The sequence below is a fragment of the Crossiella sp. SN42 genome (assembly GCF_023897065.1).
In the GTDB taxonomy this organism is placed as follows: domain Bacteria; phylum Actinomycetota; class Actinomycetes; order Mycobacteriales; family Pseudonocardiaceae; genus Crossiella.
The window spans coordinates 57672-519044 of record NZ_JAMHIV010000001.1; the positions used below are offsets into that span (position 1 = coordinate 57672).

Here is a 461373-nt window from a genome sequence, read left to right on the forward strand (position 1 = left end):
AGTTCGCCCTGCGCGACCCCGCCCGGCCCTTCCCCCAGGGACGCGCCCACGGTGAACTGCTGCGCCCCGGCGCGCCGGACCTGGACGACTGGCTGCCACCGGAGGAGAGCCGGTGGCGGCTGGCGGCCACCATCGTCGGCAGGCGTGAGCTCTACGTGCACGACTGGTGCGACCCCGCCAAGTGGGACGCCTGGCTCTACGAACGCTACGCCACCCACCGCACCGCCATGCGGGAGCAGCTCACGACCTGGATCGCCGCCGCCGCCGACTGGGCCGCCGGAACCGGCGTGCCGCTGGTCTTCGGCGAGGGCTGGATCGGCTACACCCCGCTGCACGGCGCCTTCGAGGAAGGCCCGGTCGGCGCCGCGTTCTGCCGCACCGCCGCGGCCGAGGCGGCCAAGGCCGGCGCGTGGGGTTCGGTCGTGTGCTCCAACGCCGCGCCGCACCACCCCATGTGGCAGGACGTCGACCTCCAGCGCGAGTGCAACGCCCTGCTCTCCGGCTGACCCGGCGAAGGACGCCGGACCTCCCGCACTCGTGGAGTAACTTCCGAACTTCGGCTACAGTGACACCTGGTGTGCCGGGAAGTCTGGTCGGCGTTGCCCTGACCCTTGTCCCGGAAGGACATCACGCACACCATGACCATTCTCAGCCGTGTGCTCGGCCTGCGTCCCATCCACCCCCACCCCGTGGTCATCCAGCGGGCGTTGGAGATTCCCATGGCCGACGGCGTAGTGCTGCTGGCCGACCGCTACTACCCACGCGATCGTCCCTACGCGCCACTGGTGCTCATCCGCAGCCCCTACGGCCGGGGCAGCGCCAACGACCTGGCCGCCGGTCTCATCGTCGAACGCGGATACCAGGTGCTGCTGCAGAGCCTGCGCGGCACCGGCGGCTCCGGCGGGAACTTCGACGGCTTCACCATGCACCAGCCGGACGGTCCGTCCACTGTGGACTGGCTGCGCCGGCAGTCCTGGTTTCCCGGGATGTTCGCCACCTGGGGCGCCAGCTACCTCGGCTACGCCCAGTGGGAGCTCGCGGCCACACCGGTCCCGGAGTGGAAGGCCGCGATCATCCAGGACGCGCCATCGGAGTTCTACCACGGCTTCATGTATCCCGGCGGAGCCTTCGCCCTGGGCAACGCGCTGGCCTGGGTGCAGCAGACCGAGACCATGTTCGACTCCGGCGGCTCGCTGTGGCGTCAGCTCGCCGGGCAGCTGACCGGCGGCCGCGTCCTGGCCCGTGCGGTGGACGCGCTGCCGGTGCGCGAGGCCGATCACGCGATCGCCGGACGCCGGGTCCGGCACTTCCAGCAGTGGATCACCCACGAGAACTTCGACAAGTACTGGGCAGGCATGGACCACCGGGCCAACGTGGCGAACATGCCGCCGCTGGTGCACCTGGCCGGCGGCTGGCACGACTTCTTCCTGCCCGGCATGCTCGCCGACCACGCCGCACTGCGGGCCACTGGCCGCCGGGTCCGGTTGCTCATCGGCCCCTGGGGACACGGCAAGGGCTCACTGACCCGGCACTACCTGCGCGAGGCACTGTCCACTTTGGACACTGCGTTCACCGGAGCCGACCACCTGCCGCCGGCTCCGGTCGGGCTGCACCTCGGCGGCGCGAACCGGTGGGTCACCCACGCCGACTGGCCGCCACCACACCAGCCCACCGCCTGGTACCTGCACCCGCACGGCGGTCTGCGCACCGAACCCGCGCCGGAGTCCGATCCCTCGACCTACCACTACGACCCGGCCGACCCGACGCCGAGCCTGGGCGGCACGATCGTCGGGCTGCGCCCCGGCCCCAAGGACAACCGGCCGCTGGAGGCCCGCGCGGACGTGCTGACCTTCACCAGCCCTCCGCTCACCGAGGACCTCACCGTCACCGGGCCGGTCACCGCGACCCTGCACGTGCGCTCCAGCAACGCCTGCACCGACTTCTCGGTGCGGCTGTGCGACGTCCACCCCCGCGGCCGCTCGACCAACCTCTGCGACGGCCTGCTGCGCCTGCGCCCCGGCGATCCGGCAGCCGACGAGCAGGGGGTGCGGACCGTCCACATCAGACTGTGGTCGGCCGGGCACGTCTTCCGGCGGGGCCACCGCATCCGGGTCCAGGTCGCCAGCGGCGCCCACCCCCGGCACATCCGCAACCCCGGCACCGGCGAACCGCTGGCCGAGACGACCACGCTGCGCCCGGCCGAGCAGGAGGTCCTGCACGATCCCGGCCACCCGTCCGCGGTGGTGCTGCCGGTGGTCGGCGGCCTCGGCGCCCAGCGCTGAGCTTCGCCCCGGGCCGGGCGCTACCTGTCGTTCTCGTGCACGTCAGGAATGCCGTCGGAGTCGGAGTCAACCTCCTCGGCCGCACAGATCCGGCGGTGCTCCCGGTTGCGCGCCATGAGGACCGCCGTGGCCAGCAACGCCGCCAGGATCGACCCGGCGAGGATGGCCACCTTGGTGCTCTCCGCGTGCGTGGTGCCGTCGAAGGCCAGCTCGCCGATCAGCAGCGAGACGGTGAACCCGATCCCGCCCAGCAGGGCCAAGCCGATCACGTCCACCCAGGACAGGTCGTCGTCGAGCTCGGCGCGGGTGAACCGGGAGACCAGGAAGGTCGCCAGGGTGATGCCGACGACCTTGCCCAGCACCAGCCCGCCCATGATGCCCAGGGCGACCCGGTCGGACAGCGAGACGAGCAGGCCGTCCAGGCCGCCGAGGGTGACCCCGGCGGCGAAGAAGGCGAACACCGGCACCACCACCGCGGCCGAGATCGGCCGGAACCGGCGCTCGAAGTGCTCGGCCAGCCCAGGCCCCTCGCCGTAGCGGCGGATGACCGGCACGGTGAAGGCCAGCAGCACCCCGGCCACGGTGGCGTGCACCCCGGAGGCGTGCACCAGCGCCCAGGTCACCGCGGCCAGCGGCAGCAACAACCACCACGAGCGCACCCGGCGCTGCACCAGGAAACCGAACAGGGCCAACGGGATCAGCGCCAGCAGCAGCGGGAGCACGGACAGCTCCCCGGTGTAGAAGACGGCGATGATCACGATGGCGATCAGGTCGTCCACCACCGCCAGGGTGAGCAGGAACGTGCGCAGCGCGGAGGGCAGGTTGTGCCCGATCACCGCCAGCACGGCCAGGGCGAAGGCGATGTCGGTCGCGGTCGGGACCGCCCAGCCGCGCAGGGCCGAGGCGTCACCCAGATTGGTCAGGGTGAAGATCAGGGCCGGGGTGAGCACGCCGCCGACCGCGGCCGCGGCCGGGACCGCGGCCCGCCGTGGGTCCCGCAGGTCCCCGGCGACGAACTCGCGCTTGAGCTCCAGCCCGGCCACGAAGAAGAAGATCGCCAGCAGGCCGTCGGCGGCCCAGGCGTGCAGGGGCAGGTCAAGGTGCAGCGCGGCCGGCCCGAGCTCGATCTCGCGCAGGGCGGCATAGGACTCCGCCCACGGCGAGTTCGCCCAGACCAGGGCGAGTACCGCGCCGACGAGCAACAGCGCCCCGCCCACGGTTTCCTTGCGGAGGATCTCCCGGACCCGTTCGACCTCTGGCCAGGACGCTCGGCTGAACACGCGGACATGGCGGCTGCTGCCGTCGGACATGGAGCTCCCCGGCGTGGACGTGGTGGCTCGACTGGCTGGAGTCCATGATCACCCGTCGGACGCCGTCGCGCAGGGCGGCCGGAGCCGATCCCGACCTGTCAGAGGGGGACCTTCCTCGCCAGGTACACCGTGTTGGCCGACTCGCGGTCCTGGAACGGGTTCGGGAAGTTGACGATCTTGGCTGCCACGTCCACGAAGCTCTGGCCGAGCACGGCGGTGAACTCCTCGTCCGGCGGATCGTTCGACCACAGCGCGAACACCCCGCCGGGGTGCAGTCGTTCAGCGAGACGCCGCAGGCCATCGGGCTGGTAGAAGTCGGCGTTGCCGGCGTGCAGCAGATGCCGTGGCGAGTGGTCGATGTCGACGACGATGGCATGCCACCGCCGTCCGGGCACGCCCAGGTCGAACCCGGCCGGGGACCGCGACATCGCGAAGAAGTCGCCGTGCACCAGTTCGCACCGCGAATCGGCCGTGATCTCCGCTCCGGCCGGGATCAGCCCTCGCTGATGCCACCCGATCACCTCGGGCAGCGCGTCGACGACGAACAGGGACCGCACGTTCGGGTGCTCCAGCACCGCCTTCGCGGTGCAGCCCAGCCCGAGTCCGCCCACCAGCACGTCAAGCGGCTGCTCCGGCAGCTCCGCCAGGGCCAGGTGCGCCAGCTCCACCTCGGCGACGGTGAACAAGCTCGACATCAGGAACTCGTCGTTGAGCTTGATCTCGTAGACCTCCCGGTCCACGGCGGGATCCCACCGGCGGCGCAGCATGAGCACACCCAACGAGGTCTCACACCAGTCCAGCACCTGAAAACGCGAGCTCAACTGTCTCCTTCGGAACGCGGGGGGGCTGAGGCTACCCGGTGCCCACGACCGGCCGCCGCAGCCCCGCCATCGTTCCTAGCCGACCACCGCGACCGCGTCCACGACCAGGGTGCCGCTGCGCACCTTGATCTGCACGTTGTGTTCGCCGGCGGGAAGCCCGCGAAGGGTGAAGGCCTGGTAGAACTCGCGCGATGCCGTCGTGCGGGCCGCGCTGTCCACCACGCGTCCGTCCACGGTCACCTCCAGCACCGCCGAACCGTTGTTGGGCCCGTTGATGTCCAGCCCGGTTCCCCTGAAGGTGTAGCTCAGCGTCGCGCCGGGTCCCTGGTTCGTGGACAGCGTCCGCTGGTAGTTGTACATGCTCTTGCCGCTCTCGTGGGCCCACGGTCCGCCGTAGACGAGCTTGGTGGTGGGCACCGCTGCCAGGTCGTGCATCTCCAGGTTGTCCAGCAGCTCGGCGTAGTACGGTGCGAAGCCGTCGACGGTGCGCACCCGGAGGTTGTCGAACCTGGTGTGGTAGTAGCCGCTGCCGATCTCGACGCGGCCGGAGAGCTTGGCCGCCGGATCGGTGTGCCGGGCCAGTGTCACCCCGTCGAGTGAAGCTGTCACCTCACTGCCCGCGGCCTTGAGGGCGAGCCGGTGCCAGGCGTTGTGGGCCGCGTTGAACCCCGGGATGCGCACCCCGCCCGCGCCGCTGACCACGTTGCCGCTGGCGGTCACGGTGTTGTTGACGATCAGCTGCCAGCCACCGTCGAAGGTGAACTTCAGCTTGTAGGGCGCGCCGGCATCGCCTTGCTGCTGCCGGACCCCGAGGACGGCGTAGTTGGCGCCGTTCTGCAGACCGTTGTTCTCGAACGAGACGTCCACGGCGGCCTCGTAGTTCAGCCACCGGCCATCGCCGATCCGGGTGACCGGGTCGCCGCCGTTCCACGCCCCGCCGAGCCCGTTGATCGCCCGGTCGAGCTGCTGGCGGAGGACGTAGTTGGTGGACCCGTCCGGACGATGGGCCTCAAAAGCGCCGTTGCGATCGCTGGCGTACAACGGGATCGCGCTCTTTGATCCGCCGCGGGAGGCGATGAAGTCCTCGCTGCCCACGATCGCGCCGCCGGCCCCGATCACCGGAACGCGCTTGCCGGTGTAGTCGAAGTCGTCCGCGTACAGGGTGTTGTCCCGGGTGTGGTGACCCGAACCGGAGGCGTTCGTGTCCAGCACAGTGCGCGCGCCCTCCACCGGCAGCGGCGCCCGGTACGCCGGGTTCGTGTGCCGCGCCAACGTCGTCACGGTGACCACCGAGTACGGCTTGACCTTGACGGTGTACTCGCCGTCGGCGCCTGCGGTGACGTTGCCGAGGTACTTCAGGTAGCCGGCGTTGAACGCCTGTCCCCGTTCGGCCGCACGGGTTTCCCAGGTTTCCAGTGCGGGCGCACCGGTATAGGCCATGTTCGCGGTGCTGATGCGGTAGGTCTGCGGGTACTCGCTGTCGTTCATGAAGACCGTGGAGAAGTTCCGCTTGTCCGGCGCGGCCATCGTCAGGTAGCTGGGGGTGCCGTTGCGCCCGTTGACCGGGTTCGTGCCCGCGGCCCCGGTGCGGCTGGCCTGCGGCACGGCTCGCCAGATCCCCTCGGTGTTGCCCGGGTTCTCCCAGCCGGTCTTGGCGAACCAGCTGAAGTGCCGCAGGATGTGGATGCCCGCGTCGTAGTGGATCCAGCCCGACCACGGGTCCCGTGCGCTGACCAGTTCCTTGAAACCGTACTGCTCGCCTTCGTAGAAGGAGCCGACGGCCGGCTGGTAGATGAAGTTCGTGCGGTTGGAGTTGGTGAAGCCCTTGATGATCGTGTTGCCCATCTCCAGCGCGCTGTACGTGCCGCCGATGCCGGTCCCCGGCACGGTCGGGTCCTTGGTGTTGTTGTTGGGGCGGAAGGCCGAGTTGCCGAAGGTGGCCTGCGCCTCGCTGTTCCAGACCTCCTTGTCGAACACCTGCGCCAACCGCTTGAAGTTGCCCGCGCTGTCGTCGTCGGGGTTGTAGTGGTATCCGGCGACCGCGACGGCCTCGCGCAGGCTGGCGTCGCTCACCATCGCCCCGCCGAAGCTGCCCAGCCCGGCCTCGTCCGAGATCACCACCTGGATGCGGTTGTACAGTGCCCGCTCGGTGGCGCTGGCGAAGCCGGTGGTGTCCGTCCTGACCAGACTGGCGTACCGCTTGCTCCAGGCCAGGTCCGCCGTGTGCTCGTTGAGGCCCGGGTTGACGTAGTCGATCATGAACCCGTAGGTGCGGTATGCCTCGAGAATCGACTTCTTGTACCAGGTGTAGATCTTGTCGTTGTTGTTCGCCCACGCGGGGGCGTTCCAGCGCAGCATGCTCACCTTGAGGCCGGGGTTGACCTTCTTGGCGTCGGCCGCGAGCTGGAATCCCTGATGCCGCTTGACGTTCGGCGCGTCATTCTCCAACCGCATGGTGGCCGGATCCGGGCCGGTGGAGTTGTTCCGGTCGTTGCCCATCTCGACCTTCACGTTCGTCAGCACCGGGCTCGGGCCGCCGAACAAGGTCTGGAGCAGTTCGGCGTACTTGGCCGGGTGCTGGGACTTGTAGTCCATCAGCAGCTCGCTGGTGCCGTTCGCACTGAGCAGGCCGAAGCCCTTGAAGGTGAGGCCGTTGACGTTGCCTGCCTTGATGTCGCGCCCGTCGAGCACGATCCGGTGGTCGGTCTCGGACACCGTCCACTGCTGGGCGGAGCCGCTGCTGGCGCCGTACTGCTTGAGGTCCGCGCCGTCCTCGGTCCGCCCGGCGCCGTCCAGGTACAGCCCGGTCGCCCGGTTCCGGAACTTGACGTGGTCACCGGCGGCTTCCTTGGTCCACTGCTGGCTGTCGTCGGCCGAGCCGCTGCGCTGACCGCAGACGGACCCGTCGGCGGTGCGGCCCATGCCGTCCAGGTACAGCCCGGTGGCCCGGTTCTTGATCCGGACGTGGGTTCCGGCCGGTTCGATCGTCCACAGCTGGTTGTCGCTGCCGGACCTCGTGTACTGGCCCGCGTTGGCGCCCTCGGTCGTGCGACCGGCGCCGTCGATGAGCTTGCCGGTGGCGCGGTTGCTCATGGTGACCGGCGCCGGGGCGTCCTCGGCCAGGCTCGCCGGCGGGTTGACCAGCGCCCCGAACAGCACGGAGGCCAGGAACAGCGCGGACAGCGACACCGCGCACAGAACCTTGCGGGCGCGAGCCAGAACGGGTGGGCGATGCACAGCAGGTCTCCTGTCGGGCAGCGGACGGACCTAATGTTAGGAAAGCGCTTACTTCCCACTGGCGCAAGGGTTTTGGCCACGGCCTTCTCGGTTCGGCCCGTTTCGACGCGAGTTCGTCGAACGTCAGTCGATTCGACACCCTGTCGCGCGGCAGGACTTCCACCCCGGCGCTGGTGGCCGGGGTGGAAGTCACCCGCTAGTTCTTGACAAGTCCCAGGGCGTCGACGAAGAGGTACCCGTTGCCACCGGCCGCCCGGACGGTGACGGTGACGGCGCCCGCGGTCAGCGGTATGCCCGTGAGCTCACGACGGGTCCAGCCGCCGGAGGCCGGCACGTTGAGCGTGCGCGAGTTGCCGCCGGCGTCGGTGACCGTCACCTGCGCGGCACTGAGCGAGCCAGAGGTCTTGGCGGACAAGGAGAGTGTGTAGGTGCCGGCCGGTACGGTGACCCGCTGCCGCACCCCGCCCGCGAAGGACTGGGTAGCGCCCACCCGCAGCCCGAAGCGACTTCCGTTCGCGCCACCGTTGACGTTGGTCACCAGCGAGCTCGGCCCGGACTCCCGGAAGCTCGTCCACCCCGTCAGGTTCGACACGATGATCCGGTCGGCCTGGAAGTCGGGGTTGAGGACGTAGTTGTTCCGCGGCCCGACCCGCCACTCCCCGGTCGTGACGTTGAACTCCCACTGGCTCACCGAGTGGAACTGGGGCCGCGCGCCGGTCTTGGTGATCGGCACCCACTGGTTGTACCCGATGCCGTTCCAGGCGAAGTCGGCCCACCGGTCACCCGCGTAGATCACCGTGCTCTGCTTGGTTCCCTTGACCGTCACGAAGAACCCGGTCTGGGTCACGTGGCTGTAGTCCATCTCGGTGCCGGGGAGGACGTACTCGCTGCTGTAGGAGCCCTGGACGTTGCCGCTGGTCGACTCATTGACGTAGTTGACCGAGGTGTTCCAGCCGTGCAGGGCCGACGCCGCGTGGTAGTACTTGCCGTCGAGCTTGAACATGGCGTTGCCCTCGCGACCGGCGCCGCGGCGGATCTCCACGCCTGGCTCGATCCGCAGCGAGTCGGACTCCCGGAACTTGGCCACGAAGCCGCGCGAACGCCCTTCGCGGTTGGAGAAGATCAGGTAGTCCTTGCCGTCGTCGTCGGTGAAGACGGTCTGGTCACCGGTGCCCGTGGTGGGCGAGTTGGTGATCTGGGTCTGGAAGTAGCCGTAGTCGAAGGTGTCGGTCGGCGAGTCGCCCTGCAGCAGCAGCACGCCGTGCCCGCCCCGGCCGGTGTGCCACATCTGTGTGGCCAGCACGTACTTGCCGGTGTTCTCGTTGTAGGTGACACCGAGTCGCCCGACCCAGCCCGCACCACCCATGTTGGCGCCGCTGCCGACGCCGGTGGAGCGCGTGGCGACCCGGTTCTCGAACTTCCAGTTCACCAGGTCCTTCGAGGAGTACACGGGGATGGAGACGAACCTGACGTCGCCGTCGTACTTCCTGGTCGGGTTGGCCCGGTAGAGCTCGGCGCCGGCGTAGTGCACGCCGTACCAGTAGTAGGTGTCACCGAACTTGAAGACGCCGCCGCCCTGCGAGTAGATCGGGTTGCCGCTGGTGTCGTTCCAGAAGGTGTTGTTCGTGATGGTCTGGAACGTGCCCTCGTCAACGGATTTCAGCTCGGCGGCGGCGGTCATCAGTGCCGTCTTCGCGCTGGCGACCTCCGGCTCGGTGGCCGACCGGTTGCCCGCGACCTCGGCCGCGGTGGTCAGCGCCTTGGCGAAGGGTGCCCAGGAGTCAGCCGTGTACTTCGACGGAACGCGGGTCTGGTAGTCCGAGACCAGGAACTCAAGGCCGCGTTCCACCGCCGGAGCGGCCGCGGCGTCCTGGTCCTGGAGTTCCGACGCCGATAGTTGACTCGCCTGTGTCTGGACCGCCGGTGCCTCCGCCACCGCGGTGCTCGCGATCAGCGGCACCGCCAGCACCACGGACAACAGTGCGGTGGCGGACAACTTCCAGTACTTCGCCGCGACACGCGATTTTTGCCTCAAGATGTCACCTTCCATCGTTCTCGAAGGCGCCGAGATCCGGCGCACTCCCGCTGAAGGGCAGTCCCACGTTGGTGCCCTTGTCGGCCAGGGCGCTGTTGGCCGCAAGGCGGAGATGGGGCAGCACGGGCAGGCTGCCGTCGGCTTGCCGGGCCACGTCCCAGCCGGCCGTCGACACACTCCGGAACTGCGCGTCCGACAACGGAACGCCGAGGTTCCAGGAGTTGTGCGAAGCCGTCGTGCCGTTCATGTTCGCCAGCAGCGTGCCGGTGTAGGCGATGTTGTTGCGCAGGTTGCCCCGGCCCACGGAAGCACCGCTGGAGTTGATGCCGCGCATGTCGAAGTCGGGGCGGTTGCCGTAGCTGGTGTTGTTGAAGTAGTCGTTGGCCACCGGGTGGTGGTTGGAGTAGAAACCCGCCGCCTTGTTGAGGAACGCCACCGAGAAGCGGACGGTGTGCTTCACCGCCCCGGCGTCGTACTCGCGGCCGAAGCCACCCACCTTGAAACCGGCCCCGTTGCCCGCACTCGTGGTCGTCCCCGGCACGTAGCCGTTGCGCCAGGCCCACGAGCTCTCGATCAGCACGGGCGAGTAGGTGGAGATGAGGTCGAACCCGTCATCGGCGTTCCACCACGCGCGGCATCCCCGGAACACGTTCGCGGGACGGCCGGCCGGCGTGTAGTGCGAACCAAAGCCGTCGGCGTTCTCGCCCGGCTTGTCATTGCTGCGCAGGTCGTAGTTGTGATGCGAGTCCGAGTTGAGGACGAGGTTGCCGCCCCCGCCGTTGATGAACAGGCCGGTGCCCATGTGGTGGTGGGTGTCGATCTGCTCAAAGGTGTTGTTGCTGCCGGAGATCCAGATCCCCCAGGACTCGGCGTTGCGGTTGTTGTTCTGCGGCACACCGGTGACCTCCAGTCCTTTGAGGTGGATCCAGTTGCCGGTGACGCTGAAGCCCTTGATGCGGCAGTTGTCCGTCATGCGCGAGAAGTCGAAGACCGGCTTCTCCCCCGGATGAGCCCAGTACCGGATCGGGTTGCCCGAGCTGCCGCTCTTGTTCAGGGTGATCGCGTCGACCCTGGCGGTCTGGCTCGCGCAGGCGCTGTTCGCACGGGTGTACGCGTACCTGCCGCCACGGAAGTAGACCGTGTCACCTGCCTTGGCAATGGTTTGCGCACGAGCGATCGACGCCCACGGGGCGGCCTGGGTGCCCGCCGCGGCGTCATTGCCGTTCGGGGCCACGTAGTAGACGTTCCCTGCCGCCGCGCCGCTCGCGGCTGCCGGGCCGGCGGCCAGCACGAGCGGGGCTGCCGTGATCACCGGGAGCAGGAGGGCACGGGTTATGAACTTCGCGGTTCTCACAGCGTCACCTGCCTGCGTAAGTGATGTTCGGCTGCGGCGGTCGGCTCATGCCGGCGCCGAGGAAGTAGTCGACGTGGTGGGACTGCATGTACCCCTTGAGCGTCATGGCGTTGCGGTAGGCGGGGTTGTGCGCCAGCGTGTACAGCCTCGTGCTCGTGGGGTGGTTGGTGGTGAAGATGATCAGCTCGTTGTGGCGCGCGTTGGTGTAGACGGCTTCCTCGCGCCAGTCGCCGAGGATGTCGCCGTAGAAGGTGGGCTGGACGTCCTGGCTCGCGTCGACCGCGCCGTAGCTGGAGGTGTTGAGCAGCCGCCGCAGGCCGTTGGTGGGCGTGGGGTTGTCCGGGTCCCACTTCTCGAACTTGCCGTCGTTGAGCAGTTCCATCGTCAGGTCGCCGTCCCACCACAGGCCCAGTTGCGGCCACGGCCGCAGCGAGGTGTTCGGTTCGGTGAGGCGGTTGGCCGGTGCGTTGTAGAGGCCGGAGAAGGACCAGACCTCCATGCCGGGGAACCGCGGGTCGATGTCGCCAGCCATACCGCGCCCCACGTCGGCGGTGCCGGAGGCGGAGTGTCGCCAGATGATGGAGCCGTTACTGGCGTCGTAGTAGTACTCGCGCAGCCCGCTGGGGTTGTTCTGCTGGACGCCATAGCCCTGCAGGCCTGGGCGGCTGGGGTCCATCTTGGCGATGTGGAAGCGGTCACCGTGGACGACGCCCGCCGGGCCGAGGGAGTACCGCAGGGTGCCGTTCCCGTTGAGCACGAACCCGATCTCGGCGACCTCGTCGGTCCCGTCGCCGTTGACGTCGATGACCCGGGTGTTGTGCCCGTCGGGTGTGTTCTGGTTGCCGCGCAACCACTTCCACTGCTGGGTCAGCGACTGGCCGTCGAACTGCCAGGCGCCCATCATCAGGTTGAACGCCCCGTTGCCGATCCGGTTCTTCATGAAGGCGACCAGGCTGGGCCGCCCGCCGTCGAGGTGGCCAACGCCGAACCGGGCGTACATCGGGCCGTCGCGCAGGTAGTCCGTCGGCACCGGAGCCGTGGCGCGCGGCGCGCCGGTCATGCCGTCCAGGATCGCGATGAACTGGCGGTTGTTGTCGCTGTTGGTGAACGTGGCGCCGTTGCCGAAGCGGACGCCGTTGGCGATCCGCACCGCGACCTCGGCGCGGCCGTCGCTGTCGAAGTCGTAGACGGTGACGCCGTCGTTGTGGCCGACGTTGATCGTGGCCGATCCGCCCTCGATGTTGTTCTGGTTGGTGCTGTTCGGTCCCATGTTGACCGACCAGAGCAGCTGCCCGTCGCGCCGGTAGGCCTCCAGCGTCTGCGGCGAGGTCTGGCGGTCCAGGACGTAGTCGTACTCGCCGTCGCCGTCGAGGTCACCGACCCAGACGAACTTCACCGGTCCACCGGCACGCAGCGGCACCCGGACGACCGGCTCGACGGCGTGGTTGGCGGTCAGGGTGAAGGCGCCGCTCGGTGGCTGCTCCGCGCCGTTGACCACCGGTCGCACCCGGTAGCTGTTCGACCGGGTCAGGTCCGCGGTCGAGTCGGTGAAGTTGGTGCCTCCGGTCAGTACCGCGGGGTTGAGCTTGACCTCTTGGCCGCCCGCGGTGGACCGGTACACGTTGAACCCGATGCCGTCCGGGTCGAGTCCCAGCAGCCGCCAGGAGACCAGCACAGCGGTGTTGCTCGACCGCACGGCCACGACGCCGCGGCCGAGGTTCTCCATCGGTCTGGCGGCCGCCGCCGCGACACCGTCTGGCGGCGCCGCGTTGACCGAGGCAGCCGTCGTCGCGGACAGCAGGACGACCACGGCCCCGGCTATCGAGACCTTTTTGGACAGTTTCATGAATCCTCCCTGGGCAGGGTCAGGGCAGGGCGCAGGGGCAGGGTTGCGGGATCAGGTCAGGTGATCTCCGACCAGTGCCAGGCACTGGATCGCGGCCAGGCCGTACTGGGCGCTGGCGTTGGTGGAGACGAAGCTCGCCTCGTCCACCGGTTTGAGCACGGCCGGGCCGTCGACCCGCACCGAGCGCCAGGGTGCGTTGCGTGCATAGCCGGCGTGACCGGCGTAGAACTCCTGCCACGCCCTGGCGGCCAGCGTGGCGTTGCCGGTCTTCGCCGCGGCGAACGCGGTCAGCCGGGAGTGGGCCTGTCGCAGGTTCAGGCTGCCGAAGGACTGACCGGTCTCGGCCTTCTGCTCCTCGGCCGTGGCGTTGTACAGCCGGCAGTACTGCAACCAGGCCCGGGTGAACTCCGGGATGTCGAGCAGGCCAACAAGTTCGCTGCAGATCTCGACCAGGCCGAACACCGCGCCGAGCGCGCCGACGGAGACGGCCGGTTTCGCCGGTGCGAAGGCCCCGGTGTCCAGGTCGTAGAGTCCGTTGCCCTGGATGAAGCCGTTGGGCAGCGCCCCGATGCTGCGCGCACCGGCCAGCAGCTTGCGCAGCGCGACCGGGTCCCCGCCGCGCTCCCACTCGGTGAGGAAGGCGGCGGCCAGACCGCTCCAGTCGGTGCCGAGGGAGACCGACAGCGCGTGCGGATCCGGTTCGTAGGGCTCGGTGCGGATCTTGCGGATCGGATCCAGCACGAGGAAGGTGCGGTCGCCGTCGACGAGGTCGCGCATCAGGTCGCCGACCCGCTCGTCGGCGGTGAGGAAGTAGAAGATCCGGCGGTACGCGGCGGTGCTGATGCGCAGCTGCTTGGCGCTGTCGGCCCAGTGCTGCACACCGTGCCGGGTGCCGAGGTCGCGCCACTTGCCCAGGTGGTAGACGTCCACCTCGCCGGTGTGCCGGGTCATCGCCTCGGCGAACCGGAACACCTCGGCGCGCCCGGATCGCAGGTACTGGTACCACAGCCACAGGTCCGGCGAGAGTTCCGAGTTGTCCCACGCGTACCCGCCGATGTCGTAGCGCCACACGTGCCGGTCCGGGTCGTAGCTGTGCATGATGTCGCCGTAGTTCCAGAACCCGTACCAGCCGCGCTGCTCGACCTGGTCGCGGTGGTGGTCGAAGAGGAAGTCCAGCCGGTCCTCGATCTCCCGCCGCGCCGGGGTGCCGCGGTCGACCGGGCTCCAGTCGCCGAAGACACCGGCGCTGTGCAGGTGCGCGGGCGGGGCGACGATCAACGGTGGCGTGCGGGTGGCCGCGGCCAGCTGGGCGAACCGCTCGGCCGACGGCGTGGCCCCCAGTGCCCAGAACGACAGCTCGGTGGTGCGGGCGATCCCGTACGGCGTGCCGAAGCCGGGTTCGTAGTCCTCGTAGGTGATCTCCAGCCCTTCCAGCTGTTCGGGGTAGGTGTCCTGGCCCATCCCGTCGTGGTAGAAGCGCAGGTCCATCGGCGTGGCCTCGGGCGAGTAGAGCCAGACCGTCACCTCCGCGGCCGCCCCGGCCGCACCGCGGATGTCCAGCTGCGCGGGGTGCAGCTGCCAGAAGTCGCGCATGCCGAAGGCGAGCCCGCCACTGATGCCGCCGACATAACCCAGGCCGGCGGCCCGGCGGCCGGAGTCCACCTGGATCCAGCCGTGGCCGGCCCGGGTGCGCTTGCGGATGTCGAAGCCGCCGTCGGACAGCTGCCGCAGGCTGTAGTCCCCCCAGGCCGGGACGTAGGCCAGCCTGCCGCTCACCCGGGTGTCCCAAGTGGACAGTGCGGGGGTCGCCCGTCCGGCGACCTGCGCCTGCCGCACCGCCGCGCCGGGGTCGCGGCGCAGACCGGTGATGCCCCGGACGGCCTCGCTGAGCACGCCGTCGCCGTCCCCGGCGAACCGCACGTGCCGGTCGTGCGGCTGGTCGGTCATCGGCACCTGGAAGCGGACGCCGAGGCCGGCGAGGAAGTCCTTCTTCTCGTCGCCGTCGAAGATGAAGGTGTGCACCATCCGGATGCCGTCGCTGCCTGCGTAGAGGTACAGCCGGATGGTGAAGGGCAGCCACTCCCGGCGGCCCCGGTCGGCGCGGTGCACGCCCTCGACCCGCACCACCGCGCGCACCGGGCCACGTTGTTCGACGGTCACCGCCCGGACCTCGGCGGTGAACCGCTCGGTGCGCACCACCTCGGGCGCGTCGTCCGCGCTGTCCTTGCGCAGGCAGACCAGCGTGCCGCCGGTGGCGATGGTCCGCTCCCCCCTGGAGATCGACGGCACCAGGACCCGCCCGCGGCGGGCGATCCGGCAGCGGATGACGCCGGTGTCGACCTCGATCGCCGCGTCGTTCTCGGTGACCCGCAACGGGGCCGCGGGCGCCGCGGGCTTTCCCTTGCGCAGCAGGTACTCCTGCGTGGGCTTGACCTCCGTGCCGATCGCGTGCGCGGTCCACTTCACCGTGCCGTCCGGCCAGAACCCGATCGGCCAGGTCTGCACCGGCACGGCCTGGCCGGTCGTGGTGGTCAGGGACAACTCGCTGCCCACGGGCAGGGTGCCCCGTGGCCACGGCACTCCCCAGGTGGTGCCGACAAGTGCCTGGGGCGCCTCGCTTTCCAGCCAGCGCAGGGACACCCCCGCTTCCGCCGCGGGGACCGGTGCGGGTGACTGGCCGCCGGGTGCGGCGGCGGCCTGCCAGGGTGCGCGCAGCCCGCTGGCCGCACCGGTGATCGCGGCGCCGAGCAGCAGGGCGCGGCGGGACAGTTCGGGCATCGTCGCCCTCCACCAGAGGTGATGTTAAAACGTTTACTATTGCCGAGCAGCGAACCAAGAATTTCTTGATCAAGTCAATACCCGCCGCCACGTTCCGCCTTGACAAAACTGGACGTTCGGCGCACCAGCCCTCAGCTCCGCAGCTCGATCCACCGGTACAACCGGTTTAACCCGCCTGTCGTCCTACACGGCTGGCCTGCGAACGACACCGGCGGCACTGGGGTATAACTGGTTCAGTAACCGTTTCCTGAAACAACGTTCCCGGTGCCGCGGTGCCGGGAAGGGCCGGTGGACCATGACACGACGGGCGAGCGAACCAGCGGACGGCCGACGGCGGTCCACGATCCGCGAGGTGGCGGAGCGGGCCGGGGTGTCCGTCGCCACGGTCTCCCGGATCCTCAGCGGCGACTACCCGGCCGCACCCGCCACCCGCAAGCGGGTCCTGCGCGCGGTGGAGGAACTGGACTACGTGGCCAACGCGCACGCCCGTGCCCTGGCAGGCAGCTCCGCCAAGAGCGTCGCCATCGTGCTCAACTCGGTGGTCTCGCCGCACTACGCGCACGTCGCCCAGGGCGTGGAGGCCCAGACCGCCGTCGAGGGCCGGCTGTGCCTGATCGGCACCACCGGCGGCGATCCCGAGCGTGAGCTCGCCATGGTGAAGTTCATGCGGGAGCAGCACGCCGAGGCGGTCATCCTGGTCGGCAACGTGGTGGCCGATGAGAAGTACCGGCAGCGCATGAGCCAGTACGCGCACGCCCTGGCCGCGATCGGTTCCCGGCTGGTGCTGTGCGGCCGCCCGTCGCTGGGTCCCGATGTGCCCGCGGTCGTGGTGGAGTACGACAACACCGGTGGCGCGTTCGCGGCGACCAGCCACCTGCTGTCCGCGGGACACGAGCGGATCCTGTGCCTCGGCCACCGTCCCGGCTACACCACGGCCGAAGGCCGGGTGGCCGGGTACCGCCAGGCGCTGACCGCGCACCGCGTGCCGCTCGACCCGGCGCTGGAGGTCGGGGGCAGCGCGATGGAGTGGCACGAGGGTTACCGGATGATGAGGGAGCGCCTGGCCACCGGTCCGCTCGACTTCACCGCGGTCTTCGCCCTCAACGACCTCATCGCGGGCGGCGCCTGCCGGGCACTGGCCGAGCACGGGCTCAGCGTGCCCGAGGACGTGTCGATGGTGGGCTTCGACGACCTCCAGCCCTCGCTCGACCTCAACCTGACCACCGTGCACCTGCCGCACGAGGAGATCGGCCGCACCGCCGTGCGCCTCGCGCTGGAGCACGAGGCACGCGGCGGCACCCCTCCGCGCGTCGTCCTCGGCACGCACCTGGTGATCCGCGACTCGGTCCGCCCCCGCGTCTCCTGAGGCCGGCCCGGCGGACCTACCTGGCGGCGGCGTGCTCCTTGGCCAGCTCCTCGGCGACCTTGTCACCGCCGGCCTGCCGCCACTGGGTGACCGCGTCCTTCCAGGCGGACACCGGCTTGCGACCGAACACGATGGCCCCGATCGCGTCGCCGACGGTCCTGGTCAGCTCGGCGCCCTTGCTGGTGCGGGTCGCGGACCGCAGCCCCGTCTCCGGGTCGGCCACACTCTTCGGCAGCACCGCCTTCTCCCACTCGTGCACGGCCTTGGCCGCCTCCGGGTAGCCGGGCAGGTGCAGCACGGCAGGCGCGACCCCGAGGTACTTGATCGGCAGGTTGACGTTGTTCTCCACCTTGAACAGGTCGGTGGTCCTGATCCCGCCGGCCTCCTTGGTGAAGTGCACGCCCTCCACGCCGTAGTTGACCAGCTCGTACTCGGAGCTGCCGAAGGGGGCGCTGAGGTAGTTGGAGATGCGCAGCAGCATCTTGATCCGGTCGGCGCTGGCCTTCTTGAACGTGACGTAGCCGAAGATGCCCGCGCCCTGCCAGGGGGTCGCGTTCGGCCCGTACGGGCGGGCGAGGTCGAACTCGAACCGGCGGTTGATGCCGTCCATCGTCTCACTCGCCACCGCGCCGAAACCGTCGGTCAGCGACAGGACGGAACCGTTGTACCAGAACGTCTTCAGGTCGGTCGCGCTGATCGTGAGGCTGTCCGGGTGGTAGGCGCCCTTCTCGGCCAGCCTGCGCATCACCCCGAGCGCCTCCTCGAACTGAGGGGTGGTGAGGGTGCTGACGAACTGGCCGTCGCGCAACTGCCAGGCGTTCGGCGCACCGAGCGAGCCCGCGTGGTAGGCGATCGAGCCGAAGCCGCCGAACAGGCTCTTGGAGCCACCGATCCCCCACCGCCTGCCGCCCGAGGTCCTGGTCATCGCGGCCACGAACTCCTCCGTGCCCCACTCCCGCGGGACACCGGCCTGCTGGAACGCCGTGCGGTTGAGGTAGAGGCTGTTGCCCGGCTTCGGACGCTCCAGCGGCACCCCGTAGATCCGGCCGCCGATGCGGCCCACACTCTGCCAGGCGTAGGTGGGGATGTTGGCCAGGCTCGGATAGTCCTTGACCGCGTCGCCGCCGACGAACCCGGACAGGTCGGCGCACCGGGTCTGCACGAACTCGTGCGAGCGGGGCAGCTGAAGGTTGCTGAACATGATGATGTCGGGCAGGTCGTCACCGGAGGCCATGAGCGTGGCCATCTTCTGGCCGTACTCGGCGTCCGGGACGACCACGACCTTGAGGTTGACGTTCAGCGCCTTGTTGATCGCCTGCCAGAACTGGTTGCTCGCCAACGGCTTGGGCGGGGCGCCGTAGGTGATGACCATCGCGGTGACGTCCGAGCCGTCCCCCGGCGCTTCTGGCACCGACCGGACGAGGTTCTGCGGGTAGTTCAGGTACAGCGGCTGCACGCCGGAGGTGTCGCCGGGCGCATCCGGCGCCGGGCCGGGGAAGGGCACGTAGGTGGGCCACGGCACCACGTCCTTGCCGGCGTTGCCGACGTTGCCGGTGGGTCCGGTGCCGCAGCCGGTGAGCGCGGGTCCGGCCACGGTGGCCAGCGCGCCCGCACCGGCGAGCTTGAGCAACGACCGTCGGCTGAGGTGAGCGGACATGCGTGGCTCCTTCCTCTGTTGCAGGTTGGCTCAGGCCTTGACCGCGCCGGTGAGCACGCCTGTGACGAAATAGCGTTGGAGCAACGGATAGACGCACACGATGGGCGCGACGGCCAGGACCACCACCGCCATCTGTGTCGACTGCGGCGCGGAGGTGACCGTCGACTCGCCGGTGAGGTCGGCTCCGCCGGTGACGTACTGGCGCAGCACCGTGCCGATCGGCCACTTCGTCTGGTCGTTGAAGTAGATGATGGCTTCGAAGAAGCGGTTCCAGTAGGCGACCGCGTAGAACAGGCTCACCACCGCCAGCACCGCCTTGGACAGCGGCAGCACGATCCGCCACAGCATGGTCAGCTCGCCCGCGCCGTCGATGCGGGCGGCTTCCAGCAGTTCGGCCGGGATGGACTGGAAGAAGCCGCGCAGCACGACCAGGTTGAACACGTTGATCAGGAACGGCAGGATCAGCGCGGCGTAGGAGTCGAACAGGCCGGTGCCGCGCACCACCAGGAACAGCGGGATCATCCCCGGCGGAAACAGGAACGTGAACAGGATCAGCAGCAACATCGGCCGGCCGCCGTAGACGTGCGGCCGCGACAGCGCGTAGGCCAGGCACACCGTGCAGGCCAGGCTCAGTGCCGTGCCGATCACCGTGACGCCCGCGCTGACCAGCAGCGCCCGCGTCACCACTCCGCCGGCCAGGATCTCGGCGTACGCGCCGAAGGTGACCCGCTCCGGCCAGATCACCCAGCCGCCGTTGGCCACCACGTCCTGGGCGGAGGCCAGGCTCGTCGCCACGACCGTCCACAGTGGAAACAGCACGAGCAGCACGACGACGGTGAGCGCCACCGCCTTCGCCAGCCGCAGCGCCGGACCGGGCCTGCCCTGCCACGCCGGATATCTCGCCCTCAACGCCGGTACACCCCCTGTTCACCGAGCCGGTGCGCGACCTTGTTGGCCGTGTACACCAGCACCACGCCGATGAGCCCCTTGAACAGTCCGGCGGCGGCCGCGTAACCGAACTCGCCGTTGGCGAACCCGGTGAAGTACACGAAGGTGTCGAGCACCTCGCCCGCCTCCGGCCCGACCGCCTGCCGTTGCAGGAAGAACTGCTCGAAGCCGACTTCCAGGAACTCGCCGAGCCGCAGCACCAGCAGCAGCACGAGCACCGGACGGATACCCGGCAGCGTCACGTGCCAGAGCCTGCGCCACCAGCCCGCGCCGTCCAGCGCCGCCGCCTCGTACTGCTGATCGTCCACTTGGGACAGTGCGGCCAGGAAGATGATCGTGGCCCAGCCGCACTCCTTCCAGATCAGCTGCACGACCACCAGCGGCTTGTACGCCTCCGGGTTGCCGATGACGTGGACCGCCCCGAGGCCCAGCTCGCCCAGCCAGCCGTTGACCACGCCGGCTCCGCCGAGCATCTGCTGGAACAGCGCCACGACCACCACCCAGGACAGGAAGTGCGGCAGGTAGACCACGCTCTGCACGAACCGCTTGACGGTCGAGCCGACCAGGCTGTGCAGCAGCAGCGCCAGGGCCAGCGGAGCCGGGAAGAAGAACACCAGCTGGAGGGCGGCGATCATGATCGTGTTCGCCACCGCGTGCCAGAACTGCGGATCGCCGAGCATCTGCCGGAAGTTGGCCAGTCCGACCCAGGTGCTGTCCACGATGCCCAGGAACGGCACGTAGTCGAGGAAGGCCAGCGCGTTCCCGAACAGCGCGCCGTAGTGGAAGACCAGGAAGTACAGCAGGCCGGGCGCCATCACGACCAGCAGCGCCCAGTCCCGGCGGATCCGGCCGCGGTGTCCCCGTTCCCTGGCGCGTGGCACCTGACGGGAGGGGCGCCCCGGTTCGACCGCACTCACCCTCGGTGCCCTCCCCTCGTTGTGATCACCCTCGACCAGCACACGGTGACCCAGAAGATAAAACGGTTACATCCCTGGGTCAATGGTGGACGCCGTATCCTTGCCAGACCAGGACGTCTATCGTAGTAAACGTTTTACCTCGCCATCGCCCCCGGAGGGAGATCCATCCGTGCCGGAACGTCCTGTCGCGGTGCTCGCCATGCAGCCCTGGGCGCTGCCGGACCTGTTCCCCCCGGACCTGCTGGCCAGACTGCGCACCTTGGTGCGGCTGGCGCCGGGTCCGGCCCTCACCTCCTTCGAGACACCCGAAGCCGCGTCCGTGCTGGGCGAGGTGGACGTGCTGGTGACCGGCTGGGGGTGCCCGCGCATCGACAGTGCCGTGCTGGCCACCGCGCCGCGGCTGCGCGCCGTGATCCACGCGGCCGGGTCGGTGAAAGGACATGTCGACCCCGCGGTCTTCGCCCACGGCGTCGCTGTTTCCTCGGCCGCACAGGCGAACGCGGTGCCGGTCGCCGAGTACACGGTGTCCGCCATCGTCTTCGCGGCGAAACGAGTGTTCGCCCGGGCCAGCTGGTACGCCCAGGACCGCACGGCAGGCGACTGGCGTTCGGGTGCGGGCACCGGGCTTTTTGACCGCACGATCGGGATCATCGGCGCCTCGCGGACCGGCAGGCTCGTGCTGGACCGGCTGCGTGCGCACCACGTCCGGCTCCTGCTCGCCGATCCCTATGTCACCGAGCGGGAAGCCGGCGCACTCGGCGCGGAGCTGGTCGGTGTGGACGAGCTGTGCCGCCGCAGCGAGCTGGTCTCCGTCCACGCGCCGGCGCTGCCGGAGACCCACCACCTGCTCGACGCCCGGCGGCTCGCCCTGCTCCAGGACGGCGCGACCCTGGTCAACACCGCGCGCGGATCCCTGGTGGACACCGCCGCCCTCACCCGCCACTGCGCGACCGGCCGTCTGGACGCCGTGCTCGACGTGACCGATCCCGACCCACTGCCGCCCGGCCACCCACTGCTGCGGCTGCCGAACGTGCTCGTCACCCCGCACCTGGCCGGTTCACAAGGACACGAGCTGCGCCGCCTGGGCGAGTTCACCGTGGCCGAGGTCGCGCGCTTCGCCGGGGGCGAGCCGCTGCACGGTGCCATCCGCGCCGGCGACCTGCACCGGATCGCCTGACCGGCGCAGAGTCCAGGGCGGAGTTCTCCCGCTACTTCCCTTCGCTCGCAAGGTGTTCTTCGAGTGCCCGGACCGCCGCGGTGACGCCGTCCTCGGCGCGGACCACCCGGCCAAGCTCCCCGGCCCGCCGGGCCAGCGCCGCGTCCTGGACGGCCGCGGTGATCGCGGCGGCCAGACCCTCGGCGGTGAGCCGCTGCTGGGGCACCGGGGCCGGGGCCACGCCGACGGCGTGCATCCGCTCCGCCCAGTGCGGCTGGTCGGCCACGAACGGGCACACCACCTGCGGGCGGCCCGCGGCCAGCGCCGCGCCGGTGGTCCCGCCGCCGCCGTGGTGCACCACCGCGCTCATCCGCGGGAACAGCCAGTCGTGCGGCGCCGCCTCGATCACCAGCACCTCGGGCGAGTCCTCGACGGCGGCGATGCCGCCCCAGCCGGTGGCCAGCACCGCGCGGACCCCGGCCCGGCGCACCGCCTCGGCCACGATTGTCCCGGTGCGCTGGGCCTGACCGGCCATGCTGCCGAAGCCGAGGTAGACCGGCGGCGGGCCCTCGCCCAGGAACTGGCTCAGCCGCTCCGGCGGTGACCAGGAACCGGCGGCGGGCAGGTACCAGAACCCGGTGGTGCGCACCGACTCCGGCCAGGCCGGGTCCGTGTGCGTCACGTGCGGGCTGAACGCTTGCAGGACAAGGCGATCCGCTCCGTCGGCGGCGTGCAGGACGTCGTGCCCGCCACGCCTGGCCGGCAGGCCCAGCGCGCCGGTGCGCCAGGCGTTGGCCACCCCGGCGTGGGCGCGCAGCGTGCCCGTGACCGCCAGGTAGGTGGCCCGGTTGAGTGCCTGGGGCAGCCGGGGCAGCGGCACCATCGGGCACGGGAACAGCGCGGTGGGCACCCAGCCCGGTTGCAGAGTCGCCAGCACGGCGGGCACACCGAGGAGTTCGGCCAGGTGCTGGGCGGGCAGCGCCGGGGAGTGCACCACAACATCGGCCTCCCGCCACGCGGCCCGGCCCAGATCGCGCAGCACCGCCGACATCAGCGGCTTGATCCGGCGCAGGGTCCGCAACGCGCTGATCTTGCCCCGCACGCCCCGGTAGCCGGTCTCGATGGCCTCCCGCGCCGCCGGATCCGTCAGCAGGCGGTTCGGGCCCTCGTCCAGCGGCGTGAAGTCCACGTCGTGCTCGGCCGCCTGCGCGGCGAAGGAGGCCGGAGCGGCCAGCCTCGCCTGGTGCCCCGCGGCGCGCAACGCCACCGTCAAGGCGAGGAAGGGCTGCACGTCACCCCTGGTGCCGTGGGTGACCAGGAAGGCCTTCACCGGCGTCGCTCCGTCCGGGCCACCGAGGTGAACGCGGTCAGCCACCGGTCGGCGGCGAACAGTCCATGGGTCAACATCTCCAGCCCGGCCCGCGCACCGCGCACCGAGGTCGCGGTCTCGGCCACGTCACCGCCGAGCAGCCTGCTCACCTGCTCGCCCAGCACCAGCGGGGCCAGCAGCCAGGACACGTAGGTCACCGCCCGTGCCCGCGCGTCCTCGGTCGGCCGCACCCAGCCCTCGGCCTCGCCGTCGGCCAGCCACCGCTCGGTGCGCTCGACGATCTCGGCGAACACCGTGGCCGCGGCAGGCGAGCCGTCCAGCAGCGCCCGGCCGAGGTAGCGGCGGACCGGGGTGGCGGCTGCCAGCAGCTCGGTGAGCGCGCCGAGGTCGGCGGGATCGGCCTGCTCGCCACCGGAGCGGATGAGGGCGAGCACGTGCTCGTCGCAGGCCTGCCGCAGGCCGTCCTTGGAGCCGAAGTGGTGCAACACCAACGCGGGTGACACCCCGGCGTCGGCGGCCACCGCGCGCACGCTCGTGCCCGCCACGCCGTCCGCGCCGAAGCGGGCCAGCGCGGCATCCCGGATCCGGGCTCGCGCGGTGAGGTCGTCGACTGAACGCATGAACAGGATACTAAACACTTGTTCAGTCGCGTGTCGAGAGCTCGATGTCAGCAGGCGGTGGTGTCACTGGCGGAGGGCGGCGATCATGGCCTCGGCCATCGGGGCGCTGGACGCCGGGTTCTGGCCGGTGAACAGGTTTCCGTCCCGAACGGTGAAGGCCTGGTAGGCCGGGCCTCCGACATGCTTGGCCCCCAGCTCGCGCAACCGGCTGGCGAGCAGCCACGGCGCTGCTTCGGCCGTGCCGAACAGCTGTTCCTCCTCATCGGTGAACGCCGTCATCTCCCGGCCGGCGAACAGCCACCTGCCTTCCTCGTCCACCGCGGACAGCAGGCCGGCCGGGCCGTGGCAGACCGCGCCGATGACCTTCCCGGCGGCGTCCGCCTCGGTGAGCAGGCGACCGAGGTCGGCGTCCTGGTGGAGGTCGACCACCGGGCCGTGGCCGCCGGGCAGCACCACCGCGGCGTAGTCGTTGAGGTCGACCTCGCCGAGCTTGCGCAGCGGGCCGAACACGCTCAACACCTCCTCGGCGTAGCCGACGTACCGGGCGCAGTCCGGGCCGGCGATCTCCGGGTTGGCGCTGTGCTCGTCGAGCGGCTGCCGCACGCCGCCGGGCGAGGCGAAGTCGACGGTGTACCCGGCCTCGACGAACTTCTCGTGCGGCGCGGCGAGCTCCTCGGCCCAGTAACCGGTCGGGTAGGACGAGCCGTCGGTGCGCTCCCACGTGTCGGCGGCGGACATGACGATCAGGATCTTGCTCATGTTCTCAAGCCTGCCGGAGCGGAATCCCTTGCCGCGGCTCATCTCGCGCCCTGTGGAACCTCGGACCCGGCTGCCTAGGACGCACAGGTCCAGGCACGCGGGAGCGCAGTCCGGGAGAATGGGTCGCGTGGCCGACAGCAACCGCGAACTCGCCGATTTCCTGCGGCGCGCCCGCGCCCAGGTCGACCCGGCGCGGGCGGGTCTGCCGCCGGACGGACGGGTGCGCAGGGTGCCTGGCCTGCGCCGCGAGGAGGTCGCGCGGCTGGCCGGGGTGTCGAGCGACTACTACGCGCGGCTGGAGCAGGGGCGGCGCATCGTGCCGTCCGCGGCGGTGGTGGCGGCGATCGGCCGCGCGCTCGAGCTCGACGCCGCCGGGCGCGCCCACCTGGCAGACCTCATCGGGCTGACCACGAGACCGGTGCGCCAGCCGGCCCGCGGCGTGCAGCGCGTACGCCCGGGGCTCTACCAGCTGCTGGACGCCCTGGACGGTGAACCCGCGCTGGTCCTCGGCCGCCGCACCGACATCCTGGCCGCCAACCGGATGGCCAAGGCGCTGTTCACCGACTTCGACCAGATGCCTGCGGCACAACGGAACTACGCCCGCTGGATGTTCCTCGACGAGGACGCCCGGTCGCTGTTCGCCGACTGGCCGGACCAGGCCAGGGCCGCGGTGGAAAGCCTGCGGTTCGAGGTCGGCCGCGACCCCGAGGACCGGGCGACCGTCGAGCTGGTCACCGAGCTGCGCCAGCACAGCCGCGAGTTCGGCCAGTGGTGGGAACAGCACCGGGTGCACCAGCGCACGCACGGCTCAAAACGGCTGCGCCACCCGCTGGCCGGGGACCTGACCGTCGAGTACGAGACCCTCACGCTGCCCGGCGACCCGGACACCACCCTGTTCGTCTACACCACCGAAGACGGGTCACCGTCCCGGCGGGCGATGAACCTGCTCGCCAGTTGGACGGCCGCTGCCTCGATCGAGCGATGACGAGTCAGCGGGTCATCGCGGTTCCCGGCCGCGATGGCGCACCACGTCCTTGATGAAGTCCAGGTACCGGTCCATCAGCGCCCGGTAGTAGGCCGTGGTCGGGGGCTCGTCGGCGTAGACGCCGTTCATGCAGGCGAACTTGTTGACCTCCTGGAACACCGTGACGTACAGCGGCGGCCCGTCGGCCCGGCCGGCGAAGATGCGGGCGAGGCTGCGCATGTGCCGGGGGAAGTCGGCGGAGAGCGGATGGCCGCGCCCTTGGTGTTGACCGGCACCTCGGGATCCTCGAAGCCCCAGTCGGCGACGATCACGTGCAGCGCGTAACCCTGGGCGTAGGCGTTGGCAGGTAGTTGGTGGTCAGCATCCGGACCGGGTCTCGCGCACCAGCTCGGCCGCGAGCGCGGAGTTGATCTGGTCGCCCAGGCCGAACAACAGCGAGCCCTGGCCGTTGCCCGGCACGGCCGGGGCGCTGGACCCGCTGACCGCGTTGCTGGGCTGGGGTCGCGCCTCGGGCCAGAAGAGGACGGCGGCGGCGACCACGGCCGCGACCAGGCCGAGGGCGTTGGCCAGCACGACTGGCCGGACCGGCTTGCGCGCGCCGACGCCGGTGAGCAGCCGGGCGGCCTTGGTCGCGCTGGGGCGGCGGGCCGGGAGGTCGTCGGTCATCGCGGCCAGTGCCTGGGTCAACCGCCGGTCGGGCTGCGGGTGGCCTTCCACCGCGGTGGAGAGGGTCACGCCGAGCGCGAAGACATCGGAGGCCGGGGTTGCCCGGTGCCCGGTGAGCACTTCGGGCGCCAGGTAGCCGGGTGTCCCGCCGCTGAGCGAGCTCCCGGTCTGGGTGACCTGGTGCCAGCTGGCGATGCCCAGGTCGGTCAGCTTCGCCGTGCCGTCCTCGGCGAGCAGGATGTTGCCGGGCTTGACGTCCCGGTGCACCATGCCCTTGGCGTGCATGGCGGCCAGCGCGCCGGCCAGCTGCGCCCCGAGGTGCGCCGCCCGCTCCGGCGTCAGGGGTCCGTCGGTGCGGCAGACCTCGGCCAGGCTGCGCGCGGGCAGGTACTCGGTGACCAGCCACCGCCGGTCGCCGTCCACCACCACGTCGAACACCGAGATCACGTTGGGGTGGTACACCCCGGCGCCGATCCGCGCTTCGCGCCGGGTCTGCTCGCCGTCGCCGGTGCGGGTCAGCTTGACGGCCACCTCCCGCCGCAGCTCGAGATCCGTGGCGCGCCACACCTGCCCCATGCCGCCCGCGCCGACAGCCTCCTCGAGGCGGTACCGGCCGGCAATGGTGTCCCCGATACGCACGGGCGGAGTCTAGTCACCGCAGGAAGCCGGTGTGGGAGCGTTCCCGGTCACGAGTTCGGCGTAGTGGCCGTTGCGGGCCACCAGTTCCTCGTGGGTGCCGCGTTCGACGATCTCCCCCCGGTTCAGCACGATGATCTGGTCGGCGTCGCGCACGGTGGACAGGCGGTGCGCGATGGTGATCACCGTGCGGTCGGCCATGACCTTGTCCAGGGCCTCGGTGATCGCGCGTTCGGTGCGCGTGTCCAGGGCGCTGGTCGCCTCGTCCAGCAGCAGGATCGGCGGGTTGCGCAGGATGGTTCTGGCCAGGGCGATGCGCTGTTTCTCGCCGCCGGAGAACCGGAAGCCCCGCTCGCCGACCACGGTGTCGTAGCCGTCGGGCTGGCTGCTGATCAGCTCGTGGATCTGCGCGATCTTGGCGGCCTCGACCAGCTCGGCGTCCGTGGCGTCCTCCTTGCCGAACCGCAGGTTGGCCGCCACCGAGGCGTGCAGCAGGTAGGGCTCCTGGGTGACGACGCCGAGCATCCCGGCCAGTGCGGTGAAGCTCAGGTCGCGCACGTCGATGCCGTCGATGGTGACCGCTCCGGAGTCCACGTCGTAGAGCCTGGCGACCAGGTAGCCGAGGGTCGTCTTGCCCGAACCGGTCCCGCCGACCACGGCCACCTTCGTGCCCGCGCGGATGTCCAGGTCGATCCGCCGCAGGGTCGGCTCCGGCGCGCCGGCGTAGCGGAAGGAGACCTGGTGGAACCGGACGTCGCCGCGGATGTCGGCCGGGGCGCGGACCACCGGGTCGGCGCGCTCGACGATGTCGACCTCGCGGTCCTGGTAGTCGAAGATGCGGGCGAAGTGCGCCCGCGCGGTCCGGAACTCCACGGTGGAGCGCAGGATCTCCTCCAGGGGCCAGGTCAGCGTCTCCTGCAGGGCGATCATCGCGACCAGGGTGCCGATGGTGATCGACGGCGTGTTGCCCATCAGGAAGCCGCCCAGCAGGTAGGTCAGCGCGGGCATGGCCGAGATCAGCAGCGTGACCACGGAGTACTCCCACTGCCCCGCGGTGTGCGAGCGGACCTCCAGACCGGCGACCTCCCGCGAGGTGCCGGTGAACCGCTCGACCATCCGCTGCGAGCGGCCCATGGTCTTGCTCAGCACGATGCCGGAGACCGACAGCGACTCCTGGACCAGGGACTGCATGTCGGCGAGCCGTTCCTGCTGCCGGGTGGTCACCCGCTCGCGCAGCGCGCCGACCCGCCCGTTCACCCAGATGGAGAACGGCAGGGCGAGGAAGGAGAACAGCGCCAGCCGCCAGTCCAGCACCAGCATCGCGACCACGGAGACGCAGACCACCGCCGCGCTGCGGGTCAGGTCCACCGCGGTGTTGGTCACGAAGGACTGCATGCCGCCGATGTCCTGGGAGATGCGCGACTGCACCTCGCCGGTGCGGGTGCCGGTGAAGAACCGCAGCGACATCCGTTGCAGGTGAACATAAACACCGATGCGCAGGTCGTGCATGACCGCCTGGCCGACCCGCGACACGATGAGCGTCTGCAGCACACTCACCACCGCCTCCACGGCCGCGATCGCGATCAGCGCGCCGACGAAGACGAACAACAGCTCAAGGTCCTTGTTCGGCAGCGCGTCGTCCACGATCGCCTTGACGATGAACGGGGTCAGGATCCCGACCACCGAGGTGAACGCGATCAGCCCCAGCACACTGGCCAGCCGCCACCGGTAGGGCGTGAACAGCCGCCAGATGCGGCGACCGTCGACCCGCACCGGATCGCCCATCGACTCGGATTCCTCCGCGTTCGCGACCTCGCGCCACGAGGAATGTCCGACGGTCATCTCCAGCTGCCTTTCGTTTGCTGACGGCGCGTCACACCGGTTGGTCGCGCCAAGCCGTTGCCGAGCATGGGTTCGCGGTCCGCGGCCCCACCATCCCCGACCTGACGGGCGCTACCCCGTCACCTGGCTGGACTGTCCACATCAGACAGTCAGCCACCTGGCGGGGTGTCATCCAGCCAGTCAGGGGGTTGTTCCGGACGCCTGACAGATGTTCCCGGCCGGTGCCGCCGACGAGGCTGGTCCACATGACACAGGCGATGCGCACCACTGGGAAACCGCAGTCAGCGCCGTTCCACACTTCCTGAAGGAGACTGTTCATGTTCAACCGGATGCTGAGCGCCTTCGGTATCGGTGGCCCCTCCGTCGACACCGTGCTGGACTCCCCCTACGCCGTGCCAGGACAGGCGGTGACCGGACAGGTGCGCGTCCAGGGCGGCTCCGCCGACGCCGAGATCGGCCAGGTGGTGCTGTCGCTGGTCACTGAGGCCGAGGGTGACCACGCCGCCGAGTTCTCCCGGCTGGTCGTGCGGCAGGGCGTGCGCGTGCCGGCGGGTGAGCTGGTCGCCATCCCGTTCCAGCTGCCGTTGCCCTGGGAGACGCCGATCACCGCGGTCGGCGGCTCGCCGCTGCCGCGGATGGCGGTGGGGGTGCGGACCGAACTGGTGATCGCGGGCGCGCCGGACAAGGGTGACCTGGACCCGGTGCAGGTCGGCCCGCTGCCCGCGCAGAACAAGGTGCTGGACGCCTTCGGGCAGCTCGGGTTCTCCTTCCGCGACACCGGCGTCGAAGCGGGCCGGGCGCCCGGCGTTGCCCAGGAGCTGGGCTTGCGCCAGACGCTCCGGTTCGCCCCGCCCGCGCAGTACGCGGGGCGGGTGGACGAGGTCGAGCTGACCTTCGTGGCCGGTCCGCACGAGCTGTGCGTCCTGCTGGCCGCCGATCGGCGCGACGGCGTGTTCTCTCCCGGCGGCGACACCTCCGGCCAGTTCCGGCTCTCGCACCAGGAAGCTCAGGTCACCGACTGGGCCTCGCTGATCTCCGGGTGGCTCGCCCAGGCCGCCGAGCGCCGCCAGGTGAACCCGGCCTTCGGCGGCCAGCCGGCGTACGGCCAGCCCGGCTACGGCGCTCACCAGGGTTATGACCACCCCGGCCAGCAGCAGCGCGGGCCGGGCATGGGCGGCATGCTCGCCGCCGGTGCGGCCGGTGTGGTCGGCGGCGTGGTGCTCGGGGAGGTCGCCGAGGAGATCTTCGGCGACGACGAGTGACCCAACTGACCACAGTCCTAGCCACCCCAAGAACCGGCGCGGCGGGCGGGCCCCTCCCCCGAAACTCGCCTGCCGCGCCGCCCTGACCCGTCCCCGGGTGGCCGCCGGAGGCCGGTGGTGACCACACTGGACGGACACAGGATCCACAAAGGAGCGTGGCATGATTCGGGTGGTCGTCGTGGACGATGAGGAGCTGGTGCGCTCCGGCTTCCGGCTCATCCTCCAGGCGGCCGGGGACATCGAGGTCGTCGCCACCGCGACCGGGGAGCGGGCGGTGCGCGAGGTGGGCCTGCACCGGCCCGATGTGGTGCTGCTGGACATCCGGATGGCCGACGTGGACGGGCTCACCGTGCTGCGCCAGCTCCAGGGCCTCAAGCCCCCGCCCGTGGTCGCCATGCTGACCACCTTCGACTCCGACGAGTACATCGTCACCGCGCTGCGCTCGGGCGCGGCGGGCTTCATCCTCAAGGACACCGCGCCCGCTCAGCTCGCCCAGATGGTCCGCACCCTCGCCGCGGGCGGGGTGGTGCTCTCCTCGAAGGTCACCCGCACGGTGGTGGAGGGGCGTCTCGGTGGCGGCGCGGACGGCGAGGCCGTGGCACGCGCCGAGCAGCTGACCGAGCGGGAGCGCACCGTGCTCGTGCTGATCGCGGAGGGACTGTCCAACACCGAGATCGGCGCCCGGATCCACGTCAGCGTCGGCACGGTGAAGGACCACGTCAGCGCCATCCTGACCAAGTTGCGGGTGGGCAGCAGGGTGCAGGCGGCGCTGGTCGCCGAGCGCGCCGGACTGCTCGCCGACGGGGAGCGCAAACCATGACACCGCGGCTGCCCCGCTGGCTGACCGACATCGCCGTGCTGGCGGTCGCCGCGGTCGAGGCGGCCATCACCGGGATCACCGAGTCGAGCACGGCCGCCGGGTTCGGCGCCGCCGCCGTGCTCGTGCTCGTGGTGCGCCGCCGCTGGCCGCTGCCCGCCTTCGTGCTGGCGCTGCCCGCCGTGGTGCTGCTGGGCGCGATCATCCCGGTGATCGTCACCCTCTACACGGTGGCCGCCCGGCACCGGAGCTGGTGGCTGCTCGGCGGCTGCGGGCTGGCCGCGGCGGTCAGCCTGGTCTTCCCGCTCTCCGAACCCGGCCTTCCGATCCCGATCCCGGACCTGGTGCTCGACATCATCTACTCCACGATGACGGCGGGCGCGCCGATCCTGCTCGGCCGGTTCCTGCACACCCGGCGCGAGCTGGCGCTGCGGCTGGCCGAGGTCAAGGAGGCCAGGGAGCACGAGCGGCAGCTGGACGCCCAGGTGATCCTGACCAAGGAACGCAACCAGCTGGCCCGCGAGATGCACGACGTGGTCTCCCACCAGGTCAGCCTGATCGCGGTGCAGGCCGCGGTGGTCACGGTGAGCACGCCCGATCCCACCGTGCGGGAGGCGGTGGAGCACATCCGCACACTGTCGGTGAACACCCTCGACGAGCTGCGGCACATGGTCAACCTGCTGCGCGCCTCCGGCACGCCGGCCACCGAGCTCGCGCCCCAGCCCACGCTGACCGACCTGGAACGCCTCATCGACAACAGCGGCATCGACACCCGGCTGGTCGGCAGCGCGCCGCCCGGGGTGGAGGCGCCGGTGCAGCGGGCCATCTACCGCACCATCCAGGAGGCGCTGACCAACGTCCGCAAACACGCCCCCGGCGCGCAGGCCACGGTGGAGCTCAGCCACGACGACACCGACCTGACCATCACCGTCACCAACACCCCGCCCACCCGGCCCGCACTCACCCTGCCCAGCGCGCGCCACGGGCTGATCGGCCTGCAGGAGCGGGCCGCGCTGCTGGACGGCCGGATCCACGCGGGTCCCACGGCCGACGGCGGTTTCCAGCTCCGGCTGCGACTTCCGATCACCTGATGGTCCGCACATGAACTCGCTACTGCTCATGATCGCGGTCGCCATCGCGGTCCGTTCCTTCGCGGCGGCCCGGCTGGACCGGTGGAACCTCGGCGCACCGGTGGTCACGGTCGCCGCCGGTGTGGTCATCGGCCTGGTCAACGAGAGCTCCATCGCGCTCGCGCTCAACACCGAGGCCACCCTGTACGTGGCTGAGATCGTGCTGGCCGTGCTGCTGTTCGTGGACGCCACCGAGGTGCGCGGCGGACGGTTGTGGGGCAGCTCGCCCGGCCTGGTGGCCAGGGTGCTGCTCATCGCGATGCCGCTGAGCCTGCTCGCGGCGATGCTGCTGGGCTGGCTGCTGTTCCCTGAGCTGCCGTGGCCGATGCTGCTGCTGCTCGCCGGGGTGGTGGTGCCCATCGACTTCGCCCCGGCCGACCGGGTCGTGCGCGACCGCGGCCTGCCCTCGCGGGTGCGCAGCGTGCTCAACGTGGAAAGCGGCTACAACGACGGCATCATCTCGCCGCTGTTCCTGTTCGCGTTGATCCTGGCGGGCGACCAGACCCAGCAACGGACCCCGCTGGACGCGCTGGCCACCGTGCTGCCCTTCGCGGTCAAGGCCCTGCTGGTCGGGGTGCTCTTCGGCGCGGCACTGGCGTTGCTGCTGACCGCGGCCCACCGCGCGGGCTGGCTCACCGAGCAGTCCGGGCGCATCGCCGTGCTGCTGGTGCCGCTGCTGACCTACACCGCCACGGTCGCCATCGACGGCAACGGCTTCGTGGCCTCCTTCATCTGCGGCGTCACCTTCCGCTACGTCCACCGGCTGGCCAAGGCCCGGCACATCCACCGCTCTCCCGCCGGTCGCGACCTGATGCGCGCCGGTGTGCTGGACGAGGACTTCCGCCTGCTGGAGGACTTCACCACGCTGCTGACCATGACGCTGTGGTTCGTCGTGGGCGTCAGCACCGTGCTGGCCTTCTCCGCCGGACTGCCGTGGCAGGTCGCCCTGTTCTGCTTCGCCGCGATCACCGTGGTCCGCATCCTGCCCGTGCACCTCTCCCTCACCGGATCGGCGCTCTCCCACCGGGAACGCCTCCAGGTCGGGGTGCTCGGGCCACGCGGCACCACCTCGGTGGTGTTCGGGCTGCTCGCCTTCAACCGGCTCCCCGAGGGATCCGCCGCCGACACCATCCTGCTCGTCACGGTGACCCTGGTCCTGGGCAGCGTGCTGCTGCACGGCATCGGCGCGGGCCCGACCGTGCGGTGGCTGACGCGCGCGAAGTCAGCGCCGCGCGCCCGGTGAGCGGCCATGCCTGAGCCCACGACCCGGGACCAAGGCGGCAAGATCAGCTACGGGTGGTACTTGACGAGTTTGCCTGCATCGACCGTCGCGGTTGGCAAGTGGTGCATGGAGTAGACGTCGCCGACCTGCTTTTCTTCACTCCTGGCGAACCGGGAATCCCTGATGACGGAGATTCCAACGCTCGTCTCAGGAATCCAGAGGTTCTCCAGTTCAGCCGCCGGTTTGTCATCGACAATTCGACATATCGAGAGATTCGCCTCAGTCAGCACGCTTGCCAGATCCACGATCGTGACACGTTTCGAGAATTCGCCGTAAACAGCCCGAACCGCTTCGGGCAGTGGATCCCAGTCTTCGACGATCATATCCAGCTTGTGGATCTGAAGTATGACGAGATGACAGCTCCATCGACCGCTTTCCTGGATGAAGTCGGCGACAATGAAGCCGAAGTCGCGGGAAAGACTGGACTCGAAGATCCGATTTTCGTCGAATTCGTTCCCGAGCGCCTTCGACCACTCGTCGGGCTGCGCGCCGATGCCTACGCCCAGCACCTCACCTCGGTTGACTGCGAAGTGGGCGTAGAAATCCAGGTCAGTCATAGCCGAGTGCCTTCAATGCCGCCAGCGTCGCCGCAGCCTGCGATCCGCGCTTTGTCGATCATAGTGTAGTTACCGTTCCTCATGGTCGCGAGAGCGGACTCCCCAACCTTGGTCAGCCGCGCTCGGTCCGCCGCGTTGTTCTTCAAATGTTCAACTGCGGCCACTAGTTGCTTCTCGTCTGACACCTTTCCATTAGCCCTGATCTTTTCGCCAATCAGGTTACCGTGCTTGTCTACCATGATCTTGACCTCTGCCTTGTTGCCCAGGTGGACGTGGCACCCCTTCTTGACCTTCCGGAGGGCAGTCATAGACCTGAGGCGCTTCTGCTCTCGAGCCTTGTCGATGATTTTCTGGGTCCGTTCGATCGGGACCTTGGCTGCTTTTCTTCGAGCCGCCTGACTGGCCGCGCCAGCCGCGGCCCGGGCGGACTTGGTCTCCTCAGCCGCCTTCAGCGCCGCTTCCTGGGCCAGCCGCGCGACGTGCACCGCCTGCTCGGCGGCCTGCTCACTGGCGAGCTTGGCCAAGTCGACCAACTGGACGACGGAGAGGGTCTCCTGGCCCGCGCCCGGTCACCGGGCCACTGGCGCCGGGCGGTAGCGGGCGGCCAGCAGCAGGGTGTCGTCGGTGTGGGTGACCACGGTGCGCAGTCCGGCCACCACGGTCTCGGTCAGCTCCCCCACCGGCAGCCCGGCGTGCGCCTCGGCCGCGGCCAGCAGGCGGGCCTCGCCTTCCTCGGCGTCGCCCCGGCATTCGGTCAGCCCGTCGGTGTGCAACAGCAGCAGGTCGCCCTCGGCCAGGGTCTCGGTGCGCACCTCAAAACTGCCCGGCAGCGGGAAACCCACGCCCCGGCCGGGCACGGTGAGGTACTCAGCGGCCCCGCCGGCGCGCACCAGCAGGGCCGGTGGGTGGCTGCCGTTGGCCAGTTCCAGCTTGCCGGTGCGCGGGTCGAGGCGGGCCAGCAGCACGGTGGCCATCAGGCGCGGGTCGGTGATCCGCAGGGCGGTCGCGGTCCGCTCGACCAGCTCCCCCAACGGATAGCCCTCCAGGGTCAGCGTGCGCACCGCGTGCGTGACGTGCAGGGCGTTGCGGGTGCTGGCCACGCCGTGGCCGACCGCGTCCACCACGGTGATGTGCAGGCTGCCGTCGGGCAGCACGAACCAGTCGTAGAGGTCGCCGCCGGTGGGCGCGTCGGCCTCGGCCGGGGTGTAGTGCACGGCCAGGTCCACGCCCGGCACCTCCGGCGGTGGCGGGCGCAGCGCGTCCTCCAGCTGCTGGAAGATCTGCGCGTGTGAGCGGCGCAGCTGTTCGTCGCGCTCCTCCAGCTGCACGAACATCGCCAGCACGCCGCTGTTGGTCTCGGCCAGCTCGTGCTTGAGCTCCCACTGCTCGCGTTCCAGGCCGTCGAGGCGGGCCAGCACCGCGGCCAGCTCCTGTTCGGCCGCGGTCTCGGGTGGGCAGTCCGGCGCGGGTGGGACCTGCGGCACCGGGATCCGCCACACCGCCACGCCGGGGCCGCCGGGCTCCGGCACCAGTGGCAGGTCCGTGCCCGCGACCGGGGTGTGCTCCGGCAGCCGCACGGTGATCACGAGCAGCGGGCCGCTCGGGTCGACCTCCTCGGTCACCCGCACCGGCTGCCCGGCCGCGAGCACCGGACCGGCCAGCAGCGCGACCGCCAGCACCAGCCGGGCCCTGGTCTCCACCGGCACGCCGTGCTCGGCGCACCGCGCGCGCAAGCTCGCCTTGAGCTGGCTCAGGTCGAGGGTGGGTGAGGTGTCCCTGTTCATCCGGCTCCTTCCCGCGCCCTGGCGATGAGGACCGTGGCGTCGTCGCGGAGCTGGCGGTGCCGGTGGGCCAGCCCGGTGGCCAGCAACGCGGGCGGCAACCGCACCGGCCCCACGGTCTCCAGCAGCGCCGTCGTGGCGTCCAGGCCGTCGCTGTGCAGCACCACCGTGCCGCCGAGGCTCAGGTCGACCGCGGTGACCTGCGGGGTGATCAGGTGCAGGCCGACCACGCCGGGTCTGCTGAGCAGGCTGCGCCGGGGGCCGTCACCGAGCACCAGCCCGCGGATGTTGCCCACCCCGCAGAACTCCGCCCGCGCGCCGGCCACCCGGAGCACCGCGGCGGCCGCTCCCCTGGTCAGCCGCAACCGGTGGTGCAGCGCGGTGAGCAGCTGCCCCAGCGGCAGTTCGGGGTCGCGCCGGAAGGTCAGCACGGCCTGCTCGGCGGCCTCGGCCGCGGCCGGTCCGTGGCCGAGGCCGTCGACCAGCAACGCGGTCCAGCCCTGGCCCGTCCGGTGCAGGGCCAGGCCGTCGCCGCTGACCCGTTCGCCGTCGGCAGGCACCCGGACATAGCCGAAGTCCTTGTGCGGCAAGGAAGTTCCGGCCGGGTGGATCAGCCGCGCGGCGACCACCGTGCCCGTGCCGGGTTCGGAGTGCAGGTGCAGCTCGGTGGCCATCCGCCGCACCGCGCCCAGGCCGGTGCCGAGCGTTCCGGTGGTGGAGTGCCCGTCCACCAGGCAGCGCGCCAGGTCGGCCATGCCCGGCCCGGCGTCGGCGGCCAGGATCTCGATGCCGTGCCCGAGCAGCAGCGGCTGCACCGCGATCACCCCGTCGCGGGCGTGCTTGTCCAGGTTGCTGCCCAGCTCCGAGGCGATCACCGCGGCCTGCTCCGGCATCGCCCCCGGCAACCCGGCGGCCAGGGCGGCGGCGCGGGCGGCCTTGGCGATCCCGTGCACCGCGCTGGCGTGGTCCACCCGGAAGCACCGGGTGGGCTGCTCGGCGGTCTTGGTCACGTGGCCCACCTGGTCACCGTCACCGTGGTGCCCTCGCCTGCCCCGGTGTCCAGGTGGAACTCGTCCACCAGCCGCCGGGCGCCGCCGAGCCCGTGGCCCAGTCCCGGTCCGGTGCTGTAGCCGTCGGCGAAGGCCGAGTCCAGGTCCGGGATGCCGGGGCCGGAGTCGCGCACGGTCAGCCGCAGCCCGCGCCTGCCGGTCAGCGAGCGCACCTGCTCCACCACCAGCGAACCGCCGCCACCGTGGATGTAGGCGTTGCGCACCAGCTCACTGGCCGCGGTGACGATCTTGGTCTGGCCGATCAGGTCGAAGCCCGCGGCCACCGCGGCCGCGCGCACCGCGTGCCGGGTGCGCAGCAGGTCGTGCTCGGCGCGGATCGGGTAGGTCTCCGCGGCCGGGGCCGGTGCGCGCTGGTCACGAAGCATGGCGCCGCGCTCGCTGCCAGCCCAGCCGGACCATCGCGGCCTCGGCGTCCAGCGCGGTCTCCACACCGGTGAGCTGCAAGCCGAGCTCGGAGAGCGTGATGGCCACCGCGGGCCGCATGCCCGCCACGATCATCCGGGCGCCGAGCAGCCTGCCGGTGCCGGCCAGCTCCATCAGCAGGCGGGCGGCGAAGGAGTCGAGCAGCTCCAGCCGGGAGATGTCGATGACCACGCCGCGGATCCCCTCGGCGGCGATCCGGTCGGTGAGCTCGCCGGTGAACCGCAGCGCGGCCGCGTCGTCGAGGTCCTCCAGCAGCCCGGTCAGCAGGATGTCGCCCAGCCGCAGGATGGGCACGCCGGAGCGCGGCGCGCTCATGACCGCACCGGTTCGTCGCCGGTCATCCGGATCGCGTCGGCCAGCGCGTCGGCCAGGGTGGCCCTGGTGACGATGGCGGACAGGTCGATGCCCAGCTGGGTGATGGTCTGCGCGATGGTCGGCCGGATGCCGCTGATCAGGCAGTCCGCGCCCATCAGCCGGACCGCGCTGACCGTCTGCAGCAGGTGCTGGGCGACCAGGGTGTCCACCATCGGCACGCCGGTGATGTCGATGATCGCGACCCTGGCCTCGTGCGCCTGGATGGCCTCCAGCAGCCCGTTCATCACCACCTGGGTTCGGGTGCTGTCCAGGGTGCCGATCAGCGGCACGGCCAGCACGTGCCGCCACAGCCGCACCACCGGGGTGGACAGCTCCAGCATCTGCTGGTGCTGGGAGCGGATGATCTCCTCCCGGCCTTCCACGTAGGCCTGGAAGGTCAGCACCGCGGCCGCGTCCAGCAGCCGGTTGATCTCACCGGCGACCGCGAGCAACGTGCCGGGATCGGCGGTGAGCCGGGCCGCCTGCTCCAGCAGCGCCTCCTTGAGCGCGAGCACGGCCATGGCGGTGTCCGCGGGCGGCGTGCCGGTGCGGGCCCGGCGCAGGGACAGGTCGACCAGCGCCTCCCGCAGCGGCTCGTGCGCCTTGACCACCTCGGGCAGCGGCAGCGGGGAGGCCATGCCGGTGCGCAGTCCGTCGAGCATCGCGACGGCCTCCGCGCGCAGGTCGGCCTCGTGCAGCCGGGGCGGCTGCTCACCGCGCTCGACCTGCAGCTCCACCCAGCGACCGACCACCTCGGCGTCGCTACCGGAGAGCACCTGGCTCAGCAGGTCGCGGGCCGCGTCACCGTCATTGGCCACCACCAGAAGTTCCCCTCTCACCTTCCGTTCGGTCGGACAAACTATTGTCGCATGACAAATGTTAGCCGACCTGACGAGAGGGGGACAAACACACCCGGCGATCACCCGGGCAGCGGTTACGCGGTTTCGGTTCCCCGTTCCAGGGGGGCGGTAAACCTGGTTCCGGTGACTTTGTCAGCGGCCGCGAGGAACTGCGAGAGCCCCGCGTGCAGGGACCGCCTGGCGCTGGCCGGCATCGCTTCGAGCACCTCGGCCAGCTGCGCCCGCCGTTGCGCCCGCAGTTCGCCCAGGTAGGCGAGCCCGGTCTCGGTGATGCGCAGCTCCACCTCGCGCCTGCTGACCGAGCTCGGTGTCCGCGCGACGAACCCGACCGCCTGCAGCCGGTCGCACAACCGGCTGATCGAGGGCGGGGTGGAGCCCAGCGCCTCGCCCAGGTCGCGGAGGTTCAGGCAGCCGGCGCGTTCCAGCACGTACAGCGCCCGCAGCTGGGACACCGACAGCGGCGCGGGCGACGGGCCGCCACCGCGTTCCCAGAGCACCTCCAGCAGCTCCGTCACCTCGGTCAGAGCATCGGGCGGGGTCATGCCTCCACTGTCTCATCTTCTGTGATTTGCTGTCCTCCCGCCGCCTTCGCGGCCAGGACGAGGAACGGGGCCACGGTGGTCGACTACCCGGCGGTGGAACGGCTGCTGCGCGCCGCGGCGCCACACGAGCTGCTCGACGTCCTGCACAAGGCCCTCGGCACCTCGGCGGGCGCGACCGGGGTGCAGCTGCTGATGGCCGACTACGGGCTCATGCGGCTGCAACCGGTGTCCGTGCTGCCCTACACCAACACCCCGGTGCCGGTGCACAACACCGCGCCCGGCCGGGCCTTCGGCGCGCAGGAACCACACCTGGAGCAGCACGAGGACGGCACCCTCTCGCTCCACCTGCCGGTGAGCGTGCGCGGCGACCGGCTCGGCGTGCTCTGCGTCGCCCTGCCGCGACCGCCCGAGCCGGAGCTGGTGGCCACGCTGGCCGAGCTGGCCGGGGTGCTGGCGCACGAGATCACCGTGGCCGAACGCGACACCGACCTGTACGTGCAGGCCCGCCGGGCCGAGCGGCTGACCCTGGCCGCGGAGATGCAGTGGCAGCTGCTGCCCGGCCGGGCCTGCGCGCGGCCGGAGTTCTCCCTGGGCGCGCAGCTGGAACCGGCCTACGCCGTGCACGGCGACAACTTCGACTGGTCCGCCTCCGCCGACCACCTCACCCTGACCGTGTCCAACGGCATGGGCGAGGGCATCGACGCCGCGCTGCTGACCAACCTGGCCATCAACGCCCTGCGCAACGCCCGCCGCGCCGGCATTCCCCTTGCCGACCAGGCGATGCTGGCCGACCAGGCGATCTTCGGCCAGTACCACGGCGCCAAGCACGTGGCCGCCCTGCTGGTCCGGCTGAACCTGGCCGACGGCCGGGCTGAGGTGGTCGACGCGGGCTCGCCGCGGCTGTGGCGGATGCGGGGCGGCGAGGTGCGGCCGGTGGAGTTCGAGGCTCAGCTGCCGCTGGGCATGTTCGACGGCACCCCGTACGTCAGCCAGCACTTCGAACTGGAGGCCGGTGACCGCCTGGTGTTCGTCACCGACGGCGTCTACGACGTGGCTTCCCAGCAGGGCGAGCGCTACGGCGAACGCGCGCTGGCCAAGGCCATCGCCGCCACCCGGTTGCTGCCGGCCACCCACGTACCGCGCTCGTTGTTGCAGGAGCTGGTCGGTTACCGCAACCCGACCCAGATCACCGTGGCCGAGGACGACGCCATGGTGGTGTGCCTGGACTGGCACGGCCGCGACTGAACACCGCCTCAGCGCGCCGGCAGGGCCGCGCGGGTGCCGGCGAGGCCGGCGAACAGGTCACCTGACTCGGCAACCCGGTCCAGGACTTCATCGGCGGTGAAGACCAGGTCTTCGGCATGGCGACAGTCCCGCACCTCGGCCCAGGTCACCGGCGTGGACACGGTCGGCCGCGCCCGCCCGCGCAGCGAGTAGGGGGCAACCGTGGTCTTGGCCGGGTTGTTCTGGCTCCAGTCGATGAGCACCCGCCCGGTGCGCAGGGCTTTGGCCATCTTCGCGGTGACCAGCTGCGGGGTTTCCCCGGCTAGTTGTTCGGCCAAAGCCTTGGCGTAGGCCGAGGTCCGCTCCGGTGTCCGGGTGCGCACGCCGCAGTAGAGCTGCAAGCCCTTGGAGCCGGAGGTCTTGGGCACCGGGGTCAGGCCGTCGGCGAGCAGGATCTCGCGCAGCCGTTCGGCGATGCGGCAGCATTCCACGATCGAGGTGCCCGGACCGGGGTCGAGGTCGAAGACCAGCCGGTCCGGCGAGGCGCGGGTGCCGTCCCGGCGGAGTGTCCATTGTGGAACGTGGAGTTCGAGGGCGGCGAGGTTGGCCGCCCACACCAGCGCGGGCAGGTCTGTCAGCAGCGGGTAGTGGATGATCTCGCCGTTGCCGCGGGAGCCGCTGGAGGGCAGGGCCGCGGTGGGCAGCCAGTCCGGCGCGTGCCGGGAGACGTCCTTCTCGAAGAAGCTCGGCCCGGTGCCGCCCTCGGGGAAGCGGATGAAGGTCACCGGGCGTCCGGCCAGGTGCGGCAGCAGCACCGGAGCGATCCGGGTGTAGTAGTCGATCACCAGCGCCTTGCTGAACCCCGGATACAGCTGTTTGTCCAAATTGGACAGTCGTAGCTGCCTGCTGCCGACCTGCACGGTGACCCGCTGCTCAGCCACGGACTTCTCCCTCCGGCCGGAGTCCCGCGGGCAGCAGGACCTCCTCAGGACGCCGCTCGGGCCGCAACCCACGCCAGGCGGTGTGCCGCAACCGCCCCTCCCCCGGGGTGAACTGCCGGTAGACGACCTCCCCGACCAGCTCCGGCCGCACCCAGTGCGCCCGGCGAGCCCGATCACGCGGCACCTCCGCAAAAGGGCTGCCCGGCTGCGCGAGCGGCCGCAGCCTGCGGTGCAGATCGTCCAGCGCGAGGTCGGTGAAGCCGGTGCCCACGTTGCCGAGGTAGACCAGGTTCCCGGCCGGGTCGTGCGCACCGAGCAGCAGCGCGCCGAGGGTGCCCTCACGGCGGCCCTGCCCGGCCTGCCAGCCGCCGATGACGACCTCCAGGGTCTGGATCAAGGGATGTTTCAGCCAGGCCCTGCTACGCGCACCGGGGGTGTAGCGGGAGTCGATGGCCTTGGCCACCAAGCCTTCCAGGTGCGAGGCCGCGGCGACGCCCAGCAGCTCCGCCGGGGTCATGCCACGCTCGGTGAGGTCGGCGCGGCGGTAGTACGGGGTGATCGAGAGACGGGAGCCCTCCGGCGGTGTCAGCTCCCCCAGCAACTCCCGCCGCCGGACATAGGGCTCGTCCAGCAGGCGGGTGGCACCGAGCTGGAGCAGGTCGAAGGCGAAGTAGCGGACGTCGATGCCGCGCAGCCGCCCGGTGCGCCGGTTCTGCAACAGCGAGAAGTCGGGGTGTCCGCGCTGGTTGAGCGCGACGATCTCGCCGTCGAGCACCGCCGGACGCCCAGCCAGCACTGGACCTAGGACTGTGGTCAGCTCGGGGAACTCGGCGGTGAAGTCCTTGCCGTTGCGACTGGTCAACGCGGTCTCACCGTCCCCGGCCACCCGCATGACCGCGCGGTACCCGTCCCACTTGAACTCGTAGGCGAACCGCGGGTCATCGACGAGCTTGCCGCCGTCAGGGCTGGCGAGCATCGGCTCGATCGCCTCGGGCAGGCCACCGCGGCCTCGGCGTGCTGACGCCATGTCGACCTCCGTCCACGGCGGGGACCGGCCGGACGGATCATGCCTGTCGATGCTAGGCCAAACGAGTGAGCCATGCTCGGCGTCAGCAGCCGGGTATGGCGCGAGCACGGCCAAATCGGACAAATGCCTCATTCGGCAGATCGCGATAAGCGAAAAGGTGACCTGACCGCCACTCACCGCATTGCCGCGCAAAAACCTCAGAAATTCGCGCAAAGCGAAGTCCGCTACTAGTCCGCCGCCACTGGCTGAGCGCAGAGTTCCCCCTGACGACGGAAACGTCGAAATCCCCGGCAGAGCAGCGGGGAAAGGCGACACAAGGAGGTCAAGATGCGTTCCATTCGCAAGCAGCTGACCGCGGTGCTGATCGGCGCCGCGGCGGTCACCGGGCTGGTCCTGCCCGCCACCACGGCGGTGGCCGCACCGGCGACGACCGCGTCAGTGGCCGCCAGCGCGGCGAAGGGCGTGAAGGTCGAGGCCATCAACACCACGCTCAAACTCACCACGCAGCTCAACCGGATCATCACCAATGCGGTCGACCGGCACGAGAACCGCGAAGGCTACGTCAAGTCCATTGTGCTCGGCGCTTTCTACGAGGCCGGGCAGCGCTACAACGTCCTGGTCATCAAGTACCGCCACAAGTACACCGCCAACCTGCAGAACGTGGTCTACGACGCCAAGGTCAGCGCCGACGGATATCCGGCCTTCCGGGTCGTCGTTTTCAGCTCCGGCCAGGTCGTCAACAACAGTGACGGCGGCTGGGAGAACTGGGGCTTCAAGGGCTGGTTCGACCGCAACGGCAACACCGTCACTTTCCGTCAATCGTGAAGGAGCACATTGCCATGAAGATCAAGACCATCTTCGCCGCCCTGCCGCTGGTCGCGCTGCCGCTGCTCGGCGCCGTGGCACTGCCCGCACAGGCGGAGACCGCCGGCACCACCTCGACCCTGGCGGTTCAGGCCGAGCACGTGCCCAAGGTCAGCGTCCACCTCGACAACGGGGCCAACGGGGTCCAGGTCGCCAGCGCTATCAACAAGATCAGGACGCGGAACCGGCCCGACTTCGTGAAGCAGGCGGTGGACGCCGCCTTCGAGAAGAGCGGCGGGCGGTTCAACGTCATCATCATCAACCTCTCCCAGGAATTCACCCAGAACCTCAATGGCAAGCGGCTGTTCGCCAACATCGAGTTCAGGAACGTCCGTTACGCGCTGTGGATCGCCGAGTCCGGTGAGTTCATCAACCGGGGCGACGGCGGCTGGCAGAACTGGGGCTTCAAGGGCTGGTACGACCGCAACGGCAACACCGTCAAGTTCCGCAAGCCGTGACCCGGGCACACAAGGAGGACAACGCGCCATGAAGACCATGCACCGCATCATTTCCGGCGCCGCCACCGCGGTCGCCCTCACCGCCGGGATCGGCCTGGCCGCCCCGCTCGCCTCAGCCTCCACGTCGGCGGCCATCGACGCCTGTCACCTCGACAAGAAGGTGGAGGAACTCAGGGGCTGGGATCCCAACGTGAAGCACAACATCATGGTCTGGCGGGATCGGGCTAAGGGCGACAGCCATTTCGACGGCGTGGTGGCCCAGGGTGAGGCGAGGGCCAGGCCGTGCAAGGAACCCTTCGCCACCAAGGCCATGTACCACTGGGTGGTCTTCGACGGCCCGGGCCACTTCGTCCGCAAGGGCGACGGCGGTTACCGGAACTGGGCCTTCTTCGGAAGCTGGAAGCAGGACGGCAACCGCGTCACGTTCCAGCGCATCTGACCGGATCAAGAATGGAACCCCAACAGAACATCGTGGCATGACCGCAAGCCGGCTGCCGGAGGTGTGGTGAAGGGCCTGGGACGAAACCCAGGCCCTTCACTGCTTTTCCACTCGCCCTTGCCGGCGGCTGCACCGCGACCGGCCCGTGGTCCGCCGCGGCACCGCGACCGGTGCCGGAGAAGCGGTTCTCCGGACAACGCGTCGAAGTACTTCCGGGCCACGGCCGGTGATCCAGTCGACTCCACCGTCACTCACGTCCTTCCGAAGTTCGCGGAACTTCTTCCGCGAATCGCGGAACCGTTCTCAGCGCGACCTGACCCGCGCGGGTTCGCCGATACCGTCCGCGCACAGGGAAACCGGCGCATGAAGAACGAGATGTGAGCGGTCTCGCAGTGAACTCGGCGGGCCGGCCGGCAGGCTGATCTGCCTGCGACTTCCTCGGCACGCTGTCAGCGGAGGACCGGATGAAGCCCGTCGAGATCGAAGCGAAAACACTGATCCAGAGGGCGAAAACTCCTTCCCTCGGCTGCGTCGTCAACCCCTACACCGGCTGCGCGCTCGGCTGCGCCTACTGCTACGCCAGTTTCGCGGGCCGGGCGGTCGGCCAGCCGGTGCGGGAATGGGGGAACTACCTCTACGTCAAGACCAACGCGGTCGAGCTCGCGCGCACGGAGCTGGCCGAGATGTCCGGCCAGAAACGTCTCCGCCCCCTCCTGCTCAGCTCCACCACCGATCCCTACCAGGGTCATGAGGTGCAGTACCGGCTCACCCGCGGCATCCTGAGCGAGCTGCACGCGGTCCGGTACCCCGGCCTGGTGCGCGTGCTGACCAAGTCGCCCATTGTCGTGCGGGACATCGACCTGCTCACCAGCCTGCCGCGGGTCGAGGTCGGCTTGACGGTCACCACCGCCGAGGACAAGCTCAGTCGCTGGCTCGAAGTCCGCGCACCGCTGGCCTCGCACCGCCTGCGCTGCCTCGCCAAGCTGCACGACGCGGGCATCCCGGCCTTCGCTTCGGTCGGGCCGCTGCTGCCGCACTTCGCCATCGACCCGTACCTGCTGGACGTGTTGTTCGGCCAGCTCGTCGAAGCGGGCGTCACCGAGGTGTTCGTGGCGCACATCAACCTCAAGCGGTACGTCCTCGAGCGGATGAACCAGGTGCTGGCCACCGAGCAGGCCATGGTGCGCGCGGCCTACGTCCAGGCTCGGGTCAAGGCCTACCGCGACCGGCTGGACGCCATCGTGGCGGAGCTACTGGCCAAGCACCGCCTGCGGCTGCGCGTCGACGAGATCGAGCGGGACCAGCCGGTGCGCTGAACCGGACCGGTGGACCCACGGCGCGCGGCCTGCCGTCAGGTCAGCGCCACACCGATCTCGTGCAACGCGCCCGCAAGCTCCGCGCGCCGCTGCACGCCGAGCTTGCGGTAGGTGTTGGTGAGGTGTTTCTCCACCGCGCGCAACGTCACCGCGAGCGACTCGGCGATCTCCTGGTTCGACTGGCCCGCCACCGCGAGCAGCGCCACCCGGCGCTCCGACGGCGTCAACCGGACCGCCGCGGGCACCGGCGCCCCGCCGCCCAGTGCCGCCCTGGCCTGATCGGCGATCCGCCGGACGCCGATGGTTTCGGCCACCTGGAGGCACCGCCGCCAGAGGTCCGCGCTGTCCGACAGCTCCGCGCACTGCCGCAGCGCGAGCGCCAGCTCCAGGCCCGGTCCGGCGCCCTCCAGCACCTCGATGGCCCTGCGGGTCAGCGCCGCGCCGCCCTGCTCTCCGCTGAGCGCGCCCAGCATCCGCAACGCGCGGCCGGTCGCGGAGGGCGCGCCCCAGTCCTGGGCGATCAGGCGCTCCTCCTCGGCCAGGGCGAGGGCGTCCTCGGTGTCGCCGAGCCGGTGCTTGAGCAACGCCAGCGAGGTCCGCCAGGGAAACAGCACCGGGTTGCGCCAGCCCGAGCGGTCCAGCCGGGTTCCGCACTCCACCAGCGAGGCCGCGGCCCCCGGCAGGTCACCGCGGTGCGCGGCGTCGGAGGCACGCAGCAGGCCGACCACCGCGGCGAGGCATTCGTCCGCCGGCTCGCTCCCGGTGGCGGCCAGCGCCTGGCCGGTGAGCACGGGATCGCGCAGCTGCAGCACAACTCCCGCCAGCACCACCAGTGTCGACGGCCCCATCGCGTTCCAGGTCCACCCGATGAGCTCGGCGGCGCCGGTGGCGGCGCGGGCCGCCTCGGTGATCCGGCCGGACATCAGGTAGACCAGGGCCTGTTGGCCGCGGATCACCGCCTGTTCCACCACGTCGCCCCGGCTGCCGGCCACCTCCATCGCCTGGTCGAGCCAGCCCGCCGTGCCCCCGGCCGCGTTGGCCGCGGCCAGGCAGGTCACCAGCAGTGGCGCGGCCGAACAGCGGACCGGGGAGGACGCGGGCTCCTGCTCGAGCAACCGGCCGGCTTGCGCGGCCACCTCGCTCGCCGGCAGGCCGACGCCGACCATCGCCGTGTACAGCAGCACCGCCCGGAGCTCCCGCTCCGCTCCGCTGGTCGTCCCGCCGGGCCCGAGTTCGGCCAGCCGGGACGCGGCCTGGGCCAGCTCGCTCCGGTCGGTCGCCGCCGCGTGGCGCCAGCGCGCCTCGATCCGCAGCGCCAGTTCCCGGTCCACGGGATCGAGCCCGGCCGGGTCGCCGAGCTCCGCCGCGACCTGCCGCAACATCCCCACGACGCAGTCGGGCGCGTCGGCCATCACCATCGGCGTGAGCCGGATCAGCGCCGCGGCGCGGTCCCGCGGGGCGCGCAGCAGCGGGACGGCGTAGGAGATGCAGCGCGCGGCGGCTTGCACGTCGAGTCCGCGTACCGCGCTCGCCAGGTCCACCAGCACCCTGGCCCGGTCCTCGCCGTCGGCCGAGGTGTCCAGCAACGCCCGGCGCAGGTAGCGCACCGCGGTCTCCCGCGCGCCGGAACGCAGCGCGACCGCGGCGGCCGCGCGCAGGATGTGCACCGCCCAGGCGCCCTGCGGCCGGGTGATCTCCAGCAGCTGCCCGGCGACCTCTTCCGCGGCCCGGCCGCTGCCGTGCAGCAGCCGCGCCGCCCGGACGTGCAGCTCCTCCCGCTCGGCCGCGGTCATCATGTCCTCGACCGCGTCCCGCACGGCGGGATGGGCAAAACCGTTGTCCGCCAACAGGCCCAGCTTGCGCAGCGAGCTCGTCACGCCGAGCGCCGCCACCCGGTCGAGCCCCGTCAGCACGGCCGCGCCGGACAGCTCGCCGAGCACGGCCAGCGCTTTCAGCAGCGCCCGCGCGGGCTCCGGCTGGCCACTGACGCAGGTGGCGATCCGGTCCCGCGCGTAGCTCGGGCGCATCGCGCGGACCGCCGCGGCGTCGGCCGCCGTCGGTGGCAGGCCTTCGGCGCGCCAGGACAGCGAGAGCGCGGTGAGCAGCATCGGGTTGCCGCCGGTCGCCTCGTGGCAGGCGAGTGCGAACTCCTCGTCGCAGTCCCGGCCGAGCCGCGCCCGCACCAGTGCGGCCGAACCGGCCCTGCTGAGCGGCCGGGGCCGCAGGCGGTGCGCGGCGCCCGCGACGATCGAGACCACCGCGGGCCTGCTCGCCAGCGGGTCTCCGTCCCGGACGGTCACCACCAGCACGGCAGGCAGGTGCTGGGCCCGCCTGGCGAACGCCTCGAGCACGGCCAGCGAGTCCTCGTCGGCCCAGTGCAGGTCGTCCACGAGCACGAGCAGCACCCGCTCCTCGGCCAGGCCCAGCAAGACGGGCAGCAGATCCGCGCCGGTCCCCTCCGCCGGCGCCGCGACGGGCGTGGACTCCATTAGCTGGCGCAGCACGCCTTCGGCGAAGTCGAGCTCGATCGGCGCGCCCGAGGCTTGCAGCACAAGGCATTCCGCGGTCCCGTGGCCGCGCGCCAACGCCCGCAGCAGCGCGGTCTTGCCGGTGCCCAGCGGGCCGGTCAGCACGATCACGCCGCCCGCACCGCCCGCCGCGCCGCGCAGCACCCGGCCGACCACGTCCAGCTCGCCGTCCCGTTCGAGCAACACCGCTTCGCGTACCGCCTCTCTCATCCGCCGGGAACCCAGCCGAGCCCGCGCGCCCGGCCGAGCAGCGCGACGGCCCGCCCGCGCACCGCGATCTCGGCCGCCTCGCGCACCAGTGACGCCGCGGCAGGCGCCTCGGTGATCTCCGCGAGGTCGAGCAGCGCGGTGGCGTAGGCCAGTCTCCTCGGTGTCCCGCGCAGCAGCCGCACCGCCTCGCGGAGGTCCTCGGGGTCACCGCAGGCGGCCGCGCGGCCCAGGTGCGCCCGGCCGAGCACGCTCGGCACCGCCCAGGCGCGAGCGTGCTCCAGTTCCTCCTCGCACAGCCGGGCGGCGCCTTCGGGGTCACCGAGGGCGCGCAGGGCTTTCGCGGCCACCGAACGCCACTGCAGCATGGCGGGGTTGAGCCATCCCCTGGCGTGCATGCGCCGTCCGCACTCCTGCGCCAGCGCCAGTGCCCCAGCGGCGTCTCCGCGCCGGAGCGCGAGCACCGCGCGAGCGAACAGCACGAGTGTGCGGGTGTGCCCGTAGCCGAGCTCCTGGTCCGGCACGCTCGCGGACAGCTCCTCCGCCTCCTCGGCCAGCCCGCTCTCCAGGCAGAGCTGGATCCGCACCATGGTGAGCAGCCCGCGCAGGTCGGGATGCCAGCACCTCGGCGGCAGTGCGCGCCGCGCCGCGTCCAGGTCAGCCGCCGCCTCCGCGACCCGGCCCGCCTGCACCATCAGCATGGCGCGGAGGACCAGGGTGTGGCTCACCACGGCGTTCAGGCGGTGCCCGCGCGCCTCGGCCACGATGGCGTCCAGCTCCGCGAAGGCCTCGTCCAGGTCGTCGGTGAGCGCCAGCACCAGGCACGCCAGCATTTTTGGCGAACGCACCGTCGCGTCCGCGGCCAACGCGGCGCGGGCCAGCGTGCGCGCCAGCTCGGCGTCACCGACGCGGGCGGCGCACAGCCAGGCCGCCGCGCCCGCGTGCGCCGGATTGTCCGCCGCGACCGGCGGTGGCGGCACGTCGAGCAGCCCCAGCTCCGGCAGTTCGTACGGAGCGTCGGTGACCAGCCAGTACACCGCGTCCAAGTGGTCGCGCTCCGCGCCGGTCGAGGGCGCCGAGCCGTACACGTGCAGCGCCAGGCCGGCGTTGCCCCGGCCGAAGAGCTGGTCCGCGGCGGCCAGCCGCGCCGGGCCGCACTCCGGTGGCTGTGGCTCCAGCAACATCCGGGCGAGCCTGCGGTCACCGGTGTCGGGCACCCAGGTGCTCTCCGCCGCCGCGAGCTCCACCACCAGGCCGGACCTCGTTGCGGGGTCGAGGGGTTCGCGCAACGCACGTTCGAGGTGCCGGGCCGCCGTGCGCGGCTCCCCGCGCTGGACCGCTTTCTGTGCGACGGCGCGCAGCAACGGGACCACCCACGGCTCGCCCAGCGGCGGGGTCGTGTCCAGGATGCGCGTCACCTCGGACTCCTCGACCGCGTCGCGGTGGGCCAGCCGCGCGGCCCGGACGTGCAGCTCCTCGCGGTCCGCCTGCGCCATGCCCGCGAGGATCCGGTCGGCGCACAGCCCGGCAGCCAGGGCGGGCGGGTGGTCGCGGGTGACCAGCCCCGCGCCGACGAGCAGGTCCAGTGCGCGACCGGGCGCGATATCCCGCAGTCCGGCCACCGCGCACGTCAGGTCAAAGCCGATCCCCGGCCCGCACAGCGCGATCGCCCGCAGCAGCCCGGTCGCCTCGGCCGGCATCGTCGCGGTCGCCCGCACCACGAGGCAGGCGAAGGCGTCGGCCACCAGCTCCGCGACCTCCTCCTCGGTGGCGGAAGGGTTGGCGCGCAAGGCATCCAGCACCGCGTGCAGCACCGACGGCACTCCCCCGGTGCGGCGGCTCAGCGTGACGGCCATCCGCTCACCGCAGACCGCGGAGACCAGCGCCCCCACCGCTTCTGGCGGCAGCGGCCGCGTGGTCAGCACCGCCGCGCCGTCGAGCAGGCGCCGGGTCGCACCGGTCACGGCGAGGACCATGATCGCCCGGCTTTCGGCGCGGACGGCCAGCCGGGCGAGCCATTCCACAGTGCGGTCGTCGAGCCGGTCGGCGTCGTCGACGGCGACCAGGACCGGGGTGCTGCGGGCGAGCTCCCGGACAGCCGCGATGGCCGCCGCGGGTGCGATGTCGCCCGCCCGCCCGGGATCCACCGTCGGCAGCTGCCGCATCAGTTCGGCGATGCCCCGGTGGTCGCGCCCTCGGCCGGGCATCTCCCCCGCCGTGGTCAGCACCACCGCCCCAGCCGCGCGGGCCAGCTGGACCGCGTGGGTGAGCAACGCGCTGCGCCCGGTGCCGCAAGCGCCGCTGATCTCGACCAGCGAGGGCTCGCCCGCGGCCAGCGCGGCCACCGCCCGCTCCAGCGCGGCGAGTTCGGTGGCCCGGTCGAGGAGTTCGGCGGCGGAGCTCACCTCAGCCTGGCCGCGAGGTCCGCGCGCGCCTGGGCGCCGAGCTTGCGGTAGGCGTTGGACAGGTGGCTCTCCACCGTGCGCACCGTGATGAACAGGGCATCGGCGATCTGCCGGTTCGTCTGCCCGGCCGCGGCCAGCTCGGCGACCCGCCGTTCACTGCTGGTGAGCACGTCGCCGGTCAGGGCGGACATCTCGCCCATCCGGCCGCCCGCTCGCACGAGCGCGGCGCGGGCCTCGTTCGCACCGTCGAGGTCGCCACAGCGCACCGCCCGGTCGGCTGCGGCCCGGAGCTGCCTGCGGGCCTCCTTGTCCTGGCCGTCCCGCAGCAGCGCGCCGCCGAGCGCGGTCAGGGCCTGCACCTCGTACCGGGCGCAGCCCGCCTCCGCCAGTTGCGAGGCCGCCTCCCGCAACGTCTCGGCCTGCCCGGTGCACAGCCCGTCGGTGAGCAGCGCGTAGCCGCGGCCGACCGGCGTGTCCCACCGCCGCACCCTGTCCGCGCCGCGCTCGGCGACTTCGACGGCCTCCGGCACGCGGCCGAGCTCGACGAGCAACGCCACGGAGTCGACCCACCCCGCCGAGGTCGACGGGTTGCCCACCCCCATCGCCGCCATGTCCTTAGCGCAGTCCAGCAGGACGTCCAGCGCGGCCGAGGGCTCCCCGGCACCGCGCAGCAGGTGCGCCCGGACCTGCGCCAGCCAGACGTGTTCCAAGGGCTGCCTCGGCTCACCCAGTTCGGCGAGCAGCCGCGCGGCGCGTTCCCGCTCACCCGTGCGCGAGCACACCGACGCCAGCACACACCTGGCCCACCGCAGGTCGTCGAAGCCCACTCCGGTCGCGGGCGTGGACAGCGCCTGCTCGGCGTCGGCGCGCGCGTCCAGCAGCTCGCCACGGAGGTGCCGCAACATCGCCCGGGTGACGAAGACCATCGCCCGGAAGTCCTTGTCGCCCTTCGCCTCCGCCGTGGCCATCGCCCGCTCGACGACCGCTTCCGCCTCCGCCTGCGCACCGCAGTAGTGCAGCATCACCGCGCCCCGGAGGTCCCATTGGTCGTGCGGCATGGCAGGCAGGCTCAGGGCCGAGCGCACCAGTGCCACCGTGTTCTCGAGTGACTCGGCCCTCATCAGCATTCCGGTGGCCAGCAGCAGGGCGAGGCGTTTGGCCGATTCGGTCCTGACCCCGGTGGGCGAGCCGATCTCGCGGGTGCGGCCGAGAGCGGCGGCCACCGTGCCGAGGTCGTCGATCCCCACGGCCAGCATGGTGGCCTCGAGCCCGGCGCGCGCGTCCGGATCGGCGGTCCCGGGCAGTGCCTGCCAGAGGTCGAGCAGCGTCGTGAACGCCTCGCGCGAGTGTCCGGTCCGCAACGCGACCATCCCGTACTCGGCCGCCACGCAGGCCCGCCGCTCCAGGTCGCCGATGTCGCCGAGCACGCCCGCGTACCGCACGCGGGCTTCCTCCGGATCGACCTCCGCGAGCAACCTCGCCAGCTCCAGCCGGATCTCCACGTGCCCGGGGTCGGGTTCCAGCGCCCGGCGCAGGTAGTCGGCGGCCGCCTCAGGCCCGTCCGCACGGTCGTGGGCGGCCTCGCGCAACGCGGTGACCATCCACGGCTCGGTGATGACGGGCAGTGCGACGATCTGCTCGGCGATCTCCTGACACGGCCGTCCCTCGTCGCTGAGCAACCGGGCCGCCCTGGCCCGCAGCGCGGCCAGTTCGGCCGGGTCGAGCTGGGCGAGCAGGCCGGCCCGGAACTGCCCGGAGCGGAACGAGCCCCGCTCGGTGAGCACCCGAGCCAGTGTCAACGTGGTGCGGGCCGTCTCCGCGGCGGCGGCGGGCAGCTCGAACAACGCCGCGGCGGCCCCGGCGTCGGCCCCACCGAGGATCGCCACCGAGGTGGCGTACCGGCGGACGGGCTCGGGCTGGTCGTTGAGCCAGGCCAGCCGCTCCGCGTCCGAGCCCGCGGTCGCCGCGGCGCGCAGCCAGCGCGCCCACTCCTGGTCAGGTCGTCCGCCCAGCGCCACGACCCGTGCCACGTAGGCGAGGGTGGCGCCCGGGTTCCCGTTGCACTCCTGCACGCAGACCCGCAGGAAGTCCTCGTGCGGCTCGGTGCCGAACACGGCGCGCAGCAGCTCCCGCACCTCGGGCTCGGGCAGCGGGCCGAGGTCGATCACCGTGGTGTCGAGCGTGCCGGTCAGCTCGGCGAACCTCTCCTCGGCGGCCATCCGCTCAACGCACGGAAACGCGAGCACGACGAACAGGCCGCCCCGGCTCGCGCGCCGGGCGAGCAGGCCGAGCCACCGAGCGGTTCCGGCGTCACAGCGGTGGGCGTCGTCCACCACGACCACCAGGGGCCGTTCGGTCATGCGGTCGGCCGCGATCCGGACCAGCCACCGCAGCCGGGAGCGCTCGTCCTCCGCGGGCGGCTGCCCGGCCTCGGCGCCGAACAGGGACCGGGCCACCGCGAAGTCCGGGCCGCCGTCGGCACAGGTGGTGCTGAGCACCTCGGCTTCCGCGCGCACCGCCGAGCGGATCATGGACAGCAGGGTGGACTTGCCGATGCCGGTGGTGCCGCGCACCAGGACGACGCCGGGCAGTCCGGACGCGGCCTCGCGCACCCGCGCCCTGACCAGCTCAACCTCGGCCTGCCTGCCCACCGGCCGGATGGCCGCCAGACCTCGAACGGATTCGACCACTGCCCTGCCGCTCCTCGCGCCGACTCCCACCACCCGGTCGCCACACGGCTCAAGAGCCGGGGTGACAGCCGCGGCCCTTGAGCCGTGCCCGCAAGGATCCTAGACCGATCGGAGCAACCGGGTGGACGGTCAGGGTGGTGATGACGCGAACGGGTGCATCAACGGGACCACCGGTCGCCAGGTGCGCGAGTCACACCACGGCGTCGGCGATCAGGGCGGCGCTGAGCGCCTGCGCACCGCGGCCACTGCTCGGGTCGTGACCGGTGACCTTGGCGATGCGCCGGAGCCGGTAGTCCAGGGTGCTGCGGTGGATGAACAGGCTCCTGGCCGCCTCGTTGCGACTGAAGTCGGCCTCCTGCAACGCGACCAGCGTCTCCCACAGCACCGGGTGGTCCCGCAGCGGCCTGATGATCTCGGCCAGCCGCGCGGTGACCGCTTCGTTCCCGAGCAACGCGTACTCCACCAGCACGTCGACGACGCGGTACACCCCGGCGGGCCTGCGACCGGCCACCACGAGCCGCAGCACGTCCCGCGCCTCCGCGTAGCCGTCCGCCAGCTCGGCCACCGCTCGCTTGGCCGTGGCGACCCAGCCGTCACCGGCCAGCTGCCGGGTGAGCTCGTCCAGCAGCTCGGCCTCCGTGCCCGGCACCAGCAGCACCAGGGCGCCCGAGCGCCTGGTGCACAGCACCCCGCGTCCGGTCAGGTCCAGCGCGGCCAGTTCGGTCCGCCGATCCGCGGGAAACCGGGCGAGCACCACGGCGTAGGCGGGTGCGAGCTGGTCGAGCACCTCGCAGGGCAGCGCCGTGCCGTCGATGAGGTCGGCCGCGAGATCCCGGGGCGAGCAGGTCACGGCCTTGCGGCCCAGTCCTTCGACGAAGTCCTCGAGCAGCTGACCGCCGAGCTGTGCGAGCTGGGCCAGTTCGGGATCGCCCGCGGCGGCCTCGCGCAGCAGCTCGACGAGCCCACCGGTCCGCGCACCGGCCCACTGCTCACCGGCCGCGCGCACCCTGGCCCGGAACTCGGCGAGCCGCTGCTCCTGCTCACCGGCCACCCGCAGGCCACGCACGGAGCCGGCGTCGGCGCCGCGGCCGAGGTTGACGTCATGGGCTTCCTGCACGCGTGCACTTGTCATCGGTTCGACACCACTTTCCGAGATGTCCCCAGTCCCAGTCGTTCACTACTGTCCGCTACCGCGACTGCCCTGTCGGAGTAGTACCGCCACCCGTTTAGGGGAGTCGATGTGGACGGGACAAGCTTGAGAGTGAGCGATCACAACGGTCAACTCGAAGTGCCAAATACTGTGGACAGGTGGTGGACGGCGGTCGCGTTGGTACGGTCAGGCGTACCCGGGGGCCGGATTGGTACGGTCCGACGCACGTCGTTCCACCAATAGGAGGACACCGCCAGCCCCTGAACAGCGGAAAGCGCCAACACCCGCGTCGCCCGGCCTGCCGGCGAAGGCGTCCGCGTGATGTTAGCGCTCACTTTCCCGCCGGCCCCGCGCGGCCGACTCGCCACGGCTCATTCGTACATGGTGACCTTGGCGGTGGCCAGGTCGTAGGACGCGCCCACCACACGCAGCTTCCCCTGGGCGATGGGTTCGGCGAAGGCCTTGTTGTCCTGGAGCGTCTTGACCACCTTGCGGATGTGCACCTCCAGCGCGGCCGCGTAGATGTCCCCGCCCCGTGCCTGCGCCTCACGAGCCGCGGGCACGAGGGCGGAGACCAGCGCACCGAGCGCGCCGGAGGGCAGCTTGCTCCGGTCCTTCATCGCCTCCACGGCCGCCTTCACCGCACCGCAGCTCTGGTGGCCCAGCACCATGATCAGTGGCGTGCCGAGCGCCACCACGCCGTACTCGATGGTGCCGATCGTCGGGTCGGCCAGCACGTTGCCCGCCGTCCGCGTCACGAAGACATCGCCGAAGTCCTCGTCGAAGACCGCCTCGACGGGCACCCGCGAGTCCGCGCACCCGAACACCTGGGCGTAGGGCGCCTGGCCGGTGGCGTGCTGGCGGATGCCGTCGAGCGTCTGCGGGTGCAGCGCCTGGTTGGCGAGCAGCCGGTCGTTCCCGGCAAGCAGCCGCTTCAACGCGCCATCGGGAGTTTTCGGCAGCTCCTGCGCTGACGGCATCGGCACCTTCGTGCCGGTGGTGGCACCGCCGGCGCCGCTGGCACCTGAGGCGCACGAAGCCGCGGCGAGCCCCAGCCCGCCGATCGCGAGCCCGCGCAACAGGGTTCGCCTGGCGGTCACAGTCTGGGGAGCATCAGAGTTGGTAAGAGACATGCTGCATTGTGGACAGACGACCGGCCCGGAACCCGCCGCCACGATCGCAAGTGCGCCAACCGCGAGCGAAGTTCCGAAAACCTCGGAGAGCCGGGGGTTTCCCGGTCAGCCGAGGCAGGCTCGGACGGCGTTGACCAGGTTCGTCGCCCGCGGGTCGTCAGGCCGGTAGTTCCAGAGGTTGGTGACGTAGCCGAAGCCCACACCGGCATCGGGGTCGCCGAAGCCGATCGAGCCGCCGGAACCCGGGTGGCCGAAGGATCCTGGCCCGAGCATCGGGGCCACCGGGCTGGCGCGGAAGAACCCGAGCGACATGTAGAAGGAGCGGTCGGCCGGGATGTTCAGTCCCGCGGGCAGTCCGTGCATCGGCGTCCGGTCGGTCTGCACGACCGTGGCCTGCCGGACCGTCGCCGGGTTCAGCAGCCGCACGCCGTCCACCCGGCTCACCGTGGCGGCGTACATCCGGGCCAGCGACCGCGCGTCCGCGATTCCGTTGGCAGCAGGGAACTCCGCCGCGCGCCAGGCCCGGGTACTCGGATAGTCCGACGTGTTGTCCAGCGCGCCACCGAGCTCGCCCGCGCGGGCCTGGACCGAGCCCGGCGCCCACAGCGCGGTGATCCACGCGGTGACCGTGTCCCGGTCGAGCCCGGTCAACTTGATCATCGCGTCGATGAACTCCGGCATGGTGAAGGGGGCGGCGTTCTCGATCCGCGCCACCCGGTGTTCTTCCTTCTCCGGCAACCCGATCCACGCGCTCAGCCCGAGCGGGCGCACCACCTCCTCGGCGAAGAACGTGCCCAGCGACTTGCCGGTGATGCGGCGCACCAGCTCGCCGACCAGGAACCCGTAGGTGACGCTGTGGTAGACGTGCTCGGTGCCCGGCCGCCACAACGGCTGCTGCGCTTCCAGCGCCCGGATCACCGGGTGCCAGGCGCACGCCTGCTGGAAGGTCAGCGGCCCGTCCACGATCGGCAGCCCGGCCTGGTGCGAGAGCAACCAGCGCACCAGGACCTGCTCCTTGCCGTTGACGGCGAACTCCGGCCAGTAGTCGGCCACCGGGGCGTCCAGGTCCAGCTGACCCCGTTGCACCAGCAGGTGGGCGCAGATCGCGGTCATGCCCTTGGTCGTGGAGGCGACCTGGATGACGGTGTCCTTGCGCCACAACCGGTTCGCCTGGCGATCGGCGAGGCCGCCGTACAGGTTGACCACCGGGCGGCCGCCCACGTAGACGCTGCACGCCGCGCCGATCTCACCGGGCTTTCCGTCGAAGTTCGCCCGGAACGCGTCGGCGACCTTGCCCCAGCCGTGGTCGGCGCCGTTGCCGTCCTCGGTTAACCCGTCTGTCGTGTCCACAATGGACTCCTTTCCGCAGAGCTGGTTCGATGAGCGTTACTTCTTTGCGGTGCCGGGCTTTCCGCTGACGGACTCCTGATAGATGTCCGCGTAGGTGGGGGTGTCCTTGATCAGGTCGTCGCAGAAAGCGGCGACGTCGGTGCCGATGAGCTCCAGGACGCCCTTGCCCGCCGCGACGCCCTCCTCGAAGAAGTCGACGATCCCCGGCAGCAGCGGCCCGTCGTGCAGGTCGACCGGCCCGACCTTGAACAGGTACCGCTGCATCTCGTTGTAGACGATCTGGTAGTCCGGCGGGAGCGCCTTGACCCGCGCCTTGTGCGCCCGCCACTGCCTCTTGCCCTCGATGATGTCCTGAATGCCCATGTCAGCCTCCCAGCCGGTTCAGTTTCCGCGCGACGTTCCGGTTCAGCTGCTCGCGCCACCGGTCGCGATAGGTCCGGCCCCGTTCCTCGCCGGCCAGCGCCGCGCAGAAGCCCTTGATGTCCTCACCCAGCACCTCGTGCACGCTCTGCCCGTCGGCCGCGGTCTCTTCGAGCAGCCCCAGCGCGCCGTCGAAAATCGGCGTCAGGTTCCGGCCGGTGAAGTCGGAGTAGAGGGAAAGGTGTCCCTTGATCTCTTCCCAGGCCGCCCGGTAGTCGGCGGGCAATGCCTCGGCCCTGGCCTCGAACGCCTTCCAGTCCCTGGTGAGATCGCTGCCGGTGATGGTCTCCCAGAAGTTCATGCCCCGCCCTCCTTGAGCTTGTCGATCCGTGATGTGATGTATTCCCACTTCGCCCAGAACGTGGCGAGCTCCGCCCGCCCCGCGTCGTTGAGGGCGTAGAACTTGCGCGGCGGGCCCTGCCCGGACGGTCGTTTTGTCACCTCGACCAGCCCGTTCTTCTCCAGCCGCAACAGGATGGTGTACACCGTGCCCTCGACCACGTCGGCGAATCCGAGCTCGTTCAGCCGACGCGTGATGGCATACCCGTAGGTCTCCTCGCTACCGATGATCTCCAGCACGCAGCCCTCAAGCGTGCCCTTCAGCATCTCCGTCAGGTCGTCCATCGTGGGTCCTCATTCGATCCGCCCAGTACTCAGTGGCACTGGGTACTACTACAACGTATCACGGAGTACCGGCGACTTGGCAACCCCCGGTCCACCGCAGTTCCCCACCGGCACACCGCAATCCCGCGCATGGGGTCAATCCCGGCGTCCGCCCTACCGTCCACTCATGACCGATGCGCTCATGGCCCACCTGGCCGGACATACCGCCGCCGTCACCGGTTCCAGCTCCGGCAACGGCCGTGCCATCGCCCTCGCCCTGGCCACGGCGGGCGCCAACGTCGTCTGCTCCGACCTCCGCAAGTCCACAAAGGACGGTGGCTACGAGGCCGACGCCGACCGGGACACCGACGAGGTGATCCGGGCCAACGGCGGCACAGCCGAGTACCTCGACGCCGACGCGAGCGATGCCGCGGACGTGCAAGCCGTGGTCGACCGCGCGGTCCAGACCTTCGGACGGCTGGACATCATGGTGAACAACGCGGGCATCCTGAACGCCCCGCACACCATCGTCGAGGAGACCGAAGCCGAGTTCGACCGCACCATGCTGATCAACTGCAAGAGCGTGTGGCTGGGCTGCAAGACCGCGGTCACCCAGATGCGCAGCCAAAACATCGTCGACGGCGCCCGCGGCCGGATCGTCAACATCGCCTCCACCGGCGGCCTGGTCGGCCTGCCCCAGGCGCCCGCCTACTGCACCGCCAAGGGCGCGGTGGTGAACCTGACCCGCCAGCTCGCCGTCGACTTCTCCGCCGAGCGCATCAACATCAACGCCGTCTGCCCCGGCTTCCTGCACACCGCGATGCTCCGCCCGCTCATCGACGACCCAGACCTGAACCGGCTCCTGCGCGACAAGACCCCATGGCCGGAGCTCGGCCACGCCGAGGACGTGGCCAACGCGACCCTGTTCCTGGCCTCCGGCAACGCATCCTGGGTCAGCGGCAGCATCCTGACCATTGACGGCGGCTACACCGCGGCCTGATCAGGAGTCCGGTCAATGGTTACCGCGCGAGCGCCTCGCCGTTGCCGACCGGGAAGAACCGGTTGCCACGACCGTGCACCACGAGCGTCGGCAGCGCGGCGAGGTCACGCAGCGTGTAGGCGGGCGCCTCGGGGTCGACGGTGGTCGACGCGCCGGAGTCGCGCAGGTCAGTTCTCGCCGGTCAACCGGAACGAGTACGTCCCGGTCCGCCCTTCGCTCGACCACACGGCCAGCACGTACCGCTTCCCCGGCTCCAGCCGCCCCATCCCCACTCCGTAGCACACCCCGTGCGGCGTGTGCGCCGTCAGCGACGCGCCGTCCTCCACCAGGGCCATGGTGAACTCACAGCCGGAGCCGTCGACGGGAACCAGCTGCACCTCCGCGGTGGCCTGGAAGCCGTACAGGTCGACCCGGCCCGGCACGTCCAGGGTGCCGCGCACGGTGTCGCCGAGGCCGGCCGGGATGCGGCGTTCCTTGGCGGTGTTGAGGCGGAAGGCGAAGTTGCCGGTCGCCCCGTCGTCCCCGGTCACCGTCAAGGTGTACTTGCCGCCCTTGAGCACCCGGTACTGGTACACGCTGGTGATGGTGAAGCCGGGTGAGTCCGGGTCGTACGGGCCCTCGAGGTTGACCTCCAGTTTGCCGCGGTCGTGCAGGTCACCGCGCACCTCGTGCAGCCGGAACACCGTGGCATCACCCAGTTCCAGGCGGTAGGTGTGCACCGTGCCGGGCTTGTCCACCCGGCCGGAGACGGTGGAACCGTCCCGCAACACGCCCTGCTCACCCGGGCGCGGCCGGGGTTGTGGTCCTCGGGTCATCGTCTCGGTCATCGCCGCCGCGCTGCGGGCGAAGGCGGTCTGGCCGGTGAGCGCCAGGTCCAGGGTGCAGCCGTCCAGCGCCTGGCCGGAGACCCACAGGGCGGCACAGCGGCGTTGTGCGGCGTCCCGCCGTGGCGCGGGCAGGTCGGCGACGCTGATCTCCTTGTCCGGGAAGGACCGGTCGGTGTAGTCGGCGGTGCCGCGCCCGGCCGGGTAGTCCAGCAGCGGGTCGTTCGCCCCCACCCGCCACCGGTCGGCGAACTCGCCGTAGAGCTGCTCCCGGGACGGCTTCTCCGGCAGCGGCTTGCCGTCCTTTGTGGACAGATCGTTGCCCGGATCGCCGTTGAGGTCACCGAGCAGGCCGCTGAGCTTGCCCCCCAGCTCCGGGCGGGGGAACAGCAGCACGTGCAGGCCCCAGCGGCCGATCGGGTCGATGTCGGCCTCGGAGCCGTCGGGGAAGGTCACGGTGTGCCCCTCCTCGATGGCCACGATCCGGCCCCCGCCGGGCAGCCGCTCGTCGAGGGGGTGGATCTGCCTGCCGTTGAGCAGGATCCGCGGTGCGCCCGAGTCGGCGGCCAGGTCGAAGACCACCCGGTCCGCGCCGACGCGCAGGGCCGCCTGCTGGTTGACCGAGACGGTGCGGCTGCCGGCCAGCGGGGCCTGCCGGACCTGCACCTCCCATTGCGGGGCCCGCGCGAGCACGAACTCCCCGACCGCCTGGAAGTCGTACTCCCTGCGGTCGAAGGTGGTCAGGTGCGGGTCGCCGACGCTGCCCCCCGGCACCAGGTCGCTGCGGCTGGGTCCACCCCTGGCCGGCTTGCTGTCCTTGCCCTTGTCGCAGTCGGCCTTGATCTTCGCCGCGTCCAGTTCCTTGCCCGGCGGCAGCGGCCGGGGACCGTAGCTGTTGCGCGGCGGGAAACCTTGGCTGGCGCGGAACTCGTTCTCCGCCCGGACCGCCCGGACATCCCTGATGGGCACCCGTGTGCCGGACTTGCCGGGTTTGGCCGCGGCGCACTCCCCCTCGGCGAGCTGGTTGTTCCCGCCGTCGAAGGCGTGGGTCAGCTCGTGGTAGAGCGCCGAGCACGGGTCGTAGCTCACGGTGGGATCCCCGTGCAACGGTTTGTGGTTGTCGTGGTCCCAGTAGATGGTGGCCCAGTCCGGGGTGGTGTGCGCCCTGACGTTCAGCTCGCCCTTGACCGGTTTGATCCACACCTTGAAGGGGCCGTCCAGGAAGGGCATGATCTTCGCTGGGTCGAGCGGCCCGCGCGGCGGCCCTTTGGGGTCGTTGCCGCGGAAGAGCGACAGGCAGCCCTCGGCCGTGGCCCGGAACCCGGCGTCGCCGCCGTCGACGACCTGGATGGCCGCCCGCGCCACCCGCGGCGGCGCGAACTGCCCGGCCACCACTGCCAGCAGCACCAGCACCACCACCCCGGTGCGGCTGCGCCGCCGCAGCAGCAGGACCACCAGCAGCACCAGGACCAGCGCGCCGACCGCGATCCCGGCGATCACCAGCCAGGACAACCCGTTGCCGGCTGACCCGACCTCCAGCGCCGCGGTGGCCGGGGCGCTCGCGCCGTCGCACACCGGGCCGTCATCGGCCGCCGTTCCGGCTGGCATGCGGTAGGCGGCGGTCACCACGTAGCGGCCTGGCCGCTCCAGTGCCCAGTGCGAGCCGAGGCCGCCCGCGGGCACCGGGCTGACCGCGGCCAGCGCGGCGTCCGCGGTCAGCGGGAAGGACAGGCTCTGCCCGGGCGCCACCTGCCGGGCGGTGGCGGTGAGCATCGCGTCGAACCCGGCGTGGTACGCGGTCTGGATGAACTCCGGCTCGACCGGCTGCCCGTCCCGGGTCACCGACAGCACCTCGACCGTGCCCGCTGCGGTGGCGGCCAGCGTGCACGGCCGGTCGCCCCGGTTGGTGACGGTCATGGTCAGCCCGTCCGGCCCGCGGGCGTCGTCCCGCTGTTGGATCGACACCTCGATCGGCGTCTCCGCCGCCGCGGCCGTGGGCGCGGCCAGGCTGAACCCGGCCAGCAGCACTCCCAGCAGCGCGGCGCGCATCGTCCTCCCCATGATCGGCACCCTAGGGCCGCGCCGGCCACGATGAACGGTGTTGCCCCCGAGAACGCCCGTGCGGGCAGCCAGGCGCCCGGAGCCGGGCGCTGACCATGGCGGCCGCGCGCCGCAGCGGCTCGGCCAGGGACCGCAGGTTCCGCTGGTCCAGGACCACCACGCCCAGCAAGGCGGTGATCCCGCCGGTGCGGTCGCGGATCGGCGCAGCCATGCACGAGACCGGCAGCCCCAGATCGGCCGCGTGATCGATGGCCAGGTCCCGCGCCCGCGCCTCGGCGACCACGGCCACGCTGATCCGCTCGCCGCGCACTGCCGTGGCGAGTTGGCGCAGGGGAACTTCCGCCGCCGCGCGCAGGGCCGGGTCGGGCTGCCAGGCCTGTCCCAGCTCGGCCATCCGCGGTCCCATCCGGTAACGCCCGGACCGGCGCTGCACCGCGCCCAGGGCGAGCAGCTGGACCAGCAACCGGTGGGCCGTGGCCTTGGGCAGTCCGGTGGCGGCGGCGAGTTCGGCCGGTCCGGCCTCACCGAGCCGGGCCAGTTCCGCCAGCAGGACGAAGGTGCCTTCCAGCACTCCTCGCCCAGTTCCTCCCTGTGGTCGCACCGAGCCCCCTTCGCGTCTCGCTCAGCGGGACGCCCTCTCCCCCAGCGCGCTCGGCCAGCCAGCCGGTCGCGGTGTCCATCAGTGAGGGCTTCCTCCACGGCGAAGGACTCGGCGGGGCGCGGATGATGGTCGAGAACGTGACCGTGGTCAACAGCGCGATCCTCACCCGGGTCAACATCTTGTGGGAGCAGCCGCTGCCGTTCTGCCTGCACTACGTGGGCTAGCGTCCGGTGGCGCGGCCACCGGGGGCTACCGGCAGGATGGTGGCATGGAATCGCAGCGGACAGCCGAGCGCGTGCGCGCCTGCCTGGCGGAGTTGATGCCCTCCTTCGGTCCTCCGGTGGTGCTCACCCCGCTGACCGTGGTGCCCTCCACCGAGGTGGTCAGCAGCGGACATGGTCTGCGGCGCAAGGTGGGCATGGGGTTCACCGTCGCGCTCGGCTTCGTGGAGAGTCTGTTCGGTGGCGCCAGTGACATGACCGATGAGAGTCGCCACACGCCGCCTGCCGGGTTCATCCACACCGACGCAGGCCGGTTCGTCGGCTTCGACGAGGAGATCGACCAGCTAGACCGGTGGGTGGTCAGCGACGGTGCCGCGGTGGCGGTGGTGGAGGAGAACGGCGAGGACTTCACCGTGTGCTGGCGCAGCGGGACCGATTCCCGGCCCGAGGCCGAGGACGTCGGCGGCGATGTGCCGTACCTGCGGCTCAGCTTCGCCGATGGCTCCCAGGTGGGGTTGCGGATGACGGCGGAGGAGCGCGCGACGGTGCTGGCCGCGCTCTGAGTCACCGGCCGGGCTGGTCGCCGAGCCGCAGCCACAGCACCAGGCGCTGGTCCTCCTCGGCGAGGGCGATGGCCGAGCTGGAACGCAGGCGACTGCGGCCAGGCGCGGTCGCTGACGCGAAGCGCGCACAGGGTGTGCCCCGACGCGGCCCCGTTCCGCCAACGGTTTCAGCAGGGCCTGGCCGGGTAGGGAATTCCACCGTGGACAGGCAGCACCGCGCTGGCTACAGTGCCATTAGTTAACTTCCCTTCCTAACTGGTTCTCGTAGCTTGCCGTGGCCCCTGCGCGCCAAGGAGTTCGCCATGCGTGCCCCAGTCAGCTCCCTGCTCGCCGCCCTGTCCGTGCTCGCCGCGACCCTGCCCGCCGCGCCCGCGCTGGCCGCACCGCCGATCGCCAAGTGGCCGGGCAGCGCCGAGATCAGCACCGCCGACGCCTCGAACATCTTCGGCGCCAACCTCAGCGGCCTGGCCTTCCAGGGACCCAACGTGTTGTGGGCAGTGCGAAACGGCCCCGGCACGCTCTACCGCCTGGTGCCGGACGGGTCCGGGTGGCGGCCCGATCCCAGCGGTGGCTGGGCGTTGCGCTACCGCGACGGCCGTGGCGATCCCGATGCCGAGGGCGTGGTGGCCACGCCGGACGGGGTGTTCGCGGCCACCGAGCGCGACGGCGACAACAGCGGGGTGAGCTCGGCGAAGGTCCTGCGCTTCGACCCCGCTGCCGCCTCCCGCACGCTCAACGCGACCGCGGAATGGGACCTCACCGCGGACCTGCCGAAGGTCTCCGCCAACAGCGGGCCCGAGGCCATCACCTGGGTCCCGGACACCGCGCTCACCGCCAGTGGCTTCCGCGACGAACGCACCAAGGCGGCCTATCACCCCGCCACCTACCCCGGCCACGGCAGCGGCCTGTACTTCGTCGGCCTTGAGGACAACGGCACCATCTACGCCTACGCGCTCGACCAGGCAGGCGGCAAGTACACCAGGGTCGCCACCATCCCGAGCGGTCTGCCGAAGATCATGGGCCTGGAGTTCGAGACCGCTACCGGGCGGCTGTGGGCGGTGTGCGACAACACCTGTCAGGGTCGCGCCAGCACGCTGACCGTGACCGGCGGCCGGTTCACCGCCACCGCCGTCCACGAACGCCCGGCGCGGATGTCCAACCTGAACAACGAGGGCTTCGCGATCGCGCCGCCGGAGAGCTGTGCCGCGGGCCGGAAACCGGTGCTGTGGGCCGATGACGGCAACACCGGCGGACACGCCTTGCGCGGTGGCACCCTGCCCTGCGCCGCGCTACCGGGCGTCGGCGGTGCGCACGGTGAGGATTCGCACCATCCGGTCGCCGGTGTGCGGGTCCCTGCCGTGCCAGCAGCGGTAGTTGTCGACGGCCAGGATCTCCCCCGCCTCCGGCCGGAACCGCGGTAGGCCGGGCTGGATCTCCCGCACGGCCTCGGTGAAGACGCCGAGCATGTCGTTGATGTGCTCGGCGTCCGGGTCGCGGTGCAGCGGCAGGGCGCCGTCAGTGCGGCGGACGATCCGGCGGCCGGTGCGGGTGTGCTCGACGTGCCGGGCCACCAGCGGCATCGCGGGCACGCCGCGGATGTCGCCCCACTGGCCGTAGAGGTCCACGTCGGCGCTGGTGAGGAACTCGCGGAGCTCGGGGGTGGCGTGCTCGTCGACGAAGCGGTAGGCGTCGGCGACGAAGGAGTCACCGCCGCTGGGCGCGGGCCGGACGCATTGCACGAACACGAAGTCCTCGTCCGGATCCCTTCTGCGAGTGGGGGTTCCGGCGATGTCGACCACGATGCTGAAGCTGTCGGCGTGCAGGTCCACCGGGCCGCCGTCCTGGCTGGCGCGCTCCCGCAGCGGGAACAGCTGCCGCAGCCGGGGACCGAGCAGGCTGGCCGCGCCGACGATCAGGCCGTCCGCGGTGGCGGGCAGGCCGGTGAGCAGGACCGCGCCATCGGCGGCCAGCGCGGCCCGGGCCCCGGCCACCGCGCTGATGTCATGTCGTTGGGGCAGCACGCCAAGGGCGGTCATCGGGCGAACCTCCGGGAGCTGGGCACCAGGGCCGCCAGGCCCGGTGCGGCGAAGCAGACGACGGCGCAGCCGGCGAGCACGGCGGTCAGGCCGAAGGCGTTGATGGCCGGTGCGATCAGGGCCAGGCCTGCCGGGGCCAGGCCGTAGGAGAACAGGAAGTCCACAGAGGACACTCGAGCCAGCAGGCGCGGGTCGACCTCGCGCTGGGTGGCGGTGAACCAGGGCACGTTGAACAGCTCGATGCCGATCCCGGTGACCACGTAGGCGGCGATGACCACCGCGGGGTGCACGTCGGCGATCAGGCTCAGCGGGGCCAGGCCGTAACAACCCAGCCCGGCCAGCGCGGCCCAGCCCTGCGACCGCGGCCGCCAGCGGGCGATGATCAGCGCGCCGACCAGCGCGCCCGCGGTGTAGGCGGTGAGCGCGGCGGCCAGCACCACCTCCGAGCCGTACCGGTCGCGGCTGATCAGGGGCAGGGCCACGCCGGTGGCGGAGTAGCCGGTGGCGATCACGGCGGTCAGCGCGCCCAGTCCGGCCACGAACCAGGGATGCCTGCGCGCCTCCCGCAGGCCCTCGGCGAACTCGGCGGCCAGGGACGCGCGTTCGCTCGGCGCGTGATCCGCGGTGCCCGGCGGCGGGAGCAGGGCGGCGAGCAGCCACAGCGCGGCGGTGCCCCACAGCAGGGCGGGGATGTCCAGCACGGTGGCCAGCAGCGCGGTCAGGCCCGGTCCGAGCAGGGTGCTCACCCGTACGGCCAGGGTCATCGCCGCGTTGGCCTGCTGGCGGCGGCCGGGGTCCACCACCTCCGCGGTCAGGGCCTGGAACGCCGGGCGGCAAGCGCCCTGGCCCGCGCCGACCAGGGCGGCGGCGATCGCGGTCAGCGTGAGCGACTCGCCGAGGCCCCAGGCGATCACCGGGGTGGCCGCGGCGGCCAGCAGGCCCGACCACAGCACCACACCGCGCCGGGAGTGCCGGTCGGCGAGCACCCCGCCCAGCGGCACCGCGATCAGGAAGCCGACGGTCCGCGCGGCCAGCACGATGCCGAGGGAGACCGCGCTCAGGCTCCGGTCGAGCACGGCCAGGCCGAGGATGAAGGGCAGCGCCCAGGTGGCCAGGCCGGAGGCGGTGGTTCCCGTCCAGAGCCGTAGGAAGGTCCGGTCCCGCAGGACGGTGGCGGTGGACAGGATGCCGCTCCTCAGACTATTGAAAACCGTTGTCGGTGCCCTAGGGTGTTTATCGCAACTCCCTTGCGGTTGCAAGCAGCTCGCAGCACAGCCAACAGGAGGCCCGCTTGCCGCACTACGCCCGGATGGGCTGCGCACTCGCCGCGGTGGTCCTGGTGACCGCGTGCGCGACGCCCGCGGACAGCGCCGCGCCCGCCCAGAATGCCGTCACCGTGTCCAGCTGCGGCCAGGAGCTCCGCCTGGACAAGCCGCCGGAGCGCGTGGTGACGCTGGAGCAGTCCTCCACCGAGACGCTGCTGGCGCTGGGCCTCGGCGAGCGGATGGCAGGCACCGCCTACCGGGTGACCAAGGTCCTGCCCGAGCACCAGGCCGCCTACGACAAGATCCCGGTGCTCAACCCCAAGGCGCTCACCGGCGAACAGCTCCGCGCGGCCAACCCGGACCTGGCGGTGAGCTCCTTCGCGGCCAACTTCACCAAGGACAAGGTGGGCACCCGCGAGGAGCTGCGGACGCTGGGCCTGCCCTCCTACGTCAGCGCGGTCGACTGCCCGAAGGACCTGCCGGGCCTCACCCCGTTCGAGCGGCTGTTCCGCGACTACGAGAACTACGGCAAGGTCTTCGGCGTGCCCGACCGCGCCACCGCGCTGATCGCCCAGCAGCGCGAGGTGGTCAAGCAGGCCGAGGCGGCAGGAGCCGGGCGGGCCGACAAACCGACCGTGGTCTACCTGTACTCGGTGTTCAAGGGCCTGCCGTATGTCGCGGGCCGCAACGGGATGCCCAGCGACATGAGCCGCATCTTGAGCGCTCCCAACGCTTTTGACGACATCGACCAGGCGTGGCCGGAGGTGCCGTGGGAGGAGATCGCCCGGCGCGACCCCACCGTGATCGTGGTCGGTGACCTCGCCGACCGCGGCTCGCCAGGCGACAGCGCCGCGGAGAAGATCAAGATGATGCGCGAGCACCCGGTGGTCTCCCAGCTGAGCGCGGTCAAGCAGAACCGGATCATCCAGGTGCCCGGCATCGAGCTGGACCCCACCGTGCGCAGCGCCAACACCCTGCGCCTGGTGACCGAGGGAATGAAGGCGCTCGGTGTCCTCGGCTGACCTGTTACATCCCAGCGCCCGCTCGCACACCGAACCGCCTGCGGCGAAACGGCCGCGCGGTCGCACCGGCTGGTCCACCGCCGCGGTCTTCTTGGTTCGGCTTGGCCGTCCTCGTGGTCTCGATGGGGCTCGCGGTCCGGATCGGGGTCAGCGGCGTGGGCTTCGCCGAGATCGGCCGCACCCTCGGCGTCCGGCTCGGCCTGCCGGTGACCCCGCTCCCCCGGTTGCTGGACTCGGTGATCTGGGAGCTGCGCATCCCCAGGGTGCTGCTGGCCGCGCTGGTCGGGGCCCTGCTGGCGGTCTGCGGGGCCGCGCTGCAGGGCGTCACCCGCAACGCGCTGGCCGATCCGTACCTGCTGGGCGTGTCCAACGGCGCCTCGGCGGGCGCGGTGGTGGTGGTCGTCCTCGGGGCAGGCGCGGGCGCGCTCGGGGTGACCGGCGGCGCGCTGGCCGGTGCGCTGCTGTCCTTCGGGCTGATGATGCTGCTGTTGCGGCGCAGCGGGATGCACACCGCGCGGATCGTGCTCACCGGCGTGATCGTCGGTCAGCTATTCGCCGCGATCACCTCGCTGATCCTGATGGCCTCCGCGGATCCGGACACCACCAGGGCGATCACCTACTGGCTGCTGGGCTCGATGGCCTCGGCCCGCTGGGACGCGGTGCTGGTGTGCGCGATCGCGGGTGCGGTGGGCCTGGTGGTGATCTGGTTGTGCGCGGGCGCTCTGGACGGCTTCGCCTTCGGCTCGGACACCGCCGCCTCGGTGGGCGTGGACGTGCGCACCACCCGGCTGGTGCTGCTGGTCGCCACCGCGCTGCTGACCTCGGTGGCGGTGGCCTCGGTCGGCGCGATCGGCTTCGTCGGCCTGATCGTGCCGCACGGCGTGCGTTTCCTGGTCGGCCCGCTGCACCGGGTGCTGCTGCCGTTCACCGCGATGGCCGGTGCGGTGTTCCTGGTCTGGACCGACGCGCTGGCCAGGGTCGCCTTCGCGCCGCGTGAGGTGCCGGTCGGGGTGTTCACCGCGCTGGTCGGCGTGCCGCTGTTCCTGCTGGTGCTGCGCAGGCGGGGCGAGCTGTGAGGATCAGCGCCGAGGCGGTCACCTGGTCGGTGCCCGGCCGCACGATCGTGGACGACATCACCTTCACCGTCCACTCTGGACAGACGGTGGGCCTGATCGGCCCCAACGGCTCCGGCAAGTCCTCACTGCTGCGCTGCCTGGCCGGGCTCCGCGCGCCCAGCGGGGGCAGGGTGCGCTACGACGAGCAGGACATCTCCGGCTGGAGCGTGCGGAAGATCGCCCAGCACATCGCCTTCGTCGAACAGGCCACCGAGACCGAGAGCGACCTGCGCGTGGCCGACGTGGTCGCCCTGGGCCGCACCCCGTTCCGCCCCGGCTGGCGGGCGGCCGGCGCGACCGACCACGCGATCGTCGAGGCCGCGCTGGACCGGGTCGACCTCACCGACTTCCGGGACCGGCACTGGAAAACCCTCTCCGGCGGCGAACGCCAGCGCGCCCACATCGCCCGCGCCCTGGCCCAGCAACCGTGGGCGATCCTGCTCGACGAACCGACCAACCACCTCGACATCCGCCACCAGCTGGACCTGCTGGACCTGCTCTCCACCACCGAGCAGACCGTGCTGACCGCCCTGCACGACCTGTCCCTGGCCGCCCGCTTCTGCGACCAGCTCGTGCTGCTGCACCACGGCAGGCTGGTCGCGGCCGGGTCGCCGCCGGAAGTGCTGACCGCGCAACGGCTTGCCGAGGTGTTCGAGGTCGACGCCGAGGTCGGGCGGGACAGCGCGGGCAACCTCGCGGTGGTGTACCGGGGCACGACCGACCGCCTGCGCACCGCGCCGAGCGGCGCCGCCCGTTAACAGAATCCGGCGAACTCCGAAAGCTTGTGAATTCTCCAGTTTTGGCCACTATGGCTCTGGCATGCCCACGACCTGGGGAGGAAGCGCATGTCCGGACTCCAACTACCGCTCGACCGGCCCAACCCGCTGTCGCTGGCGCCGCAGTACCAGGCGCTGCGCCGCGAGGCGCCGCTGGTGCGGGTGACCACCCCGGCCGGTGATCCGGCCTGGCTCGTACTCGGCTACGAGGCGGTGAAACAGGCCTTCACCGACCCCCGCTTCGGCCGCTCGCACCCCGATCCGGCGCAGGCGGCCCGGTTGTCGCAGTCGGCGATGGGTGGCGGCGCCAGCGGCGACTACGAGACCGAGCAGGCCGAGCACGCCCGGCTGCGCACGGTGCTGACCCCCGCGTTCGCCGCGCCCCGGATGCGCCGCCTGACCGACCGGATCCACGAGCTGACCGAGGAGTGCCTCGACGACCTGGCGGCCGCGGGCTCGCCTGCCGACCTGCACGAGCTGGTGTCGTTTCCGTTGCCTGCGCTGGCGATCAGCGAGCTGCTCGGCGTGCCTGCCGCGGACCAGGACCACTTCAGCCGCCTGTCCAGGAACCTCGGCCTCATCGACGACGGGGCGGCCAGCCAGGCCGCGTTCGGCGAGTTCGTCGAATACACCTTCCGCCTGGCCGCCGCGAAACGCGCGAACCCGGGTCCCGACGTCATCTCCGACCTGGTCGCCGCGCAGGCCGGCGATGCCACCATCACCGACGAGGTGGTGGCCCAGCTGGTCATCGCGCTGCTGTTCGCCGGTCACGAGACCACCGCGACCCGCATCGACTTCGGCGTGCTGTACCTGCTGTCCGAGCCGTCCCGGCGGGCAGCCTTCGCCGCCGACCCCGAGGGCCAGGTCCAGTCCACGGTGGAGGAGATCCTGCGCCTGTCCGCGCCGCACGGCCTCGGCCTGGTCCGCTACGCCCGCGAGGACGTGGAGATCGGCGGCATCACCATCAGCCGCGGCGACCTGGTGCTGGTCTCCAACGACTCGGCCAACCGGGACGAGACGGTGTTCGCCGACCCCGAGGAGTTCCGCCCCGACCGCAAACCCAACCCGCACTTGGCCTTCGGCGGCGGCAGGCACGTCTGCCTCGGCCTCAACCTCGCCCGCATCCAGCTCCGGATCGTCTTCCCCGCCCTGTTCCGCCGCTTCCCGGCCCTGAGCCTGGCCACCGACCTGGACGACATGCCCCTGGTCACCGGCGACCTCACCGGCGGCGTGGAGAAGGTGCTCGTGCGCTGGTGAAGATCCGCATCGGTGTGGCCGTTCGCGCCACACCGATGCGGTCCTCTGCTGCGCTAGTTGCAGATGGAGGGTGCCATGACCTCCTGCGGGCTGCCCCAGCCCGCGCACCGGTAGGTCGAGTGCCCGTACCAGTTGTGCCCGAACTCGTGCGCGGCGAGCAGGGCGCCGTCGCCGACTCCGCGCATGAACAGCGCGATCCGCTGTCCCCGGCCCCAGTTGCAGCCGACGACCCGGGAGCCGCCACCACAGTTGGTGATGTAGCTGTTGGTGCACTCCACCGGCGTGCCAGCACCCTCGGTCAGCCCGCTCCACGCGGCCGCGCCCCGCCTGATCGTCGCGGCGTAGGGCTGGCAGGAGCTGGTGAGGTGGAAGCTGCGCCGGGTCGGCGCGGGCCAGGCCAGGATGCCCGCGGCCGGCTCGGCGGCGGTGTCGCGCTGACCGGGCTGGACGTCGATGACCGAGGTCGGGTGGCCCAGGGAGGCGTCCGCCTGCGGGTTGGCCATCGGCAGCGCGGCCGAGGTCGCCTGACCTTCGAACACGACACCCGCCTGGGTGGCCGGGCCCAGGAACGCCATGGCCGAGACGGCCGCGGCTATCAACCCGTACCGAAAGATGAGCTTACTGATCATAGCGATGTCCTCACTTGCAGGGTAAGTGCGGCAATGCTGGAAAGAGGCCCAAGAAGGACCTTTTCCGAATTTCCATGCCCGCCTATTCGTTCACATATGCATACTTCTGCATACCCCCCGTTCGGCCTGTTCTTTTCGACGAATCCGGCGACCGGTGGCCGAGACGGAACCGCTGCTCAGGCCAGGTCTACGGCGGCGACCGTCGCGCTGTCCGCCCTCGAACCCACCGATCGCGGGATTGCCGGAAAGCCCGGCGGTACCGACGTTGGCGGGGATTCAGCCAAACGGTTGGCGCAAACCGGCGAGCGGGCGCCGGTCAGTTCGTCAATAACATGGTCCGGGGATGGCTTCGATCTAGTCGGCGACAGGCGACTGCCCACGCCGACAACCAGCACAGCCTCGGCGTTGATGAACTGCACCGCCCCCTTCGACTGGAGCAGCCGTGGCACGCTCGCCCATAGCGCGTCAGGACACCACCCGCGCCCTGTCCGGCACCGCACCTAGCGCCGCGGCCGGCACGGCAGGCCCGGTCGAGCCGAGCGCGACGACGGACAGCTTCACCAGTCCGTCCACGCATCGCCGCAGCACCTCGATCGCGACAAAGGCGGTCCCCAACGTTCAGGTACACCAGCGGCCGTCCGCGCGATGCTGACAGCAGGGACGGCCGAACTCCCGGCGGTCACCAGCCGGGAGCGGGGCAGCCAGGTCGTCGGCTCACCGCTGGGTCATCACCGCACCCAGCGCGTGCCCGCGGCGAAGACGACCTCATGACCGGCGCGGACCGCGGCCAGTGCGATTGACACCGAGGGATAGGTGTGACTATGAGCTGCCATCGCGGCGAACAGCAAACGCGCCCACTGCCCTGACCACAGTGGACGGTCCACATACCCGGAATTGGCGCTCTACAACACACTCACTGAGGGCTACCCGCGGTGGGAGGACGCCGAGCGCCACCGGCCAAGGTGACTCCCCCCTGACGATGGTCAAGAAGTCTCTGGATGCCCCCGAGAGCTCATGACCTGCCGCGACAGCGCATCCTCCAATACCCGGATATATCCAGACACACCACGGCCCTGCGGGAGAAGTTGCTGATCGCGCGGCAACACCTCGTCGATCGCATCGGTTGCGGCGTGGGCGGCGTGCCAGGTGTCCACGATCATGTAATCGGCGCGGGCGACCAGTGCTCGCAACGTTGGGGTCGCTACCTTGTCGCTGTTGCCGGTCACTGTCACTGTCTTAGGAACCTGCATCCGCTGCAGTCGCTCGCGGAAGTGACCGACGGCCCCAGCCTGAAGGGTGTAGATACCGATCTCGCGTGCGGCAAGGTTCGACCAAATGGTGTCGGCTCCGCTGATCGGTACGGGAGCCGACGTCGTGGGTAGGCCCGCGTGCTCAGCCAAGTGGTCGATCTCGGTTCGTTGCCGCAGGCTCAGCCGTTCCGCGGGGAAGTCCCGGATCTGCCCAAGTACGGCGCTGACGACGCTGATCAACGCTCCGCGTTCCGGCGCCGAGGTATCCATCAGCAGGTCAACCAGATCGATAGCCCAGTCAACCACGCTGGGGGCAGCGATCTTCGCCCACAACTTGCCCGCGCCCTGCACCGCGTTCGCGTAGCGCTCGGGGGACGGGCCGCTCTTCAGGATGTTGCCGAGCAGGTCCAGGTAGGCGTGACGGACCGGTCCGCTCACGTTCTGCTGACTCGCGAGCACATCGAGCACCAGTTCGCAGAACTGCGCCAGATGTGGACTGGCCGTCGCGCGTGCCGCCGCCAGGCAAAGTAGGTCAAGTGCAGCGACGACTCGCTCCTGATTAGTGACCGTGGCTGCATCGAGCAGATCTTCCGCAGCCCGTTCGGCCTCGGCAGCAGTAAGCGTCGTCAACTCGGGCCAGTCATGGTGGCTGGCCCGCAGGACGCGCTCGGCATCCGGCCAGGGACCGACCGCCACTCGACGCAGCCACGCACCCCAATCCGAACAAGTGGACTCGATGAGCCCTCGCAAGCTATCGAGGTCCTGCTTGGTGCGACGCGTCAACGCGGGCAACCGACCTGCTGCGCGGAAACGCTCAACCTCCGTGAGCACCGCCGCCGCATGCTCAGTGTCGTTGCTATCCAAGACAGCGTGCACCGCCGCGATGGAGGTGCCCGGTTCTGGGTTCTTGAGATACGTGTGGATGACGTTGCTGAACTGGCCACCAGCAAGCAGTTCGTGCAGGTTCGCGTCCGGACTCGCACTGGGCTGCGTGGCCTTGTGCCGTGCCAGCAATCGTTCGAGGTCCTGGCGTTCATCAAGGGTTGTCGCCTCAAGGATCCGGGCGAGTCGCCGCTCGTCGCCCGCCGTGGCCGCAGCAATCACCGCGACCTTGCGGCCGAGCGCGCCACCGGGCACGTCCACAGCGCCGATCACCGTGCCGAACTGTGAAATCAGGTCGGCCTCGGCGGCGATCTCTGTCAGCGACCGATCGGCGCCTACCGCGGAGATGTCGACCTGCCAGATCATCTCCAGCAGGAGTTCGTTGATCGCACGCGGCCTGCGGGCCTTGAGCAGGTCGCGGAAGTAGGGCAATTGCCGCAGCTCCGACCAGCGGCCGAGGCGTCCGTGCAATTCGACCGTGAGGAACCGCAAGTTCTCCGCGCTCAACTGCCCGCTGAGCCGGAGATCCGCCAGCGCGGCGCTTGCCTCCGCTGCGTTGTGCTGCAGCAAGGCGAGGCGAAAATCCCGGAGCCTGTGCAGGTGGGGAACCAGGGTGGGTCGCGGCCGGGCGTCATTCGACACGACGGTCGACACTGCGGTCCGGACCCGATCCACCAGCTTCTGTTGTTCAGCGACCCGGTGAACGTAAGTCAGGTGTCTTGCCCCAGCGGCCACGAGTTGTAGGTCGATCGATTGCAGCTTGCCCAGCCGAGTGCTCGCCAACGCCGCCGTTGTCGGTCCGAGAAACGCATCGAGCACCTCCCGGCCGCGGCGCTGTCCCTCGAGATCGGCCGACACCAGGTAGAAGCCCTGGGGCTCGCGCTCATGCAGAGGCATGACTACCCACTCACCGGGCGCCCCGGTGAGTTTGCGGAGTTGCTCTTCGATCAACACTTCGAAGCTGTCTTGGAAGGCCTTGTACACGCTGAGATCGCCCGCGCACTGGCGCAGTTCGTCCACACTGATCACAGAAGCCCTCCGAACCGGCTGTACGCGTCCATCCTGGCTTGCGCGACGTAGGCCGGGTCGGTCTTCAGCTCCACGTCCTCTTCCAGGATGTGGATGCCGTTGAACGTGATGTTCATGCTCCCGGCCAGTGCATAGTCGTCTCCGGTCACCGCCTTCGTGTGCCTGGTCCGGGGCGAGGCCTTGTCAATCGTCACTCTGTGCGCGACGTCGAGGTCTTCAGCCAGCGTCCGTACCTGGTACTCGAACGCCTCGTTGTGCTTGTCGGTCGTGGTGCCGACGACCACGTGAGTGCCTCGCGCGGCGAGCGTGATCACGATCTCGGCGAGCCGGACCGGGCGGCGCCCAAACCGCGACAGCACCGGGTAGGTGCCTGCCGAGTTGTCAATCAGGTCCACATTGCTGATCCATGGCGATACCAACCACAGGCACCTGCTCGGCCGCACCAACTCGGCGGTGAACAGGGCGACCAGCAGGTCGAAGACCTCAACCGAACTCTGCACCCGCGACTTGCGGACGACCCGGTTCACAGCGCCTCCCGCAGCAGCACGCGGACCTCGACAGAGTGGGTATTCTCGCGCAGCCCGACGGTCACCGGATGCACCAGCAGGGCGCCCACCTCGATCGGCCGGGTCTGCAAGTCAAGCAGCACCGATCGGAGCAGGTCCCGCTCCGACTGCCGCACTGCCAACACCACTTCGCCCAGGTCCACCAGCAGTGTGTGCACCGACACGCGAGTCTGCTCGTCCCAAGTGGACAGTTCGACGACGTCTGGAGCGAGCCGGACATGCTCGCGGATCAAGTACGGCGCGATCTCCGGCACAGTCCCGTACAGCGACGACGGCGAGCCGGGTGCCTTGCCCCACGGCCACAGCACGTTGCTCACCGCCCTGGCCCGCCTGGCCTCCTCGGTTTCCGTGCCGAGATGCAGTAGTGCGTCGATGCTCTTGTCTGCGGCAACGAGCACCCCGAAGGTCTGCGGGTCCACCGCAAGCTGGGCCGAATCGGTGATCTGGTCGCGCAACTCCAACCAGGACCTGAGCAGGGAGACCAGGTCCGGGTGCGCGCCGGGACCCGCGACCCGGGTGCTCAACGCGGAGCGGGCGGGGCCGTCGAGCACGATGTCGTTCTCCCGGGCGACCCGCTCAACCTCTAGCACGGCATCGCTCACCGCCTCGTGCCCATTGCGCCAGGCTCGGCGCAGTGCGTCGAGGCTGGCCGACACCTCCGGTGACGGTGCGCACAACAACGCGGACAGTTGCTCGTCGACGATTTCCACGGAACTGGGCAGCATCGTGTCCTCGAGCGCACGGCTGAACGCGTTCGGGTCCTGCGCCAGTGCCCGTTGGAATGCCTCGATCTGACCAGTGCCACCCGGCGAGCGCTCCGACAGCCAGAACCGGTCGTCGTGCTCAGGATCTAGGTCAACCATTACTTCGTCAGGATCGATGCCCGGACAGCAGGCCGCCAACGCGTCCAGAACCAAGTGGGCTGCGGTCACCGTGTAGGTGCGGCGCCACCAGGTAACCCACTCAGGCGATCGGTCGACGGCGAGCACCTCAGCGACTGCCTCGCGCACTGCCGCGACGACATCGTGGTCGGTGAGCCACTCCCGCCAGCTCGCCGCGCCCGTTGCGTCGTCTTGCGCCTTCCCGACGATACCCAGAGTTGCAGCGGCCGAGATCAACGCGATTGACCAGTCTTCGCTCTCACGCAGACCAGGCCCGCCAGCGTGGGAGTGGATGACCGCAGCCACAAGGATCTTCACCAGCGACTCGCGGTCGAAGACCGTCATAGTCTTCGGCAGATCCGCCTCGACGAGAACGGCGTACCGGAGCCTAGTCGTCCGTTCCGTGGGTGTGGGCTCGCCGGGTTCGACGGGGACCTTGACCACTGCCTCCAGCGCGTCACAGTGCAGGTCGACACCGATCGCGGCGGGTACCCACTCGGCACCGCCGATGCCGAACTCGAGCTGAACCGGCTCGGCAGTGGGATTCCACAGGGTGCCGTGCGCGGTACGCGCGAACCGGACCGCGCGCACGCCGCCACCCTGAACGTGCAGGTGGGCAGTCAGTTCCGCGAGCAGCCGCTCCGCACCTCGACCGAGTCGGATCCCATTGCCCGAGCCGAGTCTGCTGACGTGGAACTCCCAGTCCGGGGTCATCGACGACGCGTCCTTCACGTCGCGGTCGACTGCTTCGAGTGTCGCGCTCACGGGCGAATAGACATCGACCGCTGTGTCACCCGCGTCGACGCGGTCGACGAACCTTGCCTGATATGCCGTGGTCACATCCACCCGACGCCGTGGTTCGCCGGGGGCCAGAGCCGGCAGCGGGATCCAGTGCCGCTTGTTGTCGGCGTGGACCCCGAAATGCCTGCTCACGTTTCCCGGACAGAACTCGCGCAACGCGCGGAGCGCCGGCAGGTGCTCAACCTCGTTCTTCCCGCGCTGTCCCGGCACGGTGAACTCCACATCCGGCACCAACAGGTCGTCGAACAGGTTGCCTGGAACGAAATCGCGCAGCGGGGTCCGGGTTTGCAGACCGTTGTCCATGCCGACCGGTTCGCCTTGCCAGTTGTCCTCGAGCCTGCGCAACATCGTCGGGATGACCGCGACCAGCAGAGGGCGAGGCGAATCCCACAACAAGGTGTCAACGATGGACTCAGCCAGGTCGTCGTGACCGAGTCCGAGGGCGTGCTGCAGGTGCCTGCGCAGCATGCTCCGCTTAGTGCCGCCCTCCAGTAGCTGGCGCAGTTCGGCCTGCAGTCGCAACTGACGTTTCTCGGTTGCCGCCTGTGCGGAGGCGTTGTTCGGGAACAGTTGGGCCGCGGAACCTGAGAGGTCGGTCCAGGTCGACTCCCGCTCCTTGTACCGCAACTCCATCGCGAGCCAGTCCAGCAGCGCGTACACCGCCTGGATGCGCAGGACGTAGAGGTTCTCCACCGGGATCGTGCGCGGCGGCAACTCGGGGTCGAACATGGCGTCATAGGCGTCCCACGCCTGCCGGTCACGGCCCCAGTCGCTCAACACGACGACGGTCCACGGCCGGGTCTGCACGCTTCGGCCGGCGCGCCCCTTGCGCTGCAGGAACTGCGCGGCGTCGTGCGGAGCCTTGTGCTGGATCACCGCGCCGACCTGGTCGTCGTCGAAGCCGACCTCCAAGGTCGCCGTGGCCACCACGACCTGTGCCGAGGTGGCCACCCCTCGGTCCTGCGAACTGGTCCGGCCGATCCTCAGCGACCGGTCGGCCTCGAGCTCATGGCCGAGGATGTCGGGGAGCCACCACCGCTGCCCTGTCTCCTCGCGCGCAGCCTCCGGTTCTCGGAGGTCTGCCTTCAACCTGCTCTGTTCAGCTGACCTAAGGTGTGCCAGGGAAGTGGGCTGCCTCGACGGGATGCCAAGCCCTTCCGCGTCGTACAGGTCCCAGTACAGCCGGTTCGTGCTGTCCAACTTGTCGGTGAACACGAACACCTTGCTGCCGAAGACACCCTCGGACGACAGGGCCGGATTCATGGCGTCGCGAACCGGATTGTCCAGGCATCGGGCCAGCACCATGGCCGACTGGATGCTCAGGGACAGCGGCCCTGTCCGGGAATGCGGGTTGTGCCGCAGAGCGACCAGGTACTCAGCGCCGGTGACTTCCATCTCGCTCGGCTGAGGGTGCACCGCTTGCACTGTGGACGGCGCCAGGTTGACCAAACGGGCCAGGAACGACTCAGGGGCACGCAGAGTAGCGGAGAGCCCGACCCAGACCGGGTCGCGGCGCAACCGGTGCTTGAGCCTCCGGAACAGGATGGCGTTCTGCGCGCCGCTCGGCCCCTCGTAGGTGTGCACCTCATCCAGCAACACCGCAGCGAGCGGCGCAGCGCCCGCCGTCCCCGGAGGGGGCACCACACCGAATGCCACCAGGTTCCCCGGTGCCGACAGTTGCCGGTTGAGCGACTCCGTGGTGGTCAACATGACATGCGCGGGATTCCGCTGTGCGCTGTCGCGGGTCAGCCGAAGCAAGCCCCCGTCAATGCAGGCGCGGCATTCATCGTTTGTGCACTGCAGGCTTTCGCGGGCAGGCCTGGCCAAGATGTCCGAGCCGCGCCAGACAAGATCGCTGTTGCAGTGGAGGCAGCGCAGGTACGGACAGATGTAGTCTTTTCCCTTGCGCTGCCACACGAACTTGACACTGCGCGCGTCCGCTGGGGTCGGGCCGAACCACGTCGCCACGCTGAGCGTCGGCCCCGCGCCCGCGTGCGCCGCGGTCTCCAGGTGCCGCAGCAGAGCGCGCAGTTGGTCCTTGAGCAGTTCATTGCGTGGGTACAGAGCCAGGGCGAGCGTGCCGGGGGCGCGCTGTTTGGTTGCCCGGTCGGCGAGCCACGCCAGCAGTGGGAGGTAGAACGCCAGTGTCTTCCCACTACCCGTTCCGGCCGTCACGATGACCCCGGCCGGGCCGTTCCCGCACAAGGCCTTCAACACGTTCTCGGCGCTGCGCTGCTGGAACCCGGAGATCTGAGGTGGCGCGATGGCCCGCGCGACCGCCTCGCCCGCTTCATCGAGGTACTGGCGGGCGCCAGCGAGCGCCTTGTCCGCAGGCAGGTCCCGCTTCGGGCGCCGGCGTGGCCGGTGCAGGAAGCGGTGATCGAGCACGAGGGGCTTGCCTTCGGTGACCCGTTCGTGACGGAACGCTTGGCGCAACGTCGCCATCAGCCGCACCGTCTCAGCGCTGCGAGTGCGGTAGCCCTGGTTCGGCGTGCGCACCACCAAGGCCTTCTCCTCCAGACGTGCCAGCACGTCTGGGTCGGCCTCGGTTTCATCGAGAATCTGTTGGATCTCCTTGGCAGTCCACTCTGCCCCGACTGCCCCCCAGGCGAGCAACTCGGCCTCGCGTAGTTCCAGCCGCGACAACGCGTCCAGATCACGTCGGAGTTGTTCGTCAACCACGGTTCTGCCCTCGCCCCCTACTTGCGGACTGCCGGACCGCGACAATGCGGAACTCCCCGGCGACCCCATTCGCCGTGAGCCAGGACACTACCGCTGGGGTCAGCGCGGACAGTTCGACCCCCTCGCTCCGGGTCGCGGCGTTCACGAAGGCATGGACCTCCTCGGGCAGCCGGGTCGCCAGCCGGTCGAGCGCCGCGGCCGCGGTGGCCACGATCTCCATCGCTTTCTCGTCTGGCAGCGCCGTTTGCACCCTGGACAGGGCGGTCAGCGCGCTCTCCACCTCCGCCGCGATCTCGGCGAGCCCGAGAGCCGCCCTCGTCACGTGGACGAGGCCGCCCAAGTTCGCGCTGCTTCCCGTCAACCGGCCGACAAAAGCGCCCCACGCCGACTTCACCTCGGCCTCGAGTCTCCCGACCAAGCTGTCCAGTTTCTTCTCCGCCCCCTTCCACGGACGGTCCTCAAACGACTTGCGCACGGCCGCCACCAGGTTGAAGACGTCATCTGGCAGGTTCGTGCCTGGCCACCACTCGCTCCGGCCGACCTCGGCGGCCGCAACCAGCCTGGTCACCCTGCGGGTCAACCTGGTCAGGTCGATGTCCACCTGCTGCAGCTGGTTCATCCGGTCCTGCATAGCTTTCTCGTCGCTCGCTCGGTTCACCATCTGCGTCGCACGGGTGAGCCACTCAGGCAACTGGCTAGACATCGACGACACCCGCCTTATTACCCAGTGCCAGCAACGACTGGCTCAGGTCGTCCAGCTTCGTTCGCACGCGCTGTTCCAGTTCTTCCACGTCATTGGATTCAGGGGTGCTCCGCCGGCACTCTTCCTCGGTCCGCGCCACGGCCTCGCGGACCACTCTCATCGCTTCGGCGGCCCGGATCATCGCGCCGGCCCAAGACTGGACGCGGACGGCGTTGTCGAGGACGTCGACCGCGGCCGGCGGACGCCAGGTCAAGGGGAGGTGGTCCGGAGTGCTGCGGAGGACCTCAAGGGAAGACAAGAACGCGTTCTTTCCGTCGGCGGGCCGGAAGAACCCACTTTTCACTGCTTGCCTACCCAATTCCTCCGCAGGTGCCACCACTGCCCGAGGCTTGACACCCTCGAGCGCGTCGGTCAGCGTGGCCTGCGCTTCGATGACCGATTCCATGAGTTCGGCCCCGGCCTGTTGAATGGCGGTAAGCAAGCCCTTTGCGTTTTTGGCCAACTGCGGCACGATCGCTTGCATGTCCTCCACTACGGCCCGGAGGAACGCAGTCGGAGCCATAACGGCATCGAGCAGGTCCGTCTCGAGCGTGACGAAGTCGACCAACTGGGGGTCGCCTGTGCCCTGGCGCGCGCTGGCGAACCCGGCGACGATGTCAGTGATCATGCGGTCGTCCAACAGCGCCCGGGCGGCCGCGGCCGCGTCTTCCCAGCTATCGGCGACTCCCAATGGCACCGCCTCGGCGAGCGCATCCCCCAGGGTGGTGAGATCCCGTGGATCCGCCCCACAACACATCAACGCGATCGCCCGAACGCCAACGGCGGCCCGTGCCAGCTCCTTCGCCCGCACCTTGGCGAGAAAACCAGTGCGAACCTGCTCGGCCCAGTCGTCGAGCCGGGTCTCCAGGCTGAGCATGAGGTCGTGTGGCTCGAGGCCCCTGGGCCACTCCCAGTTTCCGCTGTACCGATCCCAGTGCCCATGGTCGGCATACCACTTGGCGGCAGCAAGGACCTTGACGTCCTCGGAACTGCGTTCGAGGGTGAAGGTGATGCTGCCCGCGCCTGCCCGCTGGCCATAGGCATCAGGACCGAAGTAGAACGACGTCTGCTTGAAGTAGTTGCCGAACAGGTCGTCGATGAGGCCGCTCGACCGGCGGTGAACGAGATCACGATCCAGGTCAAGCCGCGCAAGAACCAGTGTGTACAGAATGGGGCGATACATCTTGACGTCCCGATCCGACAGTTGTGATCCAGTCTCCCACTGGAACAGCGATTGGAGCGGGCTCGGCAGCGACGGCTTTTGCGGCGGCGAGTTCGTCGGGACGACGCCAGGTTGGGCACGCGAAACTGGCTTCGCAACGACAACAGGCCGCGCCTGTTCGACCGGATCCGAACCGGACTTGTCCGCTAGGCCGAAGGCCTCCAGCACCACGGGATTCGGGTGTTGCTCGGCGCCCCACAACACCGCGGCTCGGAAATACCGATCACCTTCCTCCCCGGTCCTACCGTTGAGCAACGCCGACTTCGGCAACTTGTGCTGGTGGTCGAACCGGGTGAAGGCACGCTCATGCGGGAAGGTTCCCCGCCCCAGGTGCGCGTACGCCTCAATAAGGGTATCGGAAACGCACTCGTTGATGTCACTGCGCGGCGTCCTGGGTTTGTCCGGAGTAGTAGGTCGCTCCAGTGCTCGTTTCAGCGCCGCCTCGTTGTACGGATAAAGACCGACCTGGCCCAGGCCGTCGATCTCCACGGTGCCGAATCCAGCGTGGCAGCGCGATCGCATCGGGCATGGTGCGCCGTCCGGACCACTGTCGCAGGCGTTGGGCAGCCAAGTGTCGTCGTCCCGATCGGCACGGCGCCACAACGTGTCGACCCGGTCGTTGCCCAACCGCACCAGGTTGAGGTAGCGCGCGATGAATGCCTCACGCTGTGGCAAGGCGTCCTCGGAAACCGCGAACTGATGGGTGATCCGGGTGCCGACCGTACGGACGATTTTCTTGAACGGGCCGTCCGTGACAGCGAAGACGGCCCTCAACGGCGCCATGTCCTCGCCTGGCTGGGTGGCGAACTGGTCATACAACTCACCGCCGATGAGGCCGAACTGAGCGAGGTCCTCGAACAGCAGGACCAACTCCCTGCCCTTGCTGCGCAGGGTTTTGCGGGCCTCGCGGAAAAGGTCGTCGAGGTTCTCGCCATCGGGCGCACGCAGTCCAATGGCCGCGGACAAACCGTGTTGGACGGCCTGGTTGAGCACTTCCAGCGCTTGCTGGGGCTCGTGGGAGACCACGTCCCACAGTGCGGCCAGCTCATCAAACTTGGCGACCGCGCCGCGGACGCCGGGCTTGCCCAGCGGAAGGTCACTGCGCTGGAACTCGACTGTGTCGCGCCGGGACACCTTGTCCAGCAGCGAATTGACGATGACGTCGAGGGTTCCGCCGGGCTGCAGGAGCGTCTCGTTTACCTTGGTCACCTGCAGCAGATCGGCCAGGCCATGTCTGCGCTTGCCGCTTGCGTCCGGCACGCCCAACAACAAGTTGCGGTCGATGCGGGCATCACGCTCTTCGTCCGTCTCGTCCGGATGGGCCTGTTCTGGTTCGAGTGTCCAGGTGAGAGCAAACCGCGTTTCCTCCAGCAGTCGGTCGCGCAACTGCTCCGGGCTAGTTCCGGCAACCGCGTTCTCCACCCGGGCCAAGAGCTCGCTGCCGCCGGCGGTGGGCAGCCCATCGACGATGCTACGGAGAAGGTCGCGGATGGTCTGTACAGCGCGGGGCACGTACAAGACGTGGCAGTTGGCCAGTTCCGTGGGCCAGTGAGCATGTACCCAGCGCACGACATGGCTCTTGCCTGCTCCGGACTCGCCGGTCACCGCGATCAGGGTGTTGCGATTAACGTCGCCCAACCCAGCCCGTAGCGCCCGCAACACGTCCCGCTCGGAGCCGTCGCCCTCGGCGATCTCCACTCCACTCAGGTGGGACAGGACCATCGGAGTGTGCGCGGCGAGGAACAGCGCGTCGGCATCACTGGGCAGCGCGCCGATGTCGGAGTAGACAGTGCTGCGGACCGATTCCGCCGTCCAGCAGCGGAATCCCTTGAGCGTGGTCATGTTGCCTCCAGGACCCGGATGTGACTGACGACGCGGTCCCACTCACCCAACCGCAAGACCACACTGGATGTGGCGTCCGCAGTAGCCAACAACTCGATCTTCTTGATGTGTGCGAGCTTGTTCAACGCGAGCGCGAGAGAACCACCGACATAAGCCGTGTCAGGGGGCTGCGGGAGTCTGGCAGCCAACCGTGGACTCAGTACCGGTACCAGCTCTTGCGCGTGGTGGAGCCACTGGTTCGCTTCCGCATGGCGAGGCAGCGCCGGCAACACATGGCGCAACGCACGGGAGCAATCGGGGGCCAGCAGTGGCTTCCGGCCAATCTCGGTCGCCGCCACGAGGCCAAGCGTCCTAGCCCACCGAGTGAACTGCGGCCACTGGGAACTGTTTCCGATCGCGGACTCCATCTGCGCGGTCTTCACCACCGCTTCGGCCTCGGCCCAAGCGGTGGGGAGCCGCTCGTACGGGTCGAGGGCACACCACCACGCAAGCCCCATCGCCACGTCCGAGGGCTTCGTCCCGGACTCCAGGTCCGCGATCGCAGTGGACCCGATGGCTCGCAATACGGCCGAATAGAAGGCGTTGGTTCGTTCCGGCGAGTCGACCAACAGCCCGGTGTTGGCGTTCGGGCCAAGCGACCACACTTCAGGGGAGTCCCCGCTCGCGGTCACCATCCCCAGGTGCTCCCCCACCTTCAACGAGGGCAGCAATGCGGTTTCCTTGGGACTACTCTGCCGCACCAGCAGTTCCGGCTGTAGGTCGCGTTGCAACTCGACGATGGTCCGCCCTCCTGGACGGGAGCCGAGTCGGCGACAGATGATCAGTAGTGCCTGCGCGCTTGCGCGGACATGGGTCTTGAGGAAGTCCACGAGATCAGTCTCCGAGAATCTGCAAGGCGATGTTCGCATCGAGTGCACGCAGGTCCCTCACCACGTCCTTGCCGTCGATCCTGGCATCCGACGGGACGAGGAGGATGTCCACGGGCGGCCGCGCCGGATCTCGGGCTCGCAGCCGAGTGGCGCGGTTGAACCAGGAAGCAGTGATCCGCACTCCGGGTGGGTAGACGACAAATACGCCGCGCGGGGTGAGCGCCCAGGGAGATACCGGTGCGGGGTCGACGAACAACCTGTCCCCGGCACCGAACTCGCCGACAGGACCAGCCAGGTGCCTGATCCCCCGCCGGACGAGCGATTTCGCCAGGCGAGGGGCGATCGCCACGGGATCGGCGGCGGCAAGAACGATCAGTCCCGGGTAGGTTTCGGCCGCCGATACCAGGTCGTCGAGGTTGAGGTCTTCCTCGCCCAGTACCCACTTCTGCAAGGGGCGCGGGGCAGGATCACCGGGCGGCGCGACCCTGTCCTGCCGACACTGCGGACAGCGACCGCACTTTGCCTCAGGTGCGACCCACCGAGCCGCATCGCCGTGCCGTTGCCAGACCCGTTCATCCGGTTGGTAGGAGTCCGCGATGCCAGCACACGCGGAGACCTCGCCCGTGACCACGCGACGCATGATGGTCAGCGATGCCTTAGATCGCTTCCACTGTTCTCGCTGCCAAGGCCTCCAGTGAACCTTCCAGAATTCCTCTTCGCCAAGGTCGGACCGGATCGGCTCGACAGCCACCCAGTCCGGTCGCGCCTCACCTTCCCCGCGCAACTCGAGGAGGTCGTCGAAGTCGACCCGGCGGTGTTCGACAGCACCCAACTCCACCAGGCCCTGCACCAGTTGCACGTTCCACTTGCGGTTGTAACTGCCCTCCTCGGCCGCACCGCTGCTGCCTTCCAGGTCAAGGAAGTGCCCGTGCGGGAGTTCCGTTCGGTGTGCCCACAGGTCGCGCCAGCGCCTCTGCGCGACCTCGGCTGACAGGACTTTCGTGGCAAGCTGTGCGGCTTGACGAAGATCCTTGGGACCGGTCAGCAGGAAGCCCGCGCACGCGTGACCGTCTCGACCGCCACGGCCCAACTCCTGGTACCACCGGTCGACGGTCTCGGGCAGACAGGCGTGCACCACGGTACGGATATGGGCGTAGTCGATGCCCAGGCCGAACGCGGAGGTGGCCACTACCAGGTCGGTACGCGCGGGTTGCTCGGGAGTGCTTCGAAGAGCGGCCAGCACCTGGGCGCGGTTGTCGTTGGTCGTCTTGCTGCTGACAACGGACAATCGTTGATAGCCGGTCTCGCGGAGTCGCGTCGCCCATCGGTCCGCATCCTCCGGACTGGTGACATAGAGAATGGCCGGACGCGGCACGTGGGCGAGAGTCTCCAAGACCTTGGCGTCCCTGTCCTCGGTGCTCCCGGACTCGGCAAGCCACACGTCGGGTTCCTGGCGCAGGGCGTTCGCCGCGATAAGCGCGGTCGGGCCAGGGGATCCAAACAACAGGTGCAGATCGTTGAGTTCCGCTGCGCCAAGAGTCGCGCTGAGCAGCAGGGTCACCGGGAGCCGGACGGCCGCCGACTTCGCTTCGTCCAACAACTCTCGCCTGAGACTGGCCAGGGTACGAAACTCCGGCCGGAAGTCGCGTCCCCACTGGGTGACCAGATGAGCTTCGTCGATGACCAGCCCGCTGAGGCGGCCGCGTCCCGCGGCCTGCTTCAACGTATGGCTCAGCGACCGGGTCACCGACTCCGGCGAAGTCACCAAGATGCGCTGCCTGCCCTCAGTGACCGCGAGGCGAATGCGCTGCCTCGTGTCCTCAGGGGTATCGGCGGTCCAGGCGAATACGAGGTCGTCTCGGTTGATCCGCTCGTTCCGGCTCGCATAGTGGTCGCGGAACCGTCGCTCGAAGTCCTGCGCCAACGCTACGGTCGGCACGACGATGAGGCAGACGCTGTACTTCCATCGCTCGGCGAGACACAGGGCGACCTCGGTCTTGCCGGAACTGGTCGGCAGCATCGCGGTGATCGTGCTACCCGGAGCTGCGGTCATCGCGGCGCGCACGGCAGCCTGCTGGCCGGGTGTCCGGTACGACGTGAACCCGGTGATGTCAAAGAAGAACGGATCGGCAGGGAGGCCGGCTTGACTGAAGCGGGCCTCACCGGGAGTACCGGCGAGCGCAGCGCCGTCTGGTCCGCCGCTGTGCTTGTCGGCAGTGTCAGCAAGCCAGGTGGGCTGCCACGCCATCGCCTGCCAGTGGTCCGGGGTGCGCTCGACCAAGTCCGCCGCCTTCGCCGCCCGTAGCCGAGAGGACAGGCTGGGTGAGGTGATCACGTGCTCCAGCCGGTTGTCCGCCCGGCTCCACCGGCGTACCAGGTGCCGGATAAGGACAGCGACGTCCAGATCACTCCCGTCGTCCGGCACGCGACACAGATGGGCGACCCGCGAGTACAGGTCGTCCGTGAAGGAGTCCGCGCCGGTTGCAGGATCCAGCAGGACCGCACGGAGTTGGTCTTCCTCAAGGGGGCGCAAGGACTTGGTCGCCGATCGCCTCATGACGCCGGCCAGAGCACGACCCCGCCACATGCGACGACCGACACTGCCGGGCGGATGATGCCTTTCACGAGCGCCGCACCCAACGCCTCCTCCCGATCCATGTCGTGCTTGGCACCCTCCCGCTCAGCTGCCGTGGGCAACCGGTGCGACCGGGCTAGCAGGACTTTGAGTCGGGCGTTGACTTCCACCTCGGCTCGCCGCGCGGCCTCGGCTGGACGTTCAGTCAGCCCTGGATGCGCACGCAGGTGTTGCTCGGCGAACTGGTAACTTGCCCGGCACTGGCCTGCCCAGTCCGGCAACGCACCCAGCACATGGGCCCAGTTCGGCCCACGCAGCACGTGGTCGGCGCCCTCGGTGAACGGCGTGTCGAGCACATCGGCGGCCAGGCGCGGATTGGCCACGCCATCGATGCTGGTCCAGGTTCGAATGACCTCCGGGGGAAGCAGTGCGTCACCTCGCCTGCGCAGGCGTCGTCGGACCGCAGGGGTCTCCGCGTCGAGGTGCGCCGCGTCGAACTCCACCAAGAAGTCACAGGCCAACCACAATTCGGGGAGTTCTACCGCACTGGTCTTGCGGACGATCGCCCTGGTACGGCCACGTTCGTCCATACGCAGGTGCTGATCGAGCCAATCCACCAATGGTTCGCCGATGCGTAACAACGGTTTCCGCTCGGACACCGCCACATCCCGAGCGTAGGCGCGTGAAGTGCCGAGGAGCGGAATGACTTCTTGGGAGGCGGCCTCGGAGAGTCCGGGCACCCGGCGGGCTTGAGCGTGTCCGGACTTGCCGTTGCCGACCTCGAACCGCACCAGCCCATCCGGCTTCCCGTCGACGGGCTTGAGCCAGATCCCGCCCCGCCGTGACGAGGTCAGTCGTTTGAAAGCCGCACGAAGTCCGGCGGCGTCGTCGTCGGTCGCAGTCAACTCGGCCATCCCGGCGTCGTCGAAGTCGGTAGCGGTGGTGACCGACTCCAATTCCTCCAGCAAGTCGACCTGTTCCCGTTCGTTCTCGAAGTCCGTCCTCAGCGCTTGCAGGTCGGGGGCCAGTGCCTGGCTGCCGCGCTCGATCAAGGAGTCGATCATGTCGGCCCGCATGCGGTTCAGTCTGATTTGCAGTGTGGCCACCGAATCGGCGAAGATCCCGACTCCGTCACGAAGCAACTCGACCTGCCGCGTCTGCCAGTCGCTGTCCGGCTCCTCGAACACCACCACCTCGGCCCGATCGCCGCGTTCGGTGAACCGGTCGAGTCGACCGATCCGCTGCTCCAACCGGTTGACGTCCAGCGGCAGGTCCAGATTCACCAGCACTTGCGCCCGCTGCAGGTTCCGGCCCTCCTCCAGGGTGAAGTCGCCGACGAGCACCTGCACGACCCTAGACTCCAGAAAATCCTCCACCGCGGTGTTCCGGTCCAGCCGGGACATGTTGACCAGGTGACCGCGGACCTTGCCAGCCCATCGGTCGGACGCTGCCGCCAGAAAGTCCGCGACGACGGCCGTTGCAGTACCGACGACCACGACCTTATGCCCGTCGCGCACCCGATCGTCGACAACGTCGAGCGCCGTTCGCTGCCTTGTTCCGATGTCCGCCATGGCGAGTCGCGCAGCGGTTCGCTCTGCGAGGGCACGCAGGTGGGCGGGTGGGCCGGCCGCCGGGTCCACTGCCAAGTCATTCCGAAGGTAGTGCGCCAACGCCTGCGGTCCGGCCAGGGCGACGTTCACCACCTTCGCGAACTCCTCGCCATCGTCCGAACCGGTCCACCGTTCCCGCAGGCTTTCCAAATATTGGTCAGCGATCTCTCGAGCCGGGTCGGCGAGTTGGATGTAGGTTGCCCGCCGTCCGGCGACCGGGTAGCCGCGCGCGGACTCGCCGCCCCGGCGGTGGCGGATCATCCGCCTGCTGATCCGATAGGTCTCCCGGACGTACTCAGCCAAGGTCCGCCATACTTCGATGTCCGATTCATCGGCTGCGCGACACTGTTGCGCCATCCGGGCGAAGACCTGATCCGATCCGTGCAGCGACTCCAGATCTGCGAGAGCGTTGCGGCGCTGTCGGGGTGTGGCGCGCCGCAGCCCCAGCACGCGCACACTGTTGGCCGAGGACGCACGGTGCTCCATCCGCTCTCGCAACGCCGTCTCGTCGGCGATGGGGAAGGCGACCGGGTCGATAAGGTTCAACAGCCCCAGGAAGGTCGTCAGGTCGCCCCGCATTGGGGTAGCCGACAGCAACAGCAATGCACGGGTGCGCTGCAGCAACTCCCATATCCTCGGGGCCTCCCGCAGTGGACGGATCGTCTTGTGCGCTTCGTCGACGATCACTAAGCCGTAGCGGCCCAGGTCCTTTCGGTGGGGAAGTTCCTCGTGCCGAGTGATCAGAACTCGGCGCTGCTCGATGGCAGTGCCGAGAGCCAAGCGCTCGGTCAGTTCCTCCTGCCATTGCTCAACGAGCGTGGCCGGCACAGACACCAGTGCAACCATCTTGGGATCGTCGAGCAGCAACTGCCGTAGCACGAGTCCAGCCTCGATGGTCTTGCCCAATCCGACCTCGTCAGCAAGCAGATAGCGCATGACCGGGTCGCCGAGCACACGGGCCGCGGTGTCCAGCTGGTGCTGGTAAAGCTTGATCGGTGCGGACATCGCAGCGGTCAGGCCCCGGGAGGCACCGCGTTGGCGGACCAAGTGCTCGAAGAAGTCTCTGCGGGTCGTGTAGTACTCGGGAGAGTCGCAGAGTCCGGTCGCCAACGCCTCGACCGGGTCACACAGCGGCCTGTTCCAACGCACCATCAGGCGAGCGCCCGGTAGTCGCACATCCGTACCCGACCCGCTGACCCGAACCCAGTACTCGCTGAAGCCAGTTTGCGCGACGATCTCGGCCGCGACCCAACCGTAGTGGGCACCCTTGATCCACACCGGGGTGCCGAGCGAGAACCTGGGAAAAGTGATCTGCTCAAGCGGGACGACGACCCGCTTTTCCGCCACTCCAGGTATATCGACGTAGACGACCTGCGCACCGTTCGGAAGCTTCGCTTTGCAGAACCCGAAGCCTAGACCGTTACCTTCGACTTGGACCCAGTTCCCGACATATCTGCTCGATGGCGAACTCTTCAGCAAACCCGCGCGCCCGTTCGACATGGTGACATCACCTCCATCCTAGCCACTGGACCTGCGGTTCACCGCCGAGGGTCCGCAGGGGAAACGGAGCGCGGATAGGTGGACCACCGAGTTCCGCTATTCGTCGTGCCCGTGCGGACGATCTTCACGTCGTAGGTCGCCGGCGGTTCGTTACGGACAGATCGCTGATGCCGATAACATTCGGCGAACATGCTGGCCACAGCACGTCGGATTGCCGCGGACTCCGCGAAGTGCACGACCCGTCGTTCGCCCCGTCCCTCCACGGTGCCGCATCGGCGTGGGGCGGTTTCCGCGACGGAGGGGCTCAGCACCGGGCACGTCGACCTACAGGAACGAGTCCACGTCCTGCTGCCCCTCGAATGCGGGAGCGGGTCCAGAGCCGAACTACTTGTGCGCGGTGCTGAGCTCGTAGCCCGCCTCCCGACCGCGGCGCGCACCTCCGCGAGGTCCAACGCCCGGCCGCTGGTCACCGTGACCGCGCGGTCTCGACGTGGGCCGAGACGGCGGTGACACCGGCGATGCGTTCGATCTCCTCGGTGACGAAGCCCGCGCAGTGCCGCACGCCATGCCGCTGACGATGTAGGTGCTTTCGACCAACTCGCGGCGACGGCGTTGACTGGAACGGTGCGGGTGAGCATGTGCGCCGTGCAGGGTGTAACGGGCGGCGAGCCGGTCGCCGTGCGCCAGGGCCTCGTACACCTCCATCCCGGCTACTGGGGTGGTGCTTGCGCACCGGACGGGTGTGCGCGATCAGCTTGTCCCGGTCCATCCGGTGCCCGTCGGTGACCTGGACACCGGGCCGGGCGGAAGTCCAGCGGGAGGCGGCAAGAGCACTGCACACCAGCCTGTCCGGGTCTTCGCCGCCGCCGTGCGCCTTCACATGCCGAGACCGGTACCGTACTCTCCGTAACGGAGATGGCACCGTCTGGGCCGGGGAACCTGTGGAGGCCGGGGACACGATCGCGGGCCGTTACCGGCTGCTGGTGCGGATCGGCGCCGGTGGCATGGGTGTGGTGTGGCGGGCCATGGACCGCGAGCTCGGCCGGGAAGTGGCGGTGGAGCACGCGCTGGTCGATGACGCGCGCAGGCTGGAAACCGAGGCGCGGACGGCTGCCTCGCTCGCGCATCCGCACATCGTCACGGTGTACGACATGGTGGTCGGGACGCCAGGTGCTGGCCGGTGATGGAGTACGTGCCCTCCCGCAGCCTCGCCGAGATCGTCGCCGCGAACGGGCCGCTGCCGCCCGCGCCGGTGGTCGAACTGGGCACCAGATCGCCGGCGCGCTCAGCGAAGTGCACGCCCGCGGGATCGCGCACGGGGACGTGACCCCGCACAACATCCTGGTCACCACGGACGGGGTGGCCAAGCTGGCCGACTTCGGCATCTCCCGCGCGCTGTGGAGCGATGCCGCCCAGACCGCGGCGGGTCGGCCCGCGGCAAGCCCGCCTACCTCGCGCCCGAGGTCGCCAGGGGCGGGGTCGCACAGCGCGCCCCGGACGTGTTCTCCTTGGGCGCCCACCTGTTCTACGCGACCGAGGGGCGTTCGCCGCTGGGCACGGCGGACAACCCGATGACGTGGGAGTGGCGCTCCGGCAGCGGCCACCTCGACACCCCGGCCAGCGCAGGGGCTGCTCAACGCCGCCGCGCTGAGCGGGTTCGGCGAGCCGGACCTGGCCGTGCCGGGGTAATCAGCGCCGCTCATCCCCGGCAGATCCGCCACTCCTCGGACGTCAGCGGTGGTTCGGTCAAGGCCGGGCGACCCGGGCCGAGGAGAGCGCCGAGCAGGACCCGCGGTGCCAGCAGCCGCAGCGGGGACGCGGAGAGGGTGTAGACGTCGAACTGTGCGGCGGCCACCGCGGGACGTCCGGTGGCCGCCCAGGAGAGGCGGTCCAGGAATGCCTGGCGAAGTCCGGCGAGGCGGCCGGGGCGGGGCCCGATGGTGTTGGGGTAGCGGAGGTCCTGGCTGGTGGCCATTGCCCAGGCCAGGTCCGCTTGGCGTGCGACGGCGCGTTGGATGATCGGGCCGCCGCGGTGGATTCCGTTGTGTCGCAGGCCGCTGCGGAGGGCGAGGGCGCCGCGGGCGGCGATGGCCATGCCGTGGCCGTAGACGGGGTTGACGGTGCAGGCGGCGTCGCCGAGCACGACAAAGCCGGTGGGCCAGGGCTTGATGCGTTCGTAGTGCCGTCGGCGGTTGCCGGGTATGCGGTACTGCTGTGGCGCGGTCAGCGGTTCGGCGTGGGCGATGAGGTCGGCGATGACCGGGTGCCGGAGGTCTCTGGCGAAGCGGGCGAAGCCCTCGTCGTCGACCGGCGGCTTGGCTGAGCGCGGGCCGACCAGCGTGACGATCCAGCGGTGGTCCTCGATGGGCAGCAGGACACCGGCTTGCAGCAGCGGGCTGACTGTCGGGTCGGAGGCGATGTTGATCTCGGGGAAGTTGTGCCTCGCGCCTTCGGGAGCGCGGTAGAAGCGGGTGGCGTAGAAGATGTCCGGGTCGATCTTCTCTTCGGTGACCGCGGGCAGACCGAGGTCGGCGAGCCAGCGCGGGGCGCGGGAAGTGTTCCCGGTGGCGTCGATGACGAGGTCTGCGTTGAGGTGGTCGATGGCCCCGGTGTCGCGGTCGCGTAGCCGTGCACCGGTGATCCGCTGGGCGTCGCCGAGGAGGCCGATCGCCTCGGTGCCCTCGCGGACCGCGATCTTCTTGTCCCGCAACACTTTCTCGCGGACTACCCAGTCGAGCAAGGCGCGGGAGCAGCTGATCAGGAACTGGGCTTCGTCGAAGCGCCGCAGCCAGCCGCGGGAGGCCAGGGCCAGGAACCGGCTCGGCAGGCCGATGCGCTGGGCGCCGTGCGCGATGAGGGTGTTGATGGTGCCCGGCAGCAGTTGGTCGATCGCGTGCGCGCCGCCGGCGATCAGCACGTGCGTGTGGCCGGCCTGGGGGATGCCTCGGCGCTCAAGGGGCCCGTCCGGTAACCGGTCGCGTTCGATGATGGTGACCTGGTCGGCGAAGCCGGTGAGCGCGGACGCGGCGAGCATCCCGGCCAGCCCGCCACCCAGGACCACCGCGTGGATATTCATTCACACAGTAAATAGCAATACTTCCGGCCAGCTGCCTCCGAATATGGCGAATTAACCCCGATAGCCGCTACGGTCAACCGCATGGCGGCAAACCTCGACTACGCGTCCCCCGGCCCGTTCACCAGCCTGAACGGCCTGGATCCGCGCGTGCTGGAGTCCGCGGCCACTGATCCGGTGGACCTCTGCCGACCGGTCCGCAACCTGGTAATTCACCCCATGGACACACCGGAGTTGAACCTGCCAGCCGACCGCTTCGAGGACAACCAAATTCGGCCGGTGAATTCACTCCTCCAACGGCTGCTCGCACTCGATCCCGCGCCGCTGACCGTTCCGCGCGAACCCCGGAAACGCGTCATCGGCAGCTGCCGGCACTTCGCGGTGCTGGGCTGTGCGCTGCTGCGTCACCGGGGGATCGCCGCCCGCGCCCGCTGTGGCTTCGCCACCTACTTCCAGCCGGGGAAGGCCGTCGACCACTGGATCACCGAGTACTGGGACAACACGCGCTGGGTCCGCGTGGACACCGAGCACCTCGGCGGGAACGCGCTGCCCCACCCGCACGACCTGCGCCCCGGGGACTTCCTCACCGGCGGCGAGGCGTGGCTGGCCCATCGGCGCGGCGAGATCGACGCGTCCCGATTCGGCGTGGACGGCACCGAGAACTGGGGACCTGCCGAGATCAGCGGCAACGCCGTGCGCGACCTCGCCGCGCTGAACAAGGTCGAGATGCTGCCCTGGGACGAGTGGGGCCGCATGACCGAGGCCTACGCGGGCACGACCGGCCCGGACTACGACATCCTGCTCGACGAGCTGGCCAGGGTGTGCGCCGCCGACGATCCCTCGGCCCTGCGCGCGCTCTACGCGCACGAGGACCTGCGCGTGCCGGAGTCGATCAGCTCCGGACAGGGGCCGGAGGCTCTGGTTCCCTTGCCGTAGCGGACGAGGGCGGCTGCGAGCCACTTCTCGCTCACCCCCGTGTCTGCCGCATCCGGTTGCGGCGTCCCGTTGATGGTGGCCATCAGCGACAGGTACCCGGCGAGCAGACCGGTGAAGCCGGCGACGGCCTGCGCGGCGTGCCGGTGGGCGGCGCTGGTGGGATCGGGGTTGGTCATCGAGTGCCGCAACTGGGCGAGGTCGTGCTCGTTCAGGGCCGCGCCCGGTGGCGTCGGCGGTGAACTCGGCGATCGAGGCGAGCAGCCGCCCGGCGATCTTCCGCGCCCGGTCGGCGTCCGTCCAGTCCTCGAACCACTCCGGCCACTCGTGCGTCATGAACCCCCCTCGTGAAGCCCCTCCGGGGAGGCTAGCGGGCAGCCCCGACAACGCCGCCTGGCTCCGGCCCGCTGCTGTCACAACCGCAGCCGCCGTCTTGTCCTGCTTAGTGGACAGTCCCAGCAACGGAGGACCGCATGAGCGCTGAGCACGCACCCGGGTCAGGGCAGCTGCCCCTGGAGCCCGGGGGCAATGTGTTCGCCCCGCCAGGAAGCTCGGTCCTGACCGTGGTCGGCGCTGCTCGGGCCAGGAACGGTTCGCGGGCGGCGGGGGTGCGTTCGTCGGCCGAAGTGGCCGCGCGCCCCTACGGGTAGTAGCCCTCGACCGGGATCTTCGCCTTCTCGTACAGGTGCGGGCCGTCGGTCGGCACCTCGGGGAAGCCGCCGGTGGTCTTCAGTCCGTTGAGCTGGTCGGTCGACAGGGCAAACACAACGCGACCGAGACCGGACCTGGCCAGTGCGCCCGCGCACATTCCGCAGGGTTCGCAGCTGGTGTACATCGTGGTGCCGGCGGCCGTGGTGGCGTCCAGGGAGTGGGCGGCCCAGCGGGCCAGTTTCAGCTCGGGGTGTGCGGTGATGTCGCGGTCGGTGAGGCTGGAGTTGCGCTCTTCGGCCAGCACCGAGCCATCCGGGCCGACGAGTAGCGAGCCGAACGGCGGGTTCCCGCCCGCCCGCGCCTCGGCGGCCAGCTCGATCGCCCGCAGCAGGTGTTCCTGGCTCATGGGAAGTCCTTTCGCAGCAACTCTTTCCGTACGGTGGCCAGGGCGTGCCAGGCGACCTCCGGGTGGTGGGTCTCCGCCGGGTCGCCGAGGAACGGGTCCAGCACCACGGCCCGTGCTCCGTCGGCGCGAAGCCGGTGCAGGTCCTCGACGACCTGCTCGATCGTGCCCTCGCCCAGGCGTCGGTCCGGGACGGGCTCCTCGGTCAGGCGGAGCAGGATGCGGGGTGTCAAGCCGGGCAGTGGGCGCTGTTCCTCGGCGGTCAGGTTCTTCAGGCGGGTCAACGACTCCCGCCAGCCGTCGGGTGTCTGGCGCAGGGGGTGCCAGGCGTCGCCGAGCCGGATCGCGCGCCGGAGTGCGCCGTCGCTCTGGCCGCCCACCCAGATCGGGATGGCGCCCGCGCGGTAGCCCTCGTCCTGCCAGGCCGCGCGGACTGTGGTGATCAGCTCGTCGGTCAGCTTTCCCCTGCGGTGGAACGGAACTCCGAGCGCCTCGAACTCCTGCCGCGCCCAGCCGACCCCGACCCCGAGCACGAGGCGGCCGCCGCTGAGCTCGCTCAGGTTCGCCGCCATCCGCGCGACCAGCAGCGGATGGCGGTACGGCGCGATCAGCACGGTGGTGCCCAGGGTGATCCGCTCGGTGACCCCGGCGAGCCAGGACAGGGTGGTGAACGGTTCGTAGAACGGCGCGGGGTACTGCTCGGCGACATCGGGCGTCACCGACACGTGGTCGGAGACCATGAGCAGGTCGAAACCCAGGCCCTCCACCGTCCGCGCCCAGTCTCGCAGCACCGCCGGGGTGGTGCCGGGGCCGAAGTTGGGGACGTTCACACCGAGCAACATGTGATCAAGGCTATGCCGATCAGCCGATCGTACAAAAGAGACTGTCCACGGCGTTTGGCCGTGCTCGCCGTGGATCTCACGGTAGTTTCGGGCCATGGCCGAGACCATGGACCTCACCGACTGGATGATCGTCGCGGAGCTGCAGCGGGACGGCCGCCTCGCGCTCACCGAGCTCGGCCGCCGGGTCAACCTCAGCGCCTCGGCCACCACCGAACGGGTCAAGCGGCTGGAGCACGCCGGGGTCATCACCGGCTACCGCGCCGTCGTTGACCTGGACAAGGTGGGCTACCCCGTGCTGGCCGTGGTGCGCCTGAAGTACCCCGGCCACCAGCACCAGCCGCTGCACCGGCTGCTCGCCGAGCGCGCCGAGATCCTGGAGTGCCTGCGCATCACCGGCGAGGACTGCTACACCCTCAAGGTCGCGGCCACCTCGATGCCGCACCTGGAGCAGGTGGTCAACGAGCTGACCGCGTTCGGCAGCACCACGACCAACATCGTCTACAGCCAGCCGCTGCCCTACCGCGGCATCGGCCGGACGCCCGCTCCCTGACCGACTGAGCGGTTCCACCTCGGGGACTACTGGGTGGTCTACGGGTGCCCACCACAATTGCCCGGCCGTGCGCCCCGCCGGAGAGTTCCCGGCGGGCCGGCACGCGTCGGCGGGCGGCCCACTCCACCAGTTCCCCCCTGTATCGGAGCTGCTCATGTCCAAGAACAAACGCGTCCTCGGCGTGCTCGTCGCCGGGTTCGCCGTGATGGCCGGTGTCGCGGCGCCGGGCCCTGCCGCCGCCTCCGCCGAGACCGGGTACCTCGTGCTGTTGCGCGACGGTCAGGCGGAGGCGGCGACGGTCGCCGCGGCCGGGCTGGCCCAGCGGTACGGCCTCGCGGTCGGGCACACCTATGACACCGCGGTGCGCGGGTTCGCCGCGCGGATGTCGCCGCAGCGGGCCAGGGCGCTGGCCGGTGACCCGGCGGTGGCGCTGGTCGAGCCGGACGGGATCGCCCGCGGGCAGGAGACCCAGCTGAACCCGACCTGGGGGCTGGACCGGGTGGACCAGCGGGACCTGCCGCTGGACCGCAAGTACAGCTACCGCGGCAAGGGCGAGGGGGTCACCGTCTACGTGGTGGACTCCGGGGTGGACTACTGGCAGTCCGACTTCGGCGGGCGGGCTTCCAGCGGTTACGACTTCATCGACAACGACGCCGACGCCGCCGACTGCGCCGGGCACGGCACGCACGTGGCAGGCACCGTGGGCAGCAACACCTACGGCGTGGCCAAGGGCGCCAAGGTGGTCTCGGTGCGGGTGCTGGGCTGCAACAACAGCGGGCCGTGGTCGGGCATCATCAAGGGCATCGACTGGGTGGCCAAGAACGCCCGCAAGCCCGCGGTGATCACGCTCAGCCTCGGCGGCGGTGTGACCTCCACAGTGGACCAGGCGGTGCAGGGCGCGATCCGGGCCGGGGTGACCGCGACGGTGGCCGCGGGCAACGGCGGGCAGGACGCGTGCGGCGTCTCACCGGCCAGGGTGCCCGAGGCGATCACCGTGGCGGCCAGCGACAGCCAGGACCGGCGGTCGATCTTCGGCGGGAGCCAGTCCTCGAACTTCGGGCGCTGCACGGACCTCTTCGCGCCGGGCAGCAACATCACCTCGCTGCGCAACGGCGGCGGCACCCAGCAGATGAACGGCACCTCGATGGCCACCCCGCACGTGGCCGGCGCGGCGGCGCTGTACCTGGGCGGCAATCCCGGTGCCAGCCCGAGCCAGGTCACCTCGGCGGTGACCGGCGGCGCGACCGCGGGCAAGATCACCGACGGTCGTGGCTCGCCCAACAAGCTGCTGCACACCGCGTCCCTGTCCGCGCGCTGAACCGCTTCCCGGAAGGACGAACACCATGACCAGACCCAGAACAAGGCTGCTCGGCATCGCCGCGGTGCTGCTGGCGCTGCCGCTGAGCGTGGGCTCCGCGCTCGCCGCGCCGGGCGGGACCCTGCCCGGCGCGGCCCCCACCGACCTGGCCCGGGTGCCCGATGGCGCGCAGGGGCAGAGCATCGGCGGTGAACCGGCCTCGGTGCGCGAGTACCCATACCTGATCGCCGCGCTGCGCGAGGGCGGCAGCAGGCCGCGCGGGCAGAGCTGCACCGGCTCGGTGATCGCACCGCGCAAGGTCCTCGTGGCCGCGCACTGCAAGGAGCTCCAGGGCCGCAAGACCGTGCTCTACGGCCTGGACGACGTGGCCAAGCCCGGCGGCACCCAGCTCAACGTGGTGGACTACAAAACTCACCCCAGCTACCGCCACTTCGCCAGCGGCTACGACGTCGCGGTGATCACCACCGACGCCGACATCCCGGTGCCCGCCGGTGGTTACGCCACGATCGCCAGTTCCGCCGACACCGGGCTGGAGAAGCCGGGCCGGACCGTGTTCAGCCTCGGCTACGGCAAGAAGAGCCACAGCGACAGCCCGCCGGATGCCAGTCTGCACAAGCTGACCCTGCCGATCGTGGAACCGCGGCAGTGCACCGGGGTCGAGCAGGGCGCGGATCCGAAGACGATGATCTGCGCCGGTTACGCCGACGGCCGCAAGACCATCCTGCCCGGGGACAGCGGCGGTCCGCTGGTCGCCGACGGCAAGGTGATCGGGCTGGCGTCCTGGAGCCGCAGCGACTTCCGCTGGTACAGCATCTACGCCCGGCTCAACAACGAGATGGGCGACTGGGTCCGGGAGCAGATCGGGGACCCGCCGCCCACCGGCGCGTTCACCCTGTCCGCGGTGCCCGCCGCGGCGAAGGTCGAGCCCGGCAAGCACGTCTCGGTGAGCGTGACCAGCAAGGCGGGCAACGGCGGGGCGGAACAGGTCGCGCTCAGCGCCACCGGTCTGCCCGAGGGCGCCACGGCGACCTTCCAGCCCTCGACCATCACCAGCGGCGAGACCGCAAAGCTCACCATCGAGACCGCGCCGGGCACGGCGGAGCGGGAGTACCGGATCACCTTGTCCGGCAAGGGAAAGACCGACACCGTGAGCACGGCGCTGACCCTCACCGTCGGCAAGGGCGGGCAGCCCGGCGACCTCGCGGTGGCGGTGAACCCCGGCTCCGGCTCCGGCAGGCCCAGCACGCTGCTCGCCGCCACCGTCACCGTGACCGGCGGCACCGGCACGATCACCTTGTCCGCCAGCGGAACCGGTCTGATCATCCAGCCGATGTTCAACCCGCGGACGGTCAACGCGGGCGGCAGCTCCACCATGCAGGTGTTCGCGCCGCACCAGCCCGGCAGCTACCCGGTCACCGTGACCGCGACCGACAGCGCGGGCAAGAAGGCCAGTGCCGTCTACACCCTGACCGTCCAGTGACCCGCGGAACGAGGCGGATTCCCATGCACACCAAGGCAAAAGCCCTGCTCGCGCTCGGGCTGCTGGCCCCGGCGCTCACCCTCGGCGCCACCGCGGCGCAGGCCGCGCCCGCGGAGGGCACCGTGGTCCAGGCCCGGCAGCACTACGGCGACCAGTACATCGTCGTGCTGCGCGACGATGTGGCCACCGGTCAGGCCACCTCCGCCGCGCTGGCCCAGCGCTACGGCGGCGAACTGCGCTCCACCTACACCCACACCCTCCGCGGTTTCTCGGTGCGGAGCATGACCGAGCAGCAGGCCCGCAGACTGGCCGCCGACCCCGCGGTGAAGTCGGTGCACCAGGACGGCACCGCCCGCGGCGCGGACACCCAGCCCAACCCCACCTGGGGCCTGGACCGGGTCGACCAGAAGAACCTGCCGCTGGACCGCGCCTACACCTACCCGAACACCGGCGAAGGGGTCACCGCCTACGACATCGACAGCGGCATCGACCCCGGCAACCCGGAGTACGAGGGCAGGGCCAGCCTCGGCAAGGACTTCTTCGGCGGCAACGGCTACGACTGCCACGGGCACGGCAGCCACACCGCGGGCACCATGGGCAGCAAGACCTACGGCGTGGCCAAGAAGATCAAGATCGTCGGCCTGAAGGTGCTCGGCTGCGACAACACCGGGCCGGACTCCGGCATCATCGACGCCGTGGAATGGGTCACCGCCAACGCGCGCAAGCCCGCGGTGGCCAACATGAGCCTCACCATGGACGCCCCGGGGGTCGGCGACGACGCGGTGAAGGCCTCGGTGGCCTCGGGCGTGGTCTACACCGTGGCCGCGGGCAACAACTCCCGCGACGCCTGCGGCACCAGCCCGGCCCGGGTGCCGGAGGTGATCACGGTGGGCGGCACCAACAACATGGACAACCGGTACATGGGTTCCAACATCGGCACCTGCGTGGACATCTTCGCCCCCGGGGAGAACGTCACCTCGATCAGCAAGGGCAACAGCGGTGGCGGCAGCACGAACATGACCGGCACCTCGATGGCGGCCCCGCACGTGGGCGGCGCGGCGGCGCTGTACCTGGCCGCCAACCCCGGCGCGAGCCCGCAGCAGGTCCGCGACGCCCTGGTCAACGGCGCCACCGACGGCGTCATCCGCAACGTGGGCAGCGGCTCGCCGAACAAGCTGCTCAACGTCTCGGCGATCAGCGGCGGGCCGGGGCCGAAGTGCGGGATTCGCACCAACACCACACCGGTGCCCATCCCGGACGCCGGTGACGCGGTGACCAGCTCGGTCACCCAGGAAGGCTGCCCCGGCACGGCATCGGCGACGCTGCCGGTCAAGGTGGACATCAGCCACGCCTACTCCGCGGACCTGGTGCTCGACCTGATCGGCCCCAGCGGGAAGTCCTTCCGGCTCAAGGACTCCGGCGGGATCGGTTCCGCGGGTGGGGTGCACCAGACCTTCACCGTGGACGCCTCCTCGGAGAACGCCAACGGCACGTGGAAGCTGAGCGCCAGGGACGTGTACCGCTTCGACGCGGGCACGATCGAGGGCTTCGCCATCACGTTCTGACCGGGTCTCCGAGGCACCTGCCCGGTGGGCCGCCGCAAGCAGGGACGGCGGCCCACCGGGCGAATCCCCCACTCCCAGAACAGGAACACGCATGCGCGCCAGCACGACCAGCGGACTCCGGGCGACCATCGCCCTCCTCCTCGCCGCCGGGCTGCTCGCCCCGGCCGCGGCCGCCGCAGACGCCGCCCCGGCTCGCGTCTTCGAGCAGCCAGGACCGCACCAGGTCACCGTGGTCAAGGGCGGCCCCGACCACACCCTCTACCACCCCGCGGGCCTGGCCGGGATCAGCACACCGCTGCCGGTGCTGGTGTGGGGCAACGGAACCGGCGTGAACACCGAACCGTACGACCTCATGCTGCGCCACATCGCCTCCTGGGGCGTGGTGATCGCGGCGGCCAACACCACGCAGTCCGGCAGCGGCCAGGAGATGCTGGCCGGCGCCCGGTTCCTGATCGCGGAGGACCAGCGCCCGGGCAGCGCGTTCCACGGCAAGATCGACGAGACCAGGATCGCCGCCGCCAGCCACTCCCAGGGCGGCGGTGGCGCGATCGCCGCGGGCGCGGACCCGCTGATCAACACCACCGTGCCGATCCAGCCGGGACCGCAGGGCAGGGTCGGCGCGCTGCACGGCCCGGCCTTCTTCGTCGCCGGGCAGGTCGACCTGATCGTGCCCTCGCTGTTCGTCAGGGCCCGGTACGGCGGGGCCGGTCAGGTGCCCGCGGTGCTGGGCGAGGTGCGTGGCGGCGGCCACTTCCTGCTCGGCGAGACCCGGACCAGGGTGCTGGGCGCGGTCACCGCGTGGCTGCGGTACTGGCTGGCCGGTGACCAGCGGGCGAAGTCGGTGTTCTTCGGCCAGGAGTCCTCCTGCGAACTGTGCGGGGACGAGGCGTGGTCCGCGCACGCGCGCAACGACAAGGCCAAGCAGATCAGCTGAGGGCCTACGAGCCGGGCAGGTTCGAGGCCATGGCCAGCGCAGCGCCCGGTAGCTGGAGGTCGTGGCGGGAGCGGACGTTGTGCTTGCGCAGCAGCTTGCCCACGTGCTCCTCCACCGTCCGGCGGGACAGGAACAGGATCTCGGCGATCTCCCGGTTGGTGTGGCCCGCCACCACCAGCCGGGCGATCTCCTGTTCGCGCGGGGACATGGCGTCGCCGTAGCCCCGACCCGACCGGTGCGCAGGGGTGCGGATCCCGTTGCGGCGCAGGTGGTCCCGGCACCGGGCGGCATCGCGGGCCGCGCCGGTTCGCTCGTAGCGGCCGACCAGGTCGACCAGGTGCGCGGGGTCGGCGGGCGCGCCGGTGGTGAGGGCGAGCTCGGCCAGGCGGTCGGCGCGGTAGGCGAAACCGAGCTCGGCGTGCCGCCGCCGGGCAAGCTCGAACTGCTCGGCCGCGGCGGCCAGGTCGCCGCGGGCGCGGGCGAGGTGGGCCTGGCAGGCCAGCACCGAGGCCTGGGCGAGCGGGGCGTGCCGGGCCCGCACGGCGCGGCCCAGGTCGGCGGTGAGCGCGGCCGCCTCCCCGGCCCGGCCCTGTGCGCAGTAGGCCTCCACCGCGTGCGGCACGAACTCCCCCGCCCAGGTCCAGCCGCCCTTGGCGCGCAACTGCTCCGCGGCCCGGTCGGCCTGCGCGCAGGCCTCGGCCAGGCGTTCCTGTTCCAGCAGCATCCGGATGGTGCCGCCGGCCACGCCCAGCAGCACCGGGAACACCGCGTTGGCCGCTTCGGCGCAGCGGGTGGCCTGGAAGCAGCGCTCTGCCTCGTGCCAGTCGCCGCGGGCCACCGCCAGCCAGGCGCGCACCAGCCAGGCCTCGCTGGCCATCGGGTACAGCTCGGGGTGCGCGGCCAGCAGGTCGGCCGCGCGGGCGTCCAGGTCGTGCCAGTGACCCTCGGCCCAGTCCAGCCGCAACCGGGTCGCCTCGGCCGAACCGGCGGCGTAGCACGCGCCGAGCCCGGTGGTCAGGTGCCGGGAGCGGTTGAGCGCCCGGCGCGCGGCGGCGTTCGCGCCGGTCCAGGCGAAGGCGTCGGCGAGGTTGACGTGCAGCCGCGCCAGCTGCCTGCGCGCCCCGGCCTCGGTGGCGTGTTCGGGCGCGGCCGCCACGGCGCTCTCGGCGTCGAGCTCGCCCAGGTGCACCCGGCAGGCCAGGGTGTTGGCCAGCAGGCCCAGGCGCAGCTCAGCATCGGCCCCGGCCGGGGTGTCGCGTTCCACCCGCCGCACCCAGGCCCGGTGCTCGGCGACCGGGGTGGCGCCCAGGAAGGGCAGGGCGAGCAGGGACATCCCGCGCAGCCGCGCGCCGCCGTGGTCCAGGTCCCGGACCGCGGCCGTCAGCTGGGTCCGGCTGCTCTCGATGCCCTCGGCCTGGCGGGCCAGCAGCAGCCCGTGGCACAGCCGCACCTCCGCGCGCAGCTCCTCGGACAGGCCGGGGTCGGCCAGCAACCGCCGCACCGTCGCGGCCGCCTGCCGCTGGTGGGTGCCCGCCGGGGCGAGCCGGCACAGGGCCCGCACCAGGCCCGCGCGGTCGGCGCCGCCGAGATCGGCCGCCAGCAGGGTGGTGAGCACCTCGATCGCCGTGCTCAGGTCGCCGACCCGCTGGGCCGCCTCGATCAGCTCCCGCCCGTAGCGCAGCGCCAGCGCGGACTCCCCCGCCTGCCCGCTGTGCTCGGTCAGCCGCCGCAGTGGCAGCGGATCCGCCCGCGCCAGCAGGCGGATCGCCCGGCGGTGCAGCTCCTGCCGGTGCGGCCCGGCCAGCGACCGGTACACCGCGCGCCGGGCCAGCGGGTGCCGCAGGGTGTAGTGGCAGGCGGACTCCTCGCGCAGCACCCCGGCGGCCAGCAGCGCGGTCACCGCCGCCCTGGCCCGGCCCACGGGCAGACCGGCGACCGAACCGAGGTCCTCGGCGGTGGCGGGCCCGGCCAGCACGGCCGCGGCCTCGGCGACCAGCCGGGCGGGCCGGGGCACGGCGTGCAGGGCCGAGTCCAGCTGCTCGCGCACCCCTGGCAGCTCCAGCGCGCCGAGCAGTTCGGCGGCGGTGCGGCCGTCGGCGGGTGGCCAGCCGGTGCGGGCGAGCTCGGTGAGCGCCTCGGTCAGCACCGCCGGGATGCCCGCGGTCTGCGCGGTCAGCTCACCGGCCAGGCCGTCGGCCGGGCCGAGGCGGTCCTGGACCAGCTGCGCCACCTCCGGCTCGGCCAGCGGTCCGACCGCGATCCGCAGCACCGTGGTCCCCGGCGCGGGGCGGACCAGCGGCTGGGTCAGCTCGGCCGGCCGGTGGCTCAGCACCACCGACAGGCCGGGTGGCGGCGCGGCCAGCAGGTGCCGGAGCACGGTGCGGGAGTCCGGATCAGCCCACTGCACGTCCTCGGCGACCAGCACCACCCGGCCGAGGGCGGCCAGCACATCGCGCACCCCCCGGCACACCAGGTGCGCCAGCTCGACCGGATCCGCGCGCTCCGGTGGCGGTGGCAGGCGGTCGGCCAGCTCCGGCAGGTGCACCGCGAGCGCGCCCGCGGCGGCGGAGTCGAACACCGAGGGCCGCGGCCGCTCCCGCAGGCAGGAGCGCAGGCCCTCGGCCAGCACGCCGTAGCGGAACGGCGTGCCCGGCTGGCAGCGGCCGAGCACCACCGCGACCGAGCGCCGGTCCAGCTCCGCCAGGGCGGCGCTGATCAGGTGCGTCTTGCCGATGCCCGCCTCGCCGCTGACCAGCACCAGGGAAGGGGTGGCCCGCAGTGCCGAGGTGAGCGCGGCCAGCTCGGCCGCGCGCCCGGAGGTAGCCATCACCGCACCGTCCTTCCGCCAGGTCTACTGACGAGTACGACAATGCGGCACCGGCCACAGTGGCCACCGGGTTTGCGCCAATGCGCCATTTCCGGTCCGGATGATGCCGGAACGCGCTCACCAGCCACCCGACCATCGACGGTGTCCGGCACCGGCCAGGTGACGGCACACTGCCCGGGTGCCGACCCCGCTGGGTGAACCGGACCTCATGCTCGTCGAGGCGCTGCAACTCGCGCCCCGGGCCCCGTGGGCGGTGCTCGGCGCGGCGATCGGGGTGGACGCGCGCACCGCCGCCCGCCGGTGGGAGCGGCTGCGGGCCGGCGGGCTGGCCTGGCTGACCGCCTACGTGCCGCCGCCGACGCTGACCATCGGCTACCTGGACCTGGCCTGCCGCCCGGACCGGATCGCCGCGCTCAGCGCCGAGCTGTGCTCCTGGCCGCCGGTGTTCAGCGTCGAGCACACCACCGGCCGCCACCAGCTGTTCCTCGGTGTGGACGCGGTGGACCTGGCCGCCCTGGACACCCTGGTGACCAGCCGGATCGGCGCGCTGGACGGGGTGCTGTCGCTGCGGCTGACCGTGGTCTCCCAGGTGTACCGGGAAGGCGGCGACTGGCTGGCCCGCGCCCTCACCCCGGACCAGCGCGCCCAGCTACCAGCCCCCGCGCCGCTCCCCCACCCGTCCACCACCACCCCGTGGAACAGGCTGGACGCGGACCTGGTGCGGGAGCTGACGATCGAGCCGCGGCGCAGCGCCGCCGAGCTGGCCCAGCGCTGTGGCGCGGGCAACGCCACCGTGCGCAGGCGGTTGCAGCGCATCCTGCGGCACCGCGAACTGGACTTCCGCTGCGACATCGCCAACGCGCTGGCCGGCTGGCCGGTCACCGCGATGTACCGGATCACCGTCCCGGCCGACCAGCTCGCCGAGTCCGCCCGCGCGCTGGCCGCGTTGCCCGAGACCCGGCTGTGCAGCGCGGTGATCGGCGATCACAACCTGCTGCTGGCCGCCTGGCTGCACGGCACCGGCGACTGCGCGGACTTCGAGGCCAGGATGCGCCTGGCCGCGCCCGCGGTCGCTGTCGACGAGCGCAACCTCAGCCTGCGGATCCCGAAGCGGATGGGCCGGTTGCTCAACCGCGAGGGGCGGGCGGTCGGCCAGGTGCCGATGGCGCCCGCCCGCTGACGGGACCGATCCCGGGCCCGATCCGCTAGCAACTACGCCAGGTGCTCACTTCCCCGAAGGCAGGAAGGTGTTCCGGTGAAACGCATGCTGACCGCCGTGCTGGGCGTGTGCGCGGCACTCGGCTCGATGGCGCTGCACGGCCCGCCCGCGGCGACCGCGACGCTGCCCATCCTCGCCGCGACCGCCGACACCCACGACGGCAACGGGCCGGCCGGCGCGATCGACGGCGACCTGTCCACCCGGTGGTCCGCCGCCGGTGCCGGGGTCTGGATCCGCTTCGACCTCGGTTCGGTCGCCACGGTCGAGTCGGTGGCGCTGGCCTGGCACGACGGTGACCGCCGGCGGGCGAGCTTCGACGTCCAGCTGTCCGAGGACGGCTCGGCGTGGTCGACCGTGCTGTCCCGGGCGACCAGCAGCGGCAGAACGCTCGGCCTGGAGACCTACGACCTCGCCGACGGGCCTGCCCGCTATCTGCGGATCATCGGGCACGGCAACAACTCCGCCGACTCGGCCAAGTGGACGAGCATCACCGAGGCGACCGTGTCCGGATCAACCGGCACCCAGCCGCCGCCCAAGCAGACCCTCGGCGTCGGCGGGGTGGCCACGCCGGCCGGCGCGATCCTGGTGCCACCCCAGGACTCCCGGTACAAGATCAGCTCCGGCGGCACCGCGGCCGCGCCCAAGGTCTACGACTGCCAGGGCAACACCATCCGCGGCGGCGTGCTGATCACGGCCGACCACGTGGTGCTGCAGAACTGCCGGGTGGACGCCAGGCAGCAGTACGGCATCTACTCCGACAACAACACCGGCGTCACCATCCAGAACAACGACATCAAGGGCGTCAAGGGCCCCGGCGACCTCAACGCCATCACCTTCTTCGGCGACGGCCACCAGATCCTCTACAACACCGCGATCAACTTCGTCACCGGCGACCCCGGCGACAGCCACACCGACTTCGTCCAGACCTGGGTGTCCAGCTCGCACCCCATCGCCAGTGACGACGTGCAGATCCGCGGCAACAAGGCCATCGGCCCGCCGAACCCGGACCGCGACCACAGCATCCCCAGCATCCACCAGTTCCTGATGGCCGAGGACTACGGCCGCGGCGGGAACTCCGGCGGCAACACCGACGGCATGCGGAACTGGATCATCGCGGACAACGAGATCGGCGACAGCTGGAACCAGGCCATCAAGGTGGACGGGCCGGACCAGGTGTTCATCACCCGCAACAGGTTCGTCGGCTCCTCGACGCGGGTCGCGGAGGCCACCTCAGCTTCGACCGGCGTGAAGTTCTACCGCGACAACCAGGTTGGGCCGGGATACCGGTCGGTCGGCATTCCGGTCACCGCGGGACCCGGGCCGTTGACTCCGGTAGGAGTTCTCCGCAGTCGCACAGGCTGAACTATCTACCTGGGTATCTCGCCAGACCCGGCGCGACCTGGGCTGACGCCCGGCACGAACGGCTGACGGCGGAGTCACCGGGGTGGGGTATCCAGGCCGGGTCCGAACGGCCCCGATCCACCGGCTGTGGACCATCATCATCACCACCACCATCATGCCCATGACCATCCACTACCTGAGGCACTCGACAGCGCGGTGCCGGACGAGGCGTTGCCGCCGGACGGGTTGTCCCGCCGGGCAATGCTGCGCCGGGCCGGACTGCTGGGTGCCGGACTCGCGGTCGCGCCAGGGATTTTCGCCGCCACCGCCAACGCCGCGCCGCCGCCGCGCGGCGGTTACCGGTGGCTGGCCGGGGACCACCACATCCACACCCAGTACAGCTTGGACGGTCGTTACCGGGTGATCGACCACGTGCGGCAGGGCGCGGCGCACGGGCTGGACTGGATGGTGATCACCGACCACGGCGGGCCGACCCACGCCCGGATCGGGGTGGAGCGGGTCAATCCGGAGATCGTGGCCGCGCGCCGGGACGTGCCGGAGGCGCTGGTGTTCCAGGGCCTGGAGTGGAACGTCCCGGCCGCGGAGCACGGCACCGTGTTCGTCCACCCCGGACGGGAGGAGGTGCGGGTGCTCAAGGAGTTCGAGGGCTCCTTCGACGGCATCGTGCGCAACGCCCTGTCCAACACTCCCGCGAACGAGGCACTGGCCATCGCCGGCATCGACTTCCTGGCCGAGGCGTTGCGGCGCAGGCGGATCGAGGACGTGCTGTTCCTGGCCAACCACCCGGCCCGGCAGGGCATCGACACCCCGCACGAGATCCGCAACTGGCGGGACGCCCAGCCGCACATCGCGGTGGGCATGGAGGCCGCGCCGGGGCACCAGGCCGCCGGTATCGCCAAGCCGCACGGGGCCGGGCTCTCCCGCGGCTACTACTTCATGGAGCCGGGCCCGGACTCCTTCCCCGCCTACCCGCCGGCCAGCTACCGGACCTTCGGCGGCTTCGACTGGATGACCGCCACCGTGGGCGGGTTGTGGGACAGCCTGCTCGCCGAGGGCAGGCCGTGGTGGGTCACCGCGAACTCCGACTCGCACGCCGTCTACGGCGACACCGCCGTCACCGGCCCCGGCTCCAACTTCGACCGGGACGGCAAGCTCGCCGACGCCGTGCACGGGCCGGTGCCCGACCTCACCAACGCCGACTTCTGGCCCGGCGCCTACACCCGCACGCACGTCGGCGCCGACGGGCACTCCTACCGCGCGGTGATGGCCGGGATCCGGGCCGGGCGGGTCTGGGTGGACCACGGCGCGCTGGTGGCCGGGCTGGACATCCGGCTGCGCACCGCGGACCGGTGGGCGCAGGACAGCGTCACGCTGGGCGGGGTGCTGCGGGCGAAGCGGGGCACCGCGCTGGAACTGGTGATCGACGTGGACCTGGCGCGGTTGCCGAACTGGGCGCAGTTCGTGCCGAAGCTGGCCAGGGTGGACCTCATCCAGGGCGCGGTCACCGGCCCGGTCGCCGACCGGGACACCTTCAGCGCGCCGAAGACGAAGGTGGTGCGCTCCTTCACGGTCAGCGCGTCCGCGGGCACGGTGCGGTTCACGCATGCCTTGGGGCGCTTGGAGTCTCCGTTCTACCTGCGGCTGCGGGGCACCGACGGCAAGCGGGTCGCGGTCGGGCTGGGCGGTGCGGCGGTGGATCCGGCCGGTCCGGCGATGGACGTGGCCGGGGACGCCGACCCGTGGGAGGACCTGTGGTTCTACACCAACCCGATGTGGGCGCTGCCCGGGTAGGAGCTGTGCCCGGCGCCCCGGTCTCCGGGGTGCCGGGCCGGTTCAGCCGCGCAGGGCGGTGATCACCGCGCGCACGTCTTCCGCGGTCATGGTGGCGCCCAGGCTGATCGTCACCGAGCGGCCCAGCAGGCTCTCACTGTTGCGGCAGCGGGCGGGGGCGTCCCACTGGGTTCCCCACGGGGTGCGGCCGGCCCGGATCGCGGGACTGCTGTACACCGGCTGTCCTTGGTAGAGGGTGTGCGCGGGAATGCCGTCCGCGGTCAGGGCGGCCACCCGGTCGCGGGCTGCCAGCCGGGAGTCCAGGAAGAAGGTCAGGTCGCCGCCGGAGCCCTGCTCGTCCGGCAGTCGCCGCCAGTGCAGCTCGGGCAGTGCGGCGCGGACCTCGGCCGCCACCGCGCGCAGGCGCGCCAGCATCGGGTCCAGGCGGCCCAGTTGCACGCGGAGCAGGGCCGCGGTCAGCTCCGTCATGCGCAGGTTCACGCCGAGGAAGGGTTCCGCCGCCTGCGCGCGGTTTTCGCCCCTGGCGGTGGTGAACTGGCCGCCCTGGTCCTGGTAGCGCACGATTCGCTGGTGCGCCAACGGATCCCGCACGCTGACCGCGCCGCCCTCGCCCGCGGTGATGTTCTTCTCCAGCTGGAAGCTGAACGCGCCCGCGTCACCGAGGGACCCGGTTCTGCGGCCCCGGTAGCGGACCCCGGCGGCCTGGGCGGCGTCCTCCACCACGACCAGGTCGTGCCGCCGGGCCACCGCGAGGATGGGGTCCAGGTCGGCGGCGGCGTTGTTGAGGTGCACCGGCAACACGCCCCAGGTGCGGTCGGTGACCTTCTCCGCCAGCGCCGCCGGGTCCAGGGTGAGGGTGTCGTCGACCTCGGCGAAGACCGGCACGCCCCTGGCCCAGACCACCGCGTTGGCGCAGGCGATGAAGGTGACCGCGGGCATGATCACCTCGGCGCCCTCCGGGATGCCCAGGCCGATCAGCGCGCAGGCCAGTGCGGCGGTGCCCGAGGAGACCGCGACGGTGTAGGGCACCTTCAACAGCTCGGCCAGCTCGCGTTCGAAGGAGTCGGTGCGGTGCAACAACTCCGGCCCGTAGTAGCGGAACAGCGACCGGGAGCGCAGCACCTCCAGCGCGGCGGTTTCCTCTTCCTGGCCCCACAGCGCCAGCCCGCGCCACGGCTCGTACCGCGTCACCCGGCGGTCCCCGCCAGCGCGGCGTCCAGCTCCGGTTCGCTGTGCGCCACCAGGTAGTCCTCCAGGAACAGGTAGTCCAGCTTGCTCGGCCCGAAGAAGGCCAGCGCCTGCGCCGGGGTCTCCACGATCGGCTCGCCCCGGTCGTTGAAGGAGGTGTTGAGCACCACCGGCACCCCGGTCAGCTCACCGAAGCGGGCCACCAGCTCGTAGAAGGACCCGTTGGCCTCGCGGGTCACCGTCTGCACGCGGGCGGTGCCGTCCACGTGGGTGATCGCGGGCACCTCCGCCCTGCGGTGCTCCCGGACCGGCGCCACGATCAGCATAAACGGTGACTCGATGTCCAGCTCGAAGTACTCCGCGCAGCGCTCGGCCAGCACCGCGGGGGCGAAGGGGCGGAAGGACTCCCGGTGTTTGACCTTGCTGTTGAGCACGTCCTTCATCTCCGGCCGCCGGGGGTCGGCCAGGATGCTGCGGTGTCCCAGTGCGCGCGGGCCGAACTCCGAGCCGCCGGTGAACCAGCCGAGCAGCGCACCGCGCGGCAGCAGCGCCGCGGCCAGCCAGGCCGGGTGCTCGACCTTGCGGTAGGGCAGTTCCGCCGCCGCCAGCGCGGCTCGCAGCTCCTCGTCGGTGTGGGTGCGGCCGAGGTAGCTGTGGGTCTGCGGGCGGGGGCCGCGCGGGCGAGGGCGATCGCCCAGCTGGTGGTAGCCGTAGTAGGCGCAGCCGATCGCGCAGCCGTTGTCCCCGGCGGCGGGCTGGGCGAAGACCTCGGTGAACGGCGTGTGCCGCAACAGTTTCCCGTTGGCCACCGAGTTCAGCGCCACCCCGCCGGCCAGTGCCAGCCGGGTCAGCCCGGTCTCCCGTTGCAGCCAGCGCGCCGCGTGCAGCAGCGCGGTTTCCAGGGTTTCCTGCGCCGCCCAGGCCAGGTCCGCGGCCCTGGCGAAGCGCTCCTCCCCCTCCAGGCCGTCCAGCGCGTGTTCCAGGAACTCCAGCAGACCGTCGGAACCCTTGAGGTGCAAGGCGAAGCGGCCCTCCGGCAGCAGTTCCAGGTGCCGCCGGAACCGCGCCAGGTAGCGGTCGCCGCCGTAGGGGGCCAGGCCCATGGTCTTGCCGTCCTCGGTGAGGTACCAGGGGCCTTCCTCGTACAGGGTGAAGCCGATGGCGTGGCTGACCGCCTTGTACAGGAAGCCGAGCGAGTGGTTGCTGTCCCCGGCCTGGTACACGCGGTCGGCGTGCCTGCCGTCGGTGGTCCACTCGGTGCCGTAGACCTTGGACAGCTCGTGGATGCCGGTCCCGTGCCCCACGCCGAGGGTGAGCGTCTCCACCCCGTGCCCGTCGACCATGCTGCCCGCGCCGTCGGCCACCAGGATCGCCGCCTCCGGGAACGGGGAGGGGTAGAAGGCGCTGGCGGCGTGCGCTAGGTGGTGGCGGATCAGCTGGGTGCGGCCGCGGAACTGGAAGTAGCAGGTGGGCAGCAGGGTGTCGTCGGCGACGATGACCTCGACCTCGGCCAGCCGCGCGCCGTGGGTGTCCAGGCAGTACCGCCAGCCCCGGTTGGCCAGCGAGTTGACGCCGACGGCGTACTTGCGGCGGGCCAGCCGCTCCTCCTCGATGGCGACGCTGATCTCGCCCTCGTGCACCAGGGCGGCGGAGAAGTCGTGATTGGAACCACCGAGACCGAGCGCGAGCATACGCGTGTCCTTACCCGCAGGAAAATGGGGACGGCCGAGATTCGCGAGTTTACCGACCGGTTCCGAGCCGGTCCAGGAATTGCCTGCCGAGTTCTACAGTGTGCTTTCCGCCGGTATCGGATGGCGTATTGACCTCCCCCCGACGGCCCTCCTACGCTCGAAAAACCGAACGGACCGGAATGCCTCCCGAATCATGGGGTATGGCGTGTCTCTCAAGAACGACTACCGCGCGGCGATGTTCGCGAACCGGGACGAGCACAATCGGCTGCGGCTGCTCATGAACGACATGGTCATCGAGGAGCAGCTGTGCCAGATGCGGTGCTCCTACTGTCTGACCGAGGACTTCAACCTGCTGATGAACGTGCCGGATGCCAAGTTCCGGCTCACCACGGACCGGCGGGCGGACTGGCACCGGATCCTGGACGCCTATCACGAGCAGGTGGACAGCCCGATCATGCGGCTCTCCGGTGGTGAGTTCTTCTGGCTGAAAGGCTCCACCGAATTTGTCGCCGAATGCAGTAAGAGGTACGAGGTTGTCCAGGTAATCACCAACGGCGTCTTCCTCACCGACGCCCGGCTGGACGCGCTGGCCGCGCTGGGCAACTGCCAGCTCTGCCTGTCCCTGGACGGGCACACCCTGGCGATGAACTCCCACCGGCTGCCGCCGAAGCAGCACCGGCTGTTCGAGGTGATCATGCGTGGCCTGGACGGCGCGGTCGAACGCGGCATCCCGGTCGAGGTGCAGTCGGTGCTCAGCAACGTCAACGTGACCGGGCAGGCCGCCTTCGCCGAGTTCCTGCTCCAGCGCTACGGCTCCGGCGCGATGCTGTACTTCTTCCCGGTGCGCGGGGAGGCCAAGGACAACCTGGCCCCGCCGCTGGGCGACCACTTCGCCGAGTTGCTGGCCCGCTACGACGAGCTGGCGCCGGTGCTGCCGCCCCGGGCCTTCGTCGAGCACATCGGCAACCAGCTGCGCACCGGCGTGCGCACCCTGCGCTGCTACGCCACCGCGACCATGGTCCAGCTGTTCGGGCAGGGCGATGTGTCCTGCTGCCCCTACGCCTGGCTCAAGCCGATGGGCAACGTGACCGCGGAGCCGCAGCTGATCCACGAGCAGTTCGGCAAGCACCAGCACTACGAGATGTTCATGCAGCCGCGGCCGCGGTTCCCGTACTGCCGCAGCTGCACCGGGCCGATCGACGTGGTCAACCTGTACCTGCTGGACCACATCTCCGATGAGGAGATCACCCGCTGCGCGCCGTACGCGGGTCCCAGGGCCCTGGCCCGGCTGCGGGAGCTGAAGTCGACGTTCGCACCAGTGTTCGGGAGCGCGTGATGATCTCGGTGGACGGACTGGGCCCCGCTGACTACGAGCGGGCGGACGCGGTCAGGCTGACCCGGTTGCCCCAGCACGACCTGCTGGTCATGGCCGGGGCCCGCTTCGGCGACCTCGCGCCCTGGCGCAACCCGGAGTACCTGCGCGCGGTCGCCGCGCTGCCCGAGGAGCAGGCGCTGGCCGCCCTGTTCGTGCTGGGACAGCAGGTGCCGGAGGGCTCGCTGCCCGCGCCGCTGCTGGCGCTGCTGAGCCACGCCAAGATCGTCTCCGCCGGGTCGGGCCTGCTCTCGGCCGACTACGCGCTGGTGCGCCTGGAGGGCCTGACCGTGCTGGCGGCCTGGCGTGCGGCCGGCCGGGAGACCGGCTCGTACGCGCCGTGGGTGGGCACCGACACCAGCACGCTCTGCCGCCTGGTGGCCGCCCGGCGCACCGCCAGGACCGCGCTGGACCTGGGCTGCGGCACCGGTGCGCTGGCCATGACCGCGGCCCGCAACGGCGCGCGGGCGCTCGCGGTGGACATCAACCCGGAGTGCCTGGCCGCGACCACCTTCAACGCCGCCCTCAACGGCCTGAGCGACCGGGTGGCCGTGCGGCAGGCCGACCTGGCGGCCCTGGACCTGGGCGAGCGGTTCGACCTGGTGGTCTCCAACCCGCCGTTCCTGCCGCTGCGCCGGGGCGCGCTGGGCTGGCTGGCCGGGGAGGGCGGCCCGGACGGGCTGGACTTCGTGTGGGCCATCGTGCGGCAACTGCCGGAGCTGCTGACCGAGCGAGGTGAGGCGCTGGTGCAGTTCGCCTCCTTCGGCGACGAGCACGGCCCGTTCTGCGCGGCCGAGCTGGCCGCGGAGCTGCCCGGACTCGGCCTGTCCGCGCGGATGCTGCTCAAGCCGCCGACGCCGCCGCGCTGGCCCGCCTTCGCCGAACGCGACGAGCAGGGCAACCTGGCCGGGGAGCTCGGCCGCGAGTACCGGACATTCGTGGAGAGCATCGGGGCCACCCACTACCACCCCTGTGTGCTCGCGCTGCGGCCCGGCGACGGCGGGCTGACGGTGGGCCGGTACAGCTGACTTCTAACCCACGAGCCAGCCCGGCCCCAGGTCGGCCGCTTCCTGACGGGCGATCTCGTTGACCACGGCCTGCGCGTCACGGTGCGCGGTGTCGATGAGTCGGACCCCGGGCACCTCGGACACGTCCTCGTCCAGGTGGGTCAGCGCGAGCCGACCGGTGACCAGGTGCGGGGCGGCCTGGTCCTGCCGGATGCGGTCGGCGAGCACCTCCGGTCCGGCGCGCAGCCCGTACACCACGGGTGTGGTGCCCAGCGACCACAGCGCGTCCATCACCGGCTCGTAGGTGCGCCCGCCGGCCAGGATCACCCCGTGCACCACGACCACCCTCGCCCCCCACTCCTGGTAGGCGGGGACGCGGGCGGCCAGTTCGGCCGCCATCAGCCGGTGCAGGGGTTCGCCGGACTCCCACGGATGCACGAACGGATCGCAGTCCAGCACCGCCACCGGCACCAGGAAGCAGGCGGCCAGCAGCTGGGCCACCTGGGTTTTGCCCGCGCCGGGGGCGCCGGTGATCACGAGCACGCGCATCCGGCTACCGGGTGTCCTCGACCGTGCCGACCAGCCGGAACCCCAGGTGTGGCACCTTGAGGATCTTCGCGCCGGAGTCGATGTCGGCGAGTTTCCGGCGCAGCACCGAGACCACCGTGTTCACGTCCTCGTCGCCGGCGGCCTCGGCCAGTTCGGCGCGCGAGACGATCTGCCCTGGCTTGTTCGCCAGTGCCAGCAGCAGCCCCGCTTCGCCCGTGCTGACCGGTGTCTGCCGGGACGGGGAGCGCAGCAGTCCTGGCGCCAGGGTCAGCCGCTGCGCGGGCTCCGGTGGGGCCACCGACTTGAGGTAGCCCAGCGCGGCCACCACCCGGGGCCGCCGCAACGGCGTGGCCAGCGCGAACGCGTAGCCCTCGGTGAGCGCGCCGAGCACGCCGGTGGCCGAGACGGCGTCCAGCACCGCGATCGGGTAGCCGCCGCGTCGCCGCACCTCGGCCGGGGAAGGCTCGACCGCCTCGCCCGCGGTGCGGTGCAGGGCGCACAGCATCACGTCATCGGTCACCTCGCGATCGGCGTGGTGCACCGCCAGGCCCAGCTCGGCACACGCGTCGGTGACCACGGCGAGGTCCGCCGCGGCCAGTGTTCCGGCCAGCACGTACATCCGGTTCCTCCCTGCTCAGCTCCACACCCGTTCCGCGGCCGCGCCCGGCCCGCCCAGCGCCCGGCCGTACCGGGCCACCCGCCGCCGGATGCCCGCGCGCACCTGGATGCGGTAGACCTTCAGCGCCTCCTGTTTGGCCTGCCAGGCGGTGGCGTCCATCGGCAGCAGCCGCGGCCGCAGCCGGTCCAGCCCGGCCGCGCGCAGCCGCGGGACCAGCGCCCCGGTCAGCTCCCTGGCGGAACTGAACAGCGAGTACGGCTGGTCTTCGTAGAACACGAGCCGGCTGTTACGCAGCGCGCCCCTGGCGGCCAGGGCCAGCACGGCCTCGCGGCAGGCCAGGTGGTCGACGTGCCCGCCCACCGCCAGCGGCACGTACACCTCGGCGCACCCGGCGAGCTCCTTGGCCAGCCGGGCGGTCAGCGCCGCGAACAGCTCCGGCTCCCCGGTGTGCCCGGCCACCGGGTCCGGCGCCAGGAAGCCGGCCGCGCGCTCGGGGCGGTCGGCGGCGTCGAGGAAGCCCAGCAGTTCGGCGTCGGCGGCCAGCACCCGGCAGGCCACCAGCTCCTCGGCCACCAGCAGCCGGGTGGTCAGCTCGGGGCGGGCCGCGTAGTAGGGGCGGCTGGTCCAGGTCTCCACGCTGAACACGTCGAGCACCCGGCCGCCGCGCGTGGCCAGCAGGCCGCCGAGGGCGAGCACGGCGTCGTCCGGGTGCGGGGAGACCACCACCGGCGCCTCGCCCGCGCGGGGCCGCGGCGGCGGGGCCAGCACGAGCAGCCCGGCGCGGTGGCCGTGCCGCAGCAGGTCCTGCTCCGCCGGGGAGAACTCCCGCAGCGCCCGGCTGCCGTCGCAACGGGCCAGCAGGTCCGGACCGGCTACCGGCGGTTCGACCGGACGGCCCAGGAAAGACATTCCGGTGGCGGTGACCTCCGTATGGGGCAGCGCGATGGGCCGCCACGCATCCGGTAATTCGGTCATTCGCTCAGCGTAGCCGCCTCGACCGGGTACAACGACCGGCAAAGCAAATGTAATTCGATTGGCCTAAGGCACCCTGATTTACCCAGCGACATTTCGCGATGGTAGTGGAGCACCGGGTTGTGCGCTACATTGGCGGGAATGCCGTGCCGTGCCGATTGCAGGCGAGGAGCGTGCGTGAAGACCCGGGTGACACTTGTCCAGCAAGGTGTCTGGACAAATTCGCATGCCTCGATGCCGTTGGCAATGGGATACCTCAAGGCCTGCGCGGACGCGGATACACGCATTCACGCGCGAATGGACGTCACCATTCAGAACTATGCCGGTGACGTGGGCTCGAACCACATGGCCAGAGGACTTTTCCGGGACGGTTTTCCGGACATCCTGTGCTTTTCCGTGCTCGGCTGGAACCACCGCACGTTCGGCGCGCTGGCCGAGACCTTCAAACAGCTCAACCCGGCCGGCTGGGTCATCTTCGGCGGAAACCACGTCGCGCACCAGGCCGAGCGGGTGTTCCGGCTGTTCCCCCAGGTCGACGTGGTGGTCAACGGCGAGGGCGAGCCGGTGTTCCCGGAACTGCTGCACGCCTACCTCGACGGCGGCTCTCCCCGGGAGCTGCACGGCGTGCGCGGCATCTCCTTCCGCGAGGACGGTGGCGCGCTGGTCACCACCGCGGAGCGGCCCCGGATCGAGGACCTGGACTCGCTGCCCTCGCCGATCCTCTCCGGCGCCATCCCGCTGACCGACGCCCGCGGCGAGTTCCCCTACGGCTACGCGCTGCTGGAGACCAACCGCGGCTGCCCGTACAAGTGCTCCTTCTGCTACTGGGGCGGCGCGACCGGGCAGAAGATGCGCTCCTTCTCCCGGGCGCGGCTGCGGGCCGAGCTGGAGCTGCTGGGCAGGCACCGCGCGCCCACGCTGGTGCTGTGCGACTCCAACTTCGGCATGCTGCCCGCCGACGAGGACTTCCTGGACGACCTGCTGGCGGTGCGCGCCCGCTACGGCTATCCGCGCAGCCTGGAGACTTCCTGGGCCAAGAACAAGTCGGCCGGGTTCTTCCGGATCATGGCGAAGCTGCGCGAGGCCGGGATGCACAACTCGTTCATCCTGGCGCTGCAGACCATGGACGAGGCCACCCTGTCCCGGATGCGGCGGCGCAACATGCGGCTCAACGAGTGGGAGGACCTGGTCGGCTGGCTCACCGAACGGGAGATGAACGTCTACCTGGAGCTGATCTGGGGCGCGCCCGGCGAGACCGTGGAGACCTTCCTTGCGGGGTATGACCGGGCCGCGCGGCACACCCCGTTCGTCGCGGTGCACCAGCTGATGGTGCTGCCCAACACCGGTTACCACGACAAGCGGGAGCAGTACGGGCTGGTGACGGTGCGCGGCGAGCAGGACGACTTCGAGTACGTGCTGGCCCACGACACCATGACCATGGCCGACAACGAGCGGATGGGCCGGTTCCTGTGCTGGAACCGGGTGCTGGCCAGGGGCAGGCTGCTGCACGGGGTGTGGACCGCGCTGCGCGAGCTGGCCGGCATCCCGCAGTCCCAGGTGGTGCTGGGCTTCGCCGACTGGGTGGAGACCGCCGAGGACCAGGAGGTGGTCCGGCTGCGGGAGGCCGCGGCGGGCACGCGCGGCGACGTGGTCGACGCGGCGGTGTGGCCGCTGCTCACCCAGGAGGTGCTGCGCGCCTGGTGGCGGGATGCGGTGCGCCCGCTGCTGCCGGCCCACGCACTGTCCACAGTGGAGGAAGTGTTCCGGTTCGACCTGCTGTGCCAGCCGATCCGCTGCGGGCCCGAGGGCGAGCCGGCCGAGGACCTACCGGTGGTGCGCCGGCACGGCCAGGACTGGTTCCTGCGGGCCGGGCAGGCCTTCGACTGGGACGTGCCCGCGCTGCTGGCCGCGCTGCGCCGGGGTGAGCGCAGCGAGCCCGCGCCGTGCACCACCGACTTCTACTACCCCACCGGCTTCGGCGCCGACCCCCAGCACTTCTACCGCCTGGACGCCTACCGGGGGTTGACCGAAGGGCAGCTGGCGCAACGGTTCCCCGCGGTCACGGGGTGACCGGTCACCGCATCGAGGAGGACACGAATGGATCAGGCCGAACTCATCAGGGAGCTGCACGAGCTGGCCGCGCGGATGACGCGCACCCCGCTGCCCCCGGTGACCGAGGCGGAGCTGGCCGAGGTGAGCCTGGTGGAGCGCTACGGGTTCAGCTCGCTGGACGCCCTGGAGTACCTGCTGGTGCTGGAGGAACGCTTCGACGTGGTCTTCGAGGACGAGGAGCTCACCGAGGAGACCCTGTTCAACATCGACGGCCTGGCCGAGTACATCCTCGCGCAGAAGACCGGTGAGCCCTCCGCCGCGCCCCCGGTCCGGTGAGCGCGGCGGGGTTCGGCCCCCTCGTCCAGGGCTCCACCAACCCGGCGCTGCTGGGCACCGCGGGCGGGGTCACCGCCGACACCGTGCCGGGTGTGGTGTCGGCCGTCCTCGGCGCGCTGCTGGATCCCCTCCCCGCTGCGCTGCTGGCCGGGCTGCCGGTGGTGCTGGCGGCCCCGGACTACGGCGCGCGGGCCACCGCGGCGTTCGTCAACCGCTGCGAGGAGGCCGAGCACGAGGGCCGCAAGCTGCGGCCGCTTGAGGCGATCTCGCCGGAACCCGCGCACCTGGTCCAGGAGTTCGCCGAGCGCGGCGCCTGGGACGGGCCGACCTACGTGCTGATCAACCAGCGCACCGCCACCTGCCAGGCACTGCGCTGGGCCCGGGCCGCGGTGTCCACCGGCTGGCACCGGGCCATGGCGGTCTGCGAGATCACCCACGACGCCCGGCACGGGGCCTACCTCGTGGTGGCCACCCTCATCAGTCCCGGCGGCAGCCCGGTGCCCGAGCCGCCCGCCGAAGACGCCGCGTCCGGCAGCGTGCTGCTCCGCCTGCTGCGGGGACCGGTCACCGCAGACACCGCGCGTGCCACCGGGTCCGCCGTGGTGATCTCCGGGCTCGGGCTGGTCACCGGGTACGGCAACGGCGTCGCGCGGTTCTGGCGCGGGCTGGTCACCGGGGAACGCGCGCTGGTGCCGCTGACCCGGTTCGACCCGATCCGGTTGCGCAGCAAGGTGGTCGGGCAGACCACGGTGACCGCCCCGCCCGGCGTGCCCCGGCGGCGGGTGCTGCTCGACCTGGCGCTGCGCGAGGCCCTGGCCGGGGCCGGGCTGTCCCGGGTGCCCGAGCGGGCGCTGCTGACCACCGTGGGCGTGGTGCCGGACCTGGCCGGAGCCGGCGCCCCCGAACACGTGCGGGAGATCGCGCTGGAACCGGAGTGGCGCGGGGACGGGGTGGTCGGGCCGAACGGGACGGCGGCGGTGCTCGCGCACGCCTGCGCCTCGGGGACCTTCAGCCTCGCGATGGCCAGGGAGTGGCTGCGCTGCGGGCTCGCCGACGTCGCCGTGGTCACCGGGGTGTCCTCGCTCAACCGCTACGACTGCGCCGCCATGGAGGCCGTGCGCACCTCCAGCAGCAGGCCCGCCCGGCCCTACGACCTGGACCGCGCCGGGCTCACCATCGGCGAGGGCGCGGGGGTCGCGGTGCTGGAGACCGCCGAGCACGCCGCGGCCCGCGGGCACACCCCGGTGGCGGTGCTGGCCGGGATCGCCTGCCGGGTCGGCGGCGCGGGGCGGCGGCGGCTGCACGCCGAGGTGGGCGCGCAGTGCGTCCGGTCCGCGCTCGCCATGGCCGGACTGGCCACAGTGGACTACGTGCACGGGCACGCGCCCGGCACCAAGCAGGGCGACGCGGCGGAGCTGCTGGCGCTGGAGACCGTCGGCGAACAGCTTGGCTGGCAAGGGGTTCCGCTCAGCTCGCACAAGGGCGCGGCCGGGCACCTGCTGCACGCCTCGGCGTTCCCGGCGCTGGCCGCCGCGGTGCGCGCGATCGGCGAGGGCACCGTGCCCGGCACCCCTGGCCTGGACCGCGCGCTGGCCGCCCAGCGGCTGCGGGTGCTCCAGCGGTCCGAGCGGCGGCCGGTTCGTTCGGTGCTGGTCAGCAACTTCGGCTACGGCGGCAGCAGCGCGGCCATGGTCCTCACCGCGCCACCGGAGTCCACAGAGGACAGCCATGGGGTGGCCTGAACCGGGAAGGGAGCGAGCATGGCGGACGCGGTCCTGCTGACACCACGGGAGATCCTGACCGGGTTCTCCAGTGTCAACAACCAGAACGTGCTGATCAACGACGAGGAGTACCTGCGCCTGGACCCGGCCATGCGCCTGTTCTACGAGAAGGTCCGGGAGAACCTGGGCGTGGCCTGCATCGCCGGGCACCTGCGCCATCGCGGCTACTCCGTCACCGCGCTGAACCTGCACGGGCGCAACCCGAGCGATGAGATGATCACCGACCTCATCCGCCGGGAACGCCCGGTCTTCGTGGGCATCAGCATCATGTACGACCTGCACATCGTGGACGCCGTGCGGCTGCTGCGCTGCGTGCGCGCGGCCGACCCCTCGGTGTTCGTCGCGATCGGCGGCGCGTTCTGCACCTACAACGCCCAGCTGATCGCCGAGCTCATCCCCGAGGCGGACTGCGTGGCCTTCGGCGAGGGCGAGCTGACCGCGGCGGGCCTGATGGACTGCCTTGCCGCCGGCCGGGACTGGCAACAGGTGCCCGGTGTGTACTTCTGGCGGGACGGCCGGGTGCGGGCCAGCGGGCCACCCAAACTGCCCGTCCTCACCGAGGAGCCCTGGCCGGCCAGGGACATGCTGCGCCGCCACCGCGCGGCAGGCATCCGCACCCCGGTGGCCTCCACCTACACCAGCCGGGGCTGCCACGCCAAGTGCACCTTCTGTTACGTGCCAAGGGCTCCCGGGGTCTCCGGCAACGCCTGGCGGGTGCGGCCGCCGGAGGACGTGGTGGATGAGATCGAGTTCCTGCAACGGGAGTTCGGCACCCGGTTCCTGTGGTTCAACGACGACAACTTCGGCGGCGCGTTCACCGAGGGCTACCAGCACGCCATCGGCTTCGCCGAGGAGCTGCTGCGCCGCGACATCCGCATCTCCTTCCACTGCGAGTTCCGGGTGGACACCGGCCTGATCGACCGCGAGGCGCTGCGCACCCTGCGCCGCGCCGGGATGACCTCGGCCTTGCTGGGCCTGGAAACCGGCGCGCCCGGCATGATGAAACGCTTCCGCAAGGGCACCACCGTGGACTACAACTTCGACGCCGCCCGCATGTTCAAACAGGAGAAGATCGAGCTGGAACCCGGCTGGATCATGATCGAACCGGGCACCACGGTGGATGAGCTGTGGCAGAACCTGGAGTTCATCATCGCCGCCGACATCGCGGTCAGCGAGAACCCGTTCTCCTTCTTCAGCAGGGCGATCGCGTTGCGCGGCACCGAGATGTACGACAAGGTGGCCGACCCGCTGCCGCCGGAGCTGACCGGCGTTTCCGGGGTGGCCAGGGAGGTGCTGCGCCAGGCGCGCCGGGAGTACCGGCTGGCCGACCCGCGCCTTGAGGAGCTGTGGACGGTGTGGAGCGAGGTCAGCGCCGAGGTCAGCGACCGCAAGGAGCGCCTGCCGTTCCTGGCCCAGCGCATCGTGGACGCCACCCGGCAGCGCCGCGCCCAGGGCGAGGAGGGGCTGCGCCCGCTGCTGGGGCTGCTGCGCCGGTGGGTGGCGGAGCTGCCACAGCTGATGCTGGCCTTCCTCAACACCGGGCTGCTGCTGGCCGAGGACGGGCAGGGTGAACTGGCCAAGCGGGCCGAGGCGCAGCTGCGGGAACTGGTGGCCGTCTACGACCGGCGTCACCTCGGCCTGCCCTTCCCCGAGTTCGTCGCCGACACCGAACGCCGTTGCGGCACGCGCGCGCTGACCGGCTGACCCGGCCCTGACATCCAAGGAGCGAGCATGTCCGACGTGGTCCTGCTGACCCCACGGGAGATCTCCACCGGCGCGGCCAGCCTGAACAACCAGAACGTGCTGATCAACGACGAGGAGTACCTGCGCCTGGACCCGGCGATGCGGCTGTTCTACAAGCGGGTGCGGGAAAATCTGGGCGTGGCCTGCATCGCCGGGCACCTGCGCCACCGCGGCTACTCGGTGACCGCGCTGAACCTGCACGGCCGCAATCCCAGCGACGAGGCGATCACCGCGCTGGTGCGCCAGGAACGCCCGGTGTTCGTGGGCATCAGCATCATGTACGACCTGCACATCATCGACGCGGTCCGGCTGCTGCGCTGCGTGCGCGCGGCCGACCCCTCGGTGTTCGTCGCCATCGGCGGCGCGTTCTGCACCTACAACGCCAAGCTCATCGCCGAACGGGTGCCGGAGGCCGACTGCGTGGCCTACGGCGAGGGCGAGCTGACCGTGGAAGGCTTGATGGACTGCCTGGCCGCCGGCCGGGACTGGCGGCAGGTGCCCGGCCTGTACTTCTGGCGGGACGGCCGGGTCAGCACCAGCGGCCCGCCGAAGCTGCCCGACCTGGCCGCGGAACCCTGGCCGGCCCGGGACCTGCTGCTGCACCACCGGGCCACCGGCATCCCCACCCCGCGGGCCTCCACCTACACCAGCCGGGGCTGCCACGCCAAGTGCACTTTCTGTTACGCGCCAAGGCAACCCGGGGTGGAGGGCGGTCCGTGGCGGGTGCGGCCGATCGTGGACGCGGTGGATGAGATCGAGTTCCTGCAACGGGAGTTCGGCACCCGGTTCGTCTGGTTCAACGACGACAACTTCGGCGGCGCGTTCGCCGAGGGCTACCAGCACGCGGTGGGTTTTGCCGAGGAAGTGTTGCGGCGCAACCTGAAGGTGAACTTCCACTGCGAGTTCCGCGTCGACACCGGGCTGATCGACCGCGAGGCGCTGCGCACGCTGCGCCGGGCGGGCATGGAGCTGGCACTGCTGGGCATGGAGACCGGTTCGCCGGGCATGATGAAACGCTTCCGCAAGGGCACCACGGTGGACTACAACTTCGACGCCGCCCGCATGTTCAAGCAGGAGAAGATCGAGCTGGAACCCGGCTGGATCATGATCGAACCGGGCACCACGGTGGACGAGCTGTGGCAGAACCTGGAGTTCATCGTGGCGGCCAGGGTGCACGAGTGCGAGAACCCGTTCTTCCTGATCAACCGGGCGATCGCGTTGCGCGGCACGGAGATCTACGACAAGGTCACCACCTATGGCGAACCCGACATCCCCGGGGTGGACGGCGTGGCCTGGGAGGTGCTGCGGCAGGCGCGCCGGGAGTACCGGGTGGCCGACGAACGGGTGGAGGACCTGTGGTCGGCGTGGAGCGCGGTCAGCTCGGACATCAATGACCGCAAGGAGAACGAGGTCCCCTTCCTGGCCCAGCGCATCGCCGACACGGTCCGGGCCCGGCGCGGCGGCGCGGGCCCGGACGTGCGGCCGCTGCTGAGCCGGTTGCGCCGCTGGGACCAGAGCCTGGACCGGTTGCTGGTGGCCTTCCTCAACACCGGGCTGCTGCTGGCCGACCTGGGCGGTCCCGACCTGGCCGAGCGGCTGGAAACCGCGCTGCGCGGGCTGGTCGAGGAGTACGACCGCTGCCACCTCGGCGCGGCCTTCCCCGACTTCGCCGTCCAGATCGAGCGGGCCTGCCAGTCCCCCGCCCCGGCCACCAGCCGATGATCCGGGTCGCGGTCATCGGCTGCGGCCGGGTCTGCCAGCGCTACCACCTGCCGTTCCTGGCCTCCCGGCCGGACCTGGCGCTGGTCGGCGCCTGCGACCGGGACCCCGAACGCACCGCGGGGCTCTTCCCGGCGGAGTCCGGGGTGTGGGTCGGCGACTCGGTGCGGGAGCTGCTGGCGCGCACCCGGCCGGACGTGCTCGCCGTGTGCACGCCCAACGAGGACCACGTGCCGCCCGCACTGGCCGCGCTGGCCGCCGGGGTGGCCGTGCTGTGCGAGAAACCCCTGGCGGCCCGGATCGACCAGGCCAGGCTGCTGGCCTCGCGGGTCAACGGGGACCCGCTGTTCGGGGTCAACCTGCCCTACCGCTTCCACGAACTGCTGCCCGCGTTCACCTCGGCCGTGCGGGACAGCGTGGTCACCGGCGTCGAGTTCGACATGAGCACGCCCGGCGACCGCCTGTGGCGCGCCTGCACGCCCTGGCACCGGGACCGGCGGCTGGCCGGCGGTGGTGTGCTGCTGGACCTGGGCATCCACGCCCTGGACGTGCTGGTCACCGTGTTCGGGCCGCCGAAGGTCGAGGAGTGCTCGCTGACCGGTGGCGCGGTGGAGGACCAGGCCGAGCTGCGGCTGACCTTCGACGGGGTGCCCGCGGTGCTGCGGCTGGACCGGGCGGCGCGCACGGTGGCGATGACGCTGACCGCGCACACTCCGGCAGGGGCGCACGTGCTGGACTTCCGGCGGGGCGAGTTGCGGCAGGTCGGCGGCACGGTCCGGGTGAGCGCGCAACGAGCCGAGCTGGCCGCGCTGACCGCTTTCTTCGACACCGTCACCGGATCCGGCCCCGGCGCGGTGGTCACCGCCGGAGAAGCGTTGGCGCTACAGGAGATCGTGACCACCGCCTACCGGCTCGCCGGGGTGTGATCAGGCCAGGAACGCCGAGACCACCGTGCCGAAGTACACCGGCCGGCGCTGGTGCACGTGGTGCCCGGCCAAGGCGGAGAACAGCCGGGCGTCCGGGATCGCGGCGGCGACCCTGGCCAGCAGGGCGGGCGGCACCGGGCTGTCCAGGCCGCCGCTGACCACCAGGGTGCGCGCGGTGATCGTGGCCAGCCGCCGCCACCAGTCCGGGTCCAGTTGTCGAAGCTCCTCGATGAAGGCCCGCACCGCCCTGGGATCGACCCGGCCACGCCGGTCCCGCAGGAACGCGGTCAGCGGCTGGGCCCGCGCGCGGATCGCGGCGGCGTCCCGCTCATCCCTCGGTGGCGGCGGCGGATCCTCCAGCACCAGGCGCCGCACCCGGTGCGGCTGCCGCTGGGCGAGCAGCGTGGCCACGTGCCCGCCGAGGGAATGGCCCACCACGTCCACCTGAGCCAGCCCGTGCCGGTCCAGCAACGCGATCAGGTCCTGGCAGACCAGCGCCGCGGTGTACTCGGTCGCGGTGCCGCCGTGTCCGCGCAGGTCCGGGGTGAGCACCTGGCGGCCCGGCGCGGCCAGCCTGGTGCTCAGCTGCCGCCAGCTCGCGCTGTGGTCACCGAGGGCGTGCAGCAGCAGGACGGGGTGCACGGCCTACACCGGCTGGTCCCGCAGGACCTTGCCGGTCTCGGTGGTGACCAGCGAGGCCACCGCGGTGATGCGGTGCGGCAGCAGGGCCGGTTCCAGGCGCTCCCGGCAGAACGCGGCCAGCGCGGCCAGGTCGACGGTGGCCGGGGTGACCAGCGCGGTGATCCGCTGGCCCAGCAGTGGATCGTCCATTCCGGACACCAGGCAGGCCGACACGGCGGGGAAGGCCAGCAGCACCGCCTCGATCTCCTCCGGGCTGACCTTGATCCCGGCCACGTTCAGGCAGGTGGACACCCGGCCGGCCAGCACCAGCTCGCCACCGGACCACCTGGCCAGGTCGCCGGTGGCGAAGTGCCCGGTCAGCGGCGTGGTGTCGTTGGCGTAGCCGGACATCAGGCTGGGCGAGCGCACTGTGACCAGCCCGGCGCCGGTGAGCCCGCCCGCGGTCAGCGCGTCCACCGGCGGCTTGGCCAGCAGTACTTCCACCCCGGGCAGTGGCGGGCCGACCGAACCGTCGGCCGCGCGGGGGCCGGGCGGTCGCACGCAGATCGGGCCGGTCTCGGTGGTGCCGTACACCTGGCCCAGCCGCGCGCCGAGCCTGCCGGTCACCAGGTCCGCGGTGCGCGCGTCCAGTGGCATGCCCGCGGTGAGGAAGTCGGTGCCCGCCACGGTGGTCGCCGCGCTCGCCAGCACCCGCAGCATCGGCGGCACCCCGGGGAACAGGGTGATGCCGCGCGCGGCCAGCTCCCGCAGCAGCACCCGGGGCCGCTCGGCGGAGAGGTGGTGCACGCACACCCCGGCCAGCGGCGCGGCCAGCGCGCACAGGCCAAAGCCGTAGGCGTGGTGCAGTGGCACCGAGCAGCCGAGCACCTGCCCTTCGCCCAGTTCCAGGGTGTCCCGGTAGGCGGCGGCCTCGGCGAGCAGGGCCTCGGCCGAGCGCAGCGCGGCCCGTGGGCGGCCGGTGGTGCCGGAGGTGATCTGCGCGGTGGCCGCCTGTGGTGGCCCCTCCCCGGAGCGGGCGGTGTTCAGGCTCAGCACCCTGGCCCCGGCCTGCGCGATCACCGGGCCGAGCCCGAAACCGGTGCCGGGCGCCACCACCAGGTGGGTCAGCGGCAGCAGCGCCTCGGCGCGTTCCAGGCCCCACGCGGTGAGTCGGCGCGGCAGCGGCACGGCGACCGCGCCGGTGCCGATCGCGGCGAACAGGTCGCTGAGGAACTCCGCCGGTGGCCAGGCCTGGATGCCCACCACCGCGCCCCCGCCGATGCCCGCGCCCTGGTAGCGGCGCGCCTTCTCCGCCAGCAGGGCCAGGAACTCCGTGCCGCTAAGGCTGTGCTCCCCGGTCACCACCAACGGCCGCTCCCCCAGCCGGGCGGCCTGGGCCCGGAGGGTGTCCAGGAGCTCGGCGCGGGCGCTCACCTGGCCCCGGCCAGTGCCCGGCCGAGGGCGGCGAGGACCTTGTCGAGCACGTCCTTGGTGTGCGCGGTGCTGAGGAACCAGGGCTCCATCGGGTTGGGGTGGAAGTAGACGCCCTCCTTCTGCGCGGCGATCTGCCAGCGCCGGTGGCCGTCGAAGTCGATCGCGGCGGCCAGCTCCCGCAGCCCCGCCTCCGCCGCCACCGGTTCCCGCAGCAGTGCCACCGACACCAGCGAGCCGACCCGGCCGACGCGGACCAGTCGGCCCTCGGCGGCGGCCAGCGCGCGGACGCCCTCCTCGGCGTGCGCGCCCAACTGTTCCAGCTCGGCGTAGACCCCTGGCGTGCGGCGGATCTTGCCCAGCTGCGCGACGATCGCGCGGATCGCGGCGTGGTTGCCCGCGAACACCCCGGCGTGGTGGGCCTGGTTGGCCGCCAGCAGCCGCATCGCCTCCTGCCTGCCGCCGAAGGCCGAGACCGGGAACCCGCCGCCGAGCACCTTGGACAGCACGGTCAGGTCGGGCTCCACGCCGTAGCGTTCCTGCGCGCCACCCCTGGCCACCCGGAACCCGGTGATCACCTCGTCGAAGACCAGCAGCGCACCGGAGTCGCGGGTCAGCTCCCGCAACAGCTCCAGGAAACCGGGTGCGGGCGGGATGACGTTGGCGTTGACCAGCACCGGTTCCAGCACCACCGCGGCGATGTCCTGGCCGGCGCGGGCGAAGAGCTCCCGCGCGGCCCGGTGGTCGTTCCAGGGCAGCTGCGCGGTGTGCGCCAAGGCCTCCGGGATCATGCCGGGGGCGCCCGGCCGCACCTGCTCCGGCGAGCCCTCCCGCAGGTGACCCACCGCCTTGCCCGCGCGCAGCACGGTCTCGCTCCAGCCGTGGTAGTGGCCCTCGAAGGTCACCACCAGGGACCGGCCGGTGCTCACCCTGGCCAGGCGCAGCGCGGAGGTGACCGCCTCGGTGCCGGAGTTGGCGAAGCGCACCTGCTCGATGCCCGGCACCAGCTCGGCGATCAGCGCACCGGCCTCGGCGTCCAGCTCGTGCGGCAGGCCGGTGAGGTGGCCCAGGGCGAACTGCTCGCCGACCTCGGCCAGCACCTCGGTGTCGGCATAGCCGAACAGGTGCGAGCCGTAGCCCATGTTGAGGTCGATGATCTCGTTGTCCTCCACGTCCCAGACCCGGCAGTCCCTGGCCCGGCGCACCACCAGGGGCTGGGGGATGGCATCGATCCGCATACCGCTGCTGACCCCGCCCGCGATGACGGTCCTGATCTTCTCCAGCGCGCCGGCATTGCTCTGCCGGTTGACCGATGAGGTGGACACTGCCGTCCTCCGTATTCGTGAGACACCCGCAGGGTAATCAAGTAGAGCAAGTCCACCAGTTCGTGACAATCGGCTGAGGGGTGTCTTCACGGGACGCGACAGAAAAACACCACTGTGCGCAGCCGGATCCCGGGCGACCTGGACCTGACTAGTCCGAACCGGCGAATTCCGAGCCTGCACGAACGCACTTAATCAGAGACGTCATGATCCACACCGCGCACCGGCAGGTGTTGACTGGAGCAACAGCGCGGGTTAGCGTCGAAATTGGGAGTCAGCTAATTTCGGAAACACAGAAGAACGGATGGATCTGGCCATGCCATTGCCTGCCGTCGCCCCGTTCCTGATCGGGCTGGTCACCGCCCCCTTGGCGGCCAAGGTGGCGAAACCCCTGGTTCGCGGCGTGATTCGCGCCTCGGTGGGATTGGCCTTGGAGGTGCGGAAAGCCGCGACGAAAGCGGCCGAGGGGATCTCCGACCTCACCGCCGAGGCCACCGCCGACCTGACCGAGCCCGAACCGGTCAAGCCGAAGCCCAGGAAACAGTCCTCCAGTACGGTCACCTCACCCAATTGACACCATTGGGTACTGGACCAGTCATAGGCTGACGCACTACGGAAAACCGGTGGCTGTTGTTCATGGAAACCACGGCGGCACAACCACTGTCAGTCGTTCCCGGGCGTCAGCGCTGGGAGATCGACGCGATGCGGGGCCGGCCACGGCTCACTGAGTACGTGGCCAGAAGCCTGGACAGGTCTCCCGGAATTCAGGTAATTCGCGCCAGTCCGCTGACCGGCCGGATCCTGCTCCGCCACGATCCCGCGGTGGCCACCGAGACGGTCGGCCAGCGGGTGCGGGTGGTGGTCGCGCGCGCGGTCCAGCTGCTGCGCGCCCCCGCCCGGACTACCACCCCGGCGCCGGCGCGCACCCGTCGCCGAGGACGGCTGGCCCGCGCGCTGGCCATCGCCTGCGGCGCGGCCGTGCTCGGCCTGGTGCTGCGGCCCTCGCCGGTGGTGGGCCTCGGCCTGGTGCTGCTGGCCACCGCGGTGATCATCCGGCGCGCCTGGGTGCGGGCCAGGCGGATCCGCGGGGCCTCCGCCGGGGTGCGCCGCCCCTTGCTGCGTATCGTCGGCCGGCACCGGGGCCGGTTCTACCTGGCCACGGTGGTCTCCGCGCTGGGCCAGGTGATGGACCTGGCGCTGTCGGTGTTCATCGGCTGGGTCGCGGTGGTGCTCATCCGTGGCCAGAGCACGCTGCTGGTGCGCATCGGCCTGGTCACCGCCACCGCGCAGCTGTGGCTGCTGGCCGGGCTGGCCGCGCTGGTGTGCGTCGCGGTGGCGGTGCTCTCCTTCAGCTCGGGCCTGCTGTGGCGCAACCTGGCCCACCGGGTCCGGCACGACTGGCGCACCGAGCTGCACCCGCACGTGCAGCGCCTCTCCGCCCAGCACGTCACCAAGGAGCGCGGCAGCCGGATCGCGAAGGTGCTCACCGAGGACATCGAGGCGCTGGGCCGCTTCCTGGCCACCTCCGCGCACGAGATGACCCAGCTGGTGACCAGCTTCCTGATCACCCTGCCCGCCTTCCTCGTCTTCGCCCCCGGCGTCGCCTGGATCGCCTTCCTGCCGGTGCCGGTCATCGCCGGGCTCTCCCTGCACTACCAGGAGGACGTGGCGCCGAACTTCGTCACCGCGCGGGAACGCTCGGCCCGGCTGAACAGCCAGGTGGTCAACGCGATCGAGGCCGACGCGACGGTGAAGAGCTTCTGCGCCGAGGACTACGAGATCCGCCGGATCGCCGCGCTCAGCGAGGAGTGCCGCCAGGGTGAGGAACACTCGGACCGGGAGGTCGGCGCCTACGCCGAGACCGTGCGCGGCTGCGCCACCGTGTCCCTGGCCGGGATCCTGCTGCTGGGCGGCCGGGCGGTGCTGGCCGGGACGTTGCGCTTCGAGGTCTTCAGCACCCTGATCAGCCTGCCGCTGCAGGTGCTGTGGAAGCTGCGCACGCTGGGCGACTCGGTGGACCGGTACCAGCGCTCGGTGGTCGCGCTGGACAACATCCAGCGGCTGCGCGCCCTGCCCACCGAGCCCAACGGCAGCGGCCGTCCCCTGCCGATCGGCGAGGTTCGCGGCGAGATCCTGTTGCGGGACATCACCTTCGCCTACCCCGGCCGTCCCCCGGTGCTGGCGAACCTGTCGCTGCGGGTGGCCCCGAACCGGGTCACCGCAATCGTCGGCACCACGGGTTCAGGGAAGACCACCATCGCCAGGCTCCTGCTCCGCTTCCAGCAACCGGAGGCGGGCACGATCCTGTTGGACGGCAAGGACATCAGCACCCTGCGCTTGCGCGATCTCCGCCAGGCCATCGGTTTTGTCGCCCAGGACGCCTTCCTCTTCGACGGCACCATCACCGACAACATCGCCTACGGCACCTTCACCGCCCCGCCCGCCGCGGTCCGCCGCGCCGCCGAGCAGGCCGAGGCCGCCCCGTTCATCCACGCCCTGCCCGAGCAGTACGCCACCCCGGTCGGCGAACGCGGCGCCACCCTGTCCACCGGCCAGCGCCAACGTCTGTCCCTGGCCCGCGCGATGCTCAAGGACGCCCCGGTCCTCATCCTGGACGAGGCCACCTCCGCCGTGGACAACGAGACCGAGGCCGCCATCCAGCGCGCCCTGCGCGAGTTCGCCCGCGACCGCACCCTGCTGGTCATCGCGCACCGGCTGTCCACCATCCGGCACGCCGACCACATCCTGGTGCTGGACCGGGGCGGCGTAGTGGCCGAGCAGGGCACCCACGACGAGCTCCTGTCCCGCGATGGCCTCTACGCCGCCCTGTGGCGACTCCAGGTGGGCGAGAACTGACCAGCTCAGCGAACTTTCTTCCGAACCTTCGCGAACTCTCGCCCGGCCTTGGTGCCACCGTCGACCAGGATGTCGACCCCGGTCAGATAGCCGGGTGCCTCGCTCGCGCAGAACGCGAGCACCGCCGCGACCTCCGCTGGCTTGCCGAACCGCTTGATCGCCGCGGACTTCACCAGCTCGCCTGCGCCGTGGTTCTCCTCCAGCCGCCCCATCGCGGTGTCGAAGCTCCCTGGTGACACCGACACGACCCGCGCTCCCCGCTCACCGAACTCGGCCGCGAGGAAACGGCTGTACCAGTGCACGAACTTCTTGCTGATCGCATAGGCCAGTCCGGGCTTCAGCTTCCGTCCGACGAACCTCGCGCGGCTGACGATCGCCTGCTCGAACTCCTCCGGTCGTTGCTCGGCCAGCCGGAAAGCACGGAGCCGGGCGAGGAACTGGGGAATGCTGTGTCCGGCGGTGGAGGCCACGTTGACCAGCGCGTCACCGTCCGCGGCCCGCGCCAGGAATGCCCGCGCGATGTGGACGGTGCCGGTGGCGTTGATCCGCGCGATGCGTTCGGCCGAACCCATGTGCGGACTGATGCCTGCGGCGTGGACCACCGCGCGAACGCGGCTTCCCGCCGCCTCCGCACGCTGGAACAGCTGCTCGACGGATGCCTTGTCGGTGATGTCGCAGACCACGCCGCTCGCGTCGACTCCGGCGGTGGTCAGCTCGCGCACCGCGTCATCAAGACGCGTCTGGTCGAGGTCTGCCAGCACGATTCGATGGTCGTGGCCCATGAGCCTTGCCGTTGCCAGTCCCATGCCGCCGGTTCCGCCGGTGATGATCACGGCGGGGTGTGTGGCCGACGTTCGAGCGGTGCGCACTACGCGGTCCGGTTCCGTGTGGTGAGCGTCGCGCCCTCCACGTCCAGCTCGGGCAGCCAGCGCAGCCACTTCGGCAGCCACCACGCCGCGTTGCCGAGCAGGGCCAGGGCCGCGGGGACCAGGACCATGCGGACCACGAAGGCGTCGAAGAGGATGCCGATCGCCAGGGCGAAGGCGATGGACTTCACCGTGGGGTCGCCCGCGGGGACGAAGCCGGCGAACACCGAGAGCATGATCAGCGCCGCGGCCACCACCACGGGGGCCGCCTGCCGGAAGCCGGTGACGATCGCGTCCCTGGCCGAGCCGCCGCGGTGGCGTGCCTCGTGCATCCGGGACACCAGGAAGACCTGGTAGTCCATGGCCAGGCCGAACAGGATGCCGATCACCACGATGGGGGTGAGGCTGATCAGTGGTCCGGTGGTGTCCAGGTTGACCGCCCCGGCCAGCCAGCCCCACTGGAACACCGCGACGGTCGCGCCGAGCGAGGCGCCGACGGTCAGCAGGAACCCGAGCACGCCGACCAGCGGCACCAGCAGGGAGCGGAACACCAGCACCAGCAGCACCAGCGCCAGGCCCACCACAACGGCCAGGTACAACGGCAGGGCGGCGTTGAGGGCGGCGCCGACGTCCACGCCGACCGCGGTCTGGCCGGTCACCGCGGCCGTTCCGCCCAGGTGCGCGCGCAGGTCGGCCACCAGCTTCTCGGTGGCCTCGCTGGTCGGCCCGGACTTCGGGAAGACGGTGAGCAACGCGGCACTGCCATCGGCGTTCGGACGGGGCGGGGCGAGGAAGTCGACGTCGTCCAGCCTGCCGATCGTCTCGGCGGCGCGACCGGCGTTCGCGACCGGGTCACCGCCCTCGAACAGGACCAGCAGCGGGCCGTTGAAGCCCTTGCCGAAACCGTCCGCGAGCAGGGCCTCGGCCCTGGCCTGGGTGCTGTCCGCGGCGGGGATCTGCACCAGCGTGGTCCGCATGGACAGCACCGGCAACGCGAGCACGCCCAACGCCACCATCCCCAGCAGCAGCGCGGAGATCCGGCGGCGGAGGACCAGGCCGATCCAGCCGCGGTAAAAGCCGCTCTCCTGCACCTCGGCCGCAGCGGTGCGCTGCTTGCGCGGCAGCGCGCGGCGGCCGAGGTAGCTCAGCACCGCGGGCACCAGCGTGACGGCGACCAGCACGGAGACCACGATGGTGGCCGCGGCGGCGATGCCCATCTGGGTCAGCAGCGGGATGCCCGCGACGGCCAGGCCCACCAGGGCGATGACCACGGTGACCCCGGCGGTCACCACCGCCGAGCCCGCGGTGCCCACCGCGACGCCGATGGCGGCGCCGACCTCCGCGCCACCGCGCAGTTCCTGCCGGTAGCGGTTGATGATGAACAGCGCGTAGTCGATGCCGACCGCGAGACCGAGCATGGTGGCCAGGACCGGCGTGGTGGACTGGAGCTCCATGAAGCCGGTGGCGATGGTGATGCCGAGCGCGCCGATGCCCACGCCGACGGCCGCGGTCAGCAGGTTCATGCCCGCGGTGACCAGCGATCCGTAGGTGAGCGCGAGGACCAGCAGCGCGACGATGACGCCGATGGCCTCACTCACGCCGCCGACCTCCGGCGTCGTCATCATGGCCTCGCCGGTGACCTCGACGGTCAGCCCGCTCGCCCGGGAGCCTGCCACCGCCTCCAGCAACGCGGTCCGCTCCTCGGCGCTCACCTCGCCCATCCTGGCGCGGTAGGTCACGGTGCTGTAGGCGAGGTCCTGGTCGCGGTTGACCGCGGGCGCGGCCGGGTCGAGCGGGTTGCCGGCCGAGGCGACACCGGGCAGCTTCGCCAGGTTCGCGACCAGTTCGCCGACCGCCTTGGCGTTCTCCGGCGTGGTCAGCTGCTGACCATCGGGCGCTTTGACGACCACCCGCGCGGTCGCGCCGGTCATGCCGAACTCGTCCTTGATCCGGTCCAGGGCGGTGGTGGACTCCTGGCCGGGCATGGACAGGTTGATGGCGGTGGTGCCGGCCAGGGTGGTGGCGCCGAGGATGGAGCCGGCCAGCACGAGCAGCCAGAGCAGGACGATGGGGAGCCGGTGCCGGTGGGCAGCCAGGCCCAGGCGGTGCAGCAGACGTGCCACGGGACTCAGTCCTCCACTGGTGCGGGCGCTCGGGAGTGACCGATCGCGTCAAGGCAGGTGGTGATGATGTGCGGTCGCCAGGCGGTTCTGTCGCCCTGCTGGTTCGCGGCCAGGCAGAGCATGGCCAGTGCGCTCAGCGCGCCGATGATCCGGACCAGCCGCTCGGTGTCACCGCTGGTCAGGTCCACGGCGAAGATGCCGAACACGTGCGACTGGTCGTGCACGACGTGCTCGGGGCCGGTGTCGGCGTCGGGGTTGTCCAGCGCGCGGAAGGCCAGCGAGACCAGGCCGGGGCGGTCCAGCGCCACGTCGGTCAGCAGCTCCAGGGCGCGCCGGTCCCGCGCGGGACCGGGTGGCAGCGAGGACACCTGGTCCAGGATGCGCAGGCCGAGCTCGTCGACGAGTCCGCGGGCCGCCGCGAAAAGCGCTTCCTTGCTCGGGAAGTGGTGCAGCAGACCGGCTTTGGACAGGCCGGCCGCGTCAGCCACGGTCTTCAGCGAGGTGTGCGCGAAGCCGTGCTGGGCGAACAGGGCCGCGGCGGGCTCAAGGATGCTCTCGCTCGCCTGTTGTCGTTGCGTTCGGGCCATGCGCTGGACAGTACGGGGTCACCGACCGATTCGGTAGGTAAACTGACCGAATCGGTCGGTGACGTGGGTCGCACCTCGGCGTTCCGGGGTCAGGCGGGGTACTGGTACGCCGGGTAGGTCAGGTAGCCCGCGTCGCCGCCCTGGTAGTAGGTGGCCTCGTCCACCGGCGCGATCGGCAGTGCGTTGCGCAGGCGTTCGACCAGGTCCGGGTTGGCGATGAAGGCGCGGCCGAAGCTGATGAGCTCCGCACCCAGGCCCAGCCAGTGGTCGGCGTTGTCGCGACCGGTCTGCTTGGCACCCAGCGGCAGGACCGGGTTCATGATCAGGGTGCCCGGCCAGGCGCGGCGCAGGTCGAGCAACACCTCCTCGTCGGTGGTGGCTTCCAGGTGGACGTAGGCCAAGTCCAGGCGGGCCAGTTCGCGTAGCAGGGCGGTGTAGAGCTCGGGGATGTCGGTTTCCTGGACGCCCCAGAAGGTCGCGCCCGGGGACAGGCGGATGCCGGTCCGGCTCGCGCCGATGGCATCCACGGTGGCAGCGACCGATTCGACGGCGAAGCGGATCCGGTTGGCCACCGAGCCGCCGTAGTGGTCGGTGCGCAGGTTGGCGTTGGCGGAGAGGAACTGCGAGATCAGGTAACCGTTGGCGCCGTGCAGTTCCACGCCGTCGAAGCCCGCCTCGACGGCGCGGCGCGCGGCCTCGGCGTAGGACTGGGCGTGTTCGGGCACTTCGGCGGTGTCCAGGGCGCGCGGGACCGGCGCGGGCTGGCGGCCGCTCGGGGTGAACACCTCACCGACGGCGGGCACGGCGGAAGGGCCGACCGGCTGTTGGCCGGTGGTGTCCGGGTGCGAGACCCGGCCGCCGTGCATGAGCTGGGCGAACAGGCGGCCGCCGTTGGCGTGCACGGCCTCGGTCACCGGCCGCCACGAGGCGACCTGCTCGTCGGTGTGCAGGCCCGGCGTGCCCGGGTTGGACTGGCCGATCAGGCTTGGCTGCACGCCCTCGGTCACGATCAGACCGGCCGTCGCGCGCTGGGCGTAGTAGCTCGCCATCGACGGGGTGGCCAGGCCGCCGGGCGCGGCCCGGGCCCGGGTCATCGGGGCCATCACCACCCGGTTGGGCAGGACCAGGCCGCCGAGCTGGTAGCGGTCGAAAAGTGTTGGCACGTCAGGGCTCCTCTGTTCCGCGGCACCCGATCCAGGGCGTTGCGGCTACGCTAGAACCTCACATGGATGTCAGAGGCAAAGACGTGTGCCATGGGTCACAGCGGGAGGGTGAAGTGCGCATCGGGGAGTTGGCGGCGCGAACCGGGGTCAGCGTCCGGTCCCTGCGCTACTACGAGGAACAGGGCCTGCTGGTGAGTCGCCGCAGCGCGAGCGGGCAGCGGCACTACACGGAACGGGAGGTCGAGCGGGTCCACTTCATCCAGCGGATGTTCGCCGCCGGGCTGTCCAGCCGCACCATCGCCGAGGTGCTGCCCTGCGTGGACTCGCCGAGCGCGGCGAACGTCGACGCCGCGATGGCCCGCATGGAGCGCGAACGCGACCGGCTCTCCGCGCACATCGCCGAGCTCAGCCGCACCAGGGACGCGCTGGACGAGCTGATGGCCACGAACCGTTCGTACCGCGCGACTTTCCGCGCGGCGGCCAGCTGATCCCGGCTCAGAGGTCGACGGCGAGGTGGGCCGACCGGGCGCGGGAAACGCAGCAGTACATCCGGCCGGGCGGTGCGCCGATGTCGTCGCGGTGCTCCGGTTCGCCGTCGACGAGCGGGATCTCACAGCTGCCGCACACCCCTTCCTGGCAGCCGGACGGGATCCGGAATCCGGCGTGGTTCAACGCGTCCAGCAGCGACTCATCCGCGCCGACCTGGATCGTCTGTCCTGATTGGACACAGCGAACCTCGAACGGCGTGTTGGGCGCGAACTCCTTGACCTGCGGCCGGAAACGCTCGATGTGCAGTCGCTGAGCGGGAAACGCCGCCTCGGCCGCGGCCAGCATCGAGGCGGGACCGCAGCAGTACACCAGCGCCTCCGGGCTCAGCGTGGCCGCCAGCGCGGTGAAGTCGGGCCTGCCCTGCTCCTCGGTGGCGTGCACGCGCACCCGGTCACCGTGCGCGGCGCGGAGTTCCCCGGCGAAGGGCATGGTGGGCAAGGACCTGCCGACGTAGGTCAGCGTGGCCTTGGCGCCCGACTCGACCGCGGCAGCGAGCATGGGCACGATGGGGGTGATGCCGATGCCGCCGGCCAGGAACAGGTACTCCGGCGCGGGCAGCAGCGGGAAGTTGTTGCGCGGCAACGAGACCGGCAACCGGTGGCCCGCGCGGAGGAACAGGTGCAGGTACTCCGAGCCGCCGCGGCTGAGCCGGTCGTGCCGGACGGCGACGCGGTAGGTCTCGCGGTCGGCCGGGTCGCCGCAGAGCGAGTACTGCCGGATCAGCCAGTTGGGCAAGGTCAGGTCGACGTGCGCGCCCGGTTCCCACGGCGCCAGCGGGCCGTCGGCGCCGCGCAGCACGAGCGAGACGACGCCATCGGCGAGCGGCTCCACGCGGTCCAGAACTGTCTGCTGCATAGGGAATCTCCTCAGTACAGCTTCCGGTAGCCTGCTTCGACACTGGCCGTCAGCACCGCCGGATCGAAGTCGATACCCAGCTGCTCGACCGCGATCTCGCCCATGGACGGGATCTCGGCGGCCAGGGCCTGGCTGGCCGGATCCCACAACCGGGACCGGATCAGCGCGCGGCCGCAGTGGAAGTAGACCTCGGCCACCTCCACGATCAGCGCCAGCTCGGCGTCCCGGCCCTCGGTGCGCATCCGGGCCAGCACGTCCGGTTCGTCGGTGGGATAGGCATGACCGTTGACACGCAACACCTCCCGCAGCCCAGGGATGACGAACAGCAACCCGATCCCGTCGTTCTCGGCCAGGTTGTGGAAGGAGTCGGCGAGCTTGTTGCCCGGCCGGTCCGGGATGGCGAGGGTGCGCTCGTCCAGCACCTTGACGAACCCCGGGTAGTCGCCGCGCGGTGAGCAGTCGGGCAGGCCGCTGGCATCCGAGGTGGCCATGGCCAGGAACGGCGAATGCGCGATGAAGCGGTGCGCGTGCCGGTCGACGCGATCCTTGACCTTGACCCTGGCCATCGGCTCCGGCTGTCCGAGCCTGGCCCGCACCTCCTCGAAGGAGAGCCGCCGCGGGCGAGCATCGCTGCTGGTCATCCCGCAATTATGAGCAATCGTTCAGGTGGCGCGCTACTCGCGTTCAGCCTAGTTCTTCCGGTGTGCGGGGACATCGGGCCGAACCGGCCCGGCAGCACGGTCGCCTTGCGGGTGCTCGCTTCTCGCGCCGCCTGTCAACCGGTTCCGCGCGAACCGCAGCGGAGCTGGAGCCAGCAGGACAACCGGTCGTCCGGGTGGCCGAGCAGGTCCACGCCGAACAGGTCCTGCACCCGCCGCAGCCGGTACTTCAGCGTGTTCGGGTGCACGGACAGCCGCCGCGCCGCCTCACCGACGTTGCCCGCCGCGTCCAGCCAGGCGGTGACCGAGTCCGCGTACTGGGTGCGGCGGGTGCGGTCGTGCTCGACCATCGCCTCGATGCCGGGGTGGCGCAGACCGGGGTGGCGGGCCAGCTCGTCGGCGAGGTGGGTGAGCAGCACGCTGGCGTGCACCTCGCCGAGCGCGGCGACCGGCCGCCCGTCGGGGTCGGCGGTGGTCACCCGGAGGATGTCGTCAACCTCGGTGCGCAGGGCGGGCAGCTCGGCGGCCTCCCCGGTGGTACGGCTCAGCGCGCAGCGCACCGGCGCGTCCAGGGTGCTTTCCAGCGCGGCGACCGCCTGTTCGGCGAGCCTGCGCGCGGTGGCCGGCGGGTCGCTGAACAGCAGGACGTAGACGGTGCGGTTGATGGTGGCGGTGGCCGCCTCGGCGGAGACCGCGGCCCAGTGCCGGGCCGCGGCGGCGCTCAGCGGCACCTCCGGCGAGGACTCGCGGCGGGCCGGGGCCAGGCCGAGCAGGGTCAGCTGCGGCGGGTCGGGCAGGCCGAGCCGCACCCGCGCCTCACCAGCGATGTCCTCGCCGACCAGCGCGCTGCGCAGCGCGTTCTCCCGGACCTGCCGGTCGAGCTCGGCGGCCCCGCGGTGGCGCAGCAGGTGGGTCGCGGCCAGCCGCGCGCCGTCGAGCAGCGCGGACTCCCCCGTCTCCCCCAGCGGCGACTCCCCCTCGATCGCCCAGATGGTGCCCAGCGGCCGCTCACCGGCCCGGATGGCCACCGCCACCCGGGGCAGTTCGTCGGGGCCCAGCACGGGTAGCCGCACGACACCGTCAGCCGCCAGCACCTGCCGGTACTGGCCAACCTGCTCGGGCTGGTCGGGGACGCGGCGGTCCAGGATGCCGCGGCGGCGCAGCTCGTCGATGCGCTGCTCGGGCAGTGAGGAGTAGGCGAGCACGCGGTTGTCCAGGTCCTCGATGGACACCGAACCGCCGATCACCGCGGCCATGGCGTCGGCGAGGGCGTAGAGCTCCTCGCTGGTGCCGCCCACGTTCGGCGATTCCGACATCCGCACCGCGGAAGTATAGGCAGTTCCGCCAACGACTCGGCCGTGCGCCGGAACCCAGAATGGCGGCATCCCCCGGAAACGGAATGAGGCCGCCTTGCCGAACGGTGTGTCGCTGCGGGAGCAGCTACTGCGGCGAAAACCGGTGCACGCGCTGCTGGGTGACGCCACCGGCGGCCTGCGCCGCACCATCGGCACCTTCCAGCTCACGATGATCGGCATCGGCGCCACCATCGGCACCGGCATCTTCTTCGCGCTCAGCTCCACCGTGCCCAAGGCCGGTCCGGCGGTGATCGTCTCCTTCGTGCTCGGCGCGGTCACCGCGGCGCTGACCGCGCTGTGCTACGCCGAGCTGGCCTCCGCCGTGCCGGTCGCCGGGTCCTCCTACTCCTACGCCTACGCCACCCTCGGCGAGCTGGCCGCGGTCGCGGTCGGCTGGTGCCTGCTGCTGGAGTACGCGGTCTCCGCCGGGGTCATCGCGGTCACCTGGGGCCAGTACCTCAACGACCTGACCGAGCGGCTCTTCGGCGCGCAGCTGCCCGCGGCGATCACCGCGCCACCCGGCCAGGGCGGCTACGTCAACCTGCCCGCGGTGGTCCTGGTGGGGCTGTGCTGCCTGCTGCTGGTCCGGGGCGCGCGCGAGTCGGCGGTGGTCAACACGGTGATGGTGCTGCTCAAGCTCGGCATCCTGGCGCTGTTCGTGGTCATCGGCGCGTCCGGGTTCGACGCCGGGAACCTGCACCCGTTCGCCCCCCATGGGTTTCGCCGGGGTAGGCGCGGCGGCGGCCACCGTCTTCTACTCCTTCATCGGCCTGGACGCGGTGTCCACCGCCGGTGAGGAGGTGCGCGACCCGCGCCGCACACTGCCGCTGGCGATCCTGTTCGCACTGCTGGTGATCACCGCGGTGTACGTGCTGGTCGCGCTGGCCGGCACCGGCACCCCGGTGGTGGGCACCGTGCTGGTGGGCGGTTTTGTCGCGCTGATCGCCGCGGTCGTGCCGCTGGACCAGCTGGCGAACCTGACCAGCATGGGCGCGCTGGTCGCCTTCGCGGTGGTCTCCCTCGGCGTGATCATCCTGCGGCGGCGGGAGCCGGAGCTCAAGCGCGGCTTCTCGGTGCCCGGCTACCCGGTGGTGCCGCTGCTGTCCATCGGCTGCTGCGGCTACCTGGTCTACCAGCTCCCGGCCGGGACCTACCTGCTCTTCGGCGGCTGGCTGCTGCTGGCGCTCGCGGTCTACCTGCTCTACAGCCGCCACCACTCGCGGCTCGGTGCTGACCAAGGAAGGGAACGCGCACCATGACGCGCACACCACGGCGGGGTGTGGCGGCCGTGCTGGCCGCCGGGCTCCTGCTGGCCACACCCGCCCCTGCGGTGGCCGCGCCACCGGAACTGGACGCGATCATCCACGGCGGCAAGGTCTTCGACGGCAGCGGCGCGCCCGGCCGGATCACCGACGTGGGTCTCAAGGACGGGCGCGTGCACCGCATCGGCGACCTCAGCCGGGTCCGGGCCCGCGCGCGCTACAACGCCACCGGCCAGTTCGTCACGCCGGGCTTCATCGACGTGCACGCGCACACCGACACCGGCGCGCCACTGGCCTCGGCGAAGAGTTCGCTCACCCAGGGCGTGACCACCGAACTGCTCGGCCCCGACGGCGGCGGCACCTACGAGATCGACAAGCAGCTCAAGGAGCTGGACGCGGTCGAGAAGGGCATCAACCTCGCCCCCTACGTCGGGTTCAACACCGTGTGGCAGGCCACGATGGGCGAGAAGGACACCCGCCCCACCGCGGTCCAGTCCGCCCAGATGCGCGCCCGGATCGAGCGCGGCATGCGCCAGGGCGGCTGGGGTGTCTCCGGCGGCCTCGGCTACCCGCCTGCCTCCTACGCGCGCACCAACGAGGTCGTCGACGTGGTGCGCGGCGCGCGCTCCTGGCGGACCCTGTTCACCGACCACATCCGGGACGAGACCAACCTGGTGGTCGAGTCCACCGCGGAGGACATCGCGATCGGCAAGGCCGCCGGGCTGATGCCGGAGATCACCCACCTCAAGGTCGCCGGTCCGCGCAACTGGGGCAAGTCGGCGACCATGCTGCGGCTGCTCCGCGAGGCGCGGGCCGCGGGCACGCACGCCGGTGGCGACGTCTACCCCTACACCGCCGCCTCGACCGCGCTGGAGTTCTACGTGCCGGGCTGGGCCAAGGACGGTGGCACCGCGGCGATGCTGGCCCGCTTCGCCGATCCCGCGCTGCGCCCGCGCATCGACACCGAGACCAGCGCGTTCGTGCGCGATGACGTCGGCACGCCGGACAAGGTGGTGCTGCCGGAGCTGGCCAACAGGTCGGTCGCCGACCTCATGGCGGAGTACGGCGGGGTGAGCATCGGCGAGGCGATCATGCGAATCCTGGCCGCGCACAACGGATCCATCCTCGCCGTCATGCACATCGGCTCAGAGGAGGACCTGGCCAACTTCATCACCGACCCCTTCGTCGCCTTCTCCTCCGACGGCGGCGTCACCGACTCCGCGCACACCCATCCCCGGCACTACGGCAGCTACCCGCGCGTGCTCGGCCGCTACGTCCGCGAACGCGGCCTGCTGTCCTGGGAGGAAGCCATCCGCAAGATGACCGGCCTGCCCGCGACCATGGTCGGCATGGTCGACCGCGGCTACCTGGCCGAGGGCATGGCCGCGGACGTCACGGTCTTCGACCCCAAGACCATCGGCGACCGGGCCACCTTCGCGCAGCCGAAGCAGTATTCCGTTGGCGTGCAATGGGTTTTTGTCAACGGCAAGCTCGCGCTCACCGGCGGCGAACCGACCCGCGCCGCAGCCGGGCAGGCCCTGCGCCGGGCTTCCAGCATGCCCACCCGGCCGCAGAACGCGGGCCGCGACCTCAAGGCGAACGCGGCGGGCCTGCTGCGACCGCTGGACGGCCGTGGCGCCAGCGTGCTGGCGGCCTCGCTCAGCCAGCGAGCCGGGGAGCGGACCGCTTCGGGCGCGGTGCTGGTCGCCGGCCCGTTCGGCGTGCTGCGCTCGACCCGCCTGGGCAGGCTGCAGACCTCCGACGGGTGGTTCAGCGTGACCGGGATCGGCAAGCTTGCCAACGGCACCGAGCGCGCATTCACCCTGACCGTCGACGAGCAAGACCCGCTGGCCGGACCCGACCGGCGGCGGGCCACGGTCCGGATCGACGGGACCGGGCTGAGCTACGGGAGCCTGACATGACGAGCAAGACCGAGCCCAGCTTGGCCGGGGTGACCGTGCGAGAGTTGCGCACCACCGAGGAGTGCGTGGCGGCTGAGGCGCTGCTCGCGCAGGTGTGGGGCACTCCCCCGCACACGCCGCCGATCCCGGCCGACCTGCTGACCAGCCTGCTGCACAGCGGCGGCTGCGTGCTCGGGGCCTTCGCCGGGGAGGCGGTCGTGGGGCTCACCGTGGGCGTGGCCGGCGCGCCAGGCTCCGACAGCCTGTACTCGATGGTCGCCGCGGTCGCCGCCACGCACGCCGGTCGCGGCATCGGCCTGGCGCTCAAGCAGACCCAACGACTGTGGGCGCTGGAGCGCGGCGCTGCCACCATGGTGTGGACCTTCGACCCGCTGGTGCGGCGCAACGCGCACTTCAACCTCAACCGGCTCGGCGCCCGCGTCACCGACTACCGGAAGGACTTCTACCCGCCCATGAACGACCTGGTGAACCGAGCCGACCACACCGACCGGCTCGTCGTGATCTGGCACCTCGACGACCCCGCACCCCTTGCCGCACCTGAGGATTCAGGACCGCGCGTGCTCGACCAGGACGCCCAGGGCGAGCCGCTGGTCACCGGCGCGCCTGCCGATCCGGTCTTGCTGGCCTGGGTGCCACCGGACATCGAGACCATGCGCCGCGAGGATCCCGCCAAGGCGCGGCGCTGGCGGCTGGCCTCGCGCACGGTGCTGGCCCGCGGCTGGACCGCCGGGTACCGCCCGGCCGGGATCACCGCCGAGGGCTGCTACCTGCTGTGCCAGGAGCAGGCGGCATGACCGGCACCCGGATCGAGCTGCGCACCGTGCACATGCCCCTGGTCCGTCCTTTTAGGACATCAAAGGGCGTGGAGACCGAGCGGGAAGTGTTGCTGCTGCGCTGGATCGGACCGGCAGGGGAAGGCTGGAGCGAGTGCGCCGCCGGTCCCGAACCGGTCTTCTTCGCCGAGTACCTCAAGGGCGCGCAGCACGTCATCGAACACGTGCTGCTGCCGCTGCTGCCCACCGGCGAACCGGTCACCGCCGCCCGCGCGCAGCAGCTGATGCGCCGGGTGCCGGGCAACGTGCTGGCCAAGGCCGCCGTGGAGACCGCCATCCTGGACGCCGAGCTGCGCGCCCGCGGCATGCCGCTGGTGGACTACCTGGGCGGCGTGCGCGAGCGGATCGAGGTCGGCGTCTCGGTCGGCATCGCCGCTGACCTCGCCCAGCTGCTGGCCTGGGTCGAGGGCTACCTCGCGGAGGGCTACCGCCGGATCAAGCTGAAGATCGAGCCCGGCTGGGACGTCGAGCCGGTGGCCGCGGTGCGCCGCGCCTTCGGCGACGACCTGCTGCTCCAGGTCGACGCCAACCAGGCCTACGGCAGCGCGGACACCCAGGTGCTGCTCGCGCTGGACGAGTTCGGCCTGCTGCTGCTGGAACAGCCGTTCCCGGCCGACGAGCTGGTCGCGCACGCCCGGCTGGCCGAGCGGATCACCACCCCGATCTGCCTGGACGAGTCGATCACCGGCCTGCAAAGCGCGACCACCGCCCTGGCGCTGGGTGCGGCCGACGTGATCAACATCAAGCCGGCCAGGGTCGGCGGCTACCTGGAAGCACGGGCCATCCACGACCTGTGCCGCACGCACAACATCCCCGTGTTCTGCGGCGGGGTACTGGAAACCGGCATCGGCCGGGCGGCCAACCTGGCCCTGGCCGCGCTGCCCGGGTTCACCCTGCCCGCCGACATCTCGGCCACCAGCCGCTACTACACCAACGACATCACCCAGTCCTTCGAGCTGGTGGACGGCTGCCTGGCGGTCCCGGCGGGACCGGGCAGCGGCGCCGTCATCAACCACGACGCGCTCGACTCGGTCACCACCGGGGTGCGGGCGATCGACCTCAAGGAGGCACCATGAGCGGCCGGTTCCGGCACTGCGCTCTCATCCTGGCCCTCGCCATGGCCAGCGTCCTGCCCACACCCGCGGCCGCGGCGCCGGAGCGGGACTTCGCCAAGAAGATGAACGAGGCCCTGACGCAGGCCGCCGCGGCCTTCGGTGACGCGGGAGTCCAGGCCGTGGCGCTGCGCAACGGCCGGGTGCTGTGGTCGGGCACCCGCGGCGCGGCGATCAACGAGCCGCGGCAGCCGGTCACCGAGGGCACCATGTTCGCCTACGCCAGCCTCAGCAAGCTGATGCTGACCACGTTCGTGCTGCACCAGGTCGAGCAGGGCGCGCTGGCCCTGGACAAGCCGATCTCGGCCTACGTCGGCGACGAGGTGGCAGGCTCCCGGGTGGTCAACCTCCGCATGCTGCTCACCCACACCAGCGGCTACCCGGACCTGTACTCGGACCCGGCCACCGCGCCGCTGTTCCCGCCCAGCGCGAAGTACGACCCGAACCGGCCCTACACCTTCGAGCAGCTCAAGGCCGGCATCCGCGAACCGGTCGAGCCAGGGGCGCGCTTCGCCTACTCCAACACCGGCTACATCGTGCTGGGCCACGTGCTGACCAGGACCACCGGCGGCGACCACGGACTCCGCCGCGCCTACCAGCACTTCCTCCAGCGCGCGGGCACCCGGCAGACGCCGATGACCGAGCACCTGGTCACCATGGACCGCTCCCCGCAGGCCCTGCACCGCTTCGCACACGGCTACAGCCGCCAGGAAGACGGCTCGCTGCAGGACTTCTTCACCGCCTACGGCGCCAAGGGCATCCCGACCGACCTGTACGGCCTGCCGTTCACCGACGGCGCGCTGGCCGGCACCGCCCTGGGCGCCGGCCTGGTCCTGGACGCGGTGTTCGCCCGCGGCAACCTGCTCCGCCCGGACACCGTGCGCCGCATGACCACCCCGTCCCCGCAGTCGGCCGCGAACCCCGACGGCGACCGCACCTACGGCATGGGCACCTCCCGCACGAAGTCCGGCGGCCGCACCTGGCAGGGACACGGCGGCAGCTACATCGGGTTCACCTCGATGGCCGGGACCGACATGGCCCGCGGGGTCACCATCGCGGTGGTGGTCAACCGGTTCCAGTCGCAGCACCCGGCGGAGACGATCTGGCGCAAGCTCACCGAAGTGGCGTGAACCGGCACCACTCCGCTAGGCTGACTAAAATTTCAGTAAATGGTCGCCGTCAGCCTGCCGTGGAGTGAACTCGTGCCGCCCAACCCGCTGTCCCGCCGAACCGTGCTGCACGGCCTCACCGGGCTGAGCGCGCTCGCCCTCACCACGGCGTGCACAGCCCGGGACTCCCCTGCTCCGGCGACCTCCCCCGCCACCTCGCCGGAGCAGGCAGCGGCTCCTGCCCGGCGGTTCGGGGCCGAGTGGGAACCGCACGCCCGGACCTTCCTGTCCTGGCCGGCCGCCACCGCGATCTGGGGCACGGACCTGAGCGGGGTTCGCGCCGACATCGCACGGCTGGCACAGGCGATCGCCGGGTTCGAACCGGTGGTGCTGCTGGCCCGGCCGGAGCAGGCCGAGGCGGCGCAGCGGGCCTGCGGCAAGGACGTGGAGGTGGTGCCGATCCCGGTGGACGACCTGTGGGCGCGGGACACCGTGCCGGTGTTCGTCGAGGAGGGCGGCACGGTCGCCGGGGTGGACTTCCACTTCAACGGGTGGGGCCGCAAGCAGCAGCACGACCGGGACGGCAAGGTCGCCGCCGCGGTGCTGGCCAGGTACGGGATCCCCGGCGTGGCCACGCCCCTGGTCGGTGAGGGCGGCTCGTTCGAGACCGACGGGCAGGGCACGCTGCTGGTCACCGAGAGCTCGATGGTCAACGACAACCGCAATCCCGGGCTGAGCCGGGACCGGGTCGAGGCGGAGCTGAAGAAGGCGCTCGGGGTGCGCAAGGTGATCTGGTTCGCCGGGGTGCGCGGCGAGGACATCACCGACGCGCATGTGGACTCACTGGTCCGCTGCACCCCGTCCGGCACGGTGCTGCTGGACCAGGCCGCCCCTGGCACCCCACCGGACTCCTGGTCCCGGGCCGCCGCCCAGGCCAAGGAGGTGCTGCGGGAGGCCACCGACGCCGACGGCAAGCCGTTGCAGGTGGTCGAGCTGACCCAGCCGGACCCGGACCTGGTGGCCGGGTACCGGGACACCAGCGTCATCTCCTACGTCAACTTCTACGTCGCCAACGGCGCGCTGTTCCTGCCCCGCTTCGGCGACCGGCAGGCCGACGACCGGGCCCAGCAGGTGTTACGCGAGCACTTCCCCGGACGGGAGATGGTGCCGGTGGCGATCAACGCGATCGCCACCGGCGGAGGCGGCATCCACTGCGCCACCCACGACCAGCCCCGCTAACGCAGGTCGGGCGGGGTGAGTGGCGCGGCGGTGCGGGGCACCGGGCCGGGGCACAGGGCGGCGGTCAGGACCTGGTTGAGCATGGCCAGACGCGCGGCGGGCGGTGCGGTGAGGTCCATGCTCATGCCCGCGCTGATCTGGCGGTCGGCGGCCCTGGTGTGCATGCTCCAGGTGTTGAAGCCCGCGAAGTCGCCGCCGTGGCCCCACCAGTCCGGTCCGCCGCACGGGTTGGCCACCGTCATCAGGCCGAGGCCATAACCGAAGGGGCCCAGTGCGCCGGGACGGGCGGTGGTCATCTCGCGCAGTTGCGGCGCCGGCAGCAGGTCCCCGGCGAACAGGGCGGCGAAGAAGCGGTTGAGGTCGCGGGCGGAGCTGATCAGGTTGCCGGAGGCCCAGACCCGGGACATGACGTAGGTCGTCACGTCGGTGGGCGGCTTGTCCGGGTAGAGCTGCTCGTAGCCGCGGGCCGCCGGGCGGAGCAGGAACGGCTGCTGCGCGGGGAACTCGGTGTCCCGCAGGCCGAGCGGCACCGTGATCCGGCGGGCCAGCTCGACCGCGAACGGACGGCCGGTGAGCTTCTCGGCCAGCAGGCCCAGCACCGTATAGCCCGTGTTGGAGTAGGAGAAGGAGGTGCCGGGAGCGAACAGCAGCGGTTTGCCGGTGGTCGACTCGCGCACCAGCTGCTCGGGGCTGAACCGCTGGAAGCGCAAGGTGTCCACCTCGGCCGGCGTGGTCCAGTGCGTGATGTCGCGGGGCAAGCCGCTGGTGTGGCCGAGCAGCTGGCGCACGGTGATCGGCTCCGGGTACGGCAGCAGTCCGGGCAGGTGCTGGGCCACCGGGTCGTCCAGCCCCAGCTTGCCCTCGCCCACCAGTTGCAGCACCACGGTGGCGACGAAGGTCTTGGTCACACTGGCCACCCGGAACCGACCGTTCGGATTCGGCGGCCGTGGCTGTCCCAGCTCCGCGGCCCCGGCCACACCGCGCTCGGCCCGGCCTCCGGTCACCGCCTCGGCGTAGCTGGCAGGCACGCCCGCCGCGACGACCGCGCGTAGTGCGGGATCAAGGCGGGACGGGTCGGCGGTGGCGATGGCGGCGGGCGTGATCACGCTGACCGCCAGGGCGCAGACGCCGAGCACGGTCAGCGTCCTTCTTCTTCTACCTGACAACACCATGCGGCCAGGATGTCCGCCGAGGTGGTCACCCCACCAGTGCCGCCTATCACGGCTGGCCGTGACTTCTGTCAGCTGATCTTCAGCGCAGCCCGAAGAACTCATTGCATACTCGTGCCATGCCAGGAGCACGGCTGACCCACCAGGACCGCCAGGAGATCGCCGAGGGCCTGCGCGAGGGCCTCACCTTCGCCGAGATCGCCAAGCGGCTGGACCGCCCGGCCTCCACCATCACCCGCGAGGTCGCCCGCAACGGCGGCGCCGCGGGCTACCGCCCCAACGCGGCCCAGCTGGCCACCACCCGCCGCGCCCGCCGCCGCCCCGTCCACCGCCTGACGACGCCACCGGAGACCAAACCCGCGCCTGGCCAAGACCTGGTGCGGGAGTTCGAGGAGCGCTTCACCGACCAGCTGGTGCGCAACGGCGTGCCGCGGATGATGGCCAGGGTCCTGACCTGCCTGCACACCACCGACTCAGGCAGCCTCACCTCAGCCGACCTGGTCCACCGCCTCCAGGTGAGCCCAGCCTCGATCTCCGCGGCGGTGAAGTTCCTGGAGGAACAGGAGCTGATCACCCGGGACCGGGACGGCAACGCCCGCCGGGACCGCTACTTCATCGGCGACGACGTCTGGTACCGCGCGATGCTGGCCAGCGCCCAGCTCAACCGGAAGCTGGGCGACACCGCGCAGGAAGGCGCGCAGCTGTTCGGCACGGACAGTCCGGCCGGCCAGCGGCTGCGGGATGTCAGCGTGTTCCTGGAGCGGGTGCACGACAACCTGGTGCTGGCAGCCGAGGAATGGCGCGCGGTGCGGGCGGCCGGCCAGCCCAACGACACAAGCTCGCCCGCGACCGCACCGTAGTCGCCTTGGCCCCGCGCCGGCATTGGCGTTGGTGGCTAGGCGTTCGCTCGGCGGAGGCGCTCGGCTGCCTGCGCGCGGAGGGCGTCACCGGACCCCGGGGGATCGCCGTGCAGCGCTTCCCAACGGACGTCGTGCGCGGCCGGCCACAGGCTGGCCGCCCAGGCGACCTCCAGCTCCGCCGCGGTGAACCGGCGCCCCCGAAGATCCTGATAGGCCACCAGGAACGCCTCGGAACTGTCGATCGGCGGCAGGGTGGCCGGCCCGGTCTTGGGAAACACCGCACTCGCCGCTCCCACCAGCGCCGCCTCTGGCTGCCACGCCAGGCTGTCCCAGTCGTGCACCGCCCACACCTGGCCGTCCCGCCAGCGGAGGTTCTGCGCCTCGAAGTCGGCGTGGCCGAGCACGCACGGCAGGTCGGCGGCCAGCATCCGCTCGCGGGCCCGCTCGGCCGTGTCGACGACGTACCCGGGCACGGCGCTCTGGTCCCGTTCGTCAAGGAACCTGATCGCCGGCCACACCCCGGATTCCGGGTGGTCCCAACGCACCCAGCGCGGATTCGGCAGCGGAGGCGCGAGCGTCACATCGACCAGTTCGGCCATCAGCCAGGCGAACACCGCCGCGTAGCGCACGGCAACCTCCGGCGAGTCGCCGTGCAGCAGCTCACCGCCGGGCCGGTACTCCTCAGCGTGCACGGCCAGCGCACCGGCAGCGTCATCAACACTGACCGCCGACGTGAGCGGCCGGGCACAGGGAAACCCCCGCTCCGCCAACTGCGCCTGCGCGGCAACACACGAGGTGGCCCGGCCGTCGTCCTCCCGCGCCTTCACCACGACATTCCGTCCAGCGGCCAGCCGCAGCCCGAACACCGCCGATATCGACCGCACCTCGAACAGCACGCCGACCGGCTCGTCCCCCAACTGGTCCACACACCAGACCGGCAGCCAGTCCGGCAGATCCTTCAACGGCACGGTGACGACTGTGCCACATGCGCCGGAGGCGATCCGGCCGCGTCGGCAACGGTCATCCCTGCTGCCAAGCAGCGGTGATTCGCTTACGGCAGCAGGGAATCCGGGTCGGCTAGGCCTGGTCCGGGTGCAGCGCGTTCAGGATCAGCTCAAGGCCGAAGTCGAACTCGTCGGCGTGCTGGTAGTCCGGGCGCAGCGCGTGGCCGGCGATGAGCTCGGCCAAGTGCGGGTAGGCGTCGGCCGGCAGCTCGCTCAGGATCTCCCCCGCGACCTCGTCCAACTCAGCGCGGTTGCTGAACGGCAGGCTCGACTCCTGGAGGACAAACCCGTAGAGGTAGCTGTCGATCACCGAGAAGGCGTGTGCGGCCAGCGCCACGGAGAACCCGCCCGCGCGCAGTGCGCCCAGCACGGCGTTGTGGTGGCGCAGGGTGGCTGGGCCGGGCCGGCGGCGGGAGTCCAGGAGGCTGACGGCCCAGGGGTGGCGGCGCAGGACCGCGCGGGCGGTGGTGGCGCGTTCGCGCATGGCCTGTTTCCAGTCGATGTCTGCCGCTGGTAGGTCGATCTCGGCGAAGACCGCGTCGACCATGCCGTTGAGGATGTCCTCGCGCCCGGCGACGTGGTTGTACAGCGACATCGCCTCCACGCCCAGCTGACCGGCGATCGCGCGCATGGTCACCCCGGCCGCGCCCTTCTCATCGGCCAGCGCCAGGGCGGCGGCGACCACCCGTTCCCGGCTCAGCGGCGCCCGCTTCGGTTTCGCGCCGCGTTCGCCCATGGCTCCTCCTGCCGGTTGACGGACTTACATAGTAAGCCTAGCGTGACTTACAACGTAAGTTCGGTGGGACACGAGTGGTGGGAGCGGGAAGATGAGCACAGATCGGGTGCGGAAGGTCTGCGTCGTCGGGGCCTCGGGCAAGCTCGGGCAGTACCTCATCCGGCACGCGCTGCAGCACGGCTACCAGGTGGTCGGGGTGTGCCGGGAGCGCAGCGTCGGCAAGCTGGCCGAGTTCGCCGACCGGATCACCATCGTGCCCGGCCCCACCAACGATCCCGAGGTGATCAGGCGGGCGGTCGCGGGCTGCGACGGCGTGCTGACCGTGCTCGCTCCCTGGGGCGTCCGGCAGTACTCCTCGGGCACGGCGCAGGCGGTGCTCGACCACGCCGATCCCGCCGCCCGCCTGGTGTTCTCCTGCGGCTGGCACGTGGCCAGGGATGAGCAGGACCGCTACACCTGGCGGTTCCGGGCAACCGTCCGGCTGGTCACCTGGCTGGCCCGGCTGGTGCGCGCGGTGGAGATCGACGATCAGGTGGAGGCGGGCAGGCGGATCTTCGCCAGCGACCGGCGGTGGACCTTGGTCAGGGGCAGCGACCTGGAGGAGGGCGACAGCCAGGGCCTGCCGGTGTGGCGCAGGCACGTCGGCGACCCGGCGCTGGCCAGCAACCGGACCAGGCGGGTGGACTTCGCGCTGTTCATGGTGGCCGCGCTCACCAACGACTCACTGGTCCAGGAGGCCCCGGCGATCGTGGGCCGCCTCTCCCCCAGCGCGCTGGCGCACGCCGACGCCGCGGGCTGACCGCGCTCACTCCGCCAGCAGCGCGGCCAGCTCCTCGGCGAAGAGCAGGTCGGGATCGAACCCCATCCCGGCGAAGTGACCGGCGAGCTCCAGCGAGAGCACGCCGTGCAGGCGGGTCCAGAAGGACAGCGCGCGGTGCAGGGCGGCGGCCGGGGCCGGGTGGCCGCCCGCCCAGTCGCGGTGTCCCTCCAGGTGGGTGTCGAACGGGGTCGGCGGCCGGTCCGAAGGCAGTGCGGCGCAGGCCTCCATCAGCACTGTCATGACCTCCGAGGAGATCGCGGTGGTGTCCGCGGGCGCGTGGTAGCCGGGCACCGGCGTGCCGTAGATGAGGAAGTACCGCTGCGGGTCGGCGCGCGCCCACTCCCGCATCACGGCGGCCAGCCCGGCCAGGTCGGCGCCGCCGTCGAAGGCCGCGCGGACGGTGTCGGCCAGGCTGCGGTAGGCGTCCCGGATGAGCGCGGTGATCAGCTCGTCCCGGCTGGCGAAGTACCGGTACAGGGCGGGGCCGCTCAGGCCCACCTGCTTGGCGATCGCGTTGAGCGACAAGGCCGGCACCCCGGCCGCGGCGATCTGCTCCCACGCGCGCTCCTTGATCTGCTCACGCACCTGGGCCCGGTAGCGCTCCCTCGGGCTCTGCTCCGTCACCGGTCACTCCCTCATCGTGGTCTGACACCATCGAAGTCTAGTTAGACCCTCTCACTTTCGCTATTGACACCTCAATCGACTGAGTTATAGCTTCTAACCAACGCAAGAAGCATTCACCACCCAGTCGGGAGCACCGCCATGACCACCACCCCGCAGCACACCCGCGCCCACCGCCCCGCACTGGCCGTGCCTATCGCGGCCTGGGCCTTCCCCGTCTTCGTGCTCGGCGGCTTCGGCCTGCTCTCCGGCATCCCCGTGCTCGTCCTGCTGATCGGCACCCTGCGCGATCCCCGGCTGCGCGCCCTGCGCTGGTGGAGCGCGGCGAGCGCGGTCGCCTACGCCACCCCGCTGGCGTTCTGGCTGCTGGGGTCCAGTGACGCGCCGAGCCTGACCAAGTTCATGAACCCGCTGGTGACCGGGATCGTGATCACGGTCGGCGTGGTGGTGGCCATCGCGCATTTGGCGCACCGACGGCAGAATTGACTAGGTGCGTCCGAATGACCTAATTCTTTTCTGGCTTGACAGGAACCGGTCATTCGATTCCGGCTGACACTGGACTGGCTAGCCTTTAGTGGTCCGCAGCACATGAACGGTGTCAATCGGAAGGTTTCTGAAATGGGTATTCGCAACGTACTTCTCGGCGCCCTCGCCACCGCGGGACTCGCTGGAGCCATGCTCACCGCGGTGACGCCGGGCGCGGCCCAGGCCGCCGAAGGCTGCACCACCAAGTACCCCAAGACGGCGGCGGTCGTGACGCTCAGATCCCGCGCGATCGAACTGCGCTACAACAGCCAGGGCTGTGCGTGGGGCCGGATCTTGCGAGGGTCCCCTGGCGACCTGATCTGGGTCGACCGCAGCTTCGACCGCGGCCGGACCTGGCAGCCGCACCTCGGTATCAGGCAGATCGACACGGGCGGCAGCCAGCACACCGAACCGTTCAACAACAAGGGCAATCTCATCCGCGCCTGCGGCAAGGTCAGCAACTACCCCGAGGTGCACTGCACCACTTGGCGGTAACCGGGGATGAGCACCGGTGACCGAACTCCACATCGGTGCTGATTCGCAAATGGTCCGTGGTGCTGCCGCAGCACCACGGATCCATTTTCTCCGCGGCATGACCGTCACCATGCGGATCAACCGATGCGGACATTAAGCTCGATACATGTCTGTTCAGCACGTTCTGCTGGGCGCGCTCGAAGCCCGGCCGATGAGCGGCTACGAGCTGACCCAGCTGTTCAGCGCCGCCACCCACTGGGTCTGGTCCGCGCCGCAGAGCCAGATCTACCCGGCGCTGAAGACCATGGCGGACGCGGGCCTGATCGAGGGCACGCAGCACCAGACCGGCGGCCGGACCAGGACGGTCTACTCGCTCACCAAGGCCGGGCTGCGCGAGCTGCGGGAGTGGGTCGGCACCCCGCACGCCAGCCCGCCGAGCCGGGACGCGCTGGACGTGCAGGCGCTCTACTTCGACCTGGTGGAGCCGGCGGCGGCGAAGCGGGTGCTGACCGAGTTCATCGCCGAGCAGGAGGCGGTGGCCGAGCACGCGGCGGCGCACAGCGCCCGGCTGCTGGCCAAGGACACCGAGCTGGTCAAGGAACGCCTCAGCCACCGGCCCACGAGCGAGCACGACCGGATGGCCAAGCTGAAGGCGCACGTGTTCGCCGGACAGGCGGCCGTGGCCAGAACCAGGATCGCCTGGGCCCAGGACGGACTACGGCTGCTCGACGAGGCCTGACCCGGCACCTCCCGGCCGACCACCACACGTTCAGGAGGTTCCCGTGAACGCCGTCATCGTCACCGCGGCCGAGGCCCTGGCCGAAGCGGCCCGCGCCGGTGTCCCCTGCCCGCCGGTGCGCACCCTGTTCGCCACCGGCGACCTCACCTCCGCCTACGCCGTGCAGCGCCGCAACCTGGCCGCCGCGGTGGCCGCGGGGCGGCGGATCGTCGGCCGCAAGATCGGCCTGACCAACCCGGCCGTGCAGCGGCGGCTGGGCGCGGACCAGCCGGACTTCGGCGCGTTGTTCGCCGACGCCTAGTGTCCTGAGTCGGAGGTTCGGTGGTGGTATCGGCGGTCCAGGTTTCCGCTGGGCGTGCCGCAGGGAAGCCCTCGTACCGGGTTGTACGTGGGCTTTCCGGCGGTGCGGTCAGCGGGAAGCTGGGCCGTCGAGACCGCTGGCGAACTTCCGGCTCAGGGCACTAGGTCCCCGACCGCGGCGAGATCAAGCCCGGCAGGCTGTTGCAGCCCAAGGTGGAGGCGGAGATCGCGCTCATCCTGGACCGCGACCTGCCCGACGGCGACTACCGGCCCTCGGACCTCCGCCAGGCCATCCGGTGCGTGCTGCCCGCGCTGGAGATCGTGGACAGCCGGGTCGCCGGGTGGGACATCGGCGTCGTGGACACCGTGGCCGACAACGCCTCCGCCGGTCTCTACGTCCTCGGCGCACCGGTTCCGCTGAACGAGCTGGACCTGCGCACGGTGCCGATGTCCCTGCGCCGCAACGGCGAGGTGGTCTCCACCGGCACCGGCGCGGACTGCCTCGGCGACCCACTGCTGGCCGCGGCCTGGCTGGCCAACACCCTGACCGCGCTGGGCGACCCGGTGCGCTCGGGCGACCTGCTGCTCACCGGCGCGCTGGGCCTGGTGGTCGACGCCGTGCCCGGCGACCACTTCACCGCGGAGTTCACCGGTCTCGGCCGCGCGACTGTCCATTTCGGATAGTCCACTTCGTCGACCTGACCCCGACAGCCAGTTCCCGCGGCCTTGCGCACCAGTTCCTTGGTCACGATCGCACCCGCTTGCCGAAGTAGACAGACCTGTCTATGGTCGAACCGGACTGAACAGACCTGTCTACTCAATCTGGAGGTGCCCGGCATGGCCCGGACCCCGCGGCTGCCGGACTCGGCGGCGCTGTACCTGCTCGCCTCGCTGGTCGTCTCGCTGCTCGCCTCCTCCAGCGCACCGACCCCGCTGTACGCCCTCTACCAGCAGCAATGGGGTTTCTCGCCGATCACCACCACCATCGTGTTCGGCGTGTACGCGGTGTCCGTGCTGGCCGCCCTGCTGGTGCTGGGCAAGCTCTCCGACCACCTGGGCCGCAAGCCGGTGCTGCTGGTCGCGCTGGTCGTGCAGGCGGCCGCGATGCTGGTCTTCGCCACCGCCGACGGGGTGACCGCGCTGCTGGTCGCCAGGGTTGTGCAGGGGGTCGCCACCGGGGCCGCGATCGGGGCGCTCGGGGCGGGCATGCTTGACCTGGACGCCCAGCGCGGGCAGCTGGCCAACGCGGTCGCGCCCGGCATCGGCACCGCGGTGGGCGCGCTGTTCTCCGCCCTGCTGGTGAGCTACCTGCCCGCGCCCACCGAGCTGGTCTACCTGGTCCTGCTGGTGGTGTTCCTGGTGCAGGGACTGGGCATCACCCTGATGCGGGAGACGGTCAGCCGGGCCCCCGGCGCGCTGGCCAGCCTGCGACCGGAGATCACCCTGCCCAGGGCGGTGCGGGCGCGGGTGCTGACCGCCGCGCCGGTGCTGTTCGCGGTGTGGGCGCTGGCCGGGCTCTACGGCGCGCTCGGCCCGGCGCTGGTGACCAGGCTCGGCGGCGGCGGATCACCGGTGCTGGGCGGGCTGAGCCTGTTCACCATGGCCGGGGTGGCGGCGCTGACCACGGTCGTGCTGCGCGCGCAGTCCCCCGGCCGGACCATGCGCACCGGGGTGGTCGCGTTGATCATCGGCGTGGCGGTCACCCTGGCCGGGCTGGAGGCCGGGTCGCTGCCGGTGTTCTTCCTGGGCACCGCGATCGCCGGGATCGGCTTCGGCGCGGGCTTCCAGGGCGGCCTCCGCACCTCGGTGCCGCAGGCCGCGCCGCACGAGCGGGCCGGGGTGCTCTCGCTGCTGTTCGTGGTGTCCTACCTCGGTTTTGGGGTGCCCGCGGTCGGCGCGGGGGTGCTCGTCGTGCACGGTCCCGGCCTGGTGGGCGCGACGCTGATCTACGGCGGCGTGCTGATCGCGCTGGCGCTGCTGGCCCTGGTCCGGCTGCTCACCCCGGTGCGGGCGAGTGATCCCGGACCGGTGCCGGTGCGGCTGTAACCTGTGGGTTCGTCCGGTTCGAAGGAGTGTGGCGAGGATGGCTACCGCGGCCAGGATGTCCGCCCGGGAGCGCTTGCTCAGCGCCGCCGACGAGCTGTTCTACACCGAGGGCGTGCGCTCGGTGGGCATCGACCGGGTGATCGAGCACGCCGGGGTGGCCAAGGCCTCGCTGTACAACACCTTCGGCAGCAAGGACGAGCTGATCCACGCCTACCTCAAAGGCAGGCAGGACCGGATGGCCGCGCGCATCCGGTCCGCGGTCGACGCGGCCGGGACACCGGAGGCGAAGGTGCTCGCGGTCTTCGAGGCCCAGGCCGCGCTGTACGCCGAAAGCGGCTACCGGGGCTGCGCTTTCCACCGCGCCAGCGCGGAGTCCCGGCCCGGCGACCGGGTGGAGCAGGCCACCAGGGAGTACCGGGCCTGGGTGCGCGGGCTGTTCGCCGAGCTCGCCGAACAGGCCGGGGCCAAGGACCCCGCGGCACTCGCGCACCAGCTGCACCTGGTCTACGACGGCACCGGGCACGCCACCCGCACCGACCGCGATCCGGGCGCGAGCGCGGTGGCCCGGGCCGCGGCGAGCGCGCTGCTGGCGGCGGCGCTGGCCTGATCGACTCCTCGCCGGGCCGTGGTTAGGGCCTTGCGTTAGAGCGCGCTCTAATTCCTACCGTCATCGGCATGACGAACACAGATCGCAACCCGACCGCCAACCGCCGGAGCATCCTGGCCAAGGGCGCGCTGCTCGGTGCCGGTGCCCTCGGTGCCACGGTGGGAGCGGCGGTGCCGGCCTCGGCGGAGACCGACCGTTACGCCCGCGGCTTGGTGGCCCTGCGCCGGATCGCCGGCGAGCGCGGCACCGAGGTCATCGAGTCGCTGCGGGACATCGCCCCGGACCTGGGCCGCTACATCGTCGAGTTCGCCTTCGGCGACATCTACCACCGGCGGGGGCTGGACGCCCAGCAACGACAGCTGCTGACCATCGGCGCGCTGGCCGCGCAGGGCGACACCAAGCCGCAGCTGAACTTCCACCTCGACGCGGCGTTGCGCGTCGGTGTGAGTCCCGTGGAGATCATGGAGGCGCTGTTCCAGCTCGTTCCGTTCACGGGTTTTCCCAGGGCGCTCAACGCGGTGGCCGTTGCCAGGGAGGTCTTCGCCAAGCGCGGGATCACCTTCACCCCGCCCGTGCAGACCGACCAGCGCGACCGTTACGAACGCGGCAGGGAGAAGCTGGTGGAGATCGACGGGCAGCACGGGCTGGACGTGATCGAGTCGCTGCGGGACATCGCCCCGGATCTCGGCCGCTTCATCGTCGAGTTCGCCTTCGGCGACATCTACTACCGGCCGTGGCTGAGCCCGCAGCGGCGACAGCTGGTGACCGTTGGCGCGCTGACCGCCTTCGGTGACGCCGCATCCCCGCTCCGGGTGCATCTGAACGCCGCACTCAACGTCGGGCTCAGCCGCGCCCAGGTGATCGAAGCCCTCATCCACATCGTGTCCTACGCCGGCTTTCCCCGGGTGCTCAACGCCATCACCGTGGCCAGGGAGGTGTTCGAGAAACGGCAGGGTTGACCCGCGGTGGCCTCCGCCGCCTACGGTCATGGCATGAACGACACGGGCACGCGGTCCATCGCGGAGACGGCAGAGCTGACCGGGCTGACCGCGCACACGTTGCGGTACTACGAACGGATCGGCCTGCTTGATCCGGTCGACCGCGGCCCGGACGGCCGCCGCCGTTTCCGGGACACCGACCTGGCCTGGCTCAGTTTCCTGACCCGCCTGCGTGACACCGGCATGCCCATCCGGGAGATGCGGGAGTTCGCCGAACTGCGCCGGGCCGGTGACGTGACCGCATCGGCCCGCCTGGAGCTGCTGAGCCGCCACCGGGACGGCGTGCGCCGCCGGATCGCCGACCTCGCCGACTGCCTGGACGCGCTGGACAACAAGATCGACCACTACCGGAGACTGACCTCCACAGGTACGTAACCGGTCGGAAACCCGATAGGAACCGCCAGCAACCTGGAAGCGCTCCCAGATTTCGCTAGCCTGGACCGGGTGGACTGACGCGGATGGGGTGGTTGATGTGACGGTCCAAGGTGAGATGCGGCCGACGCTGGAGGATGTCGCCGCCTACGCCGGGGTTTCCCGCTCGACCGCGTCCAGGGCGCTCAACGCCGAGGTCTACGTCAGCCCCGATGCCCGGGAGAAGGTCTTGGTCGCGGCCCAGGCGCTCGGCTACTCCCCCAACCAGGCGGCCCGTTCGCTGGTCACCCGCCGCACCAACGCCATCGCCCTGGTCCTGTCCGAGCCGGAGCCCAAGGTGCTGGAGGACCCCTACTTCGCCGAGATCGTCCGCGGCGCCTTCCGCGAGCTGTCCGGGCGCGGCAGCCAGATGCTGATGATGCTGGTGGACAGCAGGGAGGACGTGCCGGGCACGTTGCGCTTCCTGGAGGGCGGCCACGTCGACGGCGCCCTGGTCTTCGCCTCCCACCAGGCCGACCCCCTGCCCACCGCGCTGCGCCTGCTCCGGTTGCCGATGGTCTTCGGCGGCGGCAGGCCGGGCAGTGGCACCCGGGGCCTGCACCTGGTCGACTTCGACAACGAGGGCGGCGCGAAGCTCGCCGTGGAACACCTGCTGTCCTTGGGGCGCAAGCGGATCGGCACCGTGGCCGGTCCGCAGGACCAGCGCGCGGCAATCGACCGCTGCGCGGGCTGGCGCACCACCCTCGGCCTGGACGACCGCGCCACCGCCCGCCTGTCCGAGGAAGGCGACTTCAGCTCCGAGAGCGGTGAGCGGGCGATGGCCCGGTTGCTGAAACGGGTGCCCAGGCTGGACGCGGTGTTCGTGGCCAACGACCCGATGGCCGCTGGCGCGTTGCGCGCGCTGCGGGCCGCGGGGCGGCGGGTGCCGCAGGACGTTGCCGTGGTGGGCTTCGACGACCACCGCGGGCTGGCCGAGTCCACCCAGCCACCGCTGACCACCATTCACCAGGACCCGCGCGGGCAGGTCCGGCAGATGGTGGACACCCTGTTCCAGCTCATCGACGGAGCGGGCCCGCCGCCAGGCAGGCAGGTGCTCCCGGTGAGCCTGGTCCGCCGGGACTCCGCGTGACCCGGTGAGCCTCAGGTCTGTACGCCGGTTGCCCGGTAGGTGCGGCCTGCCACGGCGGTGAAGGTGACCCGGTCGCCGTCGCGGGCGCCGCGGACGAACTGCCCCGTCGCGGTGTCGATGAGCGTGTACCGCCCGGTGAAGATCGTGCTGCGCAGGGTCAGGCTGCCCGAGACCGCCGGTTTCGCGGTGAAGTCCAGGCCGCCCGCGGTGGTCCAGGCCGCGTTCACGGTGATGTTGCCGCGCGCCTTGAGGCCGGTCACCGAGCCCGAGGTCCACCCGCTGGGCTTGGCGGGCAGGACGTGGACGTCGCCGTTTTGGCTCTGCAGCAGCATTTCGGTCATGCCCGCGGTCGCGCCGAAGTTGCCGTCGATCTGGAACGGCGGGTGGGTGTCGAACAGGTTGGCCAGGGTGGAGTTCTTGAGCAGCTCGGCGAGCATCTTGTGGGAGTGGTCGCCGTCCAGCAGCCGGGCCCAGAAGTTGATCTTCCAGGCCTTGCTCCACCCGGTTCCGCCGTCGCCGCGCGCGGTCAGCGAGACCTTGGCCGCCGCACCGAAAGCGGAGCCTGCCGCGATCTGCCTGCCGGGGTGCAGGGCGTACAGGTGCGAGACGTGCCGGTGCTCGTTGGTCTGGCTGTCCAGATCGGCTTTCCACTCCTGCAACTGCCCCCAGGAGCCGATCCGCAGGCCGGGGTCGAGCCGGTCCAGCGCGCCCCGCACTCGCGCGCGGAACGCGGCGTCCACGCCGAGGGTGCCCGCGGCGGCGATGGTGTCCTGGAACAGGCCCTGCACGATCTGCTGGGCCATCGAGCCGCCCGCGGTGAAGTCGCCGTGTTCGGGCGAGTACGACGGCGTGGCGACCAGCTTGCCGTCCCGGGGGTCGGTGCGCAGGTTCGCCAGCCAGAACTCGCTCGCGCCCTTGAGCAGCGGGTAGACCCTGCGCAACAGCGCGGGATCCAGGCTGAACCGGTAGAGGTCATAGAGCTGGGATGCGAGCCAGCCGTTGGCCTCGGGGAACCAGAACGCCGTCGCCCAGTCGTGCACACCGGTGAAGCCGAACGGGTTGGTCTCGTTCTGCACCACCCACCCGCGGGTGTCGAAGATGTTGGCGGCGCTCCGCTCGCCGGGGGCCTTGAGCTGCTCCACGAACCGGACGTACGGTTCCGCGGTCTCACCGAGGTTCGCCTGCGCCGCGTGCCAGTAGTTCATCTGGACGTTGATGTTGGTGTGGTAGTCCGAGGCCCACGGTGGCGAGGTCGACTGGTTCCACACCCCTTGCAGGTTGGCCGGTAGCGACCCGGGGCGGGAGGACGCGATGAGCAGGTACCGGCCGTACTGGTAGTACAGGGCCTCCAGCGCGCGGTCGGCCGCCGAAGCGCCACCGGTGTAGGCGGCGCGCAGGTCGTCGGTGGGCTTGTCCGGCACCGCCTGGCCGATGTTCAGCCGCACCCGGTCGAACAGGGACTTGTGGTCGGCGATGTGCTCCGACCGCAGCCTCGCGTACGACTTCGCCGCCGCGGCGTCCACCGCGGCCGTGACCGCGCGCCTGGGGTCGGCGCCACGGTAGGTCGGGTAGGTGTCGGCGTAGTTCGTACCGGCGCTGACGAGGAAGGTCGCGCTGTTGGCCCCCGACACCGTCACCGTGCCGCCGCTGCTGGTGACCGTGCCGCCGTCGGCGAGCACGCGAATCTGCGATTCGAAGATCATCCCGTTGTCGGCCAGCTGGCCGCGGATGGTCAGCCTGCCGTTCGCCGCGGAGGCGGTGAAGTCGGCCCGTGGCGAGGTGTACCGCAGGCTGAACGACACCTTGCCCGGCTGGTTCGCGCCCAGGCGCCCGGCGATCACCTTGCCGCGGTGGCTGGCAAAGTACTCGCGGTCGTGCACCACACCGCCCTGGGTGTAGCCCACCCTGGCGATGGCGTTGCCGATGTTCAGCTCGCGGCGGTACCCGGTGACGGCGCTGGACTGACCGGTCAGGTCCAGGTGCAGGTCACCGAAGGTCTGGTAGGCGCCGAACCCGGACTTGCGCTGGCCGAGCTTGCCCGCCACCCAGCTCGGGTCGGCCTTGCCGTCCCGGCCGATGGCGTCGACGACCTCGCGCAGTGCCCCCGGCCGCGGCGAGGTCCAGTTGCCGAAGTTGTACCCCGGCGAGCCGGGGCCGCCGGTCCACAGCGACTTCTCGTTGAACTGCAACCGTTCCGAGGGCACACTGCCGAACACCATCGCGCCCAGCGCGCCGTTGCCGATGGGCAGCGCGCGGCTCTCCCAGTCGGTGGCGGGCTCGTCGTACCACAGGGTGTTGCCGTCCGGAACGGCCTGCGCCGTCGCGGACGGGACACCAGAGTCCCGCGGCGCCATGCCCGTCGAGGCCACCACCACAGTGGCGGCCACAGCCACCAGGCGGGCACCCGGCCTGAGCCTGCTCACATCGCCTCCTTGCGGCAGACCGGATGACCTAGGACGGGATGAGCTGCCACTGCTGCTGCGGCGCGTGGTGGTAGTCCCACTGGTCGAGGACCGTGCCGTCCGCGGTCGAGGCGTCGGGGACGTTGAGCACGCGCTGGCTGAGCCGGTTGGTGAGGATGAAGAAACCCTCGCCGACCGGGGTGACCGCCCAGTGCTGCTGGTGCAGGCTCGCGCCACCCCGGATGTTCATCTTTCCGCCGTTGCCCCGCGCCAGGCCACCGACCTCCAGCAGCTTTCCGCTGTTCTGGTCACGGATCCTGAAGTACCCGTCCCCGGTGGAGATGAAGGTCCACTTCTGCCCCGCGTTGTCCTGGCGGCTCCACTGCTGCACCGGGGTGCCGTCGGCCGTGGCGGAGTTCTGCACGTGCAGCACCTTGCCGCTGTGCCGGGCCTGGATGCGGTAGACGGTGTGCGCGAGCGGGAAGCGGGAGACCAGCCGGGGGCGCGCGAGCCGCCCGCCGAGGTGGATCCCGCTGATGTTGACGTAGCCACCGGTGGCGGCCGTGACGTGGATGCGCACGAAGCCCACGTCGCGGCCGGCCCACTCGGCGAGCTTGAACTGCTGGCCAGCCGCCCAGTCGACCGCGGCCACCTTGGTGAAGTCGACCCCGTTGGTACTGGTGGAGATCGTGGCCGCGGTGATGTCGCCGTTGGTGTTCGTGCTGTCCCGGTGCCACTGCTTGGGCAGGTACTCCAGCGTGGACACGTTGCTCCACACGCCGCCCAGGTCGATCGTGATCGTCTGCGGCAGGGTCCGGCCGCCACCCCAGGTGGACCAGCAGCTCTCGAACCGGACGTCGCTGCGGTTGTCGATCGCGTGGTAGGCGAACTCGCCGCTGTTGAAGGACGAGGCGTAGGCCGTTACCGGGTTCACCGGCCACTCCACGCGCAAGGGCTGGGCAGGCAGTGGCGGGCGCGAGTGGTTCGGGCTCCAGGCCGCGCCGACCTCGGCGAGCCGGGTGACGATGTTGGCGTCGAGCCTGCCGTCGCGGTTGGGCGGGCAGTTGAGCAGGTACGAGGTGTACTTCGGTTCCAGGTCCTTGAGGTCGGCCAGGATCGCGTCGCGGGCGCGCGGGTTCGTGGTGGGGGTGCTGGGATGCCAGAACCAGCCGTTGCTGATCGTCTCGCCCTGGACGCCCGCGTAGGTGTTCCCCTCGGGGGCCCGGACGCCCAGCGGCGCCTCGAAGAAGATCGCGTCGCTGAGCCAGGGCTGCGACAACCCGCCGATGTCGATGATCACGCAGTTGGGCTGCAAGGACTTCACCAGGTTATGGACCTCCTGGTAGGGGATCTGCTGCTGACCCATCTGCCAGGACCAGCCGTCGGTGACCAGCATGTCGATGGCGCCGTAGTTCGTCAGCAGCTCGCGGATCTGGCCGAGCACCACGGTCATGTCGCCCGGTTCGATGGTCTGCGTCTGGTCGCTGACGTGACCGCCGAGGGCCTGGATGGTGTGGGTGCGGTCCCAGATCGAGTAGTACAGCCCGACCTTCAGTCCCCGGGCGCGGAACGCGTTCACGTACTGGCGCACCACATCCCGCCGGTAGCCCGAGTACGCCACGTTCTGCTTGCCGAAGGCCGTGGGCCACAGCGCGAACCCGTCATGGTGCTTCGTGGTCAGCACGCCGTAGCTCATCTTCGCGGCCGCGGCCGCGGCCGCCCACTGTGCACAGTCCACTGAGGACGGTGCGAACAGCGAAGGGCTCTGGCCACCCGCCGCCCACTCCTCGTCGGTGAAGGTGCCGAGGTTGAAGTGGTTGAACATGCCGAAGCGGAGGTCGACCAGCTTGGCCAGGTTCGTCCGGGCCTCCGCCGCGGAAGCCCCGAGCGGCTGGCCCACGAGGCCCGGCAGCACCGTCGCGGCGGCCGCGACACCCGTTGCCGCCAGAAAGCCGCGGCGGGACATTCCTGATGTCGTCATCAACGCTCCCACTGTTCGCGCCGCAACACCGCGGCCTTCGATCGGGACATCACCGTCCCGGCCCGGTTTCACCACAGGCGAGCCGCATGATCAGTGACAGCAGAAGGCTAGCAATACATCCCATCTCCTGAAAGGGGTCAGCGAATCTTGTTGAACCGTCAATCGAGTGAAAACTACGCCTCAACAGCGGTTTTTCCGTATTCGACATCGAATTCGACAACTTGATCTAGACGCGACGTCGGCAAACTTCTCGCAGCCCTCCGATGTATGACCTGGGTTAGGCCTGTTCAGCGTTGGGTGAACTGCAGGTTCGTGGACTGGGCAACGCCCGGCCGGACCGGCAGCGAGTCGCTGACCAGTCGCTGCCCGTAGATGTCGGTGATCGCGATGGCACCGCCACAGCCGGCGCCGTCCTCGGACAGGAAGTAGTTGTAGTCGGTTCGCCGCAGCTGCTTCCACCCGCCGCCGGCCCGCACTTCCAGCCGCGCCACCGGGTTGCGGTGGTTGACCACCTGGATCCCGCACCACCACTGGCTGGACCCGTCCTTGTAGCGCAAGGAGATCCCGCTCGACATGCCAGGGCTGAGCAGCTTCCAGGTCACCGAGATCTCGCCGACCATCGGGTCGGCCAGGCGGGCGAAGGCTTCCTTGGTCAGGTCGAGCTGACCGACCCGGCACGGCGACGGGCAGAGGTTGTTGACCCGCACCCGCAGGGTCCTGCCGTTGGACGCCCGCACCTCCAGGTGCGCACCGCAGGCCTTGGACGTCTCGTAGTCCGTCTGGTTCATCGCGACGGTCATCGCATCGGGGCTGGGACCGAACAGGCACGCGCCGTCACCGTCGCTGTCGTACCACGTCGCCGGGCCTTTGTAGCTGACCCCGGGCTTGATCCTCCCGGCCAGTGGCGCGTCGGCGGCGACCGCGCCGCTCGCGCCGGCGGTCATCACCAGTCCGGCGACCACGGACCCGATCAGCCAGCGCAGGAACCCACGACCCCGGCAACTCGACACGATCATCGAAACCCCTTTCCACCGCTGGAAACTTCGTGCGCGCAGCGAAGAGGGGGGCGATCGTGGCACAGATCCGGTTGTTCGGGAACCACGCCGTCGAATCGACTCGATTCGACACAGCTGGTGGAACCGGCGCGGGGCGCACGCCGTACGCCCCGCGCCGGCGTTTCACCGGGGCTGGGTGCTGGGTTCCTTGCCCCACACCACGTTGCCGTCCTGACGGAGCACGATCCGGTCCGTCTGCACCACGGTGTTGCCGGTGCCCAGACCGGCACGGGACCAGTCGTTGGCCGGATCCCAGGTGCCCGAGCTGGTGATGCGGAACTGGACTTCCTTGCGGTGCGGCGACTGCCCGGCCGGGCTGACGCCGGTGCACGGGATCTCCACGTAGTACACCGAACCGCTGTGCCGGGTCGGCGCGCTCGCCGTGCCGCACTGGCTGTAGTTCATGGTCACGGTGAGCTGGCTTGGCGTGGTCGCGCCGTCGAGGGTGAAGTAGTAGCGCAGCGTGCCGTTGAAGGTCCGCGCGGGCCAGGCGCTCTTGTTGAGCACGAACGCCTTGATCTCGGTGAACTGGGCGGCGCTCTGGTTCACCGAGGCCTGCACGGTCAGCTCGGGGCCGTCCGGGGTCTCGGCCGAGGGGAAGCCGGCCAGCGGGCTACCGCCGAACTCCCGGTACAGCCGCGCGAGCGCACCGGTGAAGGCGGCGTTGTAGTCCAGTGCCACCTCGTTCATCACGTAGTCGCCGCGGCTGTCGGTGTAGGCGTCGTCGTTCGTGCTCGGGCCGCCGACCAGCGCGCCGTAGAGCACGTGCCGGGTCGCGACGGGTTCCTGGATGTTGTCCGCCCACGAGCCGTGCGCGGTGCGGTGGTGCGGGTTGCGCGGCGGGTTGGCGCCGAAGCCGACGACGTAGCTGGCGTTGCGGGGGTTGGCGCCGAGGGCGTAGTTGATCTGCCGCACGCCGAAGTCGTGGTAGGTCCTGGCCCGCGCACTGTCCCTTGTGGACAGCCAGTCGGAGTAGACCAGCGCGGTGAACGCCGTGTTGGCCGCGTAACGCAGCGAGCCCCATCGGTCCAGCACCGCCTGGCCGCCGGGCGAGTAGCGGACCCGGTTGCCGTTGTGGCCGGTGGTCCAGAAGTCCAGCCACCGGTTGGCGTCGGTGACGTAGGCCTGTTCGCCGGTCAGCTTCGCCATGAGCACGTAGGCGCCGTAGGACTTGTCGTCCCAGGCGATCGTCCACCGGTACGAGCGCTCGCTGCTCTGCGGTTCGGTGCCCAGCTTCGCGTACTCCGCCTTGGCCTTGGCCAGGTAGCTGTCCTCGCCGGTGGCGCGGTAGAGCCAGATCGCACCCCACACCAGCTCGTCCTGGTAGCCGCTCCAGGAGTTGTAGAAGCTGGCCGCGTCGGTGATGCAGGAGCTGTACTTGCCCCGGTAGGTGTCGGCGAAGGCGTAGAGCTGCTTGGCATGGGTGACCAGGGTGGCGGCGTAGGCCGGATCGGTCTGCCGGAACACCATCGCCGAGGAGGCCATCGCCGCCGCGTACTCGCCCGCCAGGTCCGAGCCGGGGCAGGACGGGTCCACCTTGTACGACGGCCGCGCCATCGGCATCACCTCGGCCGAGCCCCACCAGGCGTGGTCGGGGTTGCCCGCACCGACCTGGCCGTAGACCACGTTCGGGGACGGATGCGCCTTGATGATCCAGTCGGTGCCCCAGCGCAGGTTCGACATCAGGTGTTCCAGCTGCCCGGAGCTCGCGTACGCGCCCCGGTTCTCCACCGCGCCCCAGGCGAGCATCGACATGCTGAAGGCGAACGGCAGGCCGAACTTGACGTGGTCGCCCGCGTCGTAGAAGCCGCCGGAGAGGTCCAGGCCCACGTCGCTGCCATCGCGCAGTGCCGAGTCACCGCGCCAGCTCACGCGGTTGCCCGCGGGCAGTTTCCCGGACCGTTGCGCGTCGTAGAACCAGACGGACTTCTGCAGGGCTTCGCCGTAGTTGAACGCCGGGGCGGCCGAGGACACCGCGGGCAACGGATTGATCAGGCCGGCGAACAGCGCGGCGACGGTCGCTATTACCGCTCTCGACATGCGCCAGTGCATGTGAGCCTCCAAGGGCAGGGGGTGCAGAGGCTGGACTGGGAGCGCTCCCAGACCGGGACTGTAGTGCGCCGGACACGCCGCGCAAAGAGGGCCGCCGTCACATTTCACCCCAACGCCGGGCAAGCGGCGCGCGAGCGTGGGCCGATCGGCTCTTCCTCGCACCGTCCCGGCTAATTACAGTCCCCCTTATCTGGGAGCGCTCCCAGTCCAGTTCCGGCAACGATGCTGCGAGGGCCTTCATGCGACCAAGAAGTCTGGTGCGAGGCGGATCAGCCCTCGCGGTGCTCACGCTCACCGCGATGCTCACCGGCCACGCGGCCACCAGCGCCGCGGCGGCGGCCACGGGGCCCGCGCTGTCGGTGGACGTCTCCGCCGCCCGGCACACGATCAGCCCCGACATCTACGGCCTCAACGGCGGCGATCCGGCGTTCAACGCCGAGATCGGCCAGTCGGTGGCGCGCTGGGGCGGCAACGCGAGCAGCCGCTACAACTTCAAGAACCGCACCTACAACACCGGCAGTGACTGGTTCTTCGAGAACATCGTCGCCGACCAGGAACGCTCCGTCGAGGGCATGGTCAAGTCCAACCTCGACCGCGGCATCAAGCCGGTCGTCACCGTGCCCCTGATCGGCTGGGTGGCCAAGGACTCGCCGTCGGTGCACCCGTTCAACTGTGGCTTCCCGGCGACCCGGTTCCCGCAGCAGGACAAGTTCGACGAGTGGGACCCCAACTGCGGCAACGGCCAGCTGGACCAGAAGAACCTCACCGGCGTGCCCGCCGACACCTCGATCAAGGCGGACGCGGCCTTCGCCGGGGAGATGGTGGCGCACCTGGCGAACAGGTTCGGCCCGGCGGCCCGGGGTGGCGTGCCGATCTACCAGCTCGACAACGAGCCGGTGCTGTGGGCCCACACGCACCGCGACGTGCACCCCGAGCCGGTCTCCTACGACGAGCTGGGTGGCAAGGGCACCGCGACCGCCGCGGCGATCAAGGCCGCCGACCCCAGCGCCAAGGTGCTCGGCCCGTCCGGCTGGGGGTACTGCGAGTGGGTCGCCTCCGGGGTGGACGGCTGCGCACCGGGCGCCGACTCGGCCGCGCACGGCGGGCTCAACCTCTCCCAGTGGTACCTGAAGAACATGAAGGACTACAGCGATGCCCATGGCGGGCAACGCTTCCTGGACTACTTCGACCAGCACTTCTACCCGCAGATCAGCGGTGACAAGGACCCCGCGGCCAACGCGTTGCGGCTGCGGTCCACCCGGTCGTTGTGGGACCCGACCTACGTCGAGGAGAACTGGATCGGCCCCGGCGGGGTCAACGCGCCGCCGCTGCAGTTCATCCGCACGATGAAGTCGTGGATCGCCCAGCACAACCCCGGCACCAAGACCGCGATCACCGAGTACAACTGGGGCGCGCTGGACCACATCAACGGCGCGCTGGCGCAAGCCGACGTCCTGGGCATCTTCGGACGCGAGGGCCTCGACCTGGCCACCATGTGGGGCGAGCCCAAGCCGACCGATCCGGGCGCCTACGCGTTCCGGATGTACCGCAACTACGACGGCGCGGGCAGCCGCTTCGGTGACGTCAGCGTGTCGGCGACCGCCGCCGACCAGGGCAGGCTGGCGGTCTACGCGGCGCAGCGCTCCGCCGACAAGGCGGTGACCGTGATGGTCGTCAACAAGACCGGCGGCGAGCTGACCTCGCCGCTGTCGGTGGCCGGGTTCGACAGCGCCGGTGCGGCGCAGCGGTTCACCTACGGCGAGGCCAACCTGGGCGGCATCGTGCGCGGCGACGACCTCCAGGTGAGCAACGGTCAGGTCAACGCGACCTACCCGGCGAACTCCATCACGCTGCTGGTCCTGCCCGCGGCCGGGTGCTCGGCCAGCCTGCACGTCAACGGCGACTGGGGCACCGGGCACGCCGCGACGGTGACCGTCACCAACGACCGCCGCACGGCGATGACCGGGTGGCGGGTCAGCTGGACCTGGCCCGGCAACCAGCAGGTCACCAAGTCCTGGAACACCACCCTGAAGCAGGATGCCGCCGCCGTGGTCGCCACAGACGCCGGGTGGAACGGCTCGATCGGTGCCGGCGGCAGCACCACCTTCGGGTTCCAGGCCACCGGAAGGGCAGCGCCACCGACACTGACCTGTACCCCAGCCTGAGCACACCCGCGCGGTTGGCGGGCCAGCCGCAGTCGGCCCGCCAACCGCGACAGCCGGTAATTCGGTTGGTCCCCTCCGGTGGCCTGACTAGCCTGGCCGCCATGCACTACAGCGCCGGCTTCGCCGCGATGAGCGCGGTCATGCCGCCCAACTCCGCCGCCTGACGGCGGCGCACCGAGACCTTTCTCCCTGCCCGCCGTTCCGGCCATCGCCGGGCGGCGTGTTCGTGCTGCCCGGCTCCCACCAGAGCTGCGGAGCATTTCCTTGTCCATCACCCCTCATCTGCGCGCCACCGATGTCTCGGTCACCCTGGGCGGGCGCGTGCTGCTCACCGACGTCTCCGTCACCGTCTCGGCTCGGTCCCGGCTGGCCATCGTCGGCGAGAACGGCCGGGGCAAGACCACCCTGCTGCACGTGCTCGCCGGGCTGCGCGTCCCCGACCGGGGTTCGGTGCACCGCGCGGGCACCTTCGGCCTGTCCCAGCAGGCCCTGCCCGCCCAGCCCGGGGCCACCGTCGGCTCGCTGACCGACGAGGCCCTGCACAGCGCCCGCGCCGCGCTGCGCGCCCTTGAGGCCGCCACCGACGGCCTGACCAGGGGCGAGGACGGCGCGGACGAGCGCTACGCCCGCGCCCTGGACGCGGCCACCCGCCTGGACGCCTGGGACGCCGAGCGGCGGCTCGACGTGGCCCTGGCCGGACTGGACGCCTGCACCGACCGCGAGCGCGAGCTGCGCACGCTGTCGGTCGGGCAGCGGTACCGGGTGCGGCTGGCCTGCCTGCTCAGCGCGGGGCACGACATCCTGCTGCTGGACGAGCCCAGCAACCACCTCGACGCCGGTGGGCTGACCTTCCTCACCGAGCGGCTGCGGGCGCACCGGGGCGGGCTGGCGCTGGTCAGCCACGACCGCACGCTGCTGCGCGAGGTGACCCGCGAGTTCCTCGACCTCGATCCCAGTCAGGACGGCAGGCCGCGGTGGTACGCCGGGGGTTACGCGGCCTGGCTGGAAGGCCGCCGGCGGGACCGGGCGCGGTGGGTGCAGGAGTACGAGGAGCAGCAGGCCGAACAGCGTGGCCTGGCCGTCGCCCTCGACCAGGCCAGGTCGCGGCTGAGCACCGGGTGGCGGCCGGACAAGGGCACCGGCAAGCACCAGCGGCAGTCCCGCGCGCCGGGTGTGGTGCAGGCGCTCAACCGGGCGCAGGAGGCACTGGAGGCGCACCGGGTCACCGTGCCCGCGCCGCCGCTGACCCTGCGCTGGCCGGAGCCGAGCACCCGCGCCGGAGTTGGGCTGTTGCGCGCCCACGGCGTGAAGGTGACCGGTCGTCTTGAGGAGGAGGTGACGCTCACGGTGAACGGCGGCGACCGGTTGCTGATCACCGGCGGGAACGGGACCGGGAAGTCGACCCTGCTCGCGGTGCTGGTCGGGGAGCTGGCGCCGACCAGCGGCGAGGTGCGGCGGCTGGCCGGCGCGCGGATCGCGTTGATCGCCCAGGAGGTGCCGGACTGGCCGGGTGAGCTGACCGCACGCCAGCTGTTCGAGCGGGCGGCCCTGCCCGGCTCGCCGACCGCCTCCGGCCTGCTCGACCGGGAGGCCGCGCGCACCCCGGTGGCCCGCCTGTCCCTCGGCCAGCAACGGCGGCTGGACCTGGCCATGAAGCTGGCCACCCGCCCGGACCTGGTGATCTTCGACGAGCCCACCAACCACCTCTCCCCCGCCCTGGTCGACGAGCTGACCGAGGCGATCGCCGGCACCAGCGCCGCCGTGGTCGTGGCCACCCACGACCGCGGCCTGCTGACCGAGCTCGCACAGTGGCCCCGGCTGGCGCTGCGCGGAAAGGCAGGATGACAACCATGGAGCAGGACAGAGACCGGCAGGCCCGCTCGTTCGGCGCGGCCGCGGACACCTACGAACGCGGCCGCCCCGGCTACCCACCGGAAGCCGTGACCTGGCTGGTGCCCTGGGACGCCCGCACCGTGGTCGACCTGGGCGCGGGCACCGGCAAGCTCACCCGCGCGCTGCGCGCCCCGGACCGCGAGGTCATCGCGGTGGAGCCCTCGGACGGCATGCGCGAGCAGTTCGCCCAGGTGCTCCCGGAGGTCCGGGTGCTGGCAGGCAGCGGCGAGTCCATTCCGTTGCCGGACAACAGCGTGGACGTCCTGGTCTGCGCGCAGGCCTGGCACTGGGTGGACCCGGCGCTCGCGGTCCCGGAGGCCGCCAGGGTGTTGCGCCCCGGCGGGTGGCTGGGCCTGGTGTGGAACGTGCGCGACGTGTCGGTGCCCTGGGTCGCCGAGCTGGAACGGATACTGCGCGACTACGGCCCGGCCACCAACGAGGAGCGGCAGGACAACCAGGTCGGTGAGCCGTTCGGCCCGGTCGAGCGGCAGGACGTCCGCTGGCGGCAGCCGATCACCACGGCCGAGGCGCTGGACATGGTCGCCTCGCGCAGTTACGTGATCACCCTGCCGACCGCGACCAGGGAGGAGTTGCTGGGGCGGGTGCGCGCGCTGCTGGCCGACCGGCGGCCGACGGAGATGCCGTATGTGACCGAGTGCTACCGGATGCGGCTTCCGTTGACGGACAGGTAGAAACACTCAGGACAAGGTGGCGGTGGCACGGTTGGCTGCCAACGTGCGTACTTCCCGTCTTGTTCCCGCCGTCGGCGCGGTGCTGGCGCTGACCGCGTGTGCCCATCCCGGCGACTCGGAAACCGACCGCCAGGCCGACACGCTGGCCACCGCGATCAGCCATCCGCCGCAGCCGGACGCGGCGGGGTTCGCGCGGGCCGCGCTGGCCACCACGCTGGGCAAGTCGGAGAGCTTCGCGGTGCTGGTGGCGCGGGAGGTGCCGCACGGGGTCCACGCCGCGGAGCAGACGGCCCACCTGGTGATCCGCATTCATCAGCCGGCCTTGGAGCCCAGAGGGGTTTTCGGCAAGTCGAGGCCAGCGCGGGATGTCTGTTACGAGATGAACTTCAACTACTACGGGATCATGGGCAAGCCGGAGCGGACGGCCTGCCCGAAGGATGCCACGCCCTACACGCCGCCGCCGCTGCCGGTGTACTGGAAGCTCCCGCACGACGCGGGTGACAAGCTCGTGGCGTTGTTGCGCGGCCTGCCTTCCGCGCCGGTGCAGGAGGAGGTGCTGGCCGCGGTGCGCGAGGAGATCGGGTTTCCGCAGCCGGATCCGGCCGGCAAGACGCCGTGGGAAGGGGCGCGGGTGGTAGTGGCCGGGGCTGATGTCGGGGTGGCGGTGTGGGCTGGGCGCGGGGAGTCCAGGGACTGTGTGATGGCGGCACGCAAGGCCGGGAACGTGCGCACGTACGGGTTGTCCTGGCGGGAGACCCAGGCCGGTGAGAGCGGGCCGGGGTGCAGTCCGGAGACCGCGCTGCGGGGCTGAGCGGCCCCGCAGCGCAGCCGGTCAGGCCGAGCGGCGGGGCATCGCGCGGCCGTTGTGCAGGAAGCGGGCTTGGCCGTGGCCGTTGTCGCCGAGGAAGTGGTGGATGCGGTGCAGGCCCTGCTCCGGCGCGGCGGTGATCAGAGCATTCTCGCCGTGTGGCAGGAGCCGGACGCCGTCGGCCCGGACCTCGCCGGTGTGGTCCTGAGTGATCGTGGTGGCGGCGAGGGAGTTGCCGTAGGTGCCGAGGTAGCGGGTCGCGTCGATCGGGCCTGGGGCCGGTGCCGGGGGCGCGGGTAGGTCGATGCCGGCCAGGTCGCGGAGCAGGTGGGTGAGGAGTTTCTGGTGCAGGGCTTCGGCTTCACCGCCGTTGGTGAGCAGGGCGATGGCGAGGTCCAGCTCCGGGATCAGGCGCAGGAACGCGGCTTGGCCGATGGTGTTTCCGTTGTGGCCGTACATGGTGTGCTCGCCGAGGTGGAAGACCTCCCAGCCCAGTGCCCAGGCGTTGCCGTGCGCGGTGATGGGCGCGATGCGCACCTGTTCGGCCCGCATGGCTTGACTGACTTCGCCGGTGAAGTGGCTGCGGGCGAAGGAAAGCAGGTCGCGGGCGCTCATGGTGAGCACCGAGCCCGCCGCCGCGAGGGAGCGGGGCAGGGCCCAGACCGTGGTGGGCTGGGGTGGGTCCTCGGGGCTGGGTTGGAGGTGGCCGACCGCGGCGCGGTGCAGGATGGCCTGGTCCGCGTCGGTGGCGGTGTGGGTGAGGTTCAGCGGTCGGATGAGGTGGTCGGTGAGGCACTGGACGAACGGCTTGCCGTGCAGGGCTTCGATGATCTGGCCGAGGACGCAGTAGCCTGCGTTGTTGTAGGAGAACAGCTCGCCCGGTTCGAACAGCTGGGCTGCCTCGCTGAGGTTGTACTCGTCACCGTCGAAACCCGCGGTGTGGCAGAGGAGCTGGCGGGTGGTGATCACCGCGGCGGCTGACTCGTCCGCGAGCCGGAAGTCCGGCAGGTAGGCGCGGACCGGGCGGTCGAGGTCGAGCTTTCCCTTGTGCGCCAGCTGCATGGCCAGGGTGGCGGTCCAGACCTTGCTGACCGAGCCGATCTGGAACAGCGAGTCGGTGGTGACCGGGACGCCGGTGCGGGTGTTGAGCAACCCGGCGGCGTGTTCCCGGTGCTCGCCGTTGGCGTACACGCCCAGGACCGCGCCGGGCACCCGGTGTTCGGCGATCAGCTCGGCCAGCGCGTTGTGGATGCTCATGAGCCGAAGACCGCCTCGAAGATCTGGTAGCAGGCCAGGTACCAGTTCCAGTCGCCGTTGAGGTGCATCGCGACCAGCCGCTCGCCGTCGGGGGTGCCCATGGCCAGGGTGACGCTGCCGCCCTCCACGCCGGAGAGCACGTGCACCACCTGGCCGTCGGCCAGCGTCCACTGGCTGACGCCGGTGCCGTAGCGGGCGTTGGGCAGCCAGTCGGCGGTGGGGACGGTGTGCCACATGGTGTTGTGCTGGGCCTGCGGCAGCAGGGAGCCGGTGATCAGCGCGGATGCCAGCCGGAGCAGGTCGCCGGTGGTGGAGACCAGGCCACCGGCGGCCCAGCCGGAGTAGGTGCGGTCGGTGACGTCGGCCGGGTCGGTTTCCGGGCCTGCCAGCAGCGAGGCGTAGTTGTCCACGGTGAGGCTGGCCGGATCGACGTCGTCCCGGATGAACATCCGGCTGTAGGCCTTGGGATGCGGGCCGCGGAACCGCTGTTCGGCCAGGCCGCGCACGTAGGTGCCGGTCAGGCCGAGCGGCTCGATCACCGTGCGGGTTACCTCGTCTTCGTAGCTGCGGCCGGTCGCCTTCTCGATGATCGCGCCCGCGAGGTGGTAGCCGCCGTTGGCGTAGGCGAACCCCTCCCCCGGCTTGTGCCGCGGCGGGACGGCCAGCTGGAGCCGGATCAGTTCGTCCACAGTGGACACGTCGTAGCGGTGTGCGGCGAAGCCGGCCCTGGTGTGGTACTTGCGCACGATCTCCGGGCTCAGGCCGGTGATGCCCAGGCCGCTGGTGTGGGTGAGCAGCTGCCGGATGGTGATCTCGCGGCCGTCGTTGCCGTTGCCGCGGACCACGCCGGGCAGCCAGGTCTCCACCGTGTCGTCCAGGCTCAGCCGTCCCTCGGCCTCCAGGGTCAGCAGCGCGGTGGCGGTGCAGGCCTTGCCGACGCTGCCGGTGTGGAACTGCTCCCCCGGTTCGCGGCGGCGGCCGGTGCTCAGGTCGGCAACTCCGGCCGAGCCGAACCAGGTGCCGTGCTCGTCCCGGATCTCCGCGACCGCGCCGGGGGTGCTCTGTTCGGCCACCACCCGGTCCAGCGCGTCCTGCACCCTCTGGTGTGTGTTGGTCATGGTGATCACGCTGGCCGGAGGCGCTGACAGCGGTCTGACACGGGCCTGACGAGCGCGGTCAGAGCGTGTGCAGCCGTTGCCGCGCTTGGTCTCTCGACAGTCCCGCGCCCCGGCCGAATGCCAGCGCGAAGGCCGGGCCGAGCTGGGCGGTGAGCTCGTCGGTCAGCGCGCGCAGCTCCGGGTCACCCCGGTCGACGGCGCCGCGAATGGCCTGGCTGAGGCCGAGCGCGAAGGCCGCCTCAGCCGGTGGCAGCAGCCGGGCCAGCAGTTCCGCGGCCCGTGCCGGAGCCACCGCGGCGACCAGGGGCAGCGGTTCTCGCGCGGCCGGGTCGCCGGTGTCGATGCGGGTGGCCATCCGGACCGGGGCGATGAGCATCGCGGCGGCCTGCTCCGCGCCGGGCAGGCCGTGCACCGAGGCTTCCAGGCCGTCCAGCAGCTCGTGGGCGCGGCCCGGGTCGCCGGTGCGGCGGTGCAGGTCGGCCAGGGCGACCAGGGGTTCGATCCGCAGGTGTGGCTCGCCGCGCTCGACCGCCTGGCGCAGTGCGGTGTCCAGCTCCCGCCGTGCCCCCGCCGGATCGCCCGCCCGGGTCCGCTGGACGCCGAGTTTGGCGCGGTAGGCGGTCTCCTCCGCCCAGCCGGGCCCGGCCACCAGCGCCACGCTCCGCGCGAGCGCGGCCAGGGCCTGCTGCTGCTCCCCCGCGATGGCGTGGTCCTGGGCCACCGCGGCCAGGGTGTGTGCCAGCACGAGCCGGTCGCCGCACTCCTCGAACCCGCGCAGCGCCTGCCGTCGCAGCGCCGCCGCGCCCGGCCAGTCGCCCTGGTCCTCGCGGAAGAACGCCCGCAGCAGGTTCCCGCCCGCGGCCGCCCACGGGTCTCCGGCCTCGCGCAGCTGCTGCTCGGCCAGGTCGTGGAGCCCGGCGAGGTAGGCCGAGGGAGCGGTCGCGATCAGCAGGGTCGGGTGGCGGGTCAGCGCGCCGGTGGCCAGGCAGTCCTCGACGAGCGCGCGCACCCGGTCGGGGCCGGGGAAGGTGACCTCGGCGGTGAGCTCGTGCAGCGCGGTCAGCCCGGCCCGGCTGTGGCTGGGCAGGGCGTCACCGAAAGCGAGCACCTCGGCCACAAAGCCCTCGGCCCTGGCGTCCAAGCGGAACATCTTCCAGTACCAGGTCAGCGCGGCGACCAACCGCGCCGCCGCGTCGGCTTGGCCGTCGGCGATGGCGACGCGCAGGGCGTGCACCAGGTTGTCGTGCTCGGTGTCGAGCAGGCGCGACGCGTCGAGCTGGTCCCGGTTGCGCAGCCGGGGTTCCTGCTCCTCGGCCAGGGCCAGGAAATGGCGCACGAACCGGTCAGCGAGGGGTTCGCGGTCGGCCAGCCGGTCGGCGGCGTAGGCGCGGATGGTGGCCAGCATCCGGTACCGCTGCCCGTCCCACTGCACCAGGGACTTCTCCACCAGCGCGCCGAGCAGGTACACGAGGTCCTCGGCCGGCAGTGTCTCGTCGGCGCAGACCGCTTCCACCGCAACCGTTCCCGCCCCGCCGGGGAAGATCGACAGCCGGGCGGCCAGCAGCCGTTCCGGTTCGGTGAGCAGGTCCCAGCTCCACTCGACCACCGCGTGCAGCGTGCGGTGCCGGGGCAGCGCGCTCCGGCTACCGGAGGTGAGCAGCCGGAAGCGGTCGTCCAGGCGGGCCGCGATCTGCTCGGCGGTCATCGAGCGCAGCCGGGCCGCGGCCAGTTCCAGGGCCAGCGGCAGGCCGTCCAGGCGGCGGCAGATGTCCGCGACCGTCTCATCCACCGCGAATCCCGGCCGCACCGCCCGTGCCCGGTCGAGGAACAGCCGCACCGCGTCGGGCTGGGCCAGCGGCTCCAGACGGCACAGCGCCTCGCCGGTGATGGCCAGGGGTTCCCGGCTGGTGGCCAGGATCCGCAGTCCTGGCAGGCGGGTCAGCAGCTCCTCGGTGAACTTGGCCGCGGAGTCCACCAGGTGTTCGCAGTTGTCCAGCACCAGCAGCGCGTCCTCGGGTCCGATCAGCTCCGCGAGCTGGTCGAGCACCGGCTGCCGCGCCCCGCCCAGCCGCACCCTGGCGGCGCTGAGCACCCCCAGCACCGCCTCGGCGACCTCCGCCGCCCCGGCCAGCGGCACGAACCACACCCGTGCGGGCACCGGCTGCCGGGCCGCCGCCTCGATGGCCAGCCTCGTCTTGCCCACCCCGCCCGGTCCGACAATGGTGACCAGTCGGGCGGCCGCGAGCTGGCCGGTGAGCAGGTCCAGTTCCGTCTCGCGTCCGGTGAAGCTGGTCAGCTGCGCGGGCAGCCGCCCCGCCGCCGGTTGTGGCCGCGCGGCCAGCGGTTCGAGCTCACCGCGCAGCACGGCCAGGTGCACCTGCCGCAGCTCGGCCCCTGGATCAACCCCCAGCTGCTCGGCCAGCGCGCGGCGCACCTGCTCGTACACCGCCAGCGCCTCCGCCTGCCGCCCCGCCTCGTACAGCGCCCTCATCCGCAACGCGGCCAGTCGCTCCCGCAACGGATGCGCTTCCGCCGGCTCGGCCAGCACCTCCTCGGGCCTGCCCAGTCGCAGCGCCGCTTCGGCCCGGTCCTCCACCGCCGCCAGCCGGGCCTCGGCCAGCCGACCGGCCGCCGCCCGGACGAACTCCGCATCGGGCAGATCGCTCAGCGCCGCCCCGGTCCACAGCCCCAGGGCCGCGTCCAGGCTGGCGATCGCGGCGGCGGGATCACCCGCGGCCAGCTCCCGGCGGCCGCGCGCGGCCAGCTCCTCGAACCGCGGCGCGTCCACCTCCGCCACCAGCCGGTAGCCGCCACTGGCCGACTCCACCGCCGCCGCGCCCACCGCCTTGCGCAGCCGGGAGACCAAGGCCTGCAAGGTGTTGGTGGCGTCGGCCAGCGAGTCCGCGCCCCACAGGTCGTCGATCAGCACCTCGGCGGGCACCTGGCGGCCGCGGGCCAGCGCCAGCCGGGCCAGCAGCAACCGCACCCGCGCGCCCGGAATCGCGATCGGCGACCCGTCAGTCTGGGCGCGGACCGGTCCCAGCACCGCCACCCAAGTCCCGCTGCCTTCGCGCACTCCCCATTGTTACCGGTCAGCGCGGCGCGGTCCTGGTGTCCACGCCGATGGTGAGCTTCGCCGCGTATCCGGTGCGCACGTCACCGGTCACCGTGGCCAGCTGCGTTCCACCGGTGTCGTCGCGGAACACCGAGTCGCGGGCCAGGCTGACCCGCTGGAAGTTCGGGCCGGAGGACTCGTAGCCGGGCTGGGCGTAGACCGCCTCGGACACCTCCTTGGGCAGCGCGAGCTGGGAGGTGGCGATCACCTTGGCCACCTCGGTGATGCTGCCGCCGTCGGGGTAGACCTCGAAGTGCACGTGCGGCCAGCGGCCGGGGTAGCAGGCGGGGAAGACGCTGCGGAAGCGCACCCGGCCCTCGGCGTCGGCGAGCTGCACCCCGCGCAGGTAGTTCGCGTTCTCCGCGCCCGCGGAGTACATCGAGTAGCGACCCTGGGCATCGCACTGCCAGACGTAGACCGCCGCGCCCTGGAACGGCTTGCCGCCGGCCAGGTCCAGCACGGTCAGCTCCATGGTCATCGGCACGCCGGTCGCGGCGCCGGTGGCGGAGCCGAAGCTGGCGCGGATGTCCTCGCGCACGATCCCGCTCTGGGCAAGGACATCCGGGCCGTTGGAGCCGTCACCGGGGTAGGGACCGGCGGTCTCCTCGGGGATCTCGGCCACGGCTCCGGTGGTGGCCGGGGCGGAGGTGGCCGCCGGGGTGCAGGCGGCCAGCGCCACCCCGGCGCCGAGGCCGAGCAGGCCCAGCACGCGGCGGCGGCTGAACAGGGTGCCCAGGTCGAAGCCCAGGCCCTGGTCGACCAGTTCGTCCTGCGGCCGGGGCAGCGGGCGGCCCTGGTAGGTGCGGTTGTCCTTCGGCATGCCGTCCACGATGCTGACCAGGACTGTCGGCGAGCTGTGCGGTGGCTGTCGCAATCCTGAAGATGTCGTCTGGGACCGATCCCGGCGCGGGCTGGCAGGCTGCCCGGCGGTAGTCCGTCCAGATGAATTGAGGTTGCGATGCGGTTGACTCATCGTGCTTCCCGCGCATTACTGGTGGGGGCGCTGGCGGTCGGGGTCTGCGGGGTGCCCCTGTCCGCCGCCGCGGCGGCGGGTTCTCCGTTGCCCGTCAGCGGGGTCAGGGCGCTCTCCGACGACGGCAACGTCGCCGCCAACACCCTCGACCGCGATCCGGCCACCCGCTGGTCCGGTCAGGGTGACGGGGTGTGGATCGAGTACGACCTCGGCTCACCCCAGACCGTGGGATCGGTGTCACTGGCCTGGCACAAGGGCGACACCCGGCAGGACACCTTCGACGTGCAGCTGTCCCAGGACGCCGCGTCCTGGACCACCGTGCTGGCGCGCAAGACCAGCAGTGGCAGCACGGTCGCGCCGCAGGTCTACGACTTCGCCGACGCCTCGGCCCGGTACCTGCGCGTGGTCGGGCACGGCAACACGGTCAACAACTGGACCAGCATCACCGAGACCGTGATCAACGGGGCCGATGGCGGCGGCGGGGGCGAGTGCCGCTACCCGGCCGACGTGCTGGACCTGAGCAACTGGTACATCGGCCTGCCGATCGGCGCGAGTGAGAAGCCGAAGAACGTCGAGCAGCCGGAGCTGGCCACCTACGCCATCGACCCGTGGTTCCGCGCCACCGAGGACTGCGCCGCGGTCCAGTTCCGGGCCGCGGTCAACGGGGTCACCACCAGCGGCTCGAACTACCCGCGCTCCGAGCTGCGCGAGATGAACGGCCGGAACAAGGCCAGCTGGTCCTCGACCTCGGGCACGCACGAGATGGTGATCGACCAGGCCATCACCGCGGCGCCGAAGGGCCGGCCGAACGTGGTCGCCGGGCAGATCCACGACGGCTCCGACGACGTCTCGGTCTTCCGGCTCGAAGGCAGCAAGCTCTACATCACCGATGGCGACAGCAAGCACACGCTGATCACCGACAGCTACCGGCTGGGCACCAGGTTCCAGGCCAGGTTCGTGGTCAGCGACGGCAAGATCAAGGCCTATTACAACGGTGAGCTGAAGGCCACGCTGTCGAAGAAGTTCAGCGGCGGCTACTTCAAGGCAGGCGCCTACACCCAGGCCAACTGCGGCAACGCCTCGCCCTGCGACAGCGGCAACTACGGCGAGGTGAAGATCTACGGCCTGCGCGTCAACCACGGCCAGGACCAGCCCGCCGACCAGACCCAGGCCGCGGTGCGCAACAACTGGGGCACCCCGCTGCCCATCTCCGACGAGTTCGACTACACCGGCCCGGTGGACCCGGCGAAGTGGGCGGTGCCCTCCGGCAACGTCGGCGGCACCCCGGGCTGCTGGGAGGGCCACGCCAAGAACGGCCGCCGCTGCGCCAAGAACAGCACGGTGGCCGACGGCATGATGACCATGCGCGGTGAGGCCAACGGCGACACCGGCTGGCTGCGGCAGAAGCGGGACGAGCAGTACGGCAAGTGGGAGATCCGCTCCCGCTCGCGCAACATCGGCCCCAGCGGCGGGCTCTACCACCCGCTGCACCTGATCTGGCCCACCGCGGGCAACCGGCTGGAGAACGGCGAGTACGACTGGGTGGAGTACTCGAACCCGGACGCCCAGTGCCTGACCGCGTTCCTGCACTACCCGAAGAGCCCGACCGACAAGAAGGAACGCAAGGACCTGTGCCCGCTGGACATGACCCAGTGGCACAACTTCGCCTTCGAGTGGACCTCGCAGGCGCTGGTCGGCTACGTGGACGGGGTCGAGTGGTTCCGCTACTCCGGCGGCGCGGGCGCCGATCGGGGCGACATCCAGGCGATGCCCTCCGGGCACCTGAACATCCAGCTGGACAACTTCACCGGCGCCGGTGGCCTGCGTCCCGCGGTGTTCGAGGTGGACTGGGTGCGGGTGTACCAGTGACGCCTACTTGGGCTCACGGCCCGCGCGGCGCACCACCTCCTTGACGTAGTCCAGGGTGGGCCTGCCCGCATCCAGCAGGACCCGTTCGTTGTTGAAGTTCCAGGCGAACACGCGGTGCCGGGCGAGATCGGCGATCGACTGCGGGGACAGCAGTTCCCGCATGTCCCGGTCGACGATCTCGCTCGGCGTCCTGCTTTTGCCGTAGGAGGCCACCATGACCGGGCCGTAGGCGCTGAGCACGCGCACCGACTGCCGGATGTCGTCCACGTTGCCGTCGGGCTCGGTGGCCAGCACCGACTGGAAGTCCGAAGCCCGCAGCACCTCGGCGAAGTGGCCGAACATGGACCGGCCGCCACCGGTCCTCGGCTCGTCCCGCCCGCCCTGCCAGGCGTCCCAGCCCATCGCGACCTTCGCGTTGGGCGCTTCCTGCTTGAAGATCTCCTTGACCTCCAGGTACCGGTCCATCAGCGCCCGGTAGTACGCCGTGGTCTGCGGATCGACGGCGTAGGCGCCGTCCACGCAGGCGAACTTGTTGACCTCCTGGAACATCGTGACGTAGAGCGGCGGCCCGTTGGCCGCGCCGGCGAAGGCGCGGGCCAGCGCGCGCATGTGCCGGGGGAAGTCGGCGGAGAGCGGGTGCATCCGGCCGCAGGCGGGGCCGTACTTGGTCTGCACCGGCAGCTCGGGATCGTCGGTCTCCCAGACGGAGACCTTCAGGTGCAGCGCGTAGCCCTGGGCGTAGGCGTCGGCCACCAGGGTCTCCCGCCAGGTCGCCAGCCGGTTCAGGTCGCCGGGCTTGTGGTAGTTCGTGGTGAGCATCCGGACCGGGGTCTCCCGGACCAGCTCGGTGGCCAGCACCGAGTTGAGCTGGTCGCCGACGCCGAACAGCAACGAGCCCGAACCGTCGGCGGGCTGCACGGCGGTGCCCGGCGCCGGGGTCGCCTTCCCGGGCTCCGGTCCGGCCGAGGTGAGCGCGAAGGCCGTGCCCAGCACCGCGACCACGCCGAGCGCGGTGGCCGCCAGCGCGCGCCGGGAGATCCGCCGCGCGTCGTAGGTCCGCAGCTGCTGCGCGGCCTTGTCCGCGGCAGGCCTGCGGGCCGGGTCCTCCTCGGTCAGCGCGGCCAGCACGCCGGTCAGCCGGTTGTCCGCCTGCGGGTGGCCCTCGACCGCCGCGGACAGCGCCACGCCGAGGGCGTAGACGTCGGAGGCCGGGGTGGCGCGCAGGCCCGCGAGCACCTCGGGGGCCAGGTAGCCGGGGGTGCCTGCGCTGCGCGCGGTCCCGGTCAGCGTGACGTGGTGCCAGCTGGCGATGCCGAGGTCGGTCAGCTTCGCGGTGCCGTCCTCGGCCACCAGGATGTTGGCCGGTTTGATGTCCCGGTGCACCATGCCCTTGGCGTGCATGGCGGAGAGGGCGGTGGCGATCTGCGCGCCGATCCGGGCCACCCGGTCCGGCGCCAGCGGGCCCTCTTCCTGGCAGAGCTCGGCCAGGCTGCGCGAGGGCAGGTACTCCATCACCAGCCAGCGCCGCTCGTCCTCGGTGACCACGTCGAAGACCGAGATCACGTTGGGGTGGTGCACACCCGCGCCGATCCTGGCCTCCCGGCGCGTCTCCTCACTGTCGCCGGTGCTGGTCAGCTTGACCGCCACCACCCGGCGTAGTTCCAGGTCGGTGGCTCGCCACACTTGGCCCATGCCACCCGCTCCGACCGGTTCCTCGAGCTGGTACCGGCCGGCGATGATGTCCCCGATACGCACGGGGACAGCTTAGTCACGTTCGGCGACCTGTCATTCGGCCTGCGCGGTACGACGAGCGGCGCGGGACTTGGCGGTGTAGGGCAATGCGAACAGGTACAGGCCGCTGAACAGCAGCAGCGCCAACGGGAACAGCGGCAGGTAGCTCAGCCAGATGGCAGGTTCCTGCTGTGCCAGCCCGATCGTGGTGATGATGATGGTGACAGTGAAGGCGATGGCCAGCCAGCGGTGAAACTGCCGGATGCGCTTGCTCATGGGGGTCTCCAGAGTGCTCGCGTCTTGCGGACAACGAGCACGCTAGGCGCGGTCCGTGGCCTGCTGCTTCTCGATTCCTGACCGGTCTTGGCGTCAGCGGGTCAGCGATTCGGGGAGCGCTCCCGGCGCGGGCCAGGTGTTGTCCACCAAGCGCCGGAGCCGCGACTGCCGGTCCTGGTCCGGTGGGTTCACCAGGAGGTCGCGGACGGTGTAGGCCAGACCGTAGAGCCGCAGCCGGGTCGCGGGGTGCGGGCCGGTGAAGGCCGCCGGGTAGTCCGGCTCCAGCCAGCGCAGCACGGCCGGGTGGGTGTCGACGCCGGTCAGCGCGTCGGTGTCGGCGTGGTCGCAGAGCCGTTGCAGGTCCAGCAGGGGTGGGCCGAAGCGGGTCCACTCGAAGTCCAGCATGGTCAGCTCGCCCTGTTCGGACCAGAGCAGGTTGCCCAGCTGGAGGTCGCCGTGGATCAGGCCGTGAGCGGCCGGGTCGTCCACCGGCTGGTCGGCCGGGGCCAGCTGGACCAGCAGTTCGGCGGCGGCGCGCAGCAGGCCGGGGTCTTGTTCCGGCTGGCCAGCGGCATATCGAGCCAGCTCGACCGCCCGGTCGATCGGGAGTGGGGTGAGGTCCGCGCCGAGCAGGGCGGTGATCCGGTCCGGTGGCTGGTAGGGGCGAGCCAGCAGCAGGTCGGTGAGCTCCGGTGGCGGGGTCCACCGGTGCAGCGCTTGCAGCATGGCGGCCAGCTGGGACACCGCGGATCGGCGCTGACCGGCCGGGAGGTGGGGCCAGCACTCCGCCAGTGACCGGCCAGGGGCCAGGCGGGTCAGGGAGTAGGCCAGCTCACCGGTCACGCCGTGGCCGAGGACCTCTGGGTAGCGGACCTCGGCGGGCAGCTGGGCGGCCACGGCGATCTCGCGGCCGATCCGGGCGGTGTCGCCGCGCCAGGAGACCCGCAGCACCACCTCGCCGAGCCGTTCGTCCCGGACCGCCCAGGTGTCGTTGGAGTGGCTGAGGATGCGCCGGGGCGGCTTGGCCGGACGCAGCCCGGCAGTGACGCGCACCTGGTCGAACCGGGCTGAGGGCGGCGGGATGGTGGTCACCTGGTGATCCTGCCACCCGGCCGGTGTGGCAGAGACAACCGGTCGCAGTGGTATACAGCGGTCTGCATACGGTATACGTTAAATCTCTCATCGCGTGGCGAACGGAGGCTGGCGTCGCATGTACACGGTCACCAACCCGGCTACGGGCGAAGTGCTCGAGCAGGTCCCGAACGCGACCGACGAGGAGGTGCGCGCCGACATCGAGCGGGTTCACCGCGGCTTCGCGCACTGGCGGCTCCGGCCGGTGCAGGAGCGAGCCGCGATCGTGCTGCGGGCGGCGGAGCTGTTCGCCGAGCGGGCAGGCGAACTGGCCGAGATCATGACGCTGGAGATGGGCAAGCGGATCAGCGAGGGCCGCGGCGAGATCGGCGTGGTCGCCGACATCTTCACCTACTACGGCGAGCAGGGTCCCGCGCTCGTCGCCGATGAGCCGCTGAAGATCCGGGGCGGCCAGGCGGTGATCACCAAGGAGCCGCTGGGCGCGCTGCTGGGTGTCATGCCGTGGAACTTCCCCTGCTACCAGGTGGCCCGGTTCGTCGCGCCGAACCTGGTGCTGGGCAACACCATCCTGCTCAAGCACGCCTCCATCTGCCCGCGGTCGGCGCGGGCCATCGAGCAGGTCCTGCGGGACGCGGGCGTCCCGGACGACGTGTACGTCAACACCCTGGCATCCAGCAGGCAGGTGCCCTCGATCCTGGCCGACCCGCGGATCCAGGGCGTGTCCCTGACCGGCAGTGAGGCGGCGGGCATCTCGGTGGCCGCGGAGGCAGGCCGGAACCTGAAGAAGGCGGTGCTGGAGCTGGGCGGCTCCGACCCACTGATCGTGCTGGACACCGACGACCTGGACGCGACCGTGCAGGCCACCGCCACGGCCCGGATGCGCAACTGCGGCCAGTCCTGCAACGCGCCCAAGCGCATGATCGTCATGGCCGATATCTACGAGGACTTCGTGGACCGGATGACCAAGCGGGTGGCCGAGTTCTACCTGCCGGGCGATCCGGCGGACCCGGCCACCAAGCTGCCGCCGCTGGCCTCGGTGGCCGCGGCGGACGAGGTGGCCGAGCAGGTCGAGCGGGCGGTCCGGCAGGGCGCCACGCTGCGCACCGGCGGCCGCCGGGTGGACGGGCCGGGCGCCTACCTGGAGGCGACCGTGCTGACCGATGTCACGCCGGAGATGGACGCCTACCGGGAGGAGATCTTCGGCCCGGTGGTGCTGGTGTTCAAGGCCGGGACCGAGGAGGAGGCGATCGCGATCGCCAACGACTCGCCGTTCGGCCTGGGCGCGAGCGTGTGGGGCACCGATCCGGAGCGGTTGCGCCGGGTGGCCGCGCGGATCGAGGCCGGCATGGTCTACCTCAACAGCGCCGGTGGGTCGCAGGCGGACCTGCCCTTCGGTGGCATCAAGCGGTCCGGGATGGGCCGCGAGCTGGGGCCGGCCGGGATCGAGGAGTTCATGAACAAGAAGTCGATCCGGCTGTAGTGCGGCCCGTCGCCGGGCGGGCGGTGCTCGCCCGGCGACGGTGCCCGCTCATCCTCTCGGCTTGAGCCAGGCCGCCGGGATGACCTGCTGGCCGAGGTACGGACTGGCCCACAACAGTTTCATCGCCGCGATGCCGCTGTTCTGCTTGTGCTCCAAGGTGATCTGGTGCGCGGTACCGGCGGTCAGGTGGATCCGGCCGAGGCGGACGTAGGAGTTGGGCACGGTCTGCTTGTAGCTCTTCTCGTACCTGGTCTGCGCGCCGATCAGCTCGGTGCCGTTGACGGTCAGGCGGACCGCGTCCGGGGAGACCGCGATGAACTCGTAGGTCGCGGTGGTGGGCACGGTGATGGTGCCGCTCCAGCGGGCGGAGTGGGTCCCTGCCGGGATCTCCGGCGCGGGTGAGCCGAGCAGCCGCCAGTCGTAGTTGACCGACGGGTCGGTCCGGGTGACCGCGGGTGCGCCGTGCAGGTCGGGGTTGGTCCAGAACTCGGCGGTCAGGCCGGTGCCGTCGCCGGGCTGGCTGGTCGCGGGCTGTTCGATGGTGAGCTCGACGACCGTGGCGATGGGGTTGGTCTGCTTGCCGGTTGGCGTGATCCGCAGGCGGTCGCCGGTGTCGGTCACGGTGACCGGCTGGGCGCTGCCGAGGACCCTGGCGCTGGTGACCGAGAACGGGGCGGCCTTGGTCAGTTCGAGCGCGCTGCCCGCGGCGGGCCAGTCCCGGACGGCGGCGTAGAGCAGGTTCTCCGCGCGGGTGACCGTGCCCCAGGCCGGTCTGGCGACCAGGCCGGTGCCGCCCGCGCCGTAGATGGCCCTGCTGTGGCCCTTGCCCTGGATCCACTGGCCCACCTCGGTGAGCCGGGCGGCCGCGGCGGCCGGGATGCGGCCGTTGGCGTCGGGGCCGACGTTGAGCAGGTAGTTGCCGCCCTGGCTGGTCGCGGTGAGCAGGTGCCGGGTCAGCTCGCTGGCGGGCTTGAAGTCGGTGTCGTTCTTCGAGTAGCCCCAGGTTCCGTTGATGGACATGCAGGTCTCGGCGGGGACGCCGGTGACCGGCTGGTCCGGCAGGGTGTTCTCCGGGGTGGTGAAGTCACCGTCCAAATAGGACTGGGTGCCGCGGGCCCGGTTGTTGATGAGCAGCTTGGGGTCGAGCTCACGCAGGTAGGGTTCGATGACCAGGCCGTCCTGTTCGGTCCAGCCGGAGTTGCTGCGGCCCGAGCCGTCCAGCCAGAGCATCTTGGGCCGGTAGCCGGTGACGAGTTCCTTGAGCTGGGCCTTCATTCGCTCCAGGTACTTCGGCCGGGTGGCCGGATCGGCGTAGTCGGGGTCGTGCAGGTCCCAGGCGCCGTAGTACAGGGCGAGGTCCAGGCCGTGTTTTTCGGTGGCCTGCTTGAGTTCGGCGATCAGGTCGCGGGTGCGGTCGAAGGCGGACATCTCGCGCAGGTTGAAGGTGTTCACCTTGGTGGGCCACATCGCGTAGCCGTCGTGGTGCTTGGCGGTGAAGACCACGTAGCGCTGTCCGGCCGCCTTGGCCAGCCGCACGATCGCGTCCGCGTCGAACCCGGCCGGGTTGAACTTGCGGGCGTGTTCCTCGTAGACCTCGGTGGACAGGCCGCACTTGTTCCAGATGTGCTCGGCGTGGTCGGGTTCGCAGGTGCTGCCGTCGGGGAAGGTGTGCACGCCCTCGAACTGGGTGTAGGCGCCCAGGTGCAGGAACAGGCCGAAGCGGTCGGTCCGCCACCACCGGGCGCGCAGCGAGGTGAACGGGTCGTCGACCACGAAGTTGGTGCCTGGCCCCGGTTGCGCGGCCGGGCGGGCCTGTGCGGGGGCGCTGAGCACGGTGAGGACGGCGGCGAGGGCGAGCGCGGCGGCCGACCACCGGTGCGGGCTCCTGCTCATGGTTGTCTCCTGGTCAGTTCGGCCTCGATGGACTCAAGGCTGCGGTTGCGGGTTTCCGGGATCTTGAGCAGCAGGCCGAGGATCAGGCCCGCGGTCATCACGGCGGCCAGCAGCAGGGTCATGTCCCGCCAGCCGAGCGCGGCCAGCAGCGGCGGGAAGGCCAGCACCGCGAGGAAGCCGCCCGCCTTGCCGCTGGCCGAGGACAGGCTCTGCGCGGTGCCGCGCACCAGGGTCGGGAACGGCTCCACCGACAGCGCGAACAGCGCCATCGCCAGCACTTGCAGCGGCAGCGCGGACACCATGATCATGACGAACATGGTGGTGGCCTGGCCGTCGCTGATCGCGGCCAGCGCGAAAGTCAGCACGGTGGGGATCGCCCAGCACCACAGGATGATCGGGCGCCGGCCGATCCGGTCCAGGTAGCGCACCCCGGCCAGCGCGGCCAGCGTGTTGACCACGTTCACCGCGGTGCTCAGCCACAATGAGACGGTCACCCCGGACAGGCCGATCTCGTTGAGAAACGTTGGCGTGTAGAGGTTGTAGCCCGCGCCGCGCACGGTGACCAGGAACCAGAACAGGCAGGAGAACACCAGCGCGGCCCGGATGCCCGGCGACAGTAAGGTGCGCAGCGGCCGGGTGGCGGCGGCGGGTCGCTGGGCGGCGACCCAGGAGGTGCTCTCCGGGATGCGCCGCCGCATGATCAGCACCACCACGGCGAGCACGATCGCGCTGCCCAGCATCCACCGCCAGGAGTCCGCGCCGAACAAGGCGTACAGGCCGATCCCGGCCAGTCCGGAGGCCGCGGCCCCGGCGAACCAGAACACCTGCATCAGCCCGGTCAGCGCGCCCCGCCGGTGCGCGGGCGCGGACTCGGCGATCAGCGTGGTGCTGACCGGCAGGTCCGCGCCGATGCCGAGGCCGACGATCGCGCGACCGGCGATGAGCATCAACGGGGTGACCGCCAGCGCGGAGACCAGCGAGCCGATCACGAACAGCACCAGCACGAAGGTGAACGCGCCCGCCCGGCCGATCCGGTCGGTGAGCCTGCCGAAGACCAGCGAGCCGGCCACCATGCCGGCGAAGGCGATCGCGCCGACCCAGCCGATCTGCGCGGCGGAGAGCTGGAGCTCGACCTTGATGAACAGCAGCGCACCCGAGATGATCATCAGGTCGTAGCCGTCCAGGAACGCGCCGAGCAGGGCCACCAGGATGGTGTAGTTGCGGCGCGGCGGGTCAGCAGTCACGAATGGACCTCCGGTCTTGTTCCACGTCCTCGAACCAGGCGCCGAGTTCCGCTTCCATCCGGACGACGAGCGCGGGGTGCCGGGCGGCCAGGTCGTGTTCCTCGCCGGGGTCGGCGAGCAGGTCGAACAGCTGCGGGCGCGGGGGTTCGCCGCAGTCGGGCGGTTCGGGCAGGGCAGCCTCCAGCGCATGGGGATATCGCTCCGGATGTCGTTTGAGGTCGGCGTCGAGGTCGAGCTCGCTGGCGGGCAGGCCCATCGCGGCAGCCAGCGCGGGCCGCACGAGCTTCCAGCGCCCGTCCCGCATGGCCGCGTTGCAGTGCCCCAGTGGCCGCAACCGGTTCCACTGCCAGAACCGGGCGGGCTGGTCGGCCACAGCCTGCCCGCGCAACGAATCGGCGAGGTCGATCCCGTCCAGCCGCACGCCCTCGGGCAGCTGTGCCCCGGCCAGCGCGACCAGGGTCGGGAACCAGTCGGTGAAGTGCGCGAACACATCCGACCGCACCCCGCCGGGCAGGCCGTCCGGCCAGCTGAGCAGCAGGGGCACCCGGATACCGCCCTCGTGCACCGACTCCTTGGCCCCGGCCAGGCCGCAGTTGTGCCGCCGGGTGGACTCCTCGCCGACGCCGTCGAGCTGCGGGCCGTTGTCGCTGGAGAACAGGAAGATCGTGTTGTCCGCGAGGCCGAGCGTGCTCAGCTCCTCGCGCAGGGTGGCGATGCCGTGGTCGAGCTGGTGGATCATCGCGTAGATGGTGGCCACCGCTCGGCTGCGGCCCGGCTGGGTGAACTGCTCGACGAGGGGTTGCGGGGCCTGGAACGGGAAGTGCGGGGCGTTGTAGGCCACGTGCAGGAAGAACGGTTCGCCGCGGTGGCGGCGCAGGAAGCTGATTGCTTCGGCGGTGATCACGTCGGTGAGGTGCCTGCCGTCAGCGGTGAACGGGACGCCGTTGCGTTCCAGCCGCCACTGCCAGTAGTCCTGCCAGCCGCCGCGGAAGCCGGTGAACTCGGCGAAACCGCGCCGGTTCGGGTGGTAGCGCTCGTCCAGCGCGCCGTTGTGCCACTTGCCGACCAGGCCGGTGCGGTAGCCCGCCGCGGCCAGCGAGTCGGCCAGGGTGCGCTCGCGCAGGGCCAGCCGGTCCAGGCCGCGCAGTTCCAGGGTGTCGATCGCGCCGGTGCGGTGCGGGTACCGACCGGTCAGCAGAGCGGCCCTGGCGGGCGCGCACACCGGGGCGGCCGAGTAGTGCTGGGTGAGCGCGATGCCCTCGGCGCACAGCTGGTCCAGCGCGGTGGTGCGGGAGGCGTGGCCGTTGCAGTGGCCGAGGTCGCCGTAACCGAGGTCGTCGGCCAGGACCAGGACGATGTTGGGGCGCTGCGCTGCGGGCATGGCGGAAGGCTAGGAACAACACCGGGCGGTGGCTACCGGCCCCGTGCTCTGGTTCGATAGGTGTCGCCTATGGACGGTCGGTGATAGGCGGCGGCGATCCAACGATAGGAGCCGGTCCGGCCGGGAAAAGTTACCCTCGCCTGCATGTTGAGTCGCCGCACTCTGCTCAAGGCCGGCGCGTTCGCCCTGGCCTACCCCGGCCCGGCCCTGGCCTCGGCGCACTGGCGGACCGTGCCGGTGTACGGCCACCTCGGCAAGCGCACCGACTTCACCGCCGAGGACATCAGCTTCCTGGTCCGGCGGTACTCGGTGATCACCATCGAGAAGACCCAGGGCGCCAGCGTGCGCCAGGCCGCGGAACAGGCCAGCGCTCGTGCGCTGAACCAGCTCAAACAGCGGGAGCCGGCCCCGAAGGTCTACTACTACTGGAACAGCGCGGTGGCCTACCCGGAACACTATGCGGCACTGGCGGATCTGCCCCCGGCCTGGACCCTGAAGCAGACCGACGGACAGCCCTGGCAGCCGATCGCGAACAATGCGGACGCACTGGCCTACGACTTGTCCAGAAAGGACGTTCGGGACTGGTGGGTCGAGCAAGCGGTGACCCAGGTCAAGCGGGGCTATGACGGGATCTTCGTCGACGGCGTCAAGCGGTTCGCCATGGGCACGACCCGGCTGGCGAAGATCGTCGGCGCGGAGAAGCAGCAGGCGGTCACCGCTGGCATCGGCAAGCTGGTCCCGGCCCTGCGCGCGGCCCTGCCCGCCGGAAAAGTGCTGCTGTGCAACGGGGTCGAGCACCAGCCGAACGCCTGGCCGGACAGCGGGAAGAGCTTCCTCACGCACGCCGACGCCACCATGCTGGAGCACTTCGGCATCACCGGCCCCAAGCCCAACACGGCCGCGGAGATGGCCGCTCAGCTCGACCTTCTGTCCACAGTGGACTCCCAGTACGGGAAGTTCATCGCCTTCTGCGGCTGGCCGGACTCCGGCCGGTCGGCACCGCTGCCGTTGCAGGCGGGGATCACCTTCCCGCTGGCCTGTTTCCTGGTCGCCGCCGGTGCGCACAGCTACTTCCGCTACGGCAGCGGGTGGCGGGCCGAGGACGGTCCACTGGAGCCGTTCCCGGAGCTGGAGCGACCGCTCGGCCCGCCACAGGGACCCGCCGTGCGCGACGGCTACACCTACACCCGGACCTTCGAGCACGCGCACGTCACGGTGGATCTGGCCGCGGTGACCGGCCGGATCGCCTGGACGCAGCCGCCGAGATGACCATGGTCGAGCTGCCCGGCGGCCTGTTCTGGATGGGCGCTGAGGACGAAAACAGCAACCCGGTCCGCCAGGTCCGCCTGTCCCCCTTCGCCATCGACGCGCATCCGGTCACCAACGACCAGTACGCCGAGTTCGCCGCCGCCACCGGCCATGTCACCGAGGCCGAACACTTCGGCTGGTCCTACGTCTTCGCCGGGTTCCTGCCGCACGCCGAGACTCCGCGGGTCGCGGACGCCCCGTGGTGGCTCGCGGTCGAGCGGGCGTCCTGGCGCGCACCCGAGGGACCGGGCAGCGGACTGGCCGGGCGCGGCGACCACCCGGTGGTGCACGTGTCCTGGCGGGACGCCGGGGCCTACGCCCGCTGGGCCGGCAAACGCCTGCCCACCGAGGCCGAATGGGAGTACGCGGCCCGCGGCGGACTCGACCGCCGCCGCTACCCGTGGGGCGATGAGCTGACCCCGGACGGCGTGCACCGCTGCAACATCTGGCAGGGCCGGTTCCCGGAGCACAACACCGCCGAGGACGGCTACCGCGGCACCTCCCCCGTGTTCGCCTTTCCGCCCAACGGTTTTGGGCTCTACGACACGGTCGGCAACGTGTGGGAGTGGTGCGCGGACCAGTGGGCGGACGGCCGGGTCCTGCGCGGCGGCTCGCACCTGTGCCACCGCAGCTACTGCAACCGCTACCGGGTGGCCGCGCGCACCCGCAACACCCCGGACAGCAGCTCCGGCCACCTCGGTTTCCGCTGCGCCCGCGACCGGGTCAGCTGAACCGGGGCAGGCAGGCCAGGAAGGCGTCCACCACCGGGGTGTCGTGGTGCCAGTGCCGGTAGGCCAGGTGCAGCTGCGCGGTGATGTCGCTGGGGCGCAACGGAACCACCGTGGTGCCCTCCCGGCGCAGGGTGGCGTTGGACAGCGCCTGCACGCACACGCCCACCCCGGCGGCGACCAGTGCGAGCTGGGCCACCAGGCTGTCGCCGAGGCCCTCGATGGCCGGGGTGAACCCGTGCTGGTGGCAGGCGTCGGTGACCAGGTCGTGGAAGGACGGGCCGAGGTGGCGGGGCCAGCTGACGAAGGTCTCCTCGGCCAGCTCGGCCAGCCGCAGCTCGGCACGTCCGGCGAAGCGGTGGTCCGACGGCAGGTAGACCAGGAACGGCTCGGTGAGCAGCTGCCGGGTGACGATCGCGCGGTCCCCGGCGACCTGGCGCAGCACCGCGATGTCCAGGGTGCCGTCCAGCAAACCGCGTTCCTGCGAGGCGCTGTCGCTGAACTGGCGCAGCTCCACGGTCACCTTGTCGTTGGCCTGCCGCAGCCGCCGGATGACGCCGGGCAGCGGGCCGTTGAGCCCGGCGCCCAGTGATCCGATGACCAGACGACCCAGTCGCCCCGCCTTCAGGTCGTGCACCGCGTCCACCGCGCGCTCAGCCTCGGCCAGCGTGCGGTGCGCGCCGCGCAGCAGCAGCTCGCCCGCCTCGGTGAGGGTGACGTGCCTGCTGGTCCGGTGCACCAGCGTGGTGGCCAGCTCGGTCTCCAGCTGTTGCAACTGCTGGCTCAGCGAGGGCTGGGCGATGCCGAGCCGGGCCGCCGCCCGGCCGAAGTGCAGCTCCTCGGCCAGCACCACGAAGGACCGCAACTGACGAAATTCCATAGGGAGCACCTATCGGTTCACGGGTGCCGAATAGTAGACGCGACAGCTGTCCAAAGCCCAGACCCCATTTCGCGTGCTTGCCTGGTCCGCATGCGAACCAGATCGTCCCTGCTCGTGCTCGCGCTGGGCGCCACGCTGCTCGGCACGGCCCCGGCGAGCGCGAACCAGCCCGCCGTCCTCGAACAGCGGGTCTACGTTGAGTCCACAGTGGACAGTGATCGGAACGGGAGGCCGGACCGGATCGCGATCGACATCGCCCGGCCATCCGGCTCCGCGAAGGTGCCGGTGATCTTCGAGCACAGCCCGTACCGCTCCGGCCTCGGCAAGGTGCCGTTCCACCCGGTCAACGTGGACCGGCTACCCCAAGAGGGCCTGTTCCCGGCTACCCGGTCGGACGCGGATCCGTTGGTGCGCAAGGCCGTGCCGGACCTGCCCGGCTGGTTCGACGACTACTTCGTGCCGCGCGGCTACGCCGTGGCGCTGGGCCACAGCATCGGCACCGGCGCCTCCGAGGGCTGCCCGACCAGCGGCGACCAGCAGGAGGCGTTGAGCACCCGCGCGGTGGTCGACTGGCTCAATGGCAAAGCCCGCGGCTTCGACGCCGGTGGCCGGGCGGTCAGCGCGAGCTGGAGCACCGGCGCGGTCGGCATGACCGGGGTGTCCTACAACGGCACGCTGCCGAACATGGTGGCCACCACCGGCGTGCCCGGCCTGCGCACCATCGTGCCGATCGCCGCGCAGGCCAACTGGTACGAGTACTACCGGGCTAACGGCCTCGTCGTCGCGCCGGGCGGCTGGCAGGGCGAGGACGCCGACGCGCTGGCCAAGGCGGTGCTCACCCGCTCGGGCTGTGCCGACGAGATCGCCGAGCTGACCCGGCGGCAGGACCGGATCTCCGGTGACTTCAACGCCTTCTGGGCCGAACGCGACTACACCCGGCTGGCCGGCCACGTCAAGGCCAGCGTGTTCGTCATGCACGGCCAGTCGGACTGGAACGTGCGTGGCAGGCAGTACGCCCAGTGGTGGGAGGCGTTGCGCGCGCACGGGGTGCCGCGCAAGATCTGGCTGCACCGCGGCGGCCACGGCCCGCCGTCCCGGACCGACTACCAGGCCACCCTGCTGCGCTGGTTCGAGCACTGGCTCAAGGGCAAGGACACCGGCATCATGCGCGAGCCGATGGCCGAGGTGCAGGAGGCCGCCGGTGGCTGGCGCAAACTCGCCGACTGGCCCGATCCGGCCGCCCGCCCGGTCACCTACCACCTGGGCGCGGACTCCCCCACCGCACCGGGACAACTCACCACCACACCCGGCGGCGGCCCCGCACAGTCCTTTGTGGACCAAGGCCGCACGGTCACCGCGAACACGCTCATCGCCAACCCGGACAGCGCCAACGGCAACCGCCTGGTCTACCGGTCGGCGGCACTGAGCGCACCCACGCGGATGTCCGGCATCGCCAAGGTCGGCCTGCGGGTCGCGGTGGAGAACCGGGATGACGCCAACCTCACCGCGCTGGTCGTGGACTACGGCCCGCCCGGCAGCACACCGGTGATCGTCACCCGCGGCTGGATCGACCCGCAGAACCGGAGCTCGCAGTCAGCGAGCGAGCGGGTGGTCCGGGGCCAGGAGTACCTGCTGCGGTTCGACCTGGAGCCCAAGGACCACGTGTTCGCCGCGGGCAGGCGGATCGGGCTGGTGGTCATCGCCACCGACCACGACTTCACCCTGCGCCCACTCGGCGGCACCCGGCTACGCCTGGCTCCGGCTGAGAGCACACTGACCCTGCCGCTGGTGACCTGAGTCCGGCACCATGGCCGGGTGCTGATGTTCGGGGCGCGGTTGCGGCACTGGCGCGAGCGGGCCGGGTTCACCCAGGCCCAGCTCGCCACCCGGCTCGGCTACCACCACTCCTACCTCTCCAAGCTCGAGCTCGGCAGTCGGCGGCCGACTGCCGAGTTCGCCTGCCGGGCCGATGAGCTGCTCGGCACCGGCGGCGAGCTGACCATGCTCAGCAGGCCCCCGGACGGCCAGGAACCGGCGATCCCACCGCCATTGCCGGGCCTGGCAACGGATCCCGCCGACGGCACGCTGCGCAGCTGGCGGGCCCGGTTCCCGGTGTACGGCATCGGCTGCCCACTGCACGGCTACCGCGGCTGCGTCGCGGACGCGCCGCCGGAGGGACCGGGCGCGGCGGTGGTGCACGGGTTCGCCGCGCTGCTGGCCGGCTACAGCCAGATCAACCTGGAGTGCGTGACCACCGGCATCACCGTCGCGGTGGAGGGCTGCCTGCACGCCATGGCCGAGGCGATGCGTGCGGCGGCGGAGCCGGTGGGCACCGCGCTGGCCGGGCTGGCCGCGCACTTCGCCGACCTGGCCGGGTGGTTGCGGGTGGAGCGCGGTCAGCACGGGCTGGGCATGGCCTGGTTCCAGCGCGGCGTGGACTGGGGGCAGGCGGCGGGCAACGTGCCCGCGCTGTGCGGGCTGTACACCCGGATGAGCTCGGTGGCCCGGCTGGAGGGCGACGGCAGCTCGGCCATCGCCTTCGCCAGGGCCGCGCGGGACACCGATCCCCGGCGCGGCTGGGTCCGGCTGCACGCCCAGCTGCACGCGGCCAGGGGCTACGCGCTGCTCGGCGACCGCGCCGAGTTCGACCGGCTGGCCGCGCGGGCGCTGGCCCTGGCCGAACGGCTGGACGAGCGGGACCAGCTGGAAGCGCCCTGGCTGTGTGGGGCCGAGGGCCAGACCTTCGTCAGCTCCTTCCTGGCCGGTGGGCTGCGCGACCTGGCCGCGCGCACCGGCGAGCGAACCTGTGCCGACCGGGCGGTCGAGTTCGCCCGGCACTCCCTGGCCAGCGTGCCGCCACGGATGTACCCCTCGCTGGTGCTGCTGACCCTGCGGCTGGCCGACAGCCGGGCCTGCGCCGGTCAGCCGGAGGCCGCACTGGCCACCGCCGCGCCGGTGCTGCCTGCCGCCCGGCGCGCCGGGATGACCGTGATCAGCCGGGAGCTGGCCGGGCTGCGCGAGCGGCTCGGTCCCGCTTCGACAGCTCTAGACAGTTGGCCGCCGAACCGGGATCCCTTGCCCTACCAGCGCTAACGTGCTCGGCCATGCGTGATCGTGCATGCGTCCAGCGCGCGGTGGACAGCCTCACCGTGGCGCTGGGCCGACCAGCCGTGATCGAGAACCCCGACCTGGAACTGCTCGCCGCCAGCCCGCACGACAAGGCCGGTGACGAGGTGCGCCGCGCCTCGCTCAGCCGGGGCTGGGCCGCGCCGGAGGTGGCCGCCTGGCTGCGCCGCCGGGGCGTGTTCGACTCCGGCCGCGCGGTGCGGCTGCCAGCCTGTCCCGAGCTGAACATGCTGCCCAGGGTCTGCGTGCCGGTGCGCGCCGGGGACGCGCTGCTCGGCTTCCTCTGGCTGCTCGACGCCACCGAGTCGATGTCCGAGGCCGAGGTCACGCTGGCCGAACTGGTCGCCGACCGCCTCGCCGCGCTCCTGCCCGCCGCGCCGGCGGACCCGGTGCGGGACCTGCTCGCCACCGACCGGTCGGTCCGGGCCGAGGCCGCCCGCCTGCTGGTGGCGCAGGGCCGCTTCCCGGCCACCGGTGTGCTGGCCGTGGCCGGTCCGCGGCGGCCAGGTCCGATCCGCGGCTGGCCCGGCCTGCGCCTGCGGCTGGAGGACCACGAGGTGTTGTTGCTGCCGGAGTCCGCGGCCCGCTGTGCCGAGCTGTTCGCCGACAGCCTCGGTGCGCCGGTCGGCGTGGGCGCGCCCCGGCCGGGCTTGGCGGAGGCCGCGGACACCGTCCGGGAGGCCCTGGACGCGGCCGGGGTCGCGGCCCGCCTGCCCGAGCTGGGCCGGGTGCTGCGCTGGCCGGAGCTGGGCATCTACCGGCTGCTGAGCCAGCTGTCGGCGACCGCGCTGAGCCGGGCTTCGGTGCACCCGGGGCTGGAGCGGCTGTTCACCGAGGAGGCGGGCCCGCACCTGCTGCACACCCTGGAGACCTACCTCGACCTCGGCGGCAACGTGCCGGTCGCGGCGGCCCGGCTGCACCTGCACCGGGCCACGCTGTACTACCGGCTGCGCCGGATCGAGGAACTGACCGGGGCCGACCTGCGCGACGGCGGCGACCGGCTGTGCCTGCACACCGCGCTCAAGCTCGGGCGGCTGGCCGGGCGCTATCCCGCGACAGGTGTCGCAGCCGCGGCCAGGGTCCGCGACAGCTGACCGAAGACGCCGCGCGGCCCGCTGGAGAAGCTGGCAGCGGCCCTGCATTCCTCATGGAGGTCACCATGCGGTTCCACCCCCGCCGCCTGCCACTCGCGCTGGCGGCCCTGCTCACCCTGCCCCTGTCCCTGTCCGTCAGCACCCCGGCGGCCGCCGCGCCCGACCCGGCCCGCTCCTGCCAGGTCTCCCCCGGCGGCTTCCTCTCCGAGGGCCCCACCGACTGGCGCAACTTCCCGCGACCGGCGGGCAAGGTGAAGATGGCGATGCTGTTCGTCGACTTCGCCAACGCGCCGGCCGACACCTCGGTGGAGTCGGAGCTGAACCTGTTCTCCCCGGTCAGCGAGAACTGGTACGCGGCCAGCTCCTACGGCAAGTTCGACCTGGACATCCTGCCGTACAAGCGCTGGCTGCGACTGCCCGCCACCCTCAACGACCAGGCTCTCCAGCACCCGCTGATGCGCGGAGAGGACCACCGGCCGGACGTGGTCACCGACGACCCGGCGCTGGCCAGCATCTTCCGCAACGCGGTCGCGCTGGCCGACCCGCACTTCGACTTCGCCGAGACCGACGCGCTGCTGCTGGTGCCCTCCCGCCGCTCCGGCTACACCCGCGGCTACGCCACCTTCGAGCGCATCCAGGCCGACGGCAACACCATCCTGGCCGAGACCAACCTGGCCACCTCCCGCTACCGGGACGGGCACATCCTGCTCAACCACGAGGGCGGGCACCTGCTCAGCCTGCCCGACACCTACGGCGGGCCCGGCGGGTTCGGCTGGACCGGCGGCTGGGACGTGATGGGGCACATGTGGGGCCCGGCCCCCGACCACTTCGCCTGGCACAAGTGGAAGCTGGGCTGGCTGGCCGACACCCAGATCGCCTGCCTGGCCACCCGCGGCGGCGCCATCGAGCAGACGGTCACCCCGGTGGAGACCGAGCCCGGCACCAAGGCGGTGGTGGTGCGCTACGGCGCGAGCACCGCCTACATCGCCGAGGTGCGGCAACGGATCGGGCTGGACACCAGGGCCTGCGACACCGGCGTGCTGATCTACCGGATCGACTCCCGCACTCCCAGCGGCAGCGGCCCGGTCCGGGTGATGGACGCCCAGCCGAACACCAGCTGCGGCGGCCTCGGCCTGAACAACGCGCCCTTCGACCTCGGACCCGGTGAGGTGGCCACCTTCACCGACGCCGCGAACCGGGTGCGCATCCAGGTGGTGGCCAAGTCCGGCGCCGACTACACCGTCCGGGCCAGCCTGGGCTGAGGCCCCCGACACCCGATGCCGCACAATCGTCCCCGCAGCGGACGACGGAACGGGGTTCAGGTGGCACGGGTGGTCGAGGTGGTCGGCATCGGGGCGGGCGATCCCGGGCAGGTCACGGTGGAGGCGGTGGCCGCGCTGCGGCGGGCCGACGTGGTGTTCTTCCTGGACAAGCCCGGTCAGGCCCGCGAGCTGTCCGACCTGCGCCAGCTGATCCTGGACACCCACCTGCCCGAGGGCGGGTACCGGGTGGCCAGGGCCGAGGACCCGCCACGGCGCCGGGAGGCCGATGCCTACACCGGCGCCGTGGCGGACTGGCGCTCCCGCCGCGCCGAGGTGTGCCAGCAGCTGATCACCGAGCACCTGGGTCCCGACGAGACCGGCGCGTTCCTGGTGTGGGGCGATCCCGCCCTGTACGACAGCATCATCGCGGTGGTCGAGGAAGTCCTGGCCCGCGGCGAGGTGGACTTCGAGGTGCGGGTGCGGCCGGGCATCAGCAGCCTGTCCGCGCTGGCCGCCCGGCACCGGGTCACCTTCAACCAGATCGCCGGCTCGGTGCAGATCACCACCGGCCGCAGGCTGGCCACGGGCTGGCCGGCGCAGGTGGACGACGTGCTGGTGATGCTGGACTCCGGCAACACCTTCCTGCGCTACCGGGACGAGCCGGGGGTGACCATCCACTGGGGCGCCTACGTGGGCACCGCGGACGAGATCCTGGTCTCCGGGCCGCTGGCCGAGGTCGCCGAGCACATCGTGGCCACCAGGGAACGGGCCCGCGCGGCCAAGGGCTGGATCATGGACAGCTACCTCTTGCGCCGTCAAACCACGGATCCGGTGTGATTCCCGCATCATGAAACAGTTGCGCGCCTTGCGATACGCTCGCCTCGCTGGTGGTTCGCCCGGCCGGTGACGGCTGATCGAGGCAAGAGGGAACCCGGTGGGAATCCGGGACTGCCCCGCAGCGGTGAACGGGAACGAAAGCCGTCATCAAGCACTGCGCGCTGAGCGTGGGAAGCGACGGCCGGTAGGAGCGAGCTCTGCGCCCGTGAGTCCGAAGACCTGCCACCGGCCCGCGCGCCCGCCGGGTGCGCGGAGTCCGGAAGCCTCTCGGGCGGGCTTGTGCGGACGCGGCTTCGTGCCGTCTCCCGCCGGTGTGCCCGTAGGTCCTCCGGACCTCAGCACGCTCGCGAGGAGAGAGCTTGTGACCAGCGGTATCGGCGCCACTGTCCTGGGTTATCCGCGGATCGGTCCGCGCCGGGAGCTCAAACGCGCGGTGGAGCGGTACTGGGCGGGCCGCATCGACCGGGACACCCTGCTCGGCACCGCCGCACGGCTGCGCGCGGCCACCTGGCTGGAGCTGCGCGAGGCGGGCCTGGACTCGGTCCCCTCCAACACCTTCTCCTTCTACGACCAGGTGCTCGACACCGCCGTCCTGGTCGGCGCGGTGCCCGCCCGCTACCAGCAGGACCACGACCTGGACACCTACTTCGCCGCCGCGCGGGGCACCGACGAGGTGCCGCCGCTGGAGATGACGAAGTGGTTCGACACCAACTACCACTACCTGGTCCCGGAGATCGACCAGGACACCCAGTTCTGGCTGGCAGGCGGCAAACCGATCGCGGAGTACCGCGAGGCCAAGGCCCTGGAGGTGGAGACCCGGCCGGTGCTGCTCGGCCCGGTGACCTTCCTGCTGCTGGCCAAGGGCGCGGACCCACTGGCCCGGCTGGACGACCTGCTCGCGGTCTACACCGAACTGCTCGGCCTGCTCGCCGCCGAGGGCGTCACCTGGGTGCAGTTCGACGAGCCCGCCTTCGCCGCCGACCGCACCGAGGCCGAACTGGCCGCGCTCGGTCGCGCCTACCACCGGCTCACCGCGGTCCCCGACCGGCCGAAACTGCTGGTCACCGGCTACTACGGCGCGCTCGGACCGGCCCTGCCGGTGCTGGCAGGCACCGCGGTGGAGGCCATCGCGGTGGACCTGGTCGCCGGTGACGCCGAGGGCATCGCCGGCATCCCGGCGCTGCGGGAGAAGACCCTGGTCGCCGGGGTGATCGACGGCCGCAACGTGTGGCGGGCGGACCTGCGGCAGGCGGTGGCCACCTCGGCCTCGCTGCTGGGCGCGGCCCGCGAGGTCGCGGTCTCCACCTCCAGCACGCTGCTGCACGTGCCCTACGACCTGGACGCCGAAACCGCGCTGGCGCCGGAGGTCCGCTCCCGGCTGGCCTTCGCCCGGCAGAAGGTGCGCGAGGTGGTCCTGGTCGGCAAGGCGCTGCGCGAGGGCGTGCACGGCGACCGGGCCGACCAGCCCGCCGCCGAACCCCGTCGCGACGAGGCGGTGCGCGCCAGGATCGCCGCGCTGACCCCGGCCGACCGCACCCGCGCGCCCTACACCGAACGCGCCGCCGCCCAGGACGCGTTGCTGGGCCTGCCGCCGCTGGCCACCACCACGATCGGCTCGTTCCCGCAGACCGGTGAGATCCGCGCCGCGCGGGCCGGGCTGCGCTCCGGTGAGCTGACCGAGGCGCAGTACGCCGAGCGGATGCGCGCCGAGATCGCCAGGGTGATCAAGCTCCAGGAGGAGATCGGCCTGGACGTGATGGTGCACGGCGAGCCGGAGCGCAACGACATGGTGCAGTACTTCGCCGAACACCTGGACGGCTGCGCGGTCACCGACCAGGGCTGGGTGCAGTCCTACGGCTCGCGGTGCGTGCGCCCGCCGATCATCCACGGCGACGTCACCCGCCCCGCGCCGATCACGGTGGACTGGGCCGCCTACGCCCAGTCGCTGACCGGCAAACCGGTCAAGGGCATGCTCACCGGCCCGGTCACCATCCTGGCCTGGTCCTTCGTCCGCGACGACCAGCCACTGGCACACACCGCCGACCAGGTCGCCCTGGCCCTGCGCGCGGAGATCGCCGACCTGGAAGCCGCCGGCATCCGCATCATCCAGGTCGACGAACCCGCCCTCCGCGAACTCCTCCCCCTGCACGCGGCCGACCAGCCGGAGTACCTGGACTGGTCCGTCGGCGCCTTCCAGCTCGCGGTCGCGGGAGCCGCACCGGCAACCCAGATCCACACCCACCTCTGCTACTCCGAGTTCAGCGAGGTCATCGACGCCATCGACGGCCTGGGCGCCGACGTCACCACCATCGAAGCGGCCCGCTCGAAGATGGAGGTGCTGGCCGACCTGCGCGCCGCTGGCTTCAGCCGCGGGGTCGGGCCGGGGGTGTACGACATCCACTCGCCCCGGGTGCCGAGCGAGGAGGAGGTCGCCGATCTGGTTGCCGCGGCGGCGGATGCGGTGCCGGCGAAACGGTTGTGGGTCAATCCGGACTGCGGGTTGAAGACGCGGGGGTACGCGGAGGTGGATCCGGCGCTGCGACGGATGGTGGCGGCGGCGCGGCGGGTCCGGGAGACGTTGAGCTGATTGCGCGCGGTGGCCCGTCCGAGGTGCTCGGGCGGGCCACGCAGGCGCTGCGGTCAGTTGGGCGGGTACCAGGCGCAGGCGAACTCGTCCACCACCCACGCACAGGCCTGGAGTTGCCTGGGGAGGCCGTAGTAGCTGTTCGTCTTGATGTCCTGTCCGGCACCGGTCGCGTACACCCTGGAGCCGGCGACGGGCCCGTGGACGTTGTACGGGTTGTAGTACACCTCCACCCATTCGCCCAGTTCCTTGAAGGCATTGGTCAGCTGAGCGTGGAACCAGTCGATGTTGGGACGCGGGGAGGGGCAGGCCCAGAGCCGGATCCAGGATGACTTGTAGTACCGCTCTTGGGCGATGGTGCAACCGGCCGCCGGCGCCGCTGCCGCGGTCACCCCGGACGGTTTCTCGGTCACAGCCTGGGCACCGGCCGCGGTGCTGAACAGCAGGGCGACCGCGCTGACGGTCGCACAGAGGAGTTTTTGCCAGTTCTTCATGGATCCTCCCCAATCCGGTGGCCGATCCGGGTCGACCGGCCCACCGCGGACCATGGTGCGAACCCGGCTGTGAAGGACCTTGGAAGAAGTCTGGAACCTGGTGGTCACGGACGTGAGCAGCTGGCAGGCTGCGGGGTGGGGAGGGAGCCGTGCGGTTCGGGGTCCTGGGGGAGATCGAGGCGTGGACCGACCAGGCCGTGGTACTCGGTCACGCCCGCCAGCGGAGTGTGCTGGCGGTGCTGCTGGTCGAGGCGAACCGGGTGGTCTCCGCCGATCAGTTGATCGATCGGGTGTGGGATGAGCACGCGCCACAGCGGGTGCGCGGTGTGCTCTCGACCTACATCTCCCGGCTCAGGTCGGCGCTGCGGTCCGCGGACGGGGTCGGCCTGACCCGAAGCGGCAGCGGGTACCTGCTGACCACCGAGGCGGACTCGGTCGACCTGCACCGGTTCCGGTCCCTGCTGTGCCAGGCCAGGCAGGCCGGGGACGACGAGCGCGCGGTCGGCCTGTTCGACCAGGCGATCGGGATGTGGCGCGGCCAGCCGCTCACCGGACTGGACACGCGGTGGGCCGACGAGGTGCGGGCGGGCCTGCTCGCCGAGCGGCTGGCCGCCGAGCTGGATCGCGGCGACGCCATGCTCCGCTGCGGCAGGCACGCACAGCTGCTCGCCGGACTCACCGAACTCGCCGCGGCACATCCCCTCGACGAGCGGCTGGCCGAACAGCTGATGCTGGCCCTGTACCGCTGCGGGCGGGCGGGTGACGCGCTGGCGCACTACCGGAGCCTGCACCGGCGGCTGGCCGAGGAGCTGGGCGTCGATCCCCGCGCCCGCCTCCAGCAGCTGCACCAGCGAATCCTGGCGGCGGACCCGGATCTCGAGCCTCAGCACCAAGGCCCGGTCGCCCCGTCCCGGCCACGGCAGCTGCCCGCGCCGCCCCGCCGGTTCATCGCCAGGGAGGCCGAGCTGGCCCGGCTGGACCAAGCCGTGCACGACCGCGGCGACTGGGTGGTCATCACCGGCGCGGGTGGCGTGGGCAAGACCTGGCTCGCGCTGGAGTGGGCCAACCGGAACCTGGGCCGGTTCCCCGACGGCCAGCTGTACGCCAACCTGCGGGGCTTCCACCCCACCGGTGTCCCGGCCGACGCCGCGACCGTGCTGGCCGGCCTCCTGCACACACTCGGTGTCGAACCCGCCGGAGTGCCCGTCGACCTGGACGCGCGGGCCGCCCTCTACCGCAGCCTGGTCGCGGGGCGGCGGCTGCTCGTCCTGCTGGACGACGCCAGGGACACCGAGCAGGTCCTGCCGCTGCTCCCCGGTGAACGCGCCTGCACCGTGCTGGTCACCAGCCGCCACCGCCTCAGCGGCCTGGTCACCCAGCACGAAGCCCACCCGGTCACCGTGGACGTGCTGGCCGACGACGCGGCCAGGGAGCTGCTGCTGGCCCAGCTCGGCGCGGACCGGCTGGCCGCCGAACCCGAGGCGGTCACCGAGCTGCTGCGGTGCTGCGAAGGACTGCCACTCGCGCTGAGCATCGTCACCGCGCGCGCCCGCGCCCGGCCCGAGCTCGCGCTGGCCACCCTGGCCAAGGAGCTGCACGACGCGCACGGCCGGTTGGACGCCCTGGACACCGAGGAGCTGACCGCGAGCCTGCGCGCGGTGTTCACCGCCTCCGTGCAAGCCCTGACCGCGGCGGCCGCCGAGCTGTTCGGCCTGCTGAGCCTGGTGCCCGGACCGGACATCGATCCGTTGGCCGCCAGCGCGTTGACCGCCGGCAGCCCCGGCCTGGCACACCGCGCGCTGCGCGCCCTGGAGGCCGCGCACCTGGTGCACCGGGACAGCGGCGACCGGTACCGCATGCACGACCTGCTGCGCTGCTACGCCGCGGAACACTTGGCGCGCAACACATCCGAGCACACCCGCGAGCAGGCGGCGCAACGCCTGCTCGACTACTACCGGCACGGCTGCGCGCTGGCGCTGGGCGAGCCCGCCCACGTCACGACCCGCCGCGAGCCGCCACCTGCGGGCGCCCACCGGCCGGCCCACCTGCCCTCGCTGGACACCCGTGCGCAGGCGCTGGCCTGGCTGAAAGCCGAGCACGCCAACCTCTTCGCCGCGGTGGCGGTGGCCGCGGACCGCGGCTGGCACGACCGCACCTGGGCGCTGGGCCACCTCTTGCAGGGCTACCTCTTCCTCCGCGGCCACGCCGACGAGGTCCGGACCGCCCAACGCCTCGCCCTGGATGCCGCGCACCACGTGCCACACACCTGGGAGCAGGCCGGCGCCGTGCTCAGCCTCGGCCGCGCGCACTGGCACGAGGCCGACTACCCCGAGGCGGTCCGCTGCTTCGAACGAGCCCGCGAGCTCGCCCAGCGAACGGCCGAGCAGCCGATGGTGGCGGCGGCCACCGTCTACCTGAGCGCTGCCAACGCCCACTGGGGACGCTGGCGCACGGCAGCGCGCCAGGCAGGCCAGGCGGTCCTGCTCGCCGTCCAGGCGGCCGACCGGGGGCTGGAACTGCTCGCCCGCACCAGCCTGGCCAACGTCACCAGCTGGCTCGGCGAGCACGACCCCGCCCGGTCGCAGGCCGAGCGCGCGCTGGCGCTGGCCACCGGCGCCGCCGAGGAGTACTTCGCCCGGCTTGCCCTGGCCGCCGTCTGGGAACGCCTTGGGCAGCACCAACGGACCCACGAACAGCTCCACCGGCTCCTCGGCCTGGAACGGGAACTGCACTGGGGCTGGGGCGTCCACGCCGTGCACGCGGGCCTGGCCAACGCCCTGGTCCAGCTGGGCAGGCCGGACGAGGCCAGGCACCACCTCGGCCAGGCGATCCCGACGGGCACCGCCGACCCCTGGCACGACTGCCTCGCCCAGCTGCGCGCGGGCGCGGCCCACCACGGGCTGGCCCAGCACGACCTGGCCCTGGAGCAGTACGAGCACGCGATGACCTTCGCCGTCCGCATCGACAACCCCGGCCTGCGCGGCGAGATCCACCAGCGTCTCGCCGAACACCACGAGGCCCGCGGCGAGCACCGGCTCGCCACCGAGCACCAGCAGCGCGCACGTTCCCTGGCAACTCGCGCGCGATCGAGTTGACCGCGGCGGGTTCTGCGCGCCGTGGTAGCTTTGGCTGACTGATCGCGATCGCGGTGTTCACTCCCGCCCGCGTCAACCCGCTCCCAGCGCGTCAACCGCGGTGAGCACCTCGGACGCCCGACGTCCCCACCCCGCTCCACCTCCCGGCTGGCTCACCCCTGTCCGCGTCACAACCACACCCAAAAAACGGAGAAAACCCATGAGCACCACCAGAATCACCACCGGCAACGAACGAGCGCTGATCGAGAACATGCTCGACCGCAACCGCGAAGCCCTGATCGAGACCGCCCGCGGCCTCTCCGAGACCGACGCCCGTCGCAAGCTCGTCGCCTCGCTGACCACACCGATCTCCCTGCTCAAGCACGCCGCGGCGGCCGAGCGGATCTGGTTCCAGCGGTTCTGGGCCGGGCTCGAGGAGGCCGAGTGCGACGGGTACGCCGCGCGGGACCTGGGCACCTTCGCGGTCACCGACGAGGAGACCCTGGATGACGTGATCGCTGAGTTCGAACGGGCAAGCCAGCGCTCGCGGGAGATCGCCGCCCGCTTCAGCCTCGACGACACCAAGGACATCCCGCGCGAGGGGACGATCAGCATGCGGTTCACCCTGCTGGCCATGATCGAGGAGTTCGCCCGGCACGCGGGGCACGGCGACATCCTGCGCGAACAGCTCACCCGGGCCTGACCGGCGGCGGGGCGGGCGTCCCCGCCCCGCTGCACCAGTCCTGCACCAGGCCACGCCCCGCCCGCACGTCCTTGACCTGGCTAGACATCCCGTTCCCAGCACCGGACTGGAAGGCTGGGCGCGCCGAGCTGCAAGCCCGCTGACAGCGTCGCTGGCTAGGTTGGCGGCCAGCCGCGCTCTCGTACCGGAGGTGTCCGTTGGATGGTCTTGCCGCGCCTCCGGCCGCGCGGGTCTCCCCGCACCAGGCCAGGCTGCCCTCGCTGACCGGGATGCGGTTCGTGGCCGCGTTGCTGGTCTTCGCCACGCACGGGATCTTCGTCAACCTGCTCGGCGACCAGGCGGTCAAGGACGGTTACCGGGCGGTGGCCATCAACATGGGCTCGGTGGGGGTGTCCTTCTTCTTCATCCTCAGCGGGTTCATCCTCACCTTCGTCGCGCCGCCGGGAGACACGCTGAAGCGGTTCTGGCGCAGGCGGTTCTTCAAGATCTACCCCAACCACGTGCTGATGTTCGGGGTGGTCGCGCTGCTGGCCGGGCTGCCCGCACTGTGGCTGTGGCTGCCCAACCTGTTGCTGCTGCACGGCTGGTGGCCCAACTACCAGCTGATGACCAGCGTGAACGCGGTCAGCTGGACGCTGAGCTGCGAACTGTTCTTCTACTTCAGCTTCCCGTTCCTGCTCACCTGGATCAACCGCATCCGGCCGGAGAACCTGGGCCGCTGGTTCTGGGGCACCGCCGCGGTCGGGCTGGCCATCCCGTTCCTGTCCCGCTTCGTGATCCCGACCGGGCCGCAGCCCATCGAGGGCACCGACATCGGCCTGTACGAGCTGTGGTTCTCCACCCACTTCCCGCCCACCAGGGCGCTGGAGTTCCTGATCGGCATGCTGTGCGCCCGGCGGCTGCTGCTCGGCCTGGCCCCGCGGATCGGCCTGGCCACCTCCACCGGGATCCTGGTGGCCTGCTACGTGGTGAGCCTGTGGCTGCCGCCAGTGTTCACCCAGGTGGCGATGTGGATCGTGCCGCTCGCGCTGCTGACCACCGCGCTGGCCAGGGCGGATGTGGAGGACACGTTCACCCCGCTGCGCAGCCGCCCGCTGGTCTTCCTCGGCGACACCACCTACGCCTTCTACCTCACCCACGGCATGGTGCTGGGCACGATCACCTACGGCCTGCAGCAGTTCGTCGGGCCAGGCAGCGTCGGCCTCGGCGTGATCGTGCTGGCGGTGTGCCTGGTGCTGGCGCTCGGGCTGGCCGCGCTGCTCTACGTGTGCTGGGAGCGGCCGATCATGCGCCGGTTCAGCCGGTCGAGGACGGAGGTGCGGCCTAAGCTGCACCCCGTGATCGGACGCTGTCTGCTGCTCGTGGTGTGCCTGCTCGCTGCCCTGGCCGGGTCGCCGGACGCGCGGGCGGCGGTGGCCAACGCCGAGGGCAAGGTCGTGGATCCGGTGCCGCTGCTGGAGTTCCGCACCGCGGGCCAGGCGGGCTGGTTCTGGACGCTGTCCCAGGCCGAGGGCAACGCCGCCGAGAGTCAGTACGGCATGGCGCGGCAGCACACCCGGCTCGGCTTCCTGCGGCGGCAGGCCTTTCCGGGCAGCCAGCCGCTGTACCGGCTGCGGGTGGCCGACCGCTCAGCCTACCTGCTGACCGCCTCGGCGAGTGAGCGGCAGAGCCTGCTCGACTCCGGCCGGTTCACCGAGGGCGGGGTGCTCGGCCACCTCGCGGCGAGCAAGCAGGCGGGCACCGAGCTGCTGTACCGGATGTCCAACGGCGCGGAGTGGCGGGTGGTGCCTGCGGCGAAGCAGGCCGAGTTCGCCGGGCGCGGTTACCGCACCGACGGGCCGCTGGGTTATGTCTGGCCCGCCTTCCACCGCACCGGCGCGGTCTACTTCGGCACCTTCGACGCCAAGGGCAACCAGTCCATGATGGCTGGGACGCAACGGGTCTACGGCCGGGCCAATGACTGGTGGGGCGGGCTGCGCGACTTCGCGGGCGCGGGGGTGCCGCGCAACGCCTGGCACTGGCCGCAGGAGGACTTCACCGACCGCGAACCGGCCATCGGCTTCTACGACGACGCCCAGCCGGAGACCCTGCGCAAGCAGATCACCCAGGCCGCGGGCGCGGGGCTGCGCTACTTCAGCTTCTACTGGTACTGGAACCCGGCCGACGGTGGCGCGGAGAACTACATCGAGGGCCTGAGCGCGTTCCTGAAAGCCAGTAACCGCACCGATATCGACTTCAACGTGCTGCCCTGCCTGCACCCCTGGAAGGACGGCCCGGTCTCCCTCGCGCTGCCGGCCGAGCAGATCACCAAGGCCGCCAACCTCATCGTCGACACGTACATGACCCAGCCGAACTACCTGCGTGCCAACGACGGCAGGCCGATCCTGAGCGTGTGCGACGCCCGCGGCATCGGCCGGGGCACCGTGGACGGCATGCACGTGGCGGACACCCGGCGGTTCACCGACGCGGTCCGGGCGCGGGCCAGGGAGCGGCTCGGCGAGGAGGTGCTGATCACCGTCAACGGCGGCGTCCCGGCGGGCACCGGCTTCGAGGGCAGCGACTGCCTCGGCCAGTTCGACAACTCACGCTCCTACCAGCGTTACGCCGACAACCAGCGCGCCTTCTTCCGCAACTTCCCCGGCACCCTGTTGCGCTGCGCCACCTCCGACTTCGACGAGCGCCCCCGGATCGCCATCTCCATCCCCGATCCAGGACCGGACCCGGAGCAGCTGCGGCAGCGGTTCCGCTGGTACCCCGACGCCGACCTGCCCGGCTTCGAGCGCCTGCTGGCCGCGGTGCGCACGGACATCGCCGAGTCCACCCGACCGTCCACAGTGGACAACTTCGTCTCGTTGTACGCCTGGAACGAGTGGCACGAGGGCGGCTACGTCGAGCCGAACAAGCGGGACGGCTGCGCCTACCTGGACGCGGTCCGCCGTCAGCTGGGGCTGACCACCGGCGCGGGCTGCGTGGCCAACCCGGTCTGAGTGCGGGCCGCGGTGAGCAGCATCCGCGCCTCCATCAGCTCGCCGTAGTCCAGGTGCCGGCACGCGGCTTCGGTGTAGGCCAGCACCCGCGGCGGCAGCTCCTCCCGTGCCCCGGCCAGCAGCGTCAGCGCCGCGGCCAGCGGCTGCCGGGCGAGCTGGGCCCGCGCCGCCGGATCGCCCTGCGCGCCGGTCCCGATCGCGGTCAACGCCTCGGCCACCGCCTGGTTCAGCACCTCGGTGTGGTCGCGGGCGCTCGTCGGCGAACTCATGGGTCCACCACCTCCACCCGGGAGGTTCCCCGGGGTGGCCTGGGCAAACCACCTTCCGCCGCAGGTTAGGCTGGCCCCGTGCGACAGTCGGGTGTGACCGAGCATGCCCGCGGCCTGGGGCCGCAGGACCATCTCTGCTGGGTCTATGACGACCGGGCGGAGTTCCGGCGGCGTGCGGGCGAGTTCCTGCTCGACGGGCTCTCCCTCGGTCAGCAGGTCTGGTACATCGCCGAGGACGATCCCGGCGACCCCGCCGAGTACCTGGGCGGGCACGCCGAGCTAGGCGACGCGCTGCGGCGGGGCGCGGCGCGGGTGGTGCCGCTGGCCGCGGTGTGCGAGCCGCGCGCCTACGACCAGGCCACCGACCGGGCGGTGGCCGAGGGCTACACCGGGCTGCGGGTGGCCGCCAACTGCACCCCGCTGGCCGCGAGCAGGGCGTTCACCAGCTACGAACGCCTGGTCGACCAGCACATGGTGGCCCGGCCGTTCTCCGCGATGTGCGCCTACCACCGCGCGGAGCTGGACGAGCAGGTCGCCGAGGAGATCGCCGCGCTGCACCCGCTGAGCAACACCGGCGGCGGCGGCTTCCGGCTGTACAGCTCCACCGAGCACGCGGTCACCCTGACCGGCGAGCTGGACCTGGCCAGCCGGGAGACCTTCGAGCGGGCCTGGCGGCACGCCGGTCCGCGGCCCAGCGACGGCAAGCTGGTGGTGGACGCGACCGGCCTGGACTTCCTGGACCACCACAGCCTGCTGCTGATGGCCGAGCACGCCGCCGCGCACGGGGCGAGCCTGGAGCTGCACACCCGGTGGCCGGGGGCCGCCTACCTGGTCCGGCTGCTGAACCTGCCGGACGTACGCGTGGAAGAGGCCGAGTGAACACCCAGACAGCCGGTGCGTTTGTGCACCCAGCCCTGTTCTACCGGGACGACGCCGAGTACCTGGCCGGACTGCTGCCCTTTGTCATCGGCGGTCTCGACGGCGGTCACCCGGTCGCCGTGGCGGTCCCGCCGTCCCGGCACGCGGTGCTGCACGCCGCGCTCGGCGCCGCGGCCGAGCGGGTGCACTGGGTCGACATGTCCGTGGCCGGGCGCAACCCCGGCCGGATCATCCCGACCGTGCTGCGCCAGTTCGCCGATACCCACGCCGACCGGCACCCGCACATCATCGGCGAGCCGATCTGGCCGGGCCGCACCGCCACCGAGTACCCGGCCTGCGTGCAGCACGAGGCGCTGATCAACCACGCCTTCGCCGGGCGCGAGGTCACCATCGTCTGCCCGTACGACACCGCCCGGCTGGACCCGGCCGTGGTCGCCGACGCGCACGCCACCCACCCGGAGATCTGGGACGGCGACCGGCGCGCGCACAGCGACCGCTACGACCCGGACGAGGTGGTGGCCCGCTACAACCAGCCGCTGCCCGCCGATACCGCCGCGGCCGAGATCGCGGTCAGCTCCCCCGCCGAGCTGCGCCCGGTTCGCCGCTGGACCGCGGCCCAGGCGCTGGAGTTCGGCCTGGACGGCGAGCGGGTGCCGCAGCTGGAGCTGATCGTCACCGAGCTGGTCACCAACAGCCTGCGGCACGCCGCGACCGACTGCCTGGTCCGGCTGTGGCGGGCCGAGGGACACCTGCACTGCGAGGTCCGCGACGGCGGGCAGCTCAGCGATCCGCTGGCCGGCCGCCGCCCGCGCCCGCCCGGCCAGCGCGGCGGCCGCGGCCTGCTGCTGGTGCACCAGCTCGCCGACCTGGTCCGCACGCACACCACCCCCGAAGGCACCAGCCAGTACGCCCTGCTGCGCCTGGCCTGAGGCTTCAGGACCGCAGCAACCCCGGAGGCACCGGCAGGCGGCGCACCGTCTCCAGCACCAGACTCACCGCCGCCCTCGGCCGGGCGCCGCGCCGCAGCGCCGCGGTGATGGTGCGGGTCACCGCCGGGGTCAGCTCGCGGGTGGCCACCCGGTAGCGGCGGTCCACGGCCAGCGCGGGCAGCAGGGTCACCGAGTGCCCGGCCTCCACGTGCTGGAGGGTCATCAGGTAGTTGCTGAACCGGCACACCACCCTCGGCTCGAACCCGGCCTGGCGGCACAGCCGGGTGGCCAGGCCGGCCATGTAGGAGCCGGGCACGTCGAAGGCCCACGGCTGCTCGGCGTAGGCGGCCAGGTCCGCCGGGCCCTGACCCGCCTGCTCCTGCGGCACCACCAGCACCACGGGGTCCACCGCCAGCGGCACCACGTCCACGTCCGGACCCAGCGCCACCTCCACGAAGCCCGGGGTGGTGATGATCAGGTCCGCGTCGCCCACCCGCAGCGCCGGGATGCTCTCGTGCGGTTCCAGCTCCAGCAGCTCGATCTCCAGCTGCGGGTGGGTGCGGGCCAGCTGGGTCACCGCGGGCACGGCCAGGCTGTGGATCGCGCTCTGGAACGCGCCCAGCCGGACCAGCCCGGCCGGTTCCTCGCCGAGGCTGCGCAGCTCCGCCTCCACGGTGTCCATGTGGTCCAGGATGGCCCGCGCCCGGCGGGCGAGCAGCTGCCCCGCCGGGGTCAGCCGGACCCGGCGGCCGGTGCGTTCCAGCAGCTGGGTGCGGGTCTCCGCCTCCAGCACGGACAGCTGCTGGGAGACGCTGGAGGCGCTCTGGCTGGCCGCCTCGGCGACCGCGCGCACGGTGCCCAGGGTGTCCAGCTGGCTCAGCAGCCGCAGCCGCCACGGGTTCAGCACGGTGCCATTGTTGTTCGGTTTTGCCGAACAGGACAGTCGGAATCGTGAGCTGGACCTGATGCTCGCGGCGGCCTTAGCTTCGAGTCATGGCTGCTCCGACCACCGGTTCCCCGGTCACCGAGTTCTGGGCCGATGTGGACCGCCACCTGGTCCGCTACGGCGGCACGTTCACCCGAGAGATCATCGCCAGCGCCGAGGGCAGCTTCCTGCGCACCGAGGACGGCCGCCGCATCCTGGACTTCACCTCAGGGCAGATGAGCGCGATCCTCGGCCACTCCCACCCCGACATCGTGGCCACCGTGCGCCGCCAGGTCGGCACGCTGGACCACCTGTTCAGCGGCATGCTCAGCCGCCCGGTGGTCGACCTGGCCCGGCGGCTGGCCGGCACGCTGCCGGAGCCGCTGGCGAAGGTGCAGCTGCTGACCACCGGCGCGGAGGTCAACGAGGCCGCGCTGCGGATGGCCAAGCTGGTCACCGGCAAGCACGAGGTCGTCTCCTTCGCCCGGTCCTGGCACGGCATGACCCAGGCCGCGGCCGGCGCGACCTACAGCGCGGGCCGCAAGGGCTACGGCCCGGCCGCGCCCGGCAACCTGGCCATCCCCGCGCCGAACACCTACCGCCCGGACTTCTGCACCCCCGACGGCGAGCTGGACTGGCGGCGGCAGCTGGACTTCGGCTTCGAGCTGGTCGACGCCCAGTCCACCGGCAGCCTGGCCGCCTGCCTGGTCGAGCCGATCCTGTCCTCCGGCGGCGTGCTCGAACCCCCGCCCGGCTACTTCGCCGCGCTGGCCCAGAAGTGCCGCGAGCGCGGCATGCTGCTGATCCTGGACGAGGCCCAGACCGGCCTGTGCCGCACCGGCACCTGGTACGCCTTCGAACGCGACGGCGTCGTCCCGGACATCCTCACCCTGTCCAAGACCCTGGGCGCCGGCCTCCCGCTGGCCGCGGTGATCACCAGCGCGGAGATCGAGGAGGCGGCCCACCGCCGCGACTACCTCTTCTTCACCACCCACGTCTCCGATCCGCTGGTCGCCGCGGTCGGCAACACCGTGCTCGACGTCCTGGAGCGGGACAACCTCGCCGAGCGCGCCCAGCGACTCGGCGAGCGGCTGCGCCAGGGCCTGACCCGGCTCGCGCAGCGGCACGAGGTGGTCGGCGACGTCCGCGGCCGCGGCCTGCTGGCCGGCCTGGAACTGGTGGTGAACCGGGAAACCAAGCAGGCCTCGGACGAGCTCGGCGCGGCGGTCACCCAGCGCTGCCTGGAACTGGGGCTGCACATGAACATCGTGCAGCTGCCGGGCATGGGCGGGGTGTTCCGGATCGCGCCACCGCTGACCGCGACCGAGGAGGAGCTCGACCTGGGCGTGGACCTGCTCGACCAGGCCATCGGCGACGTGGTGTCGGGCCGGGCCTGAGACGGGCGGGCACCGCGGTCAGAAGGTGGCGATCGGGTTGACCGGGCTGCCCGAGGTGCCGGCGAAGCGGACCGGCGCGACCGCGAGCTGGAAGTCCCACTGCCCCAGCTCCGCAGCCGTCCGCGCACACGCCTCCAGATCGCAGTTGTCCAGCAGCCACAACCCCATCGCGACCAGGCCCACCGCGTGCACCGGCATCAGCACGTCCGCATACCCCGACGGCTGCACGTCCTGCGGGGTGTCCGCGCCGATCAGCGCCACCTCCCGGTCACGCAGCCACGGCAGGCAGGACGCGTGCCAGCCCGCCTGGGTGACACCGCCCGTCGCACCAGCCTCGTGCCGGAGGCGGCCGTAGCCGGTCCGCAGGAGCACCGCGTCGCCGGGGCGCACCCGCACGCCCTGGCGACGCTCGGCCTCCTCCAGGTCCTCGGGGAACACGCCCTGTCCCGGTTCCAGCCACGGCACGTCGCGGACCTTGGCGATGTCCAGCAGGACTCCGCGCGTGATGATCCCGTCCGCCGCCGCGGTGACGGCCGCCCAGGCCGATCCCGTTGCGGCGTCGACCAAGGAGTGCGATCGCCCGTTGTACATCTGGCCGTCCCAGAAGAGGTGGCACGGCGAGTCGACGTGGGTGATGGTGTTGCCGTGGAACATGATGCCGAGCCGCTCGTTGGAGAAACCCCAGCGCCGGTCGTTGCGGAACCCGGGCAGGGGCATGTTCTCCGCACCCGGCATGTCGGCGGCGCACGGACACGAGGTCGTCGACCGCTCCATCTCCTCCGGCACGGCGACCTCCCACCCGCACGACACGCTCCGGCCGTGGCGCACGGCCCGCGCCGCCGCCAGCCGGACCTCGTCGGTGATGTGGTTCAGCGTGCCGAGCTCGTCGTCCTCGCCCCACCGTCCCCAGTTCGACAGCGTGCTGAAGTAGCCCAGCACCTGGTCCTGGGTGGGCATCGATCGCTCTGCGGTCATCCCCTTAGCTTTCCAGAGCGGATCAGTCCGCCTGCCCGGGATCGGCCTCGTGCCCCGGCTCCCGCGGTGTCCGGCGACGCTGCTTGAGCTTGGCTTCCCAGCTGTGGCGGCGGCCGCCGGTCAGCTCCCGCGCCCGCGCCACGTACTGCCGGAACACCTCGTAGTAGGTGTCGTCGTAGTCCTCGACCACCTGGAAGGTCCACCGCCCCGGCAACACGTTGCGCCCCAGCAGTTCTCGCTCCAGGTCCGCGGCCAGCTCCTCCTGGCCCAGCTTGCGCAGCTTCTCGATGCCCTCTTCCAGGGCGAAGTCGGCGGTGCCGGTGAGCTGGTGGAAGGTGTAGAGGGCGCCGCGAGCGCGTTCGACCGCCTCGAACGCCTCGCTGATCTTGCCAACGGCCTCGGCGGTGGCCTCGTCGCCGGCGGCGAGCTCTGACAGGTCGGTCATGCCCCATCAGGTACCCAGAGATCCACGACTCATCCCCGGGACGCGCGGCCTACAATCCGATCGTGAACGGTCACGCCGAGGTCGAGGCATGGTTGCGGCACAAGGGAACCGAGGCGATCCCGCATCCGGGCGGAACCCTGTACGCACACCTGTGCCGGGTGCGGGACCGCCTCGCCGAGCTGGGTCACGGCTCCCCCGTGCAGCTGGCCGGGCTGACCCACGCCGCCTACGGCACCGACGGCTTCGGCCTGGCCCTGCTCGACTGGCAGGACCGCGCCCCGCTGCGCGCCCTCATCGGCGACCCGGCCGAGGAGCTGGTCTACCGGTACGGCTCCTGCGACCGGGACCGCAGCTGGCCGCACCTGGCCGCCACCGGTGCGGTGACCGACCGCTTCACCGGCGGGGTGAGCACCCTCGACGGTGCGCGGCTGACCGAGTTCGTCGACCTCAGCATCGTCAACGAGCTGGACGTGCTCGAGCAGGACCCGGGTCTGCTGGCCAAGCACGGGGACTACTTCCGGGAGCTGTTCGCCGCCTGGGCGCCAGTCGCCTCCGCCCCGCTGCGACCCAGTCTGCGAGACCTCCTCGACCGCTGACGGCCGAGTACTACCGCCTGCCCCTGGCGATGGCCAGCGCGGCGCCGGTCAGCAGCAGCGCGCCGGTGGCGACCCGCCGCACGGCCGTGCGCCGCCCGCCGTGCCAGCCACCGTGCACCTCGCCGGTCCCCGGCGCGGGCTCGTGCAGGTTGCCGTGCGTCGGGTCCGCGCTCCGCTCCCGGGACAGGTGCGAGCGGTCCACTTGGAACGCCGTCAGCTTCTCGGTCAAGCCGGGCCAGAACTTCGACTGCACCATCAGGGCGCGGGCCACCGGGCCGACCACGACCTCCCGACGGGGCACCCGCACCAGGTTGACGATCGCCCTGGCGACCCGCTCCGGGGAGTACACCGGCGGCATGGCCAGCGCCTGGCGCCCGGTGTAGTTCGCCGCGTGCGCGAAGAAGGGGGTGTCGATCGTGCCGGGCAGCACGGTGCACACCCGCACGCCGTGCGCCTTGGCCAGTCGCAGTTCCTGGCGCAGGCTCACGCCCAGCGCGCGGACGGCGAACTTCGACATGCCGTAGGGCGCGGTGTAGGGCTGCGGCACGGCGCCGACCACCGAGGAGACGTTCACCAGCACACCGCGGCCCTGGTCCCGCAGGTACCGCAGCGCCGCGCGGGCCCCGTGCACGCTGCCCATCACGTTGACATCCAGCACCCGCCGGAAGTCATCCAGCGGGATCTCCTCGAACGGCGCGAACACCGACACCGCGGCGGCGTTGACCCACACATCGATCCGGCCGAACCGCTCCGCGGCCAGCCGGGCCAGGTTGTTCACCTGGTGGGCGTCGGCCACATCGGTCGGCACCGCCAGCGCCCGCCCACCCGCGGCCTCGCACTCCCGCACCACCTCCCGCAACGCCTCCGCCCGCCGCGCGGCCAGCACCACCGAGGCGCCCTTGCCCGCGAACTCCAGCGCGGCCGCCCGGCCGATGCCACTGGAGGCGCCGGTGACCACGACAACGGCATCCCGCACCCGCATGGTCGTCTCCCTCCCTCTCGCCTTGCTCCGGCGCAGGGGTACCCGGGCTGGGCAGCGCCAACCGACGGTCGCACCTGGACCCCACCAGAGATCGCTACAGTGCGACCGTGCGAGCGGCTACCCGGACCTGACCGTTGCCCTTCCTCGATCACCTCCTGCTGGCGCTGGCCGGCGTCGCGGCCGGGCTGGCTGGTTCGATGGCCGGGCTGGCCTCGCTGTTCAGCTACCCGGCGCTGCTGGCCTTCGGGCTGCCGCCGATCGCGGCCAACGTGACCAACACCGTCGCCATGTTCTCCACCACCATCGGCAGCGCGGCTGGCTCGCGGCTGGAACTGCGGGGGCAGGGCCGCCGGCTGCTCAGGCTCACCGGGCTGGCCGTGCTGGGCGGATCGGCCGGGGCCGCGTTGCTGCTGACCACCCCGGCGCAGACCTTCGAGCGGATCGTGCCCTGGCTGATCGCGCTGGGCTCGGTGCTGCTGCTGACCAGGGACCGGCTGCGGGAGATCGCCGATGAGCGGGCCCGGCGGCGCGGCGGCGGTCCTGGTTCGGCGGTGCCGCTGGCCGGGGCGATCGCGCTGGTCGCGGTCTACGGCGGGTACTTCGGCGCCGGGGCCGGTGTGCTGTCGCTGGCCGTGCTGTCGGCCTTCACCACCGAGCCGCTGCCGGTGACCAACGCGGTCAAGAACGTGCTCACCGGCGCGGCCAACCTCACCGCGGGGCTCGCCTTCGCCGTGCTGGCCCCGGTGCACTGGCCGGCCGCGGCCCTGCTCGCGCTCGGCGCGCTGGCCGGCAGCTGGATCGGACCGGCGCTGGTGCGGCGGCTGCCGGAGAAACCGCTGCGGATCGCGATCGCGCTGGCCGGTCTGGGCCTGGCCGCGCACCTGTGGTGGCGTACTTTCGACTAGTTGTATGACCACCAAGCCGGTTGTACGATCTCGCGCATGGCCATCGATCGCATCACGCAGGTCCGCCTGTCCTCTGTCCGGCTGCCGCTGAGCACGCCGATCAGCGACGCGAAGGTGTTCACCGGCCGGCAGAAGCCGATGACCGAGGTGGCCTTCCTGTTCGCCGAGATCGAGGCCGAGAGCGGTCACCGCGGCCTCGGCTTCAGCTACTCCAAGCGCGCGGGCGGCCCCGGCCAGTACGCGCACGCCCGCGAGGTGGCGCCGGAGCTGATCGGCGAGGATCCCAACGACATCGGGCGGCTGTGGGACAAGCTGGTGTGGGCCGGGGCCTCGGTGGGGCGCAGCGGCCTGTCCATCCAGGCGATCGCGGCGCTGGACATCGCGCTGTGGGACCTCAAAGCCACCCGCGCCGCGCTGCCGCTGGCCAAGCTGCTCGGCGCGCACCGGGACTCCGTCCGCTGCTACAACACCTCCGGCGGTTTCCTGCACACCCCGCTGGAGCAGGTGCTGGACAACGCCACCGCGGCGCGGGAACGCGGCATCGGCGGCATCAAGATCAAGGTCGGCCATCCGGACTCCACAGTGGACCTGCGGCGGGTGAGCGCGGTGCGCGAGCGGCTCGGCGACGGCTTCCCGCTGATGGTCGATGCCAACCAGCAGTGGGACCGGCCGACCGCGCAGCGGCTCGGGCGGGCGCTGGAGGCCTTCGACCTGACCTGGATCGAGGAGCCGCTGGACGCCTACGACCACGCCGGGCACGCCGCGCTCGCGGCCGCGCTGGACACCCCGATCGCCACCGGCGAGATGCTGGCCAGCGTGGCCGAGCACGCCGAGCTGATCAGGGCGGGCGGCGCGGACATCATCCAGCCGGACGCGCCGCGGATCGGCGGCATCACTCAGTTCCTGAAACTGGCCGCGCTCGCCGAGCACCACCGGCTGCAGCTGGCCCCGCACTTCGCCATGGAGATCCACCTGCACCTGGCCGCGGCCTACCCGCTGGAGCCCTGGCTGGAGCACTTCGACTGGCTGGAACCGCTGTTCAACGAGCGCCTGGAACTCGCCGACGGCCGGATGCTGGTGCCTGACCGGCCCGGCCTCGGCCTGACCCTGAGCGACCAGGTCGCGGCCTGGACCGTGGACAGCTGCGTGATCACCGGATGAGCCGCACCGAGGAGCTGGTGGAACGGCTCACCGCGCGGATCAGGGAGGGCGTGATCCGGGCGGGCGAGAAGCTGCCCACCGAGGGCAGCCTGGTGCAGGCCTACGGGGTCAGCCGCACCGTGGTCCGCGAGGCGCTGTCCCGGTTGCAGGCCGCCGGGCTGGTGGAGACCAGGCACGGCCGCGGCAGTTTTGTGCTGGCCCAGCCGAGCACCGCCCGGTTCGAGCCGCCCAAGGACGGTGAGCTGACCGTCGAGGGCGTGGTCGAGCTGATCGAGTTCCGCATCGGCTGGGAGACCGAGTCCGCGGCACTGGCCGCCCAGCGCCGCACCGAGGCGCAGCTGCACGACCTTGGCGCGGCCCTTGCCGAGTTCACCGCGGCCGCGGCCAACCCCAGCGCGGCGGTCAACGCCGACTTCCAGTTCCACCTGCGCATCGCCCTGGCCAGCGGAAACCGCTACTTCGCCGACCTGGCCACCGCCTCGGGGCCCGGCATGATCGTCATCCCGCACTACCGGCTCTTCCCCGACGAGCAGCGGTTCGGCCGGATCGTCAGCGAGCACGAGAACATCCACGCCGCCATCGCCCTCGGCGACCCTGAGGGCGCGCGGGCGGCGATGCGGGTGCACCTGTCGAACAGCCGCAGCCGCCTGCTCGACCCGCAGGGGTTTTGATATCAGCGAATTCGATAGGGGCTGCCGACGAAGGTACCCCTATTTTTCGCCGATCAGCTAGGCGATGACCGGTTCCAGCCATAGACTCCCGCGATGTAACCGATTCCGGAAGAACAACTGGCAGAAACACGCAATTCCCAGGCTTCCCGGTATTTCCGGGGAAGTTTCGGAACAAGCTTGATTCCTGTCCACCCGGAACCGAGCACCTGGGGAGCAGTGCGTGGGAGAGCCGATCGCGATCGTGGGTATGGCCTGCACATATCCCGGCGGCGTGACCACTCCGGCCGGGTTGTGGCAGGCAGCGATCTCGGGCGCGGACCTGATCGGGGAAATGCCGTCGGACCGCGGCTGGGACCTTGATTCCCTTTATGATCCCGATCCGGATCGGCCCGGTAAGTCCTACACCCGGCACGGCGGATTCCTCCAGCAGGCCGGTGACTTCGACGCCGCGTTCTTCGGCCTGTCGCCGCGGGAGGCGCTGACCACCGATCCGCAGCAGCGGTTGTTGCTCACCTCGGCCTGGCAGGCGCTGGAGGACGCCGGGATCGACCCCGCCTCGATCCGCGGCAGCCGGACCGCGGTGTTCGCCGGGGCGATGATGCACGACTACGCGCCGAGGGTGCACACCGTGCCCGAGGGGCTGGAAGGGCACCTGATCACCGGCAACACCGCCAGCGTGGTCTCCGGCAGGCTGGCCTACGTGCTCGGGCTGCGCGGGCCCGCGATCACCGTGGACACCGGGTGCTCCTCCTCGCTGGTCACCCTGCACCTGGCGGTCCAGTCGCTGCGCGCGGGTGAGAGCAGCCTGGCGCTCTCCGGCGGGGTGACCGTGATGGCCACGCCGGAGATGTTCGTGGAGTTCTCCCGGCTGCGCGGGCTGGCCCCGGACGGCCGGTGCAAGCCGTTCTCCGCGACCGCGGACGGCACCGCCTGGGCCGAGGGCACCGGGATGCTGGTGCTGGAACGGCTTTCCGACGCCGTGCGCAACGGACGCCGAGTGCACGCGATCGTCCGGGGCACCGCGGTCAACTCCGACGGCGCGTCCAACGGACTGTCCGCGCCCAGTGGTCCCGCGCAGGAACTGGTGATCCGGGAGGCACTCGCCACCGCAGGTCTGTCCACTGTGGACGTTGACGCGGTGGAGGCGCACGGCACCGGCACCCGGCTCGGCGACCCGATCGAGGCCGGCGCGCTGCTGGCCACCTACGGGCAGGACCGGGACCGCCCGCTGCTGCTGGGCTCGGTGAAGGCCAACACCGGGCACACCCAGGCCGCGGCCGGGGTGGCCGGGGTGATCAAGATGGCCCAGGCGATGCGGCACGGCGTGCTGCCCAAGATCCTGCACTTCACCGAACCGAGCCCGCACGTGGACTGGACCAGCGGCGCGGTGCTCCCGCTGGCCGAGCACACCCCGTGGCCGGAGACCGCCCGTCCGCGCCGGGCCGGGGTGTCCTCCTTCGGCATCAGCGGTACCAACGCCCACGTCGTGCTCGAACAGGCTCCCGAGCCCGCGCCGCCCGCCGCGGCACCGCCGGTGGTGCCGCTGCTGCTGTCGGCGACCACGCTGACCGCGTTGCGGGAACAGGCTTCCCGGCTGCGCGCGCACCTGGCCACGGAGACCTCTCTGGCCGACGCCGGGTTCACCCTGGCCACCGGCCGATCCCGGTTCGAGCACCGGGCCGCCGTGCTGGGCGCGGATCCGGCATCCCTGCGCGCTGGACTGGCCGCGCTGGCCGAGGGCGAGCCCGCGCCGGGGGTGCTCACCGGCACGGCCCGGCGGGAGGCGCGTCCGGTGCTGGTGTTCCCCGGCCAGGGCACCCAGTGGACCGGCATGGCGGTGCGGCTACTCGCGGAGAGCCCGGTGTTCGCCGAGCGGATGGCGCAGTGCCAGCAGGCGTTGTCCCCCTTTGTGGACTGGCAGCTGACCGAAGTTCTCGCCGACGAGTCCGCACTGTCCGAAGTGGACATCGTGCAGCCCGCGACCTGGGCGGTGATGGTCTCACTGGCCGCGCTCTGGCAGGCGCACGGCGTGCGGCCGGTCGCGGTGGTCGGGCACTCGCAGGGCGAGATCGCCGCCGCCACGGTGGCCGGTGCGCTGTCACTGGAAGATGGCGCGCTGGTGGTTTCCTTGCGCGCCAAGGCGATCCGGGCGTTGTCCGGCCTGGGTGGGATGGCCTCGGTCGCCCTGTCCAGAGCGGCGGCTGAGCGCCGGATCCAGCGCTGGCCGGGACTGCACGTGGCCGCGGTCAACGGGCCGGAGGCCACGGTGCTCTCCGGCGATCCGCGTGCGCTGGCCGAACTGGCCGAGGAGCTGGCGGCCGAGGAGATCCGCTTCCGCCGCCTGCCGGTGGACTACGCCTCGCACTCCCCCCAGGTCGACCTGCTGCGCGAGGAGCTGCACGCCGCGCTCGCCCCGATCAGACCGCGCCCCGCCGAGATTCCCTTCCACTCCACCGTCTCCGGCGAGTCCGAGATCTTGGACGCGGACTACTGGTTCCGCAACCTGCGCCAGACCGTGAAGTTCGACTCGGCCGTCCGCAGCCTGATCGCGTTGGGGCACACCACCTTCCTGGAGTGCTCCGCGCACCCGGTGCTCACCGTCGGCCTGCGCCAGCTGCTGGATGAGCTCGACCTGGACGGCGTCGCACTGGGCACCCTGCGCCGCGAGGAAGGCGGACTGGAGCGCTTCCTGCTGGCCGCCGCCGAGGCCCAGGTGCACGGCGTCGACCTGCGGCTGGACCACGTCTTCCCCGGCGCGCGGCCGACCAGCCTGCCCACCTACCCGTTCCAGACCGAGCGGTTCTGGCTGCTGCCGACCGCGAGCGCGCCTGCCACCTCGGGCCACCCGCTGCTCACCTCGGCGGTGGTGCTGGCCGGTGGCGACGGGCTGGTGGGCACCGGCTCGGTGTCGCTGCGGGCGTTGCAGTGGCTGGCCGATCACGCGGTGCACGGCACGGTGCTGGTGCCAGGAACGGCTTTCGCGGAGTTGGCCCTGCACGCGGGCGAGCTGCTGGGCCTGCCACGGCTGGTGGAGCTGGCGGTGGAGCGGCCGCTGGCGGTGCCCGCCACGGGCGAGATCGAACTCCAGCTGACCGTCGACGGCGCGGGAGCCCTCGCGGTGCACGCGCGGCCGGACCGCGACGCGGCCTGGACCCGGCACGCCACCGGCGCCCTCGGCCCCGGCGAACCCACGACCACGACCGCGATTCCCTGGCCCCCGGCCGCCGAGGAGATCGACCTGGACGGCGCGTACGCGCGGCTGGCCGAACTGGGCTACGAGTACGGGCCAAGTTTCCAGGGCCTGCGCCGGGCCTGGCGCGACGGCGAGCGCCGCTACGCCGAGGTCGAGCTGCCCGCCGGGCCCGGTCGCTTCGGCATCCACCCCGCGCTGCTGGACGCCGCCCTGCACCCGCTGCTGCTCGGCGCGGACGACGAGCTCCGGCTGCCGTTCTCCTTCGCCGGTGTCGAGCTGGCCGCCGTTGGCGCGACGACAATCCGGGTCGCGTTGACGCCAACCGGTCAGGACGCCTTCCGCGTCGAGATCACCGACGCGCTCTCCGGCGCGGTGTGCGCCATCGAGACGATGTCCTTACGGCCGTTGCGAACTGGGCTGCTGACCGGCAGCGACCGGTCGCTGTTCCAGGTCGGCTGGACGCCGTCATCGCGGCGGGCCGACCCCGGCCCGACCGAGGTGCTGCACGGCACCGGGGCGCACCAGGTGCTCGGCGGGATCCGCGAGTGGCTGGCCGCGGACCGGGACGGGCAGCTGGCCATCGTCACCAGGAACGCGATCGCGACCGGGCCTGCGGAGGACGTCGACCTGACGGCGGCCCCGGTGTGGGGCCTGGTGCGCACCGCGCAGACCGAGCACCCCGGCCGGTTCCGGCTGGTGGACCTGGACGACCCGGCCCAGCTGGACACCGCGCTCGGTTGTCCCGAACCACAGGTAGCCCTCCGCGACGGGCAGGTGCTGGTCCCCCGGCTGACCAGGGTCGCCGCCGGTGCGCCGCCGCGACTCGATCCGGCTGGCACGGTGCTGATCACCGGCGGCACCGGGACCCTGGGGCGGGCGCTGGCCGAGCACCTGGTGACCGCGCACGGGGTCCGGCACCTGGTGCTGACCGGGCGGCGGGCGGCGAAAGCACCGGAGCTGCCGGGGGCCGAAGTCCGGGTGGTGGCCTGCGATGTCACCGACCGGCAGGCGCTGGCCGCGGTGCTGGACGGCATTCCGGCCGAGCGCCCGCTCACCGCGGTGGTGCACGCCGCCGGTGTGCTGGCCGACAGCCCGGTGGCCACGCTCACCCCCGAGCAGCTGGATGTGGTGCTGCGCCCCAAGGTTGAGGGCGCCTGGCACCTGCACGAGCTGACCCAGCACCTGGACCTGGCCGCGTTTGTGCTGTTCTCCTCGGTGGCGGGGGTGATCGGCACGCAGGGGCAGGCCAACTACGCGGCGGCCAACAGCTACCTGGACGCGCTGGCCCACCACCGGCGGGCGCGTGGGCTGCCCGCGACCTCGATGGCCTGGGGACTGTGGGCACCCGAGTCCGGGATGACCGGGCACCTCGGCGCGGCCGATCGGGCGCGGCTGAGCCGGGCCCGGTTGCGGCCGATCGCACCGGCGCACGGACTGGCGCTGTTCGACGCGGCGCTGGGCGGGCCGCCGCTGTCCGTGCCCGCGCGGTTCGACCTCGGCGAGCACGGCGACCGGTCGGCGATCTTCGAGGGGCTGCTGGGGCCGAAGCGGCCGACCGCGGCGAAGCAGGCGCAACCGGTGGCCTTTGTGCCGGGTGACGAGCGCGCCGTGCTGGAGCTGGTGCTGCGCACGGTGGCCACGGTGCTGGGCAGCACCGGGGAGGTCAATCCCGAGCGGGCCTTCCGGGACATCGGCTTCGACTCGCTGACGGGGCTGGAACTGCGCAACCGGCTCAGCGCGGCCACCGGGTTGCGGTTGCCCGCGACCACGGTGTTCGACCACCCGACGCCCGCCCTGTTGGCCGCGCACCTGGCCGGGGCTGGCTCGCCGACGACCAAGACCGCCTCGCCTGTCATTGCCCCGCAAGATGATCCGATCGTCGTGGTCGGCGCGGGCTGCCGCTTCCCCGGCGGTGTGTCCACAGTGGACGAACTGTGGACGGTGCTGGCCGAGGGCCGCGACGTGATCAGCGAGTTCCCCGCGGACCGGGGCTGGGACGCCGGGGCCAGCTCGGTGCGGCACGGTGGTTTCCTGGCCGACGCGGCGGAGTTCGATCCCGGCTTCTTCGGCATTCCGCCGCGGGAAGCGCTGGTGATGGACCCGCAGCAGCGGATCCTGCTGGAGGTCGCCTGGCACGCGCTGGAGTCGGCAGGCATCGATCCGGCCGGACTGCACGGCAGCCGGACCGCGGTGTTCACCGGCACCATGGGCAGCGACTACGGGCACCGGGTGCACGAGGTGCCGGAGGACCTGAGCGGACAGGTCTCCATCGACAACGCCAGCAGTGTGGCCTCCGGGCGGCTGGCCTACTTCTTCGGCTTCGAGGGACCCGCGATCACGCTGGACACCGCCTGTTCCTCGGCGCTGGTGGCCATGCACCTTGCCGCGCAAGCACTGCGCAGCGGGGAGTGCTCGCTGGCACTGGCCGGCGGGGTGACCGTGATGACCACGCCCACCCTGTTCGCCGAGTTCGCCCAGGTGTACGCGCTGGCCCCGGACGGTCGCTGCAAACCCTTCGCCAGTGCCGCGGACGGCACCGCGTGGAGCGAGGGCGCCGGACTCGTGGTGCTGGAACGGCTTTCCGACGCCCGCCGCAACGGCCACCGGGTGCTGGCCGTGCTACGCGGCAGCGCGATCAACTCCGATGGCGCCTCCAACGGCCTCACCGCACCCAACGGGGCCGCGCAGCGGCGGGTGATCCAGGACGCGCTGACCGCCGCCGGACTGTCCACTTCGGACGTTGACGCGGTGGAGGCACACGGCACCGGGACCACCTTGGGCGATCCGATCGAGGCACAGGCCCTGCTGGCCACCTACGGGCAGGACCGGGAGCGGCCGGTGCTGGTCGGCTCGGCCAAGTCCAACCTGGGACACACCCAGGCCGCCGCCGGAGTCGCGGGCGTGCTGAAGATGATCCTGGCCATGCGGCACGGGGTACTGCCCGGCACGCTGCACCTGGACGAGCCGAGCCCGCACGTGGACTGGTCCGCTGGGTCGGTGGAACTCGCCACCGAATCTCTGCCCTGGCCGGAAACCGGACGGCCGCGCCGGGCAGGCGTCTCCTCCTTCGGCATCAGCGGCACCAACGCGCACCTGATCCTGGAACAGCCCCCAGCCGAGCCGGAACCCGAGCCCGCGACCGCGCCACCGCTACTGCCCTGGGTGGTGTCCGCAACCGACCCGCAAGCGTTGGAGCGTCAGGCAGAAGCCCTGCTCGACCAGCCGGGCGAGCCGCTCGACCTGGCCTACTCGCTGGCCACCACCCGCGCCCAGCTGCCCTTCCGCGCGGTCTACCTCGGCGCGGACCGGGCGGAGCTGCACCGCGCGATCACCGAGGGCACGGCGATCACCGGCGAGGTGCGGCGGGGCGCGACCGCCTTCCTGTTCCCCGGCCAGGGCGCCCAGCACGCCGGGATGGCCGCGGAGCTGTACCGGAGCGAACCACGGTTCGCCGAGGGCTTCGACGCGGTGGCCGCGGAACTGGACCGGCACCTGGACCGACCGTTGCGGGAGCTGGTCTTCGACGGCGAGCCGACCCGCACCGACCACACCCAGGCCGCGGTGTTCGCGGTGGAGGTGGCGCTGTTCCGGCTGCTCACCGCGCTCGGCCTGCGGCCGGACGCGCTGGCCGGGCACTCGGTCGGCGAGGTGGCCGCCGCGCACGCCGCCGGTGTGCTGTCGCTGGCCGATGCCTGCGCGCTGATCGCGGCCAGGGGCAGGCTGATGCGCGAACTGGGCCGGCCGGGGGCGATGGTCTCGATCCGGGTCACCGAGGAGCAGGCCAGGGAGTTGTTGCGTGGCAACGAGTCCGAGGTGGCGATCGCCGCGGTCAACGGACCCGACTCGGTGGTGCTCTCCGGCACCGAGGACGTGGTGCTCGCGTTGGCCGCGCGCGCCCCGCACGCCCGCAGGCTCGCGGTGGCCCAGGCCTTCCACTCCCCGCACATGGACCCGGTGCTCGCGCCACTGCGGGAGGTCCTGGACACCCTGGAGTTCCGCGAACCCACCATCCCGGTGGTCAGCTCGGTCACCGGGCGCGCGGCCACCGGGGCGGACCTGCGCAGCCCGGAGTACTGGGTGCGGCAGGCCCGCCACCCGGTCCGCTTCCACGACTGCCTGACCGCGCTGGCCGCCACCACCTACCTGGAGGTCGGACCGGGCGGCACGCTCAGCGCCCTCGGCCAGGAAACCCAGCCGGAGGCGGCGTTCCTGCCGGTGCTGCCCAAGGACCGGCCCGCGGTGGAGTCGCTGCTGCGCGCGCTCGCCGCCGCGCACACCAGGGGCGTCCCGGTGGACTGGGCCGCCTGGTGCGCGGGCGGGCGGCGGGTGCCACTGCCCGGCTACCGGTTCAGCCGCGAGCGGTTCTGGCTGCCGGTGCGCAACGCCACGGACCCGCTGCTGCACGTGGTGGACTGGGTTCCGGCCGAGCCCGCCGCGGCCCCGGCCGGTCCCTGGCTGGTGCTCGCACCGCCGGGCGAGCGGTGCGCGGAGATCACCGGCGCGGTGGCCGCGGCGCTGGATGCCGAGGTGCTGCCCTACACCGGCCAGGAACTCCCACCCGCCAACGGAATCGTCTCGCTGCTGGCGCTCGATCAGGCTGCCGAAACCACAGTGCCCCACTCGGTGACCGCCACCCTCGCCTTGCTGCAAGCCGTGCCGGAGGGAACTCCCGTCTGGGCCATCACCCAGGGCGCGGTCCGGACACGCGAACAGGATGTGCCGCAACCGGATCAGGCCGCGGTGTGGGGACTGGGCCGGGTGGCCGCGCTGGAAACCCCCGGCCGCTGGGGCGGACTCGTCGACCTGCCCACTCAACCGTCCGAAGTGGACTTCCGCGCGCTGCGCGCAGCACTCGGCGGGGAGGACCAGTCCGCCATCCGCAACGGCCGGATCTTCGTGCGCCGCTTGGCAATCGTGCCCGCTCGACCGGCCACCACGGTGGCTCCGGCCGGGACCGTGCTGATCACCGGCGGCCTCGGCGGACTGGGTCGTCACCTGGCCCGGCACCTGGCCGCGCACGGCGCGAAGCACCTGCTGCTGATCAGCCGCCAGGGACCGGACACGCCCGGCGCGGCGGAACTGCGCGCCGAGCTGACCGGCACCGAGGTCACCATCGCCGCCTGCGATGTCACCGACCGGGATGCCCTGGCCGCGCTGCTGCGGCAGCACACCCTCTCCGGCGTGGTGCACGCGGCCGGGGTGCTCGACGACGGTGTGCTGGACTCCCTGTCCCCCAGCCGTTTCGCCACCGTCTTCGACGCGAAGGTCGGCGGCGCTCGACACCTGGACGAGCTCACCCGCGAGCACCCGCTGGAGTTCTTCGTGCTCTGCTCCTCCCTGGCCGCCACCGTCGGCTCCCCCGGCCAGGGCAACTACAGCGCGGCCAACGCCGTCCTGGAGGCCCTCGCCCACCGGCGGCGCGCGCAGGGCCTGCCCGCCACCTGCCTGGCCTGGGGTCCCTGGGACAGCACCGGAATGGCCTCGGCGGAACTGGCCTCCGGCTGGCTGGCCCGGGGCATCAGGCCGATGGCGGCCGGGTCCGCCGTGGCCGCCTTCGATCGCGCGCTGGCCGCCGGCGGAGGCGAGTACGCGATCGCCGAGGTGGACTGGCCCCGTTTCGCCACCGGCCTGCGCCCGAGTCGCCTGTGCGACAACCTGTCCGGCGTCCAGCCCGCCGAAGAACCCAGTGCGCCACAACGGATCCGGCTGGACGAGATACCGGCCGAGGAGCGCGAGCCCTACCTGACTCAGGTGGTGATCTCGCACATCGCCGCCGTCTCCGGGCACCGCGCCGCGGACATCCTGCCCGGCCGGTCCTTCCGTGAGCTGGGGCTGGACTCGCTGGCCGGGGTCAAGCTGCGCAACCGGCTCAGCGCCGCGACCGGCGCGGAGCTGACCGCGACCGTGGTCTACGAGCACCCGACGCCGGTGGCCCTCGCCCGGCACCTCATCGAGGCGCTCGGCGGCGGGGTGCGGGACGCGGTGCGCGCCACCATGACCCGGCTCTACGAGCTGGAGCAGGCGCTGGCCGGGCTGCGGCCCTCGGCGGTCGGCCGGGGTGAGGCGATCACCGGGACGCTGGAACGGATCCTGCGGTCCTGGCAGGCGCGGGAGCAGGCCGCGCCGGTGGCGCCGGACCTGGACAGCGCCACCGACGAGGAGATCTTCGACCTGATCGACGGCGTGCTCGCCGAGGAACGATGACGGAGGAAGCGGGAACGATGAGCCTTGTCCAGGAAAGGGTCGCCAGCCGCGACAACCCGCTCTACAGGTTGCTGGAGCCGGAAACCCTCGCCGACCCGTACCCGCTGCTGGCCAAGTGGCGGGAGTCGGGCCCGATCGAGACCGAGGACGGGTCGCTGATCATCAGCGACTACGCCACCTGCATGGCGATCCTGCGCGACCACGCCGCCATGGGCAACGACACGCTGGCCTCCCCGGCGATGCGCAAGGTGTTCCCGGAGGCCACCGAGGAACCGGTGCTCAACTCCATCTTCTTCCTCGACGATCCCGCGCACGGCAGGCAGCGCAGGCTGGTGACCAAGGCGTTCACCCCGCGGATCACCGCCCGCTACGAACCCTGGATCACCGGGATCGTGGACGAGCTGTTCGCCAAGTTCATCGCCGACGGCGAGTTCGACGGGGTGGAGGACCTGGCCACCGCGCTGTCCCTCGGCGTGATCGCCAAGCTGCTGGACATCCCGGCCGAGGACATCCCGCTGCTGCGCGCGTGGTCCAGCGACATGGCGCTGTCCACCGAGCTGCCCACGCTGGTGGCCAGTTTCCACAACGCGGAGGTCTTCACCAGGGACGAGCTGATCCGGCTCACCCAGACCTCAACCACGGTGCACACCTACTTCGCCGACCTCATCTTCAAGCGCCGCAAGAACCTCGGCGAGGACCTGATCTCCAGCCTGATCCGCACCGAGCACGAGGGCCGCAAGCTGTCCCGGCGCGAGATCACCAACACGGTGGCCACGGTGTTCATCGCCGCGCACGAGTCGACCACCAACCTGATCACCAACGGCCTGCTCGCGCTCTCCCGCCACCCCGATCAGCTGGAGCTGCTGCGCCAGGACCCGTCGCTGGCCATCGACTGCGTCGACGAGTCGCTGCGCTACGACTGCCCGATCCTGCTGATCGGCCGGGTAGCGCTGGAAGGCAAGCGGGTCAACGGGATCGACATCGACAAGGACACCATCATCACGCTGGTGATCGGCTCGGGCAACCGGGACGAACGTGAGTTCCCGCAGGCCGATGAGTTCCGGATCCAGCGGCGCAGCAAGAGCATGGGCCTGGCCTTCGGTGTCGGCGCGCACTACTGCCTGGGCAACAGCCTGGCCAAGCTGGAGGCCGAGATCGTCTTCCGCACGGTCGCCGAGCGCCTGCGCGACTTCCACGTGCACGAGGACTCGCTGAGCTACCGCAGGCACGTGGTGGTGCGCGGCCTCGACACCCAGCGCATCACCTTCACCGCCTGATCCCGCCAGCCATGTCCACGAGGTGAACCAGTGTCCACAGTCGACGACGGCAAGATCCGCCAGTACCTGAAGAAGGTGACCGCGGACCTGCTCGCCACCAGGGAGCGGCTGCGCGCGGCCGAACAGCGCGATGACGAGCCGATCGCGGTGATCGGCATGTCCTGCCGCCTGCCCGGCGGCGTCGACTCCCCCGCCGCCCTGTGGGACCTGGTCGACGGCGGGGTGGACGCGATCTCGGAGTTCCCGCGCGACCGGCACTGGCCGATCGAGGAGCTCTACGACCCCGACCCGAACTCCCAGCAGGCCCGCCGGACCTACGTGCGCGAGGGCGGGTTCCTGGACGGGGCGGGGCGGTTTGACGCGGGCTTCTTCGGCATCTCGCCGAAGGAGGCGCTGGTGATGGACCCGCAGCAGCGGCTGATGCTGGAGCTCACCTGGGAGGCCTTCGAGTCCGCCGGGATCCGGCCGGAATCCGTGGCGGGCAGCCGGACCGGGGTCTTCGCGGGGGCGTCGAGCAACGACTACCAGATGCTGTGGCAGGGCACCACGCAGTACTCCCAGTACGCGATCACCGGCAGCACGATGAGCGTGATCTCCGGGCGGGTGGCCTTCGCCTTCGACTTCAGCGGGCCCGCGGTCACCATCGACACCGCCTGCTCTTCTTCTTTGGTGGCAACGCACCTGGCCGCGCGGGCGCTGCGCGCGGGTGAGTGCGGGCTGGCACTGGCCGGTGGGGTGACCGTGCTGTCCACCCCCGGCACCTTCGTCGAGTTCTGCGGTCAGGGCGTGACCTCGCGCGACGCGCGCAGCAAGGCCTTCGCCGCCGCGGCCGACGGCGCGATCTGGGCCGAGGGCGCCGGACTGCTGCTGCTGGAACGCCTCAGCGACGCCCGGCGCAACGGCCACCAGGTGCTGGCGCTGCTGCGCGGTTCGGCGATCAACCAGGACGGCACCAGCAACGGCCTGTCCGCGCCGAACGGGACCGCGCAGCAGGAGGTGATCAGGGCCGCGCTGGCCGACGCGAACCTCTCCCCCGCCGAGGTCGACGTGGTGGAGGCGCACGGCACCGGCACCCCGCTGGGCGACCCGATCGAGGGCACCGCGCTGGTGGCCACCTACGGCGAGCACCGGCCGGAGGGCAGGCCGCTGTGGCTGGGGTCGCTGAAGTCCAACATCGGGCACACCCAGGCCGCGGCCGGGGTGGCCGGCGCGATCAAGATGATCATGGCGATGCGGCATGGGCGGGCGCCGAAGTCGCTGCACGTGGACGCGCCGACGCCCAAGGTGGACTGGGGCGTGGACGCGGTCAACGTGCTGGCCGAGGCGGTCGACTGGCCCGCGCACGGACGGCCGCGGCGGGCCGGGGTGTCCTCCTTCGGGATCAGCGGCACCAACGCGCACATCATCCTCGAGGAACCACCGGCCGAAGATATGTCCACTGTGGACAGTGAGTCGGCGCTGCCGCTGCTGCCGTGGACGGTCTCCGGCAAGACGCCCGGCGCGCTGCGCGCCCAGGCCGCGCGGCTGGCGGAGTTCGCCGAGCGGGACCAGGCCACCGCGGCGGGCATCGCGCACGCGCTGGCCACCGGGCGGACCCACTTCCGGCACCGCCTCACCGTCTTCGGCCGGGACAAGGCCGAGCTGGTCGCGGAGCTGCGCCGCCGCGCCGAGACCGCGGACGGCGCGGTCACCGGTGGCTCGCTCGGGGTGCTGTTCACCGGCCAGGGCGCGCAGCGGCTCGGCATGGGCCTGCGGCTGGCCGAGGTCTTCCCCGCCTTCGCCGCCGCCTTCGAGGAGGTGTGCGGGCACCTGGACGAGCACCTGCCGCGCCCGCTGCGCGAGGTGCTGGCCCAGGACGAGGAACTGCTGCACCGCACCGACTTCGCCCAGGCCGCGCTGTTCGCGGTGGAGGTGGCGCTGTACCGGCTGGCCGAGTCCTGCGGCCTGCGCCCGGCCTACCTGCTCGGGCACTCCATCGGCGAGATCACCGCGGCGCACGTGGCCGGGGTCTGGTCGGTGGCCGACGCCGCCCGGCTGGTCGCCGCGCGCGGTCGCCTGATGGCCGCGCTGCCCACCGGTGGCGCGATGGTGGCCGTGCAGAGCACCGAGGCGGAGGTCGTCGCCGCGCTGGCCGGGCGCGAGCACCTGGTGTCCGTCGCGGCGGTGAACTCGGCCGACTCGGTGGTCATCTCCGGTGCCGCCGCCGAGGTCGAGGCCCTGGCGACGCAGTGGGCCGCGGACGGCCGCAAGACCAAGCGGCTGCGGGTCAGCCACGCCTTCCACTCCCCGCTGATGGAACCCATGCTCGCCGAGTTCAAACAGGTGGTCACCGGTTTGACCAGTGCGGAACCAGTTATACCGGTGATCTCCAATCTGACCGGTGGAATCGCCACTAAGGAGCAGCTGCGCGACCCCGGCTACTGGGTCGAGCACGTACGCCGGGCGGTCCGGTTCCACGACGGGCTGGTCACCGCCCGGGCGAACGGGGTCGGCACGCTGCTGGAGCTCGGGCCGGACGCGGTGCTCACCGCGCTGTCCCGGCAGGACGCCGGCCCGGCCGAGGCCGCGGTTCCGGCCCTGCGCAAGGACCACGACGAGGCGGAGAGCCTGCTGCGCGCGCTCGGCGAGCTGCACACCCGCGGCATCGACCTGGACTGGTCCGCGGTGCTGCCGCCCGCGCCCGCCCGGCTGGCCGACCTGCCCACCTACGCCTTCCAGCACGAGCACTACTGGCTGGTGCCCGACGGCGACTCGGTCAACCTGAGGTCCGCCGGCCTGGCCGCGGCCGGGCACCCGCTGCTGGGCGCGGTGCTGGCCACCGCCGAGGGCGACGGCGTGGTGCTCACCGGCCGCCTTTCCTTGCAGGACCAGCCGTGGCTGTCCGGGCACCAGGTGCGCGGCGTGCCGATCCTGGCCGGCACCGCGTTCCTGGAGTTCGCGCTGGCCGCGGGCGAGCAGGTCGGCTGCGACGCGGTGGAGGAGCTGACCGTGCAGGCGCCGCTGGCGCTGCCGGAGACCGGCGGGGTGCAGATCCAGGTGGTGCTCGGCGGCGAGGAGGAGTCCGGCCGCCGCCCGGTGCGGGTCTTCTCCCGGCCGGACCAGGACTCCGGGCGCTGGCGCGGGCACGCCACCGGTTTTGTCGGCGTGCGCACCGCGGTGCCCGAGGCCGCGCTGGTGCAGTGGCCGCCAGTCGACGTCACCCAGATCGACGTCGCCGAGGTCTACGACGAGGTGGTGGCCGGCCGCCACTTCTCCTACCAGGGCGCTTTCCGCAGCCTGCGCACGCTGTGGCGGCGGGACACCCCGGCTGGTCCGGAGATGTTCGCCGAGGTCGCCCTGCCGGTGGAGGCCGCGGGCGACGCGTCCCGGTACAACCTGCACCCGGCGCTGCTGGACGGGGTGCTGCACGCGGTCGGCCTCGGCCCGCAGCTGGACACCGTCGACGAGGGCCACGGCTCGATGCCGTTCTCCTGGTCCGGGCTGTCGCTGTTCGCCTCCGGCGCCTCGATGCTGCGGGTGCGCGTCACCGGCGACGACGGCGATGTGGCGATCACCCTGGCCGACGGCTCCGGCGCCACGGTGGCCACCGTCGACTCGCTGCTGTTCCGGCCGCTGCCCGCCGACGCCGCGCACCTGCACGCCGAGGAGGACGACTCGGCGCTGTTCACGCAGGACTGGGTTCAGCTGCCACTGACCTTCGGCTCGGAGTCGGCGGCGGAGCACTGGGTCGCGCTGGGTGGGCAGGCGCCGGACCGGATGCCCGACCTGCCCGCACCCGGGAGCCTCGTGCCCGACCTGGCCGCACTCCGCGCCCTGGTCGGTGCAGAGAACCCTGTGCCGGAGGCAGTGTTCGCCCGGATCGAGCGCCCCGCGGGCGAGGTCACCTCGGCCGTGCGCACCGCCGTCGGCGACCTCGCCGCGCTGCTGCGGGACTGGCTGACCGATCCACGTTTCGCCGACTCCGCGCTGGTCCTGTGCTCCCAGCAGGCCCTCGCGGTCACCCCCGGCGAGCGGCCCGACCCGGTCGTCGCCGCCGCCTGGGGACTCGCCCGCTCCGCGCAGATGGAGCACCCCGGCCGGATTCTGTTGGTCGACACCGACGACCTGCGCTCCTGGCCCCGGCTCGCCGTGTCCACCGCCCAGGCCGCCCGCGAACCGCAGGTGGCCCTGCGCGAGGGCGCGGTCTACGCGCCCCGCCTGCACCGCGCCACCCCTGGCAACGGCCAGCGGCCGCTCGATCCCGAGGGCACGGTGCTGATCACCGGCGGCGGCGGGCAGCTGGGCGCGGTGTTCGCCCGGCACCTGGCCGCCCAGGGCGCGCGGCGGATCGTGCTGCTGTCCCGGCGCGGCACCGCCCCTGCCGAGCTGGTCGACGCACTCACCGAGCTGGGCGCGGAAACCGTGCTGGCCCAAGGGGATGTGGCGGTGCGCGCGGACGTCGAGCGGGTGCTGGCCGACATCCCGGCCGAGCACCCGCTGACCGCGGTGATCCACGCCGCCGGGGTGCTCGACGACAGCACGGTGGAGACGCTGACGGCGGAGCAGCTGGAGAACGTGTTGTGCCCCAAGGTCGACGGCGGCTGGCACCTGCACGAGCTGACCAAGGACCTCGACCTGGCGCTGTTCGCCTGCTTCTCCTCCGCGGCCGGGGTGTTCGGCACCGCGGGGCAGGGCGCGTACGCGGCGGCCAACAGCTTCCTGGACGCCCTGGTGAGCGGCCGACCCGGCGGGGTCTCGCTGGCCTGGGGGCTGTGGGCCGCGGCCGAGCAGGACGGCATGGCCGCCACTATCACCGCGGCCAACCAGGCCCGGCTGGACCGCACCGGCGTCCGCGGCCTGACCGAGGCGCAGGGCATCGCGCTGTGGGAGGCCGCGCTGGCCTCGGGCCGGGAGCACCTGGTCCCGTTCCGGGTCGACCTCGGCGTGATCGCCAAGCTGGGCGCGGACCAGATCCCGCCGCTGCTACGCGATGTCGTGCGGCGCTCGGCCCGGCGCACCGCCGCCGGCCAGCGCGGCGGCGCACCGGCGGAAACCCCGCAGGCGCTGGCGCGGCGGCTGACCGGGCTGAGCCCAGAGGAACGCGACCGGCAGCTGACCAACCTGGTGCGCGGGCACGTCGCCGCCGTGCTCGGCTACACCTCCGCCGACGACGTCCCGGCCGAGGGCGCCTTCGGTGATCTCGGCTTCGACTCGCTCAGCTCGGTGGAACTGCGCAACCGGATCAACAGCGCGACCGGGCTGCGGCTGCCCGCGACGCTGGTGTTCGACCACCCCACCCCGGCCGCGCTGGCCGGGCACCTCGGCCAGGAGATCGCCCCCGACGCCAGGGACACCGGCGGCGGAGCCGGGGTCGCCGAGCTGACCGCGCTGGAAGACGCGGTGCGGCAACGGATGCTGAACGAGGAACAGCGCAGTGCGTTGCGCAAGCGCCTGCAGGGCTTGCTCGCCTCCCTCGGTGCGGCGCCGGGCCAGGACGTCGCGGCGGAGCTGACCGCCGCCTCGGTCGAGGAGTTGTACGCCTTCGTGGACCGCGAACTGGGTCCGGGAAAGGAAAACTGAGCCATGTCCGATGACCCCAAACTCCTCGACTACTTCAAGCGGGTGACCGCGGAGCTGCACCGCACCAGGGAACGCCTGCGGGAGCTGGAGAACCCCGAGGACGACCCGATCGCGGTGGTGGGCATGGGCTGCCGGTTCGGCGGCGGCGTCAGCTCCCCCGATGACCTGTGGGAGGTGCTCGCCGACGGCCGCGATGTGATCACCGAGTTCCCGGCGGACCGGGGCTGGACGCCGGAGGCGGTGTACCACCCGGAACCGGGCACCCCCGGCAAGTCCTACGTGCGCGCGGGCGGGTTCCTGACCGGGGCGGCCGAGTTCGACCCCGGCTTCTTCGGCATCTCCCCGCGCGAGGCGCTGGGCATGGACCCGCAGCAGCGGATCATCATGGAGGTCGCCTGGCAGGCCGTCGCCGACGCCGGGATCGACCCGGCAAACCTGCGCGGCAGCCGCACCGGTGTCTACATCGGACTGTCCAATGCGGACTATCTGACGGCGGTGACCGAGGTGCCGCAGGAGCTCGTCGGCCAGTTCTCCATCGGCAACGCGCCCAGCGTGACCTCGGGGCGGCTGTCCTACTTCTTCGGTTTTGAGGGCCCGTCCGTCACGGTGGACACCGCCTGCTCCTCCTCGCTGGTCAGCCTGCACCTGGCCGCGCAGGCCCTGCGCAACGGCGAGTGCTCGCTGGCGCTGGCCGGTGGCGTCACCGTGCTGTCCAGCCCGGTGCTGTTCGTGGAGTTCAGCCAGCAGCGCGCGCTGGCCCCGGACGGCCGCTGCAAACCCTTCGCCGCCAACGCCGACGGCACCGCCTGGGGCGAGGGCGCGGGAATCCTTGTGCTGGAACGACTTTCGGAGGCCCGCCGCAACGGTCACCAGGTGCTCGCGCTGCTGCGCGGCTCCGCGGTCAACTCCGACGGCACCTCCAGCGGCCTGACCGCGCCGAACGGTCCCTCCCAACAACGCGTGATCACCGCCGCGCTGACCTCGGCCGGGCTCGCCGCGGCCGAGGTCGATGTGGTGGAGGCGCACGGCACGGGCACCCCGCTCGGCGACCCGATCGAGGCCGAGGCCCTGCTGGCCACCTATGGCCGCGCCCGCGCCGCGGACCGGCCGCTGCTGGTCGGCGCGGTGAAGTCCAACCTCGGCCACACCCAGGCCGCGGCCGGGGTGGCCGGAGTGCTGAAGGTGTTGCTGGCCATGCGGCACGGCGTGCTGCCCGGCACGGTCGGCGTGGCCGAGCCGAACCCGAGGGTGGACTGGGACAGCGGCGCGCTGGCCCTGCTCAACAGGTCCCTGCCCTGGCCGGAAACCGGCCGCCCGCGCCGGGCCGGAGTGTCCGCCTTCGGCGTCAGCGGCACCAACGCGCACGTCATCCTGGAACAGGCCGAGACCGTCCCCGAGCCTGCCCCGGCCGCCACCAAGAGCCTGCCGCTGCTGCCCTGGCTGCTCTCGGCGAAAACCCCGGAAGCCCTGCCCGCGCAAGCGAATGCGCTGCTGGAGCACGTGCGCCGGACCGCACCCGACCCGCTGGACCTGGCCTGCTCGCTGGCCACCCAGCGCGGCCACCTGCCCTGCCGCGCGGTCATCTTCGGCCGCACCCTGGACGACCTCACCGAGGCGCTGGCCGCACTGGCCACCCACCGAGGTTCGCACGCGGTCATCGCGGGCAACGCGGTCGGCGACGGCGGCACCGCGTTCCTGTTCCCCGGCCACGGCATGCAGTGGGAGGGCATGGCCGCCGCGCTCAGCGCCGAGTCGGAGGTCTTCCGCACCCAGCTGGCCGAGTGCGAGAAGGCGGTCACCCCGTTCGTCTCCTGGTCGCTGGGCGAGGTGCTGCGCGGCGAACCGGGCGCGCCGCCGGTGCACCGCCCGGATGTGGTGCAGGTGGCCAACGTGGCGGTGATGATCGCGCTCACCGCGCTGTGGCGCTCGGTCGGCGTGCACCCCGGCGCGGTGGCCGGGCACTCCCTCGGCGAGATCGCCGCGGCCTGGGCCGCCGGCGCGTTGTCCCTGCCGGATGCGATGCGGGTCGCGGCCACCCGCGGCCGCCTGATGGCCGCCCTGGACGACGGCCCCGCCGGAATGCTGGCCCTGCCACTGCCGGAGTCCGACGCCCGCGCGCTGTTCGCGGACCGGACGGACCGGCTCTGGATCGCCGCGGTGAACAGCCCGTTCGCGGTCACCGTCGCCGGTGACGCAGAGGCGATCGAGGAGCTGCTGGAACGCTGTGGCAGCAGGGGAATCCGGGCTCGCCGGGTGCAGATCGAGGTCGCCTCGCACACCCCCCGGATGGAGCCGCTGCACGCGGACCTGGTCACCGCGCTGGCCCCGCTGCTGCCCGCGAAGCCCACGGTGCCGCTGGTGTCCGGCCACAGTGGACAGTGGATCGGCGAGGAGCCGCTGGACGGCGAGTACTGGTACCGCACGGTCCGCGAACCAGTCCGCTTCGACCGCGCGGCACAGGCCCTGCTGACCGACGGGCACCGGGTGTTCATCGAGGTCAGCGCGCACCCGCTGCTGGTGCACCCGGTGAGCGAGTCCATTGGCGCGGCAGGGGTTTCCGCGCTCGCGGTGCAGACGCTGCACCGCGAGGACGCCGGCCTGTCCCGGTTCGTGCGCGCGCTCGGTGAGGCCTACATCGCCGGGGTGGCCATCGACTGGCAGGCGGTGTTCGCGGGCACCGGCGCACAACGGGTCTCCCTGCCCGGCTACGCCTTCCAGCGGGACCGCTACTGGCTGCACCGGGAATGGCAGAACCCCCGCCTCACCGCCGACGGCCAGGCCCTGCCCACCGGCGGCCCGGTCTCCCCCGCGGCCCGGCTGTGGGCGCTGCCCGAGGAGGACCGCGAGGCCGAGCTGATCGACGTGATCCGCAGCCACGTCGCCGTGGTGCTGGACCACCCGACCTCGGCGGACGTGCCGCTGGAGACGACGTTCCGGGACCAGGGCCTGGAGTCGTTGAGCGCCATGCAGTTGCGCGGCCGGGTCAGCACCGCCACCGGCATCGAGTTCAGCCTCGGCGACATCCTCAACTACCCCACCGTCACCGACCTGGCCGAGCTCGCGGCGGAGAAACTGGCCGAGATGGCCGAGCAGGACACCCTGTCCACCCCGGTCCCCGAGCCGGCACCGACTCAAGCGTCACCGGAGACCTCGGACAGCCTGGCGTCGGTCTACATCGGCGCGATCGAGAGCGGAAAGCTCAACGCCGCCCTGCGATTGGCCCGCGCGGTCTCCGAAACCAGGGAAACCTTCGACCGCGAGGACCCCAGGGACCTGGCCCGCCTGGTCAAGGTCAGCGACGGCGGCGACGGCCCACTCCTCATCGGCCTCACCCCGCCCATCTTCCCCAACCTGGACCTGCCCTACACCTACCTGCACTCGGCCCTGCGCCCCGCCGCCGAGGTCTGGTCCCTGTGGGCCCCCGGCTTCGACGGCGACATCCCCCTCCCCGCCGACCGCCCGGCCCTGTTCCGCATGCTGGCCAGGGCGGTGCGGTCCCGCTTCGCCGACACGCCCTACGTGCTGGTCGGCTACTCCTCCGGCGGCTACCTGGCCCACGGCCTGGTCGAACAACTGGAGGCGGATGGCGTCGAGGTGCCCGCCCTGGTGCTCATCGACACCTACCTGCCGGAGGCCGAGGCAGCGCAAACCGAGGTGCAGAGCGAGTTCATGCAGGAGCAGATCCGCCGCCGCGACCTGATGACCGCCTCGGTGGCCCAGCCGGGCCGCACGGCCACCACCACCGGCCAGATCGGCGCCATGGGCGGCTACAACCGCCTGTTCGGCGACTGGACCCCACAACCGGTCCGCGCGCCGATCCTGCACCTGACCGCCCGCGACGGCGTGGGCGGCATCGCGGTCAACCCCACCGACCGCCGCTTCCCGCGATCGCTGGTGCAACGCCAGGAGTCCGTTCCCGGCGACCACTTCACCATGCTGTCCCGGCATGCCGAGGAGGTCGCGTCCCGCTTGCGCGCGTGGCTGCCGGAGGTGCTGCCGACCGGCCGGTAGAGGTTTGTGATACGTTCGTATCATCAAGTGGGCGGGGCGACGAGCCGGGGGGCCACGATGATCACGAAACTGCTGCTCACGATCACCACACTGGCTGGTGTCACCGTGGGCCCGCCGCACGACCCGGCGCTGGCGCGCACCGACGCCGGGGTCGTGCGCGGCACGGTCAACGCGGATCACCGCAGTTTCCAGGGAATCCCGTTCGCCGCGCCACCGACCGGACGGCTGCGCTGGCAGCCGCCGCGACCGGTCGCGCCGTGGCCGGGGATCCGGGCGGCCACCGCGCCGGGCTCGATCTGCGCTCAGGGCGTCCCCGGGCAGAAACCGTTGAGCGTCAACGAGGACTGCCTGTACCTCAACGTCACCACCCCCACGACGCCAGGTCCGCACCCGGTGCTGGTGTGGCTGCACGGTGGGGCGTTCACCCTCGGCGGCGGCAGCTACTACGACCCGGCCAGGATGGTGGCCAGCGGCCGGGTCGTAGTCGTCACCGTCAACTACCGGCTGGGCGTCTTCGGCTACTTCGGGCACCCGGGTCTTGGCCGGGACTCCGGTTCCTACGGCCTGCTCGACCAGCTCGCCGCGCTGCACTGGGTGCGGCGCAACGCATCCGCCTTCGGTGGCGACCCCACCGCGGTCACCGTGGCTGGCGAGTCCGCCGGCGGACTGAGCGCCTGCGCGATGCTGACCACACCGGCCGCGGCGGGCCTGTTCCAGCGGGCGATCATCCAGAGCGGGTCCTGCGCGATGGACTGGCCTGCCAACGGCACCGCGCCCGGGGTCCGGCCGGGATCGCCGTTCCTGAGCACCGAGCGCGTGCAAGCCCAGGGCGCGGCACTGGCCGCGGCGCGGGGCTGTCCGACAGTGGACTGCCTGCGCGAGCCCAGCGCGGCGGACCTGCTCGCCGAGCCACTCGCCGCCGGTTTCACGCACCTGGCCTACGGCGGTCCGGTGCTGACCGAACGCCCGGTAGAGGCGTTGCGCAAGGGACACGTGCTGCCGGTGCCGGTGCTGATCGGCCACACCCGGGACGAGGGCAGGCTTTTCGGCTCCTTCTTCGCCAGGCCGGGCACCGAGCAGACGATCACCGAGGCCCACTACCGCGAACTGGCCGCCACCGCCTTCGGCACCCAGGCCGGGCGGGTGCTGGCGCGCTACCCGGTCGCCGCGCACGGTTCGCCGATCGCCGCGTGGAGCGACGCGATGACCGACCGGGTCTGGGCCTGCCCGACCCTGGAGACCGCGCGCCTGCTCCGCGCGGTGACGCCCACCCACTCCTTCGAGTTCGCCGACCGCACCGCGCCATCGTTGCTGCCACCGCCCAAGGACCTGCCGCTCGGCGCGTACCACGGCGCCGAACTGCCATACCTGTTCGACTCCCCCGGGGTGCTACCCGCGTTGACCGCCCCGGCGCAGCACGCGCTGTCGGCGGAGATGTTGCGGCACTGGACCGCGTTCGCCCGCGGTGAGCGACTGCCCTGGCCGCAGGTCCCGGCCGTGCGGCAGTTGGGCAGGCCCGCGACCAATCCCGCGGTGGAGCACCAGTGCGGGTTCTGGGCGGGGGTCGCGGGCTAGCCGCCGAGTTGGGCGTCGAGCCAGGCGGTCGGTGACGCCGCGCCGGTAGTTCTCCACGGTGACCCGCAGGCGGTGCAGCTCGGCGCGGGCGGCGGTGGGGAAACCGTTGCGGCGCAACTGTTCGGCGGTGCCGCGCCCCGGACCGGCCCCGCTGGCAGGTCCAGCGTGGCCGGTAGCCGGGCGCCGTCGGCCGGGACGCTCAGTTCCATGCCCGGCAGTCAAGCACGGCGGTCAGACCAGCGTGGTCCAGTAGGTCCAGAACGCGTGCAGCACCGCGATCACGATCACCAGGAACCAGCCGGTGAGCACCACCGTGTGGAAGGTGAGCAGCCCTCGCCAGCCGCGCGGCGCCGGGAGGTGGCCGTGGTGCAGGTTGTGCAGCGTGACGTAGTAGAAGATCGGGATGGTCACCGCCCACACCACCATGCAGTACGGGCACAGCGCGCCGATCCGGTACAGGCTCTGGAAGATCAGCCAGTGCACGAAGACGACGCCGAGGGTGGCGCCCGCTTGCAGGCCGAGCCAGAACCAGCGGTGGAACCGGGCGCCGGTCAGCAGGGCGAGGCCGATGGTGGTGACCACGGCGAAGCCGGCGATGCCCAGCAGTGGGTTGGGAAAGCCGAAGACCGAGGCCTGCTCCGTCTTCATCACCGAGCCGCAGCTGAGCACCGGGTTCAGGCTGCAACTGGGGATATAGCTGGGGTTTCGCAGCAGCGCGATCTTCTCGACGGTGAGCACGACGGCCGCGGTGAGGCCGGTCGCGCCGCCGATGGCGAGCAGCCAGGGCAGCAGGCGGAGCGGGAACGGGGCCCGCTCCGCCGGGGTGGCCGTCATTTCGCCAGTGCCGCGTCGATGGCCGCCTTGAGGACCTCGTAACTGGCGCGGCCGGAGACCTTGGCGCCGTTGACGAAGAAGGTCGGGGTGCCCTGGACGCCGATGCTGGCGCCGTCCTTGCGGTCGGCCAGCACGCGGGCCTGGGTGGCCGGGTCGTCCAGGTCGCGTTCGAAGGCGGGCAGGTCGAGGCCGAGGCGGCGGGCGAAGCCGAGGAAGGTGGCGCGGTGGTCGGTCTGCTGGTCGCCCCACTCCCGCTGGGTCTCGAACATCAGCTGGTACATCGCCTCCAGCTTGCCCTGCCTGCCCGCAGCCTCCACCACGCGCGCGGCCAGTTCGGCGTTGCGGTGGCTGGGAATCGGGAAGTAGCGCAGCACGAAGGTGACCTTGCCCGCGTACTCCGCGCGCAGCCGCTCCACACCGGGGTAGATCGCGCCGCAGACCTCGCACTCCAGGTCGGCGAACTCGACCACGGTGACCTTGCCGTCGGCTGCGGTGGAGAGCTTGTGGCTGTCCGGGCGGACCAGCACCTCGGCGGGCACGGTGGGCGGCGCGCCCTGCGGACCGGGCTGGGCGGCGGGGGCCGGGGTGTTGGGGCGGGCGAAGACGAACAGGCCGGTGAGCACCGCGGCGACCACGGCGAGCACGGTGAGGGTGATCTTGGTGTTGGCAGTCATGGGTATCCCCTGGGATCTGGGTGGATGCGGGCAGGCGCGAACGCGCGCGGGCGCACGAGGTCGCCGGGACCTCGTGGCGGAGCGAACGGTTCGGCCTACGTGCGCAGCACGCAGAGCAGGGCGAGACTGGGCGCCGGGTGGTGTCGCCTGGTGGGCGGCCGGGGTGCCCTGAGCTGGGCGAGCAGGGTGGTCAGCGGCCGTGGACCGGCCAGTGCGACCAGCGTGAGCAGTACCGCGACCAGCAGCGCGAGGCAGGCGCCGAGCAGGTCGGCCGGGTCCTGCGGGCCGTGTGCGGGCGCCGCGGCGGACTGGGCGGGAACGCAGTCGTCGGCGACCAGCATCGCCACCGAGTACAGCGAGTGGCAGCCCGGCGAGTGCGGATCGTCGACGTGCGCGGACTCCTGCATCAGGACCAGGCCCACCAGCACACCGAGGACGGCAAGGGCCCGCGCGAGACCCGCTCGCGTGAACGCCCCTCCCCGTCGCATGAACCCAGGGTAGCTACTCCGCCCGCAGACCGCGCACCGCGCCCACGCCACCCACCAGGACCAGCAGTGCCAGGCAGCCCGCGGCGATCCGGCAGGTCAGGTCACCGGAGGCGAACAGGTAGCCGGCGGTGGCCAGGGCGACGCCGAGCAGGGCCAGGCGCAGGTGCAGCCAGCCCGGCGGCCGGACCGGCAGGCGGGCGCTGGACGGGAACATCATCGCCACCAGCGCGAAGGCGACCAGGTAGCCGACGATCGCCGGCGCGGTGCCGCTCTGGGCCGCGCAGGTGGCCAGGAAACCGGCCAGGACCAGGACCGCGGACTCGCCGAGGTGCAGGGCGGCGTGCGCGTGCCGGGGTTGACGGCAGGCGAAGCCGAGGTTGTTCGCCAGGCGGTAGGTCGCGGCGATGAGCAGGACCGCGGTGAGCAGGGCGCTCCAGGTGAGCGGCCGGGCGGGGACGGTGAGAGCGGTGGCGGCGAGGACGGTCAGGGCGGTGGCGGTGGCCCAGTGCGGGAGGGTCCAGCGGGTCGGCGGGCGGGACTGGGCGCGGAGGGCGAGCAGGGTGAGGGAGAGGACGGCGAGGGCGGGGTGGGTCCAGTCGCCGAGTGGGCGGAAGGGGAGGACGGTCGCGGAGAGGACGAGGGTGAGGAGGCCGGTGAGGCCCAGGATGGCGGCGGTGCGCTGGGCGGCGATCTGCCAGGGCGGGGCGGGGGTGGGGCGGAGGAGGGCTCGGCGGTCGGGCCAGAGGTCGCTGGTGGGGTCGAGGAAGTCCTGCTCGGGCAACGGTTTTGGGGACGAGGGGGCGGGGGCGGACGCCGTGGAGGCCGGGGCGGAGGGCGCAGCGGCCAGGCCAGCTGGCGCGGGGGCCGGGCCGGAGGCAGCGGGGGCCGAGCCGGGGGTTACGGGGACCGAATCGAGAGTTTCGGGAGTTGGGGCGAGGGTTGCGGGGGCTGGGCCACGGGTCGTGGCGGCTGGGTCGGCGGCGGCGGGGCTGGAGACGGAGTGTCGGGTGGTGGCGGCCGGGTTCGGTGGTGGCGGAGTCGTTGGCCTGTCCCGTCCGGCCACCCGCCGCTGCGCCGCCTCGCGCACCTTCGCCGCGAAGATCTCCTCGTGCCGCGCGTACACCACGATCGCGCCCCCGCCCACCGCCAGCAACGCGGTCAGCACCGGCGCCGTCGTCAGCCAGGGAATCCCGAACACCGCGTACCCGGCCAGCCCCGCCCGCAGGGTCAGCACCAGCACCGCCACCGCGACCACCAGCAGCGGTCCGGTCGCCCGCAGCAGCACCAGCGGCACCGCCTCGCGCGGGGAACACCTGTTGCGCCGCACCGCGAGTGAGGCCCCGAACAGCAGCGCCAGTCCGCCCCAACCGCCGACGATCACGCTGGCCCGCAACGCCCGGCCGGGAGCCGCCGCGCGCTGGGCGTCCAGCAGTTCCTGGTAGCCCACCGCGGGGCCCTCCCTGGTGAGGCTGAAGCAGACGCTGCCCGGTCGCAGCGGTTTGTCGCCGCACATCGGCACGTCCACGGTGGCGAACTGCGCCTGGTAACACATCCACAGGGCCACCAGCACCAGGATGACGCCAAGGCCCTCCAGCAGGCCGTTGGCGGCGTTGAACCTTCGGGGCGGGGTGTACGCGCTCATCGTCAGTCAGCGTAGGGCCGAATCGCGTTCGTGCCAGGGGACTCCGGCAAGTCAGGACATTTGTACCGTCCACTGCGGACAGTGGTCAGCTGGGCGAGCGCGGCGAGTGCGGCCAGCAGCGCGATCAGCGCCAGCGCCAGTCGCAGGTCGAACTGGCCCGCGATGAACCCGATGGTCGGCGGCGCGAGCAGGATGCCCGCGTAGCCCATCAGCGCGGCCAGTGCCACACCGCCAGGACCGCCGAGCGCGCCCGCGCCCGCGATGGCCAGGGGAAAGATGTTCGCCAGTCCAAAGCCGGTCAGCACCAGACCGGCGAAGGCCAGCCACAGACTGGCGGACAGCGCGACCCCCAGCGTGCCCGCGCAGGCGAGCAGCCCGCCGGCCACCACGACCCTGGTCTGGCCGAACCGTTCCACCAGCGCGGTGCCGGCCAGCCTGCCGATGGCCATGGTGCCCTGGACGATCGCGTAACCGATCGCGGCGAGACCGGCGCTGGCGCCCAGGTTCTCGGTGAGGTGCAACGGAATCCAGTTGTCCAGCCCGCCCTGGCTGTAGGCGGCGCACAGTCCGATCACGCCGAAGACCACCACACCGGGGGTGGGCTTGCGAGTTCGCCCGCGCGCCGTGGTTGTCTCCGGGCGCGGGATCGGGCCGGCCAGCAGCATCCGGCCGGCGATCACGGTGGCCAGCAAGCCGATCGGCAGCACCAGCAGCAGGTGCCCGGCGGGTGGGAGGTGCGCGGCGAGCAGGCCGCCGAGTGCGGCTCCGGCCAGGCTGCCGATGCTGTTCGCGGCGTGCAGGCTGGGCATGATCGGCCTGCGCAGCGCCTCCGCCAGCTCCACCGCGACGCTGTTGACCGCCACGTCGATGCCGCCGTAGGCGATCCCGAAGACGAGCAGCGCGACGGCCAGCGCGGGTGCGGACTGGGTGAGCGCGGGCAGCACGACCGTCAGCGACAACAGTCCCGCGGTCACGACCGTGACCTGGCGGCTGCCGAACCGGCGGCACACCGCCCCGCTGACCGACATGGTCGCCACCGCGGCCGCCGACAAGGCCAGCAGGGCCAGTCCCAGCGCCGCCGGTGACGCGCCCACCTGCTCCTTCACCGCAGGAATGCGCACCGCCCAGCTGGCGAAGACGAACCCGGCCAGCGCGAAGAACAACGTGGTCGCCGCCCGCGCCCTGACCAGCGTCGCGCCCGGCAGCGCCATCTCGGCTTGTTTACCAGTCATGCGGATAGACGGTAAGACGAGACGTGATACCGGTCAACCGGTATGGTGGTAAACATGGTGTCGATGAGTGTCGCTCCGGGCGGACTCGAACAGGTGCGGGTCTTCCTCAACACCTGGCGACTGCCGCACGAGACCAGGACCCCGGCCGACGACCTGCCCGAACTGGCCGCGAACAAGCGGGCCTGGCGGGCCAAGTTCCCCGAGGTGCCGCCACCCGCGCCCGGCGAGGTGCCGGAGCTGACCGAGCTGCGCACGGCACTGCGGGAGTCGCTGGGCCAGCCCGCGCCGGCCGGGCTGAACACGTGGTTCGAACGCCATCCGATCCGGGTGACCGTGGGCGAGGAGTCACCGATCCGCTACGTCGCCGAGGACGGCGGCGCGGTGTCCGCACTGCTGGTCCTGGTGACCGGGGCGCTGGCGCACGACCTGTGGGCGCGGCTGAAGTCCTGTCCGGACTGCCGCAACGTCTTCTACGACCACAGCCGCAACCGCAGCCGGACCTGGTGCGCGATGTACGCCGAGACCCCCGACGGCCGCGCCTGCGGCAGCATCGCCAAGGTCCGCGCCTACCGCAGCCGGAAACGCGAGAGCTGAGGGCCGGGGCGCGGGGTTACCCGGCCAGTGCGGAGATCAGCTCGCCCCGGCCGCTGACACCGGTCTTGCGGTACAGCGACTGAAGGTGCTCGCTGACGGTGTAGGCAGACAGCCCCAGGTGCCGGGCAATCAGCTTGGTCGGCGAGCCGTCCAGGGTGCGCTGGAGCACCAGCCGTTCCCTGGCGGTGATGTCGTACCACTGGCAGAACGAGGGCAGCACCAGCCCGCTGCCTGCCGACTCGATGATCACCGCGACCTGCCCGTCTTCGTCGCCGTCGAGGAACTGGCCGTGCGCCGCGGTCCACCGGCCGAAGCTCGCGGCCGGACCGACGAACGGCGCGGTCTGCGGCCGGATCCCGCGCAGCTGCAGGGAGATCAGCGCGGGCAGCCCGGCGCACCAGTCGCCATCCGGGGCGTGCTCGCTCATCCGGTCCAGCCACTGGCGCGCCTGCGGTGTCATCGACCGGACCTGGTGGTCGGGACCGACGATCACCACCCCGGCCGGCACGGGCGGCGCGGTGGCCGCCAGCGGGGCGGCGGTGACGTGCCACCGAAGGATGTCGATCAGCACCGGGGTGAGCCCGGCGACCAGGCCCACCTCGCCGGGCTCGAAGGCCCTGCTGCCCTGGCCGCGCAGCAGACTGATCGCACCCCACACTCCCCTGTTGTCCCGCAACAACACCCGCAGTTCGCACCCGACCCCGTGCCCGGCCAGCAGCCGCCGGATCTCCTTGTCTCCCTTGGCATCCGCGCCGACCACCGCCGCGGGCACCGGCAGCGACTCCAGCACCTCACGCGGATACGGGTCCACCCCGGAGAGGATCGCGGTGCCGAGCGCACGGGCGAAATCCCGTTCGTACCCGTGGATGAACCCGAAGGAGGCCATCCGCGTGGTCAGGGCCGGGCTCGAGCCGAACAGCTGGATTCCCTCGTGCGGCACCAGTGGCGCGATGACCGCGGAGACCAGTTGCCCCAGGTCGCCCGGACCGGCTCCCGAATCGGGAATCGTCGACAGCTGGCGGATGACGGCGGTCAGGGAGCGGATCACGCGGCGAGGATGGCCGGTGCGGCCAACGCGGGCAACACCTTCGCCCAAAAACCGGAACCGCTGCCTCAAAGTCCGCCCTCGTGATCATCGGCGCGTTCCGCGCGGCCGGTCAACCCCAAGAATTCGGGGTAGTGACCGCGCGGACGGCGTTCCTACCGTTGCCGGGTCACAGCAACCGCCCCGGCCTGCGATGCGGGGTGGCGAGAGAATGGTTTGCTACCTATGGGCATCAACCGGTTCTTCCGGAAGTTCGCCACGGTGTTCTTCGGAGCACTGCTCGGCCTCACCCTGCTCGGCGCGTCCCCGGCCAGTGCCGCGCGCCCGGCCAACGACGTGGAGTTCAAGGCGTTCAGCCTGTGGTTCTCCATCGGCGACCTGTCAAACTCGGGCTCCTGCATCCCGGCCTGGGCCACCATCCGCTACCGGGACCCGCACACCGGCAGCGACACCTGGACCCGTCTGGTCCGCTCCACCAGCAACGGCTGCTCGAACAACGTGGAGCACCTGAACAACTGGGGCGACTTCCAGAACACCGGCAGTCATGTGCAGTTGGTGGGCGGCCCCGCGCCCACCCGGCGCCTGTACTGGAAGGACATCACCAGCATCATCGCCACGGTGACCACGCCGAACACCCCGCCGGGGCGGCAGAAGAACATCAAGGTGACCAAGTTCAACTTCGACGCCTTGGACACCAACAACAACTGGCACAACCTGTACAACGAGGACACCAACTTCGTCTTCGCGGACGGTCGCAACGACCGGGAGATGTTCATCAAGCACTGAGCACGGCTGACCGCGGCGGCTCCCCGCCCCCTTTCGGGGAGCCGCCGCGAAAGTGCTTGCCGAGGTCCACGGCGTGGCTGCTATGCTGCCGGGGAAGATCGACATGAGGGAGTTCTGCCGTGCTGGGAGACGACGACATCTCCGGGTGAGACCCGAGAGCGCTGTTGTCCATGCCCCACGTCCGCACGTCTTCTCCCGAGGTCTCGCCATGTCCGACGCCTTTGTCGTCTGTTCGAACCTGTCCTTCTCCTGGCCGGATGACACCCCGGTCTTCCAGGACCTCTCCCTCAGCCTGCCCGGCGGCCGCACCGGCCTGGTCGCGCCCAACGGCGCGGGCAAGAGCACGTTGCTCAAGCTCATCGCGGGCGAGCTGCGGCCCACCGGCGGCAGCGTGTCCGTCGACGGGGTGCTCGGCTACCTGCCGCAGAACCTGCCGCTGACCGGCGAGCTGACCGTGGCCGAGGTGCTGGGCATCGCCCCGGTGCTGGCCGCGATCACCGCGGTGGAGTCCGGCGACGCCGCGGAGGAGCACTTCACCACCATCGGATCCGACTGGGACGTCGAGGAACGCACCCGCGCGCAGCTGGACCGGCTCGGGCTGGGCGCGCTGGAGTTCGACCGGCGGCTGCACACGCTCAGCGGCGGGCAGATCGTCTCCCTCGGCCTGGCCGCGCAGCTGCTGAAGCGGCCGGACGTGCTGCTGCTGGACGAGCCGACCAACAACCTGGACCTGGCCGCGCGGCAGGCCCTCTACCAGGTGCTCGCCGACTGGCCGGGCTGCCTGCTGCTGGTCAGCCACGACCGGGCGCTGCTGGACCGGATGGACCGGATCGCCGAGCTGGACCGCGGCGAGATCCGCTTCCACGGCGGCAACTTCACCGACTACGAGGAAGCCGTGCGGGCCGAGCGCGAGGTGGCGGAGAAGAACATCCGCAACGCCGAGCAGGAGGTCAAGCGGGAGAAGCGGGAAATGCAGCAGGCCCGCGAGCGGGCGCAGAAGCGGGCCAGCAACGCCGCCCGCAACCTGAGCAACGCCGGCCTGCCGCGGATCTTCGCCGGGAACATGAAGCGCGGCGCCGAGGTGGCGGCCGGCAAGCAGAACGAGACGCACTCGGCCAGGGTCGGCGCGGCCAAGGCCAGGCTGGACGAGGCCGAGCGCGCGCTGCGCGAGGACCAGGCGATCACGCTGGAACTGCCGGAGACCACGGTGCCCGCCGGTCGCACCGTCTTCCTCGCCGAGGGCCTGCGGCTGCGGTTCGGCGAGCAGGACCTGTACCCGGGCGAGGGCATCGACCTGGCCATCCGCGGACCGGAGCGGATCGCGCTGACCGGCGGCAACGGGGCAGGCAAGTCCACCCTGCTGCGGCTGATCATCGGCGATCTGGAGCCGGACGCCGGCCGGATCACCCGGCACCAGGGCCGGATCGCCTACCTGTCCCAGCGGCTGGACCTGCTCGACCCGGAGCTGGGCGTGGCGGACAACCTGGCCAAGTTCGCCCCGGCGATGCCGCCCGCGCAGCGGATGAACCTGTTGGCCCGCTTCCTGTTCCGGGGTTCCCGGGTGCAGCTGCCGGTCGGCGCGCTCTCCGGCGGCGAACGGCTGCGCGCCACCCTGGCCTGTGTGCTCTACGCCGAGCCGGCGCCGCAGCTGCTGTTGCTGGACGAGCCGACCAACAACCTCGACCTGGTCAGCGTGAGCCAGCTGGAAAGCGCGCTCAACGCCTACCGGGGCGCGTTCGTGGTGGTCAGCCACGACGAACGGTTCCTGGCCGCGATCGGCGTTGAGCGCAGGCTCCAGCTCGGTGACGGGCGGCTGACGCAGACCAGCTGAGTCACCAGGTGACCGGCAGCCGGTGCACGCCGTAGATGTCCAGGCCGGTGCGCAGCGGGACCTCTTCGGCGGGCACGGCCAGGCGCAGCGTGGGAAAGCGGGTGAGCAGGGCCGGGATGGCCACCCGCAGCTCCACCCTGGCCAGCTGCTGGCCGAGGCACTGGTGGATGCCGTGCCCGAAGGCCAGGTGCGCGCCCGCGGAGCGGCTCAGGTCGAGCCGGTCGGGGTCGGGGTAGACCTGCGGGTCGCGGTTGGCGGCGTCCATGGCCAGGGCCACCGACTCCCCCGCCTTGACCAGCTGACCGTCCAGCTCGACGTCTTCGAGTGCGGTGCGCACGTTGGTGGAGACGATGGTGAGGTAGCGCAGCAGCTCCTCCACCGACCGGTCGGCCAAGCCGGGGTCGGCGCGCAGCGCGGCGAGCTGCTCTGGGTTCCGCAGCAGGGCGAAGACGCCGAGGCCGATCATGTTGGCGGTGGTGTCCAGGCCCGCGCCCAGCAGCAGCCCGCCGATCCGGGTGAGCTCCTCGTCGGTGAGGTCGGTGCTGACCAGGTCGGTGAGCAGGTCGTCGGTCGGGTTGGCGCGCTTGGCCAGCACCAGGCCGTGCAGGATGGCGCCCAGCTCGCCCATGGCGGTGGCCTGCTCGGCCTCGGTGGCCGCGGGGTTGTTCAGGGTCTCGCTGTGCTGGCGGAACACGTGCCTGCCCTCGGCCGGCACGCCGAGCAGCTCGCAGATCACCAGCGCCGGAATGGGCTGGGCGTAGGCGGCCACCAGGTCCAGCGGGCCACCGGCCAGCTCCATCGCGTCCAGGTGCTCGGCGGCCAGCTGCTCCACCCGCTGGGTCAGCAGGTGCATCCGGCGGACGGTGAACTTGCCGGTGAGCAGCCTGCGGTAGCGGGTGTGCTCGGGGGCGTCCATACCGATGAAGTCACCGGGCGGGGCAGGCGGAAACGCGCCGGCGGCGGCCACCCGGCCGATCGGCGCGTGCATGATCTCGTAGCGCGAGCTGAACCGGGAGTCGGCGAGCACCGCGCGGACCACGCGGTGGCCGGTGGCCAGCCAGCCGAGGTGCCCGTCCGCGAAGACCAGCCGGGTCAGCGGCTCTCGCTCGCGCAGGCGGCCGAGCTCGGCGGGCGGGTCGAACGGACAGCCGGCCGGCCGGTCGGTCGGGTAGGCGGGGACGGGGGTGGCGACCTCGGTCATGACAGCTCCTGGTGGGTGATCTTCAGTTCGGCCCGAAAGTTAGGTCGCAGCCAAGAAGCGGTCAATCAGACATCGCTGATATTTTGCGTATTCGCAGCTCCCAGCGTTCGAGTTTTGCAATGGACTTGCCGCTTAATGCAACGAGAGCAGGGCCTTGTTTGCAATGGCCTGAAGCTGAATGCGGAGGCCTCGCGCAATTCCTGACCGCCGCACCGCAATCGCGCGCATGGGGCGGCAACCGGCTGTCTCCTAGCGTGCCGACCATGAACCAGTTCTCGGACGGCGGCCCATTGCCCAAGCCTGTCCCGTTCCCGGTGCGCGTGCCGGAGGCCGAGCTGGCCGACCTGCGCGAGCGCCTGGACCGGATGCGGCTGCCCGAGGCCGAGACGGTGCCGGATGACAGCCAGGGGATCAGGCTGTGGCAGCTGGCCACGCTGCTGGAGTCCTGGCGGGACCACGACTGGCGCGCAACGGAATCCCGGATCAACGCGATCCCGCACTACCGGATCTTCCTGGACGGGCTGGGCATCGCGTTCTGGCACGTGCGCTCGCCGGTGCCGGACGCGCGGCCGCTGCTGCTGACCCACGGCTGGCCGGGTTCGGTGCTGGAGTTCGAGAGCGTGCTCGGACCGCTCAGCGATCCGGTGGCGCACGGCGGTTCCGCGCAGGACGCCTTCCACCTGGTGGTGCCCGCGCTGCCCGGTTTCGGCTTCAGCGAACGGCCCAGCGAGCCGGGCTGGCACCCCGGCCGCACCGCGCGGGCCTGGGCCGAGCTGATGACCGTGCTGGGCTACCACCACTTCGGCGCGCACGGCGGGGACTGGGGCGCCTGCGTGAGCACCGAGCTGGCCCGGATCGCCCCGGACCGGGTGACCGGCCTGCACCTGACCATGCCGCTGGCCTCTCCCCTGCCGCAGGACCGGCTCACCCCCGGCCCGGCCGAGCTGGACGCGCTGACCAAGCGGGACCACCACCTGGCCGAGGGCTATGGCTTCGCGCAGGCGATGGGCACCCAGCCGCAGACCATCGGCTACTCGCTGCTGGACTCACCGGCCGGGCTGGCCGCCTGGCTGGGCGAGAAGTTCGAGGCCTACGCCGACACCAGGCCCGCGGTCGGCGGCGGGGTGAGCCTGGCCCAGCAGGTCGACCACCTCGCGCTGTACTGGCTGACCGGCACCGGCGCCTCCTCGGCCCGCTGGTACTGGGAGGCGATGCGCTGGGTGCCGCGCGGCGCGGAGGCGGAGAACGACCAGCCGGTGCTCGCCCCCACCGCCTGTTCGATGTTCCCGGCCGACCCGTGGCCGACCGCGCGGCGCTGGGCGGAGCGGCGCTACCTGGACCTGCGCCGCTGGCGGGAGCTGGACCGGGGCGGTCATTTCCCCGGGCTGGAGCAGCCGCGGACGCTGGTCTCGGAGATCAGGGCCGCCTTCCGCGTGCTGCGCGACGAACCGGCCGCCGCGCCGGTCTGAACAACTCGTCAACAGTTCATCCGCAACGCGGGTGCAGAGTGGCCGGTGTTCGCTCGACCAAGGAGGTCCGGTGCCCCGCCGTCGCCCGTTCCCGCGCACCGCCGCGCTCGCTCTCGCCGTCGGCCTGGCCACCGCCTGCACGGTGGCCACCGTCACCGCGGGGCGGGCCGCCATCAGCCCCTCCACCAGCGCACCCGGCGGTCCGGTGCCCGTCCCGCCGGGTGCGCTGGTGGACTACTGACTCACCCGCCGATCCGGGCGCCGACCGCGGTCAGCGCGGTGGTCACCGGCTGGAAGAACGTGGTCCCGCCGGTCTGGCAGTTGCCGCTGCCGCCGGAGGTCAGGCCGATCGCGCTGCCGTCCTGGGTGAACAGCGAGCCGCCGCTGTCCCCCGGTTCGGCGCACACGGTGGTCTGGATCAGTCCGGTGACCGTGCCCTCCGGGTAGTTCACCGTGGCGCGCAGGCCGGTGACCCGGCCGCTGCGCAGGCCGGTGGTGCTGCCCATCCTGGACACCTGCTGGTTGACCCTGGCCTCGGCGGCGCGGCGGATCTGCACCAGCCTGCCGCCGCCCACGTCCACCGCGCTGGGCGCCCTGGTGGCCGCGTTGTCGTAGGTGAGCAGGGCGAAGTCGCCGTTGCCCGGGAAGGTGGACTGCCGGGCGGTGGCCACCGGCGCGCCGCCCTGGGTCACCGACCAGCGCCGGGCCGAGGTGACGCAGTGGCCCGCGGTGAGGATGGCCGGCGCGCCGTTGTTCGTGGTCACGTTGAAGCCCAGCGAGCAGCGGGAGCCGCCGCCGAAGATGGCGTCGCCGCCCTCGGCGAACAGGCGGAACGCGCCGGTGGCGCGCTGCACCCTGACCTTGTCGCCGCCGATGGAGCGGACCGCGGACATCAGCGTGTCCCACTTGCCGCCCTGGACCGTGCTGTCCGCGGTGACCAGCACCTGGCCGGTGTCCGGGTCGGTGGCCCACGCGGTGCCGGGGATGGCCGCCTTCGCGCGCAGGGTCTCGGTGGGGTTGACCTCGGGAATCGGGGCCGTGTCGGTCGCGTAGGCCTGGGGCAGGGCCACTGCCGCCGCGCCCGCGAGGACCACCGCGGCCGAGATGGCCACGATCTTCGTCCGGGGGATCTTCCTGTGCCGTGGACGCATTGCCTTGACCTCCGCGCCTGTCGAGTCGGTGTTGCGGAGGAGTACGGACCGACCCGGTCTGTCAGTTCAGACCAATTGATGTACCGGCGGTTTGTACGATTCGTTGGTGAGTGATCGGGTGATCGCGGGCCGTTACCGGCTGGACCGGCGGATCGGCGCGGGTGGCATGGGTGTGGTGTGGCAGGCCACCGACCTTGAGCTGGGCCGCGTGGTCGCGCTCAAGCACTCGCAGCAGGGTGACAACGGCCAGATCCGGCGGGAGGCGCGGATCGTGGCCGGGTTGCAGCACCCGCACGTGATCGCCGTGCACGACGTGGTGCTCGACGGCGAGGACCGCTGGCTGGTGATGGAGTACCTGCCCTCGCGCACGCTCTCGGCGATCCTGGCCGAGGACGGGCCGCTGCCGCCGAAGCGGGCGGCGCGGATCGGCGCGCAGGTGGCCGACGCGCTGGCCGCCATGCACCAGCGCGGCATCGTGCACCGCGACATCAAGCCGTCCAACGTGCTGGTCACCGACCAGGACGAGGCCAAGCTCACCGACTTCGGCATCGCCCGCTGGGCCGAGGTCACCCAGACCAGCAGCGGCCTGATCGGCGGCACCCCCGGCTACCTGGCCCCCGAGGTGGCCAACGGCGAGGAGGCCGGGGCCGCGGCGGACGTGTTCTCCTTGGGCGCCAGCCTGTTCACCGCGGTCGAGGGCCGTTCCCCTTGGGGCGGCGAGGAACAGGGCCCGTTCGGTCAGCTGCGCCGGGCCGCCAGCGGTGACCTGGAACCGGGCACCCGGGCCGGTCCGCTGGCGCCGGTGCTGAGCCAGTTGCTGGCGCGGGCACCCGCGGACCGGCCCACCGCGCTGGCGGCCAAGGGGTTGCTGGAGGAGCTCACCGGCGACCACACGCCGACCACGCCGCTGCGGGTGCGCAACCCCAAGACCCGCAAGCGGGTGCTGCTGGGCGCGGCGGTGGTGGCCGCGGCGGCGCTGGTGGCCGGGCTGACGGTCTGGCTGACCGACTCGGCGGACCAGGGCGCCATGGGTGATCCGCGCACCGCGGACCCGTGCGGGCTGGTCGACCCGCAGTCCTTCGCCCAGTACGGCACCGCGACCGTGAACTCCGAGTACGGCGACTTCCACGCGTGCAGCACGCTGGTCAAGATGTCCCGGGACGAGCAGGACGTCGTGGACGTCACCGTGGAGCTCAAGGGCCCGCCGGAACACCCGGTCAAGCCGCACATCCCCGGTCAGCTCGGCCAGCCCGACCGGCCGCCGCTGAAGGACGACACCTGCCAGCGGTTCGTGCGCACCGCCGACGGCAACGAGATCAAGATCGCCGCCCGGCACTGGGCGGGCAAGCGCGCCGACCTCCTGTGCGCCATCGCCGAGACCATGCTCAACAGCGTGCTCACCCAGCTCTTCCGCGGCCCGGTGCCGCGCCGCCCGCCCTTCGCCGCCAACTCCATCGGCACCCTGAAGGCCTGCGACCTGTTGACCGACACCGAGGTGCGCAGGGCGGTCGGCGAGCCGGGCAGCAAGCCGGAGACCGACTTCGGCGACTGGATCTGCTACTGGCAGGACCGCAAGCCGCTGGAGGCCGAGATCAGGCTGATCCGAACCGGGGAGCAGGAGGACGGCGAGGACGGCCGGAAGGTCAAGATCGGCGGCCGGGACGCGTTCGTGGAGGAGGAGGTCGAGGACGAGGAGCGGGCCGGGAGCTGCGAGATCGACCTGGTGCACCGGCGCTACCTCAAGGAGTCCGCCTCCGGCGACCAGTGGATGGAGGTCGCGCTGGTGAGCGTGGCGGACACCACGGCAGGCGGGCTGCCGATGGCGGAGCTGTGCGCGCGGGCCACCACGCTGGCCGAGGCCGTGGTGAAGCGACTGCCCAACCCCTGATCACCCCGATCCGGGTTCCTTGCGGTCCCGGTAAGCCCGCTGACGACAGGCGGCCGAGCAGTACCGCCGTGGCCGCCCCCTGCTCCCCTTCGGCAGCGGCCCCGCGCAGCTCGGGCACCGCGTTTCGTCACGCTCGACCGGCTTTTCATCACGCCGGGCGGCCAGCGCGGCCGAGACCAGGTCGGGCTGCCGCAGCCTGCCCCTCGGCGTGTGCGCGGTGAGCTCGCCGTCCAGGTACGGGCACTCGGTCACGTCGTCGTCGGTGCAGCTGAGCAGGTGGCTCAGGTACTCGCGGGCCGCGGTGAGCTGGTCGATCCGGCTGCCCAGCTCCTCGATCTGGGTGGTCACCGTCTGCCGCCAGTCCTCGTTGCGCGCCTTGGCGGAGGTCACCGCGGCGGCCTGGGCCAACGGCATCATCCCGGTCACGCAGCACAGGTAGGCCACGCCGATCCGGCGCAGGTCCGCCTCGCGGTAGCGGCGCTGGGCGCCGTCGCGTTCCGGCGGCCCGAGCAGGCCGCGTTCCTCCCACCAGCGCAGGGTCGAGGGGGCCAGGTCGTACAGCGCGGCGGCGGCGCCGATGGGCACGGCGGGATCGGTCACCTGTCCAGTTGACATCAAGTGCACTTGAACCGGCAAGGTCTTAGGCAAGCCTAACCTTGGGGGTTTGAATGGTTGTCCAGGACGCCGGTCCGCGCCTGATCCGGTTCCGCGCCGCGGGACGCCTGCTGCGGCCGGTGCGGGCGCACCTGCTCGGCTGCGCGGCGCTGTCCGCGCTGGGCGAGGCGGCCGGGCTCGTGCCCTACCTCGCGGTCGCCGAGATCGCGCGCTCGGCGTTGACCGGGGCCGGTGGCGCGGTGTGGTGGTGGGCGGTGGCCGGGGCGCTGGGCGCGCTGCTGCGGCTGGTGCTGCTCGGCCTGTCCTCGCACCTCGGCCACCACGCCGACGCGCACATGCTGCACCACCTGCGCGGCCGGATCGTGCGCCACCTGGGCGTGCTGCCGCTGGGCTGGTTCCGCTCGGCGGGCTCCGGCCAGGTCAAGAAGGCGATGACCGGCGACCTGGAGGACATGCACAACCTGTTCGCGCACTCCCTCGGCGAGTTGGTCGGCGCGGCCACCGCGACCGTGCTGGGCTTCGGCTACCTGGTGCTGGTGGACTGGCGGCTGGCCCTGGTCACGCTCGCGGTCCCGGCGCTGGCGCTGTTCTGCTACCGGGTGGCGATGCGCTCCATGCCGCAGCACATGGCCCGGCTGCTGATCGCCGAACGGGAGGTCAGCGCGGCGGCGGTGGAGTACGGCGACGGCATCGTGGTGGCCAAGACCTTCGGCGCGGGCGGGCGGGTGCTGGACCGCTTCACCACGGCCGTGCGCGAGCAGCAGGCCGCCTTCCGGGTGTGGGTGGACGAGGTCCGGCACAGCTCCGCGTTCAACCGGGTGCTCGGCTCGGAGCTGACCACGCTCGCGGTGGTGCTCGCGGTCGGCCTGCCGATGGTGGCCGGTGGCTGGCTGGCCGCGCCGGACCTGTTGCCGTTCCTGGTGGTCGGCCTGGTGCTGCCGAACGCGCTGCTGCCGATGGTGCACGGCGGTATCGGCCTGCGCACCGCGCGGGTGGCCGCCGGGCACATCGAGAGCCTGCTCGCTCGCCCCGGCCTGCCCGAACCAGAACAGCCGCGACGGCCGGACGGGCACCGGGTGGAGTTCGACCGGGTCAGCTTCTCCTACGACGGCGTGACCAACGCGCTCACCGGGTTCAGCGCGGTGTGCGAACCGGGCACGGTGACCGCACTGGTCGGCCCCTCCGGCGCCGGGAAGTCCACGGTGGCCGCGTTGTTGCCGCGCTTCCACGAGGTCACCGGTGGGGCGATCCGGATCGGCGGGGTCGATGTCCGCGAGATCGCCCCGGCCGAGCTGTTGTCCTTGCTGGCACTGGTGTTCCAGGACGTGGTGCTGCTGCGGGACACGGTGACCGAGAACATCCGCATCGCCCGGCCGGCGGCCACCGACGCGCAGGTGCGGGCCGCGGCCGAGGCGGCCCAGATCCACGAAGTGATCATGCGGCTGCCGCAGGGCTACCACACCGTGCTGGACGCGGGTTCCGGCGGCCTCTCCGGCGGCGAGCGGCAGCGGCTGACCATCGCCCGCGCGCTGCTGGCCGACGCGCCGATCGTGGTGCTGGACGAGGCCACCGCCGCGCTGGACCCGGACAGCGAGGCCGCGGTGCAGGACGCACTGTCCACATTGGTCACCGGCCGGACCGTGCTGGTGATCGCGCACCGCCTGCACACCATCGCCACGGCCGACCAGATCCTGGTGCTGGACAACGGACACCTGGTCGAACGCGGCACCCATCCCGAACTCCTCGCCCGCTCAGGCTTGTACGCGCGCCTGTGGCTGGCCCAGCGGAACGGAGACCTCGCATGATCGGCCAGCTTCGCCGGTTGTGGCCGGAACCAGGACCGCTGCTGCGCTTCGCGGTGTTGCAGGCGCTGCTCGCGGTGCTGCAAGGTTTGTTGCTGGGCCTGCTGTTCCCGGTCCTGCGCGCGGTGCTGCGCCCGGAACCGGACTTCGCCGCGGCCATGCCCTGGCTGCTGGCCGGCGCGGCCGGGGTGCTGCTGCACTGGGCGCTCAGCGTGGTGGCCACCCCGGTCGGTTTCGCGGCCAGCGGCGAGCTGGGCGTGCAGCTGCGACTGCGATTGATGGGGCAGCTGACCACGTTGCCGCTGGGCTGGTTCACCGCCGAGGCCAAGGGCACCTTCGCCCGCACGGTGACCAGCGCGGCCACCGCGATCTCCCGGCTGTGCGTGGTGGTCGGCGGGCCGGTGATCACCTGCACGCTGGTGCCGCTCACCGTCACCGCGGTCACCTTCGCGGTGGACTGGCGGCTGGGCCTGGTGCTGCTGGCCACCCTGCCGCCTGCCGTCCTGCTGATGCGCCGCTGCCGCCGCATGACCGCGCTGGCCAGTGCGGACATGGAGGAGGCCGCGAACGAGATCGCCGCCCGCGCGATCGAGTACGGCCAGGCCCAGCCGGTGCTGCGCGCGGCGGGACAGGCCGGGACCGGCACCCGGCAGCTGAGCGCGGCACTGGCCGAGCACCACCGCCGCTACGCCCGCACGCTCAACGCCTCACTGCTGCCCACGCTGTCGGTGACCGCCGTGGTCGCGCTCGGGTTCGTCGCGGTGCTCGCCCTGGGCGTGCACTTCCTGCTGGCCGGCTCGCTCGCGGTGCCGGACACGGTCGCGTTGCTGGTGCTCGCGGTCCGCTTCCTGGAGCCGCTGGGCGCGCTGGCCGGGCACGCGCACGGTCTCGGCGCGCTGGACTACGGCCTGGACCGGGTGGCGCGGGTGCTGCGCACTCCCCCGCTGCCCGCCGCCACCGATCCGGTGCCGCGTCCCGCGCACAGCGGGATCGACCTGGTGGACGTCCGGCTGGAGTACCTGCCGGGGCGGCCCGCACTGGCCGGGGTGAACCTGCACTGCCCGCCGGGTTCGACCACCGCGCTGGTCGGGCCGTCCGGCTCGGGCAAGACCACGGTGATCCGGCTGATCGCCCGTTTCCTGGACACCACCGAGGGCGTGGTCCTGGTCGGCGGGCAGGACGTGCGCGACTACGACCATGAGCAGCTGCTCGGTGAGATCGCGATCGTGTTCCAGGAGGTCTACCTGTTCGACACCACCATCGAGGACAACCTGCGCCTGGCCCGGCCCGAGGCCACCGAGGCCGAGCTGGCCGAGGCGGCGCGGGCCGCGCGGCTGGACGAGGTGGTCGAGCGGCTGCCCGAGGGCTGGCGGACCAGGGTCGGCGAGGGCGGGGCGCAGCTCTCCGGCGGGGAGCGGCAGCGGGTGGCCATCGCCCGCGCCTTCCTCAAGCAGGCGCCGATCGTGCTCATCGACGAGGCCGCCTCCGCACTGGACGCGGAGAACGAGCAGGCCATCAGCCAGGCCATCGCCGCACTGGCCGCCGATCCCCGCCGCACCGTGCTGGTGATCGCGCACCGCCCCACCACCCTGGCCGCGGCCGACCAGGTGGTCGCTTTGGAGGCGGGCCGGGTGGTGGAGACCGGCACCCCCGCGGAGCTGCTGCGCACCCAGGGCGCGTTCGCCCGCATCCACCGGCAGTACGAACAGGCGCGCGGCTGGCGGATCAGCGCGCGCGAACAGGAAGGAGCACCCCGATGACGGTGTCCACAGTGGTCCAGCTGCTCAAGGGAGCCGCGGTCACCCAGGTGGTCGGCGTGGCCGCCCGCCTCGGCGTGCCGGACGCGCTCGGGCCGCACCCCCGGTCCGCCGCCGAGATCGGCGCGGCCTGCGGACTCCCGGCGGCGCAGGCGGTCCGGCTGCTGCGGGCGATGGCCGACCTCGGCCTGTGCGTCGAGCACGACCGCGGCTTCACCGCCACCGAGGACGGCGACCTGCTCCGGTCCGATGTGGACGGTTCACTGCACGCCTACGCCCTGCTGGCCAGCCACCCCACGGCGCTGGAACCGCTGTCCCGCCTGGAGTTCAGCCTGCGCACCGGGCGCGCGGCCTTCCCGGAGGTGTTCGGGCGCGGGGTGTTCGAGCATTTCGCCGCCGACCCGGAGCTGGCCGCGCTCTACCACACCGCGATGGGCCAGCCCACCCGGCACATCGCGGAATCCCTGCCCGCACGCTACGACTTCGGCCGGTTCAGCTCGGTCACCGACGTCGGCGGCGGCGACGGCACCCTGCTAATCACCCTGCTCCGCCACTTCCCGGCGTTGCGCGGCTTGCTCTTCGACACTTCGACCGCCATCCCGCAGGCCGCCAGGGCGGTGCGCAGGGCCGGGCTGGCCGACCGCTGCGACACCCAGGCCGGCGACTTCTTCCAGGCGGTGCCCAAGGGTTCGGACCTGCTGGTGCTCAAGTGGATCTTGCACGACTGGGACGACGAGGCGGCCACCCGGATCCTGGCCAACTGCCGCGCCGCGCTGCCCGCGCACGGCCGGGTGCTCATCGTGGACGACGTGCTCCCCGAACGCGGAAACCCGGACCAGCCAAGGGATCCCGCGCTGAAGGACCTCACCATGCTGGTGCTCTACGGCGGCCGGGAACGCACCAGGAGCGAGTTCGAGCGGCTGTGCGCGGACGCGGGGCTGGTGGTCACCGAGGTGGTGCGCGAGGACGGGGTGAGCCTGGTGGAGGCGGCCCCGGTCTAGCCCCCGCCCGGGTCAAAGATCCTGTCCGTTCCCGCCCGGGTGGTGGTGTGGGAGGGGGACGGCGGCGAGGGTGAAGGGGAGTACTTCCGGTGGGAGGCCGGCGATCCAGCGGTTGTACTGGCTGTTGACCACCAGGGCGCGGTGGCCGGCCAGGGAGATCGAGCTGGGGTGGTGGAAGCCGCCGGGCGGTCGGAGACCTGCGGTGTAGCGGCCGCGGGACAGATCAGCGGACAGCGTGATGACAGTCACCTGCGGGATCAGGCCGGCGATGTTGTTGATGTTGCCCTGCACCACGTAGAGCAGGCCGCCGCGGAAGGCCAGTCCGTCGCCGTTGGGCAGCTGGTGGCCGCCGAGATCGACCTGTAGCACGTGCCCGGTGCGGCGGTTGATGCGCCAGAGCTGTCCGGTGGTGCTGTTGACGGTCAGCAGGTAGCGGCCCACACAGGTGATGCCGTTGAGGTTGTGCCGGCCGTTGACCCAGTCGATGGGGGTGCGGGTGATGTCGAGCCAGCGTTCGAGCAGCCACTGGCCACCGGTGCAGGTCAGCCGGTAGACCATCGGCTGGAACGAGTCGGTGGCGTAGGCGGTGCCGTCCGGGGCGGTGGTGATCTCGTTGATGAAGCCACCGTCCACGCCGTGCAGCAGGGCCAGTAGGGCGCGCTCGGCTGGGTCGTACACCCGCAGCGTTCCAGTGTCCGCACCGCCGACCAGTAGCCGCCCCTTGGTGTCGACGGCCATGCCCGAGGTGGTGCTGCGCCCGTCGGTGCCGTCGGGTGACCAGGGGCGCACTTCGGGGGTGGTCAGATGGCCACGGTAGAGCGTTCCGCTATCGGCGCTGCCGACGTAGATGCGGCCGGTGCGCGGGTCGAGGGCGTGGCCGGTGGGAAAGGCCCGGTCTCCGGGGACGACATAGGCCTCCGGCAGCCGGGTGCCGCTGACCAGCGGGGCTGCCGCGGCCCGCCCGGCCCAGGCGGCGGTCGCGGTCGCCGCGGCGGTGGCGGCGGTGGCGGTCAGCAAGGTCCGCCGGGTCATCGGTTGTTGTGCCATCGCTGGCTGCTCCCCTGTCCGGATGTGGTCGTGGCGTGGCTGTGCCGTGCCCCACCATCGTCGAGCCCGAGGTGGCTTGCTGTCGTGGCCCTGTTGTTCCGGGGTACAGGCAGGACCACCCACAGCGGGGCGGGGCAGGGAACAATGAACGGCATGGCTCGTCGTGCAGACCTCGCCGCGTTCCTGAGCTCGCGCCGCGCCCGCCTGCGCCCCGAGGACGTTGGCCTGGCTCCGGGCAGCGGACCGCGGCGGGTGCCTGGGCTGCGCCGCGAAGAGCTGGCCTACCTCGCGGGAATCAGCGTCGAGTACTACGTCCAGCTCGAGCAGGGACGCCGGAACGTCTCCGACGCGGTACTGGATGCGGTGGCCACCGCGCTGCGGCTCAACGAGGACGAACGGACTCACCTGCACCGGCTCGCCCGCCAGCCGGCCACGCCACGCCGGCCCCGCACCCAGCAGGTCCGGCCCGGCACGCGCCATCTGCTGCAGGCCCTGCGCGACTGCACCCCAGCGTTCGTCTTCGGGCGTCGCATGGACATCCTGGCGTGGAACCGGCTGGCCTGCGCCCTGATCACCGACTTCGACGCGCTGCCCGCGCAGCGGCGCAACCTGGCCCGCCTCGTGCTGCTCGAGGAGAACATCGTCCGGCTCTACCCGGACCGCGACTTCGTGGCCAAGGACACCGTCGGACACCTGCGCATGGACGCCGGGCGCAACCCGGACGACCCGCAACTCGCGGCTCTGGTCGGCGAGCTCTCGCTGAAAAGCGAGGAGTTCCGCAAGCACTGGTCGATGCACACCGTCAAGAGCAAGTCCCACGGCTACAAGCGCTTCGATCACCCCATCGTCGGCGGGCTCATCTTGAACTTCGAAACCCTGCACCTCCCCGACGACCCCGAGCAGTACCTCACCATCTACACCGCCGTGCCCGGGTCGCCGGATGAGGAGCGTCTCCGCATCCTCGACAGCTGGTACGACCGGACAACCACCGGCGCCGGGGTCCGTCGGCAGTTGCCCGAGAACGGTTCCCCGTCAGACGCCTCAACCTGAGTAGCAGAGCCAGTCCAGGACCACCGCCGCGGTCCAGGACTGGTCCAGGCTGCCCAGGGGCTGGCCGGTGAGCGGGTGGTAGTACTCGGCGAAGGTGCCGTCCGCGCACAACCGGATGCCCTCGGCGCGCTGCTTCTCCGCCTGCTCGGTCCAGCCGCGCCTGGCAAAGGCCCAGCTGAACAGCCAGGCCATCACCGGCCACTGTGGACCGCGCCAGTACTGCCGGGGCCGGAACGCCGGGTCCGAGGGCGCGGTGGAGGGCAGCACGGCGGCGGCCAGGTCCGGGTGCCCGCACCAGTCCGATCCGTCCACAATGGACCGCAGCTGCTGTTCCGCTTGGGGCTCAAGGCCGCCGCAGAGCAGTGGAGCGAACCCGGCGAGGGTGCGGGTGGCGATCCACTCGCCCGCGCGGAAGTCCCGGTCCCTGGCCAGGCCGGTGGCCGGGTCCACCGTGGCCGCGACGGCGGCACGGCTACGGTGGGCCCAGCCTGCCAGCTCCGCGACCATGGTCGCCGGCTGGCCGATCTGCTCGCCCAGCTCCGCGAGCACCTCGCAGGCCAGGGCGAAGATCGCGGTGAAGAAGACGTCGCCGACCAGGAAGCTGGAGCCGCGCACCACCCGGCCGGGGTGGTAGCCGACCCGGCGCATCTCCTCCACCAGCCACAGGTAGCGGTCGTACTCCGCGTCGGAGGGCCGCATCCCGGCCTCGACCAGGCGCAGGTCCCGCCGGGTGTAGGGCGGCAGGTCGGGGCCGGGGCGCACGTTGGCGTAGGCGGGGTCCCAGCGCGGCGAGTTGTCCATGCCGGACTCCCAGCCGTGCACGATCGCCAGCAGGCCCTCGCCGCCGGGGTCGCGGTGCTCGGCCAGCCAGTGGTGCCAGGCGAACAGCTTCGGCCAGGCCCGCCAGGCGAAGTCCTCGGCCACCGCCCGGTCCAGGCCGCCGCGGCCGCGGGCGATCTCCAGCAGCCGGTGCACCGCGATGGCGTGCACCGGCGGCTGGCAGATGCCGGAGGTGCGCACCCGGCGCGGGGCCTGCGCGCTGAGCTCCTGCACACCCCAGCGGTCCGGTCCGGGGAAGTAGTCCGCGGCCTGCTGGCTGTAGACGATGTGCGGCAGCATCCCGCCGCGCCACTGGGCGGCGAACAGGGTGTCCAGCTCGGCGCAGGCGCGGCCGACGTCCAGGTGAGCCAGGCCGATGGCGATGAAGGCCGCGTCCCAGCTCCACATGTGCGGGTACAGCTGCGGCGCGGCGGTGACCAGCGCGCCGGTGTCGTTGCCGCGCAACACGTAGGCCGCACGGGCGGTGAGCGGCGGGGCGAGGGTCACGCGGTCTCCAGCAGCAGGTGGGTTTCCGGGTCGTACCAGCGGCAGCGCTCGGCGGGCAGGGTCAGCGTCAGCCGGTCGCCGGGGGTGGCGCGGAAGTCGGCCGCGGCCTGCACCTTGAGCTGGTGGCCGGACAGGGTCAGGGTCAGCAGCACCGCCGAACCCAGTGGCTCGAAGACCTCCAGCTCGGCGCCGAGGCCTTCGGGGGCACCCCCAGTGGCGACCCCGAAGGCCTCGGGCCGGACCCCCAGTCTCAGCTCGCGGCCGGTGTAGCCGCGCAAGGTTTCCGGCACGGCCACGCTGTGCGCGCCCAGGTCGAGCCGGAGCACGCCCGCGTTGTCCCGCACCACGGTGCCGGTGAGGAAGTTCATCGGCGGGCTGCCGATGAAGCCGCCGACGAACTCCTCGGCGGGCTGGTCGTAGACGGTGGTGGGCGCGTCGCACTGCACGATCCGGCCCTGCCGCATCACCGCCACCCGGTCGCCCAGGGACAGCGCCTCCACCTGGTCGTGGGTGACGTAGAGCGTGGTGGTGCCCAGTTCGGCGACCAGCTTCTTCAGCTCGGCCCGGAAGGACAGCCGCAGCAGAGCGTCCAGATTGGACAGTGGCTCGTCCATCAGCAGCACCTCGGCGTCCATCACGATCGCCCGCGCCACCGCTACCCGCTGCCGCTGCCCGCCGGAGAGCTTGGCCGGGTAGCGGTCCAGGTACGGGGTCAGCTGAAGCACCTCGGCCGCCCAGGCCACCTTGCGCTTGATCTCAGCGGGATCGACGCCGCGCATGCGCAGCCCGAAGCCGATGTTGTCGGCCACCCTGCGGTGCGGGAACACCGCGTAGGACTGGAACACCATGGACAGGTTGCGCCTGCGCGGTTCCAGGTAGGTGACGTCCTTGCCGCCGATGACGATCTGCCCGCCGTCGGGCAGCTCCAGCCCGGCCACCATGCGCAGCAACGTGGTCTTGCCACAGCCGGAAGGGCCGAGCAGCACCATGAACTCACCGTCGGCCACGTGCAGGCTGACCTCGTCGGTGGCCCTGGTGGTGCCGCCGGGATAGGTCTTGACCAGGTTGTGCAGTGCGATCTCTGCCATCGGGATGGGCGCTCTCGTCTCGGCGGGTCGGGCGGCTCAGCGCAGGGTGGTGCCCCACATGTTCAGCAGGTAGCGGCGCATCAGGAAGATGAACAGCAGCGCGGGCAGCACCAGCACAAAACCACCGGCGAAGCGGTAGGCGTTGGGCGAGTCGGCCAGCGAGGCCAGCACCTGCGCGGGCAGGGTCCGGTGGCCCAGGGTCAGCACGGCCGCGCCGAGCACCTCGTTCCAGGACAAAACAAAGGTGAACACCGAGGAGGCGGCCAGTCCGGGCAGCGCCATCGGCAGCACCACCCGCCGCATCGCCTGCAACGGGGTGCAGCCGAAGACCAGCGCGGCCTCCTCCACATCCCGTGGCACGCCGACGAAGATGCTGGCGGTGATCAGGATGGTGGTGGGCAGCGCGAGCGCGGTGTGCACCAGGGTCACCGCGAACACCGTGTCGTCCACGCCAACGCGCAGGAACATGGTGGCCAGCGGCACCGACAGCACCACGATCGGCAGCGCCCGCACCAGCAGGATCAGCACCTGGTAGGCGTCCCGGCCGCGGAAGTCGAAGCGGGAGAGGGCATAGCCGGCCGGTGCGCCCAGCAGCAGCGCGAGCGCCACCGTGTACACCCCGACCAGCACCGAGTTGCCGAAGGCCGGGACCACCCCGGTGCCGCCGATGAAGCCGAGCACGCTCTCAGTGTCGAACTCGCTGGGCAGCAACGGTTTCGGAAACTCGGTGAGCGCGGTGCGGGAGGACAGCGCGGACAGTCCGATGAGGACGATCGGCAGCAGCAGGAACGCCGAGACGCCGATGCAGGCCAGCTGTACCAGGATCCGCCGCTGCCGCCGCCTGCGCAGCGGGGCCAGGTCGATCGGTGGCCGGGTCATCGCGCGCCGCCCCCGGCCGGCTGGCGCAGCGCGCGCAGGTACAGCACCGCGGTGCCCAGCGACAGCGCGAGCACGACCAGGGCGACCGCGCTGGCCACCGATGGGTTCTGCAACGTGACGTGCCACTGGTAGGTCTCCCCCACCAGCAGCGGGAAGTCACGCCCGGTCAGTGCCTGGGCGACCGCGAAAGCTTGCAGCGCGAGGATGGTGCGCAGGATCAGCGCGACCTGGAGGCTGGGCCGCAGCAGTGGCAGCGTGACGTGCCAGAGCCGTTGCCAGGCGGTGGCGCCGAAAACCTGGGCGGCCTCGTCGTAGTCCGGCGGCAGCATCTGCATCCCGGCCACCACGATCACGAACACCATCGAGGTGGCCCGCCAGACCTCCGCGACCACCACCGCGAACAGCATGGTGCCCGGACTGTCGTAGCTGAGCCAGGCGATGCCGTGCTCGGACAGGCCGAGGGTGATCAGCAGCGAGTTGAGGTAGCCGCGGTCGGCGAAGACGGTAAGCCACACCAAGCCGGCGGCCAGGTCGGAGATGGCCAGCGGGATGGCCCACAGGTAGAAGTGCACCCCGGCGAAGCGCGGTTTGGCCTGGATCAGCAAGGTCATGCCGACCGCGAGCACCAGCTGGATGGGCACCACGATCACGATGAGCAGCACCGTGTTGCGCAGCGCCTGCCCGAAGTAGGGATCGGTGAACAGCCGTTGCCAATGGGCCAGGGTGAACCCGCTGCCGTCCTGGAAGGCGGCCAGCACCCCCTGCGCCAGCGGCCAGCCGAACAACAGCGCCAGCAGCACGGTGGAGGGGGCCAGCAGCAGCCACGGCGTCCGCCCGGTCATCTCAGCCCACCTCGCAAACGCCGTCGCCGCGCGGATCCGGCGCCCAGCACGGCACCCTGGCCTCGGCCAGCACCTTGGCCAGCACACCGGTCTGTCTGTCCACAGTGGATCGAATGTCCGCGCCGCCGAGCACGATGGACTGGAAGCAGTCCCGGAACGCCTTGCCCAGCTCCCCCTCCCGGCTGCCCAGTCCGACCGGTGGCAGGGACAGCAGCGCGCCGGGCAGCTGCCGCTGCTTGGCCACCGCGGCGGCCTCCAGCCGGATCGCCGGCGGCAGGTCCGCAGGGATCGGGGTGCGCACGGTGGGGAAGAAGGCGTTGGCGCGCAACAGTTCTAGCTGGTTCTGCGCCTTGCTGAGGGTGGCGATCAACCGGCGCGCCTGGTCCTGGTGCGGCGCGCCCCTGGGGATGGCCAGACCGGTGAGCACGGCCATGTACCCGCGTCCCTTGGGCCCGCGCGGGGCGGGCAGCATCCGCCAGCGGTCCGGTTCGCGCTTGGGCACGTTGACCAGCCGGGCCACGTGGTCCCAGGCGAAGCGCACCTCACCGGCCTCCAGCGGGTCCTGCATGAAGTCGTAGTTGGTGCTGGCCGGGGCGCAGTTGCGCCAGAGCTCGCGCAGGTACTCCCAGGCGGTGACCGCCTCCGGGGAGTTGAAGGTGGTGATCTGCCCGCCGGTGAAGGAGGGCAACAGGTAGCCCTGGAGGAACCGGTGCAGCAGGCCCTTGGGACCGCCCGGCAAACCGAGCATCGGCCGGTTTCCATTGGCGCGGCGGGCGTTCACCGCCCAGTCCAGGAACTGCTCGTAGCTCAGGTCCTCCGGGTCGGCGCCGGAAGGCAGGTGCGCCAAGGCGTCCACGTGCGCGGCGAGCAGGTAGCTGGCCTGCGCCCAGGGCACGTACCAGGTGCGGTCGGTGCCCGCCTTGGCCAGCTCCAGGTACTCCGGCGGCCAGCCGAGCGCGCTGAAGTCGGCCACCAGGTCGGTGAGGTCGGTCAGGCAGTCCGGGGCGAGCGGGGCCAGGTCGCCGTGCAGGCCGCCGAGCAGCGCGACCCGCACGTTGCCCGCCTCGACCTGGCTGCGCACCTGGCTGGTGAACTGGCCAGGGTCGCTGGTGACATAGCCGACCTCGGCGTCAAAACTGCGGCGCAGCAGCGCGCGGAACCGCTCCGCCTCCTCCACCGGGGTGAACTGGGTGGACAGGAAGGTCAGGCCCGAGGTGCCGGAGGTGGCGAAGCCGACGCAGCCGCCCAGCAGCGGCGCGGTCGCCGCCCCCGCGCCCGCGGCCAGCGCGCCACGCAGCAGCGATCGGCGGGAGAACCCGGCCACGGCCACCTCCTCGTGCGAGACTTCCGTCTAGTCGCTAGACATAAGTACGGGTGGCTCAAGATAGGGGGCGTGCAGGTGGACGTCAACGCCACATCAGGACCGCTGTCCCCCGGCCGGATCCTGGCGGTGTTGCGCAGGGACGGCCCGATGACCCGGCATGAGCTCCAGGCCAGGGTCGGGCTCTCCCGCGCCACCATGGTGGAACGCCTGGACGCGCTGAGCAGGCTGAAGCTGCTGCGCACGGCCGGTCGCCAGGCCTCCAGCGGCGGCAGGCCCGCCGAGCTGCTGACCGCCGACGAGGCCGGGCGCTGTGCCCTGGTCGCCGACATCGGGGTCAGCCACCTGGCGGTCGCGGTCGCCGACCTGACCGCCACCGTGCTGGCGGTGCGCCGGGAGAAGGTGCCCGCCCGGCAGGAACCGGCGGCGGTGCTGGAGCGCGTGCTGGCCATCGGCGCGGAACTACTCGCCGAAACCGGCCGCGCCGAGGACTTCTGCGTGCTGGCCGCGGGCATCCCCGGCCAGGTGGACCCGACCTCCGGCGCGAACACCGCGCCGCCGAGCATGCCGGGCTGGTCCGGCACCGCGGTGCACGACGCCATCGCGGCCAGGGTGCGGGTGCCGGTGGTGGTGGAGAACGACGCGAACGCACTGGCCTTCGGCGAGCACCTGGCCGACGGCGCCCCGGCCACCACCATGCTCGGGGTGAAGGTGGGCACCGGCATCGGCAGCGGCGTGGTGATCAACGGCCGCCCGTACCGGGGCGTCACCGGCAGCGTCGGCGAGATCGGCCACATCAAGCTCGCCGGCCACGAAGAGCGCTGCGCCTGCGGCCGCACCGGCTGCCTGGCCGCGGTAGCCAGCGGCCGCGCCCTGCTCCGCCTGCTCCGCCCCAGCGGCGTGCGCACCCTGGCCGACGTGGTGCGCCAGGTGGACCAGGGCCGCCAGGAAGCGATCACCGCGGTGACCGAGGCGGGACGGCAGCTCGGCGGCGTGCTGGCCACGGTGGTCAGCATCGTCAACCCGCAACACCTGCGCCTCGGCGGCCCGATCGGCACACTGCCGCGGTTCGCCGACGCGGTCCGCACGGCCGTGCTGGACCAGGCACACCCGGTGGCGCTGCTGGGTCTGCGCGAGATCACCCCGGCCCGCCTGGGCGACCAGGCGCCGTTGATCGGACTGGCCGGGCTGGCGGCGGACGCGGTATTCGATCCGTCCACTGTGGACGCTCAGCTGGCGGCTGACACCGCGTAGCAGCCCGGCCGCAGTTCGTGCGCCGGTCGGCGGTGTCCTCGCGCCGCTCGAACGCGACGCTTGTGCCGTCTGCTCCGGACCCGTTCGCGCCGGGACGCGGTGCAGGGACTCCCAGGTGACCGGCCATGGTGCGGAAGTCGCTGCGCACGCCCAGCACCACGCGCCCACGGCTGGTCGGGGCGTGCGCACTCTGGCCAACCTAGGCCCGATCCAGCCTCGGGTACACGACCTCCTGGGTGATCAGCAGCAGCGCGGCGGCCACCGGGATGGCCACCAGTGCGCCGACCACGCCGAGCAGTGCCCCGCCCAGCACCACCGCCACCACCGTGACCAGGGCGGGCACCCGTACCGTGCGTCCGATGATCTTCGGGATCAGCAGGTAGTCCTCGAGCAACCGGTAGGCGATGACGAAGCCGACGGTGGCCAGGCAGACCGGGACCGAGACGGTCAGCGCGACCAGGCTGATCAGCACCCCGCCCGCGATCGAGCCGACCACCGGGATCAGGTCCAGCAGCGCCACGGTGAGCGCCAGCAGCAGGGCGTAGGGCACGTCGAAGACCAGCAGCCAGACCAGGGTGAGCGCGCCGGCGATGAGCGAGACCAGCAGGTTGCCCAGCACGTAGCCGCCGACCTTGACGCAGATCTGGTCGCTGATCAGGATCGTCCTGGGCCGCCGCGAGTGCGGGACGAACCGGTACAGCCCGGCGCGCACCCTGGGCAGCTCGACGGTGAAGTAGACGGTCAGCACCAGCAGGATCACCAGGTCGGCCAGGGTGCTGAACACCGCCAGCCCGGCCTGCACCAGTCCGGCGCTGCCGCTGAGCACCTGTTCCAGCACCTGCCGCAGCTCGACCCGCTCGTTCAGCTTGGCCAGCCAGGACTGCTCCGCCACCGCCTGGCGCAGGTACGTCGGCGCTCGCTCGGCGAACTGGCCGACCTGCTCCGCCAGCACCGGGACGGCCACCGCCAGGAAGCCGCCCACCACCCCGAGTCCGGCCAGGAACACCGCGGTGACCGCCAGCCAGCGCGGGAAGCGCCGGTTCACCAGCCAGGAGACCAGCGGTTCGATCCCGATGGCCAGGAACAGCGCGAGGCCGATGACGATCAGCACCCCGCGCAGGTCGGCCAGCACCAGCACCAGCCCGTAGGTGACCGCGACCCCGGCGGCCGCGGCCAGCCCGATCAGGAACGGTGAGCGCCGGTCGAAGCGCGGGCCGAGGGCGCCCAGTGGCGCGCCGGGTTCGCGGATTCGCGCCGCCTCGGCCTCCGCGTGCGCCAGCGGGCCCTCCCGCTGCTCGTCGTGCGGCTGGCCGACCAGGTCGTGGTGGCCGTCGGCGGCGGACGGATCCGAGGTCGAGGACATGGCGGTCGGTCCCCTCTCCAGCGCGGCACCCGGCCGGTACCGGCTGCTGGGCTGGAGATATCCGGCTCGCCTACAGCCGAAACGTCAACCAGCCGAAAGGTGGGAAAGGGAGCCGTGCCAGATCACCTTGCCCGGGAGCTCGCGCACTCCCTACCGTAAATCTGGTCACCATCATTTTCCATTGGAGGCGGCATGAAGCGCAGCACGCACCGGTGGTCGGCGCTGGCCGCCACCACCATGATCACCGGCACCCTGCTCAGCCCGGTCGCCCTGGCCGCGCCGGGCTCGGCGAGCCGGGTGGAGCGCAGGGTGGAGACCGCACTGCCGGATGAGGTCGGCGACGGTGTGCTGGTCAGCCGGGTGGACCTGCGCTCGCCACTGCCGGCCGCGGTGGGGCCCCGGCCGGAGGCGTGTGAGTGGATCAGTTACCTGCGCTACCGCCCGGCCGGCGGTCCCGCCGATCCGCAGCGGGCCGACTCGGTCTTCGTCGAGCAGCCGGGTTCCTTCGGCAGCGCGGACAACAGCGACAGCCTGGCCCGCAACACCGTGCGCTCGGCGCTGGGCAAGGGGCAGCGGGTGGAGTTCTGGGCGCAGGCCCGCAGGCCCAACTGCCTCACCGACAACACCGGGCTGCGCGCCGGGTGGGCCGCGAGGGACTGGCGGGTGGCCTTCGACTACTACTACCAGGGCAAGGTCATCGGCGGCCGCAAGTTCGAGGGCTTCAAGAAGGACAGCGAGCTCGGCTTCCTGGCCGAGATCGGCGTCGAGCAGACCGTGCGCGACCAGTACGACCTGATGCTGCACGAGCTGCCCAACCCGGAGTTCCGGCGCACCAGGACGGTCTGCGGTGGCGCGTCCATGGCCGGGCTGATGACCGGTTTCTTCGCCGCCTGGGACTTCGACGGCGACCCGGCCACCACCGCCGACGCCGGGTACCGGCAGTGCGGCGCGTTCTTCGGCCTGGACACCCTGGTCACCAGCGATCCCGTTGGGCTGCAAACGAATCCGCTGCTGAAGTGGGCGGCCAACCTGCTGGTCGGCAAGACCCACGACGTGGCGGTCCAGCTGCTGCGGTCCGGGGTGATCCCGCGGTCGCTGGTGAGCGTGCCGGGGGTGAACGCCGAGCTGTTCAACGCCCTCGGCATCATCGGCATCGGCGCGCACTTCGAGCCCGGCGCGGAAACCGACCTGCACCGCAGGCTGCCGGCCAACCCGGTCACCGACACCGCGCTGCGCCTGCTGTTCGCCCGCAGCTACTTCGACTTCCTCAGCGGTGCCAACGACATCCGCGAGTTCCGCTTCACCAACGCCGCCCTGCTGGGCACGCTCATGGACAACAACACCGCCAACCTCGGCATCCTGCAGATCGGCATGGGCGCCTACACCGGCGGCCCGGTCGCCCCCAAGACCTTCCCGCTGCCCGGCCAGGTCAGCGGCCTGCCCCTGGTCGGCGACTGGCTGGCCACCGTCACCGGCCCGAACCCCAGGGTGGGCCCCACCGACAAGAAGGCCCTCTACGGCTGGCGGAACCACGACAACGTCCAGGGCGTGGACTACACCTCACCGGGACACGAGGTGACCAGCCTGCGCGATGTGGCCCGCCAGTTCGGCAATCCCGGCGTCAACTCCTGGGAGTACTACCACTCGGTGCGCACCCTGGTGGACTTCGGCCTGGCCCTGGCCGGTTCCCGGGACGGCGAGCTGGTCAACCTCCGGCACGCCGCGGCCGCCAAGGCCAAGCCGACGCTGATCATCGGCGCCACCGACTCCGCGATCGGCGCCCCGCTGAAGCTGTTCTTCCCCAAAGGCACCACGTTCGCGCCCGGCTACACCCACATCGACACCCTGACCGCCGCCTACCGCCAGAACACCGGCAGGCCTGAGCACATCTCCGACCTGCTCAGCACCTTCGCTGCCAGCCAGGCGCGCGACTGAGGACTACGGCTACCGCGGATTCGTGCAGATGGTCGTGCCCGCGCGAACAGAGCACGAAGGTTTCACCTCGACCGCGGCCGCGACCGCCTGCGACGCCAACAGGGCGCCGAAAACACCAAGTGCGATGGCGGCCGTCGTGACGGTCCGGCGAGGCTTGCTGATGACATTGGCCATGATGGCGCTCCCACTTGCTGACGAACGAGCTCGGTGTTGCCGAATTTAACGTGCTGTTCCACGACAATGGACATTCTCCGAAGAACGCGGAATCTATTCTGTGATTCGCGGACCAGCTCGGCCTGCCTGCCGACGAACAGCTCCACGACCGGGTGAAAATCCGTGGACAGCTTCGCTCAGCGCGCAAATGATGGCCCCGTGCAGGTCTTCCTGGAAACCGACCGGCTGGTGCTGCGCCGGTTCACCGAGTCCGATGTGGACAACCTGGTGCGGCTGGACAGCGATCCCGAGGTGATGCGCTTCCTCACCGGCGAGCCGACGCCGCGCGCGGTGATCGAGCACCAGGTGCTGCCCAAGCTGCTCGGCCACTACGAGCTGGGCCCCGCCGGGTGCTGGGCCACCATCGAGCGCGCCACCGGCGAGTTCATCGGCTGGCTGGCCCTGGAACCGCCTGCCGACGGCAGCGTCACCGAGGTGGAGCTGGGCTACCGGTTCCAGGCCCGGTTCTGGGGCAGGGGCTATGCCACCGAGGGCGCGCGGGCGTTGGTGCGCAAGGGTTTCACCGATCTGGGCGTGCAGCGGGTGTGGGCGCAGACGATGGCGGTCAACACCGCCTCCCGCCGGGTGATGGAGCGGGCCGGGCTCAAACACGTGCGGACCTTCTTCCCGCACTTCGACGATCCGCTGCCGGGCACCGAGCAGGGCGAGGTCGAGTACGAGCTGCTGCGCGCCGACTGGACCGGCTAGGTGTACTGATCGGAGAGGTTGGGAACGCGGCTGGCTGGCGGAAGGCCGCCCAGTGCGGTGTGCCCGCGGTGGTGATTGTAGGTGTGCAGCCACCGCGGGAACCTCTCGCGGCGTTCGGTCTCGGTGCGATAGGGGCGGGCGTAGGCCCATTCATCGAGCAGGGTGCGGTTGAAGCGTTCGACCTTGCCGTTGGTTTGTGGCCGGTAGGGACGGGTGCGTTTGTGTGTGATGCCCGCATCGGCCAGGGTGTCGCGCCAGAGCCGCGAGCGGTAGCACGAGCCGTTGTCGGTAAGTACCCGTTCGACGATGATTCCGTTGGCGTTAAAGAAGGTCTGCGCTCGTTGCCAGAACCCGGTAGCGGTTCCCTTGGTCTCATCGGCGAGGATCTCGGTGTAGGCCAGGCGGGAGTGGTCGTCGACGGCGTTGTGCAGATAGCTGTAGCCGAGGTTGGCGCGGCTGCTGATCGTGCGAGGCCGGGCGGGGTCCCGGTGTGCGGAACTGTTGCGCTTGCCTGTGTGTCTGCCGTGGATCTTGTGGCCGCCGCCGTCGGGAATGTTGCCCAGCTTCTTGATATCGACGTGCACCAGCTCACCGGGCGTGGCGCGTTCATAGCGTCGCACCGGCTGCCCAGTGGCTCGGTCCACGTGCCTCAAGCGGGCCAGGCCGTAGCGGGTCAGGATCCGATGCACGGTCGAGGGCACCAGTCCCAGCAGATACGCGATCCGCGCCGGTCCCCACCGCCGTGCCAGCCGGAGTTTGATGATCCGCCGTTCGGTTCGGGTCGCGGTCCGGCGCGGGCTTGACAGTGGACGTGAGGACCGATCGGCCATGCCCGCCACACCAAGTTCGCGGTAGCGGCTGGCCCAGCGGTGCGCGGTGCTGACCGAGACTTGGAACCGCTCCGCAGCCCGCCGCAGAGGCCATTGGTCCTCCACGACACACCGGGCCAGACGTAGCCTGCCGAGCACGGTCAGCGGTGCGTTAGCGTGAGTAATCGAGGGCCTCCTGGCTAGCCGGTGCAGATGTCGCAATCCACACCGAACCCGGAGGCCCTCCCTCATGCCAAGATCATCCGATCACGTGTCGGACCGTTCGCAACCTCGCTGGGCAGTACAGCTAGGTCACCGGGATGATCCTGGCTTCGGCCAGCTCGCCCCGCTCGATCCGCAGCAGGCCCATGGTCCCCTGCGGCTGACGGCGGCGGTCGGTGGGCGAGCCCGGGTTGAAGATCCGGACGCCGTCGCCGGTGAGGTCCATCGGGATGTGCGAATGTCCGAAAACGACCAGGTCGGCCTCGGGGAAGCGGCGGCGCATCCGCGCGGTGCGGCCCTTGGCCTGGCCGCTGTCGTGGATCATCGCCACCCGCAGGCCGTCCAGGTCCAGCTCCAGGGTCTCCGGCGCGCCCCAGGCGGCCACGTCCGGGCCGTCGTTGTTGCCCAGCACCGCGTGCACCGGGGCGAAGGCGGACAGCTCGTCGAGCACCTCCGCGGTGCACACGTCACCGGCGTGCAGGATCAGCTCGGCCGCGCGCAGGTGTTCGGCGACCGCGGGCGGGCAGCCCTGCCAGCGGCGCGGGGCGTGGGTGTCGGCGAGGACGGCGACGAGCACCGGGACAGCTTATCCGGCCAGCGACCTGGCGAACTGCCGCAGCCGGTCCAGCGGGGAGGGCTGGTGCCGCTGGTCGGGCGGCAGGATGTCCAGCAGCTCCGCGTCGGTGGCCGGGCGGGCGGCCAGGGCGGCCTCGCGGAGCAGTTTCCGGTCCACGCCAAGGCCGCCGAGCACCCGCACCGCCAGCCGCTCCCGCTGGTGCACGTAGCCGTGCTGCCCCGCGGTGCGCTGGTAGCGCAGGCCGGCGGCGTCCTCGGCGCACTCCAGGCTGGCCGCGCACGCCTCGGTGGCTGGTCCCGGCGGCATCACGCTGACCTCGATATCCTTGGCACCGCGCGGTTCGCCGTCCGGTGCCAGGCGCCAGCGGTCTGAATCTCGCCGGATGCGGTAGCCGGGCAGTTCGGTGGCGAAGAGCTGGGTGCGGTCGACGCTGGTCGCGGCGAGCCTGCGGCTGACCTCGGCCGGGTCCGGCGGCAGCGCGGCCAGTCCGGCGAGCAGCCAGCCGCCCAGCGCCACCGTGATCGCGAGCGAGCCCACGGCCAGGTACCACCGGCGCAGCAACAGCCCGGCCACCAACACGAACGGCACCGCGCCCGCGAGCAGCCCCAGCGGCGGGCGGCTGACCGCCAGCCCCAGCTCGTTGGTGATCGCCCAGCCCAGCCACCACCCGAGCCCGCCGAACCCGCCCACCAGGACCGCCCAGCAGCACCGGCCGACCCGGCTGCCGCCGAGCCAGGACTCCCCCGGCGCCAGTGCGGCCGCGCCGTACAGGAGCGCGAACCCGGCCAGCGCCGCCGCCACGGTCATCCCCAGCGCGGGCAGGCCGCCGCCGAAGAGCGCCGCGAGGACGGCGAAGAGGCCGAACGGCATGATCACCGCGCCGAAGAACCCGGCGGTGGCCAGCTGCCCGAGCACCCTGGACAGCGGTCGCCGGGGTTCAGGCTCGATGATCTCGGACACGCGGAGACATTCGCACAGCGGGCGGCAGCCGGGACATCCGCACATCTACTCAGCGGGCTCAAGTCTGCCGCGAGCAAGGGTTTTCCCTCGTTACCCCGCCCACTCCCCCGTCGTTAGCCTGGGCGGAAGCGGAAAACGGGGTCAGGAGGAGCGGTGGACCTGGGGCCTCAACACCTCCGGATGATCGACGCCATCGCCTCGGCCCGGAGCATCAGCAAGGCCGCCATCCAGCTCGACCTGACCCAGCCCGCGGTGAGCACCATGCTGCGCCGGGTGGAAAGCCACCTCGGCACCCAGCTGTTCGTGCGCACCCCCGGCGGCGTCACGCTGACTCCCGTCGGCGCGGAGGTCGCCACCAGGGCCAGGGCGATCCTGGCCGGGCTCGACGACCTCGACCTGGTGCTGGCTCCCCCGCGCGAGCGGCCGGACTCGCCGGTGCTGCGGATCGGCTTGCAGGCCTGCCCGCTGACCGGGCGGGTGGCCGGGCGGCTGGGTTCGGTGCTGCCCTTCGCCAGGGTGCTGCTGCGGGTGGATCCCGGCTGCGGCACGCTCACCGCGCTGCTGGACTCCGGGGCGCTGGACCTCGCGCTGTACCTGGAACCCGAGTTGCCCCCGGCCGCGTCGCGGGCGGTCCGGCAGGTGCTCATCGAGTGCGAACCGGTCTACATCGGGGTGGCCGCGGACGGTCCGCTGGCCGCGCGCGCCGAGCTGGAGCTGGCCGAGCTGGCCGGGCACGAATGGGTGGACGACCCCTCGGACAGCGGACCGTGGCCTGCCTACTTCCGGCAGCGGTGCGCCGAGGCCGGGTTCACGCCGAGGGTCACGTACTGGTGTGGCAACTGGGAGATGGCGGCGGCGCTGGTGGCGGCCGGTCGCGCGCTGGGCTGTTTCTTCCCGGTGGACCAACCGAGGGAGGGGGTGGTGCTCAAGCCGGTTCGGGGCACGCCGCTCGCGCAGCGGGTGGTGCTGGCCAGCGATCACGCGCACCTGGCCGCGGCCCGGCGACTTCGCGCCGAGCTGGGTCGCGCCTACCTGGAACTGGTGGCGGCCAGTCCGGGGTACGCGCGCTGGTGGGACCAGCACCCGCTGGCGCACCCCGCCCTCCCTCCGGTCGGCACGTGCCGGAAAGCGGGGTGAGCGGAACGGAGCCCTTGCCGGACCTACTCGCGGCGCTGCACCGGCACGGCCGGGTGGCGCTGTTCGGACCGGCGGGCTCCGGCAAGACCGCGGTGGCCCACGGGGTGGCCGCCGCGGCGGCCAGGGGCGGCGCACTGGTGATGCGCTCCAGCCCCTGCGCCGAAGACCCGGCGATCGTCCACAGTGGACTGGCGGAGCTCCTCGCCTCGCTGGCTCCGCCGTCGCTGGCGATGGTCACCGGGGACCGCAGGGAGGTGCTGTCGGCGCTGGTGCGCCGCGGCCCGGCGCCCGCCAGGGGAACGGACCCCCTGGCGGTGCGCCTTGCCCTGGCTGAACTTCTGGACGCCCTGGCCGCGCGGGACGGGGTGCTGGTGGTGCTCGACGGCGTGCAGTGGCTGGACCCGGACAGCCGGGACGCCCTGCGCGGCGCGCTGCGGGCGGTGCGCTCGCCCGGTCTGCGGCTGCTCACCACCGAGCGCAGGGCCACCGCCTCGGTGGCCGGGCACGAGCTGTGCCAGGAGAGCTGGCCGGTGCCGATGCCCGCGCTGACCCCGGACGCGCTGGTGGACCTGGTCACCGGCCTCGGCCTGCCGCACCGGTGGACCGGCCAGGTGCTCGCGCACAGCGGCGGCAACCCGGCGCTGGCGGTGGAGCTCACCCGCGCGCTGCTGGCCGGTGGCCGGGCCGCGCTGCCCCCGGAACCGCTGTCCCCCTCCCCCGGCGCGCGCGAGCTGATCCGGTTGTGGCTCAACGAGATCAGTGATCCGGTGCGGCGCTGCCTGGTGCTGGCCGCGCTGTGCCGGGACCCGACGGTGACCGTGCTCAACCGGGTCCGCCCCGGCCTGGCCGCCGAGGAGCTGGCCACCGCGGAGGCGGCGCGGTTGCTGCGGGTGCGGCACGAGGAGATCCGGTTCACCGCCGCGGCGATCCCGCTGGTGCTGGCCGCCGACGCCGGACCGGATGCCAGGGCGCGGGCGCACGCCCGGCTGGCCGACGCGGTGGACGATCCGGTGGCCGCGGTCTGGCACCAGGCGCACGCGCACCAGGAGCCCGACCGGGCGCTGGCGCGGCGGTTGCGCGCGGCCGCCGAGGAGTCCAGAACCCGTGGCGCGCATGCCTTCGCGGCCGAACTGGGCCTGCTCGCCGCCCGCAGGCTGCCCCCTGGCGAGCACGCCGAACTGGTGGCCTGCCTGCTCGCGGCGGCCATCGACGCGGGCGCGGCCGGCCGGTCCGACCTGGCCAGGGAAGCCGCGCACCGGGTGCTGCCGCTGGCGCACCGGCCCGCCGACCGGGTGCGGGTGCGGCTGGCCCTGCTGGACGCGGCCTGCCAGCGGTTGCGCGGCACCGAGGAGGTGCTGGCCAAGGCCCGCGAGGAGGCGGGCGACGATCCGGAGCTGCTGGCCGAGGTGCACCTGCGCACCGCGATCAAGGCGCACATCGCCGACGGCGACACCCGCCGCGCCGCCGAGGAGGCCGGGCTGGCCGCCGCGCTGGCCACCGGCCGCGGACCGGCGCGCACCCTGGAACTGGCCCTGCTGATGCGGGCGAGAATGCAGCGTGGACTCGGCGACCCGGCCGCCGAACGAACCCTGGCCAGGGCCCTGGAGTGCGCGCCCGCGGTGTCCGCGCGGTTCCTGGCCGCCCGGCACGCCTTCTTCGACGACCGCCTGGACGCCGCCCGGGAAGAACTTCTCGCGCTGCTACAACATCCGGTGGCGCACTCCGGCGCGACCACCCAGCTGGCCGAGGTGCTGCGCTGCCTGGTCGAGCTGGAGGCCCGCGCCGGGCACTGCCGGGCCGCCATCGAGCACGCGCGGCGGCTCGCCGGGGTGCTCAGCGAGGCGGGCGCGGCCCCCGGACTGTCCTGGTACGCCATGGCCGTCGCCGAGTCCGCGGGCGGCGAGTTCGCCAGAGCGGCCCGACTGGCCCGCCTCGGCGCGGCGGCCGCCGAGGAGGAGGGTGACGTGGTGTTCCTGCCGCGCAGCCTGCTCGTGCTCGGCACGGTCGAGCTGGCCACCGGCGAGGCCGCGCGGGCGGTGGCCGCGCTGGAGCGGGTGCGCGTGCTGGAGACCGCGCAGCAGATCGCCGACCCGTCCGTGCTGCGCTGGCACGGCGAACTGGCCGAAGCTCTGGTCGGCTCGGGTGACCCGGCCGCGGCCGCCACCCTGGTCGAACGCACCCGGCACCAGGCCCTCGCCCTGGACCGGCCAGGCGTGCTGGCCGCGCTGGACCGGGCCGAGGCCCTGGTGCGCATCGCGCGGCGCGACCTGGACGGCGCGGCCGGGCTGCTCACCGGCGCGGGCGAGCGCTTCGCCGGACTGGGCCTGCCGATCGAGCACGGCCGCACCCTGCTGGCGCTGGGCAGGCTGGAACGCAGCCGCCGCCGGGGCCCGGCCGCCCGGTCGGCGGTGCGCGCCGCGCTGACCGCCTTCCAGCAGCGCGGAGCCAGGCCGTGGGCCGCGCTGGCCGCCGCCGAGCTGGACCGCCTGGGCACCCCGGCCGCGGTCCGGCCCGCCGTGCGCGGGCTGACCGCGGCCGAGGCCGAGCTGGCCGCGCTGGTGGCCGAGGGCCTGGGCAACCGGGAGGCGGCCACCCGGCTGTTCCTCAGCGTCAAGACGGTCGAGGGCAGGCTCACCCGGATCTACCGCAAGGTCGGCGTCCGCTCACGCGCCCAGCTGGTCGCCGCGCTGCGCCGGTCACCCGGAGGGCGCATTAGACCGGTGGATGGGGAAGTGACATAGCCTGCCGGGGTCTCCAGGGTTGATCGTGGGAGCCAGTAATGGTTCAGACCACTCGGCCTCCCTCTAGGAGACTGCATGCGATCCCCTGCCTTCCGGCGGTTCCTGGCCGCCTCGGCCGCGGGCGGACTGGCCCTGGCCGGTCTCACCGCACCCGCCTCAGCCGCCCCGCCCCCTGCCCCGGCGGCCGCGCCGCACGTCGTCAACTACTACCCGCAGTGGGCGGTGTACGGCCGCAACGTCCACCTCGGTCACATCGAGAAGAACGGCTCGGCCGACGGGCTGACCGTGCTCAACTACGCCTTCGCCAACATCCACGCGACCAACCTCACCTGCTTCGAGAACACCGCCTCGGTGGGCAACCCCACCGATCCGGACTACCCGAAGGACAACGCGGGTGACGCGCACGCCAACTACCAGCGGGTGATCACCGCCGAGCAGTCGGTGGACGGCGTGGCCGACAACCCCTCGGCCAAGCTGCGCGGCAACTTCAACCAGCTCAAGAAGCTCAAGGCCAAGCACCCCGGCATGAAGGTGCTGATGTCCATCGGCGGCTGGTCCTTCTCCAAGTTCTTCGCCGACGTGGCCAAGACCGACGCCGCGCGCAAGAAGTTCGTCCGCTCCTGCGTCGACCTCTACATCCGCGGCAACCTGCCGGTCCGCGACGACTGGGGCACCGGCAAACCCGCCGGTGGCACGGGCACCGGGGCCGGCATCTTCGACGGCTTCGACCTGGACTGGGAGTACCCGGGCGGCGGCGGGCTCGAGGTCAACCACGTCGATCCCAACGACAAGCAGAACTTCACCTTGCTGCTCAAGGAGTTCCGCACCCAGCTGGACGCGGTGCGCAAGGGCATGCTGCTGACCGCGTTCACCGCCTCCGACCCGGCCAAGATCGACCGCGGCCTGGAGCTGGAGCAGATCTTCAACTACCTGGACTTCGCCAACCTGCAAGGCTACGACTTCCACGGCTCGTCCTGGGAACCGAACCGGACCGGCCACCAGGCCAACATCCACCAGGACCCCAAGGACCCGAACCCGCCGGCGAGCCGGTTCAGCGTCGAGCAGGCGGTCAAAATCTATCGGGACGCCGGGGTCCCGGCGAGCAAGATCCTCATCGGCATTCCCTTCTACGGCAGGGGCTGGACCGGTGTCGAGGACGGCGGGGCCAACGGCCTGTACCAGTCCGCGCAGGGACCGGCGACCGGCGACTTCCCCGAGGAACCGGGGGTGCGCGGCTACCGCAACCTGAAGTCCACATTGGACCCGTCGCAGATCTTCCACGACGACACCGCGATCGCCACCTGGGGCTACGACGGCACCGACTTCTGGTCCTTCGACGACGAGACCACCATCGCCCGCAAGACCGCCTACATCAAGGAACAGGGCCTGGGCGGCGCGTTCGCCTGGAACCTGGCCGAGGACGACGGCACGCTCTCCCGCGCGATGCGCGAGGGCCTTACCGGGGGCAGGCGATGAGGGGCTGGGGCGCGCTGGCGGCGGCGCTCACCCTGCTCGCGGCCGCGGCCGTCGCACCCGTCGCCGCCGCCCAGCCCGGCACCACGGCCGAGGACTGCCGTCCTGATGGCCTGTACCAGAAACCGGGCGTCACCGTGCCCTACTGCACGGTCTACGACGCGCAGGGCCGGGAGAAGATGGGCGCGCACGCCCGGCGCGTGATCGGCTACTTCACCAGCTGGCGCACCGGCCGCAACGGCGCGCCGTCCTACCTGGCGCACAACATCCCGTGGGACAAGGTGACCCACATCAACCACGCCTTCGCCCACGTCGGCACGGACAACCGGATCTCGGTCGGCCCGGACGGCCCGGACAACCCGCACACCGGCATGGAATGGCCGGGCGTGCCGGGCGCGGAGATGGATCCCTCGCTGCCGTACAAGGGACATTTCAACCAGCTCAGCAAGCACAAGAAGCAGTACCCCTCGGTGCGCACGATGATCTCGGTGGGCGGCTGGGCGGAGTCCGGCGGCATCCTGCGCCCGGACGGCACCCGGGACGCCACCGGCGGCTTCTACAAGCTGACCCAGACCCAGGCGGCGATCGACACCTTCGCCGACTCGGTGGTGACCTTCCTGCGCACGTACGGTTTCGACGGGGCGGACATCGACTACGAGTACGCCACCTCGGCGCCGTTCGCGGGCAACCCGGACGACTACTGGATCTCCAACGCCCGGCGCGGCGAGCTGATGAAGGGCTACGTCGCGCTGATGAAGACGGTGCGGGAGAAGCTGGACACCGCCAGCGCGGCCGATGGCAAGCACTACCTGCTCACCGCCGCGGTGTCGGCCTCCGGCTGGCTGCTGCGCGGCGCGGAGACCTACCAGGTGACCCAGCACCTGGACTTCGCCAACCTGATGACCTACGACCTGCACGGCTCCTGGAACCAGTACGCCGGGCCGAACGCCGCGCTCTTCGACGACGGCAAGGACGCGGAGCTGAAGTTCTGGGAGGTCTACACGACCCCGCAGTACGAGGGCATCGGACACCTCAACACCGACTGGGCCTACCACTACTTCCGCGGCGCCATGCCGGCCGGCCGGATCAACCTGGGCGTGCCCTTCTACACCAGGGGCTGGCAGGGCGTTTCCGGTGGCACCAACGGTTTGTGGGGCACCGCGCCGCTGCCCGACCAGACGAAGTGCCCGCCCGGCACCGGATCCAGCGTCGGCTCGAAGGTGCCCTGCGGCAACGGCGCGGTCGGCATCGACAACCTGTGGCACGACGAGACCGCCGCCGGTGACGAGGTCCCCTCCGGCGTGAACCCCATGTGGCACGCCAAAAACCTGGAGGAGGGCATCACCCCCGACTACCTGGAGGCTTACGGACTCGACCCCAAGGACCCGAAGAACCAGCTCACCGGCACCTACGCCGGCAACTACGACAGCACCCTGGTCTCCCCGTGGCTGTGGAACGAGCAGAAGAAGGTGTTCCTGTCCACAGAGGACGAACAGTCCCTGGCGGCCAAGGCGAAGTACGTGGCGGACAAGGGCATCGGCGGCCTGATGATCTGGGAGCTGGCCGGTGACTCGGCCTGGGACGCCAAGACCGGGCAGTACCGGATGGGCCAGGACCTGATCACCACGATCAACGACGGCCTGCGCGGCGCGGCCCCCTACGGCAACACCAAGTCCGCCGCGCCCCGCCCGGCCGACGTGCTGGACGTGGGCGTGGAGCTGACCGGTTTCGCCCTGGGCGACGCCAACTACCCGATCACACCGAGGGTGCGCCTGACCAACCGGTCGACCACCACCATCCCGGCCGGGGCGAAGGTGGAGTTCGACTACGGCACCAGCGCCCCCGGCAGCATGAACGACCAGTCCGGCTTCGGCCTGACCGTGACCCGCAAGGGCCACACCGGCCCGAACATCGGCGGGTTGAAGGGCGACTTCCAGCACGCCTCGTTCACCCTGCCGGCCGGTCGGACCATCCCACCGGGCCGCACGCTGGAGCTCCAGGTGCGCTACTTCCTGCCGATAGCGACCCCGGGCAACTGGCGGGTGACCTTCGGCGGCCGCACCTACGGCCTGACCGCGGACCTGGCCCGCTGACGGATGGACCGGGGTGGCGGGCGACCAGCCTGCCACCCCGGTCACTACGGCCGACGGCCCAGGTAGGCGGCGAGGCGGGTGTAGACGTCGGCATCGCCGGGCACTGGCACGGCAGGCCCGAACGGACCCTGGCCGCTGCGTTCTTCCGGCGGCGCGAACTTCGGGAACGCTTCGAGTGCCTGCGCGGCAAGGCCGGGATCGAGCTCGGCGAGACGGCCGGTGGCGTGCGCGAGGTCCCAGGAATGGGCGGTGAACTCGTGGGTGTAGGCATCCAGCGCGACCCGGCCGGGCAGCGTGGCCCAGGGCAGGGTGACCAGGCGGTCGAGCACCGCCTCCTCGGCCCACACCCGCTCGACCGCGCCGCGGGCCTGGGTGAAAGCACCGGCCCAGCCGTCATCGTCGATGCCGTCGATCACGTCGGGGACCTCGTGCGCGCCGGCCCCGGCGCCCACGCGGGCAAGCTTGTGCAGCACCCCGACCACATGCCCGAGCAGCGCGCGAACGTCGTAGTCGGCGCAGGGGGTGCGGTTGCCCAGCTCGTCGGGGCGCACCGCCGCGATCAGTTTCCCGATCTGGTCCAGTGACCGGGCGAACAGCGGACGTGGGTCGTGGACCGGCTGCATCGTCATGTCGGGGACCCTATGAGCGCACCCCGACAATCCCGGCCTGCCCAGCGGGGCCCGGGTCAACCAGCGACCCGGACCCCGCCTGGCAAACTCAGACCAGGTCGTACCGGTCCGCGTTCATCACCTTGTCCCACGCGGCGACGAAGTCGCGGACGAACTTCTCCTTCGCGTCGTCGCTGGCGTAGACCTCGGCGACCGCGCGCAGCTCGGAGTTCGAGCCGAACACCAGGTCGGCGCGGCTACCGGTCCAGCGCAGCTCGCCGGTGGTGCGGTCGCGGCCCTCGAAGGTCTCCTGGTCCTCCGAGGCCGACTTCCACTCGGTCTCCATGTCGAGCAGGTTCACGAAGAAGTCGTTGGTCAGCGTGCCGGGGGTCGTGGTGAGCACACCCAGCTGGGACTTCTGGTAGTTGGCGCCCAGCACGCGCAGGCCGCCGATGAGCACGGTCAGCTCGGGCGCGCTGAGGTCGAGCAGGTTCGCCCGGTCGATCAGCAGGTACTCGGTGGGCAGGCGGTGGCCCTTGCCGCGGTAGTTGCGGAACCCGTCCACGGTCGGCTCCAGGGCGGCGAAGGACTCCACGTCCGTCTGCTCCTGGGTGGCGTCGGCGCGGCCGGGGGTGAAGGGCACCTCCAGCTGGAAACCGGCGTCGCGGGCGGCCTTCTCCACCGCCGCGCAGCCGCCGAGCACGATCAGGTCGGCCATCGAGACCTGCTTGCCGCCGACCTGCGCGCTGTTGAACGCCAGCTGGATGCCCTCCAGCACGCGCAGCACCCTGGCCAGCGTGTCCGGCTCGTTGACCTCCCAGGACCGCTGCGGCTCCAGGCGGATGCGGGCGCCGTTCGCGCCGCCCCGCTTGTCGCTGATGCGGAAGGTGGAGGCCGAGGCCCACGCGGTGGAGACCAGCTCGGCGATGGTCAGCTCGGAGGCCAGGATCTGGCCCTTGAGGTTGGCCACGTCGGCCGCCTCGATCAGCTGGTGGCTGACCTCGGGGATGATGTCCTGCCAGAGCAGCTTCTCCTGCGGCACCAGCGGGCCGAGGTAGCGCTGCAGCGGGCCCATGTCGCGGTGGGTCAGCTTGAACCAGGCGCGGGCGAAGGCGTCCGCGAACTCCTCCGGGTGCTCCAGGAAGCGCCGGGAGATCGGCTCGTAGATCGGGTCGAAGCGCAGCGCCAGGTCGGTGGTGAGCATGGTCGGCGGCCGGGACAGCGAGCCGTCCTCGGGGTCGGGCACGGTGTTGGCGCCCGCGCCGTCCTTGGGCTGCCACTGCCAGGCGCCTGCCGGGCTCTTGGTCAGCTCCCACTCGAAGCCGAACAGGTTCTGGAAGAAGCCGTTGCTCCACTGGGTCGGGGTCGAGGTCCAGGTGACCTCCAGGCCACTGGTGATCGCGTCCCGGCCCTTGCCGCTGCCGAAGCTGTTCTTCCAGCCCAGGCCCTGCTCCTCGATCGAGGCGCCCTCGGGCTCGGGGCCGACGTACTTGTTCGGGTCGGCCGCGCCGTGGGTCTTGCCGAAGGTGTGGCCACCGGCGATGAGCGCGACGGTCTCCTCGTCGTTCATCGCCATCCGGCCGAAGGTGTCGCGGATGTCGCGCGCGGCGGCCAGCGGGTCCGGGTTGCCGTTGGGGCCCTCCGGGTTGACGTAGATCAGGCCCATCTGCACCGCGGCCAGGGGGTTCTCCAGCTCGCGGTCACCGGTGTAGCGCTCGTCGCCCAGCCAGGTGCGCTCCGGGCCCCAGTACACGTCCTGGTCCGGCTCCCACACGTCCGCGCGGCCACCGGCGAAGCCGAAGGTCTTCAGGCCCATGGTCTCCAGGGCGCGGTTGCCCGTGAAGATCATCAGGTCCGCCCAGGAGATCTTGCGGCCCCACTTCTTCTTCACCGGCCACAGCAGACGGCGCGCCTTGTCCAGGTTGCCGTTGTCCGGCCAGCTGTTCAGCGGGGCGAAGCGCTGCATGCCGGCGCCCGCGCCACCGCGGCCGTCCTGCACGCGGTAGGTGCCCGCGCTGTGCCAGGCCATCCGGATCATGAACGGGCCGTAGTGCCCGAAGTCGGCGGGCCACCACTCCTTGGAGCTGGTCAGCACCTCGTCGACGTCCCTGGCCAGTGCGTCCAGGTCGACGGTCTGGAACTCCGCGGCGTAGTCGAAGTCCGCGCCCATCGGGTTGGCCACCGGCGAGTGCTTGCGCAGGATGCTCAGGTTGAGCTGGTTCGGCCACCAGTCACGGTTGCTGCCACCCTCGGTCGGATGGCTGAAGCGGCCGTGGGCGACGGGGCACCCGCCGGCCTCCTCCACGTTCATGTCTCCAACAACGGCGTCTGGGCTGTCAGCCACGGGAATCCTTCCGAAATCTCAAGCGGTGCTCAGGAACTGGTGGTGGAACAGTCGGGGCACACGCCCCAGTAGATGACCTCGGCCTCGTCGATGGCGAAACCGTGGTCCTCGGCGGCGGTCAGGCAGGGCGCCTCGCCGACGGCGCAGTCCACGTCGACGATCGCGCCACAGGACCGGCACACGAGGTGGTGGTGGTTGTCCCCCACGCGCGCCTCGTAGCGGGCCACCAGCCCCGGCGGTTCGATCCGCCGCAGCAGTCCGGCCGTGGTGAGCGCGCGCAGCACGTCGTACACGGCCTGGTGGGACACCGCCCCGAGGTCGGCCCGCACGACACCGAGGATCGAGTCCGTGTCGGCGTGCGGGTGCTCGTGCACCGCGGACAGCACCGCCAGCCGGGGCCGCGTCACGCGCAGTGACACTCCCCGCAACATGCGCTCGAAGTCCGAAGTGGTGGGCACCGCCGCAGTCTTGCGCATTTTCTGGAATGAATCAAGTTTACGGTCCGAGGGTGCCGCAGAGCACGCACGGGCGAGCGACCCGGGACGCGTGGTGCCGAGCTCGCGGAACCGTGGGTGTGATCATGGCAGTGGCGGCGGAACCGGGACGCGATGGTCCCCCTCAACGCACAAAAAGGAGCGTGCCCGCTCCTTTCCACCTTCAACTTATAGCGCACCGGGGGTCTTGCGGCAAGGCCCCACTGATGCCGCACAATCACCGCCCTAAGCCCGTTACCTGCGGAAATGGAGTCGCTCTGTGCGAGTGTTGGTGTCGACGTACGGGTCACGCGGGGACGTGGAGCCGCTCGTGGGGCTCGCGGCGCGGTTGCGCGGACTCGGCGCGGAGGTGCGGGTGTGCGCGCCGCCGGACGAGGCGTTCGCGCACCGGCTGGCCGGGGTCGTGGTGGACGCGGTGCGCGCGCAGGGCCGCCGGGTGGTCCTCGGCAGTGGCTGGGCCGATCTGACCACGGCGAACGACCTGGCAGACTGCTTCGTGGTCGGCGAGGTCAACCAGCAGGCGCTGTTCGGGCGGGTGGCCGCGGTGGTGCACCACGGCGGCGCGGGCACCACGACCACGGCGGCCCGCAGCGGCGTGCCGCAGGTGGTGGTGCCGCAGCGCGGGGACCAGCCGTACTGGGCCCGCCGGGTCGCCGAGCTGGGTGTCGGCGCGGCGCACGACGGTCCGGTGCCGACCTTCGAGTCGCTCTCCGGCGCGCTGCGCTCGATCCTCAACGAGGAGACCAGCGCCAGGGCTCGCGCCCTGGCGGGCATGATCCGCACCGACGGGGCGACCGTGGCCGCGGCGCTGCTGCTCAACGCGTGAACCGTTCAACCGAAGTCCAGTTCGGCAGTTGTGAGGGGTATTTGTCCATTCAGGGTTACGACGAGGAACTGCGCTCCGAGCGGGACTACGTCGCCGGTCTCTACCAGCGGCTGGACGAGCTGCGGACGCGCGCACAGGACGGGTACACCGCGGCGCTGGGCGGCACCGGCGGCACCCCGATGGAGCGGGATGTCGAGGTGCGCGCGCAGGCCAGGGAGGTCAAGCGGCTGTCCGTGGCGGACAACGGGCTCTGCTTCGGCCGGTTGGACCGCCTCTCCGGCGAGCATGCCTACATCGGCCGGATCGGACTGTTCGACGAGGACGACGACTACACCCCGGTGCTGGTGGACTGGCGGGCCCCCGCGGCACGCGCGTTCTACACGGCCACCGGCGCGAACCCGGAGAACATCCGCAGGCGGCGCCAGTTCCACACCAGGGGCCGCGAGGTGCTCTCCTTCACCGACGAGGTGCTGGGCCGCCCGGACGGCGCGCAGAGCGGGGACGCGGCGCTGCTGGCCGCGGTGAACGCGCCGCGCGGCGAGGGCATGCGCGACATCGTGGCCACCATCCAGGCCGAGCAGGACGAGATCATCCGGCTGGACCACCCCGGCGTGGTGGTGATCGAGGGCGGTCCCGGCACCGGCAAGACCGTGGTGGCGCTGCACCGGGTCGCCTACCTGCTCTACACCCAGCGCGAGCGGATGGAACGCCACGGCGTGCTGGTGATCGGCCCCAACCCGGCCTTCCTCAACCACATCGGCCGGGTGCTGCCCTCCCTCGGCGAGACCGACGCGGTGTTCATGACCACCGGCGGCCTGGTGCCCGGCCTGCACGTCACCGCCGAGGACAGCCCGGAAGTGGCCCGGCTCAAGGGTTCCCTCAAGATCGTCGACGTGCTGAGCGCGGCGATCACGGACCGGCAGCGGCTGCCCGAGGAGCCGGTGACCATCGAGCTGGACGACGTCACCATGCGGATCGACGCCGGGGTCGCCGAGTGGGCGCGGGACGAGGCGCGCGCGACCGGGCAGCCGCACAACGAGGCCAGGGTGAAGTTCGTCGAGATCATCACCTGGGCGCTCACCGAACGCGCCATCACCCGGATCGGCAAGGGCTGGCTGACCAGGGAGAACCGCAAGGAGTGGGAGCAGCTGCGCCGGGACCTGACCAAGCAGCTGCTGTCGAACGAGACCTTCACCGCCGCCCTCCAGGAGCTCTGGCCGCTGCTCACCCCGGAGTCCCTGCTGTCCTCGCTGCTGTCCTCCCGGGAGCGGCTGCGCGCCGCGGGCGGGGACCAGGCGCTGTGGCGGGCCGAGGGCGCGGCCTGGACCGTCTCGGACGTGCCGCTGCTGGACGAGCTGGTGGACCTGCTGGGCCGGGACAAGGCCGCGGACCTGGCGGCTGAGCAGGCCGCCGAGCGGGCGCGCAAGGCCGAGGCCGAGTACGCGGGCAAGGTGCTGGACATGCTGGTGCGCCGCGAGGACTCGATGGACGACGAGGACCACCTCTTCGCCCACGACATGCTCTTCAACGAGGACCTGGCGGACCGCTTCGTCGAGCGGGACACCCGCACCCTGGCCGAACGCGCGGCCGCGGACCGGGACTGGACCTACCGGCACGTGGTCGTCGACGAGGCCCAGGAACTATCCGAAATGGACTGGCGGGTCCTGATGCGGCGCTGCCCGAACCGCTCGTTCACCATCGTCGGCGACCTCGCCCAGCGCCGCTCGCCCGCCGGGGCGAACTCCTGGGGCGAGATGCTGGACCGGTACGTGCCGGGCCGCTGGGTCTACCGGTCGCTGACGGTGAACTACCGCACCCCCGCGGAGATCATGACCGTCGCGGCGTCCGTGCTGGCCCAGTTCGCGCCGGAGGTCCAGCCGCCGGAGTCGGTCCGGTCCTGCGGCGTGCGGCCGTGGTCCCGCCGGGTCACCGCGGACGAGCTGGCCGCCGCCATCGAGGAGTTCGTGCGGGCGGAGGCGGACCGGGAGGGCACCAGCGTGGTGATCGGGCCGCCGGGGGTGCCGGGCACGGTGCCCGCCTCGGAGACCAAGGGCCTGGAGTTCGACGCCGTGCTGGTGGTCGACCCGGACCGGATCCTCGACGACGGCCCGCGCGGCGCGGCCGAGCTGTACGTGGCGCTCACCCGCGCCACCCAGCGGCTCGGCGTGCTGCACCAGGGCCCGCTGCCCTCGGCGCTGACCGGGCTGGTCGAGCAGGAGCAGCTGGTGTAGCTCAGCCGGGCAGCCGCACCGAGGCGATCTGGGTGCTCTGGGCGACCAGCCGGTCCTTGCTGTCCCAGGCGGCAACGGTCACATCGACGTGACCGTTGCCGAGCTCGGCCGCCGCGGCCCGCTGCCGGATCGGTCCCGGCGCGGGCAGCGCGCGGAGGTAGGCGGACAGCTGCACGGTCGGCGTCCAGCCGTACACGCCGAGGTCGTAGGTCACCGGCGGCAGGCAGTCCAGGGCGAGCACCAGGCTCAGCGGGTCCCAGTCCGAGCCGTCGGCCAGCCGCAGCCACCCGGCCAGCTCGGCCCGGCCACTGGGGTTGCCGGTCAGGAAGCCGAGACCGGCCGGATCGAGGTACTGCTCGACCTGCTCCAAGATGTGGATCCGGAGTCCGCCGCGCTGGTCCACCACCGGCGAGCGCGGGCACTCCGCCAGCGGCGGCAGTACCGGCGGCTTCGAAGCCGACCAGAACGGGTCGCTGTCACTGAGCCGTCCCAGGGTGATCAGCGCCTCCACCCTCGGCAGCCCGTCCTGGCTGAGCCGGGCCCGCACCTGGGTCACGCCGCGGCCTGCCCGCAGCACCTCGGCGCTGACCACCGCGGGTCCGGGCGTGCCACGCTGGAGGAAGGAACCGCTGATCGCGGTGACGTGCGGATGCGCTTCCCCGGCCAGCTCGGTGGCCGCGCGGCTGAGCACCGCGAGCAGGTAGCCGCCGTTGGGGATGTCCTCCAGCCCCCAGCCCTGGTCCAGCACCACGTCGAAGTCCTGCGTGCCGGCCCGCCGGGCCACCGCGGTCGCGCTCTGAAAATCCCCCATACGAGGCAGTCTAAGCCCGTACAGTGCCGCGCCATGGCGAACCTGGAGCTGATGACCGCCGGGGACGTGCGGCTCATGCAGGGTCTGGCACAGCGAGTCACCGCCCTCCGCCCCGAACTGGTGAACAGCGACGCCGCTTACGGTGAGCTGGCCTGGAACTGGGGCAAGGGACACGCCGCCGACGGCGCGAGCTGGCCGCGTCGACTGTGGTTCGCCGACGGCGAGCTGGTGGCCTGGGGCTGGGCGCACCTGCCGCGCCAGGTCAGGCGCAATGACGGCTCGGTCAGGGACATCACCGGGGCCTACCTGGCCTACCAGGTCCATCCCGGGCACGCCGAGCTGGTCGATGAGGTGATCGACTGGTACGACCGCACGGCGGCGGGCCTCGAACGCACGGTGCTGCCCAGCGCCGCCGACGAGTTCGCCCTGACCCGGTGGACCGCGCACGGCTACCAGCCCGACACCGCCGCGCTCGGTGACACCGGTGACTGGACCCAGCTCAACGAGCGCGACCTCACCGAGATCGAAACGCCGGTGCTGCCACCAGGATTCCGCTTCCGCACCGCCGAAGAAACCGGCCAGGAAGCCGCGGTCCAGGCCCACGTGGACGCCTGGGCCCCCACCACCTACACCGCCGAGAGCTACCAGGGCGTGCTGCGCACACCGCCGTATCGCGGCGACCTGCACGTCCTGGTGGAAGCGCCGGACGGCACGATGGCGGCCTCCACGATCATGTGGCTCGACGAGGTGAACAGGACCGCCGAGTTCGAGCCGGTCGGCACGCACCCTGGCTACCGGCGGCTCGGGCTGGCCAGGGCGATGCTGCTGCACGGGATGCACCTGGCGCGGGCGGCGGGGGCCAACCACATGACGGTCGCCTGCCTGGGCGCGCCGGGACATCCCAGGGCGCGCGGGCTGTTCTACGGCGTCGGTTTCCGGGAGCTGTCCAGGGACGCGCCGCTGATCAAGGGCTGAGCCCGGTCAGCTGCCGGTGGCGCTGGGCAGCAGGGCGGGGCAGCCCGCGGTCACGTAGCCCGGGTCGTACTCGAAGTGCCACTGCTCGTTGGCATACCGGCGGCACCAGCCCACCTCGCGGCCGTTGCGCTCCACCCACACCGCGGAGGCGATCGGCTGGATGTCCACCGCGATTCCCTTGACGTGCATGGACTTCTCCGGCGGCAGCACGTACTTGGCGGCCAGCTCCCTGGTGCCGAAACGGCGTACCGCGTCGGCGAACTCCCGCTCCTGCTGGCCGACGCTGCGCTTGCCGTCCTGCACGCACAGCTTCACGTTCGCCGCCGCGGCCTTGTCCCGCAACCGCTGCCAGGCCGCGGCCACGTCCTCGCGCAGGCCCTCGGGCTGCTCGTCGACGTAGCGCTGGTCCAGCTGGCAGGGCGGGCCCTTCTCCGGGCCGGGGATGCCTTCGACCAGGGCCAGTGGCTGGCCGGTGATCGGGTCGTTGACGAAGGTCACCTGGCCGGTCGCGCCCAGTGTCGCCACCGCGGCCACCGCGAGCATCAGGGCCAGCAGCAGGCCGATCTGGGTACGCACCCGGCCCAACGTACCCACGCCCTGGTGGTTTGCCCCAGGTTTGGTGTTCTCGCCCACAGGTGTTACCTGCTGCGCCGAGGTTTCCGGTTCCGGCCACCACCGCGGTTGGTGTCCCGCCGCACGACCTGGGTCCGCGCGGGCTTCTTCTGCTTGGCCGGGGCCGGGGGCTGCGGCACACCGCGGGTGCTGTTGACCGTTCGGCCCCGCACGATCCCGATGAACTGCTCGGTCAGCTCGGTCCCGGCGTCCTCCAGCCAGGCCAGCGCGACCTGCGAGGCCGGGGCCCCGGTCAGCGGCCGGAAGGTGAGGTCCTTGCGGTGGTGCAGCCGGGCCAGCGACTGCGGCACCACCAGCAGCCCCACCCCTGCGGCGACCAACTCGACCGCCATCGCGGTGGTCTCCGGCCGCTCCCGCGCGGGATGGCCGGGCGGGGCGGTCCAGGCCAGGGTGTCGTCCAGCGGGTGCAGCACGATGGCCTCGTCCAGCTGCACGGACGAGATCTCCTCGCCCTCGGTGAACGGGTGCTCCTTGGGCAGCACGACCACGGTGGTCTCGGTGTAGAGCGGGATGGCGTGCAGCCCGTCCCGGTCCACCGGCAGCCGCAGCAGCACCGCGTCCGCCCCGTCACCGCGCAGCAGCTCCGCGGCCCCGGCTGCGGGCACCGGAACCAGGCTCAGCGGCACCTCGGGCAGGCGCTCCTGCCAGGTTCGCACCCACTTGGCCGGGGTCGTGCCGGGGACGTAGCCGAGGCGGAACGACGAGGGGGTGTCCGAACCAGTCACGGTGTGCAGATTACCGGCCGATATCCTGGGCACATGACACCGCGCAAGACCTCCCAGACGATGAAGCCCGCGACCGCGGCGAAGAAGCTGGGCGTGTACCTCCCGGCCACCCCGGCTGAGTTCCAGGAGGGTGTCGTCTCGCGCGATGAGCTCAACGCCCTGCAGACCGACCCACCGGAGTGGCTGCGCGAGCTGCGCCGCAACGGCCCGCACCCGCGGCCCATCCTCGCGCTCAAGCTGGGCATCTCCATCGGCGGCCTGGCCCGCGGCGGCATCACCGAGGCGCTCACCACCGCCGAGGTGGAGGCGCTGAAGACGGAGAACCCGGAGTGGCTCCAGCAGGAGCGCGCCACCCAGGCCGAGGTGCGTCGCGAGGCGGCCCGGCTGAAGGAAGAGGCGGACAAGCGCGCCTAGGGTTCCAGCCCTCTGAGCAGCAGTTCCACCAGTCGGCGGGGGTCGTAGCGCGGGTCGGTGTCCCGGCCGATGCACAGGTTGCCGATGCCGCGCATCAGCTCGTAGGCCTGCGTGCCGGGCCTGATCTCGCCTGCCTCGACGGCGGCGTCGAGTAGCTGCGCGCACACCGGCACCAGCCGGTCCAGGAAGTAGGCGTGCAGGGTCTCGAACCCGCCGCTGTCGGACTGCAACGCGTTGGCCAGCCCGTGCTTGGTGACCAGGAAGTCCACGAACAGCTCGGCCCACCTCCGCAGCGCCGCCAGCGGTGAGCCGGTCTCGGCCAGCAGCGCCGGGCCCGCCTCCGCGCAGGCTTCGACCTGGTGCCGGTAGACCGCCACCACCAGGTCCGCCCTGGTCGGGAAGTGGCGGTAGATGGTGCCCATGCCGACCCCGGCCTTGGCCGCGATCTCCCGGATCGGGGCGTCCACGCCGGAGCTGACGAACACCGCGGCGGCCGCGGCCAGCAGGGTCTGCTGGTTGCGCACCGCGTCGGCCCGCTTGCTCCGGGGCTGGCCTGCTGTGGACACACGCTCTCCTTCCGCACGAGCCCGTTGACAAAACGGAACAGTGCTCCGTATCGTTCCGGAACGTCGCTCCGTTTGAGCGTAGCCGAGCGCTCGGCCCTCCGCCCAGTCAAGGGAAAACACATCATGCGTGAACCGACCGCTGTGCTCTCGGTCAGCCCCGTGGCGCTGCCCGCGCCCGGCCGTGCCGTGGACCTCCAGCTCCGCGTCTCCGTGCCCGTCACCGGCGAGAACCTGCCGATCATCCTGCTCTCCCACGGCCAGGGACACTCCCACCACCTGTCCTCGCTCAACGGCTACGCCCCGCTCGCCCACTACTGGGCCGCGCACGGTTTCGCCGTCTTCCAGCCCACTCACCTGAGCTCGCGCTCGCTGCGCCTGCCGCCGGAAACCCTTGGCGCGCCGATGTTCTGGCGCTCCAGGGCGGAGGACATGTCGCTCATCCTGGACCGCTTGGCCGAGATCGAGGCCGCCGTGCCGCAGCTGCGCGGACGCCTGGACCCGGACCGGGTCGCGGTGGCCGGGCACTCGATGGGCGGCCACACCGCGAGCCTGCTGCTGGGCGCGCGGCTCACCGATCCGGACAACGGCGTCGAGGTCGACCTGGCCGACTCCCGGATCAAGGCGGGCGTGCTGCTGGCCTCGGTCGGCCGGGGCGGGGACGCGCTCACCGAGTTCGTGGCCGAGAACTACTCGTTCCTGGCCGGCACCGACTTCTCCACCATGACCACGCCCGCGCTGGTGGTCGCCGGGGACAAGGACGCCTCGGCGCACCTGACGGTCGCGGGCCCGGACTGGCACGCCGACCCCTACCACCTCTCCCCCGGTCCGAAGTCCCTGCTCACCCTGGTCGACGCCGAGCACGGGCTGGGCGGGATCTCCGGCTACGACGTGGCCGAGACCACCGATGAGCACCCGGAGCGGGTGGCCGCGGTCCAGCGGCTCACCTGGGCCTACCTGCGCAGCACGCTCTACCCGGGCGATCCCGCCTGGCCGACCGCGTGCGCGGAGCTGCCTGCCGAGCTCGGCCGGGTCGAGACCAGGTAAACGCGAACGGGGCGCCCGGCTCGGGCGCCCCGTCCTCATCCCGCGATGGATCAGCCGACGGTGTAACGGAAACCGTCGTTCTCCAGCTCGTCGTCGTGATCGTCGTCGCCGTCCTGGTCGTCGTCGAACTCGCGGACCGGCGCGTCCTTGGTGGCGTCGAACTTGCCGTCACCGTCGTCGGTGGTCAGCACGGCGCGCAGCGAGTGGTTGCCCTGGCCCAGCGCCGGGTTCAGGGTGACCGCGAGGTCGCGGTGCGCGCCGGGCGGCACCGGCGCGGAGCCGAGCAGCTTCCCGGACTGGTCGTAGATGGCCACGTGCCCGGCCTTGGGCAGCTCGGCCTCCTCGATCAACACCTTGGTGCCGTCGCCGCGCTGGTCGTCAGCGTCGATCTCGGTGCTGGGGAAGGACACCGGCGCGGGCTGGTTCGGCTGGTTGCCGGGCTGCGCGGTACCGGAGGTCGGGGTCACGCTGCCGATCGGCAGTGGCGCGGCGGCGCCCGGAGCGGCGCCCGCGCCGCCCGCGCACCCGCTGAGCAGGACCCCCAGCACGCCGGCGGTCGCGATCAGGAACTTGGCACGGTGTTGGTTCGTCATGGCACCCAGTTTTGCCGCGCGACCTGGCGCCAGCATGAGTCCCAGATGAGCAAGCCTTCATGAAGCGAACAGCGGCCGGTCCGCGGCAGGCAGCCACTGCCGGTCCGGGTCGAACGGGGTGTACCCGGCCCGGATGTGCTCGATCAGCCTGGGCAGCAACGGATGCCGGTTGCCGCGCAACCACAGCATCGACCACGGGTACAGCGGCACCGGGTCGACCAGCGGGATGCGCGCGATGCCGGGATGCCAGGGCACCCGCATCTTCTCCCCGCCGAAGGTGAACCGGTCCTCGGAGGCGGCGATCTGGTCCAGCATGTGGTCGAAGCCGAAGTTCGGCCCCGTGGTGCTGATGGTCAGCCCGAAGTCGCGGCGGAAGTCGGCGTAGAGGTCGGCCCACTCGCTGCCCGGTTCGTTGCCCGGCATCCAGGCGATCGAGTCGGCCAGCTCGTCCGGCCGGACCCGCCGCCGACCGGCCAGCCGGTGCTTGCGACCGGCCAGCAGGTGGTGCGGCTCCAGGTAGGCCGGGATGTGCTCGATGCCCGGTTCCAGGCGGCCGAACACCCTGGCGAAGCCCACGTCGATCGCGCCGCTGAGCAGCCCGGAGCGCACCGTGCGCAGCCCCTTCGACGAGATGATGTCGATCTTGGCGTCCTGGTTGGCCTCGTGGAAGGACCTGATCAGCTCGGTCGGGCAGACCCTGGTGGCCAGCACGTCCACCCGCAGCGGCCGGTCCCGCGCGCGCAGCGAGCCGACCGCCTGGTCGGCCAGCGCGAGCAGCGCCCTGGCGTGCGGCAGGAAGGCCCGGCCGTCCTCGGTCAGACCGGTGCCGGTGCGGCCGCGGCTGACCAGTTCCGCGCCCAGGCCCGCCTCCAGCTTGGCGATCCGCTTGGACACGCCCTGCTGGGTCAGCCCCAGCTGGTCGGCGGCCGCGCCGAAGTGCTGCTCGTCGGCGACGGCGACGAAGGCCCGCACCGCGCCCAGATCCAGGTCCACCCTGCTCCTCCCACAACAACCGGTTGTCCGCGGGCCGTGTCGGTTGTTGGACGTTCCCTTGCCAGGTCCCGTCCAATGCCCTCCGCCTGGCACGACAGTACAACCAGGAGGAGTGGCGGATGGGGTCGTTCACACACCTGCACGTGCACACCGAGTACTCCATGCTCGACGGCGCGGCCAAGATCGCGCCGCTGTTCGCCGAGGCGAAGCGGCTGGGCATGGCCGCGGTCGGCATGACCGACCACGGCAACCTCTACGGCGCGGACGAGTTCTACCGGCAGGCGGTCAAGACCGGGCTCAAGCCGATCATCGGCATTGAGGCCTACGTGGCGCCAGGCAGTCGCGCGCACAAGAAACCGGTGTTCTGGGGCCAGGCGGGCCAGCGCGGCGACGACGTGGCGGGCAGCGGCGCCTACACCCACCTGACCATGCTGGCGGAGAACGCCACCGGCCTGCGCAACCTGTTCCGGCTGTCCTCGCTGGCCTCCCTGGAGGGCTACTACCGCAAGCCCCGGATGGACCGCGAGCTGATCGCCGAGCACGCCGAGGGGATCATCGCCACCACCGGCTGCCCCTCCGGCGAGGTGCAGACCCGGCTGCGCCTGGGCCAGCCCGCCGAGGCGCTGCGCGCGGCCGCCGACCACCGGGACATCTTCGGGGCGGACAACTTCTTCCTGGAGCTCATGGACCACGGCCTGACCATCGAACGCTCGGTGCGCGAGGGCCTGCTGGACATCGGCCGCCGCCTGGGCCTGAAACCCTTGGCCACCAACGACTCGCACTACGTCACCCAGGACCAGGCGGAGGCGCACGCGGCGCTGCTGTGCGTGCAGTCCGGCAAGACCCTCAACGACCCCAACCGGTTCGCCTTCGACGGCGACGGCTACTACCTCAAGTCGGCACAGGAGATGCGCGCCTACTGGGACACCGAGGTCCCCGGCGCCTGCGACTCGACCCTGCTGATCACCGAACGGGTCCAGCCCTACCACGAGGTGTACGCCCACCGCGACCGGATGCCCCGCTTCGCCGTCCCCGACGGCCACACCGAGGCCAGCTGGCTGCACCACCAGGTGCTGGCCGGGCTGCGCCGCCGGTTCCCCGAGGGCATACCGGACGGTTATGAGCCACGCGCCGAGTTCGAGCTGGACGTCATCGAACAGAAGGGATTCCCGTCCTACTTCCTGGTCACCGCGGACCTGATCGAGCATGCCAGGGAGATCGGCATCCGGGTCGGTCCCGGCCGCGGTTCGGCGGCGGGTTCGCTGGTGGCCTACGCGCTGGGCATCACCAACCTGGACCCGATCCGGCTGGGTCTGCTGTTCGAGCGGTTCCTCAACCCGGAGCGGGTGTCCATGCCCGACATCGACATCGACTTCGACGACCGCCGCCGCGGCGAGATGATCCGCTACGCCACCGAGAAGTACGGCGCGGACCGGGTGGCGCAGGTGATCACCTTCGGCACCATCAAGACCAAGGCGGCGATCAAGGACGCGGCCAGGGTCCACTTCGGACAGCCCGGCTACGCCATCGCGGACCGGATCGCCAAGGCGTTGCCGCCGCCGGTGGCGGCCAAGGACATTCCGCTGGCCGGCATCGTGGACCCCGCGCACGAGCGGCACGGTGAGGCGGCCGAGGTGCGCGCCCTGCTGGCCTCCGACCCGGAGAGTCAGCAGATCTTCGACACCGCCCGCGGCCTGGAAGGCCTGATCCGCAACGCGGGCGTGCACGCCTGCGCGGTGATCATGTCCAGTGAGCCGCTGCTGGACACGATCCCGTTGTGGCAGCGCGAGGACGGCTCGGTGATCACCGGCTGGGACTACCCCTCCTGCGAGGCCATCGGCCTGCTGAAGATGGACTTCCTCGGCCTGCGCAACCTGACCGTGATCGGCGACGCCATCGACAACATCCGCGCCAACCGCGGCGAGGAGATCGACCTGGACCGTCTCGGCGTCGAGGATCCCGCCGCCTACCAGCTGCTCGGGCGCGGGGACAGCCTCGGCGTGTTCCAGCTCGACGGCGGCGCGATGCGGGAGTTGTTGCGGCGCATGCGGCCCACCGAGTTCGCCGACATCATCGCGGTCAACGCGCTGTACCGGCCGGGCCCGATGGCGATGAACACGCACAACAACTACGCCGACCGCAAGAACGGCCGCCAGCCGGTCACCCCGATCCACCCCGAGCTGGCCGAGCCGCTGCGCGAGATCCTGGCCGAGACCCACGGCCTGGTGGTCTACCAGGAACAGATCATGCAGATCGCGCAACAGGTCGCCGGGTACTCGATGGGCCGGGCCGACGTGCTGCGCAGGGCCATGGGCAAGAAGAAGAAAGAGGTGCTGGAACAGGAGTTCGAGGGCTTCGAGAAAGGCATGCGCGGCAACGGTTTCTCTGCCGAGGCGGTGCGCGCGCTGTGGGACACCATCCTGCCGTTCGCCGGCTACGCCTTCAACAAGTCGCACGCGGCCGGGTACGCGCTGGTCGGCTACTGGACGGCCTACCTGAAGGCGAACTACCCGGCGGAGTACATGGCGGCGCTGCTGACCTCGGTGGGCGACAACAAGGACAAGTCCGCGATCTACCTCTCGGAGTGCCGCAGGCTGGGCATCCGGGTGCTGCCGCCGGAAGTGAACTCCTCGGAGGTGCGCTTCGCCGCGGTGGGCGAGGCGATCCGGTTCGGGCTGGGCGCGGTGCGCAACGTCGGCGCGAACGTGGTCGAGTCGATCATCCGAACCCGTGCGGCGAAGGGGAAGTACGAGTCGTTCCCGGACTTCCTGGCCAAGTCCGAGCTGGTGGTGTGCCAGAAACGGGTGCTGGAGTCGCTGGCCAAGGCCGGCGCCTTCGACGCGCTGGGCCACACCAGGCTGGCGGTGTGCCAGGTGCACGAGGAGGCAGTGGACGCGGTGGTCCCGTTGAAGCGGCAGGAGGCGATGGGCCAGTTCGACCTGTTCGGCCCCGGCCCGGAACAGCCTGCCACCTCCTCCCCGTTAGCGCACCTGCGGTTCAGCACGGAGGAGTGGCCGCGCAAGCAACTCCTTTCCTACGAGCGCGAGATGCTCGGGCTCTACGTCTCCGCGCACCCGCTGGACGGCGCGGAACCGATCCTGCGCAGGCACGCCCGGCTGCCGATCGCGGCGATCCTGGACAACCCGCCGCGCGAGGGCGAGGTTCAGCTGGCCGGGCTGATCACCGCGCTGGAACGGCGGGTCAACAAGAAGGGCGAGCCGTGGGCGATCTGCACGATCGCCGACATGGACGCCGCGCTGGAGGTGCTGTTCTTCCCCAAGGCCTACGCGCTGTTCTCGGCCGCACTGGTGGAGGACAACGCGGTGCTGGTCAAGGGCCGGGTCAACTGGCGGGAGGACCGGATGTCGGTCTTCGGCGGCGACCTGGTCCCGCTCGACCTCACCGCCCCCGGCACGGAACCGCTGGTGCTGCGAGCCGTGCCGGAGCGGGTCACCGAGTCGATCGTGCTGGAACTGAAGCAAACCCTGTTGGCACACAAGGGCGACACCCCGGTGCAGGTCCACATCGGACCGCACCGGTTCGCCCTCGACGACTACCCGGTCGCGGTGACCGCCATGCTGCTCGGCGAGCTGAAAGCGTTGCCGGGCTTCGTCACAGCCAGGAGTGCAGCGGCACCGTGACCTGCTTCAACCAGGAGCCTGCGGCGAAGTCACGGGCCCGGATCACCACCCGGTCCAGGAAAACCTCCACCTGGAGGCCCTGGTTGAACTTGCCGGGCACGGTCACCTCGCCGCCCTGGCCGTTGTCGGTCCACCCGGTCTGGATCGCGCCGGTGTTGATCACCGGAAAGCCCTCGGGGTTGGCCGTGCCAGGCACCACGCGGCGGACGAACCAGTCGGAGAGGTCCAGGTTCCAGTGCGTGTGCCCGGAGAACAGGAACACGTCCCTGTAGCGCCCCAACAGGTTCAGCAGCCGGTCGGCCTGGAGGTAGTCACGCAGGTAGAGCTTGTTGCGGGTGCCGGAGACGGTGTTCGGCAGCGGGTGGTGGGTGATCACCATGACCGGCTTGCGCCAGCGCGCCCAGTGCGCGAGCCGCCGCTCCAGCCAGCTGAACTGCTCCTCGCTCAGCCACACCTCGTCCCAGAGCGCCTTGTCGTGGTAGTGCATGTACTTCTCGGTGCCGATGCACAACACCGGGATGCCGCCGAAGAGGTGCTCGCTGAAGACGGTGTTGCGCTTGGCGAAGCGGTAGAAGCTGCGGAACAACGAGTCCTCGGTGGTGCCGTTGGGCCAGGTGTCCTGGGCCAGGGTCTGCGGATCGCGCCACTTGGGCACGTAGAACTCGTGGTTGCCGATCGCCCAGGCGATACCGGGATGGCTGTGCTTGGCCAGTTCCGCCTGGACCTGGGCGTACTCGAAGTCGTAGCCGCGCGGGGTGATGTCCCCGGCCACCGCCAGCCCGGCGCTGCGCGGGTTGGTCCGGCGCATGTCGGCCAGCGCGGTGCCGAAGTCGGCCAGGTCGCCCTGGATGTCGCTGATCACGTTGAACCGGGTCAGCGGTTCGGCACCGGCCGTGGCCGTGGGTGCGCTTGCGGTGGTGGCGCCCACGGCCACGGCGGAGGCGAGCAGAAACGATCTACGGTCCATGCCCGGACCCTGTCAGGACAAGGTGCACCGCCCGGAAAGAGCGGTTGAACAGTCGGTTCCGGTTCAGCCGGAGCCCGCACCGTGTCGACGAGGTCGGCCCGTATTCGACTGGCTCCGGACAGCACCCACTCGCTAGCCTGCCCTCATGAGGGGGCCCCATCTGCTGAACGTCATCGACGTCGAAGCCACCTGCTGGCCCAGCGCCCCACCTCCGGGCCAGGTCAGCGAAATCATCGAGATCGGCCTGACGGTAGTCGACCTGACCACCCGAACCCGCCTCGCCAAACACCGGATCCTGGTCCGCCCCCAGCAGTCCACGGTCAGCGAGTTCTGCACTGAGCTGACCGGCCTCACCCAGTCCGAAGTGGACACCGGCCGCACCTTCCCCAAAGCCTGCGCCCAGCTGACCGCGGAACACGAGGCGGGCGACCGGAGCTGGACCAGCTGGGGCGACTACGACCGCAAACAGTTCCAGCGCCAGTGCACCACCACGCCCTACCCGTTCAGTTCCAGCCACACCAACGCGAAAGCTGCCTTCGCCGCCGCGTTCGAGCTGCGCAGACCAGTGGGCATGGCCCAAGCCCTGAAGATCGCCGGCCTCCCCCTGGAGGGCAGGCACCACCGCGGCGACGACGACTCGTGGAACATCGCCGCCCTGGTCCTGCTACTGGCCGAACGCCGCAACTGGCCCGGCTAATCGCCCCGCCGCACCGCCCTGGCCACCAGCCACGCCAGGTAGAGCGCGGTAAGCCCAAAACCCACACCGTGCGGCAGCATCACCTCGGATCCGAACACCTCCGGCAACAGCAGCCGCAGCAGCACCCCCACCACCACGGTCCCCGCCGCCAGGGTGATCACCCCACCGACCACCCACACCGCAACCCGCCCCGCCGTCCACCGGCCCTCAGGCACCCGCTCAACCATCCGACTCACCCCCCGCACCCTAGAAACCCCACCCGGGACCGCTCCCCAGCGCGCCCCGCCCCAATTGCGATCGTCTTCTGCGGAGCGTCGGGCATCGGCGGGGGACGGCGGAGCTGGGTACGACTTTCCGGCTATGCGGGTCTGCCGTCGGAGACGATGGCGCCGCCCTGGATCACCTGCGTGATGTGTGTGGGATCGGCCAGCGCGCCGATGTCGGCCAGCGGATCCCGGTCCAGGACAAGCAGGTCGGCATGGGCGCCGACGTCGACTGTGCCAATTTCGCCGGGCAGGCACAGTAGGTCCGCGGCGGTGGTGGTGGCCGCGCGGATGATGTCGATCGGTTGCTGCACCTCACGCCGGAGCCGGAACTCGTGGTTCTGGTGCCGGTGCATGCCGCCGAGCAGGTCGCTGCCGTAGACCAGCCGCACCCCGCCACGGGCGGCCCGTTCCAGCGCGCGGAGCCCGCCGTTGAGCACCTCGTCGATCTTGCGCTGGCTGGGTTCGGGCAGGCCGTGAGCGGCGCCTTCCTGCTTGAGTGCCCAGTAGGTGACCAAGGTGGGCACGAGGAATGCCTCGCGCTCGCGGAAGAGCTCGACGCTGCGGTCGTCGATGAGGTTGCCGTGCTCGATGGAGCGGACACCCGCCTCCAGTGCCCGGTTGACCGCGCGCGCGGTGTAGGCGTGCGCGGCCACGTACCGGTTGGCGGCCTCGGCCTCCTCGACCACGGCGCGCAGTTCGGCCGGGGAGTACTGGGTGGAGTCGATCCGGTCGGTCGGCGAGGCGACCCCGCCGGAGGCCATCACCTTGAGGTGGTGGGCTCCCTTGCGCAGCTCGTCGCGGGCCGCGACCCGGACGGCGTCGACACCGTCGGCGACCCGGCCGAGTCCGGCGCAGCACGGGTGGCCGTCGGCCTGTGCCGTGCCGCGGCCACGCAGGTCGCCGTGGCCGCCGGTCTGGCTCAGCGCCTTGCCGCAGAAGGCCAGGCGCGGGCCGGTGATCAGGCCCTCGGCCTGGGCGTCGGCGAGGCCGTAGTCGGCGCCGGCGGCGTCGCGGACGGTGGTGAAGCCGCGCAACAGCATGGACCGCATGATCCGAGCCGCGTGGGCGGCCACATAGGAGGGAGACCAGGCCGGCAGCTCGTTGAGGGCGGCGGTGGCCGCGGTGACGTGCACGTGCGCGTCGATCAGGCCGGGTAGCACCACCGCACCGGCCAGGTCGAGCACCCGGACCTGGTCCGGGGCGCTCAGCCGGGGTGCGATCTCGGCGATCCGGCCGTCGGCGCAGCGGATGCTGGCCTCGCGGTACTCGCCGGTGCGCACGTCCAGCACCAGTCCGTCCCGCAGCAGCAGATCGGTCATCGGCCGGGCCTCCCACTCGGTTCGGCGAGTTCCTCCAGTGATCGGCCCGCGGTGGCGAGTCCGAACACGACGGTGCACAGCACGCCGACCACCAGCACCGCGGTGGTCAGGCCGAAGACCCCGGCGAAGCCCAGGGTGCCCGCGAACATGCCGATGATCAACGGTGCCAGGATGCTGCCGACCCGGCCCACCGCGCTGGAGAGCCCCATCCCGGTGGCCCTGATCCAGGTCGGGAACACCTCGGGGGTGTAGGAGTAGACGCCCGCGTAGGTCCCGTTGAGGAAGAAGGACAGCACCGCCCCGGCAACCGTGATCGCCACCGGATCGCTGAGCTGGGACAGCCAGTAGGCGCTGGCCGCGGCACCGGCCAGGTACAACGCGATGGTGTTCTTGCGGTCGAGCCGCTCCCCGAGCCAGGCCGCGGAGTAGTACCCGGGCACCTGGGCGAGGTAGATGATGATGGTGAACTCGAAGCTCTGGGTGATGGTGATGCCGCGTTCCACCAGCAGGGTGGGAATCCAGGAGAAGAACCCGTAGTAGGAGAAGGTGATCACGAACCAGATCAGCCAGGTGACCGCGGTCCGCCTGCGCAACTCCTTGCCCCACAGGAACTTCAGCGCCGAGACCAGCCCGGCCCCGCGCGCCGGGGCGGTGGGAGGACTGGACGCGGCGGCGGAGGGCCGCGAATCTTGGTCGGGGCCGGGATCGGGCGGGGTGACTACTGGCGGCAGGGGTTTGCCGGTCGCGGCTTCGGTGCGGCGCTCGAAGTCGGCCACCACCTGCTCCGCTTCCCGCACGCGGCCGGTGGCCAGCAGGAAGCGTGGCGACTCCGGTAGCGAGCGGCGCCACCACAGCAGCATCAGGATCGGCAACGCGGTGATCAGCTGGGCGATTCGCCAGCCCTCCGGGAAGGTCGGCACCACGAGCCTGCCGAGCACGGCCGCGGCCACGAATCCGAAGGAGAAGAAACCCGCCAGGGCGCCGATGAACCAGCCTCGGCGGGCGGCCGGCACGAACTCGGCGAGGAAGGGGGCGATGATCGCGCTTTCGGCGCCGGTGCCCACGCCGGCCAGGACTCGGGCGGCGAGGAAGGTTTCGTAGTTCGGGGCCAGGGCGGCGGCTACCGAGAACACGGCGTAGCAGGCCAGGGCGTACATCATGACCTTGCGGCGGCCGATCCGGTCGCCGAGCAGGCCTGCGATGGTGGCGCCGAAGAGGTAGCCGAAGGGGGTGGCGGAGCCGATCAGGCCGAGGAGTTCGTTGCTCAGGCCCCATTCCTGGCGGGCGCTGGGCAGCAGGAACGCGACGATCGCGGCGTCCATGGCGTCGAAGGTGTAACCGAGGCCGCCGATGACCAGCAGGGCGTAGTGCGGGCGGCTCAGTGGCAGGCGGTCCAGGCGTGCCAGGAGTGTCATCGGGCCTCCCGAGGGCAGCGGTTCAGGCAGCGTATGTTGCGTCTGGGTGAGATGCAATGGATGCTGCATACGCGGATGGGAGGTGGCGGTGAGCGCCGGGTCGAGCGAGGCTGATGACTTCGAGGGATGGCTGCGGGGGCGGGTGCCGGAGCGGGGGTTGCAGGCCAAGGCGGCGGCGGTGCTGGAGACCTTGCTCGCCCAGCCGCGGCGGGCCTCCTACAGTTCAGCGGCCGAGCTGGCGGAGCTGGCCGGGGCCAATGTGGCCACCGTGATCAGGACGGCGCAGGCGCTCGGGTTCAGCGGCTGGCCCACGTTGCAGCAGGAGCTGCGGGCTCGGTACCTCTCCGCGCTCAGCGCGCCCGAGGTCGCGGCCGAGCACGCCGACGCCGTGGTCACCGGCAGCCCGGCCTCGGCCTCGCTGCGGCGGGACCTGGACAACGTCGCGCTGCTCGCCAGGAGCGTGGACATCGCGGCGGCACGGGGGCTGGCCGCGGCGATCGGGCAGGCGCGGCGGACGGTGGTGGTGGCGGCCGGCAGCTACACCTCGGTCGGGATCGCGTTGGCGCACAACGCTCAGCTCGCCGGGTACGACGCTCAGCTCGCCACCGGCTACGGCGGTGGTGGACCGGCCAACACAATCGCCCAGTTGACCGGGCAGGACGTGCTGGTGGTGGTCAGCTTCTGGCGGTTGAACGAGAGCGCGGTGGTCGCCGCCGAGGAGGCCGCCGCCAAGGGCGCGCGGGTGTTCGTGATCACCGATGCGGCCAGTCCGGCGCTGGCCGCGGCGGCCGAGCGGATCCTGTTGGCGCCGACCGAGGGCATTTCGTTCTTCCCCTCGCTGACCGCGGCGATGGCGCTGGTGCAGGCCGTGGTCGCGGAGCTGGCCACGCTGGATCCCGGGCGCACCAAGGCGGCGGTGGAAGCGGCCGAGGCGCAGTGGGCGCGGTTCGGGCTGCTGCACCGGCCGACCCGGCGCGGCCGGACGTAGGGTCGCGGTATGCCACGGTTCGAGGTCAGCACCAGCATCGCCGCCCCGCCCCAACGGGTCTTCGAGCTCTCGCTGGCGGTGGAGGTGCACACCGGGTCGATGGCCGGGTCCGCCGAGCGAGCCGTGGGCGGGGTGACCTCGGGCGGGCTGGGGCTCGGCGACACGGTGACCTGGCAGGCCAGGCACTTCGGGTTGCCGTGGCGGATGACCTCGCGAATCAGCGCGTTGGACGAGCCTGGCTACTTCGTGGACGAGCAGGTGCGCGGGCCGTTCCGGCGCTGGTGGCACGCGCACCACTTCGAGCCGGACGGGCGGGGTGGCACGCTGATGCGGGACGTGGTCGAGTTCGCCGCGCCGCTGGGGCCGCTGGGACGAGTGGCCGAGTGGGTGGCGCTGGACCGCTACATGCGGCGGCTGATCAGCACCCGCAACGAACATCTCAAGGCGGTGGCGGAAGCGGGTGACGGTCCCGGGCCGGGATGATCGGCCTGGCAGACCCCGGCGGGCCTGGTGTGGTGTGCCGGGGTCGTCCGGCCGGCCCGGTTCAGCGCAGGTGGGCCACCTCCAGCACCGCGCGGGTTGACGCCTCCGGGCACCGTTGCGGCTGCGCACCGGTGACCCGTTCCTCATCCCGGCCGGCGTCGCGCACAACGCGCGCAACGTCGGCACGGTGCGCACCCAGACGCTCTCCACCTACCTCATCGACCAGACCAAACCGCTGGTCACCAGGCACTGAGGCGGGTCAGCGCAGCGACACCCACACCGCGTCGGTGGCCGCGGGGCCCAGGCTCAGCTGGTCCGTGCGGCCGTCGACCCGCACGGTCAGGGTGTCCGAACCGGCCGCTGACTCCAGCACGGTCAGCTCGGTGTCGATCACCAGGCCGTTGTCGGCGAAGTACTGCAGCCGCGCGCCATCGGCGTCGGAGATGCGCTCCACCCGCACCCGCGCGCCGGGCGGCACGCCGGTCAGCTGGCGGGCGTCCGGGCGGTGGATGGTGCCGTCGGCGGCTGGGATGGGGTCGCCGTGCGGGTCGCGGGTGGGGTTGCCGAGGAACTCGTCGATCCGGCTGACCAGCAGGTCCGAGACCACGTGTTCGAGCTGCTCGGCCTCCTCGTGCACCTCGTCCCAGCGGTAGTTCAGCGCGCTGACCAGGAAGGTCTCGATCAGCCGGTGCCTGCGGACCATGGCCAGCGCGTGCGCGCGGCCGGTCTCGGTCAGGCCGACGCTGCCGTAGCGCGGGTGCTCCAGCAGGCCCTGTTCGGTGAGCCTGCGCACCGACTCCGAGACCGAGGACAGCCGCAGGCCGAGCCGCTGGGCGATCACCGAGGTGGTGACCGGCTCGGTGGACCACTCCTGCAACGCCCAGATCACCTTCAGGTAGTTCTGGGTGCTCTCCGACAGCTCGGACACCGACATGCGGGCAGGGTATCCGCGCATGGTCATACCCGGGCCGCCGCACGCCGACGGGCGGCCAGCCGACGGCCCAGGATCCCGTGTTCCGGGCCGAAGAGGTAAGCCAGCGCGAACACCGAGCCCTGCACCAGCACGATCATGCCGCCGGAGGCGGTGTCCAGGTAGTAGCTCAGGTAGAGGCCGGTGACCGCGGCCAGCGCGGAGAGCACCGGGGCGATCAGCAGCATCCGCTGGAACCGGTTGGTCAGCAGGTAGGCGGTCGCGCCCGGGATGATCAGCATGGCCACCACCAGGATCACCCCGACCACCTGCAGCGCCACCACCGAGGTCAGCGCGAGCAGCCCGAGCAGCGCCGCGCCGAGCACCTTGGGGTTGAGGCCGATGGCGTGCGCGTGCGTGGGGTCGAAGGCGTAGAGGGTGAAGTCGCGGCGCTTGAGCACCAGCACGGTCAGCGCCACCGCGCCGAGCACCCCGATCTGGATCACGTCGCCGGTGGCCACGCCGAGCAGGTTGCCGAAGACGATGTGGTTGAGGTCGGTCTGGCTCGGCGTCACCGAGATCAGCACCAGGCCGAGGGCGAACAGCGTGGTGAACACGATGCCGATGGCCGCGTCCTCCTTGATCCGGCTGGTGTCCCGCACCACCCCGATCAGCGCCACCGCCAGGAACCCGAACACCAAGGCCCCCAACGCGAACGGCGCGCCCACCACGTAGGCCAGCACCACGCCGGGCAGCACCGCGTGCGAGACCGCGTCGCCCATCAGCGACCAGCCGATGAGCACCAGCCAGCAGGACAGCACCGCGCACACCACCGCGGCGATCACGGTGGCGATCAGCGCCCGGACCATGAAGCCGTAGCTGAGCGGCTCGGCCAGCAGGTCGATCAGGTTCACGCCGCCTCCTGCGAGACGTCCAGACCGAAGGCCAGGGCCAGCTTGTCCGGGGCGAGCACCTCGGCCGGGTCGCCGTGGGCCAGGATCCGGCGCATCAGCAGCAGCGCCTCATCGGCCAGGCCGGGCACCGCGGCCAGGTCGTGGGTGGAGATCAGGATGGTCACCCCGTCGGCGGCCAGCGCGCGCAGCTGCCGGGTGATGGTGGCCTCCGAGGGCTTGTCCACCCCGGCGAAGGGCTCGTCCAGCAGCAGGATCCGGGCGTGCTGGGCGATGCCGCGGGCCAGGAAGGCGCGTTTGCGCTGGCCGCCGGAGAGCTGGCCGATCTGCCGGTCGGCCAGGTCGGTCAGCTCGACCCTGGCCAGCGCGGCGTCCACCGCCTCGTGGTCGGCGCGGCGCGGGCGGCGGGTGAAGCCGAGGTGGCCGTAGCGGCCGGTGAGCACCACATCGCGGACCGAGAGCGGGAACGCCCAGTCCACCGTCTCGCTCTGCGGCACGTACCCGATCGCGCCGGACCTGCGCGCCCTGGCCGGGCTGCCGCCGTCGACCTCCACCGTGCCGGAGTCCGGCCGCAGCACGCCCATGATGGTCTTGAACAGGGTGGACTTGCCGGAGCCGTTGACCCCGATCAGTGCGTGCACCCGCCCGCGCTCCAGGGTCAGGCTGACCCCGTCCAGGGCCAGCACCTCGCCGTAGTGCACGGTGACGTCGCTGACCCGGACCGAGGGGCTCATGCCGCCGCCTTGGTCAGGCCGCTGACGATGGTGTCCACGTCGTGCCGGATCAGGTCCAGGTAGGTCGGCACCGGGCCGCCGGCTTCGGACAGCGAGTCCACGTAGAGCACCCCGCCGAAGCGGGCCCCGGTGGCCGAGACGACCTGCTGCATGGGCGCGTCGGAGACGGTGGACTCGCAGAACACCGCGGGCACCCGGTTCTGCCGGACGAACTCGATCGCGCCCGCGATCTGCTGCGGGGTGGCCTGCTGCTCGGCGTTGACCGCCCACAGGTAGCGCTCGGTGAGCCCGGCGTCCCTGGCCAGGTAGGAGAACGCGCCCTCGCAGGTGACCAGCGCCCGCTGCTCCTTGGGCAGCGCGCCCAGCGCGCCGGTGAGCCGCTCCTGGACCGAGGTGAGCTGCTGCTTGTAGCGCTCGGCGTTGGCGGTGAACTCGGCGGCGTGCTCGGGGGCCAGCTTGCCGAAGGCCTTGGCCATGTTGTCGGCGTAGGTGCGCACGTTCAGCGGGGACATCCAGGCGTGCGGGTTGGGCTTGCCGCGGTAGGCGTCCTCGGCGATGTCCACCGGCTGGACGCCCTCGCTGACCACCACGTGCGGCACGTCCAGCTCGGCGACGAACTTGGCGAACCAGGCCTCCAGGTTGAGCCCGTTGTCCAGGATCAGTTTGGCCTGCGATGCCTTGCGGATGTCGGCGGGGGTCGGCTCGTAGCCGTGGATCTCCGCGCCCGCCTTGGTGATCGACTCCACCCGCAGCTTGTCGCCTGCGATGTTGCCCGCGATGTCGGCCAGCACGGTGAAGGTGGTCAGCACCACGGGCCGTCCGTCCCCGGAGCCGTCGGCGGCGCGCGAGGTGCAGCCGGTCGCGGCCAGTGCGAGTGCGCAGGCCGCGACCAGCCAGGTGCGGGTCAACCGCGATGGTGTCTTGCGCATGTGTGTCCGCGCCTCCCGGTGCCGAGTTCGGTCACTGGAAGACTAAAGTTCGGCTGGCCGAACTTTCAAGCGGGCCGACCAGTGAACACGTCGAGGTAGTGCTGGTTGAACATCACGCCCAGCTGGTTGCCGAACGGGTCGATCACCGAGGCGGTGACGAAGCCGGGCCCGTGCTCGGTGGGCGACTGCTGGGCGGTGCCGCCCAGGTCGAGCAGCCGCTGGTAGGTGGCCTCGACGTCGTCCACCGCCCAGTAGGTCATGGTCCCGCCAGGGGTGCCCGCGCCGGGCGGGGCGAAACGGCGGTCCAGGATGCCGAGCTCGTGCTGGTAGTCACCGAGGCGGAACTCGACGTAGGCGAGCTTGCCCTGGACCTCGCGCTGGAAGTACGGCTCGATGCCGAGCAGTTCGGCGTACCAGGCCACGGCGGCCGGGACGTCGTCGGAGAAGTGGCTGACGGTGGTGAGTCCTCGCAACATGAGACCCATCCTGCGGCCTAAAGTGCTCATCAACTGAGCACTTTTCCAGGGAAGCTGAACTCATGCGCGCTGACCGCCTTGTCGCCACCCTGTTGCTGATGCAGTCCCGCGGCCGGGTCACCGCCGCCGAGCTGGCCGAGGAGCTGGAAATCTCGGTGGCCACCGCCCGCCGGGACCTGGAGGCGCTGTCCACCGCGGGCATCCCGGTGTACCCGCAGCCCGGCCGGGGCGGCGGCTGGTCACTCCTCGGCGGGGCCCGCACCGACCTCAGCGGCCTGTCCGCCACCGAGGCCCAAGCCCTGTTCCTGCTGGTCGGACCGGCCGCCGCGGTCTCCGGCGAGGCCAAGGCCGCGCTGCGCAAACTGGTGCGGGCGCTCCCCCAGACCTTCCGCGCCGACGCCGAGGCCGCGGCCAGCGCCACCATGATCGACCCGACCCGCTGGGGCGAACGCGACCGCCGCAGGCCCGAGCTGGTCGACCGGCTCCAGTCCGCCGTGGTCGGCCGCCGCAAAGTCCGGCTGACCTACACCAGCGGCGCGCGGGAGCGCTCCGAACGCCTGGTCGACCCGTGGGGCCTGGTCGACAAGGACGAGGTCTGGTACCTGCTGGCCGGAACCGAGAAGGGCCGCCGGACGTTCCGGGTGGACCGGATCGTGGCCGCGGAGCTGACCGAGGAGCCCGCCGAGCGCCCCGACGACTTCACCCTGGCCGAGGCCTGGCACGAGGTGGTCGGCGAGGTGGAGCGGAAACGCTCGCGGACCTGGGCCACCGTGCTCATCGAGTCGCGGTTCCTCGCGGTGCTGCGCGACCGGTTCGGGCGGCACTGCGAGGTCGGCGCAGAGACCGGTGACCGGGTCAAGGTCCGGCTGGCCGCGCCGACACCGCTGGACCTGGCCCGCAACCTGGCCGGGTGGGGCGGACTGGTGGAGGTGCTGGCGCCGCCGGAGGTGCGGGCCGAGCTGGCCAGGATCGGCGCTGAGCTGACCGGGCGGTACGCGGACTGATCCCCCGGCTCAGTTGCGGCTGCCGGATTCCTGGTGTCGTAGGTTCAGCGGCCCAGGGCGGTGGCCAGCTTCGCGAGGTGGCCGGCCACCGGGCCGAAGGTGAGCAGTCCGCTGCCCGCTCCCGCCAGTTCGGCGGCGGCGGGCCGCAGCTCGTCGTGGGCGCGGGCCATCGCGTCCCGGTCCTCAAGTGCGAGGGCGGCGTGGGCGAGCAGGCAAAGGCGGGCTTCGGTGAGCAGGTCAGCCGGGGTGTCCGGGAGGGCGTGCAGTGCGGCGATCGCCTCGGCGCGGTCACCGTCGGCGATCAGCGCGAGTGGGCGGACCCAGTCCAGGTAGGGTCCCCAGTCCACGCCTAGGTCCACTGTGGACGGTGGGAAGTCCAGCGACAGCAAGGCCAGTGGCAGCAGGCCCGGTTCGAGGCCGGTCATGCCGGTGCCGGGCAGGCGGGTGGCGGCGGCCCGGTAGGCGGACTCGGCTTCGGCGCGGTGGCCGGTGGCGGCCAGGCGCAGGGCCGCGTACCACTCGGTGAACACGCCGACCAGCGGCAGGTGGTGCCGGTCGGCGAGCTGGTCGGCGGCGGTGGCGTGCCGGTCGGCGGTGTCGAACTCGGCCAGGGCGGAGTGGGCCTGGAGCAGGATCAGGTGGGCCAGCACCTCGAAGGTGACCAGGTGGTGCGCGGTGGACAACTCGAGCAGCTCGCGGCCCAGGGCGGCGCGTTGCGGGGCCAAGCCGGCGCGGTCGAAGGTGTGCAGGAAGCGGCCGTTGAGCGCGAAGGCGAGCAGGGCCGGGTCGCCGATTTCCCTTGCCAGGGCTTCGGCTTCGGTTGCCGCGGCGGTGGCGCGGGCGGAGCGGGTGCCGCGGAGCTCCATGGCCAGGGTGGTCAACAGGCGGGCGCGGTGGGCGAGCTGGTGTGGCGGCAGGGCGGCGAGGGTGCGTTCGGTGGTCGCGACCACCTGTCCGGCGATGGCGGGATCGTCGTTGGTGGTCCAGATGCCGGGTACGTCGAACGCGCCGATCACCCTGGCGGTCAGCTCCGGGTCGCCGAGCGCTTCGGCCTGGGCGAGGGCGGCGGCGCGGTGGTGGCGGGCGGTTTCCAGGTTGCCGGTGACCGCCTGGGCGCGGACCAGGCCCATGAGCAGTTCCAGCCGGGTGCGCGGATCGCCGTCGTGGGCGTCCAGGGCGGCCTGCCAGAGCCGGGCGGCCTCGTGCGGGGCGAAGCGGTCCTCGGCACGCTGGGCCGCGGCGGCGGCGTAGTGGGCCACCCGGTCGGCCGGGGCGCGGTTGCCTGCCAGCAGGTAGTGGTGGGCCAGGGCGTCGATGTCGTGGGGGCGCAAGGCTTCCAGGGACCCGGCGATGGTGGCGTGCCAGCGGGCGCGGCGGGCGGTGGACACCTCCTGGTAGAGGGTGTCGCGGACCAGGGCGTGCGCGAACCGGATGTGATCCGGGCCGGACTCGGCCAGGAAACCCAGCAGCAGCGCGGAGTCGACCGTGTCCAGTACCAGGTTCTCGTTGCCGGACAAGGTGATCAGCAGGTCCAGGTCGGCTTCCCGGCCGATCACGGCGGCCTGGCGCAGCACGGTGCGGGCGTCCTCGGGCAGGGCGGTGAGGCGGTGGCGGAGCACGTCGCGGACGCCGGTGGGCACGGCGGTCAGCGCGGTGTCGCCCTCGGCGTCGTAGAGGCGGGCCAGTTCGCGGGCGAAGAACGGGTTGCCGCCGCTGCGTTCGTGGATGGCGCGCACAATCCGGTCCGGGACGGCGCGCTGGGTGGTGGCGCGGAGCAGCTGCGCGGTCGCGGGCTCGGGCAGGCCGGTGAGGTAGACACGGGTGGGTTCGGTGGCCGCGACACCGGCGAGCAGGTCGGTCAGCGCGGCGGAGACCTCGGTGGAGCGCAGGGTGGCCACGATCAGGACCGGCCGGGGCGGGGCTTCGGTGACCAAGGTGCCAAGCAGGGCAAGGGTTTCCTCGGTGGCCCGGTGCAGGTCGTCGAGCACGAGCAGCAGCGGCGCGCGCCGGGCCACGGTGTCCACATAGGACAGTACGGCGCGGTGCAGGTGGAAGCGGGCGGCGGCCGGGTCGGCGGGCGGTGTGCTGGGCGGGATCGGGGTGTGGGTGGCCAGGGTGTCCAGGATCTGGGTCCAGGGCCAGGTGGCCGGGGTGTCGGGGTGTTCGGGGTTGCGGCCCCAGGCGGTGGTCCAGCCCTGGGCGGCGAGGGTGATGGTGAGGGCTTCGGCGAGGGCGGTCTTGCCGGCGCCCGCTTCGCCGGAGACGAGGGCGAGGTGCAGGCGGGGCGGGGTGGCGGCGAGCTTGGCGAGTTCGGGGGCGCGGCCGAACAGGGGTGGCGAGGCTGGGCGCTCAGGCGGGACGGGTGAGGAAGGCGGCCCGACCGGCGCGGGTGGCCGGAGCAGGGCGGGCGAGGAAGGCTGCTGGGGCGGCGCGGGCGGTGCGAAGCGGGGTGGCGCGGCGGGGGCGTCCAGGTGGGCAGCCTGGGCGAGGATGTCCGACTCCAGTTGCCGCAGGTCTGGGCCCGCGTCCACGCCCAGCTCGGTGGCCAGCGCGTGCTTCGCGGTGCGCAGGGCGTCCAGGGCCTCGCGTTGGCGGCCCGCGCGGTACAACGCCAGGGCGAGCAGCTGCCAGGCGTGTTCGCGCCACGGGTTCGCGGTGACGTGGGCGCGCAGCTCGGCGGCGACCGCGGCGGCCTGGCCCTGGGCGAGGGCGGCCTCGGCGCGGCGTTCCACGGCCAGCAGGCGGAGCTCGTCCAGGCGGGCGATCTCGGCGCGGGCCCAGGGTTCCTCGGCGAACTCGGAGTAGGCGGGTCCGCGCCAGAGGGCGAGCGCGGCGTCCAGGGCGGGGAGGTCGGGGTTGGCGAGGGCGGCCTCGAAGCGCCAGGCGTCGACGGCCTGGGGATCGGCGCGCAGGGCGTAGCCGGGGGCTTCGGTGACCAGCAGGGTGGCCGGGGTCCGCGGCGGGCGGCCGGGTTCCAGGGACTGGCGCAGGGCGGCGACGAAGGTCTGGATGGCGCCGATCGCGCCCTCCGGCGGGTCCGGCCACAGGTCGTCGGCCAGCACCCGGACCGGGACCACCCGGCGGCGCGCGATCAACAGCCGGGCCAGCACCGCCCGGTGCCGGGGCCCGCGCAGCGCGACCGGCCCGTGCTCGTCCGCGGCCACCAGCGGGCCGAGCACCCCGAACGTCATCACGGCCATCGAGCCTAGTCAGCGCGTGCTGATCGGTTGCTGATTGGCCGGCGGCACGCTGCGGTCATGACACCGAAGATCACCGGATTCGACTACCAGCGGGTGCCCGTCGCCGACGGGGTGGCGCTCAACGTGGCCATTGGCGGCGCGGGTCGCCCGATCGTGCTGCTGCACGGCTTCCCGCAGACCCACCTGATGTGGCGGCACGTGGCCGCCGACCTGGCCGCCGACCACACCGTCATCGTGCCTGACCTGCGCGGATACGGGGACAGCGACAAACCCGACGGCGACTACGCCAAGCGCGTCATGGCCGCGGACGTGGTCGCGCTGGCCCGGCAGCTGGGCCACGACCGGTTCGCGCTGGCCGGGCACGACCGCGGCGCGCTGGTGGCCATCCGCGCCGGGCTGGACCACCCGGACGCGGTCACCCACCTGGCCTCGCTGGACGTGCTGCCCACGATCGACATGTGGGAGGTCATGCGCGGGCGCTCGGCCGCGGTGGGCTTCCACCTGTACCTGATGGCGCAGCCGCCCGGCCTGCCCGAGACCATGATCGCGGCCAGCGCGGACGACTTCTTCGGCTACTTCCTGGACCTGTGGACCAGGGACCCGGACGCGATCCCGGCCGACATCCGCGCCGCCTACCTGGCCGCCTCCCGCGCCGCGGTGCCCTCGATTGTGGCGGACTACCGAGCCTCGGCCGGGATCGACGTCGAGCACGACGAGGCGGACCGGGCGGCCGGGAACCGGTTGCGGATGCCGGTGACGGTGCTGCAGCAGGACTGGGGCGCGGCGCTGGGGTTCGACGCGGCCGGGCTGTGGCGGGCGTGGGCGGCGGACCTGCGGCACCAGACGGTGAGCTGCGGGCACTTCATGGCCGAGGAGGCGCCCTCGGTGGTGATCGCGGCGTTGCGGGAGCTGTTGTCCAGGTAGCGGTTCGCAGCCAGAGCAGCCCTGTCTTCCGAGGTAGACCCGTGGATCCCCCTTTGTGCTGAGCCGGAGATGGTCCCGCAGAGTCACCACAGTGGCACGCTCTGTGGATAACCTGGCCGCGATTGTCCGGCAACTCCTGAAGGGGAACACCTGTGGCTGTATCCGTGGACCTGGCCAAGCAGCTCGACAAGGCTTACGAGAACCTGACCGTGGCCGAGGTCCTCGACGCGCCGGTCGCCGCGCTGGCCGGTGTCAGCGAGGGCGACGGCGAGAAGCTGGCGGCCGCCTTCGGCGTCAAGACGGTCCGCGACCTCGGCACCAACAAGTACTTCAAGCTGGCTGCCGCGCTGGTGGCGCTCAACGACGCCGGCAAGTGATCGTCACGAGGCGGGGACGGATCCCGTTCCCGCCTCGTAGACTTGCTCGTTGATGACCCGACTACCGCCGCCTCCCTCGCCGGAGGTGCTGACCAGCGCGGTCGATCCAGCGACCGACATCCTCAGCCTGTCCTCCTCGACCCGCCTGGTCCGGTTGTTCTTCGCCGGTGGCAGGCATCCGCAGCGGTGGAACTCCTTCCGGCACGTCGGCCCGCTGCCGCACGCCTTCTTCGACCCGCAGCGGCCCACCGAGGACGGAGTTCCGGCCCGGGACGACGAGAACGGCGTGGTCTACTTCTCGCTGTCCATCCGCACCTCCATCGCCGAGGTCTTCCAGGCCACCGCGGTGGTGGACCGGCAGACCCGCGCCCCGCACGTGGTGATGACCCGGCCCCGCCGGGCCCTGCGGCTGCTCGACCTGACCGGGCTGTGGCCGACCAAGGTCGGCGCCTCGCAGGCGATCTGGCAGGACAGCACCGACCGCACCCAGGCCTGGGCCCGCGCCATCCGCGAGGCCATGCCCGACCTGGACGGCCTGTGGTACCGCTCCGGCGTCGACGCGGGCAATCCGGCGCTGTGCCTGTGGGATCCGCCCGCGGCCTCCGCGCTGCCTGCCCGGCCGGACGTGCTGCACCCGCTCGACCACGCCGGGCTGGACCTGTCGCTGGGGCGCGCGGGGCAGGAGCTGAACTACACCATCCTGGGCGCATGACCCCCGGCATCGGCGAGTCCTGGCAACGGATCACCGGCTGGCTGGCCACGCACGCCCCGGCCACCCACCGCGACGTCAACCCGCCCGCCGCCGCGGCCGACCTGACTGCCCTCACCGGCCACGGTGATCTCGACCTGCCTCCCGGGCTGCGGCGCTGGTGGTCGCTGGCCGACGGCATCCGGGACCGGGCCGGGGCGAGCAACTCGCTGCTGGGGTTCTACCGCCCGCTCTCGGTCCGGGAATCGCTGGAAATGCGCCGGTGGTTCGTGGGCGAGCAGGCGAAAGTGGTCGTGCAGCCCGATCCCGAATGCGAGGTCGCCGGAGCGTTCGCCGGGCCGTACTCGCACGCCTTCGTGCCGGTGGGCGGCGACGGCTGCGGCAACAACCTGTTCGTCGACCTGCGACCCGGTGTCCGCCGAGGGTGCCTGATGCAGTGGCTCAAGGGCGAGGCGGTGCTCCAGGAACCGTTGTGGGACAGCGTGGCCGACATGCTCGCCGCGGTCGCGGACGCGCTGGCGCACCCGGAGACCGGCCTGCGCCGCACCGGCTATCGGCTGGTCCCCGAGGTCACCCCGCACGGCCACCTGGACTGGGAGATCCGCCAGCTGCCCGCCTGATCCGGCGCGGCTACTCCCCCGCCATCCGGAACGCGCCCGACTCCAGCCTGCGGATCAGCCGGTCCGTCCACTCCGCGCGGCTGTCCGCGGTGTGCAGCCACAGCCCGACCACCTCGCCCACCGGCCCCCACTCATCCAGGTCGGTCTCGGCGGGCAGTCCCTCGCGCACGCTGGCCCGCCAGGACGCCATCGCCTCAGAACGCTTGCGCAGCAACGAGATCGCCTCGGCGCGGGGCAGGTCCTCGATCAGGCCGACCGCGGCGGCTATCAGGTCCAGGCCGGGGTCGTGGCTGGTGAGAGCCTTGCGCAGCAGGGCGAAGTAGGCTTCCTCGCCCTGCTGCGTCAGCTCGTACTCCATGCGCGGCGGCCCGCCCGCTTCACTCGGCCTGGTCTCGTGCAGCAGCAGCAATCCCTGGCCGGTCATCGCCTTCAGGGCGTGGTAGACCGAGCCCGAGGTGGCCGTGGACCACTCGTGCGCGCCCCAGCTCTCCAGGTCCGCGCGAACCTGGTAGCCGTGTGCGCGTCCGTGCCTGCGCACCACGCCGAGCACCAGCAGCCGAACCGCCGACATGGTCGTCCTCCCTCAGGGGCGGGTGGAGCTCACCCACCACAGCGTGCCGAACGGGTCCACGAAGCCGCCCATCCGGCTGCCGTCATCCTGCACGGTCACCGGCATGGCCGAGTTGGCGCCACCGGCCACCGCCCTGGCGTGCACCGCTTCCGGGTCGGGCACGGTGGTCCACAGCTGGACGTGCGCCGGGTCGGTCGGGGTGGGCAGGCACTGGCGGCCGTCCGCGCCGCCGTCGGCGAAGAACAGCGTGCTCTCGCCGATCCGGGCCTCGGCGTGAATCACCCGCTCCGGGTCGGTGGACAGCGGGACCCGGTTGACCACCTCGGCCTCGAAGGCCGCCCCGATGAACTCGATGAACTCGTTGGCACTGCGCACCATCACGTACGGGGTCACAGAAGACACAGACACTCCCTCTAACCAAATTTGGCTACCTGCGGCGGCGAGCTTACCCACGGCTAGCCAAATTTGGCTAGCCCTTAGGCGCGGAAGGTCCGGCGGTAGGCCGAGGGCGAGGTGTGCATGGCCGAGGTGAAGTGGTGCCGGAAGGTGACCGCGGTGTCGAACCCGACCGCGACCGCCACCTCCTCGATCGGCGTGTCCGTGGTCTCCAGCAGCGGCAGGCTGGCCTGCACCCGGCGACTGATCAGCCACCGGATCGGGCTGACCCCCGCCGCCCTGGCGAAGTGCCGCAGGTAGCTGCGCTCGGACATCCGGGCCCGCTCGGCCAGGGTGCGCACCGAGATCGGCTCGGTCAGGTGTTCCAGTGCCCAGGCCATGCTGCCGGTGATCCGGTCGTCGCCGGGCTCGGCGGCCACCGGGCTCTCGATGTACTGCGCCTGCCCGCCGTCCCGGTGCGGCGGGATGACCAGCCGCCGCGCCACCGCGTTGGCCAGCTCCGCGCCGAAGTCCTTGCGCAGCAAGTGGATGCAGAGGTCGATGCCGGCCGCGCAGCCCGCGCTGGTGAGGATCCAGTCGTTGTCGATGTAGAGCGGGTGCGGGTCCACCTCGATCGCCGGATACCTGCGCCGCAACAGTTCCGTGTACCGCCAGTGCGTGGTCGCGCGCAGCCCGTCCAGCAGCCCGGCCGCGGCCAGCGCGAACACCCCGGAGCAGATCGAGACGATCCGCGCGCCCCGGCTGCGGGCCAGCCGCAGCGCGGCCACCACCTCCGGCGAGGGCTCGGCGTGCACATCGGCCACGCTGGGCACCACCACGGTCTGGGCTTCAGCGAAGGTGTCCAGGCCGTAGCGCACGAGCAGCTCCGCGCCGCCGAGCACCGGCACCGGACCGGGCCGCTCCGCGCAGATCCGCACCTCGTAGCCGTCCTCGCCGAAGTCGAGATCGGGCCAGCGCAGGGCGAAGACCTCGGTGACGATCGCGGTCTCGAAGGAGGTCATGCCGTGGTAGGCGAGCACCGCCACTGATCGGCTCATGGCGGAATCTTAGCGAAGGTTGTCGTTACCGCCACTGGTTCGGCAGGAGCCGCCGGACGAGGGTGGAGGCATGCGAAAGTTGTTGCGTTCCTTGGGAAAGCTGCTCGCCGACCTGGCTTACGGGGTGCACGCGGGCCACGCCATCCGGCACGGCCTGCCCACCCCGCCAAGCCCGGAGGTACGCCGCCGGAGCCCTCGGGGGCCCAGGTCGATCGGGCAGGACCGGGCAGCCGGACCGTGATCAGGAGGCCTAGCCGCCGGCGCCGATGTCGATCCGGTAGCCGACGCCGGGCACGGTGGCGATGAGCCAGGGTTCGCCGAGTCGTTTGCGCAGCGCCGAGACGGTGATCCGGACGGCGTTGGTGAACGGGTCGGCGTGCTGGTCCCAGGCCTGTTCCAGCAGGTCCTCGGCGCTGACCACTCCGCCCTCGGCGGCGAGGAGGATCTCGAGCACGGCGAACTGCTTGCGGGTGAGCGCGACGTGGCGGCCGTCGCGGAAGACCTCCCGGCGGAACGGGTCCAGCCGCAGGCCCGCCAGCTCGCGCACCGGGGGCCGGGCGTGCGCGCGCCTGCGGTCCAGCGCCCGCAGCCGCATGACCAGCTCCCGCAGCTCGAACGGTTTGGTGAGGTAGTCATCGGCGCCCAGCTCGAACCCGGAGGCCTTGTCATCGATCCGGTCGGCGGCGGTGAGCATCAGGATCGGCATGCCGCTGCCGGCCGCGACAATGCGCCGGGCGATCTCGTCGCCGGAGGGGCCGGGGATGTCGCGGTCGAGGACGGCGAGGTCGTAGGAGTTGACGCTGAGCAGTTCCAGCGCGGTGTCGCCGTCGCCGGCGATGTCGGCGGCGATCGCTTCCAACCGGAGCCCGTCCCGGACGGCCTCGGCCAGGTAGAGCTCGTCCTCCACGATCAGCACGCGCATACCCGAAGCCTAGGCCCGGGAACGGTTCAGCGGCCCGGCACCAGGGTCAGCCGCGGTCGCCGCGGCGGCGGGCTTGCCTTTGCCCGCCACCAGCGGCGGGAGGCCAGCGCGGCCAGCACCGCGCCCGCGGTGTTGAGCAGCACATCGTCCACAGAGGACACCCGGTCCAGCCGCAGCGCGTACTGCCCGACCTCGATCAGCACCGAGCAGCCCGCCGCCAGCGCCAGGACCCTCGGTAGCGAGGCCAGCGCGGCGAACCGCAGCGGGGCGAAGAAACCCAGTGCCGCGAACACCAGCAGGTTGCCGACGATCTGGACGGTCCCCATCGCGAGCAGGTCTTGCAGCGGCACCAGGCTCACCCGGCCGGGAACCAGACCGGCCCGGCTGCCCGGCATCATGGTCAGCCAGACGACGGGCACCGTGCCGTAGACGAGGCCGACCTCGGACAGCGACCAGCGCCACGCCTGGGCCCTCGGGCTGCCGTTGAGCCACCGGTGGCGGGCCAGCGCCCACACCGCCGCCAGGGCCGCCGGCAGCAACACCACCGTGCTGGCCACCACGCCGGTGAACGTGCCGATCCAGTCCTGCCACTCGTCGAGCACGCCACCACCCAACACGGCGGGCTGTCGCGGCGGCGTATCCGATTTTGGATACGTTCGCGATAGTCGGTCCGTGCTAGGGCGTGTCCTAGCCGCCGAGGCGGGCCAGCGCGGTGCACATGCTCTCGCTGGAGCCGATCCAGAACAGCGAGTAGTCCTCGCCGCCCTGCTTGCGCGAACCCTTGTGGAAGCAGGGCGCCTTGGCCGCGCCCGGCGGCGGATCGGCGCTGACGCCGAGGATGGTCACCTTCAGGAAGCAGGCGGCGACCTCGGCGGCGGCGTCCAGCTTGCCGCGGATGGCCACCACCAGGCCGAGGGAGAGCGGGCTGGCCTTCTCCTGGTACAGCACGATGCCCACCCGGTCGGTCTGGTAGGCGCAGGTCAGCACGGTGTTGACGTGGCTGGCCGCGCCGACCAGCCTGCCCACCCGGTCCTGGAACTGGGCCAGCGCGGCCCGCTGCGACCTCGGCACCACCTCCAGCACCTCGTTCACCAGGCCTGCCAGTGGCACGCACGGGTTGGCCTTGGCGATCTGGAACTTGGCCGAGAGCACCGGCAGCACCGACCGGATCTTCGGCCCGGTGCGCGAACAGTCCCCCGTGGTGGTCGTGCCACCGCTCTTCTTGCTGGTCGCGACCACCTCGCTGACCGAAGGCCCCGGGCTGAAACCACCGGTGGTCTCCTCGCAGCCGCTGACCAAGGTGACCAGTGCGATCGCCATCCCCACGATCACGGTTCTCCGCATAGCCCCTCCCGGGCAGGTAACAACCTGAATCCCCACGATGACTTTGCGCGACCGGCTCGGCATTGTGGTCAGCACCGAAGTCTTTGGCCGGGGCAGGGGTACGGGTGGGTCTGTTCGAGCGGGACGCCGAGCTGGTGCGGATCGGCGAGCTGCTGACCGCGGCCGCCGCAGGACGCGGGCGAACCGCGCTGGTCGAGGGCGTGCCGGGGATCGGCAAGACCGCGTTGCTGGCCGCGGCGGGCGAGCTGGCGGCCGGGCGCGGGTTCCGGGTGCTCACCGCCAGCGGCGGCGAGCTGGAGCAGGACCTGCCCTTCGCCATGGTCCGGCAGCTGTTCGACCCCGCGCTGCGCGAGGCCGAGCCCGAGGTACGCTCCGGGGCGGCCGCGCTGGCCGCGCCGGTGTTCGCCGCCGACGGGGACCAGGTGCCGGTGGGCAACGTGGTGCACGGGCTGTACTGGCTGTGCTCCAACCTGGCCGAGCCCGCGCCGCTGCTACTCGCGGTGGACGACGTGCACTGGGCGGATGAGGCCTCGCTGCGGTTCCTCTCCCACCTGGCCCGGCGGGTGGGCGACCTGCCGGTGCTGCTCCTGCTCGGCGGCAGGCCGGTGGCCGGGGACTCGGCGCTGGCCAGGGCGCTCAGCGGGGTCGAGCCGGTGCTGCTGACCCTCGGGTCGCTGTCCGGGCAGGCGGTGAGCCGGTTCGTCCGGGACCGCCTCTCCCCCGCCGCCGATCCCGAGTTCTGCCGCGCCTGCGCCGAGGCCACCGGCGGCAACCCGTTCCTGCTCACCGAGGCGATCACCGCCCTGCGCGCGGCCAGGGTGCCCCCGGTGGCCGCGCAGGCCGACCGGATTCCCGGGTTGCAGGCCGCGCCGATCGCCCGCACCGTGCTCACCCGGCTCAACCGGCTAGGCCCGGAGGCGGTGCGGCTGGCCAGGGCGCTGGCCGTGCTCGGACCCGCCGCCGACCTCACCCGCCCGGCCCGTTTGGCCGGCCTGTCGCTGGACCGGGCGAGCGAACTGGCCGACCTGCTCGCCCAGGAGTCGCTGCTCACCGGCGGCTACCCGGTGGACTTCGCGCATCCTTTGGTGCGCACCGCGGTCTACGCCGACGGCACCGACATCCGCCGCGCCGCCGACCACCGGCGCGCGGTGGAGCTGCTCGCCGCCGAAGCGGCCCCGGCCGAACAGCTCGTGCCACACCTGCTGGCCGCCGCCCCGGCCGCCGACCCCGCCGTGGTCACCGCGCTGTGCGCGGCCGCGGCGGACGCGCTGGGCCGGGGCGCGCCCGAGGCCGCGGCCAGCTGCCTGCGCCGGGCGCTGGCCGAACCACCGCCCGCCGCCGATCGGCCGCGCCTGCACGCCGAACTGGGCCGGGCGCTGGGCATGGCCAACCGCCCGGCCGAGGCCGCGCAGGCATTGCGCGCGGCCCTGGAGCTGACCGAGGACCCGGTCACCCGCGGCGAGCTCGCGCTGGACCTGGGCGCGGTGATGGTGCAGACCGGGCGGCCGGACGCGGCTTTGGAGACCTTCGAGCTGGCCACCGAGGCGCTGGCCGAAGGCGAGCTGCCGCTGCGGCTGACCGTGGCCTTCTCCATGGCCAGCTTTGTCAGCATGCGGCCGCCCACCTCCTGGATCGCCCGGCTGGACCAGCTCGCCGGCACCGTCTCGGCCGAGTCCGAGGCCGGGCGGATGCTGCTGGCCTGCCTGGCTTTCGGGGCCTGTGCCACCGCCGACCGCCCGGCCTCGGTGGTGGGCGAGCTCGCCGCCCGCGCCGCGCACGGCCCGCTGGCCGAACGCGACCAGTGGATCCTGGCCAACTTCGCCAGCACCGCACTGGTCATGGCCGACCGCCTGCCCGAAGCCCTCGCGGTGCTCGACCGCGGGATCGAGCACGCCCAGGCGCGCGGCAACCTGGCCGAGTTCCGCTACCTCGCCGTGCTGCGTTCCCGCACCGCGCTCACCGCGGGCCACCTGCGCGAGGCCGAGGCCGACGGGCGGGCCGCGCTGGCCCTGCACGAGGTCGACGGCGACCACGAACTGCCGCTGGCGGCCGCGGTGCTGGTGGACGCGCTGGCCGAACAGGGCCACCTGGACGAGGCCCAGGCGGTGCTGACCGAGCACGAACTGGACGCCGAGGACGAGGTCCGGATGCTCATCGGTCACTTCGTGCACCTGGCCCGCGGCAGGCTCCGGCTCCGCCAGCAACGCCCGCGTGCCGCCCTGGCCGACCTGCTGGCCTGCGGCGACGGCCTGGTCAGGGCCGGGTGCGTGAACCCGGGCTTCGCGCACTGGCGGGCCGATGCCGCACTGGCCTGGCTGGCGCTGGGCGAACCGGCCGAGGCCAGGTCGCTGGCCGAGGAGGAGCTGGCGCTGGCCCGCGACTTCGGCGCGCCCCGCGCGATCGGCATCGCGCTGCGCACCCTGGGCCTGATCGAGGGCGGCGGCACCCGGCTGGACCGGCTCGCCGAGTCCGTCCAGGTGCTGCGCGGCTCCACCGGCACCCTGGAGCTCGGCCACTCGCTGATCGAGTACGGCAGCGCGCTGCGCCGTGCCGGGCACCGCACCGACGCCCAGCGCCAGCTCCGCGAGGGCCTGGACCTGGCCGCCCGGCACCACGCGCTTCCCCTTGCCGCGCATGCGAAACAGGAGCTCGCCGCGACCGGCGCCCGGCCCCGCCGGGACCTGCTCACCGGGGTCGACGCGCTCACCGCGAGCGAGCTGCGGGTGGCCAGGCTGGCCGCGGGCGGCGACTCCAACCGGGCCATCGCGCAGACCCTGTTCGTCAGCCGCCGCACCATCGAGGTCCACCTCACCAGCGCCTACCGCAAGCTCGGCATCCAGTCCAGGGAGCAGCTGCCCACCGCGCTCGGGGCCTGAACCGCCCGCACCGCCCAGGCGCCTGAGCGCACCCGCACCGATTCAGCGCGAACCGTTGACGGCACCGTCATCGGTCTGCAACCTTTGACTCCCCTGCTCGCAAAAAGTCGACTGCGATCGCTTAAATCCTTAGCGATCAACTGCAACTTCAGCACGAGCCCTGTCACGCGCCCCGCCCTGCGCGGAAAACCGAACAGAGGTCCCCATGCACTGGAAGCAGCTCAGTAGACGGTTGACCACCGCCCTGCTCGCCCTCGGCCTGCTCAGCGCCGGGCTGCCGGCCGCGACCGCGCTGGCCGCACCCGCCGACCTGGCCAGGGGCAAGGCGATCGAGGCCTCCTCCACCACGCAGCACTACGTGGCCGGTAACGCCAACGACGGCAACATCGGCAGCTACTGGGAGTCCGCGGACCACCCGGCCACGCTGACCGTGAAGCTCGGCGCCAACGCCGACCTGGACTCGGTGGTGCTCAAGCTCAACCCGGACCCGATCTGGGCCGCGCGCACCCAGAGCATCCAGGTGCTCGGCCGCGACCAGGGCGGCGCGGAGTTCACCTCGTTGCGCGACCGCGCGGACTACCGCTTCGACCCGCACGGCAACCAGAACTCCGTCACCATCCCGGTCAGGGGCCGGGCCGCGGACCTGCGGTTGCAGTTCTTCGGCAACACCGGCGCACCGGGCGGCCAGGTCGGCGAGCTCCAGGTCCTCGGCACCCCCGCGCCCAACCCGGACCTGACCGTGGCCTCGGTCGGCTGGAACCCGCCCAGCCCGGTGGAGACCGACCAGATCACGCTGACCGCCCAGGTCCGCAACACCGGCTCGGCGGCCTCCGGCGCGACCACGGTGAACTTCAGCCTGGGCGGCGCGGTGGTCGGCAGCGCCCCGGTGGGCGCGCTGGCCGCGGGCGGCTCGGCCGGCGTCTCGGTCAGCGCCGGGACCAGGCCGGTGGGCAGCTACCCGGTGACCGCGCTGGTCGACCCGAACAACACCGTGGCCGAGCAGAACGACGCCAACAACAGCCACACCGCGCCGAACCAGCTCGCCGTGGCCCAGGCCCCCGGCCCCGACCTGGAGGTCCTCGGCGTGGCCTCGAACCCGGCGAGCCCGCCGGTCGGCGCGCAGGTCAGCTTCACCGTGCGGCTGCGCAACCGCGGCACCAGCACCGCTGGGAACACGGTCACCCGGCTGGCGGTGGGTGGCAGCATGCTGAACACCCCCACCGGCCCGATCGCCGCGGGCGCGGAGAGCACGGTCGCGGTCAACGGCAGCTGGACCGCCACCAGCGGCGGGGCCACCATCACCGCCACCGCGGACGCCACCGGCGTGCTGGCCGAGACCAACGAGAACAACAACTCGCTGTCCCACTCGATCGTGGTCGGCCGCGGCGCGGCGGTGCCCTACGTGGAGTACGAGGCCGAGGCCGCCCGCTACCAGGGCCAGTTGCTCAGCGCCGACCCGCTGCGCACCTTCGGGCACACCAACTTCGCCACCGAGTCATCCGGGCGGCAGTCGGTGCGGCTGACCAGCACCGGGCAGTTCGTGGAGTTCACCTCGGCCAACCAGGCCAACTCGATCGTGGTGCGCAACTCGATCCCAGACGCGCCCGGTGGCGGCGGCATCGAGGCCACCATCAGCCTGTACGTCAACGACACCTTCCTCCGCAAGCTCACCCTGTCCTCGCGGCACAGCTGGCTCTACGGCAACAGCGACGGACCCGAGTCGCTGACCAACCGCCCGCAGCCCGACGCCCGGCGGCTGTTCGACGAGTCGCACGCGCTGCTGGCCAGCTCCTACCCGCCCGGCACCCGCTTCCGCCTGCAGCGCGACGCCGGGGACACCGCCGCGTTCTACATCATCGACCTGATCGACCTGGAGCAGGTCGCGCCCCCGGCCAGCCAGCCCGCGGGCTGCACCTCGATCACCAGCTACGGCGCGGTGCCCAATGACGGCAACGACGACACCGACGCCATCCAGCGCGCGGTCACCGACGACCAGAACGGCGTGATCGGCTGCGTGTGGATCCCGGCCGGGCAGTGGCGGCAGGAGAAGAAGATCCTCACCGACGACCCGCACAACCGGGGTCAGTTCAACCAGGTCGGGATCAGCAACGTCACCATCCGCGGCGCGGGCATGTGGCACTCGCAGCTGTACACGCTGACCGAGCCGCACCTGGCCACCGGCGGGATCAACCACCCGCACGAGGGCAACTTCGGCTTCGACATCGACCAGAACACCCAGATCTCGGACATCGCCATCTTCGGCTCCGGCCGGATCCGCGGCGGGGACGGCAACGCCGAGGGCGGGGTGGGGCTCAACGGGCGCTTCGGCACCGGCACCAAGATCAGCAACGTCTGGATCGAGCACGCCAACGTGGGGGTGTGGGTCGGCCGCGACTTCGACAACATCCCCGAGCTGTGGGGGCCGGGCGACGGGCTGGAGTTCAGCGGCATGCGGATCCGCAACACCTACGCCGACGGGATCAACTTCACCAACGGCACCCGCAACTCCAAGGTGTTCAACTCCTCCTTCCGCACCACCGGTGACGACGCGCTCGCGGTGTGGGCCAACAAGTACGTGAAGAACCAGTCCGTGGACATCGCGCACGACAACCACTTCGTCAACAACACCATCCAGTTGCCCTGGCGCGCCAACGGGATCGCGGTCTACGGCGGCTACGGCAACCGGATCGAGAACAACCTCGTCTACGACACCATGAACTACCCGGGCATCATGCTGGCCACCGACCACGACCCGCTGCCGTTCTCCGGGCAGACCCTGATCGCCAACAACGCGCTGCACCGCTGCGGCGGGGTGTTCTGGGGCGAGGCGCAGAAGTTCGGCGCGATCACCCTGTTCCCGCAGAACCTGCCCATCCCGGGCGTCACCATCCGGGACACCGAGGTGCTGGACTCCACCTACGACGGCATCCAGTTCAAGACCGGCGGCGGGGAGATGCCAAACGTGGCAATCACCAACGTGCGCATCGACAAGTCCGGCAACGGGGCGGGAATCCTGGCCATGGGCGGGGCGCGGGGCAGCGCCACGCTGACCAACGTCACCATCACCAACTCCGCCACCGGCCACATTGTCCGCGAACCGGGCTCCACCTTCGTCATCAATGGCGCCGCTCACACTCCCTAACATTCCCTATCAACGCCCTTTGAAGGAAGTTTGCGGCATGTTACGGTAGCTCGCATGCCGCAACAAGACATCTACCGCTCCCCATCCGGCCGCCAGCTGCTGCTCGACGGTTACCGGGCACAGCTGGCGGCCTGGCCGGGGACGCCCGAACAGCGGCACGTGCCGACCCCCGAGGGCGAGACCTTCGTGGTCTCGGCAGGCCCGCTCACCGCGCCGCCACTGGTGCTACTGCACGGCTCGGGCAGCAACTCCGCGCAGTGGGTGGCCCGTTTCGCCGAGCTGACCCCGCACTTCCGGGTGCACGCGGTCGACATCATCGGCGAGCCGGGCCTGAGCGCGCCGTCCCGGCCGGAGCCGGGCACAGACAGGTACGCGGTGTGGCTGGACGCGGTGCTGGACCAGCTGGGTCTGTCCGAAGTGGACATCATGGGTTACTCGCTGGGCAGCTGGCTGGCCCTGGACTACGCGATCCGCCGCCCGGCCAGGGTGCGCAGGCTCGCGCTGACCTGTCCGCCGGGCCTGAGCAGACCGCGGAAGGGCTACCTGCTCAAGGCGGTGCTGCTGGCCCCGTTCGGCCGCTGGGGCAAGCGCCGCACAGTGGTCGGCATGCTCGGCCGCGGACTGTCCACTGTGGACCTGGATGCGGTGGTCGAGCACACCGTGCGGATGTCCACGCACTACCGGTACCGCAGCGGCGAGCTCCCGGTCTTCACCGACGAGGAGCTGGCCGGTCTCACCATCCCGGTGCACGTCGTGGTCGGCGCGGAGGACGTCATGTTGGATGCCGCGATCACCAAGCAGCGCCTGGAAACCCACGTGCCGCGGGCCACCGTCCGCCTGCTGCCCGGCGTCGGGCACCTGGTGCCGCCACAGGACTCCGAGCTGGAGTTCCTCACCGCCGAAGGGAGCCGACATGGTTGAGCAGATCCACGGTGTCCCGGTGCTGCACTGCGCGCCCGAGGGCCACCGCCTGGGCGCCGAGCGGGAGGCCACCGACCTGATCGGCGAGGCCTGGTCCCGACAGGCGAACACGGTGGTGATCCCGGTGACGCGGCTGTCCGAGGAGTTCTTCCGGCTGGAGACCAGGCTGCTCGGCGACTTCGCGCAGAAGTTCGTCAACTACGGCATCCGGCTGGTCTTCCTCGGCGACGTGTCCGCGCACGCGGCCCGCAGCAGCGCGCTGACCAGCTACCTGCGCGAGACCAACCGCGGCAAGCACGTGTGGTTCCTGGCCGACCGCGCCGAGCTCACCGCCCGGCTGGCTCCGGCCGGCTGACGCTCAAGGGCAGCGGGTGGCCAGCACGCAGAACTCGTTGTCCTCCGGATCGGCCAGGGTGACCCAGCTGACCCCGTCACCCTGGCCGACATCGGCGTGCCGCGCCCCCAGCTCGATCAGGCGGCGGACCTCCTCGGCCTGCTCCCGGTCGGTCGGGTTGAGGTCGATGTGCAGCCGGTTCTTGGCGGTCTTGCCCTCCGGCACCCGCGCGAAGGTCAGCAGCGGCGGCACCGGACCGGGCCGGTCCTTGCCCTCCGGCACCAGCGGCGAGCCGATGGTCACGATCTCCTCGTCCTGGTGCAGCACCTCGTAGCCGAGCACCGCGCACCAGAACCGGGCCAGCCCCACGGGATCGGCGCAGTCGATGGCGAGCTCGGCGAACTTGCTGGCCATGGCAGGGACCTCCCCAGTCAAGATTTTCCTGCCGGAACCCTACGCTGCCCCGGTGACAGTCAGCCCGGACGACCTGGACACCCTGAGGCACACCGCCCGACGGGCCTGGCGGACCCGGCCTGGGGCTGGGGCTGGCGCTGGATCCGCCGCGGCAGGCGTGTGCCCGGGTGCTGGACCGGATGTTCCCGCACCGCGCCGCAGAGCTGGGCGAGATCGATCCGTGGCTGGGGTTGCTGTGGGCGACGGACCGGATCTCGTTGCCGGGCAAGGAGCGGCAGACCGGCTGGCGCTGGCGGGGCGCGCCACCGGCTTAGCCGCCCGGTGGTGACGCCGGGGGCACGGCACGGTCGCGCGCCGGTGAACGCCCGTTGATCGGCTCCGGAACCTTTCGCGGACCGCGCCCCAGCGGGACGGACACCGACGCACGGCCCTTGACGGGGGTGTGGGTGCCCGCTGGAGCATGGTCACGTCCAGAACCGCCGCCACCACGGTTCACGGAGGTCTGCCCATGCAGCGCAGCGCTGTGCCCCCACGCCGGAGGCCGCGATGGTTCTCCTTCGCGCGCAACGCAATCGTTGGCGCTGCCGCGCTGGCGGTGGTGTTGCCGGGCGTCGCGTTCGCCGAGCCGCCCAGGGCACTGCCGGGTAGCGCCCCGGCCGAGGATGCCCGCTGGCAGCCCGCTTTCGACTACGACGGCGACGGTTGTTACCCGACCCCGGCCATCGGCCCGGACGGCACCCTCAACGCCGGTCTGAAGCCGACCGGGGCGCTCAACGGTAACTGCCGCGACCTGTCGGACCTGAACAACACCAACATGTACTCCCGCAACCGCTGCAACAACGGCTGGTGCGCCTACATGTACGACCTGTACTTCGAGAAGGACCAGGCGGTGGCCGGGATCGAGAGCGGGCACCGGCACGACATCGAGCACGTGGTGATCTGGGTGCAGAACGGGTCCGCCCAGCACGTCTCGACCTCCGCGCACGGCAAGTACACCACCAAGCCCTCCTCGCAGGTCGCCTGGGAGGGCTCGCACGCCAAGATCGTCTATCACAAGGACGGCATCGGCACGCACTGCTTCCGGCACGCCAGCGCCTCCGAACCGCCGGAGAACCACAAGGGCGCCTGGCAGTACCCGACCCTGGTGGGCTGGGACAACTACCCGTCCGGGATCAGGGACAAGCTGGTGCAGGCCAACTTCGGCAGCGCCGGGTTCGGGCTGAAGGACAGCGCGTTCGGCTGGGAGCTGGAGAAGGCCAAGCCCGCCGGCATCCCGTTCAACCCGCACGGCTGAGTCCAACCGGGCACCGCTCTCCGCCAGGAGCGGTGCGAAGGCCGTGTCCCCCAAGCCCCGCCCGCGCTAGCCGCGCCGGTTCGGCCGCTGGCGGCACGGCCGGAACGCCCGAATACACCCGGTATGAGGCCGTCCCGGCCGCACCGCCAGCGACCAAACCGATCACGGCTCCCGCAGACGGGGCTTGGGGGACACGGCCTAACAGGGCGGCTGGAACTCCATCCCCGGGAAGTGCCGTTCCCACTCCGCGCGGCTGATCCGCGGGTGGGCCACCGCGCAGATCCGGGCCGCCACCCGCTCCAGGTCGGTGTCCCACAACCGCACCGTGCGGTCGTTGCCGGTGGTGACCACCCTGGTGCCGTCCGGGCTGACCGCCACCCCCGGCACCGGTCCCTGGTGGCCGACCAGCCGGGCTCGCTCCACCGGCGCGTGCGGATCGCTCAGGTCCCACACCCGCACCACCCCGTCCTCCGCGCCCGCCACCAGGCGCCTGCCGTCGGGGGCGAAGGCCAGCCAGTACACCACCGGCAGGCCGGAGATCGCCGCCAGCTCACCACCCTGGTCGCGCAGCCGCACCGTGTGGTCCCCCGGCTGGTAGCTGGCCATGAACCGGCCGTCCGGGCTCAGCGCGCCCACGTTGGCCGCGGCGGCGCCCGCGGGCTGGGGCAGCTCGACCGGGCGGGCCGGGTCGGTGACGCGCCACTGGCGGACCGGGGTGTTCGTGGTCCACAGGGTCAGCACCGCATCGTCCGGGCTGAACGCGGTGGCCAGGTTGGTGTGCGGGGTCTCGGCGAACCGGGCCAGGACCCGGCGTGCGGCCACGTCCCACAGGGTCACCGCGCTGAGGCCGACCGCGGCCAGCACCCGGCCGTTGTGGCTGAACTTCACCGTGGTGATCTCCCCGGTGTCGCCTGCCAGTGGCGGCAGCGCGCGCGGGGCGGCCGGGTTCGTGAGGTCCCACAGCCACACCGAGCCGTCCTCGCTGGCCGCGGCGAGCAGGTGGTCGCGGGGGTGGAAGGCGACGCCGCGGACGAAGGCGCCCGGTCCGGTCAGCTGGGCCAGCGGGCGCGGGTGCCGGGCGTCCCACAACCGGACCGTGCGGTCCCAGCTGCCGGTGGCCAGCAGGTTGCCGTCGGGGCTGAAGGCGGCCGTGGTGACCACGTCCTCGTGCCCGGTGAGCGGCAGCTCGCGCAGGTCCTTGATCCACTGCGGGGTGGCCACGGTGTTGCCGTCCGGGGCGAAGGCCACCTGGTAGGTCCCGCCGGGCAGGGTGCTGACCTTGCGCGGCGCGGCCGGATCGGTCACCTCCCACAGCACGGTGCTGCCGCTGCCGTTGGTGGCCAGCCGGCGCCCGTCCTTGCTGAAGGCCGCCGACCACATGATGGTCTTGTGCTCGCCGAGGGTGGCCAGCGGCCGCAGGTCCGCGGTGCGCCACAGCCGCACGGTCCGGTCCCAGCTCGCGGTGGCCATGGTGGCGCCGTCCGGGCTGATCGACACGCTCGGCACGGTGGCGGTGTGCCCGCTGACCTGGCCGCGCAGCCGGGGTGTGCCGTTCAGCTCCCACAGCCGGGCGGTGTGGTCGCCCGCGGTGGCCAGCAGGCCGCCGTCCCGGCTGAAGGTGACCGAGGTGACCGGGCCGGAGTGGCCGGGCAAAGTGCCGGTCTCCCTTGGCCTGCGCGGATCGCCGAGGTCCCACAGCCTGGTCAGGCCGTCCCCGCCGCCGGTGGCCGCGCTCCGGCCGTCTGGGCTGAACGCCACCGAGTTCAGCGCGGCCGGGACGGTGGACAGCGGCAGCGGGACCCGCGGATCGCTGATCTCCCACAGCCGCAGGGCGCCGTGGTCCACGGTGGCCAGCAGCTTGCCGCCGGGGTGGAAGACCACCTCGCGGGCGGCCGCGGCCAGCGGGAGCACCGCCAGCTCGACCGGGCGGTTCGCATCGGCGATGTCCCACAGCCGGACCGTGCGGTCCCAGCCCGCGGTGGCCGCGACCGGTCCTGATGGCGCGTAGGCCACCGAGACCACCTCGCCGGTGTGCCCGGTGAACCGGCCGCGGTAGGGCGAGGTGAACGCGGCCAGCACCGCGTCGGCCAGCTCCGGGTGCGGGGAGCGGCGGTAGGCGGCCAGCCGCAGCTGCATGGCCAGCGCCGGTTCCTGCTCCTGCAAGGTGATCGCCGAGGCCACCGCGTTGCGGCCGAGGGCCAGGTCGCGCTGCTCGGCCACCAGGTGGCGGGAGCGCGCGGCGACCAGGGTGGCCGTGCTCGCCAGCACCAGCAGCGCCACCAGCAGGGTGGTCAGCCTGCGCCGGGTGCGCACCCGGCGCTGCCCGGCGGCCGCGCTGGCGCGCAGGAAGTCCCGTTCGCCCTCGGACAGCTCGGTGTCGTGCTCGGCGGCCCACTGCGCGGCCGCGCTGAGCCGGAGGCCGGAGTAGAGCGCGCCGGAGTCGTGGCCGAGACCGGTCCACTCGTGCGCGGCCTGGGTGAGCTGGCGGTGCAGGCGCAGCCCGGCCCGGTCCGCGGCGATCCACTCGGCCAGCCGGGGCCAGGCCCGCAGCAGGGCCTCGTGCGCGATCTCCACGGTGTCCCGGTCCAGCACCAGCAGCCGCGCCTCCACCAGGGTCTCGATCGCGGCCTGGGCCGGTTTCGCCGCGCTGCCAAGCAGTTCGGCGTGCTGGACCCGGCGGCGGGCGGGCTCGTCCCGCTCGTCGATGCGGACCAGCCGCAGCAGCACCCGCCTGGCCGCGTCCTGGGCCTCGGGGCCGAGCTGGTCGTAGGCGCGTTCGGCCGCGGCCGCCACCGCGCCCTCGATCCCGCCGGTGAGCCGGTACCCGGCCACGGTCAGCGCCTCGGCGCTGCGCTGCTGCCAGGTGCCCAGCAGCGCGTAGGACAGCAGCGGCAGCGCGCCGGGGTCGTAGGTCGCGCCGGGATCCTCCCCGGCCAGGCCCAGATCGCGCAGCAGCAGCTCGACCAGCCCCGGTTCCACCGTCAGCCCCGCGGTCCCGGCCGGTCCGGTGATGGCCTCGACCAGCTCCTGGCGGCACATCGCGCCCACGGTGAACTGGTTGTGCCGCACCGCTTCCAGCAGCTGCGGCTGGGCCAGGCAGGCGCCGAAGAAGTCCGCGCGCACCCCCAGCACCACCAGGGTGCCGGTCTTGGCCGCCGCGCACAGGGCGGTGATGAACTCGCGGCGCTCGTCGGGGTCCTCGCAGAGGGTGAAGACCTCCTCGAACTGGTCCACCACCAGCACCCCGCCGGGCTCGGGCAGCACCCGCATCGGCGTGGCGGTCGGGGTGCGCACCCGGACCGGCCCGTCCACCAGCAGCGCGCCCCGGCCCAGCGCGGGCGCCAGCCCGGCTCGCAGCAGCGAGGACTTGCCCGCGCCGGAGACCCCGAACACCAGCAGCGGCAACCCGTTCGCCCTGGCCCCGGCCAGCCGCCCGAGCAGCGCGGCGGTGGCCCGCTCCCTGCCGTGGAACCAGCAGGCGTCCTCGGCCTCGAAGGCGGCCAGACCCTGGTAGGGGCAGCGCGGGTGGTCCAGGCCGGCCAGCGCGATCAGCTCACCGTCCGTGGCGAGGGCCTCGTCCAGCCTGCTTGCCAGGCCGGGGTTGACCGGTTTGCGGCCGTTCTCGATGTTGCTCAGATATCCCTTGCTGTAGTGCACCAGCTGCGCCACCTGGGTCAGGGACAGTCCCCGTTCGGTGCGCAGCCTGCGTAGCCCCGCGCCGAAACCCGTCGCCTCCGCCAACCCGTTCCTCCTGATCAACTGTGGTATCCCGGAGGAGCGTAGGCAGGGATACGGGCAACCCCTGCTCCCCATCGGGCAGATCACCGAACGTTGTTGAGGCCAGCCGGGCCACGAACGCGGATGACCTCGACACAAGGGGATCGACCATGCGACGCTCAACGGGCGCTGCCTGGACGTCAAGCACGGCCAGGTCAACGGCGCGGTGCAGGCCACCGGCGCCTGTCACAACCACGCCAACCAGCGCTGGCAGTGGAACGGCGACGTCAACCACGACGCCTTCGTGCGCACCCTGAGCACGCTGCAGGTGATGGGCATCGAGGACAACGGCCGTGGCGGCGGCATCAACATGCGCGACGAGGTCCCCGGCGCGGCCTGGCAGAAGTGGAAGCAGGTCGTGGTCTGACGCCTGCGCCGTCAGCCCGGGCCGGGCGGCTCCACCTGGTATCCCAGCAGGTCCGTCCGGCCCGGACGGCCGAACCCACCGGTGGCCGGGACCGCGCGCGGCACCGCGATCGGCTGGCCGCCGCGCCGCCGGACCTCCGCCGTCGGCGGTCGCGGCTCGCCCAAAACGTTGCGGCGCAAGGACTCCAGGAGCACCTCCGGCACCGGGACCTCGGCCCCCGGCTCGGTGTGGCGCACGGCCAGGCCGTCGCACTCCAGTGACGCGGCCAGCACGTGCATTCAGGCCCCCCTCTCCGCCATTCGCGCATCCTAGCGTTTTCGCGCATCCCATTACGATGCGCTTCTGGAGTTAATTCAGTCGGCCTAGCAACCCCTTGAGTTACCCAGTGACACCAGCACAAGGTAGTGACGCCGACTGTTCTGCGCTATCTTGACCGGAATGCCGGATGACGATTCGCCGACAAATGGACGCAGCAATTCGCAGCCTGCCAGAGATTCGCGCCCGTTCTGGGTATCCGAAAAACCTGGAGAGGCCCACATGGACCTGTTCGCCCCATGATCAGCGTCGTGATCCCGACCAGGGACCGCACCACCCGCCTGCACCTGACCCTGTCCGCGCTGCTGGCGCAGACCCTGGACCGGGACTCCTTCGAGGTGCTGCTGGTCGATGACGCGCCCCGGCCCGGCGCGGTGGAGACCGTGCTGGCCGCGCTGCCCACCGGCCTGCCGCTGCGGCTGGCCCGCTCCGGCGGCCGGGGTGTGGCCGCGGCCCGCAACGCCGGAGCCGGCCTCGCCCTCGGCGACCTGCTGCTGTTCCTGGACGACGACACCCTGGCCGACCCGGACCTGCTGCGCGCACACCTGGCCGCGCACACCGCGCCGCCCCCATTGCCCTTCACCCACACCGTCGCGCACAGCCGGGTCAGCGACCTCACCGCCTTCCTGTTCACCGCCGATCCCCTCCGCTTCAGCCGCACTCTCACCGGCGCCCGCGGCCGCACCCTCGCCCCCGCCGACCTGCCCACGCTTCCCCGCCTGGCCCGCACGCTCGGCCCGCGCTGCTCCTTCATCGAGGGCGTGGCCCGCGCGGTCACCGGCGTCCCGGCCTACCAGGAGCTGCGCTGGCTGGCCTGTGTCGGCACCGGCACCAGCATGTCCAGGGCGCTGTTCGAGCGCGCCGGTGGTTTCGACGAGGGCTTCGGCGCGTTGTGGGGCGGCGAGGACCTCGAGCTCGGTCTGCGACTGGCCGCGGCCGGCGCGGAGTTCCGGCTGCTGGATCCGGCCGCGTACCACTTGCCGCAGGCCCGCCACCACACCGGCGCGGACCTGCGGCGGTTCTGGGCCCTGGTGGCACAACGGCACGGCAGGCCACGACTGGAGCGGGTCGGCGACTTCCTGCGCGGCGACATCGGCCTGGACCAGCTCGCCGCCGAGCTCGCCCCCACCCCGCAGGCCGCGCCATGACCAGGGTCGCGATCATCGGCTGCGGCCGGGTGTGCCAGCGCTACCACCTGCCCTTCATCGACGCCCGGCCGGACCTGGAACTGGTCGGGGCCTGCGACCGCAACCCGGCCCGCACCGCGCAACTGTTCGCCAACGAGCCCGGCGTGCACGTCGGCGGCTCCGTGCACGAGATCCTGGACCGCACCAACCCGGATGTGCTGGTGGTCTGCACTCCCAACAACGACCACGTCGCCCCCGCCCTGACCGCCCTCAGCGCGGGCATCGCGGTGCTGTCGGAAAAACCACTGGCCGCCGACATCGAGCAGGCCAGGCTGTTCGCCGCGCACGCCACCGGCGACCCGCTCTTCGGCGTCAACCTGCCCTACCGCTTCCACGAGCTGCTGCCCCCGTTCGCCGAGGCGGTGCGCGGCAGCGAGGTCACCGGCATCGAGTTCGGCATGAGCACCCCCGGCGACCGCCTGTGGCGCGCCTTCACCCCGTGGTACCGCGATCCCCGGCTGGCCGGCGGCGGCGCGTTGCTGGACCTGGGCACCCACGCCCTGGACGTGCTGCGCACCGTCTTCGGCGAGCCGGAGCTGCGCACCTGCTCGGTGGCAGGCGGCCCGGTGGAGGAACGCGCGGAGCTGACCCTGTCCTTCGCCGGCGTGCCCGCGGCGCTGCGGGTGGACCGGTCCGCGCGCACCGTCACCATGGCGATCATCGCGCACACCACCGAGGGCAAGCACCTGCTGGACTTCCGGCGCGGCGAGCTCCGCCTGGCCGACGGCACGGTCCGCCAGGCCACCCACCGCCCCGAGCTCGCGGCCATGACCGCCTTCTACGACGCGGTCGGCGGCGGCCCCGGCGCGGTGGTCCCGGCCGCGGAGGCACTGCACCTCCAGGAGTTGGTGGTCGCGGCCTACCACCTGGCCGGGTCACCCTGACGCGCCAGTGTTCTCGCTGCGCCCCGGCCCGATCCGCCCTAGCCTGGGCGCCATGGCCGAACAGGAAGAGGTCCAGGTCGACGAGCTGTGCTCCTACGCGGTGGACGTGTGGGTGCGCGATCCGGCGATCCTGGTGGACGAGACCGCGCTGGTGGAACTGCTGCGCTCAGCGGCGACCGCGGGCAACGCGACCATCCTCGGCGAGACCGGGCACGTCTTCCCCAACGGCGCGGTGACCGCGGTGCTGGTGCTGTCCCAGTCCCACCTGAGCATCCACACCTGGCCGGAGTTCAGCCTGGCCAACATCGACCTGCTCGCCTACGGCAGGCTCAACGCCGAGCTCATGCTGGAAAAGATCGAAAAGGGCCTCAACCCGACCCGCATCAACGTGGCCCGCCTGCTCCGCGCGGTTCGCTAGGCGGGTGGCAGGTACTTCGGCGCCAGGAACTCCTCGATCGGCCGCGGCCCCACGTACTGCCGGCACGGGCACTGCGCGTAGGTGGTGCCGACGTAGGTGCCGTCCTTGCCGTAGGAGTCCTTCCGCTGCACCTCGGCGTGACAGCTGCCGTTCTCCTGATCGTGCATGGCCAGGGAGTGGCCGCAACCGCAGTCGGCGGTGAGCGGCTTCGGCTGGCGCTTGCGCCGGGTCAGCAGGCCCGCGACGTAGCCGACCAGCAGCAGTCCCCCACCGACGGCGAGCGTGATCGGATCCATCGAACGGCCCCCCGATCGCAATGGTTTCCCAGACCGGCCCATGTTACCGGCCGCCACCGGATCGAGCCGGGAAATGGCCGCCCCCAAAGGCACTATCCAGGGCAGCGAAGTGGATCTCCCGTGCCCGTCGGCACGTCGCCAGATGGCTGTGTAAGCTCGCCGGGTAAAATCGCTCTAGCTGGGGAAACGGCAGCCGCCGTTCATCGCGGAGGTCGAGTGCTGTCCGGCGAAGCCGAACTATGGTCGACGGTCGACACGCCTCGCGCGGTGCTGATCGTGGTGCGCAATCTGACCTCGCTGGTCCGGCTGCTCGACGTCATTCCGGCACTGGCATCCGACAAGCGGCTCACCTTCCGGTTCACCCTCGACGTGGGTTCCGCTTTCACCGCGGGGCTACGCCAACAGCTCGACCGCTTCAACATCACCCTGCACAACTGGGACGAGGTGGTCGGACTGAAGTTCGACCTCGTGCTGGCCGCACACGTGAACCCCTCGCTCGCCGCGCTGAAGGGCCGACTGGTGGTGGTACCGCACGGGGTCGGCTACAACCGCAGGCTCCCCCGGCGCACCAAGGAATTGAACGCTCCGGTCGGCCTGTCCCGGCGTGAGCTGAGCACCGAGGACGGGGTCTTCCCCGCGGCGATCGGCCTGTCCCACGAACGCCAGTACCGCCACCTCCGGCGGTGCCTGCCCGCCGCCGCCGACCGAGCCGAGGTCATCGGTGACCCCACTTGGGACCGGATCCGCGCCAGCACCACCCGGCGGGCCGCCTACCGCCGCGCACTGGGCGTTCGTCCTGACCAACGCCTGATCCTGGTCAGCTCCACCTGGGGCCGGAACTCCCTGCTCGGACGACAGCAAGATGTGGCGGAACAACTACTGGCCCAGCTCCCGTTGGATGAGTACCGGGTCGCGCTCGTCCTGCACCCCAACATCTGGGACTTCCACGGGGTCACCACCGTGCTCACCTGGTTCCGCGACGCATTGGACAGCGGCCTGCTGCTGATCCGGCCGGAGGACAGCTGGCAGGCCGCGGTCGTCGCCGCCGACATCGGTGTCGGCGACCACGGCTCCGTGGCCTTCTACACCGCCGCCCTCGGCTGCCCGTTCCTCACTGTCAGCCGCGGGTTCGAGGACCTCACTGCAAGCTCGGTCACCAGGCAGCTGATGCGCAGGGCGCCTCGGCTCCAGATGTCGGAGCCCCTGCGTTCGCAGATCGACGAAGCCTCGCCACTGGCTGCGCTCACCGAGATCACCGCGCGGGCGCTGGGTCATGAGGGCAAGTCCATGACGCTGCTCCGCCAACTGTTCTACCGCCTGCTCCAACTGCCCGCACCCGCGCAACCACCCCGCACCTCCGCCTTCACCGCGCCACAACCCTTGCGCGGCAACACGATCACCGCCTTCCACGTGCACGCGCGCAGGCATGACTGCAACACGGTCCTGGTGGAACGGTTCCCCGCGATCCTGGAACACTTCCGCTGCGGCAACAGCCACGCTGACCACCGTCTCGTGGTGCTCGACGAGGAGATCGACGACCAGCTGCGCGACAACGCCACGATCATCATCCAGACAGGTTCACTGCCCGCGGAGGACGTTGACCAGTGGGTGCGGCACACGCTGGAGAACACCAAAGCCGAACTGGTCGCCACCACCACCGGTGACCGCTGTGAGCTCACCTTCCACGAATCGCGGCAGCGCACCATCCGGCCAACGCGGTGCGCACCCGAGGCGACCTCGATGCTCGTCGCAGCGGTGATGGCTTACCACCTGGTCACCAGCGACGAGCTACCGCGCCCTGGCGAGAAGTTCACCGCGCGGCTGACCGGTCATCCCGAGGTGGAGGTCCGCGTGGAGCAGGACAGGCAGTCGCTACCCGCCCCCGAGATCGAGGCCGCCGGTCAGCTCGCGCAGGCGCGCGCGTGAGTTGGCCAGCAGGTCCCCTCCGCCCATCCGCTCCAGCGCCGCCACCAGTCCCCGCAACGCCCGCACCTCCCGCTCCGGTTGCCGCCGGATGCGCATGATCCGCGCCGCGACCGCCAGCTCCACACACGCCTCGCGGTCCTGGCCCAGCGCGGCGTAGGCATCGCCGAGCGCCAGCCGGGCTCGTCCGGCGGAGAACTCCTCGCCAAGCTGGACGAAGATCGCCAAGGCCCGGCGGATCGAGCCGATCGCCGCGGTGGCCTCGCCGAGCTGGGCCTGGACGCCGCCGAGCTGGTAGCTCTGCATGGCGATCCCGCGTTCGTCGGCCAACCGCTCGTTCAGCGCCAATGCCTGCCGGAAGTGCCCCGCGCTCTCCGCCACCCGCCCCTGCGAGCGGCGCAGCACCCCGTAGGACTCCACCACCGCCGCGATCGCGCGCTCATCGCCGCCGGCCGCGGCCTTGCTGTGCGCCTCCTCCAGGTCCTGTTCCGCCGCGGCGAAGGCGCCCAGCTCCATCCGCGCCCTGGCCAGCTGGTTGCGCATCCGGATCTCGGCCACCTGGTGGCCACACCGCTCGGCCGCGACCACCCCCAGCTGGTGCGCCTCGATCGAGTCCGCGAAGTGCTTGCGGGTGTGGTACGAGGGCCACAACGCCTCACACAGCTGCCACACGGCCTCGTGCCAGCCCTGATCCGCCGCACACCGGACCGCGGCCAGCAGGTTGCGCCGCTCCAGCTCGAACCAGCGCATGCCGGTGTCCGGGGCAAAGGCGAACACCGGTGCGGCGTCGTGCCGCGGTGCCAGACGCCAACGGTGCTCGCCCAGCACCGCCCGGTCCGCGGCCGCGGCCCCGTGCCGGTACCAGTCCACGATCCCGCGAAGCACCACGGCGTGCCCTGCCGAGCGGCGCGCGGACTGACTGGCGTGCAGCTTGACCAGTTCGTGCATGCGGTACCGGTCCTCGGTCAACCGCTCGACCAGATGCGCTTCACCCAGTTGCTCCAGCGCCTCGTCCACGGCGGCTACCGGCAGCCCGGTGGCCGCGGCAAGTACCTGCTGTCCGAAGTCCGGGCCAGGATGGGCGCCAACACAGTGGTAGACCACGCGGCTCTCGGTGGACAACTGCCCCGCGGCGGTCTCGAACAGCTGGTCGAAGGAATCGCGGTCGGCCTGGGACAGCCGAGACAGCCGGAGCCCATCGTCGCCGAAGTAGTCCAGCAGTTGGACCGGCGACCAGTGCCGCCGCCCGGTCAGCAGCGCGCCAACCACCAGCAAGGCCAATGGCAATCCGCCGCAGAATCCGGCCAGCCGCTCCAGCGACGCCTGGTCGTGCCCAGGGCCACCCGCGTTGGTCAGCTCCCGCAACAGCTCCACCCCGCGCTCCTGATCCAGCGGCCGCACGGGGATGAGCTCGACACCGTCCGGCCGCAGACCATTGAGCATGATCCGGCTGGTCACCAGCACCGCCCCCGCAGGCGATCCCGGCACGAACTGCCGGACCTGCGCGGCCTGATCCGCATTGTCCAGCAACACCAGGACATTGGACTCCGCGGTCATCGTGCGGAACAGGCCGATGCGTTCGGTGAACCGGCTCGGCAGCTCCCCGTTCCGGCCGAGCGCGCGCAGAAAACCGGCCGCCACCTCGTTCAGGTCGACCACGCCTCGATGCCGATACTCGTTGAGATCCGCATACAGCTGTCCGCCACCGAACCGTGTGTGGTTGCGGTGCGCCCACTGCACCGCGATCGCGGTCTTTCCCACTCCGCTCAGCCCGCTCAGCACCGCCACCATCGAGCGGCCCTGGTTCCAGTGTTCCTCAGCCAGCCGGTCAAGTCCGGCCAGCTCAGCATCCCGGTGCACCAGCCGGCTCGGCGCGGCCGGCAGTTGCCTGGGTACGTGATGACGCGGACCGGGCACCCCTAGAAAGCTCAGGTGGCTGATCTGGTTGGCCTGCACCGAATTGCCGTGCAAATACCCAGAGAGATCGTTGTGCGTGGCAGACGGAGGGGCACCGGCTTCATCGCTCTCGCCGGATTCTGGCGGCTGTGCCCCCATCCCGCTCACCCCTTGGTCATCCCACAGCCATAGGGATACCGCATTGTGCCTCGGCTCCGCTACCACCACCAACCCAGAAAAACGCACTCCCGGAGCGTTCCACCAAGTGGCGGTTGTCCGCGGGTCAGGGTTCCCCGCCGCAAGCATTGGTCAGTAGGGGCCGCCGCGAGTGGTGGGAACGGTCGACACGGGGTATTCCCAGGAGATGACCCAGCCGACGCCTCCGCCACCGCCGCCGTTGCAGCCCGAACCGCAGCCGGTCCCGCCCATCCCGGTGCCGGACCCCGTGCCGCCCCAGCCGACCCCCGATCCCGTGCCGTCAAAGCCGGAACCCGGTACGCCCCAACCACTTCCGACCCCGGACCCGGATCCGGGGCATCCCCTGCCCACGCCGCCCATCCCGCCGCCGGAGCCCGGCCTCAGTCAGGCGTGAACCCCGGGTGGTCGCTGAGCGCCGTCACCTGGTCCGCGTCCAGTGGCACCCGCGCCAGTCTCGGCCCGCCGCGCCAGAACCGCGACGGCCGCTCATCGGCCCCGTCCAGCGAGCGCACGGTCAGCGCGAGCTTCTGATCGGCCCGGTACCGCTCGGCCGTGATGGCCCGCCGTTCGGTATTCCCGCTGCGGTCGACCATGGACACGGTGTCGCCGTTGGGGCGCGGCAGGATGCGACAGTGAGCGCGGTCGGGTTTGAGGCAGCCGGGTTCGCCTGAGGTGATCGGCGGGCTGACGAAGGTGACCAGGATGGTGCCGTAGCCGGTGCCGTCGGTGACCAGGGCGCCGATCTCGTAGTGGCGGGCGGACAGGGCGGGCTCGACCGCGGAGTTCGTCCGGACCACGCGCAGGCTGGCTGGCAGGGCCCGGCGCAGTTCCTCTTCCAGGCGGGGTGAGCGCTGCGGGGTGGCGTCGGGGACGTCTTCCAGGGCGTCCGGGCGCGGCACCGGGGACTTGCCGGGCTGGTCGATGGCCGCGACCGCGGGGGCCGGAGCGGGCGGACGTGGTGGCGGGCCGGTGCAGGCGGCTGCCGACAGCGCCAGCGCGACTCCGGCCAGCCGCAGCGGTTGCCGTGCGATGATCTCGGCCATTCCCATACGCCCCAGTCTTTTCTGCCGATCGGGCGGGTCAGCCCGACAGCCCTCTCTCGGCGGTTTGTCGCTTGTGCTGTTCCACCCTACTTAATTCACTCTTCACTGAAACCACAGTGCCCACCAACCAGCGCGGAGTGGCAGTATCGAGCGGTCACATTCCTTGGGGGAAGGCGTTTCAACATGGTTGATCTTGACGGGCGGATCGTGGTAATCACCGGAGCCAGCGCCGGGGTCGGGGCGGCCGGGGCGCGGCAGCTCAGCAGGCTCGGGGCCACCGTCGCGGTGGTCGGGCGGTCGCCGGAGAAGACCGCGGCGGTGGCGGAAGAGGTTGGCGGGCAACCGTTCGTGGCCGACTTCAGCAGGCTGGACGAGGTCCGGCGGCTGGCCGGGGAACTGCTGGCGCGCTATCCGGTGATCGACGTGCTGGCCAACAACGCGGGCCGCCAGGTCACCAGGCGCACCCTCAGCGCGGACGGCCACGAGCTGACCTTCCAGACCAACTACCTCGCCCCGTTCCTGCTCACCCACCTGCTCGCGCCGGCGCTGGGCGGCGCGCGGGTGATCTCCACCGCCAGCGCGGCGCACTCCTGGGCGCGGCTGGACCTCGATGACCTCAACTCCGCGCGCGGCCGCTACCGCAGCACCCGCGCCTACGCCTGCTCCAAGCTCGGCAATGTGCTCTTCACCCAGGAACTGGCCCGGCGGGCCGCGGGCAGCGGGCTCACCGCCTCCTCCTTCCACCCCGGGCTGGTCGCCAGCGAGTTCTTCCGCGACGACGGGGTGTTCGGGCTGTTCGGCAAGGTGATGATCAACTCCCCGCTGGGCAGGCGATTGGCGGTCAGCCCGGACCAAGGGGCCGCGCCGCTGGTGCACCTGGCCACCGCGGCGGCGGAGTCGGTCAACGGCGCCTACTTCCACCTGATGCGCCGCCAGCCGCCCAAGGGCCCTCAGCCGCACGATCCCGCGTTCGGGCAGGAGCTGTGGCAGCGCACGTTGAAACTGCTCGAACTCGACCCGGTGTGGTGATAGCGTGCCCCGGCGACCCGTTCTGGGGCGAGACCCGGGCCTGGCGTTCGACCGGCCGAGGGAGCAGTTCACACACAGCTGACAGTGGCGCGCGCCGCTGTGGGGGAGCTTTGTCATGGACTTCGACGTAGTGGTGGTCGGCGGCGGCACGGCGGGATTGACCGCGGCGATGATGCTGGCCAGGGCCCGTCGCCGGGCGCTGGCGCTGGACGCGGGCGAGCCGCGCAACGCGCCCTCGGCGCATCTGCACGGCTTCCTGGGCCAGGACGGCACCCCGCCCGCCGAGCTGCTGGCCACCGGCCGGGCCGAGGTCACCCGCTACGGCGGCGAACTGCGCGCCGAGCGGGTGCAGGCGATCGAGCCTGCCGGGGACGGATTCCTCGTCCGACTGTCCACAGAGGACTTGAGCAGCCGGAACGTGGTGGTGGCCACCGGTTTGCGCGATGAGCTGCCGGAGATCGGCGGCCTGCGCGAGCGCTGGGGACGGGATGTGCTGCACTGCCCGTACTGCCACGGTCACGAGGTCAGGGACTCCCCGATCGCCGTGCTGGGCGGGAACAACCGGCCGTTCACCCTGCACCAGGCCGTGCTGCTCCGGCAGTTCTCGGCCGACGTGGTCTTCTTCCCGCACCGGATCGTGCTGACCGAGTCGGAGCGGGAACGCCTGTCCGCCAGGGGAATCCGGGTGGTCGAGGGCGAGGTGGCCGGGGTGCGGACCGAGGAGGACCGGGTCAGCGCGGTGGAGCTGGCCGACGGCCGGGTGGAACCGCGCCGCGCGGTGTTCGTCGGACCGCGGTTCCTGCCCCGGGACGAGCTGCTCACCAAGCTGGGCTGCCGGGTCGGCGACAACGGCTGGGTCACGGTGGACGGCGCGGGCCGGACCAGCGTGCCAGGGGTGTGGGCGGCCGGGAACGTGGTGAGCGAGAGCGCGCAGGCGATCCAGGCCGCCGCGGCCGGGTCGGTGACCGCGATCGCGATCAACCACCACCTGCTGGCCGAGGACATCGAGCGGGAGCTGGCCGTGCTGCGCGGCTAGGGTGTGTCCGCCGGGTCACGCCCGCGAGAGTCGTGATCGGTTTGGTCGCTGACGGCGCGGCCGGGACGCCCTCATACCGGGCGTATTCGGGTGTTCCGGCCGTGCCGTCAGCGGCCAAACCGGCGCGGCTCTCGCGGGCGTGACCCGGCGGACACACCCTGGCCGAGACCGAGTTGCTTGCGCCCCAACGGGTTCAGCTCCGCCAGCCCCGGTCGGCCGGTCCAGGTGGTCTCGTAGTCCTCGGCGGCGAAGTCGGCCGGGCTGGCCCCGGTCAGGAAGGCCTGGCCACAGCGGGCGGCGTACTCGGCGTTCTTCGGGCAGTGCGGGCCGGCCGGGATGTACATGACGTTGGCCCAGCCCCGCTGGCCGGTCACCGGGCCGACGGAGTGGATCAGGTCGCCGTGCCACCACACCGTGTCGCCCGGTTCGACCGCCGGGATCGGGGTCAGCGCGGGCAGCAGCAGGCTGTGCCAGCGTTCGCTGATCGGCAGGGCCTGGCCGTTGGCCGCGCCGCACAGGTCGTCCTCGGGCACGTCGTCCTGCAGGGCGCGCAGCAGCAGGTAGGCCATGGCCGAGGGGATCGGGACCACGTGCAGCACGCCCTCGGTCGGGGCCATGTCGGAGAGCGCGGTCCAGCCCTGGAAGGTGCGGAAGGCCGAGCACATCACGGTGGAGGGGTACTCGTGCACCTCGGTCCGGTAGGCGCCGTCCCACGGGTCGTAGCGCAGCGGGTCGGCGCTGAAGACGTGCCGGAACACCTGCTGGTAGGCGGGAAGCAGCCAGCGTTCCACCGAGCCGGAGTCGGTGTGCGGGGACAGGCCGGCGGAGCTGGCGCCGGGCGCGCGGCGGCGGACCCGGTCGGGGTAGGCGGTGTCGCGGGCCGGGTCGAACCAGACCCGGCCCTCGGACTCGTGCCGCCAGAAGCCGTTGAGGAAGGTGCGCACCGCGGCCATGTTCGGATCTGAACGCGCCGCCAGTTGCGGGCCGGACCAGTAGATCGGGAAGATCGACGGCTTGCCCGCGGCCAGACCGCCGAAGACGCCGTCGTCCAGGTAGCGGTAGCTGCCCTCGAAGTCGTTGCGCGCCAGGTAGTCCACCAGTTCGGCGTCCCAGGCTTCGGCGCGCTCGCGCGGGAAGGTGCCGCGGATGACCGCGCAGCCGCGGCGGCGGATCGCCGCGCGCTGAGCTTCGGTGACCCGGTCCAGCTCGGCGAACTCCAGCACCGGCCAGACCTGCTCGCCGCGTTCCCGCTGCGCGACCACGGCCGCGACCTCCTCCCGCATCCGGGCTTCGACCTGCGCGAACGCGCCGCGGACGTCGCCGATGCGGGTGCGCAGCTCGGTCTTGGCCGCGCGGATGGCGGCCGGGAAGTCAACGGGTGCGGTGCTGGATGCCATTTGGTAACCTCACCTAACTAGATGCTGGTGGCAGGCTAGGCCGGTGACCCGAGACAGCGCAAGAGCCCTCCCGCAGTCGGTGCTCCGCACGGGCACCGACGCGCGACTGCTCGCCGAGGTGATCACCCGCGGCCGGGTGACCAGGGCGGAGCTGGCCGCGGTCACCGGGATCTCCAAGCCGACGGTGTCGGAGTCGGTGCGCCGCCTGGTCGACTCCGGCTTGCTGGACGCCACCGGGCTGGCCGAGACCGGGCGGCGCGGCCGGGTCGGCACCTTCTACGAGCTGGGCGTGGCCGCGGGCTGGGTGCTCGCGGTGGTGCTGGACCAGTCCGGGGTCCGCGCCCAGTCAGCGGATCTGGCCGGCGACATCCGGCGGGAGCACCTGCGGCCGCCGGGGAAACCGGGTGACAGCAAGGCTTTGGCCGCCGCGCTGCGCGAGGTGGTCCGGGAGGCGCAGGCGGCGCAACCGCATGGGCCGCTGCGGGCGGTGGGGGTTTCGGTGGCCAACCCGGTCGCGCCCGGCTCGCGCGAGGTGGTCGCACTGCCCGGTTCGCCGTTCCCGGAGGGCCTGGTCAGCCCGGCGGAGGTGCTGGCCGAGGTGACCGGCGCGCCGGTGCTGGTGGACAACGACGTGAACCTGGCCGCGCTGGCCGAACACCGCTGCGGCGGCGCGGTCGGCGCGGAGAGCTTCGCCTACGTCTACGTCGGCGCGGGCCTGGGTGTCGGATTGTGCTTGGCAGACAAGCTGATCCGCGGCGCGCACGGGCTGGCCGGGGAGATCGGCTACCTGCCGGGCACGGGTGAGGGCACCTTGGCCGCCGAGCTGGCGGCCGCCGGGTTCGGCCGCGGTGACGTGCACGCGGTGCTGGAGTTGTTGTCCGGCAAGGACAACGCGGCCCGGCGCAAGGCGATCAGCACGCTCAGCGCCGCGATCGCCCGCGCGGTGGCCTCGGTGACCGCGGTGGTCGACCCGGGCCTGGTGCTGCTGGGCGGCCCGGTGGGCACCCATCCCGCGCTGCTCGAACCGGTGCGCGCGGCGGTGGCCCAGCGCTCCCCCGCGCCGGTCCGGCTCAGTCACGGCACCCTCGGCGCGACCGCTCCCGCGCACGGCGCCTTGCAGCTGGCGCTGGAACACGCCAGGTCAGCGGCGGTGCGCCCGGCTCACTGACCCCGGCGGTCCAGGTACAGCGTGAGGCCGTCGAGCAGACGTTCGAGGCCGAACTCGAACTCCTCGTGCACGTAGACCTCCTCGCCCAGTTCCTCGGTGATCGCGAGCAGCCGGGGGCAGCCCTCGACCGCGCTGACCCGCTCCCGCCACCAGCCGGTGGTGGCCTTGGGGTCGGGCACCGCGTCCCCGCCCAGCCACACCATGGCCAGCCCGTGGCCGTGACTGGTGACCACGCCGAGCAGGTACAGCCGCTCCCGCGCGGACAGGCCGAGGCCGTCGAAGCTGGCCAGCGCCCACTCCATGTTCGCCATCAGGTTGGGACCCAGCGGCGGCCGGGCGGTGGCGGTCGCGGCCAGCATCCACGGGTGCGCGAAGAAGGACCGCCAGTCCTGCCGGGCCACCGCGGCCAGCGACTCCCGCCAGTGCTCAGGGCGCGGCTCCGGGTAGGCGTACTCCCCCGCCACCCGGTCGATCATCAGCTCGACCAGCTTCTCCCGGTTGGCCACGTGCCGGTACAGCGCCATGCCGGAGGCGCCAAGGCGCTGGCCGACCCCGCGCATGGTCACCGCGTCCAGGCCACCCTCATCGGCCAGCTCGATCGCGGTGGACACGATCAGCTCCTGACTCAGGCCGGGTCGCCGGGTCGCCGTCTCGCGCATGCTTCTCCACTCAGTTGCCTCGATCGCGGTTCGAAGTATACGTTGTAAGCGTCCACGACGTTTACAACGTAAACCTGGGGGAGCTCCCATGCGCTGGCTTGGCCTCGCGGTACTGGCCCTGCCCACGATCCTGGTGTCCATGGACCTGTCGGTGCTCTTCTACGCGGTGCCCGCGCTCAGCGCCGAGCTCCGCCCGAGCAGCGGCCAGCTCCTGTGGATCCTGGACCTCTACGGCTTCGTGCTGGCCGGACTACTGATCACCATGGGCACGCTCGGCGACCGCTTCGGCAGGCGGCGGGTGCTGCTGGGCGGCGCGGCGTTGTTCGGCGCGGCCTCGGTGCTGGCCGCCTACGCGCCGAGCACCGAGCTGCTGATCGCCGCGCGGGCGTTGCTCGGCGTGGCCGGGGCGACGCTGGCGCCGTCCACGCTCTCGCTGATCCGCACCATGTTCACCGACGCCAGGGAACGCCAGATCGCGGTCAGCGTGTGGACCATGGGCTTCGCCGGCGGCACCATGGTCGGCCCGGTGATCGGCGGGCTGATGCTGGAGCACTTCTGGTGGGGCTCGGTGTTCCTGCTCAACGTGCCGGTGATGCTGGTGCTGCTGGTGCTCGGCCCGGTGCTGCTGCCGGAGGCGCGCAACCCGGAGGCAGGCCGGTTCGACCTGCTCGGCGCGCTGCTGTCGCTGGCGGCCATCCTGCCGGTGATCTACGGCATCAAGAAGATCGCCGTGGACGGCCTGGCCTGGGCGCACGCCGGGGCGATCGTGGCCGGGCTGGCGGTCGGCTGGCTGTTCGTGCGGCGGCAGCTGCGCGCCACCGACCCGATGATCGACGTGCGGCTGTTCCGGCACGCCAGGTTCAGCGGCTCGATCATCGCCTGCACCATCACCTACCTGGTGCTCGGCGGTACCGGCCTGTTCGTCTCCCAGTACCTGCAACTGATCCTGGGCTACAGCCCGTTCGAGTCCGCGCTGTGGTCGCTGCCCGGCATGGCCGGGATGCTGGCCGGGGTCAGCCTGGCCACCGCGATCGCCGGCACCGTCCGCCCGGCCTACCTGGTCGCCGCCGGACTGACCGTCGGCTCCGTGGGCTTCCTGCTCTTCGCCCAGGTCAGCGCGGCCAGCGGGGTGCTGTGGGTGCTGGCCTCCCAGGTGGTGATGGGCGCGGGCATCGGCGCGGTCGCGGCCATCGCCACCAACCTGGTGCTGGCCACCGCCCCGCCCGAGCGGGCAGGAGCGGCGGCCGCCTTGTCCGAGACCGCCAACGAGTTCGGCGGCGCGGCCGGTATCGCCATCCTGGGCAGCCTGGGCGCGGTGGTCTACCGCGCCGGACTCTTCGGCTCGCCCCCGGCCGGGCTGACCGGCGAGCAGCTGGCCATCGCCGGGGACACCCTGGCCGCGGCCGTGCGGCTCAGCGGCGAGCTGGGCGGTGCGCTCGGCGCCGCGCTGCTGGCCACGGCCAAGGAGTCCTTCGTCAGCGGGCTGCACTGGGTGGCCTGGATCGGCGTGGCCGGGTGCCTGGTGCTGGCCGGGTTCGTGCTGGTGGTGCTGCGTTCAGTGCGCCCGATGGCGGAGGCGCACTCGTGACTCAGCTCCAGCGGAACAGCCGGACCGACAACGCGGTCAGCACCACTCCCAGCGCGGCCAGCACCACCAGGTGGAACACCGAGAACCCGGCCCCCGACCAGGCGTCCCGCATCGCCCGCAGCATCGCGCCGAACGGGGTGAACTCACCGATCGCGGCCAGCCACCTCGGCAGCCGTTCCGCGGGCATGAACCCACCACCGGCGGCGAAGGTGGCGAAGAAGGCCACCAGTCCGATGCCGACCACCGCGTTCGCCGAGGGCGCCACCGCGGCCAGCAGCACGCCGAGCGCGTAGTTGGCGAAGACCCCCAGCAGCAAGGCCATCCCGGCGGCCAGTGGCGCGGCCGGGGCGCGCAGGTCGAAGGCCAGCGTGGCCACGGTCAGCGCCAGGGTGATGCCGAAGGCGGACAGGGCCAGGTTGACCAGGACCTGCGCGCCGAGCAGCGCCACCGGGCTGACCGGGGTGGTCGACATCCGGCGCAGCACCCCGGTGGTGCGGTAGGCCACCAGCACCGCGGGCACGTTCACCAGCCCAGTGGTGGCCACGATCATGCCCAGCACCACCGGGGTGGCCAGGGTGTCGAAGGCGCGGACCGCGCCCGGCGGGGCGAGGGCCTTGGCCCCCATGCCGTTCATCACCATGAGCAGCAACGGCAGGGCGACCGGCAGGACCAGGCCGCCGGGATCGCGCCAGAGCAGCCGGGCCTCGCTGGCCACCAGGGCGCGCCAGCCGGTGCTGCGGGGCAACGCGGTCAGGGTCGTCATGCTTCCACCTCCACTGCTTCGGGGAGCTCGCCGGTGTGGTCCAGGAAGACCTCTTCCAGCGGCACGTCCGGCACGCCTCGGGTGCGGGCGAGCTGGGCGCGCAGGTTGGCCGGGGTGTCCAGGGCGGCCACCCGGCCCCGGTGGAAGATGGCCAGCCGGTCACACAGCCGGTCGGCCTCGTCCATGAAGTGGGTGACCAGCACGACGGTCACCCCGGTGCCGCGGATCTTCTCGATCAGCGCCCAGGTGCGCCGCCGGGCCGCCGGGTCCAGGCCGGTGGTCAGCTCGTCGAGCACCACGACCCGCGGTTTGCCGATCAGCGCCAGCGCGATGGACAGCCGCTGCCGCTGCCCGCCGGAGAGCGCCGCGAAGGCGGTGTCCCGCTTGGCTTCCAGGTTCAGCTCGGCCAGCAGCTCGTCCGGATCGGCGCCCTGGGCGTAGAAGGCGCGGAACAGCCGCAGCGCCTCGCCGACCCGGATCTTCTCCGGCAGCATGCTGTCCTGCAGCTGGGAGCCAACCACCTGCCGCAGCCGGGCCCGGTCCCGCCACGGGTCCAGCCCGAGCACCCGCACCCGCCCGCTGTCCGGGCGGCGCAACCCTTCCACGCACTCCACGGTGGTGGTCTTGCCCGCGCCGTTCAGCCCGGCGATGCCGAAGATCTCTCCCTCCTCGATCCGGAACCCGATGTCCCGCACCGCTACCGTGTCCCGGTACCGCTTGTGCAGGTTCTCCACCTCGATGACGGCCATGCTCCCCAATCTCCTTTGTAGACAGTCCTAAGTGGTCACTGGCGGATGTCGGCATCGCGCAGCAGCAACCAGGTTCCGCCCAGCAGCAGCGCGATCAGCGCCAGGCACACCGGCGTGCCCACCGCCAGCGAGGCCGGGCCGAGCTGGACGAACTTGCCGAGGAACACCCCGGCCCCGGTGCCGGTGACCACGTTGGCCGCGCCGACCGCCACCGCGGCCACCGGCAGCACCAGCAGCACCCCGAACAGGTGGTTGCGGTACGAGACGGCGGCGAGCAGCGCGCCGGTCGCGCTGACCGCGCCGAAGTTGAGCAGCTGGACCAGCAGCACCAGCGGCACCTCGGTGGCGGAGCGGAAATGCCGTTCCCCGGCAAGCACGTGCGGCCAGTCGGCCAGCGCGTACACCCCGGCCTCGGCCAGGTAGCCGATCGCGGTCAGCACCGCCATCAGCACGGCCAGCCCTCCGACGAAGCCGGCCACCCGCGCCGCGTACTCGCGCCGGGTGATCCCGTGCGCCACGTACACCGGCAGGTAGGTGTAGGTCAGCCACGCGGTGAAGCCGAAGGCGAACCACATGGTGAACTGCACCGCGGTGTCCCACACGCTCCCGGTGACCGTGCCGAACACCGCGATCGCGGCCAGCACCAGGCCGATCACCACCGCGAAGGCCAGCCACAGCAGCGCCACGAAGGCGAAGATCCCCGGCAGGGGGAACCGGGTCAGCCGATACCCGCTCATGCCCGCTCCTCCGCTCCGGTGAGGTGGACGATGAGCTCCTGCAAGGACAACGGCCCCACCTCGACCCCGGCCACCTCGGCCGCGGCCCGCCGGTCGGCGTCCAGCTCCCCGTACACCACGGCCTGCCGGGTCCGGCCCAGCCGCCGCTCGCCGATGACCTCAAGCCCGGCCACGATCTGGGCCACCGCGTCCTCGTCTCCGGTCACCGACACCCCGCGCGAGCGCAGGTCCTCGGCCTCCTCGAAGACGGCCAGCCTGCCGTTGTCCAGCAGCAGCACCCGTTCCAGCAGCGGCGCCATCTCGTCGATGAGGTGGCTGGCCAGCAGGAAGGTGCGCGGGTGCGCGATGTGGTCGGCGAGCAGCTCGTCGTAGAAGGTCATCCGCGCCGGCGCGTCCATGCCGAGGTAGGTCTCGTCGAAGATGGTCAGCGGCGCCCGGCTGGCCAGTCCCAGCACCACGCCCAGCGCCGACCGGCGTCCCCTGGACAGCTCGCTCAGCCGCTGCTTCGGCCCGATGCGGAACTTGGCCAGCAGCTCCTCCGCGTACTCCTGGTCCCAGTCCTGGCGCAGCTCCGCGGCCAGGTCCAGCGCGCCGCCCACCCGGTCGCCGCTCTCCACGGTGTCCCCGGCCTCGCGGATCAGGCAGATCCGCCTGGTGTTGCGCGGGTTCTCGAACACCGGCTCCCCGTCCAGCAGCACGGTCCCCTCGCTGGGCCGCCGGAACGCGGCCAGCACCGAGAGCAGGCTGGTCTTGCCGGAGCCGTTGCGGCCCAGCACCCCGCAGATCCCCGGCCCGGTCAGCCGGAACCCGATGTCCCGCAACGCGGTGGTCGCGCCGTAGCGCAGGCCGAGCCCCGCCACCTCCACGGTGAGCGTCATGCCCCCTCCTCCTCGGTCAGCTCCCGGATCCGCCGCACGATCTCCTCGGCCGGGATCCCGATCGCCTTGGCCTGCGCGACCATCGGGTCCACCACGTCGGCGAAGAACCGCTCCCCCCGCCGGGCCCGCAACAGCTCCCGGGCATCCGGACTGACGAACATCCCCAGACCTCGCTTCTTGTAGAGCACACCCCGTTCGACCAGCTGCTGGAACGCCTTGGCCGCCGTCGCCGGGTTGATCCGGTAGAAGGCGGCGTACTGGTTGGTCGACATGACCTGCTCGTCCGCGGCCAGCGTCCCGCTGAGCACGTCCGCCTCGATCCGCTCGGCGATCTGCCGGTAGATCGGACTGCCGTCGTTGAACATCCGGACTCCGGTCCTGTGGTTCGTTACTCCACTAATGAACCACAGGACGTGCGCTTAGGCAAGGCCGGGGTCTTGTCCCCCGAACGAGTGACCGCTGATGCGGTAGGAGAGGTGGTTTTCCCGATCTAACGGGAACGCAGGACGGGAGGTACCGACCGAACAGGAAGGGACATCGCCATGAGCTTCATGGACAAGGCCAAGGACGCGCTCGGCCAGCACTCCGACAAGGCCAAGGACGGCGTGCAGAAGGTCGGCGACATGATCGACGAGCGCACCGGCGGCAAGCACTCGGACAAGGTGGACAAGGCCCAGGACAAGGCGGGCGAGTTCCTCGACCGCAACCAGGAGCAGCGCGGCTGACCCGGCCTCGCGCGCGCCACGGCGCCGATCCGCGCCTACCGCGGGTCGGCGCCGGCGCGCGTCAGGGGGATCAGCCGACCCGCAGGCCGGCGCCGTCCCAGCTCACGCCGGTCAGGTCGGGGACCGCGCTGTGCGCCAGGTCCAGGTGCTCCTCTTTGCCCACCCCGAGCACGTGCCCGGCGCCTGCGGCCAGCCCGGCCTGGATGCCCGCGGCGCTGTCCTCCACCACCACGCACTCCCCGATCGGCACGCCCAGCCGCCGCGCGGCGAGCAGGTAGCCCTCCGGGTCGGGCTTGCCCGCGCCGACCAGCTCGGCGGTCACCACCACCGAGGGCAGCGGCAGCCCGGCCGCGGCCAGCCGGGCGCGCAGCAGCGGCAGGGTGGCCGAGGTGACCACCGCCCAGTTCTCCGGCAGGCCGGCCAGCAGGGCCGGGATGCCGGCGATCGGCACCGTGCCCTCGGCCCCGCTGACCTCGATCTCCTCGATCCGCGCGTTGCCCGCCGCCCGCTGGTCCTCGGGCAGGTACTTGGCCACGGTGTCCTGGGAGCGCACGCCGTGCATGCCGTCCAGGACCACCTCGGGGTCGAGGCCGTGCTCGATGGCCCACTGCCGCCAGGCGTCCTCGGCGGGGCCGGTGGAGTCGACGAGCACGCCGTCGCAGTCGAAGAGCACGGCCCGGCAGGGGATGTGGCGCGAGGTCATGATCCGCACGCTACCCGCGCTCAGGCCGCCCGCCGCCGGGTCGCGACCAGGCTCACCACCGCGGTCACCACCAGCACTCCGGCCACCACGCCCAGCGACAGCCAGTTGCTGATCTCGGGCACCCAGCCGACCGGTTCACCGCCGTTGAGGAAGGGCAACTCGTTCTTCTTCAGCGCGTGGAAGATCAGTTTCACGCCGATGAAGCCGAGGATCACCGCCAGGCCGTAGGAGAGGTAGATCAGCCGGTCCAGCAGGTGGCCGATCAGGAAGTACAGCTGGCGCAGGCCGAGCAGGGCGAAGGCGTTGGCGGCGAAGACCAGGTAGGTGTCCTGGGTGATGCCGTAGATGGCCGGGATGGAGTCCACCGCGAAGAGCAGGTCGGCCGAGCCGACCGCGACCATCACCACGAACATCGGGGTCAGCCACAGCTTGCCGTCGATGCGCACCAGCGACCGGCCGCCCACGTAGTCCTCGGTGACCCGGAACCGCCTGCGCAGCAACCGGACCAGCGCCCCCTCCTGGTACTCGTGGCTCTGCTCCCGCTGCCGGGCCAGCTGCACCGCGGTGAACACCAGGAACCCGCCGAAGATCCAGAACACCCAGCTGAACTGGTTGATCGCCGCGCCGCCGAGGAAGATCAGCGCGGCCCGCAGCACCAGCGCGATCACGATGCCGAACAGCAGCACCCGCTGCTGGTGCACCGCGGGCACGGCGAATGCGGACAGGATCACCACGAACACGAACAGGTTGTCCACGCTGAGCGAGTACTCGGTCAGGTAGCCGGTCACGAAGTCGATCCCGGGCCCTGGCCCGCCGAAGACCCACACCCCGGCCGCGAACACCACCGCCAGGCCGAAGTAGAAGACCAGCCACGCGGTCGCCTCGCGCACCCCGACCGCGTGCGGGCGGCGCACGGCCAGCAGCAGGTCCACCGCCAGCAGCAGGATCAGGGCGGCGACGGTGGCGGCCCACAGCCAGCCGGGCACGGGCAACACCATGCTGATCCTCTCCCGCCGCGTCGGTCTCGATCTTAGCCACAACATAGCTCCCCACGGGCTTGATTTGCTGACTAAGGTCAGAGAATGGAGCCTGGGCTGATCGAGGGGGTGCGGCGGTTCAACCGGACCGTCACCCAGCGGCTCGGCGCGCTGGATGAGGCCTACCTGTCCCGGGGCCGGCCGCTGGGCCAGTGCCGGGTGCTGTGGGAGATCGGCGCGGACGGCCTCGAGGTGCGGGAGCTGCGGGCGCGGCTGGACCTGGACTCCGGGTACCTGAGCCGGATGCTGCGCGCGCTGACCGCCGAAGGCCTGGTCGAGGTCGGACCGGGGACGGACGGGCGGGTCCGGGTGGCCAGGCTGACCGCGGCCGGGCTGGCCGAGCGGGCCGAGCTGGACCGGCTCTCCGATCAGCTGGCGGCCTCGATGCTGGCGCCGCTCAACGGCGCCCAGCGGGACCGGCTGATCGGTGCGATGGCCGAGGTGGAGCGGTTGCTGGCGGTTTCGATGGTCGAGGTGGCGGTGGTGGACCCGTGGCAGCCCGCCGCGCGGCACTGCCTGGCCGCCTACTTCGCCGAGCTGGCCGGGCGGTTCGACGGCGGCTTCGACCCGGCGCGCAGCATCCCGGCCGAGGACGCGGAGCTGACCCTGCCGCACGGGCTGCTGCTGGTGGCCACGCTGCACGGGGAGCCGGTGGGCTGCGGCGCGCTCAAGCCGCACCCGCCGGCGTACGCGGAGATCAAACGCATGTGGGTCTCCCCCGCGGTCCGCGGTCTCGGCGTGGGGCGGCGGCTGCTGGCGGAGCTGGAGGCCAGGGCCCTCGCGCACGGGGCGCGGGCGGTGCGGCTGGAGACCAACCGGTCGCTGACCGAGGCGATCGGGCTGTACCGGGCGGCCGGTTACCGCGAGGTCCCGGCGTTCAACGAGGAGCCCTACGCCCACCACTGGTTCGAGAAAACCCTTGCCGGAAAAGGAAACCATGGACACTCATGAGCTGGTCCGCCGATTCGCCACCCTGACCACCGCGCACCTGGCCGACGCCTGCGTGCGGGCCGGGGTGCCGGTGCGCTGCGCGCCCGCGCCGATGCTGCCGCTGTTCCCTGGGGCGCGGGTGTCCGGCCGCGCGCTACCCGCCCGGCACGTGGGCAGCGTGGACGTCTTCCTGGAGGCCTACGAGCAGGCCGAGCCCGGCGACGTGCTGGTGGTGGACAACGGCGGCCGCACCGACGAGGCCTGCGTCGGCGACCTGGCCGCGCTGGAGGCCCAGCTGGCCGGCGTCCAGGGCGTGGTGATCTGGGGCCTGCACCGGGACACCGCCGACCTGCGCGCGATCGGCCTGCCGCTGTTCAGCCAGGGCAGCCTGGCCACCGGCCCGCTGCGCCTGGACCCGCGCCCGGCCGACGCGCTGACCGCCGCCAGGGTCGGAGAGTGCACGGTGACCACCGCGGACCTGGTCTTCGGCGACGAGGACGGCGTGCTGTTCGCACCTGCCGAGCGGGCCGGGAAGCTGCTGGCGCTGGCCGAGGGCATCCGGGACACCGAGCGCCGGCAGGCCGAACGAATCCGCGCCGGGGTGTCGCTGCGCGCCCAGGTCGGCTTCGACGGCTACCTGGCGGCGCGGCGGGACAACCCGGCACTGACCTTCCGCGAGCACCTGCGCGCGGTGGGCGGCGCGATCGAGGAGTGACGCTCAGCGGGCCTTCGCGGAACTGATCTCCAGCGGCTCGCCCTGCTGACAGGTGGAGACCAGGTCCGGCTTGACCACCCCGCGCACCTCGACCTCCGCGCCGGGCTTGACCACCGAGGGGTCCCCGCCGACCAGCAGGTACTGCTTGCCACCGGACTCCATGATCAGGCAGTTCGCCTCCACCCCCGCGCTGACTTTGCCGTGCAATGTCAGCTCCCCCGGCACGGAGGTCGGCGGCGGCGCGCTGGTCGCGGAGGCCGGGTTGCTGGTGGGCGCTGGGGTGCTGCCACCGGGTGCGGTCGGGTTGCCGCCGCCACAGCCCGCGAGCAGCACCGCCAGCCCCACCACCGGCACGATTCGTCTCGGCATAGCACCGGTCTACCCCATCCGGGCCGCGCCTACCCGGTCTGTCCCTCCACCGCCAGCGGCACCGGCTCGGCACGCACCAGCTCAGCGAGCGCGTCCAGCACCTGCCCCGGCGCGCGCATCAACTGGGGGTTGCGGTCGAGACAGCGGATCTGGTCCTCGCTGAGCACGATGGACATGACGCAGCCGCCGGTCTTGACGAACAGCACGGAGGACGTCCGGATCACCACCTCGTCCACCTCCTTCATCGCCTCGGCCAGCTTCGCGATCGCGCTGGCCTCCCGCTCGTCGTTCTCCGAGCGCGGGGTGGCGATGTACTTCAGCTCCGCGGCCCGCTCCAGCTTCCCGGCCAGCTCACCCAGCTTGTCCACGGCCTTGCTGTCCCCGCGCACCCGGAACCGCTGGAACCAGGAGCCGCGCACCGGCGGCTCGGCCCCGGCCAACTCGAACCCGGCGACCTGGAGCAGCTCGGCCACGGCCTGGCACAGCGCTTCCCCGTTGTCGGAGGTGGTGTAGACGGTGACCTCGGTGGCCGGGCCGCGGCAGAGGTCCTGGACGCGGTCCCAGTTGAGCTTGGCGGCGGTGTAGTCGCCGAGTTCGGCGTGCACGGCGGCGATGCCTTCCAGGGTGGCCGCTTCCGGCGTGCGTTCGACCGGGTTGTCCAGGTCGGCGAGCACCTGGCGGGCCAGCAACTGTCCGGCGGTGTCCCTGGTCAGCGCGGCGCTGACCAGCGCGGCCTGCCATTGGGTGGCCAGGTCGCCGAGCAGGCCCCGGCGGCGGTGGTAGGTCTCCAGCGCCCAGGCCAGCCGCCAGGCTTCGGTGTGCCGATGGAGTTCGAGGCAGCGACGCTGGGCGGCGAGCAGGTTGTGGTGCTCCTCGTCCAGCCAGGCGAGTGCGGCTGCCGCGTCGGTGAAGAACCCGATCTTGCGGTCCCAGTGCCGAGGGAGCGGGCGGTGCGGGGACAGCTTCTGGCCCGCCGCCAGGGCGTGGCGCAGGTAGTGCTCGACCCCCATCGCCTGGTCCAGCGGCGGCAGGTGGTGGCGGACCGCCGAGGGGATCCGGAGCCGCCCGCCGTGCCGCTCCAGCACCCCCGCCCGCACCAGCTCCGCCGCCCGGTCGCTGCTCGGGTCGCCGGTGAGTGCCCGGAAGGTCTCCTCGCCGAGGTCGGTTCCGGGCAGATGGGCGATCAGATACAGCGCCTCCCGGCCTGCCTCGGTCAGCCCCTGCCATGCCTCCTCGACCGAGGAGGGCAACGCGGTCGGCGGCAGCACCAGCGCGGCATCCACCTCGGTTCGGCTGATGATCAGCACTGTCAGGCCGAGCACACCGTCCAGCAGTTCGCGAACCGGAACCGGGTCCTCGATCTCGTCCAGCACCACCAAGATCCGCTGGAGCTCTGTCGCGCGCCGCAGCAGCGCCAGTTGCGCGTCCAGCCCCTCGGGCACCGCCGCGTGGTCCGCCCCGAGCTGGACAAGCAGGCGGCGCAGCGGCAGCCGGGCCGAGCGGAAGTAGAACCGGCCGTCGGGAAACCGGTGCGTCTGCCGCTCGGCCCAGTGCAGGACCAGGCTGGTCTTGCCGACGCCCGCCGCGCCACCGACCACCAGGGGCCGCGGACCGGCCAGCCCCGACAGGGTGGCGAGTTCCGCGGTCCGGTTGACCACGGGGGCAGGCGGCGGCGGCAGGTTGCCGCGGGCCTGGGTGATCCCGACCGAGGTGGTCACCATGCGTGGCCGGACCACCGGCCCGGCCACGCCGACGAACTCCTTCTCCGACATGGTGACCGAGGGTAGCCGGTCGGGTACCGCGCGGAGCGAAAATGGGTCAAACAGCCGCCCAGGGCCACCGTTCGGCCCAGTCGCGGAGGCTGGTGGTGCCGCGCCGCACCAGCGCCGGATCCATCGTGTCGGCGGTCACCGCCGTGTAGGACCCGGCCACCCCAGCCGCCACCTCCGCGCCCAGGTGCGGGGTCATCAGCTCCCGGAACTCCTCGATTTCCGTTGTGCGCCAGCGCAGTTCGCGGCCCAGCACCGCCGAGAGCACCTGCGCCACCTGGAAGCCGGTGAGGTCCTCCGGGCCGCCGATCAGCTGGGCGGACACCGGTTCGGTGAGCAGTTCGCCGATCGCGGTGGCCACGTCCTCGGCCGCCACCCACGGCAGGGCCAGCTCGGGCGGCAGCGGGTGCCGGATCTCGTTGCCCGCCACCGTCCACGGGTCGGCGAGGACCTCGTTGTACAGGGCGGCGGGACCGAGGACGGAGACCGTGGGGGCGAGCTCGGGCAGGTCGCGGATGAGGCGGAACCTGGCGTCCAGGAAGGGATGTCCGGTCTCGGTGCGCTGGATGCCGGCGCTGGTGTTGAAGATGACGTGCTCAACCTTGTTGCCGGACAAGGCTTTCAGGATGGCGTCGGCCTGGGCGAGGATCACCTCGCTGAAGATGACCGGGAACTGCACGACCACCACGTCGGCCCCGCGGTAGGCGGCGGCGAGGGACGCGGGGTCGGCCAGGTCGACGGGAGTGGGGTGAGCGCCGGCGGGCGCGTGGTGCGGGTTGCGGGCGAGGGCGCGGACTTCGTGGCTCTGGGCGAGGAGCTGCCGGACGACCGGTGCGCCTTGGAGGCCGGTGGCCCCGTGCACTGCGATGATCATGCCGGGGACGCTAGGCGCAGGCGGCCAACGGTACCCAGCAAGTGGCATAGTTTCGGTATGGCAACTGGGGTTGAGCAGGGGGTTTGCGGACAGGCCCAGCCGGGGGCGGTGGAGCGGGCGCTGGGGGTGCTCACCGGGAAGTGGACCACGCTGCTGGTGCGCGAGCTGATGTGCGGACCGCTGCGCTTCGGCGAGCTGCGGACCGCGCTGGGCAGTCCGAGCGCCAAGACGCTCACCGACCGGTTGCGGGCGCTGGAGCACGAGGGTGTGCTGACCCGCACGCTGTACCCGGAGATCCCGCCGAGGGTGGAGTACGAGCTCACCGAACGGGGCAGGGCGCTGTGGCCGGTACTGGTCGCGCTGCACGAGTGGGGCAGCGAGCTGACGGGTTAATGAGTTGCCGGGCTCCGGCCGCGCGCTGATGATCGGATGGTGGAACCGCTAGCTGAGAACACCATCCGGGCGTCCTTCGCCAACTGCTCCAAGGGCGAGGCCAAACGGCTCGCGCTGCCCGGGAAGCTGACCGAGATCGACTGGACCGAGCTGGACTTCCTGGGCTGGCGGGACCCCAAGGCGACCGGCAACGGCTATGTCGTCTTCCCGCGCGGCAGCGAGGTGGTCGGGCTGGCGCTGGCGGCCACGCCGGGCCGGATCAAGCAGTCCATGTGCGCGTTCTGCCTCACCACGCACGGCACCGGCGATGTGGCGCTGTTCGCCGCGCGCCGGGCCGGGGCGGCCGGGAAGCTGGGCAACACCGTCGGCACCTACCTGTGCGCGGACCTGGCCTGCTCGCTGTACGTGCGCGGGCGGCGCAAGCCCGCGGTGCCGAACCCGAAGGAGTCGCTGAGCACCGAGGAGCGCGCGGAGCGGATGCTGGCCAACCTGAACCGGTTCGCCGACGAGGTGCTCGCGGAGTAGGCCGTGCCGACGGTGCTCGGCCCCCTGCCCTGACCAGGGGGCCGAGCGCAACCCCCGACTCACCTCGTCCGGAAGAAGGAAGCCGCACCGCAGAACGGATGGACCGTGGCAGACATTTGATCAGCCCCATTGACCTGCGCTGACCCACTCGTTCACTCTGCTGGGTGACCCACGACCGGGCGACAGTCCGTTCACCAACCCTGCGGTGAGCAGCCCGGTCGGCGGGGCCTTGAAGGAGCCACCACGTGCATCCGCTCAACCGTGCTCTCGCGGTCTTCTCAGCCGCCGCCCTGTCCACCCTGACCGCGGCCACCGCCATGGCCGAGCCCGCCTACCAGGCGCCCCTGTCGCTGGCCACCGCCTCGGCGACCACCCAGCCCATCGCGGACACCTACATCGTGGTGACCGACCCGGCCAAGGCCAGGGGCCGCAGCCTGACCACCGCGCTGGACATCAAGCCCGCGGCCGAGTTCAGCGCCGCGGTCACCGGCTTCTCCGCCAAGCTCACCCCCGGCCAGCTGCGCCAGCTGCGGCGCGACCCGGCGGTCAAGAGCATCGAGCAGGACGTGCTGGTCACCGACGCGCTGGAGGCCACCCAGCTGAACCCGCCGTCCTGGGGCATCGACCGGGTCGACCAGCGCGACCTGCCGCTGTCGAAGAGCTTCACCTACAACGCCACCGGCGCCGGGGTGCACGCCTACATCATCGACACCGGCATCACGCCCTCGCACGCCGACTTCGAGGGCCGGGCCACCTTCGACCACAACGCCATCGACACCAACAACACCGACTGCCAGGGCCACGGCACGCACGTGGCTGGCACCATCGGCTCCAAGACCTACGGCGTGGCCAAGAAGGTCAGCCTGCACGGCGTGAAGGTGATGAACTGCTCCGGCAGCGCCACCGCCACCTCCATGCTCAACGGCGTCAACTGGGTCACCCAGAACGCGAAGAAGCCCGCGGTGGCCAACACCTCGTGGAACTTCACCCACAGCGCGGCGCTGGAGACCGCGATCCGCAACATGATCTCCTCCGGCGTCTTCCTGGCCACCTCGGCCGGCAACACCGGCGGCAACTCCTGTGACCGCCTGCCGCGCAAGGTGGAGACCGCGACCGTGGTCGCCTCCTCGGAGAGCACCGACGCCCGCTCCTCCTTCTCCAGCACCGGCGCCTGCGTCGACCTCTACGCCCCCGGCAGCAACATCATCTCCACCGTGCGCACCGGCGGCAGCGGCTCGATGAGCGGCACCTCGATGGCCACCCCGCACGTGGCAGGCGTGGCCGCGCTGTACAAGGCCCGCTTCGGTGACGCGCCCTCGGCCACCGTGCACAACTGGCTGAACACCAACGCGACCCCGAACAAGGTCTCCGGTGGCACCACCGGCGGCACCGTCAACCGGCTGCTGTTCTCCGCCGGTCTCTGAGTCACCCCGCGAGCCCCGCTACCGGATCTGCTTCCGGTGGCGGGGCTCCGCCTCGTCCTCACGTAACGTGTCGCCATGAGCACGGACGAGGACGAGCAGCCGCAGGTGGCCAACACGGTCTCCGGCCCGGTGCACGGTGCGGCCGTGCAGGCCGGGGTGGTGCACGGCGGCGTGCACGTCAACGCCGCGCCGGCGCTGGCCGCGGTGGACGAGCTGGCCACCGCCTTCGGCTCGCGGTCCGCGCTGCGCCAGCTGATGACCGACCTGGAAGCGGTGCACCGGGACTACCTGCTGATGTTCGACAAGGCCCTGGAACTGACCCCGGAGGCCTGGCAGCACGGCATGCCGCACTTCCCGGACCAGGTCCGCGCGGCGGCGAACCTGCTGCGGCGGCTGCGGCTGGAGTTCGAGCCGGTGCGGGTGCGGGTGCACGCGGTGGCGCACGCCTTCAGCGACGCCAAGCTGACCGAGCCGGAGCGCGCGTTCGCGGTGGCGGTGCTCAAGTACTTCCCCACCGGTGAGATCCAGCGCAGCGCGGTGCACCAGCTCAAGACCTCGGGAACCGCGGTGCTGGACCGGTTCTACGCCTCGCTGGACGGCGAGCTGGGCCAAGAGCTGAGCAGCCTGATCGAGGAGACCGTGGCCTTCCACCGGCAGCGCTGGCTGGTGGTCTGCCAGGCCTACGCGGCGTTGCAGACGGCGTGACCGATCCCCTTGCCGCGCCGTACTTCTCGCGCGCGCTGACCGCGGCGGCGGCGTTGCGGGCAGCGCCGGGCCGGGGCCGGATCGGCGAGTTCGAGGTGGTCGGCGAGCTGGCCGAGGCGGTGCTGGTGGCCCGGCGCGCGGAGGGAAACCTGGTGGTGCTCAAGGGTTTCACCGCGGCTCGCGGCCGGGCTCGACCCGGCGGAGCTGGCCTACCACGGGCTGGCACTGGCCTGCGCGCTGCGCCGGTTGCACCGGGACGGGGTGGTGCACGGCGATGTCAAGCCGGAGAACGTGCTCTTCGCGCACGAGGACGGCTGGCGCACGGTCCTCGCGGACCTGGAGACCCTGGCCGAGACCGGCGGGCCGACCAGCTGGCGGCTGACCGAGGGCTATGCCGCACCGGAGCAGATCGCCGGTGCGCCTGCCGATCCGGCGATGGACGTGTGGGCCTGGGGCCGAACCTTGAGCGACGGCCCGATCGGCTGGGACTGGCTGACGAAGCTGGTGGAGCGCTCACTGTCCGAGGACCCGTCGGCCCGGCCGGACACCGCGGAGATCATCGACTGTTGTGGGCAGCACCTGGGTTTTGGCGACGAGCACACGAGTTTCCTGGGCGCTGATCCCGGTCTGACCCGGTATCCGCTGGCGGCTCTGCTGCCCCAGCTGGACTCCTGGCCGCGCCGGGGCGACGTGGCGGAGGTGCGGCTGTCGCTGGGCTGGGCGGCCTGGCTGCCGGAATGCCACCAGCTCTACCAGTTGCACACCGTGCCCGCGCTGCTGCGGATCGAGGAGCTGAGCGGGCGCGCGCTGGCCGATCCGGCGCTGCCCGGCGGGATCGCGCCGAGCTTCCACTGCCTGCGGGTGAAGGCGTTGGCAGAGCTGCTGGAGATCACCGGCGAGCCCGCGGACGCCGAACGCCTGCGCGCGGCGGCACTGGCCTGGGAACATCTGGGGGCCTTCGAGCCGGAGCTGGACACCGCGCTGCTGGCCCAGTCCTGGTTGATGCTGGACGACCCCCCCGCGCGCGCTGCCGTATGTCCGGCGGTCCTTCGCCGCGGACCGGGAAAGCCCCTCCGCGCTGGCCGCGATGCGGTTGTACTACCTAGTCAGCGGCGAGCAGGGGATGGCGGCCACGGTGGCGGCGCAGCCGGTGCGCACCGAGGATCCCGCGATGACCCTGCGCTGGCTGCTGCTCCAGGCGACCGACCTGCTGGACGCCGGGCAGTACGCGGAGCTGGACCGGCTGCTGGCCGAGCTCGCTGGGCTGCGCACTGACCTGGTCGCGCTGCTCGGCTGCGTGCTGGCCGGCCGGCGTGGCCCGGTCGCGCCGGATGCGGGATGGCGGGCGCTGCGCGAGTTCTTCCGCACGGTCAGCAGCACCACCACGGTGAAGAAGCTCAGCCTGCTCGCCGAGGCCGCCTTCCAGCGCGGCGAACTGGCCTACGCCAGCAGCCGCGCCGAGATCGCCCGCCTCCGCCCGGTGACCAGGCTCCCGGTCCACCACCGCGACCGCGCGGTGCTGGAAGCCGTTGCCCGCCAACAAGATCCAGCCGACCGCTCGCTGTTCGCCAGGCTGCGCAACCGGGCCGAGCTGTGGGTGGCCGACGGCCGCCCGCCGGACCCGCTGCTCGGCCTGGACCTGCTCACCGCGCACCGCCGGTCCGCGCACCTCACCCCCGAGGCCCGGGAGTTGTTGGCGCACAGCGGTTCCCCATCCGCGGAGCTGCTGGCCAGCACCCGCTACTGCGGCGACTGCCGGACCGGTGGCCCACTCGCGGAGCTGGCGGTCTGCGGCTGCTGCCACCGCACGCTGTGCCGGCGCTGCACCGCCCAGTCCTGTTCCTGCGGCGGCGACCTGATCAGCCCCTGATCCACTCGGCCAGCTCCGCGGCCACCACCTCCGGCGCGGGCATCGCGCGCAGTTCCGCGCGCACCGCGGCCGCCTCGGCCCGCAGCCCGGCGTCGGTGAGCAACCGGTTCAGCAGCGGCACATCCAGCTCGTCCTCCGCCGCGGACAGACCCACGCCACGCTCGCGGACGGCGTCGGCGTTGACGTAGCGGTCCGCGCCGCTGGGCAGCACGAGCTGCGGCACCCCGGCATCCAGCGCGGTCATGGTGCTGCCCGCGCCGCCGTGGTGCACGATCGCCGCGCAGGTGGGCAGCAGCGCGTTGAGCGGCAACCAGCCGGGCGCGCGCACGTTGTCCGGCAACGCACCCAGCTCCACCGCGCCCAGCGCGAGCACGAACTCCGCGTCGATCTCCCCGGCCAGCGCCAGCACCCGTTCCACCGGCCCGATTCCGCTGTCCCCCGGCGCGACCGTGCCCAGCGTGACCGCGATCCGCGGCCGGTCCACCGGTTCGCTCAGCCAGTCCGGCACCGGCGCGGACCCGTTGTAGGGCACGTACCGCAGCAACCGCCCCGCCGGTCCCGGCACCATGCTGGGCGGCGCGACGTCCAGGACCGTGCGCCGCTGCGGCAGTTCCGCGCCGTGCCGCTGGAACACATCGGCCAGCAGCTCCCGCATCAGCTCCGCCATGCCGGTGGCCCGCACCAGCCCGAAGTTGTGCTCCGCCAACGGAATCCCCAGCGCCCCCGCGCACACCAGCCCGGCGTGCTGGGCCTGGGACTGCACCACCAGGTCCGGCCGCCACTCCCGCGCCAGGTCGAGCACCCCGTCCACCAGCGCCCGCACCAGCACACTGATCGGCCGGGCCACCTCCCGCATGTCCCTGATCCGCCCGGCCAGCATCTCCCGCACCGCCTCCGGCTCCGCCGCCCGCACCCGCTCGACCAGCGCGGCCCTGGTCAGTCCCGGCGCGACATCGGCCACCGGCAACCCGGACTGCCGCACCGCCAGCCCCTCCCCCGCGGTCGCCACCAGCACCTCGTGCCCAGCCGCGACCAAGGCCCTGGCCAGCGACACCACCGGGAACGCGTGCCCGACACCGTTGGAGGTCACGAACAGCACTCGCATGGCCCGCAGACTATCGTCGCCCCGATGTCGAGGCCGCCGCTCCGGCTCCGACCAGCTGGTGACACCGCTGGACCAGGAGAGAGGCGACCATGGACTTCGACCGCCACCACACCGAGATCCGCACCCAGACCGAACTGCTGGCCGAGCTGGCCGGGGCGGACCTGCGCGCGCCGGTGCCCTCCTGCCCCGGCTGGACCCTGGGCATGCTGGTGCGGCACCTCGGCGGCGGCCACCGCTGGGCCGCCGAGATCGTGCGCTCCAGGGCGACCGGGTTCCGGCCGGATGGCCAGGTGCGCGAGCTCGACGGCGAGGACTCCGGCCCGTTCCCGCTGGACTGGCTGCTCGAGGGGGCCGAGGAGCTGGCCGGGGCGCTGCGCGCGGCCGGGCCGGAGGCCGAGGTGTGGTCACCGCTGGCCGGTGGCGGCACGCGGTTCTGGGCGCGGCGGTTCGCACACGAGACGGTGATCCACCGGGCCGACGCGACGCTGGCGGCCGGGACCGGCTTCGAGGTGTCCCCGGAGGTCGCGCTGGACGCGGTGGAGGAGTGGCTGATGCTCGACGCGCTGCCTCAGCACTTCGAGTACAACCCCGGCAAACGGGAACTACTCGCCCCCGGCCGCACGTTGTCCTTCACCGCCACCGACGCCGGGGCCGCCTGGTTCACCGACCTCACCGGCGAGGTGATCGTCTCCGGCCGGGGTCACCGGGCGGCCGCGGTGTCGGTACGGGCCCCGCTGACCGACCTGCTGCTGGTGCTGTACCGGCGCAAGTCGGTGCGGGACAACGGAATCGAGATCCACGGAGATCGCGAGCTGCTGGAGTTCTGGCTGACTCGCATCGGCTTCGGCTGAGCTCAACCGGCCCGCAGCGAGTCCAGTCCGTGCCGCCGCTCGCCGAGCACCCGCTCGGCGAGCCGGGCCTCCACCTCCGCCGAGAAGCGCTGGCCGCTGACCGCGCGCCGGGTGTCCTCGGCCACCAGCTCGCCGTTGATGCCCGCCCCCGCGACCATGCCGGCCGCCGCCGCGACGACCACGCTGGCCGACAGGTCGGTCACGTTGCCCGCCGCCCACACCCCCGGCACCGAGGTCTGGCCGCGGCCGTCGGTCTGCACGTGCTCGCCCATCGGGTGCGGCGCCACCTTGAGCCCCAGCTCGGCGAGGAACCCGGCGCGGGCCAGGAACCGCGGCAGCACCGCGATCGCCCGCCGCGGCACCACCCGGCCGTCGGCCAGCCGCACCCCGGACACCCGGTCCTCGGTGATCTCCAGCCCGGCCACCTCGCCGTCCACCACCGCGATCTCCCTGGCGGCCAGCCGCGCGCGGTCCTCGGCGGTCAGCTCGGGCGCGGTGTGCCGGAACAGCACCACGTCCTGGCTCCACTGGCGCAGCAGCAGCGTCATGTGCATGACGTTCGGCCCGGAGCCCAGCACGCCGATCGGCTGGTCCCGCACCTCCCAGCCGTGGCAGTACGGGCAGTGCAGCACATCGCGGCCCCACCGCTCCCGCACCCCGGCCACCGCAGGCAGCTCATCGGTCAGCCCGGTGGTCACCAGCAGCCGCCGCGCCCGCACCCGCTGCCCATCCGCCGTCTCGACCTCGAACCCCTCCCCGGTCCGCCGCGCCGAGGTGACGGTCCCGGCCCGCACCTCACCGCCGTACCCCCGCACCTCCGCCACGCCGTCCCGCACCAGCTCCGCGGGCGGCAGCCCATCCCGGGTGAGGAACCCGTGCACCCCGCTCGCGGGCGCGTTGCGCGGCTCCCCCGCGTCCAGCACCAGCACCTTGCGCCGCGCGCGGGCCAGCGTCAGCGCGCCGGAGAGCCCAGCGGCCCCACCACCGATTACCAGGACATCCACGTTGTCAGTCATGGCCCCACCCTGCGCCCAGCCCCGAAAACTTGGCAAACTTCGTTGCTGATTTGGCAATTTGGGGGTTCAGGGTAGAGTCAAGCCACTACAACCGAACACGCTGGCGAACCCGGCCAGTCCGGAAACGGAGCTCGCTTGAGCACTCTGACCCGCCACACCGGTTTCGCCGAAGCCCGGGAGAACGCCAGCCGCGTCGAGCGGGGGCAGCAGCTGCGCGCAGCGCGCACGGTCGCCTGCCACGCCACCGACGACCAGGACCAGCACGACCTGCTGGCCATGCTGGGCCTGCCAATCCCGGAGGTAGCGGTCAAGCACTGACCGCCGCACCGGGCACCGCCTGTCAGCCTTCGGCGGTGTCCCGGTGCCAGCGGCTCCTCGCGGAGCCGCCGCCCGTGCCGCTCACGCGGCTTCTTGGACCTAGTCGGGCCTGCCGACCTGGGTGTTGGACAGGTCAAGGCCGATCGCGAAGTCCGCGGTGTAGCCGGTGCCGGCCTGCTGCGGGCGCAGCAGCATCTGGGCGCCGCCGTTGCGGTAGATCGAGTCCCGGCTGTTGGTGGTGTCCGCCGGTCCCCGCCGCCGGTACGGCTCGGTCCGCAGATACGCCGCGCCGAACTCGGGCGTGAAGTACAGCTGCGAGGTGAACTCGTACGGCCGGCCGTTGGTTCCCACGGTGCGAATCTTGATGTGGATGTGCAGCGTCCGGCCCGAGTACCAGCCCGGCAGAATAGTGATGAACCGCGCCGCGCCCGCCTGGTCGGTGTTCTGGTAACCGCGCAGGAACCGGCGGCCAGAGCTGCCCTGGGACGGGATGTCGGAGTACAGCCCGAACGCGTCACACTGCCAGAGGTCGACCATCGCGTTCGGCAGCGGCGTGCACTGCTGCTGACGAATCTGCTGGACGGTGAAGTTGATCGTCAGCGCGGTGCCGGGCACCAGTTGCCCGGTGGACGGCTCGGTGCGGATATCGGAGCGGTTGAGCCGCTCGTCGACGAAATAAGGGCCCTCCATCTGCTCTGGCTTGACCACACAGTCCAGCGCGCAGACCTCGGGCGCGCCCCCGGCGGAGGTGGTGGCACTGGCCACGGCGGATCCCGCGACCGTGAGTGTGGCACCCGCGGCACCGAGCAGAATCAACGCCTGACGCCTGCCGAGTACCCGGCCGACTGGCTCATCGTCGTCATGCATGGGATGTCCTTTGCGGTGGGAGCAGAGAAATGAGCGCGACAGGGGTTTATCTGCAGGAAGTCGCGCTCATCCTATTTTCCAGCACTACCCGCCTTCCGTCGAGATAGTTCACTCCGCTGCATCATAAGACGATTCCATAATGTGGTTGTAGATCGAACTACCAGCCGCCATCGTTGAAGAAGCAGAATTGTCCGCCCCCTGTCACACGCCCCGGACCGGATCAGCCAGCGCCGCGGCCCGTTGTTCATCCCCGCCATTTGCGATGAACTCGATTCCCCGTTAACCGAGTTGAGCGAATGTGACCCGGCTGTACAACGGCTACCAACTGTTCTCCGGACTGCTCTGGTGGCGCTGGCGAACTCGCTGGTCTCCGGTGCGGACAGCGCTTATTTGTACGAATACCTGGCGCGTCCGGGCCGGCCTGAGCGCTGTCGGAAGACCGCGCGCCGTATTCCTCCGCCGCGCGCACCGCCGGGCCGCCGTGGACACCGTGACCGAAGGAAGCGCTCGATGAAGAAGATCCTCTACGTCTACGTCAAGGGCGGCGCCCCGCTGGAGCACGTGTTCCCGCGCATCGCCGGCTGCGGTGAGCTGCACGTGCTCGCGCTGATGCCGTTGCCGGCGACCGCCGAGGCGGACTGGCGGCCCGCCTGCACCTCGATCACCGAGCTGACCACCGATGCCCGCGGCGAAGCCCTGGTCGAGCTGGTCACCGCGCACGCCAGGGAACTGGGCGCGGACGCGGTGCTGTCCATGTCGGAGTTCGCCGGGCTGATGGTGACCAAGCAGATCGAGGAGGTCTTCGGCATGGACCCGATCGCGATGCTGGTGCGCGAGCTGCTCGGTGAGCCGGTGGACTACCCGGCGGCGATGCTGGTGGAGGGCAAGCGGGCGGCGGCCTCACTGGCGGTCATCCCCACCGACGCGCAGGGCACGCCCTGGTCGGGCACGCCGCGCTGGCGACCCGGCGCGGTGGACTGGTCCGCACTGCTCTCCCCCGGCACCACCGCCGAGCCAGTCAAGGCCTTCGCCATGCCCGAAGGTGAGCCGGTGCCGGTGTACGACCCCTCCGGCGGCTCGCGCAACTGGCTGGGTGTGTTCCTGGTGACCGCGGAGGACGCCGAGACGTTGCGCCGGGACTGCAACGCGGTGCTCAACGGACTGGAGGCCGCGCTGTCCGCGAGCGACCGGTCCGGTCTTCCAGCGGCGAACTAGGCCGGTTCCCAGTCCACGACCACCAGGCCCTTGGTGGACGTGGACTGGTCCTCCCGCCAGGACACCTCGGTCACCGGGTCGACGTGCGCCCGGTGCGCGCCGGGGTGTCCGGCCGGACGGGCGCACTCCAGCACGCCGTCGACCTCGTCGAGCCATCGCGCGCGGCCGGCGCAACGCGCGCCGTCAGGACTGGTTGTCATGACGCCGGACTACCCACTAGTTGTCACCCGGCAAACGTCCTCTGTGGACAGGCCTGGCAACTAGCGGCCAACACTCCCCCACCTGGGCGAACAGCTGGTTAGCCTGCCGTGCATGCGCCTTCGGACCTGGCCCGCCGCGGCCCTGCTGGCCCTGGCCGCTGGTTGCGGCGCGCCGCAACCGCAGCCGGACCTGCTGCTGGAATACGTGAAGGCACCCTCGGTCAAGAACGACACCGTCGGCCAATTGCGCGCCGGGGGCACGCCGGGAGACCGGCTGGCCAACTTCGCCTCCCACCGGCGGGGGCACCTGGACGCGGTGCTCTTCCGCGCCACCCTCTGCCCGACGAACTCGAACTGCCACCCGATCGGCGCGGCCAGCGCGGCGATCCGGGAGACCGTCGGCGCGCCCGCGCGGATCTTCGAGCGCCGCATCCTGGTGCGGCGCGCCGACGGCGAGATGGAAATGCTGAAGCTCTACGTCGTGGAGGCGCCAGGCGGCGCGAAGACGGTGGTCGACACGAAAGGCCAGACCTACGGCGGCGACCTGGAGGAGTTCCGGCGGCACAACGCGCTGCTCGCCGCCGACGACCTCATCCGCGCGCCGCGCGACCTCGCCGAGGCGCCCAGCGGGGATGGCCCGATCGAGGTGGTCACGGTCAGCGGCTCCACGGCTCCGGTGCTGCTGCCATGGGTGCTGGGCGGCACCGCCCTGCTGGTCGCAGCCGGTGCCGTGGTGTTGCTGCTGGTCCGCCGGGGCCGGCGGCCGTTCGCGGGCTAGACCGAGGCCTCCAGCGCGGCGGTCACCGTCGGGAACACCCCAATCAGCCGGTCCAGCGCGGTGACGTGCAGCGGGCGCAGCACCGCGGCGCTGGTGGTCACCACGCGCAGATCGGTGCGGCCGGCCTGCTGGTGCGTCTCGGCCAGCGCGGCCAGGCCGCTGGAGCCGAAGAAGTCGACCTCGGTGAGGTCCAGCACGATGGCCGGCGGGTCCGTGGCGAGCACCTCTTTGAGGGTTTTGCGCAGTTCGGGGGTGGTGAGCATGTCCACCTCGCCGACCAGGGTGAGCACCACGCCCTCCGGGTGGCTCACCACGGTGACGGTCATCGGCGCGGCGCCTGCGGCGGTCGGGGTGTGGTCCTGCGGGGTGGCGCTGCTCATGCTCGGCCCTTTCCACGGTGCGCTGACGATCATCTGCCCTCCAGCCTTACCCGATCGGGTCGCCGCCGAACCGCCGTCTCTTCGGGCGGCGAAACACCGGCTGGCGAGTGGCGCCGGGCCCTGGCGGGTCCGGGAGACCGGCAGGGTGCGGTAGCCGCTTGCAAAACTGCCGGTCTGGTTTTCACCAGCCGATCGCGGGACAGCGTGGCGGATGGCGGAATGTCGACAGTGACCTGCGGTTTGTCTGGTGACCGACGCAAACTTCCGTGGAATCCCGACAGTTCTTGCCGCGCCACGACGCGATTTTGCGGAGGGCTGACAGTCTCCCCGATCAGCCGATCGTCAATGGCGGCGGGCGCGAGTTTCCTGGAAGGGCACGCACACCATCCCTGGGGAGGACTGTCGTGGTGCAGCACGCCGCGATTCTCGGCGGCGGGATGGGCGGGATGCTGGCCGCCTTCGCCGTCGCGCCACACGCGGACACCGTGACCGTGGTCGAGCAGGACAGCTTCATCGCAGACCCGGTGCCGCGCCGGGGCGCGCCGCAGGCCAGGCACACCCACGCGCTGGTTTCCGCCGGCGCGCGGGCGATCGAGGCGCTGGTGCCGGGGGTGCTGGCCGAGCTGTACGCGGCGGGCGCGCAGCACCTCAACATGCCCGGCCGCTACCTCGGCCTGTCCTCCCGCGGCTGGTTCCCGCGCTATGAGGGCAGGCAGTTCCTGGTGGGCGCGAGCCGCTCGCTGCTGGAGTCCACCCTGCGCGGGCGGCTGCGCGAGCTGCCCAACGTGACCATCGCCGGCCGGTCGGAAGTCGTTGGCCTGCGCGGAGATCCGGCCGGGATCACCGGCGTGCGCACCCGAAGACCGGATACCGGCGAGCACGCCGAGCTGACCGCGGACCTGGTCATCGACGCCACCGGCCGCCGCTCCCGGGCCACGGACTGGTTGACCGAGCTGGGTTTCCCGCCGGTCCGTCAGTCCATTGTGGACCCCGGCATCTTCTACGTCTCCGCGGTCTTCCAGGCCCCGCCCGAAGCGGTCCCGGACTTCCCGGCGATCACCGTGCAGAGCCGCCCGCGACCGGACAACCCGGTGCGCCGCAACGGAACCCTGGTCCCGATCGAGCGGGACCAGTGGATGATCACCCTCTCCGGTGGCCCCGGCAGCAGGCCCAGCACCGATCCGGACGGCTTCCACGACTTCGCCGCCCGGCTGCCGCACCCGGTGCTGGCCGACCTGATCGCCGCCGCCACCCCGCTGTGCCAGCCCTTCGGCTTCCGCGCCGACGCCAACCGCCGCCGCCACTTCGACCGCCTCAGCCCCGCGCCGCACGGTTTCGCGGTGCTCGGCGACGCTTATGCCACCTTCAACCCGATCTACGGCCACGGCATGTCCGCCGCCGCCCTGTCCGCCCTCGCTGTGCGCACCCAGCTGGCCCGCCGCAAGCTGGACACCCGCGCCCTGCAACGCGCCATCACCCAGGCCAGCGCGAACGCCTGGGACATGGCGGCAGGCCAGGACCAGCGGCACGCCGGCACCGCCTCCGGCCGGATCGAGGCCTTCTTCGACCGCCTGGGCGAGTGGATCTCCGCCGCGGGCGCGCACAGCAGGCCCATCGCCGACACCCAGGTCGACATCTTCAACCTGATCGCCCCGCCCAGCAGTCTGCTCAGCCCCAGGGTGCTCTGGCACGCCGCCCGCGCGGGCACCGGCCCGGCCAGGCTGACCCCGCCGTTCACCGCGGCCGAGGCCAGGGTGCTGGGCAGCAGGCAACGGTAGGGTTGACCGGATTTCGCGCCACCACAAGGAGGTCCAGGTGCGGCAACGACGTTTCCGGCTCGGGCGGGGACCGGCCGCCGCCACCTCCATCGTGATCGGCGCGGCGGCCAGCGCGGGCATCAACATCGCCACCAACAGCCCCGGCTGGGCGATCATCGCCGGCGTGGCCCTGGTGGTGCTGGTGTGGGCTGGGCTGGAGTGGTGGCGGGCCGGCGGCAAGGAACCCGAGGCGCGGGTGCGGGTGGAGCAGCGTGCGGAACGGGTCAGCGGCGAGGTGGTGGGCGCGAGCGGCCTACCCGCGGGCGCGGGGCTGGCGGTCAACCAGGAGGTCACCGAGGTCGGCGAGGGCGGCTCGGTGACCGGCTACCACGAGCCCCGGGGGTGACCACGCGCTCGGCCGAACCCTTCAGCGGTGCGAATGTTCCGCTGCGTGTCCACTTCATCACTTCGTGTGATTGTCCAGGCGGTCGAACAGCACCTGAGCGGCCCTCGCGTTTGTGGCCTTGAGCTGCGTAAACGTTCTCTCGCCGGGTCAAACCACCGGCCGCCGACACTCCCCGCGGTCACGGGTTGGTTACGAGCCGACCGGGCACGCGGCACGTACGGTCCCGTTCCAGCCGGGCTCACGTCCGGTGAACAGCACGACCGGGAGACCGAAGCACCACGTTCCTGTCCGGTAGGTCTCCGGGCCAGCGAAGCCGAGTGAAAGCCAACCCGCTGGACAGGGACGCGACGCCGCTGATGTGGCGCTGACGGTGCGGCGGGCCGAGACAAAGATGTCTGCTCAGTGGAACAAGCACTGCCAGGCGGCCGGCCTGGCCGCCGCCGCGATCGCCGCGCTGACCGTTCTGGGGTCGGGCACGGCACAGGCGGCTCCCAGTGTGGACTGGGATCGTATCGCACAGTGTGAGAGTGGTCGGAACTGGTCGACCAACACCGGCAACGGCTACTACGGGGGCCTGCAGTTCACCCCGGGCACCTGGAAGTCCAACGGCGGCACCGGCAGAGCGGATCAAGCCTCCCGCGAGGAACAGATCCGGGTGGCGGAGAACGTGTTGCGCAGCCAGGGAATCGGCGCCTGGGGACGGTGCGGACGCCGGGCAACCGGCGCCGCACCCAAGCCACGGCCGCCAGCCCCGAGGTCGACCGTGGCCCGCGCACCGGTCACGCCGACGGCGCCGGCCGAACCCACCACGGGGTCGACCAGCAACCCGGATGGCGACTACACCATCCAGGCCGGTGACACCCTGGCCAGCATCGCCGAGCAGCTCGGCATCGAGGGAGGCTGGCAGGCGCTGGTGGAGAAGAACCGCGAGTTCCTCACCGCGCCGGGGCTGATCTTCCCCGGCCACAAGATCGCCACGAAGTAGGCGAAGGCCCGGGTGACGCTGCTCATCGGCGCCACCCGGGCCCGACTTGTGGAGAAGTGTGAGTGGCCGACCACTCAGCATCCCAGGGCGGCAGCCGGGTGTGAGTGATCGACCACTCTTTCGGCCACTCTTTCGACCACTCGGCTCGATTTGCGGCGCAGCGCAGGTGTGAGTGGCCGACCACTCAGACCCCGCAAGCATCGCGTGCGCCGCCAATCAGGAGTGAGTGGTCCATCACTCATGGCTGCGGAGCAGGGGCGCGCGAGGGACGGGCTCGCAGGAGGCTGGGCGTGCGGGAGGCGGGCGTGCAGGAGGCGGGCGCGCGGAGGGTGGGCTCGCAGGAGGCCGGACGTGCAGGGGGCAGGCGCGCAGAAGGTCGGCGCGCGGAGGCGGGCGTACAGGGGCGGGCGTGCGGAAGGCGGGCTCGCAGGAGGCGGGCGCGCGGACGGACGTGCGAGGGTGGGGACACGCGGAAGCCCGGGGGCGCTGCTCATCGGCGCCAACCCGGGTTCGGTCCTCCGGCTCAGTCGCCTGCCCTGCCCGTGGACGTTGGCAACCTGGACGGCCGCCGTGGGGTTGTACAGGTGTGGAATGGCTACTGGCGCTCGCGTTCGTCCCGCTGGTGGCACCGATCTTGGTGGCGTACTGGTTCAACGGGCGTCGTCGGGCCGGGCTGGCGAGGCTGGCGCGGTTCGGGTGGCGGTACGGCGTCGGGGCGGATCCCTCGTTGCTGCAATACCGGTTCGGTGGGATGAACACGCCGCTGCCCGGCAGGGCGACCGGTGAGCTGGTGCACGGCAACCATCGCGGAGGGCCGTGGCCGTGGCGACCGATGAGGGCACGTATGAGTATCCGGCGCCGCAGGTGGTCGTGACGCTGCCGCTGCCCGCGCCGTGCCCGCCGTTGCTGGTGCGGCGGCGGGGCTGGCTGCGGGGCGGTTACGCGGGGCGGGGGTTGTGGCCGGACGGGGAGTCCTTTGACCGGGCCTTCGAGGTGTCCTGTCCGGTGCCGTCGTTCGAGAACCTGGTGCTCAGCCCGGAGTTTCGGCAGCGGATGCTCGCTCATCCCGCGGCGTGGGCGATCGCGCACCGCATCGGCCCGACCGAGCTCATGGTGTGGTACCAGGGGACGTTCGAGGCGCGGGCGGTGTGCTGGCTGGTCGAGTATGCGAATGGTCTGCTCGACCAGGTGCTGCGGGCTCCGTGGCAACCTGCGTCCTGACGCAGGCGAAACTGCTTGCCGTCAGTGGATCGCCTGCTCCCCGGTAGCGTGGCCAGGACGGGGACTCGCAGAGCGGGCGGGTGCGGCCGAGCGCGCCAGGGTTCTTGTCGGTGACCACCGGGTCCCGGGGCGCTCTCCCGTGTTCGACCCACCGCTCCAGTGCGCCGAGGGAGTCCCAGCCGGCCATGAACGCCGGGGTCACGTTGGCGTGGTTGGCTCCTGGCACCAGGTAGAAGCGGGCGAACCGGCGCACCGCGGGCTCGCCCATCCGCTGCCGGACCCGGTCGAAGTAGTCCACTGTGGACCGATGGCTGACCAGCTCGTCCGCGTTGCCGTGCAACAGGATCAGCTTGCCGCCGGTGCGGGCGAAGCGGCTCAGGTCCGGATTGTTGATGTCCTGCAAGGCGGACAGCTCGCTGATCCGCTGCTGCCAGCGGCCGGGGTGGCTGGGGTCGATGGCGAGGGGGTTGTGGGCGGGATCCCTGGTGACGAAGTGGCGGATCCACTGGTCCCAGAACTGCACGCCGTAGCCGCTGGTCTTGGGCATCGGGTTGGCGGGGGCCTGGGTGCCCATGCCGAGCAGGGCGGTGGTCATGCTCGCGCCGGAGAGGAACGGGAAGCCCGGATAGCCGGTTTCGCCGCTGGCCAGGGGGTACGGCCAGCGCAGTGGGGCGGACAGGGCGCGTACGGCGTGGATCTGCTGGTCGGACAGGCAGGAGTCGCCGAGGTCGGCGCCGTTGGGGCAGCGCAGGGTGTGCGGGTTGAAGTGGCAGGCCGCTTCGTTGGCGATGACGCCGTCAGTGAGGCCGTCCGCGGGGTCGCAGGTGGTGAGGACGGCGCGGTGCAGCAGCGCTTGTTTGGCCGGGCTGGGGAACGCGCCGGGCTGGGACAGGACCTGGGCCTGGTGGCCGAAGAACAGGTTGAGGCTGGCGGCGTTCCAGGCCGGGTAGACGGAGATGACGCCGTCGAAGTCGGCGGGCCAGCGCTGGGCGACGGCCAGGGCTTCCCGGCCGCCGGTGGAGCCGCCCGCGAAGTAGCTGTGCACGGGCCTGGCTCCGCGGTAGTGGCGGGTGATGATGTGCAGGGCGGCGTCGCGGGTCTTCTTCAGTGCCTCGCCCGCGAAGTTGCGCACGGCCTCGTCGTTGACACCGAAGGAGCCGTCCAGGGACCGGGCGGGCCGGAAGTCCGGGGCCGCTTGGTGTCCGGAGTCGCTGGCGAAGGTGGCGTAGCCCTGGGCGAGCGGGCCGGGCTTGTCGGCGGGGCCGAAGGGCACGGTGCCGGCGATGTCGGGGATGGTGCCGTTGTAGCCGCCACCGCCGAACATCATCGCCTTGCGGTTCCAGCGGGCCGGCAGGCCGACCTGGAAGCGGATCTCCGGCGCGGCGGGGTCGACCGGGCGGATCGCGGCCGTCACCCGGCAGTGCCCGGCCGCCTGGTCGGCTGCCGTGACCACGCCGCCTGAGCTGGGCAGGCCGATAACGGCGGCCGGGATCCGCAAGCCGGTCAGGCCGATGCAGGGCGCGGTGGCCGATCGGCCGGTCGCCGGGGGCGCGGCGGTGGTCAGCAGGAGCGTGAGCAGGCCAATGGTGAGTGTTCTCATCGCCACCTCCCTCGGGGTCCTCACGGTAGGCAGCCGGATCCGCGCCGCACCATGTGGTCGCGGCACCGAATCGCGGTCGCCGAGGTGTGGCCGGGCGCCATCTGGGCGGACCCGCGGCCGCACACGATCGACAACTGGCATCCGCTGCCAGGTTTTCCCTAGCTCTCCTCGCCTTTTACTGTCCTAAACCGGACAACCTGACTGATTGATCAGCAAGGGGATGCGATGACCCGACCGATCCTGTTCTGCTGCACCCAGTCGACCGGGCTGATCAACTCTAGCCTCGCGGTGGCGGGTGAGCTGGCCAGGCGGGGCGTGCCCGACCTGTGGTTCGCCTCGGATGAGAACCGCAGGGTCGAGGTCGAGAAGCTGGCCGCGCGTTCGTCTGTCCAGTTCGTCTCACTCGGTGCGGTCAACCCCGCCTTCGCCGCGACCATGTGGGACGACCGGACCTACCGGGCGGTCACCGGCCGGTCCCGGTTCGCCGCCTACCGGGCCCGGATCGCGCAGTCGATGGACCCGGAGTACTTCCGCGACCGCTACCGCCGCCTCGACGAAGCGGTGGCCGACATCCAGCCCGCGCTGATGGTGATCAACAGCCTGTGCCACCACGCCCTGCTGGTGGCGATGACCCGCAAGATCCCGTTTGTGCTCACCGCGCCGTTCCTGCCCAGCGACATCTGCCAGGGCAGCCTGCCGCCGGGTTTCCCGGTGCCGCAGTCCGGGCTGCCGAGGGTGATGACCAGGGCGCAGAAGCTGGCGCACTGGTGGTTCCGCTGGCGAATGCGGACCCTGTTCCTGCGGCCCTCACTGCTGGGCCAAGCGGTCAAGTACGACAAGGTGATGCGGGAGTTCGGCGTGGACCGGTCCTGCTACCAGCCGCAGACCGCGGTGGACGCCGCCGAGCTGATCCTGTGCTTCTCCTTGCTGGAGCTGGACTATCCGTTCCCGGTGCCGGACAAGCTCAAGCCGCTGGGCACCCTGGTGCCGCCGCTGCCGGAGACCGACGGGACCGATCCGGTGATGCGCTGGCTGGACGAGCACGACTCGGTGGTCTACGTCGCCTTCGGCACCATCACCCGGCTGACCGAGGCCGAGGTCGGCGCGATGGTCGAGGTGGCGCGCAGACTCGACGGCAAGCGCCAGGTGCTGTGGAAGCTGCCCGCCGACCAGCAGCGTTTCCTGCCGGCGAACCTGCCCGGCAACCTGCGGATCGAGGACTGGCTGCCCTCGCAGTACGACGTGCTGGCCCATCCCAGCGTCCGGGTGTTCTTCAACCACGCGGGCAGCAACAGCTTCCACGAGGGCCTGTACTTCGGCAAACCGCTGCTGACCCGGCCGCTGTGGCTGGACTGCTACGACCACGCGGTCCGCGCGGTGGACAGCGGCGCCGGTCTCACGGTGGACCGGCCGGAGACCCTCGATGCGGACGACGTGCACCGGAAACTGTTGCGACTGCTGGAAGAACGGTCCTTCCGGGAGCGCGCGGAGCTGTTCGCGGAGTTGCAGCGCCGGACCGGCGGGGTGCGCACGGCCGCGGACCTGGTCCTGGAACTGGTGCGCTAGCCCGGACCGCGGCCGGTTGGCCACGGTCCGGGATCGCTTGCGGCATCAGGGGTCTTCGGCCTGAGCCCGTTCGGTGGCGTACAGGCGGATCAGGTCGTCCAGGGTGTAGAAGCCCGCGGAGGCGCGGATGAGGTGCTGGGCGGCCAGGCGGTCGAGCATGTGGTCGGCGTCGTGGGAGGTGCCGTCGATCAGGGCGGCCACCGTCTCGCCGGAGAAGCCGCCGCGGATGACGCTGAGGCGGCGGAACAGGCGTTGGGTGGCCAGGTCGAGACTGGCGTAGGACAGGTCGATGGCGGCGCGCACGGAGAGCTGGTCGTCGCTGTCAACCTCCAGTGCGGCCAGCCGGTTTCCGTTGTGCAGGGCCACCACGTAGTCGGCGATCCGCTGGTGCGGGTGGTTGACCAGGTTGGCCGCGGCCGCGCTGAGTGCCAGTGGCAGGTGCGCGCACAGCCTGGTCAGCTCGGCGGCGGCCGCGGGTTCGGCGTGCACCCGCTCCGGGCCGAGCATCCGGGCCAGCGCGCGTAGCGAGTCCACCGGGCTGAGCACGTCCAGGTCGAGCAGGTGCGCGCCGTCGCTGGCGGCCAGGCTGCCCAGCCGGTGCCTGCTGGTGATCACCACGAAGCAGCCCGGACTGCCCGGCAGCAGCGGGCGGATCTGCGCGGCGTGCACCGCGTTGTCCAGTAGCACCAGCACTTTCCGGTTGGCCAGCACGGTCCGGTACATCGCGGCGGCCTCGTCCAGCTCCACCGGGACCTCGTCGGCGGGCACGCCGAGCGCGCGCAGGAACCTGGCCAGCACCCGGTTCGGCTGCACCGCGCCGTGCAAGTTCACGAAGAGCTGACCGTCGGGGAACCTGCTGCTGACCCGGTGCGCCCAGTGCACGGCCAGGGTCGTCTTGCCCACCCCCGCCGCGCCCACCACGGCGGTGGTCATCACCGTGCCCGCTTCCTCGGCGCCGGCCAGAATCGCGTCCAGCTGGGCCAGGTAGCGGTCCCGCCCGGCCAGGCCGGGGGTGTCGCCGGGCAGCTGGGTGGGGACCTGGGCGCTGGTCTCCCGTGGCGCGCTGCGCGGCACGACCACCGCGGCCATCGGCAGTTCGCCGCGCAGCACCCGCAGGTGCGCCTCCTGGATCTCCGCGCCAGGGGTCACACCGAGGTCCTCGGCCAGGCGGCGGCGCAGCTCGGTGAACAGCCGCAGCGCCTCGGCCTGCTGTCCGCAGCCGGCCAGCGCCAGCATCAACCTGGCGTGCAGGCCCTCGTGCAGCGACTCCTCGTGCGCCAGTGGGCGCAGCCGCTCCAGCGCGGGTTCCGGGCGCCCCAGCGCGATGGACAGGTCGGCGTAGGTGAGCACCGCGTTGAGCCTGCGCTGGGACAGCGCGATCGCGGCCGGGTGCTGGCGCAGCCTGCCGACCAGGTCGCTGAGCACCGGGCCGCGCCAGCGGTGCAGCGCGGAGTCGAACAGCTCCAGCGCCGCGCCGGAGTCCTCGGCCGCGCGTTCGGCGTGGTGCACCAGCTCGTCGAACTCCAGCAGGTCCAGCTGCCCGGCCTCCACCGGCATCCGGTAGCCGTCGCGCACGGCGGTGATGATCTGTCCCTTGACCCGGCTCTCGCGGCCGGGTTGCAGGCCGCGGCGCAGCCGGGAGACATAGGAGTGCACCAGGCCCGCGCAGGTGCGCGGCGGGTTGACGCCCCAGAGCACGTCGATGATCTCGTCCCTGGTGACCACCCGATCAGGTTGCAGGGCCAGCAGGCCCAACAGACATCGTTGCTTCAGCGGGCCGATGTCCACCGGGCGGTGCGAGTGGTAGACGGTCAGCGGCCCGAGGATGTTCAGCCGCAGTCCTTTTCGTCCGCGCGGCGGACCACCCCCGCCCGGCCGGACCGGTTCCCGTTGCCCGAGTCCCGACGCGGCTCGGCGCTGCCGCGGCAACTCACCGGCAGCACTCGTTAACGAACCATGCTCTAAAGTCACGCCCCAGCCCCCAGACCTGGCGTTATGCCTCCGAACACCGTATGCGCTTACCTAGGTCGCCGATACTGCCAGAACTCGGCCACATTGACCACAGAATGCCCGGATCTCATTGCGGTGATAGTGACGAAATAACCGCGTTATCTTGATCTTACTCGGTACAGGCTTCCGCACTGCCGACCTTTGTGCCGGTGCAGCCGGATGCAGCCCGATGCAGGACGTCCGACATCCGCGCAGCTCAGCAGGGCTGTCGCAAGCCCGTCAACGGCGGGGCTCGACTCCAGTTCGAGTCCAGCCGCACGGCCAGGAGATCTCGCTACGGTTTTGAGCGGGGCCCTTACCCGATACACCGGCAAATAGGGGTGGCTGCGCATGGTTTTTGTGAACGAACCAGTTGTGAATTCCCCTGAGCTGACCGGGCGGACCGCTGAGGTGGTGCGCAAGGCGGTGGATCACCTGTTTGCGCGGCAACGGCCGGACGGCGCGTGGACCGATCGGCTTTCCTCGTCCACGGTTTCCACCGCACTCGGCCTGCTGGCCCTGGCCACCGCGGATGAGCAGCGCTACCGGGACCGCATCGAGCTGGGCATGGACTGGCTGCGCGCGCACCAGCGCGAGGACGGCGGCTGGAGCATGGCCGACAAGTTCGCGCCGAGCAGCCCCGGCATGACCGCCTTCGCCATCGCCGCCTGCCACCGGCTGGACCGGGAGGGCTCCGCCGAGCGGATCGCCAGGGGCCACAAGTTCATCGAAGCCAACGGTTCCTTCGACGTCATCCCCGGAATGCGTGGCCCAGGGCCGAAAACCTGGCCTGCCGCGGCGCCGGTGGCCTGGTCGCTGGTGGGGCTGCGCGATATCAAGGACCAGCCCACGCTGCCGATTGAGATCATGTTGCTGCCGCCCAAGCTGCGCAACAAGGTCTCCATCGGCATGCCCGCGGTGCTCGCCCTGGGACTGATGCAGGCCAAGGTGATCCCGGCCAGCGCGCCCCGGCGTTTCCTGCGCTGGCTGGCCCGGCCGAGGGCGCTGGCCTGGCTGCGTTCGGTGCTGGGGCCCAACGGGGGCGTGGAAGAGTGCCCGATGATCTCCGCGCTGATGTACCTCGGACTGCACGCCGCCGAGCTCGGCCCGGACATCCAGCAGGCCTCGCTGGACTACCTGCTGGACACCCAGCGGCCGGACGGGTCCTGGGCGATCGACCGCGACCTGGAGATCGCGGTGACCTGCTACGCGGTGCACGCGCTGGCCGAGCACATCGACGTGGCCACCGACTCCCGGCTGCGGCGCACCCGCGACTGGCTGCTCTCCACCCAGTGGACCGAACCGTTCAAGCCGTTGAACATCCCGGCCGGCGCCTGGTCCTGGAACGTGCCGTCCGGTTGGCCGGAGTCCGAGGACACCGCGGTCGCGCTGTCCACGCTCGGGCTGCTCGGCCTGTCCAGGGAGCACCCCAAGGTGGCCGACGGGCTGCGCTGGCTGCGGGTGCGGCAGAACCGCAACGGCTCCTGGTCGGAGTGGGTGCGCAACTCCTTCATCCTCAACGACCGGCCGTGCACCGGGGTCACCGCGCACGTGGTGATGGCCCTGCACCAGCACGGTGAGCCGCGCGGCACCAGGGCGGCCATCGACCGCGCGCTGCGCTGGTACCACGGCGACCAGCTGCCGGACGGATCGCTGCCCTCGCTGTGGTTCCGGGACGGCACGCACGGCACCGCCAAGGTGCTGGAGACCTACGCCGAGCTGGGCACGCCGAACCACCCGGTGGCGGTGCGGGCCCGGAAGTGGTTGTGGGACAACCAGGCTCCCTCGGGCGCGTGGCCGGTCAGCGTGCAGACCAGCCAGCCAGGCGAGACCGTGGAGGAGACGGCCTGGGCGGTGTACTCGCTGCTGCGGGCGGGCACCTCGCCGTGGGACCCGCGGCTGGTGCGCGCGGTGGACTGGCTGGTGGCCCGGCAGAACGAGGCGGGCAGCTGGCCGGAGGCGCCGGTGGGCCTGTACTTCGAGGACCTCTGCTACAGCGACGACCTGATCGCGCACACCTACACGCTGCGGGCGCTGGCGTGCTGGCTGCGCCTGGCCGGCCAGTCCCAGCGCCCGTGAACCCGGCCACCTCGCTGCCGCCGGGTCCGCGGATGCCGGTGCTGGCCCAGACCGTGCTCTCCGCGATCCAGCCGCTGGAGTTCGCCAAGGACTGCCGGCGCAAGTACGGGAACCTGTTCACCATCAAGGTCTTCCCGGTGGGCACCGTGGTGTGCGCGGCCGATCCGGCGGTGATCCGGCGCGCGGTCACCGCGGAGTCCTCGACGCTGCTGGCCGGGGACGCGAACCGGGTGATGGACTTCGTGGTCGGGCCGCGGTCGGTGCTGCTGCTGGACGGGCCGGAGCACGTGCGCAGCCGCCAGGTGCTGTTGCCGCCCTTCCGGGGGCCGAGTGTGCAGCGCTACCAGGACACCATCGCCGAGGTCACCGCCGAGGCGGTGCGCCGCTGGCCTGCCGGGACTCCGGTGCCGCTGCTGCCCAGGATGCAGCACGTGACGCTGGAGATCATGATGCGGGTGGTCTTCGGCATCACCGACCTCCAGCGGCTGGCCGGGCTGCGCGCGCTGGTGCCGAAGCTGCTGCACATGAACCCGGCGGTGGTGCTGTTCCCGTTGCTGCGCAAGGACTGGGGCCGCTACAGCCCCGGCGGCCGGTTCGCCAGGGTGAAGGCCGCGGTGGACGAGATCCTCTACAGCGAGATCGCCCGCCGACGCTCCGAAGTGGACAGTGAGCGCTCCGACGTGCTCTCGCTGCTGCTGCGGATGCGGCACGCCGACGGGCAGCCGGCCAGCGACGAGGACTTGCGGGACAACCTGATCACCGTGCTCGCGGTCGGCCACGAGACCACCGCGACCACGCTGTCCTGGGCCTTCGAACGGCTGGTGCGGCACCCGGAAGCGCTGGCCCGCCTGGAAAGCGAGCTGGCCGACGGGCAGCACGAGTACCTGGACGCGGTGATCAACGAGACGCTGCGGGTGCGGCCGGTGGTGGGCGACATCGCCCGCATCCTGGCCGCACCGGCCACCATCGACGGCTACCGGCTGCCCGCCGGGATCATGCTCGCGCTCTCCCTCGGGCTGCTGCACTCCTGCCCCCGGCGCTATCCCGAACCGGAGGAGTTCCGGCCGGAGCGCTTCCTCGGCGAGGCGCCGGGACCGGAACTGTTCCTGCCCTTCGGCGGCGGCCCGCACCGGTGTCTCGGCGCGGCCTTCGCCATGACCACCATGCGCACGGTGATCAGCACCGTGCTGGCACACACCCGGCTCCGGGCCGCGGCCCCGGAACCGGAGCGCCAACGAGCCATGGGCCCGGTGCTCACGCCCGCCCGTGGGGCGGAGGTGGTTCTCCAGCGCCGCAAGGCTTTCCGAACCAGCTGAGGAGAACAACATGCAGTCCGCTGACCCCCGCCCCGAGCTCGCCCTGTCCGCGCTCACCGAACTGGCCGAGAGCAAGCTGCGCACCCGCTGGTCCCGCACCTCCAGCCTGCTGAGCACCATGTGCCACTACGCGCTGGTGCCCAGCGGCAAGCTGTTCCGGCCCATCCTGCTGCTGGAGTCCGCCTGCGCGGTGGGCGGCTCGGCGGAGATGGTGCTGCCCGCCGCGGTGGGCGCGGAGTGCGGCCACGTGGCCAGCCTGATCCACGACGACATCATCGACGGCGACGAGCTGCGCCGCGGCAGGCGTTCGGTGCACAGCCGATTTGGCGTGGGCAACGCGATCGTGGCCGGGGACGCGCTGATCTTCGACCTGTTCGCCGGGCTCGCCGAGTGCCGCTGGACCGGTGTGCCGGACAGCAGGGTGGCCGCCGCGCTGGAGGCGGTGGCCCGCTGCGGCCTGGACCTGTGCCGGGGCCAGAGCATGGAGGAGGAGCTGTGCCGGGGCCTGCGCTTCGACCTGGACGGCTACCTGACCATGATCAGCCTGAAGACCGCGGCGTTCTTCCAGGGCGCCTGCGAGAGCGGCGCGATCCTGGCCGGTGGCACCCCGGAGCAGGTGGAGGCGCTGTCCCGGTACGCGCTGGCGCTGGGCACCGCCTTCCAGATCCAGGACGACATCCTGGGCTACACCGGCGAGGCCGACACCATGGGCAAGGAGAACACCAGTGACAGCCGCAACGGCAGGCTCACCCTGCCGGTCCTGCTGGCCTACCGCGCCGGTGGCCACCCGGAGCGCCGGTTGCTGCGCCAGGCACTCACCGGCGAGGAGAACCTCGGGCACCGCCACGAGCAGATCCTGGACGTGCTCGACCGCACCGGCGCGCTGGAGTCCGCGGCCAAGATGGCCTGGACCTACGCGGAGAACTCCGGCTCGGCGCTGGTGAAGCTGCCACCCTCGCCGAGCCGGGACCGGCTCGCCTTCTTCGCCGAACTGGCCATCGACCGGGACCGCTAGCGGGCCAGGCTGGGGTGGTCCCGCCTGCGCATCACCGACCTGGCCGCGGCGGTCAGGACCGCGGCCGGGACCAGCACGGCCAAGGCCAGCGCCAGGCCACCGCCCAGCGCGATGAACCCGCAGGCCAGCACCAGGCGCTCGCCCACCAGCACCTCGTGGGCGCGCAGGGCGGCCAGCCGGGGGATCGGGCGGGCGGCGCGGGCCAGCATCAGGAAGCAGGTCCAGCACAGCGGCAGGGCCACCAGCAGGAAGGGCCACAACAGGGACAGCTCCAGCGCCTCGGTGTCCAGGACCAGTGGCCAGCCGACCGCCAACGCGATCCACACTCCATTGAGGACAGTCAGCATGCGCAGCGTCGAGCCGTCCCCGTACCGCACCGGATACGTCCGGTAGCCACCCTCCCGGTCGCTGTCCCGATCACACAGCGCCCCCACCAGATTGGACGCGGAGTCGTGCACCCAGAACGCCAGTGCCAGCGGCAGCAGTTCCCACGGCGGCACCGGACCGCTCGCCGTGGTCCCCACCAGGAAGGCCAGCGCTGTCGGGACGCCGCGCATGAGGTTGCCCGCCAGGCCGCGGGCCTTGAACGTCCGGCTGTAGGAAACCCCGGTGACCACGGCGACCACCCCCAGCGCCAGGTTCAGCGGGGTCAGCGCCACCGCGAACACCAGTCCGAGCCCGATCGTGAGCACCATGCCGGTGAACGCGGTCCGGGCACTCATCCGGCCGGACGGGATGGGGCGATGGGGTTTCGCGGTGGCGTCGAGCTCCCGGTCGAAGTAGTCGCCGCCGTAGAGGGAGGCGATCCAGCCGAAGGTGGGGGCGGCCCAGGCGGCGAACAGCCGCCAGGTCTCCGGGTCGGTCTGGTTGAGCCGGGCGGCCAGCACCGCGCCGGCCAGGCCGACCAGGCCCGCGTAGAACATCGAGTCCGGGCGGCAGATCTCCAGGTGGGCGAGCAGGGTTCGTCGGGCGTTCACAATGCCTCCCTCGGGGACGGGTCATGACCCCGCACGCGGTGATCGCCGGGGCGGGGGTGGCGGGGCTGACCAGTGCGGTGGCCCTGCACCAGAACGGCTGGCGGGTGAGCGTGTTCGACCGGGCGCCGGTGCTGGAACCGCTCGGCGCGGGTCTGGGCCTGACGCCGAACGCCTTGCGCGCCTTGGACGTGCTCGGTCTCGGCGACGCGGTGCGCGAGCGCGGGGCGGTGCAGGAGACCGGGGGCATCCGGCGGCCGGACGGGCGCTGGCTGGCCCGCTCCGACCTGGCCTTCATCCGGGCCCGCTTCGGCGATCCGGTGGTGGGCCTGCACCGCAGGGACATCATCACCATGCTGGCCGCAGCGCTGCCCGCCGGGTCGCTGCGCACCGGGGTCACGGTGACCTCGGCGACCCGGGACGGGGTGGTGCGCACCAGCGAGGGTGAGCTGGGCGCGGACCTGGTGGTGGCCGCGGACGGGATCGGCTCCAGGCTGCGGGCCGCGCTGTTCCCGGCGCATCCAGGGCCGGTCTACGCCGGGTACACCAGCTGGCGGATGGTGGTGCCGGTGCCGGACTACCTGGTCGAGGCCACCGAGACCTGGGGCCGGGGCACCCGCTTCGGCCTGATGCACCTGCCGGACGGGTTGCTGCACCTGTCCGCGAACTCCGTTGCCCCGCCACGGCAACGGGAGCGGGATGAGCGCCAGGCGGTGCTGCGGCGGTTCGGGCACTGGCACGCGCCGATCCCCGACCTGCTGGCCGCGGTGGAGCCGGGACAGGTGCTGCACCACGACGTGGCCGAGCTGGCCACCCCGCTGCCCACCTTCCACAGTGGACGGATCGTGCTGGTCGGTGACGCCGCGCATGCCATGACCCCCAACATCGGACCGGCCTGCCTGGCCATGGAGGACGCGGTCACCCTCGGCCTGCTGCTGCCCGCCGACCGGGTGGCCGCTCTGGACAGCGCGCTGGCCGAGTACACCGCGCTGCGGCTGCCCAGGGCGGTGGTGCTGGCCCGGCGGGCCCGGCGGGTCGGCCTGGCCGGGCAGTGGACCTGGCCGCCCGCGGTGGCCGCGCGGAACCTGGGCATCCGGTTCGGCGGGCTGCTGCCCGCCTCGGTCACCGCGCGGGCGCTGGACGGCTCGGTGGACTGGTGGCCGCCGTCCAGGTCACCGGCAGCGCCGTCAGCCCGCGGATGAGCATCTGCGACTTCCAGGCCAGCTGGTCCTCCGGCACCGCCAGCCGGAGGTCCGGCAGCCGCAGCAGCAGCCGGTCCAGCGCGACCTGCAGCACCATCCTGGCCACCGAGGCGCCGAGGCAGTGGTGCGGGCCGTGGCTGAAGGCCAGGTGCGGGTTGTCCACCCGGTGGAAGTCCACCTTCTCCGGGCAGGCGAACACGGCCGGATCGTGGTTGGCCGCGGCCGGATCCACCAGCACCGGCTCCCCCGCCCTGATCAGCACGCCGCCGATCTCGATGTCCTCGGTGGCGTACCGGGGCAACCCGGCGCCCGCCTCCAGCGGCACCCAGCGCAGCAGCTCCTCCACCGCGGCCGGGATCAGCTCCCGGTCCGCGCGCAGGGACTCCAGCAGCGGCGGGTCGGTCAGCAGCACGTAGGCGAAGTTGGGGATGTGCGAGGCGGTGGTCTCGTACCCGGCCACCAGCACGGTCATCGCCAGCATGATCAGCTCGTGCTCGGGCAGCTCGGCCTCGCCCTTGGTGACCATGGCGCCGAGCACGTCGTCGGTCCGCTCGCTGCGGCGGCGGCGCAGGAAGGTCTCCAGGTAGTCCCACATCTGCCCGGCCACCCGCTCGGACTCCTCCGGGCTGACCGCGGCCGAGAGCGCCATGTCCGACCACTCGCGGAACTGGTCCTGGTCCTCCCGGGGGATGCCCAGCACCTCCGAGATCAGCGTGTTGGTCAGCGGAAGTGAGTACCTGGCAACAAGATCCTGCGCCGGTCCGGCCGCCAGCATCTCGTCCAGCAGTTCCTCGGCGACCTCGATCGCCCTGGGGCGCAAGGCTTCCGCGCGGCGCTGGGTGAAGGCACGGGCCACCAGCGTGCGCACCCGGCTGTGCTGCGGCGGGTCCATGGTGACGATGCCGGTGGTGGAGTTGTAGGGCATCGAGCGCGGCACGTCGCGGCCGTGCATGGCGGCCCTGGAGAACCGCGGGTCCACCAGCACCAGCTTGGCGTCCTGGTAGCGGGTGACCAGCCAGGCCTGCTCGCCGAAGGGCAGCCGCACCTTCAGCACCGGCTCCTCCTGGCGCAGGCGCTGGTAGAGCGGATCCAGGCGCAGGCCCTCCGCACTGAACGGGAAGGCCCGCGCCTCGGTCGCGGGATCGGCGGTCATCGCAGGCGCCAGCCGAGCAGCCCGTCGGGGGCGTCGGCGCGCTCGAACCCGGCCTCGTCCAGCTCGGCGTTGAGCTCCTCCTCGCTGATCGGGTAGGCGTCGATCTCCTCCCGCTCCTCGATGCCCTCCTCATCGCACACGGTGATCCGGTAGGACCAGCTCAGCCGCAGCACGCCGTCACCGGCGGGCACGCCCGCGTACTCGATGTCGTAGCGGGCCCGGCCGACCTGGAGGCTGCCCGCGGCGGGCGGGATCGGGTCCGCGGTGGCGGGTTCGGGCCGGTCCTGCACCAGCAGGCCGCCGGGGTTGAGCGACTCGCGGCAGACCCGCCACAGCTGGGCGCGGCGTTCCGGGGAGAAGCAGAGCAGCATGCTGATCAGCACCACCGCGTCCACCTTCACCGGCAGTTTCACCGTCACCGCGTCCTGCGGCAGCACGGTGACCCGCCGTTGCAGGTCGGGCCGCCGGGCCAGCCGGGACATCAGCACCGCGCGCATCGGCGCGGCCGGTTCCACCGCGAAGATCTCACCGGGGCAGGCATCGGCGATGGTCTCGGTGACCAGACCGGTGCCCGCGCCCATCTCCAGCACGCCGTTGGCGCAGTCGGCCACCGCCTTGGCCACCGCGCGCTGGGTGGGTTCCTTGTACGGCAAGGCGAAGAGCTCGTGGTACTGGGCCATGTAGGAATAGCGGTCAGTCATGGGACACCACGCCTCTCCGGTTGTCACTGAACATCTCTCGCGCCAGCCTGCCCATGTAGTAGACGATCTCCTCGTGGTTGGTGGAGGTGACGAAGTTGCGGGCGCCGGCCTTGTAGTACAGGGAGGTCTCCTGCTCCCCCACGGTGTGCGCGTAGGACTCCCCGCGCCGCAGCGCCAGGCACATCGCGGGCACGTCACAGGCGATGGTCACGTTGTGCCGCACGTGGAACATGTCGCCCTCGACCTCCACCAGCGGCAGGGTCTCGTTGGCGTACAACGGGGATGGCTCCCGGCCGGGGCTGGAGTAGGCGGGCAGGGTGAGCAGGTCGTACTCGAAGGCGTTGTCCAGCAGGGCCACGTGCTCGCTGGGCACCCTGGGCAGCATCGACTCGCGCCACCAGCGCCGCAGCTCTTCCTTGGCCTCCACGGTGCCGTAGACGTACTCCACCACCGGGCCCAGCACGTCGGAGTCGGTGAAGGAGCTGTTCAGCCCGTTCTGGAACGGCTCGGCCGCCGGGTGGGTGCTGCGCTCGAACCAGTCGATCAGCGAGCGGATCGTCTCGGACTGGGTGAGGCCGCCGAGCTCGCGCAGCGGGCCCCAGAGGAACCGGAACACCGGGTTCTCCGCGACCAGCCTGGAGAAGAAGATGAACCGGTGCATGTACCGGTTGTCCTGCGGGGTCATCGTGTTGTGCGCGATCAGGTACATGAAGTCGTCGTTGTTGCCGCGCACCGTGACCAGCCCGTGCTTGGCCCGGTCCTCGGCGTAGGCGGTGTTGGGCAGGATCAGCATCGGGTAGACCGCGACCCTGGAGACGTGGTTGGCCAGCCGGTCGTAGCCCTCCATGAAGGACTCCACGGTCTCCCCCGGCGCGCCCCAGATCAGCTCGGCGTAGCAGGCCATGCCCTCCTTGCCGAGCCATTCGGCCAGGCTCTCCCAGTCGTTGACCTTCATGTTGCGCCGCTGCATGCCCTCCAGAGCGTCCGGGTTGAGGGTCTGGAGAGCCAGGGTGAACGAGCTGTGCAGTCCGGCTTCCTTCATCGCGCTGACGATCTGGTAGAACAGCTTGGACTTGTTCTTGGCCCAGGAGGTCTCGATGCTCTTGGGGAAGCCGAGCCGCTGCCGGATCTCGATGACGTCCTGGACGAACTCCAGGTCGATGGGCAGCATGCCGAAGTTGGCGTCGCACATGACGATGGTGTGCACCTTGTGCTTGGCGAACAGCTCCACCTCCTGGCGCAGCCGCTCCCTGGAGAAGGCCCGCACCCGCTGTCCGACCGCGCCGCCCCAGTAGCAGAAGGAGCAGCGGTAGGGGCAGCCGCGGTTGGTCTCCATCAGCGCCACGTCGTAGCGGAAGTTGCCCTCGTCGTCGGTGAGCTCCAGGGTGCCGGTGAGCACCGGGGAGGCGATGGTGTCCAGGTCGTCGATCCGCGGGCGTTCCTCGGTGGTGACGAAACCGCCGTGGCCGCTCTGGAAGGAGATGCCCAGGATGCCGCCGAGCTCGTTGCGGGCCTTGCCGTCCAGGTGCGCGTGCAGCAGGTCGCAGAAGGTGAACTCGCCTTCGCCGTTGACCACGATGTCCACGTCGGGGAACATGCCGAAGACCCGTTTGGCCTGGTTGGCCACGTGGTTGCCGCCGAAGACCACCCAGCCGTCCGGCTTGAGCTGCTTGTAGGTCTCGGCCAGCGCGGCGAAGGAGCGGAAGTTCCAGCCCAGCACCGAGAAGGCGATGATGTCCGGCGCCTCGCCGGCGAACAGCTCGCTGGCCATGCCGAACAGCGTCTTGCCACCGTCAAAGTTGATGATCTTGATGTCGAAGTTCGCGGCCAGCTTCTCGTCCTGCAGCGCGGTCGCCTTGAGATAGCCGGCAGCCAGCGGCATGGACTCCAGGGCCATCTCCCAGATGCCCTGCTGGATCAACCACACCTGTCTCCGCGTCATCGGCTCGTCCTCACCTGTGTGTCCGAAGTAGACAGTGCGTGGTCACCAGGCCACCGGCAGCGCGCTGGGTCCCTGGTCGAGCAGCCCGGCCCGCTGCGGCAGCTCATCCACCGGCACGGCCAGGCGCAGCCCCGGGAAGCTCGTGGCGAGCTCGGTGAAGGCGACCTGGAGCTCCAGCCGGCCCACCGCGGCGCCGAGGCAGTGGTGCACACCGTGCCCGAAGGCCAGGTGCAGGTTGCCGGGGCGGGTGCGGTCGAACCGGCCGGGGTTGGGGAAGCGGCGCTCGTCCCGGTTGGCGCAGGCCGGTGGCGCGATCACCATGTCCCCGGCCTTGATCAGCACCTCGCCGATGCGCACGTCGTCCTGCGCGATCCGGACCAGGCCGCCGATTTCCGAGGCGTAGCGCAGGATCTCCTCGATCGCGCCCGGCACCAGCTCCGGATCGTCCACCAGGGCCTGGTAGTCCTCGGGGTGGGTGAGCAGGGTGAGCGCGCCCAGTCCGATGGTGTTGCCCGCGGTGACGTAACCGGCGATCAGGATGCTCTCCGCCATGGTGAGCAGCTCCCGGTCGTTGAGCCGGTCGTTGTCCTCCTCGCGCACCGCGATCAGGTCGCTGAGCAGGTCCTGGCCCGGGTTGCGCTGCTTGTCCGCGATCAGCCCGGCGCAGTACTCGTCCAGGCTCTTGCCCGCGGCCATCACCTCCTCCTGGCTGAAGGCGTCCAGCGACAGGATCGCCTCCGACCAGCGCCGGAAGTCGGCCTGGTCCACCACGGGCACGCCGAGCAGCTCGGTGATCACCCCGATGGACATGGGGAAGGCGAAGATCTCCACCAGGTCAGCGGGCGGACCGGCCGCGCGCAGGTCGCCTGCCAGCTGCTTGGCCAGGGCCTGCACCTTGGGGCGCAAGGTTTCCACCCCGCGCACGGTGAAGGCCTTGGACACCAGGCGGCGCAGCCGGGTGTGCCCCGGCGGGTCCTGGAACAGCGAGTCCTCGGTGGCCGCGGCCGCGCCCGGGGCGCGCACGCCGAAGCGCAGGTCGGAGAGCACGAACCGGACGTCCTCGTAGCGGGTGACCAGCCAGGCCGGTTCCCCGGAGTTGGTGGTGACCCGGCTGACCGGCTCCTGCGCGCGCAGCCGCGCGTACTCCACCGGCGGTTCGGTGACGGACGGGCGGGCGAACGGGAAGGGCGGTGCCCCCATCGGCGTCTCCTTCGTTACCAGGTCACGAGCAGGGCGGCGGGGCTCTGGTCGAGCAGGCCGGTGCGCAGTGGGATCCGCTCCACCGGCAGCACGGTGCGCATCAGCGGGAAGGCCGAGCTGAGCACTTCCAGCGTCACGTGCAGTTCCATCCGCCCCAGCGCGGCGCCGAGGCAGTGGTGGATGCCGTGGCCGAAAGCCAGGTGCGGGTTCTCCGGCCGGGTGATGTCGAACCGGGCCGGTTCGGGGAACAGGCTGGCGTCGACGTTGGCCGCGCCCAGCTCGGCGAAGACGGTGTCGCCCTTGCGGATCAGCGCCTCGCCGACCTGGACGTCGTCCTTGGCGATGCGCATCAGGCCGCGTTTGCCGAACTGGCAGCGCAGGATCTCCTCCACCGCGCCCTCGATCAGCCCGGGATCGGCCACCAGGCGGTCGTACTGGGCGCGGTTGGTGAGCAGGGTGAGCATGCCCATGGTGATCGCGTTGACCGTGCTGACGTGCCCGGCCACCAGCAGGGTGACCGCCATGGTGCGCAGCTCGCCGGTGCTGAGCTTGTCGTCCTCGTTGTCCCGCACCGCGATCAGCGCGCTCATCAGGTCGCTGCCGGGGTCGCGGCGCTTCGCCTCGATCAGCTCGGCCACGTAGCCCTGCAGGTTGTTCCAGGCCGCGCCGATCTGCTCGGGGGTGTGCGCGGTCAGGCTGATCACCGCCTCGGACCAGGCGCGGAAGTCCGCCCGGTCCGGGGTGGGCACGCCGAGCAGCTCGCTGATCACGTTGATGGACAACGGGAAGGCGAAGTCGCTGACCAGCTCGGCAGGCGGGTAGTCATCGGCCATCTCGGCGGCCAGCCGTTCGGCGGTGCGCCGCACCGCGGGGCGCAGCTCGGCCATCCGGCGGGCGGTGAACGCCCGGCCGACCAGGCGGCGCAACCGGCTGTGCCCTGGCGGATCCTGGAACAGCGACTCCTCGGGAGCGTCCTCGGCGTTGTCGCTGGCCGCGCCGGCGAAGCGGATGCTGAACCGGGGGTCGGCGAGCACGAAGCGGACGTCCTCGTACCGGGTCACCATCCAGGCGTGCGTGCCGTTCTCGGTGACCACCCTGGCCACCGGGCACTCCGCCTGCAGCCGGGCGTACTCCGCTGGTGGCTCGGTGATCGAGGGCTGGGCCAGGGGCAGGGACACAGCGGGGGCCCGCTCGGGTGCGCTCATGCACGTCTCCTCACACCGCCGTCGCCGGATCCGGATTCGAGTGCTGACGCTAGAGAACGGCGCTGGTCATGCGGCTGCACCCGCACTGGAGCGGACCGGGGCCCGCGTCCAGCTCTGGTGCAGCCGGGCGCCAAGCGGGCGTCCGTAGGCTCCGGGCCGACATCGCCTTGGGCTGCAAGTCCAGTGGACGGAGGCACACCGAGATGACAACCGTGGCGCTAGTGGAGATCCACTCCTGGCACAGCTTCCTCCCGCTGGTATCCGGATACCTCCAGAGTTACGCCCGACAGGACGAGGTGGTCGCGCAGAAGTACGAGTTCGAGATCCTTTCCCGGCACACCTCGGACGGCCGGGTGGCGCTGGTGGCCGAGCTGGCCGAGCTGGACTGCGACATCTACGCGTTCAGCTGCTACATCTGGAACGGCAAGCTGGTGCGCGAGGTGCTGGAGGACCTGGTGCGCCTGCGGCCGAACGCGCAGTACCTGCTGGGCGGCCCGCAGGTGATGAACCACGGCGAGGACTACATTCCGCCGGGCGCGGACAACGTGGCGGTGTGCAACGGCGAAGGCGAGATCACCTTCCTGGAGTACCTGCGCGAGCTGGCCAACGAGTCGCCGGACCTGGGCAAGGTGCCGGGGCTGAGCTTCCGCCGGGACGGCCGGGTGACCACCACCCTGCCGGCCGCGCGGATCAAGGAGCTCACCGAGGTGCCGAGCCCGTTCGTGGCCAACCTGTTCACCGACTCGACCTACCACGTGGCGGTGCTGGAAACGAACCGCGGCTGCCCGTTCCGCTGCGGGTTCTGCTACTGGGGCGCGGCCACCAACGACAAGGTGCACCGCTTCGAGATGGACCGGGTCAAGGCCGACATCGAGTGGATCGCGAAGAACAACATCTACGCGGTCATGATCGCCGATGCCAACTGGGGCCTGTCCGCCCGCGATGTGGAGCTGACCGAGTACATCGTGGAGTGCAAGGAGAAGTACGGGTTCCCGTACTGGGTGACCATCCAGTCGGCCAAGAACAGCCCGGAGCGGGTGTCCAAGATCGTGGACATCCTGTTGCGCGGTGGGCTGATCACCCGGCAGCCGATCTCCCTGCAAAGCGTCAGCGACGAGGCGCTCACCCTGATCGAGCGCAAGAACATCAAGCGGGAGACCTACTCCGAGCTCCAGCGCGACCTGCGGGCCAGGAACATCCCTTCCTTCATCGAGCTGATCTGGCCGCTGCCCGGGGAGACCCTGGGGTCCTATGTGGACGGAATCGTGCAGCTCTGCCGCACCGGCGCGGACATGATCAACGTGTACCCGCAGCTGTTGCTGCACAACACCCCGATCTACGAGCAGCGCGAGCTCTTCGGCGTGCACACCGAGCGGGTGCCCAACCCGGTCGGCGAGGCCGAGCTGGTGGTGCGCACCAAGTGGGTCAACCGGGAGCAGTACGACGAGGGCGTGTGGTTCTGGTACGCGCTGCTGTCGGTCTACGACTCGCGCGGGCTGTACTTCGTCTCCAGCTACCTGGACCGCAAGGGCATCATGTCCTTCGACGAGCTGTTCTGGGCGGTGATCGCCTTCTACCGGGAACACCAGGAGTACGAGCTCGCCCGCTACATCAAACGCTCGGTGGAGACCCTGGACCACTACGAGTACAGCAACGGCGGCATGGTCGCCCACCAGATCCAGCACAGCCACCGGCAGGAGGCGGACCGGCTGATGCACGAGTTCGCCTCGGCCCAGCCCTGGTGGTCGGACCCGACCGTGCGCGCGCTGTTCGAGCTGGACATGGTGGCCCGGCCCTACCCCTACATCGAACCGGTGCAGGAACCCGGGGTTCCGTTGAAGGAGATGAACATCTTCGAGATGGGCGAGCACCACGTGACCGTGGACCTGCCGCCGCACCTGGTCGCCGAGCTGGTCGAGCGCCAGCTGCTGGACGATCCCTCGGCACACCGGGTGCGCCTGGACTTCACCGGGAAGAACAAGCAGGTCTGCGCGGATGAGAACGACTCGCTCGCCAACGGCCTGTACTGCGCCAACTTGCTGGAGCAGATGCTGGACATGCTGCCCGAGTACCAGGTCTGTGACACCGCACTGACGGGAGACGCCCGATGACCACCCAGGACATGCCCGCCCTCCCCTTCGACCGCCCCACCATCCTGGACATCCCGCCGATGCTGCGGCAGCTCCAGGCCGAGCGCCCGATCACCAAGGTGCGCACCATGATGGGCGACGAGGCCTGGCTGGTCACCCGCTACGAAGAGGCCAAGTCGCTGTTCACCGACCACCGCCTGATCCGCTCGCACCCGGACCCGGAGAACGCGGCGAAGGTCAGCGAGTCGGCCATGATGGGCGGCCCGGTCGGCACCTACGAGACCGAGGACTACGACCACACCCTGATGCGCTCCCTGCTCGGCGGTTCCTTCTCCGCCAAGCGGATGCGCATGCTGCGGCCGCGCATCGGCGGCCTGGTCGACGACCTGCTCGACGAGATGGCCAAGAAGACGCCGCCGGCCGACCTGCACCAGGAGCTGGCGTTCCCGTTGCCGGTGCTGGTGATCTGCGAGCTGCTCGGCGTGCCGTATGAGGACCGCGACCAGTTCCGCATCTGGTCCGAGGGCGCGGCCGACATGTTCAACGGCGAGCACTCCCTTGAGCAGCTCACCGAGCTGCGCGCCTACACCGGTTCCCTCATCGAGGCGCGCCGCACCAACCCGGGCGAGGACGTGATCTCCGACATCGCCCGCGCCTACAACGAGGGCAAGCTGAACATGGACTACGCGGTCGGTCTGGCCACCGGCCTGCTCTTCGCCGGGCACATGACCACCGTGGTGCTGGTGGAGTTCGGCACCCTGCACATGCTCACCTATCCCGAGCAGCGCAAGCGCCTGGTGGAGGACCCCTCGCTGGTGGAGTCCGCGGTGGAGGAGATGCTGCGCTTCACCGACGCCGGCGGCGGCAACTTCGTCCGCTACGCCCGGGATGAGATCAAGATGGGCGATGTCACCATCAACTTCGGCGACGCGGTGCTGATCAGCGGCATCGCGGCCAACCGGGACCCGCGCTTCTTCACCGACCCGGACACCTTCGACGTCACCCGCGAACCCAACTCGCACCTGTCCTTCGGCAGCGGACGGCACCTGTGCATCGGCGCCACGCTGGCGCGGGTGGAGCTGGAGGCGGTGTTCAGCCGGTTGTTCCAGCGCTTCCCGAACCTGGAGCTGGCGGTGCCGGTTGAGGAGCTGGAGCTGCTGGACAACCTGCTGCCCGGCGGCCTGGTGAGCCTGCCGGTGAAGTGGTGACGCGGCAAGGCTAGTTGACGGCGCGAAACCTGGCCGGGACACCGGAGTCCTGGCCAGGTTTCGCGCTGCTCAGGTTCGCGGCGAACGCTCGCGCAGTGCGGAAACCCCGTCCCCGTGCAGCTCAGCGCAGGACGTGGCGCGACCGGTCATGGCCATGATCAGCGCGAGGGTGCGGCCGGACACCAGCGGCCCCTCCCCCGCGGTGAAGGGGCCGTCGGTGGCGACCAGCCGCAGTCCCTCGACCCGTTTCCTGGCCACGACTACCTGGTCGGTGCTCCGGTAGTACTCGGCGACCCGGGTGAGCGTCGTGATCGGGGATTCGTGGTGGATGCCCAGCGGCTGGCGGATGTCCTCGCCGTGCACGATCGTCTCGCCGAGCATCGCGAGGACCGGCAGTGGCGGCTTGGTCGTGCTGGTGACCGCGCGGCGAAACCGTTGCAGTGTCTCGGCGGGTGAGTCGCCGAGCTGTTCGGCCAGGCGCATGGCCACCTGCTTGTCGAAGTCGAAGCGGCAGCGCACCACCCCGGCGAACCAGCGCAGGCCGGTCAGGTTCGCCGCGGAGGTCAGGTGGGCCAGCACCTCCCGCACGGACAGTTCGCTGCACAGCGAACGGGTGGACCACTGCTCGTCGGTGAGGTGGGTCAGGTCGGTTGCCAGGGCGGCGCGTTCGGCGTGCACCAGCGGCCAGAGCTCGGCGGGGCGGTTGCGGGGGTCGGCCATCGTGGTGGTCCTTCCTCGGTGATCAGTGCTGTCACGGGGTGGGACCGCGGCCGTCGGGCAGAATCGTCGGTGATGGACGACACTCTTTCCGCGCAGGCCACCGACGTCGAGCGCGCCCGCGCCGGTGACGAGGCCGCGTTCACCCGCCTGGTGACGCCGTTGCACCCCGAGCTGCGCGCGTACTGCTACCGCATCCTCGGCTCGATCCACGACGCCGACGACGCCCTGCAGGACGCCCTGTTGCGGGCCTGGCGGGCGTTCGGGCGGTTCGAGGGCCGCAGCTCGCTGCGCACCTGGCTCTACACCGTGGCCACCCGCACCAGCCTCGACCTGGCCGAGGCGCGCGGCAGGCGGGCCCTGCCGGTGGACCTCGGCCCGGCCAGCGAACGGGCGGTGGTGGAGGGCAACGACCCGGTCACCGACGTGGCCTGGCTCGGCCCCTATCCCGGAAACGCCGCCGACGACCGGTACCTGCGCCGTGATTCGGTGGAGCTGGCGTTCGTGGCCGCGCTGCAACACCTGCCCGGCAACCAGCGCGCGGCACTGGTGCTGGCCGAGGTGCTCGGCTTCTCCGCGGCCGAGATCGCCGGGATCATGAAGACCTCCGCCACGTCGGTGAGCTCCGCCATCGCCCGCGCCAGGCGAACGCTCGACGCGAAGGCGCCCCGCTGCTCGCCGCCCTCGGCCGACGACGCCCGGCTGCGCCACCTGGCCACCGGTTTCGCCGACGCCCTGATCAACGGCGACCCCGACGCCCTGCTCGCGCTGCTGTGCGCGGACGTCACCTGGACCATGCCGCCGCTGCCGCACTGGTACCGCGGCCGCGCCGCCGTCGTGGACTTCGCCGTCGAGGTCCCGATGACCCGCTGCCCCAGCTGGCGCTACCTGCTCACCACCGCCAATGGGCTGCCCGCCATCGCCTTCTACCTCGGCGAGCACCCGCGGGCGAGCCACCAGCCGTGGTCCATCACCGCCTTCACCGCCCGGCACGGCCTGATCGCCACCATCACGTCCTTCCTCGGTGCCGGCCACTTCCCGCCGTTCGGACTGCCCGCCGCACTACCGGGACACTAGTCAAGGCGCAGCACGGTTTCCTCGATCTCGGCGTCTCTGGCGGCGGCGTAGGCGACCTCCGTGCCGATGGCCACAAAACCCGCCTTGTGCAGCACCCGCAACGAGCCCAGGTTGTCGCTGGCCGCCCGCGCGTACACCGGCCGCACCGGCAGCCCGGCCAGCAGCAGGGCCAGCGCCCGGCTGGCGATGCCCTGTCCCCATGCCGAGCGGTCGATCCAGTAGGTGACCTCGGTGTCGCCGTCCAGCACGAAGTTGCCGATGGTGCCGACCAGCCGGCCGTCGCTGGTCACCGCGCGCAGGGTGACCTCCGGCGAGGTGCGCAGCTTGTGCACGTGCGCGTCGAAGGCGGCGCGGTCGTTGGGATCCCTGGCGGTGAAGGCGGCCATCCGCACCGCCTCGGGGTCGCGCATCTGCTCGAACAGCGCGTCCAGGTCGGTGTCCTGGACCGGGCGCAGGGCCACGGTGCTCACAGCGTTCTCCTTCAGGCGTCGAAGCGGCGGCGGGACTGCTCGATGTGGCCGAGGAACCGGCGGGTCCAGTCGCACATGCCGTCCACCGTCCTGCGCAGCCCGTGCCCGGCCTCGGTGAGGGTGTACTCGACCTTCGGCGGCACGGTGGGGTGCACGAACCGCTCGACCAACCCGTTGCGCTCCAACAGGCGCAGGTTTTGGGTGAGCATCTTGTGGCTGATGCCCTGCACCCGGTCCCGCACCTCGCCGAAGCGCAGCGTGCCGTCCCCGATCACCTCGATGATCAGCAGCGCCCACTTGTTCGCGATGTCGGAGAAGATCTCCCTGGCCAGCGAGTCCGCGCGCATCAGGTCCGCCTGCTGCTCGGGCGTGCCCGCGTATTGCTTGGTCACCACAAAGTTCCCCAGTCACTCTAAAGTGCGTTCTTCCAGGTCAGCGGTCACTCTCCTACGGTTCTCCAGTAACCGCAAGAGAGCACGGAGGAGCAAGCATGGCCATCACCCTGGTCAACCCCAGTGGACTGCCCGAGGTCGGCGCCTACCACCAGGTCGCCGTCGCGAGCGGGTCCCGGCTGGTCTTCCTGGCGGGCCAGGTCGCCTGGGACGCCGACGGGGTCACCGTCGGTCCTGGTGACCTGGCCGCGCAGGTCGAGCAGTGCTACCGCAACGTCGCCGCCGCGCTGGCCGGGGTGGGCGGCACGTTCGCCGACGTGGCGAAGCTGACCATCTACGTCGTGGACTGGACCCCGGAGAAGATGCCGCAGCTCATGGACGGCATCGGCCGGGCCGCCGCGGCCCTTGGCGTGACGCCGGTGCCGCCGGGCACGTTGATCGGCGTGGCCGCGCTGGACGTGCCCGAACACCTGGTCGAGGTGGAAGCCACCGCGGTACTGGACTAGACAGATCCCATGGCAACCCCACCGCACGCCGCCCCGGTCTCGGTGGTTATCTCCAGCTCGATGGGTGGTGTTCGTGATGTAGTACGCACCCAGTCGTCCTGAGTTAACGGTCCTTCACCCGGCCCCACAAAATGATCAGACACCGGCATGGCATCCCAGATGGTGCGGTAGCCAACCTGATCTACTACCCGGCGCTGTCGATGACTGCCGGGCGTCGCACGACACAAATGTACGCTCATGCTTGATATGCGGACGAAAACGGATGAGTGTGACCCGTTGCCTTGCGGTGGCGCGGCACTCTGCTGCGATTGATCGCCGCCGTGGGCTATTGGACGGTCTGTGGGTCCTTACGAAGGATTCGCCAGCACAGGTAGACGCACACGCCAGCCGCGGGCGCACCTCCCAGGAACGTGGCGGCAATCCCGAGCGGGATCACTGCTCCGGCCAGGTACAGCGGCACCAGTACTGCCGTGGCGATGGTGAACTTTGCCAGGAATACCGCCGTGCACACGTAATAGCGCCGCAGTTGCCGGCGATCGCGTCGCCAGGCGAGGCGTTCGCCGCGCACTGTGCCCATCACCAATCCGATGACCGGCCATCGCACCAGCATGGACACCAGGAACAGCACGCCACCGCCTGCCTGCAACAGGACGGCGCTGAGGTAGAAGTCGACCGCGTGCCCAGTGCTCCCGGCCAGCAGCGCGGACACTCCAACCACGATCAACCCGATCGCCGGCTGCCAGACCTTACCGCCGGTGCACAGCCGCACCACGGCCAACACGAACACGCCGCCGACCGCGACCAGCGCGGACGCCAGCACCTGCCCAGTCAGCAGATACGCGACAAGGAACAGCGCTCGCGACACGACGCCCTCGGCGACCGTGCGCCAACCGCCGACCGCGCTGAACAACGACAGCGATTTCTGCGTCAGCATGCTGAGGCTCATGTGTTCGCCTTCGCCGCGGCAGGCGTGAAACTGTTGCGGCGCATCGTGTCCTCGTAGGCGCCGATAGCGTCGAGCAAGTCGAACCGACCACGGTACGCCTCGACCAGTGCCTCGCAGAGATGGCGCGCGTCCTGCATCGCCAGGTTGCCGCCGAAACCCGGGGCCAGGTGGATCGCGTCGCCGATGACCGTCACCGGACTGGCGGGCCAGGCAGGCATCGGCGGGATCACTCCGACACGGAGCGGGACCGTGACGTCCGGCCACGCCTCGGCGACGACCAACCGCAGGGCCGAAGGCAGATCCATGGTCAACTCCTTGGCCAGGCGCCACACCGCAGCCGAACCGAGCCGCTCCTGTGTGGTGGGCACGGCCCACATCACGTAGTCCTCGATCTCGGCGACCGCGCTGCGATGCAAGGCGGACAGCCACTGCCGTCGCGCGGCCACCGGCGGCTGGGTGAACCGCAGCACTCCCAACGCCATCATCGTGCCGCGCACGTGTGCACTGGCCGGGCTGTCGCCGATCAGGCCGGGCAACCCGGTACCGGCCACAGCACGAAGTGGAGTCGCGCCCATGATCATGCGTCGTCCGACATCCACCACCCGCACATCCGGCAAGTACTGGCGGCGAACCGCCGAACCGACTCCGTCCGCACCGACCAGTACATCCGCCGTGTCCGTGCGGCCGTCGGCGAACCACACCCGGACTGTGCCGTCGGCGCGCTGCTCGAACCGCGTGAACTCCGCCCCGAATCGGACCACGTCGTCCAGTTCCGTCAGCAACACCGCCCGCAGCAGCGGCCGGTGGACCTGCCGACCAGGCCGTGCCCGGCCCGCCATGCCGTCGGACGACCGAGTGCCCGTGACGGTGAGCTCGCCGTCCCTGTCGGACAGCGTCAAGGTCTGCTCACGCGGTCCTCCCATGGTGGCCTCCACCATCGCGGCATGCGCCGGAGGCAGACACGCACGCAGCGCCGATGCGCCGCGGTCGTCGATGTGCAGGCTGACGCCCTGCTGACGCCCCAACGCGCCGTCTCGCTCGTACACCACGACGTCGACCCCTGCCCGACGTAACCCGTGAGCGAGCGTCAACCCGCCCAGACCAGCGCCGACCACAACCACCCTCATCCCCGCACCCCATTCTTCATCGCCTGATGAAGAACACTCTAGGGCGAGCCTCGACCAAACTCCACCGAGCGATGAAGAAAGAGTGTTAGGCTGCAGCGGTCATGACAGAACACAACAACCACCGTCGTCCCGGACGCTGGCGGTCCGGCGCGGAGAGCAAGCAGCGAGTCCTGCAGGTCGCCCGCGAACTGTTCGACCACAACGGCTACAGCGGCACGACCGTGCGCGCGATCGCCACCGCGGCGGGAGTCGACCCGGCGATGGTGTTCTACTTCTTCGGCACCAAACAAGGCCTGTTCAGCGCCGCGATCGACATGTCCGACACCGTCCCGCCGGCCATCGAGTCGATCTTCGCCGGCAGCCTCGACACCATCGGCGAGCGCATCGTCCGGACACTCGTGGAGAACCTCGACAGGTCCAACCGCACGCCGCTGGTCATGCTGACCAGGTCGGCGCCCACCGACCCGAAGTCCGAAGCACTGCTGCGCGAATTCATCGACCGGGAGATCACCGACCGGCTCGCGGCACTGCTCGACACGCCGGACGCCGCGCTGCGGGCGGGCATGGTCAACGTCCAGATCCTGGGTCTCGCGGTAGCCCGGTACATCGTACGCATCGAGCCGATCGCATCATCATCCGTCGACGAGCTGGCCACCATGTTCGGTCCGCTCGTGCAGCATTGCCTGACCGGACGAACAACACCATCGTGAGTGTGGTTTCTCTGGCCAGTCAGGGATTTCCAGGTCGTCGAATCTCGCCAACGCACTTCTCTCATCCCGCCAAGCGGTCGAGGAGCCCTGACGAACATGATCAACTACTGGCCGTCACGCTCTGACGAATACGGAGCCGTGCCTGGGCACTGCTACATCCCCAACCGCTCGCCGGGGACGGCACTGTCGAGGACATGTCTACGACGTAGATGCCCTGTTCAAGCGACTATTCTGCGGCGAGCTGGAGATAAGGGCGATCACCGGCGCGGGCTCGGGCATCGGCCGCGCGGTGGCCCGCGAACTGCTCGCCGCCGGGCACCGGGTCGCGCTGGCCGGGCGGCGATCCGAGGCGCTGCGGGAGACCGCGGCGGAGTCGGACTCGGTGCTGGTGGCCCCGGTCGACGTCACCGATGCCGACTGCTCCAGGCCGACGGCTCGGTGGCGCCGGAGCCGACCATGGACGTGGCGCACGTGGCCGAGGCGGTGCGCTACATGGCCGGACTGCCGTTGTCGGCCAACGTGCAGACCATCACCGTGATGGCCACGACCATGCCGCTGATCGGCCGCGGCTGACCCCAGACCACCCGGGGTCAGCCTTTCGCCTGTGTTACCAGCGGTCCGCGATCTGCGGCGCGATCAGCTCGTCGTAGACCGCCCGCACGGTGGCCAGCGCGTCCTCCTCCAGCGGGGCCAGCGCCGCCGCGGCCGCGTTGCCCTTGGCCTGCCCGGGGTTGCGCGCACCGGGGATCACCACGCTCACCCCCGGCTGGTCGATGATCCAGCGCAGCGCGAACTGGGCCATGGTCGCGCCCTCGGGCACCAGCGGGGCCAACCGGCGGACCGCTTGCAGGCCAACGGAGAAGTCCACGCCGGAGAAGGTCTCGCCGACGTCGAAGGCCTCGCCGTGCCGGTTGTAGGTGCGGTGGTCGTTCTCGGCGAAGGTGGTGTTCTCGTTGTACCGCCCGGAAAGCAGGCCACTGGCCAGCGGCACCCTGGCCAGGATGCCGACCCCGGCCGCCGCGGCGGCGGGCAGCACCTCGGCGAGCGGACCCAGCCGGAGCATGTTGAGGATGATCTGCACGCTGGCCACGCCGGGGTGGGCGATCGCGGTCAGCGCCTCGGCGCGGGTCTCCACGCTGACGCCGTAGGCGGCGATCCGCTTCTCCGCGACCAGGGTGTCCAGGTTGTCGAAGACCTCGTCGGAGGAGAAGACCGGGGTGGGCGGGCAGTGCAGCTGGACCAGGTCCAGGGTGTCCACGCCGAGGTTGGCCCGGGAGCGGTCGGTCCAGGCGCGGAAGTTGTCCAGGGTGTAGTTGGCCGGCACCTGCTCGACCCGGCGGCCCATCTTGGTGGCCACGGTGATCCCGTCGGCGCCGCGGGCCTTCAGGAACTGGCCGATCAGGCGTTCGCTGCGGCCGTCACCGTAGACGTCGGCGGTGTCGATCAGGGTCACCCCGGACTCGACCGCGGCGGCCAGCACCGCGAGGGCCTGGTCCTCGTCCACCTCGCCCCAGTCCGCGCCCAGCTGCCACGCGCCCAGTCCGACCACGCCGACCTGCCTGCCGGTGCGGCCCAGTACTCGCTGCTCCACCGTGTGTGCTCCTTCGTCCGCCCGGATGCGGCCCTCATTATCGGGGACGCCGAGATGTTTAGGTAAACAACACCACGGTGCGGACTCAGGGTGGGCAATCGGCGGCGAAGCGCCACGGGATGCCTCCCCCAGGTCAACACAGTCGCCGTAGGCCGGACGAGCGAGGCCATCCGGATGGACCCGCCGCCGCATTCGCGCAACCGAGCTGATCCGAAACCGATATTCGCGATCTTGTGATTCCCCCGCGTCCGGCGCGCTAGGCTCCCCCGTTCCGGGTGGGCGGCACGGGAGGCAGTGGTGGAACCGGAAGGCACAGCAGGCCGGGAACAGACGTTGCCCGCGCGCCGCGAGCTCGCCGACGCGCTGGGCCGTGGCGGACAGGCCGGGGAGGCGGCCTCCGCCTTGCACCGGCTGGTCGCCGAGTGCGAGGACCGCTTCGGCGCCGGGCACCAGCAGAGCCTGCTGACCAGGGATCTTTCCGCGCGCTGGGCCGGTGAGGCCGGTGATCCGGTGCTGGCCAGCACGGAGTTCGACGAGCTGCTGCCCCGCTTCCGCGCCTGTTTCGGCCCCGAGCACCCGCACACCCTGCGCAGCTGGCACAGCCTCGGCTACTGGAGCGGCGAGGCCGGCGACGTGCACCGGGCCGCGGAGCTGTGCCGCACCCTGCTGCCGGTGCGCGCCAAGGTGCTCGGCGAGCAGCACCCGGCCACCCTGCGCACCCGGCACCGCCTGGCCTACTGGCTCGCCGAGACCGGCCACGACGGCCAAGCCCAGGAGATGCTGGCCGGACTGCTCACGCTGCGCACCGAACTGTTCGGCCCGGACCACCCCGACACCCTGGTCACCGCGCGCGAACTGGCCAAACTCCAAGGCAGGCTGGGCGATCCCCGGTCCGCGGCGGCCCGGCTGCAACGAATCTGCCGGGCGCAGGGCCGGGCACTGGGCACCGAACACCCGACCACGCTGGGCAGCTGGCACGAGCTGGCCCGCTGCCTCGGCCTGGCCGGCAGCGCGGACCGGGCCGCCGCGATGCTCACCGATCTGCTGGCGCGCCGCCGCAAGTCGCAGGGCCCATGGCATCCGCGGACCTTGCTCAGCTGGCACGAGCTGGCCTACTGGGAGGCCGCCTGCGGCCGGACCGGCCTGGCGGTGGACCGGCTGCGCGAGCTGCTGCCGATGCGCCGTCGGGTGCTGGGCGAGCGGCACCGGCACTGCCGGGCCAGTGAGGAGCTGCTCGCCGAGCTGGGCGCGCGCCGCGGCTGAGCTCAGGCGTTGTGGTCGGCCACCATCCGGACCCTGGCGCACAGCTCGATCATCAGGTGCTCGGCGGCGGCCATCCCGCCCTCGGCCTTGGCGTGCGCCACCAACTGCCCGGCGCGGGCGGCGTCCCCGCGCTCGACGGCGGCGACCAGCTCCTCCGCTCGGCCGTGCAACCAGGCGAAGTCCGCCACTTCCGCTCTCCCCAGGGTCGATGGTCTGACCATTGTGGGACAGCGCGGACCTGGAAAGCCCTACCGTAGTGACTTCATCGTCCGCCTAAGCAGGGGGGTTGTCATGGCTGAGGTAGTCCTGTTCCACCACGCCCTGGGCCTTACCCAGGGGATCACCGGTTTCGCCGACCAGCTGCGCCAGGCCGGGCACACCGTGCACACGCCAGACCTGTTCGAGGGACACACCTTCGCCACCCTGGACGAGGGCATGGCGCACGTGCGGCAGATCGGCTTCGGCGAGGCGGTCAACCGCGGCGCGGCGGCGGTGGCCGACCTGCCCGCCGAGCTGGTCTACGCCGGGTTCTCCCTGGGCGTGCTGCCCGCGCAGATGCTGGCCCAGACCCGGCCGGGCGCCCGCGGTGCGCTGCTCTACTACTCGTGCGTGCCGGTCACCGAGTTCAGCCCGACCTGGCCGGCCGAGGTGCCGGTGCAGGTGCACGGCATGGACGCGGACCCGTTCTTCGCCGGTGACGGCGACCTGGACGCGGCCCGGGACCTGGTCGCCTCCGCGGTGGCTCCGGCCGAGCTGTTCCTCTACCCGGGCGACCAGCACTACTTCGCCGACGCCACCCTGGACTCCTACGACCCGGCCGCCGCCGCGCTGCTGCTGGAACGCACGCTGGCCTTCCTGCGCTCGGTGTCCTGACTCACCAGGGGGTGCCCCGGTCCGACTGCGGCAGTTCGGATCGGGGCCTGCCATCGGCATGCCTGTGCCAGCGCAGGCCCTCGGGTGCCACCCTGGGCCCCGTCCCGAGGGCACCCAGCCACAGGTGGTCCTCCGGTCCCGGTGACTGCACCTGGATGAGGAAGCCCGTCCAAGAGATCCTCTGCCACCACAGCGCCTCGGTGTAGAACCGGCTGGAGACCACCAGCGTCACCGGCCAGTCCATCCGGCCGTACGGCAACTGCCGGTGCACCACCGGACTGTCGGCCAGCACGGACAGCCGCTCCAGCTCCGGACCGACGGCCAGCACCACTCGCAGCCTCGGCCCAAGCAGCGGCTGTGTCAGCACGTCGTACAGGCTTTCCAGGAATCGGGCCAATCGCGCTGACAACGGCGGCAGGGCGAGCTGAACGCGCGCGTCGTGGACCACGACCTCGCCCGGCGGCCAGTCCAGTCCGGCCCGCGTGGTCACCTGCGCCAGCAGCTCATCCAGCACGCCGACGGGCGCTCGCTGACCACCGGACGCGATCGGGAACTCCAGCCGGAGGGTCAGTTCACCGCCCAGTTCGCACGGACCCCCGGCGGCCAGGTACTCCTGGAAAGTGTTGTGCGCGAACCACAACCGGCCGGGCTCGACGTCCCGCAGCAGCTGCCCGTCACCGGAGATCTGGCTGACCACTTCGGTCTCCGGTTGCCGCACCCTGGGCATGGTCGCCAGCGTCTCGGACAGCCCGGCACCCTTGGCATAGCCGCTCAGCAACGTCAGCTTTTCCGTGCGGGACAACGGCTCCGGGCACCGCGCCGGGGTTGGGGTCGGCGGTGGTTCGAGCCATTGGTCCAGCAGCGCGGCGCGTATGTCGCCGTCAGCGGGCAGCCGTCCGCCCCTCCGCTGGTACAGGGCGCACAGTGCGGCGCACAGCATCCGGTCCGTCACCAGCGAGGTCAGTCGTGGGCTCGCCTGGATCGCCGACAACAGCGACGCACCCGGATCCGATTCTCCGGCAACGGGTTTCCACGGCCACGACCGCACGAACCGGGCGAGTTCCGCCGCTGCCATGGGCTGCAACCGGGCCACCGTTGGTTTGGCGAGAGGTAGGTCCGCTGGGTAGTTCCTGACCGCGAGCACACATCGGGTGTCCGGATGGTCAGTCATGACTCGCCTGAGCCGGTCGAGGATCTGGGGCCGGGTGCCGGGCTCCTCGTCCAGGCCGTCCAGCAACAGCAAGGCCCGATCCGTTCCGCGCGCACCGGCCAGCCACCGCAGCGCCGCGGTCTTCCCGGCCCCCGGCGCACCCAGCAACACCACCACCCGGTGCCGATCGACCACCTCGCCCAGCGGCACCGTCTCGTTGCGCACGAACACAAACGGCTCGACCAGGTGATCCTGATCTATATCGTCATCGATCAAGGCCGGAAGTGGCTCACCGCCGCGCAACGCGTTGACCACCGAGGAGACCGCGGCCTCGAACTCCGCCGCCCCTGGCGACGGACCAGCCCACGCGCGCATCCCGAAAACCTCGGCGGTCTCCTCCAGCTCCCGGCACAACCGCCGTCGGGCAAGGGGATCCGCGATGTGCCCGGCCAGCCCGTCCGCCAGATCCTCGGTCCACTCCAGTGCCTCGTCGCCGAGCCAGCGGGCCAGGGCGGTGCGGATGATCCGGTCGCCGGTCGCCAGGTGGTTGAGGTGCGGGTCAGCAGAAGGTCAGGACCGGCTTGATGGTCGCGCCGCTCCGGACGTCCTCGACCACCTGCTGGATGTCGGCGAAGTCGTAGGTGGTGATCAGCTCCGAGACCGGTAGCCGCCCGTCGGCGACCATCGCCGCCAGCGTGGGAATGAACGTCTGGGTCTCGCTGTCGCCGAGGGTGATGCCGACGATGTGCTTGCCGCCGAGGAGACCATTGACCTCGAGCCCGACCTCGGTGCCGAACGGCGGGGCGCCCACCACCACCGCGGTGCCGCGGGCGGCGAGGCTCTCCACGGCCTGCCGAAGCACCCGCACGTTGCCGGTCGTCTCGATGACGCCTGCGCAACCGGCGCCTCCGGTGATCTCGGCGATGCGCTCGGGGTAGTCCTCCTTCGCGGCATCGATCACGTGGGTCGCGCCCAGATCGAGATCCTGCGCACCTACCTCGTGCGTTGCCGCCACGCGCTGAGCGGCGGCACTCCACGCTGAGCGCCGGGTCTCACCCGCCGTCGCCGGGCGCAAGGAGATCGGCGAGCAGATCGGCCGATACCGCCACGCCACGCTCGTGTGGTGCCACCGCAGCGACGGCGTTCGTGACCTAGCGACTGCGCCGCGAGCTGTTGGCGGCCGACTCGGATCGGCGATCCTAGTAAATAAAGTAGCCTGGCAAAGGGGTGGAACGGAGGAGGGATCTGTGGCGAGAAGCCCGGTCGGGGCAAGCCGGTCGAAGACGCGCGGCTTGGTCCTGGACCTGATCCGGGCTGCGCGCACGATCAGCCGGGTGGAGCTCGCGGCGGCGACCGGTCTGACCGGCGCGACGATTTCCGAGGTTGTCCGGGAGCTGCTGGGCGATGGCCTGGTCGTCGAGGTCGGCCGGGGCGCGCCGACGGGTGGCAAGCCGCGCACGCTGGTCCAGCTCAACCCGCTGGCTCGCTATGCCGTAGGCGTCCTGCTGGAGCGCAACACGTGCGTCATCGTGGTCGTCGATCTGGCTGGACGACCGGTGGCCCGGACCTCGTTCCAAGGCATGGCCTCGACGCCGCCGGAGCGAGGGCTGCCACTGGTGGCGGCACAGGTGGACGCCCTGCTGGCGACGGCCGCGGTGGACCGCGAGAAGGTGCTGGGGGTCGGCCTGGTCAGTTACGGCCCGCAGGACCGGGACGCGGGTGTGCTGCTGACGCCGCAGCCCACCGAGGAGTGGTGCGACTACCCCGTCGCGCGGCGCCTGGCGGAGAGTCTCGGCCTGCCCGTGCTGCTCGACAACGACGCCGCGGCGGCCGCCATCGGCGAGTACTGGCTGGGTGCGGTGGACCCGCGGAGCACCTATGGCTGTATCTACATGGCCACCGGCATCGGCGGCGGGGTGGTGGTCGCCGGTGAGGTGTACCGGGGCAGCTCGTCGAACGGTGCGGAGATCGGTCACATCTCGATCGACGTCCACGGCGAGGAATGCCCGTGCGGCAACGTCGGGTGCCTGGAGAACTACGCAGGCCCGTCGGCGCTGGTCAAGCAGGCGCTGGCGACACCGGGACTCGTGCGGCGGCTGGCGCTTGATCCGGCCGGCGACGACTTGCTGACCGAGTTCGCGCGGATCGCGGCAGCCGCGAACACCGGCGATCCCGAGGCCCGTGAGCTCGTCGAGCGGTCGGCGCGTTACCTCGGTCATGCCGCGGTCACCCTGGCGTGCCTGTTCGACCTGGACGCGATCGTGCTGGCCGGGCCGAGCTTCGTGGTGGCGGGTTCGATCTACCAGGCGGTGATCCAGCAGGAGGTGGACCGCCGGTTGTTCGCCCGGCGGGCACATCCGGTGCGGGTGGTGCCGTCGGTCAACGGGTCAGACGCGGCAGCGATCGGCGGGGCGGTTCTCGTGCTGCAGAGCGAGCTGACACTCGGCCACGGCCGCTCCGCGAACGGGACGCGGCCGGTGCCCGCCGGCGCGGGCGGGACGTCCTGACCATTCGCGCAGGTATGGCAACGCCCCATCAAGTTGGCTGAATAGCCCGGTCGACAGGGACGGTTAGGCCGGATCGACCAGCGCCGGCACAGCCGCCGTCGGCAGTCATCAGCGCAGCGTGTTGACTTACTTCGGCTACCTGCGTAACCATCTTCATGGTCTTCAATCCTGCGTCGGCCAACGCGGTTGATTCAACTCCGGGTTTGACATCCGGCTTTCGCCACGATTCATCTGGGAGCGCTCCCAGACTGACAAACCTCCCCTGCACGAAGGAGTGCTGATGTCGGGAACAGTCAGAAAACATCGCACCGCGCTCGCCGCGCTGGCTGCCGCGGTATCCCTCGCGTGCACGGCCCTGATCGCAGTGGCGGGCGGGTCGTGGGCGAACGAGGCGAGGACGGCGGGCGCGTTCGCGTGCCGGGTCGACTACACGACCAGCGACTGGGGCAACGGGTTCGGCGCCACTGTGACCATTGCCAATCTCGGTTCATCGGCGGTCGACGGCTGGACGCTCACCTACACCTACGCGGGCAACCAGTCCCTGCAACACGGCTGGAACGGGACCTGGTCCCAGTCGGGCAAGAAGGTCACCGTCACCGGCACCAGCTGGAACAGCACCATCCCGGCGGGCGGCAGCGTCAGCGCGGGAGCCAACTTCTCCTACAGCGGCAGCAATGCCAAGCCGACTGACTTCGCCGTCAACGGCGCCGCGTGCACCGGCACCCCACCGCCGACCACCACCACGACCACGACGAGCACTCCGCCGGTCGACGTTCCCGCGCCGGCACTGCGCGTGGCCGGCAACAAGCTCGTCACCGCGAAGGGCGAGCCGTACCGGCTGCTCGGGGTGAGCCGCTCCAGCGGCGAGTACGCCTGCGTGCAGGGCAAGGGCATGTGGGATGGCGGTCCGGTGGACCAGGCGTCGGTGAACGCGATGAAGACCTGGAACATCCACGCGGTGCGCGTCCCGTTGAACGAGGAGTGCTGGCTGGGTGTCCACGGCTCGCCCGGCGGCGCCGCCTACCAGCAGGCCGTCAAGGACTACGTGGACCTGCTGGTGAAGAACGGTATCAACGTGATCCTCGACCTGCACTGGACCTGGGGCGCCTACACGAGCGGGCCGGAGTGGCACTGCAAGGACGAGCACGCGGTGTGCCAGAAACCGATGCCGGACGCGCGGTACGCCCCGCAGTTCTGGGCCGGTGTCGCCACCGCGTTCAAGGGCAACGACGCCGTCGTCTTCGACCTGTTCAACGAGCCGTACCCGGAGATCGGCAGCGACAAGAACCTGGGCTGGAAGTGCTGGCGGGACGGCGGCACTTGCGCCGGTCTCCCCTATGAGACCGCCGGTATGCAGGACCTGGTCGACGCGGTGCGGGCCACCGGCGCGACCAACGTCCTCATGCTGGGCGGCCTCGAGTGGGCCAACGACATGCGGGAATGGCTGGCCCACAAGCCGATCGACCCGTTGCGCAACATCGCGGCGTCCTGGCACGCCTACAGCTTCAACGCCTGCGCCAACGAATCCTGCTGGGACAGCCAGATCGCCCCGCTCGCCCAGCAGGTCCCGGTCGTGCTCGGCGAGTTCGGCCAGGACAACTGCGGCTTCGACTACATGCGGCGGTTGGTGAACTGGGCCGACGCGCACGGCATCGGCTACCTCGCGTGGACCTGGAACCCGTGGGGGTGCAGCACGGGGGCCGTGCTCATCAAGGACTGGACCGGCACGCCGGAGCCCGGCCTCGGCGAGGGCTTCAAGGCCCACCTGCTCAGCCAGGACCCCTACGACGTCCGGTAGCTCCGCTGCCCCCGAGTACCAAGGAGAGCGTTCATGCGTCGCGAGATCGCGCTGATCGTCTCGGCACTGCTCCCCCTTTCCCTCCCCTTCCTCACCCCGACCGCGGCCGGCGCCGAGCCTTCCAGGGCAACGGCCGCGGTGTTGTCCACTCCCCCGTTGGGCTGGAACTCCTGGAACGAGTTCGGCTGTGACATCGACGAGACCCTCATCCGGCAGACCGCGGACGCCATCGTGTCCTCGGGAATGCGGGACGCCGGGTACACCTACGTCAACATCGACGACTGCTGGATGGCCCGCGAACGTGACGCCGAGGGCAGGCTGCAAGCGGACCCGGCGCGCTTTCCGAGCGGTATCAAGGCGTTGGCGGACCACGTGCACGGCAAGGGCCTGAAGCTGGGCATCTACTCCTCGGCGGGCACCCACACGTGCGCGGGTTTCCCCGCCAGCCTCGACCACGAGGAGGTGGACGCGCGGACGTGGGCGGACTGGGGCGTCGACTACCTCAAGTACGACAACTGTCACAACGAGAACCGCCCGGCGCTGGAGCGGTACCGCGCGATGGGTGAGGCGTTGCGCAAGACCGGCCGGAACATCGTCTACAGCCTGTGCGAGTGGGGTCAGAACCGGCCGTGGGAAGGACTCGGCCGGGCGGTCGGCGGGCACCTGTGGCGGACCACCGGCGACATCTCCGACAACTGGACCTCGGTGATGGGCATCCTCGACCAGCAGGTCGGCCTGGAGCGGTACGCGGGGCCGGACAGCTGGAACGACCCGGACATGCTGGAGGTCGGCAACGGCGGCATGACCGACGCCGAGTACCGCGCGCACTTCGCACTGTGGTCGGTGCTCAACGCGCCACTCATCGCGGGCAACGACGTCCGCTCGATGGACGAGGCGACCAGGCGCATCCTGCTCAACCGTGACCTGCTGGCGGTGAACCAGGACTGGTCGGGCAGCCAGGGTCGCAAGGTGCGTGACGACGGCGAGCAGGAGGTCTGGGCCAAGCCCATGTCGGACGGCTCGGTCGCGGTCGTCCTGCTCAACCGCGGTAAGAGCAACGCCGCCATCGGCGCGACCGCCGCCGAGCTCGGCCTGCCGAAGGGAAAGTCCTACCGCGTCAAGGACCTGTGGACCAAGGAGCAGCACGCGAGTTCCGGCATGATCCGCGGCGGCGTCCCGCCCCACGGCGCGGCGGCGTACCGGGTGTGGCCGGGCGGCACCGCGAAACTCGCCCCACTGACCTCGTTCACCCTCACCGGACCGGAGCTGGTCGAGGGCTCCAAGCCGTTCGCGGTGACGGCCGGCCTGGTCAATGACGGCACGTCCGCGCTGATCGGCGCCAGGGTGCAGCTCCAGGTGCCGGACGGCTGGGTGCTCAACGGCCCGTCGGTGCGCGAGACGCCGTTCGTGCGGCCCGGCGGCAGCTTCACCGCCACCTGGACGGTGACGGCCAGACCCATCACCCCGGCCGCGACCGTGAAGTTGACCGCGGCGGCGGGCTATCACACGGCGGCGGGCGCGCAGTCACGCTGGAGCGAGCTCGCGCCGCCCCTGGTGACCGCACCACCCCAGGGCGCGCACCGCGTTTCCGGCCTGCCGTTCGTCTCGGAGGTCAACAGCTGGGGCCCGGTGGAACGCGACCGCAGCAACGGTGAGCAGGCAGCCGCCGACGGCAGGCCGATCAGCATCGGCGGTGTCCGGTACCAGACCGGCCTTGGCGTGCACGCCGCCTCGTCCGTGCGGGTCTACCTCGGCACCGGCTGCTCCGCGTTCTCCGCGCAGGCCGGCGTGGACGACGAGACGAACGGCAGCGGCAGCGTGCTGTTCCGGGTGCTGGGCGACGGCCGCGAACTCGCCGTCACCCCGGTGCTGCGGGGCGGTGCGGCGGCGGTGCCGGTCCAGGCCGACGTGACCGGTGTGCGGATGCTCGAACTCCAGGTCACCGACGGCGGTGACGGCAACACCTCCGACCACGCGGACTGGGCCGCGGCCACCATCACCTGCTGACCACCTGGCACACGAGGGCGGTGGCCCGGCGCGCTGCCGGCCACCGCCCTCGCGCGGCACGCACACCTACCTCAACGACCGCGGTCCGCTGACGTCGCTGTTCAACGGGAGCGGGCTGGTGGTCGACGTGTACGGTGATTCGACCGCAGACAGCGTGACGGGGGGCGGATCTGCTCGGCCGGTCGCACTCCGGCAGGAGCAGAAGGAGATTCGCATGGACAAGAACGCCGTTGTCGAACTGGTCGAAAAGTACATCGCGATGTGGAACGAACCGGACAACCGGGTTCGACGGGCAATGATCGACGAGGTTTTCACGCCGAATGCCACGTACACCGACCCGACCGTCGCCGCCGACGGCACCGCGGCCATCGACGAGTACGTTGGCACCGCGCAGAAGAACTTCACCGGAATGCTCTTCACCTATGACTCGGTGTTGACCCACCACGACGCCGTCCACTTCTCCTGGCAGGTCGGCCCCGCCAGTGCCCCGCCAGTGGCGAGCGGCTTCGACGTCGCGTGGTTCGAGGGCGGCCGGATCAGCCGGCTGTTCGGCTTCTTCAACGGCTTCTGACGCCCTCGATCGCAGCGTCCGCCCTCGCCTTGGTGCTGCTGGTCACGGCGGCAGTTGTCGCCGCCGTGACCAGCGCTGCACTCCAGTGATCTGGCGACCGATGAGGATCAGCCGCGGGCGGCCACCCGGTAGTCGCCCGCGGCGCTGACCGACAGGTGGACATAGGACCCGTCGCTGTGCCCGCCGGTGACGCCGGCGCCGGCGGAGAACGTCCCCCGGTGCCAGACGGTCTTTCCGTTCACGGTGATCGTCGTGTCCGGACCGGAGGCCGGGACGGCGATGGTGCCGCTGGTGCCGCCCGGGGCGGTGACGTTCATGTCGAACCCGCCGCTCGCGCGGCCCCATTTGACCGCCAGCGGCCCGTGCGGGGTGGGCACCTGCCCCACGCTCCAGCTCAGCGATCCGGGCTGCGGCTGGACGATCCAGGTGGCGTACCCGGCGCGGACCGGCCGGATACCGAGCACGTAGTTGGTCAGGGCCGAGGTGGGGGCGGACGACCAGCCGTGGGCCAGGCTCGTGCTGCCCTTGGGGATGGTGCCGTCGGGGTTCAGGTTCTCCCACAGGGCGCCGGTGTAGTTCGGGCCGGGCCGGACCATCTGGCTCCAGACATCGTTGAGCAGCTGCATCCCGCCGGTGGTGTCACCAGAGGCCAGCCGGGCGCGCAGCTCGAAGCCGGAGACGAACGGGCTGACCAGTGGGGAGAAACCGGGGCCGGAGAAGGGCCGCGGGCCGTGCGGGCCCCACAGCGTGGACTTCAGCTTGGCCAGGATGCCGGGGACGGCACTGGCGGGCGCGACGCCGAACTGGATCGCGTCGGCGTTGGCGTCCTGGGCGACGGTGCCGCGGACTGTGTCGCTGAGGTCGTAGACACCGGTGCGGGAGTTGAACAGGTGGGTGTTGATCGCGGTGCGCAGCGCCGCCGCCTTGTTCGTGTACTGCGTGGCGAGCTCGGCCTGGCCGGTCTCCCGCGCCAGGTAGGCGCTCTCCGTCAGGTTCAGGTAGTACAGCACGTTGTACCTGGTCACCGCGCCGGTCTTGGTGGCGTCGTACCAGTCCCAGTCCTTGCCGTCGCTGGCGTCGGTGACCAGCAGTCCCAGCGAGTTGAGCCGTGAGGCGTTCCAGCCGAGCTGCCGCTGCACGATCGGGAACTGCGACCGGACGAAGGCGAGGTCGCCGGTGGCGCGGTAGTAGTCGGCCAGGCTGGGGGTGAAGTACAGGGAGTAGCTCGTGGAGTAGCACGCGGTCGTGCCCGGCTTGGGCGGGCCGGTGTGCACCGGTGTCTGCGGTGGCAGGCATCCGGTGACGAACCCGCTGCTGAGCTGGTGGCTGCCGAGCAGCCGGAGGGACTGCTTGAGGTACTCGTTACCGTTGGCGCCCAGGCTGACGTAGTTCGTCGGTCCCTGGATGTAGATGTCGCCGATCCAGACGTTGCGATCCCGCTTGGCCCCGTCCAGGATCAGCGGCAGCTGGTTGCCCGCCAGTCCCGCGGGCAGCATGGCGAGCTCGTTGGTGTAGGTCCCGGCGTACCAGATCTTGTTCAGCTCCTCGGAGCTGGACATGAAGTGCCCCTGGTACTTGTCCGCCGTGGCGCGGTAGGCGCTGAACCGGATGCCGACCGCGCTGAGCGTGACCGAGCCCGGGGAGGTCAGCGTGATCTCCTGGAACCGCTGGCCGCCCTGGATCAAGCGGTGGTTGATCGTGCCGGCCCCCCGGATGGTGTAGCTGTTGACCCTGGACGGATCGCCCGCGTTGAAGGCGCCGCCGCCGTCGCCCTTGGCGCTCATGAACTGCCTGGCCTCGCTGTAGGCGGCGCGCAGGACCGGGTTGCCGCTGTGCGCGGTCACCGTGAAGTACGGGAAGCCACCGACGTTCTTGCCGTAGTCCAGCAGGATCACCGGGGCGGGCCCGCCGGGCGCCATGGTCAGCTTGGCGGTGCCGCGCCCGCCTGGGGCCAGCGCGGCCGCGTTGGTGACATTTCCCGAGGTGCGCGCCACGGCGACCGGGGTCACGTTCGGCGTGGCCGGTGCCGCGACGTACTGCTGCCAGTTGGGGTTGGCCGGCCAGGGCGTGGTGTCCGCGGCGGCGGGCGGGCCGCCGCTCACCATCGTCGCGGCCAGTGTCACCACCGCGAGTGCGACCAGCCTTGGGCTTCGATGGCGACTCGATTGTCTGCGCATCGTCAGTCCTCTCCTAGTGATAGCGCTTGCTCAGGCACCGAAGCGGAAGTGGATGGTCCGCCGGTAGTCACCTGTGGCGAGGTTGGGCCCGCTCTCCGGCCCGAGGGCGTCCGTGGCGTGGAACTTGTTCCCGATGGCGGGTATCCCGTCGAGGAACGAGAGGTCGCCCGAGGGGAACGGAGCGGTCGCGAATCGCGGATCGGGGCCGACCCTCGGCGTGAACAGGTGCAGGAACAGGCCCTCCTGCTCGGCCACCATGGTGATGTCGCCGGATGTCGTGTGCAGGACGGCCCAGCGGGTGTTCGCGTGGTACCCCTTGAACTCCGGGTACTTCCAGCCCTCCGCCCCGGTCGCGGTGTCGTTGTGCTCCTTGGTCCACACACCGGGCGTCACACCGCGCCTGCGGTTCTTCCACACCCGATGTGGCCCGTCGCCGAGCCAGGTGACACCAGTGGCCTGCGACTGGGGAAAGGCGAAGGTGACGCCGAGGAAGTCGTGGGGCCCGGTGCGGTGGTAGTGGTAGTCCAGGCGCAGCCATCCGCTGGTGTCCAGGCGCCAGCGCACGGACCGGAGGTCGCCGGTGTAGTCGGCCTGCACCACGTGCGCCGTGCCGTCGCGGAAGTGCGTCAGCTTGCGCAACGCCGAGGTTCCCACGGCCAGCGCCGGGCCGTTCGCCAGCGGCACCGGCTTGCCGCCACGCTTGACCGCGGCGAGTCTGCCGGTGTCCTTCGCGATGGTGACACTCGTGGCGCCCGCGGTCATGGTCACGCCTGCCGGGTCCTCGGTCACCGTGACGCGGTCGATTGTGGGGCGTGGCAGCACGATCCGCTCACGGAAGTCGGCGGCTTTCTTGATCATCCACACCCAGTCGGCGATCGGCTTGCCACCGGGGTCCGTTGTGGTGACGCGCAGGGCATCCGCCTGGTTCCAGTTCTCCGGCAGGCCGAGCACAAGCGCGCCGGTGGCCCTGGGGGCGATGTCCGGGCTCCGCACCGCGCCTTGCGCCACCACCCTGGACGCGGTGCCCGAGGCGCCGGGCAGGCGGAGCTGGAGCAGCTGCCACTCGAACGAGCACCGGTTCAGGTTGTGGAAGTCGTACCTGTTGACGATCCGCACCGTGCCGTCAAAACCGGACGGGAACGAGGTCGCGTAGTAGCCGGGATCGGCGAGCTGAACCGGGGACCAGATGTCCTGGACCGTGAAGAAGCTGCCTTCCTTTTCCCGGTAGGGGCCGAGGATGCCGTCCGGGGCCAGGTTTCCCCTGACGTCGATCGCACCACCCCGGTCTCCGCGCGCGACCCCCTCGTCGCAGAACGCCCAGATGAAGCCGCCCGCCGAACGCGGTGCGGTGCCCAGCAAGGCCCAGTAGTCGTTCAGTCCCGCCCCGCCGCCACCGTCGTACAGGCCGTGCAGGAACTCGGTGGGCATGAAGATGTCGGGCTTCGCGAGAATCGCGCGCGTGCTGTCGTAGGACTCGTAGTGGTCGGTGTTGATGCCGCCGAAGTTCGCCCACGGGTGCAGCACCGCGCGGCCCTGCGGGTCGTACCTGGCGAAGTGCGCGTCCAGCGCGGGGTTCCAGCCACCCTCGTTCCCGTTGGCCCAGAACAGGATGGACGGATGGTTGACGTCGCGGGTCACCGTCTCGGCGACCAGCGGGGCGCCCGCTCGTTCGCTGTAGGGCTTCTGCCAGCCCGCGAGCTCGTCCATCACGTAGAGGCCGAGCTCGTCGCACAGGTCGAGGAAGAACGTGTCCGGCGGGTAGTGCGACATCCGCACGGCGTTCATGTTCATCTCCTTCATCAGGAGAATGTCCTGCCGGGCCAGCCGCGGGCTCGACGCCCGGCCCAGGGTCGGCCAGATCGTGTGCCGGTTGCTGCCCTTGAGGATGATCTTCTTGCCGTTGACGTAGACGCCGTCACCCCGGCGCACTTCCACTGTGCGGAAACCGAATCGCTCCGACACGCTGTGCACCGTCGCGCCCGTACGGTCGACCAGCCGGATGTCCAGCCGGTAGAGGTCAGGTGTCTCGGCCGTCCACAACTTCGGCCCGCTGACCGAGGTGGCGAGCCTCGTCCTCGTCGCCCCAGCCTGCACGCCCACCTCGAACGCACTGCCCACCGCCTCACCCCGCGGCGTGCGCACCTGCCCGACGACGCGGTGACCGGCGCCGGCTCCGGCGAGGTACACCTCCGCGGCCAGGGTGCCGTTCGCCCGCGCGTCGACCGCGATCCGGTCCACGTGCGCGGCGGGGAAGGCTTGCAGCGACACCGGCCGGTAGATGCCGCCGAAGTTCCAGTAGTCGCCCCTGCGTTCGGCGTTGTTGACCGAGTCGTCGGCGGACTCCTTGCTGACGGTCACCTCGAGCAGGTTCGGCACGCCCGGTCGCAGCAGGGCCGTGACGTCGTAGCGGAAGCGGTAGAAGCCACCTCGGTGCACCGGGCCGACCGAGCTGCCGTTGAGCCAGGCCTCCGTGTCCGTCATGGAACCGTCGAAGACGAGGTAGACCCGGCGGCCCGACCAGCTCGCGGGTGGGGTGAAGCGGTGCCGGTACCTGCCTTTCTCCGCCGGCACCAGGTTCGAGCCGTAGTTGTAGCTGCCGTAACCCTCGCACTCCCAGTTCGACGGGGTGGCGATCCGGCTCCAGACCCCGCTCCGCCGTCCGCTCGTGCACAGGAAGTCCCAGTCGACCGGGTGGTCGGCGTCCAGGCCGGTCAGGTAGAGCGTCTCGGTTTCAGCGCCGGTGGCGGCGGAGGCGGCCCTGCCACCCGCCACCGCCCCCACGCCCGGCAACGCGATGGCCCCCGCTCCCACGGCGCCGATCTTGAGCAGCTCCCGACGTCCGATGTCCATAGTGGACTCCAGTGGTTGGCGTGTGGATGACTGAGGTTGACGGCTCCCTGCCTTAGCCCCGGGTGCCGGGCACCACGAGCGGGCAGGTGTTGCGGTAAGCGGTGATGCCGTTCGGGTCCTTCAACGGGCACAGGAACTGGTGGTACCGGGTGTCGTGATCGACGAAGCTCTTCAGCCACGGGATCACCACCCGCATCTGCAGCTGGTTCGGACGAGTCGGAAAGCCGTGGCCGGCACCGGCGAAGACCAGGTAGGCCTTCTCCGTGGTGGCCGGGATCGCGCGGTACAGACCGTCCACAGAGGACGGAGTGACCGTGCCGTCGTGCTGACCGGCGATGACCATCGTCGGCACCCGGTCGTTGCTCGGCGCGCCGGAGGGCTTGAACGGCGCCAGGCCGACCGAGGCCTTCAGCGACGGGCGCTGCTGCGCCGCGACGAGCGCTCCGCCACCACCCATGGAATGGCCCATCACCGCCAGCCGCTTGGCATCGACCCGGTCGCGGACCGGGCTGCGCTGCGTGAGGTAGTCCAGCGCGGCCAGCAGCTGCGTACCCCGCGCGGTGTCGAAGTCGTTGCGGCCGTTGGTGTCGATCCCGATCACGACGAACCCGAACGAGGCCAGCCAGGGTCCCATCCAGGCGCCTTCGGCCGCCCAGGTCGCGGTGTACCCGGGCACGATCGCGATGGCGCCGAACGTGCCCTGTCTGGTGTCGGTGGGGTAGTAGATCCGCCCGCCGCCGAAGCCGTTCCCGCGCGGCACGCCGATCTCCGCGGTCGCGAAGGTGCCCCGGGAGGCGGCCACGCTGGCCGAGGTCGGATTTGGGCCCCGCTGGTAGGGGTTGTCCGCGGCCGATGCGGGAACCGCCGCCACGCCGGAGGTGACGACGCCGAGCACAACAGCGAAGACGGGCACGGTCCGCCGAAGCAGTCGCAGCAGGGAGGCGCGCCCGCGCCTGGCGGGCACGGCCTCGCCGGGTCGCAGGGTGTCAGAACCGTTCAGGGACATGGGATTTACCTCTTTCGCGGAGGGATCGCGAGCAGGTTGCAGGGTGGTGTCGCAGGAGCCGCCAACGGTGAGTGGGCAGCGAGCCGTGCGAGGCACGGTCCTCAATGGACGGTCGTGACCCGTGCCCAGCGAAGCGGGACACAGCGGTGACAGCGATCTGTGAACGTGCACAACACTTCTGTGTCGCCCACCACACCAATGTAACCGTATTCATTGGCTGGTTTCAAGGGCCGGACGACCGGATTCTGGGAACGTGCACAGACCACTCCCTGACCACCGGGGACTTGTCCATCGTGGACGACTCGCTGGGTGCCACCGCGCCGGGTACGGCCGGTGCGCCGATGTCGAATCTTTCGTCGAACTCGCGGTCGATTCGACGAAACCACTGCACCGCAACAGGTTCTTCATTGCTCACGTCGCGGAACCGCCGAGGGCGAATGCCCTGTTCACGGTGCGGGTCGATACCGTGAGAGCGACTTGCCGGAAACGTTGACGGCGCACGGACCATGGTCTTGACGTCTTCCCCGAAGCCGGAAGCCCAAGTATGGTAACGCGAACATCCCCCCTGAGGTGGATTTTCCCTGCGCTGCCAACAACTACTGGGCATTCGGCGTGCCTCCTGCCGCACCGCCCGGGAGAACAAACCCTGACGAATGGACCCTGCCATGCACAGCCCTGGTCGCCACCGCCGCGGCCTACCCCGCCACCGCCGCCGCACCAGCCCCCGCACAGGCCGAGCAGCTCAACCGCGGCCTGATCAGCGTGCACACCGGCACCGGCAACTTCCCCGCCCGAGCATCATCATGGCGCGCGGCTACTACACCCGCGCGGTGGTCTCCGCCTGGGACTTCCGCAACGGACAGCTCACCCGACGCTGGACCTATGACTCCGGTCGCAGCGGCGGGGCGTTCGGGCAGGGCAACCACAACCTGTCAGTGTCCGATGTCGACGGTGACGGCCGCGATGAGATCATCTACGGCTCGGCCACCATCGATGACAACGGCGCGTTGATGTATCGCACCGGGTTCGGCCACGGCGACGCCCTGCACGTCAGCGACCTGGTCCCGAACCGACCGGGTCAGGAAGTGTTCACCGTGCACGAGTCGGGCAACCAGCCCGCGATGGACGTCCACGACGCCCGCACCGGCCAGGTCATCTACCGGGCACCGGCCTGCAACTGCGGCAACGGCCGCGGGGTCGCCGCGGATGTGTGGGCGGGTAGTCCTGGTGCGGAGATCTGGTCGGGTGCGGTGGGCGGGTTGCGCAGCGCGGCCAACGGCAACCAGGTCGCCGCGCGCAAACCCGGCTCGCAGAACTTCGTGATCTGGTGGGACGGCGACGCCCAGCGCGAACTGCTGGATGGCACGCAGATCAGCAAGTACGGCACCGGCGGCGACACCCGCCTGCTGACCGGTTCGGGGGTCTCCTCCCACAACGGCACCAAGTCCACTCCGGTGTTGCAGGCCGACATCCTGGGTGACTGGCGGGAAGAGGTCATCTGGCGCACCAGCGACAACCGGGCGCTGCGGATCTACTCCACCACCACGCCGACCTCGATCAGCCGGGCCTCGTTGATGCAGGACCGGCAGTACCGGCTGGCGGTGGCGTGGCAGAACACCGCCTACAACCAGCCGCCGCACGCCAGCTTCCTCACCCCTGACCCTACCCCGCACAACCATCCGCGCACGCAAGGAGCCCTGCCATGTCCATGCAACGACGTCAATTCCTCGGCCTGAGCGCCGCCGGAGCGGCGGGCCTCGGCCTCGGCCTGCTCGGCGCCGGACCGGCACTCGCCGCGGTCAACCCGCTGGGCGCGCCGACCACACCATTCGCCGTCGGCGTGCGCCAGTACAACTGGATGCGCGGCAGCCGCCGGATCACCACCTACGTCTACTACCCAGCCAAAGGCACCCCCGGCGGCCGCCCCGTCACCAACGCGCCCGTGGCCGACGGCGTCTTCCCGGTCTGCGAGTACACCCACGGCCTCGGCGGCAGCCCGCAGACCTCCGACAACCGCATCCGGCCGCTGGCCGAAGCGGGCTTCATCGTCCCGGCGCCGCACTTCGCCGCGGCCGGCATCGGCGATGCCAGGAACGGCAACCTGGCCAGGGACGTCTCCGAGGTCATCACCCGGACCTTGGCGCTCAACACCGGCAACGACCCGCTGCGGGGCCACATCAACGCCGCACCCGGCGTCGGCGTCTCCGGTCACTCCATGGGCGGTATGACCACGCACAGCCTGCTCACCATCGCTCCTGACCCGCGGATCACCGCCGCGGTCGCACTGGCCTGTGTGGACATGGGCAACCCGAGCAGCAGTGTCAAGGCCAAGGTCCTGTTCATCCACGGTGACCGGGACAGCACCTGTCCGATCTCCTCCGCCCGCCAGGCCTACCGGGAACTGCCACGCCCCAAGGCCTTCCTCACCTTCCGCGGCGGGAGTCACAGCAGCTACTACGGCGACTCGCGGATGCGCGACACCTTCGTGGACTGGATGCGCTGGAGCCTCTACGCCGACACGGTGGCCCGCGACCGGCTCCACTCCGACGCCACCTCCAGCGGCACCATCTGGGAGGCGCAGCTGTAAGAGGAAAGCGCTTCCACTCACCGGTGTGGCTGCGGCCAGGACGACGAACTCGTTGTCCTGGCCGCAGCACGCGCGCACAGCCACCGAGAATCCGTCACGCTCGCGACAAGCCTCAGCGACGGGTCCACTTCTGGTTGGCCTGGCCGTTGCAGGGCCACAGCTGGGTCCTCGTGCCGTTCGCGGTGCCCTGCCCGGCGGCGTCGAGACACAGGCCGGACTGCACGCCCGTGACGGAGCCGTCCGGGTTCAGCGTCCACTGCTGGTTGTGCTGCCCGTTGCAGTCCCAGATCTGCACGGCGGTGCCGGCGGTCGTGCCCCGCCCCTCGACGTCGAGGCACTTCGAGCCGAACACGCGCAGTTCGCGGGCGTTCGTGGTGCTCCAGCGCTGGTGTGCGCCGCCACCGCAGTCCCACAGCTGAGCCCTGGCGCCGTTGGCGGTGCTCGCCGCGGCCGCTTCGAGACAGCGCCCGGACTGCGTGCCGACCAACGCCGACGCCGTGCCGGCCAGACCGTCCAGCGCCGCGGTCAGCGCGGGGTACCAGCGGCTCTCGATCTTGCGGATTCCGGTGGTGCCGTTCGGGTGCACGCCGTCCGTGGTGTCCGCCGTGGTGCTGAACCCGGTCCACTGGTCCACCACCGTGATCGGCGACCGGGCGGTGGAGTTGGCCCGCGCCCAGCCCGGGATGGCGTTGTTGAGCTCGACCACCCGTTGCCCGCACTCGGGACAACCGCTCGGGTTCATCGGGATGATCTGGGCGAGGAGCACCCGCATCCCGGGGTTGCTTGCCCGCATCTGGTTCAGCAACGTGGTGTAGGCGCTCAGGATCGCGGTGGTGGAGATGTTGCTCCACACGTCGTTGGTGCCCAGGTGCATCAGCACCACGTCGGGCCGGGTCGCGGACAACCAGCCCGGCAGCTGGTTCTGCTGGGCGATCCGCGTGGCGAGGAAGCCGCCGTGCCCTTCGTTCTCCCCGTCGTAGGCGAACCCGCAGCCCGGCGCGGGCAGCGTGCCCACGAAGTCGACGTTCGTGCGACCGGTGTCCCGCAGGTGCTGCCACAGCAACGCCCGCCAGCAGCCTGGAGACCCGGTGATCGAGTCACCCAGGGCCATGATCCGCACCGGCGCCGCCGCCGAGGCCGCGGCCGGTAACGGGATGAGGCAGGCCAGGAGCGCGGCGAGCACGCAGGCCGGCCACGATCTCCACCAAGTGATCCTTTTCGCAGACATGGCACCTTCCGTTCGCGAAATCGCCGAAGATCGACGTCGATTGCGGAGTGGGCTGTGCGGTGGTCAACGTTGGACGGCGAAGGAGGAACTTTCCCGGATGACGAGGGTGGCGGTGGGCGACCACCGTTCGGCGACCGGGTCTCCCCCGATCAGTTCGAGCACCGACTCGGCAACCGAGACGCCGAACTGGTGCACGTCCACGCTCATCGTGGTCAGCGCGGGCGAGGCCAGCCGGCACAAGGTCGAGTCGTCCCAGGCGACCAGGCTGAGCTCGCCGGGCACCGGGACACCGAGTTCCTTCGCCACGCCCAGTCCGGCAACCGCCATCACGTCGTTGTCGTAGAGGATCGCGGTCGGCGGCTCGGGCCTGCCGAGCAGCGCGGCGGTCAGCTTCGCGCCGGACTCCTCGGAGTAGTCGCCTTCCAGGACCATCGGATCCGCACCGGCCGCACGGCAGCCGTCAAGCATGGCCGCGGTCCTCGCCGCGGTGTGCAGCAGGCCGGCCGGGCCGGTGATCCGGGCGATGCGGGAATGACCGAGTTCGAGCAGGTGGTGCAGTGCCTCCCTGATCGGTCCGGCGTCGTCGGTGCGCACGGCGGGCGCGCTGAGCTCGGCGGCGGGTTCACCGACGACGACCACGGGCAGGCCGATCTCGCTGAGCACCGCGGGCCTCGGGTCCTCGACGGACCGGTTGACCAGCACGACCGCGTCGACCAGCCGATCGGCCGCCCAGCGCCGGTAGGCGGCGAGCTCCGCGTCGTGCGTGGCGACCACGTGCAGCAGGACGGACAGGTCCTCGCCGGTGAGGCGTTCCTCGATGCCGGCGATGAACTCCATGAAGAACGGCTCGGCGCCGAGCAGCCGGGCCGGGCGGGCCAGCACCAGCCCGACGGCGCCCGTGGAATCCGCGGTGGCCACTCAGGACCTCGCCCTCGGCGCGCAGAGCCCGTTGGCACTGCGCAGGACCAGCGGCCCGGCGAGCACCGCGGGATCGGCGAGCCGGGTTCCGGTCCGCACGAGGAACGAGCGGGACTCACCGGCGAGCATCGGCACCAGCATCTCCTCGACCACAGCATCCGGGGCGACCCGGTCGGCCAGCACCGCGACATCCCGGGCGAAGGAGGTGGCGCGCACGTCGACACGGTAGCCGCCCTCGACCGCCGCCACCTGCGCGGTCAGCGGCGCGGGGTCATAGGCCAGGTCGAGATCCTCGCCGAAGGTGTGCACGACCCGGGCCTGGTCCGTGGTCGCGACGAGCACCTCCCCCGCCGGAGCGGACGGGCTGAGCAGGGCCGCCGGCAGCTCGACACCGGCGACGGATCGCGCGTTCACCGAGAACGGGAGCACGGTCTCTTCCAGCACCGCTCCGGCGAAGGACTGCCGCTGGACCCGCAGGTCACCGCTCCACTGCTGGTCGTGATCGTTCACCACGAACAGGACGGACCTGTCCTCCCTCGGCTGCACCGTCAGCAGGCGGGGCGCGAACGCGTGCCGCAGCGCGTACCAGAGCGGCTTGCGCCGCCCCTCGCTGTCGACGGCCGCCCACGAGGTGGCGGGCCAGCAGTCGTTGAGCTGCCAGACCAGCGCACCCGCCGTACGCGGCCACCACGACCGGAAGTGCTCGATGCCGAAGGCCACCGCACGTGCCTGGTTGAGCTGGGTCGCCCAGTGCCAGTCAGCGAAGTCCGCCGGCACCGGCAGGTGGGCGGCCAGCCCGCGTTCGAGCTTTCCGTTGCCGTCGTCGGCCTTCTGGTGCAGGAGGAACCCCGGCGAGGTCGGGGTCAGTGGTTCGTCGTGCACCCAGCTCGACAGCGTCGCCCAGGTGGGCGGGCCCTGGAACCCGAACTCCGAGCAGAAGCGCGGCACGTGGTCGCGGTAGCGCGTGTAGTCGATGTGGTTCCACACCTGCCAGTCGTGGCGGGTGCCGTGGTCCGCGTCGTTGGGATGCCGGTCGCCGGGGCTGTACGGGCTGCCCGGTGCGTAGTGCCGGGTCGGATCCAGCTCGGCGACGATCGCGGGCAGCAGTTCCGTGTAGTACCGCAGGCCCCAGGTCTTCCCGCCCAGCGTCTCCGGCCAGCCCCAGTCGGCGAAGCCCCACAGGTTCTCGTTGTTGCCGTTCCACAGCGCGAGCGACGGGTGGCCGGTCAACCGGGCCACGTTCTCCCGCGCCTCGGCCGCCACCTCGCTCCACAACGGTTCTTCCTCCGGGTAGGCGGCGCAGGCGAACGGGAAGTCCTGCCACACCAGGATTCCGCGTTCGTCGCAGACGTCGTAGAAGTCCTCGGTCTCGTAGATGCCGCCGCCCCACACCCGCAGCATGGTGAAGTTGGCCTCGACGGCCTGGTCGACCCGGCAGGCCAGGCGGTCCCGGGTGACGCGGGTGAGGAAGTGGTCGTCCGGGATCCAGTTCGCACCCTTGGCGAAGATCGGCCTGCCGTTGACCACGAAGGTGAACGGGGTGCCGATCTCGTCTGGTTCGGTGTCCACCGTGATCGTGCGGAACCCGATGCGGTGCTCGGTCGCGTCGATCGTCTCGCCGTCGGCCTCCAGCGACACGGCAAGCTCGTACCGGGGTTGCTCGCCATATCCGGCAGGCCACCACAGCCGCGCACCCGGGACCAGCGCGGTCGCCACGGCCTGGTCACCGCTGAACGGAACCCGTGCCGTGCGTCCGTCCACCGTGACCACCAGCCACAGCGGCCCCGTCCCGGACTCGCCGCGCTCGAGGTCGGCGTGCACCTCGACCCGGCCGGTGCCGTCGGGGTCGACGGTGACCAGCGGGCGGACCGAGGCCAGGCGGCCGGTGTGCCAGCGCTCCAGGCGCACCGGCCGCCAGATGCCCGCGGTCTGCAGGTCGGGACCCCAGTCCCAGCCGAAGGAACAGGCCATCTTGCGGATCATGTTGAACGGGTGCGGGTAGGCGTGGTCCCGCCGGCCCAGCTCCCGCTCAAGCTGTTCGGCGTGGGTCAGCGCGGCGGAGAAGGTGACGGTCAGCTCGTTGGCGCCGTCGCGGAGCAGGTGCCGCACGTCGAACCGGTGCGTGCGGTGCATGTTCACCGCGGTGCCGACCGGCAGGCCGTTCAGCTCGACGGCGGCCACCGTGTCCAGTCCCTCGAACACCAGGTCGATCCGCTCGTTCCCGGCCGGCGCCCTGGTCTCGAAGGTCAGCTCGTAGCGCCAGTCCGTGCGGTGCATCCAGGTGAGCGACTCCTCGTTGCGGTCGAGGAAGGGATCCGGGATCAGCCCCGCGGCCAGCAGGTCGAGGTGGGTGCTGCCGGGCACCGCGGCAGGCACGCGGGCCGCCCGCACACCGTCGGGCGCCGGGCCCGCCGCGACGCTCAGCTGCCACCCGTCGTGCAACGTCTGGCGCTCCATCGTTTTCCTCGCTCCCCGATGCGACGGTAAACCCGTGGCAATTGTTACGTTGGCAAATAAAGTAAGTCAACGTCTTTCATGACCGGCTACCTCAGGTTCGGCAGCTCGTCGCGGGTGATCACATAGCGGTGGCCGTACACCTTGCGCAGGTGGCTCAGCGAGTTGCTCTGCGTCAGGTGGTTGCCGTGCCAGGTGCCGAAGAGCACCCAGCGCGCGCCTGCGGACTGCAGGCGGTCCGGGTCCGGGATGGGACCGTTCTCGTGCAACGCGATCGGGATAGTGCCGCCCACAATGTTGCGCACGGAGTCGTACATCGGCTTGAGCGGGTCGTAGTTGCCGTCACCGGCGTAGGTGTCCGCGCCACCGACGTCCACAAAGGACTTCCCGGGGTAGAACGAGGACTGCGGAGCGCCGTTGTACCCGTGCAGCCACACCAGGTTGTTCAGCCCCTTGACCCTGGTGAAGTAGTCGAACATGAAGCGCCACAGCCGGTTGTACTGGGCGCCGCCCTCCTTGCTCCACCAGAACCAGGTGCCGCCCGCCTCGTGGAACGGGCGCCAGATCACCGCCGCGCCCGCGTTCTTCAGCTGCCGCAACATGCCGGCGGCGCCGTCCAGGCGCTGGATGAACGAGGTGTGCTCGGCCGTGCCCGGCGTCAGCACGGCGTTGATCGACACCGTCATCTGGCTGCCCTGGTAGGTGTCCGGCTTGGTCGGTGCGCCCATGTGGTAGCCGATCATCGGGATGCCGCCCGCCTGCCACCACGCGATCGCCCTGGGCGCGAGGTCCTTGGAGTCGCCGTAGTCGAGTCCGCGGATGGCGGGCAGCTTGCCCGTGTGGTTGCGGATGTGGTTCATCTCGTACTCCGGGCCGCCGATCCAGGTCGACTCCTGCTGCCCGGAGAGGATGTGGTTGCCGTACTGGCTGTACAGGTAGCACAGCAGCTTGCGGGCCTGGGGCGTGGAGTTCGGGCCGACCGGGGTGGCCGCGCACTCCGGGGCGAGGGCGGAGGCCGGTGCCGCGGCCGCGACGGCCGGGTTCGCCAGTGCGAGCAGGGGTGCTGTCAGGACGAGCGCGGACAGGGCCGCGCCCACCCGGTTGAGGTACCGCATGAGATCTCCTTTGATCGCTTGCAGGGGAGCTGGCTGGCAGGGGACCGGATCACGCGGCGCCCTCCCACTGTCCGGTGTGGTGGTCGTAGGCCGCGCCGGTGCCCGCTGCGACCACGAGGTCGCGCCCGGCCTCGACCGTGCGGCCGCGGGCCTCCGGGTCCGGCGAGGCCGCCGCGAGCAGCTTGGTGTAGGGATGGCGGGGATCGAGGATCACCGCGTCGGCCGGGCCGCGTTCGACCACCCGGCCCCGGTACAGCACCAGGATCTCGTCGGAGAAGTGGCGGGCCGTGGCCAGGTCGTGCGTGATGTAGAGGACGGCGAGGTTCTCCTCGCGCTGCAACCGGGCGAGCAGCTTGAGCACACCGAGCCGGATCGAGACGTCCAGCATGGACACCGGCTCGTCGGCGATGACGATCTCCGCGCCCGGGGCGAGCGCACGGGCGATGGCGACCCGCTGGCGCTGGCCGCCGGAGAGCTCGTGCGGCCGCCGCTGGAGGAAGTCGCGGGGCGGCAGCAGGGTCACCCGCGCCAGCAGCTCCTCCACCCGCTGGGCCGTCTCCGCACGTCCGCTCGCCCTGTTGTGCAGGCGCAGCGGGCGGGCCAGGTGGTGTTCGACCGTGTGGAAGGGGTTGAGCGAGGCGAACGGGTCCTGGAACACCATCTGCACGCGGTGCCGGTAGTCGCGGTCCCGCACCGGGACACCCGCCGGGCCGGTGACCACGATCTCGCCCGCGGTGGGCCGCTCCAGGCGGGCGATCATCCGCGCGATGGTCGACTTGCCCGAGCCGGACTCGCCGACGAGCGCCACGGTCCGGCCGGGTTCCAGGGTGAAGGAGACGCCGTCGACCGCGCGCAGGGTGCTGCGGCGCAGGCCGCCGCGGACGGTGAAGTCCTTGACCAGATCGCGGGCCCGCAGCGTGGTCATCGCAGTCCTCCTTCGGGCGGCACCGGCTCGGCGTCGCGGATGAACCCGCCGCGTTCCCCGGTGAGGCTGGGGAAAGCGGCGAGCAGCTCACGGGTGTAGGGGTGCTCGGCGGCGCGGTGGATCTGCTCCGCCGTGCCGAGCTCGATGATCTGCCCCTCGCGCATGACCGCGATCCGGTCGGCGATCTCCAGCAGCAGCGGCAGGTCATGGGTGATGAAGACGACCGCGAAGCCCAGGTCGTCGCGGAACCGCAGGATCTCCTGCAGGATGCCGCGCTGCACCACCACGTCCAGCGCCGTGGTCGGCTCGTCCATGATCATGACCTGCGGGTCGAGCAGCAGCGCCATCGCGATCATGACCCGTTGCCGCATGCCGCCAGAGAGCTCGTGGGCGAAGGAGCCGAGCCGCCGCGGGTCGACACCGACCAGTTCCAGCACCTCGGCGCACCGCTGCCGCCGATCGCCGCGGGACATCTCCGGCCGATGCGTGCTGAGCACGTCGTCCAGCTGCGCACCGATGGTCGTCACCGGGTTGAGCGCGTTCATCGCGCCCTGGAAGACCATGGACAGCTTCGACCAGCGGAACGCGCGCAGCTCTTCCGGCGCCAGTGCCAGCACGTCGATGTCGGCGCCGTCGCGGTCGTGAAAGGTCACGGACCCGGAGGTCACCTCAGCGGGCGGGCGGTGCAGCCGGTTGACCGCGTAGGCCAGGGTGGTCTTGCCGCACCCGGACTCCCCCGCCAAGCCGAGGATCTCGCCCCGGCGCAGCGTGAAGGAGACCTCGCGCACCGCATGCACCGGCGAAGGTCCTTGGTACACCACGGAAAGGCGCTCGACGGTGAGCACCACCTCGTCGTTCGCGCGCGCGGCCGGTCGCGCAGGCGTCGCCACCGGAACCCGGTCCGCGCGCAGCGGCACCTCCCGCAGCTTCGGGTTGATGACCTCGTCGATGCTGAAGTTCACCAACGAGAGACCGCATCCGAACAACGCGATGATCAGTCCCGGCGGGACGAACCACCACCACGCGTCGAGTTGCAGGGCGAACCCGTTCTGGGCGAAGAAGAGCATCGTGCCCAGCGTCGAGGAGTTGGAGGCGCCCAGCCCGAGGAAGGACAGCCCGGCCTCGCCGAGGATCGCCGCGATCACCGCGAACACGAACTGGGAGGCCAGCAGCGGCAACAGGTTCGGCAGGATCTCCACCGTGACCACCCGCCAGGGCCGCTCCCCCGCGACGCGCGCCGCGGCGACGTAGTCGCGGTTGCGCAACGACAGCGTCTGCGCCCGCAGCACCCGGGCCGACGCCGCCCAGCTGGTGATCGCCAGCACGATCGCGATCGTCCACGCGCCGCGCTGGTCGGCAGGCACGAACCCGGCGATGACGATCACCAGCGGCAGGCCGGGGATCACCAGCATCACGTTGGAGAACAACGAGAAGAACTCGTCGGTGAAGCCACCTGCGTACGCGCCGATGATGCCGAAGAAGGCGGACAGGACGGTGGCCAGCACGCCCACCAGCAGGCCGATCTGCAACGAGCCCCTGGTGGCGTGGGCGAGCTGGGCCAGCACGTCCTGGCCGGTCTGGGTGGTGCCCACCGGGTGCTCGCCGCCCGGCGGGGTCAGGCCGATGTCGCGCACCGTGTCCGGATCGCCGGTGAACAACGGCCCGAGCACGCCGAACAGGGTGATCAGGAGGATCAGCCCCAATCCGACGCCGAGCCGCGGCGTCCAGCGCGGCAGCATCGACCGCCAGCCCGCCCTCGTCGCCGCGACGGCGGACGGGGTGGTGACTGTGCTGATGTTGGTCACGGCCCGCTCCTCTCAGCCGCTCACGCGGGTTCGGGGGTCGATCAGGGCGTAGAGCAGGTCGACCACGAGGTTGGCGCCGAGCACGGCGATGGTGATCACCAGGAAGATGCCCTGCATCAACGCGTAGTCGTTGTTCTGCACCGCTTGCAGCAATCGCCCGCCGATGCCGGGATAGGAGAAGACCTGCTCGGTGACGATCGAGCCCGCGACCACAAACCCCAGCGAGATCGCGAAACCGGCCACCGACGGCAGCACAGCGTTGCGCGCCGCGTAGCGGATCATGATCCGGCTCTCCCGCAGCCCTTTCGCGCGTGCGGTCAGCACGTAGTCCTCGGACATGGCCGACACCATCATGTTGCGCATGCCCAGCAGCCACCCGCCGACCGAGGAGATGACGATGGTCAGGGCAGGCAGCGTCCCGTGGTAGAGCGCCGAGGAGATGAACTCGGCGTTCCACCCCGGCGACAGCACCACGTCGTACCCGCCGAGCAACGGGAACCAGCCCAGTGCCGAGGACAGCAGCGCCACCAGCAGCAGCGCGAGCCAGAAGTACGGCACCGCCGCGAGCACGGTGGTGGCGGGCACCAGCGTGTCCAGCCAGGTGCCGCGCCGCCAGCCGACCACCGCGCCGAGCGCGACCCCCAGCACGAACGACAGCAGGGTCGCGATGCCGACCAGCGCGATCGTCCACCACAGCGAGGCCGCGATGACCTCCGACACCGGCGCCGGGAAGACGCTCACCGAGATGCCGAGGTCGCCTTGGAGGAGCTTGCCCAGATAGGCGAAGTACTCGCTCACCACGGACTCGTCCCGGCCGGTGCCGAGCAACAGCTCGTAGGAGCGCCGCACGGACGGGTCGATCGAGCCGCCGCGCTGTTGCAGCCTCGCGATCAGGATGTCCACCGGGTTGCCCGGCATGAGTCTCGGGATGACGAAGTTCAGGGTCACCGCCGCCCAGAGGGCGACCAGGTAGAACGTCAGCTTCCGGGCGTAGTACGCCATCGGTTCGTCACTTGCCCGCGGGCTTGAGCTTGATGAAGATCTCGGAGTGCTCCGGCCGCGACCAGACCGCGGGGAAGGCGTAGAGATCGTCCTTGGTGGGCCAGCCGGTGAACTTCTTCGCGTTGTACTCGCTGGTCGTGCCGCCGGTGAGCACCGGGATGTAGGGCATGACCTCCTCGATCCTGGTCTGAATCACGTCGAGGTGGGGCTGCCGGGCCGCCCGGTCCTTCAGGTCCACGCGCTTCAACGCGGCGAGCGCCTCGTCGACCCGCGCGTCCTTCATCCGGCCGAAGTTGGGGTTGGCGGACTCGCCCACCGGCGCCGTGCTGTGACCGGCGAAGAAGTAGCTGAACGTGTAGTACGGGTCGGCGGCGGGGCCCTGGTAGACCGAGTCGATCAGCAGCTCGAAACCGCCCTGGGCGCGCGCGTCGGACCACTCGTTCCAGGAGAGCTGTTGCGGGGTCACCTTGATGCCCACCTGCTGCAGCTGCTGCCCGATGGTGTTGACGGCGGTGATGTAGTCGGTCCAGCCGGTCACCACCTTCACGGTCAGCGTCAGCGGCTTGCCGTCCTTGGCGTACACGCCATCGGCGCCCTTGGTGTAGCCGGCGCCCTCGAGCAGCTGGGTCGCCTTCGCCACCTCGGGGCTCATCGGCGCCGCCTTCTCCCGCAGCTTCCCGGAGATGTAGGGCTGGTCCCGTTCCAGCAGCGCGAACCCGGGCGAGATCTCACTCGAGGTGTCCTGGAAGGCGAGCGTGTTGAGCTGCGCGCGGTTCATGCCGTAGTAGATCGCCTTGCGGACGGCGGGGTCGGTCTGCGGGCCGGTGCAGCCGAGTTCGACGTTGGAGCAGGTGAACAGCGCCGTCTGGTTCTGCGGGATGGTGATGGCCCGGTAGCCGGGGTAGTTCTTCTCGACGTTCTTGATGTCCGGGACCGGGCCGGTCAGCCAGTCGACCTTGCCCGCCTTGAGCGCGTCGGTTCCGGCCTGGTTTCCGGACAGGGCCAGGTAGCGGATCTTCTTCACGGCGGGCTCGCCGCCGTAGTAGCCGGGGTTCGCCTTGAGCGTGATGGCCTGCGCCTTGAACTCCTCCAGCAGGAACGGGCCGGTGCCGACCGGGTTCTTGATCGGGTCGGTGGCCGGCGTGGCGATGCCCTTCCACAGGTGCTCGGGCACCATCCAGAGCCTGCCGAGCACCTGCGGCCCCTCGGTGAAGGACGGCTGGCCGAACTTGATGACGACGTGGGTGTCGTCGATGGCGGTGGCCGTGCCCTGGTAGCCGGTCGCGTTCATGGTGCTGTTCTTGCGAACCATGTCGAGGGTGAACACGACGTCCTTCGCGGAGAACTTCTGCCCGTCCGACCACTTGACGTCCTCGCGCAAGGTCACCGACAGCTCGGTGCCGTCGGCGTTCCAGGAGAACTCCTTGCCCAGCCGCGGCCTCGGCTCCGCGTCCCGCTTCATGGCGTTGAAGAAGAACAGCGGTTCGAACAACGTGCCCCGTCCCTCGTTCTCACTCGGCGAGTACGGGTTGAAGTTGCCCTGGTAGTCCCCGGACTGGCCGTTGAACACGACCAACGTCTCGGCCTCCGCCGAGCTGGTGCCCGGGGAGGGGCCGCCGCATCCGGTCGCCACCAGGCCGAGCACCGCCAAGCCGGCTGCGGCGACGCGCACTCGCTGTGACTTCAGGGACATCGTGGATCCTCTCACTGACCGGGGGACCTCTGGGTGGGCTGCATCACACCATCGGGTAGATTCTTAGGTAGATGAAGAAATAAAGTCAATACCCGGCCGTTCACTGGCGTTAACGTGCGCGCCGCCCGCGGCCCCGGCTTGCTAGCCTTTGATCAGTACGCGAAGTAAGCCCGCGGAGGTCACCGTGAACGGCCCGGCCCGCAGCACCCCGCACGCGAGCAGCAAAGCCGCGGTGCTGGACATCATCCGAGCGGCGGGCACGATCAGCCGGGTCGGCCTGATCAACGCGACCGGACTGACCGGCGCGACGATCTCCCTCGCGGTCCGCAAGCTCCTCGACGAGGGCCTCGTGCTGGAGACCGGGCGCGCCGAGTCCACCGGCGGCAAACGCAGGGTGCTGCTCCAGCTGAACCACAACGCCCGCTACGCGGTCGGCGTGCACCTGGACCACGGAGGCATCACCTACGTGCTGACCAACCTCGGTGGTGCGGTGGTCGCCCGCATCACCAGACCCGGCGCCGGCGGCCAGGAACCGTCCGTGATCATTCAGCGCATGGCCGGGGAGGTCGCGGCGCTCATCGCCAGGGTCGGCGTCGAGCCGAGCCGGGTGCTGGGCCTCGGGCTGGTCTCCCCCGGTCCGCTCTGCGCGAGCACCGGTATGACCCGCACACCGCCGCCGATGCGCAAGTGGGAGGACTACCCCGTCGACCGGGAGCTCGCGGCCGCGACCGGCCTGCCGGTGGTGCTGGACAACGACGCCACCGCCGCGGCACTCGGCGAGCACTGGTCGGGCGGCATGGGCAGCGCCTCCACCTCCGCCGCGCTCTACATGGGCACCGGGATCGGCGCGGGCATCGTGATCGGCGGCATCACCTACCGCGGCAACAGCGGCAACGCAGGCGAGATCGGGCACGTGTGCGTCGAGGCCATGGGTCCCGAGTGCTGGTGCGGGGCGCGCGGTTGCGTCGAGGCACTGGCCGGACCCGCCGCGGTCGTCGCCGCAGCCCGCGCGGACCAGGCACTGGCCCGCCTGGTCGACGCCAAACGATCCCACCAGTCCCTGGCGGCGGACTTCGCGGCGGTGAGCCGCGCGGCCCGCCGAGGCGAACCACAGGCCACCGCGATCCTCGAACGCTCCGCGCGGTATGTCGCGGTGGCCGCCCGCACCCTGGCCAACATCATGGACGTGGAGTTCCTCGTGCTCACCGGACCGAGCTTCGCCATCGCCGGATCGGTGTACCTGCCGATCGTGCGCGAAGAACTCGACCGGGGATTCTTCGCCCGCGGGGTGCACACGGTCGAGGTGCGGCTGTCCCACACGGCGGCGACCGCCCCCGCGATCGGTGCCGCCGCCATGGTGCTGCAGTCCGAGCTCGTGCCCCTGCACGCGGCGCAACGACTGCCGGAGAACCTCACCGTGGACGAACCCGCGCTGGCCGCACCCATCGTGTGACCGCCGCCAGACGCGGCGAAGAGACAGCTCGTGCTAACGCCCCATCACCAGACGTTCCGCGATCACCCGTGCGCACCGAGCGATTCGCGACCGCCGCCCAGCCCGAACCGCATCTCTTCCTTGGCGGCAAGCGCGAGGTCCATTATCGAAAGTTTCGCACCCACCTTCGTCGATATTGATCTTTAGATCGAGACGGTTTTCGATCAACTCGAGAGTTGATCAGTTATCCCGAGCCGCTGACCTGGAGTGACACTCCCTCCGGAGATCATTCGGTTCAGGCAAGTTTTCGCGACTTTTTCGAAACTATTGACACTCCGCGAGCCCGGATTGACACTGTGAGTCACCCGCGTGCCCTGGCTCTCCGATCGTCGACCCCCATGACGCCCGGCCAGACCCTGTCTCGTTGCGCGACGCCGAAGTCCGGTCGGCATCGCCCTGGCCGTCTACAGGTTTCGCGGGTCGGATCGCGTGTATCGCGTTGCCTGGCCTCCGCCAGCCTCAATGAGGAGGAAGCATGTACGAGGACCAAGCCCCTGCCCGCTCGATCAGTCGCAGAAGCTTCATCGGCGGCGCCGGCGCGCTGGCGCTCGCGACGTCCGGGTTGATACTGCCCGGCACCGCCCATGCCCAGACGATCACCACAAACCAGACCGGCACCCACAACGGCTATTACTATTCGTTCTGGACCGACGCCAACGGGACGGTCTCCATGACCCTCGGAGGCGGCGGCAACTACAGCACCTCATGGCGCAACACCGGGAACTTCGTGTGCGGCAAGGGCTGGAGCAACGGCGGGCGCAGGAGTGTCAACTACTCCGGCAGTTTCAATCCGTCCGGCAATGGCTATCTGTGCCTCTACGGCTGGACGTCGAACCCGCTCGTGGAGTACTACGTCGTCGACAACTGGGGCACCTACCGGCCCACAGGGACGCACCGGGGCACGGTCAGCAGTGACGGCGGCACGTACGACATCTACCACACGATGCGGTACAACGCCCCCTCTGTCGAAGGCACTCGCACTTTCCCCCAGTACTGGAGTGTCCGGCAGTCGAAGAAGACGGGCGGAACCATCACCACGGGCAACCACTTCGACGCGTGGGCCCGCGCCGGAATGAGCCTGGGAAGTTTCCGCTATTACATGATCCTTGCCACGGAAGGCTATCAGAGCAGCGGAAACTCCAATATCACGGTGAGCGGCTGAACATCCCAGCGCGAAGAGCCACCCGAATGGTCAAGGACATGATCGCCAAGAACGGTGATCATGTCCTTGACTCCCGGGTGGGGAAGGATCCGAATCCCGGGCAGGGCGGCGTGGCCGGTGGCGCCGGGGTGGCTGTCAATGGTGGTGACGCTGCCTGCCGGGGGACGATTGTTGTTCTGCGGCAGCACGTCTGGGCCAGCAGCCGCGGCCGGGCCGGCGTCAATCTCAGGTGGGGATACCGCCGCGGTTGATGGTGGGCACCTCGATGCCGAGCGCCCGCAACTGGTTGAACGGGTTCATGAACTCCCGCTGCCGGAGGATCCGCCCGTCGCGGAACTCGAAGGAGTGGATGAAGTGGTTGCGGTAGAAGCCCGGCTCGTAGCCGGGATAGCGGATCTCGCCCTCGCCGTCGCACTCGGCCCAGAACCGGCCGGGGTCCTGGGTCTCAAAGACCTCGATGTTGAACCACTTCCAGTCCGGGAACATCCGCAGCGACCACTCGCCGTGGGCCTTCAGCTTCTCGTGCCCGGTCGAGACGATCGGATCGGTGGTGTCGGCCGTGTACAGACCCGCGCTACCGTCCTCGGTGAACAGCAGGTACCTGGTCAGCCGGTTCTCCCCGTAACGGCTGAGGTAGTCCTCCACAACGGCCCGGTTGTGCGCGCGCTGTTCGGCTTCCGTCGTAGCGTTCGTCATACCGGCAATGCTCGGACAGCTCCCGCCCGCGCGGCAATGCGCCGTCCAGTTGCGACAGTCCGCGGTTGGACATCTCCTTGGTGGCAAACCGATGCGGGCACCTAGTGTGCGCCTCGTGCACAACTACCTGGTTGTCGACGTGTTCACCGGCACCCCGCTGCTGGGCAATCCGGTCGCGGTGTTCCTGGACGCCGCCGACATTCCCGGTGAGCGGATGCAGCGGATCGCCCGCGAGCTGAACCTGTCCGAGACGGTCTTCGTGTTGCCGCCTGCCAACGGCGGCGATGTGCGGGTGCGCATCTTCACCCCGGTCAACGAGCTGCCCTTCGCCGGGCATCCGACCCTCGGCACCGCGATCGCGCTGGGTGAGTCGATCCCGGGCGACCGGCTGCTGATGGAGACCCACATGGGCGCCATCCCGTTCGAGCTGCACCGCGCGGACGGCCGGGTCGTGTCCGCGCGCATGCGCCAGCCGAACCCGGAGTGGGAGCCCTACGAGCACACCGAGCACCTGCTCACCGCACTGGGCTTGGCGTCATCGACGCTGCCGGTCGAGGTGTACCGCAACGGGCCGCGGCACGTCTACGTCGGACTGCCCGGCATTCCGGCGTTGTCCGCTGTCCGTCCTGATCTCCTTGCCCTGGAACGTCATCTCGACGTCGCGGCCAACTGCTTCGCGGGCTCCGGCACGCGGTGGCGGCTGCGGATGTTCTCCCCGGCCTACGGGGTCGCCGAGGACGCGGCGACCGGTTCCGCGGCGGGGCCGCTGGCGGTGCACCTGGTGCGGCACGGCCTGCTGGAGTCCGGTACGGAGATCGAGATCCAGCAGGGTGTGGAGATGGGCCGGACCTCGACCATGTACGCCACCGCGCATTTCGCGGAGGGCGGTGTGGACATGGTCGAGGTCGCGGGGTCCGCCGTGGTCGTCGCCAGGGGCGTGTTCCTCGTCTGAGTTATGGCTGCAACCGGACCGTCGTCCAGCCCGGACCCGCCAGGTGGAAGCGCAGCCGCCGGTACAGCCCGTCGGGGCTGCTCTGCCAGAACTCGACCTCGGTGAGCACCAGCTCGTAGGCGACCCAGGTACCGGGCCGGGCCAGTGGTGAGCCCAATGACCGGGCCCGGGCCAGCAGCTCCTCCTCGTCGGCGAGCGGTTCGCTCTGCCGGGTGGCGACCGACATGGCGTTGGCCGCGGCGCTGCGCCGGGTCCACAGCGCGTCCGCCACGCTGTCACCCGCGTCTTCGACGGTGCCGCCGAAGGTGATCTGCTGGTTCGTCTCCCGCCAGTAGAGCACCCCCGAGCACCGCGCGGTCGCCTCGATCTCCCGCCCCTTGCGGCTGCCCGCGTGCGTGGCGAAGACCAGGCCACGGTCGGTGATCCCGCTGAGCTGGATCATCCGGCTGGACGGGCGGCCGTCGGCGGCCACGGTGGCCAGCGCGATCGCGCCGGGTTCGCGGACGCCACGTTCGGCCGCCAGCTCGCTCCAGCGGCGCAGCAACGGGATCGGGTCCGCGGGCGGCGTGCTGAACTCGGGGCCGATCTCGGTGTGCACAACGTTCACTGCCATGCTGGTTTCCCTTGTGGTGTCACGAAAGCCTCGACGTCGAAGGCGTGGCGGACGGTTGCCGGATGGCCGATCAGCTCGGCCGCCCGGTTCGGCGGCAGGCTCTGCCGGGCGGCCTCCTCGGACTCGAACACCATGACCGCGCCCCACCTGGCGCCGTCGGAGATCCAGAACTTGGTGACCAGGCCCGGCACCGCGGCCCAGGCACCGGTCCCCTCAGCCAGCAGTGACTCGCGGAGCGCGGGGATGTCGAGCGTGGGGACGGCGTCGCGGTCCCACCAGGCGATCACGGCCTTCACGGGCATTGCACCTCGGGCACGCGGAGCATGGTGTCGAGCAGCCGGTGCAGGATGGCCGGGCCGTTGAGGGTCAGCACGGACTCGGCGTGGAACTGCATCGAGGCGAACCTATTGCCGCGCAACGCGTTCACCTCGCCGGTCAGCGGGTCGCGGCTGATCTCGACCAGGCCCGCCTCCGGGTGCTCCAGGCGATCATCGTCGCTGCGCGCGGCGAAGGTGTTGTAGAACCCGACGACCTCGCGCTCCCCGAACAGCTCGACCTCGCGCTGCACACCCTGGTTCGGCACCTCGCGCTGGTGGAGTTCGAGCCCCAGCACGCCGCAGAGCACCTGGTGGCTCAGGCACACCGCGAGGAACGGCTGACCTCCGCGCAGCAGCGACCGCACCGCCTCGGACAGCCGCGCGATCTTCGGATTCGCGTGGTCCCCGGGGTTGCCCGGCCCCGGGCCGAGCACCACGACGTCGTAGTCCTCGCTCCGGCACTCCTCGTCGAAGCGGCGGAGCACCACCTCCAGCCCGAGCGAGCGCAACAGGTGCGCGATCATGGCGGTGAAGGTGTCCTCGGCGTCGATCACGAGCGCGCGCTTGCCGGAGAGCCAGTTGTCCGGGCACGGCCCTGGGTCACGTTCGGCCAGCCAGAACGCGCCGAGCCGCGTGTTGCGCCGGTCCAGCGCCGCCCGCACGTCGGGATGTTCCTGCCAGCACACCGCGCGTTCCTGCAAGGCCGACAGCAACGTGGCGAGTTTGACGCGGGTCTCGGCTGCCTCCGACATCGGGTCGGAGTGGCGCACCAGCGTCGCGCCGACACCGATCTCCGCCCGGCCTGCCCGGTCGATCTCGGCCGTGCGGATCACGATGGCCGAGTCCATGGTCTGCTGCCCGGTGTCGTCGTGGCCGATGAGCGCCATCACGCCGCCGTAGTAGCCGCGGCCACGGGACTCGTGGCGGGCGATCACCCGGCAGGCGTTCTCCACCGGGCTGCCCGTCACCGTGGGCGCGAACATCGTCTCGCGCAGGATCTCCCGCACGTCCCGGCGGGTAGGGCCCTCGATGAAGTACTCGGTGTGCGCGAGCCGGGCCATCTCCTTCAACCGCGGACCGACCACCCGCACCCCGTCCTCGCAGAAGCGCGACATCATCTTCAGTTCCTCGTCGAGGACCATGTACAGCTCGTCGATCTCCTTGTCGTCGGCGAGGAAGTCCAGCACCCCGGGCAGCGTCGGCCCGTCGGCCGGGTACCGGTAGGTGCCGCTGATCGGGTTCATCGTCGCCACGCCGTCGCCGACGGTGACGTGCCGTTCCGGGCTGGCGCCGACGAAGGTCCGGTCGCCGGTGTGCGCCACGAACGCCCAGTAGACCCCGGACTCCCGTTCGCACAGCCGCCGGAAGAACGCCAGCGCGAGCCCGGGGTGGTAGCCGCCGATCTCGGCCAGGAACGATCGCCGGATGACGAAGTTCGCGCCCTCGCCGGTGCCGATCTCGTCGGTGACGACCCGGCGGACGATCTCGGCGTAGGCGTCGTCGTCGACGTCGAAGTGGGCGCCGGACAGCTCGATCGGCTCATCGGGCAGCCGGTCCAGCGCGCTCCGCTTCGGCAGCACGGCGTGCTCGCGCACCCGCATCACCAGTAGTGGCGCGCCGTCGTCGATGTGGGCGAGTCCCCGTTCCCGGACCTGCCGGTGCGGAACCACCGCCAGCGTCTTCGGACCGGGCCCCTCGGCGATCGGGATGTCGGCGAGCGCGGACACCGACGTCACCTCGCCGGTGAGCACTTCCAGCTTTGTCGCACCGGTGGTGAGCGGCCGGTGCAGCACGGCGAAGGGGCGCTCGGGCGAGCTGAGCACCTCATCGAGCAGGTCTGTCATGGCAGCACCGCCTTGGCGCTGAGCACGACCGCGCAGCAGTCCGCCGCGTACCGCAGCGTCCGCCGGTGGTGCTCCTCGGAGAAGTCGGCGACGGCGTCGGCCACCAGGAAGGTCTCGATGTCGTTGGTGAAGGAGTCGACGGCGGTCATCAGCACGCCGACGTGGGCGTACACGCCGCAGATCACCAGCTGGTCGCGGCCGTTCTCGCGCAGCTGTGCCAGCAGGTCGCTGCGGTGGAACGCGCTGTAGCGCCACTTGGTGAAAAGCCAGTCCCCTGGCTCAGGGGTCAGCGGCTCCACGATTTCCCGGTCCACCGGGTCCACGCGCATGCCAGGACCCCAGAGGTCCTTGAGCAGCCCGCGGTCCTCATCGGACATGTCACCGGGCTGGGCCGTGTAGGCGATCGGCATCCCGGCGGCACGGCAGCGATCGCGCAGCCCCGCCACGTTCTGCACGAGTTCCCCGGCAAGGCCGGAGGGCAGCGGCCGCAGGAAGTACCGCTGCATGTCGTGGATCAGGAGCACCGCGCGGGCGGGGTCAATCGTCCACGAGGCGACCGAGGGGGGAAAGTCACCGAGGGCCGGCAACCGGTAGTGGGCGATGGGCGGGATACCGGGCATTCGGCAGCACCTTCCGTGTCGAGTTCGAGCCGGTCCGCGAACACTCGCCACACCGCGGCGTTCTGCCGGGCGAACTCGGCCAGCAGGCGCCGGCAGTGGACCGGGATGTGGTCGGCCATGTCGATCCAGGACGCCCGTGCGTGCTGTTGCAGGTGCAGCAGTCGCAGCAGCACACGGCCGTTGTGGCTGGACCTGACCGACGGATCGCGGCGCAGCCAGTGCAGTAACGCCGGGAGATCGGGCCGGGGTGAGTCGTCCACCGGCCGCGGCGTGGCAGGGGAAACGCGCCGGGCCGAGGGGCGAGGGCCGCCGCGCAGCTCGCGGCGGACGGCGCGGGCGGTCTCCGGGGAGATGCCGACCGCGGCGGCGATCTGCCGCAGCGACAGGTGTGGCTGGTCCGCCATCAGCTCCCTGGCCAGCAGACGTCGCTCGGCGCTGTTCGTCGGCCGGACGCGGCCATCCTGGCCCACCCTGGCGCCGGTGTGGCGGCCCAGGCGGTTCCGCTCCCGGCCGACGGTCTTCGCGGCCAGACCCGTTGCCGAACCGATCCGCCGGTCCGACCACTGCGGGCACTCCAGCAGGAGACGTGCCGCTGCGGCCTTGCGGTCGGGAAGAGTCTGCTGGCACACGAGATCCGCCCTTCAGCGCATCCGGGAGACTCACTGTCGGTAAACGCGAACAGATGGTTGACACGGATACTACGTGCCCAATCTGGCATACGCCAAGGATATTTCGCAATTTTCTAACAAGTCTCCCTTTTTCTCGGAATCCTGGTAAGCGCGTGAACTCGGCGTCCGTTGGCGCGCGTGCGGTTAATCATTGACAACGTTTCCACTGGTGTACTAAGAACAGCGGGCACAAGGGGCGACAGAAAGGGGCTGGGCCGTGAAGGTCGACTTGAAGGCCGCCCAGGAAGTTGTCGAACTCGTCACCGGCGGGTGGCGTTCACAGTGCGTTTACACGGCGGTAAAACTCGGCGTTCCGGACCTGGTGGCAGCCGGGCGGACCACTGACGAGGAGCTCGCCGCGGCGACCGGGGCCGCCGCTGAGGGCGTGCACCGGCTGATGCGCCTGCTGGTGGCGATGGGGGTATTCGAGGGCAATGGCACGGACGGGTACCGGAACACCGCTACCAGTACTTTGCTGACCGACACTCCGGATTCACTGCGCAACATGTGCTTGCTCTACGGCGAGGAATTCTACGTCACGTGGGGGCACGCGAAGGAGTCGATCAGCACGCTGACCGCAGGTTTCGAGATCGCCTTCGGCGAGCCGCTGTACCGCCGCCTCAGCCACCAGACCGACCTGAGCGAGCGCTTCCAGTTGGCGATGAAGGCGGGCAACCTCTTCTTCGACTACGTGCCCGAGGTCATCGACCTGTCCGGCAAGACGTTCGTGGACGTCGGCGCCGGTCCGGGCCAGCTCACCGCCGCGATTCTTGCTGCCGTGCCGGATGCCAGGGCCAAGGTGATGGACCGCGACCACGTCATCCCGGTCGCCGCGCAGAACCTGGCCGCCACCGTCGGCCTGGACCGGGTCGAGCTCTCCGGCGGTGACATGATCGAGGCCGTTCCGGCAGGCGGTGACGTCTACTTCCTCTGCCGGGTGCTCGCCGGCTGGAGCGATGAGGACGTCGTGCGCGTCTTCCGGAACTGCCGAGCCGCGATGGCGGACCCCTCCGCCCGGCTGGCGATCCTGGAACGCGTCGTCTCCGACGAGGAGCCCACCGTGCTGCCCTCCCTGTGGGACCTGCACCTGCTCATGACGACCGGAGGCGGGCACCGGACGCTGGAGAAGTACACCGCCCTGCTGGAGCGGGCCGGCTTCACCGTGGACAACGTCGCCGCGCTGCCCAGCGAGACGACCGCGATCGTCGCGGCGCCCCAGGCTGACTAGCGGGAGCGGCGACGCCGGCGTAGTACCCAGCCACCGAGCCCCGGGGCCGGGGGCGTGCGCTGGTCGAGGACGGTCAGCTCCGGTTGGCGGAGCCGGGCCTGCCGGACGATCTCCTCGGCGGTCGCGGTCAGCCCCACCAGGCCGATGGTGTCCTTGGGTGGCTCACCGAAGGTCAGGAAGTCCCACGGCACCAACACCGGTCCCAGCCCACTTCCGTCATCGTCGGCGGGATCGAGGGTGGACAGGCGAACCGGGCCGGCCTCGCGCCACGGCACCAGGTGCGGGGTGGACCGCCACATGGCCGACTTGTAGATCCAGACGCCCTGCCCGTCCATGGCCAGCACGCGCCGGTGCAGCACGGCGTTGCCGGGGCGGCTTCCGGCGACCACCGCCACCACCGCGGGCAGGCACAGGAAGAAGAGCGCGGCGAACAGCGCGATCAGCAACGAGCCAACGTCGTGCACGGACCGGAACACCTCGGGGATCCACCACGGGATGGCCAGCACCACGAGCCCCAGCAAACCCAGGCCGGCGATCAGCAAGGCACCGCTCAGCAGACCACCGGCCCGCAGCCGCCACCGAACCACGAACGTCCCGCGCCGGGCCGGCCCGCGCGCAACGGCGCCCGCCGCTGATCTCCTTCTGCCACGCCACTTCACGCTTCCCGAGTCTGCGGGGAGTCACCGGGACCGGTCCCGGGTTCGGCACAACTCACCCGTCCGCGAGTCCGATCACGTGATCAACCTTGTCGACGAGGCTCGCGTGTCTCCCTGTGCTGGGCCCGCCCGGGTCCTCCCCGTCGAAAGGCCGGCCCGGTGCCAGTACCGCCGGCACCGGGCTGGCCTTCGAATTCCGTTTGGCCGGCCGGAGTTCTAGCCGAAGTTCACATCGCTGCACCACATGTAGGTCTGGTCCAGGTGTGAAGCCTGCCAGATCGTGAACACGACGTGGTGTCCCCGGTAGGCGCCAGAGGTCTGGACGTTGAAGGTGATGTCCTTGGCCGGGGCGTACCTGCCGGTCTGGGTGATGAAGTCGAGATCGCCCCAACCGAGGCGCTGGGTGGTTGGGTCGAACCCGTTCTTGCTGATGTAGACCCGGAAGTAGTCAGCACCGTGACTGGCCTGGTCGTACAGGCGCATCGCGAAGTTGCTGCCGACGTTGGTGGTCTTCCACCGGCCCGGGTTGTTCAGGGAGTTGTTGCGTGCAAGGCCGTTGCTGCAGAGCTGTCCGTCGGGGGTCGATCCCTGGAAGTTGCCGCGAAGCCCGTCCCGCAGGGCGCTCATCCAGTTCCACATGGTGTCCGCGTTGGCCTGGAAAGCCTGCCAGCACATGGGATCCTGCTGCTGCATGGCAGGGTTCGTGTGCTGACTGCCCCAGGTTTGCCAACACTGGTAGGCGCGGGTGGCGGGACTGACGATGGTGCCGTGCGCCGAGGCCGTCGGGGCCCAGACGAACATGCAGGCCAGCGCGATGATCACTGCGATGATGCTCCGCCGTCTGGTAACGGGCCCCGAGGTACTGCGCATACGCATGGATGGGCCTCCATTCTCCGGATGATTGAGCGTTGATGATCTGGGAGCGCTCCCAGAACAATCGTTAGCGTATAGGTCACTCAGCGAAACTTCAACGAAACATGGAGTAATGGCTGCAATCACTTCCACAGCTCAGAAAACGATCTTTCCGCACCCGGCGCTGACCTGCTCCTTACCTGCCGACGTCGGCGCATGACGGCGATCGCGTCCGGCCTGGCGGGGAGCGCCGCCGACGCCAGGCCGGTCACCACCACCCAACCTGCGCCCGGCTCGCCGGGCCGCACAACATCGTGCGGCCGAGCACCCGGCTGAGCGCGATCTCGCCGGCCGGTGGAGATCCTGCGTGAGCTCAGCACCACTCCTGCGAAGGAGCGGCCTCACTCTCGCGGGTGACCCCATGCCAGGCGGCCGGGGAGATGGTGAGCCAGTGACTGGTGACGAAGGCGAAAGGCATGGTCGATGAGGCACGGCAACAAACTCCCGCCAGGACAGCGCCGGGTTGAGGGCTTTCCCCGGTTCGGCACCCACCTTTCCCGGCCCGCCCCGCCCGTTCCGCTCGATCCGCTGATCGAGGTGCGCGGGGCGGTGACCAAGGAGTTCGACCTGCCGCTCGCCTCGCTCTCATCCTTGCCCCGCAAGGAGATCACCGCCGACTTCCACTGTGTGGCCGGCTGGTCGGCAACCGGGCTGCGCTGGGAAGGCGTCTCGTTCGCGACGTTCTACCGCGCTGTCCTCGAACCGGCGTTGCCGACCGGGACATCGATCACCCACCTCACCTTTCGCGGACTCGACGGGTGGAAAGCCACGGCGGCGATCGAGGACCTCCTGGCCGAGGACGTGCTCATCGCGCAGAACCTCAACGGCCGCCCGCTCGACAGCGACCACGGCGCACCGGTCCGCCTGGTCAGCCCCAGCCAGTACGGCTACATCAACGTCAAACACCTCGCCGGCATCGAGCTCCTGACCGCGGCCCCGGCAAATACCGAAGGCCCTCTGCTCAGGAGTCATCCCCGGGGCAGGGTCTGGGCGGAGGAGCGGCACGGGCTGCTTCCGGGGCGGGTGGTGCGGCCCTTCTACCGGGCGCTGATTCGTCCCATCAGGTTCCTCAGTGCCCGTGGCGCTCGCGACCGTCAGCCAGAGCGGCCCCGCTCCTCGAACTGACGGCCGCGCACCCTCCACAGTGGACACTTCAAGTGCCGATGGTGGCCCAGAAGGCGCATTGATGCGCGCTCCAGGCGTCCACCGGCCCGACCCCGTCCGCGCCGGTGCGGAGCTCCTGGGAGCGCGGTGCGTCCCGGTCCACCGGCAGCCAGCGCGGGGCCTGGCCGTTGGGATCGCCGGTGCGCGCGAACCGGGTCCAGTAGCCGATCATGGTGGCGGCCAGTGCTCGCTGGGGTTCGGTGTGCGGCACCAGTTTTCCGTTCCAGTCCACGGGTTTCCCGGCCATGTCGAACAGGTAGGTCAGCTCCGCGCCGTGCCCGGCGCCGTCGGGCATCGAACCCGGCGGCAGTGGTGCGTACGGGGGTGCGGTGCGGTCGGCGAACTCGTAGGCGTAGGCAGGCATCCGCGCGGCGAACGCGCGGGCGTCACGCAGCTGCGGGCAGGCCATGCCGCGGTCGGTGTCCAACGCCGCCCAGGCCAGCGCGGGACTGCCGTGGTCTGTCAGCGGATAGCGTCGCCGGACGAGTTCTGCGTGTTCGCCGAAGGCCTGCTCGGTGAGGGCGTGGAACCGCTGCTCGGTGATCGGCTTGTCCGGCAGCTCGGACCAGGCGGTGACCAGCCGGGCCTCGTCGCGGGTGTGCCCGGTGAGCACCGGCACCCGGTGGAAGGCCCCGGCCGCGACCGCGTGACCGGGGTCCAGCGGCAGTGTGGCGGTGCCGGCGGCCGGTGCGCCGAACTCGGTCATCCTGCCCAGCAACGCTTCCGCCGGCAGTTCGCGCAGGCAGGCCAGCGCGTCGGGCCCGGCCGGGCAGCCCAGTTCGGTGGCCGCGTTGGCGCCGCTGGCCACCACCTCCTGCCGGGCTGGCCAGTACGAGCGCGCTGCGCCCCCAGCCCGGGCGGGTTCCGAGGTCGTGCCCCAGATCCCCGGCACGATCCCCCAGCCGGGGAATGAGCAGCTGCCGCTTTGCAGGATCACCTTGTCGAACAGGCCGCGTGCCCGCGGTGAGGTCAGCTGGGCGCAGCCGTCGATGCCGCCCGCGGACTCCCCGAACAGGGTCACGTTGCGCGGGTCGCCGCCGAAGGCCGCGGCGTTGTCCCGCACCCAGCGCAGCGCCGCCTGCTGGTCCAGCAGCCCGAAGGAGCCCGAGTCGGCCAGCCCGGGGTGACCGAAGAAACCGAACACGCCGAGCCGGTAGTTGATCGTCACCACCACGACGTCGCCGCTGGTGACCATCCGCCGGGCATCGACCTCGTTGCCGGTGCCGCCGAAGTTGCCGCCGCCGTGCAGCCACACCATGACCGGCTTGGGCCAGCGCCCGCGCAGTGGTGTGGTCACGTTCAGGTGCAGGCAGTCCTCGCTGCTGTGCTGGATCTCGCCAACGGCCTGCCGGCACGGCGGCGCGAACTTGCCGGCATCCCGTACGTCCGGCCACGGCCGCACTGGTTGCGGCGCTCGCCAGCGCAGCTGGCCGACCGGCGGCGCGGCGTAGGGCACCCCGGAGAACCGGCGCACCTGGTCGTCCACCACGCCACGGACCAGCCCCGCGGTGGTGCGCACAGTGTCTCCGCCTGGGTGACCGGCAGCCGTCTGAAGTCCTGTCGGCAGCCCGGCCGCCAGTCCTGCCACCACCGTTGTGACCACCGCCGCGAGTCGCCACCTGACCATCGCCATTCCCCCGTTCGATCGGCTCTTCCGGCCACCCAGCCTGCTGCGCGATGACCACCGGTCACCAGTGGCGAAGAGACAAGCCTGGTGTGCCGCTCGGTCAGCCTGGCGCGACGAAAGTCAGTGCCGGTGCGACGAAAGTCAGGACCTGCGGCGCGGACGGCACACCCGCGGCACCCGTCGACCTACCATCACGCGGTGGTCGAGAACCCCCGCCTGGTCCGCTGGCTGCCGCTGCTCATGACGCTGCTGGCCGTGCTCGGCGCGTGGTTCGGGCTCGTGGTGCTGCCCGGCCCGCCCAGCTCCCGGGCACTGCCGATCGCGCTCGGGCTGCTCGCGCAGCTGGCCGCGACCGCCGTGGTCACCCGGTTCCGCACCTCGCCCCACCTGGCCATGGCGGCGGTGACGGTGGTCGCGACCTCGTTGCTGCTGCTGGACTCCCCGTGGCGACCGCTGTTGATCGCCCAGGGGGTGCCGTGGGTCCCGCTCACCCTGACCTGGGCCACGGTGCTCACCGTGGCGCACGCGCGCACCCCGCGTCAGCTGCGGATCGCCGCGGTCTTCGCCGCCGGCTATCCGCTGGCCGCGGTCGTGCACACGATGCTGGCCGGCGCGGGCCCGTCCGTGCTGTCCACGCTGGCCAACACGACCACGCCAATCCTCGGTGGCGTGGCGGTCAGTCTGGCTGCCAGGCTGCGGCGCGCCCGGCGGGACCGGGTGGCCGCGCTTGCCAGGGACCGGGCCGAGGTGGCCAGGCGGGCCAGGGAACAGGAGCGGCAACGGCTGGCCGCGGAGATCCACGACAGCCTGGGGCACGTGCTGACCCTGCTGGTGTTGCACGCCAACGCCTTGACCGTCACCACCACCGACCCACCCGCCCGCGCCGCCGCCGAGAAGATGAGCCGGCTGGGCAACGACGGCCTGGCCGAGCTGCGCAAGCTGCTCGACCTGCTCAGCCCGCCCGAGCCGGCCACCCCGGCACCGCACACGCTGGTCGCCGAGGCGCGTGCCGCCGGGCAGGACGTGCGACTGGACCTCACCGGTGACCTCGACCGGCTGCCCCCCGCCCTGGCCCGTACCGTGAACCAGGTGGTGCGGGAAGGACTGACCAACACCAGACGGCACGCCCCTGGCGCGCCCACGCAGGTGCGGATCACCATCGATGACACCGTGGAAGTGTTGGTGCGCAACGAAATCGGCACAGACGGCGCCGGCCCTGGCTCCGGTCGCGGACTGACCGGCCTGGGCCGGAGCGTGGCCGTGCTCGGCGGGACCTGCGCGCACGGGCCCACCCCGGAGGGTGGCTACGCTCTGCGCGTCAGCCTGCCCGCGGGCGGCGCTGCCGAGCCCGCTGAGCGAGACCCTGCGGGGACGGCGGACCAGCGGTGAGCACGCATCCCGGACCGGTGCCGGTCGTGGTGGTGGACGACGAGCCCATGGTCTGTGAGTTCCTGCGCACCATCCTCTCGGCCACCGGTGAGATCACCGTGGTCGCGGCGGCCCACGGCGGTACGGCGGGCATCGCGGCGGTCCGCAGGCACCGGCCCGCGGTGGTGCTGATGGACCTGCGCATGCCCGAGCCGGACGGGATCAGCGCGACCCGGGAGATCAGCGCGCTGCCCGATCCGCCCGTGGTGGTCGCGATGACCACCTTCGACACCGACGAGCACGTGCTGGCCGCGCTGGATGCCGGCGCGCACGGCTTCCTGCTCAAGACCACCCCGCCGGACCAGCTCGTGCCGCTGGTGCTGGCCGCGGCGACCGGCGCGTCGGTGCTCTCCCCCGAAGCGCTGGACCGGTTGCGCCGGCATCGCTCCAGCGAACCACCGAGGCGCGCCGACCCGGAGCTGGACGCGCTCAGCGAACGGGAACGCGCCGTGCTCGCGCTGCTGGCCGAAGGACTGTCCAACGCCGACATCGCCACCCGGCTGTACCTGAGCGAGGGCACGGTGAAAGGACACGTCTCCCGGCTCATGACGCGGTTGCGGTGCGCCAACCGCACCCAGCTGGCGCTGCGCGCCGACCGGCCCAGGTGAGCCCGCGCGGTCAGCTCTCGTGGCGCTGGGACTGGTTTCCGGCTGCCAGGGCTTCCTCGACGGTGTGGTACAGCCGGAGCAGCTCGTCCAGGCCGGTGAGCTCGATCGGCCGGATGACCGGGCGGTTGGAGTCCACCACGATGCGCAGCGGTTCCCGTCGCGCTTCCGCATGGGCGGTGGCCTCCACCAGGGCCGTGAGGCCTGCCGAGTTCAGGAAGCTGACCTCGGTCAGGTCCAGGACGCAGTCCTCGCCCGTGGTGTCGTCGATGGCGCTGGCGGCCGCGGCCTGCAGCGCAGGCGCGGTGTCGGTGTCGACGTCGCCGACAACCGAGATGACCACGGTTCCGGCCATGACATGGCGGACGATGTCCAGCCCCGGTGGTGACGGCTCAGCGTGCGGCGGATGACCCACGGCTGGACCATACCGGATCGATGCCCGGTCCCAGCAGGTCACAGCGCGATGAGATCAACTCCGCCGAGGCCAGTCCGCGGCCGCGGCCAGGTGCGCGGCATGGCCGCTGCTGCCCGCACGATCCAGCGCCAGCTCAGCCCAGACGATCTTGTGGTGCGCGTGCGGCAACACGCCCCAGGCGGAGGCGAGCCGGTCGACCAGCACCAGCCCTCGCCCGCCGAAGCGGTCCGGAGTCCGGATCCTGGGCAGGTTCGGGGAGGTGTCGGCCACCTCGATCCGCAAGCGGCGGCCTTGGTTGACCAGGGCGATCCGGCAGGTGCGTGGGGCGTCACCGTGCCGGTGGGCGTTGCTGACCAGCTCGTCGGCCACCAGGACGGCGTCGTCGACGATGAGCCCGTTGTGGCCGGCCAACAGGCCGCGGACCAGGCGGCGGATGTCCCGGTTCGGAACCGCCTCCAGGTCGTGGGTCGCACCGCTGGGGTTCGGTCCAGTGGGAGCCGGGCTCCACGACTGTGATGACATCACCCACCCGCCTTCGTCGGTTTCGAGCACTGGAGTGAGCCTCCACGCTGCTCGACTACCCGCTGCCCGGCCGGGCTACCCCCTGAGATCAGTACTACTGAAGTCGGCAGGGCTAACGGCCGAGGTGTTGACCAAGGCCTGGCGCGCGGGGATCGGGCCGGGCGAGGACGAAGAAGTAGAGGCGGACCGTGCGCGTGACGAAGACTTCGAGGGTGCCGTGAATGCCCCGGTAGACGTCGTCGATCACGCCGATGCCGTCGGGGTCGTGCCGGATCAGCTGAACGCGGTGCAGCTCTTCCCTGGGAAATGCGGCCACGCGCCGGAAGCTCAGTCCGGACCGTTGCCAGAACTCCAGGAGAGCCGGGTGCACGAGCAGGTAGGACCGCCGGCTGAGCGAGGCCAGCTCGGCGGCCGGTACCCCACAGAGGTCAACTCCGGGTCGCCTGCGGAGAAGAGACAGGTCGAAGCGGTCTGCCGCGCCACCGGCCCCGGTGAGGCGGACCGGATGGACGAAGCGCGCGACCGTCCTGGTCAGGCGGAGGTAGTGGCCGATGCCGTCGTTGCGCATGGACGCGTGGGCGACCAGCATGCGGGTGATCCAGCGCCGGGCGAGCACCGCGAGCAGCAGCACCACCGCTGCCGCGCCGATGAACAGCCACATGGTCACCGGTTAGTCCTGGTCACTTCGTCCCGGCACATAGAGGTTGGGAAAGAACTTGGTGCCGATCAAGCTTGGGTCCGGGTTCCTCATCCGCATGATCTGCCCCTCAGCATTGCTTGCCGTACTGATATCTCGTTCGATCTCGCGGAATATCCGGCCCGGGTTGTGATGATTGAGCGACTTCCGCACGGCGTCGAAGGCCAGTCGCGACACCTCCGGATTATGGACCTTGCGCGCAATGGCCCCCACCAGGTCGACGTCGTCACGCGCCAAGGCGATGCGCAGCTGAATCGACTCGACGTGGTAGAGGCATATCTCCATTCTCGGCACGGTGGCAACAGGCTTCAAGTCTTCCTCGAGCACCCTCGCCAGGGCCAGCGCCTGATTCCACTTGCCCGCGACATAGGCCAAGATCAGCTCGGCCGTGAGGTCTTCCAGGGTGGCCATCAACTTCTCGAATGCCGCCCGCCGCCGCCTCCGCTTGCCGAACATCATCGCTTGCTTGTACACCCACCAGCGTGGGCAGCGCCGGCGGTGGCAGCAACCTGCCAGCGCGGCCCCGCTCCTCGCGCGGACAGTGTCGGTATGCTCGCGGCGTCTTCTCACCGGAGGGCTCGCTGAGTCCTCAAGGGCTTTGGCCTCGCTGATGGGTTCCCGGCCGCACCGTGGCGGGGAGGTGGGAGTCGGTACTCGACTCTGGCGAGGTCTGTCTTGACTCAGCATGTGATCGTGATCGGCGCCGGTCTCGGCGGTCTTTGTCTGGCGCAGGGCTTGCGCCGCGCGGGAATCAGCGTGGCCGTCTATGAACGCGATGCCGCACCGGCGGTCCGCGCGCAGGGGCATCGGCTGCACCTCGACGCGCAGGGCCACCGGGCACTCGCGGCCTGCCTGCCGCCGGAGCTGTCCGCACTCATCGGGGCGGTCGCCGGCCGTCCGGCGCCGCGGGTGACCGGCTTCGACGAGCAGTTGCGGCAGACCGCGGTGTTCGAGCTGGCCGCGGATCCGGGCGTGCCGCCTGCGCACGTCGTGCTCGACCGGCAGGTGCTGCGCCAGGTGCTCCTGCGCGGCCTGGACGAGGTCGTGGAGTTCGGCCGCCGGTGTGTGGGCTACCGGGCCGACGAGGAGGGGGTCACGGCTCACTTCGAGGACGGCTCGGCCAGGCGGGGCACGGTGCTGGTGGGCGCGGACGGCATCGGGTCGGTGATCCGGGCGCAGCGCCTCCCGCAGGCCCGGGTGGTCGACTCGGGGGTGCGGTTGATCTACGGGCGAGTGCCGCTGACCCCGGCACTGCGCGCCGCCCTGCCGCCCGCGATGATCAGCGTCTTCAACTCCGTTTCCGGGCCGGGGCAACGGTTCCTCGGCATCGCGCCGGTGGAGTACCGGGCACGACCACGCGCGGCGGCGGCCCGGCTGGAGCTGGCGACGGACAGCCTCGCGGTCATGTTCGGGCGACGCCGCGAGTCGCTGGGCCTATCCGACGAGGACCTGCGCGCGGCGGCGGGCACCCGGCTGCGCGAGGTCGTGCTCGACCAGATCACCGGGTGGCATCCCCTGTTGCGGCGCATCGTCGCCGGATGGGACACCTCGACGCTGTACCCGATCACGGTGCGCGGCAGCGTTCCGCTCTCGCCCTGGGCCAGCTCCAACGTCACCCTGCTCGGCGACGCCGTCCACGCGATGAGTCCGGCGGCCGGCGCCGGGGCGAACATGGCGCTGCGGGACGCGGCCGCGCTCGCCGCCGCACTGGCGCACGCCGCGCCGAGCACCCCACTGGTGGACGTCGTGCGGGACTACGAGCGGCACCTGGTCGAGGAGGGCTTTGACGCGGTGCGACGCTCGTCGGCCAACGGAGTCCGGCTGCTCGGGGAGAGCCCCCTCCCCACGCCATGATCACCGGACCTGCGGCACGCCCCACGCCGTGGCGACCCGCTCCGGGGTCAGCACCGTGCTCGGCGGACCCTCCGCGACGAGCGCGCCCGCCCCGAGCAGCAGGCAGTGGTCGGCGCGGCCGGCGGCGGTGAGGTCGTGGGTGACGCGCAGCACCGTCACCCCCTCGCGGCGGGCCTCCTCGAGCGCGTCCTCGATGCGGGCCTGGGCTTGCAGGTCCAGGCCCGCGGAGGGCTCGTCGAGCAGCAGCAGGTCGGACTGCTGGGCCAGGCCCTGGGCGACGAGCGCGCGCTGGCGCTGCCCGCCGGAGAGGGTGCCCAGCCTGCGGCCGGCGATCGCGGTGATGTCCAGCCGTGCCAGGCACTCCTCGACCACCTCCCGGTCCTGCTTGGTCAGCCGGTGCCAGGGCCGCCGGTGCGCCCACCGGCCCATGGTCACCGCGGCGCGCACGGTGATGGGCAGGGTGTCGGAGACCTCGCTGTGCTGGGTCACGTAGGCGGGGCGGCCGGAACCGGTGGTCGCCACCTCGCCCGAGGTGGTGGGCAGCACGCCGGCGATCACGTTGAGCAGGGAGGACTTCCCGGCGCCGTTCGGGCCGACGATCGCGGTGACCCGTGCCTCGGGCACCACCGCGGTGATGCCGCGCAGCACCTCCTGCCGCCCGTAACTGGCGCTGACTTCACGCAGTGTGACCGCCGTCGCGTACTCGTTCATGCCCACCACTCATCGGAATGAAAATCATTCCCACTATAGTGGCCGACGTGGACTGGTTGCTCATCCCCTTCGAGGTGTCCTTCGTGCAGCGGGCGCTGGTGGCCGGGGTACTCGTCTCGGTGGCCTGCGCAATCGTTGGCACCTGGGTGGTGCTGCGCGGTATGGCCTTCATCGGCGACGCGCTCTCGCACGGGATGCTGCCGGGGATCGCACTCGCCTCGCTGGCCGGGGTGAACCTGGTGATCGGGGCCCTGCTCAGCGCCGGGGTGATGGCGCTGGGGCTCACCGCGCTGGGCCGCTCCCGGCGGCTGTCCCAGGACACCGGCATCGGGCTGCTGTTCGTGGGCATGCTGGCCACCGGGGTGATCATCGTCTCGCACTCCCGGTCCTTCGCGGTCGACCTCACCGGGTTCCTCTTCGGCGACGTGCTCGCCGTCGGCGCGGGTGACCTGGCGGGCCTGGTCGCGGCGCTGGCGCTGGTGGCGGTGGTGGCCGCGCTGGGGCACCGGTCCTTCGTCGCGCTCACCTTCGACGCCCGCAAGGCGCGCACCCTGGGCCTGCGTCCGGGGCTGGCGAACGCGCTGCTGCTGGCGCTGGTGACGCTGACCATCGTCGCCTCCTTCCGGGTGGTCGGCACGCTGCTGGTCTTCGGCCTGCTCATCGCACCCGCGGCGGCCGCGACGTTCTGGGCTCGGCGGATCAGCACGATCATGCTGCTGGCCGCGCTGCTGGGCAGCCTGGCCACCCTCATCGGCCTGCTCGTCTCCTGGCACGGCGGCACCGCGGCCGGGGCGAGCATCGCGGTCAGCGCGGTCCTGCTGTTCTTCCTCTCCGCCGGGTTCTCCGCGCTCCGGCCCGCCCGCGGCTGAGCCCGCACATCCGTTGTCCCCCAACCGAGATCGAGCGTTCACCATGACACTGAGGACCTGCCGCAGCGCAGGCTTGCTCGCCGTCGCCGCCCTGCTGCTGGCAGCCTGCGGCGCGCGGCCGGAGAGCAACGAGCCCGCCGGGGACGTGCCGCACGGCTACGTCGAAGGCGCTGAGGAGACCGCCGAGGCGCAGTCCAGGCTGGTCGTGGCCGACGCGGACACCGGCGCGGTGCACGTGCTCGACCTGATCACCGAGAAGGTCGTGCCCGCCGGGCGGGTGGACGGGGTGCGCGGCGTCCTCGGCGACGGCCGGTTCGGTTACCTGAGCGGCCGGGACGAGTCGGTGCGGGTGGTCGACAGCGGTTCCTGGATGGTCGACCACGGCGACCACGTGCACTACTACCGCGCCCCGGCCCGCGAGGTCGGCGCGCTACCGGGCAAGGAGCCGCTGGCCGCGGTCAGCGATCCGGTGGTCTCGGCGGTGTCCTTCCCCGACGGCACAACGACTCTGCTCGACCGGGCGAAGCTGGACAAGGGCTCCGTGGCCGAGCTGGGCAAGATCGTCCGCCCCGCGCACCCGGGCACCGCGGTGCCCTACCGCGAGCGCGTGCTGGCCTCGGTGGCCGAGCCGGGGCAGCAGCACGCGCGCGGTGTCCGGGTGCACGACCGGCAGGGCAAGCCGGTCGCCGAGATCGCCACCCCCTGCCCGGAGCTCCAGGGGCAGGCGGTCACCCGGCGCGGGGTCGTCTTCGGCTGCGCGGACGGGGCGCTGCTGGTGACCGAGAAGGACGGCACGTTCACCGGCGAGAAGATCCCGTACCCGCGCCAGGTCGGCCCGGCCGAACGCGCCACCCGGTTCACCCACCGGCCGGGCAGCGCCACCCTCGCCGCCCCGGCCGGGGAGCGCGCCGTGTGGGTGCTCGACGCCGCCCGGCGGACCTGGCGGCACCTGGAAACCGGTCCACTGGCCGCGGTGAACGCCGTCGGCGAGGGCGCTCCGGTGCTGGCACTGACCAAGGACGGGGTGCTGCGCGCCTTCGACGCCGCCACCGGCGCGGAGCAGGCGCGCACCCAGCTGATGCCGCCGGAGGCGACCGCCCTGGCCACCCCGGGCATCCAGGTCGACACCACCCGCGCCTACGTCAACAACCCGAGCTCGGGAGAGGTGTACGAGATCGACTACAACGACAACCTGCGCCGCGCCAGGACGCTGACCGTCAGCGGCAAGGCCAGCCACATCGTGGAGACGGGCCGATGAGCCGCGCCCTGCTCTCCGCGGCCCTCGCGACGGTGCTGCTGCTCACCGGCTGCGCGAGCTCGGGCGGTGACCGCTCCTCGGTGGTGGTGACCACGAACATCCTCGGCGACCTCACCCGCACCGTGGTGGGCGACCAGGCCGGGGTGACGGTGCTGATGAAACCGAACGCCGACCCGCACTCCTTCGGCATCTCCGCCCAGCAGGCGGCCCAGCTGGAGCGCGCGGGACTGGTCGTGCACAACGGACTCGGCCTGGAGGAGGGCGTGCTGCGCGCGGTGCAGGCGGCCGAACGCAGCGGAGTGGCCACCCTGCCGGTGGGCGAGCGGGTCAACCCGATCAGCTACTCCGGCGGCGAGAACGCCGGGCAGCCCGATCCGCACTTCTGGACCGACCCCGGCCGGGTGCGCGAGGCGGTGACGGTGATCGCCGACCAGGTCATCGCGCACGTGCGCGGGGTGGACGAGAAAGTGGTGCGCGCCAACGCCAACCGCCTCCGCGAGGAGATCGGCGCGGTGGAGACGACGATGAGCCGCCGGTTCGCCGAGATCCCGCCGCAGCGCCGGAAACTCGTGACCAACCACCACGTCTTCGGCTACCTCGCACAGCGGTTCGACTTCCAGATCATCGGCGCGGTCATCCCCGGCGGCACCACGCTCGCCTCACCCAGCGCCGCCGACCTCAAGGCACTGGCCGACGCCGTCCGCGCGGCAGGCGTGCCCGCGATCTTCGCCGACTCCTCCCAGCCGGACCGGCTCGCCCGGGTGCTGGCCGAGCAGGCCGGGCTGCACGTGGCGGTGACGCCGCTGTTCACCGAGTCGCTCACCGAACCGGGCCAGGGCGCGCCGACCTACCTGGACATGATGCGCGCCAACACCGAGGCGATCGCGACCAGCCTGACGCGGCCCTGACCACCGGAGACGGCAGAACAGATGGACCTGACGAAAGGTGCAAGGAACATGGCAACACCGCTTCTCCCCCGGCGATCGACCGCCCGGGGCGCCGCGCTCACCGCGGTGGCCGCGCTCGCCCTGTCGGCCTGCGGCGCCGAGCCCGCCGCGCCGCCGCAGACCAACGCCGCGGCGCAGCCCGAGGCCGCGGTGACCGATCCGATCGCGGTCACCTACGACGGCGGGATCCAGCTGCTCGACGGCAAGACCCTCAAGGTGGCCAAGGACATCAAGCTGGAGGGCTTCAACCGGCTCAACCCCGCCGGGGACGACCGGCACGTGCTGGTCTCCACCGCCAGCGGCTTCCGGGTGCTCGACGCCAAGCGCGCGGTGCTGACCGACATCGAGGTCAAGGCGGCCAAGCCGGGCCACGTGGTGCGGCACGCGGGCAAGACCGTGCTCTTCGCCGACGGCACCGGCGAGGTCACCGTGGTCGAGCCCGCCGCACTGGGCGCCGGCAAGATCCCCGCACCGAAGCACCGGACCCCGCAGGCGCACCACGGCGTCGCGGTCCAGCTGGCCAACGGCGAGCTGGTCACCACCATCGGCAACGAGGACGCGCGTCCCGGGATCGTGGTGCTGGACAAGGACGGCAAGGAGATCGCCCGCAACGAGCAGTGCCCCGGCGTGCACGGCGAGGCGGCCGCACGCGGTGAGGCGGTGGTGATCGGCTGCCAGACCGGCGTGCTGATCTACCGCGACGGCGCCATCACCAAGGTCAGCAGCCCCGACCCGTACGGGCGCATCGGCAACCAGGCAGGCGCGGAGAACTCGCCGATCACCCTGGGCGACTACAAGGTGGACAAGGACGCCGAGCTGGAGCGCCCGACCAGGGTGTCGCTGATCGACACCGAGAAGGCCACGCTCCGGCACGTCGACCTCGGCGCGAGCTACTCCTTCCGCTCGCTGGCCCGCGGCCCGCAGGGCGAGGGCCTGGTGCTGGGCACCGACGGCCAGATCCACGTGATCGACCAGGTGGCCGGCACGGTGACCCGCAAGATCCCGGTGCTCGGGACCTGGCAGGAGCCGCTGGAGTGGCAGCAGCCGCGCCCGACCATCTTCGTCAGGGGCGGCACCGCCTACGTCACCGACCCCGGCAAGAAGGAGATCCACGCGGTCGACCTCGCCTCGGGCGCGAAGACCGTCACCGGCGCGCTGCCTGCCGTGCCGAACGAGCTCACCGGCGTGCCCGCCTAACCAGCTGACCGCGGTCCCCGCCACCTCGGCGGGGACCGCACTGGCCAGAAACGGATCATTACCTCATGGCTGACACCCGGCAGAACAACTTCCGTGCCGCCTTCGACGCCGCCGGCGCGGACTTCACCGCCCTCGGCCGGCACCTGTGGGACCCCATCGGCGCCGCCATGGTCGCCGTCGCCGCACCGGCCCCCGGCGAACGTGTGCTTGACGCGTGTTGCGGCACCGGCGCTTCCGCCATTCCCGCCGCACGGGCGGTCGGACCGGAGGGCCTCGTCGACGCCATCGACGTCTCCGGTCCCCTGCTCGCCGAGCTCGGCAGGCTGGCCACCGGCCTGCCGCAGCTGCACCCCCACCAGGCGGACGTGACCACCTGGGCCACCGCGGACTACGACGTGGTCCAGTGCGCCCTGGGCATCTTCTTCTTCCCGGACATGACCGCCGGCACCGACCACCTGATCAGCCGAGCGCGTCCCGGCGGCCGGGTGGCCTTCACCATCTGGCGCGGCGATGCCATGGCCGCCGCCGGTCGCCATCTCGGCCGCGCCATCGCCGGGGCCACGAACACCGAACCCCCGGCGCCACGCCCGCCGCACCTGATCGACCGCGTCAACCAGGCCGACAGCTTCGCGGCCTGGCTGACCGAGCGCGGCCTGCGCGAGGTCGAGGTCACCACCCACGAGAAGCACCTGACGATGACTCCCGAGGTGGCCTGGCTGGTGATCCTGGGCTCGGGCTTCCGCGGTGCGCTGGGGAAGCTGTCTCCCGAGCTCGTGGAAGACGTCCGCGAGCGCTACCTGGCCTCGCTGCGCGCCGAGGGCGTGACCGAGCTCGACGCCACGACGTTGATCGGCAGCGGTCGGCGGTAGCCCGCGTTCACCGGGCCGCGCGGCCGAGGAAGTCGGTGATCAGCTTCAGCCATTGCCCGGGCTGCTCGGCAAAAGGCAGGTGCCCGGTGGCGATCTCCTCGGTCCGCGCGCCCGGGATGCCGGCCGCCAGCTGGCGCTGGAGCGCGACCGGGACGAGGTCGTCGTCCACGGTGACGATCACGAGCGTCGGCACGGTGATCGCGGCGAGGTCCGCGCGCACGTCGGCGCGGCCGACCAGGTCGATCTGGGCGAGCATGCCGCCGGAGATGCCCTGGGCGGTCTGGCCGGCGACGGCGCGGGCCTGCTCGAGGGTGAGGGAGTTCAGCGCGGGCGCGCCCAGGGCCAGCAGGGTCGCGTACTTGGCCACCAGGTGGTGCTGCCCGGTCGCCATGAGCTCGTGCCAGATGTCGATGGCCAGCTCGGTGCGGGTGTCGAGGTGGGCGAACGTGGCGCTCAGGACAACAGCGGTGACGCGTTCCGGATGGCGCGCGGCCACCCGGATGGCGACCGGGCCTCCCAGCGAGAACCCGGAGACGGCGAAGGTGTCCAGCCCTTCCGCGTCCGCCGCCGCGACCAGCTGGTCCGCCAGTTCGTCCAGCTCCAGCGGGTGCTGCGTGGCCGGCGTGGCTCCGGAACCGGGGTAGTCGACGCCGACAACGGTGTGCCGGGCGGCGAGCCCGTCCAGGATCGGCCCGTAGTTGGCCTCGATGCCTCCGCTGGCGCCATGGGCGAGGAGCAGGCCGGGGCCGGAGCCGCGGACAGTGCGCGCGTACGAGGTCGCTGTGGTCATGAAGGAGTCCTTTAGCGATCGCTACAACTGGGAACGACGCAGACCGTAGCACGGATCTTTAGCGATCGCTACAGTCCGGCTACCATGTCCCTGTGACCCAGAACCGCCCCTCCGCCACGCGGTCCCGCCGCGCCTTCGACCGCGACAAGGCCCTGGCCACGGCGCTGCGCGAGTTCTGGTCGCACGGGTACGAGGCGACCTCGGTGGCCGCGCTGACCAAGGCCATGGGCATCAACCCACCCAGCCTGTACGCGGCCTTCGGCGACAAGCGGCGGCTGTTCGAGGAAGCGGTGCGGCTGTACCAGCGCACCCACGGCCGAGTGCTGTCCCCAGAGGCCCCGGACGCGCGCACGGCGATCCAGGACATGCTCCGCCAGCTGGCGACGGACTACACCGACGCCCGCCACCCGCCGGGCTGCATGATCGTCACCGCGGCGACCAACTGCGGGCCCGACTCGCACGAGGTGGAGCTGGAGCTCCGCGCGATGCGCGAGGCGGCGAAGGCGGCCATCGCGGCCCGCATCCGCCAGGACGTCGAGGCGCGACGCCTGCCCCCGGAGACGGACGCGGCAGGTCTCGCGACCTTCTACGCGTCCATCATCCAAGGCATGAGCCAGCAGGCGCGGGATGGCGCCTCGTGCAGCGAACTGGAGCAGGTCGTGGACTGCGCCATGCGAGCTTGGCCAGACCCGGTCTAGGACTCCGCGGGCTCCTGCCAGCCCGCCGCGGCCAGCACCTCGAAGATCACCGGGCGCTTGGCCTCGGCGTAGTAGTTCATGTCGCGCCACTCCCGCTGGGCCAGCTCACGCTTGACCGCCTCGTAGCGCTCCCGGTCGGCCGCGCTCGCGCGCAGCCGGTCGCGGAAGGCGAGGCACCGCGCCAGCTCCACGTGCCCTGGCGCGTAGACGTGCAGGTTCACCGGCTCCTCCGGGTCGAACCCGCGCAGGCACCGGTGCCCGGGTTCGCGCGCGCTCAGCCGGTAGCCCAGCGCGGTCAGCTCGGCCAGGTAGGCGGCTTCGTCCTCGGGGTCGGCGACGCTGACCATGATGTCCACGACCGGCTTGGCGGCCAGTCCCGGCACCGAGGTCGAGCCGATGTGGTCAACGGAAA

The 461373-nt window shown here is 71.4% G+C and carries 391 protein-coding genes, 6 pseudogenes and 1 riboswitch (2 of these 398 running past the window's edge); of the genes and pseudogenes, 191 read left to right on the top strand and 206 right to left on the bottom strand.

The genetic code is table 11. The annotated features are described in order from the left end of the window. Positions 1-506 carry the final stretch of a cellulase-like family protein gene (locus M8C13_RS00250; protein ID WP_252478341.1) on the top strand. Its footprint begins 733 nt before the window's first position, so 506 of the gene's 1239 nt are visible here — the last part of the coding sequence; its start codon lies off the left edge, out of view; it ends in the stop codon at positions 504-506. Positions 507-638: 132 nt separating this feature from the next. Then, on the top strand, positions 639-2282 hold the full coding sequence (locus M8C13_RS00255; RefSeq protein WP_252478342.1) for a CocE/NonD family hydrolase: 1644 nt from the start codon (positions 639-641) through the stop codon (positions 2280-2282). 20 nt (positions 2283-2302) lie between these two features. Here the strand turns inward: M8C13_RS00255 and nhaA are convergent, their stop codons facing one another. The 7 genes from nhaA to M8C13_RS00290 all read right to left on the bottom strand — a co-directional run bounded on the left by nhaA (position 2303) and on the right by M8C13_RS00290 (position 15663). After that, complete coding sequence (gene nhaA, locus M8C13_RS00260) at positions 2303-3592, bottom strand: Na+/H+ antiporter NhaA (protein WP_252478343.1); 1290 nt, start codon at positions 3590-3592, stop codon at positions 2303-2305. A gap of 98 nt (positions 3593-3690) precedes the next feature. Continuing rightward, positions 3691-4413 (bottom strand): spermidine synthase, encoded by a 723-nt coding sequence (locus tag M8C13_RS00265; protein WP_252478344.1) that lies wholly within the window; start codon positions 4411-4413, stop codon positions 3691-3693. Positions 4414-4488: 75 nt separating this feature from the next. After that, positions 4489-7650 carry an RICIN domain-containing protein gene (locus tag M8C13_RS00270; protein ID WP_252478345.1) on the bottom strand — a complete coding sequence of 1054 codons (3162 nt, stop codon included), beginning with the start codon at positions 7648-7650 and terminating at the stop codon, positions 4489-4491. Positions 7651-7846: 196 nt separating this feature from the next. Beyond that, positions 7847-9685 carry a family 43 glycosylhydrolase gene (locus M8C13_RS00275; RefSeq protein WP_252478346.1) on the bottom strand — a complete coding sequence of 613 codons (1839 nt, stop codon included), beginning with the start codon at positions 9683-9685 and terminating at the stop codon, positions 7847-7849. Positions 9686-9689: 4 nt separating this feature from the next. Beyond that, complete coding sequence (locus M8C13_RS00280; protein ID WP_252478347.1) at positions 9690-10976, bottom strand: DUF1565 domain-containing protein; 1287 nt, start codon at positions 10974-10976, stop codon at positions 9690-9692. Positions 10977-11043: 67 nt separating this feature from the next. Beyond that, positions 11044-12885: a hypothetical protein gene (locus M8C13_RS00285; RefSeq protein ID WP_252478348.1), complete on the bottom strand. Its 1842-nt coding sequence runs from the start codon at positions 12883-12885 to the stop codon at positions 11044-11046. Positions 12886-12936: 51 nt separating this feature from the next. Next, complete coding sequence (locus M8C13_RS00290) at positions 12937-15663, bottom strand: Tat pathway signal sequence domain protein (protein ID WP_252478349.1); 2727 nt, start codon at positions 15661-15663, stop codon at positions 12937-12939. 295 nt (positions 15664-15958) lie between these two features. Between M8C13_RS00290 and M8C13_RS00295 the strand changes: the two genes are divergently transcribed. Next, the gene (locus tag M8C13_RS00295; RefSeq protein ID WP_252478350.1) at positions 15959-17029 is read left to right on the top strand and encodes a LacI family DNA-binding transcriptional regulator; all 1071 of its coding nucleotides are present in this window, start codon (positions 15959-15961) and stop codon (positions 17027-17029) included. A 16-nt stretch (positions 17030-17045) separates the two neighbouring features. Here the strand turns inward: M8C13_RS00295 and M8C13_RS00300 are convergent, their stop codons facing one another. From M8C13_RS00300 to M8C13_RS00310, 3 genes are read right to left on the bottom strand one after another with little or no spacing between them, the layout of a single operon-like run. Then, positions 17046-18686, bottom strand: a complete 1641-nt coding sequence (locus M8C13_RS00300) for an extracellular solute-binding protein (RefSeq protein WP_252478351.1) — start codon at positions 18684-18686, stop codon at positions 17046-17048. A 30-nt stretch (positions 18687-18716) separates the two neighbouring features. Beyond that, on the bottom strand, positions 18717-19595 hold the full coding sequence (locus M8C13_RS00305; protein ID WP_252478352.1) for a carbohydrate ABC transporter permease: 879 nt from the start codon (positions 19593-19595) through the stop codon (positions 18717-18719). Continuing rightward, positions 19592-20551: a sugar ABC transporter permease gene (locus M8C13_RS00310; RefSeq protein ID WP_252478353.1), complete on the bottom strand. Its 960-nt coding sequence runs from the start codon at positions 20549-20551 to the stop codon at positions 19592-19594. The genes M8C13_RS00305 and M8C13_RS00310 overlap by 4 nt, the downstream gene beginning before the upstream one ends. Before the next feature lie 169 nt (positions 20552-20720). Between M8C13_RS00310 and M8C13_RS00315 the strand changes: the two genes are divergently transcribed. Next, positions 20721-21728: a hydroxyacid dehydrogenase gene (locus tag M8C13_RS00315; RefSeq protein WP_252478354.1), complete on the top strand. Its 1008-nt coding sequence runs from the start codon at positions 20721-20723 to the stop codon at positions 21726-21728. A gap of 31 nt (positions 21729-21759) precedes the next feature. On the opposite strand, the gene M8C13_RS00320 is transcribed toward M8C13_RS00315, so the two are convergent. The 3 genes from M8C13_RS00320 to M8C13_RS00330 form a co-directional block, all read right to left on the bottom strand. Then, entirely contained in the window at positions 21760-23037 is a 1278-nt protein-coding gene (locus M8C13_RS00320) for a glycosyltransferase (RefSeq protein ID WP_252478355.1), read from the bottom strand. Then, a complete protein-coding gene (locus tag M8C13_RS00325) occupies positions 23034-23657 on the bottom strand; it encodes a TetR/AcrR family transcriptional regulator (RefSeq protein WP_252478356.1) in 624 nt (207 codons plus the stop codon). The genes M8C13_RS00320 and M8C13_RS00325 overlap by 4 nt, the downstream gene beginning before the upstream one ends. A 63-nt stretch (positions 23658-23720) precedes the next feature. Continuing rightward, positions 23721-24416, bottom strand: coding sequence for a type 1 glutamine amidotransferase domain-containing protein (locus tag M8C13_RS00330; RefSeq protein ID WP_252478357.1), 696 nt, complete (start codon positions 24414-24416; stop codon positions 23721-23723). A gap of 118 nt (positions 24417-24534) precedes the next feature. Here M8C13_RS00330 and M8C13_RS00335 point away from each other — a divergent pair, with 118 nt between their 5' ends. Continuing rightward, positions 24535-25401, top strand: coding sequence for a helix-turn-helix transcriptional regulator (locus M8C13_RS00335; protein WP_252478358.1), 867 nt, complete (start codon positions 24535-24537; stop codon positions 25399-25401). Between the two features lie 12 nt (positions 25402-25413). On the opposite strand, the gene M8C13_RS00340 is transcribed toward M8C13_RS00335, so the two are convergent. From M8C13_RS00340 to M8C13_RS00350, 3 genes are all read right to left on the bottom strand, one after another. Beyond that, a complete protein-coding gene (locus tag M8C13_RS00340) occupies positions 25414-25620 on the bottom strand; it encodes a hypothetical protein (protein ID WP_252478359.1) in 207 nt (68 codons plus the stop codon). 138 nt (positions 25621-25758) lie between these two features. Continuing rightward, positions 25759-26706: a serine/threonine-protein kinase gene (locus M8C13_RS00345; protein WP_252478360.1), complete on the bottom strand. Its 948-nt coding sequence runs from the start codon at positions 26704-26706 to the stop codon at positions 25759-25761. A 9-nt stretch (positions 26707-26715) separates the two neighbouring features. Continuing rightward, positions 26716-28545: an ABC transporter ATP-binding protein gene (locus tag M8C13_RS00350; RefSeq protein ID WP_252478361.1), complete on the bottom strand. Its 1830-nt coding sequence runs from the start codon at positions 28543-28545 to the stop codon at positions 26716-26718. Positions 28546-28862: 317 nt separating this feature from the next. Here M8C13_RS00350 and M8C13_RS00355 point away from each other — a divergent pair, with 317 nt between their 5' ends. The 4 genes from M8C13_RS00355 to M8C13_RS00370 all read left to right on the top strand — a co-directional run bounded on the left by M8C13_RS00355 (position 28863) and on the right by M8C13_RS00370 (position 32997). Further along, positions 28863-29807 carry a sporulation protein gene (locus M8C13_RS00355; protein ID WP_252478362.1) on the top strand — a complete coding sequence of 315 codons (945 nt, stop codon included), beginning with the start codon at positions 28863-28865 and terminating at the stop codon, positions 29805-29807. Between the two features lie 160 nt (positions 29808-29967). Next, positions 29968-30627, top strand: a complete 660-nt coding sequence (locus M8C13_RS00360; RefSeq protein ID WP_252478363.1) for a response regulator transcription factor — start codon at positions 29968-29970, stop codon at positions 30625-30627. After that, positions 30624-31715 (top strand): sensor histidine kinase, encoded by a 1092-nt coding sequence (locus tag M8C13_RS00365; RefSeq protein WP_252478364.1) that lies wholly within the window; start codon positions 30624-30626, stop codon positions 31713-31715. The genes M8C13_RS00360 and M8C13_RS00365 overlap by 4 nt, the downstream gene beginning before the upstream one ends. 10 nt (positions 31716-31725) lie before the next feature. Next, positions 31726-32997 carry a sodium:proton antiporter gene (locus M8C13_RS00370; protein ID WP_252478365.1) on the top strand — a complete coding sequence of 424 codons (1272 nt, stop codon included), beginning with the start codon at positions 31726-31728 and terminating at the stop codon, positions 32995-32997. A gap of 47 nt (positions 32998-33044) precedes the next feature. Here the strand turns inward: M8C13_RS00370 and M8C13_RS00375 are convergent, their stop codons facing one another. The 8 genes from M8C13_RS00375 to M8C13_RS00410 all read right to left on the bottom strand — a co-directional run bounded on the left by M8C13_RS00375 (position 33045) and on the right by M8C13_RS00410 (position 38623). Continuing rightward, positions 33045-33593 carry a hypothetical protein gene (locus M8C13_RS00375; RefSeq protein WP_252478366.1) on the bottom strand — a complete coding sequence of 183 codons (549 nt, stop codon included), beginning with the start codon at positions 33591-33593 and terminating at the stop codon, positions 33045-33047. After that, positions 33590-34117 carry a hypothetical protein gene (locus M8C13_RS00380; protein ID WP_252478367.1) on the bottom strand — a complete coding sequence of 176 codons (528 nt, stop codon included), beginning with the start codon at positions 34115-34117 and terminating at the stop codon, positions 33590-33592. Before M8C13_RS00380 ends, M8C13_RS00375 begins: the two co-directional genes overlap by 4 nt. Positions 34118-34162: 45 nt before the next feature. Next, complete coding sequence (locus M8C13_RS00385; protein WP_252478368.1) at positions 34163-35377, bottom strand: PP2C family protein-serine/threonine phosphatase; 1215 nt, start codon at positions 35375-35377, stop codon at positions 34163-34165. Further along, positions 35374-36384, bottom strand: a complete 1011-nt coding sequence (locus M8C13_RS00390) for a SpoIIE family protein phosphatase (protein ID WP_252478369.1) — start codon at positions 36382-36384, stop codon at positions 35374-35376. The genes M8C13_RS00385 and M8C13_RS00390 overlap by 4 nt, the downstream gene beginning before the upstream one ends. Then, positions 36381-36809, bottom strand: coding sequence for an ATP-binding protein (locus M8C13_RS00395; protein ID WP_252478370.1), 429 nt, complete (start codon positions 36807-36809; stop codon positions 36381-36383). Before M8C13_RS00395 ends, M8C13_RS00390 begins: the two co-directional genes overlap by 4 nt. After that, positions 36799-37182: an STAS domain-containing protein gene (locus M8C13_RS00400; protein ID WP_252478371.1), complete on the bottom strand. Its 384-nt coding sequence runs from the start codon at positions 37180-37182 to the stop codon at positions 36799-36801. Before M8C13_RS00400 ends, M8C13_RS00395 begins: the two co-directional genes overlap by 11 nt. After that, a complete protein-coding gene (locus M8C13_RS00405; protein WP_252478372.1) occupies positions 37179-38060 on the bottom strand; it encodes an STAS domain-containing protein in 882 nt (293 codons plus the stop codon). The genes M8C13_RS00400 and M8C13_RS00405 overlap by 4 nt, the downstream gene beginning before the upstream one ends. A 95-nt stretch (positions 38061-38155) precedes the next feature. Continuing rightward, the gene (locus tag M8C13_RS00410; RefSeq protein WP_252478373.1) at positions 38156-38623 is read right to left on the bottom strand and encodes a MarR family winged helix-turn-helix transcriptional regulator; all 468 of its coding nucleotides are present in this window, start codon (positions 38621-38623) and stop codon (positions 38156-38158) included. A gap of 75 nt (positions 38624-38698) precedes the next feature. On the opposite strand from M8C13_RS00410, the gene M8C13_RS00415 reads away from it, so the two are divergent. After that, positions 38699-39868, top strand: a complete 1170-nt coding sequence (locus tag M8C13_RS00415) for a PP2C family protein-serine/threonine phosphatase (RefSeq protein WP_252478374.1) — start codon at positions 38699-38701, stop codon at positions 39866-39868. Between the two features lie 8 nt (positions 39869-39876). Here the strand turns inward: M8C13_RS00415 and ligD (M8C13_RS00420) are convergent, their stop codons facing one another. Together ligD (M8C13_RS00420) and ligD (M8C13_RS00425) are read right to left on the bottom strand one after the other, a co-directional pair. After that, positions 39877-40788, bottom strand: coding sequence for a non-homologous end-joining DNA ligase (gene ligD / locus M8C13_RS00420; RefSeq protein ID WP_252478375.1), 912 nt, complete (start codon positions 40786-40788; stop codon positions 39877-39879). Beyond that, positions 40781-41815, bottom strand: coding sequence for a non-homologous end-joining DNA ligase (gene ligD, locus M8C13_RS00425; RefSeq protein ID WP_252478376.1), 1035 nt, complete (start codon positions 41813-41815; stop codon positions 40781-40783). Before ligD (M8C13_RS00425) ends, ligD (M8C13_RS00420) begins: the two co-directional genes overlap by 8 nt. Positions 41816-41887: 72 nt before the next feature. Between ligD (M8C13_RS00425) and M8C13_RS00430 the strand changes: the two genes are divergently transcribed. From M8C13_RS00430 to M8C13_RS00450, 5 genes are all read left to right on the top strand, one after another. Next, on the top strand, positions 41888-42046 hold the full coding sequence (locus tag M8C13_RS00430) for a hypothetical protein (protein WP_252478377.1): 159 nt from the start codon (positions 41888-41890) through the stop codon (positions 42044-42046). A 96-nt stretch (positions 42047-42142) separates the two neighbouring features. After that, positions 42143-42640, top strand: coding sequence for a hypothetical protein (locus M8C13_RS00435; protein ID WP_252478378.1), 498 nt, complete (start codon positions 42143-42145; stop codon positions 42638-42640). Positions 42641-42654: 14 nt separating this feature from the next. Further along, positions 42655-43137 (top strand): hypothetical protein, encoded by a 483-nt coding sequence (locus tag M8C13_RS00440; protein WP_252478379.1) that lies wholly within the window; start codon positions 42655-42657, stop codon positions 43135-43137. A gap of 28 nt (positions 43138-43165) precedes the next feature. Next, positions 43166-43576: a hypothetical protein gene (locus M8C13_RS00445; protein ID WP_252478380.1), complete on the top strand. Its 411-nt coding sequence runs from the start codon at positions 43166-43168 to the stop codon at positions 43574-43576. A 464-nt stretch (positions 43577-44040) separates the two neighbouring features. Further along, positions 44041-44892, top strand: a complete 852-nt coding sequence (locus tag M8C13_RS00450) for a radical SAM protein (RefSeq protein ID WP_252478381.1) — start codon at positions 44041-44043, stop codon at positions 44890-44892. Positions 44893-44927: 35 nt separating this feature from the next. On the opposite strand, the gene M8C13_RS00455 is transcribed toward M8C13_RS00450, so the two are convergent. The 9 genes from M8C13_RS00455 to M8C13_RS00495 all read right to left on the bottom strand — a co-directional run bounded on the left by M8C13_RS00455 (position 44928) and on the right by M8C13_RS00495 (position 57399). Then, positions 44928-47630, bottom strand: a complete 2703-nt coding sequence (locus M8C13_RS00455) for an AAA family ATPase (protein WP_252478382.1) — start codon at positions 47628-47630, stop codon at positions 44928-44930. Further along, positions 47627-50032: an AAA family ATPase gene (locus M8C13_RS00460; protein ID WP_252478383.1), complete on the bottom strand. Its 2406-nt coding sequence runs from the start codon at positions 50030-50032 to the stop codon at positions 47627-47629. Before M8C13_RS00460 ends, M8C13_RS00455 begins: the two co-directional genes overlap by 4 nt. Then, a complete protein-coding gene (locus tag M8C13_RS00465) occupies positions 50029-52722 on the bottom strand; it encodes a LuxR family transcriptional regulator (RefSeq protein ID WP_252478384.1) in 2694 nt (897 codons plus the stop codon). The genes M8C13_RS00460 and M8C13_RS00465 overlap by 4 nt, the downstream gene beginning before the upstream one ends. Positions 52723-52912: 190 nt before the next feature. After that, a complete protein-coding gene (locus M8C13_RS00470) occupies positions 52913-53854 on the bottom strand; it encodes a CdaR family transcriptional regulator (protein ID WP_252478385.1) in 942 nt (313 codons plus the stop codon). A gap of 389 nt (positions 53855-54243) precedes the next feature. Then, on the bottom strand, positions 54244-54852 hold the full coding sequence (locus tag M8C13_RS00475) for a carbonic anhydrase (RefSeq protein WP_252478386.1): 609 nt from the start codon (positions 54850-54852) through the stop codon (positions 54244-54246). 258 nt (positions 54853-55110) lie between these two features. Continuing rightward, positions 55111-56355: a serine hydrolase domain-containing protein gene (locus M8C13_RS00480; RefSeq protein ID WP_252478387.1), complete on the bottom strand. Its 1245-nt coding sequence runs from the start codon at positions 56353-56355 to the stop codon at positions 55111-55113. A gap of 36 nt (positions 56356-56391) precedes the next feature. Beyond that, positions 56392-56718, bottom strand: coding sequence for a DUF1048 domain-containing protein (locus tag M8C13_RS00485; protein ID WP_252478388.1), 327 nt, complete (start codon positions 56716-56718; stop codon positions 56392-56394). Position 56719: 1 nt separating this feature from the next. After that, positions 56720-57076, bottom strand: coding sequence for a DUF1048 domain-containing protein (locus M8C13_RS00490; protein ID WP_252478389.1), 357 nt, complete (start codon positions 57074-57076; stop codon positions 56720-56722). Further along, the gene (locus M8C13_RS00495) at positions 57073-57399 is read right to left on the bottom strand and encodes a PadR family transcriptional regulator (RefSeq protein ID WP_252478390.1); all 327 of its coding nucleotides are present in this window, start codon (positions 57397-57399) and stop codon (positions 57073-57075) included. Before M8C13_RS00495 ends, M8C13_RS00490 begins: the two co-directional genes overlap by 4 nt. 166 nt (positions 57400-57565) lie before the next feature. On the opposite strand from M8C13_RS00495, the gene M8C13_RS00500 reads away from it, so the two are divergent. Then, entirely contained in the window at positions 57566-58378 is an 813-nt protein-coding gene (locus M8C13_RS00500; RefSeq protein WP_252478391.1) for an SDR family NAD(P)-dependent oxidoreductase, read from the top strand. Positions 58379-58545: 167 nt separating this feature from the next. Here the strand turns inward: M8C13_RS00500 and M8C13_RS00505 are convergent, their stop codons facing one another. After that, entirely contained in the window at positions 58546-61263 is a 2718-nt protein-coding gene (locus tag M8C13_RS00505; RefSeq protein ID WP_252478392.1) for a VWD domain-containing protein, read from the bottom strand. A gap of 10 nt (positions 61264-61273) precedes the next feature. Next, complete coding sequence (locus M8C13_RS00510; RefSeq protein WP_252478393.1) at positions 61274-61834, bottom strand: helix-turn-helix domain-containing protein; 561 nt, start codon at positions 61832-61834, stop codon at positions 61274-61276. A 101-nt stretch (positions 61835-61935) separates the two neighbouring features. Here M8C13_RS00510 and M8C13_RS00515 point away from each other — a divergent pair, with 101 nt between their 5' ends. From M8C13_RS00515 to M8C13_RS00525, 3 genes are all read left to right on the top strand, one after another. Beyond that, complete coding sequence (locus M8C13_RS00515; protein ID WP_252478394.1) at positions 61936-62088, top strand: hypothetical protein; 153 nt, start codon at positions 61936-61938, stop codon at positions 62086-62088. Between the two features lie 44 nt (positions 62089-62132). Next, on the top strand, positions 62133-62648 hold the full coding sequence (locus tag M8C13_RS00520; protein WP_252478395.1) for a hypothetical protein: 516 nt from the start codon (positions 62133-62135) through the stop codon (positions 62646-62648). 302 nt (positions 62649-62950) lie between these two features. Then, complete coding sequence (locus M8C13_RS00525; RefSeq protein WP_252478396.1) at positions 62951-64069, top strand: hypothetical protein; 1119 nt, start codon at positions 62951-62953, stop codon at positions 64067-64069. Here the strand turns inward: M8C13_RS00525 and M8C13_RS00530 are convergent. Both M8C13_RS00530 and M8C13_RS00535 read right to left on the bottom strand, forming a co-directional pair. Further along, a pseudogene (locus tag M8C13_RS00530) lies at positions 64034-64684 on the bottom strand (hypothetical protein); the annotation flags it as partial. The gene M8C13_RS00525 and the pseudogene M8C13_RS00530 sit on opposite strands and share 36 nt — an antisense overlap. Further along, positions 64681-65850: an MFS transporter gene (locus tag M8C13_RS00535; RefSeq protein ID WP_252478880.1), complete on the bottom strand. Its 1170-nt coding sequence runs from the start codon at positions 65848-65850 to the stop codon at positions 64681-64683. The pseudogene M8C13_RS00530 and the gene M8C13_RS00535, both read right to left, overlap by 4 nt. A 125-nt stretch (positions 65851-65975) precedes the next feature. On the opposite strand from M8C13_RS00535, the gene M8C13_RS00540 reads away from it, so the two are divergent. From M8C13_RS00540 to M8C13_RS00555, 4 genes are all read left to right on the top strand, one after another. Further along, positions 65976-66971, top strand: a complete 996-nt coding sequence (locus tag M8C13_RS00540; protein ID WP_252478397.1) for an ABC transporter substrate-binding protein — start codon at positions 65976-65978, stop codon at positions 66969-66971. 101 nt (positions 66972-67072) lie between these two features. Beyond that, positions 67073-68047: an iron ABC transporter permease gene (locus tag M8C13_RS00545; RefSeq protein ID WP_252478398.1), complete on the top strand. Its 975-nt coding sequence runs from the start codon at positions 67073-67075 to the stop codon at positions 68045-68047. Further along, positions 68044-68844 carry an ABC transporter ATP-binding protein gene (locus M8C13_RS00550; protein WP_252478399.1) on the top strand — a complete coding sequence of 267 codons (801 nt, stop codon included), beginning with the start codon at positions 68044-68046 and terminating at the stop codon, positions 68842-68844. The genes M8C13_RS00545 and M8C13_RS00550 overlap by 4 nt, the downstream gene beginning before the upstream one ends. Before the next feature lie 87 nt (positions 68845-68931). Continuing rightward, positions 68932-70119 (top strand): cytochrome P450, encoded by a 1188-nt coding sequence (locus tag M8C13_RS00555; RefSeq protein ID WP_252478400.1) that lies wholly within the window; start codon positions 68932-68934, stop codon positions 70117-70119. Between the two features lie 53 nt (positions 70120-70172). Here the strand turns inward: M8C13_RS00555 and M8C13_RS00560 are convergent, their stop codons facing one another. From M8C13_RS00560 to dpdE, 10 genes are all read right to left on the bottom strand, one after another. Beyond that, positions 70173-70748 (bottom strand): hypothetical protein, encoded by a 576-nt coding sequence (locus tag M8C13_RS00560; RefSeq protein ID WP_252478401.1) that lies wholly within the window; start codon positions 70746-70748, stop codon positions 70173-70175. Between the two features lie 465 nt (positions 70749-71213). After that, positions 71214-71363 carry a hypothetical protein gene (locus M8C13_RS00565; protein WP_252478402.1) on the bottom strand — a complete coding sequence of 50 codons (150 nt, stop codon included), beginning with the start codon at positions 71361-71363 and terminating at the stop codon, positions 71214-71216. 368 nt (positions 71364-71731) lie between these two features. Then, the gene (dpdD, locus tag M8C13_RS00570; protein WP_252478403.1) at positions 71732-73909 is read right to left on the bottom strand and encodes a protein DpdD; all 2178 of its coding nucleotides are present in this window, start codon (positions 73907-73909) and stop codon (positions 71732-71734) included. After that, the gene (gene dpdK / locus M8C13_RS00575; RefSeq protein WP_252478404.1) at positions 73906-74436 is read right to left on the bottom strand and encodes a phospholipase D-like domain-containing protein DpdK; all 531 of its coding nucleotides are present in this window, start codon (positions 74434-74436) and stop codon (positions 73906-73908) included. Before dpdK ends, dpdD begins: the two co-directional genes overlap by 4 nt. Next, on the bottom strand, positions 74433-78839 hold the full coding sequence (gene dpdJ, locus M8C13_RS00580) for a protein DpdJ (protein WP_252478405.1): 4407 nt from the start codon (positions 78837-78839) through the stop codon (positions 74433-74435). The genes dpdK and dpdJ overlap by 4 nt, the downstream gene beginning before the upstream one ends. Beyond that, entirely contained in the window at positions 78832-79542 is a 711-nt protein-coding gene (locus M8C13_RS00585) for a hypothetical protein (protein ID WP_252478406.1), read from the bottom strand. Before M8C13_RS00585 ends, dpdJ begins: the two co-directional genes overlap by 8 nt. Further along, complete coding sequence (locus M8C13_RS00590) at positions 79535-82645, bottom strand: ATP-binding protein (RefSeq protein WP_252478407.1); 3111 nt, start codon at positions 82643-82645, stop codon at positions 79535-79537. Before M8C13_RS00590 ends, M8C13_RS00585 begins: the two co-directional genes overlap by 8 nt. Beyond that, entirely contained in the window at positions 82642-83514 is an 873-nt protein-coding gene (locus M8C13_RS00595) for a hypothetical protein (protein WP_252478408.1), read from the bottom strand. Before M8C13_RS00595 ends, M8C13_RS00590 begins: the two co-directional genes overlap by 4 nt. Before the next feature lie 4 nt (positions 83515-83518). Further along, complete coding sequence (gene dpdF, locus M8C13_RS00600; RefSeq protein ID WP_252478409.1) at positions 83519-86071, bottom strand: protein DpdF; 2553 nt, start codon at positions 86069-86071, stop codon at positions 83519-83521. Then, on the bottom strand, positions 86068-89199 hold the full coding sequence (dpdE, locus tag M8C13_RS00605) for a protein DpdE (RefSeq protein ID WP_252478410.1): 3132 nt from the start codon (positions 89197-89199) through the stop codon (positions 86068-86070). The genes dpdF and dpdE overlap by 4 nt, the downstream gene beginning before the upstream one ends. A 941-nt stretch (positions 89200-90140) precedes the next feature. On the opposite strand from dpdE, the gene M8C13_RS00610 reads away from it, so the two are divergent. Then, positions 90141-90383: a hypothetical protein gene (locus M8C13_RS00610; RefSeq protein ID WP_252478411.1), complete on the top strand. Its 243-nt coding sequence runs from the start codon at positions 90141-90143 to the stop codon at positions 90381-90383. Next, on the top strand, positions 90274-90774 hold the full coding sequence (locus tag M8C13_RS00615; RefSeq protein WP_252478412.1) for a protein kinase: 501 nt from the start codon (positions 90274-90276) through the stop codon (positions 90772-90774). The genes M8C13_RS00610 and M8C13_RS00615 overlap by 110 nt, the downstream gene beginning before the upstream one ends. A 124-nt stretch (positions 90775-90898) precedes the next feature. Here the strand turns inward: M8C13_RS00615 and M8C13_RS00620 are convergent, their stop codons facing one another. Beyond that, a complete protein-coding gene (locus M8C13_RS00620) occupies positions 90899-92275 on the bottom strand; it encodes an NAD(P)/FAD-dependent oxidoreductase (RefSeq protein WP_252478413.1) in 1377 nt (458 codons plus the stop codon). A gap of 81 nt (positions 92276-92356) precedes the next feature. On the opposite strand from M8C13_RS00620, the gene M8C13_RS00625 reads away from it, so the two are divergent. After that, entirely contained in the window at positions 92357-93208 is an 852-nt protein-coding gene (locus M8C13_RS00625) for a transglutaminase-like domain-containing protein (protein ID WP_252478414.1), read from the top strand. Between the two features lie 637 nt (positions 93209-93845). Here M8C13_RS00625 and M8C13_RS00630 read toward each other — a convergent pair. Together M8C13_RS00630 and M8C13_RS00635 are read right to left on the bottom strand one after the other, a co-directional pair. After that, on the bottom strand, positions 93846-94262 hold the full coding sequence (locus M8C13_RS00630) for a nucleoside deaminase (protein WP_252478415.1): 417 nt from the start codon (positions 94260-94262) through the stop codon (positions 93846-93848). Further along, a complete protein-coding gene (locus tag M8C13_RS00635; protein WP_252478416.1) occupies positions 94259-95101 on the bottom strand; it encodes an LLM class flavin-dependent oxidoreductase in 843 nt (280 codons plus the stop codon). The genes M8C13_RS00630 and M8C13_RS00635 overlap by 4 nt, the downstream gene beginning before the upstream one ends. 94 nt (positions 95102-95195) lie before the next feature. On the opposite strand from M8C13_RS00635, the gene M8C13_RS00640 reads away from it, so the two are divergent. The 5 genes from M8C13_RS00640 to M8C13_RS00660 all read left to right on the top strand — a co-directional run bounded on the left by M8C13_RS00640 (position 95196) and on the right by M8C13_RS00660 (position 100948). Continuing rightward, positions 95196-95651, top strand: a complete 456-nt coding sequence (locus M8C13_RS00640) for an Lrp/AsnC family transcriptional regulator (protein ID WP_252478417.1) — start codon at positions 95196-95198, stop codon at positions 95649-95651. A 154-nt stretch (positions 95652-95805) separates the two neighbouring features. After that, positions 95806-96969 carry a S8 family peptidase gene (locus tag M8C13_RS00645; protein WP_252478418.1) on the top strand — a complete coding sequence of 388 codons (1164 nt, stop codon included), beginning with the start codon at positions 95806-95808 and terminating at the stop codon, positions 96967-96969. A gap of 25 nt (positions 96970-96994) precedes the next feature. Further along, on the top strand, positions 96995-98449 hold the full coding sequence (locus M8C13_RS00650) for a trypsin-like serine protease (protein WP_252478419.1): 1455 nt from the start codon (positions 96995-96997) through the stop codon (positions 98447-98449). A gap of 23 nt (positions 98450-98472) precedes the next feature. Beyond that, positions 98473-100014, top strand: a complete 1542-nt coding sequence (locus M8C13_RS00655; protein ID WP_252478420.1) for a S8 family peptidase — start codon at positions 98473-98475, stop codon at positions 100012-100014. 91 nt (positions 100015-100105) lie between these two features. Beyond that, positions 100106-100948, top strand: coding sequence for an acetylxylan esterase (locus tag M8C13_RS00660; RefSeq protein ID WP_252478421.1), 843 nt, complete (start codon positions 100106-100108; stop codon positions 100946-100948). Positions 100949-100952: 4 nt separating this feature from the next. On the opposite strand, the gene M8C13_RS00665 is transcribed toward M8C13_RS00660, so the two are convergent. Then, positions 100953-103775: an AAA family ATPase gene (locus M8C13_RS00665; protein WP_252478422.1), complete on the bottom strand. Its 2823-nt coding sequence runs from the start codon at positions 103773-103775 to the stop codon at positions 100953-100955. A 178-nt stretch (positions 103776-103953) separates the two neighbouring features. On the opposite strand from M8C13_RS00665, the gene M8C13_RS00670 reads away from it, so the two are divergent. From M8C13_RS00670 to M8C13_RS00680, 3 genes are all read left to right on the top strand, one after another. Further along, positions 103954-104955, top strand: a complete 1002-nt coding sequence (locus M8C13_RS00670; RefSeq protein ID WP_252478423.1) for an Lrp/AsnC ligand binding domain-containing protein — start codon at positions 103954-103956, stop codon at positions 104953-104955. An 84-nt stretch (positions 104956-105039) separates the two neighbouring features. Beyond that, a complete protein-coding gene (locus M8C13_RS00675) occupies positions 105040-106356 on the top strand; it encodes a discoidin domain-containing protein (protein ID WP_252478881.1) in 1317 nt (438 codons plus the stop codon). A gap of 195 nt (positions 106357-106551) precedes the next feature. Next, on the top strand, positions 106552-108147 hold the full coding sequence (locus tag M8C13_RS00680) for a PHP domain-containing protein (RefSeq protein ID WP_252478424.1): 1596 nt from the start codon (positions 106552-106554) through the stop codon (positions 108145-108147). 42 nt (positions 108148-108189) lie between these two features. On the opposite strand, the gene M8C13_RS00685 is transcribed toward M8C13_RS00680, so the two are convergent. Together M8C13_RS00685 and M8C13_RS00690 are read right to left on the bottom strand one after the other, a co-directional pair. Further along, positions 108190-109338: a DegT/DnrJ/EryC1/StrS aminotransferase family protein gene (locus M8C13_RS00685; RefSeq protein ID WP_252478425.1), complete on the bottom strand. Its 1149-nt coding sequence runs from the start codon at positions 109336-109338 to the stop codon at positions 108190-108192. Next, entirely contained in the window at positions 109335-111026 is a 1692-nt protein-coding gene (locus M8C13_RS00690) for a carbamoyltransferase C-terminal domain-containing protein (protein ID WP_252478426.1), read from the bottom strand. The genes M8C13_RS00685 and M8C13_RS00690 overlap by 4 nt, the downstream gene beginning before the upstream one ends. A gap of 205 nt (positions 111027-111231) precedes the next feature. Between M8C13_RS00690 and M8C13_RS00695 the strand changes: the two genes are divergently transcribed. Then, positions 111232-112362, top strand: a complete 1131-nt coding sequence (locus M8C13_RS00695) for a radical SAM protein (RefSeq protein ID WP_252478427.1) — start codon at positions 111232-111234, stop codon at positions 112360-112362. Continuing rightward, the gene (locus tag M8C13_RS00700) at positions 112362-113426 is read left to right on the top strand and encodes a methyltransferase (protein WP_252478428.1); all 1065 of its coding nucleotides are present in this window, start codon (positions 112362-112364) and stop codon (positions 113424-113426) included. Before M8C13_RS00695 ends, M8C13_RS00700 begins: the two co-directional genes overlap by 1 nt. A gap of 3 nt (positions 113427-113429) precedes the next feature. On the opposite strand, the gene M8C13_RS00705 is transcribed toward M8C13_RS00700, so the two are convergent. From M8C13_RS00705 to M8C13_RS00715, 3 genes are read right to left on the bottom strand one after another with little or no spacing between them, the layout of a single operon-like run. After that, complete coding sequence (locus tag M8C13_RS00705) at positions 113430-113954, bottom strand: hypothetical protein (protein ID WP_252478429.1); 525 nt, start codon at positions 113952-113954, stop codon at positions 113430-113432. A gap of 4 nt (positions 113955-113958) precedes the next feature. Then, positions 113959-114573 (bottom strand): helix-turn-helix domain-containing protein, encoded by a 615-nt coding sequence (locus tag M8C13_RS00710; RefSeq protein ID WP_252478430.1) that lies wholly within the window; start codon positions 114571-114573, stop codon positions 113959-113961. Between the two features lie 15 nt (positions 114574-114588). Continuing rightward, positions 114589-115548, bottom strand: a complete 960-nt coding sequence (locus tag M8C13_RS00715; RefSeq protein WP_252478431.1) for a PIG-L deacetylase family protein — start codon at positions 115546-115548, stop codon at positions 114589-114591. A gap of 138 nt (positions 115549-115686) precedes the next feature. On the opposite strand from M8C13_RS00715, the gene M8C13_RS00720 reads away from it, so the two are divergent. The 6 genes from M8C13_RS00720 to M8C13_RS00745 are packed head-to-tail and all read left to right on the top strand — an operon-like array spanning position 115687 to position 124102. Next, positions 115687-117615, top strand: a complete 1929-nt coding sequence (locus M8C13_RS00720) for a KedN5 family methylcobalamin-dependent radical SAM C-methyltransferase (RefSeq protein WP_256508385.1) — start codon at positions 115687-115689, stop codon at positions 117613-117615. Between the two features lie 27 nt (positions 117616-117642). Then, positions 117643-117933: an acyl carrier protein gene (locus M8C13_RS00725; protein WP_252478432.1), complete on the top strand. Its 291-nt coding sequence runs from the start codon at positions 117643-117645 to the stop codon at positions 117931-117933. Further along, positions 117930-119675, top strand: a complete 1746-nt coding sequence (locus tag M8C13_RS00730) for a beta-ketoacyl synthase N-terminal-like domain-containing protein (protein WP_252478433.1) — start codon at positions 117930-117932, stop codon at positions 119673-119675. The genes M8C13_RS00725 and M8C13_RS00730 overlap by 4 nt, the downstream gene beginning before the upstream one ends. An 18-nt stretch (positions 119676-119693) precedes the next feature. Next, entirely contained in the window at positions 119694-121418 is a 1725-nt protein-coding gene (locus M8C13_RS00735) for a B12-binding domain-containing radical SAM protein (protein WP_252478434.1), read from the top strand. 27 nt (positions 121419-121445) lie between these two features. Continuing rightward, positions 121446-123179, top strand: coding sequence for a B12-binding domain-containing radical SAM protein (locus M8C13_RS00740; RefSeq protein ID WP_252478435.1), 1734 nt, complete (start codon positions 121446-121448; stop codon positions 123177-123179). Then, on the top strand, positions 123176-124102 hold the full coding sequence (locus M8C13_RS00745) for a Gfo/Idh/MocA family protein (RefSeq protein WP_252478436.1): 927 nt from the start codon (positions 123176-123178) through the stop codon (positions 124100-124102). The genes M8C13_RS00740 and M8C13_RS00745 overlap by 4 nt, the downstream gene beginning before the upstream one ends. On the opposite strand, the gene M8C13_RS00750 is transcribed toward M8C13_RS00745, so the two are convergent. Genes M8C13_RS00750 through M8C13_RS00760 form a run of 3 tightly spaced genes read right to left on the bottom strand, consistent with a single transcriptional unit; the run spans position 124103 to position 127479 of the window. Beyond that, a complete protein-coding gene (locus M8C13_RS00750) occupies positions 124103-124744 on the bottom strand; it encodes an alpha/beta fold hydrolase (RefSeq protein ID WP_252478437.1) in 642 nt (213 codons plus the stop codon). Between the two features lie 3 nt (positions 124745-124747). Then, the gene (locus tag M8C13_RS00755) at positions 124748-126157 is read right to left on the bottom strand and encodes a class I adenylate-forming enzyme family protein (protein WP_252478438.1); all 1410 of its coding nucleotides are present in this window, start codon (positions 126155-126157) and stop codon (positions 124748-124750) included. Further along, positions 126154-127479 (bottom strand): aspartate aminotransferase family protein, encoded by a 1326-nt coding sequence (locus tag M8C13_RS00760; protein WP_252478439.1) that lies wholly within the window; start codon positions 127477-127479, stop codon positions 126154-126156. Before M8C13_RS00760 ends, M8C13_RS00755 begins: the two co-directional genes overlap by 4 nt. Positions 127480-127780: 301 nt before the next feature. Between M8C13_RS00760 and M8C13_RS00765 the strand changes: the two genes are divergently transcribed. Together M8C13_RS00765 and M8C13_RS00770 are read left to right on the top strand one after the other, a co-directional pair. Continuing rightward, on the top strand, positions 127781-128050 hold the full coding sequence (locus M8C13_RS00765) for a DUF5132 domain-containing protein (RefSeq protein WP_252478440.1): 270 nt from the start codon (positions 127781-127783) through the stop codon (positions 128048-128050). Positions 128051-128208: 158 nt separating this feature from the next. After that, complete coding sequence (locus tag M8C13_RS00770; protein ID WP_252478441.1) at positions 128209-130332, top strand: ABC transporter ATP-binding protein; 2124 nt, start codon at positions 128209-128211, stop codon at positions 130330-130332. Positions 130333-130337: 5 nt separating this feature from the next. Here the strand turns inward: M8C13_RS00770 and M8C13_RS00775 are convergent, their stop codons facing one another. The 4 genes from M8C13_RS00775 to M8C13_RS00790 all read right to left on the bottom strand — a co-directional run bounded on the left by M8C13_RS00775 (position 130338) and on the right by M8C13_RS00790 (position 135071). Next, positions 130338-131165 carry an SDR family NAD(P)-dependent oxidoreductase gene (locus M8C13_RS00775; protein WP_252478442.1) on the bottom strand — a complete coding sequence of 276 codons (828 nt, stop codon included), beginning with the start codon at positions 131163-131165 and terminating at the stop codon, positions 130338-130340. A gap of 35 nt (positions 131166-131200) precedes the next feature. Further along, positions 131201-133321 (bottom strand): MMPL family transporter, encoded by a 2121-nt coding sequence (locus tag M8C13_RS00780; RefSeq protein ID WP_252478443.1) that lies wholly within the window; start codon positions 133319-133321, stop codon positions 131201-131203. Positions 133322-133326: 5 nt separating this feature from the next. Then, on the bottom strand, positions 133327-133908 hold the full coding sequence (locus M8C13_RS00785) for a TetR/AcrR family transcriptional regulator (RefSeq protein ID WP_252478444.1): 582 nt from the start codon (positions 133906-133908) through the stop codon (positions 133327-133329). Positions 133909-133997: 89 nt separating this feature from the next. Beyond that, entirely contained in the window at positions 133998-135071 is a 1074-nt protein-coding gene (locus M8C13_RS00790; RefSeq protein ID WP_252478445.1) for an alkene reductase, read from the bottom strand. Between the two features lie 113 nt (positions 135072-135184). On the opposite strand from M8C13_RS00790, the gene M8C13_RS00795 reads away from it, so the two are divergent. Continuing rightward, entirely contained in the window at positions 135185-135559 is a 375-nt protein-coding gene (locus M8C13_RS00795; protein ID WP_252478446.1) for a MerR family transcriptional regulator, read from the top strand. Positions 135560-135566: 7 nt separating this feature from the next. Here the strand turns inward: M8C13_RS00795 and M8C13_RS00800 are convergent, their stop codons facing one another. The 3 genes from M8C13_RS00800 to M8C13_RS00810 form a co-directional block, all read right to left on the bottom strand. Beyond that, positions 135567-136475 carry a PDR/VanB family oxidoreductase gene (locus M8C13_RS00800; RefSeq protein WP_252478447.1) on the bottom strand — a complete coding sequence of 303 codons (909 nt, stop codon included), beginning with the start codon at positions 136473-136475 and terminating at the stop codon, positions 135567-135569. Between the two features lie 11 nt (positions 136476-136486). Then, positions 136487-137116, bottom strand: coding sequence for an MSMEG_1061 family FMN-dependent PPOX-type flavoprotein (locus M8C13_RS00805; protein WP_252478448.1), 630 nt, complete (start codon positions 137114-137116; stop codon positions 136487-136489). Positions 137117-137250: 134 nt separating this feature from the next. Then, positions 137251-138450 (bottom strand): CdaR family transcriptional regulator, encoded by a 1200-nt coding sequence (locus tag M8C13_RS00810; RefSeq protein WP_252478883.1) that lies wholly within the window; start codon positions 138448-138450, stop codon positions 137251-137253. A 208-nt stretch (positions 138451-138658) separates the two neighbouring features. Between M8C13_RS00810 and M8C13_RS00815 the strand changes: the two are divergent. From M8C13_RS00815 to M8C13_RS00840, 7 genes and pseudogenes are all read left to right on the top strand, one after another. Then, a pseudogene (locus M8C13_RS00815) lies at positions 138659-139568 on the top strand (APC family permease); the annotation flags it as partial. A gap of 12 nt (positions 139569-139580) precedes the next feature. Beyond that, positions 139581-139748: an amino acid permease C-terminal domain-containing protein gene (locus M8C13_RS45240; RefSeq protein ID WP_308202757.1), complete on the top strand. Its 168-nt coding sequence runs from the start codon at positions 139581-139583 to the stop codon at positions 139746-139748. Continuing rightward, positions 139745-141673, top strand: coding sequence for an amidohydrolase family protein (locus M8C13_RS00820; protein ID WP_252478449.1), 1929 nt, complete (start codon positions 139745-139747; stop codon positions 141671-141673). Before M8C13_RS45240 ends, M8C13_RS00820 begins: the two co-directional genes overlap by 4 nt. Further along, positions 141670-142467 (top strand): GNAT family N-acetyltransferase, encoded by a 798-nt coding sequence (locus M8C13_RS00825; RefSeq protein WP_252478450.1) that lies wholly within the window; start codon positions 141670-141672, stop codon positions 142465-142467. Before M8C13_RS00820 ends, M8C13_RS00825 begins: the two co-directional genes overlap by 4 nt. Beyond that, the gene (gene menC, locus M8C13_RS00830; protein ID WP_252478451.1) at positions 142464-143582 is read left to right on the top strand and encodes an o-succinylbenzoate synthase; all 1119 of its coding nucleotides are present in this window, start codon (positions 142464-142466) and stop codon (positions 143580-143582) included. Before M8C13_RS00825 ends, menC begins: the two co-directional genes overlap by 4 nt. Further along, positions 143579-144748: a serine hydrolase gene (locus M8C13_RS00835; protein WP_252478452.1), complete on the top strand. Its 1170-nt coding sequence runs from the start codon at positions 143579-143581 to the stop codon at positions 144746-144748. The genes menC and M8C13_RS00835 overlap by 4 nt, the downstream gene beginning before the upstream one ends. A 39-nt stretch (positions 144749-144787) precedes the next feature. Continuing rightward, entirely contained in the window at positions 144788-145966 is a 1179-nt protein-coding gene (locus tag M8C13_RS00840; RefSeq protein ID WP_252478453.1) for an agmatine deiminase family protein, read from the top strand. Here the strand turns inward: M8C13_RS00840 and M8C13_RS00845 are convergent. Beyond that, a complete protein-coding gene (locus tag M8C13_RS00845; protein ID WP_252478454.1) occupies positions 145963-147138 on the bottom strand; it encodes a serine hydrolase in 1176 nt (391 codons plus the stop codon). The genes M8C13_RS00840 and M8C13_RS00845 overlap by 4 nt on opposite strands. A 116-nt stretch (positions 147139-147254) precedes the next feature. Between M8C13_RS00845 and M8C13_RS00850 the strand changes: the two genes are divergently transcribed. After that, positions 147255-147995, top strand: coding sequence for a GbsR/MarR family transcriptional regulator (locus tag M8C13_RS00850; RefSeq protein WP_252478455.1), 741 nt, complete (start codon positions 147255-147257; stop codon positions 147993-147995). Between the two features lie 35 nt (positions 147996-148030). Here the strand turns inward: M8C13_RS00850 and M8C13_RS00855 are convergent, their stop codons facing one another. Then, a complete protein-coding gene (locus tag M8C13_RS00855; protein ID WP_252478456.1) occupies positions 148031-148963 on the bottom strand; it encodes a phosphotransferase in 933 nt (310 codons plus the stop codon). 109 nt (positions 148964-149072) lie between these two features. Continuing rightward, positions 149073-149735 carry a TetR/AcrR family transcriptional regulator gene (locus M8C13_RS00860; RefSeq protein ID WP_252478457.1) on the bottom strand — a complete coding sequence of 221 codons (663 nt, stop codon included), beginning with the start codon at positions 149733-149735 and terminating at the stop codon, positions 149073-149075. Between the two features lie 91 nt (positions 149736-149826). On the opposite strand from M8C13_RS00860, the gene M8C13_RS00865 reads away from it, so the two are divergent. Further along, on the top strand, positions 149827-150534 hold the full coding sequence (locus M8C13_RS00865; protein WP_252478458.1) for an NAD(P)-dependent oxidoreductase: 708 nt from the start codon (positions 149827-149829) through the stop codon (positions 150532-150534). 6 nt (positions 150535-150540) lie between these two features. On the opposite strand, the gene M8C13_RS00870 is transcribed toward M8C13_RS00865, so the two are convergent. Further along, a complete protein-coding gene (locus tag M8C13_RS00870; protein ID WP_252478459.1) occupies positions 150541-151179 on the bottom strand; it encodes a TetR/AcrR family transcriptional regulator in 639 nt (212 codons plus the stop codon). Positions 151180-151317: 138 nt separating this feature from the next. On the opposite strand from M8C13_RS00870, the gene M8C13_RS00875 reads away from it, so the two are divergent. The 10 genes from M8C13_RS00875 (at position 151318) to M8C13_RS00920 (ending at position 158366) form a co-directional block, all read left to right on the top strand. Next, entirely contained in the window at positions 151318-151662 is a 345-nt protein-coding gene (locus M8C13_RS00875; RefSeq protein WP_252478460.1) for a hypothetical protein, read from the top strand. A 132-nt stretch (positions 151663-151794) separates the two neighbouring features. Beyond that, complete coding sequence (locus tag M8C13_RS00880) at positions 151795-152196, top strand: hypothetical protein (RefSeq protein ID WP_252478461.1); 402 nt, start codon at positions 151795-151797, stop codon at positions 152194-152196. Positions 152197-152341: 145 nt separating this feature from the next. After that, positions 152342-152914 carry a PadR family transcriptional regulator gene (locus M8C13_RS00885; protein WP_252478462.1) on the top strand — a complete coding sequence of 191 codons (573 nt, stop codon included), beginning with the start codon at positions 152342-152344 and terminating at the stop codon, positions 152912-152914. Positions 152915-152957: 43 nt separating this feature from the next. Beyond that, the gene (locus M8C13_RS00890) at positions 152958-153215 is read left to right on the top strand and encodes a hypothetical protein (protein ID WP_252478463.1); all 258 of its coding nucleotides are present in this window, start codon (positions 152958-152960) and stop codon (positions 153213-153215) included. Between the two features lie 200 nt (positions 153216-153415). Further along, the gene (locus M8C13_RS00895; RefSeq protein WP_252478464.1) at positions 153416-153898 is read left to right on the top strand and encodes a 2-keto-4-pentenoate hydratase; all 483 of its coding nucleotides are present in this window, start codon (positions 153416-153418) and stop codon (positions 153896-153898) included. Positions 153899-154051: 153 nt separating this feature from the next. Continuing rightward, on the top strand, positions 154052-155260 hold the full coding sequence (locus M8C13_RS00900) for an MFS transporter (RefSeq protein WP_252478465.1): 1209 nt from the start codon (positions 154052-154054) through the stop codon (positions 155258-155260). 55 nt (positions 155261-155315) lie between these two features. After that, entirely contained in the window at positions 155316-155867 is a 552-nt protein-coding gene (locus M8C13_RS00905) for a TetR/AcrR family transcriptional regulator (protein WP_252478466.1), read from the top strand. Between the two features lie 68 nt (positions 155868-155935). After that, the gene (locus tag M8C13_RS00910) at positions 155936-156826 is read left to right on the top strand and encodes a carboxymuconolactone decarboxylase family protein (RefSeq protein WP_252478467.1); all 891 of its coding nucleotides are present in this window, start codon (positions 155936-155938) and stop codon (positions 156824-156826) included. Between the two features lie 33 nt (positions 156827-156859). Next, positions 156860-157240, top strand: coding sequence for a MerR family transcriptional regulator (locus M8C13_RS00915; protein ID WP_252478468.1), 381 nt, complete (start codon positions 156860-156862; stop codon positions 157238-157240). Between the two features lie 115 nt (positions 157241-157355). Next, positions 157356-158366, top strand: a complete 1011-nt coding sequence (locus tag M8C13_RS00920) for a LacI family DNA-binding transcriptional regulator (RefSeq protein WP_252478469.1) — start codon at positions 157356-157358, stop codon at positions 158364-158366. A gap of 11 nt (positions 158367-158377) precedes the next feature. On the opposite strand, the gene M8C13_RS00925 is transcribed toward M8C13_RS00920, so the two are convergent. The 4 genes from M8C13_RS00925 to M8C13_RS00940 all read right to left on the bottom strand — a co-directional run bounded on the left by M8C13_RS00925 (position 158378) and on the right by M8C13_RS00940 (position 165844). Beyond that, entirely contained in the window at positions 158378-160789 is a 2412-nt protein-coding gene (locus M8C13_RS00925; RefSeq protein ID WP_252478470.1) for a glycoside hydrolase N-terminal domain-containing protein, read from the bottom strand. 28 nt (positions 160790-160817) lie between these two features. After that, complete coding sequence (locus tag M8C13_RS00930; RefSeq protein ID WP_252478471.1) at positions 160818-162749, bottom strand: alpha-L-fucosidase; 1932 nt, start codon at positions 162747-162749, stop codon at positions 160818-160820. A 287-nt stretch (positions 162750-163036) separates the two neighbouring features. Then, complete coding sequence (locus M8C13_RS00935; RefSeq protein ID WP_252478472.1) at positions 163037-163765, bottom strand: expansin EXLX1 family cellulose-binding protein; 729 nt, start codon at positions 163763-163765, stop codon at positions 163037-163039. A gap of 162 nt (positions 163766-163927) precedes the next feature. Further along, positions 163928-165844: a glycoside hydrolase family 9 protein gene (locus tag M8C13_RS00940; protein WP_252478473.1), complete on the bottom strand. Its 1917-nt coding sequence runs from the start codon at positions 165842-165844 to the stop codon at positions 163928-163930. Positions 165845-166113: 269 nt separating this feature from the next. On the opposite strand from M8C13_RS00940, the gene M8C13_RS00945 reads away from it, so the two are divergent. The 4 genes from M8C13_RS00945 to M8C13_RS00960 all read left to right on the top strand — a co-directional run bounded on the left by M8C13_RS00945 (position 166114) and on the right by M8C13_RS00960 (position 171417). Continuing rightward, entirely contained in the window at positions 166114-168021 is a 1908-nt protein-coding gene (locus M8C13_RS00945; RefSeq protein WP_252478474.1) for a glycoside hydrolase family 44 protein, read from the top strand. A gap of 264 nt (positions 168022-168285) precedes the next feature. Continuing rightward, positions 168286-169866: an ATP-binding cassette domain-containing protein gene (locus M8C13_RS00950; protein WP_252478475.1), complete on the top strand. Its 1581-nt coding sequence runs from the start codon at positions 168286-168288 to the stop codon at positions 169864-169866. Positions 169867-169871: 5 nt separating this feature from the next. Continuing rightward, positions 169872-170606: a class I SAM-dependent methyltransferase gene (locus M8C13_RS00955; RefSeq protein WP_252478476.1), complete on the top strand. Its 735-nt coding sequence runs from the start codon at positions 169872-169874 to the stop codon at positions 170604-170606. A gap of 43 nt (positions 170607-170649) precedes the next feature. Further along, a complete protein-coding gene (locus tag M8C13_RS00960) occupies positions 170650-171417 on the top strand; it encodes a hypothetical protein (protein ID WP_252478477.1) in 768 nt (255 codons plus the stop codon). A 21-nt stretch (positions 171418-171438) separates the two neighbouring features. Here M8C13_RS00960 and M8C13_RS00965 read toward each other — a convergent pair whose 3' ends face one another. From M8C13_RS00965 to M8C13_RS00980, 4 genes are read right to left on the bottom strand one after another with little or no spacing between them, the layout of a single operon-like run. After that, positions 171439-172671 (bottom strand): serine hydrolase, encoded by a 1233-nt coding sequence (locus tag M8C13_RS00965; protein ID WP_252478478.1) that lies wholly within the window; start codon positions 172669-172671, stop codon positions 171439-171441. Continuing rightward, the gene (locus M8C13_RS00970) at positions 172668-173789 is read right to left on the bottom strand and encodes a serine hydrolase (protein ID WP_252478479.1); all 1122 of its coding nucleotides are present in this window, start codon (positions 173787-173789) and stop codon (positions 172668-172670) included. The genes M8C13_RS00965 and M8C13_RS00970 overlap by 4 nt, the downstream gene beginning before the upstream one ends. A gap of 58 nt (positions 173790-173847) precedes the next feature. Beyond that, on the bottom strand, positions 173848-176865 hold the full coding sequence (locus M8C13_RS00975; protein ID WP_252478480.1) for a BTAD domain-containing putative transcriptional regulator: 3018 nt from the start codon (positions 176863-176865) through the stop codon (positions 173848-173850). Between the two features lie 16 nt (positions 176866-176881). Continuing rightward, positions 176882-177724, bottom strand: a complete 843-nt coding sequence (locus M8C13_RS00980; RefSeq protein ID WP_252478481.1) for an intradiol ring-cleavage dioxygenase — start codon at positions 177722-177724, stop codon at positions 176882-176884. A 174-nt stretch (positions 177725-177898) separates the two neighbouring features. On the opposite strand from M8C13_RS00980, the gene M8C13_RS00985 reads away from it, so the two are divergent. Further along, positions 177899-179746 (top strand): polysaccharide lyase family 7 protein, encoded by a 1848-nt coding sequence (locus M8C13_RS00985; RefSeq protein ID WP_252478482.1) that lies wholly within the window; start codon positions 177899-177901, stop codon positions 179744-179746. 3 nt (positions 179747-179749) lie between these two features. Here M8C13_RS00985 and M8C13_RS00990 read toward each other — a convergent pair whose 3' ends face one another. The 3 genes from M8C13_RS00990 to M8C13_RS01000 all read right to left on the bottom strand — a co-directional run bounded on the left by M8C13_RS00990 (position 179750) and on the right by M8C13_RS01000 (position 182845). After that, the gene (locus M8C13_RS00990; RefSeq protein ID WP_252478483.1) at positions 179750-181501 is read right to left on the bottom strand and encodes a serine/threonine-protein kinase; all 1752 of its coding nucleotides are present in this window, start codon (positions 181499-181501) and stop codon (positions 179750-179752) included. Positions 181502-181531: 30 nt separating this feature from the next. Beyond that, the gene (locus M8C13_RS00995; protein ID WP_252478484.1) at positions 181532-181753 is read right to left on the bottom strand and encodes a hypothetical protein; all 222 of its coding nucleotides are present in this window, start codon (positions 181751-181753) and stop codon (positions 181532-181534) included. Between the two features lie 93 nt (positions 181754-181846). Further along, positions 181847-182845 carry a phosphotransferase gene (locus tag M8C13_RS01000; RefSeq protein WP_252478485.1) on the bottom strand — a complete coding sequence of 333 codons (999 nt, stop codon included), beginning with the start codon at positions 182843-182845 and terminating at the stop codon, positions 181847-181849. Between the two features lie 118 nt (positions 182846-182963). On the opposite strand from M8C13_RS01000, the gene M8C13_RS01005 reads away from it, so the two are divergent. Next, the gene (locus tag M8C13_RS01005; protein ID WP_252478486.1) at positions 182964-184325 is read left to right on the top strand and encodes an NAD-dependent succinate-semialdehyde dehydrogenase; all 1362 of its coding nucleotides are present in this window, start codon (positions 182964-182966) and stop codon (positions 184323-184325) included. Positions 184326-184373: 48 nt separating this feature from the next. Here M8C13_RS01005 and M8C13_RS01010 read toward each other — a convergent pair whose 3' ends face one another. Genes M8C13_RS01010 through M8C13_RS01020 form a run of 3 tightly spaced genes read right to left on the bottom strand, consistent with a single transcriptional unit; the run spans position 184374 to position 188843 of the window. Beyond that, on the bottom strand, positions 184374-186218 hold the full coding sequence (locus tag M8C13_RS01010; RefSeq protein WP_252478487.1) for an alpha-L-fucosidase: 1845 nt from the start codon (positions 186216-186218) through the stop codon (positions 184374-184376). Then, entirely contained in the window at positions 186215-187462 is a 1248-nt protein-coding gene (locus tag M8C13_RS01015) for an MFS transporter (RefSeq protein WP_252478488.1), read from the bottom strand. The genes M8C13_RS01010 and M8C13_RS01015 overlap by 4 nt, the downstream gene beginning before the upstream one ends. Further along, the gene (locus tag M8C13_RS01020) at positions 187452-188843 is read right to left on the bottom strand and encodes a sulfatase-like hydrolase/transferase (RefSeq protein ID WP_252478489.1); all 1392 of its coding nucleotides are present in this window, start codon (positions 188841-188843) and stop codon (positions 187452-187454) included. Before M8C13_RS01020 ends, M8C13_RS01015 begins: the two co-directional genes overlap by 11 nt. A 144-nt stretch (positions 188844-188987) precedes the next feature. On the opposite strand from M8C13_RS01020, the gene M8C13_RS01025 reads away from it, so the two are divergent. Continuing rightward, a complete protein-coding gene (locus M8C13_RS01025; protein ID WP_252478490.1) occupies positions 188988-190112 on the top strand; it encodes a putative glycoside hydrolase in 1125 nt (374 codons plus the stop codon). Between the two features lie 2 nt (positions 190113-190114). Continuing rightward, positions 190115-190882, top strand: coding sequence for a formylglycine-generating enzyme family protein (locus M8C13_RS01030; protein WP_252478884.1), 768 nt, complete (start codon positions 190115-190117; stop codon positions 190880-190882). Here the strand turns inward: M8C13_RS01030 and M8C13_RS01035 are convergent. After that, positions 190875-191759, bottom strand: coding sequence for a LysR family transcriptional regulator (locus M8C13_RS01035; protein WP_252478491.1), 885 nt, complete (start codon positions 191757-191759; stop codon positions 190875-190877). The two genes, M8C13_RS01030 and M8C13_RS01035, sit on opposite strands and share 8 nt — an antisense overlap. 90 nt (positions 191760-191849) lie before the next feature. Here M8C13_RS01035 and M8C13_RS01040 point away from each other — a divergent pair, with 90 nt between their 5' ends. The 6 genes from M8C13_RS01040 to metE all read left to right on the top strand — a co-directional run bounded on the left by M8C13_RS01040 (position 191850) and on the right by metE (position 200665). Then, positions 191850-193556 (top strand): Xaa-Pro dipeptidyl-peptidase, encoded by a 1707-nt coding sequence (locus M8C13_RS01040; RefSeq protein WP_252478492.1) that lies wholly within the window; start codon positions 191850-191852, stop codon positions 193554-193556. Between the two features lie 24 nt (positions 193557-193580). Further along, positions 193581-194852, top strand: a complete 1272-nt coding sequence (locus M8C13_RS01045; RefSeq protein ID WP_252478885.1) for a helix-turn-helix domain-containing protein — start codon at positions 193581-193583, stop codon at positions 194850-194852. Positions 194853-194863: 11 nt separating this feature from the next. Then, complete coding sequence (locus tag M8C13_RS01050; RefSeq protein WP_252478493.1) at positions 194864-195979, top strand: CdaR family transcriptional regulator; 1116 nt, start codon at positions 194864-194866, stop codon at positions 195977-195979. Positions 195980-196044: 65 nt separating this feature from the next. Beyond that, positions 196045-197241 (top strand): hypothetical protein, encoded by a 1197-nt coding sequence (locus tag M8C13_RS01055; protein ID WP_252478494.1) that lies wholly within the window; start codon positions 196045-196047, stop codon positions 197239-197241. A gap of 15 nt (positions 197242-197256) precedes the next feature. Continuing rightward, on the top strand, positions 197257-198078 hold the full coding sequence (gene cobF, locus M8C13_RS01060; protein ID WP_374213010.1) for a precorrin-6A synthase (deacetylating): 822 nt from the start codon (positions 197257-197259) through the stop codon (positions 198076-198078). A 34-nt stretch (positions 198079-198112) separates the two neighbouring features. Further along, positions 198113-198320, top strand: a riboswitch (cobalamin riboswitch). 119 nt (positions 198321-198439) lie between these two features. After that, the gene (metE, locus tag M8C13_RS01065; RefSeq protein ID WP_252478496.1) at positions 198440-200665 is read left to right on the top strand and encodes a 5-methyltetrahydropteroyltriglutamate--homocysteine S-methyltransferase; all 2226 of its coding nucleotides are present in this window, start codon (positions 198440-198442) and stop codon (positions 200663-200665) included. Between the two features lie 53 nt (positions 200666-200718). On the opposite strand, the gene M8C13_RS01070 is transcribed toward metE, so the two are convergent. Next, a complete protein-coding gene (locus M8C13_RS01070; protein WP_252478497.1) occupies positions 200719-201264 on the bottom strand; it encodes a hypothetical protein in 546 nt (181 codons plus the stop codon). Between the two features lie 41 nt (positions 201265-201305). Between M8C13_RS01070 and M8C13_RS01075 the strand changes: the two genes are divergently transcribed. The 3 genes from M8C13_RS01075 to M8C13_RS01085 all read left to right on the top strand — a co-directional run bounded on the left by M8C13_RS01075 (position 201306) and on the right by M8C13_RS01085 (position 207920). Beyond that, positions 201306-204251, top strand: coding sequence for a BTAD domain-containing putative transcriptional regulator (locus tag M8C13_RS01075; RefSeq protein WP_252478498.1), 2946 nt, complete (start codon positions 201306-201308; stop codon positions 204249-204251). 199 nt (positions 204252-204450) lie between these two features. Continuing rightward, positions 204451-204933, top strand: a complete 483-nt coding sequence (locus M8C13_RS01080; RefSeq protein WP_252478499.1) for a DinB family protein — start codon at positions 204451-204453, stop codon at positions 204931-204933. A gap of 197 nt (positions 204934-205130) precedes the next feature. Next, positions 205131-207920 (top strand): acyltransferase family protein, encoded by a 2790-nt coding sequence (locus M8C13_RS01085; RefSeq protein ID WP_252478500.1) that lies wholly within the window; start codon positions 205131-205133, stop codon positions 207918-207920. Here M8C13_RS01085 and M8C13_RS01090 read toward each other — a convergent pair. Further along, positions 207872-208189: a hypothetical protein gene (locus M8C13_RS01090; RefSeq protein ID WP_252478501.1), complete on the bottom strand. Its 318-nt coding sequence runs from the start codon at positions 208187-208189 to the stop codon at positions 207872-207874. The genes M8C13_RS01085 and M8C13_RS01090 overlap by 49 nt on opposite strands. A 78-nt stretch (positions 208190-208267) precedes the next feature. On the opposite strand from M8C13_RS01090, the gene M8C13_RS01095 reads away from it, so the two are divergent. Together M8C13_RS01095 and M8C13_RS01100 are read left to right on the top strand one after the other, a co-directional pair. After that, a complete protein-coding gene (locus tag M8C13_RS01095; protein ID WP_252478502.1) occupies positions 208268-209068 on the top strand; it encodes an MEDS domain-containing protein in 801 nt (266 codons plus the stop codon). Next, entirely contained in the window at positions 209065-209997 is a 933-nt protein-coding gene (locus tag M8C13_RS01100; RefSeq protein ID WP_252478503.1) for a sensor histidine kinase, read from the top strand. Before M8C13_RS01095 ends, M8C13_RS01100 begins: the two co-directional genes overlap by 4 nt. Positions 209998-210001: 4 nt before the next feature. Here the strand turns inward: M8C13_RS01100 and M8C13_RS01105 are convergent, their stop codons facing one another. Further along, entirely contained in the window at positions 210002-210904 is a 903-nt protein-coding gene (locus tag M8C13_RS01105; RefSeq protein WP_252478504.1) for a LysR substrate-binding domain-containing protein, read from the bottom strand. A gap of 86 nt (positions 210905-210990) precedes the next feature. On the opposite strand from M8C13_RS01105, the gene M8C13_RS01110 reads away from it, so the two are divergent. Beyond that, positions 210991-212319: an aspartate aminotransferase family protein gene (locus M8C13_RS01110; RefSeq protein ID WP_252478505.1), complete on the top strand. Its 1329-nt coding sequence runs from the start codon at positions 210991-210993 to the stop codon at positions 212317-212319. A gap of 18 nt (positions 212320-212337) precedes the next feature. Here M8C13_RS01110 and M8C13_RS01115 read toward each other — a convergent pair whose 3' ends face one another. Both M8C13_RS01115 and M8C13_RS01120 read right to left on the bottom strand, forming a co-directional pair. Then, positions 212338-213294: a cyclase family protein gene (locus tag M8C13_RS01115; protein ID WP_252478506.1), complete on the bottom strand. Its 957-nt coding sequence runs from the start codon at positions 213292-213294 to the stop codon at positions 212338-212340. Between the two features lie 22 nt (positions 213295-213316). Next, positions 213317-213739, bottom strand: coding sequence for a hypothetical protein (locus M8C13_RS01120; RefSeq protein WP_252478507.1), 423 nt, complete (start codon positions 213737-213739; stop codon positions 213317-213319). 62 nt (positions 213740-213801) lie between these two features. On the opposite strand from M8C13_RS01120, the gene M8C13_RS01125 reads away from it, so the two are divergent. Further along, a complete protein-coding gene (locus tag M8C13_RS01125; RefSeq protein WP_252478508.1) occupies positions 213802-214335 on the top strand; it encodes a DUF6817 domain-containing protein in 534 nt (177 codons plus the stop codon). A 10-nt stretch (positions 214336-214345) separates the two neighbouring features. Here M8C13_RS01125 and M8C13_RS01130 read toward each other — a convergent pair whose 3' ends face one another. After that, the gene (locus tag M8C13_RS01130) at positions 214346-215317 is read right to left on the bottom strand and encodes an SDR family oxidoreductase (RefSeq protein WP_252478509.1); all 972 of its coding nucleotides are present in this window, start codon (positions 215315-215317) and stop codon (positions 214346-214348) included. A 134-nt stretch (positions 215318-215451) separates the two neighbouring features. Here M8C13_RS01130 and M8C13_RS01135 point away from each other — a divergent pair, with 134 nt between their 5' ends. From M8C13_RS01135 to M8C13_RS01170, 8 genes and pseudogenes are all read left to right on the top strand, one after another. After that, entirely contained in the window at positions 215452-216222 is a 771-nt protein-coding gene (locus M8C13_RS01135; RefSeq protein ID WP_256508389.1) for a sulfite exporter TauE/SafE family protein, read from the top strand. Between the two features lie 36 nt (positions 216223-216258). Further along, positions 216259-217383, top strand: coding sequence for a mandelate racemase/muconate lactonizing enzyme family protein (locus tag M8C13_RS01140; protein WP_252478510.1), 1125 nt, complete (start codon positions 216259-216261; stop codon positions 217381-217383). After that, the gene (locus M8C13_RS01145) at positions 217380-218054 is read left to right on the top strand and encodes a FadR/GntR family transcriptional regulator (protein WP_252478511.1); all 675 of its coding nucleotides are present in this window, start codon (positions 217380-217382) and stop codon (positions 218052-218054) included. The genes M8C13_RS01140 and M8C13_RS01145 overlap by 4 nt, the downstream gene beginning before the upstream one ends. A gap of 226 nt (positions 218055-218280) precedes the next feature. Next, positions 218281-227451: pseudogene (locus M8C13_RS01150) on the top strand (SDR family NAD(P)-dependent oxidoreductase); the annotation flags it as partial. A 17-nt stretch (positions 227452-227468) separates the two neighbouring features. Next, positions 227469-228728, top strand: a complete 1260-nt coding sequence (locus M8C13_RS01155; RefSeq protein WP_252478513.1) for a cytochrome P450 — start codon at positions 227469-227471, stop codon at positions 228726-228728. 72 nt (positions 228729-228800) lie between these two features. Beyond that, positions 228801-234287, top strand: a pseudogene (locus tag M8C13_RS01160) (type I polyketide synthase); the annotation flags it as partial. A gap of 3 nt (positions 234288-234290) precedes the next feature. After that, complete coding sequence (locus tag M8C13_RS01165) at positions 234291-238298, top strand: type I polyketide synthase (protein ID WP_252478515.1); 4008 nt, start codon at positions 234291-234293, stop codon at positions 238296-238298. Positions 238299-238355: 57 nt separating this feature from the next. Beyond that, positions 238356-239873 (top strand): carboxylesterase/lipase family protein, encoded by a 1518-nt coding sequence (locus M8C13_RS01170; protein WP_252478516.1) that lies wholly within the window; start codon positions 238356-238358, stop codon positions 239871-239873. Positions 239874-240104: 231 nt separating this feature from the next. Here M8C13_RS01170 and M8C13_RS01175 read toward each other — a convergent pair whose 3' ends face one another. The 5 genes from M8C13_RS01175 to M8C13_RS01195 form a co-directional block, all read right to left on the bottom strand. Then, positions 240105-240707: a vitamin K epoxide reductase family protein gene (locus M8C13_RS01175; protein WP_252478517.1), complete on the bottom strand. Its 603-nt coding sequence runs from the start codon at positions 240705-240707 to the stop codon at positions 240105-240107. Continuing rightward, positions 240704-241381, bottom strand: coding sequence for a thioredoxin domain-containing protein (locus tag M8C13_RS01180; protein WP_252478518.1), 678 nt, complete (start codon positions 241379-241381; stop codon positions 240704-240706). Before M8C13_RS01180 ends, M8C13_RS01175 begins: the two co-directional genes overlap by 4 nt. Before the next feature lie 95 nt (positions 241382-241476). Next, positions 241477-241869: a hypothetical protein gene (locus tag M8C13_RS01185; RefSeq protein WP_252478519.1), complete on the bottom strand. Its 393-nt coding sequence runs from the start codon at positions 241867-241869 to the stop codon at positions 241477-241479. Positions 241870-241882: 13 nt separating this feature from the next. Beyond that, positions 241883-243511 (bottom strand): hypothetical protein, encoded by a 1629-nt coding sequence (locus M8C13_RS44970; RefSeq protein WP_305883906.1) that lies wholly within the window; start codon positions 243509-243511, stop codon positions 241883-241885. A 2-nt stretch (positions 243512-243513) separates the two neighbouring features. Beyond that, positions 243514-244743, bottom strand: coding sequence for an MFS transporter (locus M8C13_RS01195; RefSeq protein ID WP_252478520.1), 1230 nt, complete (start codon positions 244741-244743; stop codon positions 243514-243516). A gap of 63 nt (positions 244744-244806) precedes the next feature. Here M8C13_RS01195 and M8C13_RS01200 point away from each other — a divergent pair, with 63 nt between their 5' ends. Beyond that, entirely contained in the window at positions 244807-245337 is a 531-nt protein-coding gene (locus tag M8C13_RS01200) for a CGNR zinc finger domain-containing protein (protein ID WP_252478521.1), read from the top strand. Between the two features lie 16 nt (positions 245338-245353). Here the strand turns inward: M8C13_RS01200 and M8C13_RS45245 are convergent, their stop codons facing one another. Then, positions 245354-246385, bottom strand: coding sequence for a helix-turn-helix transcriptional regulator (locus tag M8C13_RS45245; RefSeq protein WP_252478522.1), 1032 nt, complete (start codon positions 246383-246385; stop codon positions 245354-245356). A gap of 222 nt (positions 246386-246607) precedes the next feature. Here M8C13_RS45245 and M8C13_RS01210 point away from each other — a divergent pair, with 222 nt between their 5' ends. Continuing rightward, positions 246608-247168 carry a hypothetical protein gene (locus M8C13_RS01210; RefSeq protein WP_252478523.1) on the top strand — a complete coding sequence of 187 codons (561 nt, stop codon included), beginning with the start codon at positions 246608-246610 and terminating at the stop codon, positions 247166-247168. A 208-nt stretch (positions 247169-247376) separates the two neighbouring features. Continuing rightward, the gene (abc-f, locus tag M8C13_RS01215; RefSeq protein WP_252478524.1) at positions 247377-248999 is read left to right on the top strand and encodes a ribosomal protection-like ABC-F family protein; all 1623 of its coding nucleotides are present in this window, start codon (positions 247377-247379) and stop codon (positions 248997-248999) included. A gap of 1 nt (position 249000) precedes the next feature. Here abc-f and M8C13_RS01220 read toward each other — a convergent pair whose 3' ends face one another. Then, positions 249001-250200: a cytochrome P450 gene (locus M8C13_RS01220; protein WP_252478525.1), complete on the bottom strand. Its 1200-nt coding sequence runs from the start codon at positions 250198-250200 to the stop codon at positions 249001-249003. A 263-nt stretch (positions 250201-250463) separates the two neighbouring features. Here M8C13_RS01220 and M8C13_RS01225 point away from each other — a divergent pair, with 263 nt between their 5' ends. Both M8C13_RS01225 and M8C13_RS01230 read left to right on the top strand, forming a co-directional pair. After that, a complete protein-coding gene (locus M8C13_RS01225; RefSeq protein ID WP_252478526.1) occupies positions 250464-251669 on the top strand; it encodes an epoxide hydrolase family protein in 1206 nt (401 codons plus the stop codon). A 70-nt stretch (positions 251670-251739) separates the two neighbouring features. After that, positions 251740-251910, top strand: coding sequence for a hypothetical protein (locus M8C13_RS01230; protein ID WP_252478527.1), 171 nt, complete (start codon positions 251740-251742; stop codon positions 251908-251910). 1 nt (position 251911) lies between these two features. On the opposite strand, the gene M8C13_RS01235 is transcribed toward M8C13_RS01230, so the two are convergent. Further along, positions 251912-252820 carry a S1 family peptidase gene (locus M8C13_RS01235; RefSeq protein WP_252478528.1) on the bottom strand — a complete coding sequence of 303 codons (909 nt, stop codon included), beginning with the start codon at positions 252818-252820 and terminating at the stop codon, positions 251912-251914. 106 nt (positions 252821-252926) lie between these two features. On the opposite strand from M8C13_RS01235, the gene M8C13_RS01240 reads away from it, so the two are divergent. Further along, on the top strand, positions 252927-254708 hold the full coding sequence (locus M8C13_RS01240) for a serine/threonine-protein kinase (RefSeq protein WP_252478529.1): 1782 nt from the start codon (positions 252927-252929) through the stop codon (positions 254706-254708). On the opposite strand, the gene M8C13_RS01245 is transcribed toward M8C13_RS01240, so the two are convergent. Further along, positions 254709-255308 carry a MerR family transcriptional regulator gene (locus tag M8C13_RS01245; protein ID WP_252478530.1) on the bottom strand — a complete coding sequence of 200 codons (600 nt, stop codon included), beginning with the start codon at positions 255306-255308 and terminating at the stop codon, positions 254709-254711. 68 nt (positions 255309-255376) lie between these two features. Between M8C13_RS01245 and M8C13_RS44975 the strand changes: the two genes are divergently transcribed. From M8C13_RS44975 to M8C13_RS01265, 3 genes are read left to right on the top strand one after another with little or no spacing between them, the layout of a single operon-like run. Then, the gene (locus tag M8C13_RS44975) at positions 255377-257128 is read left to right on the top strand and encodes an ABC transporter ATP-binding protein (protein ID WP_305883909.1); all 1752 of its coding nucleotides are present in this window, start codon (positions 255377-255379) and stop codon (positions 257126-257128) included. Further along, complete coding sequence (locus tag M8C13_RS01260; RefSeq protein WP_252478531.1) at positions 257125-258885, top strand: ABC transporter ATP-binding protein; 1761 nt, start codon at positions 257125-257127, stop codon at positions 258883-258885. Before M8C13_RS44975 ends, M8C13_RS01260 begins: the two co-directional genes overlap by 4 nt. Beyond that, entirely contained in the window at positions 258882-259883 is a 1002-nt protein-coding gene (locus M8C13_RS01265) for an acetylserotonin O-methyltransferase (protein ID WP_252478532.1), read from the top strand. Before M8C13_RS01260 ends, M8C13_RS01265 begins: the two co-directional genes overlap by 4 nt. Before the next feature lie 12 nt (positions 259884-259895). Here the strand turns inward: M8C13_RS01265 and M8C13_RS01270 are convergent, their stop codons facing one another. After that, positions 259896-260930, bottom strand: coding sequence for an SMP-30/gluconolactonase/LRE family protein (locus tag M8C13_RS01270; protein ID WP_252478533.1), 1035 nt, complete (start codon positions 260928-260930; stop codon positions 259896-259898). 144 nt (positions 260931-261074) lie between these two features. Here M8C13_RS01270 and M8C13_RS01275 point away from each other — a divergent pair, with 144 nt between their 5' ends. Continuing rightward, entirely contained in the window at positions 261075-261980 is a 906-nt protein-coding gene (locus tag M8C13_RS01275; protein ID WP_308202750.1) for a helix-turn-helix transcriptional regulator, read from the top strand. Here M8C13_RS01275 and M8C13_RS01280 read toward each other — a convergent pair. The 5 genes from M8C13_RS01280 to M8C13_RS01300 are packed head-to-tail and all read right to left on the bottom strand — an operon-like array spanning position 261972 to position 267439. Beyond that, on the bottom strand, positions 261972-263306 hold the full coding sequence (locus M8C13_RS01280) for a glycogen debranching protein (RefSeq protein ID WP_252478534.1): 1335 nt from the start codon (positions 263304-263306) through the stop codon (positions 261972-261974). The two genes, M8C13_RS01275 and M8C13_RS01280, sit on opposite strands and share 9 nt — an antisense overlap. Next, on the bottom strand, positions 263303-264394 hold the full coding sequence (locus tag M8C13_RS01285) for an ABC transporter ATP-binding protein (RefSeq protein ID WP_252478535.1): 1092 nt from the start codon (positions 264392-264394) through the stop codon (positions 263303-263305). Before M8C13_RS01285 ends, M8C13_RS01280 begins: the two co-directional genes overlap by 4 nt. A gap of 36 nt (positions 264395-264430) precedes the next feature. Next, positions 264431-265273 (bottom strand): carbohydrate ABC transporter permease, encoded by an 843-nt coding sequence (locus M8C13_RS01290; protein ID WP_252478536.1) that lies wholly within the window; start codon positions 265271-265273, stop codon positions 264431-264433. Next, positions 265270-266115: a carbohydrate ABC transporter permease gene (locus tag M8C13_RS01295; RefSeq protein WP_252478537.1), complete on the bottom strand. Its 846-nt coding sequence runs from the start codon at positions 266113-266115 to the stop codon at positions 265270-265272. Before M8C13_RS01295 ends, M8C13_RS01290 begins: the two co-directional genes overlap by 4 nt. A gap of 1 nt (position 266116) precedes the next feature. Then, on the bottom strand, positions 266117-267439 hold the full coding sequence (locus M8C13_RS01300) for an extracellular solute-binding protein (protein WP_252478538.1): 1323 nt from the start codon (positions 267437-267439) through the stop codon (positions 266117-266119). A gap of 69 nt (positions 267440-267508) precedes the next feature. On the opposite strand from M8C13_RS01300, the gene M8C13_RS01305 reads away from it, so the two are divergent. Further along, entirely contained in the window at positions 267509-268690 is a 1182-nt protein-coding gene (locus M8C13_RS01305) for an ROK family protein (RefSeq protein ID WP_252478539.1), read from the top strand. 199 nt (positions 268691-268889) lie between these two features. On the opposite strand, the gene M8C13_RS01310 is transcribed toward M8C13_RS01305, so the two are convergent. Next, positions 268890-270053, bottom strand: coding sequence for an AI-2E family transporter (locus M8C13_RS01310; RefSeq protein WP_252478540.1), 1164 nt, complete (start codon positions 270051-270053; stop codon positions 268890-268892). A 192-nt stretch (positions 270054-270245) separates the two neighbouring features. Here M8C13_RS01310 and M8C13_RS01315 point away from each other — a divergent pair, with 192 nt between their 5' ends. Continuing rightward, entirely contained in the window at positions 270246-271988 is a 1743-nt protein-coding gene (locus M8C13_RS01315) for a hypothetical protein (RefSeq protein WP_252478541.1), read from the top strand. Between the two features lie 9 nt (positions 271989-271997). Here M8C13_RS01315 and M8C13_RS01320 read toward each other — a convergent pair whose 3' ends face one another. Then, complete coding sequence (locus M8C13_RS01320; RefSeq protein ID WP_252478542.1) at positions 271998-272162, bottom strand: hypothetical protein; 165 nt, start codon at positions 272160-272162, stop codon at positions 271998-272000. A 198-nt stretch (positions 272163-272360) separates the two neighbouring features. Between M8C13_RS01320 and M8C13_RS01325 the strand changes: the two genes are divergently transcribed. After that, entirely contained in the window at positions 272361-272909 is a 549-nt protein-coding gene (locus M8C13_RS01325; protein ID WP_252478543.1) for a GNAT family N-acetyltransferase, read from the top strand. On the opposite strand, the gene M8C13_RS01330 is transcribed toward M8C13_RS01325, so the two are convergent. The 3 genes from M8C13_RS01330 to M8C13_RS01340 form a co-directional block, all read right to left on the bottom strand. Continuing rightward, entirely contained in the window at positions 272906-273904 is a 999-nt protein-coding gene (locus M8C13_RS01330; protein ID WP_252478888.1) for an IS481 family transposase, read from the bottom strand. The genes M8C13_RS01325 and M8C13_RS01330 overlap by 4 nt on opposite strands. A gap of 121 nt (positions 273905-274025) precedes the next feature. After that, positions 274026-274517: a metallophosphoesterase family protein gene (locus M8C13_RS01335; RefSeq protein WP_252478544.1), complete on the bottom strand. Its 492-nt coding sequence runs from the start codon at positions 274515-274517 to the stop codon at positions 274026-274028. Between the two features lie 9 nt (positions 274518-274526). Then, positions 274527-275477, bottom strand: coding sequence for a hypothetical protein (locus M8C13_RS01340; RefSeq protein WP_252478545.1), 951 nt, complete (start codon positions 275475-275477; stop codon positions 274527-274529). Positions 275478-275630: 153 nt separating this feature from the next. On the opposite strand from M8C13_RS01340, the gene M8C13_RS01345 reads away from it, so the two are divergent. From M8C13_RS01345 to M8C13_RS01360, 4 genes are all read left to right on the top strand, one after another. Further along, positions 275631-276614, top strand: coding sequence for a LysR family transcriptional regulator (locus M8C13_RS01345; protein WP_252478546.1), 984 nt, complete (start codon positions 275631-275633; stop codon positions 276612-276614). Continuing rightward, the gene (locus M8C13_RS01350) at positions 276611-279355 is read left to right on the top strand and encodes an AAA family ATPase (RefSeq protein ID WP_252478547.1); all 2745 of its coding nucleotides are present in this window, start codon (positions 276611-276613) and stop codon (positions 279353-279355) included. The genes M8C13_RS01345 and M8C13_RS01350 overlap by 4 nt, the downstream gene beginning before the upstream one ends. Positions 279356-279430: 75 nt before the next feature. Beyond that, positions 279431-280831, top strand: a complete 1401-nt coding sequence (locus M8C13_RS01355; protein WP_252478548.1) for a glycoside hydrolase family 18 protein — start codon at positions 279431-279433, stop codon at positions 280829-280831. Further along, positions 280828-282921, top strand: a complete 2094-nt coding sequence (locus tag M8C13_RS01360; protein ID WP_252478549.1) for a chitinase C-terminal domain-containing protein — start codon at positions 280828-280830, stop codon at positions 282919-282921. The genes M8C13_RS01355 and M8C13_RS01360 overlap by 4 nt, the downstream gene beginning before the upstream one ends. Before the next feature lie 44 nt (positions 282922-282965). Here the strand turns inward: M8C13_RS01360 and M8C13_RS01365 are convergent, their stop codons facing one another. The 3 genes from M8C13_RS01365 to M8C13_RS01375 all read right to left on the bottom strand — a co-directional run bounded on the left by M8C13_RS01365 (position 282966) and on the right by M8C13_RS01375 (position 286349). Then, positions 282966-283550, bottom strand: a complete 585-nt coding sequence (locus M8C13_RS01365) for a TIGR03086 family metal-binding protein (RefSeq protein WP_252478550.1) — start codon at positions 283548-283550, stop codon at positions 282966-282968. A gap of 88 nt (positions 283551-283638) precedes the next feature. Next, the gene (gene katG / locus M8C13_RS01370) at positions 283639-285840 is read right to left on the bottom strand and encodes a catalase/peroxidase HPI (protein WP_256508391.1); all 2202 of its coding nucleotides are present in this window, start codon (positions 285838-285840) and stop codon (positions 283639-283641) included. A gap of 62 nt (positions 285841-285902) precedes the next feature. Then, positions 285903-286349, bottom strand: a complete 447-nt coding sequence (locus M8C13_RS01375) for a Fur family transcriptional regulator (RefSeq protein WP_256508392.1) — start codon at positions 286347-286349, stop codon at positions 285903-285905. A gap of 424 nt (positions 286350-286773) precedes the next feature. On the opposite strand from M8C13_RS01375, the pseudogene M8C13_RS01380 reads away from it, so the two are divergent. Further along, positions 286774-287193 (top strand): annotated as a pseudogene (locus M8C13_RS01380) (glycosyltransferase); the annotation flags it as partial. 41 nt (positions 287194-287234) lie between these two features. Beyond that, positions 287235-289424, top strand: coding sequence for an RNA polymerase recycling motor ATPase HelR (gene helR, locus M8C13_RS01385; RefSeq protein ID WP_252478552.1), 2190 nt, complete (start codon positions 287235-287237; stop codon positions 289422-289424). A 1-nt stretch (position 289425) separates the two neighbouring features. Here helR and M8C13_RS01390 read toward each other — a convergent pair whose 3' ends face one another. Next, positions 289426-290235 carry a thioesterase family protein gene (locus tag M8C13_RS01390; RefSeq protein WP_252478553.1) on the bottom strand — a complete coding sequence of 270 codons (810 nt, stop codon included), beginning with the start codon at positions 290233-290235 and terminating at the stop codon, positions 289426-289428. A gap of 33 nt (positions 290236-290268) precedes the next feature. Here M8C13_RS01390 and M8C13_RS01395 point away from each other — a divergent pair, with 33 nt between their 5' ends. Further along, positions 290269-291210 (top strand): GNAT family N-acetyltransferase, encoded by a 942-nt coding sequence (locus M8C13_RS01395; protein ID WP_252478554.1) that lies wholly within the window; start codon positions 290269-290271, stop codon positions 291208-291210. 6 nt (positions 291211-291216) lie between these two features. On the opposite strand, the gene M8C13_RS01400 is transcribed toward M8C13_RS01395, so the two are convergent. Continuing rightward, entirely contained in the window at positions 291217-291786 is a 570-nt protein-coding gene (locus M8C13_RS01400; protein ID WP_252478555.1) for a D-alanyl-D-alanine carboxypeptidase family protein, read from the bottom strand. Positions 291787-291848: 62 nt separating this feature from the next. Then, positions 291849-292568 (bottom strand): LysR family substrate-binding domain-containing protein, encoded by a 720-nt coding sequence (locus M8C13_RS01405; RefSeq protein ID WP_252478556.1) that lies wholly within the window; start codon positions 292566-292568, stop codon positions 291849-291851. Between the two features lie 33 nt (positions 292569-292601). Here M8C13_RS01405 and M8C13_RS01410 point away from each other — a divergent pair, with 33 nt between their 5' ends. Further along, positions 292602-292982 (top strand): DUF5997 family protein, encoded by a 381-nt coding sequence (locus M8C13_RS01410; protein ID WP_252478557.1) that lies wholly within the window; start codon positions 292602-292604, stop codon positions 292980-292982. Here M8C13_RS01410 and M8C13_RS01415 read toward each other — a convergent pair. Further along, positions 292979-293548, bottom strand: a complete 570-nt coding sequence (locus M8C13_RS01415) for a TetR/AcrR family transcriptional regulator (protein WP_252478558.1) — start codon at positions 293546-293548, stop codon at positions 292979-292981. The two genes, M8C13_RS01410 and M8C13_RS01415, sit on opposite strands and share 4 nt — an antisense overlap. A gap of 123 nt (positions 293549-293671) precedes the next feature. Here M8C13_RS01415 and M8C13_RS01420 point away from each other — a divergent pair, with 123 nt between their 5' ends. After that, positions 293672-294592, top strand: coding sequence for a chlorophyllase (locus tag M8C13_RS01420; protein WP_252478559.1), 921 nt, complete (start codon positions 293672-293674; stop codon positions 294590-294592). A gap of 50 nt (positions 294593-294642) precedes the next feature. On the opposite strand, the gene M8C13_RS01425 is transcribed toward M8C13_RS01420, so the two are convergent. Together M8C13_RS01425 and M8C13_RS01430 are read right to left on the bottom strand one after the other, a co-directional pair. Beyond that, positions 294643-295185 carry a hypothetical protein gene (locus M8C13_RS01425; RefSeq protein ID WP_252478560.1) on the bottom strand — a complete coding sequence of 181 codons (543 nt, stop codon included), beginning with the start codon at positions 295183-295185 and terminating at the stop codon, positions 294643-294645. 57 nt (positions 295186-295242) lie between these two features. After that, complete coding sequence (locus tag M8C13_RS01430) at positions 295243-296178, bottom strand: LysR family transcriptional regulator (protein WP_252478561.1); 936 nt, start codon at positions 296176-296178, stop codon at positions 295243-295245. A gap of 119 nt (positions 296179-296297) precedes the next feature. Here M8C13_RS01430 and dnaE point away from each other — a divergent pair, with 119 nt between their 5' ends. Next, a complete protein-coding gene (dnaE, locus tag M8C13_RS01435; protein WP_252478562.1) occupies positions 296298-299819 on the top strand; it encodes a DNA polymerase III subunit alpha in 3522 nt (1173 codons plus the stop codon). On the opposite strand, the gene M8C13_RS01440 is transcribed toward dnaE, so the two are convergent. Further along, a complete protein-coding gene (locus M8C13_RS01440; protein WP_252478563.1) occupies positions 299791-300786 on the bottom strand; it encodes a metallophosphoesterase in 996 nt (331 codons plus the stop codon). The genes dnaE and M8C13_RS01440 overlap by 29 nt on opposite strands. A 145-nt stretch (positions 300787-300931) precedes the next feature. Here M8C13_RS01440 and M8C13_RS01445 point away from each other — a divergent pair, with 145 nt between their 5' ends. Then, positions 300932-301483, top strand: coding sequence for a 3'-5' exonuclease (locus tag M8C13_RS01445; RefSeq protein ID WP_252478564.1), 552 nt, complete (start codon positions 300932-300934; stop codon positions 301481-301483). On the opposite strand, the gene M8C13_RS01450 is transcribed toward M8C13_RS01445, so the two are convergent. The 3 genes from M8C13_RS01450 to M8C13_RS01460 all read right to left on the bottom strand — a co-directional run bounded on the left by M8C13_RS01450 (position 301480) and on the right by M8C13_RS01460 (position 304483). After that, a complete protein-coding gene (locus tag M8C13_RS01450; RefSeq protein WP_252478565.1) occupies positions 301480-301719 on the bottom strand; it encodes a hypothetical protein in 240 nt (79 codons plus the stop codon). The genes M8C13_RS01445 and M8C13_RS01450 overlap by 4 nt on opposite strands. Positions 301720-301841: 122 nt before the next feature. Beyond that, positions 301842-303068: an amidohydrolase family protein gene (locus M8C13_RS01455; RefSeq protein WP_252478566.1), complete on the bottom strand. Its 1227-nt coding sequence runs from the start codon at positions 303066-303068 to the stop codon at positions 301842-301844. Further along, positions 303065-304483: an MFS transporter gene (locus tag M8C13_RS01460; RefSeq protein WP_252478567.1), complete on the bottom strand. Its 1419-nt coding sequence runs from the start codon at positions 304481-304483 to the stop codon at positions 303065-303067. Before M8C13_RS01460 ends, M8C13_RS01455 begins: the two co-directional genes overlap by 4 nt. Positions 304484-304571: 88 nt before the next feature. On the opposite strand from M8C13_RS01460, the gene M8C13_RS01465 reads away from it, so the two are divergent. The 3 genes from M8C13_RS01465 (at position 304572) to M8C13_RS01475 (ending at position 306207) form a co-directional block, all read left to right on the top strand. Then, entirely contained in the window at positions 304572-305471 is a 900-nt protein-coding gene (locus M8C13_RS01465) for a MurR/RpiR family transcriptional regulator (RefSeq protein WP_252478568.1), read from the top strand. A 9-nt stretch (positions 305472-305480) separates the two neighbouring features. Further along, positions 305481-305954 (top strand): SRPBCC family protein, encoded by a 474-nt coding sequence (locus tag M8C13_RS01470; protein ID WP_252478569.1) that lies wholly within the window; start codon positions 305481-305483, stop codon positions 305952-305954. A gap of 115 nt (positions 305955-306069) precedes the next feature. Next, the gene (locus tag M8C13_RS01475; protein ID WP_252478570.1) at positions 306070-306207 is read left to right on the top strand and encodes a hypothetical protein; all 138 of its coding nucleotides are present in this window, start codon (positions 306070-306072) and stop codon (positions 306205-306207) included. A gap of 6 nt (positions 306208-306213) precedes the next feature. On the opposite strand, the gene M8C13_RS01480 is transcribed toward M8C13_RS01475, so the two are convergent. The 5 genes from M8C13_RS01480 to M8C13_RS01500 form a co-directional block, all read right to left on the bottom strand. Continuing rightward, complete coding sequence (locus tag M8C13_RS01480) at positions 306214-306888, bottom strand: metal-dependent transcriptional regulator (RefSeq protein ID WP_252478571.1); 675 nt, start codon at positions 306886-306888, stop codon at positions 306214-306216. Positions 306889-306911: 23 nt separating this feature from the next. Beyond that, positions 306912-307778, bottom strand: coding sequence for a metal ABC transporter permease (locus M8C13_RS01485; RefSeq protein ID WP_252478572.1), 867 nt, complete (start codon positions 307776-307778; stop codon positions 306912-306914). Then, positions 307775-308509, bottom strand: a complete 735-nt coding sequence (locus M8C13_RS01490; protein WP_252478573.1) for a metal ABC transporter ATP-binding protein — start codon at positions 308507-308509, stop codon at positions 307775-307777. The genes M8C13_RS01485 and M8C13_RS01490 overlap by 4 nt, the downstream gene beginning before the upstream one ends. After that, a complete protein-coding gene (locus M8C13_RS01495) occupies positions 308506-309438 on the bottom strand; it encodes a metal ABC transporter substrate-binding protein (RefSeq protein WP_252478574.1) in 933 nt (310 codons plus the stop codon). Before M8C13_RS01495 ends, M8C13_RS01490 begins: the two co-directional genes overlap by 4 nt. A 65-nt stretch (positions 309439-309503) precedes the next feature. Continuing rightward, a complete protein-coding gene (locus M8C13_RS01500) occupies positions 309504-309914 on the bottom strand; it encodes a VOC family protein (protein ID WP_252478575.1) in 411 nt (136 codons plus the stop codon). 62 nt (positions 309915-309976) lie between these two features. Here M8C13_RS01500 and M8C13_RS01505 point away from each other — a divergent pair, with 62 nt between their 5' ends. Then, a complete protein-coding gene (locus M8C13_RS01505; RefSeq protein ID WP_252478576.1) occupies positions 309977-310918 on the top strand; it encodes a YafY family protein in 942 nt (313 codons plus the stop codon). 44 nt (positions 310919-310962) lie between these two features. Here M8C13_RS01505 and M8C13_RS01510 read toward each other — a convergent pair whose 3' ends face one another. Further along, on the bottom strand, positions 310963-314118 hold the full coding sequence (locus tag M8C13_RS01510; protein WP_256508393.1) for a BTAD domain-containing putative transcriptional regulator: 3156 nt from the start codon (positions 314116-314118) through the stop codon (positions 310963-310965). A gap of 57 nt (positions 314119-314175) precedes the next feature. Between M8C13_RS01510 and M8C13_RS01515 the strand changes: the two genes are divergently transcribed. From M8C13_RS01515 to M8C13_RS01530, 4 genes are all read left to right on the top strand, one after another. Continuing rightward, positions 314176-315042 (top strand): alpha/beta fold hydrolase, encoded by an 867-nt coding sequence (locus M8C13_RS01515; protein ID WP_252478577.1) that lies wholly within the window; start codon positions 314176-314178, stop codon positions 315040-315042. 152 nt (positions 315043-315194) lie between these two features. Further along, positions 315195-315419: a hypothetical protein gene (locus M8C13_RS01520; protein WP_252478578.1), complete on the top strand. Its 225-nt coding sequence runs from the start codon at positions 315195-315197 to the stop codon at positions 315417-315419. A gap of 52 nt (positions 315420-315471) precedes the next feature. Further along, positions 315472-316131 (top strand): RES family NAD+ phosphorylase, encoded by a 660-nt coding sequence (locus tag M8C13_RS01525; protein WP_252478579.1) that lies wholly within the window; start codon positions 315472-315474, stop codon positions 316129-316131. Further along, the gene (locus M8C13_RS01530; protein ID WP_252478580.1) at positions 316128-316748 is read left to right on the top strand and encodes an SMI1/KNR4 family protein; all 621 of its coding nucleotides are present in this window, start codon (positions 316128-316130) and stop codon (positions 316746-316748) included. Before M8C13_RS01525 ends, M8C13_RS01530 begins: the two co-directional genes overlap by 4 nt. A 10-nt stretch (positions 316749-316758) precedes the next feature. Here M8C13_RS01530 and M8C13_RS01535 read toward each other — a convergent pair whose 3' ends face one another. From M8C13_RS01535 to M8C13_RS01545, 3 genes are all read right to left on the bottom strand, one after another. Continuing rightward, entirely contained in the window at positions 316759-317319 is a 561-nt protein-coding gene (locus M8C13_RS01535) for a PadR family transcriptional regulator (protein WP_252478581.1), read from the bottom strand. A 12-nt stretch (positions 317320-317331) separates the two neighbouring features. Continuing rightward, on the bottom strand, positions 317332-317721 hold the full coding sequence (locus M8C13_RS01540) for a hypothetical protein (protein WP_252478582.1): 390 nt from the start codon (positions 317719-317721) through the stop codon (positions 317332-317334). A 74-nt stretch (positions 317722-317795) separates the two neighbouring features. Beyond that, on the bottom strand, positions 317796-318752 hold the full coding sequence (locus tag M8C13_RS01545; RefSeq protein ID WP_252478583.1) for a helix-turn-helix domain-containing protein: 957 nt from the start codon (positions 318750-318752) through the stop codon (positions 317796-317798). 70 nt (positions 318753-318822) lie between these two features. On the opposite strand from M8C13_RS01545, the gene M8C13_RS01550 reads away from it, so the two are divergent. Further along, entirely contained in the window at positions 318823-318993 is a 171-nt protein-coding gene (locus tag M8C13_RS01550) for a hypothetical protein (RefSeq protein WP_252478584.1), read from the top strand. A gap of 9 nt (positions 318994-319002) precedes the next feature. On the opposite strand, the gene M8C13_RS01555 is transcribed toward M8C13_RS01550, so the two are convergent. From M8C13_RS01555 to M8C13_RS01565, 3 genes are all read right to left on the bottom strand, one after another. Beyond that, complete coding sequence (locus tag M8C13_RS01555; protein WP_252478585.1) at positions 319003-319674, bottom strand: response regulator transcription factor; 672 nt, start codon at positions 319672-319674, stop codon at positions 319003-319005. A 26-nt stretch (positions 319675-319700) separates the two neighbouring features. Next, positions 319701-320276: a VanZ family protein gene (locus tag M8C13_RS01560; protein ID WP_252478586.1), complete on the bottom strand. Its 576-nt coding sequence runs from the start codon at positions 320274-320276 to the stop codon at positions 319701-319703. Between the two features lie 85 nt (positions 320277-320361). Next, positions 320362-321018: a hypothetical protein gene (locus tag M8C13_RS01565; RefSeq protein ID WP_252478587.1), complete on the bottom strand. Its 657-nt coding sequence runs from the start codon at positions 321016-321018 to the stop codon at positions 320362-320364. A gap of 104 nt (positions 321019-321122) precedes the next feature. On the opposite strand from M8C13_RS01565, the gene M8C13_RS01570 reads away from it, so the two are divergent. The 4 genes from M8C13_RS01570 to M8C13_RS01585 all read left to right on the top strand — a co-directional run bounded on the left by M8C13_RS01570 (position 321123) and on the right by M8C13_RS01585 (position 328312). Further along, the gene (locus tag M8C13_RS01570) at positions 321123-323894 is read left to right on the top strand and encodes an AAA family ATPase (RefSeq protein WP_252478588.1); all 2772 of its coding nucleotides are present in this window, start codon (positions 321123-321125) and stop codon (positions 323892-323894) included. Positions 323895-324099: 205 nt separating this feature from the next. Next, positions 324100-327036, top strand: a complete 2937-nt coding sequence (locus M8C13_RS01575; RefSeq protein WP_252478589.1) for a CARDB domain-containing protein — start codon at positions 324100-324102, stop codon at positions 327034-327036. A 54-nt stretch (positions 327037-327090) separates the two neighbouring features. Beyond that, positions 327091-327957, top strand: a complete 867-nt coding sequence (locus M8C13_RS01580; protein WP_252478590.1) for an alpha/beta fold hydrolase — start codon at positions 327091-327093, stop codon at positions 327955-327957. Beyond that, on the top strand, positions 327950-328312 hold the full coding sequence (locus tag M8C13_RS01585) for a DUF4180 domain-containing protein (RefSeq protein WP_252478591.1): 363 nt from the start codon (positions 327950-327952) through the stop codon (positions 328310-328312). The genes M8C13_RS01580 and M8C13_RS01585 overlap by 8 nt, the downstream gene beginning before the upstream one ends. 3 nt (positions 328313-328315) lie before the next feature. Here M8C13_RS01585 and M8C13_RS01590 read toward each other — a convergent pair whose 3' ends face one another. Continuing rightward, the gene (locus tag M8C13_RS01590; RefSeq protein WP_252478592.1) at positions 328316-328705 is read right to left on the bottom strand and encodes a VOC family protein; all 390 of its coding nucleotides are present in this window, start codon (positions 328703-328705) and stop codon (positions 328316-328318) included. A 167-nt stretch (positions 328706-328872) separates the two neighbouring features. Between M8C13_RS01590 and M8C13_RS01595 the strand changes: the two genes are divergently transcribed. Together M8C13_RS01595 and M8C13_RS01600 are read left to right on the top strand one after the other, a co-directional pair. Continuing rightward, positions 328873-329019 (top strand): hypothetical protein, encoded by a 147-nt coding sequence (locus tag M8C13_RS01595; RefSeq protein WP_252478593.1) that lies wholly within the window; start codon positions 328873-328875, stop codon positions 329017-329019. Between the two features lie 284 nt (positions 329020-329303). Continuing rightward, positions 329304-329999 (top strand): NPP1 family protein, encoded by a 696-nt coding sequence (locus M8C13_RS01600; RefSeq protein WP_252478594.1) that lies wholly within the window; start codon positions 329304-329306, stop codon positions 329997-329999. A gap of 198 nt (positions 330000-330197) precedes the next feature. Here M8C13_RS01600 and M8C13_RS01605 read toward each other — a convergent pair whose 3' ends face one another. After that, positions 330198-333740 (bottom strand): helix-turn-helix domain-containing protein, encoded by a 3543-nt coding sequence (locus M8C13_RS01605; protein ID WP_252478595.1) that lies wholly within the window; start codon positions 333738-333740, stop codon positions 330198-330200. 202 nt (positions 333741-333942) lie between these two features. Here M8C13_RS01605 and M8C13_RS01610 point away from each other — a divergent pair, with 202 nt between their 5' ends. Next, complete coding sequence (locus M8C13_RS01610; protein ID WP_252478596.1) at positions 333943-334143, top strand: hypothetical protein; 201 nt, start codon at positions 333943-333945, stop codon at positions 334141-334143. Between the two features lie 11 nt (positions 334144-334154). Here the strand turns inward: M8C13_RS01610 and M8C13_RS01615 are convergent, their stop codons facing one another. Then, on the bottom strand, positions 334155-334421 hold the full coding sequence (locus M8C13_RS01615; protein WP_252478597.1) for a hypothetical protein: 267 nt from the start codon (positions 334419-334421) through the stop codon (positions 334155-334157). Between the two features lie 276 nt (positions 334422-334697). Between M8C13_RS01615 and M8C13_RS01620 the strand changes: the two genes are divergently transcribed. The 3 genes from M8C13_RS01620 to M8C13_RS01630 are packed head-to-tail and all read left to right on the top strand — an operon-like array spanning position 334698 to position 336947. Then, positions 334698-335606 (top strand): glycosyltransferase family 2 protein, encoded by a 909-nt coding sequence (locus M8C13_RS01620; protein ID WP_252478598.1) that lies wholly within the window; start codon positions 334698-334700, stop codon positions 335604-335606. Then, a complete protein-coding gene (locus M8C13_RS01625) occupies positions 335603-336529 on the top strand; it encodes a Gfo/Idh/MocA family protein (RefSeq protein WP_252478599.1) in 927 nt (308 codons plus the stop codon). Before M8C13_RS01620 ends, M8C13_RS01625 begins: the two co-directional genes overlap by 4 nt. A gap of 52 nt (positions 336530-336581) precedes the next feature. After that, positions 336582-336947 carry an S-adenosylmethionine decarboxylase family protein gene (locus M8C13_RS01630; protein ID WP_252478600.1) on the top strand — a complete coding sequence of 122 codons (366 nt, stop codon included), beginning with the start codon at positions 336582-336584 and terminating at the stop codon, positions 336945-336947. Here the strand turns inward: M8C13_RS01630 and M8C13_RS01635 are convergent. Then, positions 336944-337243: a hypothetical protein gene (locus M8C13_RS01635; protein ID WP_252478601.1), complete on the bottom strand. Its 300-nt coding sequence runs from the start codon at positions 337241-337243 to the stop codon at positions 336944-336946. The genes M8C13_RS01630 and M8C13_RS01635 overlap by 4 nt on opposite strands. A gap of 216 nt (positions 337244-337459) precedes the next feature. On the opposite strand from M8C13_RS01635, the gene M8C13_RS01640 reads away from it, so the two are divergent. After that, complete coding sequence (locus tag M8C13_RS01640; protein WP_252478602.1) at positions 337460-339169, top strand: hypothetical protein; 1710 nt, start codon at positions 337460-337462, stop codon at positions 339167-339169. Here M8C13_RS01640 and M8C13_RS01645 read toward each other — a convergent pair. Continuing rightward, positions 339116-341026 (bottom strand): tetratricopeptide repeat protein, encoded by a 1911-nt coding sequence (locus tag M8C13_RS01645; RefSeq protein WP_252478603.1) that lies wholly within the window; start codon positions 341024-341026, stop codon positions 339116-339118. The genes M8C13_RS01640 and M8C13_RS01645 overlap by 54 nt on opposite strands. A gap of 614 nt (positions 341027-341640) precedes the next feature. Next, entirely contained in the window at positions 341641-342309 is a 669-nt protein-coding gene (locus tag M8C13_RS01650) for a hypothetical protein (RefSeq protein WP_252478604.1), read from the bottom strand. 177 nt (positions 342310-342486) lie between these two features. On the opposite strand from M8C13_RS01650, the gene M8C13_RS01655 reads away from it, so the two are divergent. Further along, complete coding sequence (locus M8C13_RS01655) at positions 342487-343332, top strand: SDR family NAD(P)-dependent oxidoreductase (RefSeq protein ID WP_252478605.1); 846 nt, start codon at positions 342487-342489, stop codon at positions 343330-343332. A 115-nt stretch (positions 343333-343447) separates the two neighbouring features. Next, entirely contained in the window at positions 343448-344368 is a 921-nt protein-coding gene (locus tag M8C13_RS01660) for an NAD(P)/FAD-dependent oxidoreductase (protein WP_252478606.1), read from the top strand. Positions 344369-344475: 107 nt separating this feature from the next. Here M8C13_RS01660 and M8C13_RS01665 read toward each other — a convergent pair whose 3' ends face one another. Beyond that, positions 344476-345765, bottom strand: a complete 1290-nt coding sequence (locus M8C13_RS01665) for a YbiU family protein (protein WP_252478607.1) — start codon at positions 345763-345765, stop codon at positions 344476-344478. 43 nt (positions 345766-345808) lie between these two features. Between M8C13_RS01665 and M8C13_RS01670 the strand changes: the two genes are divergently transcribed. Continuing rightward, positions 345809-346933 (top strand): ROK family transcriptional regulator, encoded by a 1125-nt coding sequence (locus tag M8C13_RS01670; protein WP_252478608.1) that lies wholly within the window; start codon positions 345809-345811, stop codon positions 346931-346933. Here M8C13_RS01670 and M8C13_RS01675 read toward each other — a convergent pair. After that, positions 346927-347592, bottom strand: coding sequence for a TetR/AcrR family transcriptional regulator (locus M8C13_RS01675; RefSeq protein WP_252478609.1), 666 nt, complete (start codon positions 347590-347592; stop codon positions 346927-346929). The genes M8C13_RS01670 and M8C13_RS01675 overlap by 7 nt on opposite strands. Positions 347593-347680: 88 nt before the next feature. On the opposite strand from M8C13_RS01675, the gene M8C13_RS01680 reads away from it, so the two are divergent. Further along, positions 347681-349180 (top strand): MFS transporter, encoded by a 1500-nt coding sequence (locus M8C13_RS01680; protein ID WP_252478610.1) that lies wholly within the window; start codon positions 347681-347683, stop codon positions 349178-349180. Position 349181: 1 nt separating this feature from the next. Here the strand turns inward: M8C13_RS01680 and M8C13_RS01685 are convergent, their stop codons facing one another. Genes M8C13_RS01685 through M8C13_RS01705 form a run of 5 tightly spaced genes read right to left on the bottom strand, consistent with a single transcriptional unit; the run spans position 349182 to position 352672 of the window. Continuing rightward, positions 349182-349943 (bottom strand): ABC transporter permease, encoded by a 762-nt coding sequence (locus M8C13_RS01685; RefSeq protein ID WP_252478611.1) that lies wholly within the window; start codon positions 349941-349943, stop codon positions 349182-349184. Beyond that, positions 349940-350692, bottom strand: a complete 753-nt coding sequence (locus tag M8C13_RS01690; RefSeq protein ID WP_252478612.1) for an ABC transporter ATP-binding protein — start codon at positions 350690-350692, stop codon at positions 349940-349942. Before M8C13_RS01690 ends, M8C13_RS01685 begins: the two co-directional genes overlap by 4 nt. A gap of 35 nt (positions 350693-350727) precedes the next feature. After that, positions 350728-351429 carry a hypothetical protein gene (locus M8C13_RS01695; protein ID WP_252478613.1) on the bottom strand — a complete coding sequence of 234 codons (702 nt, stop codon included), beginning with the start codon at positions 351427-351429 and terminating at the stop codon, positions 350728-350730. Then, complete coding sequence (locus tag M8C13_RS01700; RefSeq protein ID WP_252478614.1) at positions 351426-352307, bottom strand: ABC transporter ATP-binding protein; 882 nt, start codon at positions 352305-352307, stop codon at positions 351426-351428. Before M8C13_RS01700 ends, M8C13_RS01695 begins: the two co-directional genes overlap by 4 nt. After that, positions 352304-352672, bottom strand: a complete 369-nt coding sequence (locus tag M8C13_RS01705; protein WP_252478615.1) for a GntR family transcriptional regulator — start codon at positions 352670-352672, stop codon at positions 352304-352306. Before M8C13_RS01705 ends, M8C13_RS01700 begins: the two co-directional genes overlap by 4 nt. 177 nt (positions 352673-352849) lie before the next feature. On the opposite strand from M8C13_RS01705, the gene M8C13_RS01710 reads away from it, so the two are divergent. Next, a complete protein-coding gene (locus M8C13_RS01710) occupies positions 352850-353032 on the top strand; it encodes an antitoxin (protein ID WP_252478616.1) in 183 nt (60 codons plus the stop codon). Between the two features lie 70 nt (positions 353033-353102). Here M8C13_RS01710 and M8C13_RS01715 read toward each other — a convergent pair whose 3' ends face one another. Continuing rightward, the gene (locus M8C13_RS01715; RefSeq protein ID WP_252478617.1) at positions 353103-353735 is read right to left on the bottom strand and encodes an HAD-IA family hydrolase; all 633 of its coding nucleotides are present in this window, start codon (positions 353733-353735) and stop codon (positions 353103-353105) included. A gap of 20 nt (positions 353736-353755) precedes the next feature. Then, entirely contained in the window at positions 353756-354733 is a 978-nt protein-coding gene (locus M8C13_RS01720; RefSeq protein ID WP_308202751.1) for a TerC/Alx family metal homeostasis membrane protein, read from the bottom strand. An 84-nt stretch (positions 354734-354817) separates the two neighbouring features. On the opposite strand from M8C13_RS01720, the gene M8C13_RS01725 reads away from it, so the two are divergent. Then, entirely contained in the window at positions 354818-355723 is a 906-nt protein-coding gene (locus M8C13_RS01725) for a helix-turn-helix domain-containing GNAT family N-acetyltransferase (RefSeq protein WP_252478618.1), read from the top strand. Then, entirely contained in the window at positions 355710-356417 is a 708-nt protein-coding gene (locus M8C13_RS01730; protein ID WP_252478619.1) for an RraA family protein, read from the top strand. The genes M8C13_RS01725 and M8C13_RS01730 overlap by 14 nt, the downstream gene beginning before the upstream one ends. 3 nt (positions 356418-356420) lie before the next feature. Here the strand turns inward: M8C13_RS01730 and M8C13_RS01735 are convergent, their stop codons facing one another. From M8C13_RS01735 to M8C13_RS01745, 3 genes are read right to left on the bottom strand one after another with little or no spacing between them, the layout of a single operon-like run. Beyond that, positions 356421-356786, bottom strand: a complete 366-nt coding sequence (locus M8C13_RS01735) for a hypothetical protein (protein ID WP_252478620.1) — start codon at positions 356784-356786, stop codon at positions 356421-356423. 29 nt (positions 356787-356815) lie between these two features. Next, a complete protein-coding gene (locus tag M8C13_RS01740; protein WP_252478621.1) occupies positions 356816-358558 on the bottom strand; it encodes a hypothetical protein in 1743 nt (580 codons plus the stop codon). 46 nt (positions 358559-358604) lie between these two features. After that, positions 358605-359429: an SDR family oxidoreductase gene (locus M8C13_RS01745; RefSeq protein ID WP_252478622.1), complete on the bottom strand. Its 825-nt coding sequence runs from the start codon at positions 359427-359429 to the stop codon at positions 358605-358607. 57 nt (positions 359430-359486) lie between these two features. On the opposite strand from M8C13_RS01745, the gene M8C13_RS01750 reads away from it, so the two are divergent. From M8C13_RS01750 to M8C13_RS44980, 6 genes are all read left to right on the top strand, one after another. After that, complete coding sequence (locus M8C13_RS01750; RefSeq protein ID WP_252478623.1) at positions 359487-359822, top strand: helix-turn-helix domain-containing protein; 336 nt, start codon at positions 359487-359489, stop codon at positions 359820-359822. A gap of 39 nt (positions 359823-359861) precedes the next feature. Next, positions 359862-360347, top strand: coding sequence for an FBP domain-containing protein (locus M8C13_RS01755; RefSeq protein WP_252478624.1), 486 nt, complete (start codon positions 359862-359864; stop codon positions 360345-360347). 245 nt (positions 360348-360592) lie between these two features. Continuing rightward, on the top strand, positions 360593-361771 hold the full coding sequence (locus M8C13_RS01760; protein WP_252478625.1) for a S8 family peptidase: 1179 nt from the start codon (positions 360593-360595) through the stop codon (positions 361769-361771). 75 nt (positions 361772-361846) lie between these two features. Further along, on the top strand, positions 361847-362476 hold the full coding sequence (locus tag M8C13_RS01765) for a hypothetical protein (RefSeq protein WP_252478626.1): 630 nt from the start codon (positions 361847-361849) through the stop codon (positions 362474-362476). 225 nt (positions 362477-362701) lie between these two features. After that, positions 362702-363751: a hypothetical protein gene (locus M8C13_RS01770; protein ID WP_256508477.1), complete on the top strand. Its 1050-nt coding sequence runs from the start codon at positions 362702-362704 to the stop codon at positions 363749-363751. Further along, entirely contained in the window at positions 363648-364346 is a 699-nt protein-coding gene (locus M8C13_RS44980) for a hypothetical protein (RefSeq protein WP_305883910.1), read from the top strand. Before M8C13_RS01770 ends, M8C13_RS44980 begins: the two co-directional genes overlap by 104 nt. Here the strand turns inward: M8C13_RS44980 and M8C13_RS01780 are convergent. Further along, complete coding sequence (locus M8C13_RS01780; protein WP_252478628.1) at positions 364336-365451, bottom strand: nucleotide disphospho-sugar-binding domain-containing protein; 1116 nt, start codon at positions 365449-365451, stop codon at positions 364336-364338. The genes M8C13_RS44980 and M8C13_RS01780 overlap by 11 nt on opposite strands. Before the next feature lie 89 nt (positions 365452-365540). Between M8C13_RS01780 and M8C13_RS01785 the strand changes: the two genes are divergently transcribed. Beyond that, complete coding sequence (locus M8C13_RS01785; RefSeq protein ID WP_252478629.1) at positions 365541-366302, top strand: maleylpyruvate isomerase family mycothiol-dependent enzyme; 762 nt, start codon at positions 365541-365543, stop codon at positions 366300-366302. A 2-nt stretch (positions 366303-366304) separates the two neighbouring features. Here M8C13_RS01785 and M8C13_RS01790 read toward each other — a convergent pair whose 3' ends face one another. Next, on the bottom strand, positions 366305-367318 hold the full coding sequence (locus M8C13_RS01790; RefSeq protein ID WP_252478630.1) for an NAD(P)/FAD-dependent oxidoreductase: 1014 nt from the start codon (positions 367316-367318) through the stop codon (positions 366305-366307). 135 nt (positions 367319-367453) lie between these two features. Here M8C13_RS01790 and M8C13_RS01795 point away from each other — a divergent pair, with 135 nt between their 5' ends. Continuing rightward, a complete protein-coding gene (locus tag M8C13_RS01795) occupies positions 367454-367636 on the top strand; it encodes a hypothetical protein (protein ID WP_252478631.1) in 183 nt (60 codons plus the stop codon). A gap of 99 nt (positions 367637-367735) precedes the next feature. Here the strand turns inward: M8C13_RS01795 and M8C13_RS01800 are convergent, their stop codons facing one another. Next, a complete protein-coding gene (locus M8C13_RS01800) occupies positions 367736-368401 on the bottom strand; it encodes a twin-arginine translocation pathway signal protein (protein ID WP_252478632.1) in 666 nt (221 codons plus the stop codon). 612 nt (positions 368402-369013) lie between these two features. On the opposite strand from M8C13_RS01800, the gene M8C13_RS01805 reads away from it, so the two are divergent. Continuing rightward, the gene (locus M8C13_RS01805) at positions 369014-369718 is read left to right on the top strand and encodes a YbjQ family protein (RefSeq protein WP_252478633.1); all 705 of its coding nucleotides are present in this window, start codon (positions 369014-369016) and stop codon (positions 369716-369718) included. On the opposite strand, the gene M8C13_RS01810 is transcribed toward M8C13_RS01805, so the two are convergent. After that, a complete protein-coding gene (locus tag M8C13_RS01810) occupies positions 369715-369918 on the bottom strand; it encodes a hypothetical protein (RefSeq protein WP_252478634.1) in 204 nt (67 codons plus the stop codon). The genes M8C13_RS01805 and M8C13_RS01810 overlap by 4 nt on opposite strands. Before the next feature lie 112 nt (positions 369919-370030). On the opposite strand from M8C13_RS01810, the gene M8C13_RS01815 reads away from it, so the two are divergent. After that, a complete protein-coding gene (locus tag M8C13_RS01815; RefSeq protein ID WP_252478635.1) occupies positions 370031-370696 on the top strand; it encodes a hypothetical protein in 666 nt (221 codons plus the stop codon). Here the strand turns inward: M8C13_RS01815 and M8C13_RS01820 are convergent. Further along, positions 370693-371076 carry an STAS domain-containing protein gene (locus M8C13_RS01820; protein WP_252478636.1) on the bottom strand — a complete coding sequence of 128 codons (384 nt, stop codon included), beginning with the start codon at positions 371074-371076 and terminating at the stop codon, positions 370693-370695. The two genes, M8C13_RS01815 and M8C13_RS01820, sit on opposite strands and share 4 nt — an antisense overlap. Before the next feature lie 404 nt (positions 371077-371480). On the opposite strand from M8C13_RS01820, the gene M8C13_RS01825 reads away from it, so the two are divergent. From M8C13_RS01825 to M8C13_RS01845, 4 genes are all read left to right on the top strand, one after another. After that, positions 371481-372854, top strand: a complete 1374-nt coding sequence (locus tag M8C13_RS01825; protein WP_252478637.1) for an FAD-dependent oxidoreductase — start codon at positions 371481-371483, stop codon at positions 372852-372854. Positions 372855-372891: 37 nt separating this feature from the next. Continuing rightward, entirely contained in the window at positions 372892-373239 is a 348-nt protein-coding gene (locus M8C13_RS01830) for a hypothetical protein (RefSeq protein WP_252478638.1), read from the top strand. Between the two features lie 391 nt (positions 373240-373630). Next, positions 373631-374224, top strand: coding sequence for a transglycosylase family protein (locus M8C13_RS44985; RefSeq protein ID WP_305883911.1), 594 nt, complete (start codon positions 373631-373633; stop codon positions 374222-374224). A gap of 816 nt (positions 374225-375040) precedes the next feature. Continuing rightward, positions 375041-375445, top strand: a complete 405-nt coding sequence (locus tag M8C13_RS01845) for a hypothetical protein (RefSeq protein ID WP_252478639.1) — start codon at positions 375041-375043, stop codon at positions 375443-375445. Here the strand turns inward: M8C13_RS01845 and M8C13_RS01850 are convergent. Continuing rightward, entirely contained in the window at positions 375333-377045 is a 1713-nt protein-coding gene (locus M8C13_RS01850; protein ID WP_252478640.1) for a tannase/feruloyl esterase family alpha/beta hydrolase, read from the bottom strand. The two genes, M8C13_RS01845 and M8C13_RS01850, sit on opposite strands and share 113 nt — an antisense overlap. Positions 377046-377270: 225 nt before the next feature. On the opposite strand from M8C13_RS01850, the gene M8C13_RS01855 reads away from it, so the two are divergent. Beyond that, on the top strand, positions 377271-378611 hold the full coding sequence (locus tag M8C13_RS01855; protein ID WP_252478641.1) for a glycosyltransferase: 1341 nt from the start codon (positions 377271-377273) through the stop codon (positions 378609-378611). Between the two features lie 45 nt (positions 378612-378656). On the opposite strand, the gene M8C13_RS01860 is transcribed toward M8C13_RS01855, so the two are convergent. Further along, positions 378657-380540 carry a BTAD domain-containing putative transcriptional regulator gene (locus M8C13_RS01860; protein ID WP_252478642.1) on the bottom strand — a complete coding sequence of 628 codons (1884 nt, stop codon included), beginning with the start codon at positions 380538-380540 and terminating at the stop codon, positions 378657-378659. A 435-nt stretch (positions 380541-380975) separates the two neighbouring features. On the opposite strand from M8C13_RS01860, the gene M8C13_RS01865 reads away from it, so the two are divergent. Genes M8C13_RS01865 through M8C13_RS01875 form a run of 3 tightly spaced genes read left to right on the top strand, consistent with a single transcriptional unit; the run spans position 380976 to position 385010 of the window. Beyond that, positions 380976-382679 carry a prenyltransferase/squalene oxidase repeat-containing protein gene (locus M8C13_RS01865; protein WP_252478643.1) on the top strand — a complete coding sequence of 568 codons (1704 nt, stop codon included), beginning with the start codon at positions 380976-380978 and terminating at the stop codon, positions 382677-382679. Next, positions 382676-383995, top strand: coding sequence for a cytochrome P450 (locus M8C13_RS01870; protein ID WP_252478644.1), 1320 nt, complete (start codon positions 382676-382678; stop codon positions 383993-383995). The genes M8C13_RS01865 and M8C13_RS01870 overlap by 4 nt, the downstream gene beginning before the upstream one ends. A gap of 10 nt (positions 383996-384005) precedes the next feature. After that, positions 384006-385010: a polyprenyl synthetase family protein gene (locus M8C13_RS01875; RefSeq protein WP_252478645.1), complete on the top strand. Its 1005-nt coding sequence runs from the start codon at positions 384006-384008 to the stop codon at positions 385008-385010. Here the strand turns inward: M8C13_RS01875 and M8C13_RS01880 are convergent. Beyond that, positions 385007-385987, bottom strand: a complete 981-nt coding sequence (locus tag M8C13_RS01880) for a UbiA family prenyltransferase (RefSeq protein WP_252478646.1) — start codon at positions 385985-385987, stop codon at positions 385007-385009. The two genes, M8C13_RS01875 and M8C13_RS01880, sit on opposite strands and share 4 nt — an antisense overlap. A gap of 23 nt (positions 385988-386010) precedes the next feature. Between M8C13_RS01880 and M8C13_RS01885 the strand changes: the two genes are divergently transcribed. Next, a complete protein-coding gene (locus tag M8C13_RS01885) occupies positions 386011-387186 on the top strand; it encodes an FAD-dependent monooxygenase (protein WP_252478647.1) in 1176 nt (391 codons plus the stop codon). On the opposite strand, the gene M8C13_RS01890 is transcribed toward M8C13_RS01885, so the two are convergent. Genes M8C13_RS01890 through M8C13_RS01910 form a run of 5 tightly spaced genes read right to left on the bottom strand, consistent with a single transcriptional unit; the run spans position 387107 to position 393387 of the window. Beyond that, positions 387107-388339: a cytochrome P450 gene (locus M8C13_RS01890; RefSeq protein ID WP_252478648.1), complete on the bottom strand. Its 1233-nt coding sequence runs from the start codon at positions 388337-388339 to the stop codon at positions 387107-387109. The two genes, M8C13_RS01885 and M8C13_RS01890, sit on opposite strands and share 80 nt — an antisense overlap. After that, on the bottom strand, positions 388336-389040 hold the full coding sequence (locus M8C13_RS01895) for a class I SAM-dependent methyltransferase (RefSeq protein WP_252478649.1): 705 nt from the start codon (positions 389038-389040) through the stop codon (positions 388336-388338). Before M8C13_RS01895 ends, M8C13_RS01890 begins: the two co-directional genes overlap by 4 nt. After that, entirely contained in the window at positions 389033-390982 is a 1950-nt protein-coding gene (locus tag M8C13_RS01900; protein ID WP_252478650.1) for a KedN5 family methylcobalamin-dependent radical SAM C-methyltransferase, read from the bottom strand. The genes M8C13_RS01895 and M8C13_RS01900 overlap by 8 nt, the downstream gene beginning before the upstream one ends. A 42-nt stretch (positions 390983-391024) precedes the next feature. After that, positions 391025-392182, bottom strand: coding sequence for a cytochrome P450 (locus M8C13_RS01905; RefSeq protein ID WP_252478651.1), 1158 nt, complete (start codon positions 392180-392182; stop codon positions 391025-391027). Between the two features lie 14 nt (positions 392183-392196). After that, a complete protein-coding gene (locus M8C13_RS01910; RefSeq protein WP_252478652.1) occupies positions 392197-393387 on the bottom strand; it encodes a cytochrome P450 in 1191 nt (396 codons plus the stop codon). A 203-nt stretch (positions 393388-393590) separates the two neighbouring features. Here M8C13_RS01910 and M8C13_RS01915 point away from each other — a divergent pair, with 203 nt between their 5' ends. Together M8C13_RS01915 and M8C13_RS01920 are read left to right on the top strand one after the other, a co-directional pair. After that, complete coding sequence (locus M8C13_RS01915) at positions 393591-395498, top strand: radical SAM protein (protein ID WP_252478653.1); 1908 nt, start codon at positions 393591-393593, stop codon at positions 395496-395498. Beyond that, entirely contained in the window at positions 395495-396685 is a 1191-nt protein-coding gene (locus tag M8C13_RS01920; RefSeq protein ID WP_252478654.1) for a cytochrome P450, read from the top strand. The genes M8C13_RS01915 and M8C13_RS01920 overlap by 4 nt, the downstream gene beginning before the upstream one ends. A 69-nt stretch (positions 396686-396754) precedes the next feature. Here M8C13_RS01920 and M8C13_RS01925 read toward each other — a convergent pair whose 3' ends face one another. Continuing rightward, on the bottom strand, positions 396755-397405 hold the full coding sequence (locus tag M8C13_RS01925; RefSeq protein WP_252478655.1) for a maleylpyruvate isomerase family mycothiol-dependent enzyme: 651 nt from the start codon (positions 397403-397405) through the stop codon (positions 396755-396757). Between the two features lie 72 nt (positions 397406-397477). Here M8C13_RS01925 and M8C13_RS01930 point away from each other — a divergent pair, with 72 nt between their 5' ends. Beyond that, positions 397478-398479 carry an RNA polymerase subunit sigma-70 gene (locus M8C13_RS01930; protein WP_252478656.1) on the top strand — a complete coding sequence of 334 codons (1002 nt, stop codon included), beginning with the start codon at positions 397478-397480 and terminating at the stop codon, positions 398477-398479. Here the strand turns inward: M8C13_RS01930 and M8C13_RS01935 are convergent. Continuing rightward, positions 398476-398949, bottom strand: coding sequence for a GNAT family N-acetyltransferase (locus tag M8C13_RS01935; RefSeq protein WP_252478657.1), 474 nt, complete (start codon positions 398947-398949; stop codon positions 398476-398478). The genes M8C13_RS01930 and M8C13_RS01935 overlap by 4 nt on opposite strands. An 11-nt stretch (positions 398950-398960) precedes the next feature. Beyond that, positions 398961-399344, bottom strand: a complete 384-nt coding sequence (locus tag M8C13_RS01940; RefSeq protein WP_252478658.1) for a helix-turn-helix domain-containing protein — start codon at positions 399342-399344, stop codon at positions 398961-398963. 95 nt (positions 399345-399439) lie between these two features. On the opposite strand from M8C13_RS01940, the gene M8C13_RS01945 reads away from it, so the two are divergent. Continuing rightward, complete coding sequence (locus M8C13_RS01945) at positions 399440-399847, top strand: RidA family protein (RefSeq protein WP_252478659.1); 408 nt, start codon at positions 399440-399442, stop codon at positions 399845-399847. Between the two features lie 325 nt (positions 399848-400172). Here M8C13_RS01945 and M8C13_RS01950 read toward each other — a convergent pair whose 3' ends face one another. Together M8C13_RS01950 and M8C13_RS01955 are read right to left on the bottom strand one after the other, a co-directional pair. Beyond that, a complete protein-coding gene (locus tag M8C13_RS01950) occupies positions 400173-400793 on the bottom strand; it encodes a DUF3159 domain-containing protein (protein WP_252478660.1) in 621 nt (206 codons plus the stop codon). Continuing rightward, complete coding sequence (locus tag M8C13_RS01955; protein WP_252478661.1) at positions 400790-401920, bottom strand: NAD(P)/FAD-dependent oxidoreductase; 1131 nt, start codon at positions 401918-401920, stop codon at positions 400790-400792. Before M8C13_RS01955 ends, M8C13_RS01950 begins: the two co-directional genes overlap by 4 nt. Positions 401921-402021: 101 nt before the next feature. Between M8C13_RS01955 and M8C13_RS01960 the strand changes: the two genes are divergently transcribed. Then, entirely contained in the window at positions 402022-402630 is a 609-nt protein-coding gene (locus tag M8C13_RS01960; RefSeq protein ID WP_256508397.1) for a TetR/AcrR family transcriptional regulator, read from the top strand. Between the two features lie 214 nt (positions 402631-402844). After that, a pseudogene (locus tag M8C13_RS01965) lies at positions 402845-403203 on the top strand (SDR family NAD(P)-dependent oxidoreductase). A gap of 34 nt (positions 403204-403237) precedes the next feature. Here the strand turns inward: M8C13_RS01965 and M8C13_RS01970 are convergent. Beyond that, positions 403238-404221: an aldo/keto reductase gene (locus tag M8C13_RS01970; RefSeq protein WP_252478663.1), complete on the bottom strand. Its 984-nt coding sequence runs from the start codon at positions 404219-404221 to the stop codon at positions 403238-403240. A gap of 297 nt (positions 404222-404518) precedes the next feature. On the opposite strand from M8C13_RS01970, the gene M8C13_RS01975 reads away from it, so the two are divergent. Next, positions 404519-405484, top strand: coding sequence for a tetratricopeptide repeat protein (locus tag M8C13_RS01975; protein ID WP_252478664.1), 966 nt, complete (start codon positions 404519-404521; stop codon positions 405482-405484). A 2-nt stretch (positions 405485-405486) separates the two neighbouring features. On the opposite strand, the gene M8C13_RS01980 is transcribed toward M8C13_RS01975, so the two are convergent. After that, complete coding sequence (locus M8C13_RS01980; RefSeq protein WP_252478665.1) at positions 405487-405672, bottom strand: hypothetical protein; 186 nt, start codon at positions 405670-405672, stop codon at positions 405487-405489. 103 nt (positions 405673-405775) lie between these two features. On the opposite strand from M8C13_RS01980, the gene M8C13_RS01985 reads away from it, so the two are divergent. Continuing rightward, on the top strand, positions 405776-406357 hold the full coding sequence (locus tag M8C13_RS01985) for a dienelactone hydrolase family protein (protein WP_252478666.1): 582 nt from the start codon (positions 405776-405778) through the stop codon (positions 406355-406357). Position 406358: 1 nt separating this feature from the next. On the opposite strand, the gene M8C13_RS01990 is transcribed toward M8C13_RS01985, so the two are convergent. Then, the gene (locus M8C13_RS01990) at positions 406359-407882 is read right to left on the bottom strand and encodes a hypothetical protein (RefSeq protein WP_252478667.1); all 1524 of its coding nucleotides are present in this window, start codon (positions 407880-407882) and stop codon (positions 406359-406361) included. A gap of 184 nt (positions 407883-408066) precedes the next feature. Further along, positions 408067-408522, bottom strand: a complete 456-nt coding sequence (locus tag M8C13_RS01995) for a zinc-binding dehydrogenase (protein WP_252478668.1) — start codon at positions 408520-408522, stop codon at positions 408067-408069. Positions 408523-408754: 232 nt separating this feature from the next. Between M8C13_RS01995 and M8C13_RS02000 the strand changes: the two genes are divergently transcribed. The 4 genes from M8C13_RS02000 (at position 408755) to M8C13_RS02015 (ending at position 414390) form a co-directional block, all read left to right on the top strand. After that, on the top strand, positions 408755-410014 hold the full coding sequence (locus M8C13_RS02000) for an ROK family transcriptional regulator (protein WP_252478669.1): 1260 nt from the start codon (positions 408755-408757) through the stop codon (positions 410012-410014). Between the two features lie 280 nt (positions 410015-410294). Continuing rightward, positions 410295-411812 carry a cellulase family glycosylhydrolase gene (locus tag M8C13_RS02005; protein WP_252478670.1) on the top strand — a complete coding sequence of 506 codons (1518 nt, stop codon included), beginning with the start codon at positions 410295-410297 and terminating at the stop codon, positions 411810-411812. A 33-nt stretch (positions 411813-411845) separates the two neighbouring features. Beyond that, positions 411846-413819 (top strand): NPCBM/NEW2 domain-containing protein, encoded by a 1974-nt coding sequence (locus M8C13_RS02010; RefSeq protein WP_252478671.1) that lies wholly within the window; start codon positions 411846-411848, stop codon positions 413817-413819. A gap of 214 nt (positions 413820-414033) precedes the next feature. Continuing rightward, positions 414034-414390, top strand: coding sequence for a nuclear transport factor 2 family protein (locus M8C13_RS02015; RefSeq protein ID WP_252478672.1), 357 nt, complete (start codon positions 414034-414036; stop codon positions 414388-414390). Positions 414391-414497: 107 nt separating this feature from the next. Here the strand turns inward: M8C13_RS02015 and M8C13_RS02020 are convergent, their stop codons facing one another. The 3 genes from M8C13_RS02020 to M8C13_RS02030 all read right to left on the bottom strand — a co-directional run bounded on the left by M8C13_RS02020 (position 414498) and on the right by M8C13_RS02030 (position 420423). Further along, a complete protein-coding gene (locus M8C13_RS02020; RefSeq protein WP_252478673.1) occupies positions 414498-416513 on the bottom strand; it encodes an alpha-L-rhamnosidase C-terminal domain-containing protein in 2016 nt (671 codons plus the stop codon). An 84-nt stretch (positions 416514-416597) separates the two neighbouring features. Beyond that, a complete protein-coding gene (locus M8C13_RS02025) occupies positions 416598-419417 on the bottom strand; it encodes a glycoside hydrolase family 2 TIM barrel-domain containing protein (RefSeq protein WP_252478674.1) in 2820 nt (939 codons plus the stop codon). 52 nt (positions 419418-419469) lie between these two features. Then, entirely contained in the window at positions 419470-420423 is a 954-nt protein-coding gene (locus M8C13_RS02030; protein ID WP_252478675.1) for a dienelactone hydrolase family protein, read from the bottom strand. Between the two features lie 665 nt (positions 420424-421088). Here M8C13_RS02030 and M8C13_RS02035 point away from each other — a divergent pair. Continuing rightward, positions 421089-422159 (top strand): hypothetical protein, encoded by a 1071-nt coding sequence (locus tag M8C13_RS02035; protein WP_374213012.1) that lies wholly within the window; start codon positions 421089-421091, stop codon positions 422157-422159. Continuing rightward, positions 422132-423010: an alpha/beta hydrolase gene (locus M8C13_RS02040; protein ID WP_252478677.1), complete on the top strand. Its 879-nt coding sequence runs from the start codon at positions 422132-422134 to the stop codon at positions 423008-423010. Before M8C13_RS02035 ends, M8C13_RS02040 begins: the two co-directional genes overlap by 28 nt. Before the next feature lie 112 nt (positions 423011-423122). On the opposite strand, the gene M8C13_RS02045 is transcribed toward M8C13_RS02040, so the two are convergent. The 8 genes from M8C13_RS02045 to M8C13_RS02080 all read right to left on the bottom strand — a co-directional run bounded on the left by M8C13_RS02045 (position 423123) and on the right by M8C13_RS02080 (position 434150). Next, positions 423123-424193: an SGNH/GDSL hydrolase family protein gene (locus M8C13_RS02045; protein WP_252478678.1), complete on the bottom strand. Its 1071-nt coding sequence runs from the start codon at positions 424191-424193 to the stop codon at positions 423123-423125. A gap of 108 nt (positions 424194-424301) precedes the next feature. Then, positions 424302-425156 (bottom strand): LacI family DNA-binding transcriptional regulator, encoded by an 855-nt coding sequence (locus M8C13_RS02050; RefSeq protein WP_252478679.1) that lies wholly within the window; start codon positions 425154-425156, stop codon positions 424302-424304. Beyond that, positions 425157-427613, bottom strand: coding sequence for a glycoside hydrolase family 2 protein (locus M8C13_RS02055; protein WP_252478680.1), 2457 nt, complete (start codon positions 427611-427613; stop codon positions 425157-425159). 86 nt (positions 427614-427699) lie between these two features. Then, a complete protein-coding gene (locus M8C13_RS02060; protein ID WP_252478681.1) occupies positions 427700-428725 on the bottom strand; it encodes a glycosyl hydrolase in 1026 nt (341 codons plus the stop codon). A 49-nt stretch (positions 428726-428774) separates the two neighbouring features. Continuing rightward, positions 428775-429650: an ABC transporter ATP-binding protein gene (locus M8C13_RS02065; protein WP_252478682.1), complete on the bottom strand. Its 876-nt coding sequence runs from the start codon at positions 429648-429650 to the stop codon at positions 428775-428777. Continuing rightward, positions 429647-431455, bottom strand: a complete 1809-nt coding sequence (locus tag M8C13_RS02070; protein ID WP_252478683.1) for a dipeptide/oligopeptide/nickel ABC transporter permease/ATP-binding protein — start codon at positions 431453-431455, stop codon at positions 429647-429649. Before M8C13_RS02070 ends, M8C13_RS02065 begins: the two co-directional genes overlap by 4 nt. Before the next feature lie 12 nt (positions 431456-431467). Then, positions 431468-432457 carry an ABC transporter permease gene (locus tag M8C13_RS02075; RefSeq protein ID WP_252478684.1) on the bottom strand — a complete coding sequence of 330 codons (990 nt, stop codon included), beginning with the start codon at positions 432455-432457 and terminating at the stop codon, positions 431468-431470. Positions 432458-432464: 7 nt separating this feature from the next. Continuing rightward, positions 432465-434150, bottom strand: coding sequence for an ABC transporter substrate-binding protein (locus tag M8C13_RS02080; RefSeq protein ID WP_252478685.1), 1686 nt, complete (start codon positions 434148-434150; stop codon positions 432465-432467). 184 nt (positions 434151-434334) lie between these two features. Between M8C13_RS02080 and M8C13_RS02085 the strand changes: the two genes are divergently transcribed. Together M8C13_RS02085 and M8C13_RS02090 are read left to right on the top strand one after the other, a co-directional pair. Next, entirely contained in the window at positions 434335-435603 is a 1269-nt protein-coding gene (locus M8C13_RS02085; protein WP_252478686.1) for an ROK family transcriptional regulator, read from the top strand. Between the two features lie 514 nt (positions 435604-436117). Then, positions 436118-436804: a glycoside hydrolase family 11 protein gene (locus M8C13_RS02090; RefSeq protein WP_252478687.1), complete on the top strand. Its 687-nt coding sequence runs from the start codon at positions 436118-436120 to the stop codon at positions 436802-436804. Here the strand turns inward: M8C13_RS02090 and M8C13_RS02095 are convergent. Continuing rightward, entirely contained in the window at positions 436765-436992 is a 228-nt protein-coding gene (locus M8C13_RS02095) for a hypothetical protein (protein ID WP_252478688.1), read from the bottom strand. The two genes, M8C13_RS02090 and M8C13_RS02095, sit on opposite strands and share 40 nt — an antisense overlap. Positions 436993-437029: 37 nt before the next feature. After that, positions 437030-437500 carry a PhzA/PhzB family protein gene (locus M8C13_RS02100; protein ID WP_252478689.1) on the bottom strand — a complete coding sequence of 157 codons (471 nt, stop codon included), beginning with the start codon at positions 437498-437500 and terminating at the stop codon, positions 437030-437032. 115 nt (positions 437501-437615) lie between these two features. Here M8C13_RS02100 and M8C13_RS02105 point away from each other — a divergent pair, with 115 nt between their 5' ends. Next, the gene (locus tag M8C13_RS02105) at positions 437616-438452 is read left to right on the top strand and encodes a PhzF family phenazine biosynthesis protein (protein ID WP_252478690.1); all 837 of its coding nucleotides are present in this window, start codon (positions 437616-437618) and stop codon (positions 438450-438452) included. A 1-nt stretch (position 438453) separates the two neighbouring features. Here M8C13_RS02105 and M8C13_RS02110 read toward each other — a convergent pair whose 3' ends face one another. From M8C13_RS02110 to M8C13_RS02130, 5 genes are read right to left on the bottom strand one after another with little or no spacing between them, the layout of a single operon-like run. After that, positions 438454-439065: a pyridoxal 5'-phosphate synthase gene (locus M8C13_RS02110; protein ID WP_252478691.1), complete on the bottom strand. Its 612-nt coding sequence runs from the start codon at positions 439063-439065 to the stop codon at positions 438454-438456. After that, positions 439056-439361 carry a hypothetical protein gene (locus M8C13_RS02115; protein ID WP_252478692.1) on the bottom strand — a complete coding sequence of 102 codons (306 nt, stop codon included), beginning with the start codon at positions 439359-439361 and terminating at the stop codon, positions 439056-439058. The genes M8C13_RS02110 and M8C13_RS02115 overlap by 10 nt, the downstream gene beginning before the upstream one ends. Beyond that, positions 439358-441226, bottom strand: coding sequence for a chorismate-binding protein (locus M8C13_RS02120; RefSeq protein WP_252478693.1), 1869 nt, complete (start codon positions 441224-441226; stop codon positions 439358-439360). The genes M8C13_RS02115 and M8C13_RS02120 overlap by 4 nt, the downstream gene beginning before the upstream one ends. Next, on the bottom strand, positions 441223-441750 hold the full coding sequence (locus tag M8C13_RS02125; RefSeq protein WP_308202752.1) for an isochorismatase family protein: 528 nt from the start codon (positions 441748-441750) through the stop codon (positions 441223-441225). Before M8C13_RS02125 ends, M8C13_RS02120 begins: the two co-directional genes overlap by 4 nt. Beyond that, positions 441741-442475, bottom strand: coding sequence for a streptomycin biosynthesis protein (locus M8C13_RS02130; RefSeq protein ID WP_252478899.1), 735 nt, complete (start codon positions 442473-442475; stop codon positions 441741-441743). Before M8C13_RS02130 ends, M8C13_RS02125 begins: the two co-directional genes overlap by 10 nt. A gap of 256 nt (positions 442476-442731) precedes the next feature. Here M8C13_RS02130 and M8C13_RS02135 point away from each other — a divergent pair, with 256 nt between their 5' ends. Beyond that, on the top strand, positions 442732-443742 hold the full coding sequence (locus M8C13_RS02135) for an acetylserotonin O-methyltransferase (protein ID WP_252478695.1): 1011 nt from the start codon (positions 442732-442734) through the stop codon (positions 443740-443742). Here M8C13_RS02135 and M8C13_RS02140 read toward each other — a convergent pair. Together M8C13_RS02140 and M8C13_RS02145 are read right to left on the bottom strand one after the other, a co-directional pair. Continuing rightward, complete coding sequence (locus M8C13_RS02140) at positions 443739-444329, bottom strand: hypothetical protein (protein ID WP_252478696.1); 591 nt, start codon at positions 444327-444329, stop codon at positions 443739-443741. The two genes, M8C13_RS02135 and M8C13_RS02140, sit on opposite strands and share 4 nt — an antisense overlap. 285 nt (positions 444330-444614) lie before the next feature. Beyond that, a complete protein-coding gene (locus tag M8C13_RS02145) occupies positions 444615-445274 on the bottom strand; it encodes a lytic polysaccharide monooxygenase (RefSeq protein WP_256508400.1) in 660 nt (219 codons plus the stop codon). Positions 445275-445733: 459 nt separating this feature from the next. Here M8C13_RS02145 and M8C13_RS02150 point away from each other — a divergent pair, with 459 nt between their 5' ends. Further along, positions 445734-446435, top strand: a complete 702-nt coding sequence (locus tag M8C13_RS02150) for a molybdopterin-dependent oxidoreductase (protein ID WP_252478698.1) — start codon at positions 445734-445736, stop codon at positions 446433-446435. Between the two features lie 28 nt (positions 446436-446463). Here M8C13_RS02150 and M8C13_RS02155 read toward each other — a convergent pair whose 3' ends face one another. Next, positions 446464-447993, bottom strand: a complete 1530-nt coding sequence (locus M8C13_RS02155; protein ID WP_252478699.1) for a carboxylesterase/lipase family protein — start codon at positions 447991-447993, stop codon at positions 446464-446466. 306 nt (positions 447994-448299) lie between these two features. Here M8C13_RS02155 and M8C13_RS02160 point away from each other — a divergent pair, with 306 nt between their 5' ends. After that, on the top strand, positions 448300-449490 hold the full coding sequence (locus M8C13_RS02160; protein ID WP_252478700.1) for a sensor histidine kinase: 1191 nt from the start codon (positions 448300-448302) through the stop codon (positions 449488-449490). After that, positions 449487-450137, top strand: coding sequence for a response regulator transcription factor (locus tag M8C13_RS02165; RefSeq protein WP_308202753.1), 651 nt, complete (start codon positions 449487-449489; stop codon positions 450135-450137). Before M8C13_RS02160 ends, M8C13_RS02165 begins: the two co-directional genes overlap by 4 nt. Before the next feature lie 10 nt (positions 450138-450147). Here the strand turns inward: M8C13_RS02165 and M8C13_RS02170 are convergent, their stop codons facing one another. The 4 genes from M8C13_RS02170 to M8C13_RS02185 all read right to left on the bottom strand — a co-directional run bounded on the left by M8C13_RS02170 (position 450148) and on the right by M8C13_RS02185 (position 452227). Beyond that, positions 450148-450489 carry an STAS domain-containing protein gene (locus tag M8C13_RS02170; protein WP_252478701.1) on the bottom strand — a complete coding sequence of 114 codons (342 nt, stop codon included), beginning with the start codon at positions 450487-450489 and terminating at the stop codon, positions 450148-450150. Between the two features lie 114 nt (positions 450490-450603). Continuing rightward, on the bottom strand, positions 450604-451071 hold the full coding sequence (locus M8C13_RS02175; RefSeq protein ID WP_252478702.1) for an ATP-binding protein: 468 nt from the start codon (positions 451069-451071) through the stop codon (positions 450604-450606). 112 nt (positions 451072-451183) lie between these two features. After that, positions 451184-451738 carry a hypothetical protein gene (locus tag M8C13_RS02180; RefSeq protein WP_252478703.1) on the bottom strand — a complete coding sequence of 185 codons (555 nt, stop codon included), beginning with the start codon at positions 451736-451738 and terminating at the stop codon, positions 451184-451186. Positions 451739-451741: 3 nt separating this feature from the next. Beyond that, positions 451742-452227 carry a hypothetical protein gene (locus M8C13_RS02185; protein WP_252478704.1) on the bottom strand — a complete coding sequence of 162 codons (486 nt, stop codon included), beginning with the start codon at positions 452225-452227 and terminating at the stop codon, positions 451742-451744. 234 nt (positions 452228-452461) lie between these two features. Between M8C13_RS02185 and M8C13_RS02190 the strand changes: the two genes are divergently transcribed. Further along, positions 452462-453622, top strand: a complete 1161-nt coding sequence (locus tag M8C13_RS02190) for an FAD-dependent monooxygenase (RefSeq protein ID WP_252478705.1) — start codon at positions 452462-452464, stop codon at positions 453620-453622. Here the strand turns inward: M8C13_RS02190 and aztA are convergent, their stop codons facing one another. Further along, complete coding sequence (gene aztA, locus M8C13_RS02195; protein WP_252478706.1) at positions 453623-454333, bottom strand: zinc ABC transporter ATP-binding protein AztA; 711 nt, start codon at positions 454331-454333, stop codon at positions 453623-453625. It abuts the gene before it with no gap. 47 nt (positions 454334-454380) lie between these two features. Here aztA and aztB point away from each other — a divergent pair, with 47 nt between their 5' ends. The 5 genes from aztB to M8C13_RS02220 all read left to right on the top strand — a co-directional run bounded on the left by aztB (position 454381) and on the right by M8C13_RS02220 (position 459473). Beyond that, positions 454381-455202, top strand: a complete 822-nt coding sequence (gene aztB, locus M8C13_RS02200) for a zinc ABC transporter permease AztB (protein WP_252478707.1) — start codon at positions 454381-454383, stop codon at positions 455200-455202. Positions 455203-455245: 43 nt separating this feature from the next. Continuing rightward, positions 455246-456460, top strand: coding sequence for a hypothetical protein (locus tag M8C13_RS02205; RefSeq protein ID WP_252478708.1), 1215 nt, complete (start codon positions 455246-455248; stop codon positions 456458-456460). After that, positions 456457-457368, top strand: coding sequence for a zinc ABC transporter substrate-binding protein AztC (aztC, locus tag M8C13_RS02210; RefSeq protein WP_252478709.1), 912 nt, complete (start codon positions 456457-456459; stop codon positions 457366-457368). Before M8C13_RS02205 ends, aztC begins: the two co-directional genes overlap by 4 nt. Before the next feature lie 48 nt (positions 457369-457416). Then, on the top strand, positions 457417-458604 hold the full coding sequence (gene aztD / locus M8C13_RS02215; protein WP_252478710.1) for a zinc metallochaperone AztD: 1188 nt from the start codon (positions 457417-457419) through the stop codon (positions 458602-458604). Between the two features lie 65 nt (positions 458605-458669). Beyond that, positions 458670-459473, top strand: coding sequence for a class I SAM-dependent methyltransferase (locus M8C13_RS02220; protein ID WP_252478711.1), 804 nt, complete (start codon positions 458670-458672; stop codon positions 459471-459473). Between the two features lie 7 nt (positions 459474-459480). Here M8C13_RS02220 and M8C13_RS02225 read toward each other — a convergent pair whose 3' ends face one another. After that, the gene (locus M8C13_RS02225) at positions 459481-460263 is read right to left on the bottom strand and encodes an alpha/beta fold hydrolase (protein ID WP_252478712.1); all 783 of its coding nucleotides are present in this window, start codon (positions 460261-460263) and stop codon (positions 459481-459483) included. 92 nt (positions 460264-460355) lie between these two features. On the opposite strand from M8C13_RS02225, the gene M8C13_RS02230 reads away from it, so the two are divergent. After that, positions 460356-460961, top strand: coding sequence for a TetR/AcrR family transcriptional regulator (locus M8C13_RS02230; RefSeq protein WP_252478713.1), 606 nt, complete (start codon positions 460356-460358; stop codon positions 460959-460961). Here the strand turns inward: M8C13_RS02230 and M8C13_RS02235 are convergent. Next, positions 460958-461373, bottom strand: the 3' portion of a protein-coding gene (locus tag M8C13_RS02235; protein ID WP_252478714.1) for a GrpB family protein. Its footprint extends 154 nt past the window's final position; only the last 416 of its 570 coding nucleotides appear in the window; its start codon lies off the right edge, out of view; it ends in the stop codon at positions 460958-460960. The genes M8C13_RS02230 and M8C13_RS02235 overlap by 4 nt on opposite strands.

What these genes read in the sequence shown, in the direction of transcription:
- M8C13_RS00935 (WP_252478472.1), bottom strand. Translation starts at nt 163,765, where the DNA reads ATGATCGTGTCGAGTTGCCGGGGTCGTGGGTTCCTGCGCTGGCTGATC.
- M8C13_RS01590 (WP_252478592.1), bottom strand. Translation starts at nt 328,705, where the DNA reads ATGGCCAGCAAGTTCGCCGAGCTCGCCATCGACTGCGCCGATCCCGTG.
- M8C13_RS02100 (WP_252478689.1), bottom strand. Translation starts at nt 437,500, where the DNA reads ATGACGAACGCTACGACGGAAGCCGAACAGCGCGCGCACAACCGGGCC.
- M8C13_RS01765 (WP_252478626.1), top strand. Translation starts at nt 361,847, where the DNA reads ATGAGCACGGACGAGGACGAGCAGCCGCAGGTGGCCAACACGGTCTCC.
- M8C13_RS01420 (WP_252478559.1), top strand. Translation starts at nt 293,672, where the DNA reads ATGCGTGAACCGACCGCTGTGCTCTCGGTCAGCCCCGTGGCGCTGCCC.
- M8C13_RS01175 (WP_252478517.1), bottom strand. Translation starts at nt 240,707, where the DNA reads ATGACGGCCACCCCGGCGGAGCGGGCCCCGTTCCCGCTCCGCCTGCTG.
- M8C13_RS01115 (WP_252478506.1), bottom strand. Translation starts at nt 213,294, where the DNA reads ATGACCGCAGAGCGATCGATGCCCACCCAGGACCAGGTGCTGGGCTAC.
- M8C13_RS02080 (WP_252478685.1), bottom strand. Translation starts at nt 434,150, where the DNA reads ATGTCCCTGAAGTCACAGCGAGTGCGCGTCGCCGCAGCCGGCTTGGCG.
- M8C13_RS00365 (WP_252478364.1), top strand. Translation starts at nt 30,624, where the DNA reads ATGACACCGCGGCTGCCCCGCTGGCTGACCGACATCGCCGTGCTGGCG.
- M8C13_RS44985 (WP_305883911.1), top strand. Translation starts at nt 373,631, where the DNA reads ATGTCTGCTCAGTGGAACAAGCACTGCCAGGCGGCCGGCCTGGCCGCC.
- M8C13_RS01565 (WP_252478587.1), bottom strand. Translation starts at nt 321,018, where the DNA reads ATGCGGAGAACCGTGATCGTGGGGATGGCGATCGCACTGGTCACCTTG.
- M8C13_RS00835 (WP_252478452.1), top strand. Translation starts at nt 143,579, where the DNA reads ATGAGCGGCCGGTTCCGGCACTGCGCTCTCATCCTGGCCCTCGCCATG.
- M8C13_RS00625 (WP_252478414.1), top strand. Translation starts at nt 92,357, where the DNA reads ATGGCGGCAAACCTCGACTACGCGTCCCCCGGCCCGTTCACCAGCCTG.
- M8C13_RS00445 (WP_252478380.1), top strand. Translation starts at nt 43,166, where the DNA reads ATGAAGACCATGCACCGCATCATTTCCGGCGCCGCCACCGCGGTCGCC.
- M8C13_RS00360 (WP_252478363.1), top strand. Translation starts at nt 29,968, where the DNA reads ATGATTCGGGTGGTCGTCGTGGACGATGAGGAGCTGGTGCGCTCCGGC.
- M8C13_RS00660 (WP_252478421.1), top strand. Translation starts at nt 100,106, where the DNA reads ATGCGCGCCAGCACGACCAGCGGACTCCGGGCGACCATCGCCCTCCTC.
- M8C13_RS01655 (WP_252478605.1), top strand. Translation starts at nt 342,487, where the DNA reads ATGGTTGATCTTGACGGGCGGATCGTGGTAATCACCGGAGCCAGCGCC.
- M8C13_RS00710 (WP_252478430.1), bottom strand. Translation starts at nt 114,573, where the DNA reads ATGTACGTGCTGGCCGGAACACTGGCCGCGGCGGACCTCGCCGTGGTC.
- M8C13_RS00705 (WP_252478429.1), bottom strand. Translation starts at nt 113,954, where the DNA reads ATGCGCGTGCTCGTGATCACCGGCGCCCCCGGCGCGGGCAAAACCCAG.
- M8C13_RS01510 (WP_256508393.1), bottom strand. Translation starts at nt 314,118, where the DNA reads ATGGCCGTGATGACGTTCGGGGTGCTCGGCCCGCTGGTGGCCGCGGAC.
- M8C13_RS00300 (WP_252478351.1), bottom strand. Translation starts at nt 18,686, where the DNA reads ATGTCCGCTCACCTCAGCCGACGGTCGTTGCTCAAGCTCGCCGGTGCG.
- M8C13_RS00435 (WP_252478378.1), top strand. Translation starts at nt 42,143, where the DNA reads ATGCGTTCCATTCGCAAGCAGCTGACCGCGGTGCTGATCGGCGCCGCG.
- M8C13_RS00920 (WP_252478469.1), top strand. Translation starts at nt 157,356, where the DNA reads ATGCGGCCGACGCTGGAGGATGTCGCCGCCTACGCCGGGGTTTCCCGC.
- M8C13_RS00555 (WP_252478400.1), top strand. Translation starts at nt 68,932, where the DNA reads ATGTCCGGACTCCAACTACCGCTCGACCGGCCCAACCCGCTGTCGCTG.
- M8C13_RS00650 (WP_252478419.1), top strand. Translation starts at nt 96,995, where the DNA reads ATGACCAGACCCAGAACAAGGCTGCTCGGCATCGCCGCGGTGCTGCTG.
- M8C13_RS01295 (WP_252478537.1), bottom strand. Translation starts at nt 266,115, where the DNA reads ATGACCGGGCGGACGCCGTGGCTGCTGCTGGCCCCCTCCACCGTGCTG.
- M8C13_RS01010 (WP_252478487.1), bottom strand. Translation starts at nt 186,218, where the DNA reads ATGAGCAGGAGCCCGCACCGGTGGTCGGCCGCCGCGCTCGCCCTCGCC.
- M8C13_RS01745 (WP_252478622.1), bottom strand. Translation starts at nt 359,429, where the DNA reads ATGATCATCGCAGTGCACGGGGCCACCGGCCTCCAAGGCGCACCGGTC.
- M8C13_RS01170 (WP_252478516.1), top strand. Translation starts at nt 238,356, where the DNA reads ATGATCACGAAACTGCTGCTCACGATCACCACACTGGCTGGTGTCACC.
- M8C13_RS01630 (WP_252478600.1), top strand. Translation starts at nt 336,582, where the DNA reads ATGGCCGAACAGGAAGAGGTCCAGGTCGACGAGCTGTGCTCCTACGCG.
- M8C13_RS00475 (WP_252478386.1), bottom strand. Translation starts at nt 54,852, where the DNA reads ATGCCGTCAGCGCAGGAGCTGCCGAAAACTCCCGATGGCGCGTTGAAG.
- M8C13_RS02145 (WP_256508400.1), bottom strand. Translation starts at nt 445,274, where the DNA reads ATGCGTATGCGCAGTACCTCGGGGCCCGTTACCAGACGGCGGAGCATC.
- M8C13_RS00690 (WP_252478426.1), bottom strand. Translation starts at nt 111,026, where the DNA reads ATGCTCGCGCTCGGTCTCGGTGGTTCCAATCACGACTTCTCCGCCGCC.
- M8C13_RS00820 (WP_252478449.1), top strand. Translation starts at nt 139,745, where the DNA reads ATGACGCGCACACCACGGCGGGGTGTGGCGGCCGTGCTGGCCGCCGGG.
- M8C13_RS01210 (WP_252478523.1), top strand. Translation starts at nt 246,608, where the DNA reads ATGGGCATCAACCGGTTCTTCCGGAAGTTCGCCACGGTGTTCTTCGGA.
- katG (WP_256508391.1), bottom strand. Translation starts at nt 285,840, where the DNA reads ATGAACGTGGAGGAGGCCGGCGGGTGCCCCGTCGCCCACGGCCGCTTC.
- M8C13_RS01815 (WP_252478635.1), top strand. Translation starts at nt 370,031, where the DNA reads ATGCGCCTTCGGACCTGGCCCGCCGCGGCCCTGCTGGCCCTGGCCGCT.
- M8C13_RS01055 (WP_252478494.1), top strand. Translation starts at nt 196,045, where the DNA reads ATGCGGTTCCACCCCCGCCGCCTGCCACTCGCGCTGGCGGCCCTGCTC.
- M8C13_RS02220 (WP_252478711.1), top strand. Translation starts at nt 458,670, where the DNA reads ATGGCTGACACCCGGCAGAACAACTTCCGTGCCGCCTTCGACGCCGCC.
- M8C13_RS00615 (WP_252478412.1), top strand. Translation starts at nt 90,274, where the DNA reads ATGACGCGCGCAGGCTGGAAACCGAGGCGCGGACGGCTGCCTCGCTCG.
- M8C13_RS44975 (WP_305883909.1), top strand. Translation starts at nt 255,377, where the DNA reads ATGGTTGTCCAGGACGCCGGTCCGCGCCTGATCCGGTTCCGCGCCGCG.
- M8C13_RS00290 (WP_252478349.1), bottom strand. Translation starts at nt 15,663, where the DNA reads ATGCCCGAACTGTCCCGCCGCGCCCTGCTGCTCGGCGCCGCGATCACC.
- M8C13_RS02025 (WP_252478674.1), bottom strand. Translation starts at nt 419,417, where the DNA reads ATGGACATCGGACGTCGGGAGCTGCTCAAGATCGGCGCCGTGGGAGCG.
- M8C13_RS01575 (WP_252478589.1), top strand. Translation starts at nt 324,100, where the DNA reads ATGCACTGGAAGCAGCTCAGTAGACGGTTGACCACCGCCCTGCTCGCC.
- M8C13_RS00355 (WP_252478362.1), top strand. Translation starts at nt 28,863, where the DNA reads ATGTTCAACCGGATGCTGAGCGCCTTCGGTATCGGTGGCCCCTCCGTC.
- M8C13_RS00980 (WP_252478481.1), bottom strand. Translation starts at nt 177,724, where the DNA reads ATGCCGAAGGACAACCGCACCTACCAGGGCCGCCCGCTGCCCCGGCCG.
- M8C13_RS01315 (WP_252478541.1), top strand. Translation starts at nt 270,246, where the DNA reads ATGAAGCGCAGCACGCACCGGTGGTCGGCGCTGGCCGCCACCACCATG.
- M8C13_RS01355 (WP_252478548.1), top strand. Translation starts at nt 279,431, where the DNA reads ATGCGATCCCCTGCCTTCCGGCGGTTCCTGGCCGCCTCGGCCGCGGGC.
- M8C13_RS00395 (WP_252478370.1), bottom strand. Translation starts at nt 36,809, where the DNA reads ATGCTTCGTGACCAGCGCGCACCGGCCCCGGCCGCGGAGACCTACCCG.
- M8C13_RS02185 (WP_252478704.1), bottom strand. Translation starts at nt 452,227, where the DNA reads ATGATGTTCGGCAAGCGGAGGCGGCGGCGGGCGGCATTCGAGAAGTTG.
- M8C13_RS00470 (WP_252478385.1), bottom strand. Translation starts at nt 53,854, where the DNA reads ATGACAAGTGCACGCGTGCAGGAAGCCCATGACGTCAACCTCGGCCGC.
- M8C13_RS01890 (WP_252478648.1), bottom strand. Translation starts at nt 388,339, where the DNA reads ATGACCGCCGATCCCGCGACCGAGGCGCGGGCCTTCCCGTTCAGTGCG.
- M8C13_RS01660 (WP_252478606.1), top strand. Translation starts at nt 343,448, where the DNA reads ATGGACTTCGACGTAGTGGTGGTCGGCGGCGGCACGGCGGGATTGACC.
- M8C13_RS44970 (WP_305883906.1), bottom strand. Translation starts at nt 243,511, where the DNA reads ATGAGCGCGTACACCCCGCCCCGAAGGTTCAACGCCGCCAACGGCCTG.
- M8C13_RS00955 (WP_252478476.1), top strand. Translation starts at nt 169,872, where the DNA reads ATGGAGCAGGACAGAGACCGGCAGGCCCGCTCGTTCGGCGCGGCCGCG.
- M8C13_RS01195 (WP_252478520.1), bottom strand. Translation starts at nt 244,743, where the DNA reads ATGACTGGTAAACAAGCCGAGATGGCGCTGCCGGGCGCGACGCTGGTC.
- M8C13_RS02120 (WP_252478693.1), bottom strand. Translation starts at nt 441,226, where the DNA reads ATGACAGACCTGCTCGATGAGGTGCTCAGCTCGCCCGAGCGCCCCTTC.
- M8C13_RS00940 (WP_252478473.1), bottom strand. Translation starts at nt 165,844, where the DNA reads ATGTCGAGAGCGGTAATAGCGACCGTCGCCGCGCTGTTCGCCGGCCTG.
- M8C13_RS01710 (WP_252478616.1), top strand. Translation starts at nt 352,850, where the DNA reads ATGAGCTTCATGGACAAGGCCAAGGACGCGCTCGGCCAGCACTCCGAC.
- M8C13_RS00430 (WP_252478377.1), top strand. Translation starts at nt 41,888, where the DNA reads ATGCTCGGCGTCAGCAGCCGGGTATGGCGCGAGCACGGCCAAATCGGA.
- M8C13_RS00930 (WP_252478471.1), bottom strand. Translation starts at nt 162,749, where the DNA reads ATGACGACATCAGGAATGTCCCGCCGCGGCTTTCTGGCGGCAACGGGT.
- M8C13_RS01490 (WP_252478573.1), bottom strand. Translation starts at nt 308,509, where the DNA reads ATGAGCCCCTCGGTCCGGGTCAGCGACGTCACCGTGCACTACGGCGAG.
- M8C13_RS02090 (WP_252478687.1), top strand. Translation starts at nt 436,118, where the DNA reads ATGTACGAGGACCAAGCCCCTGCCCGCTCGATCAGTCGCAGAAGCTTC.
- M8C13_RS00490 (WP_252478389.1), bottom strand. Translation starts at nt 57,076, where the DNA reads ATGAACTTCTGGGAGACCATCACCGGCAGCGATCTCACCAGGGACTGG.
- M8C13_RS01500 (WP_252478575.1), bottom strand. Translation starts at nt 309,914, where the DNA reads ATGTTGCGAGGACTCACCACCGTCAGCCACTTCTCCGACGACGTCCCG.
- M8C13_RS00910 (WP_252478467.1), top strand. Translation starts at nt 155,936, where the DNA reads ATGACGAACACAGATCGCAACCCGACCGCCAACCGCCGGAGCATCCTG.
- M8C13_RS01730 (WP_252478619.1), top strand. Translation starts at nt 355,710, where the DNA reads ATGGACACTCATGAGCTGGTCCGCCGATTCGCCACCCTGACCACCGCG.
- M8C13_RS02225 (WP_252478712.1), bottom strand. Translation starts at nt 460,263, where the DNA reads ATGACCACAGCGACCTCGTACGCGCGCACTGTCCGCGGCTCCGGCCCC.
- M8C13_RS01040 (WP_252478492.1), top strand. Translation starts at nt 191,850, where the DNA reads ATGCGAACCAGATCGTCCCTGCTCGTGCTCGCGCTGGGCGCCACGCTG.
- M8C13_RS00410 (WP_252478373.1), bottom strand. Translation starts at nt 38,623, where the DNA reads ATGACCCCGCCCGATGCTCTGACCGAGGTGACGGAGCTGCTGGAGGTG.
- M8C13_RS00840 (WP_252478453.1), top strand. Translation starts at nt 144,788, where the DNA reads ATGGTCGCCGTCAGCCTGCCGTGGAGTGAACTCGTGCCGCCCAACCCG.
- M8C13_RS01750 (WP_252478623.1), top strand. Translation starts at nt 359,487, where the DNA reads ATGGCAACTGGGGTTGAGCAGGGGGTTTGCGGACAGGCCCAGCCGGGG.
- M8C13_RS01635 (WP_252478601.1), bottom strand. Translation starts at nt 337,243, where the DNA reads ATGGATCCGATCACGCTCGCCGTCGGTGGGGGACTGCTGCTGGTCGGC.
- M8C13_RS01020 (WP_252478489.1), bottom strand. Translation starts at nt 188,843, where the DNA reads ATGCCCGCAGCGCAGCGCCCCAACATCGTCCTGGTCCTGGCCGACGAC.
- dpdF (WP_252478409.1), bottom strand. Translation starts at nt 86,071, where the DNA reads ATGAGGCGATCGGCGACCAAGTCCTTGCGCCCCCTTGAGGAAGACCAA.
- M8C13_RS01130 (WP_252478509.1), bottom strand. Translation starts at nt 215,317, where the DNA reads ATGCGGGTGCGGGATGCCGTTGTCGTGGTCACCGGCGCCTCCAGTGGC.
- M8C13_RS01035 (WP_252478491.1), bottom strand. Translation starts at nt 191,759, where the DNA reads ATGGAATTTCGTCAGTTGCGGTCCTTCGTGGTGCTGGCCGAGGAGCTG.
- M8C13_RS00905 (WP_252478466.1), top strand. Translation starts at nt 155,316, where the DNA reads ATGTCCGCCCGGGAGCGCTTGCTCAGCGCCGCCGACGAGCTGTTCTAC.
- M8C13_RS01025 (WP_252478490.1), top strand. Translation starts at nt 188,988, where the DNA reads ATGTTGAGTCGCCGCACTCTGCTCAAGGCCGGCGCGTTCGCCCTGGCC.
- M8C13_RS01535 (WP_252478581.1), bottom strand. Translation starts at nt 317,319, where the DNA reads ATGTCGGCGGTTCGGCTGCTGGTGCTCGGCGTGGTGCGCAGGCACGGA.
- M8C13_RS00525 (WP_252478396.1), top strand. Translation starts at nt 62,951, where the DNA reads ATGCGTGCCCCAGTCAGCTCCCTGCTCGCCGCCCTGTCCGTGCTCGCC.
- M8C13_RS01425 (WP_252478560.1), bottom strand. Translation starts at nt 295,185, where the DNA reads ATGACGAACCAACACCGTGCCAAGTTCCTGATCGCGACCGCCGGCGTG.
- M8C13_RS01960 (WP_256508397.1), top strand. Translation starts at nt 402,022, where the DNA reads ATGACAGAACACAACAACCACCGTCGTCCCGGACGCTGGCGGTCCGGC.
- M8C13_RS01985 (WP_252478666.1), top strand. Translation starts at nt 405,776, where the DNA reads ATGGCTGAGGTAGTCCTGTTCCACCACGCCCTGGGCCTTACCCAGGGG.
- M8C13_RS00800 (WP_252478447.1), bottom strand. Translation starts at nt 136,475, where the DNA reads ATGCAGCAGACAGTTCTGGACCGCGTGGAGCCGCTCGCCGATGGCGTC.
- M8C13_RS01685 (WP_252478611.1), bottom strand. Translation starts at nt 349,943, where the DNA reads ATGACGACCCTGACCGCGTTGCCCCGCAGCACCGGCTGGCGCGCCCTG.
- M8C13_RS00560 (WP_252478401.1), bottom strand. Translation starts at nt 70,748, where the DNA reads ATGATCAGTAAGCTCATCTTTCGGTACGGGTTGATAGCCGCGGCCGTC.
- M8C13_RS01265 (WP_252478532.1), top strand. Translation starts at nt 258,882, where the DNA reads ATGACGGTGTCCACAGTGGTCCAGCTGCTCAAGGGAGCCGCGGTCACC.
- M8C13_RS01090 (WP_252478501.1), bottom strand. Translation starts at nt 208,189, where the DNA reads ATGAGTTCGCCGACGAGCGCCCGCGACCACACCGAGGTGCTGAACCAG.
- nhaA (WP_252478343.1), bottom strand. Translation starts at nt 3,592, where the DNA reads ATGTCCGACGGCAGCAGCCGCCATGTCCGCGTGTTCAGCCGAGCGTCC.
- M8C13_RS01625 (WP_252478599.1), top strand. Translation starts at nt 335,603, where the DNA reads ATGACCAGGGTCGCGATCATCGGCTGCGGCCGGGTGTGCCAGCGCTAC.
- M8C13_RS01260 (WP_252478531.1), top strand. Translation starts at nt 257,125, where the DNA reads ATGATCGGCCAGCTTCGCCGGTTGTGGCCGGAACCAGGACCGCTGCTG.
- M8C13_RS01615 (WP_252478597.1), bottom strand. Translation starts at nt 334,421, where the DNA reads ATGCACGTGCTGGCCGCGTCACTGGAGTGCGACGGCCTGGCCGTGCGC.
- M8C13_RS02060 (WP_252478681.1), bottom strand. Translation starts at nt 428,725, where the DNA reads ATGCGGTACCTCAACCGGGTGGGCGCGGCCCTGTCCGCGCTCGTCCTG.
- M8C13_RS01585 (WP_252478591.1), top strand. Translation starts at nt 327,950, where the DNA reads ATGGTTGAGCAGATCCACGGTGTCCCGGTGCTGCACTGCGCGCCCGAG.
- M8C13_RS00340 (WP_252478359.1), bottom strand. Translation starts at nt 25,620, where the DNA reads ATGCGCAGCCTCGCCCGCATCTTCGCCGGCCGGGCCGACGGGCCGCCG.
- M8C13_RS01895 (WP_252478649.1), bottom strand. Translation starts at nt 389,040, where the DNA reads ATGACTGACCGCTATTCCTACATGGCCCAGTACCACGAGCTCTTCGCC.
- M8C13_RS01810 (WP_252478634.1), bottom strand. Translation starts at nt 369,918, where the DNA reads ATGACAACCAGTCCTGACGGCGCGCGTTGCGCCGGCCGCGCGCGATGG.
- M8C13_RS01620 (WP_252478598.1), top strand. Translation starts at nt 334,698, where the DNA reads ATGATCAGCGTCGTGATCCCGACCAGGGACCGCACCACCCGCCTGCAC.
- M8C13_RS00630 (WP_252478415.1), bottom strand. Translation starts at nt 94,262, where the DNA reads ATGAGCCAGGAACACCTGCTGCGGGCGATCGAGCTGGCCGCCGAGGCG.
- M8C13_RS00585 (WP_252478406.1), bottom strand. Translation starts at nt 79,542, where the DNA reads ATGTCTAGCCAGTTGCCTGAGTGGCTCACCCGTGCGACGCAGATGGTG.
- M8C13_RS02010 (WP_252478671.1), top strand. Translation starts at nt 411,846, where the DNA reads ATGCGTCGCGAGATCGCGCTGATCGTCTCGGCACTGCTCCCCCTTTCC.
- M8C13_RS01365 (WP_252478550.1), bottom strand. Translation starts at nt 283,550, where the DNA reads ATGACGATGCAGCCGGTCCACGACCCACGTCCGCTGTTCGCCCGGTCA.
- M8C13_RS00805 (WP_252478448.1), bottom strand. Translation starts at nt 137,116, where the DNA reads ATGACCAGCAGCGATGCTCGCCCGCGGCGGCTCTCCTTCGAGGAGGTG.
- M8C13_RS00635 (WP_252478416.1), bottom strand. Translation starts at nt 95,101, where the DNA reads ATGTTGCTCGGTGTGAACGTCCCCAACTTCGGCCCCGGCACCACCCCG.
- M8C13_RS01725 (WP_252478618.1), top strand. Translation starts at nt 354,818, where the DNA reads ATGGAGCCTGGGCTGATCGAGGGGGTGCGGCGGTTCAACCGGACCGTC.
- M8C13_RS01310 (WP_252478540.1), bottom strand. Translation starts at nt 270,053, where the DNA reads ATGTCCTCGACCTCGGATCCGTCCGCCGCCGACGGCCACCACGACCTG.
- M8C13_RS02065 (WP_252478682.1), bottom strand. Translation starts at nt 429,650, where the DNA reads ATGACCACGCTGCGGGCCCGCGATCTGGTCAAGGACTTCACCGTCCGC.
- M8C13_RS01790 (WP_252478630.1), bottom strand. Translation starts at nt 367,318, where the DNA reads ATGACTGACAACGTGGATGTCCTGGTAATCGGTGGTGGGGCCGCTGGG.
- M8C13_RS01930 (WP_252478656.1), top strand. Translation starts at nt 397,478, where the DNA reads ATGGACGACACTCTTTCCGCGCAGGCCACCGACGTCGAGCGCGCCCGC.
- M8C13_RS01780 (WP_252478628.1), bottom strand. Translation starts at nt 365,451, where the DNA reads ATGCGAGTGCTGTTCGTGACCTCCAACGGTGTCGGGCACGCGTTCCCG.
- M8C13_RS00765 (WP_252478440.1), top strand. Translation starts at nt 127,781, where the DNA reads ATGGATCTGGCCATGCCATTGCCTGCCGTCGCCCCGTTCCTGATCGGG.
- abc-f (WP_252478524.1), top strand. Translation starts at nt 247,377, where the DNA reads ATGTCCGACGCCTTTGTCGTCTGTTCGAACCTGTCCTTCTCCTGGCCG.
- M8C13_RS01515 (WP_252478577.1), top strand. Translation starts at nt 314,176, where the DNA reads ATGACACCGAAGATCACCGGATTCGACTACCAGCGGGTGCCCGTCGCC.
- M8C13_RS00845 (WP_252478454.1), bottom strand. Translation starts at nt 147,138, where the DNA reads ATGGTGTTGTCAGGTAGAAGAAGAAGGACGCTGACCGTGCTCGGCGTC.
- M8C13_RS00505 (WP_252478392.1), bottom strand. Translation starts at nt 61,263, where the DNA reads ATGGGGAGGACGATGCGCGCCGCGCTGCTGGGAGTGCTGCTGGCCGGG.
- M8C13_RS01275 (WP_308202750.1), top strand. Translation starts at nt 261,075, where the DNA reads ATGAACGGCATGGCTCGTCGTGCAGACCTCGCCGCGTTCCTGAGCTCG.
- M8C13_RS00875 (WP_252478460.1), top strand. Translation starts at nt 151,318, where the DNA reads ATGACCACCACCCCGCAGCACACCCGCGCCCACCGCCCCGCACTGGCC.
- M8C13_RS00745 (WP_252478436.1), top strand. Translation starts at nt 123,176, where the DNA reads ATGATCCGGGTCGCGGTCATCGGCTGCGGCCGGGTCTGCCAGCGCTAC.
- M8C13_RS00885 (WP_252478462.1), top strand. Translation starts at nt 152,342, where the DNA reads ATGTCTGTTCAGCACGTTCTGCTGGGCGCGCTCGAAGCCCGGCCGATG.
- M8C13_RS01990 (WP_252478667.1), bottom strand. Translation starts at nt 407,882, where the DNA reads ATGCGCGCGTGGGCTGGTCCGTCGCCAGGGGCGGCGGAGTTCGAGGCC.
- M8C13_RS00665 (WP_252478422.1), bottom strand. Translation starts at nt 103,775, where the DNA reads ATGGCTACCTCCGGGCGCGCGGCCGAGCTGGCCGCGCTCACCTCGGCA.
- M8C13_RS00700 (WP_252478428.1), top strand. Translation starts at nt 112,362, where the DNA reads ATGATCTCGGTGGACGGACTGGGCCCCGCTGACTACGAGCGGGCGGAC.
- M8C13_RS00285 (WP_252478348.1), bottom strand. Translation starts at nt 12,885, where the DNA reads ATGAAACTGTCCAAAAAGGTCTCGATAGCCGGGGCCGTGGTCGTCCTG.
- M8C13_RS01805 (WP_252478633.1), top strand. Translation starts at nt 369,014, where the DNA reads ATGAAGAAGATCCTCTACGTCTACGTCAAGGGCGGCGCCCCGCTGGAG.
- M8C13_RS00860 (WP_252478457.1), bottom strand. Translation starts at nt 149,735, where the DNA reads ATGGGCGAACGCGGCGCGAAACCGAAGCGGGCGCCGCTGAGCCGGGAA.
- M8C13_RS00995 (WP_252478484.1), bottom strand. Translation starts at nt 181,753, where the DNA reads ATGAGCAAGCGCATCCGGCAGTTTCACCGCTGGCTGGCCATCGCCTTC.
- M8C13_RS00725 (WP_252478432.1), top strand. Translation starts at nt 117,643, where the DNA reads ATGGATCAGGCCGAACTCATCAGGGAGCTGCACGAGCTGGCCGCGCGG.
- M8C13_RS01440 (WP_252478563.1), bottom strand. Translation starts at nt 300,786, where the DNA reads ATGGACCGTAGATCGTTTCTGCTCGCCTCCGCCGTGGCCGTGGGCGCC.
- M8C13_RS00880 (WP_252478461.1), top strand. Translation starts at nt 151,795, where the DNA reads ATGGGTATTCGCAACGTACTTCTCGGCGCCCTCGCCACCGCGGGACTC.
- cobF (WP_374213010.1), top strand. Translation starts at nt 197,257, where the DNA reads ATGCCGCACAATCGTCCCCGCAGCGGACGACGGAACGGGGTTCAGGTG.
- M8C13_RS01030 (WP_252478884.1), top strand. Translation starts at nt 190,115, where the DNA reads ATGGTCGAGCTGCCCGGCGGCCTGTTCTGGATGGGCGCTGAGGACGAA.
- M8C13_RS01700 (WP_252478614.1), bottom strand. Translation starts at nt 352,307, where the DNA reads ATGACGCTCACCGTGGAGGTGGCGGGGCTCGGCCTGCGCTACGGCGCG.
- M8C13_RS01285 (WP_252478535.1), bottom strand. Translation starts at nt 264,394, where the DNA reads ATGGCAGAGATCGCACTGCACAACCTGGTCAAGACCTATCCCGGCGGC.
- M8C13_RS01235 (WP_252478528.1), bottom strand. Translation starts at nt 252,820, where the DNA reads ATGCGTCCACGGCACAGGAAGATCCCCCGGACGAAGATCGTGGCCATC.
- M8C13_RS01900 (WP_252478650.1), bottom strand. Translation starts at nt 390,982, where the DNA reads ATGACGCGGAGACAGGTGTGGTTGATCCAGCAGGGCATCTGGGAGATG.
- M8C13_RS01220 (WP_252478525.1), bottom strand. Translation starts at nt 250,200, where the DNA reads ATGACCGAGGTCGCCACCCCCGTCCCCGCCTACCCGACCGACCGGCCG.
- M8C13_RS00620 (WP_252478413.1), bottom strand. Translation starts at nt 92,275, where the DNA reads ATGAATATCCACGCGGTGGTCCTGGGTGGCGGGCTGGCCGGGATGCTC.
- aztA (WP_252478706.1), bottom strand. Translation starts at nt 454,333, where the DNA reads ATGAACGAGTACGCGACGGCGGTCACACTGCGTGAAGTCAGCGCCAGT.
- dpdE (WP_252478410.1), bottom strand. Translation starts at nt 89,199, where the DNA reads ATGTCGAACGGGCGCGCGGGTTTGCTGAAGAGTTCGCCATCGAGCAGA.
- M8C13_RS00350 (WP_252478361.1), bottom strand. Translation starts at nt 28,545, where the DNA reads ATGACCGTCGGACATTCCTCGTGGCGCGAGGTCGCGAACGCGGAGGAA.
- M8C13_RS02170 (WP_252478701.1), bottom strand. Translation starts at nt 450,489, where the DNA reads ATGGCCGGAACCGTGGTCATCTCGGTTGTCGGCGACGTCGACACCGAC.
- M8C13_RS01955 (WP_252478661.1), bottom strand. Translation starts at nt 401,920, where the DNA reads ATGAGGGTGGTTGTGGTCGGCGCTGGTCTGGGCGGGTTGACGCTCGCT.
- M8C13_RS01225 (WP_252478526.1), top strand. Translation starts at nt 250,464, where the DNA reads ATGAACCAGTTCTCGGACGGCGGCCCATTGCCCAAGCCTGTCCCGTTC.
- M8C13_RS01905 (WP_252478651.1), bottom strand. Translation starts at nt 392,182, where the DNA reads ATGGGGGCACCGCCCTTCCCGTTCGCCCGCCCGTCCGTCACCGAACCG.
- M8C13_RS00965 (WP_252478478.1), bottom strand. Translation starts at nt 172,671, where the DNA reads ATGAGCATCCACAACGCGCTGGCCGAGCTGATCGCCGAACACCGGGTG.
- M8C13_RS02055 (WP_252478680.1), bottom strand. Translation starts at nt 427,613, where the DNA reads ATGGAGCGCCAGACGTTGCACGACGGGTGGCAGCTGAGCGTCGCGGCG.
- M8C13_RS02030 (WP_252478675.1), bottom strand. Translation starts at nt 420,423, where the DNA reads ATGTCCCTGAACGGTTCTGACACCCTGCGACCCGGCGAGGCCGTGCCC.
- M8C13_RS01555 (WP_252478585.1), bottom strand. Translation starts at nt 319,674, where the DNA reads ATGCGCGTGCTGATCGTGGAGGACGAGCTCTACCTGGCCGAGGCCGTC.
- M8C13_RS01445 (WP_252478564.1), top strand. Translation starts at nt 300,932, where the DNA reads ATGAGGGGGCCCCATCTGCTGAACGTCATCGACGTCGAAGCCACCTGC.
- M8C13_RS00645 (WP_252478418.1), top strand. Translation starts at nt 95,806, where the DNA reads ATGTCCAAGAACAAACGCGTCCTCGGCGTGCTCGTCGCCGGGTTCGCC.
- M8C13_RS00675 (WP_252478881.1), top strand. Translation starts at nt 105,040, where the DNA reads ATGCTGACCGCCGTGCTGGGCGTGTGCGCGGCACTCGGCTCGATGGCG.
- M8C13_RS01505 (WP_252478576.1), top strand. Translation starts at nt 309,977, where the DNA reads ATGCGCGCTGACCGCCTTGTCGCCACCCTGTTGCTGATGCAGTCCCGC.
- M8C13_RS01470 (WP_252478569.1), top strand. Translation starts at nt 305,481, where the DNA reads ATGCCACGGTTCGAGGTCAGCACCAGCATCGCCGCCCCGCCCCAACGG.
- M8C13_RS01915 (WP_252478653.1), top strand. Translation starts at nt 393,591, where the DNA reads ATGACAACCGTGGCGCTAGTGGAGATCCACTCCTGGCACAGCTTCCTC.
- M8C13_RS01785 (WP_252478629.1), top strand. Translation starts at nt 365,541, where the DNA reads ATGGACTTCGACCGCCACCACACCGAGATCCGCACCCAGACCGAACTG.
- M8C13_RS00655 (WP_252478420.1), top strand. Translation starts at nt 98,473, where the DNA reads ATGCACACCAAGGCAAAAGCCCTGCTCGCGCTCGGGCTGCTGGCCCCG.
- M8C13_RS02110 (WP_252478691.1), bottom strand. Translation starts at nt 439,065, where the DNA reads ATGGCAGTGAACGTTGTGCACACCGAGATCGGCCCCGAGTTCAGCACG.
- M8C13_RS01270 (WP_252478533.1), bottom strand. Translation starts at nt 260,930, where the DNA reads ATGGCACAACAACCGATGACCCGGCGGACCTTGCTGACCGCCACCGCC.
- M8C13_RS01140 (WP_252478510.1), top strand. Translation starts at nt 216,259, where the DNA reads ATGGCCATCGATCGCATCACGCAGGTCCGCCTGTCCTCTGTCCGGCTG.
- M8C13_RS01695 (WP_252478613.1), bottom strand. Translation starts at nt 351,429, where the DNA reads ATGAGCGGGTATCGGCTGACCCGGTTCCCCCTGCCGGGGATCTTCGCC.
- M8C13_RS01910 (WP_252478652.1), bottom strand. Translation starts at nt 393,387, where the DNA reads ATGAGCGCACCCGAGCGGGCCCCCGCTGTGTCCCTGCCCCTGGCCCAG.
- M8C13_RS01410 (WP_252478557.1), top strand. Translation starts at nt 292,602, where the DNA reads ATGACACCGCGCAAGACCTCCCAGACGATGAAGCCCGCGACCGCGGCG.
- M8C13_RS02015 (WP_252478672.1), top strand. Translation starts at nt 414,034, where the DNA reads ATGGACAAGAACGCCGTTGTCGAACTGGTCGAAAAGTACATCGCGATG.
- M8C13_RS01155 (WP_252478513.1), top strand. Translation starts at nt 227,469, where the DNA reads ATGAGCCTTGTCCAGGAAAGGGTCGCCAGCCGCGACAACCCGCTCTAC.
- M8C13_RS01580 (WP_252478590.1), top strand. Translation starts at nt 327,091, where the DNA reads ATGCCGCAACAAGACATCTACCGCTCCCCATCCGGCCGCCAGCTGCTG.
- M8C13_RS02040 (WP_252478677.1), top strand. Translation starts at nt 422,132, where the DNA reads ATGCAACGACGTCAATTCCTCGGCCTGAGCGCCGCCGGAGCGGCGGGC.
- M8C13_RS02035 (WP_374213012.1), top strand. Translation starts at nt 421,089, where the DNA reads ATGCACAGCCCTGGTCGCCACCGCCGCGGCCTACCCCGCCACCGCCGC.
- M8C13_RS01925 (WP_252478655.1), bottom strand. Translation starts at nt 397,405, where the DNA reads ATGGCCGACCCCCGCAACCGCCCCGCCGAGCTCTGGCCGCTGGTGCAC.
- M8C13_RS01005 (WP_252478486.1), top strand. Translation starts at nt 182,964, where the DNA reads ATGTACACGGTCACCAACCCGGCTACGGGCGAAGTGCTCGAGCAGGTC.
- M8C13_RS02205 (WP_252478708.1), top strand. Translation starts at nt 455,246, where the DNA reads ATGACACTGAGGACCTGCCGCAGCGCAGGCTTGCTCGCCGTCGCCGCC.
- M8C13_RS01920 (WP_252478654.1), top strand. Translation starts at nt 395,495, where the DNA reads ATGACCACCCAGGACATGCCCGCCCTCCCCTTCGACCGCCCCACCATC.
- M8C13_RS01735 (WP_252478620.1), bottom strand. Translation starts at nt 356,786, where the DNA reads ATGCCGAGACGAATCGTGCCGGTGGTGGGGCTGGCGGTGCTGCTCGCG.
- M8C13_RS44980 (WP_305883910.1), top strand. Translation starts at nt 363,648, where the DNA reads ATGACCCTGCGCTGGCTGCTGCTCCAGGCGACCGACCTGCTGGACGCC.
- M8C13_RS00850 (WP_252478455.1), top strand. Translation starts at nt 147,255, where the DNA reads ATGCCAGGAGCACGGCTGACCCACCAGGACCGCCAGGAGATCGCCGAG.
- M8C13_RS00715 (WP_252478431.1), bottom strand. Translation starts at nt 115,548, where the DNA reads ATGACCGAATTACCGGATGCGTGGCGGCCCATCGCGCTGCCCCATACG.
- M8C13_RS00335 (WP_252478358.1), top strand. Translation starts at nt 24,535, where the DNA reads ATGGGTCGCGTGGCCGACAGCAACCGCGAACTCGCCGATTTCCTGCGG.
- ligD (WP_252478376.1), bottom strand. Translation starts at nt 41,815, where the DNA reads ATGGCGTCAGCACGCCGAGGCCGCGGTGGCCTGCCCGAGGCGATCGAG.
- M8C13_RS01665 (WP_252478607.1), bottom strand. Translation starts at nt 345,765, where the DNA reads ATGGCATCCAGCACCGCACCCGTTGACTTCCCGGCCGCCATCCGCGCG.
- M8C13_RS01360 (WP_252478549.1), top strand. Translation starts at nt 280,828, where the DNA reads ATGAGGGGCTGGGGCGCGCTGGCGGCGGCGCTCACCCTGCTCGCGGCC.
- M8C13_RS01740 (WP_252478621.1), bottom strand. Translation starts at nt 358,558, where the DNA reads ATGTCGGAGAAGGAGTTCGTCGGCGTGGCCGGGCCGGTGGTCCGGCCA.
- M8C13_RS00825 (WP_252478450.1), top strand. Translation starts at nt 141,670, where the DNA reads ATGACGAGCAAGACCGAGCCCAGCTTGGCCGGGGTGACCGTGCGAGAG.
- M8C13_RS01200 (WP_252478521.1), top strand. Translation starts at nt 244,807, where the DNA reads ATGAGTGTCGCTCCGGGCGGACTCGAACAGGTGCGGGTCTTCCTCAAC.
- M8C13_RS00640 (WP_252478417.1), top strand. Translation starts at nt 95,196, where the DNA reads ATGGCCGAGACCATGGACCTCACCGACTGGATGATCGTCGCGGAGCTG.
- M8C13_RS01690 (WP_252478612.1), bottom strand. Translation starts at nt 350,692, where the DNA reads ATGGCCGTCATCGAGGTGGAGAACCTGCACAAGCGGTACCGGGACACG.
- M8C13_RS01525 (WP_252478579.1), top strand. Translation starts at nt 315,472, where the DNA reads ATGACCCGACTACCGCCGCCTCCCTCGCCGGAGGTGCTGACCAGCGCG.
- M8C13_RS00400 (WP_252478371.1), bottom strand. Translation starts at nt 37,182, where the DNA reads ATGAGCGCGCCGCGCTCCGGCGTGCCCATCCTGCGGCTGGGCGACATC.
- M8C13_RS01050 (WP_252478493.1), top strand. Translation starts at nt 194,864, where the DNA reads ATGCGTGATCGTGCATGCGTCCAGCGCGCGGTGGACAGCCTCACCGTG.
- M8C13_RS01850 (WP_252478640.1), bottom strand. Translation starts at nt 377,045, where the DNA reads ATGAGAACACTCACCATTGGCCTGCTCACGCTCCTGCTGACCACCGCC.
- M8C13_RS00495 (WP_252478390.1), bottom strand. Translation starts at nt 57,399, where the DNA reads ATGGACGACCTGACGGAGATGCTGAAGGGCACGCTTGAGGGCTGCGTG.
- M8C13_RS00375 (WP_252478366.1), bottom strand. Translation starts at nt 33,593, where the DNA reads ATGACTGACCTGGATTTCTACGCCCACTTCGCAGTCAACCGAGGTGAG.
- M8C13_RS00520 (WP_252478395.1), top strand. Translation starts at nt 62,133, where the DNA reads ATGGAATCGCAGCGGACAGCCGAGCGCGTGCGCGCCTGCCTGGCGGAG.
- M8C13_RS00255 (WP_252478342.1), top strand. Translation starts at nt 639, where the DNA reads ATGACCATTCTCAGCCGTGTGCTCGGCCTGCGTCCCATCCACCCCCAC.
- M8C13_RS01290 (WP_252478536.1), bottom strand. Translation starts at nt 265,273, where the DNA reads ATGACCCGGCCACCGATCGACCTGGCCCCGCTGCGCAGGCGGCGGCAG.
- M8C13_RS02075 (WP_252478684.1), bottom strand. Translation starts at nt 432,457, where the DNA reads ATGGCGTACTACGCCCGGAAGCTGACGTTCTACCTGGTCGCCCTCTGG.
- M8C13_RS00900 (WP_252478465.1), top strand. Translation starts at nt 154,052, where the DNA reads ATGGCCCGGACCCCGCGGCTGCCGGACTCGGCGGCGCTGTACCTGCTC.
- M8C13_RS01145 (WP_252478511.1), top strand. Translation starts at nt 217,380, where the DNA reads ATGAGCCGCACCGAGGAGCTGGTGGAACGGCTCACCGCGCGGATCAGG.
- M8C13_RS02175 (WP_252478702.1), bottom strand. Translation starts at nt 451,071, where the DNA reads ATGTCATCACAGTCGTGGAGCCCGGCTCCCACTGGACCGAACCCCAGC.
- M8C13_RS01885 (WP_252478647.1), top strand. Translation starts at nt 386,011, where the DNA reads ATGACCCCGCACGCGGTGATCGCCGGGGCGGGGGTGGCGGGGCTGACC.
- M8C13_RS01495 (WP_252478574.1), bottom strand. Translation starts at nt 309,438, where the DNA reads ATGCGCAAGACACCATCGCGGTTGACCCGCACCTGGCTGGTCGCGGCC.
- M8C13_RS01165 (WP_252478515.1), top strand. Translation starts at nt 234,291, where the DNA reads ATGTCCGATGACCCCAAACTCCTCGACTACTTCAAGCGGGTGACCGCG.
- M8C13_RS01715 (WP_252478617.1), bottom strand. Translation starts at nt 353,735, where the DNA reads ATGACCTCGCGCCACATCCCCTGCCGGGCCGTGCTCTTCGACTGCGAC.
- M8C13_RS01395 (WP_252478554.1), top strand. Translation starts at nt 290,269, where the DNA reads ATGGCGAACCTGGAGCTGATGACCGCCGGGGACGTGCGGCTCATGCAG.
- M8C13_RS00385 (WP_252478368.1), bottom strand. Translation starts at nt 35,377, where the DNA reads ATGAACAGGGACACCTCACCCACCCTCGACCTGAGCCAGCTCAAGGCG.
- M8C13_RS01550 (WP_252478584.1), top strand. Translation starts at nt 318,823, where the DNA reads ATGCGAAAGTTGTTGCGTTCCTTGGGAAAGCTGCTCGCCGACCTGGCT.
- aztD (WP_252478710.1), top strand. Translation starts at nt 457,417, where the DNA reads ATGGCAACACCGCTTCTCCCCCGGCGATCGACCGCCCGGGGCGCCGCG.
- M8C13_RS01855 (WP_252478641.1), top strand. Translation starts at nt 377,271, where the DNA reads ATGACCCGACCGATCCTGTTCTGCTGCACCCAGTCGACCGGGCTGATC.
- M8C13_RS01705 (WP_252478615.1), bottom strand. Translation starts at nt 352,672, where the DNA reads ATGTTCAACGACGGCAGTCCGATCTACCGGCAGATCGCCGAGCGGATC.
- dnaE (WP_252478562.1), top strand. Translation starts at nt 296,298, where the DNA reads ATGGGGTCGTTCACACACCTGCACGTGCACACCGAGTACTCCATGCTC.
- M8C13_RS00590 (WP_252478407.1), bottom strand. Translation starts at nt 82,645, where the DNA reads ATGACCACGCTCAAGGGATTCCGCTGCTGGACGGCGGAATCGGTCCGC.
- M8C13_RS00295 (WP_252478350.1), top strand. Translation starts at nt 15,959, where the DNA reads ATGACACGACGGGCGAGCGAACCAGCGGACGGCCGACGGCGGTCCACG.
- M8C13_RS00865 (WP_252478458.1), top strand. Translation starts at nt 149,827, where the DNA reads ATGAGCACAGATCGGGTGCGGAAGGTCTGCGTCGTCGGGGCCTCGGGC.
- M8C13_RS01680 (WP_252478610.1), top strand. Translation starts at nt 347,681, where the DNA reads ATGCGCTGGCTTGGCCTCGCGGTACTGGCCCTGCCCACGATCCTGGTG.
- M8C13_RS01875 (WP_252478645.1), top strand. Translation starts at nt 384,006, where the DNA reads ATGCAGTCCGCTGACCCCCGCCCCGAGCTCGCCCTGTCCGCGCTCACC.
- M8C13_RS01480 (WP_252478571.1), bottom strand. Translation starts at nt 306,888, where the DNA reads ATGTCGGTGTCCGAGCTGTCGGAGAGCACCCAGAACTACCTGAAGGTG.
- M8C13_RS00740 (WP_252478435.1), top strand. Translation starts at nt 121,446, where the DNA reads ATGTCCGACGTGGTCCTGCTGACCCCACGGGAGATCTCCACCGGCGCG.
- M8C13_RS01820 (WP_252478636.1), bottom strand. Translation starts at nt 371,076, where the DNA reads ATGAGCAGCGCCACCCCGCAGGACCACACCCCGACCGCCGCAGGCGCC.
- M8C13_RS01320 (WP_252478542.1), bottom strand. Translation starts at nt 272,162, where the DNA reads ATGGCCAATGTCATCAGCAAGCCTCGCCGGACCGTCACGACGGCCGCC.
- M8C13_RS00450 (WP_252478381.1), top strand. Translation starts at nt 44,041, where the DNA reads ATGAAGCCCGTCGAGATCGAAGCGAAAACACTGATCCAGAGGGCGAAA.
- M8C13_RS01455 (WP_252478566.1), bottom strand. Translation starts at nt 303,068, where the DNA reads ATGACCGATCTGCTGCTGCGGGACGGACTGGTGCTGGACGTGCGCACC.
- M8C13_RS00970 (WP_252478479.1), bottom strand. Translation starts at nt 173,789, where the DNA reads ATGACCAACACACACCAGAGGGTGCAGGACGCGCTGGACCGGGTGGTG.
- M8C13_RS00370 (WP_252478365.1), top strand. Translation starts at nt 31,726, where the DNA reads ATGAACTCGCTACTGCTCATGATCGCGGTCGCCATCGCGGTCCGTTCC.
- M8C13_RS01675 (WP_252478609.1), bottom strand. Translation starts at nt 347,592, where the DNA reads ATGCGCGAGACGGCGACCCGGCGACCCGGCCTGAGTCAGGAGCTGATC.
- M8C13_RS00720 (WP_256508385.1), top strand. Translation starts at nt 115,687, where the DNA reads ATGCCGTGCCGTGCCGATTGCAGGCGAGGAGCGTGCGTGAAGACCCGG.
- M8C13_RS00810 (WP_252478883.1), bottom strand. Translation starts at nt 138,450, where the DNA reads ATGTCGGAATCGCCGAACGTGGGCGGCACCAGCGAGGAGCTCTACGCC.
- M8C13_RS00440 (WP_252478379.1), top strand. Translation starts at nt 42,655, where the DNA reads ATGAAGATCAAGACCATCTTCGCCGCCCTGCCGCTGGTCGCGCTGCCG.
- M8C13_RS00915 (WP_252478468.1), top strand. Translation starts at nt 156,860, where the DNA reads ATGAACGACACGGGCACGCGGTCCATCGCGGAGACGGCAGAGCTGACC.
- M8C13_RS01530 (WP_252478580.1), top strand. Translation starts at nt 316,128, where the DNA reads ATGACCCCCGGCATCGGCGAGTCCTGGCAACGGATCACCGGCTGGCTG.
- M8C13_RS01720 (WP_308202751.1), bottom strand. Translation starts at nt 354,733, where the DNA reads ATGGTGTTGCCCGTGCCCGGCTGGCTGTGGGCCGCCACCGTCGCCGCC.
- M8C13_RS00785 (WP_252478444.1), bottom strand. Translation starts at nt 133,908, where the DNA reads ATGGCCCGAACGCAACGACAACAGGCGAGCGAGAGCATCCTTGAGCCC.
- M8C13_RS01185 (WP_252478519.1), bottom strand. Translation starts at nt 241,869, where the DNA reads ATGCGACGGGGAGGGGCGTTCACGCGAGCGGGTCTCGCGCGGGCCCTT.
- M8C13_RS00485 (WP_252478388.1), bottom strand. Translation starts at nt 56,718, where the DNA reads ATGGGCATTCAGGACATCATCGAGGGCAAGAGGCAGTGGCGGGCGCAC.
- M8C13_RS01950 (WP_252478660.1), bottom strand. Translation starts at nt 400,793, where the DNA reads ATGAGCCTCAGCATGCTGACGCAGAAATCGCTGTCGTTGTTCAGCGCG.
- M8C13_RS01650 (WP_252478604.1), bottom strand. Translation starts at nt 342,309, where the DNA reads ATGGGAATGGCCGAGATCATCGCACGGCAACCGCTGCGGCTGGCCGGA.
- M8C13_RS01460 (WP_252478567.1), bottom strand. Translation starts at nt 304,483, where the DNA reads ATGACACTCCTGGCACGCCTGGACCGCCTGCCACTGAGCCGCCCGCAC.
- M8C13_RS00735 (WP_252478434.1), top strand. Translation starts at nt 119,694, where the DNA reads ATGGCGGACGCGGTCCTGCTGACACCACGGGAGATCCTGACCGGGTTC.
- M8C13_RS01120 (WP_252478507.1), bottom strand. Translation starts at nt 213,739, where the DNA reads ATGACCGACCTGTCAGAGCTCGCCGCCGGCGACGAGGCCACCGCCGAG.
- M8C13_RS01045 (WP_252478885.1), top strand. Translation starts at nt 193,581, where the DNA reads ATGTTCGGGGCGCGGTTGCGGCACTGGCGCGAGCGGGCCGGGTTCACC.
- M8C13_RS01375 (WP_256508392.1), bottom strand. Translation starts at nt 286,349, where the DNA reads ATGCGCAAGACTGCGGCGGTGCCCACCACTTCGGACTTCGAGCGCATG.
- M8C13_RS00500 (WP_252478391.1), top strand. Translation starts at nt 57,566, where the DNA reads ATGACCGATGCGCTCATGGCCCACCTGGCCGGACATACCGCCGCCGTC.
- menC (WP_252478451.1), top strand. Translation starts at nt 142,464, where the DNA reads ATGACCGGCACCCGGATCGAGCTGCGCACCGTGCACATGCCCCTGGTC.
- M8C13_RS00325 (WP_252478356.1), bottom strand. Translation starts at nt 23,657, where the DNA reads ATGCGTTCAGTCGACGACCTCACCGCGCGAGCCCGGATCCGGGATGCC.
- M8C13_RS01080 (WP_252478499.1), top strand. Translation starts at nt 204,451, where the DNA reads ATGAGCACCACCAGAATCACCACCGGCAACGAACGAGCGCTGATCGAG.
- M8C13_RS00455 (WP_252478382.1), bottom strand. Translation starts at nt 47,630, where the DNA reads ATGAGAGAGGCGGTACGCGAAGCGGTGTTGCTCGAACGGGACGGCGAG.
- M8C13_RS01545 (WP_252478583.1), bottom strand. Translation starts at nt 318,752, where the DNA reads ATGAGCCGATCAGTGGCGGTGCTCGCCTACCACGGCATGACCTCCTTC.
- M8C13_RS01390 (WP_252478553.1), bottom strand. Translation starts at nt 290,235, where the DNA reads ATGGGGGATTTTCAGAGCGCGACCGCGGTGGCCCGGCGGGCCGGCACG.
- M8C13_RS01945 (WP_252478659.1), top strand. Translation starts at nt 399,440, where the DNA reads ATGGCCATCACCCTGGTCAACCCCAGTGGACTGCCCGAGGTCGGCGCC.
- M8C13_RS00330 (WP_252478357.1), bottom strand. Translation starts at nt 24,416, where the DNA reads ATGAGCAAGATCCTGATCGTCATGTCCGCCGCCGACACGTGGGAGCGC.
- M8C13_RS02150 (WP_252478698.1), top strand. Translation starts at nt 445,734, where the DNA reads ATGAGGCACGGCAACAAACTCCCGCCAGGACAGCGCCGGGTTGAGGGC.
- M8C13_RS01110 (WP_252478505.1), top strand. Translation starts at nt 210,991, where the DNA reads ATGGCTGCTCCGACCACCGGTTCCCCGGTCACCGAGTTCTGGGCCGAT.
- M8C13_RS02005 (WP_252478670.1), top strand. Translation starts at nt 410,295, where the DNA reads ATGTCGGGAACAGTCAGAAAACATCGCACCGCGCTCGCCGCGCTGGCT.
- aztC (WP_252478709.1), top strand. Translation starts at nt 456,457, where the DNA reads ATGAGCCGCGCCCTGCTCTCCGCGGCCCTCGCGACGGTGCTGCTGCTC.
- M8C13_RS01180 (WP_252478518.1), bottom strand. Translation starts at nt 241,381, where the DNA reads ATGACTGCCAACACCAAGATCACCCTCACCGTGCTCGCCGTGGTCGCC.